The 461373-nt window shown below is 50.0% G+C and carries 395 protein-coding genes, 8 pseudogenes and 1 riboswitch (2 of these 404 cut by a window edge); of the genes and pseudogenes, 208 read left to right on the top strand and 195 right to left on the bottom strand.

Going from position 1 to position 461373, the window contains the following annotated elements; translation table 11 throughout:
- A protein-coding gene (locus tag P4D80_RS09475) for an MBL fold metallo-hydrolase (protein ID WP_421658894.1) crosses the window boundary here: on the bottom strand, positions 1 to 406 show its 5' portion. Its footprint begins 302 nt before the window's first position; only the first 406 of its 708 coding nucleotides appear in the window; the start codon lies at positions 404 to 406; the stop codon falls past the left edge of the window.
- A gap of 342 nt (positions 407 to 748) precedes the next feature.
- Here P4D80_RS09475 and P4D80_RS09470 point away from each other — a divergent pair, with 342 nt between their 5' ends.
- Positions 749 to 2077, top strand: a complete 1329-nt coding sequence (locus tag P4D80_RS09470; RefSeq protein WP_421658893.1) for an FAD/NAD(P)-binding oxidoreductase — start codon at positions 749 to 751, stop codon at positions 2075 to 2077.
- A gap of 55 nt (positions 2078 to 2132) precedes the next feature.
- On the top strand, positions 2133 to 2315 hold the full coding sequence (locus P4D80_RS09465) for a hypothetical protein (protein ID WP_421658892.1): 183 nt from the start codon (positions 2133 to 2135) through the stop codon (positions 2313 to 2315).
- Here the strand turns inward: P4D80_RS09465 and P4D80_RS09460 are convergent.
- Positions 2312 to 2746, bottom strand: a complete 435-nt coding sequence (locus P4D80_RS09460) for an ArsR/SmtB family transcription factor (protein WP_421658891.1) — start codon at positions 2744 to 2746, stop codon at positions 2312 to 2314. The genes P4D80_RS09465 and P4D80_RS09460 overlap by 4 nt on opposite strands.
- A gap of 91 nt (positions 2747 to 2837) precedes the next feature.
- On the opposite strand from P4D80_RS09460, the gene P4D80_RS09455 reads away from it, so the two are divergent.
- The 4 genes and pseudogenes from P4D80_RS09455 to P4D80_RS09440 all read left to right on the top strand — a co-directional run bounded on the left by P4D80_RS09455 (position 2838) and on the right by P4D80_RS09440 (position 4693).
- A complete protein-coding gene (locus tag P4D80_RS09455; RefSeq protein ID WP_421658890.1) occupies positions 2838 to 3257 on the top strand; it encodes a YeeE/YedE family protein in 420 nt (139 codons plus the stop codon).
- 39 nt (positions 3258 to 3296) lie between these two features.
- Positions 3297 to 3731: a DUF6691 family protein gene (locus P4D80_RS09450; RefSeq protein ID WP_421658888.1), complete on the top strand. Its 435-nt coding sequence runs from the start codon at positions 3297 to 3299 to the stop codon at positions 3729 to 3731.
- A gap of 68 nt (positions 3732 to 3799) precedes the next feature.
- Positions 3800 to 4534, top strand: a pseudogene (locus tag P4D80_RS09445) (ribonuclease H-like domain-containing protein).
- 18 nt (positions 4535 to 4552) lie between these two features.
- Entirely contained in the window at positions 4553 to 4693 is a 141-nt protein-coding gene (locus P4D80_RS09440) for a hypothetical protein (RefSeq protein WP_421658887.1), read from the top strand.
- A 634-nt stretch (positions 4694 to 5327) separates the two neighbouring features.
- On the opposite strand, the gene P4D80_RS09435 is transcribed toward P4D80_RS09440, so the two are convergent.
- Positions 5328 to 6182, bottom strand: coding sequence for an RNA polymerase sigma factor (locus P4D80_RS09435; protein ID WP_421658886.1), 855 nt, complete (start codon positions 6180 to 6182; stop codon positions 5328 to 5330).
- Between the two features lie 240 nt (positions 6183 to 6422).
- Positions 6423 to 6581, bottom strand: a complete 159-nt coding sequence (locus P4D80_RS09430) for a hypothetical protein (RefSeq protein WP_421658885.1) — start codon at positions 6579 to 6581, stop codon at positions 6423 to 6425.
- A 193-nt stretch (positions 6582 to 6774) separates the two neighbouring features.
- On the opposite strand from P4D80_RS09430, the gene P4D80_RS09425 reads away from it, so the two are divergent.
- The 9 genes from P4D80_RS09425 (at position 6775) to P4D80_RS09385 (ending at position 16620) form a co-directional block, all read left to right on the top strand.
- A complete protein-coding gene (locus P4D80_RS09425; RefSeq protein ID WP_421658884.1) occupies positions 6775 to 7131 on the top strand; it encodes a YciI family protein in 357 nt (118 codons plus the stop codon).
- Between the two features lie 455 nt (positions 7132 to 7586).
- Positions 7587 to 7997: a VOC family protein gene (locus P4D80_RS09420; RefSeq protein WP_421658882.1), complete on the top strand. Its 411-nt coding sequence runs from the start codon at positions 7587 to 7589 to the stop codon at positions 7995 to 7997.
- 122 nt (positions 7998 to 8119) lie between these two features.
- Positions 8120 to 8353, top strand: coding sequence for a DUF899 family protein (locus P4D80_RS09415; protein ID WP_421658880.1), 234 nt, complete (start codon positions 8120 to 8122; stop codon positions 8351 to 8353).
- A 70-nt stretch (positions 8354 to 8423) separates the two neighbouring features.
- On the top strand, positions 8424 to 8825 hold the full coding sequence (locus P4D80_RS09410; RefSeq protein ID WP_421658878.1) for a GFA family protein: 402 nt from the start codon (positions 8424 to 8426) through the stop codon (positions 8823 to 8825).
- Between the two features lie 85 nt (positions 8826 to 8910).
- Complete coding sequence (locus tag P4D80_RS09405; RefSeq protein WP_421658876.1) at positions 8911 to 9393, top strand: DUF1579 domain-containing protein; 483 nt, start codon at positions 8911 to 8913, stop codon at positions 9391 to 9393.
- A 274-nt stretch (positions 9394 to 9667) separates the two neighbouring features.
- The gene (locus P4D80_RS09400; RefSeq protein WP_421658874.1) at positions 9668 to 11143 is read left to right on the top strand and encodes a leucyl aminopeptidase; all 1476 of its coding nucleotides are present in this window, start codon (positions 9668 to 9670) and stop codon (positions 11141 to 11143) included.
- A gap of 1356 nt (positions 11144 to 12499) precedes the next feature.
- Complete coding sequence (gene rffA, locus P4D80_RS09395) at positions 12500 to 13702, top strand: dTDP-4-amino-4,6-dideoxygalactose transaminase (protein ID WP_421658872.1); 1203 nt, start codon at positions 12500 to 12502, stop codon at positions 13700 to 13702.
- Between the two features lie 106 nt (positions 13703 to 13808).
- Positions 13809 to 15155 (top strand): glycosyltransferase family 4 protein, encoded by a 1347-nt coding sequence (locus P4D80_RS09390; RefSeq protein WP_421658870.1) that lies wholly within the window; start codon positions 13809 to 13811, stop codon positions 15153 to 15155.
- A gap of 400 nt (positions 15156 to 15555) precedes the next feature.
- Entirely contained in the window at positions 15556 to 16620 is a 1065-nt protein-coding gene (locus tag P4D80_RS09385) for a hypothetical protein (RefSeq protein WP_421658868.1), read from the top strand.
- On the opposite strand, the gene ileS is transcribed toward P4D80_RS09385, so the two are convergent.
- Entirely contained in the window at positions 16617 to 19514 is a 2898-nt protein-coding gene (gene ileS / locus P4D80_RS09380) for an isoleucine--tRNA ligase (RefSeq protein WP_421658866.1), read from the bottom strand. The genes P4D80_RS09385 and ileS overlap by 4 nt on opposite strands.
- Positions 19515 to 19881: 367 nt before the next feature.
- On the opposite strand from ileS, the gene P4D80_RS09375 reads away from it, so the two are divergent.
- A complete protein-coding gene (locus tag P4D80_RS09375; protein WP_421658864.1) occupies positions 19882 to 20088 on the top strand; it encodes a hypothetical protein in 207 nt (68 codons plus the stop codon).
- A 13-nt stretch (positions 20089 to 20101) separates the two neighbouring features.
- On the opposite strand, the gene pheS is transcribed toward P4D80_RS09375, so the two are convergent.
- Entirely contained in the window at positions 20102 to 21103 is a 1002-nt protein-coding gene (gene pheS, locus P4D80_RS09370; protein WP_421658862.1) for a phenylalanine--tRNA ligase subunit alpha, read from the bottom strand.
- Positions 21104 to 21383: 280 nt separating this feature from the next.
- On the opposite strand from pheS, the gene surE reads away from it, so the two are divergent.
- From surE to P4D80_RS09355, 3 genes are all read left to right on the top strand, one after another.
- Positions 21384 to 22190: a 5'/3'-nucleotidase SurE gene (gene surE / locus P4D80_RS09365; RefSeq protein WP_421658860.1), complete on the top strand. Its 807-nt coding sequence runs from the start codon at positions 21384 to 21386 to the stop codon at positions 22188 to 22190.
- A gap of 575 nt (positions 22191 to 22765) precedes the next feature.
- A complete protein-coding gene (locus P4D80_RS09360; protein ID WP_421658858.1) occupies positions 22766 to 23683 on the top strand; it encodes an MBL fold metallo-hydrolase in 918 nt (305 codons plus the stop codon).
- A gap of 136 nt (positions 23684 to 23819) precedes the next feature.
- The gene (locus P4D80_RS09355) at positions 23820 to 24791 is read left to right on the top strand and encodes a bifunctional riboflavin kinase/FAD synthetase (protein WP_421658856.1); all 972 of its coding nucleotides are present in this window, start codon (positions 23820 to 23822) and stop codon (positions 24789 to 24791) included.
- On the opposite strand, the gene P4D80_RS09350 is transcribed toward P4D80_RS09355, so the two are convergent.
- The 5 genes from P4D80_RS09350 to P4D80_RS09330 form a co-directional block, all read right to left on the bottom strand.
- The gene (locus P4D80_RS09350) at positions 24765 to 25712 is read right to left on the bottom strand and encodes a glycosyltransferase family 2 protein (RefSeq protein WP_421658854.1); all 948 of its coding nucleotides are present in this window, start codon (positions 25710 to 25712) and stop codon (positions 24765 to 24767) included. The two genes, P4D80_RS09355 and P4D80_RS09350, sit on opposite strands and share 27 nt — an antisense overlap.
- Positions 25713 to 25728: 16 nt before the next feature.
- Positions 25729 to 26682 carry a glycosyltransferase family 2 protein gene (locus tag P4D80_RS09345; RefSeq protein WP_421659512.1) on the bottom strand — a complete coding sequence of 318 codons (954 nt, stop codon included), beginning with the start codon at positions 26680 to 26682 and terminating at the stop codon, positions 25729 to 25731.
- Positions 26683 to 26737: 55 nt separating this feature from the next.
- Positions 26738 to 27619, bottom strand: coding sequence for a dTDP-4-dehydrorhamnose reductase (rfbD, locus tag P4D80_RS09340; protein ID WP_421658852.1), 882 nt, complete (start codon positions 27617 to 27619; stop codon positions 26738 to 26740).
- Between the two features lie 441 nt (positions 27620 to 28060).
- Complete coding sequence (locus P4D80_RS09335; RefSeq protein WP_421658850.1) at positions 28061 to 29431, bottom strand: hypothetical protein; 1371 nt, start codon at positions 29429 to 29431, stop codon at positions 28061 to 28063.
- Positions 29432 to 29494: 63 nt separating this feature from the next.
- Positions 29495 to 30343: a hypothetical protein gene (locus P4D80_RS09330; RefSeq protein ID WP_421658848.1), complete on the bottom strand. Its 849-nt coding sequence runs from the start codon at positions 30341 to 30343 to the stop codon at positions 29495 to 29497.
- A gap of 106 nt (positions 30344 to 30449) precedes the next feature.
- Between P4D80_RS09330 and P4D80_RS09325 the strand changes: the two genes are divergently transcribed.
- The 4 genes from P4D80_RS09325 to P4D80_RS09310 all read left to right on the top strand — a co-directional run bounded on the left by P4D80_RS09325 (position 30450) and on the right by P4D80_RS09310 (position 34825).
- Positions 30450 to 31742 carry a hypothetical protein gene (locus tag P4D80_RS09325; RefSeq protein ID WP_421658846.1) on the top strand — a complete coding sequence of 431 codons (1293 nt, stop codon included), beginning with the start codon at positions 30450 to 30452 and terminating at the stop codon, positions 31740 to 31742.
- A 409-nt stretch (positions 31743 to 32151) separates the two neighbouring features.
- The gene (locus P4D80_RS09320) at positions 32152 to 32352 is read left to right on the top strand and encodes a hypothetical protein (protein WP_421658844.1); all 201 of its coding nucleotides are present in this window, start codon (positions 32152 to 32154) and stop codon (positions 32350 to 32352) included.
- Entirely contained in the window at positions 32300 to 33103 is an 804-nt protein-coding gene (locus P4D80_RS09315; RefSeq protein ID WP_421658842.1) for an ABC transporter ATP-binding protein, read from the top strand. Before P4D80_RS09320 ends, P4D80_RS09315 begins: the two co-directional genes overlap by 53 nt.
- A 144-nt stretch (positions 33104 to 33247) precedes the next feature.
- Entirely contained in the window at positions 33248 to 34825 is a 1578-nt protein-coding gene (locus P4D80_RS09310) for a hypothetical protein (protein ID WP_421658840.1), read from the top strand.
- Between the two features lie 121 nt (positions 34826 to 34946).
- Here P4D80_RS09310 and P4D80_RS09305 read toward each other — a convergent pair whose 3' ends face one another.
- Both P4D80_RS09305 and P4D80_RS09300 read right to left on the bottom strand, forming a co-directional pair.
- Entirely contained in the window at positions 34947 to 35849 is a 903-nt protein-coding gene (locus P4D80_RS09305; RefSeq protein ID WP_421658838.1) for a succinate--CoA ligase subunit alpha, read from the bottom strand.
- Between the two features lie 256 nt (positions 35850 to 36105).
- Positions 36106 to 37305: an ATP-grasp domain-containing protein gene (locus P4D80_RS09300; RefSeq protein WP_421658836.1), complete on the bottom strand. Its 1200-nt coding sequence runs from the start codon at positions 37303 to 37305 to the stop codon at positions 36106 to 36108.
- A gap of 553 nt (positions 37306 to 37858) precedes the next feature.
- Here P4D80_RS09300 and P4D80_RS09295 point away from each other — a divergent pair.
- Together P4D80_RS09295 and P4D80_RS09290 are read left to right on the top strand one after the other, a co-directional pair.
- A complete protein-coding gene (locus P4D80_RS09295) occupies positions 37859 to 39403 on the top strand; it encodes a tetratricopeptide repeat protein (RefSeq protein WP_421658834.1) in 1545 nt (514 codons plus the stop codon).
- 73 nt (positions 39404 to 39476) lie between these two features.
- Positions 39477 to 41171, top strand: a complete 1695-nt coding sequence (locus tag P4D80_RS09290; protein ID WP_421658831.1) for a transglutaminase domain-containing protein — start codon at positions 39477 to 39479, stop codon at positions 41169 to 41171.
- A gap of 142 nt (positions 41172 to 41313) precedes the next feature.
- On the opposite strand, the gene P4D80_RS09285 is transcribed toward P4D80_RS09290, so the two are convergent.
- From P4D80_RS09285 to P4D80_RS09275, 3 genes are all read right to left on the bottom strand, one after another.
- Positions 41314 to 41547: a photosystem II protein, Psb35-related gene (locus P4D80_RS09285; RefSeq protein WP_421658829.1), complete on the bottom strand. Its 234-nt coding sequence runs from the start codon at positions 41545 to 41547 to the stop codon at positions 41314 to 41316.
- A gap of 138 nt (positions 41548 to 41685) precedes the next feature.
- Positions 41686 to 42945 carry a cytosine deaminase gene (gene codA / locus P4D80_RS09280; protein ID WP_421658827.1) on the bottom strand — a complete coding sequence of 420 codons (1260 nt, stop codon included), beginning with the start codon at positions 42943 to 42945 and terminating at the stop codon, positions 41686 to 41688.
- Between the two features lie 3 nt (positions 42946 to 42948).
- The gene (locus P4D80_RS09275) at positions 42949 to 43539 is read right to left on the bottom strand and encodes a chromophore lyase CpcT/CpeT (RefSeq protein WP_421658825.1); all 591 of its coding nucleotides are present in this window, start codon (positions 43537 to 43539) and stop codon (positions 42949 to 42951) included.
- Between the two features lie 128 nt (positions 43540 to 43667).
- Here P4D80_RS09275 and P4D80_RS09270 point away from each other — a divergent pair, with 128 nt between their 5' ends.
- The 7 genes from P4D80_RS09270 to P4D80_RS09240 all read left to right on the top strand — a co-directional run bounded on the left by P4D80_RS09270 (position 43668) and on the right by P4D80_RS09240 (position 52695).
- Positions 43668 to 44078 carry a transposase gene (locus P4D80_RS09270; protein WP_421657052.1) on the top strand — a complete coding sequence of 137 codons (411 nt, stop codon included), beginning with the start codon at positions 43668 to 43670 and terminating at the stop codon, positions 44076 to 44078.
- 14 nt (positions 44079 to 44092) lie between these two features.
- A complete protein-coding gene (locus tag P4D80_RS09265) occupies positions 44093 to 45028 on the top strand; it encodes a transposase (RefSeq protein WP_421657051.1) in 936 nt (311 codons plus the stop codon).
- A 202-nt stretch (positions 45029 to 45230) separates the two neighbouring features.
- On the top strand, positions 45231 to 47693 hold the full coding sequence (locus P4D80_RS09260; protein ID WP_421658823.1) for a PP2C family protein-serine/threonine phosphatase: 2463 nt from the start codon (positions 45231 to 45233) through the stop codon (positions 47691 to 47693).
- 48 nt (positions 47694 to 47741) lie between these two features.
- Positions 47742 to 49427 carry a CHAT domain-containing protein gene (locus tag P4D80_RS09255; protein WP_421658821.1) on the top strand — a complete coding sequence of 562 codons (1686 nt, stop codon included), beginning with the start codon at positions 47742 to 47744 and terminating at the stop codon, positions 49425 to 49427.
- A gap of 498 nt (positions 49428 to 49925) precedes the next feature.
- Positions 49926 to 50600, top strand: a complete 675-nt coding sequence (locus tag P4D80_RS09250) for a hypothetical protein (RefSeq protein WP_421658819.1) — start codon at positions 49926 to 49928, stop codon at positions 50598 to 50600.
- Positions 50601 to 50986: 386 nt separating this feature from the next.
- A complete protein-coding gene (locus tag P4D80_RS09245) occupies positions 50987 to 51895 on the top strand; it encodes a putative selenate ABC transporter substrate-binding protein (RefSeq protein WP_421658818.1) in 909 nt (302 codons plus the stop codon).
- Positions 51896 to 51897: 2 nt separating this feature from the next.
- On the top strand, positions 51898 to 52695 hold the full coding sequence (locus tag P4D80_RS09240; RefSeq protein ID WP_421658816.1) for a phosphonate ABC transporter ATP-binding protein: 798 nt from the start codon (positions 51898 to 51900) through the stop codon (positions 52693 to 52695).
- A gap of 222 nt (positions 52696 to 52917) precedes the next feature.
- Here P4D80_RS09240 and P4D80_RS09235 read toward each other — a convergent pair whose 3' ends face one another.
- Positions 52918 to 53319 (bottom strand): Uma2 family endonuclease, encoded by a 402-nt coding sequence (locus tag P4D80_RS09235; protein ID WP_421659511.1) that lies wholly within the window; start codon positions 53317 to 53319, stop codon positions 52918 to 52920.
- Positions 53320 to 53332: 13 nt separating this feature from the next.
- On the bottom strand, positions 53333 to 53518 hold the full coding sequence (locus tag P4D80_RS09230; RefSeq protein WP_421658814.1) for a hypothetical protein: 186 nt from the start codon (positions 53516 to 53518) through the stop codon (positions 53333 to 53335).
- Between the two features lie 118 nt (positions 53519 to 53636).
- Between P4D80_RS09230 and P4D80_RS09225 the strand changes: the two genes are divergently transcribed.
- Positions 53637 to 55505: a PhnE/PtxC family ABC transporter permease gene (locus P4D80_RS09225; RefSeq protein WP_421658812.1), complete on the top strand. Its 1869-nt coding sequence runs from the start codon at positions 53637 to 53639 to the stop codon at positions 55503 to 55505.
- A 73-nt stretch (positions 55506 to 55578) separates the two neighbouring features.
- Here P4D80_RS09225 and P4D80_RS09220 read toward each other — a convergent pair whose 3' ends face one another.
- Both P4D80_RS09220 and P4D80_RS09215 read right to left on the bottom strand, forming a co-directional pair.
- On the bottom strand, positions 55579 to 55779 hold the full coding sequence (locus P4D80_RS09220) for a hypothetical protein (RefSeq protein WP_421658811.1): 201 nt from the start codon (positions 55777 to 55779) through the stop codon (positions 55579 to 55581).
- Positions 55780 to 55882: 103 nt separating this feature from the next.
- On the bottom strand, positions 55883 to 57331 hold the full coding sequence (locus P4D80_RS09215) for an NB-ARC domain-containing protein (protein WP_421658809.1): 1449 nt from the start codon (positions 57329 to 57331) through the stop codon (positions 55883 to 55885).
- 506 nt (positions 57332 to 57837) lie between these two features.
- Here P4D80_RS09215 and P4D80_RS09210 point away from each other — a divergent pair.
- From P4D80_RS09210 to P4D80_RS09200, 3 genes are all read left to right on the top strand, one after another.
- Entirely contained in the window at positions 57838 to 58170 is a 333-nt protein-coding gene (locus P4D80_RS09210; RefSeq protein ID WP_421658806.1) for an NfeD family protein, read from the top strand.
- Between the two features lie 366 nt (positions 58171 to 58536).
- On the top strand, positions 58537 to 58770 hold the full coding sequence (locus P4D80_RS09205; protein ID WP_421658805.1) for a hypothetical protein: 234 nt from the start codon (positions 58537 to 58539) through the stop codon (positions 58768 to 58770).
- A gap of 113 nt (positions 58771 to 58883) precedes the next feature.
- Complete coding sequence (locus P4D80_RS09200) at positions 58884 to 59993, top strand: S-(hydroxymethyl)glutathione dehydrogenase/class III alcohol dehydrogenase (protein ID WP_421658804.1); 1110 nt, start codon at positions 58884 to 58886, stop codon at positions 59991 to 59993.
- Here P4D80_RS09200 and trpB read toward each other — a convergent pair.
- On the bottom strand, positions 59990 to 61237 hold the full coding sequence (gene trpB / locus P4D80_RS09195) for a tryptophan synthase subunit beta (RefSeq protein ID WP_421658803.1): 1248 nt from the start codon (positions 61235 to 61237) through the stop codon (positions 59990 to 59992). The genes P4D80_RS09200 and trpB overlap by 4 nt on opposite strands.
- 292 nt (positions 61238 to 61529) lie before the next feature.
- Between trpB and P4D80_RS09190 the strand changes: the two genes are divergently transcribed.
- Positions 61530 to 62354, top strand: coding sequence for a tetratricopeptide repeat protein (locus tag P4D80_RS09190; RefSeq protein WP_421658801.1), 825 nt, complete (start codon positions 61530 to 61532; stop codon positions 62352 to 62354).
- Positions 62355 to 62595: 241 nt separating this feature from the next.
- Here P4D80_RS09190 and P4D80_RS09185 read toward each other — a convergent pair whose 3' ends face one another.
- Entirely contained in the window at positions 62596 to 63600 is a 1005-nt protein-coding gene (locus tag P4D80_RS09185; protein WP_421658799.1) for a Gfo/Idh/MocA family protein, read from the bottom strand.
- Between the two features lie 426 nt (positions 63601 to 64026).
- Between P4D80_RS09185 and P4D80_RS09180 the strand changes: the two genes are divergently transcribed.
- Positions 64027 to 64326, top strand: a complete 300-nt coding sequence (locus tag P4D80_RS09180) for a ferredoxin (RefSeq protein WP_421658797.1) — start codon at positions 64027 to 64029, stop codon at positions 64324 to 64326.
- Between the two features lie 413 nt (positions 64327 to 64739).
- Here the strand turns inward: P4D80_RS09180 and P4D80_RS09175 are convergent, their stop codons facing one another.
- On the bottom strand, positions 64740 to 65642 hold the full coding sequence (locus tag P4D80_RS09175) for a cation diffusion facilitator family transporter (protein ID WP_421658796.1): 903 nt from the start codon (positions 65640 to 65642) through the stop codon (positions 64740 to 64742).
- A gap of 157 nt (positions 65643 to 65799) precedes the next feature.
- Here P4D80_RS09175 and P4D80_RS09170 point away from each other — a divergent pair, with 157 nt between their 5' ends.
- Positions 65800 to 66672 (top strand): Cof-type HAD-IIB family hydrolase, encoded by an 873-nt coding sequence (locus tag P4D80_RS09170; protein ID WP_421658795.1) that lies wholly within the window; start codon positions 65800 to 65802, stop codon positions 66670 to 66672.
- Between the two features lie 488 nt (positions 66673 to 67160).
- Here P4D80_RS09170 and P4D80_RS09165 read toward each other — a convergent pair whose 3' ends face one another.
- Complete coding sequence (locus tag P4D80_RS09165) at positions 67161 to 67856, bottom strand: hypothetical protein (RefSeq protein ID WP_421658794.1); 696 nt, start codon at positions 67854 to 67856, stop codon at positions 67161 to 67163.
- Between the two features lie 592 nt (positions 67857 to 68448).
- On the opposite strand from P4D80_RS09165, the gene P4D80_RS09160 reads away from it, so the two are divergent.
- Complete coding sequence (locus P4D80_RS09160; RefSeq protein ID WP_421658792.1) at positions 68449 to 69144, top strand: Crp/Fnr family transcriptional regulator; 696 nt, start codon at positions 68449 to 68451, stop codon at positions 69142 to 69144.
- 16 nt (positions 69145 to 69160) lie between these two features.
- Here P4D80_RS09160 and P4D80_RS09155 read toward each other — a convergent pair whose 3' ends face one another.
- The 4 genes from P4D80_RS09155 to P4D80_RS09140 form a co-directional block, all read right to left on the bottom strand.
- Positions 69161 to 70012: an SWIM zinc finger family protein gene (locus tag P4D80_RS09155; protein WP_421658790.1), complete on the bottom strand. Its 852-nt coding sequence runs from the start codon at positions 70010 to 70012 to the stop codon at positions 69161 to 69163.
- 11 nt (positions 70013 to 70023) lie between these two features.
- Positions 70024 to 71508 (bottom strand): glycosyltransferase, encoded by a 1485-nt coding sequence (locus tag P4D80_RS09150; protein ID WP_421658788.1) that lies wholly within the window; start codon positions 71506 to 71508, stop codon positions 70024 to 70026.
- Complete coding sequence (locus P4D80_RS09145) at positions 71453 to 72436, bottom strand: radical SAM protein (protein WP_421658786.1); 984 nt, start codon at positions 72434 to 72436, stop codon at positions 71453 to 71455. Before P4D80_RS09145 ends, P4D80_RS09150 begins: the two co-directional genes overlap by 56 nt.
- A gap of 254 nt (positions 72437 to 72690) precedes the next feature.
- Positions 72691 to 73335: an HAD-IA family hydrolase gene (locus P4D80_RS09140; protein WP_421658784.1), complete on the bottom strand. Its 645-nt coding sequence runs from the start codon at positions 73333 to 73335 to the stop codon at positions 72691 to 72693.
- Positions 73336 to 73631: 296 nt separating this feature from the next.
- A riboswitch (Glutamine riboswitch) is annotated at positions 73632 to 73716 on the top strand.
- 41 nt (positions 73717 to 73757) lie between these two features.
- Here P4D80_RS09140 and P4D80_RS09135 point away from each other — a divergent pair.
- Positions 73758 to 74159 carry a DUF4278 domain-containing protein gene (locus P4D80_RS09135; RefSeq protein ID WP_421658783.1) on the top strand — a complete coding sequence of 134 codons (402 nt, stop codon included), beginning with the start codon at positions 73758 to 73760 and terminating at the stop codon, positions 74157 to 74159.
- 296 nt (positions 74160 to 74455) lie between these two features.
- On the opposite strand, the gene P4D80_RS09130 is transcribed toward P4D80_RS09135, so the two are convergent.
- A complete protein-coding gene (locus P4D80_RS09130; RefSeq protein ID WP_421658782.1) occupies positions 74456 to 75439 on the bottom strand; it encodes a GntR family transcriptional regulator in 984 nt (327 codons plus the stop codon).
- A gap of 511 nt (positions 75440 to 75950) precedes the next feature.
- On the opposite strand from P4D80_RS09130, the gene P4D80_RS09125 reads away from it, so the two are divergent.
- Positions 75951 to 76697 (top strand): dienelactone hydrolase family protein, encoded by a 747-nt coding sequence (locus P4D80_RS09125; RefSeq protein WP_421658781.1) that lies wholly within the window; start codon positions 75951 to 75953, stop codon positions 76695 to 76697.
- 180 nt (positions 76698 to 76877) lie between these two features.
- Positions 76878 to 77783: a S1 RNA-binding domain-containing protein gene (locus P4D80_RS09120; protein ID WP_421658780.1), complete on the top strand. Its 906-nt coding sequence runs from the start codon at positions 76878 to 76880 to the stop codon at positions 77781 to 77783.
- 163 nt (positions 77784 to 77946) lie between these two features.
- On the opposite strand, the gene P4D80_RS09115 is transcribed toward P4D80_RS09120, so the two are convergent.
- A complete protein-coding gene (locus tag P4D80_RS09115; RefSeq protein WP_421658779.1) occupies positions 77947 to 79392 on the bottom strand; it encodes an S-layer homology domain-containing protein in 1446 nt (481 codons plus the stop codon).
- Positions 79393 to 79489: 97 nt separating this feature from the next.
- Between P4D80_RS09115 and P4D80_RS09110 the strand changes: the two genes are divergently transcribed.
- From P4D80_RS09110 to P4D80_RS09100, 3 genes are all read left to right on the top strand, one after another.
- A complete protein-coding gene (locus P4D80_RS09110) occupies positions 79490 to 80353 on the top strand; it encodes a Tab2/Atab2 family RNA-binding protein (protein ID WP_421658777.1) in 864 nt (287 codons plus the stop codon).
- 226 nt (positions 80354 to 80579) lie between these two features.
- Positions 80580 to 81890 carry a TldD/PmbA family protein gene (locus P4D80_RS09105; RefSeq protein WP_421658776.1) on the top strand — a complete coding sequence of 437 codons (1311 nt, stop codon included), beginning with the start codon at positions 80580 to 80582 and terminating at the stop codon, positions 81888 to 81890.
- Positions 81891 to 81997: 107 nt separating this feature from the next.
- A complete protein-coding gene (locus P4D80_RS09100; protein WP_421658775.1) occupies positions 81998 to 83419 on the top strand; it encodes an ABC transporter substrate-binding protein in 1422 nt (473 codons plus the stop codon).
- Between the two features lie 151 nt (positions 83420 to 83570).
- Here P4D80_RS09100 and P4D80_RS09095 read toward each other — a convergent pair whose 3' ends face one another.
- Complete coding sequence (locus tag P4D80_RS09095; protein WP_421658774.1) at positions 83571 to 84626, bottom strand: glucokinase; 1056 nt, start codon at positions 84624 to 84626, stop codon at positions 83571 to 83573.
- A gap of 224 nt (positions 84627 to 84850) precedes the next feature.
- Positions 84851 to 87277, bottom strand: coding sequence for an ATP-binding protein (locus tag P4D80_RS09090; protein WP_421658773.1), 2427 nt, complete (start codon positions 87275 to 87277; stop codon positions 84851 to 84853).
- A 221-nt stretch (positions 87278 to 87498) separates the two neighbouring features.
- Here P4D80_RS09090 and cobN point away from each other — a divergent pair, with 221 nt between their 5' ends.
- From cobN to P4D80_RS09065, 5 genes are all read left to right on the top strand, one after another.
- Positions 87499 to 91479, top strand: a complete 3981-nt coding sequence (gene cobN, locus P4D80_RS09085; protein ID WP_421658771.1) for a cobaltochelatase subunit CobN — start codon at positions 87499 to 87501, stop codon at positions 91477 to 91479.
- Positions 91480 to 91978: 499 nt separating this feature from the next.
- Entirely contained in the window at positions 91979 to 92533 is a 555-nt protein-coding gene (locus P4D80_RS09080; protein ID WP_421658770.1) for an outer membrane beta-barrel protein, read from the top strand.
- 618 nt (positions 92534 to 93151) lie between these two features.
- Positions 93152 to 95251, top strand: coding sequence for a sulfite reductase, ferredoxin dependent (sir, locus tag P4D80_RS09075; RefSeq protein WP_421658769.1), 2100 nt, complete (start codon positions 93152 to 93154; stop codon positions 95249 to 95251).
- Between the two features lie 6 nt (positions 95252 to 95257).
- Positions 95258 to 96004: a 16S rRNA (uracil(1498)-N(3))-methyltransferase gene (locus tag P4D80_RS09070; RefSeq protein ID WP_421658768.1), complete on the top strand. Its 747-nt coding sequence runs from the start codon at positions 95258 to 95260 to the stop codon at positions 96002 to 96004.
- 388 nt (positions 96005 to 96392) lie between these two features.
- On the top strand, positions 96393 to 96899 hold the full coding sequence (locus P4D80_RS09065) for a hypothetical protein (RefSeq protein ID WP_421658766.1): 507 nt from the start codon (positions 96393 to 96395) through the stop codon (positions 96897 to 96899).
- A gap of 88 nt (positions 96900 to 96987) precedes the next feature.
- On the opposite strand, the gene P4D80_RS09060 is transcribed toward P4D80_RS09065, so the two are convergent.
- Positions 96988 to 98094, bottom strand: a complete 1107-nt coding sequence (locus P4D80_RS09060) for an ABC transporter ATP-binding protein (protein ID WP_421658765.1) — start codon at positions 98092 to 98094, stop codon at positions 96988 to 96990.
- Positions 98095 to 98182: 88 nt separating this feature from the next.
- Here P4D80_RS09060 and P4D80_RS09055 point away from each other — a divergent pair, with 88 nt between their 5' ends.
- Positions 98183 to 99883 (top strand): ABC transporter permease, encoded by a 1701-nt coding sequence (locus tag P4D80_RS09055; RefSeq protein ID WP_421658762.1) that lies wholly within the window; start codon positions 98183 to 98185, stop codon positions 99881 to 99883.
- Between the two features lie 82 nt (positions 99884 to 99965).
- Here P4D80_RS09055 and P4D80_RS09050 read toward each other — a convergent pair whose 3' ends face one another.
- The 5 genes from P4D80_RS09050 to P4D80_RS09030 all read right to left on the bottom strand — a co-directional run bounded on the left by P4D80_RS09050 (position 99966) and on the right by P4D80_RS09030 (position 112966).
- Positions 99966 to 102641 (bottom strand): tetratricopeptide repeat protein, encoded by a 2676-nt coding sequence (locus P4D80_RS09050; RefSeq protein WP_421658761.1) that lies wholly within the window; start codon positions 102639 to 102641, stop codon positions 99966 to 99968.
- Positions 102642 to 103729: 1088 nt separating this feature from the next.
- A complete protein-coding gene (locus P4D80_RS09045; protein WP_421658760.1) occupies positions 103730 to 106492 on the bottom strand; it encodes a response regulator in 2763 nt (920 codons plus the stop codon).
- A 31-nt stretch (positions 106493 to 106523) separates the two neighbouring features.
- On the bottom strand, positions 106524 to 108599 hold the full coding sequence (locus P4D80_RS09040; RefSeq protein WP_421658759.1) for a response regulator: 2076 nt from the start codon (positions 108597 to 108599) through the stop codon (positions 106524 to 106526).
- A gap of 4 nt (positions 108600 to 108603) precedes the next feature.
- Positions 108604 to 108972, bottom strand: coding sequence for a response regulator (locus tag P4D80_RS09035; protein ID WP_421658758.1), 369 nt, complete (start codon positions 108970 to 108972; stop codon positions 108604 to 108606).
- Positions 108965 to 112966, bottom strand: a complete 4002-nt coding sequence (locus P4D80_RS09030) for a response regulator (RefSeq protein ID WP_421658757.1) — start codon at positions 112964 to 112966, stop codon at positions 108965 to 108967. The genes P4D80_RS09035 and P4D80_RS09030 overlap by 8 nt, the downstream gene beginning before the upstream one ends.
- Before the next feature lie 683 nt (positions 112967 to 113649).
- Here P4D80_RS09030 and folP point away from each other — a divergent pair.
- Positions 113650 to 114510 carry a dihydropteroate synthase gene (folP, locus tag P4D80_RS09025; protein WP_421658756.1) on the top strand — a complete coding sequence of 287 codons (861 nt, stop codon included), beginning with the start codon at positions 113650 to 113652 and terminating at the stop codon, positions 114508 to 114510.
- Positions 114511 to 114518: 8 nt separating this feature from the next.
- Here the strand turns inward: folP and P4D80_RS09020 are convergent, their stop codons facing one another.
- From P4D80_RS09020 to P4D80_RS08970, 11 genes are all read right to left on the bottom strand, one after another.
- Positions 114519 to 115175, bottom strand: coding sequence for a hypothetical protein (locus tag P4D80_RS09020; RefSeq protein WP_421658754.1), 657 nt, complete (start codon positions 115173 to 115175; stop codon positions 114519 to 114521).
- A gap of 298 nt (positions 115176 to 115473) precedes the next feature.
- Positions 115474 to 116007 carry a hypothetical protein gene (locus tag P4D80_RS09015; protein ID WP_421658753.1) on the bottom strand — a complete coding sequence of 178 codons (534 nt, stop codon included), beginning with the start codon at positions 116005 to 116007 and terminating at the stop codon, positions 115474 to 115476.
- Positions 115934 to 116380 carry a hypothetical protein gene (locus P4D80_RS09010; RefSeq protein WP_421658752.1) on the bottom strand — a complete coding sequence of 149 codons (447 nt, stop codon included), beginning with the start codon at positions 116378 to 116380 and terminating at the stop codon, positions 115934 to 115936. Before P4D80_RS09010 ends, P4D80_RS09015 begins: the two co-directional genes overlap by 74 nt.
- Positions 116352 to 116948: a bifunctional folylpolyglutamate synthase/dihydrofolate synthase gene (locus P4D80_RS09005; RefSeq protein WP_421658750.1), complete on the bottom strand. Its 597-nt coding sequence runs from the start codon at positions 116946 to 116948 to the stop codon at positions 116352 to 116354. The genes P4D80_RS09010 and P4D80_RS09005 overlap by 29 nt, the downstream gene beginning before the upstream one ends.
- Before the next feature lies 1 nt (position 116949).
- Complete coding sequence (locus P4D80_RS09000) at positions 116950 to 118233, bottom strand: serpin family protein (RefSeq protein ID WP_421658749.1); 1284 nt, start codon at positions 118231 to 118233, stop codon at positions 116950 to 116952.
- 323 nt (positions 118234 to 118556) lie between these two features.
- Positions 118557 to 120134, bottom strand: coding sequence for a glycerol kinase GlpK (gene glpK, locus P4D80_RS08995; protein ID WP_421658746.1), 1578 nt, complete (start codon positions 120132 to 120134; stop codon positions 118557 to 118559).
- Entirely contained in the window at positions 120113 to 120973 is an 861-nt protein-coding gene (locus P4D80_RS08990; protein WP_421658744.1) for a DUF6671 family protein, read from the bottom strand. The genes glpK and P4D80_RS08990 overlap by 22 nt, the downstream gene beginning before the upstream one ends.
- A gap of 301 nt (positions 120974 to 121274) precedes the next feature.
- Positions 121275 to 123179: a DUF3685 domain-containing protein gene (locus P4D80_RS08985; RefSeq protein ID WP_421658743.1), complete on the bottom strand. Its 1905-nt coding sequence runs from the start codon at positions 123177 to 123179 to the stop codon at positions 121275 to 121277.
- 387 nt (positions 123180 to 123566) lie between these two features.
- On the bottom strand, positions 123567 to 125540 hold the full coding sequence (locus P4D80_RS08980) for a hypothetical protein (RefSeq protein ID WP_421658742.1): 1974 nt from the start codon (positions 125538 to 125540) through the stop codon (positions 123567 to 123569).
- A gap of 450 nt (positions 125541 to 125990) precedes the next feature.
- Positions 125991 to 127901: a hypothetical protein gene (locus P4D80_RS08975; RefSeq protein ID WP_421658740.1), complete on the bottom strand. Its 1911-nt coding sequence runs from the start codon at positions 127899 to 127901 to the stop codon at positions 125991 to 125993.
- Positions 127902 to 128067: 166 nt separating this feature from the next.
- Positions 128068 to 128679, bottom strand: coding sequence for a cytochrome b/b6 domain-containing protein (locus tag P4D80_RS08970; protein ID WP_421658739.1), 612 nt, complete (start codon positions 128677 to 128679; stop codon positions 128068 to 128070).
- Positions 128680 to 128863: 184 nt separating this feature from the next.
- On the opposite strand from P4D80_RS08970, the gene P4D80_RS08965 reads away from it, so the two are divergent.
- Positions 128864 to 129244, top strand: coding sequence for a hypothetical protein (locus P4D80_RS08965; RefSeq protein ID WP_421658738.1), 381 nt, complete (start codon positions 128864 to 128866; stop codon positions 129242 to 129244).
- Between the two features lie 149 nt (positions 129245 to 129393).
- Positions 129394 to 130011, top strand: coding sequence for a fibronectin type III domain-containing protein (locus tag P4D80_RS08960; RefSeq protein WP_421658736.1), 618 nt, complete (start codon positions 129394 to 129396; stop codon positions 130009 to 130011).
- A 2-nt stretch (positions 130012 to 130013) separates the two neighbouring features.
- Here the strand turns inward: P4D80_RS08960 and P4D80_RS08955 are convergent, their stop codons facing one another.
- The 5 genes from P4D80_RS08955 to P4D80_RS08935 all read right to left on the bottom strand — a co-directional run bounded on the left by P4D80_RS08955 (position 130014) and on the right by P4D80_RS08935 (position 133086).
- The gene (locus tag P4D80_RS08955) at positions 130014 to 131033 is read right to left on the bottom strand and encodes an aldo/keto reductase (protein WP_421658733.1); all 1020 of its coding nucleotides are present in this window, start codon (positions 131031 to 131033) and stop codon (positions 130014 to 130016) included.
- A 13-nt stretch (positions 131034 to 131046) separates the two neighbouring features.
- Entirely contained in the window at positions 131047 to 131214 is a 168-nt protein-coding gene (locus tag P4D80_RS08950; RefSeq protein ID WP_421658732.1) for an EVE domain-containing protein, read from the bottom strand.
- Positions 131204 to 131503 (bottom strand): EVE domain-containing protein, encoded by a 300-nt coding sequence (locus tag P4D80_RS08945; RefSeq protein ID WP_421658730.1) that lies wholly within the window; start codon positions 131501 to 131503, stop codon positions 131204 to 131206. Before P4D80_RS08945 ends, P4D80_RS08950 begins: the two co-directional genes overlap by 11 nt.
- Before the next feature lie 299 nt (positions 131504 to 131802).
- Positions 131803 to 132063: a hypothetical protein gene (locus P4D80_RS08940; RefSeq protein WP_421658728.1), complete on the bottom strand. Its 261-nt coding sequence runs from the start codon at positions 132061 to 132063 to the stop codon at positions 131803 to 131805.
- 12 nt (positions 132064 to 132075) lie between these two features.
- Positions 132076 to 133086, bottom strand: a complete 1011-nt coding sequence (locus P4D80_RS08935; RefSeq protein WP_421658725.1) for a ParM/StbA family protein — start codon at positions 133084 to 133086, stop codon at positions 132076 to 132078.
- A gap of 472 nt (positions 133087 to 133558) precedes the next feature.
- Between P4D80_RS08935 and trxA the strand changes: the two genes are divergently transcribed.
- The 7 genes from trxA to P4D80_RS08900 all read left to right on the top strand — a co-directional run bounded on the left by trxA (position 133559) and on the right by P4D80_RS08900 (position 142121).
- Positions 133559 to 133882 (top strand): thioredoxin, encoded by a 324-nt coding sequence (gene trxA, locus P4D80_RS08930; protein ID WP_421658724.1) that lies wholly within the window; start codon positions 133559 to 133561, stop codon positions 133880 to 133882.
- Between the two features lie 751 nt (positions 133883 to 134633).
- Positions 134634 to 135932, top strand: a complete 1299-nt coding sequence (locus P4D80_RS08925) for an ABC transporter substrate-binding protein (RefSeq protein WP_421658722.1) — start codon at positions 134634 to 134636, stop codon at positions 135930 to 135932.
- A gap of 2 nt (positions 135933 to 135934) precedes the next feature.
- Positions 135935 to 136843: a carbohydrate ABC transporter permease gene (locus tag P4D80_RS08920; protein WP_421658721.1), complete on the top strand. Its 909-nt coding sequence runs from the start codon at positions 135935 to 135937 to the stop codon at positions 136841 to 136843.
- A 196-nt stretch (positions 136844 to 137039) separates the two neighbouring features.
- Positions 137040 to 137921: a carbohydrate ABC transporter permease gene (locus P4D80_RS08915; protein WP_421658720.1), complete on the top strand. Its 882-nt coding sequence runs from the start codon at positions 137040 to 137042 to the stop codon at positions 137919 to 137921.
- Positions 137922 to 138174: 253 nt separating this feature from the next.
- Positions 138175 to 139263, top strand: coding sequence for an ABC transporter ATP-binding protein (locus P4D80_RS08910; RefSeq protein ID WP_421658719.1), 1089 nt, complete (start codon positions 138175 to 138177; stop codon positions 139261 to 139263).
- Between the two features lie 554 nt (positions 139264 to 139817).
- Positions 139818 to 141158: a TrkH family potassium uptake protein gene (locus tag P4D80_RS08905; protein WP_421658718.1), complete on the top strand. Its 1341-nt coding sequence runs from the start codon at positions 139818 to 139820 to the stop codon at positions 141156 to 141158.
- 258 nt (positions 141159 to 141416) lie between these two features.
- The gene (locus P4D80_RS08900) at positions 141417 to 142121 is read left to right on the top strand and encodes a potassium channel family protein (RefSeq protein ID WP_421658717.1); all 705 of its coding nucleotides are present in this window, start codon (positions 141417 to 141419) and stop codon (positions 142119 to 142121) included.
- A 69-nt stretch (positions 142122 to 142190) separates the two neighbouring features.
- Here the strand turns inward: P4D80_RS08900 and P4D80_RS08895 are convergent, their stop codons facing one another.
- Positions 142191 to 143069, bottom strand: a complete 879-nt coding sequence (locus tag P4D80_RS08895) for an NAD(P)-dependent oxidoreductase (protein WP_421658715.1) — start codon at positions 143067 to 143069, stop codon at positions 142191 to 142193.
- 170 nt (positions 143070 to 143239) lie between these two features.
- On the opposite strand from P4D80_RS08895, the gene cobA (P4D80_RS08890) reads away from it, so the two are divergent.
- From cobA (P4D80_RS08890) to lexA, 3 genes are all read left to right on the top strand, one after another.
- Positions 143240 to 144886, top strand: coding sequence for a uroporphyrinogen-III C-methyltransferase (gene cobA / locus P4D80_RS08890; RefSeq protein WP_421658713.1), 1647 nt, complete (start codon positions 143240 to 143242; stop codon positions 144884 to 144886).
- Positions 144887 to 145190: 304 nt separating this feature from the next.
- Positions 145191 to 146111 carry an ornithine carbamoyltransferase gene (gene argF / locus P4D80_RS08885; protein WP_421658712.1) on the top strand — a complete coding sequence of 307 codons (921 nt, stop codon included), beginning with the start codon at positions 145191 to 145193 and terminating at the stop codon, positions 146109 to 146111.
- A 224-nt stretch (positions 146112 to 146335) separates the two neighbouring features.
- Positions 146336 to 146959, top strand: a complete 624-nt coding sequence (gene lexA, locus P4D80_RS08880) for a transcriptional repressor LexA (RefSeq protein WP_421658710.1) — start codon at positions 146336 to 146338, stop codon at positions 146957 to 146959.
- On the opposite strand, the gene P4D80_RS08875 is transcribed toward lexA, so the two are convergent.
- Positions 146956 to 147312 carry a DUF1823 family protein gene (locus P4D80_RS08875; protein ID WP_421658709.1) on the bottom strand — a complete coding sequence of 119 codons (357 nt, stop codon included), beginning with the start codon at positions 147310 to 147312 and terminating at the stop codon, positions 146956 to 146958. The two genes, lexA and P4D80_RS08875, sit on opposite strands and share 4 nt — an antisense overlap.
- 494 nt (positions 147313 to 147806) lie before the next feature.
- On the opposite strand from P4D80_RS08875, the pseudogene P4D80_RS08870 reads away from it, so the two are divergent.
- The 6 genes and pseudogenes from P4D80_RS08870 to P4D80_RS08845 form a co-directional block, all read left to right on the top strand.
- Positions 147807 to 148633 (top strand): annotated as a pseudogene (locus P4D80_RS08870) (carboxylesterase family protein); the annotation flags it as partial.
- A gap of 180 nt (positions 148634 to 148813) precedes the next feature.
- On the top strand, positions 148814 to 149086 hold the full coding sequence (locus tag P4D80_RS08865; protein WP_421659510.1) for a carboxylesterase family protein: 273 nt from the start codon (positions 148814 to 148816) through the stop codon (positions 149084 to 149086).
- Between the two features lie 30 nt (positions 149087 to 149116).
- A complete protein-coding gene (locus P4D80_RS08860; protein ID WP_421658707.1) occupies positions 149117 to 149608 on the top strand; it encodes an META domain-containing protein in 492 nt (163 codons plus the stop codon).
- Between the two features lie 168 nt (positions 149609 to 149776).
- Positions 149777 to 150188 (top strand): annotated as a pseudogene (locus P4D80_RS08855) (IS1 family transposase); the annotation flags it as partial.
- Positions 150189 to 150247: 59 nt separating this feature from the next.
- Positions 150248 to 151318: a linear amide C-N hydrolase gene (locus tag P4D80_RS08850; RefSeq protein WP_421658705.1), complete on the top strand. Its 1071-nt coding sequence runs from the start codon at positions 150248 to 150250 to the stop codon at positions 151316 to 151318.
- A 497-nt stretch (positions 151319 to 151815) separates the two neighbouring features.
- A complete protein-coding gene (locus P4D80_RS08845) occupies positions 151816 to 153024 on the top strand; it encodes a hypothetical protein (RefSeq protein ID WP_421658704.1) in 1209 nt (402 codons plus the stop codon).
- Between the two features lie 218 nt (positions 153025 to 153242).
- Here the strand turns inward: P4D80_RS08845 and P4D80_RS08840 are convergent, their stop codons facing one another.
- A complete protein-coding gene (locus P4D80_RS08840) occupies positions 153243 to 155243 on the bottom strand; it encodes a cation:proton antiporter (RefSeq protein WP_421658702.1) in 2001 nt (666 codons plus the stop codon).
- Positions 155244 to 155504: 261 nt separating this feature from the next.
- On the opposite strand from P4D80_RS08840, the gene P4D80_RS08835 reads away from it, so the two are divergent.
- Positions 155505 to 155882: a nuclear transport factor 2 family protein gene (locus P4D80_RS08835; protein WP_421658701.1), complete on the top strand. Its 378-nt coding sequence runs from the start codon at positions 155505 to 155507 to the stop codon at positions 155880 to 155882.
- Between the two features lie 159 nt (positions 155883 to 156041).
- Here the strand turns inward: P4D80_RS08835 and P4D80_RS08830 are convergent, their stop codons facing one another.
- Both P4D80_RS08830 and P4D80_RS08825 read right to left on the bottom strand, forming a co-directional pair.
- Complete coding sequence (locus P4D80_RS08830) at positions 156042 to 156581, bottom strand: DUF2808 domain-containing protein (protein WP_421658699.1); 540 nt, start codon at positions 156579 to 156581, stop codon at positions 156042 to 156044.
- A 175-nt stretch (positions 156582 to 156756) separates the two neighbouring features.
- Positions 156757 to 158154 carry a CHRD domain-containing protein gene (locus tag P4D80_RS08825; protein WP_421658698.1) on the bottom strand — a complete coding sequence of 466 codons (1398 nt, stop codon included), beginning with the start codon at positions 158152 to 158154 and terminating at the stop codon, positions 156757 to 156759.
- Between the two features lie 569 nt (positions 158155 to 158723).
- Between P4D80_RS08825 and P4D80_RS08820 the strand changes: the two genes are divergently transcribed.
- A complete protein-coding gene (locus tag P4D80_RS08820; RefSeq protein WP_421658697.1) occupies positions 158724 to 159512 on the top strand; it encodes a hypothetical protein in 789 nt (262 codons plus the stop codon).
- Positions 159513 to 159592: 80 nt separating this feature from the next.
- On the opposite strand, the gene P4D80_RS08815 is transcribed toward P4D80_RS08820, so the two are convergent.
- From P4D80_RS08815 to P4D80_RS08795, 5 genes are all read right to left on the bottom strand, one after another.
- Positions 159593 to 160021, bottom strand: coding sequence for a hypothetical protein (locus P4D80_RS08815; RefSeq protein WP_421658696.1), 429 nt, complete (start codon positions 160019 to 160021; stop codon positions 159593 to 159595).
- Between the two features lie 215 nt (positions 160022 to 160236).
- Positions 160237 to 160680, bottom strand: a complete 444-nt coding sequence (locus P4D80_RS08810) for a hypothetical protein (RefSeq protein ID WP_421658695.1) — start codon at positions 160678 to 160680, stop codon at positions 160237 to 160239.
- A 603-nt stretch (positions 160681 to 161283) separates the two neighbouring features.
- Positions 161284 to 162759 carry an HlyD family type I secretion periplasmic adaptor subunit gene (locus P4D80_RS08805; protein WP_421658694.1) on the bottom strand — a complete coding sequence of 492 codons (1476 nt, stop codon included), beginning with the start codon at positions 162757 to 162759 and terminating at the stop codon, positions 161284 to 161286.
- Positions 162760 to 162772: 13 nt separating this feature from the next.
- Positions 162773 to 165799 carry a peptidase domain-containing ABC transporter gene (locus P4D80_RS08800; protein WP_421658692.1) on the bottom strand — a complete coding sequence of 1009 codons (3027 nt, stop codon included), beginning with the start codon at positions 165797 to 165799 and terminating at the stop codon, positions 162773 to 162775.
- Between the two features lie 135 nt (positions 165800 to 165934).
- Entirely contained in the window at positions 165935 to 166732 is a 798-nt protein-coding gene (locus P4D80_RS08795) for a peptidylprolyl isomerase (RefSeq protein WP_421658691.1), read from the bottom strand.
- 936 nt (positions 166733 to 167668) lie between these two features.
- Between P4D80_RS08795 and P4D80_RS08790 the strand changes: the two genes are divergently transcribed.
- Positions 167669 to 168361 carry a hypothetical protein gene (locus P4D80_RS08790; protein WP_421658689.1) on the top strand — a complete coding sequence of 231 codons (693 nt, stop codon included), beginning with the start codon at positions 167669 to 167671 and terminating at the stop codon, positions 168359 to 168361.
- Positions 168362 to 168787: 426 nt separating this feature from the next.
- On the top strand, positions 168788 to 169585 hold the full coding sequence (locus P4D80_RS08785) for a hypothetical protein (protein WP_421658688.1): 798 nt from the start codon (positions 168788 to 168790) through the stop codon (positions 169583 to 169585).
- Positions 169586 to 169817: 232 nt separating this feature from the next.
- Here the strand turns inward: P4D80_RS08785 and P4D80_RS08780 are convergent, their stop codons facing one another.
- From P4D80_RS08780 to P4D80_RS08770, 3 genes are all read right to left on the bottom strand, one after another.
- Positions 169818 to 171224 (bottom strand): hypothetical protein, encoded by a 1407-nt coding sequence (locus tag P4D80_RS08780; RefSeq protein WP_421658687.1) that lies wholly within the window; start codon positions 171222 to 171224, stop codon positions 169818 to 169820.
- A 448-nt stretch (positions 171225 to 171672) separates the two neighbouring features.
- Positions 171673 to 173358 carry a PAS domain-containing protein gene (locus tag P4D80_RS08775; protein ID WP_421658686.1) on the bottom strand — a complete coding sequence of 562 codons (1686 nt, stop codon included), beginning with the start codon at positions 173356 to 173358 and terminating at the stop codon, positions 171673 to 171675.
- Between the two features lie 118 nt (positions 173359 to 173476).
- Positions 173477 to 173626, bottom strand: a complete 150-nt coding sequence (locus P4D80_RS08770; protein WP_421658684.1) for a hypothetical protein — start codon at positions 173624 to 173626, stop codon at positions 173477 to 173479.
- 640 nt (positions 173627 to 174266) lie between these two features.
- On the opposite strand from P4D80_RS08770, the gene P4D80_RS08765 reads away from it, so the two are divergent.
- The 4 genes from P4D80_RS08765 (at position 174267) to P4D80_RS08750 (ending at position 181323) form a co-directional block, all read left to right on the top strand.
- Positions 174267 to 176207, top strand: coding sequence for a protein kinase domain-containing protein (locus P4D80_RS08765; protein WP_421658683.1), 1941 nt, complete (start codon positions 174267 to 174269; stop codon positions 176205 to 176207).
- Between the two features lie 80 nt (positions 176208 to 176287).
- Complete coding sequence (locus P4D80_RS08760; RefSeq protein ID WP_421658682.1) at positions 176288 to 177991, top strand: hypothetical protein; 1704 nt, start codon at positions 176288 to 176290, stop codon at positions 177989 to 177991.
- 273 nt (positions 177992 to 178264) lie between these two features.
- Entirely contained in the window at positions 178265 to 179779 is a 1515-nt protein-coding gene (locus tag P4D80_RS08755; protein ID WP_421658681.1) for an FHA domain-containing protein, read from the top strand.
- A gap of 602 nt (positions 179780 to 180381) precedes the next feature.
- On the top strand, positions 180382 to 181323 hold the full coding sequence (locus tag P4D80_RS08750; RefSeq protein ID WP_421658679.1) for a TIGR03790 family protein: 942 nt from the start codon (positions 180382 to 180384) through the stop codon (positions 181321 to 181323).
- A gap of 66 nt (positions 181324 to 181389) precedes the next feature.
- Here P4D80_RS08750 and P4D80_RS08745 read toward each other — a convergent pair whose 3' ends face one another.
- The 8 genes from P4D80_RS08745 to P4D80_RS08710 form a co-directional block, all read right to left on the bottom strand.
- Complete coding sequence (locus P4D80_RS08745) at positions 181390 to 182130, bottom strand: class I SAM-dependent methyltransferase (RefSeq protein WP_421658677.1); 741 nt, start codon at positions 182128 to 182130, stop codon at positions 181390 to 181392.
- Positions 182131 to 182399: 269 nt separating this feature from the next.
- Complete coding sequence (locus P4D80_RS08740; protein ID WP_421658676.1) at positions 182400 to 182933, bottom strand: ATP-binding protein; 534 nt, start codon at positions 182931 to 182933, stop codon at positions 182400 to 182402.
- Between the two features lie 304 nt (positions 182934 to 183237).
- Positions 183238 to 184188 (bottom strand): hypothetical protein, encoded by a 951-nt coding sequence (locus P4D80_RS08735; protein WP_421658674.1) that lies wholly within the window; start codon positions 184186 to 184188, stop codon positions 183238 to 183240.
- A gap of 4 nt (positions 184189 to 184192) precedes the next feature.
- Positions 184193 to 184579 (bottom strand): GPW/gp25 family protein, encoded by a 387-nt coding sequence (locus P4D80_RS08730; RefSeq protein WP_421658672.1) that lies wholly within the window; start codon positions 184577 to 184579, stop codon positions 184193 to 184195.
- Between the two features lie 393 nt (positions 184580 to 184972).
- Positions 184973 to 185215 carry a hypothetical protein gene (locus P4D80_RS08725; RefSeq protein WP_421658671.1) on the bottom strand — a complete coding sequence of 81 codons (243 nt, stop codon included), beginning with the start codon at positions 185213 to 185215 and terminating at the stop codon, positions 184973 to 184975.
- A gap of 2 nt (positions 185216 to 185217) precedes the next feature.
- Positions 185218 to 185886, bottom strand: a complete 669-nt coding sequence (locus tag P4D80_RS08720; RefSeq protein WP_421658670.1) for a phage baseplate assembly protein V — start codon at positions 185884 to 185886, stop codon at positions 185218 to 185220.
- Positions 185883 to 187181, bottom strand: a complete 1299-nt coding sequence (locus P4D80_RS08715; protein WP_421658669.1) for a contractile injection system protein, VgrG/Pvc8 family — start codon at positions 187179 to 187181, stop codon at positions 185883 to 185885. Before P4D80_RS08715 ends, P4D80_RS08720 begins: the two co-directional genes overlap by 4 nt.
- On the bottom strand, positions 187132 to 188238 hold the full coding sequence (locus tag P4D80_RS08710; RefSeq protein ID WP_421658668.1) for a transposase: 1107 nt from the start codon (positions 188236 to 188238) through the stop codon (positions 187132 to 187134). Before P4D80_RS08710 ends, P4D80_RS08715 begins: the two co-directional genes overlap by 50 nt.
- A 404-nt stretch (positions 188239 to 188642) precedes the next feature.
- On the opposite strand from P4D80_RS08710, the gene P4D80_RS08705 reads away from it, so the two are divergent.
- The gene (locus tag P4D80_RS08705) at positions 188643 to 189392 is read left to right on the top strand and encodes a phosphoadenylyl-sulfate reductase (RefSeq protein WP_421658666.1); all 750 of its coding nucleotides are present in this window, start codon (positions 188643 to 188645) and stop codon (positions 189390 to 189392) included.
- Between the two features lie 870 nt (positions 189393 to 190262).
- Here P4D80_RS08705 and P4D80_RS08700 read toward each other — a convergent pair.
- The 4 genes from P4D80_RS08700 to P4D80_RS08685 form a co-directional block, all read right to left on the bottom strand.
- Positions 190263 to 190775, bottom strand: a complete 513-nt coding sequence (locus tag P4D80_RS08700; RefSeq protein ID WP_421658665.1) for a hypothetical protein — start codon at positions 190773 to 190775, stop codon at positions 190263 to 190265.
- A 1181-nt stretch (positions 190776 to 191956) separates the two neighbouring features.
- Entirely contained in the window at positions 191957 to 192178 is a 222-nt protein-coding gene (locus P4D80_RS08695) for an IS1 family transposase (protein WP_421658664.1), read from the bottom strand.
- The gene (locus tag P4D80_RS08690) at positions 192179 to 192421 is read right to left on the bottom strand and encodes a transposase-like zinc-binding domain-containing protein (protein WP_421658662.1); all 243 of its coding nucleotides are present in this window, start codon (positions 192419 to 192421) and stop codon (positions 192179 to 192181) included.
- 105 nt (positions 192422 to 192526) lie between these two features.
- Positions 192527 to 192622, bottom strand: coding sequence for a transposase-like zinc-binding domain-containing protein (locus P4D80_RS08685; RefSeq protein WP_421658661.1), 96 nt, complete (start codon positions 192620 to 192622; stop codon positions 192527 to 192529).
- A gap of 789 nt (positions 192623 to 193411) precedes the next feature.
- On the opposite strand from P4D80_RS08685, the gene P4D80_RS08680 reads away from it, so the two are divergent.
- The gene (locus P4D80_RS08680; RefSeq protein WP_421658660.1) at positions 193412 to 194596 is read left to right on the top strand and encodes an NAD(P)H-quinone oxidoreductase subunit H; all 1185 of its coding nucleotides are present in this window, start codon (positions 193412 to 193414) and stop codon (positions 194594 to 194596) included.
- 120 nt (positions 194597 to 194716) lie between these two features.
- Here P4D80_RS08680 and P4D80_RS08675 read toward each other — a convergent pair whose 3' ends face one another.
- Together P4D80_RS08675 and P4D80_RS08670 are read right to left on the bottom strand one after the other, a co-directional pair.
- A complete protein-coding gene (locus P4D80_RS08675) occupies positions 194717 to 195175 on the bottom strand; it encodes an IS1 family transposase (protein ID WP_421658659.1) in 459 nt (152 codons plus the stop codon).
- A gap of 4 nt (positions 195176 to 195179) precedes the next feature.
- On the bottom strand, positions 195180 to 195413 hold the full coding sequence (locus P4D80_RS08670; protein ID WP_421659509.1) for an IS1-like element transposase: 234 nt from the start codon (positions 195411 to 195413) through the stop codon (positions 195180 to 195182).
- On the opposite strand from P4D80_RS08670, the gene P4D80_RS08665 reads away from it, so the two are divergent.
- The 4 genes and pseudogenes from P4D80_RS08665 (at position 195342) to P4D80_RS08650 (ending at position 197211) form a co-directional block, all read left to right on the top strand.
- Positions 195342 to 195530, top strand: a complete 189-nt coding sequence (locus P4D80_RS08665) for a hypothetical protein (RefSeq protein WP_421659616.1) — start codon at positions 195342 to 195344, stop codon at positions 195528 to 195530. The genes P4D80_RS08670 and P4D80_RS08665 overlap by 72 nt on opposite strands.
- 290 nt (positions 195531 to 195820) lie before the next feature.
- Positions 195821 to 195976, top strand: coding sequence for a hypothetical protein (locus P4D80_RS08660; protein ID WP_421655799.1), 156 nt, complete (start codon positions 195821 to 195823; stop codon positions 195974 to 195976).
- Between the two features lie 53 nt (positions 195977 to 196029).
- Positions 196030 to 196356: a hypothetical protein gene (locus P4D80_RS08655; protein WP_421658657.1), complete on the top strand. Its 327-nt coding sequence runs from the start codon at positions 196030 to 196032 to the stop codon at positions 196354 to 196356.
- Positions 196357 to 196382: 26 nt separating this feature from the next.
- A pseudogene (locus P4D80_RS08650) lies at positions 196383 to 197211 on the top strand (transposase).
- A gap of 121 nt (positions 197212 to 197332) precedes the next feature.
- Here the strand turns inward: P4D80_RS08650 and P4D80_RS08645 are convergent.
- The 5 genes and pseudogenes from P4D80_RS08645 to P4D80_RS08625 form a co-directional block, all read right to left on the bottom strand.
- Positions 197333 to 198004, bottom strand: a pseudogene (locus tag P4D80_RS08645) (dual OB domain-containing protein).
- 3 nt (positions 198005 to 198007) lie between these two features.
- Positions 198008 to 198091 carry a DUF488 family protein gene (locus tag P4D80_RS08640; protein ID WP_421659508.1) on the bottom strand — a complete coding sequence of 28 codons (84 nt, stop codon included), beginning with the start codon at positions 198089 to 198091 and terminating at the stop codon, positions 198008 to 198010.
- Positions 198078 to 198422, bottom strand: a complete 345-nt coding sequence (locus tag P4D80_RS08635; RefSeq protein ID WP_421658656.1) for a DUF488 domain-containing protein — start codon at positions 198420 to 198422, stop codon at positions 198078 to 198080. The genes P4D80_RS08640 and P4D80_RS08635 overlap by 14 nt, the downstream gene beginning before the upstream one ends.
- The gene (locus P4D80_RS08630) at positions 198410 to 198997 is read right to left on the bottom strand and encodes a DUF488 family protein (protein WP_421658655.1); all 588 of its coding nucleotides are present in this window, start codon (positions 198995 to 198997) and stop codon (positions 198410 to 198412) included. The genes P4D80_RS08635 and P4D80_RS08630 overlap by 13 nt, the downstream gene beginning before the upstream one ends.
- 337 nt (positions 198998 to 199334) lie before the next feature.
- Positions 199335 to 205160 (bottom strand): alpha-2-macroglobulin family protein, encoded by a 5826-nt coding sequence (locus P4D80_RS08625; RefSeq protein ID WP_421658654.1) that lies wholly within the window; start codon positions 205158 to 205160, stop codon positions 199335 to 199337.
- A 509-nt stretch (positions 205161 to 205669) separates the two neighbouring features.
- Between P4D80_RS08625 and P4D80_RS08620 the strand changes: the two are divergent.
- Positions 205670 to 206399 (top strand): annotated as a pseudogene (locus P4D80_RS08620) (IS1 family transposase).
- Positions 206400 to 206890: 491 nt separating this feature from the next.
- Here P4D80_RS08620 and aroQ read toward each other — a convergent pair.
- The 5 genes from aroQ to glyA form a co-directional block, all read right to left on the bottom strand.
- On the bottom strand, positions 206891 to 207337 hold the full coding sequence (gene aroQ, locus P4D80_RS08615) for a type II 3-dehydroquinate dehydratase (protein WP_421658653.1): 447 nt from the start codon (positions 207335 to 207337) through the stop codon (positions 206891 to 206893).
- Positions 207338 to 207363: 26 nt separating this feature from the next.
- Entirely contained in the window at positions 207364 to 207498 is a 135-nt protein-coding gene (locus P4D80_RS08610; RefSeq protein WP_421658652.1) for a hypothetical protein, read from the bottom strand.
- 177 nt (positions 207499 to 207675) lie between these two features.
- Complete coding sequence (locus tag P4D80_RS08605) at positions 207676 to 208938, bottom strand: competence/damage-inducible protein A (protein WP_421658650.1); 1263 nt, start codon at positions 208936 to 208938, stop codon at positions 207676 to 207678.
- A gap of 163 nt (positions 208939 to 209101) precedes the next feature.
- Positions 209102 to 210160 (bottom strand): glycosyltransferase family 4 protein, encoded by a 1059-nt coding sequence (locus P4D80_RS08600; protein WP_421658649.1) that lies wholly within the window; start codon positions 210158 to 210160, stop codon positions 209102 to 209104.
- A 738-nt stretch (positions 210161 to 210898) separates the two neighbouring features.
- Positions 210899 to 212182 carry a serine hydroxymethyltransferase gene (gene glyA / locus P4D80_RS08595; RefSeq protein ID WP_421658647.1) on the bottom strand — a complete coding sequence of 428 codons (1284 nt, stop codon included), beginning with the start codon at positions 212180 to 212182 and terminating at the stop codon, positions 210899 to 210901.
- 316 nt (positions 212183 to 212498) lie between these two features.
- Here glyA and P4D80_RS08590 point away from each other — a divergent pair, with 316 nt between their 5' ends.
- The gene (locus P4D80_RS08590) at positions 212499 to 212696 is read left to right on the top strand and encodes a hypothetical protein (protein WP_421658646.1); all 198 of its coding nucleotides are present in this window, start codon (positions 212499 to 212501) and stop codon (positions 212694 to 212696) included.
- A 246-nt stretch (positions 212697 to 212942) separates the two neighbouring features.
- Positions 212943 to 214307, top strand: a complete 1365-nt coding sequence (locus P4D80_RS08585) for a hypothetical protein (protein ID WP_421658645.1) — start codon at positions 212943 to 212945, stop codon at positions 214305 to 214307.
- Between the two features lie 137 nt (positions 214308 to 214444).
- Here P4D80_RS08585 and P4D80_RS08580 read toward each other — a convergent pair whose 3' ends face one another.
- The 15 genes from P4D80_RS08580 to P4D80_RS08510 all read right to left on the bottom strand — a co-directional run bounded on the left by P4D80_RS08580 (position 214445) and on the right by P4D80_RS08510 (position 232572).
- On the bottom strand, positions 214445 to 216253 hold the full coding sequence (locus P4D80_RS08580) for a glycosyltransferase family 2 protein (protein WP_421658643.1): 1809 nt from the start codon (positions 216251 to 216253) through the stop codon (positions 214445 to 214447).
- A 208-nt stretch (positions 216254 to 216461) separates the two neighbouring features.
- Positions 216462 to 217385, bottom strand: a complete 924-nt coding sequence (locus P4D80_RS08575) for a glycosyltransferase family 2 protein (protein ID WP_421658641.1) — start codon at positions 217383 to 217385, stop codon at positions 216462 to 216464.
- Positions 217386 to 217644: 259 nt separating this feature from the next.
- Positions 217645 to 218517, bottom strand: coding sequence for a hypothetical protein (locus P4D80_RS08570; RefSeq protein ID WP_421658639.1), 873 nt, complete (start codon positions 218515 to 218517; stop codon positions 217645 to 217647).
- 12 nt (positions 218518 to 218529) lie between these two features.
- Positions 218530 to 218994, bottom strand: a complete 465-nt coding sequence (locus P4D80_RS08565) for a hypothetical protein (protein ID WP_421658637.1) — start codon at positions 218992 to 218994, stop codon at positions 218530 to 218532.
- A gap of 25 nt (positions 218995 to 219019) precedes the next feature.
- Positions 219020 to 219256, bottom strand: coding sequence for a glycosyltransferase (locus P4D80_RS08560; RefSeq protein ID WP_421658636.1), 237 nt, complete (start codon positions 219254 to 219256; stop codon positions 219020 to 219022).
- 221 nt (positions 219257 to 219477) lie between these two features.
- Complete coding sequence (locus P4D80_RS08555; RefSeq protein WP_421658635.1) at positions 219478 to 220701, bottom strand: class I SAM-dependent methyltransferase; 1224 nt, start codon at positions 220699 to 220701, stop codon at positions 219478 to 219480.
- A 118-nt stretch (positions 220702 to 220819) separates the two neighbouring features.
- Positions 220820 to 221809 carry an NAD-dependent epimerase/dehydratase family protein gene (locus P4D80_RS08550; RefSeq protein WP_421658634.1) on the bottom strand — a complete coding sequence of 330 codons (990 nt, stop codon included), beginning with the start codon at positions 221807 to 221809 and terminating at the stop codon, positions 220820 to 220822.
- The gene (locus P4D80_RS08545) at positions 221806 to 222873 is read right to left on the bottom strand and encodes a Gfo/Idh/MocA family protein (RefSeq protein WP_421658633.1); all 1068 of its coding nucleotides are present in this window, start codon (positions 222871 to 222873) and stop codon (positions 221806 to 221808) included. The genes P4D80_RS08550 and P4D80_RS08545 overlap by 4 nt, the downstream gene beginning before the upstream one ends.
- Positions 222873 to 224093, bottom strand: a complete 1221-nt coding sequence (locus tag P4D80_RS08540) for a nucleotide sugar dehydrogenase (protein WP_421658631.1) — start codon at positions 224091 to 224093, stop codon at positions 222873 to 222875. Before P4D80_RS08540 ends, P4D80_RS08545 begins: the two co-directional genes overlap by 1 nt.
- Positions 224093 to 224815: a class I SAM-dependent methyltransferase gene (locus tag P4D80_RS08535; protein WP_421658630.1), complete on the bottom strand. Its 723-nt coding sequence runs from the start codon at positions 224813 to 224815 to the stop codon at positions 224093 to 224095. The genes P4D80_RS08540 and P4D80_RS08535 overlap by 1 nt, the downstream gene beginning before the upstream one ends.
- 51 nt (positions 224816 to 224866) lie before the next feature.
- Positions 224867 to 225403, bottom strand: a complete 537-nt coding sequence (locus tag P4D80_RS08530; protein ID WP_421658629.1) for an NUDIX hydrolase — start codon at positions 225401 to 225403, stop codon at positions 224867 to 224869.
- 236 nt (positions 225404 to 225639) lie between these two features.
- Positions 225640 to 227454 (bottom strand): hypothetical protein, encoded by a 1815-nt coding sequence (locus P4D80_RS08525; protein ID WP_421658628.1) that lies wholly within the window; start codon positions 227452 to 227454, stop codon positions 225640 to 225642.
- 100 nt (positions 227455 to 227554) lie between these two features.
- Positions 227555 to 228844, bottom strand: a complete 1290-nt coding sequence (locus P4D80_RS08520; protein WP_421658627.1) for a hypothetical protein — start codon at positions 228842 to 228844, stop codon at positions 227555 to 227557.
- A gap of 218 nt (positions 228845 to 229062) precedes the next feature.
- A complete protein-coding gene (locus tag P4D80_RS08515; RefSeq protein WP_421658625.1) occupies positions 229063 to 230259 on the bottom strand; it encodes a M20 family metallopeptidase in 1197 nt (398 codons plus the stop codon).
- A gap of 357 nt (positions 230260 to 230616) precedes the next feature.
- On the bottom strand, positions 230617 to 232572 hold the full coding sequence (locus tag P4D80_RS08510; RefSeq protein ID WP_421658623.1) for a DUF3352 domain-containing protein: 1956 nt from the start codon (positions 232570 to 232572) through the stop codon (positions 230617 to 230619).
- Positions 232573 to 232813: 241 nt separating this feature from the next.
- Here P4D80_RS08510 and P4D80_RS08505 point away from each other — a divergent pair, with 241 nt between their 5' ends.
- Positions 232814 to 233752: a bestrophin family protein gene (locus P4D80_RS08505; RefSeq protein ID WP_421658622.1), complete on the top strand. Its 939-nt coding sequence runs from the start codon at positions 232814 to 232816 to the stop codon at positions 233750 to 233752.
- 160 nt (positions 233753 to 233912) lie between these two features.
- Here the strand turns inward: P4D80_RS08505 and P4D80_RS08500 are convergent, their stop codons facing one another.
- Entirely contained in the window at positions 233913 to 235511 is a 1599-nt protein-coding gene (locus P4D80_RS08500; RefSeq protein ID WP_421658621.1) for a peptide ligase PGM1-related protein, read from the bottom strand.
- An 882-nt stretch (positions 235512 to 236393) separates the two neighbouring features.
- Here P4D80_RS08500 and P4D80_RS08495 point away from each other — a divergent pair.
- Complete coding sequence (locus P4D80_RS08495; protein WP_421658619.1) at positions 236394 to 237260, top strand: HEAT repeat domain-containing protein; 867 nt, start codon at positions 236394 to 236396, stop codon at positions 237258 to 237260.
- 65 nt (positions 237261 to 237325) lie between these two features.
- Here P4D80_RS08495 and P4D80_RS08490 read toward each other — a convergent pair whose 3' ends face one another.
- A complete protein-coding gene (locus P4D80_RS08490; RefSeq protein ID WP_421658618.1) occupies positions 237326 to 238741 on the bottom strand; it encodes an N-acetylmuramoyl-L-alanine amidase in 1416 nt (471 codons plus the stop codon).
- 357 nt (positions 238742 to 239098) lie between these two features.
- Here P4D80_RS08490 and dnaG point away from each other — a divergent pair, with 357 nt between their 5' ends.
- Together dnaG and P4D80_RS08480 are read left to right on the top strand one after the other, a co-directional pair.
- Positions 239099 to 241135: a DNA primase gene (gene dnaG, locus P4D80_RS08485; RefSeq protein WP_421658617.1), complete on the top strand. Its 2037-nt coding sequence runs from the start codon at positions 239099 to 239101 to the stop codon at positions 241133 to 241135.
- A complete protein-coding gene (locus tag P4D80_RS08480; RefSeq protein WP_421658615.1) occupies positions 241135 to 241578 on the top strand; it encodes an Rrf2 family transcriptional regulator in 444 nt (147 codons plus the stop codon). Before dnaG ends, P4D80_RS08480 begins: the two co-directional genes overlap by 1 nt.
- A 300-nt stretch (positions 241579 to 241878) precedes the next feature.
- Here the strand turns inward: P4D80_RS08480 and P4D80_RS08475 are convergent, their stop codons facing one another.
- From P4D80_RS08475 to P4D80_RS08445, 7 genes are all read right to left on the bottom strand, one after another.
- On the bottom strand, positions 241879 to 243741 hold the full coding sequence (locus P4D80_RS08475; protein ID WP_421658613.1) for a M61 family metallopeptidase: 1863 nt from the start codon (positions 243739 to 243741) through the stop codon (positions 241879 to 241881).
- Positions 243742 to 243761: 20 nt separating this feature from the next.
- Complete coding sequence (locus tag P4D80_RS08470) at positions 243762 to 244472, bottom strand: Crp/Fnr family transcriptional regulator (RefSeq protein ID WP_421658612.1); 711 nt, start codon at positions 244470 to 244472, stop codon at positions 243762 to 243764.
- Positions 244473 to 244952: 480 nt separating this feature from the next.
- Positions 244953 to 245819 carry a 3'(2'),5'-bisphosphate nucleotidase CysQ family protein gene (locus P4D80_RS08465; protein WP_421658611.1) on the bottom strand — a complete coding sequence of 289 codons (867 nt, stop codon included), beginning with the start codon at positions 245817 to 245819 and terminating at the stop codon, positions 244953 to 244955.
- 119 nt (positions 245820 to 245938) lie between these two features.
- Entirely contained in the window at positions 245939 to 246292 is a 354-nt protein-coding gene (locus P4D80_RS08460) for a DUF1257 domain-containing protein (RefSeq protein WP_421658610.1), read from the bottom strand.
- 133 nt (positions 246293 to 246425) lie between these two features.
- Positions 246426 to 247931: an AAA family ATPase gene (locus tag P4D80_RS08455; protein ID WP_421658609.1), complete on the bottom strand. Its 1506-nt coding sequence runs from the start codon at positions 247929 to 247931 to the stop codon at positions 246426 to 246428.
- Positions 247932 to 248030: 99 nt separating this feature from the next.
- A complete protein-coding gene (locus P4D80_RS08450; protein WP_421658607.1) occupies positions 248031 to 248336 on the bottom strand; it encodes a hypothetical protein in 306 nt (101 codons plus the stop codon).
- A gap of 480 nt (positions 248337 to 248816) precedes the next feature.
- Complete coding sequence (locus tag P4D80_RS08445; protein ID WP_421658606.1) at positions 248817 to 249350, bottom strand: hypothetical protein; 534 nt, start codon at positions 249348 to 249350, stop codon at positions 248817 to 248819.
- Positions 249351 to 249646: 296 nt separating this feature from the next.
- On the opposite strand from P4D80_RS08445, the gene hetZ reads away from it, so the two are divergent.
- From hetZ to P4D80_RS08425, 4 genes are all read left to right on the top strand, one after another.
- Positions 249647 to 250786, top strand: coding sequence for a heterocyst differentiation protein HetZ (gene hetZ / locus P4D80_RS08440; RefSeq protein WP_421658604.1), 1140 nt, complete (start codon positions 249647 to 249649; stop codon positions 250784 to 250786).
- Positions 250787 to 251109: 323 nt separating this feature from the next.
- Positions 251110 to 251934, top strand: coding sequence for a hypothetical protein (locus P4D80_RS08435; RefSeq protein ID WP_421658603.1), 825 nt, complete (start codon positions 251110 to 251112; stop codon positions 251932 to 251934).
- A gap of 380 nt (positions 251935 to 252314) precedes the next feature.
- Positions 252315 to 254582, top strand: a complete 2268-nt coding sequence (locus P4D80_RS08430; protein ID WP_421658602.1) for a transglutaminase TgpA family protein — start codon at positions 252315 to 252317, stop codon at positions 254580 to 254582.
- Positions 254583 to 254591: 9 nt separating this feature from the next.
- Positions 254592 to 256397, top strand: a complete 1806-nt coding sequence (locus tag P4D80_RS08425; RefSeq protein WP_421658601.1) for a glycosyltransferase family 39 protein — start codon at positions 254592 to 254594, stop codon at positions 256395 to 256397.
- A gap of 194 nt (positions 256398 to 256591) precedes the next feature.
- Here P4D80_RS08425 and P4D80_RS08420 read toward each other — a convergent pair whose 3' ends face one another.
- Both P4D80_RS08420 and P4D80_RS08415 read right to left on the bottom strand, forming a co-directional pair.
- Positions 256592 to 257143: a shikimate kinase gene (locus tag P4D80_RS08420; protein ID WP_421658599.1), complete on the bottom strand. Its 552-nt coding sequence runs from the start codon at positions 257141 to 257143 to the stop codon at positions 256592 to 256594.
- Positions 257144 to 257608: 465 nt separating this feature from the next.
- A complete protein-coding gene (locus P4D80_RS08415; protein WP_421658598.1) occupies positions 257609 to 258154 on the bottom strand; it encodes a pentapeptide repeat-containing protein in 546 nt (181 codons plus the stop codon).
- A 431-nt stretch (positions 258155 to 258585) separates the two neighbouring features.
- Between P4D80_RS08415 and P4D80_RS08410 the strand changes: the two genes are divergently transcribed.
- Positions 258586 to 259092, top strand: coding sequence for a YraN family protein (locus tag P4D80_RS08410; RefSeq protein ID WP_421658596.1), 507 nt, complete (start codon positions 258586 to 258588; stop codon positions 259090 to 259092).
- Between the two features lie 33 nt (positions 259093 to 259125).
- On the opposite strand, the gene P4D80_RS08405 is transcribed toward P4D80_RS08410, so the two are convergent.
- A complete protein-coding gene (locus P4D80_RS08405; RefSeq protein ID WP_421658595.1) occupies positions 259126 to 259515 on the bottom strand; it encodes a hypothetical protein in 390 nt (129 codons plus the stop codon).
- Between the two features lie 162 nt (positions 259516 to 259677).
- Here P4D80_RS08405 and queA point away from each other — a divergent pair, with 162 nt between their 5' ends.
- Positions 259678 to 260745, top strand: a complete 1068-nt coding sequence (queA, locus tag P4D80_RS08400) for a tRNA preQ1(34) S-adenosylmethionine ribosyltransferase-isomerase QueA (RefSeq protein ID WP_421658593.1) — start codon at positions 259678 to 259680, stop codon at positions 260743 to 260745.
- Positions 260746 to 260821: 76 nt separating this feature from the next.
- Here the strand turns inward: queA and pyk are convergent, their stop codons facing one another.
- Positions 260822 to 262606: a pyruvate kinase gene (gene pyk / locus P4D80_RS08395; protein ID WP_421658592.1), complete on the bottom strand. Its 1785-nt coding sequence runs from the start codon at positions 262604 to 262606 to the stop codon at positions 260822 to 260824.
- Between the two features lie 440 nt (positions 262607 to 263046).
- Between pyk and P4D80_RS08390 the strand changes: the two genes are divergently transcribed.
- Together P4D80_RS08390 and murD are read left to right on the top strand one after the other, a co-directional pair.
- On the top strand, positions 263047 to 263391 hold the full coding sequence (locus tag P4D80_RS08390; RefSeq protein WP_421658590.1) for a BON domain-containing protein: 345 nt from the start codon (positions 263047 to 263049) through the stop codon (positions 263389 to 263391).
- A 179-nt stretch (positions 263392 to 263570) separates the two neighbouring features.
- Positions 263571 to 264962: a UDP-N-acetylmuramoyl-L-alanine--D-glutamate ligase gene (murD, locus tag P4D80_RS08385; RefSeq protein WP_421658589.1), complete on the top strand. Its 1392-nt coding sequence runs from the start codon at positions 263571 to 263573 to the stop codon at positions 264960 to 264962.
- A gap of 44 nt (positions 264963 to 265006) precedes the next feature.
- Here the strand turns inward: murD and P4D80_RS08380 are convergent, their stop codons facing one another.
- The gene (locus tag P4D80_RS08380) at positions 265007 to 267211 is read right to left on the bottom strand and encodes a caspase family protein (protein WP_421658588.1); all 2205 of its coding nucleotides are present in this window, start codon (positions 267209 to 267211) and stop codon (positions 265007 to 265009) included.
- A gap of 366 nt (positions 267212 to 267577) precedes the next feature.
- On the opposite strand from P4D80_RS08380, the gene psbV reads away from it, so the two are divergent.
- From psbV to P4D80_RS08350, 6 genes are all read left to right on the top strand, one after another.
- Positions 267578 to 268069, top strand: coding sequence for a photosystem II cytochrome c-550 (gene psbV / locus P4D80_RS08375; RefSeq protein WP_421658587.1), 492 nt, complete (start codon positions 267578 to 267580; stop codon positions 268067 to 268069).
- Positions 268070 to 268207: 138 nt separating this feature from the next.
- Entirely contained in the window at positions 268208 to 268711 is a 504-nt protein-coding gene (gene psbV2 / locus P4D80_RS08370) for a photosystem II cytochrome PsbV2 (protein ID WP_421658585.1), read from the top strand.
- A gap of 76 nt (positions 268712 to 268787) precedes the next feature.
- The gene (gene petE, locus P4D80_RS08365) at positions 268788 to 269204 is read left to right on the top strand and encodes a plastocyanin (protein WP_421658584.1); all 417 of its coding nucleotides are present in this window, start codon (positions 268788 to 268790) and stop codon (positions 269202 to 269204) included.
- A gap of 156 nt (positions 269205 to 269360) precedes the next feature.
- Positions 269361 to 269687, top strand: a complete 327-nt coding sequence (petJ, locus tag P4D80_RS08360; RefSeq protein WP_421658583.1) for a cytochrome c6 PetJ — start codon at positions 269361 to 269363, stop codon at positions 269685 to 269687.
- 399 nt (positions 269688 to 270086) lie between these two features.
- Positions 270087 to 270785 (top strand): rhomboid family intramembrane serine protease, encoded by a 699-nt coding sequence (locus tag P4D80_RS08355; protein ID WP_421658582.1) that lies wholly within the window; start codon positions 270087 to 270089, stop codon positions 270783 to 270785.
- Positions 270786 to 270809: 24 nt separating this feature from the next.
- Positions 270810 to 271070, top strand: coding sequence for a hypothetical protein (locus P4D80_RS08350; protein ID WP_421658581.1), 261 nt, complete (start codon positions 270810 to 270812; stop codon positions 271068 to 271070).
- A gap of 205 nt (positions 271071 to 271275) precedes the next feature.
- On the opposite strand, the gene P4D80_RS08345 is transcribed toward P4D80_RS08350, so the two are convergent.
- A complete protein-coding gene (locus P4D80_RS08345; RefSeq protein ID WP_421658580.1) occupies positions 271276 to 272481 on the bottom strand; it encodes a homospermidine biosynthesis protein in 1206 nt (401 codons plus the stop codon).
- 900 nt (positions 272482 to 273381) lie between these two features.
- On the opposite strand from P4D80_RS08345, the gene P4D80_RS08340 reads away from it, so the two are divergent.
- The 3 genes from P4D80_RS08340 to P4D80_RS08330 all read left to right on the top strand — a co-directional run bounded on the left by P4D80_RS08340 (position 273382) and on the right by P4D80_RS08330 (position 277451).
- Positions 273382 to 273675: a hypothetical protein gene (locus P4D80_RS08340; protein ID WP_421658579.1), complete on the top strand. Its 294-nt coding sequence runs from the start codon at positions 273382 to 273384 to the stop codon at positions 273673 to 273675.
- 83 nt (positions 273676 to 273758) lie between these two features.
- Positions 273759 to 274436, top strand: coding sequence for a cob(I)yrinic acid a,c-diamide adenosyltransferase (cobO, locus tag P4D80_RS08335; RefSeq protein WP_421658578.1), 678 nt, complete (start codon positions 273759 to 273761; stop codon positions 274434 to 274436).
- A 252-nt stretch (positions 274437 to 274688) separates the two neighbouring features.
- Complete coding sequence (locus P4D80_RS08330) at positions 274689 to 277451, top strand: AAA family ATPase (protein WP_421658576.1); 2763 nt, start codon at positions 274689 to 274691, stop codon at positions 277449 to 277451.
- A 72-nt stretch (positions 277452 to 277523) separates the two neighbouring features.
- On the opposite strand, the gene psaK is transcribed toward P4D80_RS08330, so the two are convergent.
- The gene (gene psaK, locus P4D80_RS08325) at positions 277524 to 277784 is read right to left on the bottom strand and encodes a photosystem I reaction center subunit PsaK (protein ID WP_421658573.1); all 261 of its coding nucleotides are present in this window, start codon (positions 277782 to 277784) and stop codon (positions 277524 to 277526) included.
- A gap of 365 nt (positions 277785 to 278149) precedes the next feature.
- Between psaK and P4D80_RS08320 the strand changes: the two genes are divergently transcribed.
- A complete protein-coding gene (locus P4D80_RS08320) occupies positions 278150 to 279373 on the top strand; it encodes an acetate kinase (protein WP_421658571.1) in 1224 nt (407 codons plus the stop codon).
- Positions 279374 to 279613: 240 nt separating this feature from the next.
- Here P4D80_RS08320 and P4D80_RS08315 read toward each other — a convergent pair whose 3' ends face one another.
- Positions 279614 to 280390 carry an RNA polymerase sigma factor SigF gene (locus P4D80_RS08315; RefSeq protein WP_421658569.1) on the bottom strand — a complete coding sequence of 259 codons (777 nt, stop codon included), beginning with the start codon at positions 280388 to 280390 and terminating at the stop codon, positions 279614 to 279616.
- 513 nt (positions 280391 to 280903) lie between these two features.
- On the bottom strand, positions 280904 to 281815 hold the full coding sequence (locus P4D80_RS08310; RefSeq protein ID WP_421658568.1) for a photosystem II manganese-stabilizing polypeptide: 912 nt from the start codon (positions 281813 to 281815) through the stop codon (positions 280904 to 280906).
- A gap of 550 nt (positions 281816 to 282365) precedes the next feature.
- On the opposite strand from P4D80_RS08310, the gene P4D80_RS08305 reads away from it, so the two are divergent.
- Positions 282366 to 282665 carry a hypothetical protein gene (locus P4D80_RS08305; protein ID WP_421658567.1) on the top strand — a complete coding sequence of 100 codons (300 nt, stop codon included), beginning with the start codon at positions 282366 to 282368 and terminating at the stop codon, positions 282663 to 282665.
- An 85-nt stretch (positions 282666 to 282750) separates the two neighbouring features.
- Here P4D80_RS08305 and psbM read toward each other — a convergent pair whose 3' ends face one another.
- Together psbM and P4D80_RS08295 are read right to left on the bottom strand one after the other, a co-directional pair.
- Positions 282751 to 282867 carry a photosystem II reaction center protein PsbM gene (gene psbM / locus P4D80_RS08300; RefSeq protein WP_421658566.1) on the bottom strand — a complete coding sequence of 39 codons (117 nt, stop codon included), beginning with the start codon at positions 282865 to 282867 and terminating at the stop codon, positions 282751 to 282753.
- Positions 282868 to 282928: 61 nt separating this feature from the next.
- Positions 282929 to 283225 (bottom strand): 2Fe-2S iron-sulfur cluster-binding protein, encoded by a 297-nt coding sequence (locus P4D80_RS08295; RefSeq protein WP_421659507.1) that lies wholly within the window; start codon positions 283223 to 283225, stop codon positions 282929 to 282931.
- Between the two features lie 443 nt (positions 283226 to 283668).
- Between P4D80_RS08295 and psbB the strand changes: the two genes are divergently transcribed.
- The 4 genes from psbB (at position 283669) to P4D80_RS08275 (ending at position 287355) form a co-directional block, all read left to right on the top strand.
- The gene (psbB, locus tag P4D80_RS08290) at positions 283669 to 285201 is read left to right on the top strand and encodes a photosystem II chlorophyll-binding protein CP47 (RefSeq protein ID WP_421658564.1); all 1533 of its coding nucleotides are present in this window, start codon (positions 283669 to 283671) and stop codon (positions 285199 to 285201) included.
- Between the two features lie 130 nt (positions 285202 to 285331).
- Positions 285332 to 285427, top strand: coding sequence for a photosystem II reaction center protein T (locus tag P4D80_RS08285; RefSeq protein WP_421658563.1), 96 nt, complete (start codon positions 285332 to 285334; stop codon positions 285425 to 285427).
- 182 nt (positions 285428 to 285609) lie between these two features.
- The gene (locus P4D80_RS08280; protein WP_421658562.1) at positions 285610 to 286215 is read left to right on the top strand and encodes a GNAT family N-acetyltransferase; all 606 of its coding nucleotides are present in this window, start codon (positions 285610 to 285612) and stop codon (positions 286213 to 286215) included.
- A gap of 645 nt (positions 286216 to 286860) precedes the next feature.
- A complete protein-coding gene (locus tag P4D80_RS08275; protein WP_421658561.1) occupies positions 286861 to 287355 on the top strand; it encodes a hypothetical protein in 495 nt (164 codons plus the stop codon).
- 112 nt (positions 287356 to 287467) lie between these two features.
- On the opposite strand, the gene P4D80_RS08270 is transcribed toward P4D80_RS08275, so the two are convergent.
- From P4D80_RS08270 to ndhN, 4 genes are all read right to left on the bottom strand, one after another.
- Positions 287468 to 288631, bottom strand: a complete 1164-nt coding sequence (locus P4D80_RS08270; protein ID WP_421658560.1) for a histidinol-phosphate transaminase — start codon at positions 288629 to 288631, stop codon at positions 287468 to 287470.
- Between the two features lie 20 nt (positions 288632 to 288651).
- On the bottom strand, positions 288652 to 290472 hold the full coding sequence (locus tag P4D80_RS08265) for a R3H domain-containing nucleic acid-binding protein (RefSeq protein ID WP_421659506.1): 1821 nt from the start codon (positions 290470 to 290472) through the stop codon (positions 288652 to 288654).
- 243 nt (positions 290473 to 290715) lie between these two features.
- On the bottom strand, positions 290716 to 291912 hold the full coding sequence (ldpA, locus tag P4D80_RS08260; RefSeq protein WP_421658559.1) for a circadian clock protein LdpA: 1197 nt from the start codon (positions 291910 to 291912) through the stop codon (positions 290716 to 290718).
- A 146-nt stretch (positions 291913 to 292058) separates the two neighbouring features.
- Positions 292059 to 292535 (bottom strand): NAD(P)H-quinone oxidoreductase subunit N, encoded by a 477-nt coding sequence (ndhN, locus tag P4D80_RS08255; protein ID WP_421658558.1) that lies wholly within the window; start codon positions 292533 to 292535, stop codon positions 292059 to 292061.
- A gap of 519 nt (positions 292536 to 293054) precedes the next feature.
- Here ndhN and rplC point away from each other — a divergent pair.
- The 31 genes and pseudogenes from rplC to prfA all read left to right on the top strand — a co-directional run bounded on the left by rplC (position 293055) and on the right by prfA (position 310719).
- Complete coding sequence (gene rplC, locus P4D80_RS08250; RefSeq protein ID WP_421658556.1) at positions 293055 to 293693, top strand: 50S ribosomal protein L3; 639 nt, start codon at positions 293055 to 293057, stop codon at positions 293691 to 293693.
- Positions 293694 to 293762: 69 nt separating this feature from the next.
- Positions 293763 to 294395 (top strand): 50S ribosomal protein L4, encoded by a 633-nt coding sequence (gene rplD / locus P4D80_RS08245; protein ID WP_421658555.1) that lies wholly within the window; start codon positions 293763 to 293765, stop codon positions 294393 to 294395.
- On the top strand, positions 294388 to 294690 hold the full coding sequence (locus P4D80_RS08240) for a 50S ribosomal protein L23 (protein ID WP_421658553.1): 303 nt from the start codon (positions 294388 to 294390) through the stop codon (positions 294688 to 294690). Before rplD ends, P4D80_RS08240 begins: the two co-directional genes overlap by 8 nt.
- Before the next feature lie 66 nt (positions 294691 to 294756).
- Positions 294757 to 295622: pseudogene (gene rplB / locus P4D80_RS08235) on the top strand (50S ribosomal protein L2).
- Between the two features lie 19 nt (positions 295623 to 295641).
- On the top strand, positions 295642 to 295920 hold the full coding sequence (gene rpsS, locus P4D80_RS08230) for a 30S ribosomal protein S19 (protein ID WP_421658551.1): 279 nt from the start codon (positions 295642 to 295644) through the stop codon (positions 295918 to 295920).
- Positions 295921 to 295968: 48 nt separating this feature from the next.
- Positions 295969 to 296331, top strand: a complete 363-nt coding sequence (gene rplV, locus P4D80_RS08225; protein ID WP_421658550.1) for a 50S ribosomal protein L22 — start codon at positions 295969 to 295971, stop codon at positions 296329 to 296331.
- 64 nt (positions 296332 to 296395) lie between these two features.
- The gene (gene rpsC / locus P4D80_RS08220; RefSeq protein ID WP_421658549.1) at positions 296396 to 297127 is read left to right on the top strand and encodes a 30S ribosomal protein S3; all 732 of its coding nucleotides are present in this window, start codon (positions 296396 to 296398) and stop codon (positions 297125 to 297127) included.
- Positions 297128 to 297200: 73 nt separating this feature from the next.
- Positions 297201 to 297620, top strand: a complete 420-nt coding sequence (gene rplP / locus P4D80_RS08215; RefSeq protein ID WP_421658548.1) for a 50S ribosomal protein L16 — start codon at positions 297201 to 297203, stop codon at positions 297618 to 297620.
- A gap of 3 nt (positions 297621 to 297623) precedes the next feature.
- Entirely contained in the window at positions 297624 to 297854 is a 231-nt protein-coding gene (gene rpmC, locus P4D80_RS08210; RefSeq protein ID WP_421658547.1) for a 50S ribosomal protein L29, read from the top strand.
- 4 nt (positions 297855 to 297858) lie between these two features.
- On the top strand, positions 297859 to 298110 hold the full coding sequence (gene rpsQ / locus P4D80_RS08205; RefSeq protein WP_421658546.1) for a 30S ribosomal protein S17: 252 nt from the start codon (positions 297859 to 297861) through the stop codon (positions 298108 to 298110).
- 12 nt (positions 298111 to 298122) lie between these two features.
- The gene (gene rplN, locus P4D80_RS08200) at positions 298123 to 298491 is read left to right on the top strand and encodes a 50S ribosomal protein L14 (RefSeq protein ID WP_421658544.1); all 369 of its coding nucleotides are present in this window, start codon (positions 298123 to 298125) and stop codon (positions 298489 to 298491) included.
- Positions 298491 to 298838 carry a 50S ribosomal protein L24 gene (gene rplX, locus P4D80_RS08195; RefSeq protein ID WP_421658543.1) on the top strand — a complete coding sequence of 116 codons (348 nt, stop codon included), beginning with the start codon at positions 298491 to 298493 and terminating at the stop codon, positions 298836 to 298838. The genes rplN and rplX overlap by 1 nt, the downstream gene beginning before the upstream one ends.
- 136 nt (positions 298839 to 298974) lie before the next feature.
- A complete protein-coding gene (gene rplE, locus P4D80_RS08190; protein WP_421658542.1) occupies positions 298975 to 299520 on the top strand; it encodes a 50S ribosomal protein L5 in 546 nt (181 codons plus the stop codon).
- A gap of 22 nt (positions 299521 to 299542) precedes the next feature.
- Positions 299543 to 299944: a 30S ribosomal protein S8 gene (rpsH, locus tag P4D80_RS08185; RefSeq protein ID WP_421658541.1), complete on the top strand. Its 402-nt coding sequence runs from the start codon at positions 299543 to 299545 to the stop codon at positions 299942 to 299944.
- A gap of 88 nt (positions 299945 to 300032) precedes the next feature.
- Positions 300033 to 300572, top strand: a complete 540-nt coding sequence (gene rplF, locus P4D80_RS08180; RefSeq protein ID WP_421658540.1) for a 50S ribosomal protein L6 — start codon at positions 300033 to 300035, stop codon at positions 300570 to 300572.
- Between the two features lie 2 nt (positions 300573 to 300574).
- Positions 300575 to 300937 (top strand): 50S ribosomal protein L18, encoded by a 363-nt coding sequence (gene rplR / locus P4D80_RS08175; protein ID WP_421658539.1) that lies wholly within the window; start codon positions 300575 to 300577, stop codon positions 300935 to 300937.
- A gap of 85 nt (positions 300938 to 301022) precedes the next feature.
- Positions 301023 to 301544, top strand: coding sequence for a 30S ribosomal protein S5 (rpsE, locus tag P4D80_RS08170; protein WP_421658537.1), 522 nt, complete (start codon positions 301023 to 301025; stop codon positions 301542 to 301544).
- A gap of 108 nt (positions 301545 to 301652) precedes the next feature.
- The gene (gene rplO / locus P4D80_RS08165; protein ID WP_421658536.1) at positions 301653 to 302126 is read left to right on the top strand and encodes a 50S ribosomal protein L15; all 474 of its coding nucleotides are present in this window, start codon (positions 301653 to 301655) and stop codon (positions 302124 to 302126) included.
- 107 nt (positions 302127 to 302233) lie between these two features.
- Positions 302234 to 303541 carry a preprotein translocase subunit SecY gene (gene secY, locus P4D80_RS08160; RefSeq protein ID WP_421658535.1) on the top strand — a complete coding sequence of 436 codons (1308 nt, stop codon included), beginning with the start codon at positions 302234 to 302236 and terminating at the stop codon, positions 303539 to 303541.
- Complete coding sequence (locus P4D80_RS08155) at positions 303541 to 304089, top strand: adenylate kinase (protein WP_421658533.1); 549 nt, start codon at positions 303541 to 303543, stop codon at positions 304087 to 304089. The genes secY and P4D80_RS08155 overlap by 1 nt, the downstream gene beginning before the upstream one ends.
- A 156-nt stretch (positions 304090 to 304245) precedes the next feature.
- A complete protein-coding gene (infA, locus tag P4D80_RS08150) occupies positions 304246 to 304473 on the top strand; it encodes a translation initiation factor IF-1 (RefSeq protein ID WP_009767978.1) in 228 nt (75 codons plus the stop codon).
- A 131-nt stretch (positions 304474 to 304604) separates the two neighbouring features.
- Complete coding sequence (gene rpmJ, locus P4D80_RS08145) at positions 304605 to 304718, top strand: 50S ribosomal protein L36 (protein WP_071782548.1); 114 nt, start codon at positions 304605 to 304607, stop codon at positions 304716 to 304718.
- A 91-nt stretch (positions 304719 to 304809) separates the two neighbouring features.
- The gene (gene rpsM / locus P4D80_RS08140; RefSeq protein ID WP_421658532.1) at positions 304810 to 305193 is read left to right on the top strand and encodes a 30S ribosomal protein S13; all 384 of its coding nucleotides are present in this window, start codon (positions 304810 to 304812) and stop codon (positions 305191 to 305193) included.
- A gap of 145 nt (positions 305194 to 305338) precedes the next feature.
- On the top strand, positions 305339 to 305737 hold the full coding sequence (gene rpsK / locus P4D80_RS08135) for a 30S ribosomal protein S11 (RefSeq protein ID WP_421658530.1): 399 nt from the start codon (positions 305339 to 305341) through the stop codon (positions 305735 to 305737).
- Positions 305738 to 305877: 140 nt separating this feature from the next.
- On the top strand, positions 305878 to 306828 hold the full coding sequence (locus P4D80_RS08130; protein WP_421658528.1) for a DNA-directed RNA polymerase subunit alpha: 951 nt from the start codon (positions 305878 to 305880) through the stop codon (positions 306826 to 306828).
- 122 nt (positions 306829 to 306950) lie between these two features.
- Positions 306951 to 307301 carry a 50S ribosomal protein L17 gene (gene rplQ, locus P4D80_RS08125; protein WP_421658527.1) on the top strand — a complete coding sequence of 117 codons (351 nt, stop codon included), beginning with the start codon at positions 306951 to 306953 and terminating at the stop codon, positions 307299 to 307301.
- A gap of 3 nt (positions 307302 to 307304) precedes the next feature.
- Positions 307305 to 308153: a tRNA pseudouridine(38-40) synthase TruA gene (gene truA, locus P4D80_RS08120; protein ID WP_421658526.1), complete on the top strand. Its 849-nt coding sequence runs from the start codon at positions 307305 to 307307 to the stop codon at positions 308151 to 308153.
- 126 nt (positions 308154 to 308279) lie between these two features.
- Positions 308280 to 308735, top strand: coding sequence for a 50S ribosomal protein L13 (rplM, locus tag P4D80_RS08115; RefSeq protein WP_421658525.1), 456 nt, complete (start codon positions 308280 to 308282; stop codon positions 308733 to 308735).
- The gene (gene rpsI / locus P4D80_RS08110) at positions 308735 to 309145 is read left to right on the top strand and encodes a 30S ribosomal protein S9 (protein WP_421658523.1); all 411 of its coding nucleotides are present in this window, start codon (positions 308735 to 308737) and stop codon (positions 309143 to 309145) included. Before rplM ends, rpsI begins: the two co-directional genes overlap by 1 nt.
- Positions 309146 to 309276: 131 nt before the next feature.
- Positions 309277 to 309522, top strand: a complete 246-nt coding sequence (gene rpmE / locus P4D80_RS08105; RefSeq protein ID WP_421658522.1) for a 50S ribosomal protein L31 — start codon at positions 309277 to 309279, stop codon at positions 309520 to 309522.
- 105 nt (positions 309523 to 309627) lie between these two features.
- Complete coding sequence (gene prfA, locus P4D80_RS08100; protein WP_421659505.1) at positions 309628 to 310719, top strand: peptide chain release factor 1; 1092 nt, start codon at positions 309628 to 309630, stop codon at positions 310717 to 310719.
- A gap of 233 nt (positions 310720 to 310952) precedes the next feature.
- Here prfA and P4D80_RS08095 read toward each other — a convergent pair whose 3' ends face one another.
- Positions 310953 to 312407 (bottom strand): FAD-binding domain-containing protein, encoded by a 1455-nt coding sequence (locus P4D80_RS08095; protein ID WP_421658521.1) that lies wholly within the window; start codon positions 312405 to 312407, stop codon positions 310953 to 310955.
- A 185-nt stretch (positions 312408 to 312592) separates the two neighbouring features.
- On the opposite strand from P4D80_RS08095, the gene P4D80_RS08090 reads away from it, so the two are divergent.
- From P4D80_RS08090 to P4D80_RS08060, 7 genes are all read left to right on the top strand, one after another.
- Positions 312593 to 312826 (top strand): hypothetical protein, encoded by a 234-nt coding sequence (locus P4D80_RS08090; RefSeq protein WP_421658520.1) that lies wholly within the window; start codon positions 312593 to 312595, stop codon positions 312824 to 312826.
- 111 nt (positions 312827 to 312937) lie between these two features.
- On the top strand, positions 312938 to 314026 hold the full coding sequence (gene leuB / locus P4D80_RS08085; protein WP_421658519.1) for a 3-isopropylmalate dehydrogenase: 1089 nt from the start codon (positions 312938 to 312940) through the stop codon (positions 314024 to 314026).
- Positions 314027 to 314371: 345 nt separating this feature from the next.
- Positions 314372 to 314638, top strand: coding sequence for a hypothetical protein (locus P4D80_RS08080; RefSeq protein WP_421658518.1), 267 nt, complete (start codon positions 314372 to 314374; stop codon positions 314636 to 314638).
- Positions 314639 to 314705: 67 nt separating this feature from the next.
- On the top strand, positions 314706 to 315554 hold the full coding sequence (locus tag P4D80_RS08075) for a prepilin peptidase (protein ID WP_421658516.1): 849 nt from the start codon (positions 314706 to 314708) through the stop codon (positions 315552 to 315554).
- A gap of 172 nt (positions 315555 to 315726) precedes the next feature.
- Positions 315727 to 318630 carry an FkbM family methyltransferase gene (locus P4D80_RS08070; protein ID WP_421658515.1) on the top strand — a complete coding sequence of 968 codons (2904 nt, stop codon included), beginning with the start codon at positions 315727 to 315729 and terminating at the stop codon, positions 318628 to 318630.
- Positions 318631 to 318654: 24 nt separating this feature from the next.
- Positions 318655 to 319638, top strand: coding sequence for an LOG family protein (locus tag P4D80_RS08065; protein ID WP_421658514.1), 984 nt, complete (start codon positions 318655 to 318657; stop codon positions 319636 to 319638).
- 304 nt (positions 319639 to 319942) lie between these two features.
- Complete coding sequence (locus tag P4D80_RS08060; RefSeq protein ID WP_421658513.1) at positions 319943 to 320299, top strand: Spx/MgsR family RNA polymerase-binding regulatory protein; 357 nt, start codon at positions 319943 to 319945, stop codon at positions 320297 to 320299.
- 5 nt (positions 320300 to 320304) lie between these two features.
- Here the strand turns inward: P4D80_RS08060 and P4D80_RS08055 are convergent.
- From P4D80_RS08055 to P4D80_RS08040, 4 genes and pseudogenes are all read right to left on the bottom strand, one after another.
- Positions 320305 to 321079, bottom strand: a pseudogene (locus P4D80_RS08055) (aldo/keto reductase).
- Positions 321080 to 321087: 8 nt separating this feature from the next.
- Positions 321088 to 321315, bottom strand: a complete 228-nt coding sequence (locus P4D80_RS08050) for an aldo/keto reductase (RefSeq protein ID WP_421658511.1) — start codon at positions 321313 to 321315, stop codon at positions 321088 to 321090.
- 281 nt (positions 321316 to 321596) lie between these two features.
- Positions 321597 to 321989, bottom strand: coding sequence for a MerR family transcriptional regulator (locus P4D80_RS08045; protein WP_421658510.1), 393 nt, complete (start codon positions 321987 to 321989; stop codon positions 321597 to 321599).
- 226 nt (positions 321990 to 322215) lie between these two features.
- A complete protein-coding gene (locus tag P4D80_RS08040; RefSeq protein WP_421658509.1) occupies positions 322216 to 322884 on the bottom strand; it encodes a CIA30 family protein in 669 nt (222 codons plus the stop codon).
- 270 nt (positions 322885 to 323154) lie between these two features.
- On the opposite strand from P4D80_RS08040, the gene P4D80_RS08035 reads away from it, so the two are divergent.
- The 4 genes from P4D80_RS08035 (at position 323155) to P4D80_RS08020 (ending at position 324520) form a co-directional block, all read left to right on the top strand.
- On the top strand, positions 323155 to 323445 hold the full coding sequence (locus tag P4D80_RS08035; protein ID WP_421658508.1) for a hypothetical protein: 291 nt from the start codon (positions 323155 to 323157) through the stop codon (positions 323443 to 323445).
- Entirely contained in the window at positions 323388 to 323663 is a 276-nt protein-coding gene (locus tag P4D80_RS08030; RefSeq protein WP_421659504.1) for a glutathione binding-like protein, read from the top strand. Before P4D80_RS08035 ends, P4D80_RS08030 begins: the two co-directional genes overlap by 58 nt.
- Before the next feature lie 175 nt (positions 323664 to 323838).
- On the top strand, positions 323839 to 324003 hold the full coding sequence (locus P4D80_RS08025) for a hypothetical protein (protein ID WP_421658506.1): 165 nt from the start codon (positions 323839 to 323841) through the stop codon (positions 324001 to 324003).
- A gap of 151 nt (positions 324004 to 324154) precedes the next feature.
- A complete protein-coding gene (locus tag P4D80_RS08020; protein ID WP_421658504.1) occupies positions 324155 to 324520 on the top strand; it encodes a DUF2237 family protein in 366 nt (121 codons plus the stop codon).
- Between the two features lie 18 nt (positions 324521 to 324538).
- Here the strand turns inward: P4D80_RS08020 and P4D80_RS08015 are convergent, their stop codons facing one another.
- The 7 genes from P4D80_RS08015 to P4D80_RS07985 form a co-directional block, all read right to left on the bottom strand.
- The gene (locus tag P4D80_RS08015) at positions 324539 to 324715 is read right to left on the bottom strand and encodes a hypothetical protein (protein WP_421658503.1); all 177 of its coding nucleotides are present in this window, start codon (positions 324713 to 324715) and stop codon (positions 324539 to 324541) included.
- A gap of 732 nt (positions 324716 to 325447) precedes the next feature.
- Entirely contained in the window at positions 325448 to 327637 is a 2190-nt protein-coding gene (locus P4D80_RS08010; protein ID WP_421658502.1) for a pentapeptide repeat-containing protein, read from the bottom strand.
- A 226-nt stretch (positions 327638 to 327863) separates the two neighbouring features.
- The gene (locus tag P4D80_RS08005) at positions 327864 to 328619 is read right to left on the bottom strand and encodes a rhomboid family intramembrane serine protease (RefSeq protein WP_421658501.1); all 756 of its coding nucleotides are present in this window, start codon (positions 328617 to 328619) and stop codon (positions 327864 to 327866) included.
- A gap of 156 nt (positions 328620 to 328775) precedes the next feature.
- The gene (locus P4D80_RS08000; RefSeq protein ID WP_421658500.1) at positions 328776 to 331397 is read right to left on the bottom strand and encodes a DNA translocase FtsK; all 2622 of its coding nucleotides are present in this window, start codon (positions 331395 to 331397) and stop codon (positions 328776 to 328778) included.
- Between the two features lie 41 nt (positions 331398 to 331438).
- Positions 331439 to 333400 carry a hypothetical protein gene (locus tag P4D80_RS07995; protein ID WP_421658499.1) on the bottom strand — a complete coding sequence of 654 codons (1962 nt, stop codon included), beginning with the start codon at positions 333398 to 333400 and terminating at the stop codon, positions 331439 to 331441.
- Between the two features lie 58 nt (positions 333401 to 333458).
- Complete coding sequence (locus P4D80_RS07990) at positions 333459 to 334316, bottom strand: hypothetical protein (RefSeq protein ID WP_421658498.1); 858 nt, start codon at positions 334314 to 334316, stop codon at positions 333459 to 333461.
- 751 nt (positions 334317 to 335067) lie between these two features.
- The gene (locus P4D80_RS07985) at positions 335068 to 336648 is read right to left on the bottom strand and encodes an NAD(P)H-quinone oxidoreductase subunit N (RefSeq protein WP_421658497.1); all 1581 of its coding nucleotides are present in this window, start codon (positions 336646 to 336648) and stop codon (positions 335068 to 335070) included.
- A gap of 361 nt (positions 336649 to 337009) precedes the next feature.
- Between P4D80_RS07985 and topA the strand changes: the two genes are divergently transcribed.
- The gene (topA, locus tag P4D80_RS07980) at positions 337010 to 339748 is read left to right on the top strand and encodes a type I DNA topoisomerase (RefSeq protein ID WP_421658496.1); all 2739 of its coding nucleotides are present in this window, start codon (positions 337010 to 337012) and stop codon (positions 339746 to 339748) included.
- Positions 339749 to 339816: 68 nt separating this feature from the next.
- Here the strand turns inward: topA and crtD are convergent, their stop codons facing one another.
- Entirely contained in the window at positions 339817 to 341460 is a 1644-nt protein-coding gene (crtD, locus tag P4D80_RS07975; RefSeq protein ID WP_421658494.1) for a C-3',4' desaturase CrtD, read from the bottom strand.
- A gap of 370 nt (positions 341461 to 341830) precedes the next feature.
- Complete coding sequence (locus P4D80_RS07970) at positions 341831 to 343981, bottom strand: polyribonucleotide nucleotidyltransferase (RefSeq protein ID WP_421658492.1); 2151 nt, start codon at positions 343979 to 343981, stop codon at positions 341831 to 341833.
- A gap of 900 nt (positions 343982 to 344881) precedes the next feature.
- Between P4D80_RS07970 and P4D80_RS07965 the strand changes: the two genes are divergently transcribed.
- Both P4D80_RS07965 and P4D80_RS07960 read left to right on the top strand, forming a co-directional pair.
- Positions 344882 to 348409, top strand: a complete 3528-nt coding sequence (locus P4D80_RS07965; RefSeq protein ID WP_421658491.1) for a DEAD/DEAH box helicase — start codon at positions 344882 to 344884, stop codon at positions 348407 to 348409.
- Positions 348410 to 348582: 173 nt separating this feature from the next.
- Entirely contained in the window at positions 348583 to 349239 is a 657-nt protein-coding gene (locus P4D80_RS07960) for a class I SAM-dependent methyltransferase (protein WP_421658489.1), read from the top strand.
- Between the two features lie 93 nt (positions 349240 to 349332).
- Here P4D80_RS07960 and P4D80_RS07955 read toward each other — a convergent pair whose 3' ends face one another.
- From P4D80_RS07955 to P4D80_RS07930, 6 genes are all read right to left on the bottom strand, one after another.
- Entirely contained in the window at positions 349333 to 350019 is a 687-nt protein-coding gene (locus P4D80_RS07955) for a GDYXXLXY domain-containing protein (RefSeq protein ID WP_421658488.1), read from the bottom strand.
- Positions 350016 to 351476 carry a DUF2157 domain-containing protein gene (locus tag P4D80_RS07950; RefSeq protein WP_421658487.1) on the bottom strand — a complete coding sequence of 487 codons (1461 nt, stop codon included), beginning with the start codon at positions 351474 to 351476 and terminating at the stop codon, positions 350016 to 350018. The genes P4D80_RS07955 and P4D80_RS07950 overlap by 4 nt, the downstream gene beginning before the upstream one ends.
- A 17-nt stretch (positions 351477 to 351493) precedes the next feature.
- The gene (locus tag P4D80_RS07945; protein ID WP_421658486.1) at positions 351494 to 351778 is read right to left on the bottom strand and encodes a YiaA/YiaB family inner membrane protein; all 285 of its coding nucleotides are present in this window, start codon (positions 351776 to 351778) and stop codon (positions 351494 to 351496) included.
- Positions 351779 to 352564: 786 nt separating this feature from the next.
- Entirely contained in the window at positions 352565 to 353389 is an 825-nt protein-coding gene (locus P4D80_RS07940; protein WP_421658485.1) for a carbohydrate ABC transporter permease, read from the bottom strand.
- 43 nt (positions 353390 to 353432) lie between these two features.
- A complete protein-coding gene (locus P4D80_RS07935; protein ID WP_421658484.1) occupies positions 353433 to 354341 on the bottom strand; it encodes a carbohydrate ABC transporter permease in 909 nt (302 codons plus the stop codon).
- Between the two features lie 89 nt (positions 354342 to 354430).
- Positions 354431 to 355702: an ABC transporter substrate-binding protein gene (locus P4D80_RS07930; RefSeq protein WP_421658483.1), complete on the bottom strand. Its 1272-nt coding sequence runs from the start codon at positions 355700 to 355702 to the stop codon at positions 354431 to 354433.
- 349 nt (positions 355703 to 356051) lie between these two features.
- Here P4D80_RS07930 and P4D80_RS07925 point away from each other — a divergent pair, with 349 nt between their 5' ends.
- Positions 356052 to 358586, top strand: coding sequence for a sigma 54-interacting transcriptional regulator (locus P4D80_RS07925; RefSeq protein WP_421658481.1), 2535 nt, complete (start codon positions 356052 to 356054; stop codon positions 358584 to 358586).
- Positions 358587 to 358753: 167 nt separating this feature from the next.
- Here the strand turns inward: P4D80_RS07925 and P4D80_RS07920 are convergent, their stop codons facing one another.
- From P4D80_RS07920 to rpiA, 6 genes are all read right to left on the bottom strand, one after another.
- Positions 358754 to 359779 (bottom strand): RluA family pseudouridine synthase, encoded by a 1026-nt coding sequence (locus P4D80_RS07920; RefSeq protein ID WP_421658479.1) that lies wholly within the window; start codon positions 359777 to 359779, stop codon positions 358754 to 358756.
- Between the two features lie 193 nt (positions 359780 to 359972).
- Positions 359973 to 360731 carry a uroporphyrinogen-III C-methyltransferase gene (gene cobA, locus P4D80_RS07915; protein ID WP_421658476.1) on the bottom strand — a complete coding sequence of 253 codons (759 nt, stop codon included), beginning with the start codon at positions 360729 to 360731 and terminating at the stop codon, positions 359973 to 359975.
- A complete protein-coding gene (locus P4D80_RS07910) occupies positions 360728 to 361603 on the bottom strand; it encodes a sirohydrochlorin chelatase (RefSeq protein WP_421658475.1) in 876 nt (291 codons plus the stop codon). Before P4D80_RS07910 ends, cobA (P4D80_RS07915) begins: the two co-directional genes overlap by 4 nt.
- Positions 361604 to 361864: 261 nt before the next feature.
- On the bottom strand, positions 361865 to 362419 hold the full coding sequence (locus P4D80_RS07905) for a Dps family protein (protein WP_421658474.1): 555 nt from the start codon (positions 362417 to 362419) through the stop codon (positions 361865 to 361867).
- 714 nt (positions 362420 to 363133) lie between these two features.
- Positions 363134 to 364315, bottom strand: a complete 1182-nt coding sequence (locus P4D80_RS07900) for an aldo/keto reductase (protein ID WP_421658473.1) — start codon at positions 364313 to 364315, stop codon at positions 363134 to 363136.
- 889 nt (positions 364316 to 365204) lie between these two features.
- Complete coding sequence (rpiA, locus tag P4D80_RS07895) at positions 365205 to 365918, bottom strand: ribose-5-phosphate isomerase RpiA (RefSeq protein ID WP_421658472.1); 714 nt, start codon at positions 365916 to 365918, stop codon at positions 365205 to 365207.
- 95 nt (positions 365919 to 366013) lie between these two features.
- Between rpiA and P4D80_RS07890 the strand changes: the two genes are divergently transcribed.
- From P4D80_RS07890 to P4D80_RS07880, 3 genes are all read left to right on the top strand, one after another.
- The gene (locus tag P4D80_RS07890) at positions 366014 to 367522 is read left to right on the top strand and encodes a tetratricopeptide repeat protein (RefSeq protein WP_421658471.1); all 1509 of its coding nucleotides are present in this window, start codon (positions 366014 to 366016) and stop codon (positions 367520 to 367522) included.
- A gap of 128 nt (positions 367523 to 367650) precedes the next feature.
- Positions 367651 to 368646, top strand: a complete 996-nt coding sequence (locus P4D80_RS07885; protein ID WP_421658470.1) for a biotin--[acetyl-CoA-carboxylase] ligase — start codon at positions 367651 to 367653, stop codon at positions 368644 to 368646.
- A gap of 62 nt (positions 368647 to 368708) precedes the next feature.
- On the top strand, positions 368709 to 369770 hold the full coding sequence (locus P4D80_RS07880) for a M23 family metallopeptidase (protein ID WP_421658469.1): 1062 nt from the start codon (positions 368709 to 368711) through the stop codon (positions 369768 to 369770).
- Positions 369771 to 369858: 88 nt separating this feature from the next.
- Here P4D80_RS07880 and ribE read toward each other — a convergent pair whose 3' ends face one another.
- The gene (gene ribE, locus P4D80_RS07875) at positions 369859 to 370539 is read right to left on the bottom strand and encodes a riboflavin synthase (protein ID WP_421658468.1); all 681 of its coding nucleotides are present in this window, start codon (positions 370537 to 370539) and stop codon (positions 369859 to 369861) included.
- Positions 370540 to 370944: 405 nt separating this feature from the next.
- Here ribE and P4D80_RS07870 point away from each other — a divergent pair, with 405 nt between their 5' ends.
- The 4 genes from P4D80_RS07870 (at position 370945) to P4D80_RS07855 (ending at position 374526) form a co-directional block, all read left to right on the top strand.
- Positions 370945 to 371460, top strand: a complete 516-nt coding sequence (locus P4D80_RS07870; RefSeq protein WP_421658467.1) for a bifunctional nuclease family protein — start codon at positions 370945 to 370947, stop codon at positions 371458 to 371460.
- Positions 371461 to 371492: 32 nt separating this feature from the next.
- Positions 371493 to 372713, top strand: a complete 1221-nt coding sequence (locus P4D80_RS07865) for an aldo/keto reductase (RefSeq protein WP_421658466.1) — start codon at positions 371493 to 371495, stop codon at positions 372711 to 372713.
- Between the two features lie 585 nt (positions 372714 to 373298).
- Positions 373299 to 373793 (top strand): late competence development ComFB family protein, encoded by a 495-nt coding sequence (locus tag P4D80_RS07860; RefSeq protein ID WP_421658464.1) that lies wholly within the window; start codon positions 373299 to 373301, stop codon positions 373791 to 373793.
- 10 nt (positions 373794 to 373803) lie between these two features.
- Positions 373804 to 374526, top strand: coding sequence for a hypothetical protein (locus P4D80_RS07855; protein WP_421658463.1), 723 nt, complete (start codon positions 373804 to 373806; stop codon positions 374524 to 374526).
- Here the strand turns inward: P4D80_RS07855 and P4D80_RS07850 are convergent.
- Together P4D80_RS07850 and P4D80_RS07845 are read right to left on the bottom strand one after the other, a co-directional pair.
- Positions 374480 to 375661, bottom strand: coding sequence for a substrate-binding domain-containing protein (locus P4D80_RS07850; RefSeq protein ID WP_421658462.1), 1182 nt, complete (start codon positions 375659 to 375661; stop codon positions 374480 to 374482). The two genes, P4D80_RS07855 and P4D80_RS07850, sit on opposite strands and share 47 nt — an antisense overlap.
- Positions 375662 to 376045: 384 nt before the next feature.
- Positions 376046 to 376174, bottom strand: coding sequence for a hypothetical protein (locus tag P4D80_RS07845; RefSeq protein WP_421658461.1), 129 nt, complete (start codon positions 376172 to 376174; stop codon positions 376046 to 376048).
- 20 nt (positions 376175 to 376194) lie between these two features.
- Between P4D80_RS07845 and P4D80_RS07840 the strand changes: the two genes are divergently transcribed.
- The gene (locus P4D80_RS07840; protein ID WP_421658460.1) at positions 376195 to 376566 is read left to right on the top strand and encodes a hypothetical protein; all 372 of its coding nucleotides are present in this window, start codon (positions 376195 to 376197) and stop codon (positions 376564 to 376566) included.
- A 106-nt stretch (positions 376567 to 376672) separates the two neighbouring features.
- On the opposite strand, the gene P4D80_RS07835 is transcribed toward P4D80_RS07840, so the two are convergent.
- From P4D80_RS07835 to P4D80_RS07820, 4 genes are all read right to left on the bottom strand, one after another.
- A complete protein-coding gene (locus P4D80_RS07835; protein ID WP_421658459.1) occupies positions 376673 to 377932 on the bottom strand; it encodes a nicotinate-nucleotide--dimethylbenzimidazole phosphoribosyltransferase in 1260 nt (419 codons plus the stop codon).
- Positions 377925 to 378791 carry a DUF2232 domain-containing protein gene (locus P4D80_RS07830; RefSeq protein ID WP_421658457.1) on the bottom strand — a complete coding sequence of 289 codons (867 nt, stop codon included), beginning with the start codon at positions 378789 to 378791 and terminating at the stop codon, positions 377925 to 377927. The genes P4D80_RS07835 and P4D80_RS07830 overlap by 8 nt, the downstream gene beginning before the upstream one ends.
- A 223-nt stretch (positions 378792 to 379014) precedes the next feature.
- Entirely contained in the window at positions 379015 to 379362 is a 348-nt protein-coding gene (locus P4D80_RS07825; RefSeq protein WP_421658456.1) for a hypothetical protein, read from the bottom strand.
- Between the two features lie 421 nt (positions 379363 to 379783).
- Positions 379784 to 380371, bottom strand: coding sequence for a hypothetical protein (locus P4D80_RS07820; protein WP_421658455.1), 588 nt, complete (start codon positions 380369 to 380371; stop codon positions 379784 to 379786).
- A 607-nt stretch (positions 380372 to 380978) separates the two neighbouring features.
- Here P4D80_RS07820 and P4D80_RS07815 point away from each other — a divergent pair.
- The gene (locus P4D80_RS07815; protein WP_421658454.1) at positions 380979 to 381362 is read left to right on the top strand and encodes a hypothetical protein; all 384 of its coding nucleotides are present in this window, start codon (positions 380979 to 380981) and stop codon (positions 381360 to 381362) included.
- A gap of 318 nt (positions 381363 to 381680) precedes the next feature.
- Here the strand turns inward: P4D80_RS07815 and P4D80_RS07810 are convergent, their stop codons facing one another.
- Positions 381681 to 382133: a hypothetical protein gene (locus tag P4D80_RS07810; protein ID WP_421658452.1), complete on the bottom strand. Its 453-nt coding sequence runs from the start codon at positions 382131 to 382133 to the stop codon at positions 381681 to 381683.
- A gap of 587 nt (positions 382134 to 382720) precedes the next feature.
- Between P4D80_RS07810 and clpB the strand changes: the two genes are divergently transcribed.
- The 6 genes from clpB (at position 382721) to P4D80_RS07780 (ending at position 388939) form a co-directional block, all read left to right on the top strand.
- The gene (gene clpB / locus P4D80_RS07805; protein ID WP_421658451.1) at positions 382721 to 385351 is read left to right on the top strand and encodes an ATP-dependent chaperone ClpB; all 2631 of its coding nucleotides are present in this window, start codon (positions 382721 to 382723) and stop codon (positions 385349 to 385351) included.
- Positions 385352 to 385473: 122 nt separating this feature from the next.
- A complete protein-coding gene (locus P4D80_RS07800) occupies positions 385474 to 385611 on the top strand; it encodes a hypothetical protein (protein ID WP_421658450.1) in 138 nt (45 codons plus the stop codon).
- Between the two features lie 23 nt (positions 385612 to 385634).
- The gene (locus tag P4D80_RS07795) at positions 385635 to 386078 is read left to right on the top strand and encodes a Uma2 family endonuclease (RefSeq protein WP_421658448.1); all 444 of its coding nucleotides are present in this window, start codon (positions 385635 to 385637) and stop codon (positions 386076 to 386078) included.
- Positions 386079 to 386347: 269 nt separating this feature from the next.
- A complete protein-coding gene (locus P4D80_RS07790) occupies positions 386348 to 386848 on the top strand; it encodes a DUF3172 domain-containing protein (RefSeq protein WP_421658447.1) in 501 nt (166 codons plus the stop codon).
- Between the two features lie 241 nt (positions 386849 to 387089).
- Complete coding sequence (locus P4D80_RS07785; protein ID WP_421658446.1) at positions 387090 to 387893, top strand: gamma-glutamyl-gamma-aminobutyrate hydrolase family protein; 804 nt, start codon at positions 387090 to 387092, stop codon at positions 387891 to 387893.
- Positions 387894 to 388165: 272 nt separating this feature from the next.
- Entirely contained in the window at positions 388166 to 388939 is a 774-nt protein-coding gene (locus P4D80_RS07780; RefSeq protein WP_421658444.1) for a glucose 1-dehydrogenase, read from the top strand.
- 132 nt (positions 388940 to 389071) lie between these two features.
- Here P4D80_RS07780 and mscL read toward each other — a convergent pair whose 3' ends face one another.
- Positions 389072 to 389503, bottom strand: coding sequence for a large conductance mechanosensitive channel protein MscL (gene mscL / locus P4D80_RS07775; protein WP_421658443.1), 432 nt, complete (start codon positions 389501 to 389503; stop codon positions 389072 to 389074).
- Between the two features lie 219 nt (positions 389504 to 389722).
- Here mscL and def point away from each other — a divergent pair, with 219 nt between their 5' ends.
- From def to P4D80_RS07760, 3 genes are all read left to right on the top strand, one after another.
- Complete coding sequence (def, locus tag P4D80_RS07770; RefSeq protein WP_421658441.1) at positions 389723 to 390286, top strand: peptide deformylase; 564 nt, start codon at positions 389723 to 389725, stop codon at positions 390284 to 390286.
- A 93-nt stretch (positions 390287 to 390379) separates the two neighbouring features.
- A complete protein-coding gene (locus P4D80_RS07765) occupies positions 390380 to 390577 on the top strand; it encodes a hypothetical protein (RefSeq protein WP_421658440.1) in 198 nt (65 codons plus the stop codon).
- A gap of 71 nt (positions 390578 to 390648) precedes the next feature.
- Positions 390649 to 392058: a PrsW family glutamic-type intramembrane protease gene (locus tag P4D80_RS07760; RefSeq protein ID WP_421658439.1), complete on the top strand. Its 1410-nt coding sequence runs from the start codon at positions 390649 to 390651 to the stop codon at positions 392056 to 392058.
- A 224-nt stretch (positions 392059 to 392282) separates the two neighbouring features.
- Here P4D80_RS07760 and polA read toward each other — a convergent pair whose 3' ends face one another.
- From polA to P4D80_RS07730, 6 genes are all read right to left on the bottom strand, one after another.
- Positions 392283 to 395198 (bottom strand): DNA polymerase I, encoded by a 2916-nt coding sequence (polA, locus tag P4D80_RS07755; protein WP_421658438.1) that lies wholly within the window; start codon positions 395196 to 395198, stop codon positions 392283 to 392285.
- A gap of 232 nt (positions 395199 to 395430) precedes the next feature.
- Positions 395431 to 395913 (bottom strand): GNAT family N-acetyltransferase, encoded by a 483-nt coding sequence (locus P4D80_RS07750; protein ID WP_421658437.1) that lies wholly within the window; start codon positions 395911 to 395913, stop codon positions 395431 to 395433.
- Between the two features lie 199 nt (positions 395914 to 396112).
- Positions 396113 to 396355, bottom strand: a complete 243-nt coding sequence (locus P4D80_RS07745) for a hypothetical protein (RefSeq protein WP_421658436.1) — start codon at positions 396353 to 396355, stop codon at positions 396113 to 396115.
- Positions 396356 to 396664: 309 nt separating this feature from the next.
- Entirely contained in the window at positions 396665 to 398032 is a 1368-nt protein-coding gene (locus P4D80_RS07740) for an AmpG family muropeptide MFS transporter (RefSeq protein WP_421658435.1), read from the bottom strand.
- A 156-nt stretch (positions 398033 to 398188) separates the two neighbouring features.
- A complete protein-coding gene (locus tag P4D80_RS07735) occupies positions 398189 to 398920 on the bottom strand; it encodes a glutathione S-transferase family protein (protein ID WP_421658434.1) in 732 nt (243 codons plus the stop codon).
- A gap of 80 nt (positions 398921 to 399000) precedes the next feature.
- The gene (locus tag P4D80_RS07730; RefSeq protein WP_421658432.1) at positions 399001 to 399600 is read right to left on the bottom strand and encodes a TetR family transcriptional regulator C-terminal domain-containing protein; all 600 of its coding nucleotides are present in this window, start codon (positions 399598 to 399600) and stop codon (positions 399001 to 399003) included.
- A gap of 477 nt (positions 399601 to 400077) precedes the next feature.
- Between P4D80_RS07730 and bioF the strand changes: the two genes are divergently transcribed.
- Complete coding sequence (gene bioF, locus P4D80_RS07725; RefSeq protein WP_421658431.1) at positions 400078 to 401283, top strand: 8-amino-7-oxononanoate synthase; 1206 nt, start codon at positions 400078 to 400080, stop codon at positions 401281 to 401283.
- A gap of 28 nt (positions 401284 to 401311) precedes the next feature.
- Positions 401312 to 402475 (top strand): GuaB3 family IMP dehydrogenase-related protein, encoded by a 1164-nt coding sequence (locus P4D80_RS07720; protein ID WP_421658430.1) that lies wholly within the window; start codon positions 401312 to 401314, stop codon positions 402473 to 402475.
- A 330-nt stretch (positions 402476 to 402805) separates the two neighbouring features.
- On the opposite strand, the gene P4D80_RS07715 is transcribed toward P4D80_RS07720, so the two are convergent.
- The 3 genes from P4D80_RS07715 to sppA all read right to left on the bottom strand — a co-directional run bounded on the left by P4D80_RS07715 (position 402806) and on the right by sppA (position 405420).
- Positions 402806 to 403600, bottom strand: coding sequence for an MOSC domain-containing protein (locus P4D80_RS07715; protein WP_421658428.1), 795 nt, complete (start codon positions 403598 to 403600; stop codon positions 402806 to 402808).
- A gap of 16 nt (positions 403601 to 403616) precedes the next feature.
- On the bottom strand, positions 403617 to 404048 hold the full coding sequence (gene aroH / locus P4D80_RS07710) for a chorismate mutase (RefSeq protein WP_421658427.1): 432 nt from the start codon (positions 404046 to 404048) through the stop codon (positions 403617 to 403619).
- 532 nt (positions 404049 to 404580) lie between these two features.
- Positions 404581 to 405420 carry a signal peptide peptidase SppA gene (sppA, locus tag P4D80_RS07705; protein WP_421658426.1) on the bottom strand — a complete coding sequence of 280 codons (840 nt, stop codon included), beginning with the start codon at positions 405418 to 405420 and terminating at the stop codon, positions 404581 to 404583.
- A gap of 576 nt (positions 405421 to 405996) precedes the next feature.
- Between sppA and P4D80_RS07700 the strand changes: the two genes are divergently transcribed.
- Genes P4D80_RS07700 through P4D80_RS07690 form a run of 3 tightly spaced genes read left to right on the top strand, consistent with a single transcriptional unit; the run spans position 405997 to position 408275 of the window.
- Positions 405997 to 406926 carry a DMT family transporter gene (locus P4D80_RS07700; protein ID WP_421658425.1) on the top strand — a complete coding sequence of 310 codons (930 nt, stop codon included), beginning with the start codon at positions 405997 to 405999 and terminating at the stop codon, positions 406924 to 406926.
- Positions 406927 to 406932: 6 nt separating this feature from the next.
- Entirely contained in the window at positions 406933 to 407130 is a 198-nt protein-coding gene (locus P4D80_RS07695; RefSeq protein WP_421658423.1) for a hypothetical protein, read from the top strand.
- Between the two features lie 11 nt (positions 407131 to 407141).
- Entirely contained in the window at positions 407142 to 408275 is a 1134-nt protein-coding gene (locus tag P4D80_RS07690; RefSeq protein WP_421658422.1) for a glycosyltransferase family 4 protein, read from the top strand.
- Between the two features lie 51 nt (positions 408276 to 408326).
- Here the strand turns inward: P4D80_RS07690 and P4D80_RS07685 are convergent, their stop codons facing one another.
- From P4D80_RS07685 to P4D80_RS07670, 4 genes are read right to left on the bottom strand one after another with little or no spacing between them, the layout of a single operon-like run.
- Positions 408327 to 411461 carry a UPF0182 family protein gene (locus P4D80_RS07685; protein WP_421658421.1) on the bottom strand — a complete coding sequence of 1045 codons (3135 nt, stop codon included), beginning with the start codon at positions 411459 to 411461 and terminating at the stop codon, positions 408327 to 408329.
- A 49-nt stretch (positions 411462 to 411510) separates the two neighbouring features.
- Complete coding sequence (gene thiL, locus P4D80_RS07680) at positions 411511 to 412584, bottom strand: thiamine-phosphate kinase (RefSeq protein WP_421658420.1); 1074 nt, start codon at positions 412582 to 412584, stop codon at positions 411511 to 411513.
- The gene (locus P4D80_RS07675) at positions 412581 to 412904 is read right to left on the bottom strand and encodes a hypothetical protein (protein ID WP_421658419.1); all 324 of its coding nucleotides are present in this window, start codon (positions 412902 to 412904) and stop codon (positions 412581 to 412583) included. Before P4D80_RS07675 ends, thiL begins: the two co-directional genes overlap by 4 nt.
- A 12-nt stretch (positions 412905 to 412916) precedes the next feature.
- Positions 412917 to 414029 carry a peptidylprolyl isomerase gene (locus P4D80_RS07670; protein WP_421658417.1) on the bottom strand — a complete coding sequence of 371 codons (1113 nt, stop codon included), beginning with the start codon at positions 414027 to 414029 and terminating at the stop codon, positions 412917 to 412919.
- A gap of 214 nt (positions 414030 to 414243) precedes the next feature.
- Here P4D80_RS07670 and efp point away from each other — a divergent pair, with 214 nt between their 5' ends.
- From efp to P4D80_RS07650, 4 genes are all read left to right on the top strand, one after another.
- The gene (efp, locus tag P4D80_RS07665; RefSeq protein ID WP_421659503.1) at positions 414244 to 414801 is read left to right on the top strand and encodes an elongation factor P; all 558 of its coding nucleotides are present in this window, start codon (positions 414244 to 414246) and stop codon (positions 414799 to 414801) included.
- 178 nt (positions 414802 to 414979) lie between these two features.
- Positions 414980 to 415480, top strand: coding sequence for an acetyl-CoA carboxylase biotin carboxyl carrier protein (accB, locus tag P4D80_RS07660; RefSeq protein ID WP_421658416.1), 501 nt, complete (start codon positions 414980 to 414982; stop codon positions 415478 to 415480).
- 5 nt (positions 415481 to 415485) lie between these two features.
- Positions 415486 to 416568 carry a glycosyl transferase gene (locus P4D80_RS07655; protein ID WP_421658414.1) on the top strand — a complete coding sequence of 361 codons (1083 nt, stop codon included), beginning with the start codon at positions 415486 to 415488 and terminating at the stop codon, positions 416566 to 416568.
- A gap of 62 nt (positions 416569 to 416630) precedes the next feature.
- Positions 416631 to 416903, top strand: a complete 273-nt coding sequence (locus P4D80_RS07650; protein ID WP_421658413.1) for a hypothetical protein — start codon at positions 416631 to 416633, stop codon at positions 416901 to 416903.
- A 99-nt stretch (positions 416904 to 417002) separates the two neighbouring features.
- On the opposite strand, the gene P4D80_RS07645 is transcribed toward P4D80_RS07650, so the two are convergent.
- Positions 417003 to 417770: a L,D-transpeptidase gene (locus P4D80_RS07645; protein ID WP_421658412.1), complete on the bottom strand. Its 768-nt coding sequence runs from the start codon at positions 417768 to 417770 to the stop codon at positions 417003 to 417005.
- A gap of 637 nt (positions 417771 to 418407) precedes the next feature.
- On the opposite strand from P4D80_RS07645, the gene P4D80_RS07640 reads away from it, so the two are divergent.
- The 6 genes from P4D80_RS07640 (at position 418408) to pgsA (ending at position 422732) form a co-directional block, all read left to right on the top strand.
- Positions 418408 to 418938, top strand: a complete 531-nt coding sequence (locus P4D80_RS07640) for a DM13 domain-containing protein (RefSeq protein WP_421658411.1) — start codon at positions 418408 to 418410, stop codon at positions 418936 to 418938.
- Positions 418939 to 419180: 242 nt separating this feature from the next.
- Positions 419181 to 419420, top strand: a complete 240-nt coding sequence (locus P4D80_RS07635; RefSeq protein WP_421658410.1) for an SDR family NAD(P)-dependent oxidoreductase — start codon at positions 419181 to 419183, stop codon at positions 419418 to 419420.
- The gene (locus tag P4D80_RS07630; protein ID WP_421658408.1) at positions 419371 to 419982 is read left to right on the top strand and encodes an SDR family NAD(P)-dependent oxidoreductase; all 612 of its coding nucleotides are present in this window, start codon (positions 419371 to 419373) and stop codon (positions 419980 to 419982) included. Before P4D80_RS07635 ends, P4D80_RS07630 begins: the two co-directional genes overlap by 50 nt.
- 1 nt (position 419983) lies before the next feature.
- Positions 419984 to 420814 carry an MIP/aquaporin family protein gene (locus P4D80_RS07625; RefSeq protein WP_421658407.1) on the top strand — a complete coding sequence of 277 codons (831 nt, stop codon included), beginning with the start codon at positions 419984 to 419986 and terminating at the stop codon, positions 420812 to 420814.
- Between the two features lie 116 nt (positions 420815 to 420930).
- The gene (locus P4D80_RS07620; protein WP_421658406.1) at positions 420931 to 422031 is read left to right on the top strand and encodes a VOC family protein; all 1101 of its coding nucleotides are present in this window, start codon (positions 420931 to 420933) and stop codon (positions 422029 to 422031) included.
- Positions 422032 to 422201: 170 nt separating this feature from the next.
- A complete protein-coding gene (pgsA, locus tag P4D80_RS07615) occupies positions 422202 to 422732 on the top strand; it encodes a CDP-diacylglycerol--glycerol-3-phosphate 3-phosphatidyltransferase (protein WP_421658405.1) in 531 nt (176 codons plus the stop codon).
- Here pgsA and P4D80_RS07610 read toward each other — a convergent pair.
- Positions 422699 to 423625 (bottom strand): ChaN family lipoprotein, encoded by a 927-nt coding sequence (locus P4D80_RS07610; protein ID WP_421658404.1) that lies wholly within the window; start codon positions 423623 to 423625, stop codon positions 422699 to 422701. The two genes, pgsA and P4D80_RS07610, sit on opposite strands and share 34 nt — an antisense overlap.
- Before the next feature lie 392 nt (positions 423626 to 424017).
- Between P4D80_RS07610 and P4D80_RS07605 the strand changes: the two genes are divergently transcribed.
- On the top strand, positions 424018 to 424998 hold the full coding sequence (locus P4D80_RS07605) for a hypothetical protein (RefSeq protein ID WP_421658402.1): 981 nt from the start codon (positions 424018 to 424020) through the stop codon (positions 424996 to 424998).
- Between the two features lie 9 nt (positions 424999 to 425007).
- Here the strand turns inward: P4D80_RS07605 and P4D80_RS07600 are convergent, their stop codons facing one another.
- Both P4D80_RS07600 and P4D80_RS07595 read right to left on the bottom strand, forming a co-directional pair.
- On the bottom strand, positions 425008 to 426345 hold the full coding sequence (locus tag P4D80_RS07600) for a DNA methyltransferase (RefSeq protein ID WP_421658401.1): 1338 nt from the start codon (positions 426343 to 426345) through the stop codon (positions 425008 to 425010).
- A 79-nt stretch (positions 426346 to 426424) separates the two neighbouring features.
- Positions 426425 to 426817: a DUF2294 domain-containing protein gene (locus P4D80_RS07595; protein WP_421658400.1), complete on the bottom strand. Its 393-nt coding sequence runs from the start codon at positions 426815 to 426817 to the stop codon at positions 426425 to 426427.
- An 811-nt stretch (positions 426818 to 427628) separates the two neighbouring features.
- On the opposite strand from P4D80_RS07595, the gene P4D80_RS07590 reads away from it, so the two are divergent.
- The 3 genes from P4D80_RS07590 to P4D80_RS07580 all read left to right on the top strand — a co-directional run bounded on the left by P4D80_RS07590 (position 427629) and on the right by P4D80_RS07580 (position 429638).
- Positions 427629 to 428042, top strand: coding sequence for a response regulator (locus P4D80_RS07590; RefSeq protein ID WP_421658399.1), 414 nt, complete (start codon positions 427629 to 427631; stop codon positions 428040 to 428042).
- Positions 428011 to 428958, top strand: a complete 948-nt coding sequence (locus P4D80_RS07585; protein WP_421659502.1) for a YihY/virulence factor BrkB family protein — start codon at positions 428011 to 428013, stop codon at positions 428956 to 428958. The genes P4D80_RS07590 and P4D80_RS07585 overlap by 32 nt, the downstream gene beginning before the upstream one ends.
- A gap of 65 nt (positions 428959 to 429023) precedes the next feature.
- The gene (locus P4D80_RS07580) at positions 429024 to 429638 is read left to right on the top strand and encodes a hypothetical protein (RefSeq protein ID WP_421658398.1); all 615 of its coding nucleotides are present in this window, start codon (positions 429024 to 429026) and stop codon (positions 429636 to 429638) included.
- A gap of 10 nt (positions 429639 to 429648) precedes the next feature.
- On the opposite strand, the gene P4D80_RS07575 is transcribed toward P4D80_RS07580, so the two are convergent.
- The 3 genes from P4D80_RS07575 to P4D80_RS07565 form a co-directional block, all read right to left on the bottom strand.
- Entirely contained in the window at positions 429649 to 430344 is a 696-nt protein-coding gene (locus P4D80_RS07575; RefSeq protein ID WP_421658397.1) for a DevA family ABC transporter ATP-binding protein, read from the bottom strand.
- Positions 430345 to 430553: 209 nt separating this feature from the next.
- Entirely contained in the window at positions 430554 to 431711 is a 1158-nt protein-coding gene (gene devC, locus P4D80_RS07570; protein WP_421658396.1) for an ABC transporter permease DevC, read from the bottom strand.
- Complete coding sequence (locus P4D80_RS07565) at positions 431711 to 432820, bottom strand: HlyD family efflux transporter periplasmic adaptor subunit (protein WP_421658395.1); 1110 nt, start codon at positions 432818 to 432820, stop codon at positions 431711 to 431713. The genes devC and P4D80_RS07565 overlap by 1 nt, the downstream gene beginning before the upstream one ends.
- Positions 432821 to 433568: 748 nt before the next feature.
- Here P4D80_RS07565 and P4D80_RS07560 point away from each other — a divergent pair.
- Positions 433569 to 433841 carry a DUF2171 domain-containing protein gene (locus tag P4D80_RS07560; protein ID WP_421658393.1) on the top strand — a complete coding sequence of 91 codons (273 nt, stop codon included), beginning with the start codon at positions 433569 to 433571 and terminating at the stop codon, positions 433839 to 433841.
- Positions 433842 to 434010: 169 nt separating this feature from the next.
- On the opposite strand, the gene P4D80_RS07555 is transcribed toward P4D80_RS07560, so the two are convergent.
- Positions 434011 to 434979: an IS630 family transposase gene (locus P4D80_RS07555; protein WP_421658392.1), complete on the bottom strand. Its 969-nt coding sequence runs from the start codon at positions 434977 to 434979 to the stop codon at positions 434011 to 434013.
- Positions 434980 to 434986: 7 nt separating this feature from the next.
- A complete protein-coding gene (locus P4D80_RS07550; protein WP_421658391.1) occupies positions 434987 to 435157 on the bottom strand; it encodes a hypothetical protein in 171 nt (56 codons plus the stop codon).
- Between the two features lie 375 nt (positions 435158 to 435532).
- Here P4D80_RS07550 and P4D80_RS07545 point away from each other — a divergent pair, with 375 nt between their 5' ends.
- Positions 435533 to 435988, top strand: a complete 456-nt coding sequence (locus P4D80_RS07545; RefSeq protein ID WP_421658389.1) for a response regulator transcription factor — start codon at positions 435533 to 435535, stop codon at positions 435986 to 435988.
- On the top strand, positions 435960 to 436181 hold the full coding sequence (locus tag P4D80_RS07540) for a response regulator transcription factor (RefSeq protein ID WP_421658388.1): 222 nt from the start codon (positions 435960 to 435962) through the stop codon (positions 436179 to 436181). Before P4D80_RS07545 ends, P4D80_RS07540 begins: the two co-directional genes overlap by 29 nt.
- A gap of 229 nt (positions 436182 to 436410) precedes the next feature.
- On the opposite strand, the gene prmA is transcribed toward P4D80_RS07540, so the two are convergent.
- Both prmA and serA read right to left on the bottom strand, forming a co-directional pair.
- Positions 436411 to 437319, bottom strand: coding sequence for a 50S ribosomal protein L11 methyltransferase (gene prmA / locus P4D80_RS07535; RefSeq protein WP_421658387.1), 909 nt, complete (start codon positions 437317 to 437319; stop codon positions 436411 to 436413).
- Positions 437320 to 437603: 284 nt separating this feature from the next.
- Positions 437604 to 439184, bottom strand: a complete 1581-nt coding sequence (gene serA, locus P4D80_RS07530; protein WP_421658386.1) for a phosphoglycerate dehydrogenase — start codon at positions 439182 to 439184, stop codon at positions 437604 to 437606.
- Positions 439185 to 439441: 257 nt separating this feature from the next.
- Here serA and P4D80_RS07525 point away from each other — a divergent pair, with 257 nt between their 5' ends.
- From P4D80_RS07525 to P4D80_RS07515, 3 genes are all read left to right on the top strand, one after another.
- Entirely contained in the window at positions 439442 to 439954 is a 513-nt protein-coding gene (locus P4D80_RS07525; protein ID WP_421658385.1) for a hypothetical protein, read from the top strand.
- Between the two features lie 191 nt (positions 439955 to 440145).
- Positions 440146 to 443505 (top strand): efflux RND transporter permease subunit, encoded by a 3360-nt coding sequence (locus P4D80_RS07520; RefSeq protein ID WP_421658383.1) that lies wholly within the window; start codon positions 440146 to 440148, stop codon positions 443503 to 443505.
- Positions 443506 to 443807: 302 nt separating this feature from the next.
- Positions 443808 to 446489 carry a DEAD/DEAH box helicase gene (locus P4D80_RS07515; RefSeq protein WP_421658382.1) on the top strand — a complete coding sequence of 894 codons (2682 nt, stop codon included), beginning with the start codon at positions 443808 to 443810 and terminating at the stop codon, positions 446487 to 446489.
- A gap of 5 nt (positions 446490 to 446494) precedes the next feature.
- Here P4D80_RS07515 and P4D80_RS07510 read toward each other — a convergent pair whose 3' ends face one another.
- Positions 446495 to 449245, bottom strand: a complete 2751-nt coding sequence (locus P4D80_RS07510) for a GAF domain-containing protein (protein WP_421658381.1) — start codon at positions 449243 to 449245, stop codon at positions 446495 to 446497.
- Between the two features lie 227 nt (positions 449246 to 449472).
- Here P4D80_RS07510 and P4D80_RS07505 point away from each other — a divergent pair, with 227 nt between their 5' ends.
- Positions 449473 to 450639, top strand: a complete 1167-nt coding sequence (locus P4D80_RS07505; RefSeq protein WP_421658380.1) for a quinone-dependent dihydroorotate dehydrogenase — start codon at positions 449473 to 449475, stop codon at positions 450637 to 450639.
- Between the two features lie 282 nt (positions 450640 to 450921).
- Here P4D80_RS07505 and P4D80_RS07500 read toward each other — a convergent pair whose 3' ends face one another.
- Both P4D80_RS07500 and P4D80_RS07495 read right to left on the bottom strand, forming a co-directional pair.
- The gene (locus P4D80_RS07500; protein ID WP_421658379.1) at positions 450922 to 451524 is read right to left on the bottom strand and encodes a hypothetical protein; all 603 of its coding nucleotides are present in this window, start codon (positions 451522 to 451524) and stop codon (positions 450922 to 450924) included.
- A gap of 5 nt (positions 451525 to 451529) precedes the next feature.
- A complete protein-coding gene (locus P4D80_RS07495; protein WP_421658378.1) occupies positions 451530 to 452120 on the bottom strand; it encodes a hypothetical protein in 591 nt (196 codons plus the stop codon).
- Positions 452121 to 452703: 583 nt separating this feature from the next.
- Here P4D80_RS07495 and arsS point away from each other — a divergent pair.
- Positions 452704 to 453852: an arsenosugar biosynthesis radical SAM (seleno)protein ArsS gene (gene arsS / locus P4D80_RS07490; RefSeq protein ID WP_421658377.1), complete on the top strand. Its 1149-nt coding sequence runs from the start codon at positions 452704 to 452706 to the stop codon at positions 453850 to 453852.
- 452 nt (positions 453853 to 454304) lie between these two features.
- The gene (locus tag P4D80_RS07485) at positions 454305 to 455876 is read left to right on the top strand and encodes a sensor histidine kinase (protein ID WP_421658376.1); all 1572 of its coding nucleotides are present in this window, start codon (positions 454305 to 454307) and stop codon (positions 455874 to 455876) included.
- 337 nt (positions 455877 to 456213) lie between these two features.
- Here P4D80_RS07485 and P4D80_RS07480 read toward each other — a convergent pair whose 3' ends face one another.
- Together P4D80_RS07480 and P4D80_RS07475 are read right to left on the bottom strand one after the other, a co-directional pair.
- Positions 456214 to 457698, bottom strand: coding sequence for a S8 family serine peptidase (locus tag P4D80_RS07480; protein ID WP_421658375.1), 1485 nt, complete (start codon positions 457696 to 457698; stop codon positions 456214 to 456216).
- Positions 457699 to 458862: 1164 nt separating this feature from the next.
- Positions 458863 to 459837, bottom strand: coding sequence for a TonB family protein (locus P4D80_RS07475; RefSeq protein WP_421658374.1), 975 nt, complete (start codon positions 459835 to 459837; stop codon positions 458863 to 458865).
- A gap of 348 nt (positions 459838 to 460185) precedes the next feature.
- On the opposite strand from P4D80_RS07475, the gene P4D80_RS07470 reads away from it, so the two are divergent.
- Entirely contained in the window at positions 460186 to 461070 is an 885-nt protein-coding gene (locus tag P4D80_RS07470) for a glycoside hydrolase family 19 protein (protein WP_421658373.1), read from the top strand.
- A gap of 4 nt (positions 461071 to 461074) precedes the next feature.
- On the opposite strand, the gene P4D80_RS07465 is transcribed toward P4D80_RS07470, so the two are convergent.
- Positions 461075 to 461373: the final stretch of an aldehyde dehydrogenase family protein gene (locus P4D80_RS07465; RefSeq protein ID WP_421658372.1), read on the bottom strand. It continues 1420 nt past the right edge of the window; 299 of the gene's 1719 nt are visible here — the last part of the coding sequence; its start codon lies off the right edge, out of view — the gene reads right to left on this strand; it ends in the stop codon at positions 461075 to 461077.

The raw sequence follows: 461373 nt of genomic DNA, 5'->3' as shown, positions 1-461373 counted from the left end.
GAACAAACAGTGCATCGCCCGTTAAAACTCGATCGCCGTTTACTAGGTACGCCATATGGCTATCGGTATGTCCCGGAGTGGAGATCGCTTGAATTTCAATGTCGCCGACGTTTAAGACTTCTCCATGCTGGATATGGCGATCAGCACAGGCAACCTGAGCTTTCTCCGGCACAATAGTTTCACAGCCCGTCAACTCCCGAAGTTTTCCAGCACCTGTGATATGGTCAGCATGGACGTGGGTTTCCAAGCAGTATTTCAAAGTCAATTCCAACTCATTAATCAGCTTATAATCACGCTCAACCTGCTCAATCACTGAGTCCACCAAAGCGGCTTCCTTGTTTGTGGGGTCGGCAATCAAATAGGTATAAGTCCAGGTGTCTTGATCAAACAATTGTCGAAATAGCATCGTTCTTTACCTCGTGAGACAGTGTTGTACGGGAAAGGTTGTGTTTTAGGTGTCGCCTGCTACAAACAGAATGGCGACAACAACCAAGATTGAGAAAAACGCGAGATAGCCAGTCACCATGAACGAGATTGCCCTATAGCGTTAACTTGGGTAGCTCATATCTATCAGATTACCATATGGTAATATGGTTTATAAATTATGTTACGTCAAGCTGCTCGGCTGGATTTAAAGTTTTCTTTAGAAAGCACAACCATATTACTACATGGTGGTATGGTACACATAGTTAATATCTCATGTTATCGACTCAGTTTCCATCCCTTTCACTTCATTTGAGGAACTACCGTGTCACCGACTGCACAGCAAACTCAATTGACGCAACCTGCTGAACAGATTAGTCAAAATCTCTCAGATCCTGAGGCGATCGCCCCTCCGGTGAAGCACCACCAAATCGTGATTGTGGGGGGCGGGGCAGCCGGAATTACAGTTGCAGCCCAACTGCTGAAGCGCAACCACGCCCTAGATATTGCCATTATCGAACCGTCTGACAAACACTACTACCAACCGGGCTGGACGCTGGTGGGCGGCGGCGTTGCCCCTATTAACAAATTTATTCGGGATGAAAAGGATGTGATTCCCAAAGGGGCAACCTGGATTCAAGCGCGTGTGGCGAAACTTGATCCTGACCGAAACATGGTTATTACCGAAGCAGGACAAGCCATTGAGTATGATTACCTGGTACTCTGTCCCGGCATTCAAATTGATTGGCATCTGATCAAAGGCTTAAAAGAAGCGCTGGGTCGAGGCGGAGTCACCAGTAACTACTCCAAAGACTATGCCCCCTACACCTGGGAAACCATCCAAGCCTTCAAAGGTGGCAATGCCCTCTTCACCTATCCTGCTACACCCATTAAATGTGGCGGTGCGCCCCAAAAAGTGATGTACATGGCCGACGATATCTTTAAGCGCAAGAGCGGCGTAGGAGTCAACACGACTGTGATGTTTTGCACCGCTGGGGCATCAATGTTTGCCGTACCGGAATATTCTGCCTCTCTAGATAAGGTGGTCGCAAGACGCGGTATTATCACCAAATTCAAGCACAATCTCAAGGAAATCAAGGCAGACACGCAAGAAGCAATCTTCGATGTCACCACGGATAGTGGCGTTGAGGAAGTCAGCATTCGCTACGACATGATCCATGTGGCTCCCCCCATGAGTGCCCCTGATTTTATCAAGCAAAGTCCGTTGGCTGGGGCTGGCGGCTGGGTAGATGTTGATAAAGCAACGCTGCAACACACCCGCTATGCCAATGTATTTTCTTTGGGGGATGCTTCTTCTCTACCCACCTCTAAAACGGCAGCAGCGATTCGCAAAGAAGCACCGATCGTCGTCCAGAACTTGCTGTCTTTGATGCAAGCACGGCCGATCGCCGCAGAATACGATGGCTACACCTGCTGCCCCCTCATCACCGGTTATAACTCGACGATTATGGCCGAGTTTGTCTATGGGGGAAAACTGGCTCCCTCGTTCCCGCTCGATCCCACCAAAGAACGCTACTCGATGTATTTGGCAAAAGTCCATGTTTTGCCTTGGTTGTACTGGAACCGGATGCTGAAGGGTGAAGGATTTGAAGCGGATATTCTTAAACCCATCAACAAATTGCTCCGCCGCTAAACGCGATCGCACCGTGGGTGGTAACTGCCTATCTCCTCAATGCTCGGATAGCCGCTTGAGTTTTAAAGTTGGCGATCGCGTCTACTACACTGGTTCGGATGCCAAGATTCTGTCCGACTACGGCAACCAAGCGCTAGAAATTATTGCCTTGGATGCAAAAACAAGACAAGTTGTCTGTCAAACGGTTTGTCTTGCTCAAGTTGTCGGAATTGCATTTGAAGAGCTCAGCAAATGTTAGCGGTTCTGTCTTAATTGCGACAATTGCTGTAGCTGTTGGCTTTGCTGTTCAACTTGCATTGTCAACACATCACAAACCAAATCGCACAGTTGAAACAAAAATGGATTGACAATGCGATAGTAAACGCAAACCCCGCGCTGTTCCCGGGCAACTACCCCAGCTTGAGTCAGTATCTTCAGATGCTTGGAAACATTTGCCTGTCCCAATCCTGTTTCTTCGATAATTTCCGTCACATTCTTAGCACCCATTTTTAGGGTACACACAATCTGAAGCCGACTCACTTCTGATAAAACTTTGAAGAACTCTGCCATCAGGCCTAATGCTTCAGGAGTGAGTTTGGAAATGCCGCACTCATTCCCTGCTTTTGGCACACTTATTTTTGGCGCTTTCTCCGAAACCGCAACAGGCTGCTTCACTGACTTTGTAGGCATGGGAGGCATTCTGCAAACTTGGTAAATCCATTATTTATCATTATATTACCACACGGTAGTAAAATCTGCACTATTGAAGGAGGGAGCAAGGATGGCACCGTTTAATGGACTGACGGCATTATTAGGTGGCGGGTTGATTGGTCTCAGCGCGACGGTTTTGCTATTGCTGAGTGGTCGAATTGCTGGCATTAGCGGCATGGTGAATGGGGCAATCACCTTCACCAAAGCGGAAACTTGGCGTTGGAGTTTTATCGTTGGGTTGTTGTTGGGCGCTGCGCTGTATGAGTATGGCTTTGCTGTGCAACCCACACCTCGTTCAACGTTCGCACCGATCTCAATGCTTGCGGGTGGACTGTTGGTCGGCTGGGGAACCCGCATGGGAAACGGCTGCACGAGCGGTCATGGAGTATGCGGTCTAGGGCGCTTGTCGGGGCGATCGCTGGTGGCCGTCCTCACGTTTTTAATGACTGGAATGCTCACAGTTTTTGTGATCAGACATGGATTTTCTTAGTGGATGTAATCGCAAAAATCAACGGATCACTCTAAACCCATGAAAAATCATCTTACGGCACTCATTTCGGGTATTCTGTTTGGCTTTGGGCTGGGACTATCGCAAATGATCGATCGCGATCGCGTTCTTGGATTTCTCGATGTAGCAGGTGTGTGGGATCCAACGTTACTGTTTGTTTTGGGAGGCGCAGTTGGCGTTACGGTAGTTGCATTTCGCTTTGTACTCAAGCGACAGCATCCATTGTTTGCCGATAAATTTTATATTCCCACTAAACGAGAGCTTGACTTCCCCCTGGTCGTGGGTGCAGCAATCTTTGGTATCGGCTGGGGGATCGCGGGCTATTGTCCAGGGCCAGCGATCGCAGCACTGGTTTTAGGAATTTGGAATCCAGTGTTATTTTTGGTTGGTATGATTGGAGGTTCTCTCGCCCAAAAATGGATAGCGAATCAAAATCAAGCGAAACCGAAAACGTAATTGAGATGCGGTGAGGTAGGTCGGTGGTGCTAGCGCCCCTCTAAAGGGCACTTTCACCACCAACACCTATGGCTATTTCACCAGATCAATCAGGCAGTGACGCTTATGTTGATATTTCGTGGAATCTAATTTCTGATAGTCCAACGTTGCAAGATCAACTTCTTCGTCTTCAGAACGCATCTGTTTTGGGGATTGATTACGAAACAACGGGGCTTGATCCTCATACTAACCAAATCCGCCTCATTCAACTTGCAGCTTCCAAGGAATCCGTTATTATACTTGATTTGTTCAAAATTTCAAAAATTGATTCGTTTTTCATTCAACAAATTCTTTCTAGTTCAGTTCTCAAGATTTTCCACAACGGTAAGTTCGATTAGCAATTTCTGACTCAAGCAGGGCTTCAACCCAAAGAACCATTCTTTGATACCCGAATTGCTTACCGGGTGCTGACAGCGGGGCTAAAAACAGGACTTTCGTTACAGACACTTGCTCATAAATTGCTAAATATTGAGTTGGGCAAAGCGCAGCAGGTCAGTAACTGGAATAGACCACTACTAAAAAAACAGTTACAGTACGCAGCCTTGGATGCCTCGATTTTACTGGATCTGTACCCAATCCCATACAAGAAACTGGCGCGATCGCACCTCCTCAAAATTACCCAACTGGAATTTCACTGTATGCCTGCGGTGGCTCAGATGGAGCTGATGAATGGGATGTTGCTGGCTCTTTCCCGCTGGCAAACATTGGGGGCAAAACTGGAAAGCGATCGGGATGCGGTACTTTATCAGGTTAGGGAACTTTAGGTTGCTGGAAATGCTCAAATGTCCTTGCTGCCAGAGATGATAGATGCAATCAACCCCAACTCTCCGCAACAGGTGCTTGCAGCATTGAAAGCGGCTGGAGTCCCGGTGAATTCAACTAGCCAGAAGGAACTGTGCTCCTGGCGAAGCGGTATGCTGTGATTCGAGCCTTACTGGATTATCGCCACCTCTCAAAAATTACTGCCACCTTTGCCGATAGCCTACCCAAGCACGTCCATCCTGTATAGCTCTATGCGGGTGCATTAGGACATTGGGATTAGAGAGGGAGTGGGGGCTTCGCCCCCAGCCAGGGGTTCCACCCCTGCACCCCGTCCTAACCACAATGACTACCGCTATAACACGTTGCATCAGCGCACTCGCAGTTAGCGCGACGGAGTTTGTCGTTCTCAAAGAAACGGGAAAATCACATTGGTGCGATTTGGAACTTCATCCATCCCTACAATCAGAAGATTCAGGAGAAATTGCAACGAGAGCAAAGGGCTGACTTTTCTCTATCCTTTACCTAATGGCACTACCATATCTTTAAAAGGTTTACATCTTTGGTTGCAAATCAGATAGAACCCGGTTTGAAATTTTAGCACTGCTTCTCAGTAACACCTGCCTCACCCCCCTTAAACCCAATATCTTAAGCAACCTGGCAGCTATAGCACCAGGACTCTTTAAAGCTTACGGGAAAGAATACCTTAGGACAAGCGTACTGGTTACATGTCATTGCTCAAGCAGCAGCAGAACATTCCAAATCCCAGTACAGATGCTATATTACCTCCAGTGAATGTCAGGATTGAACTTCGCGTAGTCGACGCTCCAGAAAGCGCCGCTCACTGTTGTTTGTCACCAGTTCCAGCGCCCGTTTATAGCTCTGGGTCGCTTTCTGGAATGCCCCAACACGCTGCAAAAGATCGGCACGGGTCGCATGGAACAGATGATAGCTGTCAAGAGCAGTAGCCAGTCCATCAATAAGTTCAAGTGCTGCTTGAAGACTGTCTGCCATTGCGATCGCCACTGCCCGATTGAGCGACACGATCGGTGAAGGTTGTAAACGTTCCAGCACATCATAAAGCCGCAGGATCTGTGCCCAGTCAGTTTCCTCGGCGCGCGCTGCCTGACAGTGGAGGGCTGCGATCGCCGCCTGCAATGCAAAGGAACCCGTTCCGCTACGCAACGCCTCTTCCACCAGTGGCAATGCCTCGGCGATTTGTTGATGATTCCAACGACTCCGATCCTGATCTTCCAGCAGAATCAGATCGCCAGCTTCATCTAGACGGGCACTCCGCCGTGAGTCGTGCAGCAACATCAATGCCACCAATGCCGTGACTTCCGAGGGCGGTTGGGGTGCCATCAATTGCCGTAGCAATTGCCCCAGACGAATCGCTTCAGTGCAGAGGTCAGCCCTCACCATTGTTTCGCCTTTGGTTGCCGCATACCCTTCATTAAAAATGAGATAAATCACCGTTAACACTGCCTCTATTCGGAGAGGGAGTTCGGTTGTGTCGGGTACCCTGTAGGGAATTCCGGCATCTCGAATCTTGCGCTTGGCTCGCACCAGCCGTTGTGCCATAGTTGCGGTGGGCACAAGAAAAGCGCGGGCAATTTCATCGGTTTCCAGTCCGCCCAACATTCGCGACGTCAAAGCGACCTGAGTCTCGATCGCCAGTGCTGGGTGGCAGCAGGTAAAGATCAGGCGCAGGCGATCGTCTGGAATTTCATCACTGTCGTAGGTTGGCTCCTCGCTCGATGGAATTAACCCGGATGTGGCGTACCACTCCAGTTTTTCGGTGAGTCGTGTCCGCCGTCGGAAGCGATCAATGGCCTTGTATTTGGCAGTTCGGATAATCCAGGCGCGAGGCAGATCTGGAATACCACTGGTTTGCTACTGATTCACAGCCGCCGCAAACGCTTCTTGCACAGCTTCTTCAGCAATGTCGAAATCTCCCACTAGTTGAATCAGAATGGCGACAATCCGCCCCCATTCAGCCCGGTACGTGGTAGCAATCGCCTGAGCAACATCTGATTTTGTGATTGGAGCCATAGATGGACATAAAAAGACATAAAAAAATTTTTGGCGAGGTGTCGATTTGAGCAGTGGCCGTTCGACTTAATGACAAAAGGAGCCCAAGGAGGTAAATCTCGATCGTACCGAATGAAAAAAATTTTGGCGGGATGTCGATTTGAGTCAGCGTCCTTCGACTCACTTGCAAAGGCAAAGACATGGAGGCCACCGAATGAAATACATGCTGTTGATTTACATGGAAGAAAACGCTCTGAGCGAAACGGAGCGGGAGCATTGTTATGTGGAATCTGCACAACTTGCTCAGGAACTCAGCGCAAAAGGAAAATATCTGGCAACGGCTCCCCTTCACTCCGTTACAACGGCAACCAGTGTTCGGGTGCGCGACGGCAAATCGCTGGTAACGGATGGCCCCTTTGCTGAAACCCGCGAACAATTGGGTGGTTTTTTCCTGATTGATGCTCAGGATCTCGATGAAGCGATCGCGATCGCCGCTCAAATTCCGGGTGCGCAAGTTGGCACTGTCGAAGTTCGACCTGTGATTGAAGTTACAGGCTTGCCAGAGATTTAGTCTCTGCTCGTTTCAGTTTGCCTGATTTTGTCAATTGTCCCAATCCAATTGCCCAAAACCTTTACTCCACGGCGTTGCTGAAAAGTGGGATGAATTGAAACGAAGTTTCAAGTATCCAGCACCTTTTTCATCCCCAGATTCAGCAGTGCCTTACTCCACAAACTAATACGGAGATACAGCGATGCGATTTATGTTACTGATGATTCCCAAAGGCTACGAGAGTGCAGCTCCAGGAACGATGCCAGATGCCAAAGCGGTTGAAGCTATGATGAAATACAACGAATCTTTTGGCAGATCTTACACGAACACATCTCGGTGCCGTTTAATCCAGAAACCTCTCAAGCGGTCCTCACGCTGAGTCCTTAAAAGCATTGTACAGGCGGGTTGAGTAGACCAGTTGCATACCCTAAAGCAATCAACATAAACCCGCCCCCGACCAACCAAAGGAGTACACCATGAAAATCAACCCTTATCTCATGTTCAACGGTAATTGTGAGGTGGCGTTCAAGTTCTACGAACAGTGCCTCGGTGGCAAGATCACCATGATGATGACTCACAAAGAGGCACCTTCGGTAGAGCATGTGCCTGCTGAATGGCATGACAAAATCATGCATGCCTGTCTTGAGCTGGGCGATCGCCTCCTGATGGGATCTGACAGCCCACCGGGATATTTTGAAGCTCCTCAAGGCTTCTACGTGCAGATTAGCGTTCCTGAACCAGCCGAGGCAGAACGGATTTTTCACGCTCTGGCAGAAAACGGCAAGGTAAAAATGCCGATCTCTCAAACCTTCTGGTCTGTCCGCTTTGGCATGTTGATCGATCAATTCGGTACACCGTGGATGGTCAATTGTGAGCAAGTGGCTTGAGTCTTTTAATCGCTTTCAACTCTAGCCCCAACTTTGCACTGCTAGTCAAGATTTAGACGGCCACATTTGAGAACTGCTATACATGGAAACCAGCACGGTTAACTAATCAAAGGAGATCCACAATGATTCAGAACGAAATTGCACATCCAAAAATTGCTGAAAAAGACGAGTGGCTCACTGCCCGTAAAACACTCCTTGAACACGAAGAAGAGTTGACAAAACATCGCGATCGCATCAATGCCGAGCAACGCAGACTAGCAATGGTTAAACTTAAGAAGGAATACACCTTTGAGGATCGAATGGTCCTGTCAAACTCATCGATCTGTTTGCAGAACGGACTCAACTCATCTGGATAGGAAAACTATCTGACATCACGCTATTTGATATTTCACAGAACTCAAACTTAATATCGTTGAGAATTCACCCATGAAGAAGACTTACAATGGAAGTTGTCACTGTAGTGTAGTCCGCTATGAAGCAGATATTGATCTGAGTCAAGGCACTTTTAAGTGCAATTGCTCGATCTGCACTAAGACAAGAACCTGGCTCACCACCATTAACCCAGATGCATTTCGGCTACTTTCGGGCGAGGCTGACCTGACGGAGTACAGGTTTAACACACAAACCATTCACCATCTGTTCTGTAAACATTGTGGGGTGCGATCGTTTGGGTGGGGGGAGACATCGGAAGGTGAGAAGTTCTATGCCATTCACGTTACCTGCCTCGATGATGTCGATATTGATGAACTGGTCAGTGCACCAATCACTTATGTAGATGGGCGTCACGATAACTTTCAGTCTTCGCCAAGCGAGACCCGGCACCTGTAAGCCGACTCTACTGCGATCGCATTCCGCAATCCATCACAAAAGAGATAAAACAATGGAAACAACGCAAACACAACAAGACTCAACGATGCATTCTGAACCGCAAAAAGAACATCAGTGGCTACAAAAACTCGTCGGTGAGTGGACGTATGAAACTGAGGTAATCATGGGATCCGACCAACCTGTCGAAAAATCAACGGGAACTGAGACTGTGCGCTCACTCGGTGGACTCTGGATCTTGGCAGAGGGACAGGGTGAGATGCCTGGTTGCGGCACAGTAACAACAATGATGACCCTCGGCTATGACCCACAGAAGCAGCGATATGTGGGTACCTGGATTGGATCAATGATGACTTATCTCTGGTTGTACGATGGCGAACTGGATGCAGGCGAAACAGTACTGACCCTCAACTCCGACGGACCTGCAATGACAGGCGATGAGAAGCTGGCAAAATACAGGGATGTGATCGAATTCAAGAGCGACAATCACCGAATCATCACCTCCCATGTGTTGAAGAATGACGGACAATGGCATCACTTTATAACCACCCATTACCGGCGACAGCAATAGCGCATTTGTCTCTCTTTTGCTTCTGAGTAGCCACACGAACTGCGTACAGCGCCACGAATAAAAAAGGGAGTCAAGGAAATCAGGGGTTCTATTTTCAAGTCCGGTAGCCGTAATTAATTGAAATAAGGGGGAGTGGGGCTGCACCCGCAGGCAAGGGGTTTCACCCACTCCGCTTTCTCCAAGTTGAGATAATAGATGAGCTTGCTATCGCTTTTGTACTCCAGGGCTCAGTTTAAGCAATACTGGAAATTAAGTAGAAAATGAGGAAACCCCAATGGAGTTGCGAGTCACGAACACCCCAATTTTGCAATGGTCAGGGGATGGTTTGGCAATTGGTCTATTTGAAGATGCCGTAGAACTGACAGGCGACCTGGCAGCTTTAGACGAGAAGTTGTTCGGTACGCTGGCAGAACTGATCGCTGAGGCAGAATTCAAAGGGAAAGAGGGCAACACTGCCTCATCCCGGGTTGGCAGTGGGAGCCCGATTCGCAAAATCATTCTGGTTGGGTTAGGTAAGCAAGAGAGTTTGAAACTGGATGGGATTCGCAGAGCCGCCGGAGCATTAGCAAAAGCAGCTAAAAAGGAAAGATGCAAAACTCTGGGCGTTTCCCTCCCTTTGTGGAATGGCGAACCCGCTACGACTGCTCAGGCGATCGCCGAAGGGATTGAATTAGCGCTCTATCAGGACAATCGCTTCAAATCAGAGCCCGAGGACAAAGGACCTCAAATCGAGCAAGTCAGCCTGTTAGGCTTTGGAGGGCAGGACGCTGCGATCGCGCGGGCTCGCCAGGTATGCTCAGGCGTCATCCTGGCACGGGAACTGGTTGCAGCCCCAGCTAATATCGTCACCCCCATTACCCTGGCAGAAACCGCAGAAACCATTGCCCGTGAATTTGGTCTTGGGTTAGAAGTTCTGGAACGGGAAGACTGCGAGAAATTGGGAATGGGAGCGTTCCTGGGGGTTGCCCAAGCCTCAGACCTACCACCCAAATTTATCCATTTGACCTACAAGCCCGATGGCATCCCCCGACGAAAACTTGCCATCATCGGCAAAGGGCTGACCTTTGACTCAGGGGGGCTCAATATCAAAGGGGCAGGCAGTGGCATTGAAATGATGAAGACTGATATGGGGGGAGCCGGAGCAGCATTAGGTGCTGCAAAGGCAATCGCCCAACTCAAGCCTGATGTCGAAGTTCACTTCATTACCGCCGCCACCGAAAACATGATCAGTGGTCACGCCATGCATCCTGGTGATATCCTCACAGCATCCAACGGCAAAACTATCGAAATCAACAATACCGATGCCGAAGGCCGCCTCACCCTGGCAGATGCCCTCGTTTTTGCTGAAAAGCTGGGTGTCGATGCTATTGTTGACCTTGCCACCCTGACAGGGGCCTGCGTTATTGCTTTAGGCGATGACATTGCTGGGCTTTGGAGTACGGACGATGCGATCGCCAACCAACTCCTTCAGGCAGCAGAACTGGCAGGGGAAAAACTGTGGCGCATGCCAATGGAAGAGAAATATTTTGAGGGTATGAAGTCCCTTGTCGCCGATATGAAAAATACGGGACCCCGTTCTGGAGGCTCAATCACAGCAGCCTTATTTCTAAAACAGTTTGTCAAAGAAACAGCCTGGGCACATCTCGACATCGCTGGTCCAGTTTGGGCGGACAAGGAAAACGGGTACAACAATGCTGGAGCTACAGGTTACGGCGTCCGTACCCTAGTTCACTGGGTGCTAAACTCCTGATTTTTTCTGTATAAACCGTATCATTTTTTCTTCATCAAGCAACCCGTACGTATTAATTTTCAGTGAAAACACCTGATTGATCGCGCGGTTTGGAATCGGCACAAATGATAATTGTGATACAAAATAAACCTTCGGCGCCCGCTTCGCGTGCATGAACGCTACTGTTTCTTAAACTGCGACGAGTAGTCTCTCAGGATAGATTTGAGCTACCCTTCAAATCTACAAAATCCATTTCCAGGGTGTTTTGAAGGGTTTTTAACCCCTCAAAACAGTCTTGACAGACCACTAGAAAGATTGAGTTTGCCAATAGGGACTTCAGGAGGATCGAACATTTTCACAATATGCTATATCAGGTTATGTTTGCTTAGTGGCGACTTCAACCGCCAATTCGACATCTCCAGGTTGTTCAAAACTCTTTTTAAAGTGCTTTGAGATCAGCTTAAAGTAGCGCCACTTTAATTAACGCTACTGGGCCACTCCTGTTAAGATTTATGCGGCTTTGGGAATACCTTTCCCATGGTCATAAAGTTTTGCTTAGTTGTTACCCCTGGTTCCCAACTAAGCAATTTGAATAAATCGACACAGGTATTTTTTTAATTTGGTTTTATGCAATAAACTCTTTACCAAGGTTGGAAAGTAAGACGTAAAAATAAAGCACAAAATGTTACTAATTTCCTTCTTAAAATTTCCAAGAAGTCAAAATCAAGGACCTGCTATAACCTTGTATAAGGTTCACCAGTTTAGACATAAAGCAGTGCAGAAGTTATGATAGCTATCTACAACTTTTTTCTAGTAGTCCTATTTGCTTTGTGAGATTTACTTTGTGAGAGAGAGTCTCCGCAAAACTCCTTTCCGCAAAGCTCTTCATCTCGCCACTGATTTAGGTTTCTATATAAGCTGTAGATAACTCTTTAAGAAGATAACTCTTTAAGAAGATAACTCTTTAAGAAATTAGCCAAATCAAAATAAAATGATAAAGATTTTACAGTGCTATTTTTAATCGAGTTTCAATAAACTAATATACAGTTTTAGAGTGGCAGAAAATTCTCAATAAGAATTGTTTTGGTAAAGGATGAGTTATTCAAAAGTTATCTGGACAAGAAGAAGATATTAAGGGTTAGTAAGTATTAAGGTATTAAGATGGATTTTTTTAATTCTTAGAAAATTTGTCTGTTTGACAGCCCGGAAATGCGGCTATTTCTGCTATGAAATTAAGTGAGCTTCCAAAACTGCCTATGTGAATATTGGCTCCCTAATACCAACAATGCTTAAGCCTGAGAACCGCCAAGATCTTTAGATTTCTTTGAAGCCTTTGTTGCTAGATCTAACTTGACCTTTAGCTGAGATTACGTAAGCATGCTGCCAAAAGACCTTGAAGTCACACATAACGGAACTACTAAAAACGTAACTACTAAAAAGGTGCCGACCAACATTCCTTTTGCCAAACCCTACACTACGGGTAAAGAGCTTAATTACATCTATCAGGCTATCGCTGGTGGGCATACTGCCGGAGATGGCGGCTTTACCAAACAGTGTCAGGCCTGGTTGAAGGATTACCTTGGCAGTCAGAAGGTGTTGCTTACCCATTCCTGCACGGCGGCACTGGAAATGGCAGCGATCTTGGCTGATATTCAGCCTGGCGATGAAGTGATTATGCCGTCGTTTACCTTTGTCTCCACGGCAAACTCGGTCGTTTTGCGAGGGGGAATTCCTGTCTTTGTTGATATTCGCCCCGATACGCTCAATCTGGATGAAACAAAGGTGGAAGCTGCAATTACTTCCAGGACGAAGGCGATCATACCTGTGCATTATGCGGGGGTAGGCTGTGAGATGGACTCGATTCGAGCGATCGCAGAGTCCCACGGATTATTAGTGATTGAGGATGCGGCTCAGGCTTTTGTCGCCAGTTACAAAGGTCAGCCTCTGGGCAGCATGGGACAGATGGCAGCGTTCAGTTTCCACGCTACAAAAAACGTTGTCTCTGGCGAAGGAGGCGCTCTGGTCATTAATGACCCCGCACTTGTAGAACGTGCAGAAATTGTTTGGGAGAAGGGGACGAACCGGAGTCAGTTTTTCCGGGGTGAGGTGGATAAGTACACCTGGGTTGATATTGGCTCGTCTTACCTGCCCAGTGATCTGATTGCGGCTTTCCTTCTGGCACAGTTAGAGAACTCCCAAACCATCACCTTGAGCCGTTTGGAGATCTGGGAGCATTACCACAAAGCCTTTGCCGAACTGGAGTCGCGTCTCAACATCCGGCGCCCATACGTGCCTACAGATTGTCAGCACAATGCCCACATCTACTACTTGATTGTGGATGGCATTGAGACTCGTACTGAAATTCTGTCCTACTTGAAGCAAAACGGAGTCCAGGCAACGTTTCACTACGTCCCGCTACATAATGCTCCAGCAGGGCTTAAATATGGGCGGGTGTATGGCGACATGAGTGTAACTGAAGCCATTTGCGATCGCATCGTACGATTACCTGTCAGCGCCTCCTTGACCCAAGACGATGCTGACCTCGTCATTTCCTTGGTCTTCCAGGCGTTAGCCTCTTGAAATATTTTATTGATTCATTTGTCGATTCACTATCCCAGTTGCCGGTTATCTGCACCTTTGCTTCCAAACGACCTCAACTTAAATCATTACCAACGGAGTAGAGTCTATGACTGGCGTGTTAATAGATAACGCGACCGCTTCAGAAAGGAAACCAGAAAAACGTTCAATGCGGGTTCTCATTGTCACTGAGAATGTTTCGCTACGAATGAGTGGAGAAACCAGCGTTCCGCTCTACTACTTCAATCTTTTCCAGGCTCGTGGTGTTGACGTTTGGATGATTTGCCATGCCCGTACGCGAGATGAACTGTGTGAAACGCTTCCCTCTGAGGTGTTTCAAAAAATCAGCTTTGTAGAAGACAGTTTACTTCAAGTCCTGGTTTACAAATTCAGCCATTTGTTTCCCTACCGAATCGAAGATCTGATTTTTGGGCGGATTTTACACAGCATCACCCAATTCCAGGCTAGAAAAACTGTCAAACAACTGGTTAAGGATCAGAACATCGATCTGGTGTTTGAGCCTTCGCCCATTTCCCCAAGAGGGCTCAGTTTTATGTACGACATTGGTGTACCCACTGTCATCGGGCCTATGTGTGGAGGGATGGATCTCCCACCAGCCTTTAAGTACATGGAATCTCCGTTTACTCAAATTTCAATCAATATTGGCAAGTACCTGTCCCAATTTGCCAATATGCTGGTTCCCGGTAAATTGCGAGCAAATGCACTGATTGTGTGCAACGAACGCACTGAAAAACTTCTGCCCAAAGGGCATCGGGCAAAGGTTTACCATCTCAGGGAAAGTGGAGTGGATCTGACTCGCTGGGAACCTAAGCAGTATCATACGCCTCAACCCGACCAGCCAGTTCGTTTCATCTTCTGTGGACGTTTGATTGACTGGAAAGGGGCTCAATTTCTGATTGAAGCCTTTAAGACAGTGGCAGAACAAACCAACTCCGTCCTGGACATCATTGGTGATGGCAAGTTGCACGGCGTGCTGGAAGCCCGCGTCAATGAATTAGGGATTCAGACACGGGTGAAGTTTCACGGGCGACTTGCTTTAGAGGATTGTATGGAAATGATCCGGAGCAGTGATGTCTACGTTATGCCTTCGGTACGGGAGTGTGGTGGTCTCGCCTTGCTTGAAACGATGGCAATCGGTTTGCCAATTGTTGCAACTAAATGGGGCGGTCCTGCCGAATACTTAAACTCTACCTGCGGCATTCTGGTGGAACCTGGCTCTAGGGAGAAACTAATTGAAGGTCTGGCAGCAGCCATGATCCGTCTGGCAGAGTCACCAGAATTACGCCGCCAGTTAGGTGAGGAAGCCAGACGACGGGTACGGACGAACTATTTTGATTGGGATTCAAAGGTTGATCGCATGCTTGAAATCTTTGAAGAGACTCTCGCTGAACAGCAAGCCGAGGCGGCGCAACTTCGCTTAAAGTCTGTGGTTTAGAGTTCAAGATTACGGATTGGAATAAAACCGGAAATTTAGTTCTCCGAAAAGGCGAACACCATTCGTTTGCAAAGGAAAGTCGAGTTATCTATAGCTCTACGCGGGTGCATCGGGACATTGGGAATTAGAGAGAGGCTGGGGGCGAAGCCCCCAGCCAGGGGTTCCACCCCCTGCACCCCGTCCTAACTATTCATGATGACTATAACAGTCCTAAATCAGTTGTGAGATAGAGAATCTTTGTGAGAAGGAGTTCCGCATAGGATCGCTACACCACTATAATTTCTCGTTCCTGAAGCTAATGTGATCCTGAAAAGGATTGGTTTCTGGGAGGAGGGTGCATCTCTTAACGATTTTAGCTTGCCCACAGAATAGAAATTAAAAGTTTACCTATTTGCCCATCATGTCCTTAAATCAAGTTTGGAAACTGCTTTATCCCCATTGGAAAAAGCCTGCTGTTGAATTGATTCCTGGATATACTATCATGATTTTGGTTCCGGGGGACTTACCGTTTTTCCTCAAAATAGCATTGGAAACCTGTGCAAAGCAGGATCCTCGAGATCTGGTTGAAACCCTAGTTGTTCCAGATAATCGCCTCCAGCCTGGCTTTATTGAACGGATGGAGGAGTGGACCCAAAATTACTCGGCTAGCCCAGTTCGGTTGGTGTCCCAAAATCCCCTAGAAAGGCTGGCGACTCGTCACTATAACAACTACCACAATAACTACTGGCTGCAGGTGGTGCGGGGGATTAATGCGGTGCGAACCACCCACGTTCTTTTCCATGATGTTGATCTGTTCATCGAAGAACCTGATTTTCTGCGCAAACACTATGAAGCCTGTGTTGCAGAAAATTTAGCCGTTCGAGGGGTCAGCAAGGCATGGGATCCCTGGTTTGCAGAACAGGGCATTCATCATGTGGTTGCAACCTGGGAGTCTATTTTTGACATCAATTGGTTTCGTAGCTTTCGACCCTGGCAGCATCGCGGACAGGATGAAATCATTGCTGGTAAACGTCATTCCTGTGATGCTACTTACTGGGCTCAATGCCAGACTCCCCCTGAGAGAATTGGCTGTGAATCTAGGGAAGTCGGGTTTATTCATTTTAACTATGTCACTGGCAGCTACCGGCGCTTCCAGACCACTAAGGGACCGTTTGAGGACATCTACTTCCGCCTGTTGCTGCTCAGATTGCTGATTGATGCGTATGACCCATCGGGATGGAAGTATGATATTCCCTCGATGGAGGTATTTGTCCGAGGGGTTAATGACAGTTCCAATCGGGTGACCTATCTGGAAGAATCAACCCGTCAACGATATTCTGATTTTCGATCTCTCCTGCAAGTTCTGCTGGACAGCCGTTCACTCAGCCCACAACAAGCATCGATTATTCGGGAGAATATACGTCCGTTTGATCAGATCTTTGGATTTAGTCAGGGCAGAAGCCTGACGGCAACTACCCAGAGCTAGAAGTCGCCTGATAGGGCAGGGATACAGCGATCGCAAAGAAGCGGGTGTGCAGCGGACTTGCCGACCGAAGTGGAATAGTTCCAACAGCGATCGCACTTTTCGCCATCCGCGTCCACTACCCCAATCCCTAGAGATTCGGACTGAAAACGGTACTTCAAATCCTTCAGGGCATCCTCCGATGCCAGCAGTTCAACCTGAGAGGTCAAAAAGAGATAGCGCAACTCGTCTACTCTGTTACCGCTGAGGTTGTCGGCTGGGTTGAGCGTTTGAAGCACCTGCCGCAGTTGGGTGTCCGCCACGTACAACAACACTTTTGCTTCCAGGGAAGAACCGATCGCCTTTTCTGCCCGTGCTTGCTCTAGGACTTTGTTAACTTCTGCCCGAATCTGACGCAGCGTTTGCCATTTCTCTGCCAAATCGGAAACTTGCCATTGATCATCCAACGTCACCCATCCCGCCTGAAAAACGGACTGATGGGGAGTTGGATAGGGCAGGTACTGCCAGATGTCCTCCGCCATGTGGGAGAGGACAGGGGCGATCGCCCGCGCCAGGTTTTCCAACGCCACTGCCAGCACCGTCTGACAACTGCGGCGACGGGGAGAATCGGCTGCACTGATATAGAGCCGATCCTTTGCAATATCCAGGTAGAAGTTGGACAGATCAACCACACAAAAATTCTGCACAGTCTGGAAGAAACGGAAGAATTGAAAGCTTTCAAAGGCTTCATTTACCTCATGAAATACTTCCGTCATGCGGTGCAGCATGTAGCGATCCAGTTCAGGTAACTGTTCGTAGGGAACAGCATTGTGAGCTGGCTCAAAATCGTGTAAATTGCCCAGGAGGAAGCGAGCCGTATTCCGAATCTTGCGATAGACATCGGCCAGTTGCTTCAGGATATTTTTGCCAATGGGCACATCTGAGGAGTAGTCTACTGAGGACACCCACAGGCGCAGAACATCGGCTCCATAGGCAGGCTCTTCCTTCTGGTTTTTGCCCCCATTGATCACCACCATTGGGTCAACCGTGTTCCCCAGGGACTTGCTCATTTTGCGCCCCTGTTCATCCAGGGTAAAGCCGTGGGTCAGAACAGCCTTGTAGGGAGCGCAACCATTTACAGCAACGCTAGTTAGCAAACTGGATTGGAACCAGCCCCGATGCTGGTCTGAGCCTTCCAGGTACATTTCCACCGGGTAATGCAGTTCTGGACGCTGTTCTGCAACAGCAGCCCAGGAAGAACCGGAATCGAACCAGACATCCATTGTGTCCATCCCTTTGCGGTAGGAATGCCCATCATTCCGGTATTTTTTCGGCAGAAGTTCCTCTGTGGGCAGTTCCCACCAGGCATCTGACCCCCGTTCTGCAATGATGGCTTGCACATAGTTGATGGTTTCTTCGTTAAGCAGCGGTTCGTTGGTAGCTTCGTCGTAGAAGACCGGGATTGGAACGCCCCAACTGCGCTGGCGGGAGATACACCAGTCGGAACGTTCAGCAACCATGGCGGTGATGCGGTTTTCACCCTGGGCCGGAATCCAGGTAACACTGGCGATCGCCTTCAACGCCTCCTCCCGGAACCCCTCAACTGAAGCAAACCACTGCTCTGTGGCACGGAAGATGGTGGGTTTCTTTGTTCGCCAATCGTAGGGATACTTGTGGACGTAAGGCTCTTCCTTCAGTAAAGAACCTGCTTTTTTGAGGGCATCAACGACTGCGCTGTTACCATCACCTAACACATTTAACCCGGCAAACGGTCCTGCTTCTTCTGTAAAGTTACCGTCATCATCCACGGGTGACAGGATGGGTAAGCCATACCGTTGCCCTACCAGATAGTCATCCTGACCATGACCGGGGGCTGTGTGAACCAGTCCCGTCCCCGATTCGGTAGTTACATAATCACCGCCGATGACAATTTCGCTCTGGCGATCGAACAGGGGATGGCGGTAGGTGGTGTGCTCCAGCATTTTACCCATGACCGTTGCCTGAACCATCAAGTTGGTGCCTAAAGTCTCCGAAAGGCTTTCAACCAGGTCTTTTGCCACAATCAGGTAGCGCATCGGCCCTAAACGGGTTTTCAGATTCAACCCTTCACCTACTTCAACGATCGCATAGACGAGATCGGGGTTCACGCTAACAGCCAGATTGGCAGGAATCGTCCAGGGAGTCGTTGTCCAGATCGCCACGCCCAGTTCACCCAGGTAAGCATCGAGGGAAGCCTGGAGAGCGGGGGGAAGGCTGGTCACTTCAAATGCAGCGTAGAGCGATCGCGACGTGTGACCCTCTGGATATTCCAACTCCGCTTCTGCCAAGGCTGTTCTGGAACTGGGACTCCAGTGAACAGGCTTCAGCCCGCGGTAGATGTAGCCTTTGAGAACCATCTGTCCAAAAACTCCAATCTGGGCAGCCTCGTATTCAGGCTTGAGAGTCAGGTAGGGATGGTCCCAGTCGCCCCAAACCCCATAGCGCTTAAAGCTTCGACGCTGCTCATCAACCGTTTTCAGAGCAAATTCCTTTGCTTTCTGCCGCAGCTTGATGGGGGTCAGTTCTTTTCGTTCCTCAGGCTTAAGAGTTTGTAGTACTTTCAGTTCAATCGGCAACCCATGGCAGTCCCAACCAGGCACGTAACGGACCTTGCGTCCTTTCAGTAGCTGGTACTTGTTGATGATATCTTTCAGGATTTTGTTGAGCGCATGCCCAATATGGAGAGAACCATTAGCATAGGGGGGGCCATCGTGCAGCACAAAGAGCTCACCTGGGTTCGTTTGTGACAGGTGCTGGTAAATTTGCTGCTCTTGCCAAAATGCCTGAAGTTCTGGCTCCCGTTTGACTGCATTTGCACGCATGTCAAAGTTAGTCTTGGGCAGGTTGACGGTGTCTTTATAAAGTCCTGAGTCTGTCACAGCTTCAATGGGGGAGAGTAGGTTGAATAAGAGTCGTGGATTTTACAATGTAACACCAAATTGAGTTTGTAGTATATGTAGTATATCTTTTTAAGGTGGAATTGTCTATTGGCTCTACACATCGCTTTCGATAACGACTAATAGTCCATTATCATTGACAAGCCATTAGCGCTTCAAGTCTCGTGGATGGACTCGTCCGTACTGTGTAACTTTGAGGAATTGATAAATTTCATGTCAGCCATTGTGAACTTTGCGTAGTGGTGAACACATACCCTTTAGGATTGTTTCAGAGATTTCAACCTCATCGGTGATTAAACCACTTAAAAACATTCCTAAGAATTCATTAAAAGCACTCCTGAACCCGGTTATGACGCAAAAAGAGTTGACCCAGTGTCTAAACTTAGCTAGAGCGCTCGACTTAATCGTGTCTAGCCGCACCATTAATGGCATTCTCTATGTTTACGGTACCAGCGGGTACCCGAAGCGATTAGATACGTTCGTTGCTGAATACCCTCTGGAACGTCTACAGGCAATGGCGAACAGAATGCAAATGGGAACTGAATCCGCCAATTGAATTGCAAACTTACTCAAAATTGCCGCAAGAAGCGCAAATCGCTGGTGTAAAAGCGGCGAATATCGTCAATTTGGTGGAGAACGGCTGCAAGGCGCTCGACCCCCATTCCTCCTGCAAAGCCTGTATAAACCTCTGGATCATAACCCACAGCTTTCAGGACATTGGGATCCACCATGCCGCAGCCCATAATCTCTAACCAACGTCCCTTCCATTGAAGATCAACTTCGGCAGACGGTTCGGTAAAGGGAAAGAAGCTGGGACGCATCCGAATGGGCACATCCCCAAACATTTGCTCCAGGAATACCTTAATCGTTCCCTTGAGGTCTGTGAAGGTTAGTCCTTCATCGATCGCCAAAAACTCAATCTGGTGGAATACCGCTGTATGGCTGGCGTCTACCGTATCCCGCCGATAGCAGCGGCCTGGCATGACGATTCTGACTGGTGGCTCGTTGGTTTCCATGTAGCGAATCTGCACTGAGGACGTGTGCGTCCGCAGGATATTGCCATCAGGTAAATAGAGCGTATCCTGCATATCCCGTGCGGGGTGATCAGGCAGGAAGTTTAAAGCTTCAAAGTTGTAATAATCCGTTTCCATCTCCGGGCCTTCGGCAATGGTGTAGCCCAGACCCACAAAAATATCGATGACCCGATCGGTCATGGCATTGAGGGGGTGAGTGTTTCCCTGGGGCCGGTAAACGCCGGGCATGGTAACATCCAGGGTTTCTGCCTCAAGTTTTGCCTGAATTTGGGCAGCCTGTAACATCAGGCGACGACGTTCTAGATAGCTTTGAATCGCCTCCTTAATTTCGTTTGCCAGTGCACCAATGCGGGGGCGATCGCTGGCATCCAGCTTTCCCATTCCTCCCAAAACCTGTGGAATTGGACCTTTCTTGCCCAAATATTTCACCCGCAACTGCTCTAATTGCTCTAGGGTTTCGGTGGCAGCTAGAGCCTGCTGGGCATCCAGGCGAATGGCTTCGAGTTGAGCTTCGAGTTCTTGAGACTGAACGGTCATAGGAGAGTGGAAGGAAAAGTGAATCGAAAATAAATCGAAAATATTAAACCTGCATTAGTACAGGCAAAACACAACTATCCTACCAGTTTAAGAGGTTGGAGCTGGTCTTGTAGATAATTTCAGCGCCAGGTTAGGCAAAATCGTAGAGGGTGAGGGAGTGGAGGAGTGATGGAGTGAGGAATTTGAAGTTTTCATCTAGACCTTCACTCTATTACCCATCTACCCTTCCACTCATCTACCCATAACGCTCTAATGGTAGCTGGAGATAGAGAAGGAGCCGATGAAACTACTGATTAGCAACGATGATGGCGTTTCTGCCCTGGGGATTCGATCGCTAGCGAATCGGTTAGCAGAGGCAGGACATGAAGTGAGTGTGGTGTGCCCCGATCAGGAGCGATCAGCAACGGGGCATGGATTGACCCTGCATCAACCCATTCGAGCGGAGATCGTGGAATCCTTATTTCATCCCGCAGTGAAGGCATGGGCTTGTTCGGGTACTCCGGCAGATTGTGTAAAGCTTGCACTCTGGGCGCTGTTAGATAGCCCTCCCGATCTGGTGTTGTCGGGCATCAACCACGGTTCTAACCTGGGAACGGATGTGCTCTACTCTGGGACTGTATCTGCGGCCATGGAAGGGTTGATTGAGGGAATTCCCAGCATTGCATTCAGCCTGTGCAGTTTCACCTCTCGTGAATTTGAGCCCGCCGCTGCCTTTGCAGAATCGCTGGTTGCCAAATTGGCCAAAGCTCCCCTGCCAGAACTGTTATTACTGAATGTGAATGTGCCCGCCGTAGAACTGGAGGCGATCGCCGGAGTAGCCATTACCCGGCAGGGCATTCGTCGCTACGTAGACGTATTTGAGAAACGGGTTGACCCGCGTGGCAAAACTTACTACTGGCTGGCGGGTGAACTGCTAGAAGATGTAGATGAGACTTCCGACTTCGCAGAACAAGCTCCTACTGATGTCCAAGCCATTCGCAGTAACTACATCACCATCACACCTTTGCAATACAACTTAACCTCCATCACAGGATTGGCAGCCCTCCAGCAGTACCCATTCTCAATTGAAGAGTTTGGAGCGGGATAGGGGGGGTAGTGAAGTGAGGGGTGAGGCAGGAACTCAAAATTCATCTACTCATTACCCATCTACTCATCTACCCATTCACTCATCCACCCACTCACCCATCTACTCCCACTTACCCCCACTTCAACCTTTTGGTAGAAAATCTTGCCTCCATTCTGTTCTTCTCATGGGTGGGAGGGGTACTTTAATGCAAAGGTATAACTGTCGCCAGGTTGCTTAGGACATTGGCTTTAAGGGGGGTGTGGGGGCTGCGGTCCCAACCAGGGGTGGAACCCCTGCACCCTGTCTTAAGCCTAGTGGCTATAGCTAAATCAATACAATTTTTCAGATATTTGAAAAGGCGGTACAGTTTGAAATAGTCAGAGAAACACTACCATTGCTCAGGATCACTAAGCTGAAGCGATCGCGATCACTGACTAGCGCAAAGATTTTTATAAAGCTGCCATGAGGGGCATTCCAGCGTACTGTTTTTATTTGACACTCGACCAGGTTTTATTTGACACTTGACCAGGCCGGAGGTGCTGGATCTGAAACCATGTCAAACCTGGAAACTCAATAGAATCCTGCAAGAATCATCCATGTCCAACACGGAAAACCAGTTCACAATCACCTTCTGGGGTGTTCGGGGAAGCATTGCCTGTCCAGGGCCGCAGACGGTGAAGTACGGCGGGAACACTCCCTGTGTTGAAATGCGGGTGGGGAGCGATCGCCTGATTTTCGATGGGGGGACAGGAATCCGGGTTCTGGGGCAGTCACTTCTATCGCAAATGCCGGTTGAGGGGCATATCTTCTTCACCCATTCCCACTGGGACCATATTCAGGGCTTTCCATTTTTTACACCTGCTTTTATCAAAGGAAATCGATTCCATATCTACGGTGCAATCGCTCCCAACGGTGCAACTGTTGAACAGCGCCTCAATGACCAGATGCTTCACCCCAATTTCCCAGTTCCGCTGCAAATTATGGGAGCTGATTTGAAGTTTTACGATGTGGAAATTGGAAAACCCATTCAAATTGGTGAAGAAATTTCTGTAGAGAGCGCTTTGTTAAATCATCCGGGGCAGGCAGTGGGGTACCGGGTCAACTGGCGAGGTTACTCGGCTGCCTATGTTACCGATACCGAACACTTTCCTGACCATTTGGATGAAAATGTTCTGTACCTTGCCCGCGATGCGGACGTTTTCATCTACGACGCAACGTATACAGACGAAGAATATTACTCAGAAAAAACCAGTAAGGTTGGCTGGGGCCATTCCACCTGGCAGGAAGCAGTTAAAGTAGCCAAAGCGGCTGGGGTAAAACGGCTGTTCATTTTCCACCACGACCCACTGCACAGTGACGAATTTTTGGATCGGGTGGGGGAACAGGTTGCAACGGCATTTCCCAATGGCTTTATGGCGAAGGAAGGACTTTCGATTCAAATTGCTTCTGCTTTCCTTGTCCCAGAACCGGCACCTTTGGAAGCAACTTCTTCAGAGGTTGGGGTTTCCGTTTAAGTGGAACCTGACAAGGTCATGATGAGCGTCTCTAGCCGCCATTATTCCATTATTAAATACTCAGAAGTCATCACGATTTGAGTACACTTTTGGGTCAATGATTGGTAGCGGATCGATTTGTGTCAAAATGTAAAGCGTGTGGATTACCTCATCGCTAACAGCTGTTCTTACCCCTACTGCCGTTGCCCTTGGTAACTTTGATGGTGTACATCTGGGGCATCGGCAGGTGATTCAACCTGTTTTGCCGCCTCAGCTAAAGAGTACGAACGAAAAGCTCTGTTCAACCGTTGTTACGTTTCATCCCCATCCCCAGGAGTTTTTTAGCGGTCAACCTCGCTGTTTGCTCACTCCAGTGGATGAAAAGGCGGCACAGCTCAGTGCCCTTGGAGTTCAGCAACTGGTGCTGCTGCCTTTTGACCGAGAACTGGCAAGCCTGAGCCCAGAGCAGTTTGTAGAACAGGTGTTGCTGCAACGACTGCAAGCGCGGCGAATTAGCGTTGGCTCTGATTTTCACTTTGGCCGGGGGCGGACTGGCACTGCGGTAGATTTGCAGGAGATCGCCTCCCTTCATGACGTTGAAGTCACGATCGCCCCGCTTAAAAGCCTGGCCGGAGAGCGGATCAGCAGTTCAGCCATACGGCAGGCTCTGCAAGCGGGGGATTTGCCGCTTTCTAATCAGCTATTGGGACGCCCCTACTCTCTGGTTGGTAAGGTGTTTCAGGGGCAACAGTTGGGTCGTAAGTTGGGGTTTCCTACGGCAAATTTAAAGCTCCCGCCACAGAAATTTTTGCCCAGACTGGGAGTTTATGCAGTTCGAGTTCATATCTGTCAGGAAGGAGATATCCTGAGTTTGATTGCTCCTACCCTGCCAGGCGTGATGAACATTGGTTACCGCCCTACAGTGGATGGTACAAGGCAGGTGGTGGAGGTGTATTTGCTGGACTGGTCAGGGGATCTCTATGGGCAAACTCTAGTGGTGAGTTTGGAAAAGTTTCTAAGACCTGAACAAAAGTTTGCTTCTCTGGAAGAGCTGAAAGCCCAAATTCAGGTTGATTGTGAAGCGGCCAAAGCAGTTTTAGGATCAGCGGAAGGTATTAACAATGGGTGAGCGCTTTCCGTGCTGGGGTGGTTTCAATGGGTATTGCTTGAAGTCGAGCAGGAGGCGTATCAGTGTGCGATAGATTGGATTTGTAGACCGGAGAGTGGCGATCGCGAACTTGAATAGCAAATAAAGCCTTAAAACTACCTGCTCCCATAAAGGGCGATGTTTCTGATAGTAATAAAGTTGGCTGCGACGATATTCAATTGCCATTTGACCAGCAATTTTATCGGTTGAATGACCTCGAATATGGATCAGCGAAACTGCGGGAGTATACAGGATTTTCCAACCCAAATATTGGGCACGCTGGCACAAATCTGACTCTTCAAAGTACATAAAAAAGCTCTCATCAAATCCACCCAGAGTTTCAAACAGAGTTTTTCTGATCAAAAAAGCAGCTCCGACAACGACATCCACTTCATGGGTTTGATCAAAACGTCGAGCAATAGCGGCTTGATGATAGGAGCTCTCGTAGTCTTTAAGCTGTTGTAGAGTTTTGAACTCCCCCGTAATACTGATTGACCAGGCTGTAGAAAGCTGTAAACTTCCATCCGGGTTTAGAAGTTTTGGGCCGATAATTCCGACATCTGGATGCTCTTTCATCAGCGTGACCAGAGTTGGCAAAATATCACTAGTTAGCTGAGTATCGGTATTGAGAAAGAATAGGAATTCTCCATTGGCGGTTTTGGCTCCGATGTTATTCCCTGCTCCAAAACCCCGATTTTCCATTAGGCGGATGAGATAAACCTGGGGAAAGGTTTGCTCAACCAGATCTGGGCTTCCATCCTGAGAGGCATTATCAACCACAATCGCTTCGTAGGGGATGGCTTGAAAAAATTGTTGCAGTGATCGCAGGCAATTTTCAATCACATCCATTCCGTTGTAATTGACCAAAATGATAGAAACCAGTGGTGTGCGATCGCAATTCATTCTAGAAGTTTATCCTCTACCAGCGCTTTCCTAATTTGCCAGCAAATCCATGATAAGTGCCAACAATACAGGCACGAACCTTTTCTATTTCTGAACCAGAATCAAACACCAGAATCTTAAGGATTGTCATAATCAAATACTTAATTCGTCGCAGAATACAGGTGAGTTTGTGTCTTCCCTGAGAGTGGATAAGCTCAAGATAGGTTTGATTACGGCAAATATAGTAGTAGCGTAAGGGTGGGTAAAGCTGAAATGCCTTTTTTCGCCCCAACAGTTCAATCTGAAAGGGTATCCCAAAGCGGTGATACATTTGGGCCGCGGGAACCACGATATTATGAAACCCCGCTTTTCGCAGTCGCAACCCATAATCCAGGTCAATTCCATCTATAAAAAGTTGGCGATCGGGGGGAGGAATTTGTTGGGCAGCCTGCATTTGCACCAGAGAACCAGAAGTAATGGGTGCATCGCATTCGTAGGGGGCGGTGGGGTTGGGTGGCAAAAAGCCCCAGAAGCGATCGCCCAGGAACAGGCTGGGCTTGACGATTTCTCCCGTCCTGGTATCAATTGCAGTGGGGGCAACGATTCCAATTGGGTAATCTTCTCCTGCTAAATGGCTGTAGGCTTCCAACAGAAGGGCCAAACAGTCAGAAGCGGGGGTACTGTCCTGGTCAAAGGTCCACAGAAAATCAAATCCCTGTGCTGCGGCCCAATTGAAAGCCATTTCCAGCCCACCCGCAATTCCCAGGTTTTCGGGATGGTGCCAGACTAAGAGAGAGGGTTCTGACTGGTGGGACGGCGAGAGGGGGAGCGCTTGAGGCGAATTATCAACAACCAGAATTTGCTGAACCGGGTAGGACTGAGCCTGGATGGCACTAATACAGGCATGCAACGCTTCCCCATCTTCGTAAGCTGTGATGTAGGCAGCAACCAGGAAAGAATCAGAAAACTGGTTGGGAGCAGAAAAGTTCACCAATGGAATGGTTCAACAACAACCTCTCTGTAATTGTTTCACAATCGCCCACTTATCAGGTTTCCGCTTTTAAGATTGCCAGCATCTGCCGCAGACTTCTCCGCCAGTGAGGAGGATGGCTGCCTAACAGAGCAGATGTTTTCTTAAGGGAGAGAACAGAAAAGGCAGGACGGCGGGCGGGGAGGGGATACTCGGGTGTGGTGATGGGAACGACGCGCTGGATTTTGAGCGGAAACCCCAGCAGGTTCGCTTCTTCAAAAATGGCGATCGCAAAATCGTACCAGCTACAGGCACCGCTATTGGTGTAGTGATAGGTACCCGCTGTTTCAGACGAAAGTTTGGACACCATTTGGGCGATCGCTCCGGCCAGATCTCTTGACCAGGTGGGCGCACCGATCTGGTCAACCACCACCCGCACTTCTTCCCGTTCTGCCCCTAATCGCAGCATCGTTTTCACGAAATTCCCCCGACCTCCCACTCCGTAGACCCAGGCTGTCCGAACAATCATGTGCAGATCACAACCAGCCCGAACAGCCTCCTCGCCCATCCGTTTTGACTCTCCATAAACACCAAGGGGATGGGTCTGATCCGTTTCCAGATAGGGACTGCTCTGGCAGCCATCAAATACATAATCTGTGGAAATGTGGATCAGTCCTGCTCCCACTTCCTGTGCCCCCTTTGCCAGGATACCGGGAGTAATACCATTGACCTGTTTTGCCAGTTCGGGCTCACTTTCTGCCTTATCAACGGCTGTATAAGCCGCAGAGTTGACAATGACCTCTGGTTGCACAGATTTGATGGTCTGCCACACTGCTTCAGGCTGGGAAAAGTCTAACTGGTTGCGTCCCAAACTGATGACTTCTCCCAGTGGTGTGAGAGACCGCTGTAAATCATGACCTACCTGTCCTGTAATGCCAGTTAGCAGAATTCGTTTCATAGAAAGTTTAGGATGGTGGAACTAATAAGGTCGGAAGTATACTTATTAGCTGTCGCCAGGTTGCTTAGGGATCAGCGTACAAATAAAATCCCAAGTTGAACGGGGTGGGTGGGTGGATGAAAGTGGGATGTTATTTCTCGGCGAGTCCTTTAGGACATTGACTTTAAGGGGGGGTGGGGGCCGCGCTCCCAGCCAGGGGTGGAACCCCTGCACCCCGTTCTAAGACTGGTCGCTATAGCTATAATTCTTGTTCCTTCAGGATTTTGAGCCTGCTGAAAGTAGAGCAAGCCCAGGGAGGGAATGGCGAAAAAGGGAATACCCTGACAAATTCTCCCTCAATGGAGGTGGATCAGCTCTAGCGACGGATGAGAATTCATTGAAAATAAAAGGTTCAAAATGAAAAATTCAAACCGGAGAAAGGTCAGTCAGCCGGATGGTCAATTAAGAGGGGTGGGCTAAAGATGGGTGAGGCAGCGACTCCTGGAAAAGGCGGTAGAGCAGAAAGATCGTGGCAATAGTTGAAACAACCGCCACTCCAAATAGCCAGGTATTGGGAGCCACCATCACAATTGTGTCTGAGCTAACCGCCGTAAGAACGACCCAGTCAAGGATAAACCTCACAATCTGAAAAGACAGCAATGCATAACACAACAAACGAGGTAAGGGCGTTACGAGGGCAGCAAGCGCGGTAAATAGCAGAATCATGGTGGCATAGGAGCCCAGGTGAATGGTGGTTGCTGCCGGACCAAACATGATTCCAATCCAGAAAAGAATACTGACCAGAATCACACCGAGGATGACCCCAATGCGGCGGGTAAAGTCTTTGAATGTAGCCGGACGCTTGATTAGAAGCCACAAATAAACCAGCCAGCCCAGGTTGAGAATTCCCAGCCCCCGGAAAACGTAGAAGTATTCCCGCGATCGCCGCCCGTAGTTCGTATTGGACTGATCCGGTGGGTTTCCGACCAGTTCGGTCACATTTGTCCACTTATTATGAAGGATCTGGGCTAACCCTGCACTGCGGTAAGCATCGATGATGGCCTCGGAAGCAGAGCGCTTATCAGTTGTATCTATCACTCCAGCCAGGTGCCATTTCACAAGACGATTTGCCGGTGGCTCATAGAGCTTCTGATAAGCCGACCAGGGAGCCAGTAAAACTAACAACACGGCAAACCCAACCACAATTTGTCGAATGGCCGGAAAGGTTCTGGGTCTGACCAGCAGAAGCGCGATCGCAGGCACCGTAAAAACAACCCCACCATGAGCCAGCATTCCCAAAGCCATTGCCCCTGCCGCCAACCCAACCTCAATGGTGGTCGGAGGACGATCCGCGTACACTGCAGTCAATAATACTGCGCAGGCAAACACAACCAAGGCTGCCGCCAATAACTTGGGCCAAACAAACAGGCTATGGAAAAAGAAGAAGCCAGAAAAGATGCAGAACGCCAGGATGATTGCTATCGGTCGTACTGCCAGTTTGATAGTACGGCAGAGTGCCCAAACGGCTGCAATCCAGGAACATTGAGCGATCGTGCCAATAATCTGGTAATGCAGCCCCCCCCTGAGGCCAGTGAGTTGTGCCAGAGGCCGCTGAAGCAAGAAAATCCCAGCTTGCAGGGGGGGGCGATCGCTACTCTGCCAGTCGCCCAGCAGAGGGCGAGGGTCGTCACCGCTATACAGACGATCTGCCAGTATCTTAGGGAGAACATTATCTGGCGGAAACGTACCATCAAAAAAACGGAGTTGGGCAAGCTGATCTGGCTGATCCCCTGTATTAATGCCATAGAGCACCGACAAGTATCCCAAACCCACGGCTAGCATCAGGAACAATGGAAACTGAATGTCTTTTGAGCCTAGAAGACTTGTAAGTGCCTTTTAGCGGTAGAGAAAGATGGCATATCCGATTGCGGACACAATTAGACTGGTGCTGAAGAAGATGCCAAATATGGGGTTGAGAAAATAAGCCCAGAAGGAAAGGTAGCCAGCAAGCGCACTAATTCCAATGGCCAAAATTAGCGTATAGGCTGAATTCAGTTTTTGGGATTGAACAATCAGCCAGGCAAGCGGCAAGCCCAACACTAGGAAGAGTGCAAGATGCCCTGCGTAGAGGGGAATCAAAACCAGAGATGAAAGCTGTCTTCCCAACAAGCTCAATGGACTGGTTGCCAGGGGGGAACTGACGCCGATCCAGCCAGCAGGATCTACCATGCCATCGATCGCCACCACCCGAATCGGATGCCCCCACCACGCCGCAGGCAGTAGCCAGCTAATTTCCTCCCAGCGATCACCCGGTGTTCCCACCTTTAGCTTCATCGTTTCCTGCGTATCTACTCGCTCTACGTATAAACGATTACCCGGAACGCCAGGGTATTCAGGTGATAGATATCCCGATGCAGTCGGATATCCTGCCACAAATAGACTCAAAATAGCAGGTGCTTTGAATGGCGGAGATGTCAATTTTCCTGTATGTTTGCCATCTCCCTCTACTAAGGAGCCCCATAAAACAAGATCTTTGCCGCGAGACTGAGCAATTTTTACAGAGCGGCGCTCTAACACGGGAGTGGCACCGATTTCAAATCGTCCAGTAATGGAATAGCCTGTGGTCCCAGGGACCAGCACCGTATCTTTAGCCGCCATTCCACTCAGCCCGGTAAAGATAAGAACAACGGTGACAATCGTGGCAAGAGCGAGTGAAATGATTTGAAAGCGATTGAGGGATCTCATCCTCCTCGTCAGCCTGTGCTCAAAACCAGTTTGGTCGGGGTCATGGACTCCCATAATGGTGTAAGATAATCCAGACAATTTTAGCCCCCTAATTCTACCAGCAAAGATGAAACTCTTCTCATTAGAACGTCAGAGCAATGTGAAAACCTCTTTTATAGTCAATTGGTGCCTTCCAATTGCAATCAGTAGGCGGCTTCATATTGCGGTTTTCATCCTTGCTTTCATCACACTGTTATCCAGAGATCCCAGCCGAATTTTCAATGCCCAGTTTTGGGCAGAAGATGGGTCAACTTTCTATGAAAAAGCCCATAATTTCGGAGTTTTCCGTTCTCTATTCATGCCCTATGCTGGTTATCTCTGCATCACTCAACGGCTTGTTATGTCGTTTGTCCAGCAATTTCCCTTGATGTGGGCACCGTTCATTTCGAATATGATGGCTCTCATTATTCAAGTTTTGCCCGTTACCATCATTCTCTCTTCAAGATTTGTATCAGTAATCCCCAATTTTTCAGTCCGGTTACTCCTGGTACTCATCTATCTGTTACTGCCTAACTCCTATGAAATATACGCCAACATTGCCAGTGCCCAATGGTATCTGGCTCTGTTGGCTTGCCTGGTTATTCTGGCGAAACCCAGCCCTTATCTGGAGTGGCGAATTTTTGATTTTGTGGTGGTGCTACTTTTAGCATTAAGCGGGCCGTTTGCCATTCTGTTACTTCCTCTTGCTTTTCTGTACTGGTGGTTACGTCCTAACCGATGGACCCTGATTTTGAATTGGGGGCTGGCGATCGGGTTGATCGTGCAGGGTGTTGCATTAATGGTTATGAAGAGCGATCCTCGTAACACTTCCCCCCTGGAGGCGTCTCCTGATCGGCTGGTAAAAATCCTATCTGGGCAGATATTTTTCAGCGCTCTGACTGGGCAGACGGGATACGGAAAACTGATTGCCCTACCTGAGGTATACCACGTAGTTACGGGTTTAATGGCCATGATCGGGGGCGCCATCATCCTCTATGCCTTACTCAAAGGCCCTTTAGAATTGAGAATTTTCATTCTGTATGGGGCACTTATCTTTGCGGCTGCTTTAGCCTCTGCAACGGTTTCCTGGAAAATATTGATCCTCCCAGGGGCTGCTCCCCGCTATTGGTTTGTCCCCATGCTAGTGTTTCTCACATGCCTGGTCTGGCTGACTCAGCAACGTTTTTGCTGGATACGGGTTGTAGCCATAGCTCTGCTTGCTGTTTTGGGCACAGGAATTATTGCTGATTGGCGTTATCCAGAGTTAGTAGATCTGGATTTTGCAAAGTACGTTACACAATACGAGCAATCCAGCCCTGGAACAACTACAGTCATTCCTATTAACCCTCCAGGCTGGAATATGCACCTGGTTAAGCGCTGAAGTGGGGCGTTGCTGAAGTGTGGATGAAGAGGTGATCGGGAGTGAGGGGTTAGGGGGAGTGGGAGAGTGGATAAGGGGTAAACCTAACAAGGTAATGATGAGCGGCGCTAGCCGCCATCATTAACAATTCAAAAATCATTACGATTTGAGCACTATCGATGAGTGATAGGGGGATGGGTGATAAATAGCTGGGCACAATTAAATTAAGGATAATTTTGGGGTGGAGGGGGTGAAACCCTTTGCCTTGGGGGCGCAGCCCCCACTCCCCCCTTCACAATTAATTGTGGCTACCGACTTAGGGTAAAGAATTATTTTGAACGATGGTTTCAATTTCAGAAATAGGGATGCCAAAACTGGTTAGTAGAGGCTAGGCTAGCAGGTAACTTTTCTGCCTGCAATCTACGCGTCTATGCCTCAACCTGCCATTCTTACCCATGGATTAACCAAGCAGTTTGACCGTCAGCTTGCCGTGAATGACGTAGACCTCCAGGTTGAAGCAGGAGAGATCTATGGGGTAATTGGCCCGAATGGAGCTGGAAAAAACCACCCTTATACGCATGTTGGCTACCGCAGAAGAACCAACGGTTGGCGAGATTTATGTGAACGGTGAGCGACTGTTGCGCGACCAGGACAATCCCAGCCTGAAACGGCAACTTGGCTACCTGCCCGATGATTTTCCCCTCTACGATGACCTCACGGTTTGGGATTATTTAGACTACTTTGCGCGGCTATACCGTTTAAAGGAACCCCGTCGTAGCCAGCGTTTGCGAGAAGTGCTGGAGTTGGTGCAGCTAGAACACAAGCGTAACGATTTGATCGCCAACCTTTCGCGCGGCATGAAGCAACGTCTCAGCCTCGCTCGCACAATTATCCACGAACCCGTTGTGTTGCTGCTGGATGAGCCTGTTTCAGGGCTGGATCCGATCGCCCGTATCCAATTCCGCGACATTATCAAAGTGTTGCGAGAGGCTGGAATGACTGTGCTGATTTCATCCCACGTACTGAGTGACCTGGAGGAACTGTGTACTTCCGTTGGCATTATGGAAATGGGCTTTCTGGTAGAAAGTGCTTCTCTGAAAAGTCTGTACCGCCGTCTCAGCCGACAGCAAATTGTAGTATCGACTCTGGGTAATTTGGATGCCCTTCAAGCTGAATTAAAAGATTGTCCCCAGGTAGAAGGGATAGAAATCTTGCCTGAAAACCATCACAGTATGCGGGTGCATTTTTCAGGCGATACAGAAGACAGTGCGAATTTACTGCGATCGCTGATCGCAGCAGGCATTCCCCTCACCGAGTTCCACCGCACCCAGGAAAACCTGGAAACCATCTTCCTGAAATTAGGTCATCAACAAACTTCATGACGACGGATTCAGTTTTGAGTTCAAGGCGAAAGGAAGAAGCCAGAAGCCAGGAGTTAGAACTCAAGACCACCCCTTCCCCCCTCCCCTTTCCCCTCTCCCCTCTCTAACCACTAACAACTCCCCCTTGACTTTGGAGACTTCCTTATGTCACTTGACTGGTTCTACAAACTTGGTGATTGGAATCCTCAGTTTTTTCGGGAATTCAAAGGGCGATTGAAGCCTCGTAACCTGTCAGTTACTGTAGTAACCTCCCTGGCGATTCAATCTCTGGTGATGGCCTACTTCTGGCTGGGATTACCGGGGAACGATACTGAGAGGAGCGACTATTGTACAGGTGAGTCATATTACTCCAGTTGGAAGTGTTTACATAACGTCGCAGGCAACGTCATTATTAACTGGAAGTTGTGGTGGTTTCATATCTTCCAATTACTCAGCTGGTCTTTGCCTTTCATTGTGCTGATTGCGGGCGTGTATATGCTCATTAGTGACCTGGGCAAGGAGGAACGGCGGGGTACCCTCAATTTCATTCGATTAAGCCCCCAGTCAAGCCAGAGCATTTTGTTGGGTAAAATGCTGGGAGTGCCAGTTGTTCCTTTTCTGGCAGTCCTGCTGGCACTTCCCCTGCACTGGGTATCGGCAGTTGGGGCAGGGATTTCGATCAATGTGGTGCTCAACATTTACCTGTTTACACTAGCGGTTGCCAGTTGCTACTTTACAGGGGCATTATTGTTTGCGTTGCTCGGCGGTTTTCAGGGCTGGATCGGAGCCGCTGCGGTTTGGTTCACGTTTAACATCTTCTTCCAATACGCTCTGAGATCGCGCCTTGGGGAGTACTATGCCCTGATACCGCACCAGTTCTTTGGCGTTCTGGTTGACACATCGCTTACCCTGTCGATGGCGTTTTGGCTGATCACATTTGGAGTGGCAACTTTCTGGCTGTGGCAGGCTGCGAATCGACGCTTCCGCAATCCAGCGGCAACCCTCTTGAGCAAGCGGCAGAGCTATCTGCTAACGGCATGCTTTGAGTTCTGGCTGCTGGGGTTCGTGGTCCGCGATCGCTCAGAATTTGAAATCCCGATTCATGACCTGGCTGCTGTGGCATTTGTCAATCTGTTCTGGTTTGTGATTCTCATGGCAGCGCTCATGCCGCAGCGACAGATGTTGCTGGATTGGGCTCGTTACCGCCGTGAGCGGGTGAGCAGCCGCAAGCAGTTCTGGAGCCGTTCAGTGATGAAGGAACTGGTCTGGGGTGAGAAAAGTCCGGCTCTGCTGGCGATCGCTCTCAATTTGCTGGTGGCGATCGCCGTGTTCACTCCCTGGATTCTGAGCTGGGATGCAACTGAGCAGAAGTTTCAGGCATTTGCCACTCTGTTACTGGGTGGAATGTTTGTCATGATCTGTGCTGCGATCGCCCAACTCATGATGTTCATGAAAACTTCCAAACGCACTCTCTGGGCGGCTGGAACCATTGGAGCAATCATCTTTGCTCCTCCCATTCTTCTGGGCGTGCTATCTTTCCATCCTGACCATATGCCCATTGCCTGGTTGTTTTCAGCCTTTGCCTTTGCGGCGATCGAGCATGTGACTGCTATGGAAATTTTTGTCAGTTTTCTGGTCCACCTGAGCGTCTTCAGTCTGTTCGCTAACCGGCTGGCCCTCCAATTGCGCAAAGCAGGCGAATCCGAAACGAAAGCACTCCTGGCTGGAAGTCAAAAGGTATAGCTATAGCCACCAGGCTTAGGACAGGTGCAGGGGTTCCACCCCTCTGACTGGGGGCGAAGCCTCCACACCCCCTTAAAACCAATGTCCTAAGCAACCTGGCGACAGCTATATAGCTTATTTCTCACCGTTTCATCGGTAGTTTGAGCGCTTTTTTGACCAGGTCTGGAATTTGAGATGGACGACGAGCGACAGGGATTTTTGCCCGCTCGAAGGCGTTGATTTTGCTGTCTGCAGTGCCAATCTCTGTACCCAATTCTGCAATTTGGGAATCAATGATTGCCCCAGCGTGTCCCATACGCCTGCCTTTGGGGGCTGTTCGCCCAGCTACGTAGGCAATCACCGGCTTATCGATTGCCTCTGCAATGTAATGAGCTGCCGCTTCTTCACTATCACCGCCAATTTCTCCAACCAGAACAATCACCTCTGTATTATCGTCTTCATCCAGGATCTGAAGCCATTGGGGAAAGGACGACCCCACGATCGCATCTCCCCCAATGCTGACCCCGATGGATTGCCCAAACCCTGCCTGGGTCAGTTCCAGCGCAATCTCATAGGTGAGAGTACCGCTGCGGCTAATTAGCCCGACTGGACCGGGAGTATAAAACTCGACTGGATGAATACCCAACAATATTTGCCCTGGCACAATGATTCCTGGACTGTTGGGGCCAACTACCAGCGTTTCGGTGGCTTCCGCCTGCCTCAGCAGCGCCACCATATCCAGCGGTGGAATTCCATCTGTGATCAAAACAATTTGGTGAATCCCAGCGGCGATCGCTTCCAGGGCCGCATCCAGAGCTGCATAGGGGGGGACAAAAATAACGCTAGTGTCGATCGCACCCACCGTTGCAACTGCCGTTTCTACTAGGTCAAAGACGGGGATTCTATGTAGGGTTTGCCCACCATGACCTGGGCTCACTCCAGCCACCAGGTTGGTTCCATAAGCCTTCATCAAAGGTGCATAGATAGCACCCAGAGGCTCGACAATCCCCTGTAGGAGTACTCGACTATCCGATCTAAAGTTCATGATGCACTCCTTGCCCCTGCGCCTTAATGCCTGTGATAAATCTGAGCAAATTAGCACTATAAATGATTTGATGGATTAATAACTTCGACCAACGGTATAATTGCCAGTTGGGTGGCAGGACGAGATCGAGCGGTGAGAAATCAACTCAGAGTGGAAAAACATTGACAGAATCATTCTCTGACATAACCTTACTAACGAGAATGATTATCAGAATGCCAACAAGAGGGCGATCGTGCTGCTACTCAGGTAACACTCTTCAAGAATTTCTGGCAACCGACTTAGCTAAAACAATCGTTTGCGCCACGGCGTCATCCAGAGTATCAACAATAGTGACCTGGGCATTTGCCAATTGAGTTTTCGCGCGATCGCACTCACTCCCCACCAACCGCACAACCATTTGGGGAATTCGCAGGGTGTGAGTGATCAGGGTGTCAGGTCTAATCTCACTTACGCCTCGCAGTTCCCGGATACGGTGCCTTAAAAAAGCCGTAATTACCTTTGCAATTTCATCGCAGGGAATTAAACTGCTGACCAGATTAACCAGCAACACTCGCACTTGTCTGGTTTGCGTCATCAGTTCCAGTCCCCGCTCTAGACGTTGACGTAAACCATCGGGAGACGAATTCCACTGGGTTTCACCGCCAATATTTAAGAAACTGGCGGGCTTTCCCCCTGCCTGGCAGATCAGATCCATGGTTGCCATGGTTAAACCGGCGCCATTACATAAAATCCCAATTTGACCATCCGCTTCCATCATCACAGGTAATTCAGTCAACGGTTCAAACGATGCTTTATCTTGGGTTTCAAGTAGCGCCGCCAGACTGGGGTGACGGGCCAGGGCGTCGTCATTTACCGTGACTTTGCCATCCAACGCCATGACGGCTTCACTAGGGCTCACTCCCAGCGGGTTGATTTCCACCAGATCCAGATCCTTCTGGACAAACAATCGATACATTTTCTCTAAAATGCTCGCGACAGAAATCATCAAATCACCCTGAAGCCCCATTTTCAGGGCCAGGCGGCGGGCATAGTAGGGCGAAAATTCACGCTCAACAATGACATGTTGCATTTGATCCATCGCGGCCTGAACGTCAATTCCACCCTGCTGGGAACCCAACAGTACGGGGCGGCGAATGGAGCGGTTTAATACTACGGCTAAATAGAATTCGCGATCGGCATTGTATTTTGCCTCTGCCAGCAATACTTTTGGGTACTCGCCCATAATGGGTAAATTAAAAATGGTTTGGGCGGCTGCAACGGCATCAATAGTGTTCTCTACAAAGCGCACGCCACCTACCCGACCCCGCCCACCGATGTAAACCTGAGATTTGAGTACAACAGGATAGGGAATTGTTAACCCTTTTAAGTCCTTAGGGCGGTCAATTCGCTGAGACGGTAGTACCGGAATGCCCATCTCGCGAAACAACTCTTTTGCCTGGTATTCCAGTAAATCCATATCCCATCCCTGCTTGAAATTCAAACGGCTCAGTCTGAAGTCCCAAGTCTACAGCTAGAATCCTCCAGAAGCAACCAAACTAGTACAGCAAAACGAATGTTTTGTTAGGGGTGCAGGGGTTCCATGCTGTACCCTGTTCAAATTTCAAGAAGAATCGCTATAGTACTTTTTTCAAGAGATCTAAGCTGGAAGGATAAAGCTTTTATAAGACCGCTATAAGGGGTAGTAAAGCTTCCGTGAATTCCGCAGGAACCCTTACGGTTTGCTACTTAAAAATTGTTAGTAAGTAGATCTCCAGATACAACAAGTAAGTAGATCTCCAGATACAACACGGTTCCTAACTCCTAGTACCTGTATATATTCTGGCTCCTGGCTCCTGACTCCTGGCTCCTGATCCCTCTGTTTTATGGGTGCTGCTGTAGGTTGTTCATTATGACTACCTGATTAAGAAATTTATTTAAAGTTCTCCGGCATTTATGTCAAAAGCCACGTATTAGTTATCTGACTGATTGCACTCTGGCATCATCAGAGGAATCTTCCTATGTTTGCTTGTATGAATTCGTATCGGGTATTTCCAAAACTATTATTGACTCTGCTAACTACGTCTGTTCTGATAGTTGCTCCTGTTTTGGGTGTTGTTGTTACTCCTGCACAAACAGTTTTAGCCCAATTGTCGCCTGCCTCTAGCACGAAGGCGGATCAACTCTTGAAAGAAGGGCAAACGCTGTTAACAAGTGCGGCAACCCGGCGGGCATTGATGCAGTTTCAGCAAGCGCTACAACTCTATCGTCAGGATGGTAATCGGTTAGGGGAAGCAAATGCTCTAAATGGTGTTGGCGATGCTCACTATAGTCTGGGGCAGTATCAATTAGCACTGAAGGTGTACAGTCAGGCATGGGAAATTTATCAGGAGTTGGGCGATCGCAAAGGAGGAGCCACCGTCCTCAATAATATTGGGGCCATCTATGACGACCAGAGACAGTATTCGGAGGCGCTGAAGTTTTATGAACAGGCGCTTAAACTGCGGCGAGAAGCAGGGGATCTGGCTGGGGAAGGTACCACCCTCAACAACCTGGCAGGCGTTTACCTGAATCAGGGAGATTATGACAAAGCGCTAAAGGAATATAATGCTGCTCTCAAGGTGCGTTGGTTGATGGGCGATCGCCGGGGAGAAGCTACCACCCTCAACAATATTGGCTTCGTTTGCCGCCGCACAGCCCAGCATCACCAGAGCCAGGGCAATCTGGAGAAGAGCAGAGAGTGGTATCAAAGTGCTATCGAACATTATCAGTCGGCGCTAGCGATTCGGCGGATGCTGGGCGATCGTCCTGGGGAAGCCACTACCCTGAATAACCTTGGATTTGTCTACCGTAGTTTGGCGCAGTACCCCCAGGCCAATGAACCAGAGGCCCAGAAGGCATCTTTGCAAGAAGCCCAGCAGACCTACCTGAAAGCCGCAGAGATCTATAGGCAACTGGGCGATCGCAAAGGCGAAGCAACTGTCCTCAATAATTTGGGAGGAGTCTATTTCAGCCAGGGGCAGTACGTCGATGCCCTCAAGGCATATGAGAGAGCGTTGACGGCAGTCAAAATCACAGGGGATGCACCAGAACAGGCCACTACGCTCAGCAATATTGCTTTTGTTTACCGAACCCAGGCAGATGCTCTGAAAACAAAGGATTCAGGTCAAGAAATTGGTAGAAACCCAATTTTAATTGAGGCTCAAAGGCAGTACTTAAAGGCGCTGGATTTCTACCAGCAGGCGTTGGCGATCATCCAGCAGGTGGGTGATCTCAAGTCTGAAGGCACCACCCTCAACAATATTGGCGGAATTAACATCAGTCTGGGGCGATATGCGGATGCTTTGAATGCTTACCAAAAAGCACTAGCCGTCTACGAGAAGCTGGGCGATCTTCCCGGACAGGGAACCACCCGTTATAACATTGGTGTCACCTATGCTCGCCAGGAGAAGTACCGCGAAGCGCTCAGCGCTTACAAGCGGGCGCAGCTCATTTACGAACAATTGCGTGATATTGCCCGTCGGGATGAAATCCGTAGTGTCATTCAGGCGATTGAAAATCAACAGAAGGCGATATGAATGCAGACTTTAGATACAGATACTCTGTCTAAATTCTGTTTATCATTTGGGAGGTTGGTAGTAATGGGCAATCATGCAACTCGAATTCGCTCAACCTTCTGTTCCGGGGAATGATGCAACGTCAGAGCCACTCCCCAATCGTGCTTCCCGCTATCGAACCGTTTACCCTATAGGGGCCTACGCCATTCAAGGGGTCGCTGCTTTAGAGGGTGACCTGATTGCCCTTGACTCAGTGCGGGGATACCTTCTGCGAGTGAATCCAGCCACGGAAAACACCACTATCGTCAATTCGCGGCAGGTTGATGAATTTATAGATGCGTGTGGGCTGGCGATCTGGGGCGACATGCTTTGGTTTGCCCGTGAGAAAGATGTTTATTTCTGTAATCTACAAGACCTGAAGCCACAACTGTTTGTGACAATGCCCTACCCGGTGGATGGCATTGGGGTGTGGCAGTCTACCGTTTACGTTGCCAGTCAGAAGGAAGGATATATTTCTATTTTTGAGTTCAATCCTCAACGGTTGATTACGCGCTTTCCAATGCCGGGGGTTGGTAGTGAGAACTTGACCATTCGGGGTGAGAATCTGTGGGTCTGCGATCGCACCGAACAGATGGTTTACTGTCTTGATCGAGCAACCGGCGAGTTGCAGTTTAGTGTTCTGACCCCCTATGAAAACCCCACCGGGTTAACTTTTTTATCCGATTCAAAAACAGGTGAAGACATCCTTTACGTTTCCTACGCAGGGGAAGAACCATATATTCGAGACAATCCCAATAATCCAGAAGGCCAGTTTGAATTGACCTATCGCGATCGCACCTTCATCCATCCCCTCTATATTCAATACTACCCAAAGGAACACTACGCCCTTTCCAACGGTTTTCTGGTGGAAATGTCCTACGTAGAGGAGTTGCTACCGCTGGAGGAGTTTGACCTACAGAATGTTGAGTGGCGGATTGCCCTACCGACGGAAACTCACCGCCAAAAAGTGTTGAAGGTCGAACCGATTGGCTTACCCTTTATCGAAGAAATTCAGGATGGACAGCGTGTTGCTGTCTTTCGGTTTGATTCGCTCCACTTTCATGAACGGCATTTGTTTGGTTGGAAAGCTCTGTTAGAAGTGCGGGGGATTAAGTATCTGCTCACCCCGGATGATGTCGATAAAGTCCCACCACTGTCCTCTGAGTTTCGGGCTCGCTACCTGGTAGACGATGATGAACTGGCGATGGATACCCCCATTATTCAAGCCGCCGCCAAGGAAGCGATCGGGACAGAAACCAACCTGCTACGCAAGATTCTGAAAATCCGCAATTATGTTTATGACCGACTTTCCTACAGCCTCACATCCAAAATTGACACCCCAGATGTTGTATTGCAGCGGGGCGTCGGCTCCTGTGGTGAATACGTCGGGGTATTGTTAGCACTGGCCCGCTTGAACGGCATTGCCTGCCGTACAGTGGGTCGTTATAAATGCCCACCTAAAGCAAACCAGCACCACGTTCCCCTGGAACCAGACTACAACCACGTTTGGCTAGAGTTCTACGTACCTGGCTACGGCTGGTTACCAATGGAATCAAACCCAGATGATGTGATTGAGCGTGGCCCTTACCCGACCCGGTTCTTTATGGGCTTGCCCTGGTACCATGCGGAAATTGGCAAAGGCATTCCCTTCGAAACCATCCATACAACGAATGAGGGAGTTGACATTTCCATTGGCGAGCTAGCCATTAACCACGTCCGGTTTACGATTCTGGAAGAACTGCCACCTTAGAGGAAGGGAGGAAGGAGTCAGATCCCTTTCACTTGCATCTCTTCATAAAAATTCCCCTTACCTGCATTGTTTCAGGAAAGGGGGGAGAGCGTTGACTAGAGGTTATTCAGGAGGAAAGCGAACGTCTCAAATCTGAAGAGCTTTATGCATTGGGCAGAAGGCTGCTGGTGTATGCATCTAAAGCATCAAAGGCTGGTACGCGAGTGCTGTAATCAATTTTGGTACCGGTAATGGATTCGGACAGTTTCTCGAACGACTCAGAACGCCAGTTGCGCTCGTGAATAGGCTTTGTTTGCTCGCCCCGGAAGTATGCCTGAGTTCCGATAACGGATGCGGCAATCCAACCAACGACAAAAACTGCAATCAGGACAGCCATCTTGACCTCCTATGAACTTTTGTTTCAATCTGTAAATAAATGTAACAATTCCTTGCGAAATCCGCAACCTTTAATGGGGGTGATGAAAACCGGACTGTTTAGTGTAGGAACCGAACAGTCTGTATTCAGGGGCAGGATTTAAGGACGGGAACCGTGCCAGATGGTGCGGGGAATTTCTGTTTTCACCAACAGTTTCCCTTGGGAAATGACGTATTCGACCATGGCACGACGACGAATTGCATCGTAGCGATCGCTGGCATTTACCACAATCAAATTGGCTGGCTTGCCAATTTCAATGCCATAACGGTCTTCAACATTTAAAGTCGTTGCGCCGTTCCAGGTCACCATGTCATAGCAGGCATCGATCTCAGCGGTGCCGGTCATCTGGCAAATATGCAGTCCCATGAAGGCAACGTCCAGCATATTGCCAGTTCCCAGGGAATACCAGGGATCTTGCATGCAGTCATGACCAAAGCTGACATTCATACCCTGCTGCCAGAGTTCCTTAACGCGCGTTACCCCTCGCCGCCTGGGGTAGGTATCAGTTCGCCCTTGCAGGGTAATGTTAATCAGGGGGTTGGCAATGAAGTTAATTTGAGTGCGACGCAGGAAACTCAGTAATTTACCCGCATAGGCATTGTTGTAAGATCCAAATGCGGTTGTGTGGCTGGCTGTTACACGTAAGCCCATACCTGTACGGATTGCGCAGGCAGCAACAACTTCTAGAAAGCGGGACTGGTCATCGTCAATTTCATCGCAGTGAATGTCAATCAGGCGATCGTATTTCTGCGCCAGCTCAAAGATGCGGTGAACGGATTTGACGCCATCCTCGCGGGTCAGTTCATAGTGGGGAATGCCACCAACGGCATCAGCGCCCATGTCCAGAGCTTTTTCCAACAGTAAGTCGTTCTGCGGTCCACCATAGATGCCATCTTGGGGGAAGGCCACGACTTGCAGGGTCATCCAATCTTTTACCTCCTGCCGCACTTCGAGAAGTGCCTGGAGAGCGGTCAGGCTAGTTTCGCTGACATCGGCGTGGCTCCGAACGAAGAGAACCCCCTGGGTAGCTTGCTGTTTGAGGGTTGCGATCGCCCGTTGCTTAACATCTTCCAGCGTGATGTTTTGCTTGCGCTCGCGCCAGATCTCAATCCCTTCAAACAGAGTGCCGCTCTGATTCCAGCGAGGTTCTCCAGCAGTTAGGGCAGAGTCGAGATGAATGTGAGATTCGACAAAGGGTGGACTAACAAGTTGCCCCTGAATGTCCAGTTCCAGCTTCGTGTTGCCAGTAATTTTGGGCGCAATATCTACGATCGCCCGTTCTTTGATGGCAATATCGACTTCGGCAATGGTCCGGTCAGTTTGAAGCAGGCGGCACTGGCGCAGGAGCAAATCATACATAGGCTAAACCTTTACTTCGTCTGCAAAACTCGCCCAGCGCACAAACTCAAACGGTCCTGCCATTGAACCCCAGATGTGTTCATCGGTTTCAGGATCTCGTCCGCGATCATGGCTAATAAACTTTTCCCCATCAATTTCGAAGGTGCTGTCAAGATAGGTCGTTTTCCCTTTACGAACAACGATACACGCCTTACCCGGTTGTACGTAACCTTTAAAGCTACTCCCTGTCCATTCCACTAGCATGTTGCATCCAGGCAATTTCTCAAACTGACTGGTCTTGAGGGTATAAAGGCGGTCTAAATCCCTTGAGGCTCCGTAAAATTCCTCTTCTCCACGAATCGTATAGTTTTCAATTTCAATACGTCCGTTCTGAGTAATCACTTTCAAAATTCGAACTCGATAAGGATCATTCAGAGCAAAATCGTAGGCCTGTTCCACAAAAAAACTAATCCCGGACAATAAGTCTGTTGGCAAAGGACGCATACAGACACGAATATGGGCAAAAAGTGGAGGATTATCAAATGCCTGTTGCTGGTTGCTAAAATCTGCTGCCATCCAGCGTGCCAGGGTTTCAATATCGGTAGAGTGAGTCATTGATCGCCTGTTGTAACCAAATAATTGACACTTCTATATATAAGCTCGACTTTATCCATTTTGAGGATAGGGAGGAATATAGAGGAAAGGGTGAGACGCATCGAATACCCTCTCACCCCTAAAATTCTATGTTTACCTTAATCGTAGCAAGTCTGTTCGCGGCTCTGTTGGAGACGTTTGGGGGCTTGGTTTCTGGTCGAGTCTGGCAGCATGTGCAGGTTTTAGTGATTGGAGCGATTCTTTGTCCGGGCAAACGTAGCGCCAGTGCGATTTTGCGGGTGATGGGACAAGCAGAGGAGCGACGCTTTGGCAAGTATCATCGGGTACTGAGTCGAGCGGTTTGGTCGAGTTTGAAAGTTGCCCGACGATTACTGGGGCATCTGCTCAGTACCTTTGTGCCGTCAGGCATGGTGGTGATGGGGATAGACGATCCGATAAAGCGGCGCAAGGGCAACCGGATTAAAGCGAAAGGGATTTACCGAGATGCGGTGCGCTCCCGTGAGGCACAGGTGGTCAAAGTCAGGGTTTACGCTGGTTAAGTTTGATGCTGTTAGTGGAGATTCCTTGGGCTCAAAGCGTCTTGGCATTGCCCTTTCTCACGGTGCTGGCTCCATCAGAGCGTTATCATCAGCCACGAGGACGACGGCATAAAACGTTGACGGATTGGCCAGTCCAGATGCTCAAACAAGTGCGCCGTTGGTTGCCTGAACGCTCCTTGGTCATTGTGGGAGATAGCAGTTTTGCGGTCTTAGCGTTGCTCCACAGGACTAGTCAGTGGGCCAATCCCGTGCATTGGGTCAGTCGATTGCGCCTGGATGCGGCCCTGTATGAACCGGCCGTTGCCCGTCAACCTCATCCAATGGGACGCACTCGCATCAAAGGCAAGCAGTTGCCAAAGCTCAACCCAATCCTCAATGATGCCCAAACCGTTTGGCAATCCCTTACCCTGCAACGCTGGTACAGCAACACCGAACGCCAAGTTGAACTGTGCCGCGGCACTGCCGTCTGGTATCACACGGGCAAACCGCCAGTGCCTATTCGTTGGGTTCTGGTGCGCGACCCCAAAGGACACACGCATCTGGCGGCAACGCCCGCCGAGATTTTGCTTTGGTTTCGGCCACGCTGGCAGGTGGAAGTCACCTTTGAGGAGGTGCGAGCCCACTTGGGCGTTGAAACCCAACGGCAATGGTCTAACCTGGCTATCTTGCGCACGACTCCAGCTCTGTTTGGCTTGTTCTCTCTTGTCACTCTGTTAGCTCATTACCTGTACGCTCAACAACCATTTGATCTACCCACAACAGCCTGGTACACCAAATCTCTCCCGACCTGCGTCGATGCTCTCGCAGCGGTTCGGCGTTGCCTCTGGACATCTAGACTTTTTGACTGGACGTCTAGACTTTTTGAGAGGTCGCACGAAACCCCTAGCTCCACAAAAGTCCCTCCTGAATTGCTCGAACTCTGGAGTACTCTGCTATGTTATGCGGCGTAATTGGATAAAGTCGAGCTTAGGACATTGGTTTTAAGGGGAGGCTGTGCCCTCAGTCAGGGGTTCCGCCCCTGCACCTCGTCCTGCGCCTGGTGGCTATAGCTATATAGCTCTACGCAGGTGCGTTAGAACATTGGAATTAGAGAGGGAGTGGGGGCTGCGCCCCCAGCCAAGGGTGGAACCCCTGCACCCCGTCCTAACCACAATGACTACCGCTATAACAACACAACAACTAACAACTAACAACTCCTATCAAATTCCTGGGTTTAACATAGAGGGAACGATAGAAATCTCTATGCACAGCGACGCGGTAACGATTTTTTGCCCTAACCCTCTGTGTCTGGCTCCGAATCCTGAGAGCCACAGATTTTGCTGCCAGTGCCGAACTCCAATTCCCAAACGTTATCTGTGGGCAACGGGAAAAGGGGTGAGTTCGCTACAGCCGGATAGTTTTTTGGGCAGTCGCTACTTGCTCAAGCAAGGGCAGATTGTGCTGGATACCCAACCGGGAATATTACCAGAACTGCCAGAGGATATTCCTTCAGCCGTAGAGATTTATCTCAAGCTCTCGAACTGGCAACTCCATGTTCCTCAAGTGTTTGGGCTGGTTAGTACCAACCAGAAGCGATCGCCCAGCGAGATTTTGCTGCTAGAAAAAGCTCCCATTTACCCGGAAGGCGTTGCAATCAGCCCTGCTGCCCCTCTGGAAGGGACTCTTATGCCAGCCCTGACAGACCTCTGGGCAGAAAGTAGCAGCATGAGGCAGCTAACCTGGCTCTGGCAAAGTGCCCAGCTATGGCAGCCCCTCAGTGTTCAGGGAGTAGCTTCCACCCTGCTCAACCCAGATTTATTGAGAGTAGAGGGCTCGTTACTGCGCCTGCTTGAACTGCAAACCGACAGCCGCAGCGAACCGTCCCTGGCTCACCTGGGACAACTGTGGCAACAGTGGCAGCCAACTGTTCAGATGGAAATTGCAGATTTTTTTGCCCAACTCTGTCAACAGTTGCTGCAAGGCCAGATCTGGAGTGCCGAACAACTGGTGGCTGTGCTAGACCGGGCATTGAGGGCTTGTGGACAGGCACAGTCCCGTCAAATTCAAATTGCAACCCGGACTGACCAGGGCCCAAGCCGCCAACGCAATGAAGACGCCTGCTATCCTCCCAGCGGTACGGCTCTGACAATTTCCATTGGAGAAGATTCCAAACGGTTGTTTGAAGCGTCAGGCAAATCGTCTCCTCTGGTGGTGGTATGCGACGGAATTGGAGGACACGAGGGGGGAGAAGTGGCTTCAAATCTGGCGATCGCTACCATTCAGCAAAAGCTACAACGTCTTTCCCAATCGGCTCCACTGGAGCCAACAACTTTGGTAACTCATCTGGAACAGGCCACCCTGGCAGCCAATGATGTAATTAGCCAGCGGAACGACAACGAGCAGCGGCAGGAACGGCAACGGATGGGAACCACGCTGGTGATGTCTCTAGTACAGGATCACGAACTTTACCTGACCCATGTAGGAGACAGCCGCGCCTATCGGATCAGCCGGACGGGATGCCATCAGGTCACACTGGATGATGATTTAGCGTCACGGGAAGTGCGGCTGGGTTATGCCCTCTACCGGGATGCCTTGCAGCAGCCAGGGTCAGGTTCACTGATTCAGGCATTGGGGATGAATGCCTCCTCGCTGCTGCATCCGACGGTTCAGCGCTTTATTCTGGATGAGGATTGTCTGTTTTTACTGTGTTCAGATGGGCTGAGTGACAACGATCGCGTCGAGCAGCACTGGCAGACAGAGTTGCTACCGATTCTGGAAGGCGTGGTGGATGTGGCGACTGCCAGTCAGCGTCTGGTGGCGATCGCCAACCAGGAAAACGGGCACGATAACGTCACCGTGGGATTGGTTTATTGCCGGATGAACCCGGTGAGTCAGTCCCTTTTGGCACCGCTCGATCCTGCCCTGGCAGTTCCACCTCCCAATCCTGGTGGTTTAGTCAGCGCTGGTTCTGATCTGGAAGCCTCCTTCTCTTCTCCACCCACCTTGAGAACCAGGGCGATTCGTTGTCGCTCTAATCCTCGGCCTTTTTTACTGGGTGTGGTTGGAATTCTGGCTGTGGGTGGGCTGGCTGCTTTTTGGGCATTTCCAGGGTTGCGATCGCAGTTCAGTCCACCCATAGCGGTGAGCTCCAGTCCCTCTGAACCTGTGGTTTCGCCGCTCCCTCCCACGCCGCCCCCGCCCCCCAGTCCACCGCCCCCCTTAACCGTTGGTTCTCTCATTCAGATTAACCGTCTGATTCCGAGTGGCAACCAGTCGGTTCCTATCGCCCTTCTACCCCAACCCCCCAAAGCTGGGGTAACTCAAGGAATTGCCACCTCCGGCACCGTTCCGATTGGTAGTGTGTTGCAAATCTCTAGCCGCCAATCTATCCCCAATCAAGGAAACTGGCTCAAGCTCAAAGTGTGCTCTGTTCCTGCGGATATCAGTATTGATTCCCAGCCCGTCCAGGCTGGACAGGTGGGCTGGCTTGAGGAAGACGCGATCGCTCCCCTCGTTACTCAGGAACTTGCCCTCACCCCCACTCAACTGGGTACCTGTGCAGCCACTCCACCCGCCCAGGCTACTAAGCCAGAACCCGTTAGCCCACGAGTGAAGAATGAAGAGGGAAGAAGATAGACTGATAAGACAATACTGCTATCGTCACGGGTCTAGGTGTACCCTCGAATGCCTTACTCTGAGATTCCCTGCTTAAGTTTGGCGATCGCGCCCCTGCGTACAGCAGGGCACTTTGCCATTCACGTCACACAGGCTCCCTACCCAGGAGGGTTTGTTCTGCACGAATGTATCTGGACTGAATCTCTCACCCAGTTATGGCAAGCCTGGCAGGAAATGTTTTCAACCCGAATTTTGCCTAGCGTTCCCCAGGTTTCTCAAATCAATCCCCCGCCGCCCGATCCCGTTCTGTCACTGGAAACCTCCCCCGTTGAAACTGGGCAGCCCGTAGGTCGCGCGGGACGGCTGATGCAAAATTTGGGCATTCATTTATGGCTGTGGCTGTTTGATGGTCCGGTTCAGGGCAGCCTTAATCACAGCCAGGGAATTGCGATGGGGCAGGGTAAGCCGCTGCGGTTGCGGCTGGAAATTCGTGACCCCAGTCTGATTGCTTTTCCCTGGGAAATTATGCAGGATGCAGCGGGAAAGCAGGCTATTTCCCTTAGCCAGCAGGTGTTGTTTAGCCGAACCACCAGCGATGTTCACCCGCTACCTCCGCTGCGGTCAGATTACATGCTGAAAGTCCTGTTGGTGTTAGGGCAGGACTCTGCTCCTGAACCCGAAACAGTTCAATCCGGCACCGAACATTTCCGCTACGCTGACAATCATATTCTGCAACTTAAACAGGAAGCAGATGCCCTTGCCCATGTGCTGAAAGTCTCTGGCAGCGCCGGAATTGGTAGATCGACCAGCACCCCCTGTCAGGTAGATACCCTGGTACAGCCCACTCCGGCAGAGCTGATCCACAGTCTGGAGACCCAAACTTACAATGTGTTTTTCTACTCTGGTCACGGGGTACCTGCTCCCGACGGTGGTTTACTGTTCCTGCGGCCTGACATGAGCCTGAACGGAACGGAACTGGCTCAGGTTTTGACTCGCTGCCAGGTGAAACTGGCAGTGTTTAATGCCTGCTGGGGAGCCCAACCTGACCATGATCACTCACCAAATTCACAGGCAATTCCGCGTAGCAGTCTGGCAGAAGTATTGATCCACCATGGAGTTCCGGCGGTTCTGGGAATGCGGGATACGATTACCGATGAAGAAGCACTCAGCTTTATCCAGTCCTTTGCCAAAGCCCTGGCAGAACGAATGCCTATTGACCAAGCAGTTGCCGTAGCCCGACAGCACCTGCTGACGCTCTATCGCTTTAACCAGCAAGCCTGGACATTGCCCGTCCTTTATATGCATCCAGAATATGACGGTGAACTGTTGAAACCGATGGAATCAACACCTACTGAAATGCCAGGAACCATCACCAGCTTTGGGCGGGAGATTTCAAATGCTTCTTTGCGATCGCTCAAAACTGCCAAAGTCTGGAATATTCAGGGCGGTATTATGCGTGTCGGTAGAGATCGGACAGAAAATGATCTGGTAATTCAAGAAGACCAGTATGGAGTATCGCGTAAGCACGCCGTCATTTTTTGCCGTCAGTCCCAGCGCAACGGAAACAACCAGGTAACGTATTTTCTAGAAGACTTTTCCCGTTACGGTACCTGGCTTCTAGAACCAGGCGTTGGATCAGAGCATTGGCAAAAAATCCATCGCCAGGAAGTACCTTTGCGCCCAGGAACTCAGCTAAAGTTTGGTAGTTCTCAGAACGAAACACTGGAGTTTGTGATTCACACTCCTTCCGAGTGAATGAGTCCTCAAAGTTTTGAGTTCTAATAAAGGTGACAGAGAGAGAGGAGAGGGAGGGATGGGTAGATGGGTGGATAGGGGGATAGGGTAATTGCTCTTTGCAACCAGTATTCCATCACTCTGTTACTCCAGTACTCCATCACTCCCTCACTCCCTCACCATCCCTTACATTCACTCATCCCCGCCTGTCGCCTGTCTCTCCCCCCTGACTTATATCGCTGTCGCCAGGTTGCTTAGAACATTGGTTTTAAGGTTTTAAGGGGGTATGGGGGCTTTGCCCTCAGCCAGGGGTTCCACCCTGCACCCCGTCCTCAGCCTGGTGGCTATCGCTATAACTAACAGCCAAAAACTAACAACTAACAACTACTCAGCCCTGGGGGATCTTTTCTCGGCCAAATGACTTAAATTGAATGGAGTTGCGGAACAGGTAGCGATCGCTTTGTAGTCAATCCCAGCAAAGCAAGTTCGTTTCTAGTTAGTGCATGCAGGAGTCCGGTGATGGAGAAGAAAGTGATGTGTTCCAGTAATCTGGAAAATTCTGAGGCTGATATTGAGCGTGATTTGTGGAGTGCCCTTTTACACGCTGAAGGTGTGGATTGTTCCTGGAATGGTACTGAATCGCTGACTGAAGATATGTTTTCTGTTGAAGAAAATCCTAACTTACAGGTATCCTATCCCTGGAACCCTGCCGACCCAGAGGCTGAAGCTTTTTTCAATCAACTGGAGCAAGGCTTTTCTCTCGATGGCTGGCAACCTGAAGAAATTTCAACCCGCTCTAACGCATTTTTTGCTAGAGTCAATTCGCTCTGGTCTGGTGTATCCCTACATGAGTCACTGGCTGAGCGTTTTTCTGCTCGTATTCCCCAACATTTGTTGGTAGCGATCGCCAACCGAGCCCAGCAAGTCCTTTCCGCATCTCAACCCCTAGCCGATCAACTGGTTCAGTCAGTCCAACACATCCTCCCCCATATTGCCGAGGAAGACCTGTATGTTCTGGCGCGTCCCCTCGCCTATGCTATGCGTAATGGAGAATCTCGCCGCGCTGTCGATTCAACCCTGGAAAAAGTACGCACCGTCGCCTGGGAAGAGCTATCCGAAGTTGAGCAAGCTCGCCTTAGCCTGGCAGTTGCCCGTTGTGCCCTGTTTGAACTGGAATCTGAAGGGCAGAAGTAGTGGAGCAAGTGGTTATATTGGATTGTGAGAAAGCATTCTGCAGGAATTCTTTCTTACAAAGCCTTTCAATCTCACGACTGTTTCAGGACTGCCATAGTTGTTAGAGAGGGATAGGGGGTGAATGGGTAGATGGGTGGATGAGGGATAGGATAATGGGTTACACTATCATTTCATCACTCCGGTACTCCACTCCTTCTCTACTCTCCCACTCATTACTCCTTTCGCTCTCTAACTCCTGACTTCTTCTTTCCTTCTTCCCAACCTAGCCTCTGGTCTCTCTCCCCTATTTCCTGTCGTAGAGGTGTGGTAGATCTAGCTACTGTAAACCTAATTACCTGCTTGGTTCGGAGATGGGTTCAGTGAAGAGACGGTTTTTCGTTTGCCTAATGCTATTGTCATTTGGTTCTGTTGCTTGCAATTCTGCTCCCAACACGGCCTCTACTACAGCATCTCCCACTTTGATGGGAAACAATGATCCTAAAACGTTGAAGGTTGGGGCGATTCCCGATCAGGATCCGGAGAAATTGCACCGGCTCTATGACAAGGTGGCTAAGTATCTGGAAAAAGAGCTGAAAGTTCCCGTTGTTTATAAGCCAGTAACCGATTATGCCGCTTCAGTGACGGCTTTCAGGGTTGGAGATCTTGACCTGGTCTGGTTTGGAGGACTAACGGGAGTACAGGCACGGTTACAGGTTCCGGGGGCAAAGACGATCGCCCAGCGCAACATTGACGAAAACTTTCATAGCGTGTTCATTGCCAACAAAAAGAGTGGTATTCAACCCACCTTAAATGTGCAGAAAGGTTTGGTGAATTTGAAAGGGCACACTTTCACCTTTGGCAGTGAATCTTCTACGTCGGGCCGTTTGATGCCTCAATTCTTTTTGCAGCAGGCGGGGGTCAAACTGGAAGACTTCAAAGGCGAAGTTGGGTTTTCAAAGTCCCATGATGCCACCCTTGAATTAGTACAGGCGGGCACCTATGATGCGGGTGTAATGAATGAACAGGTTTGGGAAAGCCGCCTCCAGGAAGGCAAAGTAGACACCAGTAAAGTGGACTTAATCTGGCGCACTCCGGCCTATCACGACTATCATTGGGTGATTCACCCCAGTGTCAGCGATCGCTTTGGCAAAGACTTTATTCAAAAAGTACAGAACGCATTTCTTAAACTAAATTCCAAAAACAAGGATCAAAGGGAAATTTTGGAGCTTTTTGGAGCCGAAAAATTCATCAAAACTCAGGATTCTAACTACGCTCAGATTGAAAAAATTGGTCGAGAGATTGGCAAAATCAAATAGCTATGTGCCAGCCTGATCCAATCTTTGAACTGAACCATGTCAGCCACCAGTTTGGAACCTTTCAAGCGCTGACGGACATCAATCTGAAAATTTTTGCGGGTGAGTGCGTGGCCTTGGTTGGCTCTAGCGGGGCGGGCAAAAGCACTCTGATTCGGTTGTTGAATGGTACGCTCAGACCCACTGAAGGTGAAGTTTGGGCACTGGGACGCAATCTGAACCAGCTCAGTTCTCGACAATTGCAACAGGTGCAACGGGGAATTGGAACCGTCTATCAGCAGTTTCATCTGGTCGATAATCTGCGAGTGATTCATAACGTCAATGCCGGGCACCTGGGCCGCTGGTCCTTCTGGCGGGCGTTGCGATCGCTCATTCACCCCCTCGAAGTTGAGACTGCCGCCAAAGCCCTGGCCCAGGTAGGAATTCCTGAAAAGCTCTATGCCCGCACCGATCAGCTTTCGGGAGGGCAGCAGCAACGGGTTGCGCTGGCGCGGGTGCTGGTGCAAGACCCACTGGCAATTCTGGCCGATGAACCGATCGCCAGCCTGGATCCCGAAAGCAGCCGCGAAATTATGGATCTACTGTTGCGGCTGACCAATGAAAACTCTCGTACTTTGGTTGTCAGTTTACACGCTCTGGAGTTTGCCCGTAGCCATTGCCAGCGAATTGTGGGTCTACGTCAGGGCCAGATCGTGTTCGACGCCCCCGCAGAACAGGCGACGAGGGAGATGTTAGAAGCGGTCTATCGGTTGGAGAGAAAGGAGTGGATGAGTGAGACGGTGAAAGAGGAAAAGGAGAAGTGAGAAAAGCGGGAGAAGTCGAGAAGCCGCCCATCCACTCCCTCACTCCCTCACTCATCCCTCTACCCCTTGCCCATCAGTTCATCAGGATTGATGCCTCTGGCACGCAGTTGCTCAATCAATTGTTCGCGCTGTTGGCGTTCTTGCTCTAGCAGTGCCTCTGACTGTTCTGCCCGTTGGCGTTCCTGTTCTGCCCGTTGGCGCTCTTGCTGAGCAGTTTCGGCTTCAGTAGGAATCCAGTTTCCCCTGGTCGTCGTACCAGCGTAACCAGTTACGAGTTATACCCTGGTAGGTTCCCTGCCAGAGCCCCAGACCTGAATTCAGTTCCGGTATCCAAAGTTTGCGATTGGACAGAGTCAGCTCCCGGTAGCGGCCTTGAGTGAGCCCAAAGGTTCGGAGTTGGTCCGTGTAGCGATCAAAAACAACGTAGTAAGGCACGCGCAGGATTTGTTTGTAGACCTGCCATTTGGTTGGTGGTTGGTCTGCTTCGTGTTCAGTCTGACCCAGGTCTTCGTTTTCGATGCCGGGGGAGAGCAGCTCAACGATGACAAAGGGACTAACGCCTTCTTGCCAGAGGACGTAGCTGAGGCGGAGGTCGGTGTTTTCGTAGAGGCGGGGGACACCCAGAACGAGGAACCAATCAGGACGCTTGTACCAGAGGGGGATGACGAATGTCGTAGTAGAGGTTGAGATTGGTTCCGGTGAAGAAGTTATCTGAGGCGTAGCTGCTAAGGCGCAGGGTAGTACTCAGAAGTTGGGGTTGCAGGTCATGAAACTCATCAGGCAAACCGGGCTCCTCCCGCTCTTCACTGGGCAGATCGTACATGGTGGGAAGGGTTTCTCTGGGGGGAGCGGCGGATCGGTTTGAGGAGGCGGTAGGCGAGAAAACATGGCCGTTGAGCAGCAAAAACTAATAGAATTTTAGTCTTGCTGACCTTTTTCCCATGACCAGTGATTCTCTACAGTCTCAACGTCCTTCTCCGCTGAAGTTTTGGATAGGGGTAGCAGTGGGGGCGATCGCGATCGCCTTCTGGCAAACGGGAATTTTTCAAAGAGAACTCTTCAATCACAATGGATTTCCCCAGTTCTGGCGGTTTGTCAGTGCCAGCGTTCATCCAGACTTAAGCCCAGAACTTTTACAGTTAACCTGGAGTGCCACCCTCAAGACACTGGCCTATGCAGTTTGTGGCACCTGCTTCAGCGTGGTACTGGGCTTAATTGGCGGCATTCTCTGCTCTGAAGTTTGGTGGGAGTCCGTGTTCAGGCGACGAGCCATCAGCCACCAGGGCCGCCGATTCTTCCCCTACCCCCTCCTTCCTACTCCCCACTCCCTGTTTCTGATCGTGCGGGCGGCCCTGGCAATTCCCCGTGCCATTCATGAGTTGATCTGGGGACTGATCTTTGTCAACCTGTTTGGGCTGGATCCACTGGTGGCTGTGCTGGCGATCGCCGTTCCCTTTGGGGCAATTACCGCCAAGGTCTTTTCTGAACTGCTGGATGAAACTCCACGCCAACCTCTGCTGGCATTGCTCAATAGTGGCGTGGCACCCCTCCCAGCCTTTTTCTACAGCTTGCTGCCCCAGTCATTTCTCAATCTCTTGTCCTACAGTTTCTATCGGTTTGAATGTTCCATCCGTTCTGCCGCTGTTCTTGGCATCATTGGAGCAGGGGGGTTGGGCTATGAAATAATGCTCAGCCTGCAATCCCTTCGTTATGAGCAACTCTGGACATTTTTCTATGCCCTCTTCACCCTGAATGGCTGTGTTGATTTTGTCAGTGCCTGGCTCAGGCAGCGGTTGGGCTGTGCCAGCCGTCTGGATTTGAACTGGAAGAAGAACCAAAAAGCAAAAATTCAAAACCTGAGCAGAACCCGAAAACCTGAAGCGGATACCAGACAGCAGAGCCGGACCACTTCTCCAGTCTCCCCTACACCCCATCTCCCTTTCGCCTCGCACCCAGAACTCAAAACTCAAAACTCAAAATTCAAAACTCATCCACCCATCCACCCATCCACCCATCTACCCCCTCCCCTACTCCCCATCGTTCTAACTATTTTCTCCTTCTGGTACGTCGGTGCTGATTTTACAAAGCTCTGGCAACCTGTGACCTGGCACCGATTAGTCGATATTCTGCAATCCTGTCTGCCGCCCGATTGGGAGGTGGCTTCCCAGTTGGTGAAACTATCTGGGCAAACGGTGTCAATGTCGGTGCTGGCGATCGCCCTGGCGGGCATAGGAGCAACCTTTCTTGCTTTCCCTGCAGCACACAATTTTTTCCTACCAGGAGGACTGCTTAATCCCGGTCGAGCCAACCTTGGGAGTCGCCTCTGGGCCTGGGTTGTGTTGCTAGTCAGTCGAGCGATTTTGTTGATGTGCCGGGCTATTCCGGCTCCAATCTGGGCGCTGGTGGTGCTGTACATTCTGTTCCCAGGAATTTTGCCAGGGGCGATCGCGCTCGGATTACATAACCTGGGCATCCTGGGGCGGTTAAAAGCCGAAGTAATTGAAAATCTCGATTTCCGTCCCTTAGAAGCGCTGAAAGGGCAGGGGGCTCCTCCCATGTCTGTCTTTCTTTACGGTGTGCTGCCCCTCACTTTGCCTCGCTTTCTGGCCTATGACCTGTACCGTTGGGAGGTGTGTATGCGAGAAACGGTGATTGTGGGACTGGTAGGGGCTGGTGGCCTGGGGCGCGTGCTAATGGAACAATTGAGTAGTTTTGACTACCGGGGAATGGTAGTGACTTTGGGTGGCTTTGTCCTGCTGACCTTTCTGGTGGATTGGTTGAGTGCAGTGGCAAGGCGATCGCTGCGATAAGTAGCCAAGGGTTAAAAAGATCAAGTAGGTAACGGCTTATGAATGAGCCAACTTCGAGGGAAATCGGAATCGTTCAGCTCGATATAGCGGTAGTCATTATGGTTAGGACGGGGTGCAGGGGTGGAACCCCTGGTTGGGGGCGCAGCCCCCACTCCCTCTCTAATTCCAATTCCAATGTCCTAACGCACCCGCGTAGAGCTATAACACCCGCTTGAGTTCTGGCATCGATACCATCCATGACGGCATAGGCTAAATCCAGTTCATGCTCAAACATGAGCTCTCTCGTGAAATGAAAGGGCTTTGTGAAAAAGGATTCCTGTGGAATCCTTTTTCACAATCCAGATAGGATTGCGATAGGAGACTTTTAACCGATGTACTCAGGTTTTCCCTGATTGGTGGCTTTTCAACACATATTCCATCATTAGTGGATCGAGTGAGTAGCGGGAGGCGTTAAGTTCGATTAGCGATCGCCTGAGAAGGGATTGCAATCCATCTTGCAATTGCAAGTGAGATAAGGGCTGGGTCAGGGATTCCAGGATTTCTGCCACCTCAGCGGGCTGATGATGGATTGCAAGACAATAAAGGATTTTTCGTTCCAGTTCTGAAAGACGCTCAAGTTGATGATGGAGAACCTCACAGATTTCATCGAAGATGAGGGTGTCTTCCCTGATCTGCTCTAGGAACTTTGCGATTTCGCCACCAAAAACCTCCCAAACACGGGTTGCCACAACGTTAAGAGCTAGCGGATTGCCAGTATAGCGACGGATCAGAGTGATCCAGTCAGCTTCTGAACCGGAGAATTCTCCTTTGGCGGAGAAGATGCGCTGCCCGCCCAGTTCTCCCAGTCCGTCTAGCCTGCGCGATCGCACGGGCCGTTCCTCCCCTTCCAGACGCGCAATTTCCCTAGGCTTTTCGCGGCTGGTTAACACCAAACAGCTCTGGTGGTTGCTTCCGCCAACCCGGCGCAGCAGCTCGCCATACAGTTCATAACCTGCCTGATAAGAACCATCGTGGACTCCGCTGCGCAGTACCGATTCAAACCCATCCAGCACGATCAGGCAGGGATGATGGCTCAAGTAGTGGAGCAGGCGTGACAGGTCACTGCTGGTATCTTTTTGATCGGAAAGAAACTGAATCAGGTCAGCCACAAGTTCGTCGAGCAGAGGCGGACGGTTAAGGGAGTGCCAGCGAGTCAGCGATCGCCAGATTACGTAATCAAATTGGTCCCTGACCTGTTGGGCTAAGCGGACCGAAAAATCCGTCTTGCCGACGCCACCCATCCCGTACACTGCCACCAGACGACAACCCTGGATGGTCACCCACTGTTGCAACTGCTCCAGATCGCGATCTCGCCCATAAAACTGAGACACATCCGGTGCCGAGTCCCAATCCTGGCGGGTATGGGTGTTTGACCAGAAAGAGGGGTCTTCTTCAGCTTCCATCTCCAGAGTCGGCAAACCGGGGCTAGAAGAAAGACGTTCGGAAGGCGATCGCTCTGGCCTTTGCATCTCAGTTTGGTCAGCAGGTTCCCCACTGGTAACGCCTGCCCTGGCAGGCTGGCGTAAGTGGTGCGATCGCTCAATTGGCCCCTGCAGGTTCTTTTTCGTTACTTCTTCGCCAAAAACTTCACTCAACAGGTTCCACAGGCTGGGACCCACATCCTTCATGATGTAATCGACCTTGAGACCGGGACAATCCCGTCGGATCTCCTTGTAGCTTTTACCCAACCAGGAACCCCGAAACACAGCTCTTTGCACATCGCTTAACCGCTTTCCCCGTTGGGCAAGCATTTCCTCAACGTAGCGGAGGGCGTCTTCAACATGCATGGCAGAAACAGTAGATGCGTTCCTCTAGTTTACGGCTGAACTTTCCTGAACTTTCCTGAACTTTCTGAACTCTTCCGTTTTTATCCTCTGCGTCAAAAAACCGGAATTTCCTGATATGCCAGCACGCAAAACTAAATTTATCGGATTTGAGGAATAAATCATGTCGCGGCTGGTTCTAAAAATGGTTGCAGGACTGAGCCCTTCTGGCTGGCTGCCCCCCCAGCCAGTTCACTGCAACCAGAGGCTGAGCGTTATTCCAGGGTTTGAGCAAATATTGCCCCCCTCAAACCCTGCTCAGCCAATTAGGCAGGCCCGATGTTACACACCTGATGGAGGAACCACCGTTATAGCGGTAGTGATTGTGATTAGGACGGAGTACAGAGGTTCCACCCCTGGCTGGGGGCGAAGCCCCCACTCCCTCTCTAATTCCAATGTCCTAACGCACCCGCGTAAAGCTATAGCAGTCTTCCATGAACCTTTGGCTACGACTTCTTATGGAGAAATCAATGACCAACTTCACTCGCTTTTTGAGGAATCTGCTCTCTAAGGTCACTCCAGATCTGGATGACCGTCCCGCTGACTCTTTCAATCGAGAGGTCTCATTCAGTAATTACCAGAGCGATCGCTATGAAGCGATTGTGACCCAAACTATCTGCCCTGGAAAAACTGGACAGGTGAAATTCCAGGGTTCCTGGTGGACTGCCCGCTGCAACCGGGAAGTCATTCTGGTGCCAGGACAAGTCGTTTATGTTGTGGAACGCCACGACAACACCCTCTATGTTGAACCGGGTTTTATGCTGCGCATTATGCAGCCTGCGTTGACCCGTATCCCTGCCTAAGTGAACACAAGCTGGTTACCAAGTGGGAGAGCCATCATCCCTACATAGCGGAAAATTCTACCTAGCACTAGTGGTTTGTCAGTTTTAATTTTGTACCTCCGGATTGAGTAAGAGTGGTTATTTTGTGAGTTGAAAATGTCTTGACAGACCACTGGCGCTAAAGATTACCCCTGAGGGTCATGGTCAAGCGCAACGAGCTCTTTCAATATGATGGTAAGCATTTGAAATTAGGTGTGTGGTTGGCAGGAAAACTCCAGGGTCTACGTTTGAATCTAATGGTGTGAAAGATTCCTGAATTCTTAACCCTTTCCGATTTGCTTAATTGAAAGTTTTGCAACGATTTGGCGATCGCGTGAGAACGACCCGATGTCTCAGCAATATGAGGACGGTTGTATGTTCAAATTTGTGGCTAAAGCGATTAAATATTACTTGCTGGGAGTATTTGGATTTACGGTGGCCTGCTGGTTAGCAGGCATTGTTGGAGTATTGCCTTTGATCAATCCATTTATGCCAGTCTTTGGAGAATGGATATTTCGGATACTGGCATTGATTTTGTGTTTAATGGCAACGGCTGCAGTGGTTGAATCAGTGCGTCAGTAATTATCCATCCCATCTCACCCCATTCCTTCCCCCCTGACCCCTGACCCTTGTCACCTGCTATAGTTTCTACACCTGAACCATTATTCAGAGAAACAGACCGCAGGAGTCGAGTTATGGATATTAAAGCTGCCGTTGCTTTTGAGGCAGGAAAACCCCTGAGTATTGAAACGGTGCAACTCGAAGGACCCAGGGCTGGGGAAGTGATGGTGGAAATAAAAGCCACAGGGGTTTGTCATACCGATGCGTTCACTCTTTCGGGGGCCGATCCTGAAGGTTTGTTTCCTGCCATTCTGGGACATGAAGGAGCAGGCATTGTGGTCGAAGTGGGAGCAAACGTTCAGTCTGTAAAACCGGGCGATCATGTAATTCCGCTTTACACCCCCGAATGCCGTAACTGCGAGTACTGTCTCAGTCGTAAAACCAACCTCTGTCAGGCCATTCGCGCCACTCAGGGTAAAGGAGTAATGCCAGATGGTAGTAGCCGTTTTTCTATAGACGGCAGAATGATTCATCACTATATGGGGACTTCCACCTTTGCAAACTACACCGTATTGCCTGAGATTGCGGTTGCCAGAATCCGGGAAGATGCCCCCTTTGATAAAGTTTGCTACATCGGCTGTGGCGTCACCACAGGGGTTGGAGCTGTGATTAATACAGCAAAAGTGGAACCGGGCGCAAATGTGGTGGTATTTGGCTTAGGTGGTATTGGGTTGAATGTGATTCAAGCAGCCCGGATGGTTGGTGCAAACATGATTGTGGGTGTAGATATTAATCCCAAGAAACGCGCACTGGCAGAAAAACTTGGAATGACTCACTTTGTCAATCCGCAAGAAGTTGAAGGGGATCTGGTGGCTTACCTGGTGGAATTAACCAAAGGGGGAGCCGATTACAGTTTTGAATGCATTGGTAATGTCAAAGTCATGCGGCAGGCATTGGAATGTTGCCATAAAGGTTGGGGCGTCAGCACCATTATTGGCGTTGCCGGTGCGGGGCAGGAAATCAGTACCCGTCCCTTTCAATTGGTGACGGGACGAGTGTGGAAAGGCTCTGCATTTGGTGGTGCCAGGGGACGCACGGATGTTCCCAAGATTGTGGACATGTATATGGATGGCAAGATCAATATTGACGATTTGATCACCAATGTAATGCCGATTGAACAAATCAATGAGGCGTTTGACTTGATGCACAAAGGCGATGCCATCCGCACGGTGTTGACGTTTTAACCTGGATTTAGAAACTTTGCAACCGTCTGCACATCCTTGTCACCTCGACCAGAGCAATTAATGACAATACGAGGACTGCCAGTGAGCTGAGGGCAGAGGGTTTCTAGGTAGGCGATCGCATGCGCCGTTTCCAAAGCCGGGATAATTCCCTCCAGTTGGGAAAGCCGCTGAAAAGCATCCAGCGCCTGCTGATCGGTCACACCGTAATATTCTGCTCGTCCGCTGTCTTTCAGATAGCTATGTTCCGGACCAACACCAGGATAGTCCAAACCAGCACTGATGGAATGAGGTTCGATCACCTGCCCATCCTCATCTTGCAGAAGGTAACTCATCGCTCCATGCAGTACTCCAACTCGCCCCCGTGTTAATGTGGCCGCGTGTTTTTCGGTGTCCATTCCCTCTCCTGCGGCTTCAATTCCAATCATGCGGACAGAAGGTTCATGCACAAACTCGTGAAACAAACCCATCGCATTGGAGCCACCACCCACGCAGGCCAGCAGAATATCGGGCAAACCGCCCCATTTTTCTAGACATTGAGCGCGGGTTTCTTGCCCAATAATGGCCTGAAAATCCCGCACCAGCATGGGATAGGGGTGAGGTCCGGCCACGGAGCCAAGAATGTAATGGGTCGTTTCTACATTGGTTACCCAGTCTCGAATCGCTTCTGAGGTGGCATCCTTGAGAGTGCCTGTACCCGCCTCCACTGGGGAAACTTCCGCCCCCATCAACCGCATCCGAAATACATTCAACGCTTGCCGTTCCATATCATGGACACCCATGTAGATGATGCACTTTAAGCCAAACCGGGCACAGACGGTTGCAGTGGCCACCCCGTGCTGACCCGCTCCAGTTTCAGCAATAATTCGTTGTTTGCCCATGCGTTTTGCCAGCAGCACCTGGGCCAGGGCGTTGTTAATTTTATGAGCACCTGTATGGTTGAGGTCCTCTCGCTTCAGATAAATCTGGGGTCCGGTACCGTCTGGACGGGCATAGTGGGCTGTCAACCGCTCGGCAAAATATAGCGGACTGGGCCGCCCCACATAATCCCGCAGAAGTGCCTGGAATTCTTGCTGAAAAGCCGGATCATTTTTGTATTGATAGAAGGCAGCTTCCAGTTCTGCCAGAGCAGGCATCAGGGTTTCGGGAACGTACTTGCCGCCAAATTTGCCAAAACGCCCATGGGCGTCGGGGTAGGAAGCAGAAGCAACTGGTTGAGAACCAGAACGGATGGGCGTAGTAGTCACGGGTTGAACTGGATGAAGAATAGAGACAAGCTCCATTATAGATTTGAGAACTCGTTGTAGAAACGTTGTAGAAATCAGTTAAGAAATGACTCTCCTGGCTTGCCAGTGAAAGAGTTGCTTTCGCGACTCTTTCACCCCCAACAAAACCCCAGACTATTGATTATGGTCTGGTAATCAGCTTTGCTTATCATTAAGCTCACAGGAGAGCCGGGAAAATTTGGCGGCAGTTGGTTAGATTTGGCGTATAAGAGGAGCGGTACTAAATGTTGGGTAGGAAGTTGTGAAACGGTCAATGAGTTTGGTATATCGACTGGCTGCGACTCTCAGTGCCACGGTCCTGCTGGGTGGGATAGTGGGAGCTTGTTCGCCAACCCCACAGGCAACAGACACAACGGGGGCGACGGGAGCGAGTAGTAAGGTGACGGAGACAGCTCAGAATGATCCCAACGATCCTAATGCACTGGTGATGAAAGCCATCAGTCAGACGACGCTGGGGCAATACCAGGCAGCGATCGCCAATTTTGACCAGGTCATTAAGCTCGATCCTCAGCTTGCCCCCGCTTATAACGGGCGCGGTCTTGCCTACACCAAACTCAAACAGTGGGATAAAGCCGCTGCTGATCTGGATCAGGCCATCAAGCTCGACCCAGAGATGGCTGAGGCATACACCAATCGGGCTTCTCTGCGGGCCAGCCTAGGAGATTTGCAAAGTGCGCTCAAAGACTTCGACCAGGCCCTTAAGTTAGACCCAAATTATGCCGATGCCTACGCCGGTCGCGGGTTAGTTCATGGCGCAATGAAGGACTATAAAAAGGCGATCGCCGACTATGACCAGGCAATCCGCTTCAAATCCGACGATGCCAAACTTTACACGAATCGAGGGTTGCTCCATGCCCTGGCTGGTAATGACAAAAAGGCCATTGCAGACTACAGCGAAGCTATCAAACTGGATTCCAACTCCGCGAACGCCTACAACAATCGAGGACTTGCCTATCTAAGGTTAAACAACAAAAAACAAGCCAAGGAAGATTTAACGAAAGCCGCCAGCCTGCACCTCAAAGCAGGAGACAAGGAAAGTCAGAAACGGGCACTGGAAGAAGTGAAGAAGATCAAATAGTTGTTAGAGGGAGTGAGGGAGTGATAAAGTTTTAAGTTTTGCGGGTCTGTCTCAGAAACAGTGCTCTCACTCCTTGAAACCCTGATTCCCTCGACTCCCTTTCCAGGATTGCCACAAAAAAATGGACAGCCCCAGTTTTGAGTTGCTCCTCTTTCACCTTTCCCTCTTGCTCTCCCACTCCCTGCCCCTGCCTCCTGCCTCCTGTCTCCTGCCTTCCAGCCCCTATCGCCTATAGCCCGCACTACACCTGAATTGTCCTTCCTTCCTCTGCCGATCGCCGTGCCGCGTCGGCCACTTTGAGAGTGTACAAACTTTCGGCTGGGGTGATGTATAGGGGAGAATCGGTTGTCAGGTGATCGAGAACCATTGCGGTATCCTTTGCAAACAGCCCCCGACGGCTGCCTACTTCAATCGGGTAACGCCCTCCGGCTTGCACCAATGTGCCCTGATCCCCATCCAGGATCAAGGCTCCTTTTTCTCCATGCACTTCAAACTTGCGCTCTGCCTGCCAGAGAGTTTCTCCCTTGCCGTAGGTAACCTCAGCAAGGATACCGTTGTTGAAGCATAGCTGAGTGTTACAGAGACAAGCAATGTAGTAAGGATTAGTTGGCTCTCGCTTTTGATAGCGAGTCTGGCAGTTTACGGTACTTACAGTACCAAACAGGTCGATCAGGCGATGCAGGCGTGAGAGCGCACCCATGAGTGGAAAACCAAACAACTCTTGATGGTAGTTCCAGCGCTGGGGAGCGGGAAGTTCGGGCTTGATGGTGGCGTAGCGGGCATAAAACACTGCTCCAATCTGTGGCAGGGAAGCCTTTAAGGCTTGATGAACACCACCCAGCAACTCAATATGTTCCACATGCAGAAGACAATTTTGACACTGGGCAAGAGCGATCAGTGCCTCCGCTTCAGCAACATCAAGAGCCAGCGGATACTCTACGATTACGTGTTTTCTAGCTTCAAGAGCGGCACGGGCGATCGCCCCGTGATCCCGATTCACCGTGCAGATGACCACTAGGTCAACTGAAGGGCTGGTCACCAGAGTTTTCCAGGACTCTATCATCGTTGCCCCATAGGTCTGGCAGAACACCTGCGTTTTCTCTGGCGTGTGTCCAGCAACAGCTACCAGGAATGTCCGTGGGTCTGCTTTGAGGGTTTCAGCCCGTAGCCGGGCAGCGTATCCAGTACCGACCAAACCTACCCGTAATGGTAGAGCACTCAAGGATTTTAAGGACGCATCTGTCATTGCAAGAGATATCCATTAGGAGGACATATATAGGAGGACATATAGAGACAATAAATTTATTTCTATGAAAATGACAATTTCAGCTAATATAAGCCCTGGTTAAATATGAGTTGAATTTAATTAATCATGACAATTTTTGCGTTCTATGTAGAAGGATCTAATGAGCCAGAAAGCCCTATGCAGAAAGACTTATAACCACTTTCTTCCTGTTAGAAAAACGCTGTCCTATAAGATAAGCAGATTAAATCAACGGGTCTGATTACGAATCCCATTCATCCTGAAGGGGTATCTAAGTTTCTAATCGATATCTTTTCCCGTAGTATCAAGAGTAAAGCTGATCAGGAAGCAGACTTTATTTAACTAAAGCTACAGAGCCAGCTTCCAATAAGCTTAAAGTGCTGTTTCCATTATTGAGAGGACCACTGCATGGCAACTTACAAGGTCACGTTAATCAACGAGGCCGAAGGGCTGAATACTACGATTGAAGTTCCCGACGACGAGTACATTCTCGACGCCGCAGAAGAAGCCGGTATCGATCTTCCTTACTCCTGCCGAGCAGGTGCTTGCTCGACCTGTGCTGGCAAAATCAAGGAAGGTAAGGTTGACCAGTCTGAACAATCCTTCCTGGATGACGACCAAATTGAAGCTGGGTATGTGCTAACTTGTGTGGCTTATCCTGCCTCTGACTGCACTATCATTACCCACCAGGAAGAAGAGCTGTACTAAGCAGCTTACGCGAGGTGGAAAGGCCTTTCCTTTCTGCCTCAAGGGTCGGACCCATCCGTTTCTAACTGAGTATCGCTGCCTTGCAGAAGCTCATTGGCGATCGCGCCTCAGGTAGCTTCTGCATTGTTACTTTTATATAGAAATCGCCTCAATGAAGTACCTTGTAAGTAGCTAGACACAATTGAATTGAGGATGATTTCGGGGGGGGTGGAGGTTTCACCCTCTGCCTGGAAACGCACCACTCCCCCTTCTTACAGTTAACTATGGCTATCTGAGTAGCTAGGCGTAATTAAACTAGCTACCCTCTGTAGTCATCCTTGCCAAGGGGGACAGTAACAACCGGGGATTTTGCCAGAGATGCCATGTTCAATTTAATTTGACCCACTTATTTACTTATTAGTTGCTATCAATCTTCACTTGCCACTCTTCCCCTGTCCCGCAACACTGTCAATGTAAATCACCACTTTCGCTGGACCGTAGCGTTCCCGAATGGCGCGTTCTACCTGTTCAGCAATGCTGCGGGCGATCCCCATACACTCCGGGTGCAGGATCAGGTGCATTTCGACGAACACCTGGCGACCTACGATTCCACGGGAGTTGATGGCATAACAATGGGTAATGCCTTCAACTTGATGGATAGTTTGGGCCAACGCTTCGGGGGCGATCGCAATCTGCCGCATCAGCGAAGGGATCTGCCAGTTCAACACGCGCCAACAGCTAATCACCGCTGTTACCACCATCACGATTGCCAGAACTGGATCAATCCAGGTATAACCCCAACTCACACCCACTAACCCCGCCAACACCAGGATCATTAACCAGGCGTCTTGAAACAGGTGATTGGCACTAAATCGGAGTGCCGCACTTTCCAGAACCCTCGCTTCATAAAGTTCAAACGCCGCCACACAGAAACTGACTGCCATCACAACTCCCAACACCTGAAGCAAGAGCGGATTAATTTTAATAGGCAATAAATCAGTGGAATGGGAGGCAATGGCTTCTAGTTGACTGGCCGATACGGCCAGGATACTTAGGCAGGCAAAGCCTAAAAAAGCAACTAGCAAAAGTGTCATCGTCACTTCTAACTTGCCATGCCCCCACCCGTCACGCCCAGAAAACTGGAAAGAGGAAACCGAAATTACACTCAAGAGAATGCTGAAGCTGTCAATTAGAGTATGCAGCGACTCCGCAACCAGGCTCAATGATTGCGTTGCCCACCCAATCCACACCTTCACTGCTAAGACAAGCAATGTCAGCCACAGCGATGCCAACAATACCTGACGACTTGCCTGACGACGACCCTGTGCCTCCGACATGGCTTACATAGCCTGAAATCTGCTTCCACATTATGTGCCGTCCTAACAGGAATGCACGAAATTAATTGTTTGAGATCGAAAAACAGGGGTTTGCGCCTACCGGTAACGAGTGTCATCCTGTTAATCGCGTGCCAACCAGCAAACCAAACCCCGAATTATGCAAGATCTTACTTCAACCAACTCCGCTACCCAGGCAACCCCTTTAACCGCTGAAAGAAACATCCAACTGCTTGTACTGGACATTGACGGCACGATCGCCGGAGCTGATAACCAAATTCGCGAACCTGTTAAAAAAGCTGTTCAAGCGGCCCAGGCAAAAGGCATTCAGGTGGCGATCGCCACCGGGCGCATGTATCAATCGGCCCTGCGCTTCCACCACGAAATTGGGGCAACTCTGCCGTTGATGGTTTACCAGGGTGCCCTGGTCAAAGATCCACGCACCGGTATCGTTCACCGTCATTGGACTGTGCCCAGGCATCTGGCGCTAGAACTGCTGGACTATTTTGAACAGCCAGAACTGCGATCGCTCCTCTCCGTTCACTTTTACATCAACGACCAGCTTTATGTGCGGGAAATAACTCCGGCGACAGAGGATTACATTTCCCGTTCTACTGTCAGGCCCATTCCCGTTGGCGATCTTCGCTGCACACTAGACACCGAACCAACCAAGGTATTGGCTCTGACCAACGACCCAGTTCTGATTGACACCGTGTTGGGTGACCTGCGCAAGCGATACACCCCCGCTGAACTTTACCTCACGACCTCCGTTGCCACCTTCTTTGAAGCAACCAATCCCAGGGTAAATAAAGGAACTGCCGTGCAATATCTTGCCGAAGACTACCTGGGAATTGGGGCAGAAAACGTGATGGTGATTGGGGATAACTTCAACGATGTCGAAATGATTGAATATGCCGGAATTGGAGTAGCAATGGGGAATGCACCAGAAGGCGTTCAGGCCAGAGCCGATTGGGTTGCCCCCGATGTTGAAGTGGATGGGGCGGCAGTGGCAATCAAAAAATTCTTGTTGTAGGGCTGGTTAGAAATTTCGGCGTTGCTGAAAATCAGTAATGAATCGAAACGAAGTTTCGAGCATACTGCACCTATTTCATACCCAAATTCAGCAACGCCGAAATTTGGGGTGGGGTAATAGCCGTTTCAGAACGGCTCCCATCTCAAATCAACCCTTAGAAGCCTTTAAAGTCAGAAAGAGCACCGACGACTTGCCGTGTTTCGTCTCGGTGCTCTTGCTGGTTCGCTCCTCACACAATTCAAATATAGCCGACCAGTCTGGGTTTGTCATCCCCAAACGAATTAAAAAAAGTTATAGCTATAGCCACCAGGCTTAGGGGGGGCAAAGGGGGAACCTCTGGCTGGGGGCGAAACCCCCACACCTCCTTAAAACCAAGGTCTTAAGCAACCTAACGACAGCTATATTTGTCTACCTCAACTAAATCCGTTTGTCTACCTAAACTAAATCCGGTGGGTTTCTGCCAGTGAAGTGAATAAAGAACGACTGTTTTACAGACTTGACGGGGTATATATACCTAATAAATCATTAAGTAACCAGTAAAGTATGCGCTGAGTTGCCATAACTAATCCCAATTGGGCTTGTGCCAGATCAGTCGAATCGTTTGCTATGCTGTGCCAGATTGGGCGATCGCGGTGAAATGCCTGAAAACACTGGTTTACCGCCTCTGCCAGACGAAAGCTTTCAATTGGCTGAGGCGGAGGCCACACTCCCTCCACTTGATCCAGAACGGCCAGAAGCTGGCAAATGAGGCGGCGTTCCGATGGGTAAGCCAGACGCAAGTGAAAATCGGCATCCAGCCAGGGAACAGACACCGGATTTACAAACTGCCACACAGCCAGACATCGCTCAAACTGATTTAGGGTAATTAGCCCCTCCCGCTGTGCCATCTGCAAAAGAGAGCAACACCGCGCATGGGAATGTTGAATGGCAAAAGCCTGAGACTGGAACTCGGACGTAGTAATTTGAGATTGAAGCGCAAGCGATGGCCAATCATGGGGTTTTCCTGGTGGTAGGTTCTGAAGGATGAAATTAAGCCAGGCTGCGATCGCGCGATCGCCCAGTCTAATTTGAATCAGTCCCGCTGAAGTTGCCTGAACAGAGATATCGTGAACGCCTGCTTCTAATTCATAAGCACCAAACCAGCCATCAAGCCGGTCAATTATATTTTTTGCTATAAAATTCACTGTTTGTTCCGTAATTTGAACAACGGATTGGGAAGATCGGGCAGCAATTTTGTGGGCAATTGCTGTTGAATAAATAACCTGAGTGGAGCTTCTGACACGCTTTAATCCGAGTTCTTTACCAGCTTGAAGGAGATTTTCAAGTGTAAACTGTTCAAAGATGTAACTTAGGGGGAATGAAACTTTAAAAATATCCCCCTGTAGACAAAGAGATCGGTATAGTCTAATTTGTAACAGTGTTAGCGGTGTAGGAAATATACTGAGTAAGCCTGCACTCATTGAACGCTTAGGATCTAGCAAAAGGCGAGAGTATCTGATTGTGTTGATGAATTGTTTTGTGTTGATGAATTGTTGTTTCAGTTAGTACCTTAGCCCTATTCCAGAGGAAGTTGCGTCGAAAATGTAGCAATTGCTGACGACCAAACGGTTTTCTTCGATTATCCTTAATGTAATTGTGAAGACTGCAAAAAGATTTAGTATCAAGCTAGACATATCTGCAAAATTCGGCTCAAAAGTTTGGCTCAGTAGTCTGACGACTGCTTACTGAACGATTCAAGTTTTCTCTGGTAGTTTTAGTTAACCCCAGCCTCCGCCTATGTATTCAGTATCGTCCAACTCAGAGGCGTCTCGTCCGTTTCTTACCTGGCAGCGAATTATTGATTGGTCTCAGGAGCACTACCGCGTCCGCACCTTTGCTAAAGATGAAAAGATCCCAGCTAGACCCGGACTTCTTTACCTAGTTCAAAAAGGTGCAGTCCGTTTAGTTGGGAGTGCACAGGTCAATGCCACCAGTAGCAATTCTTCTCGTCTCCCTCGAATTAGTCCTGAGGAAGCATTTTTGGGTTTTGTTGGGGCTGGACAACCATTTGAAATTGTTGCCCAATCCCCGTTTACGCTCCAGAGCTATGCCCACGTTGACCAAACTTCCGTTTTATGGATGTACTGGCATGACCTGGATAACTGGCCCCACTTCCGCCGCGAAGTGTTAGATGCATTCCGCTATCAACATCAACGCAAGTTGCTGTGGTTGAGTACTTTGGGTCAACGCCGCACTATTGATCGGTTATTGGGCTTTCTAACGCTGCTGATTGAGGAGTATGGTGAACCCACTGAAAGTGGCTATTGTTTGCCGTTTCCTTTGACCCATGCTCAAATTGGGAGCGCGATCGGGTCTACTCGAGTCACCGTAACTCGCTTGATGGGCAAGCTTCGCCAACGCGGGATGATTTGCACCCAGGGCGATAATTTACTCTGCATCCCTACAGACTCAAGCCTGAGCCAGTCTTCGTAACCTGGTATTGCAAACACTAGTTCATGGCCTTCATTACTGCCTGCTGACTTGCGTTCTGATAAATGCTCTTGAGATAGTCCATAACGGCTTGAGCAGTTTCTGCATTTCCAGAAGCACTGGGCTTGAAAGGGATAGGACCCAGGACATCCAGGACAGTTTCACCGCTGGGAGGTGGCGTGATGACGACGAGGGAGGGCTCCAGTTGTTCAGTGTATTGCCAGAACTGATTGACTTCAATCGGTTTCTGAGTTGCTAAAAATGCATCATATGGTGTTTCTGCGGAACCTTGAGGCGCTTCCAGGTCAGGCTTTGCAGCAGGTTCTGGATTGCCTTCACTTCGAATCTGGCGCAGGGCCTCGATAATTTGTTCCTTGGTGCGTCCTCTCAGTTGGAAGAGCACAAAGGGATCCTCGCTAAAACGATCGCCCAGCAGATAATACACTGCCCCAATATGTTTACAAGGATTAGCTGGATCAGGGCAGGAGCATTTGCTATGAATGTCGAATTTGGTAAAGGGAAACAGACTTAAGCCATTGGAGGTAAAAACCTCTTCAATATTCTGAGGCATTTCCCCTGCCAGCAATTTGGCAGAAAACACAGCCCGTTGCGCCATTGACTCGATAATGTAGCCCCATTGCTCATCAGTGAACGGATCCAGGGAAAGAGTCACTTTGTAGGGCTCTGGTGCAGTACCCTGTACCAGAGCAAATACCTTGGGACCTTTAAATTCAAGGCTTAGCACATTCCCTTCCCGTGCATAAACACGAGCCCGTGCTAAACGCCGCACCCAACCGAAAGACTCCAGCACATCAATCCAGCGTTGTGCCCACCATTCACGGCTGGGTTGGGTGTAAGAAGGGTCGGACATAACAACTATTTTCACTCAGCTACCAGATCTGGTGAAGCTCCATGATGTACGGTCTTGATCCACTTCAATCGTTTTGGGCGAATGGCAATCCGAGCTGTCATGCTAGCGACGATTGGCAGCCAGTGAAACATGTAGATAAAGCCATATAAAGACTGAAATAGGGTTTTTAACAGCGAGAGATTGTTACCGACGCCAGGATTTGCCATGGACTGAGCAGGATTTGCATCGGCACTTGCGATAGACCGAGCCTGTTGGTTTTTTTGGATTCGGCGCAGCCCGACCACCATCCCATAAACGAATATGGGTAGGGTGATGCCCGAAATTGGAGTGAGTAGCATCGGGCGGCTGCGCAGAACGGCCATCAGTAGATCGGGAACCATCGCCGTTGGCATCACGTACTGAATAATCCAGAAAACAAAAAGATCTAGGGTTTTCAGAGGCCCCATGCGATTGCGGACAATGGGCTGCCAGTAGTCAAGATAACGCTGATAGCCACCCTCTGCCCAGCGATTACGCTGGTGCCAGAGGGCGATCGCCCGTGTGACTCCCTCCTCCTCCACCGCTGGAACCAGCATAAAATCAATATCCCACCGCTTCAAATGCAGGCGGAAGGTCAAATCCAGATCATCGGTAATGGTTTCCTCATTCCACCCACCGCAATCTTCCAGGGCTTGACGCCGAACAAATTGCCCATTCCCACGCAGTTCGCCAATGCCACCGATGGCAATCCGCTGCTGCTGCAGAAATGAATCCAGTGCCATTTCAGCAACCTGCCCCCGAATCCAGGCATTGTTGGAGACATTAGAAATCGCCTTGCGTACCTGCACCGCTCCTAGATTTGGGCGCTTAAACAAGGGTAGCACACGCCGCAGAAGGTCTGCGGGTACTTGAGCATCAGCATCAAAGACCGCAATGATGTCCCCCTTCGCTAAAGGCAATACCTGATTTAATGCCCCAGACTTGCCACCTCCTGCCCCTTTTGGGCGACGGAATACCCGTAGCTGTTTATATTGCTTTGCCAGCTGCTCCAACAGTATAGGGGTGCGGTCAGTACTGTTGTCATCAATGATCCAGACTTCGTAGCGGCAGGATGGATAATCTAAATCACACAGGGTTTTGACTAGCCTACTGATTACCGCCTCCTCATTCTTGGCTGCCACCATGATGGAGACAAGGGGGGATGTTGCCAATTCCTCATCTGAAAGAGGCTCTGGGATCATTCCTGGACGGGCAAATAGAAACCTGACAGCATGAATTCCCATCAGGGTGGTTAAACCCAGTACAACCCAGTAGCCCCAGGTAAACATGTGCAACGCAATGGTGCCGCTCCAGATCATGACCAGAGCGACAGCGGCTTTTCGCCGACGGTAATCATTCCGGATCGGTTCGCCGGATGGTTCCTCAGAATCGGATAGCGGAGATAAATCTGCGAGCAACGAGTTAAGCGATTCTAGCTCGCTGTAAGAATCGTTTTCGGGCCAGGAACTCTCCTGCATAGGTTACTTGATTTAAGAGCCAGTACTTGTCTAAACCTTTGAAGAAGCTTGGAATCAAATAGCACCAGACCGTGCATCCTTCACACACCGATAGTTTGCCCTGGGATTGGCGATAATCCTCTACCACTTCGGATTGTTTGTACAGCTCATACAGACGACCGTTAATTGGAACTCCAGTTTGAGCGAAGTGATAACAGGGCAACAACAATTCATCATGGGGGGAAATCGCAATCACCGCATCGACGGCTTTACAACGAGGATTTTGCGTATTATTACCCCCTGCTCTGATGAATTCTAGAGCAGCTTTATTGTAGCCAACATTGCTGTATTGCCTGGCAGCAGATTCGATAGCTACCACCATATCCGGGGTTGGGTTCTTTTTAGAGTTGTAATTGCTATGGGCAGTAAATGCCGGGTTGAGCCATACCCGCACCCCCAACCGCTGCCCCAACTCAGCCACTTCATGAATTCGGTTAAAGTTCTGGGCAGTGACTGTATGGTTTAAGACTGGAAACTCGCCCAGGGAAAGAGCAATCTTCACCGACTCAACCAGAGTATCAAAAATCTTCACACCCCTGGACTGGTCATGGGTTTCCGCATCTGGACCGTCCAGCGAAAAGTTGAGAAAATCTACCAACCCTTGCATCTCGTGGGCCCGCCTCGGATACAGGATGGTGTTTGTTGTCATACTGGTGTAAAAGCCCTGACGCTTGGCTTCAGCATAAATTTGGGCAACGTCTCTCCTCAGCAGAGGTTCCCCACCTGTAAAATCCACATATTTAACACCAAGCCGTCGAAGATCTGTCAGGTTGTGGCGAATAGTTTCAAAGTCTGCCTCCTTTTTCGGTTCTAGAGCCCAAATGTCACAAAAGTGGCAGCGGGCATTGCAGCGGTAGGTCAGGTAGTAGTTTGCAACCAGAGGTGTCATAGGACTGACTGTAAAGCTTCTGTTAAGGAACACAATAAGTCTTAGCGGAACTCAACACAAGCACTTTTTCCAAATCGGCCAGGGCAAAGAGTTGTTAGTTGTTGGAGAGTAGGGTGGAGGGGTAAAGGATTACTCATCTACTCATTCCCCCTCCCACTCATATACTCTACCCCTCCCTTCTCCTTCTGGTTTCTGACTCCTGACTTCTCGCTTCTGCCTGTTGTCTAGATCAAACACTGGATCAAACAGTCAGATCAAGTTCCCGCTCTGCAATTTCCTGTAACGATTTCCACCAGTTCCTGGGGATGGTGAATCAGAAAGTCTGGATTTTGCTCGGCTAGTACTTCCCTGGAGTTAAATCCCCAACTGACAGCGATCGCCCGAATCTGAATTTTTTTAGCGGCTTCAATATCTCTCGTTTCATCCCCAACGTAAAAGACTGTAGCGGGCTCTAAATGGTATTGTTGAATAATTCGCTGGATAACTTTTCCTTTACCAAAAATAGTTAATCCAGAGCCGATAAAGTCAAACAGTTCTTCCATGCCCTGAGCCGTCAGAAATGCCATCACATTTTCTCTGGAATTGGAAGTCACGATCCCTAACCGATGTCTCTGTTGCTTCAGCTCCAATAAAGCTTCCTTAATTCCAGGAGCAGGCTGGAGAGTACAAATTTCACGGTTAAGTTCAATCCTCAAGCGCCGCAAAAGAAATGGCAGTCGAAAGAACGGGACTTTTGATTGCTTCAAAATTTCTCTAGAACTCAAATTCTTTAACCGTTTGATGTCTTTGGGGCAGGTAGGAGGATAGCCAAATTCACTTGCTAGGCGATTGCTGATGGTAAGCACCACCTCAAATGAGTCAGCGATGGTTCCATCAAAGTCGAAAATAATGGCTTTCACGATAGAGCTTTAAGGCTGGGTAGCTATAGAGAGTTCAGATCTGAATCGAAAGTCCTCACACAGGGCATAGTAGGTTAATTCCGCTTTGGAAACCAGCCTGTTGGCGATGTTGTTGATCCACTCTCCCATTCCATCACTCCATCACTTATCCCCCCTCCCACTCATCTACTCTGTGCCCCTTCTGTCTCCTGCCTCCTGCCTCTCCAAACTAGAATTTTGTCAGGAGATCTTTATAAATCTTTCTTAAGTTAGAAGCAAAGGAAGAATTGGTAAAATAAGGTACAGACATAAACATATTCGTTCATCTCTTTGGCACTCGAAAAACTTTCGAGGGATTGCTAACAGAGACGGAAGTAGGGAGTAATCCCGAAGGAACGCGCCTCATCCCACAACACACCCAAGGCTTAATCGAGGCGGAACATATGAAACTCTCTTATCGTGGTGTTAATTACGAATATCAACCCCTAACGCTGGAAGTTACAGAAAACGAGATTCTTGGTAAATATCGTGGTGTAAATTGGCGGTGCCATACGCTGAACGAAATGCCCGTTCCGCAGGCAGATCGGGTTTTGAAGTACCGTGGTGTTGCCTATCATACCAATCGAAATGTAGAAACTTGCCAGGCCGACAGCACCCAATCAGCTAGGCCAAGGGCCATCAAGCCTGTTGCTGCCAGCGCAGTTGTCACCCGGAAAGCTATTGAAGAAACCCATCGGGAAAACCTCCGCCGTAATCTGGAGCGTCGCCTACAAGCAGCGAGAGAACGGGGCGACCAGAATCTGGTTAACCTGCTGGAGGCTGAGTCCAGACAATTGTTGGTTTAGGACTAAGTGAGTTATCTCATTCTTTAGAGAAGAATGGGTTAATTGAATTTAGTTGAGGTAAATCTAATTTCGGCAAAAGGTGGCAATGGATTTTCCATGCCGCCTTTCTTTTCAAGATTCTGGTACAGTGATCCCGGTTGAAATTTGAACAGGGTGCAAGGGTAGAACCCTTGTACCCCGTTCAAGGCTGGTGACTATAGCTATAATTCAAATGCAATTCAAATGCAGCGGACAGTTGAAGGTACTGGTGCTGAGCTTAAGGTTATCTGCCGCCGCTCATTTGATAAGAGACTGAATTACTCTAAGCCAAGCTCGCGTTTGAGCAGTTCGATAGATTTGGTCACAATGAAGTTTTCGCAGCAGATGAGTTGGGGCGGACGGATCAGGTCTTCCCTGGCTGCGGCGATCGCTGCCTTGACGGCTAAACAACTTGCCTGATCACTGATAATCGTCTGGGCACTGCGGACAATGGCGCCTAGTTTGTAGGTGTCTCCCAATTGGCAGGTCATTACCAGCAAATCGTCTCCCCGCAAGCTATGAACGATGACCTCTGCAACGCCAACTGTACCTGAACTGAGGCTAACCAACCCCAAACAGGTTCCTTTAGGCAACTTTTTGATCAGATTAATTTCAGAATCAAAGTCGTAGATATCCACCGGGATAACCCGTACCGATTTGGGGGCGGCGATCGCTTCTGCTTCAGCAATAAAGTAGCGACTGGTCACAACGGTGCCGGAGCGGGTTTGATCTAATATTTGCTCCAATTCTTCCATGGGTACTAACTGAACCGGAATATTCAGTGCTCGCTCCAGTTCTCGTACAATTACTTCCCCTGCTCCAATATCGTGGGTTGGAGCAGTGACTAAAACCTGGGCACTACAGCGTAACCGCCAGTCAATTTCTGCCAAGAAGAGTTCCCTAGCCTGATTGAGGGAGCAACCCAGGCGTAGCAGCTCATCCAGACTCTGTTGCACAACCTTGTAAGCTTCTGGGTGCTGGTCCAGGATGGGTGACTTGACCTTGGCTCCTCCGTCTTGAATTGGGTCCCGTACGTAGATGCCTGAACCCGCCTGGGCATCGACCACACCCGCTTCTTCAAGTTGGCGATAGACTTTACTGATGGTGTTACGGTGCAACCCTGTTTGCATTGCCAGTTGACGGGTACTGGGCAATCGGTGCCCGGGGGGAAACTGGCGCGAGGCGATCGCAAACAGAATCTGGTTATAAAGTTGGGTTGATGCCGGAATATCGCTGTCTGATTGGATATGAAACTGAACCATAACCGGAATTTCTGGGCTATCCCTTTATGCTAGAGCAGGCAGCTTTATAGCCCGCTATCCACCGAAATTATGTGAAATTATGCGCTGTTAACCAGGGAACTCACACAGTTTTCTCAAGCTTACTTCATATTCAAACGACCATTTCCAGGAAAAAATGCCACGTTTCTTGAAAGAAACATGGCATTGAAAGGCATTACTCAAAAAATCAGGCAAATAAGTAGTCACGATTAATTTTTAAGTAGTCACGATTAATTTTATAAAGATTATAAAGAGGGAGTGGGTTTGTCCCTAACCAGGGGTTTCACCCCCTCCACCCCGTCCTAACCACAATGACTACCGCTATACGTCCGCACTATCCTGTCTCCTAAAAACAAGCACGAATGAGACGGCAGGCGGCAGTATCTGGAGAAATGCAATCAGATTCTGGCTAGCTCAACCCATTTAGTAGAAATTGATTGACAGTCCGCACTGAATTTTGGAATCTGAACAAGGATGGTTTTAGGAAAAAAATATGGTAGAGATTCAGGCTGGTTGGGTGAAGGTACCGAATGGAGCCTTACAAATTGACTCCTATCTTGCAGAACCAAAGGGAGAAGGGGTGTTTCCTGCGGTAATTGTGATTCAGGAGATTTTTGGGGTGAATTCTCACATTCGGGATGTGACGGAACGGATTGCAAAGGAAGGGTATGTGGCGATCGCCCCAGCTATCTATCAACGCACCGCTCCTGGGTTTGAAGTGGGCTACAGCCAGGAAGAGACAATTCTGGGGCGCAAGTACAAAGACCTGACTAAAGCGGATGAGTTGCTGAGTGATATTCAGGCGGCGATCACTTACCTGCAAGCCAAACCCAATGTAAACGAAAATGCAATCGGTTCCATTGGTTTTTGTTTTGGGGGGCACGTCGTCTACCTGGCAGCGACTCTGCCCGCTATCAAAGCCACTGCATCCTTCTATGGTGGTGGCATTGCGACCATGACTCCTGGCGGGGGACCTCCCACCATCACACACACCCAGGACATTCAGGGCACCATCTATCTGTTCTTTGGGGTGCAGGACTCTCTCATTCCCAACGACCAGGCAGACCAGATCGAAGCCGAACTCCAGAAACATGGCATTCCTCACAAAGTCTTCCGTTACTTTGCCGGGCATGGTTTCTTCTGTGACCAGCGAGCCGACTACAACCCCGATGCCGCCGCCGATGCCTGGGAGCAGGTGAAACAGTTATTTCAGAGGGAATTGCGGGGAGAGTTGGGGTGAGGGGATAGGGGCTAAGAAGAAAGAAGTCAGGAGTCAGAAGTCGGAAGTCAGTTACCCGTCACTCCATCACCTATCACCCCTCCAATCATCCATCCGTCCACCCGTCCACCCGTCTACTCTCCCACCCCACCACTCTCTCGGCGGCTGCTATATAGTAGGAAAGCTGAGTTCGTAAGTTTCATGGAATCGAAGTCAACCCGTTCTCGCCTAGCCGAATCCTCCTTTTCGATGGAGGACTTTGAGAAAGCTCTGGAGCAGTTTGATTACCAGTTTCAAAAGGGGCAGATTGTCTCAGGAAAAGTGGTGAGCTACGAAACCGATGGGGCCTTTGTCGATATTGGAGCAAAGTCTCCTGCTTTTCTGCCGCTTCAGGAAGCCAGTCTGCGTCGAATTACGGATGTTTCGCTTGTGTTGCCTTTGAATGAAGAGCGGGAGTTTTTAATCATCAAAGAACAGGATGCTGAGGGGCAGGTGACGGTTTCCCTGCGCCAGTTTGAAATCAAACAGGTTTGGGATAGGCTGGCAGAAATGCAGGACAGCAGCCAGAGTTTGCAGGTGCGCGTAACCGGAGTAAATAAAGGTGGGGTCACAGTTGATGTTCAGGGACTGCGGGGGTTTATTCCGCGATCGCACCTGAATGAGCGCGATGACCTGGAATCCCTGAAGGGTACCAGTCTGACCGCTACGATTCTGGAACTGGATCGCGATCGCGGCAAACTGGTACTTTCCAACCGTTTAGCTACTCGTTCCGTCGCCTTCAGTCAACTAGAAGTTGGGCAACTGGTTGAAGGGAAAGTTGCCGGAATAAAACCCTTTGGCGTCTTTGTAGACCTGGACGGCACTTCTGCCCTACTTCACATCAACCAGATCAGCAAAAATTACGTTGAATCTCTGCCTGTGCTATTTCAGGTTGGGCAATCCATTAAAGCCATGATTGCCGATCTGGATGAAGGCAGAGGTAGGATTTCCCTCTCCACCAAGGTTTTGGAGAACTTTCCCGGCGAAATGCTGGAAAACATGGCAGATGTGATGGCAGAAGCCGAATCTCGTCAGGGGCGAGCACGGAAGACGTTGTTAGGAGAGTAAGTTTGGAGAAGCTTGAAGGGGAAAGGAGTGGATGAGTGGGAGGGTGGATGAGTGATGGAGTGAGGGGGTAATGGTAATGGAGTAGGGAAATACCCTATCACCCCATCATGCTATTACCCTATCACTCATCCACCCATCCACCCTTCTCTCATCTATCCACCCATTACTCCCCACTCGGCACGCGCAACCCTACTTCTCCCAGGGGAGGTGGTGTTGGCGATGCTGAGGGATTCATCACTCTTAACTCCGGATTTCTGTCTCTGCCTACAGGAACCAGGGATGGGGAAGCGGGGGGCAATTCCTTTTCAGGGTTGTCTTGTTCTGGAGTGAGGGATTCTGGCTGTAGAGATGGATTGATTGGGGTTGATGTTGGGTTTTCCTGCAGGGTTCTAGTTCTTGGGAGGCTAATCGATCCGGGATTTTCCCTTATTTCAAGGTTGCGGGGTTGCGGCTTTTCACCCTGGAGGGCGGCGGGTCGAAGAGGAGAGTTTTGTCGATAGGCGGTATCATTTCCTCGGTCGGGCTGGGTTCGGGTGGCGCTCGCAGGAATCACAATTCTGTCATTCTGCTGCACCACAACATCCTGGGCCAAGCTACCGGAACGCAAAGTTTTCCAGACATCAACTCGGATCACTTTTGTTGTTCCGGTATCAGTTCGGCGGTGAATTTCGACCTGGCGGAGATCGGCGGAAGATAGGGCTCCCCCGGCCTGCTGAATGGCCCGCGAAAGGGTGGGCAGGTTATTTCCCTGTCCCAGTCTTTCATCGCTGGCGGCGGCCAGGGAATACCGACCGGGGCGGGAGACTTCACCGCTAATTTGAACGTTGGTTACGAGTTGGGCTGGTTCACTTCTCACCAGTGCCCGGTAGATGAAGGCAGACGCTTCCGCGCGGGTGACGGACTGGCCCGGTTTCAAAGCCTGCAACTGGCCGAAGGAAATGGAAAAGAAGGAGGTATGTTGCGGTACAACGGCGTCCTGGGATGCTCGTTGCAGCATCGTATTAAATTCAGCCGCTGTGATGGGTTGATCTGGGCGAAAGCGACCGTCTGGGAAACCGCGAACGATGTATCGGGAGGCGAGGTATTCGATGTAATACTGGGCCCAATGCCCCTGAATATCGTTGAGCGAGACCGTGAGCTGAATTGCCGGGATTTTATCCTCACGGTCGATCGCTGCCAGTTCCGCTAAAACGGACGACATGGTTTCTGGCGGGGCGATCGCATCTGAACTGGGGGATGACCATTGTCCGGGAGCGGGGACCTGACGGTAATACTGCTGGAAATTGGAAGCTTGCCTGCTACGAACAGTGATTGGGGTTTTCGCCAGTAGTGTGGCATCGAGTTCGGGATTGAGCAGTTCTGGGCTAAAAGCCAGTTTGGCTAGCTGATTGACGGGTAAATTTTCGGGAGCGGCGATCGCCTCTGCTGTATCCGCGTTTGAAGTGCTGTCTGTTTTCTTGGCGTTCTGTTCAAGATTATCGGGCGGATGATTTTTGTTTGCCTCTAAAATTTGTCGAATGTAAGCCTGGATTGCCGCTGCCGATAGGGAACAGAGGACAGTGCCAACCACAATCTTTGAAACGTTGGATTTCCTTTCAGGGTCGCGCATAGGTGGGGGGCTTAACAAAAGCTTCATTAATCAGTACGCGCCTCAGCCAGGGAATCAGGACAAATTGAGTAGGGCGGATTAATGGGACAATGAGGTCATGACTACCATCTGGGAACTTGATTTCTATTCACGTCCAATTTTGGATGAACAGGGAAAAAAAATCTGGGAGATTCTGGTCTGTGAAAGTCCCCTAAGGGTTGACACGCCGCTGGATTCTCTGTTTCGTTATGCCGAATATTGCTCCAGTGCAGAGGTCAACTCGGTTCGGCTGAGAGGGGCGCTGGAGGGAGCGATCGCCCATGCGGCCCAGGCTCCCAGCAGAATCCGCTTTTTCCGGCAGGCGATGAATAACATGATTACTAAAGCCTGTAATGACTTAGGCATTCCTGCCCAGCTCAGCCGCCGCACCTATGCCTTAAGCCAGTGGCTTGAGCAGCGTTTAACGGAAGTCTATCCCGAGCATCCTGGTTTCCAACCGGGGGCAAATCCGACCGTAAGCTTTGCAGAAACGCCACCCCAACCCTTACCCGATGCGCTGCGGGGACAAAAGTGGGCCTTTGTCACCCTGGATGCCAGTGCTCTAAATGAAATGAATGAATGGGCGATTGACTTTGGGGATGCTTTTCCACTCAGCCTGGCCGGGGTGAATTCTAAAGCTCGCATCCCTGGAGTGGTAATTTTTTCGTCGCGGGCAGTACCTATGGCGGCGTGGATGTCGGGGCTGGAACTGGCATTTCTTAAAGTGGATGATGGTCCCCCCAGCCGATTATTGCTGGAAACGGGGGTGAGCGATCGCTGGAACCTGGCTAGCCTTTCTGAGGCAAGCCTGCAAGCTGAAGCCAGGAACTTTGAAATGGCGAAGCAACAGGCGCAGGGAGTTCATTTCCTGGCGATTCAAACCAGTCCTGAAGCGGAAGCCTTCGCCGGATTTTGGTTATTGCGGGAGGTCAAATTAGCGTAAAGTGTTTTCTAGTAAGTAGCTAGGCGCAATTACATTAAGGATAATTTCGGGGGTGAAGGGGGTGAAACCCCTTGCCTGGGGACGTAGCCGCCACTCCCCCCTTCACGATTCCTTTACAATTAATTATGGCCACCTACTTAGTTAGCTATCAGCCGTTAACAGTCAACATCACAGGTAGTGGGTTGTTGATAGCGGGTTGCGGTTCGCTCATGGTATTTTGGAAGGTATGGGTTCCGACGGGTTGCACCAGGACACACTGGCAGAACAATTATTGGACTTAGCTGCCAGGTCTGGGGCAGAAGCAGCGGAAGTGTTTCAATCGCGATCGCTGTCCCGTCCTGTTTTCTTTGAAGCTAATCGGCTGAAGCAGCTAGAAAGTGCCCAGGCGGAGGGAACAGCCCTGCGTCTGTGGATCGATGGGCGTCCGGGTCTGGCAGTGGCCTATGGTTCCGTAGAACCTCAAGCACTGGTAGACCGGGCCATTGCCCTCAGTGCGCTGAATGAACCGGAGACGATTGAATTGGCCGAAGCTACCAAGCAACACTACCCCGATCTGGGGGAGTCGGTTCCGGTGGAGCAGTTGGTGGAATGGGGCAGAGAGGTGATCGCCCTTGTCCGTGATGCCAATCCTGATTTGCTTTGCACCGCAGAATGGGAGTGTGAGGCAGAAACCACTCGCCTGATCAATTCCTACGGGTTAGACTGTGGTTATACCGACACCACCCTGAGTTGCTATCTCTCAGCGGAGTGGGTACGCGGCGATGACTTTTTGAGCGTAGCCGATGGGCAAACCCAGCGCAATAGCCTGGACCCGGCAGCTCTCGCCAATCAGATTTTGCAACGGCTGGAGTGGGCCAAGGAGAATACCCATCCGCCTATTGGTAGGGTGCCCGTTTTATTTACAGCAAAGGCCGCTGATATGCTGTGGGGCACGGTACAGGCCGCGCTGAACGGCAAACAGGTCATTGAGGGAGCCTCACCCTGGAGCGATCGCCTCAACGAACCCGTCACCTCAGAAAAATTGACCCTCTACCAGCACCCTACTGACGGACCGTTTAGCTGCCCCTTTGACGACGAAGGCACCCCAACCCGCCCGATTATCTTCATTGACAAAGGCATCCTGCAACTCTTCTACACCGATCGCACCACTGGACGCGCCCTCGGTAGCGGTACTACAGGGAATGGGTTCCGTGCAGGTCTGGGCAGCTATCCCACCCCGGGCCTATTCAACCTCCTGATTCAGCAGGGCACCCAATCTCTGCCCGAATTGATTGCAACCCTGGATGATGGACTGATTGTGGATCAAATGCTGGGCGGCGGTGCAGGAATCTCTGGCGAGTTTTCTATTAACGTTGACCTGGGCTATCGGGTGAAAAATGGTCAGGTCATCGGTCGCATTAAAGACACGATGGTTTCAGGCAACGTTTACACGGCCTTGAAACAACTGGTTGAAATTGGCAGCGATGCCGACTGGAATGGTTCTTGCTATACGCCCTCCATTATTGTGGAGGGGCTATCGGTAACGGGACGGGCGTAGTGGGATGGCGTGGGTTGGGGTGATAGAACTTCACTCCATCTTTCTACAACTGGTTGCTCAGGCGTTGTTGAAAAGCAGTATCACAGTAGCCATAGAAGATTTCTGGCATGAAGCAGCGGCACAAGATCTTGAAAGTTATTGAGCGATCGCTCCTCCTTGGTATTCTGAGCCTCCTCCTGATCGTTTTGCCAGGATGCCAGGTTTCCCAGCCAGACGCCGAGGGAATTATTCACCTGACGCTGTGGCAGGGAGTGAACCCACCCCCCAACCGGGATGTCTTGCAAAAACTAGTGGATCAGTTTAATCGGGAACATCCCACCATTCAGGTGGAATCGCTTTATGTGGGACAGGCCGATCAACAATTGCCTAAAATTTTAGCGGCGGTTGTGGGCAATGCCGTGCCCGACCTATTGTGGTTTGCGCCCATGCTGACCGGGCAACTGGTGGAGTTAAATGCCATTCGCCCCCTGGATGAATGGTGGAACCAGTCACCCCTGCAAGAGCAGGTTGACCCGGCACTGCTGGACAGCATGCAGCTAGAAGGCCAGATCTGGTCCATACCGTTTGGCACCAACAATGTTGGCATTTACTACCGTCCCAGCCTTTTTCAAGCGGCAGGAATTAATAACCTGCCCAAAACCTGGGAAGAACTTCGCCAGGTAGCCCGGCAACTAACCCGTGACACCAATGGCGATGGCAAAGTCGATCAGCACGGCATGGTGTTACCCCTGGGCAAGGGAGAATGGACCGTATTTACCTGGCTTCCTTTTATGTGGAGCGGGGCCGGGGAGTTGGTAGAGAAGGGGCCAGGGGAGAGGAAGAAGGAAGAAGAAAAAAGTCAGGAGCCGGAAATCAGGAGTCGGGAATGGGGAGTGGGGAGTGAAGCGGTGGAAACTCAAAGCTCAGCACTCAAAGCTCAGCACTCAAAACTCAAAATTAATTTGGTGAATTCAGGAGCGATCGCGGCACTCAACCTGTGGCAGGAGCTAATGAAGGATGGTTCCGCTGTGCTTTCTGCCCCAGAACGTGGGTATGAACTGGATGGCTTTCTGGCAGGGAAAGTGGCGATGCAGCTTTCCGGTCCCTGGACGTTGGGACAATTGCAAACAACGGGTGTGGATTTTGGTGTTCTGCCCATTCCAGGAGAAGCGAAACGGGCAACGGTGATTGGGGGCGAGAACCTGTTTATCTTGAAAACCACCCCAGAGCGGGAGCAAGCCGCCCTCACCTTTGCAGAATACGTACTCAGTGAACCATTTCAGACCCAGTGGGCAATTGGCACGGGATATTTACCCGTCAACCTGAAGGCACGTCAAAATCCAGACTATCTAGCCTTTAAGGCAAAACAGCCCGCTGTAGATGTGTTTCTAGACCAGGCAAAGTACGGGCGATCGCGTCCCATCTTCCCCGGTTACAACCGCATTTCTGAAAACCTGGGACGGGCGATCGAGGCCACCCTGATGGGAATAAAATCTCCCCAGGAAGCCCTGCAAGAGTCCCAACGGCGAGTGGATTTGATTTTTGAGTAAAGGAGAGGGAAAGAGGGGGGAGTGAGGGAGTAGAAGGGTGGATGAGTGGATGGGTAGATGAGTTTTGCGTTTTCACCTTACACCTCACACCTCTTTACTGAATCTACACCCCATCACCCTATCACTCATCCACCCTTCTACCCATCTACTGCTATAGCCTGGTCGCACGCAGCGCTGCTCCAATCAGGCCCACCTTTGGGTTCAGCACAATATGCAGTGGAACCAGTTCTAATAAAGGACTCATCCGTCCTTTACTACCAAAGGCACTGAGAAATCGCCCATCGGTCAGTAGAGGGAGGATTTTGGGAGCAATGCCACCTGCTACATACATGCCGCCATAGGGCAGCAATTTTAAGGCCAGGTTGCCAGCCTCCGCTCCATAAAGTTCGACAAACATTTGCAGGGTTTGTTCAGAAAGGGGATCGCGTTTTTCTAATGCGGCTTTACCAATAACGGCTCCAGGGTCGATGGTTTTCTCACTGCTACCAATTTCCTGCCGCCAGGTTTGAATAGCAGCCGCAATTTCTGGGGTTTCTTCGCAAATGTTGCGATCGCGCAAAAACTGATAGATAGACACAATTCCCTGACCCGATACGACTCGCTCGGTTGAAACTCGCTCTAACCCGTGCCGTTCAATGAGATAGCGCAATAGCTGGAATTCAAGTGGAGTTCGGGGGGCAAAGTCGGCGTGGCCTCCCTCCGAACCATAGACCCGGTACTCTCCACCCTGATGGATAATGAACCCCTCACCTAACCCAGTCCCGGCTCCGATCACAGCAATGGGGGCATCCGGTCGAGGTTGCCCGGTTTGCAGGGTGCGCAGGTCAGAGGGTTCTAAGCCCAAAACTCCATAACCTACTGCTTCAAAGTCGTTAATCAGCGAAATATGAGGAATTTCTAGCGCTTCGCTCAATCGATGCACCTCCAGAGACCAGCTTAAATTGGTGAGTTTGGAAGTGCCCCCCACAACAGGACCGGCGATCGCAAAACAAGCCTTCTGAGGAAACGGAACATCTCCCAACTGTGACGCCGCCTCAGCCAGAAACTTTTGTACCATTGGCACCAGGTCAGGGAAATCTGCGCTGATATAGCGAGACTCGTAAAGGGTTTTCAGGACTGCCCCTGCCCTGGATTTTTGGGTTGTTGCTTCTACTAGATTCAAAATGGTTTTAGTACCACCAATGTCACCAGCCAGTAGCAGTGTCATATGTTAACAAGTGCAAAGTCATTCCCCATTCTATAGGGATGAAGCAAAAGGCGGCGTTGCTGAAAAGCAGTATGAATCGAAACGAAGTTTCGACCATACAGCACCTATTTCATACCCAAATTCAGCAGCGCCCAAAAGGCAGAAGGGAGGGGTGAGGAGTAAGGCAAGAACTCAAAACTTAGAACTCAAAACTTAGAACTCAAAACTCAAAACTCTCTTACCCTTTAATCTTCTCCCACCAATGCCGAAACCTTATCTAACAACTGATAGGGTTGAATCGGTTTTGCCAGGTACTCATCGGCTCCCTCAGCAAGACAGCGTTCATGGTCTTCGGGAAGGGCTCTAGCAGTAAGTGCCAGGATTTTGATGTCCTTTGTGAGAGGGTTATGGCGAAGAAAATGGATGATTTCGTAGCCATCCATCCCTGGTAGTTGAATGTCGGTAATAACCAAGGAAGGTTGTAGCATTTCAATTTGCTTGATGGCAGTAAAACCATCGATCATCCACACAACCTGGCAACCGGCTGCTGTCAGTAAGTCACAGACGAGCATGGCTGTTTCTTCATGGTCTTCGATTAAAACAATGCGCCCGCAAAATGACCGGCTGTATTCAATCGGTTTATTATCTTCAGTATTTTCTGCTACCAGAGGAACAGAGCCGGTCGTCTGGAGCTTTTTCACACCGCTGCTCCGGGTAAGGGGTTGGGCAGGAAGCCGCACGGTAAAGAGCGAGCCAACACCCACGGTGGACTCTACATCAATGGTGCCGCCATGAAGTTCTACCAGTTGCTTGGTGAGTGCCAATCCTAAGCCCGTCCCTTCGTAATTGCGATGATAGGCACTGTCTAATTGCTGAAATTTCTGAAACAAGAGGGAGCGCTGGTTTTCGGGAATGCCGATGCCTGTATCTTCGACCTGAAACACGGCGGAGTGATTCTCCACCCAAACCCGCAGAGTCACCTGCCCACCACTGGGGGTGAATTTGACGGCATTACTCAGCAGGTTCAGCAGAATTTGATAAACTCGACGGCGATCGGCGGTAAAGGAATCTCCTGAAGACGTTGAATCAGTCGTTTGGCTACCAACGCGCAAATCCATAATTAATTCAACGCCGTTGGATTGGGCCTTTTCCCGCAGCATTTGCAAACTCTGGTGGGCCAGCTGAGACAGAGAAAATTCAGTGATGTTAAGGGCGGTTTTGCCTGCCTCTACCTGAGATACATCTAGAATGTCAGTGATCAGCTCCAGCAGGTGTTCGCCGCTGCGTTTGATAATTTTCAGGTATTCCACTTGTTTTTGGGGTTTGAGGGTATAGGTATCTGGTTTTTGAGTCATTGCCCGCAGTAGGGTTTCTGCCATACCGATGACGCAAGTTAATGGAGTGCGTAGTTCATGGCTCATTGCGGCCAAAAATTCGGTTTTGGCGCGGCTGGCGGCTTGCGCAGCAACGAGGGCATCACCCAGTTCTTGAGTACGTTCGACTACTCGCTGTTCCAGCACTTGTTTCTGGTGCTGCAACTGGGTGTAAAGCTTGGACTGGTAAATGGCGATCGCCAAGTGTTCGGCAATCCGCTGCAAAACCTTTTTCTCATGCTCCTGCCAACGACGGGGTGCAGAGCATTGATGGGCGATTAGTAAACCCCAGAGTTCTTCCTGCACCACGATGGGAACTACCAGCTTTGCCCGTGCGTTTACTTTACGCATTAGCTTTAGCAGGCGGGGTGAAAGTGCAAACGTGGCCTCGGTGTCATTGATGGCCTGGATCAGTCCTCTGGCGTAGCGCTTCAGGTAGTTGGGCACGTCCGGGAAACATTCCATGCCCTCTTCCATGTTGAGCGTGGAAGGGAGAGACTGGGATATTCTCGATTCATAGGTAATGCGCCCATAGGCACTGCGGGGGTACTGTGCTTTGTCTTCCCATCTGGAGCGGTTTCCCAGAGCGGCGATCGCCGAAGAATTGAACTCGTAAATGACCACCCGGTCTGCTTGAATCAGTTGCCGCACCTGTTGCACTGCCGTTTCCAGAATGTCAGGCAGATTCATGCTCTGGCGAATTTGAGTCGTGACCTCATTTAACAGGCGCTCCTGTTCAACCTGCTGTTGCAGAGCCGCCGCCACCAACAGGTCGCAAGACATCTCTTCTAAATGGGGGAGGGCAACAGTCAGCGTAGCTGCCAGCACTTCAGCCAACCGTAATGTAAACTCACTTTGAATCGTGGCATCGTTTGGCCGTAGATGTTGAATCGCCTGCCTCAATGTGTTCATGGCGGCAGGATCATCCTGAAGTTTGTTACCTAAATCTGTCAGAAAGGTTGTTATTTCGGAGGGATCGAATGCTAGCCCTACCTGATAAACCATCCCCTGTGGCCTTTCGTTAGACAGTGACGGTTCGGCAGCCGATTGGCTTTGTACAGGTTCGGACTGCCCAGGTGGGATTTCTGCCAGCAGCAACCCACTGAACCCACTGGAAACCACAATAACAAATCGTTCAACCTTTCCAATCGGATATTCGTGGGGGGGAAGAACGGCTTCGGTAATGACCAGGGCATCTTCTGCGATCTCCTGCGCAGTCTGTCGCATGACGCTGCCGAGTTGGTCAAACACCGCCGAAGGCAGTATTCGGCGTAAACTGGAGGCACGGGCAGGGCTCATCAGGTGAACTTACAGGCGAGAAGATGGGCTGAGAGAGCTGAGAGAGTTGTTTGTTGTTAGTGAGGGGTAGAGGGTTGGATGAGTGGATAAATGATAAGAGTGGATGAATCAGCCCTCCACCCCTCTACCCCTCCACTTCCTCCTCCTGACACTTGTTACAGATTTCAGAAAAGTGAATCATTTCTTAGAGTATAGAGCGATAAAGTTAGAATCGTTTCGTTATGCACCGTCTTGCTGCCACACCTGGGGGGTGGAATCCTCAAGCGGAAGGAGTCATCTTCCTCGAACAGACTCCGGCTCCCCTGATATTTCTCACCGCTGCTGACACCGACATTCAAACGGTAGCGAAAGCGACTGATCAGCTACCTTACGACTTTCCAGCTCTGCGGGTGGCAAATTTGCTAAATCTGCAACAGCCGCTTACCATAGACGCCTATGCCGAAGAGGTGCTGGAACGGGCTCAGGTCATTCTCCTGCGCCTGCTGGGGGGAAGGGCTTACTGGTCTTACGGACTGGAAGTGGTGCAGGACGTTGTTCAGCGCACTGGTGCCACGCTGATTGTGTTGCCAGGGGACGATCGCCCTGACCCTGACCTGCTCAGTCTCTCGACTATTCCCCTTACCGCTGTAAACCAGATCTGGCGCTACTTTACTTTGGGTGGCGTGGAGAATGGGGCAAATGCACTCAAATTCATTGCCAATCACTATCTGGGGACCAGTTATGAGTTGTCTTTGCCCCAGGATGTGCCCGAAATTGGGCGCTATTCCTGGCGCAGAGCTTCCGAAAGCCAGATTCCCCCAACCTCAGCGCCCAAAGTAGGGGTACTGTTCTACCGTGCCCATTACCTGGCTGGCAATACCGCTCCTATTGACGACCTTTGCCATGCCCTGGCAGAACGGGGATTGGAACCCGTGCCCGTCTTCACCCCCTCCCTGCGTGACCCCGATCTTCAGGCAGAAGTTTTGCAGTTCTTTTTACCTGAAGGTGAACCAGCTGTTGAGGTAGTGCTGAATACGACGAGTTTTGCGATCGCGGAATTGTCAAACCCCACAGAACAGGCGTTAGGGGACAAGCAGCAGGCAACGAACAACAGGCAACAGGGGGTACCTGTCGCCCATCGCCCGTCGCCCGTCGCCTCCCTTTGGCACCGGCTCAATGTCCCAGTTTTGCAAGTGATTTTAAGCAGTGGTACAACGGAACAATGGCAAACTCAGTTTCGTGGCCTGTCGCCACGGGATATGGCAATGAATGTGGCCCTGCCTGAGGTGGATGGGCGCATCATTAGCCGGGCAGTGTCCTTCAAAACTGTACAAACTTACCATGCTGCGCTGGAAGCAGATGTTGTGACCTACGAACCGATGGGCGATCGCATCCAATTTGTCGCCGACCTCACCGTAAACTGGGTTAAACTCCGTCGCACTCCTCCTCAGCAGCGAAAAATTGCGATCGTCCTGGCAAACTATCCCACCCGTGATGGTCGCCTTGCCAATGGAGTGGGACTGGACACCCCCGCCAGTTGTATTGAAATCATTACCGCGTTGCAACAGGCTGGTTACTCAATTGAAAACCCTCCTCAGACGGCTGACGAACTCATGCATCGCCTGACCACAAGCATTACCAACGATCCCGAAGGATGGGAACTGCGTCCCATTTCTCACAGCCTTCCCCAGCAAGAGTATCAACAATACTTTGCCGCTCTTCCAGAAGCCGTGCAACAGGGAATTGGCGATCGCTGGGGAACTATCGAGGACAGGCAACAGGCAGATGTAAGGAGCCAGGAACCAGGAGCCAGAGTTCAAAACTCAGAACTCAAAACTCTCTCTCCCATCCCCCTCTCATCCTTCCCCATTCCCGGCCTTCTCCTTGGCAATCTCTTCATCGGCATTCAACCTGCTCGCGGCTACGACAAAGATCCCACCCTGAATTACCATGCCCCTGACCTGGAACCGACCCATGAGTATCTTGCTTTCTACTACTGGCTGCGCAACCACTTTGGTGCCCATGCCATTGTTCACGTTGGCAAGCACGGTAATCTGGAATGGCTTCCCGGTAAAAGCATTGCCCTTTCAGATAGCTGTTATCCTGAAGTTGCTCTGGGACCGCTACCTCACCTGTATCCCTTTATCGTGAACGATCCGGGGGAAGGCGCTCAGGCAAAGCGGCGATCGCAAGCGGTGATTGTAGATCACCTGACACCGCCCATGACCCGCGCCGAGCTTTATGGTCCGCTGCAACAGTTAGAGGCACTGATTGATGAATATTACGAAGCTCAAAATCTCGATCCATCCAGACTGAAGATGATTCGAGAACGAATTGTTAAGCTCATTCAGCAGGAGAATTTGCACAAAGATTTGAAAATTCAAACTGAACAGTTAGAAGTGAACCCTAAAGTCGATAGTTTGAATTTTGAATCTTCAACTTTAAATTCAATTGATGGCTATCTTTGTGAACTCAAAGAAGCCCAAATTCGGGATGGATTGCATATCTTTGGTCAGTGTCCTCAGGGGCAACAGTTGAGGGATCTGATTGTGGCGATCGCCCGCCAACCTGGCCCTGGACGGCTGGGTTTGACCCGTGCCCTGGCTCAAGACTGGGGGTTAGATTTTGATCCATTAACGGGGGATCTGGGGCAACAGATTGCACGCAACAGGCAACAGGCGACAGGCAATTATTTTGATGGATGCCGCACCGTTGGGGACGAGGTTGAGGTTTTGGAGCAGTTCGCTGCTCAGTGGGTTAACCATCTGTTTGAAGTCGGTTCTGCTCCCGGCGCAGAGGCTACACCAGCGAATTCGGACCCCCCTCACCCCTTGCCCTTAACACAAAAGGAACTGACCTGGATTGCGACTGAGCTTTTGCCTGCTTTGCGGCAGACGGAGCAAGAAATTACTAACCTGCTGCGGGGGCTGGAGGGGCAATACGTTCCAGCAGGTCCGGCGGGGGCACCCACCCGTGGCCGTCCAGAGGTTCTCCCCACCGGGCGCAATTTCTATTCCGTAGACATCCGGGCAATTCCCACCGAAACGGCCTGGGAGGTGGGTCGCAAAGCAGCCGAGGCTGTGATCGAACGCTACACGCAGGAGCATGGCGAGTATCCCACAACCCTAGGGCTTTCCGTTTGGGGAACCTCCTGCATGCGAACGGGAGGCGATGATCTGGCCGAAGCCCTGGCATTGCTAGGGGTAAAACCGGTATGGGAAGGAGTGGCGCGGCGAGTGATCGATTTTGAGATTCTGCCACTATCCATTCTGGGTCGCCCCAGGGTGGATGTTACCTTGCGAATTTCTGGCTTCTTTCGAGATGCCTTCCCCAATCTGATCGATTTATTTGATCAGGCTGTGGTGGCGATCGCCGCATTAGACGAACCAGAAGACCAGAATCCCCTGGCAGCGCAGGTGAAGCGGGAAACAGAACACTGGCGAGCGGTGGGATTAAGTGAGGAACAGGCGATCGCGCGATCGCGCTACCGCATCTTTGGTTCCAAACCCGGTGCCTATGGTGCAGGACTTCAGGGACTCATCGAGGCCCAAAACTGGATCGACGATACCGATCTTGCCCGTGCCTATATCAACTGGAGCAGCTACGCCTATACTTCCTCCTTCAGTCAGGGCGGTACCGCTGCCCCAGAAGCCTTCGAGCAACGTCTAAACCAGATGCAAATTGTCTTGCACAACCAGGACAACCGCGAACATGACCTGCTCGACTCAGATGACTACTACCAGTTTCAGGGGGGATTAACCGCAGCCGTGCGAGCTGTACAGGGACGTAATCCCGCCACCTACTTTGGCGACCATTCCCACCTAGAGAACCCAAAAATTCGCCACTTGCGAGAAGAAATTGCTCGTGTCTACCGTTCTCGTGTTGTTAACCCCAAATGGATCGCAGGGGTAATGCGTCACGGCTACAAAGGTGCCTTTGAGATGGCTGCTACCGTAGATTACCTGTTTGCCTATGATGCCACTGCTCACTGTGTCGAAGACTTTATGTACCAGGGCATTGCCGAAGCCTACCTGTTTGATCCCTCAGTGCAAACCTTTGTGCAGCAGAAAAATCCCTGGGCCTTACGCGATATGGCAGAGCGATTGCTGGAAGCCCATCAGCGAGGAATGTGGCAAGACGTGAAATCGGAAACCCTGGAAAAATTGAGAGCTATTGTGCATGAGGCAGAAGGGTCGATTGAAGGGAGATTTGTTAGTTGTTAGTAGGGAATGGGAAATGGGGTAGTGTTCCTTGGTTCCATCACTACTCTCCACTTTCCTAACCCTCTACTTCCCTATCGATCGCCCAAAAATTTCCGTTCGAAAACCTATTCCTGTGGTATTACGGTTAAGGCAGCTGTTTCTTGGCGTTAGCTTCCCAGCTTTTTTGGGGCTAATCTTTCTAAAACCTCTCGATAACATTTCATTCTTGAATTGAATTTCTGATAACTCGCTTCTAATTTGAAAACTCAAGCTTCTAATTTGAAAATTCAAATTCTGAAAATTCAAATTCTTCTGTGACAGTTTTTAAGGAGATATTCAAAATCTGCTTTAGCTTCCTAGGTAGGTTATTCATTAAACGAGACAAACTTGATAGAAATTATTCTAAAACTTGATACGGTAAGATAAGTTAATCGGATGAAACTTCTGGAACAATTCTGAAAATTTTTTGACTTCAAACCTAGCCATACTGAGTGACCCCTAGAACTAGAAGGACATCAAAATGCAACGCTCTTTGAAGGTTTCTACTGCAATCCGTAAACCAATTTCTGCAGGAATCGCCGCGTTATCAGCCCTGATTGTTGCTCCTGCATTTCTGTCTGCTGGTGCTGCTTCTGCCAAACCGATTTACTTTGATGGTAGCTATGTGGGGGCTGGGGTCGCGGCTGGAGTCACCAATGGAGGTCAGCAGGGAGATGCGGCAACATTTGGTGGCAACATTCAGGGACGCGTTGCGATTCCAACGGTTCCCATTTCTGTTCGAGGTGCAGTTTTGTTTACTAATCGAAACAGCACCGTAATACCCACCTTGACTTATGATGTTCCCATTGCTGACAACACCAATTTCTACATCGGTGGTGGCTATTCTTTTGTGCAGAAAGATGGGCAACCAACTCCTTTAGGTAACCGAGATGCGGCTGTCGTGATGGCTGGGGTTGAAGCCGGACTGGGAGAGCATATTGCCGTTTATGGTGACGCCAAGGTTGGCATTAGAGCGTACAAGAACAGCCCTGCCAGTGCGGTAAGCTTGCAGGCTGGATTGGGCTATCGCTTTTAAGCGATCATCCTCCAACTGAATCCCTCTAACGGGACGTAATCATGCGTCCCTTTTTTACTTTTTCAATTTTAAAGGGTGATGGATGAGGTTTTCCTTCTGTAGAGGGTGCTCAGTTTGAAATGGATTTGCCAGTATAGGAAAAACACATAGCGATCCTATATCGGCGATCGCAACTGTGCAAAACAGCGAGGAAGTTCATTCGAGGAATCAGAGCCCCGTTTTTAGAACACCCTCAGTTGTTAGTTGTTGGTTGTTAGGGATCGTTAAAAAATAACTTCACACGTTCTCGTAACGAAGTTCCAACTTCGTTACGCCGACCGGAAGCTCTAGCTTTGCTTATTCTGGGAAGCTGGAGCTTTCTGAGCAGGGTTGCGAAGCTCTCCCTTCTCCTGGCTCCTAGCTTCTCCCTTCCGCCTTGGATTCAAAACTCAGCACTCAAAACTCTCCTCTCTACAAAAATTTACACTTCTAAGTTGTTCAGAATTTCTATAGGAACCATCGGGATCAAGAAAGCAATGGTAGGATCAACTCTAGTGATACAACAGAATTCCGACCGACTTACCGGGAATCAATACTTATTCAATTAAGGTTCCTGGTAAAGGTTCTCCTGATAGGTTGGTGGTAAGCTACTCTTTCATCAGCAAGCTGGGAGAGCCTTATTCAAGGCTGGAGTTTAATGATATTCAGAGTCGGGCAGAAACCTTCACCAATGCTTTTCCTCTTATAGTCGATCCGATGGTTAACACTCAGACACCTCCCGTTGTTCGTAAACCTTCTAAGGTTGAAGGCATTAAAGACCGCAGTAATTATCTGCGCGAGCCGGTGGCTTCAGAATTACTCCTGGATACCACCCATTTTTCGGAAGATGCGGTTCAGATTCTGAAATTTCATGGCTCCTACCAGCAGGACAACCGGGACAACCGGGTCAAAGGGCAGGAGAAAGATTACCAGTTTATGCTGCGGACGCGTAGCCCCGGTGGTTTTATCCCGCCAGAGCTTTACCTGACGCTGGATCGGCTGTCGGATGAGTATGGCAATCACACAATTCGAGCCACGACCCGGCAGGGCTTTCAACTGCATGGCATCTTAAAGAAGAATTTGAAGGCAACGATCTCGGCAATCGTCCACAGTATGGGTTCAACCCTGGGAGCCTGTGGCGACTTGAACCGCAATGTGATGGCTCCCCCTGCCCCCTACAAGAACCGCCCAGAGTACCAGTACGCTTGGGAATATGCCAACAACGTGGCAGACTTACTGACTCCCCAAACTGGCGCTTACTACGAGATCTGGCTGGATGGGGAAAAGGTGATTTCGGCGGAGGAGAATCCAGAGGTTGTGGCGGCCCGTCAGCGCAACGGCAATGGCACGGTTTTTCACGAGGGGGAAGAGCCGATTTATGGTGCTCACTACATGCCGCGCAAATTCAAGTGCTGCGTCACGGTTCCGGGTGATAACTCGGTTGATCTGTTTTCCCAGGATGTGTGTCTGGTTGTCATGACTGACGAGAGGGGTGAACTGCAAGGCTTCAACATCTTTGCAGGTGGAGGTCTGGGGCGTACCCACAACAAGGAAGAAACCTTTCCCCGACTTGCCGACCCCATCGGCTATGTGGATAAGGCCGATGTTTACGATGTGATGAAGGCAATTGTGGCAACTCAGCGGGATTATGGCGATCGCACCGACCGCCGCCATGCCCGAATGAAGTACCTCCTGGAAGATTGGGGTGTTGAGCGCTTTCGCGATAAGGTTGAAAGCTACTTTGGCAAGAAAATTCAGCCCCTCAAACCAATGCCCGAATTTCAATATCTAGACTTTTTGGGCTGGCACGAGCAGGGCGATGGCAAACTGTTTGTTGGCATTTCAATTGAGAATGGTCGCATCAAGGATGAGGGTAGCTTCCAGCTCAAGACTGCCTTGAAGGAAATTGTGCAAAAGTATAATCTACCAATGCGGCTGACCCCCAGCCAAAACGTCATCCTCTACGAGATTGAACCCTCTCAGAAAGAAAATATTCAGAAAATTCTGATGCGCTGTGGCATCAAGCGCGAGGATGAGATTGATTCCCTGGAGCGCTACGCAATGGCATGTCCGGCGCTCCCTACCTGTGGGCTGGCAACCACTGAGTCAGAGCGGGCAATTCCTGGTGTCTTAGAAAGAATTCGGGCGTTGTTAGCAAAAGTGGGGCTACCCAAAGACCACTTCATCATCCGCATGACCGGATGCCCCAATGGTTGTGCCCGTCCCTATTTGGCAGAACTGGGATTTGTTGGCAATGGCCCAAACTTTTACCAGGTCTGGCTGGGAGCTGCCCCTAACCAAACACGGCTAGCTAGGGTTTACCTCGAAAAGATGCACATTGATGACCTGGAAACGACTCTGGAGCCTATTTTCGTCTATTACAGACAATGGCGGCAGCATGGCGAGAGCTTTGGCGATTTTTGCGATCGCGTTGGTCCAGACGCCATCCATCAGTACGCGGCCAGCTATGAACCGGATAGTCTTTCTGTTGCAGAAACTGCCGTAGAAAGGGATACCATTGGTAATGGCAAGGTTGTACCCCCCGTTACCAAGACTACCCGCGTTCGCCGTCGTGTTACCGTTCAGGAGGCTACTTACACTCGCCTTCAAGAGATGGCGGTTCAGGCTGGAAAACCGATCAGTCAACTGGCGAATGAGGCGATCGAAGCCTATTTGGAAAAGATGAAAGAGGAAGGGTAAAGGCTGGTGCAACGCCTCGTCGTTGACCTTCATCAGATCTGTGCCCGGAGGGTAGTGTTGACTCCAGAACAAATTCATTACCTGGGCCGGGTTTTGCGCCTGCGAGTGGGGGATCGCTTCGTTGCCATGGATGGGAAAGGGCAATCCTGGATCGTAAAACTAGTTGAGGGGGAAGCATCCCCGTTTGAAGCGGAGCTGTTGGAAGCGATCGCTCTCAATACAGAGTTGCCGATTGCCGTAACACTGGTTATGGCGCTGCCCAAAGGAAGCGGTTTTGATGAAGTGGTGAGGCAAGCAACGGAACTGGGTGTGACCTGCATTGCACCCGTGATCAGTGATCGCACGCTGCTACACCCCAGCCCGCAAAGGCTGAAACGCTGGCAGCGGATTGTCCAGGAAGCTGCCGAACAATCGGAACGTCAAATCGTCCCGACCCTGCTGGAACCTGTCTCCTTTTCAAAACATCTTCAGGACATGCGCGATCGCCCGTCTACTCATTATCTCTGTGTCACTCGTTCCTCCGCTCCCCACATACTTACCTGCCTGCTCCCCAATACCTGCCCCCCACTTTCGATTACCATTGCCATCGGCCCTGAAGGTGGTTGGACAGAAGCAGAAGTTGAGCAAGCGATCGCCACAGGTTACCAACCTATTTCCCTTGGTTCCCGCATTCTTAGGGCTGTTACTGCTCCAGTTGTGGCACTTTCCCTGGTCGCCGCTGTTTGTGAAACCAGTGGTAGCCACCAGGCTTAGGACGGGGTGCAGGGGTGAAAACCCCTGGCTGGGGACGCAGCCCCCACATCCCCTTAAAACCAATGTCCTCAGCAACCTGGCAACAGCTATAGCAAGAATCAGGGGTCAGGAGTTGTTGGTGATAATTGAGCTGAGAAGTTAGGAGTCAAAACAAAGTTGTTGACTCCCTTTCTCAAGTATTCATAAGATTAATCTTGGCATTCTTGTAACTTCTCTAGTGAAACAATTCCCATCTTCCAAACGAAGAGTCTTTTGGTATTTGTTGCTGGTCTCTCTGGGGTTGCATGGGGCAGTGTTGATGCTTCCTATCTTTTCCCCAGACCCCCCTGCCAAAGAAGAGAAGTTTGTTAAGATTACCAGACTACCCAAGCGAAACTCGCAAAAACCGGTGGTAACGACTAAACCTGCCCAGCCATCTGCGGCGAAAAAAGTAAGGGTGCCAAGGAAAACTTCTGCCTCAAAGCCACCATTTGTAGTTTCAAACCCTACTCCAACCCCGAAGGCTAAATCTTCTAAGCCTCCATCCAGCCCAAAACCCTCTACTCCCCCTACCCTCCCGGCTGAACCAGAACCAGCCAACGTGTTGGTAATGTTCTCCAAGGTTGCGGGGGCAGTTCCAGGGTGCAGCAACTCCAAGGGAGACTGCTGGCAGGTGAATGAAACCCAATGGCGCTCAGTAGCCGGTAATCTGGAACAGCAGTTTGAGCAACAAGGCTATCGGGTTGATAAATTGGATGACCTTGAAGATGAAGAGGGTATGGGAATTTACGAAGTTTCCAAGCCAGGAGCCCCTACCCATTACCTCCACTTTCTGTTGACAGATCGGGGAACGGTTTATTTGCTTGACTCTAAACGGTTGAGTCGGGGTGAGTTAGAGAGGGAAATTGGAGTTTGAAGGGATGATGGAGAATTAACCAACGACTGTAGTGTTCACAAATAGTTTGTGAACAAGGGGGGTGGAACCCCTGCACCCCGTTCAAATTTCAAGCAGGATCGCTACAGCAACTTCCAAATATCTTTGAAGCAGTGCTTGCAATGGATAACCTGACCCGGCTGCCAATGGGCAGAGATTGCTCTACAGTTGTGCGGGCCTGGAGTTCTAAGCCAGACGAACCAACCAGGGAATACCGGTATTCCCGCCCCAGAAATTGGCGATCGCGCACCACGACCTCCCCGGCCTCATCGGGCTCCAATTGAATATCTTCCTGCCGAATCATCAATTCGACCAGAGAAATTGATGAGGGTTCAGCCTTTCCATTGCCCGTTTCCCCTGCCTGCACCCTGAAACAACCCACCTCTGTCTCCCATCCCTGCCCATTCCAGTGGGCAGGAAGAAAATTTGCCTGGGTGACAAATTCTGCTACAAAGCGTGAAGCAGGCTCCTGATAAATCATTTCTGGTGTATCAAGCTGCTCAATTTTTCCATGCCGAATAACAGCCACGCGATCGCAAATTGATAGAGCTTCTTCCTGATCGTGAGTGACAAAGATGGCAGAGGTTCCGGTTTGCTTGAGAATATGACGCACTTCTTGACGCAGGCGCAGACGGACCTGTACATCTAAATTACTGAGAGGCTCGTCGAGGAGAATCAGTGCAGGCTGGGGGGCGATCGCCCGCGCCAGAGCTACCCGTTGCTGCTGACCACCGGAAAGTTCGTGGGGGTAGCGGTTCTCCAACCCCTGCAAGCCCACCAGTGCGATCGCTTGCTCAACCTGATGGTTCACCTGCTTGGGAGAATACCGCCGGAAACGCCGCCGATTTTTCAGTCCAAAGGCAACATTGCTGGCTACGGTCAGATGGGGAAACAGTGCGTAGTCCTGAAATACCATACCCACATCCCGCCGTTCTGGAGGTAACCAGCGTCTGGAATCGGCAACAATTTGTTCTGCCAATGTAATGATTCCAGCTTGGGGACGCTCAAATCCAGCAATCAAGCGCAAAAGTGTTGTCTTACCACAACCGGAGGGTCCTAAAAGACCCAAGATATCGCCTTGATGTAGTGTTAAGGAAACGGAACTGACCGCGGGAGGGAGGTTTGGAGAAAATTGTTTAGAGATGTTCTCCAGTTGCAGAATGACAGACTGACCCATTGAAAATTTCGACAACTCATTGTTGAGACTTATCATCAACAATTCCGGTACCCTAGTAAAGGGATTTTTGAAATTAGTTCTCATTAAAGTGGCCAATACTAGACTTTCAACCCCTCTCAACTCCTCCCCCTCCAGGGCTTCTGTATCCGTTCCAGCTTATTTCTGGACTCTGATTGTTGGGGCGATCGCCCTCCTGCTCGCCTCCCCCGTCCTGGTTATCCTCAGTACAGTCTTCGCCAATACTGGTGCAGTGTGGCAGCATCTGACAGAAACGGTGCTGGTTACTTACATTGCCAATTCCTTTTGGCTGATGCTGGGGGTGGGAATCGGTGTAACTGTCATCGGGACGGGAACCGCCTGGTTAGTAACGATGTGTCGGTTTCCCGGTCGCTGGTTGTTTGAATGGGCACTTCTACTGCCACTGGCGGCCCCAGCTTACATTCTGGCCTACGTTTACACTGAACTGTTGGCATTCTATGGCCCCGTGCAAACGGAACTGCGAAACATATTTGGCTGGAAAAGTGTAACCGATTACTGGTTTCCTAATGTGCGATCGCTCTGGGGCGCAATTCTGATGCTGACCCTGGTGCTGTATCCCTACGTCTATCTGCTGGCGCGATCGGCATTTCTAAGCCAATCGGTTGCCGTGTTGGAAGCCAGTCGCAGTTTGGGTTGTGGCCCCTGGCGCAGTTTTCTGACCATTGCCCTCCCCCTGGCCCGTCCGGCGGTTATGGCAGGACTGGCTCTGGCACTGATGGAAACGTTAAATGACTTTGCCACCGTACAGTTTTTCTCCGTCGATACGTTTACGACGGGAATCTACCGGACCTGGTTTGGTATGGATGAACGGCTGGCAGCATCCCAACTGGCAGTCTGCCTGTTGCTGTTTGTTTTCTGGCTGGTACTGTTAGAGCGATGGTCACGGGGACGGGCAAAATACTATCAGACCGTCAGTTCCCATCAGCAGCTTAGAGGCTATCGCTTGAATTGGCTGGGGAAAATTCTAGCCATCCTGGCCTGCCTGTTACCCGTCAATCTGGGCTTTTTGATTCCAGGGGGAATCTTACTCAAAATGGCACTGGAAGACCCCAGCCGGTCCTTTGACAGTCGCTTCTGGGAGTTTGGAACGAACAGTCTAACCCTGGCACTCCTGACGGCAGCCTTGGCCGTGGTCATTGCCATTTTGATGGCCTATGGTTTGCGTCTGTTTCCAAACCCTGGAACGCAGTTAGCGACACAAATAGCAGCCATGGGTTATGCAATTCCCGGTTCTGTGATTGCAGTGGGCATTCTGGTTCCGGTTGGGAGTTTGGATAATGCGATCGACGCCTGGATGAAAACGACCTTTAATGTTTCCACAGGGTTACTGTTGAGCGGCACGATCGCAGCTCTGGTTTTTGCTTATCTGGTTCGGTTTCTGGCCGTTTCCCTGAGTACCGTCGAAGCCAGTCTGACCAAAATTAAACCTAGCCTGGATGATGCGGCTCGCAGCCTGGGACATGGTCCCCTCAGCACTCTGTGGCGGGTTCACGTTCCTCTGATAGCAGGTGGTTTGTTCACGGCTGCAACCCTCGTCTTTGTAGATGTGATGAAGGAACTGCCCGCTACTTTGATTGTCCGTCCATTTAATTTCGATACATTGGCGGTGCGGGTCTACAATCTGGCATCGGATGAGCGACTGGGGGAGGCATCTGGGGCTGCTCTGGCGATTGTGCTGGTAGGGTTAGTACCCGTGATTTTGCTTAGCCTTGGCATTGCGCGATCGCGTTGCACAGTCTCCCATGGCTAAAAGTAGGAAGTCGGGTTGGGGAGTAGATGGGTGAATGGGGTAATGGAATGATGGAATGATGGGGTAATGGAAAATCCCTTTCCTAAACCCCCACATCTTGGACCTCAAGCGCGTTTAACTGCCTTTGCGTTCGCAGGCGTTCTTGAATAGCCGGTTGAAAGTCTGGCTTTAGCTCCAGGGCCCGATCAAAGGACTGAATGGCGGCTGCATATCGCTTCAATTCATACTGCAATCGTCCCTGCCAGTACCAGGAAGTATGGCTGGTTGGCTTCAATTCCACTGCCCGGTTAAAACAGGTAACTGCGTCCGGTAATTGTTTTAAGCGGACAAAGGTACCACCCAAACGACACCAGACATCGGCGTTTTCAGGTTCTAGCTCTAGGGCCCGACGGTAGGATGCGATCGCCGTCTCATAGCGCCCCAACGCATACAAAACATGTCCGCGTCGTTGCCAGAGATGGGCATCGTCAGCATAAATGTGGCTTGCCTGGTCGTAAGCAGCCAGGGCTTCCAGATAGCGTTGCTCTTTTTCTAACGCCAGTCCCTTCTGTAATCGCTGATGGTAATTCTCCAGCGCGGGCTCTGTGGATTTAATCGCCTGCCATTCCTCCCTGATAGGGCCCTCTTCCCCATCCTTTCTCTGGCTTAGAGCGGTTGGGCATGGCTGAGGTGGGGGTGGCAAATTTGAACAATCGCCTATTTCAACGGAAATTGGCTCTCCCAAATCGGCTTGAGGAAGGCTAACGGTGGTTGCCTCTTCCTCCCTGAGTACACGGATAGCCGTTTCTTCAACTTCTTGCTGGTAGCTAATGGTGGTTTCCTCCTGGGACTCCAACCCATTTGCTCCATTTCCCTGTCCTACCAGGCGACATTTGTAGTCCGCAATCAAGACTTCGAGTTCCTGCCCCTCAAATTCTGAGGTCGGTTGCTCCGAAATTCCAACTGAAACGATGGTTTCGTCTTCTTCCTCGACCGGGAGCGGCATGACTTTAGATTGCATCTGATTCAGCATTCGTCTGCGCCCCTCGATAGCGGCCTGAAAGTCGGGTTTAATTTGCACTGCCCGGTCGTAGGAGGCGATCGCTTCCTCATAGCGTTGCAGGTGCTCCAGCAATCGCCCCCGGTCGTGCCAGGCCCAGTAGTTTTCTGGTTGAATTTGAACCACTCTGTCATAGGAGGCAATCGCCTCCTCATGGCGATTCAGCTTTTCCAGCAGGTTGGCCCGTTTAAACCAGGCAACATGGTCGTCGGGCTGAATCTCAACCACCCGGTCGTAAGCGGCGATCGCCTCCTCATGGCACTCCAGTTTCTCCAGGGCCATGCCCCGCATCAGCCAGGGAATTGGGTCATTGGGGTTTTCCTGAATGGCGCGATCGCAGGAAGCAACCGCCTCATCGTAGTGCTGTAAGTGGTACAGTGCATCAACCCGACTCAATTGGCTCAGCACCCGTTTACGATTTTCTACTGCTAGTTGAAAATCTGGCTTAAGCTGGACTGCCCGATCGTAGGAAGCGATCGCCTCATCGTACTGTCGTAAGGCTTCCAGCACCTTACCCCGGTCATGCCAGGCCCAGTAATTGTCGGGTCGCAGTTCCACCACCCGCTCGTAGGACTGAAGCGCTTCCTGATAGCGATGCAAACACTCTAAAGCACCGCCCCACTTGTACCAGGCCAGATAGTCTTCCGGGTGAAGCCGGACCACCTGTTCATAAGACTCGGCTGCATCTTCGTAGCGTTGTAGATTCTCCAGCGCAATCCCCCGCTTAAACCAGGCCAGGTATTCCTCTGGCTTTGCCTGAATCACTCGGTCGTAGGCGGAAACGGCTTCCTTATAGCGCTGAAGCTGAAATAAATCATCCCCCCGCTCCAGCCAGGCAAGATGTCCATCACAACTGACTAAAGTCCGTTCTGACAGGAGGGCGGAGACGGAGGTTGTAGTAGTCAGCGATCGCAAATCATCCAGCGCTTCTTTGGCAGAAGGATAACGCTGGCGGAAGTCGTAGCGCACCATCTTGTCCAGAATGGCCGCAAACTCTGGGCTAACCTTGGCCTGATCGCGCCAAATAATTTCGCTGGTTTTGGGGTCTTCCTTTAGCTGCTTTGGATTGACCCCAATCAGACACTGAATGGCCATCATTCCAACCGCATAGACATCACTGGAGAAGCGAGGCTTGCCTGCCAGTTGTTCATTGGGCATATAACCAGAAGAACCCACGGCAATAGTCACGCTTGCCTGGTCAGGCGATTCATACGCTTCAATCCCAATCTGTTTGACGGCACCAAAATCGATCAGAATCATACGGCGATCGCCCCTGCGCCGAATCAGGTTAGAAGGCTTAATGTCCCGATGAACCACCTGCTGTTGATGGACAAACTCCAGCACAGTGAGAATATCCTGAACCAGGTCAATCACCTCGGTTTCGGGAAATTGCTTGCGGTTCTTAATTTCCTGGCTAAAAACCTCCCCCTCCACAAACTCCTGAACCAGGAAAAAGTCTCGGTTTTCCTCAAAGTGAGCAAATAGCCTGGGAATCTGATCATGGCTTCCCAGCGCGTAAAGAACTTCTGCTTCTGTATCAAACAGCCGCCGTGCCGTCTGGAGCGCTTCCAAATTGGTTACTCTTGGCTTTAGCTGCTTGACCACACACTGAGGCTTGCCAGGTAAATGCAAGTCTTCAGCCAGGTAAGTTTGCCCAAAGCCACCCCCCCCCAGATGGTGGGTAACTTGGTAGCGCCCCCCAAGGATTCTGCCCAGCATATGTATGAAATTTGAGTGGTAGAAACTGCGTCACGACGAGCTAGGAAAACTATTTATCCTTTTTATCCTTGTTATCAGTTCAGGCAGGATAGGAGCATCCGTAGCCATTCCAAGTTGTAGATAGGGTTCCAATAAATTTTTTCAATTCGCTCCGCGAAATCACAGAAAAAGTAGGGGAGGTAATTGATCTAAACGTTACCTGTCCCATGAAGCTTGAGGAACTTAGTGGCCCCCCTCCTCAAAGTAACCCAAGCGATCACCCGGCAAGACAGGCTTTGCACTCGCTTTAATGAATCCGATGGGTGCTTAACTTAAACTACAAACAAAGACGTGTCTGATGGCCACGAACAAAACCCGGTAGTGCTCAAATCATAATGATTTTTCAATTTGAAATGTTGGTGGCCAGCACCGCTCATCATTACCTCTTGAGGTCTACCCAAAACCCTTGTTCGTCCAGAGACTAAGGAAGATGGGCACACGTTGCTTTGCCTATCCTGACCTGCGACTTCACCGAAACGATTATGCAATTAGCAGGAGTCAAAGATACTCTAGATGAGTAACTTTCCACTGGCTCATAACCCTGATGCTTCCCCCTCTATACATGTGTCCCTTGAGTGAAACTCAACAAGCTGCCCTCGAACAGGGACTACGCTGCAAAAATGCTTTTACTCTGCGGTGCTGCCAAGTCTTGCTTGCTAATGCATTTTTAGGAGCCCTTTTTTGCTAAGGGTTCTAGCAAGGAACAATCAAAATAGTCACAGACTCTGGTCTTAATTTCTTGTGCGCTTAGTATCCATTGTGGTTCTACAATGGTTTATTTGGCATGAATCTACTTCGGCTCAATCGCATTCAAGCAGGGACTGTTCACAGGTATAGCGGTAGTCATTGTGGTTAGGACGGAGTGCAGGTGTTCCACCCCTGGCTGGGGGCTTCGCCCCCGCTCCCTCTCTAATTCCAATGTCCTAACGCAGCTGCGTAGAGCTATAGTAGTCTGTCAAGCAGATCTTAAAGGGTTTGCAACCCTTCAAAACCCTGTAAATTTGTTTTTCTGGGTTTAGATAACCAGGCAAAGTTCCTTGGGTGAACCACTAGCCTTTTGCGGAAGTCTCGTGGTCAACATAAGCGGAAACCAAATTTCTAACTTCAGTAAGTAGTTCTTCACGACTAAATGTCCCTTTCTGGAAAATCTGCTCAACAGAACCCTGCAACTTCAGGTGGTCTTCTGGAGTGATGTCCCTTGCAGTGACCACAATCACTGGAATTAGACGCCATTCTGGTCGTTTCTTCAGTTCGGCAATGACTCCAAAGCCGTCCATTTCTGGCATCATCAAGTCTAATAGAATCAAGTCTGGCAACTCTTTCTCCAGGAGATTTAATGCCACCCGCCCATTTGGAGCTTCAATCACAGTCCACTCTTCTTTCTCTAACATTTGTCGCAGCAGTTCCCGGTTAATGGGGTCGTCTTCTACCAGCAAAATGGGGCAGGGCGGATTCTTGCAGTGGTACTTCTTCAGAACCGTTGATAGCTGATTGCGGTCAACCGGCTTGGTCAGGTAGTCCGATGCGTCAAGCGCATAGCCAACCTTTTTGTCATCCACCATTGTCAACATAATGACCGGAATGTTAGCAAGTTCTGGGTCGGCTTTCAGCATGGAAAGCACTGCCCAACCGTCCATACTAGGCATCATGACATCTAGGATGATGGCATCGGGACGGCTCTCTCTGGCTTTTTGAACTCCTTCAATTCCAGAACTGGCAACTTCAACCCGAAACCCTTCCTTATTGAGGAAACGCAACATCAGGTCATGCACCGTAGGGTCATTGTCAATCACTAAAACCAGGCTGTCTCTAATGGGTTGAGGTTGAGAAACCATTTCAGTTGAAGGGGGTGAGTCTGACCTAGCTTTTGGGTCAATGACTTGTGTAGGCAACACCATAGTAAAGGTAGAACCCTTTCCGGGTTCGCTTTCGGCAGTAATATCACCTCCCATCATCTGGCAGAAGCGTTTGGTAATGGCAAGTCCCAACCCGGTTCCCCCATACTTGCGGGTGGTGGATGCATCCGCTTGGGTGAATGCCTGGAATAACCTGTTCATCTGGTCTTCCGTCATGCCGATGCCTGTATCGGAGACGGTGAAAGTGATGAAGGAGGTGAGGGGTGAGGGGTGAGGGGTGAGGGGTGAGGAGAGTGCTGAGTTTTGAGTTTTAAGTCCTGAGTCAACACCTGGTTCCTTTCCTCTCTCTTCTTCTTTCTTTTCTCTTTCTTCTTCCTTCCCCCTGGCTTCTGGCTCCTGGCTCCTCTCTACTGTCAGCGTTATTGTTCCATTCTCGGTAAATTTACTGGCGTTGCTTAGCAGATTGAACAGGTTCTGGCGAATTTTGGTCAGGTCGGCGTGCATGGTGCCTATGTCATTAGGACATTGAACGATGAGAGTGTTGTTGTTTTTCTGAATGAGAGGTTGGATGGTGTGGACGGTTTCGGCGATCGCAGTGGCAATGTCAAACGTCTCCAGGTAGAGATCCATCTTGCCCGCCTCAATTTTTGAGAGGTCGAGGATATCGTTGATTAACCCCAGGAGATGCTTACCTGCGCCATTGATCTTTTCCAGGTCGGGGATGAGGTGATCGTGCCCTAGGTCTTCAGCATCTTCCTGGAGCATTTCGCTGTAGCCAATGATGGCGTTGAGTGGAGTCCGCAGTTCATGGCTCATGTTGGCAAGAAACTGGCTTTTTGCCTTGCTTGCCTGTTCCGCAGAATCTTTGGCTTTTTGAAGCTCGATCGCAGCCTGTTGCCGTTCTTTTTGGGACTTTTCTAAAGCGTTCAACATGGCATTGATATTGTCGCCCAGTCTGGACAGTTCATCCTGTCCCACAGCTGAAACGCGACCAGATATATCTCCATCAATGCCAATTCCGCTGACTTCCTTGCTAAGCCTGCTTAAGCGAGATAGAACCAGCTTTTCCAGTATTAACAGGGTCACTCCACCAAATACTAGACCCGCAACCCAGATAGTCCAGGTAAGAAAGCGCACAGTTGCCTGCCCCTGCTGGTAAATTGTGCGGGATGTTTCTGCCCGAATCAGCAAAGCTGGGTTGCCATAAATATCATTGAGCAGGGCATAGCCAGCGATGGTTTCATCATTTAGTGCCTGTACCAGAATCGGCGGATCAGGTTGTAAAGCAGATTGAACCGCCTTTAAACCAGGGGGAATTGTAGTCTGATTGGTTCCCTGTAAGAAGACCGGGTATCGGGTTAACCTGGCAAACCGATAGACTTCGGTTTTATCCAGGTAGCGGCCGACAATCAGAATACCTTTGATTGGGCCTTTGCCAGCACTGTTTAAGATTGGGCGAGAGACAATCAGCATGGGACCTTCAGGCAGAAGCAAAATTCCGCTTAGGTTGCTGGCAGGGTAGAGGTGCCGCAGCAAAGGATCACTGCGGACCAAGTGAGGTTTGAGAGCGGCTGGAATGGGGGTCGCTTTGCCGCTTTTGAGGTCAAAGCCGGTACCAAATATCACCTTCCCTGAAGTGTTAATGAATATCATCAGGTTGACTCGCAGGTAAGCCAGTTGGGGCTCGATCAGGTTGGACTGGATGAATACCTGGTTGCCATCCTGCACAAACTGATAAGCATCATCCCACATGGCCCAGTCATTAAAGCTTTCGTTGAACTGCTCCAGATTCTGGGCAAAGACGCTTAAAACTCCCTTCATGATCTGGCGAGTGTCTTGATCTTCTGCCTTTTTCGAGTTGCCCAACAACAGGGTTGAGGAGATGCCGTAGAGAACAGCATTGAGACCAATTAACGTTGCACCAATAATGAGCAGTGTTCGTTTACGCAAGGTCATGAAATGGTAACTCCTGACAGGTAGGTTCTGGTTAGACGCAGACCCTTGACTGGGCGCAGGTAGTAACCAACTTGCGCACCTCGACCAATGATTTTTCCCGGCTATAGCCCCCCTGCTGGAACAGGGTTTCAATGTAGCTGTTTAGCCAGAGACGCTCATCCTTAGAAATGTCTTGAGCGGTGATAACAACAACGGGAAGGTCGTGTAATTGCTCATGTTGACGTAGATTTGCAACAAATTCTAAACTTTTCAGGTCAGGAGGCATCAGGTCGAGTAGCACCAGATCGGGAGGATCTTGATTAATCGTTTCTAAGGCGGGACGGGTGGGCTCGGCGATCGCGACCGTCCACCCTTCTTTTTCAAGCAGGCGCTGGATAATTTGACGGGTGGTGGCATCTTCCTGAAGCAGCAGAATTTTTCCACCGGATTCGTCGGGACGGTAAGAGTGGAGCAGTAGGGCAAGTCGTTTGAAGTCGGCGGGTCGGGTCAAATAATCAGAGATGCCAAGGGTGAACCCAATGCTCTGATCATTGGCGATCGCCAGCATGACCACTGGAATTTCAGCCAGGGCTGGATCAGATTTGAAGGCTGATAAGACCGCCCAGCTATCCACCTCTGGCATCATCAGGTCGAGTAAAATCAGGCAGGGGCGCAGTTCTCGTGCTAACCTTCGGCCTTCTTCGCCGCACCAAGTTGTCACGACGCGAAAGCCTTCCTGGTTGAGGGTTTTCACCATCAAATCGCGCACAGTGCGATCATCATCAATCACCAGAATCAACCCCCCGCCGTTTGGCAAGTTAACGGACTCCATCTGAGGCGGAGAGTCTGACGCGTCAGATGCCAGTGCCGTCGTAACCTGGTGATCAACCATATCCACTGGCAGAGAAACTGTAAATGTCGAACCCTGCCCCGGTGTACTTTCCACCGAGAGCGTCCCTCCCAACATCTGGCAGAATCGCTGGCTAAGCGCCAAACCCAGCCCAGTTCCACCATACTTACGGGTGGAAGAGTTATCCCCCTGATTGAACGCCTCGAAGATAGTTTCTTGCTGGCCAGGGGAAATTCCAATCCCTGTATCGGAGACGGTGAAGGTAATGTGGGGAGTGGGGGAGTTTTGAGGTTTGAGGTTTGAATTTTGAGTGATTGAAATTTCTCCGCTCCTAGCCCTTAATCCCCAATCCCTGACCCCTGACCCTTGAATCCTGTCTCCTGCCTCCTGGTTTCTTTCCACTACCAGCCTTACCGTTCCTTTCTCCGTAAACTTTGCAGCGTTACTGAGTAAATTGAGCAAAATTTGACGGACCTTGCTCAGGTCGGTGTACATGGTGCCCAGGTCTTCGGCGCAGTAAACGTTGAGGGTGGAGCCGTTTTTCTCGATCCAGGGCTGAGTAGTTTGGGCGATCTCCTGAATCAGAGATGGAATATCGAAGTGCTCCAGGTAAAGATCCATCTTGCCTGCTTCGATTTTGGATATGTCCAGGATGTCGTTAATTAGCCCCAGCAGATGTTTGCCGGAGGAACGAATTTTGTCGAGGTCAGGTACAAGGCTGGCATTAGTTTCCTGCAAGTCTTCTCGCAGAATTTCGCTATAGCCAATGATGGCATTGAGCGGAGTGCGTAGTTCATGGCTCATGTTAGCCAGAAATACACTTTTTGCTCGATTGGCACTTTCGGCAGCGGCTTTTTCTGCCTGAAGCTGTTCCAGGTAGGACTTTTCCTGATCGCGCAGCCATTTTCGCTCCAGGCAAGCATTGATTCGAGCTTTCAGCAATACCGGGTTGAGGGGCTTAAACAGGTAATCTTCGGCACCCAGTTCAATGCAGCGGATGAGGCTATCCAGGTCATCCAGTCCAGACACCATGATTACTGGAATGTGACTGAAGTCAGGATCGGTTTTAATCATCTCCAGGGTCTGGAAGCCGTTGAGTTCCGGCATCAGAATGTCCAACAGAATCAGGTCGAAGGGTTGCTTTTTTAACCAACGGATGACCTGACTGCCATTCTCAATGGCGGTTACGTTCAGGTTGTACTGGCGCAGCTGACGAGAAAAGTAGATGCGACTGGGCTCATCGTCATCGGCAACCAGTACATGAGGAATGGGGTTCATGGGTTTACTCCTTGCCCAGGAATGCCTGAATCTTGCCCATCAGTCGGGGAAATTCGACTGGTTTGGTGTCGTAGTCGTCGCAACCTGCTTCCATACATTTTTCGCGATCGCCCGCCATCGCGTGGGCTGTCAGCGCAATGATAGGAATGGCCTGGGTTTCGGGCATAGCTTTTAGTTTACGGGTGGCTTCCCAGCCGTCGAGTACGGGCAGGCTCATGTCCATCAAGATTAAATCAGGAGATTCTAAACATGCCAAAGTGATGCCCTGCTCACCATTGATCGCGATTAAAATCTGATGTCCTTTGCGCTCCAAGCGACGGGAGAGCATATCCCGGTTCATTTCGTTATCTTCAACCAACAGAATCTTAGCCATGAGCTTCCTCCACTGTGCGGGAGTTTTGACGAATGCAAGAGAGTACTAAATCACGCACCTCTCCCAACAAGTCTTCCCGGCTATAGGCTCCTTTTTCCAGAATTTGCTCGACATAGCCGTTGAGTTGAAGGCGGGCGGCGGGGGTAAGATCCATAGCAGTTACGACAACCACAGGAATTTGTCGCCACTCCGGTTGAGTACGCAGCTCTTGAATGAACTGAAAGCCATCCATTTCGGGCATCATCAGGTCTAGCAAAATCAGATCTGGCCTGGCTTCAGCAACGCGCTCCAGGGCAACCCGGCCATTTTCGGCCTCTGTGATCGCCCACCCTTCCTTCGCCAGAATGCGATGGAACATTTTGCGGGTAGCCGGATCATCCTCAATAATCAGAGCATGCCCAATGGGTGTGGCTAGATCAACGGTAACTCCAGGTTGGTATTTCTCTAGAACCGAAACCAGTCGTTTGTAGTCAACCGGTTTGGTCAAGTAATCGGCTGCGCCCAGAGCAAAGCCCAAATTTTGGTTATCCACAATGGTCAGAACTATAACTGGAATATCTGCCAGTTCCGGGTCTGCCTTCAGGCTTGACAGAACTGACCAACCATCTATTACTGGCATCATTACATCCAGGGTAATCGCATCGGGGCGCAGTTTTTTGGCAAGGTGAAGCCCCTCTTGCCCGTTGGAGGCCATCTCAACCTGAAAGCCCTCCTTAATCAGGTAGCGAGACAGCAGGTCTCGCACAGTGGGTTCGTCGTCAATGACCAGAACGGTCACATTTTTATTTTTAGAGGGAGGGGTTCCCAATGGTTTGGTTGAGACTGAAGTTGGGGTTGAAGTTGGTGTAGATGCAGGTTTGCGTTCATTTAGTTCATTTACTTGTATCGGCAACTGCATGGTAAAGGTAGACCCCTTACCGAGTTCACTTTCTACACTGATGTCACCCCCCATCATTTGACAGAACCGACGGCTAATGACCAGCCCCAGCCCGGTTCCCCCGTACTTGCGGGTGGTAGATGCATCCGCCTGGGTGAAAGCCTGAAACAATCGGCTTAGTTGATCTTCAGTCATGCCAATGCCGGTGTCGGAGACGGTGAAGGTGATGAAGGAGGGGAGAGGAGAGTGCTGAGTTTTGAGTTCTGAGTCAACACCTGGTTCCTTTTCTCTTTCTTCTTCCTTCTCTATGGCTCCTGGCTCCTGCTTCGTCTTGATAGTCAAGGTGATTATTCCATTCTCGGTAAATTTACTGGCATTGCTCAGCAGGTTCAGCAGAGTCTGGCGGACTTTAGTTAGGTCAGCGTACATCGTTTCTTGATCAATGAGATTCTGGATGACAAGGATGTTGCCATTCTTTTCAACCATTGGCTGGATAGTGGCTCTGACTTCATCGATCATGTCGGTGATGCTGAATCTCTCCAGGTAGAGATCCATTTTGCCCGCCTCAATTTTGGAAATATCCAGAATGTCGTTGATTAGCCCCAGCAGATGTTTGCCTGCGCCATGAATTTTTTCCAGGTCAGGAATGATATCCTCGTAACCCATGTCGAGGGAGTCTTCCTGCAACATTTCGCTGTAGCCAATGATGGCGTTAAGCGGAGTGCGCAGTTCATGGCTCATGTTGGCGAGAAACTGGCTTTTGGCACGGCTGGCAGCTTCGGCAGCTTCCTTGGCTTTGAAGAGTTCTTCGGCAGCCTGTTTGCGATCGCTGATATCTTTAACAATCCCTTCGTAGTAGAGCAGATTGCCATCATCATCCCGCACAGCTCGAGCATTTTCTGAAATCCAAATGATACTGCCATCACGGCGGTAAACTTGAGATTCAAAGTCATTGATGAACCCATATTCGGATATCAGATGAATGAACTCTGCTCGCCGTTCGGGATCTACATATATTTGATTCGCAATACGGTTGGAGAGCGTAGCGATCAGTTCTTCAGGCGAATCGTAGCCATAGATTCTTGCCAGGGCGGGATTAGCGCTGATGCAGCGGCCTTCGGCTGTGGTTTGAAAGATGCCATCAGCCGCATTTTCAAAGATACTGCGATACTTTTCTTCGGCCTGTTTCAAAGCTAGCTCGGCGCGTTTGCGATCGCTGATATCCAGCGTGATCCCACTCATGAGAATGGGGTTGCCGTCTGCGTCGCGCACTACATTGCCACGGCTGTTTACCCAGTGAATGCTACCATCATCCCAGATGACACGATACTCGACGTTGTATTCAGTCCCCTGCTTCAAGGTTTGAGCCTGAGCCTGCTCCAGCTTTTCCCGATCATTCGGATGAACTCGTTTAATAAATTCTTCGTAGTTAGGGACAAAAGAGTCAGAGTCCACACCAAAAATAGCCGCGACCTGCTCCGACCATTTTTCTTCGCCTGTAACGATATTCCAATCCCATGCACCCATTTTGGCGGCGTTGAGTGCAACTCGAAGTAATTCTTCCTGTTGACGCAGGGTAGCTTCTGCCTGCTTGCGTTTAATAAACTGCCCGATTTGATTGCCAACGGTCGCCATCATGGTAATCAGATTAGTATCCGGTTCTCGAATGCTGCGGTTAAAGAAGGATAGGACTCCTACCACCTGATCGCCTGCCCGGATGGGAAAACCAAAAGCAGAATGAAGCCCCGCACGAGCGGCCATTTCTCCCCGCAGGAAGCGGCTATCTTTTCTAACATCAGCAATCCAGATCGGTTCACCCGTACTCCAGACTTGCCCATTCATTCCCTCACCAGGAGCAAAGGTGAGAGTATGGCTATCCGTGTCGAATTCAGATTGCTTGGCTGGAACGGTGCCCCAACTTTGAACGAACTCCAGGCGGTTCGCCTGAGGGTTGACCAGCCAGAGATCTCCCAAATCCCATTTCAGGCTTTCACAAATGCCCTGGAGGATGAGCGGGGCAGCTTCTTCTAAATCTTTCGATTCCGCCAAGGCACAAGTGGTTGCGTACTGTACATTGAGTCGCTGGTCGGCGCGGTTTTGTTGGGTGAGACTGCGAGCAAAGGCTGAGAAGACTCCAATGACCGATAGCAAGACGAATAAGCCGAAGATTCGCACCTGTCCACTCTTTTGAGTGAGTTTATCAATTCGAACCTGAAGCAATCGATCGAGTACTGGAGATACCGCATCATAAAGTTGAAATTGCTTAGCGATCGCGCGATCGGCTAGCAAAGCCACCTCACTCGGCTTGACGAAGCCACTTTGAGTTCCAATCTTACGAACAATTTGGTAATAATTCTTGCTACTGGTACTCACTTCCTGATAGGCCGATGCCAGTTCGGCTTCTAGCTGGGGGTTGAAATTAAAAGCTACCTCTCGCCCTCGTGTCAGTGATTTTAGGGAAGACTCCAGTACATTCGATAATCCAATGAGTTGAACCTGCTCTTCCAGCTCTAGCGCACCTTGTTGGGTGGTTTCTAGACTCAACTCCCTGGCCTGGGCAGAACTTTCGATCAACACTGGTAACTGATTCACCGCAGCATTCATGAGGTAGTAGGTATCCAAGTCGGGGTCAAGAATCAGGTTGGAGGTATCCCCCACATGGGCAATCAACTCTAGCAGGTCGTTAACCAGGATGAAATGAAGTTGCAGCGCTGTGCCCCTGGAAAAAGCAGGCACTTCTTCCTTTAGCTGCTTCCAATGACTAACCAGGTTGCTCCAGATGCGGTGAGCTTGCAACGGGGTCCCCAGTTCTTCCTCCAGGGACTCGATCTGGGCGATTCTGGCATCAATTTCAGCCTGTTTGCTCAATAGTTGCGGTTTTGAGTTGGAATGGGTTTGAACTGCCAGGGTAAGCCGTTGATGCTCGATGATATCTTCTAAGAGGTGGCGCAAAGAACTGTTGAAGCGCACTCCCATTTGCTCTTTCGCTGCAAAATCAATACTGACGTTGATTTCGGCAACCAGGTGATTGACAACTACTACAAAAGGCACTGTAAAAACGAGAAACAAACCCACCAGGATTCCTCGACCCGAAAGTTGCCTCAGTACGTTTTTCATGAATAGCCTCAGTTGTTAGAAGTGGCGAGGAATTATCCCCTCAAACAAAATGGCTGCGGAGTGATTAGCGATAGCCACCAGGCTTAGGACGGGGTGCAGGGGTGAACCCCTGGCTGGGGGCGAAGCCCCCACACCTTCTTAAAGCCAATGTCCTGAGCAACCTGGCGACAGCTTTAGATCCAGAAGTGCGGGGTTAGAAGATGGCATGTCGTGACACCAGTCAGAATGACTACAACGCTTACGCTTCAGGGACTGACGCCTTTCGACGATCGGACGGAGTTCCCTTTGTAAAGCTCTAGCAACTCTATAACAAGTGAGTCCGGAGAATTCATCAAAAAAAGGAAAAATTCATCTCCATGCACACCTTAAGAACAAAAACGGAGTAGATTTGTCTTCATGGATTTGCTTAAACCGAGTAGTGGTATAGCGATCTTTTTTGAGATTTGAACGGGGTGCAGGGTGGAACCCCTGCGTGGAGGCGAAATCCCCACCCCCCTTGTTCACAAAAACTATTTATGAACGTTAAATAACTCTAAAATTAGAGTTCCCAGAATTTTTCCGTATTCTCACCCCATTGGCGAACTGGGAAGATAGAAAAATTAAAAAATTAATCAGTGGTATTGAAAAGTTCAGCAATTTCACTGAAAAAACTGGTGAGAATAGCGGTTGTTCGATCAAACGTTATGGTGACTGAATCTTCTCCCCCATCCAGTTGGAACTTAAGGAACCACGAATTCCGTTGGGGAAAACGGACTTACCTCATGGGTATTTTGAATGTCACCCCTGACAGTTTCAGCGATGGGGGCCAGTTCAATACTGTAGAAGCCGCACTGACACAAGCCCGCTTTCTGGTTACTTCAGGAACCGACATTCTGGACATTGGGGGACAGTCAACTCGCCCCCAGGCGGCTGAAATTGGACTGGACGAGGAATTAAATCGGGTGATCCCGGTGATCAAAGCAGTTCGCCAGGAAATGGATATCCCCATTTCAATTGACACAACGCGGGCAGCGGTGGCAAGAGCGGCGATCGCCGCTGGAGCCGATGTGGTTAATGATATTTCTGGTGCAACCTATGACCCGGCGATGTTGTCAGCAGTAGCCGAACTGGGCGTTCCCCTGATTCTGATGCACATCCGCGGAACACCTCAAACGATGCAGCAGATGACGGACTATGAAGATCTGATTGGCGAAATCATGTCATTTTTGAAACAACGGGTAGAGGCTGCGATCGCCCACGGGATCGCTCCATCCAAACTGGTCATTGATCCCGGTATTGGTTTTGCCAAAACCTACGACCAGAACCTGGAAATTCTGCGTCGTCTACCAGAGTTCCAATCCCTGGGTTGCCCCATCCTGGTGGGACCCTCTCGCAAAAGCTTTATTGGGCATATTCTGGAACAGCCAGACCCTAAACAACGGGTCTGGGGAACGGCAGCGGCCTGTTGCGCTGCGATCGCGGGTATGACTGATATCCTGCGGGTGCACGATGTTCAGGCAATGAGGGACGTTTGCCGGGTTGCAGACGCCATTTGGCGGCAATAGCGAAAAGGTTATCGAGCTTGATCGGCGTTGAGGTGCTTCCAATTTTGAGAAGAGTTGGCCATGTCTTGCTGTTCTCTCATGACTTTAAGCAGAGTCGATAGTGCCAGATCTTCAGAAGAATTAACCTGTTTATCCAGCATGGCAATGCTAACAGCTTTAGGCAGAGCAACTGCTGCCACATCAGAATCCAAACCTTCAACCAGATTCTCCAAAGATTGCGGCACTTTCAATGCAGAGCGAATCCCCATCAGGGTCGATTCATCCAGCCCCAGGGCCTGCAATTGTGGGTACATCACATTCCAATCTACCGGCTCGTCTGGGTTACCAATTTGAAGCAGATAGGCCAGCAGGCGACACATTTTGCTTTGTTGTTGAGGCGTAAATTTTGTTGCCCCGGTTGAAAAAAGATCGGCTTCCGATGCTCCCTGATTGAGATTGCACAAAATTTGCTGCCAATCCTGGGGATCACAGGCTTCAGGCTTGTCAACGGTGAGGACAATTCGGATTTTGCCACTCCCAGCTTCCAACTGAGTCACCTGAGCACGGACTCCCAAAAAGCCCAGCCAATGAGATACCGTCGAAATGAGTGTAGAACGGGTGGCTCGACTATGAGCTAATAGCCTCAACTGGGTTTGCACCATTGGGCGCACAATTTGCGTCAGCATAGGTAGACCGGGAACTCAACCGTCTATACGTCCTCTAGCCCCTAGAATATCTAACTTTCAAGGGAGAGTTGGGAACTTTAGCCATTCCCTAACAATAGGGGTGGGCGACGGGAGAAAATTATAGCGGTAGCCACCCAAATCAGGGCAAAGGGTGAGGGGTGGGGGAGTGAAACGATCTTCCAATTATAAATGATCGCCTTCCCTGGTAGCAATTGCGTTACGCGAGGGGTAATCTCACTCCTAAGACAATTGCTACTGTATCTGCAACTTAATTGTGTCCACTTACTTGTAGCGTCAATTATTTGTAAGCTGATTTTCGAGAACTGGTAAAAAATCCGACATTTTGTTTGAAGAAGTGCCCAATAAGGTAGAGCGAGCCGCAGAGAACGGTGAGGGATGGTTTGGCTAGTGGTTCCTCAGCAGTCGTTGCAGTTTCCAGGGCAGAAAACACATGGGGATAGGTTTGGCAATCTGCCAGATCGGGACAAATGGTTTGAGCCAGTTGAGCGAGGTCGTCTGGGTCAGCAGAACTGTGGTCAGGAACGGGCACCAGATAGAGGCGATCGCCCTCTCTCAGCAATGCCTTCAGAATATCTGCATGATCCTTTGTGGATAACATGCCCATGACCCAGTGAATGGGGAATGGGAAATGGGGATGCTTTACCTCTTCCCACTCCTGACTCTTCAGGTTTTGTTTTCTAATCAGACTATCTATGTACTGCCGCAACACTTCTGCACTGGCGGGATTGTGGGCACCATCAATCAGAATTTTGTGCCCACGCCAGGTGAACCATTGCAGGCGGCCTGGCCATCGGGTTTTTTGCCATACCATCGGCGATCGCACCATCTGAAATTTTCCAGCCCTGCTGACGGAGAATTTGCAAAGCTGCGATCGCCAGTGCTGAATTGTGGAGTTGAATCTCGCCTGGCAGGGGAAGGGGGTAACGGATGCCTTGAGATTCCACCCAATGGGGGAAAGAGGTAGGAGTGACGGGGGAATGGGGGAATGGGGGGATGGGGAGATGGGGGGATGGGCTATCTTTCACTCCATCCCTTCTTTCGCCTTTCCCCTTTCGCCCTTCCCCTTCTAACTCCTGAGCATTCTGCTTCATGGTTGCTGGTTCTGGGTAGACGGCTGGACAGCCCAACTCTGCAACTCGGTGTTCAATAACAGCCTTAGCTTCGGGGGGAAGTTGCCCAATCACGGCAGGACACCCCGGTTTCAAGATGCCAGCTTTTTCTCTGGCGATGTCGGCCAGGGTGGGGCCAAGGCGCTGCCAGTGTTCCCGGCTGATAGAGGTGATGATACTGACCAGGGGGGCGATCGCACACATTTGTCGCATCCAGCCTTCCTCCCAGCCCCACTTCCACCACTGCAATATCCACCTTTTGTTGAGCGAAATAAAGCCAGGCTGCCGCAGTGATCACCTCAAACTGGGTGGGGGAGGGTTTGCCCGATGGAATGGCAGTAATTACCTGATTGAGAACGTTTTCCAGTTCATCGGGTGTAATCGGTTGTTCATTCAGGCAAATTCGCTCACACCAGCTCACCAAATGGGGGGAGGTGTAGCGCCCTACCCGGTAGCCAGCTTCGGTCAATACGGCTGAAAGATAGGCACAAACTGACCCTTTGCCGTTGCTTCCGGCCACATGGACGATGGACACCCGTTCATGGGGATTCTCCAATTCAGCTAGAAGTTGCTGAATGCTTTCTAAGCCTAAACGAACACCAAAACGCTCAAATTTTTGCAGAATTGAATCGATGTCTACCACATTATTGGGGGTCTACGATAGCGCCCATAAACACTACAGTTCCGCTTCGATTATCGCGGATAGTGCAGAAGAAGGGGCGATCGACCACCATTGAAAACGGTTCATCCACAATTGCTGAAGTTGCACGAATACCAATGGATGTGACAGCAGCGGCTTCGGTGCCTTCCTCATTCACTTCTACAAATGTCTTGTGCTTGACTTGATTAATCCTGGTTGGAGTGCTGCTGATACCTGAAAAGTCCGATCTGGAGCCATCAAAGGCAACTGCCATTCCCAACGCTGACAATGTCCGCTTTAGCTCAATATCGTATTCCAGCTTGAAGCGGGGAATTTGCACCGTACCGGGACGGCTACGGAAGCGCGTGACCCATTGCTGCCAGTTTTCAGCCGTCAGGTCCTGGTAAAAATCTGACGCGCTGTAAGGCTTTTTGGGCAGCAGGATATCCATGCTCATCCGCTGTCCTTCACCGTAGGGCAGGCTGACTGCCTGGAATCGGTCAGTTTCAAAGTAGCGAAATTCCCCCCGCTGAGACATCAGCGGATGTTGCTTGGAACTGCCATCAGGGCGGTAAAAAGGCTTTTCTGCTGTTAACTTTTTATCAAATGGCTTTGTCCAATCCCCTTTGAAGTAGATAGCGTTAATCAGGAACAACACGTCTCTAGGGTTGATGGAGTCAATGATTTCTTCAATCTTGCCGCGCGTATTGTCCTTCACCCAACCGTTGATGATGGATTTGGATTTGGGATCGTTAAAGTTCAAATTTGCAATCTCTGCTCCGTAAAACGTTTGATTGCGTTGCATGAAATCTGGCTTGAAGGAAACATCCTGCCGTGCCCAAATGGAGTTGGCGATCGCCAACTGTACTTTTGGGTCGGGGTTTTGCAGCAATTCCTTCAGGTTCGCGTTTGCCTGGTTCAGCGCTTGCAGACTCATACCATTCAGTTCTAGCGCCTTTGCCATTGCTTTTTGAGTCTCGCCACTGGCTCCGTTGTAGGTCATGGCAAGGGCGATCGCCACGCTCGATGGTGACACAAATATATTTTTGTTCCGGTCTTGCTTGAGAATTTCTGAAAACAGCTTGAATCCAAACTGGGTATTGGCTGCGACCAATTGGGGATCGATCTCTGGGGATTTCTGCATGGCAAGATGCTCCGTCTGTGGGGTTGGTTGAGAGAAGGGGGTTGTTTGTTCCTGGCTGACTGCCTGGATGCATCCCATTAAACCCAGCAATACTAGCCCCGTTATGCCAATCCCTCCCATGATCCGCAACCCACGATAATTCATGTCAAAACTCCTTTTTCTCTAACCACTAGCAACCAACAACTCCTATTAAGGATGTCATGTTCAAGCTGCGATGGAGGGATGGTTGCGTTTTTGGAAACTAGTATTGACACTAAATTTTGCAACATGGGGTTTGGGGGCGGAGCCCCCAAGCAGGGGTGAAACCCCGGCACCCCATCCTAAAACCACAATGACTACCGCTATAACACCGCATTCTTTGAGTGAACTGATCTCTCCCTCTTCCCCTCTCCGGGTCGGAAAGGGGTGCCAAAGGCGGGGTGAGGTTTTCGGAGTTATTTAACTCTCATTCCTAAAACGCATCACTGCTACGCAACCCAATGTTTGGCGCGTTCAACGGCTTTTTGCCAGGTGGCAAAGTGATTGAGTGCCTGGGATGCGCCTGCGCCGGGTTCAAAGATGCGGTCAATCTGGCGCTGGCTAATTAATTTCCCATAGTCATTCCAGAAACCGACCGTCAGTCCGGCGGCAAAGGCGGCTCCCAAAACGGTTGAATCTCGCATGACCGGGCGTTCGACTGGAATGCCCAACACATCGGCTTGAAATTGCATCAGAAAGTTGTTTTCGCACGCTCCCCCATCAACCTTGAGGCGTTGACCTTCAGTGCTACAGTCTTCCTTAATCGCGAGAACCACTTCTCTTACTTGAAAGGCGATCGCTTCCAACACGGCTCGTACCATATGTTCACGTTTGACACCGCCAGTAATGCCGAAAAAGGCTCCCCGTGCGCCCATATCCCAATGGGGTGCGCCCAATCCACTCAAAGCAGGGACAAAATAAACGCCGCCATTGTCAGGCACTTGATTTGCCAGGGATTCGGTTTGGGGTGCGGTTTGAATCAGGCCCATACCATCTCGTAACCACTGAATGCAGGCTCCTGTGGTGAACAGGCTACCTTCGAGAGCGTAGCTAAGGGGGGAGATGGGGTATGGGCTGTGGGCTGTGGGAATGGCAGTCCAGGCAATGGCGGAGAGGAGTTGATGGCGCGATCGCACGATTTCGTTGCCGGTATGGGCGACGAGAAAACAGCCGGTGCCATAGGTACATTTCATCAATCCGAGGCGATCGCACCCCTGCCCAAACAGGGCAGCCTGTTGATCGCCCAAAATCCCTGTAACAGGAATCTCTGCCCCGAACAGGCTGGCATCGGTAGCACCAAACTCACTCAAACTAGGTTGCACCTTCGGCAGAATTGATGACGGGATGTTGAATAGTTCCAACAGGCGATCGTCCCACTGGCGAGTGGTGATGTTAAACAGCATGGTACGACTGGCGTTAGTGTCATCTGTCGCGTGAACCTGCCTTCCCGTCAAATTCCATAGTACCCAGGTATCAATCGTGCCTGCCAGAACATTTTCTAAGTTAATGTCTGAAGTGACAGCATGTTCCAGTAACCAGGCCAGTTTGGTGGCAGAAAAGTAGGCGTCGATGACTAAGCCAGTGCGATCAAAAATTTCCTGAGTGTGTCCCTGTTCTCGTAGCTGATTGCACATTGGAGCCGTCCGCCGATCTTGCCAGACTATTGCCCGATGTAGGGGGTGTCCGGTCGTCCGATCCCACAACAGGCAGGTTTCTCGCTGTACTGTCAACCCAATCGCTGCAATCTGTGCTGGCTCAATCCCGGCATTCTGAATAGCCGCCTGGATCACGAACTGAGTGTCCTGCCAGATCTCCAGCGGGTCATGCTCCAGCCATCCGGGTTGGGGATAATACTGGGTCAGTTCCTTGTAGGCAGAACCCACAATCTGGCTCTCCTGGTCAAACAGAAATGCCCGATTACCAGTAGTCCCCAAGTCGAGGGCGAGAATGTATTGGGGTGAAGCTGGAGGAGGCATAGGGAGATGGGGGGACGGAGGATGGTCAGTCAGGGATTGCAATAGTTGCATTGGGCTGGATCGGCTACTTCCATTCCATCGGGAAAGAAGATTTCCTGGCTGAAATCACATTTTTGACAGCGATACAGGGCAGTGTGAGTCAGGAAGGTTGGCAATCCACATAGACCGCAGGGTAAGCCTGCCCGTCGCTCGATGAGTTCAAAGCCTGGGGTGGAACAGACGGGGCAGACGCAGTTGATTTTTTTAACCAGATCAAGGGTGGCTTTTTCAATCACGGCCATGCGGGTGGGGTTGTAGAGCGCTCGCATATCCGTTTCTAGATGGATGGTACCGTTGGGCGATCGCTCTAAAGCAAGGGTAACCGCGTCCAGAAGCTGCCGCTCACTGGTAATTCCTTTGAAAATTTCATCTGGATGCTTTGCCGACTGACTGACCATCACCACCAGGCCATGTTCGGGAAAGCCGACTTTTTCAGCAAACTTCAGAGCTGCTTGAAAATCTTGAACCGTGGTATGGCTGTAGTTAGTTTCGAGGGAAAACTCCTGTCCGACAATTTCCAACTGGTTCGCTTTATCAAGCAGTAAAACCAGTTCCCGATTACAGGGAATGGCAGGAAAGCTGGGGTTGGGTGCAAACACTCCTTCACTGGCGATCGCTAGCGTTTCCCCTGTCAGGTCCAGTGCCTTTTCTGCTTTCAGTCGGGCCGCTTCCACCTGGGTACCCGGACGTTCCCGATCTCTGGTAAAGGTTCCAAACGCATCGGTATCCAGCCCCTCTGGAACAATTACCTGAATCCCCAGTTCCTGCTCCAGGATGGGAGCGATTGCCTTTTCCTTATGGTGCATCGTTGCCAGAACTGCAATTCGCTGAGTAAAAAGAGGATGAGCCATACCGCCCTTTTCACCTGCTGAAACCGTACTCCATAGCCATTTTCGCTTGAGTGGAGTACCTCTCGATCAAGGGAGTCAAGAGAATTACGGAGTTTTTCCAGTTGATATAGCGATAGTCATTATGGTTAGGACGGGGTGCAGGGGTGGAACCCCTGGCTGGGGGCGAAGCCACCACCATCCCTTAAAACCAATGCCCTGAGAAACCTGGCCACAGCTATAGCTGTAAGGAGTCGAGGAGAATGATATATGCCTGGATTTGAGGGAGAGCTTCTATAAAGCTCTTATAAAGCTCTCAATCCTTTCACCTGGATCGTTCACTATTGCGGCTAAATTTGCTGTCCTGAAACGCATTGCCAATGCCTTTGATAATACCGCGCCCAATCAGGCCAATACCGCGTCCAATTACCTCTGTTAGGAGATAAACCACTCCGCTGCCTACAAAGGAAATGGCAGAACGGAGACGGGGGGCGATCGCATCACGCGCTTCCAGGGCCAGCGTGACGACCAGCGGAATTCCCGAAAGCGCTGTCAGTTCCTCATTGCGGGGAGAATAGATAGAGGTTTTGGTGATACCCCCTTCCTGCAGAGTGAACAAATTGTATCGACTTTCAAAAATGGCCGCTGGTTCACCAAAGTACTGCTCTATCCGATAGTGCCAGGATAAATTGTTGCGAAATCGCTCAATTTCTCGCGTCGAAAGAAGCCGTTTGTCGTAGAAGTTACGCTTAATCGTTTCCACATTCCCAAAACGGTTGAGAAGCGGTTGCATCACTGCATTAGCAACTTGAACGATCAGATTTTGCAGCAGCATTTCCATCCGCACCATTGCTTCTACAGTGCCAGCCTCGTAGGAAGCATCGTCGATGGCAAGGGGAGTTTGAAACAGAAGGTGGGCCAGAAATTCGGGAATTAGGGGAATTTTGTCCAGAATTCCTGTCTGTACAATGTCTGCGTCCCGCAGCAGAATATTCACGATTTCGACGGGCTGATTGTTGAGTTGAAGGGTGTAATACTTGCCAAAGAAATCCGTCGTAGTAGTCTGCCACAAATCGAGCAAAATCACTGTCTGCTTTTCTTCCAATTGCTCAGGCTGTACCTGAGAAAAATGCAGGTCGTCTAAAATTTCTTCCAACTTACGCAGAATAGTGTAGAACAACTCTCGCTTTTTTTCTTCCCTCAAGATGTCAATTTCTAAAGTGGTTTCGGTGAGGTTTCGGAGGCTGGTTTGCAACCGGGCTGCTGTCATATCAAACAGAGCCGCACGAATAGAGCGCAGGGAGGTAGGAGCCGGAGCGGTGAGGGGAGCGGCGCTAGGAGTGGGAGAAGCTGAAGGCGACGGTAAGGGTAGTGCCTCTGTACCTGGCTTTGATGAAGCAGGCATAGAGGGTGGTGGAGGGGGGAAAGGGGAAAGTTGGGAGGGTTCCCTTCGGTGAGGAGGTGCTAAAAGTCGATTCACCAGCCAACGGGCAGCCCGTAGTTCACGATGGCGGCCGGCCAGAACAAGCTCATCAAGGGGAGTGAGGTTGGGGTTTTGGAGTTGGGTATTGAGGAGGGCGATCGCTGCATCAATTTGCCGGATGCCTGACTGGCGCAGATTACGGCGCAAAACGCCCAGCGGGGTATCGGTTTCAGAAGTAGCCGTTGCAGGGGTAGGGAGCAAACGTTCATCACTAGTATTTTTTGCCGGAAGTTGGGCGGCGGTCAGTGCCTGGCTGATCGTCTGCATTGCCAGATTCCAGTAGGTTTGTCCTGCCGCAACCTGCCGGATAGCAGAAACCCATGTTTGAATATCTGCCCCTTTCGGACAGTAACCTTCTGCTCCAGTTTGCATAGCCGCCGCCAGTTGAAGCGGATCTTGACTGGCACTAAGCAAAAGGATCGGGAGTTGGGGAAACAGGGCTTTGATTTGCTCACACAGGGCTACTCCAGTATTTTGCCCGGTTCGGGATTGCCCTAGGTCAAGGCTCATCAGGATCAGGTCAGGAGCGATCGCCCCATTCTCATCCAATTCACCCACACGGTTTTTCACCCAATCCTGCAATACCCGTAGAGCGGTTGCCCCAGTATCCGCTTCAAACACAATTCGCAAATCGGGAACCTGCTCAAATGCAGTCACCAATCCCAACCGAAAAACCGGATCATCCTCAATCAACATTAACCGGATTACACGGCGACGTTGGCGATTCGTTTCCGGTGGGTTGCTCATATTTGGTCATGGGTTCCCTGGATATAGAATACAGGCTACAGGGGGATGGGGAAAAGATTTGGTCAAAAGCATATAGCTCTACGCGGGTGTATTAGGACATTGGAATTAGAGAGGGAGTGGGGGCTTCGCCCCCAGCCAAGGGGTTCCACCCCTGCACCCCGTCCTAACCATAATGACTATCGCTATAACACCTAATCCCCGGTTTCCGCTCTATCAAATCCTATCGGGTTCCTTTCCCAGTTCCCGCAAACGAGTAGCTAACTGTTCAGCCCGATGATATTCCTGCTCTGCCTACTCCAAATCCGTGGGAGGTAGAGTGGGTTGCCAATCGAGCAACATCGTAGTAACTCCTCCCCAATACTGGTAGAAATTTTCTGCCATGAAGCACTAATGATTTGCAGGAGGCAGTACCTCATAGGACTCTACCGGGTAGTTATCAGGCGAAGGCAATTGGGACGGTTGCGGTTGAGGGGTTTGAATGATAGTGGGCGTGGGGCTTGCCAGGGGAGAAGGGCTGAATTGGGGTGTGGAAGGAGGCAGGGAGATGGCAGGGGGTAGCGCTGCGTCGGGAAGGGGAGTAGGAGCGGGACTACTGAAAGAATCCAATGGGTCATCGGTTGGCAGGTCATTTTCCTCCAATGGGATAGAAGGTTGGTTGCGTTTCTGCTGAGCGGTCCAGGTGGCGATCGCACCCTGCGCCTCACCGTACAGGGCACGACCAGGACGGATCTGGGATGCCAGATTAATTGCCGATGCCGTTTTGCCCTCCGCTGCAAGAGTATGGGCCCGGTTAAGCAGTGGTTGGTCTTCTGCAATTTGAATGTCGTAGAGCCAGTTGGAAATCGCGGTCTGGGCTTCATGATAGAGGGCTCGCCCAGGGCGAATTCTGGAGGCCACTTGAATGGCTTCATCCAGGCGCTGCTGTTTTGCCAGGGTTTGTGCCTGCTTCAGAATAGGCTCGTCTTCAATCAGTTGAATTTGCCGATTCCACTGGGCGATTGCCCCCTGAGCTTCAAGATACAGAGGACGCCCACGGACAATTTGCCTGGCGTAAGCGATCGCCCGCTTCAATGCTTCCGGTTTTCCAACCGCTGCATATTGCTGGGCTTGAGCCAGATAAGGGCTGTCCTGCACCCGCTCTATATCCTTCTGCCACATGCTGATGAGCGTCTGGGCATAGACCCGCCGGGGTCGCTCTGGCGTAATGCCCTGAGCAACCTGAATGGCAAGCTGGAGGGTGGGGATTTGTCTTAGGTTCGCAAGGGCACTGGCAATATTTAACTGGGTCACGTCTTGAATTTGCGTTTGCAGTTTAGGCAGAACCGTCTTTGTTTGCGAATAGAGCGGACTGGTCGGCTGGATTTGGCGCACCTGGGAAAATGCCATCCAGAGTTGCCAGAGTTGCTGGAAAAGAGGACCTCTGGGCAATGGATCAATCACGAGTGACTGAGCCCGGCTAAACCAAAGGATATCCCGCACATCGGGCACCGGAATTCCATGGGGCAATTCCTTAACCACAGCAGTTGCCCCTTCCAGGTTGGTTTTAGTAGACAAGCGCCCAGCCACGATCGCATAAAAGGTTGCCATCCAGCGTTCGATTTCAGCTTTTCCAGCTTTGTAGGCATAGGTATCGGGATTGATCTGCTCTGCAAGAGCGATCGCCCGTCCCAAGGCCTGAAGATCTCTGGGAGACTGTTTCACAATCAGGCGGGCTTTCTGAAGGTGGTCAGCCGCAATTTCTTCCGCACTGATCTGCTGCCTTAATCTTTCAATGTGTTGCAACCAGTAATCACTATCCATTTTGGAGAGCGCACGAATTCGCTGCGTTGCCAAAGCCCAATTTCTGGCCTTCATGGCAGCCTTGATAGAATCGATGATTGCCTGTCCCTGGCTGATATCTTTCTGCCAGGTTGTGATTGCGGCTCTGGCGTCTTTGTAAGTTGGGCTGCTGGGGGGAATTTTCTGTGCCAGGGCGATCGCACCTTTCAGGTCAGCCTTAATCGCCTTCATCCGAGCCAGCTCTAAAACCGTCACCGACCATTTCTCCATCAGATGTTGGGCACGACTGTAGAGGGGGTGATCAGCCGACCAATCCCTGACCAGGTCAAGCCCTGCGATTAGAGAGCTCGCATCACCAGACCGGGCTGCCTGCTCCACACAAAAGAGCTTATCCGCATCAAAACTAAGTGACTGGGGCTGTTTACACTCCGGTAGAGGTGGTAGTGTCGTCAGCCACAAAACAGCGGCCACCCCAGTTCCCGCACAAAATGCCAGCAACCATAACCATGCCAACGGACCTGCAAAAATGTGGATTTTCTTTCCCACCTGGGAAGTAACCCCCGTCAATGTTGACCGTTCCATACTCACACCCCAATTTTTGTCAGTCCTATTGGCCCCTTTCAGAAAAAATTTACTTCGTCAGCCAGCCATCCCCCCTTTTTCCGAACAATCCACAAACCTTTAGGGTTATAAGCAGGTAGCCATCGTTATATTGTTAAGGAGGGAGCGGGGGCTGCGCCCTCAGGCAGGAGGTTTCACCCCCCTCTACCCCCGAAATTATCCTTAATTTAACTAATTGGGCCTGGCTACCTTAACTAATTCCCTTGATCGAGCCTTTACAAAAGCGCAAGGCTGTACACCCGTCAAGCCTGGAGTCCGATTTTCGAGAGTTGATATTGGCCTTCTTGCTAATGGTTTTCTGAACGGTTTTCAGTGAGACATGAATTTAGCGCAAGAAACCCGCCTGAAGAAATTAAGTATCAGAAAATTTAAGCCGCGGGGTTGACAAGCTTCTAACTCCTGGCTCCTTCCTCATGGCGGCGGCAACTCTGGGAAAGGATGCATCCTCGGTGGAAGCATGGGCCGGCCCAAGTAGGGAGGAGGTGCGCTGGCGTAGGCGGGTGGTGGGTAGGCATTTTGGCGGTAGCGAGGGCTGTGGCGGCGCAGAGGCCGGTTGGCAGCTTCAATTTGCGCACTCCAATCAGAGATTGACCGTTGTGCTTCGTCGAAAAGTGCTCGTCCGGAGCCAATTTGAGAGGCCGTGTTAATCGCCCCTGAAAGGTTTCCGTTGGCTGCCTGAGATTTGGCACGGCTCAGAATCGGCTGATCTTCCGCAATTTGAATGAGATTGGTCCACTTTTGAGCAAACTTCTGGGCTTCGCCGTAAAGTGCTCGTTCGGGTCGGATCTTGCTGGCTTGCTGGATGGCCGCTTTCAATTTTTTCTGACTTGCCAGTGTTTTCGCCTGGTCTAGAATGGGGCGGTCTTCAATGATCTGGATCTGCCGATTCCACTTGGAGATCGCTGCCTGTGCCTTTGATCGCAGTGCCCGACCAGGGGCAATCACACTGGCCTGGGCAATCGCTGCCTTCAGGCTGGGGATTGTGTTGTCTGCTGCAAGGTTTTGCGCTGCTAGCAGGGCGGGGCGATCGGCCACACGCTGGATATCCTGTTTCCATCGAGCAATCAAGCTCTGGGCCTGTAACCGCTGGGGGCGATCGGGCTCAATTCCCTGGGCAATTTGAATCGCAAGCTGAAGGGAGGGAATCTGCCCCACCCTGGCAGCAGAATTGGCAACTTGAAGCTGGTTCAGATCCTGAAGCTGCTTCTCAAGTTGGGGAATCACGGCCTGAGCCTGGGAATAGAAGGGACTGTTTTTTCCAATCTGTTGCAGGTGGAATTGTGTCATCCAGACTCGCTGGAGTTGAACTGCAAGAGGCTCCCCCAGAGATGGGCGAGTAGCCAGTGCTTTGGCGCGGCTGTACCAGACCAGATCTCGAATTTTTGCTGGGGGAGAGACTTCGAAGGGCAGAGCCTGAGCAGCCGCGATCGCTCCAGCCTGGTCGAATTGGTCTGCCCGTGTTGCAACCAGGTTCAGCAAAGATTGGGTCCAGCGGGTAATGGAAGATTTAGCAACAGCGTGGGTGTGGGTTCTGGAATCAATCTGTTCAGCTTTGGCGATCGCCTCTGCCAGCGTATCAGAGTTGCTGGGGTCGTACTCTACCATCGCTTGAAGCTGTTGGAACTGCTCCCAGGCAGCCTGTTCCTTAGCCAGCTGCTGCCGCAACCGTTTCACCTCTGCCCGCCCCTTTTCATCGATGCCCAGCCTGGAAAAGGCGAGAATTTTATCCTCTGCGGTTTGCCAATCTTGCCGGGTTAAAGCCGCTTGAAAAGCCTTCTTAATGGCGGCTCTCTGGTTACGGTTTTTCTGCCAGCCTGCAATCGCCGCTTTCACCTCTTTATGAATAGGGCTTTCGGCTGGAATTTTGCGAGCCAGTTCAATCGCTGCCTGTAAATCGCCTTTTTCCGCTTTTTCCTGAGCGGTTTCCAGGAGGGACCTGGACCACTCTTTCATCGCCCGGTTCACCCGATGATGCAGAGGATGGTTGGCAGACCAGTTTTTTACCAGATTAAAGCCTGCCAGAATAGCATCTACTTTTCCAGAACGGGCATCCCGCTCCGCACAATACAGCCGCTCCGCATCGGGGGCTAGAGGGGCTACTTTTTTACAGTCCGGCAGGGGTGGAATTGAAGACAGCCAGATATAAGCTGTAACCGCCATTCCTCCACAAAGTGTGAGTAGCCCTAGCCATAGAGCAGGGGTTGCTGCTGCACTGATTCCTTGAAAGAACTGGGAGAGGATAGAGGGGCGATGTTGGCGAGTTCTGTTTTCGGAGCGATCGCCAACCTTTAACGGCACGTCCGGCAAAGGAGCCTCCTGCACAGGATGTGTTTGTCGATTATTGTATTCGCAGTAACCAGTTTTGGAGCAGGTGATACTGAACAGGTTCGTTTATGCCCATCAGTCTCGACATCAACCGTTTCACCGACATCTGATTTGAGTGATGGGGTGAGTTTCATACTGGTCTTCCTCATTCCCTAACCCTTCCTCATTGATTCCAGAACATTGAATTGACGAGGCGATCGCCCCCTGCTTTCAAAGCCAGCAGCGAATGGGCGATCACAAATATCAGCACTGCCGGTACGGTCATCAGATGCACTACTCGCAGGGGAAACCAACCGCCAAAGAAATCCACAATCCAGGGAAATTGCGCTGGTTTATACATGCCAATGCCCGTCAATAGGGCTAACAGTAGAATCGGGATGATTGAGGTGTATACAATTCGGTGCCAGGCATAGATGCGTCGCTTTGAATTTTTGCTCATTTGAAGGGCTTTGATGTCATTACTGCCCACATAACGATGCTTCCAGCGCTGGCTGACCAGCACATACACCCCATACCAGAGCAAATTCAACGAAAAGAACCACATTGCTGCAAAGTGCCAGTGCCTGGCTCCTGCTAACCATCCACCCAGGGTAATGAGTAATGGAAAATCATAACCACCCCGTCCGCCAAAGACAGGATTAGCGTTGTAGATGCGCAAACCGCTGGTCAGCATGAGAAAAAGACTAATGACATTGACCCAGTGAAAAATCCGGGCGGGGGGTGCCAGATGGAATTTAGGTTGCTTGCGATCGCTAAATTCAGAAGATGAGTCCATCGTGATACATGGCAAAGACTGCGAACAATGGGGCTGGTGCAGGATGGCAGAAATAACTGTGTCATCGGAGTGCTTACCAGAGTGTCCATCTCTTGATAGAAGGACAAATCCGCTCCAGATTCTAGCCTGGTAGGGGCTAGACCAGTTCTGCCCTTTCTGGCCAACCCTTAACAAGGAGTATTTTATGATGCATGCTCATTTCACATGTCGGGTTCTTGGTATTTTTCTGGCTTTTGTGTTGTTTCTGAGTATGGTTTTGGGAGGAAATGTTAACCAGGTATCAGCCAGACCCTTGACACCCGAAGCCTCAGCTTATGACGTTGATAAACCGACAACTCCAGAAATGGGGCAATGGATGCAACAAGAGAAATCGCGGACGAATCTCAAACGTGTAGCGAGTGAATCAATTCCAGCCGTAAAGGGTACTGAGAATGAAGAAAATATTTTCCAGCGAGCCGTGGAAAACGTTCAAGAAAAGCTAAATCTGGATGAACCAGCTCCTCAAAGCACAAAAGATTTTTTGAATGATGTGAAAACGAAAGCGAGTAATGCGGTAGATCGCTAGGAATTCTTGCAGTCACGAGAGGTAAAGGGAAAGCCAGGGGTAATTTGGCTTGAAAGAAGGGCATCCTTTGAAGGACTTTGATTGTTGAAAGCTCCCGTGAAATTAATGTCGGCTAAAATTGCCGAAATACTAAGTAGCAGGAGTTCCTGATGAGTATGCGATCTTCTATTGGGGGTGTTACTGTGCTATCAACCTATCGCAAACAAGCTTTTATTGGCGTTCCGTGTTTTGTGGTAGCAGCATCGGCTGTGCTGCTACCAGCAACGGGTGGGGCAGTGGTCAGCAATGGCCAGGTATTTTGTTACTCCGATCGCCCCTGTATTGAATCGGTGACCTCAGATGCTCGCTCAATCCGAATTAGCTGGCGTGGCAGAGAGTACTTCGACTTCTACAATGTGCGCTGGATTCGCCCTGGAAAAGAGGAGATGGAAACTCACAAGATGCTGGAAGGCGGGAATAAGGGAAGCCTGGCCATTACCAAAATCCTGCCAAATACTCAGTACGTCATCAAAATTCAGGGATGCAACACCCAACTCATTGGCGGTCCTGCCTGTACGGAATGGGAGATCCAGGAAGTGGTGACGCAGGATTTTGCACTGGAGGAAGAAGCCACTGGAACTCAACCGGCTGAAGGCCAACCGACCGGATCTGCAACGGTTGAGGAACCCGCGGTGGTTGAACCCGCTTCAAAACAACCACTTATGGATGCGCCCCCGGTGGTTGTTCCCACTACTGAGGTGCCCGCTTCTGAAACGTCACCCAAATAAGTTTAGCGGCGGTATTCGTCTCCGCAGTCACCAATGAGTGAGTACAGGTTGCGGGCGTTGCTGGTCACCGCGTCAATCCTGGCAAGATCATCCGCATCCAGGGAAAAATCGAATACTCTGGCATTGTCCTGGATATGTTCTGAGACACCCAGGCGAGTGCCGATAATCACACCAGCAACGGCAGGCTGTTCCAGCACATAGCGAGCGGCAACGTTGGCGATGGTAGCCTTGTGTTTTTGGGCGATCGCCTGCAAAGCTTGCAATAATGCCTGAAATAAATCCCAGTCTCCCCAGGCATCAATCATTTGCTTGTACTTGCGCAGGGAAGCCGTGCCCAGATCCCAGCGTCGGGGTTCGCGCATACCCAGGTACTTTTCAGACACTAAGCCGCCGCAGAGAGACCCATAGGCGAACAGCTTAATGTTGTGCTGTTCACAAAAGGCTGCCATTTGCACCTGGGGGCGGCGATCGACCAGGGAGTACTGCACCTGGTTTGACACAATGGGAATGCCGTGATCCAGAATGATTTTCAAGTGTTCTGTATCGAAGTTGGTCAAAGCCAGATAGCGGATTTTGCCTTCTTTCTGGAGGTCTGCCAGGTGTTTGAGGGCATCCAGATAGCTGCGATCGCCGTACTCCCACCAGTGAAATTGCAACAGGTCAAGGGTTTCCACTCCCATCCGGCGCAGGGAGATGTTGATGTTGTCTTCCACAATCTGTAGTGTCATTTTGCCAGGGCGGGGCACCCACTTGGTAAATGCTTGAATCCCTTGTACCGCACTTTCTCCGCGCGTTGCTTTCAACTGCCTGCGAAATTCGCCAATGAAATCTTCGGCGGGGCCGTAGTGGTCGGCTAAGTCCCAGGTGGTAAAGCCCGCATCCACATAGTGAAACATACTCTCAACGGCGGCCCTGGGATTGATGGAACCATGGGCACCGGAAACCTGCCACATGCCGTTGAGAATCCGGCAGATGGTCATGTCTGGGGTGAATTGGAGATAGGCGGAGGAGGGGAGAGGCATAGGGGAGAGGGGCTTAACTACGAGCCATCGCTAAAATTTGCTGGGCAACGGGCTCTTCCACAGGCATGACGGAGAGACGATTGCCCTGTTTCACCACCACTAACTCTTCTGGGCTGAACTTCTGCCGCAGCATCTCCAGGGAAAGGAAGGTGGGAAAAGCTTCCACAAATTCAACTTCCACCGTGCGCCAGCGGGGGGTTATCTTTGGGCGATTTTTCGTCATAATACTTGCTCTTGGGGTCAAATTGAGTTGGGTCTACGATGTCTGGTGTGGAGATTTTCATCAGCCCCGCAATACCTGGTGGTTCGGCATTGGAGTGGTAGAAGAAAGCAAGATCGCCCACTTGCATCGATCGCAAAAAATTCCGGGCCTGATAGTTGCGCACCCCATCCCAAATGGTGGTGCGATCGCGCTTCAGATCGTCAATGCTGTAAACACTGGGCTCAGACTTCATTAACCAATAGTTCATTGGAAGTGGGAATAGGGACAGGATCACAGTTTACTGTAGTTGCCCCTGATCTCAGGCGTAATTTGCATACCTCATAAGTAGGTAGTCATACGCGATTAAATTAAGAATAATTAAGAATAATTTCGGGGGGAGAGGGGGTAAAATCCCCTGCCTGGGGGCGCAGCCCCCATTCCCCCCTTTACCAATTAGATATGAATACCTAAGTAGGTAGTCATACGCGGTTTGAAGTAGACATTCGTTAATGTAGGGACACTCGATGGAATGTCCCTACGCAAGACCGGATTGAGAGAGGGGAGAAATCAAAGCCCAAGTAGTTGATCCAACTCATCCAGAGCCTCGCACTTAAAGGAAACCGATGCTTCAGTTGTTGCGATCGGGGTCTGGATACCCCAGGTTGCGGTTTCCTCAATCATCCGGCGAGGTCCATTCAGATACTCATCTGCGTACCGACGGAAGACAGCCTCTACCGCAGCTCGTGGATTCTTCAAGCCCCACTCCGAGGCAATCAGGCTCGCCTTCTCCAACACATCTCGGCTGAGCCTTACTTTGTTGTCATACATCGCGATACTCCATCAAAAACTTAACTGTGCTCCATTCAAAATGGGAAACAAACCCCGCACATTGGCAAACTGTGGGTCGCCCATGACCGCGAATAACTTGCGCCCCTGCAAACGCTCGGAAATCAAGTGGGAACCACCTCCTGTAACCAGGAAACGAGTCACCCGTGCCATGTAAGGGGTGTACTGGGCTCGCACTGTCTGAAAGATGCCCTTGAACCAGGGTTCGAGGTGTTCTTCTAGCCAGGGCAACCAGGACAGACCCGTATCAGCGTAGGTATGTCCAGCACGAAAACCATCCATGACAATGCTGGGGTCTGCCGAAGTGCCAAGGGCATCAGTCAGACGGCGATCAAAACTGATGGAAGTTGCCAGTTCATAGGTACCGCCCCGATCCATCACATTTTCATCAATGACCTCACCTTCAGCATCCACCAGGCGAGTCAGCCAGGTGCCTCCCCCAATATCGATTACAATCGTGTAGCCACTATCGGGAATCAGCCCCATCCGTTGGGCATAGTGGTAAGCACCCATCCCTTCCCGCTCAACTTCAACACGTTCAACCAAAACTCGATAATCAATTCCGTTGCGTTTGAACTCGTGCATCCCCAAAAGTTGCTGCCGGATAGCATCTTCGCTTTTAGCAGGGTCCGGGGTTGAGGCATAGACACTGAGAGCAAATTCAGTTTTATTTTCCCAGGGTTCAAGGCAGGCGTAAAGGTGGAGCCGTGACAACTCAACCTTGTTTTCAATTACAGTTTGTTGTTGACGGCGATATTTATAAGCCTGCCCACCAAAATGAAAACGGGTACCGTCGGCCAGTTCAACCAGGGGAGACGCTTCGGAGTAGCGGACAGAATCTCGCCCCTGGGGAAGCTGAAACCGGACGGAACGAATGGCCTTTGGATGGCCCACTCCATCCCAAAATTTGAGGTCGTAGTTCCCAGCATCCAGTGCCAGAATGCGGCTAGTAAAGGAATTACCAGCATCTTTTTTAGCTCTTGTTTGTCGAGTAGCGGTCGTCATGGGTTCCTCGCTTATACTGATTCCTAACGGTAACGGTTGGGCTTTAACTCGTTTTCGATTGTCCCCATTAGTACACATGTACTATACAGGTTCAAGGAATCTTTTGCAAGGGCTCTTCTGGAATTTCAGTGATAAGCTGCGCTTATTGCTAAAACAAAATCGATATTTTAGGGTTTTGTTTAAGATGGGAGAGTAGCGGTACCACTCTCTCACTGACAAAGCGGGAGAACCTTTGCAAGGAATCTGGCAAAGTTGTTTAAGGGATGGGGTTTCAATTTAATTCGAGAATTGGGTAGGAGCGGGTTTTGCCGTCAAGCTCTTATTCGCTTCTTCACCTTTTTTCTGTTCTGGGCCCTCAATGATTACGCATCACCTGGTGCCGAAATGTGTCTAAATATGTCGATGATTTAGCCCAGGTGGAGGTTTTCGCTATGGTAGAATTCGTTGAAATGATTAGGTAAGGATTCCGAGAATGTCAGCAGCTGCGTCTGTTACAGATTCCACCTTTAAGCAAGAAGTTCTTGAGAGTGATGTTCCCGTTTTAGTAGACTTCTGGGCTCCCTGGTGCGGTCCGTGTCGTATGGTGGCACCAATTGTCGATGAGATTGCGGCACAGTACGAAGGACAGGTTAAGGTCGTTAAGGTCAACACTGACGAAAATCCAAGCGTCGCCAGCCAGTATGGCATTCGTAGTATCCCGACGCTGATGATTTTCAAAGGAGGCCAAAGGGTCGATATGGTTGTTGGTGCGGTTCCCAAGACAACGTTGTCCAATACGCTTGAAAAGTATCTTTAAGCTTTGTTTTAGTACTCAGACTCAAGATTTCAGCGCCTCAGGTTTCTGCCTGGGGCGCTTTTAATATGAAGTTCAGGGAATCAGGCGATTTTCAGAATAAAAATTGCGGAATCTCTTTTTACAATCCAGATAAGATTGCTACATCAACGCCTTATTGTTAATTTAAATCTCAGTTTGTTGAGCGAAATTAATCATCTTTCTGCCTTAAATGATTCTGTAGACGGATATGCCTCCATCTTGAGCTAGGTATTCTGGAATTTATTCCTCTAATCAATACGTTCTTAAATCAAAAACAAGATTTCGATGGTTCTCCTGGCTCGTCGTTAAAGAGTTAATATCTGGCTGTTTTCTCTGAGGGGCATTTTTTGATGCTTTGAAATTGATCGAATAGCCACCTGGTAGTTTGCTGAGTGATCGTTTGATCGTTTGGTGAGCGATCGCCCCTAAGTAGCGACTGGTCTATCAAGACTGTTTGGATGGGTTGAAAACCCTCAAAACACCTGAGAATTGGGTTTTGTAGATTTTTGAGGGATAATCAAATCTATCCTGACAGACTACCAGGCGCAATTAAGGCGCAATTAAATTAAGGATAATTCGGGGATGGAAGGGGTGAAACCCTCTGCCTGGAAGGCTTCGCCCCCACTCCCCTCTTTACAATTAATGATGGCTGCCTACTGATTAATCAAAATTAAATAATGGCAAAAACCGATATTTTCTATCCATGAAATTGCTTTTTTTCCTAAAAACAGTTTTGACAAAATACTGGCTGCGATCGCGCCTATTTTATCGGCTGAGTTTACTGATTCTTTTTGCTATAAGTGCGGCGTTGATAATTGTGCCCGCCCTTTCTCAACCAGTAACACTGAGACTCTTGATGACCGCTCCCGATGTTCCTCCGTGGAACCGGGTTATGGTGAAGGCATTTGAAGCGCAAAATCCAGGAATTCGACTGCAAATTGTTGAAGGACCCAACGCAACCAATCTGATTGAAGATCTCTATACTTCTGCCTTCTTGCTGGGTGACTCTCCCTATGATTTGATCAACATGGATGTCATCTGGACACCGAAGTTTGCTGCCGCAGGCTGGTTGGTAAACTTAACCGATAAGTTTTCTCAGGAAGAGTTGTCAGTCTTCTCAACCCCAGATGTGGAGGGAGGAAAGTACCAGGATCGACTCTATCGGCTGCCGATCCGTTCAGATGCAGGGATGCTGTATTACCGCAGAGATTTGCTTGAGCAAGCAGGTTATCAACCCCCTAAGACCTTTGAAGAACTGATAAAAATTTCAAAGGACTTGCAGGAGAAAGGACTGGTTCGCTGGGGTTACCTCTGGCAGGGGCGCCAATATGAAGGGGCGGCAGCCATGTTTGTGGAAGTGCTGAAAGGCTTTGGTGCCTTTTGGGTCAACCCTGATACTCTGGAAGTTGGGCTGGATCAGTCAGCCGCGATTCAAGCTGTGGAATTTTTGAAGAGTACCATTCAGGAAGGCATTTCTCCTCCAGGCGTGACGACCTACATGGAAGAAGATACCCGCCGGATCTTTCAAAATGGGGAAGCTGCCTTTTTGCGTAGCTGGCCCTATGTCTGGCCTCTAGTTAACGCAGAAGATTCTCCCATTCAAGGAAAAGTTGGCATTATGCCCATGATCGGGGCAGAAGGAAACACGGGCGGGTCGTGCCTGGGTGGTTGGGGGTTGGGTATTTCAAAGACGACAAAACATCCGAAAGAAGCACTCAAAGCCATCCGATTTTTAACCAGTGAGGCACCGCAAAAGGAATTTATTTTGGAGGCGGGTTATGTGCCCAGCCGCAGGTCACTCTTTACAGATCCGGCGATTGTTGCCAAATACAGTTACTATCCCCAGTTTCTTCAGGTTGTGCAAAAGGCTGTTCTGCGTCCTCCGATTGCACAATACGCTCAGGCATCCGATATTTTGCAACGTTACCTGAGTGCTGCCCTGACGAATCAAATGACGGCTGAACAGGCCATGCAAAACGCTGCCAGAGAAACCCGCCTCCTGCTGGAAGCAGGACGGGCAAGGAGGGGGTAAGAATGACCGCAACTAAAGTGGATACCATTCAAGCTCGCTATCGCCGAACGGGGTTGTACCTGCTCCTTCCAGCGGTGGCGGTGTTACTGCTGGTGTTTGCTTACCCAATTGGGCGATCGTTCTGGCTCAGCCTGTTTGACCAGAATTTGGGAACAGGGTTAGAGCCCGTTTTTGCCGGGCTGAGCAACTATGGCCGGATCATGGGTGACGGTCGCTTCTGGCAGAGCTTTTGGGTAACCACCCGATTTACAGTAATCACCGTCGTGCTGGAACTCATCCTGGGCATGGGTATTGCTCTGGTGCTAAATCAGGCATTTCGGGGACGAAATGCGGTGAGAACTATCGCCATCCTTCCCTGGGCACTACCCACAGCTCTGATTGCTCTCGGTTGGACCTGGATTTTCAATGACCAGTACGGCATTGCCAATGATATTCTGCTGCAGCTGGGCTTGATTCAGGAAGGGATTAACTGGCTAGGCGACCCTTTTACCGCCACCGTTGCCCTGGTCGTCGCTGATGTTTGGAAAACCACCCCCTTTATCAGCATCTTGCTGCTGGCAGGTCTACAGTCTATCCCCGGCGACCTCTATGAAGCCTATGCCCTGGAAGGGGCCAGTGCCTGGCAAAGCTTCTACCGCATTACCCTACCGCTGCTGATGCCCCAGGTCATCATTGCAACCCTGTTTCGGTTTGCCCAGGCATTTGGCATTTTTGACCTGGTTCAGGTAATGACTGGCGGTGGACCGGGTGGGGCAACCGAAGTGGTTTCACTTTACATCTATGCCACTGCTATGCGTTATCTCGACTTTGGCTACAGCGCAGCTATGGTCGTTGTCACTTTTTTGCTGTTGATTTTGGTAGTTGTCATTTGTACAGTTCTGATTTCTCGTTATCGGTCTCGAACGAGATGAGGAGGGAGTAGGGCTTGAGGGCTAGGAGCTGAGAAGAAAGAAAAAGGAGAAAAGAGAATAAGGAGAAAGAAGAAAGAAGGAGTGGATGAGTGGGGGAGTGAGGGAGTAAAGAAACTTCACCCCTCACCCTATCACCCCCTCACCTCTCACCCCTTACTTAACAAACAACGAACAAACCAACGACTAACAACCCATTATGTCCACGACTCTCAATCCTGGTTCCCTGTCCACTCAAGCAAAACCCCGAAAGTTGACGGTGGGAAGGGTGCTGTTTTGGTTGGCAGTGGTGGCGATCGCGATTTTCTGTCTCGCTCCCATCCTGTGGCAGGTGTTGACCTCGTTCAAAGTGAATGAGGATATTTCTGCGATTCCAAATGTCTACTTCCCAACCCGGTTTACACTCGACCATTACATGGAGCTGTTTACCCGCCGTCCGTTTATGCGGTATGTCTTCAACAGTGCTCTGGTGTCGATGGTTTCAACAGTGGCATGTCTGTTAATCGGGGCTCCGGCGGCTTATGCTCTGGCGCGTCTCCGGCCTCTAGGCGGCAGAATTATTCAGGCGGGAATTCTCTTCATTACTCTGTTTCCCGGCATTCTGTTGCTTCAGGGGCTCCTGGAAATTGTTCAAACGTTTCATCTGGGCAACCGCTATCTGTCGCTCATCATTCCCTACACGGCCATCAACCTGCCCCTCACCATCCTGGTGATGAGGAGTTTTTATGAGCAATTGCCTAAGGATCTGGAAGATGCCGCTCGCGTAGATGGCTATAACACCTTGCAGATGCTGACTAAAATCGTCATGCCGCTAACCCTGCCCGCCCTCGTCACGACCGGCATTCTTACCTTCATCTTTGCCTGGAATGAGTTTATTTTTGCGCTCACCTTCATTACCGAAGAGCGAATGAAAACGATTCCCGTTGCCTCTGCCCAAATTGGCGGAACCTCTGTATTTGAGATTCCCTACGGCCCGATCGCCGCCGCTACTGTCGTTGGCACCATCCCCCTCGTCTTACTGGTACTCTTCTTCCAGCGCCAAATTATTCAAGGGCTAACGGCGGGGGCAGTAAAAGGGTGAATTATCAGGATCCTATTCGGATTGTGAGAAGGAGTCCCTGCGGAATCCTTTCTCACAAAGCCTCTCAATCTCACGATTGATTTAGGAATGAGAGTTAAATAACTCCGAAAACTTCACCCCGCCTTTGGCACCCCTCTCCGACTCGGAGAGGGGAAGGGGGAGAGGTCAGTTCACTCAAAAAATGCGGTGTTATTAAATCCATGATCCTAAGCAACCTGGCGACAGCTATAACAACTAACAACTAAAACCAACAATGGCAAAACTCGAACTCATAAATCTCAATAAAACCTTTACGCCTCGAATTGTTCCGGTAAAAGATGTCAATTTAAGTGTGGAAGACGGCGAGGTCCTGACGCTGTTGGGGCCTTCGGGTTGTGGGAAATCCACGGTGCTGCGAATGATTGCAGGGCTGGAGGAACCCACGAAAGGACGGATACTAATCGGTGGGCGTGATGTTACCTACCTGAAACCGGGCGATCGCAACATTGCGATGGTCTTCCAGAGCTATGCCCTCTATCCCCACATGACGGTATATGACAACCTCTGCGCCGGACTGCGCCTGAAGAAAGTACCCCAGGATGAAATTGACAGGCGCATTACCGAGGTCTCTCACATCCTGGGACTGGATGACCTGATGCAGCGCAAACCCGGTCAACTTTCTGGAGGGCAGCGGCAGCGGGTTGCTGTAGGGCGGGCCCTGGTGCGGCGATCGGATGTGTTCTTACTGGATGAACCCCTTAGTAACCTGGATGCCCTCCTGCGAGAGCACGTGCGGGCAGATCTAAAGCAGATCTTTTCAGACCAGAATGCTCCTGTGGTCTACGTTACCCATGACCAGACTGAGGCCATGACCCTTTCCACCCAGGTGGCCATCCTCAACAACGGCTATGTACAACAACTGGATGCTCCCGAAAATATCTACAACCACCCAGCCAATCAATTTGTTGCCGGTTTTGTGGGTAGTCCTCAGATGAACCTGCTCACCCTGCCCTGCCAGGGAAATCATGCCCTGCTGGGAGACTTCAAAATTCCCCTCCCCGATCTTCCTACCTCACCGCCATCTGTTGTTTTGGGGATTCGTCCCGACCACATCCATCTCCTCGAATCGGATGAATCTACAGACAGGCCCATCCTGAAAGGAAAAGTCTTTTTGGTAGAAAACCTGGGGATGAACAACCTGGTCAGTATCCGAGTTCCGAATTCCCAGGGAAATGCGATCGTATTACGGGCTCTGCTTCCTCCAGCGATTTGGGCAAATCGGGAATTAACCTTCACCCTTCTTCCCGAACTGACTCACTGGTTTGATGTGCAATCAGGCGATGCCCTCGCCAGAAGGTCTTAACTAACGTTGCATTGCGATCAGGATAAAATGCTGACGAAGAGAAGCCATTATTATCAGCTGCGGGAGAACGCGTTAAAGCTCAAACTATTGTGCGAGTCCAACTCAAAGGTTTGGCTACCCAACCCGGCGAAGCCATTGTCATCACCAGAGATTGCCCCGAATTGGGCGAATGGAATAATCGATAAAGCCTACCCCCTGGAATACATCCACTCCAACACTTGGTTTGGCAAAATCCCATTCAACAAAAGCGCCCTTGTAGGCGATCGCCTACAAATATGCGATCGCCTTCCCAACACTCCGGGCAATGACACCCACGTTCTCCTCTGCAAAAAACTTCGTCTGCCGCTGCTGGCTTCTGGCCGAAGAAGGTATTGTCAAATGGCGCAATACATGGGCAGCATAGGTAGAAGGCTAAGGGTTCTTTGTTGTCGTTTCAAGAAGGGAGAGAGGGATAGAGTAACAGGGTGAGGAGTGAAGTTTCTTTACTCCCTTACTTCCCCAATCTCCCACTCATCCACCCACTCACTCCTTCTTCCCTCTTCTTTTTTCCCTCCATGACCGTCTCCCGAACAATCTGCATTGGTTTCCTGGCCGTTATCACAGTAGGGACGCTGCTACTGTTGCTGCCCTTTTCTGTAAACGATAATGCTCTAGATTGGGAGCATTTCATCGTCGCCCTGTTCACGTCAACTTCAGCGGTTTGTGTAACGGGGCATATTGTGGTAGATACAGGCACTTACTTCTCTCCCTTTGGGCAATTCGTAATTCTGGCCCTGATCCAGGTGGGGGGGTTGGGCTACATGACAGCCACCACGTTTCTGTTTCTGTTGATCGGGCGCAAGTTTGGTTTGCGAGATAAACTTGCTGTTCAGCAAGCTCTAGACCGGGATGAAATTCAGGGGGCGTCCCAGGTCATTCGTTCCATCATTGCAACCACAATGATTTTTGAAATCACGGGAGCCTTTTTGCTTCTGCCGGTATTCAGCCCCAAATATGGCTTAGACCATGGGCTATGGTTATCCCTTTTTCATAGTGTCAGTGCATTTAACAACGCTGGATTTAGTCTATTTGCAGATAACTTAGTAGGCTTCCAGTCCTCGCCACTGCTTAATTTAGTTATTCCAGGTCTAATCATTTTTGGCGGAATTGGGTATGAAGTAATTTTTGAAATGTACCTCTGGTTGCGTGTCCGCTTCCTGCGCAGACCCGAACAGGTTATCTTGTCGCTCAATTTCAAAGTTGCTGTCAGCACAACTCTGGCACTTCTGGTACTGGGGGCGATCGCCTTTTTCCTGGTCGAACTTCGTAATCCCAATACGATTGGAGTGGTCGATTTTCCAACGAAGCTAATGGTGGCCTGGTTTCAGGCTGTAACTCCCCGAACCGCAGGATTCAACACGATTGACATTGGCAAAATGACCACCGCCGGATTGTTCATCACCATTGCCCTGATGTTTATTGGTGGCAGTCCCGGTGGTACCGCTGGTGGCATCAAAACCACAACTCTACGGGTGTTAACAAGCTGCACCAAAGCTATTCTGCGCGGTAGAGAGGAAGTTACGCTGTACGAGCGACAAGTTCCCCTTTCCCTCATCCTGAAAGCGGTGGGTGTTGCCGTTGGGTCATTTGGAACCGTGATCGCAATGACGATCCTGATCTCCCTATCCGATCCAGAGGTCAACTTCATCCAAATTCTGTTTGAAGTTGTGTCAGCTTTTGCCACCGTTGGTTTGTCAACGGGCATTACTGCGGAACTGACTGTCTTTGCCAAACTTGTTCTGGTTGCCACGATGTACATTGGACGGGTAGGGGTGCTGCTGCTGATAGCAGCTCTGGTGGGAGACCCCAAACCCAGCTTTATTCATTATCCTGAGGAAAACCTTCTGGTCGGTTAATTTGAAGATTACAGATTCTCATCAACATCCATCCAACAGAGGTGTTAAAGTCTGCAACAGACCCTGTAATCTATCTTCTTAGTTAGCTGTAGTCACTAGCTTAGGAACGGGGTGCAGGGGTTCCAACCCTGGCTTGGGGGTGCAACTCCTATTCCTCGGTTAAACCCAATTTCCTAAGCAATCTGGCAACAGCAATACTTGACGTTTCGATGGAGGCGGCATCCGTTTCCTGGTATGGAAACCATGTGCCGATAGCGATTGGTTAGTTTATCGTCCTTAAATTTTTTCCATAACCTTAGGGCTGACTTAAAAAATCGACAGTTTGGCGTCATTGGTCTGGGGCGCTTTGGGCGAGCAGTTGCTTCTACCCTGCACAAGCAGGGATACGACGTACTGTGTATTGATTCTGACGAAGCAAAGGTTGCTCAAATCCTTTCAGACCGCATTGCGACCCATGCTCGCCAGTTAGACTCGACTCAACCTTCCGCTCTACGGGAAGCTGGAGTTTTTGAGCAAGATACTGTGATTGTGGCGATCGGTAACTACGTCCAGGAAAGCATTATCACTACTTTGAATGTCAAAGAGGGAGGGGTGCGTCATGTGGTGGCAAAAGCTTCTTCAGAAATTCACATGAAACTACTGCGAAAAGTTGGAGCAGATCATGTGGTGTTTCCGGAGCATGAGATGGGTTGTGCCCTGGCGCGATCGCTCACCAAACCCGGCATCCTTGATCGATTTGAGTTAGACCCTGAAAATAGCATTGTTGAAATGATTACACCGGAACAGTTTGTCGGCAAGACCATTTCAGAACTTCGGCTCCGCAGCAATTATGGCTTAAACGTTTTAGCCGTCAGCCAGGATGGCAAGTTTGAAATTAACCCCCCTCCAACTAAGCGCCTGGAAAAAGGCTCTGCTATGGTTGTAATCGGTGCTAACCATTGCATCAATCGGTTGCCGGTTTAAAGAGGGTCCAGGGGCTGGGGATGAGGGTTGTTTGTTGGTGATTAGTTGATAGATTACCCATCCACTCCGTTACTCGATCACTCCCTCTCCTCCTTCCTCAATGGCTGAAAACAGGGCGGAATAGTCCTCATCTGCCAACCCCATTGCGATCGCCTGTTGCAAGATATGGCTGACAGCAGCAACGAGGCGGGTGTTGATCCCCAGCGATTTTGCTTCGCTTAAAAACAGGTTGTTGTCTTTGAGCAGATGTTTGGTCGGAAAGTTGGGGTTGGCGAAGTTGCGCTCTACCATGCGTTGAAGTTTCTTATCAAACGTAGGAGCATAAAGGGCGCTTTGACGCAGGATTTGCATGAACAATTCGATATCAACTCTATATTTCATAACAAAACTGAGGCTGGTGGAGAAAGCAGCGGTTAACGAGGCAATGAGCTGGTTAAGGGCTAATTTTGTCGCTGTTGCCGTTCCCACAGGGCCAATGAGGATTGGCTCCGGGCCAAAGCATTTGAAGACGGGCTGATAATTTTCAAACTGCTCTGGCGTTGCTCCTACCATGACAATCAGTTTGCCTGCTTTGGCCTCCGGTATACTTCCTAAAACAGGGGCCTCCAGGTAAGCTCCTGCTGCTGCGACGACCTCATCTCGAATTAACTGGCTTTCGGTAGGAGCGATCGTTCCCATCTGGATCACCGTTTTACCAGCCAGTTCTCCGCGGGTGGTTTCTGTCAATAGCGTTTCCCGGATTGCCTGAGCATTGGTTAGCATCAACACGATGCAGGTTGAATGATGGATGAGTGTTTGGGGAGAAGGGGCAATTTCCACACCTGCCGTTCTCAGTGGCTCCAACTTTTCAGGAGTGCGGTTGTAGGCGATCGCCAGCAATCCTCCCTCTAGCAACCGCTGAGCCATTGGCAGTCCCATCAGTCCAGTCCCCATCAGTCCAACTTTCACACTCCACCTCCCCCATGAGCTGTCAAACTTAATTTTGACAGGTGTGGTGGGTTTCAGGTATAGCTATAGCCACCAGGCTAAGGACAGGGTGCAGGGGTTCCACCGCTGGCTGGGGGCTTTGCCCCTATATTTCCTCTCTTATTTGAATTTTGAGTTGAAGGGGCTTAGCATTGGCTGAACAAACTGGCAAAGTCTATCTCGTTGGTTCAGGTCCTGGAGATGTCGCTTACCTGACAGTCCGGGGCTATCAGCTTCTGAGGCAGGCAGAGGTACTGGTCTACGACGCATTGGTAGATAGTGAATTGCTGGAACTGGTGCCAAAAACTTGCGTCAAATTTGACGTTGGCAAGCGGGGTGGTAGACCCAGTATGAGACAGACGGAAATTAATGACTTGCTTGTACAGTACTGTTTGCAAGGGCAGCAGGTCGTGCGTTTGAAGAGTGGCGACCCCTTCATCTTCGGGCGCTCTCACTCTGAAATTCAGGCGTTGAAAGCCGCAAATTGTGATTATGAAGTGATTCCAGGACTATCCTCTGCCCTGGCAGCCCCTTTGCTGGCAAGTATTCCCCTGACCGATCCGATTTTGAGTCGGTGCTTTGCAGTGGTGAGCGCCCACAATCCCGAAGCATTGGATTGGGAGGCTCTGTCTCGACTGGAAACGCTGGTCATTCTCATGGGAGGGCAGCGCTTGGATGAGATTGTGGAGCGGCTTCAGATACAGGGGCGATCGCCCCAGACTCCCATTGCTATCATTCGCTGGGCCGGGCAACCGCAACAGCAAATTTGGGAAGGAACCCTGATGGATATTGGGCAAAAAACAGCCGCCGCACCCCTCTCTCCCTGTGTGATGGTGATTGGTGAAGTAGTCAGGCTTCGAGCCTATCTTCAGAGGGCAGGCCACAGGCCACAGGCCACAGGCGACAGAGGCATCCTTGATCCTGTACCCTATACCCCATCCCCTGTAACCTCCCCCCATTTTTCAACCGTGCAGACTCCTCCCTCTTCTCTCTTCACCCCTTCCTCCTCCCCCCTCGCTAACAAAACCGTGCTGGTGACTCGTTCGGCCAGCCAGTCGAATCAGTTTAGCGATCGCCTCCGTCAAGCGGGTGCGGTGGTGATTGAAATGCCTGCGCTGGAGATTGGACCGCCTTCAAGCTGGGAAGAATTGGATCGCGCGATCGCCCATCTTTCCAGTTTTGATTGGCTGATCCTGACCTCTGCCAACAGCGTCGAATATTTCTTTGATCGACTGGCAATCCACGTACAGGATATTGGTGCTCTGGCAGGTTTGAAGATTGCTGTGGTAGGAGAGAAAACAGCTCAGTGGTTGGCTCGACGGGGAATTAAACCCGACTTTGTGCCACCCGAATTCGTTGCCGACTCTCTCGCTGCGCACTTTCCCGGCTCCCTTGAGGGTACCCAAATTCTCTTTCCAAGAGTTGAAAGCGGTGGGCGAGATGTGCTGGTGAAGGATTTTTCCAGCCGGGGGGCGATTGTGACTGAAGTGGCGGCGTATCAATCCCGCTGCCCGGAAGCGATCGCGCCCGAAGCTCTGGCTGCTCTCCAAAATCACGCGATCGATATCGTCACCTTTGCCAGTTCTAAAACCGTCAAGCATTTCTGCCAGCTTCTTCGACAAGCTGAAGGAGATGACTCCTGGCAAACCTGGCTAAGCGGTGTCTGCATCGCCTCCATCGGTCCCCAAACCAGTAAAACCTGTGAAAGCCTTCTGGGTCGTGTCGATGCCGAAGCCCAGGAATACACGATTGAAGGCTTAGTTCAAGCAATCATTCAATGGCTAGAAAGAAAGAACTAAGCCAGAAAGAAGAAGCTAAAAATACTTGTCAGTAACTCCACCCAATTAATTGTAAAAAAGAAGGAATGAGAGCAAAGCCCCCAGGCAGGGGGTTCCACCCCCGAATCTGTTTTCATTTTAATTTTGTCCAGTTACTTAAAGTAATTTTTCATCCCGACCCCCTGACCCCTGACCCCGCCCCCCTTAACCCCCACTCCCTGCTCACTATAATCTGTTAAACAACCCTGACCTCTTCGCACTAGGCTAAGCGGTGGAGATCTGATAGGGTTTTTTAGGACAGTCAAGGAATCAAGGATCGAAAAGAATGGGGGCACTGAAAGGGCGAGATTTGTTGAGTCTGGCTGATTTAACAAGTGATGAACTGCAAGAAGTTTTGCATCTGGCAGCCCAGTTGAAAGCGGGCACCGTGAACCTGAAATGCCAGAAAATTCTGGGTTTATTATTTTATAAGGCATCTACCCGAACTCGTGTCAGTTTTTCAGCTGCAATGTACCAGTTAGGGGGGCAGGTGCTTGATTTGAATCCGAGTGTCACCCAGGTAAGTCGGGGAGAACCGATCGCTGATACTGCACGGGTTCTGGATCGCTACCTCGATATTCTGGCAATTCGTACCTTTGCTCAGCGCGACCTGGAAACCTTTGCCAACTATGCCAAAATCCCTATCATCAATGCCTTGAGCGATTTAGAACACCCATGCCAGGTTCTGGCCGACCTGCAAACGATGCAAGAATCCTTTGGTTCCCTGAACGGGTTAACACTGACCTATGTGGGAGATGGGAACAACGTTGCCCACTCTCTGATGCTGGGCTGTGCTATGGCAGGGGTGAATGTACGAGTTGCCTCTCCCCCCAACTACCAACCCCTGGAAACCATTGTTGAACGGGCAACGGCGATCGCCGACGGTCGTACCGAAGTGATTGTCACCATTGACCCGGTAGCCGCCGCCAAAGGAGCCCATGTTCTCTATACCGATGTTTGGGCCAGCATGGGGCAAGAAGATCTGGCAGAAAGTCGTATCCCCATCTTTCAGCCCTACCAGGTCAATGAAGCCCTGCTGGAACATGCTGATAAGGAAGCGATCGTCCTCCACTGTTTGCCTGCCCACCGGGAAGAAGAAATTACCAATGCCGTCATTGAAGGCCCCCAATCTCGCGTCTGGGATCAGGCAGAAAACCGCATGCATGCTCAAAAAGCTCTTCTGGCAACCCTGTTAGGGGCAGAGTGAGGGGTAGATGGGTGGATGAGATTCCCTCCTTTCCCCTTCACCTCAACTCAAAACTCAGAACTCAACACTCAAAACTCTCTCCTTACACCCAAAAACCGGTAGTCAATTTTGAGACACAAAATTTAATTTTCAGTGGATTGCAAAGGACTAGACAGGTGTGCAATTTAATGGTACAGGTGTTCTAAGATACGCCTCCCTGCTAACCTTCACCTGCTCTAGATTCTATGGAACCTCTGACTGAAGCTCAACAAGAGCTATATGACTGGCTTGTAGAGTATATTCGAGCAAATCAACACTCGCCCTCCATCCGTCAGATGATGCGAGCGATGGGGTTGAAGTCCCCTGCTCCGGTACAGAGTCGCCTGGAGCACTTGAGAGCAAAGGGGTATATCGACTGGAGCGAAGGTAAAGCTCGAACCATTCGCTTGTTGCATGCAAGTTCTCCAGGAGTACCGATTCGGGGGGCGATCGCAGCCACAGGTTTGGTCGAAACCTTCCAGGATGATGTGGAAGTTGAACATCTTGACTTCTCAAATCTGCTCCTCAATCCCCGTTACTTTGCGCTCAGGGTCAGAGGGCTCAGCATGATCGATGCCCTGATCGATGATGGAGATGTGGTCATCATGGAGCCGGTTACCGATCCCAAATCCATTAAAAACGGTACGATTGTTGCCGCTCATGTCAACGGACAAACCACCCTCAAGTACTACAGTCGCAAGGGCAGCAAAGTCACACTGGAACCGGGCAACCCGGATCGGGATGCTTACCCGGTAATCGAGTTACCTGCCAGCCAGGTTGATATCCAGGGGGTTCTCGTCGGTGTCTGGCGCTTCAAGCGGGCGTCTTAACTATGCATGTAGCTGAGAAGCCAGTTGGCGATCGTTGCCCGGCGGGTTTTGCGCGGCACTAATTCATCAACCTTGTAGCCTTCAAACCCCAGCTTTTCCTTAAGCAATTGCTTGTTCTCTTTTGGAATAGAGCGGGTCAGCTTAACTGTTGCTGGACGGCTCTCAATGAAATCAGGGGGTTCTGGATATTCCTCTCGCCATTCTGGAGCAACGGCGGAGCAATCCCAGGTTCCATCTGAATTAAGCCGATAACCCAGGTAATGCCAAACCAGTGCATTGGCGGTGGCGTCGTCAATGGTGTCTTTGATGATTCCCCAAATCGTTTCAGGGGTAAGTGGTGGTAAATCAGTCATAGGCTTGGTAAGTAGCTAGTAGATCAAAACAAAAGTTTTGAAGGGGGTGGAGGGGGTGAAACCCCCTTCTGGGGACGAAGCCCCCACTCCCCCATGTTGCAAAATTTAGTGTTTGCAACACTAGACAAATTAAATTAAGGATGAATGGCACTGGAATAGAATAGGTGAATTTCAATCCATAATACGCCCACCCCATGCCTGTATAGATTGTTAAGAGCCCACCGAGCAGTCCCAACCATATGGGAAAGTATTAGGAAACTGTGCCATTGGGTACTGGCTGCTGCCAGGAATAAATGAAGGGTTGTATGAGGAACCGTATACAAACGACAACAATAGCAGCGTCGTCATTCACTGCAATTGAGTTGATTACACCCGTTGCAGCTCAGATAACCAACAAGATCGTGAAGATCGATGCTGGAACGATCGAAGGTGCTATATCAGGTGATGTGCTGTCGTTTAAGGAGATTCCTTAAGCCGCACCACCCGTCGGCGACTTGCGCTGGCAACCTCCCCGGCCTGTTCAATCCTGGACAGGGGTACGTAAAACAATTGAGTACGGGCACGATTGTATGCAAGTGCCTGACCCCAGCGATGCTGCACCACCAGGCACAACTCCAGCCGAGGATTGCTTAGTTGTGAATGTCTGGCGACCCGCCCAGATCAAAACCGGTGAGAAATTGCCAGTCATGGTCTGGATTCACGGCGGTGCTTTCGTCAATGGTGGTTCGTCAACGCCACTGTATGACGGGAGTGCGATCTCGCGACAGGGTGTAGTTGTAGTCAGCCTTAATTACCGCCTCAGCCGCTTTGGTTTCTTTGCCCATCCAGCACTGACTGCTGCCAACGAAAAACCACTGGCAAACTATGGCTTTCTCGATCAACTTGCCGCCCTAAATTGGTGCAGCGCAACGTTGCTGCATTTGGTGGCGCTCCAAAGCAGGTGACGCTGGTGGGCGAGTCGGCGGGTGGTATTTCAATCATGCATTGGCTCACCTCGGAAGCGGCAAGAGGGTTGTTTCAACGTGCTGTGGTTCTGTCGGGTGGCGGGCGCACCTACATTTTGGGAGGGCAAAAGCTGAGGGAAAGGACACCCGAACTGCCATCTGCTGAAGAAAGTGGCATTTTGTTTGCAGAGAGTGTGGAGATTAACAGCATCGGAGTAGATGCCCTGAAAGCCCTGCGGGCATTACCCGCCGAGATCATTGCAAAAGATATCATAATGACATCCCTGGTCAAAAAAACGCCAACCTATACGGGAGGTCCTATATTTGATGGCGAGGTTGTGATGGCAAACCCCGGAGAGCGCCTGAGTCGAGGGCAGGCAATCCACGTACCGATTTTGATTGGCAGCACCAGTGCCGATCTGCCTAGAACTCTGCCGCTGCTTAAAGATCCCTTTTCATTTTTTGGTGCTGATGCAGCGAAGGCGCGTGCTGTTTACGATCCAAAAGGGACGCTGAAACCTGCTGAGATTGTTTTTACGATCGGGGTTGACATAACAATGCATGAACCGGCGCGGTTTGTAGCAAGGCAAATGACGGCGGCTGGAAAACCAGCCTGGTTATACCGCTTTGGTTATGTGGCTGAATCGTTGCGACCAAAGGTGAGAGGGGCTTCCCACGCAAGTGAGTTACCCTACCTCTTTGACAATTTGAATGTCCGCTATGGCAGAAACATGACTCGAAAAGACTGGGAGGCGGGACGGGAGTTTCGTAGCTACATTGTCAATTTTGTTAAGAACGGTAACCCCAATGGGGTGGGCCTACCGCAATGAATACCCTACAATCCCGATCGCTCAGATCTGATGATGTTTACACTTGATCGGGGTTCCCAAATGACAGCCGATCCCTTGAAAACTCGCCTCGATCTCGTCGAACGCGCTGCCAATTCAAAATTGGCATCATCTAACATAGCAAACCAGCCCGATGACCTTAGCAAAACGTCCTGGCAATTGGTGAAATTTCAGGGTGGTGATGATACAGTACTAACTCCTGACGACAGAACGAACTACACAATCGCTTTCAATGCTGACAATAGTGTAAACGTGCGATTCGACTGCAACCGGGGACGCAGCACCTGGAAAGCACCTGAACCCAATCAACTTCTGTTTGGTCCGCTGGCACTTACCCGCGCTTTATGCCCACCCGGTTCGCTGCACGATCGCCTGGTTAAAGATTGGAAATTTGTGCGATCGTATGTAATCAAAGATGGTCATTTATTTCTATCGCTGTTTGCAGATGGTGGTGTCTACGAATTTGAGCCGATGCAACAAGCCAGACCTGCTACACCCCAGTGAGAGTTGCAGGGATTGTCCACGTTTCAGGAGAATGAAGCAATGGGCTTCAAGTACATCGATTCTCTCGCAACAACTGAAAACGTTGATAAGCTTTTGACACTGGTAGACAAGGTGGCAGTAGCAGCAGTCGAAACGAGCGTTGCAGAATAGAGGTATGAATTAGGGGGAATTTTCAGGCAATGCCCTGAATACGGTTCCAGTCATATCCGTAAGAACGGAAAGAAACGAGGTAAGCAAAATCACATCTGTGTTGATTGTGGTCGCCAATTCATTGACCTCTATGACCCTCTGAAAGGATACCCAGATGAGTTCAAGCGAGAATGCCTCAAAATGTATGTCAATGGTTCAGGGTTTCGAGCGATCGAACGGGTGAAGGGAGTGCATCATACAATGGTGATCGATTGGGTTGAGCAAGTGGGGCAAAATTTGCCGGATGCCTATGCCCCTCAAACCATTCCTGAGGTTGGCGAACTCGATGAATTAGAAACATTTGTTGGATCAAAAAAACAAAATCTGGCTGTGGACGGCGGTTGACCACTTCGTATTGAGTATCAGACGTTCAATATACGGCATACAATCTCGCCAGAGATTGTCTCGATAGCTCAATTCCTAAATCATCCATCAATAAGGAGTTGCATAATGAAAGGGACCGCTAAGGCGATTCAACGGGTGATGAGTAGCACATTGGTTGCTGTAACACTTGGTTTCTCTCTATGGCAGCCTATCGCCGATGCTTGCACCCGAACGCTTTGGAACACGAACAAGCTTGCGGTTGTCGTTGGGCGGTCAATGGACTGGGCGGAATCCACTCAACCAACACTCCTTGTTCTGCCGCGGGGCATGCAGCGAGACGGTGGACGGGTTGGACCCGATGTGGTGGTTAAGGAAAATCCGGCGCGATGGACCTCGAAATATGGAAGCGTTATCGTCACAGCCTATGACGTAGCGATGGTTGATGGCTTGAATGAGAAAGGGTTGGGCGCGAATCTGTTGTTCTTGACTGCGACTGATTTTGGTCCGCGCGATCGCAGTAAGCTAGGGGTTCATGCTGGGCTCTGGGGGCAGTATCTGCTAGATAACGCCGCTACCGTTAAAGAAGCACTGGAATTGATGAAAACAATTCAACCGATCATGGTTGAACACGCGGGGTACAAGTCTTCCCTTCATCTATCGCTCCAGGATGCAACAGGGGACTCCGCGATTATTGAATATATTAATGGCAAACCTGTGATTTACCACGGACGCGAATATCGGGTGATGACAAACGACCCACCGCTTAATCAGCAGCTAGCGAACTTGAAAAAGTGGGATTTCACCGATGCCACGCGTGAAACTCCCTTGCCTGGTAACGTCAGCCCAGTTAATCGCTTTGTGCGTGCTAACTATTTCCTTCAGACACTACGCGAACCAAGAAACGAACGGGAAGCGATCGCCACAATTTTCTCGATCGCCCGCAACACTTCTGTGCCTTTCAATGCCCCCTACAAGACCCCCGGCACCATCTATGACACTGAATATCGAACAGTGATGGATTTAACCAATAAGCGTTATTTCTTTGAATTGAGTACCAGCCCTAACGTGATTTGGATGGATCTCAAAAAGTTTAACTTGAACCCTGGTGCACCCGTGTTGGTTCTCAACCCAGACAACATTGCTTTATCTGGAGACGTGATAGAAAAATTCCAGAAGGTTGCAAGAGTACCATTTTGAGGCAATTTCAGTTATATCAATGCCATTCTGCAAACCGATAAATTCTGCAAACCGATGATCTGTTAAGTAGGTAGTCATCATTAATTGGTAAAGGGAGAAGTGGGGGCTGCGCCCCCAGGCAGCGGGTTTCATCCCCTCCACCCCCGAAATTATCCTTATTGAATTGCACCTAGCTACTTAGAAGCAGCAACCAATGTGTTTACAGTCATGCGGAATGCTGCACAACTCAAAGGGTCCGGTATCCCGCACAGCCCCTCCAGTGTTGCCCACCACTGTGAATTAAAACCTGTTAGATGCTCGAAGCCTGATTCCTCAATTCCTCAAATGATCGCAAACAAGGTTCATCGAAAACTACCGTTGAGTTCAATGAGTTAAAAATGATACTAGGAAATTGTGAAAGCAATCACACCCATCAGGTCAATTCAATTCTTAAGAATTATTGGAAAAGAATTGATAATCAATTACTGAAGCCTTTTTTGTTATACGCCAGTGGTACCTTGTCGATTGCGATCACCCTTTCCGGTCCGCCTGCCCAGGCAAAAGAACCATTGTCGGCTGTCAACACCAGTATGGCCTCTGAACTCAATACTCCATTCATTCAGGAACTTGATCATCCAGCGCGAACTCTAAAGCAGGCCAGTTTCTTGACTAAACCTTTTGCTGAACTATCGATTGAGTCTCGCAATTTTGAATCGGTAGAGCCATCCTTTTTGCTGAATGCGATCGCCCAGGCTGATGCTCCGACTCCTCCACCTTCCGACTCCCAGCCTTCCGAACCCCCACCTTCCTTACAGCCCTCTGAGTCCCAGCCTGCTGAACAGCAGCCTGCTGAAACCTTCTCCGAGCCTGCATCCAGTGATTCGACCTACGGAACTCCCAGCGATCGCTGGCAATTTTCAGTTGCACCTTATTTCTTTGTCCCCTTGAGTGCTGAATTAGAAGCAACCGTTCTGGGTCGAAGTGCCTCGATTGATTTGGGCTTAGAGAACATTTTAGATCTTGATCGTGCCTTTGATGCAGGTCTGCGGGTGGAAGCCTGGAAAAATCGATTTGGATTGATCCTCGATGGTTTTTACGTCTCTCTCAAAGACAGTGGGACTCTGGGGATAACCTTTCCCGCAGGGAGCCTGCAACGCTTCGGGATCCCCTTTCCGGTTAGAGCAAGTGCCGATGCCAGTTTATCCATCCGCCAGGGGCAGATCGATCTGGCAGCATCCTATCGCGTGGTTGATACCCCCCTTGACAATCCAGCGGAATCATCCAATTCTTACCCCCGCCTGACCGTTGCACCCATTCTGGGTCTCCGAATCAACATTTTGAGTCAAAAACTGGAAGTGGATGACATTCGCCTCAACAACATTCCCGTCAACGTTCTTCCGCTTTCGATTCCCCTTCCAGTGAATCAGGATTTCAGTTCTTCTCAAACCACTGTTGAACCATTGCTTGGTGCACAGATTGGGCTAGATTTATCCAAACAATGGGCCATCAGAGTTTGGGGCGATGTATCTGGCTTTAATGTTGGTGCGGATCGAAACTGGACCTGGAATCTGCTAGCCGGTGTTCAATATCACTTCTCTTCCAGCACATCGTTGCAACTGGGATACCGTTTCAACAATTTTGACTTTGAGGATGGCTCAGGTCTGAGACGAGCTAAGGTCAATCTGCGTCAGAATGGGCTATTACTCAGCGTTATATTTCGCTTCTAAATCAGCGTTTGAATCAATTACAGCAATAAGGAGCGAAAACAAATAATCTCTGGAACCTCACCCCGCCTTCGGCACCCCTCTCCAGCTCGGAGAGGGGACGGGGGAGAGGTTAAGGACGTGGAAAAATTAGATGTTATAGCGGTAGTCATTATGGTTGGGACAGGGTGCAGGGGTTCCACCCCTGCACCCTGTCCTAAGCCTGGTGGCTATTGCTAGATTTAGAGATTTCCCTGTAGCAGCGCCAGAAAAGCATCATGTTCTTTATCGTTACCAACCACTAGCAGGCGATCGCCCAACTCGATCATGGCATCACCCATAGGATAGCGATATAGCTTTTTGTTGCGCTCGATCGCCATCACCGTCGCTCCCGTCAATCGTCGTACCTGTACCTGGGCTAAAGTTCGCCCAAGCAAAGGAGAATCTGCCTGCACCACGTACCAGTTTCGCTGTAATCCCTCAAGGGCCGATTCCAAATTAGAGGCTCCCCAGTACTCCGCTCGCTCCGGCAAGATATCCCGATACCTGCCACTGCGATAGCGATGAACCATTTGCTGCACATCAAAGGTAGAATCTCCCAGCTTCAGTAGCAAATGGGCCCCCATTTCCAGGGCTGCTTCAAACTCAGGTTGAACCACCTCCTGTGCCCCTAACTGATAAAGAGAGTCAATTTCGCTATTGACATGGGCACGAACGGTAATATCCAGATCTGGGGCAAGGCTTAAGGCTCGTTTGAGGGTGAGCCGCGTTGCCAGTGGGTCTGGGAGGGTGATCGCCATTGCTTTGGCAGTAGCAAGATTAGCTTTTTCTAAAACGATTTGGCTGGAGGCATCGCCAAACAGGTAAGGGATATTCCGCTCTCGCAGGATTTGCAATGCAGCTTCATTGTTATCAATTACCAGAATCTGATATCCCTGAAAATAAAGCATACGTACCAAAGTTTGCCCCACTCGACCGTAGCCTGCGACAACAATATGCCCGGTCAGTTTTTCTCCAACATCAGCCGGGTGGGACAGACGGTTGGAATGCAAAATGGCATCAACAGGCGGCCACCGTTCTAGCCAGGTTAGCCAATAGGGAATCGACTTCAAGTTAAACGGGGTGATTAACAATGTGATGGCGGTTGTCCCTATGGCCAGCCCATAGAGTCTGTTGGAAAATAGACCCTGGACCTGCGCTACACTCGCCAATACAAACGAAAATTCTCCAATTTGATTGATACCCAACCCTACGGTTAACGATGTTTTGAGTGCGTAGCCGAAGAGCCTCACAACCAGGGTCACGATCGCCGCTTTACCCAGCATCGAAATTGCCACCAACCCCAGCAATTCGCGTAAGTTCTCCAATAAAAATACCGGATCAATTAACAAACCAATCGAGGTGAAAAACAGTGTAGAAAACACATCTCGCATTGGCAAAATGCGATCAAGGGCATGATCCGCATATTCTACGTTGGAAATCATGAGTCCAGCGACGAACGCTCCCATCGCAATTCCCAGGCCAAGGCTGGATGCCAGCAGAGCAATCCCCAGACAAAGTACTAAAATCCCCAACAAAAATAGCTCTTGGGATTCACTTTGGGCCATCCATCGAATCAGCCAGGGGATGAGCCAGCGTCCCGACAGAAAGGCCCCAACTAAAAAAAGAGACGCTTTGAATACAGCAAATCCGATAGCAATGCCAATAGTTTCTGGTGGTTGCGTAAGGGCAGGAAGCACCGCAAGCATCACCCCCAAAGCCAGATCCTGCACAATTAGAATCGCCAGCATCACCTGTCCATGGATTGTCTGCACCTCATTGCGCTCAATCAAGCTTTTGAGGACAACCGCTGTAGAGGAAAGAGAAAGTACGGCACCTAAAAAAATCGCCTTGGGAATTGAATCGACCCAGCCCGTCAGGTAAGTCAACCCTCCCCCCAGAAGAATGGTGAGTACAATTTGTAGCGCCGTTCCCCCAAAGGCAATCGTCTTGAGGCGTAATAAATCCTTGAAGGAAAACTCGACCCCCAGGACAAATAGTAGCAGCGCTACCCCAATCTCTGCCAGAACCTGGATGTTGCCTTCCGTAGTAATGAGCTTGAATCCGGCTGGTCCTACAACAGTTCCCGCCAGGAGATATCCCAGCAATAAAGGTTGCCTCAATCGATTTGCCAGATGTCCGCCAAGGGTGGCAGCACCTAACACTGTCACTAGTTCGACAATGAGCGTTAATTTGCCAGCCATACTTCTTTTACCTTCTGTTCCGATTTTGCCAGAAGGTTCCTGCTGTAGTGTTCCATCATTCTAAGTCCGCAGTGTGCAAGCCTTGCTATAGCAGTCCTAAATCATTTGTGAAAAGGGCGTTGTGAAAGGATTTTCCCTGCTGAAAAAGTCCTTTTACAATCCAGATAGGATCGCTACAGCAGCCTTGCATCATTTGTGAAAATTGATCCCCCACTCCACAGCCTGTATCATGACTCTTGGTTAAATCAAACAATAAACAGCATGAAAACCATCCACGCAGTTCAGGTCCTTATCAATGAGAACGATCTGCTAGAAGCAATGAAAACCAATCATGTGGAACTTCTAGATAAATTGCTTCACGATGATCTTCTGTTTAATGGCCCCACTGGTGAAACGGCAACTAAAGCAATGGATCTGAACAATTACCGTTCAGGAACCATCAACCTGCATACCGTTGAATCGAGTGATCTAATGCTAAGGATGATTGGAGACAACGCTGTTGTTGCTGTCACAGTCGAGATCAAAGGAAACTACTTAGGACAGGAAATTGATGGTAAATTCCGCTATCTCAGAGTTTGGAAGCTATTTGAAGACAACTGGAAAGTGATTGCAGGAAGTGTGGTGGCTTCTCAGACCTGACTCCCAGCCCCTTCCCTGGGAGGAAGGAGAGTTAGATGAAAAGCCCCTCTCCGGCTTGGAGAGGGGTTTGGGGAAAAGGTTGAAGGGACTTCAAAACACCAAATTGTTCAGAATCAGGATTTTTTGATTGGTTGGCATCTCTGCGCGGAAGAGAAACAGTTAGGGACTTGTAGTTAAAATTCCATTCCCAACAAATATAGGAACCGGACTTTCTGAATCCGGATAGGCTGCAACTCCATACTCATAGGATTCTTTAGACCTTGCCTGGTGCATCCTTAATGCAATTGTCAGCGTTGTGTTGGAAGGAATTGGCTGACCAAATTCAACCCAGAGAGTGCCCGTTTCATCAATCCAGGCTCCCTTTAGCCCTATTTCACGACCAAACGCCCCCGGTTTTCCAACCAACGCTCTGGTACTGGACAGATCAAACGGAATCACAGCAACTGCTTTGTCTCGGCTTTGCTCCGTAAACGAGAACGATAGCCTGGTAAATCGTTTTCCGGTGCGTTCGGGCAAAAACATTGTGAAGTAGCAGGTGTTACCTGTAGCTGGAGATCGCTGGCTCGTGACTGAAACACTGGCAAGTTTCAGAGCATTGCTGGCATTTGCAGAAATTGTATTTGGCTCTAATGCAACCGCCGATGGGTGAAGCAAAATACTGGCGATCGCAAATGTCAATACTCTATTGATCTTTAGCATGATTCACTCCAGTGAAAGTCGAATGTCTTTGATACGATCTTTGCTGTGGCGATCGGGGTGATAGAGAAAACCTGTTGAGGAATTGGCAAGAAATTACATGACTCCTCAACAGGCGATCCATACACCGACTCAGCAGGAGGAAACGACTTCAAAAGGACAGCTTTAAACCAAACCGTTATGCAAACCGGACCACATCCCGGTTGATATTGAGGCGATTCTCACCTGTGGGGAAGCCCGCTCTACCATCACCATCGCCGTCAATGTTAGTGTGAATGTTCACATACAGGGTACCAGCCAGTAACGCCGCTTGCTCTTCGGGAGATAGCTTAAACTCTCCAGAAATCGTACCGGACTTGGCATCGATGGGGTTGTTCTCAAAGAATCGAATCACGGTCGCATCGGCAAAGTTACCGCGACTATCTCCCGCCGGGCTGTAGTGTAAGTGGGTTCCAGAGATGGGATTGCCCTCCTTATCCTGAGGAACTTTCAAGAAGCCCTCAACCAGTGCTTTGGGGTCAGAACCGTTGAGGATTTTAGCGTTTGGATCGATTTCTTTTTCTCCCTGGCTAAAGAGAGGAAAGCCATCGAAGTTTTCGTAGCTACCGTTGACGCGAAATACGCCCTTTTTCAGTTCAAAGTTCAGCTCAGAAGTTCCAGGGCTATCGGTTTTGAAGGGGAACTCGGTCCCGCCCCCACCTTTAGCAGTGTTGAAGGAAAATCCATCATCACCGACATAAAGGAAGTCGTTTCCGTCTCCTCCAATCAGACGGTCACGCCCGTTAGTTCCGGTCAGCGTTCCACTACCACGCTGGCTTCTGACGCCAAGCTCCTTGAAATCTCGTAAGCTTGCATTAGCTTTAGCTGAATTTCTGACAAAGTGGCTCTCATTGATATCTGATGCTTTGACAAACGGCAAAGCAGCCAGAATGTGCCCTGTCTTTTTGTCGATAATCAACGCATTGTTGTTTGAATCCAGGGGTTGTTCAAGCCCTCCTTTACCAGGGTTTTTCCCCTGGGCAATCACGACATTTTTAGGATTGATACCCGAGAGGGCAAAGCGATCGCTCGATGGATCAAAATCAAAGATGCGATTGGTTGTTTCCTTACCCAGAATAATGGTATCTCTACCCGTACCTGTCGTAATGGTGTTAAATCCACGCCCTGTGCCCCGAATGATATCACTGTCACCGGAACCAATCACAACATTGTTACCACCCTTGGGATTCAAGATATCGCCCCTGGCACCTAGGTTATCTCTAAAGGAAGTTTCGCGAGTAACTTTCTTGGGGTCCAGGCTCCTGGGAGAGTCTACATTGTTTAGATCAACATGAAACTCAAACTTGCCAACAACCGGACTATGGTTATGATCATCGCTAACAGATGTGAGTTTTTCCCGTTCCTCTGGTGCAAGGGCATCATTCAGTGATTTTTCGAGCTCAGACTCCTGTACCGAAGAGCCAATTGAGGTGTTAGTAGAACTACTGGAATTAGTAGTGCTGAAAGTTGGATCAGCAATTCCAGTACCATGAGTGTGATTGTGGTTCAAATGGTTCTTGTAATCAAATCCTTCCATGATTGACTCCTTGCAATTATGAGATAGAAGCAGAGGTTGTCACCTATTAATGCTCAGGGACGCAGCCCCAAAAGATTTTTAGCAGCTAAATTACTGGCAGTAATATTACCGCTTACAGCCTGAAATGAATTTGAGATGGTAGATACAAAGTTACAGCCAGATCCCTGAAGCTAATGATGCTGAGTAGCCAGTAAACGCAAACGAGGGGAATGGTTACAAGCAATCAGGGAAACTACTAAACTCGCTGGGAACGAATCTTCTGGGGACCTGAACCCTTCACGATCAATGGTCACCTTCACTAGCCTCAACTATAGCAAGGTAAATTATGAGTGGCAATATTTGTTAGACCAATTTCCAAATTGGAATGATATTTAACTAGAACTGATGGATTTAAGGGTTCCAGTTAGTAGATAGATGAAAGTGTTCGGCAATATCCTATATTCTATTCATCATCATGGATTCAATTGGGTCTACCTGTGGCATAGTTAATTCGGACAGAAATTATTTCTCGAATCGTGAATTCCTGCGTCGTTAAGCTGAAAATGTGTTTAGCATAGGGAGAAAATCTGATGCAATCTGCAATAGTTACTTCTAGTCCACGCTTGACCTCAATTAATGGGGAACCTGCTGTGCCAATTGAATGTATGCCAGAAATCTGGCAACAGATCGCTAGGAGCACCTGGATGAGCGAGCCCCATGTTTACACAGCGATGGCTCAGGTATTCTTAGCCAAAAATCAGTACGGCCACACCCTCTTTTTAGAACGTCCTGATACCAAACATCTCAAGTATGCTTACTGTGAAGGAAATGGGCTGCTAGCGTGGGAAGCGGTAGTCCATTTTGGAGAAGCTTTCCTTCCCGAAAACTACCCGGATTTTCAGCAGATTCGGAAAGATTTGCTAGCTTCAAAACCCCAACAGCGTGAACGCCTTGTCCTTGTTAATATTGTCAGTCATTTGTTTGACGAACTGAGCTACGATGTGCCTGCGACATTCTATTGGACATTTCTTCACCCCTTACAACGCTCAGACCTGTTCGAGGTTCGCTCTTTTCGCTTTAATGAGCAGGACCTGGCGGTAGCTCGAAAATTTGATGCCATTCTTCATGGCGGTTATGTATCAATGCTCCGGCGGTTGATCGATAGTGTGTCCAGTCAGTATGGATATTTTCTTGAGCATGGCTGTGGATGCGAGAACCATTTAGCAAAGCTCAAACCCTGTGATTCACCGTTTGAATACTCAATTCCACTTGAAGCTCGACGCAAAACATTGCGTGCTTTTTTCTGGAGCGTGATGGAAGAGTATCTATTGTTTGAACTGCGATCTGCAACTCGTCTGGTCTATGCTGACGATCTTTAGGTGAGAATGGCACTGAAATAGACACTTTAGATCCCCGAATCTTTTTCGGGGATCTGGATGGTCGCAAAGATGGAACAGAATCACAGAGGTGAGGAATATTCGATTGGATCTACATCTCCCGCATTGCGATAAACTGTCCAGGGATAGCCATTGCGATGGAGGAGGGAGCCTTTAGCCGTTACACAGATTGCAACCGAAGCATCTTCAGCAGGCCCTCGAAAGAGCGTTGCAGTATCCTGATTCGATCCACCTAATTCATACTGATCGCAGGTGATCTTCTCTTCAACAACAATGAATGTTTTTTTCAGAGCTTTGCAATCCTTTTGAATGGCTAAAAGTCTGGTTTCAATCTCTTTCAAGCAGTCCTCTGGTGGTAAGTTTTTCGCAGACTGTAGTGCGGTATAAATTTTCTGCCGTAATTCCTGCTTAATCTGCGATCGCAAATTTTGAGCGGCAAAAGGTGATTCTCTGGTAAAGATGGACTCGTTTCGTTGGGATAGTACCTTCATAATGTCACCACATCTCTGAATAGAAGTTGACGTGGAGAACACCCTGATTTGTTCAGGCTATTAATGAACTGGAATCCTAATGAGGCAGGCTGCAATGAACGGTACAGACAAGAAATATTGCACCAACCAAAGCAGGGATCAGGATGAGTGGTTGGATGGAGCGATAACGCAATCTAGCCATGGAATCTCCTTGTTATTACTGTATTTCAACTTAATTAAGGGCGAACTTTCACAGGAAACCTCAGTTCAAATCGATTAAAATCTCTCTTCTTTGAACTGCCTGATAAAACAACCGTGTAGGAACCTGGTTTGGGAAACGTAATCATTGTGCTTACTGCTTCATGGCCTTTCTGATGTCCTTCAATTGGCATCGGTGAAAGAGGCAGATGGTGGGCGATCGCCCGATTGCGAGAGTCGTAAGCAACAACACGACAGTTACAGCTTGAAGGAGAAATTATATCGCCATTCCGTCGCATCAGCATAAACCAGGTTAGTGTAGGCTTCCCAGCATAGGGCGAATCATCTGGATCAAGATGAATCATGACCTCAACATCACCAGTAGAAGTTTGTTGGTGGGCAATCAGAGGCGGAGCAAACACCATTGGTGTAATCACAAATCCGCTAACAGTTAAGGTAAACATTGCCAGTGATCTATACATCAGCACCTTTCTCCTGAATAGAGTTTGAGTGAAATCAAAATTTAGAGCAATTTAGTGATAGTGCAGCTCAATTGGCCATTAGCCTTCGCGTCCCAAATCAACCCACTACTAGAGAGTCAATAGCCATTGCTCCCAGAAGAAGGGGAATCCTGACTTTCCTGTGCAGGTGGATTCGAAGTGCTATTAGACATCGACGTATTCACAAATAGATTAAGAGCCATCAGAGTGAAAGCTGCACTGCAAACAAACAAAATGAAAGCTAGTAGAGATTTGTGCATTTTAGTTTCCTCATCAATGATCAGTGGGTAGTGCTCAAGTCGTAATGATTTTGAAGTGGTTAATGATGGCAGCTCACCGCGCATCATTAATTTAGGATTGTGGATAAGGCACAATTTGCGTAGGCTACGCTATAGCGATCCTTCTTGAAATTCGAATGGGTTGCAGGGGTAGAACACCTGCGCGGGGGCTTCACCCCCCCCTTGTTCACAAACTACTTGTGAACGCTATATTGCAACGTAACACACCACCTGTAAGCTGTTGGTGCATTACGGCTTCGTCTAACACACCCTGTATTAAATTTGCATTCCCTATCAGGTTTACTAGTCAACGTACAGACTTAATCCCATCAAATACCTTCGTAATTTCTTCCGTTACGTAACTGATAGGTGCACGCTGTCGGACTTTGATCATAGCAGCTAAGCTCATTCCCGGTGTCAACGGAAACCGCTCAGATTTGCGTTCTAAAAACTGGCGCTCAAGTCGAATTTCCACTGGAAAAACAGTCGGTCCGGGAGCATTTTCACTTAACTGAATAGCTTCGCTACCGAGCCTTGAAACGACTCCTTTGATCGAACCATACTCAGTGAATGGATAAGCATCCACCCGGATATCCACTGGCATCCCTACACGGATATTCGCAATATCCGCATTGGCAACCTGTACTCGTGCAGTGAGTGCTTCATTCGGAACCACCTGCAGCAGTGCCTTCCCAGCCTGAGCAACAACCCCTGGCAGCTTGGGCCCCAGATTAAATACAACACCATCAACCGGTGCCCGCAAATCCTGGTTTTTCAGGTCAATTTTGACCTGATTTAATTGGGAGATGACTTGAATCAGTTGCCTCTGGTTGTCCTTAATAGTGGCATCAAACTGAGCATCTAATTCTGCTAACTGGCGTTGCAAATCCTGTTGGGTTTCGTTCAGCAATTTACCCTCTTCTACCCTTGACTGTAACCGATTCACCTCTAACTGCCGTTTTTGTAAGTTATTTTGAATGAGTTGCTTACGTAATTCGCTCACACTGACTTTGCGCTGGAGCAAGTTGACCTGTGAAATGGCTCCCTGATCAACCAGAGGTTGGAGTCTTGCCAAAAGTTCTCGTTCAGTTTGGAGTTGAAATCTAGTTTGAGCCAGTTGTGCTTCTGCTTCGGCAATTTGTGATTGGATGTTAGATTCCTGTAGTTGGGTGAGGGATTGGCGATCGCGCAATTGCCGCTGGAATAGCTCATAGCGTTGATATTGTTCCGGCGATAACTGGCTTGGATCTCCCGTTATCTGAGCCACGAGCAGCAGCCGAGTTTGAACGCGGTTCATCAATTCCGGTGGAATTTCTGTCTTACCCCGACTTAAAACTTCTAAAGGCTTACCCTGGTGTGCCATGCGCAAAACAGCCGTTTCTTTAACCAGTTGTTCCCGTTGTAACAGAAGGGCTTGCATCTGATTATGAAGTGCTGTTTTATCCAACTGCATCAATAATTGCCCCTGTTTTACTGAATCTCCTTCCCGCACCAGTACAGCCGTCACCGTTCCCCCTACCCTGGACTGAATTACCTGTGATTGCGATAACGGTTCTAATTTGCCGCTGGCATTCACGACCACATCAACCCGTGCAAAGATTGACCAGCCAGCCCCTACGGTAATCCCAACTAGAATGATCTGTGTCATTCTTTTAGTCCAATTTGCGGTAGATGGCAAACCAATGCTTTTCGTTTCCAGGTCTTGTTCCACCTGATTTAGCATGGTCCGGTAACGATCTTGTAGTGCTCCAATTGGGGAAAGTAACCAATGACGACGCTTCATAATCTTTCTCCACTCATGCTTCACGGGATTGTTGAGAATACAGGCAGTAGTAAAGCTGACGGCGGGCTATGAGATCGGAATGGGTTCCCTGCTCCGCAATAACGCCCGATTGCATAAACAGAATCCAATCTGCACGGGCAATGGTATTGAGCCGGTGAGTAATGAAGAAACAGGTACGGTCTTGAAATCGATGCATTAAATTAGTGCAAACTTTTCGTTCCGTCTCATAATCCAGGGCACTGGTTGCCTCATCAAAAATCAGCAGACGAGGATTGCGGATCACAACACGGGCGATCGCAATTCGCTGCCGTTGTCCTCCTGACAGGTTGCTGCCCCGCTCTCCTACCTGCGTGTTGTACCCTTCCGGTAGCTGCATAATAAAATCGTGAGCTTCTGCAACCTTTGCTGCCGCAATGATGTCCTCATCGGGCAAATTTTCAAACAATGCAATATTGTCTCGAATAGTTCCCTGAAACAGAACCGCATCCTGAGAAACAATTCCGACTTGCGATCGCAAAGAATTCAAGTCAACTTTGCTGATATCATACCCATCAATCGTAATGCTGCCATTTTGTGGCACATACAGACGGGGTAGCAGCTTCATGAGCGTGCTTTTTCCTGAACCACTTTGACCCACAATGCCAACAAAAGTACCAGCCGAAACATCTAGATCAATATTTGATAATTGAAGCTGTCCCGGCTTGAATGCAAAACTAACGCCCTGATATTGAACATGCCCAGTAATTGTAGGCAGTTGAAGTTGGCCTCTTTCCGCAGATAGCTCCTCCTCAACCGGAGAGTCTGCAATATCCGCCAGCAACTCCATCGAAAGCGACGTTTCTTGAAAGCGCTGCCACAGGCGGGCCAGACGTAAAAGCGGACCTGTCACATACCCAGTCAGAATTCGGAAGGCAATCAATCCCCCCAAAGACAATTCTCCTTTCAGCACCAGATCAGCACCAACCCATAGCACCAGCAAACTACTGATGGTATTGAGAAACTGGCTATAAGAGTAAAAAATGGTATTCACCGTTGATGTGGTAAAGCCGCTGGTCAAGTATTGCACATAGCGATCGCGCCAGGTTGCCTCTACTAACGATTCCATGTGTTGTGACTTAACCGATGAAATGCCACCCAAAACCTCCACCAGATAGGATTGTACCCTTGCTCCCTGGTCTGCCTTGACACGAATTAGCTTTTGTTGAACCCCCGACATGATCAACATTGAAACAATCACTATCGGAATCGTGAGCAGCACACAGGCCGTCAACCAGGCACTATAGAGCAGCATGACCCCAATATAAAAGATGGAAAATACCACATCCATAACGGTGGTAATGGCAGTATCCGTCATGAATTGGCGAATATTTTCCAGTTCCAGAAGTCGTGATGATAGCTCCCCCACCGGACGTTTTTCAAAAAAGTTCAGGGGCAGATGTAACAGGTGGCGAACAATTTCAACTCCCAGGTGCAAATCGATGCGGTTTGTCGTGCCAATCAGCAAGTACGTTCGTAAAATAGTCAACGCCCCTTCCAGAAAGGCAAACATGACCATCAAAATGCCAAACATTGACATCGCCCCGGCATTGGAACTGATAATGACATGGTCGATCACCTGCTGAACCAGTAAGGGATTGGCTAAACCCAGCAGTTGAATCACGATTGAAGCCAGCAAAACCTGCACCAGAATGCCACGCTGCTTAATCACCATTGGCAAGAACCAATGGAACCCAAACCGTTTTTTGGGAGTCGTGGGTAGCCGTTCCATCACGATCGCCCGACAGTGAGAACCCGCCTGTTCTCCCGGAGGAACCGGATTCAGCATCAGGCGAGAGGCCAGTTCCTCTGGTTCCAGACGCAGCAATCCCGTTCGTGGCGAACCCAATACAACGGTGTTGGGAGTCACATCATGTAAGACAGCAAAAATATCGCCACATTGAATCAAGGCTGGAGTAGTGAGCCGATTGATGCCACCCGATGTAGGCGTAAAACGGATAACATGAGCATTCAATCCAATTGCTTGAGCAATGCGAACATACAAATCAAATGGTTCAAACTTTTTGACGGATTGCTGTTTAAGTGAACGACGCAGCGAATCCGGGCGGTAGGGTACCCGCAAGCGATCGCAGATCATACCGAAACAGGCCACCACATCTTCAATCGGGTCAGAGGAAGAAGACTGCCAGATGGGGTAAGAATGGGTAGCAGGCGGAGCAAAATAAACAGGAGGTGCCGTTGGGGAGAAAGCATCCGGAGCCAGTGACTCTCCATCCCCCTCTGCCGTAGTAGGGATTGTGCGCCGGAGCAGTGTGGAGGCAATGCAATTTCGATCAATCCCCAACAACCGCACTGGAAACCGCGATTTTCGAGTTAGCTGCAACTGATTAACACTTTTGATTGGAGTACCAATTGGAGGATTGAGAACCTCGCCTCCACTAATGAGCCAGATATAATCAGAAGGCAACTCTAATGCATCAGATTGAGAACCATCCCAATGTTTTATAACCGCCAATTGCTCCTGATCAATGTAATTCACAATTTCCTTCAGATTAATATCCGAAGGGCGTCCGGGCATATTTGACAGGCAACGAGAAAGGGTATCAAATACCTCAAGCACAGTCGTCCGCTCCATCAGCACAGACATCAGGTGAGCTTCTGCGATCGCTTCAAACTCATCAGCAGCAAGCGCCAACGTCAGCACCTCATGATTACTGTCTGCAAAACTCATCGTTGCCCGAACCGAGCCAGCGGCAACCCGACGCAGCAAGCTATCCCAACCTACAACCGTGCCCTTCCCCACCACTGCTAGAGTTGGGCTTTGAAACGAGGTTGGACCCAAAATTCTTACCCGTTCCCGCACGATACAGTGAACCTCTGAGGGCAATTCTCTGGGCGGGTAAATCAACTCACCGGGCTGAAAAGAGCGTAACTGAAGCTTTGATGCGACCTGCTCCCGTAAATTGGGAGGAAGGTGATTAAAGGGCCATGCTGCAAAAAAATCTGAAAGAAATGAGTGCATGGGGGCGTCAAAAAGTGTCATATCAATTCCCTAAATTCAATTGATAGATCCCTCACAAGGGCGCAAGACTTGCACCCATCAGTCAGTCATCACCCAATGTCAGGCGTTGCTGACAACATACCTATATTCAGCAACGCTTCACCCAATGTCATCCTTTTATCGTTGCGTCGTTAATGACTGTTCATCTTGTTGAGATTGCTCTGCTGAATCTGGCTGTACCGCAACCATGCCAGGCGTACTCAATACTTTTTTGACCTGCGCCTGAAGCCACTGGTTATACATTCGGTTGATCAAATTAAACCGAGTGGATTCCGTCAATCGTGCAGCTGAAAAGTGCTCTAGTCGAACAATCCAGAACACATCTTCCACAGGAATTGGACCATAAACTGTTCCTACCTGATCACTGCAAAACAGGGTTGCCACATCGGCTGGAATTGTGGACATCGATACTGGACCGACTCGTCCGCCCGTGTGCCGTTCACTTCCTAAAGAATATTGCTGAGCCAACTGTGCAAAATCGGCTCCGTCATCGCGCAGTTGAAAATACAATTCCTGTGCTAATGTCAGATCAGTGAGCTGAATGAGTGAATACTCCACCTGATCTAAATCCGATTTAACCCGCAGAAATTCCGATTCAACCTGTTCAGCAAAGTAAAGCTGTTTGAATTTCTTGATGCGGAATCCCCGCATGATCACTGTATTGAAGTACTCCGGAGTCACACCTCTGTCCTGACACCATTGAATGACAAATCCTTCAAAATCATCTGGTATTGAGGGATGGGTGATTCCGGTCAGAAGTTGAAACACTTCCTGCTGCGTTAACTGCACGTCTTTAATAACGTCATCCAGAAGTACCTGCCCTACCAGAGTCTCCAGGAGTTGATATTGAACGAGTGCAGAAATAATCTGATCGCCATCTAACAGGCGATTTCCAATCTTGAGATAGCTACTCATGGTAGTCTTCCTAAGCCCTGGGTCGGAAAAGCTTTGTAGATGGTTTGATAACACCCTGTGCTGTGACTATACCACAATCATCTAGGTATCCAGTTAATTAGAACCAGTTTGTAAATTGTTCCAGTTGAGGGAGGACGCGATCGCCCATCCTTGCAATTCAGGGCATTGCTGATTCCAGAGATGGAGTTGAGTTGGATAGATTGCAACTCTCAACCCATCCTGCTACTCAGAAACACTCAATTCGGTTATTCATTCATTCACCAACAAATCAGGATTTTATTGACTTTTACTTATTTAGAACCATCCAGACGAATTCAGTTCTAAATAGCAAAGTTAGACTTTTGGGTAAAAAAAGAAACAAAGATAGAGATCCTCAATACTGGTGAACGGAAGTCCTTTACCCTGTAGAACCTGTGCTTGATAGCGTTTCTGTATTTAGTTCAATTTGGTTTTATACGTAAGTTTGCATGTGTAGAAATTCGATGCAGCCTCAAAAAAGTTCTGAGAATCTCAGGTTGGCTAAATCCTTCCGGTTCTTTAAGTTGGTACAGGGTGGTATTGCACTCTCCATAAAATCATGGGTGCAAAGTAACTATTCTACTAAAGTGGTTAGCGCTTACAGGTTTCCAAGGTTCAGCTGGACGAGATCTCAACATTTCTGTCTGCTTTGCAGCAGCCTCCATGTCACAGAGGTTATAGAAATCCAGCGTTATGCAATGCAGACAAAGACCGACTTATGAGTCATCAGGTCAAATGAGCACGGCATTGCTGAATCTGGGGATGAAAAAGGTGCTGGATGCTTGAAACTTCGTTTCAATTCATCCCGCTTTTCAGCAACGCCAATGAGCACATCTGTAAATGAATCAATCTCCTATAAACAAGACAGGTAGATTGCAATTCATTGCACACAATTCAACGAATAACGAGGAAGTCATCATGATCAAAGGCCCAAGACAAACCTTTAGCAATGATTTAGTGGCCAGCTTTAATCAGGATTTACCTCCCAAAGCCGCAGTGAAAATAGCTGGCGATGACACATTTTTGGGGGGAATTCGGAATGAGTCCTTTGACGGAGGACCCGGTAATGACACAATTGATGCCGGACCTGGGAATGACGTATTACTGGGGGGACCTGGAGCTGATAGACTAACTGGTGGGCCAGGATTCGATCAGCTTTTGTTTGCAGGTGATCTATTTGCCAATGGTGCACCTCTACCCGCCGGGCAGACGGGTATCAATGTCTTGAATCGCCCCGATGTGATTACAGACTTTACCTTTGGAGAAGACCGATTTACCTTTGTTGGACAGGATCTGGGAATTGAAAACTTCGTGTTCCAGCAGGGGGTAACCTCTCAAATTGCGGCTGATGGCAATGCCCTCGTGTTGCTGGATGCCTTCCCTGCTGCGGGGGCGGCGGCTCGTGCGATCGCCAATAATCCGAATATCACTTCTGACGAAGGAGTGTTTATTTACTTCAACTCAACCTTAGGATTGACTCGTCTGGTCTATTCTCAAGATCTGGGTGATGGTGGCAACATCAGCGTCCTTGCCAACCTGGATAACCAACGAGGACCTCTCGGACAGGCTAATCTGGCAATCTTCACACCAACCGATTTTAATGTAGTCTAGTGGTTTGTCAGTTTTAATGTTGTATCTCTGGATTGAATAAGAGTGGTTATTTTGTGAGTTCTCAACTCACAAAATAAGTCTTGACAGGCCACTATTGTTGCAAACACTAAATTTCGCAATATGGGGGGTTGGGGGCTTCGCCCCCAAGCAGGGGTGGAACCCCTGCACCCCCAACAAAACTTTCGTTTTGCTGTACTAGCCTCTGTTTTCGCGCGGGCTTTCTGAGAGTTTGGAGGATAAGTAAGGCTTATCCTCCAAATAAGACCAATATTCCAGGGATTTGGGTTGGGATGAAAGAGGAGCTTACACTGCTCTTTCACCAGCAAACGAACCTTCACGCGATATACCGACTTAAGGTTGTACAGTTCAGGGGGCATCTGCTTTTACCATCCTCACACTATTGTTCGTTTTGGACCTTTTTGGGCTATGAACCGTCAGATCTTAAGTAGCGGAACCATTGTCTGCTTAGCAATACTTATCTATGGCTGGACACAATCCTCCACTTCAGGAGCCAGCGATTATGATTGCAGAAATCAGGCTGCCAAAGCGGGTTCTTCAAAAGCTCCTAATCAATTGAGCAGTGCTGAAAAGCATTGTTTGCCAAAAGCCGTCATTGCAACCTCCAATACTACGGAGCCATTGTTCAATCTTCAATGGAGCCAGGGTGGCAAAGACAGGCTGCCCAACACAATGGAAACTCTGTACAGTAGCCTGCTAGAAAAAGCGCAGGCATTAGCCAGCCGTGAACAATTTGGACAGGCGATTGCCACGATTGCAGGAATTCCTAAAAATAGTCGTCACTATGAAATGGCCCAACAACTTCAAGAGGACTGGTCGAGGGAGTTACTCCGACAGGCAACCCTCCACTGTCAGCAGGCCCAGGTGAAAACGGCTATTGCAATACTTCAAGCGATTCCAGAAACCAGCCAGTTGCACGATCGCGCTGTTGAACTAAGACAACTCTGGAGCAAGCAGGCCAGGCAATTGAATCAGGCGATCGCGGCGGAGAAAGTTGGAGATTGGCAGAGAGCGATCGATGCCACTAAATCCTTAGAGGGTTCGCTGATGTATAACAGTCTGTTGGTTCAGGAATTGTTGCAACAGGCGATGACAAAACTCTATGAGCCTGATCAAACTCTTTTACAAATTGCCACAGCCGATCTACCCACCGTGCAACCCGCTGATATGACCTCATTAGAAGTGACTTCTACAATTGTGGATTGAGGTGTGAGGTGTCAGAAGTCAGGAGCCAGAAGGGGAAAAGTGTGATGGAGTGATATAGCCCTTTTCAAGGGTGTGAGGTAGAGTGATGGAAAGGACTATCACCCCATTACCCCATCACTCCATCATTCCATCACCTACTCCCCTGCCTGAATTGAAAATAGAACCCTTGATTCCCTTGACTCCCTTTTTTCATTCGTGGCGCTATACGCAGTTCATTGTGACTACTTAGCATTTAGCGTTTTGCTTCTGGCTTTTGATTGCCTGGAGTGACAGCAAACTCAACTCCAAACAATTTTTTCAACACAACCACCGGGTCTTTTTGGGGAAGGCTCATATCGACAAAGAGGCTGTGTGCCAGTTTCAATTGAGCCGTACTGTACTGCCGTTGATTCTGCGCCTGAGAAACGGCGAGGCTTAAATCATGGAACCATTTCACCAGAACAGCCAGTGAGTTTTCCAATATAACCGTCCCCTGATCGTAAGAAAACTTGAGAATGGTTCGCTTGAAATGAGCATTCATCAGTGTATAAACCATCTCATTTTGAACCAGCGTCCATCTGGATTGAGGCATGGCTTTTTCACTCCAGGCAACCCATAGACGCATCCGTTTTAAGACGGTGTCTGAGTCGTCTTGATTCGACAAATAGAAGGTGAGAGATTTAGTCGCTGGCAACTCAAGGATGCGTCGAGGTGGCTTGGAAGAAGCTCCTCTAGAACGACTTAAAGGAGGTTCGACCTCAGGAGATGACTGATCTGAAGCAGCTAATGAATTCAATCCATTTGGGAGCGACGGTAACTCCCTCTTCAATGGGGAATTGACTAGAGCGGGCTGAACAGCCAGTTCATGAAAATCAGAGGGCTCCAGAGATCGCCGTACGAGTGAAACTTCCCAGCGATAGCGATCGAGCGGTCCCCCTTCATGCATACAGGCCGGGAAAGGATACACCTGCTTCATAATGGGTTGGTAAGTTCTAACGTCCAGATACTCCACGTTCAGGTAAATTTCTGGAGTATCATTCTGCTGCTTCGTAAAGGTGTAGTCCGGTGGAGGCGGTTCCAGACAAATAAGGCGAACAATTTGAGTCACAGAAGGATTGGTACAGTCCTGTAACTGGAATACATTGGCTGGCGGGTTAAAAACGATACGCCCCTCCCCATCCAGACCATAGGAAAGTACGCAACCTTCAGGGACATAAAATAATGCCCCAATGTATCGATCTAGCTTCGGCTTACGTCGCCGCAGATAAACGTAATACTGGGCTGGTTCACTCAACCCCCGATCCTGGTAACTGTAATCTTTCTTAAGCAACAATCGGGTATTGTGATTTACCGAAGTAGTTACGGTACCGCGACGGTGGCGATCGCCAATCTCTCGTAACCCAAATTCTAAAATGGTCTGAATATGACTCGTTTCAAGCTGAGTAATCAATTTGCGAATTAAAGCAACCTTAGCTTTAGGTTGTAACTGAACAGCCTGATTCAGTAGATTAGCATGGAATTTCGAGTCACCTTCTAGAGCAGCATTTTCTTCAGAAAATTCTTCCTGACGGAATGGCTCAGTCACGGACTCAACTTCTGATTGAAGGGTGGCCTGAACCGGCTCCTCACTCACACCCAGGGCAGGAACTTCACGACTCATTTAAGTGAAAAAAATTACGGTTTTATTATCAGTTGCTACTCATAAGGTAGCTCCGCACACCTGAAGAAATCAAATGCAATGAATTCATTTTATCCTAAACTTTTCTAGATCCGAATAGTCTGATTGAAAGATTATGCGAAGCAATCCAGAGTTCTGATTAAGAGTTTTATGGCAGGCAAGGGAGCGGGGAGGGGGGGAGGGTCAGTTGTTAGCGGTTGGTCGTTAGGGATCAGCGTACAAATCAATTCCCAAGTTGAACGGGTGGATGGGTGGATGGGTGGATGAAAGTGGGATGTTATTTCTCGGCGAGTCCCTTAGTTGTTAGAAAGGGGTAAGTGTTAGAAAGGGTTAAGTTTTGAGGTTTCACCCTAAAACTTACCCCTCTACTCATCCACCCTTTCACTCCATCACTCCATCCCCCTTTCACTCTTCCACCCATCCACTTATATCAATCAGCAATTCCAGCATTGCTAGAGGCAAGAGTGGGCAGGTATTCCAAACAATTAGAGTGGATTAACCCAGGAATCATCTGGGCCATTGTGCGGTTAATAGCTTCACAGCGATGGAGTTCTGCTTCCAGGCGTTTGCGTTCGGCTTCACTACGCCGATAGTCTTCTTCCAGGCGTTTGCGATCGCTAATATCAAGCAAGACACCTCCTAACCAGAGGAGATTATCACTATTGTCAAACACTCCCTGTTTGCGTTCCGATATCCAACGTATCTGGCCATTAGCATGAATGATTCGGTATTCAATTGAACAGCGATAACGATCTAAAACTGACTGAATCAACGAATCCTTAATCAATGTAATGTCATCAGGGTGAACAATGCTGAGGTAAGAAAGGCCCCGGTTATTGACAAAGGCTGAAGCTGGATACCCGGTGATCTCTTCAATTCCGTCACTGATGAACTTCATTGTATAGGTTGAGTCACAGCGAAAGATAGCCCCAGGAATATTAGATATCAGGGATTTAAACCGTTCTTCGCTAGCTTTTAGTTCAACCTCCAGATACTTGCGATCGGTAATGTTGTGTCCAGTAATCACAACTCCATCAATTTCTAAAACCGAGGGAAATTGTTGTCCCTGAATGTATAGAAATATCCATTTACCAGATTTTGTCTTCCACCAGCATTCGATACCCAGGTGCCTAGATTGAACGTTACTAACCCACAGCTGAAGCGCTAACTCAAACTCGTTGAAGTTGTTGGCATGGATAAACTCAGTCACGTACCGCCCCAGTAATTCCTCTTCTTTATAGCCTAATAAACTTTCAACCACAGGGCTGGCATAAATAATTTGCCCCGTATTGCTAGTTTGAATAAATAGATAAGGGCTATTTAAAACAAATGCTTTCCATTTTTCTTCGGTTCTGACGAGTGCATTATAAATCTTGCGACTCTCTGTGATATCCTCCAACAAAGCAACAAAATATTTCCGGTAGCCTTTGATACAGGCAGGCAAGTCAATCAGCGAAACGCTGATATTAACCCAAATAACATCCTGGCTTCTGGAAATTAACCGTTTTTCGATCGTATAGGAACTAATGTCTCCCGCAAGCAATTTCTGCCTTAAATCCCCGTCAACCAGCCGATCCTCCGGATGAACAAATTTTTCGAGGTGAAGCGTTTCATCCTCCGTGGTTTCCAGGAGTTCGTGAAATCTCTGATTGCACCTGACCACCATTCCATCTGGGTTAATCAAGGCAGTTGCCAGACTGGCGCAGTTAAATAGGGAGATAGCCCGCTCATACTCTTCAATCAGTTTCTGAGTGTCTCCCTCAGAACTGACTCTCTTAGCGGTTAAAAACATTAACTTTGCATCAGGATTGAATTGGAGGGAACACTCAATATCTTCCCAGCCATCTTTGGTTTTAGAAAGAAAACCAATGGTTTCACCTTGCAAAGCGCGTTCCCAAAACTTTGTTAATAGAGCCAGGGTGGTAGATCCTGATGCAAAATAATCAAAGAAACCAACATCCTCAGCTTTGGCTTGCAGCAACTCTAGAAAACTCTGACTGGCATAAACGGTTTGCCCTTGATCGCCGTAAATACAGATTGGACTGAGCGATCGCTCCAGAACTTCCAATGACTTGTGAGACCGGATCCCAGGAATATCCCAGAAAGTAAAAACCATCTTCAATGTATCCTTGCGTTTCAGATGGAGCTATATCTTTCAGCATCTTGAACTCTGCAAGTTCGATACCGATCTGCTTACTCTCTGGTAGATGCACTCCTATTTTCAGCAACGCCCTTCAGCCTCTGCTCCGGTTGCCATAAGCATCCGTTGCATTACTTTGAGTTTTTCCTACGGAATGATAAAGATACCGCTCCTCAGATGTGCCTGCGACATCGTAATCACAGATCACTTCAGTTACTTTTGTGACTTCGCTGATTCCTTGCAACACTCACTCCTCCAGTAGTTTGAAAAGCGGTTCAAATCGCAATTTTATGTTTATCCATCTACTCTCACCATAAAACCTGGTGTATGCTTGTTTATAGACTGTCACATTACCTGCTACGTTGTGCCAGTCTAAGTAGATTCAAGAAAGTCAAAAGTTAATTAGAACTTTACCATGTAGCAAGTTCTAGTTAATTTGGCCTCACTTGTTCCGGTTAGTTCTGTCATAAGACGTGGACAACAGCGCTTTTGGTCACTATAATCTACAGAGACATCTAAATCAGATCTACCCTTACATTGCTCGTAAATCAGGGTAGTCAAAGTTTCATCTACCACACAGGTTGATTCGCTCCCTGACTCGGCGAATTGATGAGAAAAGCCCTGTTTCCGGGTGTGAAGGAGTGAACGCAATTACAACTGCAAAATGACATGCAGTTGTTTCTAAGTAGCTCCACTCAATTAATTGTAAGAAGAAGGAATGGGGGCTTCACCCTAGGCAGGGGGTTCCATCCCCTCCACCCCCGAATCTATCTTCAATTTAATTTTGTCTAGTTACTTAGTGCAGAGGTCATTCTGTCATTTGAGAATACCGCCTGATGGCGGTAGAACCCGCGCAGGTCTAACCCCATGGAAGGTTGAATTGTATGATTGGGCGACTATTAACCGGACGCTACCTGATTCTAGAAAAACTAGGAGCGGGCGGGTTTAGTGAAACCTATCTGGCTCGCGACAAGTATCTTCCCCGTCATCCATTGTGTGTTGTTAAATGTCTCAAACTGTCATCGAATAATGCCATTTCGCAAGAGGCTGCCCAGCATTTGTTTGAAACAGAGGCTTCTGTTCTAGAGCGTTTGGGACAACATCACACTCAAATCCCAACGTTATATGCCTATTGTCATGAGCAAGAGCAGCCTTATTTAGTGCAAGAGTATATTGATGGCGAAAACCTGGGCCGATGGTTTGCCCGCAAACAACGCTTAACTTCCGATGTAGCCATCAAATTGCTGCTAGAACTGCTCCCCGTACTGGACTATCTCTATTCCCATCGAGTCATTCACCGGGATATTAAACCCAGTAATCTGATCCGGCGGCGGCGGGACGGTCGGTTGGTTTTAATTGATTTTGGAGCGGCCTGCTTTCTGCCAGAGGACGAGTCCAGCACAAAACCTGACTGTGATGACCTGGCTCTTGCCATTGGCACTCCAGGTTATATGCCCGATGAGCAACACCTGGGCATGTCCCAATTAAACAGCGATCTGTATGCTTTGGGAATGCTAGTGATTCATATGCTGACAGGGGTTCATCCACGTGAATTTAAGCAGGATTTAATTTCAGGAGAAATCGATTGGCATCGTTATTTATTAGATGACAAATCGGTTGATCCCAAACTGGTTGAGATTCTAGATGGACTGGTGCGTGTGAAATTTAGCGATCGCTACCAGCGACCCGCCGATGTCCTGACTGATCTTCAGACGTTACCCAGCGTAAAAAGTTCCTGGCAGCCAGTGTCAATTTCTGGATGGCGAACAGCCATGCAGAAAACATTTATTCCAGCGGCTGCGGCTCTGCTGCTAGGTGTAGTTGGCGGGCAGTATATCCATGCTCATGGCAAGCAGATTAGAACCCTGCTCACCCAATTTGGGAAGCAGTTCTATCAATCTGAGGTTCGCTTAACCATGGTGCGAGATCTACCAATTCAATCGGGAGTGGAGCGGATGCTGATCACTCCTGACAATCGCAGGCTGATTACGGCAGGGACGGATCATATTTTACGCCTGTGGTCCTTACCGACCGGCAAGGCGATTAAATCTTTCTACGGCCATCGGGCTACTGTGACCTCTTTAGCCACCAGTCGAGATGGAAAGTTATTAGCAAGTGGTAGTGAAGATGGTACGATTCGTGTCTGGGATATGGATTCTGAGCAATCCTTATTGGCCTTTCAGGGGCATCAGCACCCCATCACGGCCATTGCCATCAGCCCGGATCAGCGATCGCTGGTCACAGGTTGTAAGGATGGCAACCTGCGGCGATGGGATATGCAAACCGGAAGCCGGATACAAACTCTGAAGATTCCTGATGCCGAAGTCACTGCTGTGATTTATGGAGCAAAGGCGGACAGTCTCATCAGTGCCAGCAGCGATCGCCAGCTTCAAGTTTGGGATCTTCGCTCCGGGCAATTGCATCGAACCTTTGCCGGACATACCGATGCCATTGTAGCTTTACAGGTTGCCGATGATCACACCCTATACAGCTTTGGCAAAGACCGGGGATTTGTGTGGGATCTGAAGCAGGAAGAATTAGCCCTGGTGTTCCCTGACAAGTCCGCCAATTCGATAACCGCCTCCCTCAGCAAACAAAGTCTTGTAACCGTCCACGATAACGGCAGTATTCGAGTTTGGACCCGGAAAGGAGGACGCCTGGTTCCCAAAGAAGCAGGAACATTGGGACGCAATTTAGATATTGCCCTTAGTCCCAATCATCACTACCTTGTGAGTTTTAGTTCAAATCGACAGTTGCGTGTTTGGCAGATGAACCCGGTTGGGCTGATGAACCCGGTTGGGCTGCGGAGTGTAACTGCCCAGTAGTCACTGACTCCTTACGGTCCGCTCTCACCGCGAATGACCAACGACCTGTAACCAATGACCAAAGATCAGAAGGTGACCCTATGCTGCACAAAGTTTCAGAGAAAACCATGCACCGGGTTCGATGGCTATTGACCCTCGGCTGGTTTTTATTAATTGCTTCACTCTTCTACGACCCAATTACCCCAGCCTGGACTCAACCTGACAATCTGGCAAGTCCATTTCGGGTCAATCCAGATAGTTGTATTCAAATCCGTGAATCCTGTCTACCCCAAACACCCTTTTCCATGAGTGCACTCATGTGGTGGGCAATGATTGTGCCAGCGGCTATTTTTATTCTGTTGGTTTTTGGGCATGAGTTTTGGCGGCGGATTTGCCCCCTCTCCTTTCTCTCTCAACTTCCACGGGCACTGGGTATCCAACGACGGCGTAAGATAGTCGATCCGGTCACTGGCGAAACCCGTTGGGATGTGGTCAGGATTACTGAAAACTCCTGGCTGGGGCGAAATCATCTCTATTTTCAGTTTGGTTTATTTGTCTTAGGGTTGGGCATCCGCATTCTATACATCAATTCCGATCGCATTGCTTTGGGAAGTTTCCTGATTGGCACAATTATTTGTGCAATTTTGATTGGTTATCTGTACGCGGGTAAAAGCTGGTGTCACTACTTCTGCCCAATGGCACCCGTGCAACAGATCTATACCGGTCCGCGATCGCTCCTGGGCAGCCAGACGTATCGCGAGCAGAAGTCAGCCATCACCCAGTCTATGTGCCGCACTGTCGATTCTAAAACCGGCAAGGAGCAAAGCGCTTGCGTAGCCTGTAAAGCAGCCTGTTTTGACATTGATGCCGAAAAAACCTACTGGACCGAATTCAAGAAACCCGGTCGGCGGCTTGTTCAGTATGGCTATCTAGGCATGGTGATTGCCTTCTACCTGTACTATTTCCTCTACGCCGGTAACTGGGATTATTACTTTACCGGGGCATGGACTCACGAAGACGACCAAATTGCTAAGGTCATGGACACTGGTTTCTATATTTACGGCCATGCCATCCCAATTCCCAAAGCGATTGCGGTGTACATCACTTTTGGTGTTTTGATCGCTATTACTCTAGCCATTGGTCTCATTCTAGAAGCTCTCTGCCGCAGATTTGTTGTCTGGCGTGGTCGCCCCGTATCCAAGGAGCAGGCGCAACATCTTGTGTTCACCTTATTTACAGCGGCCTCATTCTGGACTTTCTTTTCCTACGGTGCCCGTCCCTCCCTCAATCGGTTGCCTTACTATCCCCTCCTCGCCTTTAATGCCCTGATTGTTTTAGTGGGTTCAATCTGGCTGTACCGCACCCTCAAACGCACACGGGCCCAGTATGAGCGTGAAAGCATGGCCACCAGCTTACGGCAGCAATTACACAAACTGCCACTTGACTCTAACCTGCTGGGGGGGCGCGACCTGGATGACCTTACACCCGATGAAATCTATACCCTGGTGAAAGTGATGCAAGGAGTTTCTGAACAAATGCGGCTACAAACCTACACCGGAGTTGTCCTGGATTTATTAGAACAGAAAACCACCGATGTTTCTGGCAGTTTTGAGTTTTGCAGGAAGTTGCGGCAAGACTTACAACTTAAAGATTCTGACCACTTTGCCATGATTGAAGCGATCGCTGCCACGAAACCCGAAGTTCTGGTAGCAGCCCAGTCCCATCAGGCAATGAATCACAGCCTTGACACTTCGACCGTAGCAACAACCATTGCCAAACCCCCTCGAAAAGCCACCAGTGGATGAGTGATGGAGTAGGAGGGTAGATGAGTGGATGGGTGGATGAGTAACCAGGTGGATAGGTGATGGAGCAGGGGAGTGATGGAGTGATGGGCTTGTCAATTTTTTGTGGCAAACCTAGAGGGTCGAGGGAATCAGGGTTTCAAGGAGTTAAAACTCGTTTCCAGAACACTACCCCCCCATCTCCCCATGCCCCATCTTCCCATCCCCCCATCTTCCCATCCCTCCATCCCTCCCCCCCTGATCCATCACCGGCTACCCAACCAAGGAGTTAAACGCATGTTGACCCTAAAATCCATTAACTTTGAGCGGCAGCAATTTCAACATCACCACCTGCAACAAACCTATCCCGGACAGACTGAATGGGTGATTGGACGCAGTTCTACCTGTGACCTGGTTCTATCAAGTCCAGAGGTGAGCCGTATTCATGGACGCATTATTTGTATCGATGGTAGCTACTACTTTATTGATATCGGTAGCACCTCAGGTTCTCTTCTTAATGGAAAGGGCGTTCCAGTGAACGAAAAATGCCAGCTTCGCCCTGGTGATTTGCTGCAACTTGGAGAAACATTTTTGTATGTGGAAGAAGTAGCTGCGCCTTCTCTGGAGCCCTCTGTTTCTGAAACCCTTTGCTTCCCCGAAAAACAGTGGACACAGGAAGATTTGCTATGCCGCTGTTGCCGCATTATTGACGAGACGCCAGACGTAAAGACGTTCTATTTTGTTGCCGATCCGCCAGTGATGTTTCGGTATTTGCCAGGGCAGTTTGTCAACCTGGAAGTGCAAATTGACGGTAAGCCTATGACCCGCTCTTACTCTATCTCTTCGTCTCCCTCCCGTCCTTATCACATCAGCCTGACGGTGAAGCGGGTAGCCAGTCCAGCGGATCAACCGGATTTGCCTCCGGGACTGGTTTCTAACTGGTTACATGACCATCTCAAGGAAGGCGATCGCGTCAAGTTTGTTGGCGGTCCACTGGGGCACTTTACCTGTCTACCCAATTTGCCTTCCAAAATGTTGCTGATCTCAGCCGGAAGCGGCATCACACCGATGATGTCCATGACTCGGTGGGTTCAGGATACCCTGGCAGACTGCGACATCATTTTTCTCCATAGTGCCCGCACGCTGGAAGACATCATCTTTCGAGCTGAGTTAGAAGCGATCGCCACCCAGATGCCCAATTTCCATCTGGCAGTGACTGTAACGCAACAATCCGTGGGGCGGTCTTGGATGGGGTTGACGGGGCGAATTTCCGAATCCATGCTGCAACTGGTAGCACCGGATCTACTGGAGCGAGCGGTCTACGTTTGCGGTCCAGCAGGGTTCATGCAGAACATTCGCACATCCCTGGAAGCAATGCAATTCCCAATGCAGAACTACCAGGAAGAAAGCTTTGGTCGCAGAAGGTCAAAATCTGTTCAGGGCGAGCCCACTCCACTCTCCATCTCACAGCCAGAGCCTATTACGGTCATTACCAGTAACGGCAAACGCCCCTATTCAGACAATTCCTCCTCTGAATCTGAAACAGGTGCGCCTGAAATTCATTTCCTGAAATCTGAGCGGAGTGTGGAGGCGGATGGCAGTGCTTCAATTCTGGAAGTTGCCGAGCAAGAAGGCATTGAAATCCGTCATGCCTGCCGGGTTGGTGCCTGTGGTGCATGTAAGGTAAAGATTCTACGGGGAAATGTCCGCTATGACGCTCAACCAACCGCATTGACCAAAACAGATCAGCAGGCTGGTTACGCGCTGGCATGTGTGGCCTATCCAGTGAATCGGTTGGCGATCGAAGCTTAGGTTGTTGAAACAACAAGCATTAATTGTCCCAAGAGAATAGCTAATGCTTGTAACGCTTGCTGGGCAATTGATGCTTGTCAATTTTTTCAGTTGGGCAGTAAGATTTGAAGGCAAATCTTGATCCGACAGAGGCGCGGCAGGATATAGTGCTACCGTACTACAGAGTGATGTCATGCTTGGGGTAAGATTTATTTACACTGAGGTTGAGTGACGGTTGTTCACGATTGAGTTACAGGAAGAACTTCTGGATGTCTGAGATGAAACGGCATGCCATCGATCCTGACTCTCATGCCATCGATCCTACTCTTTAGAGGGGTGCCGCGTTCAGGTGCTGTTCCATTTCAGAGAGCTATAGCGAGAGACGAATCCGATCGTTCGAGCGAATATTGCTCAATATCTGGCAGAGGCGACTGTGTCCCTGGCTCTGTTAGAGGCTGAAGAAGCACTCAAGATTGCCATGTAGAATAACCTTAACAAGAACGATGCGTGATGTTTGGATCACTGGGAAAGTTATTCGTTCACTTCATTTCTTCATCGCCAGCTTAACGTTGGTATTACCAGGATTACAGAGCTGCGATGGAAATTTCGGGAACCCAACTCAGTTGACTTCTCGTGAGCTAGCAGTCGTTGTTAACCAGGCTGACCCCTTAAGTGTTCAAATTGCAGAATACTATCAGCAGCGGCGTCGAATTCCACCTCAGAACATTGTCCGGCTTCGTTTTACACCGTATCGCCCCGTTCTGGCACTCGATGAATTCAAGCGACTCAAAACCGAATTAGATCGCAAAACGCCGGTTCATGTTCAGGGTTTTGCCTTAACCTGGGCTGCGCCTTATCGGGTTGGTTGTATGTCGATTACGGCTGCCTTTGCCTATGGTTTTGATCAACGCTACTGTGCTAAAGGCTGTTCTCCAACCCAGGCAAATCCCTATTTCAACCAGACGGGCAGCAGACCCTACGACGATTTTCAGATACGTCCTGCGATGGCGATCGCAGCCACCAATTTTGCTCAGGCCAAAGCTCTGATCGACCGGGGCGTGGCATCCGATGGAACAAGCCCTGTAGGTACCGCTTATCTGATTGATACTCCAGATCGCGATCGAAACGTCCGTGCTGCTTTCTACCCGGCGATCGCCCACCAGTTTGCTGATCGCTTTTTGATTGAAACGATCAAAACCAAAGCTTTAGAAAATAAATCCGATGTTATGTTTTATTTTACAGGGTTGAGTCAGGTCCCTAAGTTTGAGACAAATCAATTTCGACCAGGAGCTATGGCCGATCACCTGACATCAGCAGGCGGAATGCTAACCGATAGTTTCCAGATGAGTAGCCTGCGTTGGCTAGAGGCAGGGGCTACTGGAAGTTACGGGACGGTTGTTGAACCGTGCAATTTCCCTCAAAAATTTCCCCATCCCGGTATTGCTATGTCCCACTACCTGGCAGGTGAAACTCTTTTGGAAGCCTATTGGAAAAGCGTAGCATGGCCCGGGCAAGGAATTTTTATTGGAGAACCGTTGGCACGACCGTTTGCAGGGAGGGGGTGAAACTCTCTCCCTGGGGACGCAGCCCCAACTCCCCCTTCTTACAATCTCAGTAAGAGACTGGAATGATCAACTTGGTTTGCGAAAAAGGACAACCTCATGGGTTGGCAGAAAAGTCCGCTTAATGCGGGACAGGATGGTAATTGGTAGATCCTGCCGAATCACGCTCATCCTGCGGGCTTTGCGATAGTCTGCATTATGAAACAGCCTGGGCACATACTTGTAACTTCTGACCGGCCTGGCCCAAACTTTCTCAAAATCAGAAAATAACTTTAGGGGGTAGATGCGGCCCCTACCAACCATTTTCAAAGCCTGATACAGCTCGAAGTAGAATAAATACCCTCCCCGGGGGAGTAACTCGTAGATCTGATTGGCCAGAATACGACGCCCTTCGGGTTCTTTAATTGTGGATAAAACTCCCGCCAACGAAACCCAATTGATCCCCTGGCCTGAAAAGACCCTCGGATCACCATCGTAAGCTTCAAACCGAATAGCAGGGTTCAGTTTCCTGGCAAGGTTAATCGCTCCTCCGGTTCTTACATCAACCCCCATAATTTGTTCTGGCTGGAGCCCTAGATCAATATACATACGGCTACTCCGACCGTTACCGCAGCCAATATCCAGAACCTTAAGTTGTGAAAGGGGAATTTGACTGAGTAGCAAAGCTTCCGTAGCAGCATGGTAGATGCTGAGGCGGTAGGCAAGCTCATATTCGGAATGAACCGGATTCCATGTATCTAATTGTCCAGGCTCTAAAAGATCATAATCATCACGAACTTGAGCGACATACTGCGTATCCTGAGTCTTCATTGGATCTCCACTCTGAGAACTGAGAGGTTACATGTATAGCAATCCTTCTTGATATTTGAAGGGGGGTAGGGGTGGAACCCCTGCGTGGGGCTTTGCCCCCACCCTCCTTGTTCACAAACTATTTGTGAACGCTATAGCTACGGGATGGTTTGGGAAGATACTATCAGTTGAACATTTTCTTAACCTTAATCATTTGCTATAAAAAGATTAATAACTGGTTAGATTGTGAGAATGATGTTGGATGCGACCAACTTAGGACTACCGCCTGGCTACATCTCCTCCATCAATAACCTGCCCATCTTTTGATACTCCCGTTGGGTTGCCCGGATAAGATGCTTCATTGTCACAATGCCGCCATCGCTTGCTGCCAAAAAAGCGGCTGCCAGAGCAATATTGCGAATATTAGCTCCACTAATTTCAAATCGCCGCGCCATTATCCTAAAATCTAGATCTGGACTACAGGGTGTTTTATCCGGCAAAATCCGTTCCCAAATGCAAAGCCGTTCCTGTTCATTGGGTAAGGGGAAATCAATCACAAAGCGCAATCGGCGTATAAAGGCATCATCCATATTGCTGCGCAAATTCATTGTCAAAATTGCGATCCCCTCGTACTCTTCCATCTTTTGTAAGAGATAACCAATTTCAATATTGGCGTAGCGATCGTGGGCATCCTGCACTTCTGAACGCTTGCCAAATAAAGCATCTGCCTCATCAAACAAAAGAATGGCATTTGAACTGGTGGCAGCAGCAAAGATACGATCCAGGTTCTTTTCAGTTTCGCCAATGTATTTGTCACCAGCCACTGCGTATTGACAGCCTGGGGAACTGCTTCGATCGTCTTCCAACTCGTACCATTCCAAAAAGACCAGGTAATGGGTAGCGTTGCCAGTTCCGCTGCCTGGGGAGAATCAATCTTGAGTGTTGCGGTTTTGACCCCTGGCAGAGTGAATAGTTCATCGCAGGCCAGGTAGAGACTGTATTCAATTGCCTGATCGGCCCTGAACGCGGAAAAGGCAACCTCTGCCTCTCCGGTCGCCGACTGGGTGCGATCGTTGTAGGAAACTGTCGCAGGCTGATGCACAAAGACCGCCTGTAGTTGTGCTGTCGTCACGAGCAGATCGCGTTCCGTCTCAAACACGACCTCTGCCGCGTCTCCTTCCGCAGGGGGAGCGGCAACGGAAGTTTGAGCTGGAACCAGCCCGTCTTCGATACTGCCCTCGGCCAGGTAAAAGGTGAGATACTGCCCTCGGCCAGGTAAAAGGTGAGCGGTACCCGCGCTGGTTGGGGTGGCAAAATTTGAGTGCCAATCAGGTCCAGAAAGGCCAGGAAGTTTTTGTCTGATACCTGGTTGAGGCGATCACGCACCATCATTGCCAGGTGGCTGAAAATGCGGATCAGTGCCCAACCAGCGTCAGGCGTCACCTTCACCCTGATCCGGTTGATTCCCTGAACCTGGCTAACCCGTTGAATGTGTTCGGCTAGATTGAGATTAACCAATGTACCCCGGACGGCGATCGGCTGGTCGGGCTTCTCTGGATTTGGAATCTCCTGATCCAGGACCTGCCCCATCAACGCTTCCACCGTCGGTTCGACCTCGATCGCCCCCGGATTGGCTCTGACTTTCACCCAGGCCAGATTTGGAGTCTGGCTAATTCGCTCGGCCAGCGACGCATTAATTGGGGTTCCCTGTACCGCAATCAGTTGCTGAGTAGCTGGATCGACCAGATCCTGACTCAAAATTCGTCCACTCAGCGCAGCAATGGTGGGTCTAACCTGGTTGGTTCCAGGCGCATACCATCCCCCCGTCACCTTCACCCGGTTTAAACCCTCAAGCTGGCTAATTTGTTGCGCCAGCGCCAGGCTCACCACATTTCCAGGAGTGGCGATCGCGCCCATTCCAGCCCGCACCTCCTGATCAAGTGTACGCCCCAGGAGAGCGGCGATCGTCGGTTCCACCTCACTGGTAAAGCCCTGCGTAAAATATTCCGCCAACATCGCCACCTGAGCAACGATGTCGTCATAGGAGCGCGGGTCAATTTTGGGGGGCAAAGGCGGCATAGAGCTACTCAAGATAGAACGGGTAAACCAGGTTAAACCGATTATTCGTCGTGCGCACCTGATAGTTGATTTGAATCAGCAATCGACCGGGTAAATCGAGATCCGGAAACACATCAACACTCAGTAGATCAATTCGCGGTTCCCACTGAATTAGTGCTTGATTCACGGCATTACTCAACTGGCCAATCGTTGCTGCACTGTTTAACGCAAATACGAGATCATGAATGCCACAACCAAAATCTGGACGCATCAACCGCTCTCCATGAGCCGTACTGAGAATCATCCAAATTGACTGACGCACCGCTTCTTCGTAGTGCGCCATTTCAACCTGTCCATTTGAGTTCAGACTAACAGGAGAAGTCCATCCAACACCAAGAAAATCAGTAGACATAGGGGTTTGGTTGTTAGTTGTTAGTTGTTAGTCGTGAGGGGGGCGTTGCTGAAAAGCAGTATGAATCGAAACGAAGCTTCAAGCATACAGCATCCATTTCATACCCAGATTCAGCAATGCCAGGGGGGATAGGGGGATAGGAGGATGGAGAGATGGGGAGGTGGGGTGGAGAGTTTTGAGTTTTCACCATACACCGCACACCTCTCCAACTACTAACAACCAACCACTAACAACTAAGCTTCACTCCCTCACCCCTCTCTCCTTACCCCCACGCCCCATTCCCTCTCCTGGCTCCTGGCTTCTTTCTTCTTCCCTAAATCCCCTTCACCCTGGTCTGAGCGATAATCACCGTAAGTGAGGTTCCGGTTGGAAAGCAGGTGGATTGGCTGTCTCTCAGTAAGACAGGTTGTCCCATGATTTTGACACGGGTTGCGGCGGTGCTCCAGGTAGCGAAGGCGCAGGGCCCAACGTTAGTGGGTGGGGGGGATTGGTGCAGCCCGCAATGGTAGAAGGGAGAATCTGGAGCACAACAGCTTGACCCATCACCTTGACTCTGGGAAAGAGGGGAGTGAGTTGGGCCTGCCCACCGTGGGCACAAAGTACAGTTGCTCCCTGATGGAGTAAAAACCCTGGCATTTTTAAGTCACCTCCAAGGCACCGTTGTTAATTTTCACCCCTGCCATACACTCAATGCCAATTCCACTGTTTGCCTTAATATTGCAGTTTTGTTTTGCGTTGATAGATAGATTCTGACAATCGATTTCTAAATCTCCTTTACTACTTTTGAGGCTGATTTTGCCTCCAGTTTCAATTGTCAACTCCTCTCCAACCTTAATCATCATGGATTTTTTACTGGAATCAATGATGATTTCATTTTTTTGAGATTTATCACGGATGGTAATCATTTCTTCGTCCTGGGTATCGTCGAGAAGGATGACATGACCGCTGCGTGATTTCAGCATGCGTTGATTGTTCTTCCCATCCTGATTGGTGACAGGAGGTTTGTCTTTGCCATTCCATAGCGCTCCCAAGATGTAGGGAAAGCGAATATCGCCGTGTTCAAAGGCAACCACCACTTCACAACCAACTTCGGGTAGAAAGTACAACCCGTATTGATTACCTGCCATTGCAGCCATTACCCTGGCCCAGTAACTTTCATCCTGCTCTGAGCGCCAGGGAAATTTGACTTTAACCCGTCCCAATCCCTCCGGATCCTTATTGTTCGTCACCACGCCGATGGTGATGCCATAGACGCGATCGCGCTCTCCCGGTGACGCATTTCCTAGCAGCACATCCATGCCTATCATGTTGCCGTTCTCCTTACCGTAAATTCAGTGCGGTAGCCTTCGTCATTTGTAAACGTGTGGGTGGCAGTAGTGACGTAATACAGTCCGCTGAACCGCTGACCCACACCCTTAATCTCGATCACACTACCCGCCCGCAAACTGGCATTGCCCAGGCAGGTACCTTCTCCGGTGATATACGCTAGCGATCGCTCATTGAACTGTCCCAGTGCCATTTGATCGGCTTCAGCCTTGCTCTGAACAGGTTGGTTGTTAACGGTATGGAGAGCGGTACCGAACATCCTTTGCACAGCCTTTGCACCACTGGTGAATCCACCCATCAGAGAAGCTTCATTGCCAGCCCTGGCTTTGCCAATGATGACTTGCTTGTTCTTAACATCCCATCCTCGAACTTCTACATGAGAAGTCTGGGTTAAACTGCTAAGACGGGGAAAAAACTCTAGAAGATTGGATTCGAAATTTAGTGATAGCGGGAGTGATTTTTGAGTGTCATGCTGGTGGGGTTGAAAGTAAAGGGTTTTGTTTCCTACCCAGACTTCGTAGCCGATGCGTTGGGCCTGTTCTTGCAAAAATTCCAGATCGGTCTGATTGTGCTGCATCACATAATCCAGCACGATCTTCGTATCTTTTGTTTTCGCAACTAACCCCCGCTGACTGGCAATCTGTTGGGCGATCGCACTATCTTTCATTTGGGTGAATGAGCGGGTTTGGCGTCCGTATAGCAGGCGATGACGGAGATCATGTCCCCGTACAACCAGCTTTGGAGGTGCTTCTCGAGAAAACTCTGGTTCCAGCCCGGTAATTTCAGCAGAGATGACTGGTTTGAGTCGATTACTATAGCCCATCGAAACATCGACCGAGGTCCCAATCCCCAATAAAGAGCTATCAGACCAGGTGATTTTGTGATTAATCACATCAAAATTAGCGAGGTGGATTTCCACCATACTGGGTGATTCCAGGTCTTGCGTCACGGTTACCTGCTCGATAGCCAGCGACAATTCTAGATTAGAAGTTCCGTTAATCCGGACAGCGATCGCGGGCAGGCTGGTATCTTCAAATAGCGCACTGGCAAACATTAGTACCCACCTCCCACTCGTGTCATCTGGACGAAAGGGAGGAACAGTCAGGCGTTGCCCCGGAGCAATCTGACGGGGATTGTCCATCTGATTGGCTTTAGCAATCAATCGCCACTGGGCTGGATCGTCAAATTCCTCCGCTGCAATACTGCAAAACTCAGATCTTGCACCATTATCGATAAGCCCAATTAGGCAAGGATTTGAGAACAATTTCAAACCCATACTGTGCGGCAATATCTGCACTGATGCGGATCTGCCTGAGCAACTGGAACCACACAATCAAGGGAAATAAAGTTTCAAAGGCTAAACGACAAGTTGTTTTCCAATGGAGCACAGGTGGACATGACCATTGGTCAATCCAATGGGCTAACAGATAGGCAATCAACGACAGAATCAACCAGCGATACACCCCTAACTTCGTGCTCTGACCAAAGCAATGCAAGCCAAACTGGTGCTTGGCGGTCTTAAAGAAACCTTCGATGGCCCAACGCTTGCGCCCCAACCGGACGAGATACACCCCAGAGTAAGGATAGGTAGAAACCACAAAACGCAATTCTCGTTTGCCATCCGCCCGTTTGAGCCAAAACCAGGACACCGTGAGCGGATAATCGATGCCCTCCAGGTAAACTTGTAAACCTAGCTGGGCATGACGATACAAGTTTTTGAGACAGCGACCGTCTTGCAATTTACGGTTGCTGCGCATGCCCACCACCGGTCGCCAGGAGCGTTGGCGCACCGCCTTGAGAAACTCTACTGTGCCAAATTCCGTATCCGCTTGCACCAGCACGATTCTGCCCTTGACCAAGGACTTGGGCACCGTGGCTAACAACTTGATGGCCAATTGGACTGGACTGGGATGTCCCTTACCCCGCCAGACCCGAAAACTCCAGGGCACTCGCCATTCGCCCACCACCAGATAAAGCACCACCAGATGGAGTCCGCGTTTCCCGTTCAGCATCCGCACCCACGGGTCAGGCGCATGGGGGGCATCGGTCGGGGTACTCAACTGCCAAAACTGACCCGTCTTTTTTAGGGTCGTCAAGTCAATCAAGACCCGGATGGGACTGCCGTGGTGAGGGAGATGGTGAGCGATTTGCTCTAGAATAGCCCGCCGAGTTGTTTGAATCACCCGTCGGGTAGACCAGGTGTAGCGATTGAGAAATCGCCTTAACGAACTGGCTGATTTCACGGGCGTGTGTTCAGGTAAGGCATGACCTTGAGCATCTAGAAATAGCCCCAATAGAGCATTGAGACTGGCCTTTTGATAGGCACTAGGCATCAGGCATAAGAGGCTATACACTAGCCCTTGGGCGTGTTGAAGGATGGTTTCCATGACCGTCTTCTTTTTACTACTACGCCCTTTTTTTCAGATTTTGGTTCTTTGGGCAACCCCTATTGAGACTGGTGCAAGATCTCAGTTAGCCACCAGGCTTAGGATGGGGTGCAGGGGTTCCACCCCTGGCTGGGGGCATAGCCCCCAACCCCCCTTAAAACCAATGTCCCAAGCAACCTGGCGACAGCCATAATATTCAATCTCCTGACGGGCATCTTTACCTCAATTTCTATCCACCCACAGACTTTCTCATTACGGGGCGACTGCTTGATAGAATGTGACGAAACGACCATAACAATCCTTTTCCAGGGAGAACTTCCAGGGAGAACACAGATTGAGGAAAAGCTACTATGACGCAGTTGACCGGGCAGACCAGGACTGAGCCTGACATCTCAGGTCTTGAGACGGAGCTTTCAAACCAGAGTCCACAAAAAATTCTTGAACGTGCGTTGAGTCTGTTTGACAACATCGCCATTTCCTTTAGTGGTGCCGAGGATGTCGTCTTGATTGACATGGCCTACCGAATGAATCGAGCAGTGAAAGTGTTTAGCCTCGATACAGGACGGCTCCATCCAGAAACTTATCAATTTATTGATCGCGTCCGCAAACACTACGGGATTGAGATTGAAATTATGTTTCCCGATGCTGCTCAGGTAGAAGCGCTAGTCAGGGCAAAAGGGCTCTTTAGCTTTTATGAAGATGGTCACAAGGAATGCTGTGATATTCGTAAAGTCGCGCCGCTGCGCCGTAAGTTATCTACACTCGATGCCTGGATTACTGGTCAGCGTAAGGATCAAAATCCCTCTACCCGTGCCAGCGTTCCAGTAGTTCAGGTGGATACCGCCTTTTCCAGTGGCGATCGCCCCTTAATCAAATTCAATCCCCTTTCTAACTGGACCTCCGCTGATGTCTGGATGTATATCCGTTCCTACGAAGTCCCCTACAATGCTCTCCATGAAAGGGGCTTCATTAGTATCGGTTGCGAACCCTGCACCCGCCCAGTTTTACCTAACCAGCACGAACGGGAAGGCCGCTGGTGGTGGGAAGATGCGGGCAAGAAAGAATGTGGTTTACACGCTATCAATCAAACCCAGCCATAGGAACCGGGGGATGGGGAGATAGAGAGATGAGAGAATTGATCTTTTCCCATCAGCTCAGGGCAGTGTCATTGTCGTCAAAAAATTCTACATCAGTTTTACCCATTCCCCGTGAATGGCCGTCCTCTCACCCGCCGGAACCTGCCAGTAAGCCTCAAGTCCTCGTTCGACGATTGTTGGTTAATCGCCTGAGCATTAACTGGATCATTCATAAGACATAAATCACAACTTCCTGATTTTCAGTCAAGATTTCATAGTCTTAAGTCAGTGCTTGTGCATTTTCTAACCAACTCCAAGTCTGTTCGACAATCCAGTGCTAAGGGGGCTAGTGAAAACCTTAGGGCACTCTCTAGACACTGATTGATTTCTACTTCGATGCTCCGCTCTTCAGTGCCAAATGCATTGCTAATCAGAGTTTTCAAAGTTCTGTAGTACCCTTCGTCTGCCAGCACTTTCGCAATCCACTCATATATAGCGGTAGTCATTGTGGTTAGGACAGGGTGTAGGGGTGGAACCCCTGGCTAGGGGCGAAGCCCCCACTCCCTTTCTAATTCCAATGTCCTAAGGCACCTGCGTAGAGCTATATCTCTAGCACCTAAATTCAACAACGCTGAAATTTGTAACAATTACCAGAAATCATTCATTTACCTGTCTTCAGATTTGAGTTAATTAAACCTAAAACCTCGGTAAGTTATGATCCCACATTTTTCTAATTCGCGATTTTTCATTTCCTATAGAACATCTGCTTCACACCTATTTACAAACACCTTCTCATCAGATAGCAAGTAAGCGCCGTGTACATTCCGCCAGCAGGCAGGCGGTTGCATCCCTCTGCCTGTAACCACCTACCTGTAACCACCTAAACGAGATCGACTAATCTTTCAGATTCACCGTAGGCTCCTCTGCTTCCGCTCCGACTGGCTGTCTTGCGCCCAATGACCCAAAATCTTGCTTTACGCAGCAGCCATTTATCTGGGCTTGCGCACTCGTTACTGATGTGTCATCTTGGGTAACGAAGGTCAGTTTGACTGTGTTCCCATCTCTCTTGAGACAATTACAGGGGATATTAATTACTTTTGTAACCGTACCACCTTGATTCGTCGGATTGTCGTAGATCCAACCGTACATTTGCCCGCAAATATTTTTATCCTTGTATATGTACCATTTATCATTGCTTGCATTTGCCTGACTATGAGTGGGATCCAATGCTGGTAGAAGCGCTTTGAACTTGAGGATCAAGCGAGCATTGGTGCACTGACAACATTGGTTGTTAGGAACCTTAAATTGAAAGGTATGACGAAAGACCTTGTCAGGGGTCGTACCGCCAAAGTTGGGTTCTGGGTTGGTTGGGCTAATGAGGCTTGGTGGAAGTTGCGTTCCATCCACTGTTGCCGTTACCGGCGGAGGTGCGGTCTCTGTGAGCGTAACAGGATATGGGCATGGACGAGGACGTACCTGGTCTACAGGAGGCGGTGTTATGGGACGCGGGACTGCTCTTTTTAGCTCTGCAATGCCGTCGAGTGCCGGGATGCTGCCTGCTAGACTTCTGGTGGCATCCAGACTTGGACCTCTTTTGTTCTCTTGTGCTAATGCGGAACTGCTAACCACTGCCGAGATCGTTAGCAATAAAGCCGTTAGTACGCATGTAGGTTTGCTGTTTGCGTGTTGAGGCGGTGCGAAATGAATTCTAGGCATCGTATTCCTCCTATGAATGTTCGCAAATGATTTACCTTCTACCTTCCTTACGCACTGTATATGTGCGGGGGAAGCACTGAATAAATCATTCGTTATGAATCATTCGTTGTGTATGTGCATCACTGCGTTGGGCGATGAAGGGTACAGCCGACGCTTCGTGGTTTCCAACAACGAATTTGATTTGAGGTAATTAGTGAACTTTGCTGAGCTAGTAGTTAATTATACAATATACCGATGCAGAGCTGCCAACGAATTCGATTTGAGGTAGTCGGTGAACCAGGTCTTCTCCTCGCTGTCTACGTTCCTGTAAAACAGTTTCCAACTAATCCGATTTGAGGTAATTTCCGATTTGAGGTAATTGGTGAATCCACCCTGAATGAAGCCTTGCCTGGAGTGTACTCCAGCGGCTGAATCTCCACAATCAGGTTTGCACCCTTATCATACACTGAAACCTGAACTATCAGAGTCTCCAAAAGCCTTGTCCTGTCAGGATTTTCCACAATAAAACGAGAGGACAGGGGATCTGGCTGATCCGCGGATTGTGAAGGCAGGTAACGTTTCTATCAGGAAAATGGTGTTGCTGAATTTGGGTATGCAATAGGTGCTGTATGCTCGAAATTTCGTTTCGATTCATACTGCTTTTCAGCAACACCCAGAAAAACCTTAAATGATGTAAACATCTGGTGGTTTTCTGGGGGTGGACTGCCAATCGTTAAAACCTGGGAAACGGATTTCTGAGAAATCCAATAAAATCAAACACTATCTTCTTCAGGCTTCACCCGGTGCCTCACTTTTTGATACAACTTTCGCATCTCATCCAAGCTTAAGAAACACTCAAATACTGAAGTATTGCATGCGCCGACTGTAACCTTCTAGAAAGTTAGAGGGTAGTGCCGTGCTGATTGAGTAGAACGATCGCCCACATGACACCCAATGATTTCACGACTTGCTCGATCCATCGCGAGCCAGACCCACTGCTTATTGCCTTTTTCATCCACCAATGACCACAACTCATCCATCTGCACTACCGGTCGAGTCGTTGGTTTGACCACTACTTTTGCTTGCTGAGGTACCTTGGCGTAGCAATCATTCACCTACTGTTGCAACCAACTCTTGGACAATTGCAGCACTCGTGCAATCCCTGCTAGGGGAATGCGTTCGAGCAACAGTCGCTCGATCAACGCACAGGTGTCTTTATCTTTCGGTTGCCATTGGGGATTCTCCACAAACTGACGACCCCAATCGCGACACTTGTAGTTCTGTTTGCCTCGACGGGTAGTACCGTTTTTCATGATGTCATCGAAACCGCAGGTCTGGCAGAGGAGATATGGCTTCATGATGGATCCGGTCTATCATTAGGTGCACAATCAAGGTGCACAATCAGGGTTCATCTATGATGACCATTCCTGATTTTCTCTACTCTTTATAAAAGAGTACTACCACTAACCGCAATGCTTGCACTTGTAGCATTGTTTGCCTCGTCGATGTCCGTTTTTAGAGGTCTGAGTAGAGTTACACTGAAAACATTTCGTATTCACATTACACCAAATCTATTATTACCCTTTCAGCAACGCCCCAGAATTATAAGTTCATGGCAATGACAAACTGATAATCAACTTGTTGCAAAACAATGAGTAAATATAGCGGTAGTCATTATGGTTAGGGACGGGGTGCAGGGGTTCCACCCCTGGCTGGGGGCGAAGCCCCCACTCCCTCTCTAATTCCAATGTCCTAACCCACCTGTGTAGAGCTATAACTCGACAAAATTAAATTGAAGATAGATTCGGGGTGGAGGGGGTGGAACCCCCTGCCTGGGGGCGCAGCCCCCATTCCTTCTTCTTAATTGGGTGGAGTTACTTAGGTTGAAGTTGCTGTCAGCCCAATCTTTCCAAAGGTACCCATGGCCGAAATTGTTTCCAGGGGAGTTGGGCGAGCATGGGAAGTCGGCACCAGTCTGGCATTGCTGGAAGTTGAGGAGTGGTTGCTCAGCCAGGACGTTTGAGCATGGGATTACGGGTGCTCATTCAGGCAACTGGCCAACTGGTGGAAAACTTTTGCCGCGAAGCACCAGTCTTTTGTAGGGGGGGAACTGCCATTTAACAGGTATTTCACTAGTCATCTTCCATTGGCAGCCTAGTGCCAGCTAACTTGAGGGCGTTTTCGAGCAGATTGTTGGGGCTGAACAATCCAGCTCAATCTATAGTTCCCTCGGAGAAAGCAAATGGCGATCGTGCCCGGTGACCACAAACTCTTCCGACCGTCCGCCCTATAATTAAGAAGAATTCAGCCAGTTTGCAGATCTTTAACAGAGGGGAGACCACTCGCTTATGGCAATGATCGAGACGAAAACCGAACCCATGGTTCTTAACATGGGTCCTCACCACCCATCGATGCACGGGGTGTTGCGGTTAATCGTCACACTCGACGGAGAAAACGTGATCGACTGCGAACCCGTGATTGGCTATCTGCATCGGGGGATGGAGAAGATTGCCGAAAACCGTACAGTGGTGATGTACGTCCCCTACGTCAGCCGTTGGGATTATGCAGCAGGGATGTTCAACGAGGCAATCACCGTCAACGCTCCTGAAAAGTTGGCTGGTGTCGAAGTTCCCAAACGCGCTAGCTACATCCGCGTTATTATGCTGGAACTTAACCGAATTGCCAACCACCTGCTGTGGTTTGGTCCCTTCCTGGCGGACGTAGGCGCTCAAACCCCCTTCTTCTACCAGTTCCGCGAACGAGAGATGATCTATGACCTGTGGGAAGCTGCAACGGGTTATCGCATGGTTAATAACAACTACTGGCGGGTTGGCGGAGTGGCTGCCGATCTACCCTACGGCTGGGTCGATAAATGCGAAGATTTCTGTGATTACTTCATGCCTAAAGTAGATGAGTACGAGCGACTAGTCACTGACAACCCCATCTTCCGTCGCCGGGTAGAAGGGGTCGGTACCATTACCCGCGAGGATGCTATCAACTGGGGACTTTCCGGTCCCATGCTGCGGGGTTCTGGTGTGAAGTGGGACTTGCGCAAAGTTGATCATTACGAATGCTATGACGACTTCGATTGGGAAGTGCAGTGGGAGACCGCAGGCGATGCCCTCGCCCGCTACATGGTACGGATGCGGGAAATGCGGGAGTCAGTGAAGATTATCAAACAAGCCCTTAAAGGTTTACCTGGTGGACCCTACGAGAACCTGGAAGCAAAGCGCATGGCAGCCGGTCCCAAGTCTGAATGGAATACCTTTGACTACCAGTTCATCGGCAAGAAGCTAGCCCCAACCTGGAAAATTCCCGCTGGAGAGCATTACGTTCGTCTGGAAAGCGGTAAAGGTGAACTGGGTGTCTTTATTATAGGGAACGATAGCGTTTTTCCCTGGCGGTTTAAGATTCGCCCGGCTGACTTCAACAATCTGCAAGTACTGCCTCATTTGCTACGCGGCATGAAGGTGGCAGATATTGTGGCGATCCTGGGTAGCATTGACATTATTATGGGGTCGGTTGATCGCTAGAACCCATATGAATCAATCTCATTTATCAATCCCACTTAAATGGGATTGATGGAGAAGGCAGGGAAGATCCTTTTGTCTTTCCTGCTTCCGGTAATGTTCTAGACATGGGGATCGATGAAGTCAAACAGCCTGCCCAAACTCGTAGCGATTGATGAACAATCCAATCACGATGTCATACAGCCATTCGGACTTGGAGAAGCAGATGGTTTTGCGAGCTAATCGCTTAATTCGCGTTCGTAACGTTAAGTGTTTGCGCTCGATTTTTTGGGTATTCCACTTGCCAACGACGTGCTGGTCTTCATCCACCAAACGGGCATACGCTCCCCATCCATCGGTGTAAAACGTTTGAACGCCAAACGGCTCTAACAATGCTTTTAACTCAACGAGCGCCTGGTCTGTATGATCGGCCAGCACATAGGCCAACACGTGCCCGGTTTGATGATCAATTGCGTGCCGTAACCAACGCTCCTGCTGCTTCGAGTGAACAAAACTCCCCATCTCGTCAGCTTCCGCTTCCTCAATGTGTTTGACAACTATCGCAGAGGTCGGCTTAAGTTGTTCTAACAAGGGTCGGTTCACGTGTTCAAGATGACGATCTTTTTTTTAATTCTTCAAGGACGGTGGTTGGGCTAATCTTGAGTACCCGCGCAGTATTGCGAATCCCGCCGCCGTTGAGCGCCATCTCGCAAATCTGTTGTTTCACAGTAGGCAAGTAGCCTCGGTAAGAATACTCCCGAACAAAGCTATGACGAGTGCATTCAGGATTACGGCATTTATACCGTTGCTTACCCTCGGCGGTTTTACCATGCTTGACGATATTCGTGCTCTCACAGGTGGGGCACAATGCACAGGTTCAAATACCATCGTAGTTGTTTGGGAGAATTTAACGGGTTCGAGTGCTCCGATTTTCCCTGATTCCTATCCCCATGTCTAGAACATTACTCCTGCTTCCTCTCCTGTTTTGCTGAGGCAGAGAGGAGATTTCCATGAACGCTCGAAAAATTCCAGTCACCCAGCTGATTGACTGACAAAACTTGAAAAGGAGGGAGGCTAAGCCCTTGGTAAAACGGCACTCGCAGATTAGTGTGAAAGTTACCACCCAAACACAACTGAACCATGCGAACCTCCCCAGCTATGGGACCTTCTGGGTCAATCCACTCAATGGGCTGATCAACGGCATCTGCAACCCCTGATTTAGATGGTGATTGGACTGATTTGTAGTGAATGCATCAGCCAGACCCAATGGGGTGTTTACGTGCAGAGTCGAGCAAAATTCGCCCAAAGCCATCCACGCCGTTCAGTCGCTGGTTGCCCAATAGCCGCATCCATGTCCAAAGAGCCTACTACAGTCCGCTGCTTGCAGCCGCATTAGCCCAGTGAGGCGTTTCTGAAATTACCTTAATTGAAGACACGACGATGTTATGGGACGAGTTTTGCCCGATTCGCAGATCGATTCAGTCCGGGGATATGCCATTCCCTTGATTGGGCGGGTACTACGCCACGGCAGTAGTAGTGTTCGCTTGGAGGTCTACCAACTGATGCTGAAACGAGCAGCGCGGTTAGTGCCCACCGGGGTATCGGTGCAATTTCTCGCCGACCGGGGATTTGCTGATACGAAACTGAGGCACTATCTGTGCGAAGACCTACAGTGGCATTTTCGCATTCGGGTTAAAAGTCGAGTCTGGATCTGCCGTACCCACCAAGGCTGGAAGCAACCAAGTAATATAGCACTACGAAGGCAGAGTAGGACGTTAGAGTAGCAGTAAAAGCACGTTGAGAACTGCCGATGTCAACTTCCTACAGCTACGACTTACGAACAAAAGCAATCGAAGCGGTCAAGCGCGGTGAACGCAAAAGCGACGTGTGCCGAATGCTCAAGCTCAGTCGCAATACGCTCGATCTGTGGCTCAAACGCAAAGCCCAAACGGGTGACTATCAAGCGATGACTAACTTCCCAAAAGGCTGTGGGCACAAAATCACGGACCGCAAGCGTTTTGAGGAGTTTGTCAAGGAACATGGCGGTAAAACTCAAGCACAGATGGCTCAGTTGTGGGGCGAGGGAGTGACGCAGCAAAACATCAGTGATGCACTGCGAAAATTGGAAATCAGCCGCAAAAAAACAAAAAAAACTATGGCTATCAAGAACGCGATGACATCAAGCGATGCGAATTCAAAGAGCGATTGAAAACTAAACCAAGCGAACTGGTAATTTACATTCGCTCAAGTGTGGAAAACGCACTGAGCAGGTCAGGTGGATCGCGGCACTGGTGCAAGGCAAGTTAATTGCACCGATAACGTTTGCCGGAGCTTGCAACCGAGATTTGTTTGAGATGTGGCTCGAAGAGTGTCTACTAACGCAACTGCAACCAGGCAGTGTGATTGTGATTGACAATGCGAGTTTTCATCGTTCTCAAGTGATTGATGTGATTGATGAACTGGTGATGCAGGCGGGATGTGAGCTTTGGTATTTGCCGCCGTATTCACCCGACTTGAACAAGATTGAGTGGTGGTGGAGCGTCCTCAAAAATTGGATGCGGCAGCGCATGAATGAGTTTGAAAGTTTTCGTGATTGTATTGATGCTGCCTTCAAGCATTGTCCTAATATTTATTCGTAGTGCTCCCTAGCCCAAAAACGAAGCCAGCTAACGGCTAAGGTCAGCGGATGCAGACAACCTTTACCACTTAGCCAACTAACTATCGGCGTTCCGGTGCAGCGACTTGTTAGACATCTTTGCACTAAATTTCAATAACACCTGCTATTAACTTCCAACATGGAGCTTCACCATCCCAATCAGGAGGTGCCCAAGGTATACTCAGACTTACAGTTACTAAGCAGGTGCCTTTGGGCTGATGTCCTGTCTCTAGCTTCTTAACAAACATTGGATCGGTTATTTTTGCGCCTGCTAAACACTGACCATTAGCAGCTTGAATAGTACCTCGCCATTCACTATTTCCTTTAGAACTTGTTCTTTGCTCCACAGAAAAGCTTACAACTTGGACAAGTTGAAGTGTACAACGTTGTTGAAATGGAAGACTTTGTAGATAGGAGGGATTGACGTACTTCAATGAATTGTGAAGTATATACGTAAAATCACTACAGTACCTTAGCAAATCAGTTGGCTGTGCTTTACCTAAATACTGCCATTGACCATTCAAGACTGAAAGATTTTCACATTCAAAGCCGAAATCATTCCCTGTATCGGCAAGAGGAATTCCCAAGATATCCAGTAACTCCGGTTCTCGACCTTCGACAATCCGCACGGATTCTGGAATTCGACCATCTTCAGGCTATAAACTGTCACAAACGGGACGAATCCATTTGCCAGTGTCTAGGTCAATTCCAACAATGCAACGTTCTTCTAGCTTCCAAGAGTTGGCGAGACAAACTATCCTCTTCAAAGGTGACATATACTAACATTTCCCCCATCTATCGTTCAGATATTCAGCAACCAGACGACGATGACAGTGATGAGGTTTTGCCTCACTGCAAAGCAAGCAGGCACCATCGGCTAGATCCGGGGAAACTTTCTTTTTCGATTTGACGATCAGCCATCAACTTCAAGAATTTTTGCTCGTATACCGACCAATCTCCCTTTTGCTTTTTATACTCATCAAGAATATCCTTGGTTGGAGCTAGATCTAAAATGTGAATATAGTCAATATCATCAATCGCTTTCAGGAAATACTCTAAGTCTGATCTTTTTGCAAATCCCGCCAATTGAGATACATTATTTAGACGAGTGTTGATAACTCTCTTAACACCTGCTCTTTTAAGGGTTTCAAAGAACTTTTGTGCGCTCTTTTGAGTGAAACCTATTGTGAACAAATTGATCTGACTCTTTGATCTGACTCTTCATCCTCATCACTTCCTTTTTCTACATAAGCAATTTCATCGCCCTGAAGTTTGTAAGCTTTCCTCAAGCATTCTTCTCGCGTCGGCAAACCATTTTGTGAAAACAGGGAAAGTTGAGCTTCTTGCGCCTCAGAAAACTCTTTAAAGCCATGCTTGAGAAGCATTCTCTCTTCTAAATGCTCATGAGATTCTAAATCACCATTTTTCAAAATGTGATTTATGGGTATGTCAAGATGACGTAAGTGCTGACAGACTAAGATTGCTCTGTGACAGGTTAATGGATCTTTCTCTGCACACATTAGTGAAATCTTATGTTTCTTCAAACCATTTTGAATTCGCTGAATTCCTTCGTGAAAGGCATCTGTAGCGGCAATTTGTTCATATACTGCTTTGCCATCAATATAGCAATCCTGGTTACTAGGTCTTGCTCCCAGTTCCTGTCCCAGAAAAACATATTGAATTCCTTCTTTAGTGAGAAACTCCTGTAGAGATGCTCGGTTGAAGTGTGGCAAAAATCGACTGTAGGGATGTGAGCGCACATCAGCCACAGCAGTTACTCCATGCCTCCGCAGCAGGGAGATGAAAGCATCTATCTCATGATTAGAGTGACCGATACTGAACAACTCCATACTGCTCCTCAGTTGTGACCTTAGTTATGCAACTTTAACTCATCCCTGCCTTCTATAGCAGTTCAAATGCACTGAGCGCTTCATGAATCGGATTCAGTCTCCGGATATGGACTAGCGAGGTGATGTCTAACTATAGCGTTCACAAATATAGCTTTACGCGGGTGCGTTAGGACATTGGAATTAGAGAGGGAGTGGGGGCTGCGCTCCCAGCCAGGGGTCCCACCCCTGCACCCCGTTCAAATTTGAAGAAGGCTCGCTATAACAACTTCCTTACCTTCCCGCAACTTCTAAGCTTGAGGAGGCCGATCGCCCAAATTCCTCTGGAGCATATTGCAAGTGGGCTTCTGCACCGGGGTAGAGGAAGGTGCCGGGAGTTACGGAGCGAACCAGATAGTGGAGGGGAGTACACACCGGGGTCGAGTTTGTCTCCATAGGCAACCACCCGATCTTTGTAGATGGTCTGATAAGCGAGTTGCCAGCTATCGCCTTTGGCTTCAAAGTAGGGAGTGGTGGTCTGGAAGCTGTTGTCTACCGCTTCAAACCCGGCGGGAAGAGGATCGGTAATGACCACATGGTTAACAGGATGGTCGGTGATGATTTCCAGCCCCACATCGTACACCTCCCCAGCAGACACCTTCAGGGGGTCGGGGGCGTAGAGTCCAGTTCTGAACAGCACCTTGTCCTGGTTGGCTGGACGAATGGTGCGGGTCACCCGTAACCCGTTGAAGCGACCGGGTTGACTGCCTTGCAAACGGTAGCGATAGGAAACCAGGTAATGTAACACTCCCGATCCCGATTTCCGGAGCACTAGATCGTGGCGGTTTTGAGGCAAATCGCTAATGGGAACTTTTACAGCCTCACTGGATCTTTGATAACCCTGGAATCTGGTGTTGATAAGGGTTTTGCCTGCCAGTTGGGCGATCGCTTCAAAGTTGGGTGGCGTTGGCTGGAGTTGACTATACTCCACCAGCGCGGTCAGTGCTGCCGCATTGTCGTAGGTGCTGGGCCAGGTGCCGTTTCGCCGCTGGGTAAGCAGCCCCTGCAACAGTCGATCAATCATTTCCGGCTTGGTTTTCTGGGCGATCGCCAGTCGCAGGGTTTCTGCCTGGGCAACCGTTGGAGAATTCAGCCAACCCCAGCCTTGAGGCAAATTCACCGTAGCTGTCCGCCCAGTTTCATAAACGGTTTCCTGCAATTGGGTTGCTATTGCCCTGGCTTCCTGTTGCCAGTCTGGAAAGCGGAAAAGATAACGGGCTAGTTTAACCTGATCAACCGGATCCAGTTGAGTGCGGGCGGCATACAGGTCTGCCAGAAAGTCGCTGCGTTGGTCTCCCAGTTCTGCCAGCGCGGTCAGTGCTGCCAACCGCACTTGGTTCTTACATAGGGCTTCTTTGCAGAACTCATACTGCCCAGGATTAGCCAGAAGGTTGCTGAGGTAGGTTTTGAGCGAAGTCTGTAAGGCAGCAAAATTTTGTATCTCTACCCCAGCTCGATTGGCTTGCGCAATTGCCTGGGCCGCGTAGGGAGTCACAAATGGATCGGATTTTTCGGCTCTGGGATAGGATGCAAAGCCCCCTTCGGGTTTCTGGAGTCGGAGTATCCGTTCCATTGCTTGCTGGGCCTGTTGCTTCGGCTCAAAGTCGGCAAAGGACTGCCCGTAATTTTTTGAGAGGGTTTGCAGATTGGCGGCGATCGCTAACTGGCTGGCAGCAGGTTCCAAAAACGGCAGACTGGTTTCGTTCAGAACCTGCCGGGTGGGAGCGGTGAGCGTTGGAACCAGCGTGCTGGCAAGGGAAACATCCAGTCCACCCACATCTTTTGCCACATTTGGATCCACCTGAATTGGAATCTTCGCTTCATTACTGGTTGCGCCCGTTTCAACCACCTGTTCCGTCACATTCTGGGTGCGAATTTCTAAAGGCACCTCAAAGCCATCGGTGGCGTTGCCCAACTGGGTGCTGAACTTCACCTGGGCTTCTCCCGTTCCCTGCACTTCAACCGGGAAGCGGTAGGCTGTTGTGCCCGAATTTCCCACCTGTCCTTGCGTGCTGCCCGATTGGTCCAATTTCAAAGGCGGAGTCACCGTGCCATTAACAGAAACATTGCCACTCTGGCCTGTGTTGTTGGTAATGGAGGTTCCAATTTCAAAGCGATCGCCCGGACGGGCAAATTGAGGGAGTAACGGACTGGCAATTAAGGGCTGGGTGGTGATGAACGTGGTGTCTCCATTCCCAAAATGCAGATTCCCATCTGTCGCTACGGTCATTACGCGCCAGGTCGTCAAATCATCGGGCAGTTTGAATGTCACCGTTGCATTGCCGATCTCATCCGTCATCACAGCCGGATTGTAGTAAGCCAGCGCCTTAAAGTCCGTCCGAACGCGAGTGTTACCCGCCCCAGCCGAAAGACCACCGCCATAGCCCCAGCCCTTTTCCAGCGGAGATGCCAGTGGCTCCAGCACTACATCCGAACGGTTGTCGCTCAACCGGGTCGAGATCGGCTGTTCTGCGTACACTGTTTTGACCAGATCGGGTAGACGATACCCGGTCAGTTGCAACACCGCTTCATTGACCACCATTACACTGAGTTGTCCCTTAGCAGGCTGGTTTTGGGCATTTCTGAGGGTCAATTTCAGGGTCTGGTTGTCCCCTGGGTTGAGGGAGGGAGTAACTTCCGTTTCGACTTGCAGGTATTGACCGCTCAGATCAGTGGAGAAGGGAGCAAACCCAATTCGCACTAGTTTATCCAGACTGTTGGGCTCTAATTCCGCCAGAGGTTTGCCCTGCCGCACCAGCACTGCCTCCACCGCCGCATTGGGCAACATATCGGATGTGACTTTGAACTGAACCTGGGGGGCACCGCCTTTCACCTTTGTCACCGTTTTATAGAGAACGTTGTGACGCACCACAGCAAAGTAAAGTTCGGCATCGGGATAGGGGGACTGGATCAGAGCCGTGGCCGTATCGCCCAATCGGTAACTCTTCTTATCCAGCTGAATTTCCAGGCGGTTGTTACGGTAGCGGTTACTCCAACCCACTGGAGAATCCCCCGTTGCCCAAATTTGCATATCGGTGGCGCTGGCTTCGCTACTGCCGCTCAGCATGGCCCGGATGCGATAGGACCCGGAGGTGGGTGGAGTCAGGGTCACGGTTTGAGGCTGGACATCGGTCTGCACATCCTTGCTGTCTACGGTCTTGTATTCCACCTGGTTCTGCTCAATCCGGCTGCCTTCTACCAGTTTTGCCACGCGGCTATAGTTCATCTGTTGCAGTTCCAGGCGCACCCGCTGACTGGGATAGGGTTTGCCAAAGGCATCAGTGACAATAACTTTGACCGGAAATTCTTTACCCGCCGTTGCAACAAAGTCACTTTGCAACCCCACCAGGCGATCGCCCGGTAAGGCCAAGAAGCTCTTGGAATCCGACACTGACAGGTTAGATACATCTGAAACTTGGACATCGACCCGGTAGGTCATAGGGTAGGGAAGGTCTTTTTCAACTTTCACGGTCTGGCTACTCTGACCACTGTTGTTGAGTACATGGCTGGTTTGCAACACATCACTAGAGACAACAGGGGTTTCTTCCGGCCAGAACCAGCGGCGTCCAAAGGAAAAGCCATCCCAACCTTTGGGGGTAAAGTCTGCCTGTTGCCGGGTGACATAGAAGTTGGTCTTACCGCCCTCTACAGGAGAACCAAACAAGTAGCTGCTCTGAATCTTCGCTTCAATGTTTCTTCCAGCCAGGGCGATCACATCAGCATGGGGTGTGGGTTGGGCGTTGGGGTAAGCTGTTTGATCGGGCTCCCGGCTTTCCTGGCTCCCCTGCTCCCCACCACTGAGGGTCAGTTCTACTTTGAAATTGGGTGGCTTAAATTCGGCAACCCGAAATTCTCCTGAAAGTTCAACGCCGTTGTCAGCTTTTGCTTTCACATAGTAATAGCCAAGCGGCTGGTTGGCCTCAATTGGCAATTCCAGAGAAAAGCTGCCAAATTCATTGGTGGTCTGATTTCCCAGAGCCTTTTTTAGTCCGTTCGGACCTTCCAATGTGAGAGTGTAGCGAGCTTTTTTGTCTTGCTTCAGGGTGCCGTTTTGCAGGTAGTAGGCAAACCCGGTCAGGCTAACGGTTTCTCCAGGCTGGTAGAGCTGGCGATCGCTAAAGATTGTCCCCCGCGACTCCGGCTTATTACTCTGCCATCCAGCATCAATCCCGTAGTCATAGGCACCGCTGTACTCATGGGTGCGGGCGAATGCCCAATCCTTTCCTTCCTGCGCAATCACTAATAGCCTGGGCGGGTTGGTAAAGCTGTTTCCCCCCATGCACGCTTGCAAATTCTGGCGAGTCAGCAGCAGTGTGCCATCTTTGCCCGTTTTGCCGCTAGCACAGGGCGAGGCCGTCGCCTCAGATTTTGCCTCTAGTCTGGACTGGTAAATCTGAATTGCGGCATTGGGCACGGCAGAACCATCGGACAGGTGATGAACCCGCACCATACCCGATTCTGGAAACCACTGGGCAAACACTCCCAGATTGGTCAACTGCACCAGTCCATAGATGGTGGGCTCCCGCCATTTTTCCTGATTCCCTTCCCAATAGGAGTTGGTGCGGGCCTGCACACCATAGGCCAGCATCCCAGTTGGGCCGCCTAACTGCTTTTGCAGTGGCACCGGGATATCGGTTGACTGGTTGTTCTGGCTCTGGATTGGAGTACTTTTCCAGGTCGAAGGGTTGGGCAACAACCCACCACCTTCTTTGGGATAGGCCGAGTCGTAATAGACCAGATCGGTTGGCCGGACAACAGCAAACGCTGACTGGTAGCTTTGCAGATTGACGGTTGAAATGTTCAGTTGCAAATCTTTGCCTGTCGGAAAGATATGTAAGCCAGAAGGAGCCCAGATCTCCGGCGCAACATCTCCTGTGTTGTATTGCACCGTGATAGGTTTGCCCAGGGTCTGCCCAAATTTATCCTTCAGCCCAGAACCCACGGTGATCGTATAGCTGGTTGCCGGTTTCAAGGCCCAGGGATTAAGCCTGACAAGGCGATCGCCCTCATAGGCTTGCACCAGCGGCAAATCCTTCTCAGGCGGCGGACTGATTGAGATGTTGGCGATCGCGGACTCTGCGTTCAGCCCATTGTTGAATTCTAACTGAGCGGCTCCTTGCACAAACCGACCAAGCGCCCCTGCAGCATCCGGTTGTCCATAATAACTCAACTTCTGAAAGGCCAGCGGCGAGAAAGTCTCAATCTGGCTAGCAAATACAGCCTCACTTGGCAGATTGCCCTTTACAGGACGTACACCGGGGGAGATTTCTAGCCTGTAGCGGGTTGCCTTAGCCAGTGCTTGCTGAGGTTCAACTGCATACATCCAGCTTTTCTCGGAACTATCAAAGGCTTCTTCAGGAATTGGCGCTTCCGCCTGAGTGTCTTCTTCCTGCTGCAAATTGACCTTCAGCAGCACCCCCTTGTTCTCCCCTGGAGGCATGAGCTTCAGGTGCTCTTTTAAGGACTCTAGGTCCAGTTCGGTGTTAGCCGTAATTTTAAAGACTGGCTTGGTGTCGAACGGTTCATTACTTTCGCCCGCCGGAGAACCCATAGGGGGAGAACTCGGAAGATTCAGGAACTTAATCGGCTCAGTATTGAATGTCCAGGCCAGGTCTTGATCCAGACGGTGGTTTTTCAAATCTGCCAGCCCCGCTTTTAAGGTCACTCTGACACGGGTTGCCTTGGGTGTTGCCTGCTCTGCCTGAAAGCCAACCATGCGCGGCGTCAGAAAGCGAAATTGCCCCGGCAGGGGCGGCACCAGTTCAAATTTTTTGAGAATCTCCTGCTGGTCTTTGCTCTCCAGGCTTTCAACGGGGATGAGTGACTCTTTGAAGCGAATTCGGATTTGGGCTGTGGGTGCCGCTTCTCCTAAGGGGCTGATCTGCTCGATCCAGTCCGGCAACTGAGGATCGGGTAGAGGACTCACTGTCGGGAGGGGAGCGTTGCCAATGGTGAGGTTTGCTGTACTACAGCCACCCATTTTCAAAACGAGAATGAGTCCAACCAGGAATAACCCGACCAGCTTGACCCGCTCCCAACCACCCATGAGCCTACCCCACTGCCACGAACGCTCTATAAGCTATGACATCATTCCTACATGGTGAAATGGTTGAGTTTCCGGGATTATCAACAAATCTTTACCTGCCACTGGTTCAACAAATCGGCTATGCATAGCAATGTTTTGGAGATAAGGGAAAGAGCGATCGCATATTCATCGAGTGGGCTTCGCACACCTCTGCCACCACAGTTCAGCACACGTGTGACGACGGGCAGTTTTTCAGGTCGCTTAGCCCGCTCAGTTTCATCAATCTATGGCAATCAATCCGCAAAACATGGCGATAGAGACATAGCAAAACACTTAGGGCTATCGCTCTTACTGATAGAGCCCAAATCATAATGATTTTTCAGTTTGAAATGGTAGTCCTGAAGATGTAAAGAAAGATGGATAAGACAACGCGACCTCAAATGTTTGGCATTGCTGAGAATCCAGGTATGAACTAGGCGCTCTATGCTCGAAACTTCGTTCCGATTCATATTGCTTTTCAGCAACACCAAATGGTTTATGTCGATTGCTCTCCCCCGTGTCCTGCTTGTCAATCAACTTACACGGTCAAAAATGGCAGAATTCACAATGGCAAGCAGAACTTTAAGTGCCCCGAGTGTGGCAGACAGTTTGTTGAAGTCCCTCAAAACAAACGCATTGCTCAGGGAACCAAAATCTTGATTGACAAACTGTTATTGGAGAAGCTCCCTTGAGCTGGAATAGCAAGAGTAGCAGGTGTTTGAGAGCCTTGGCTGCAAAGTTATGTCAATGCCAAATATGAAGCAGTGCCTCCGCAGGTCGAGGTGTCGGTAAAAAAAGGACGTTTGACGATCCAGTGTGACGAGATGTAGTCATTTGTGGGCAACCAGGGGAACAACCTGTGGATTTGGCTAGCCTTAGATGTGGTAACCCGAGAACTTGTTGGAGTGTATGTTGGTGCCCGTAGCTGCCAGGGGGCAAAAAGGATTGTGGTCTGCCTTACCCGTTGTGTATCGACAGTGGGCCGCCTCCTATAGCGATTTCTGGTCAGTTTACGATGAGGTATTCCCTAGTAAGCGGCATCATAGTGTCGGCAAAGAGAGTGGCAAAACCAGCTACATCGAACGGTTTAACTGCACCTTACGGCAACAGGTTTCGAGACTGCTTCGCAAGACCCTGTCATTTTCCAGAAACCTGGAGAATCACATCGGGGCGATCATCTGGTACTTCGTTCACCACTCCAACTCTTCCTTACTTGTTTAGGACTACCGAGATGCAAAGGGGCATGAAAGTCGAGTAACGATGCTGCCAGATTCCATGATTGAAGCGCTCAAAGAGCATCTTCAAGGAGTCAAGCGTTTGCACCAAAGGGATTTCGTTCAACCAATAGGATTTCGTTCAAGGATACGGTTCGGTGTCTCTCCCGCTCGCGTTAAAGCGCAAATATGTCGGTGCTGATCGTGAGTGGGTTTGGCCATAGTTTTTCCATCTGATCGTCGATCGCGTGATCCTCGTAGTGGCATAATTCGGTACTACCATTTAAACCCTAGCGGATGGCAGAAGGCAATTAAACGAGCGACGCAGGTGGCTTCGGCAGACAACTAATGGCTAAAACCGTAGCAAGTGATCCACTAGTGTTGCAAACACTAAATTTTGCAACATGGAGGAGTGGGGCTTCGCCCCCAGAAGGGGGTTTCACCCCCTCCACTCCCTTCAAAACTTTTGTTTCGATCTACTACTTCTTCAACACCTGCTTACCTGGCAGACTTCTTCAGGTGCCTGACTAGAGCTTGCAATCCCAGAATATAGCTATCCGATCCAAAACCACTGATCTGCCCGATCGCCACTGGCGCAATATAGGAGTGGTGGCGAAATTCTTCACGACGATAGATATTGCTTAAATGAACTTCAACTGTTGGTAGGTTAACAGCCGCGATCGCGTCTCGAATCGCCACACTGGTGTGGGTGTAAGCTCCCGCATTGATCACTAACCCCTGATGCCGATCCGCAGCAGCATGGATAGCATCCACCAAAGCTCCCTCATGATTGGACTGAAAAATAGAGACGATGGCACCTACTGCCTTCGCCTCATTCTCTAGTAACGAATTAATTGCTTCGAGTGGTACAGAACCATAAACCCCAGGCTCACGTTTACCCAGGAGATTCAGGTTTGGCCCGTGAAGTACCAAAATACTAAACAATCCAGATTTCCCAATCAGCGAACTACTTAACGGCGTTGAGGGTCATTGACCGGCACAGGAATCGGCTCAGCTTCGGGCTGAGGCTCAGATCCCAAAAGCGCTTCAATTAACTTACGAGCCCATTCCTTAAGTTTCTCAAGCACCTTATCAAGGTAGTCCATTGAACAGATAGCTCCTTCGCTACGGCTCAGCTTTTATCTACGTTTCTTGTCGCGATGGATCTCACGTCAGATTTTTAGCCTAACCTGATTACATATAAAAATTGTACCCAATTTATCAATTTGACAACAGATGGCAAACAGAAGATTAAGAATTTGGCTGAATCATCCACCCCTCCACTACCCCTCACCTCCCACTAACAACTGTCGCCGCAAGTGATCGAGAGCAGTACAGGCACTGAGATGGCGAATCCAGTCTCGGCCACGGGTTGCGCCAAAATGGTGTTTGAAGCTTTGAGCACCATCTGCTTTTGCTATACCAATGTAAACCAGGCCAACAGGTTTTGTTTCAGTGCCGCCATCGGGTCCGGCGATTCCGGTGATGCTGAGTCCCCAAGTAGTGCCCAGGCGATCGCGCACCCCTGTTGCCATCTGTTTAGCAACCTCATGGCTGACAGCACCGTGGGTTGCTAGGTCTTCTGACTGGACTCCCAGCAAACCCACTTTCACAGAATTATCGTAGGAAATGATTCCACCCCAAAAGTAACTGGAACTTCCGGCGATCGCCGTGATCATGCTGCCTAGTCCCCCGCCTGTACAGGATTCCGCTACTGCCAGGGTGGACTGGTTTGCCTTCAACAAAGCCCCGACAACGGATGCCAGACTATCGTCATCGGCACCGTAGCAGTCCAACCCGCCAATTTGGCGCAGTTTTTGCTCCACCGGCTCAATTAACTCACGAGCGATTGCCTCCGAACTGGCGAGGGCCGAGATCCGTAACTTGACTTCGCCGTTGTTGGCGTAGGGAGCAACCGTGGGGTTTTGCAGGTCAAAAAAGGAATTGACCTTTTCTGCCAGAGTGGATTCTGCAATTCCCCAGAACTTAAGAGTGCGGCTATAGATTGTGGTCTGTCCCCAACCCTGGCTTCTCAAATAGGGAACGGCTACCTCTTCCCACATTTGCCGCATTTCAGCGGGTACCCCTGGAAAAGTCAGAATGGTGAGATTAGGGCGAGGATTCCAGATAATCCCCGGCGCACTTCCGGACGAGTTGGTGAGAATTTTTGCTCCCTCCGGGAGGAGGGCCTGTTTACGGTTGTTGGGGGTCATGGTTCGCCCCCGCCTGGCAAACTTCTGAAGAATATCTTCTAGAACTTCTGGGCGTTCAATCAGTGGAACCTGAAAAAAGTCTGCCAGAGTAGCGTGGGTAAGGTCATCGGGGGTGGGACCTAAACCACCTGTGAAAATGAGGAGTTGGGCGCGATCGCCCGCAATCGCGATCGCCCTTTTGATACGCTCCGGGTTATCCCCTACCACAGTTTGGTAATAGTGGGCAATTCCTAACTTTGCCAGTTCCTTCGCCAGAAACTGCGCATTGGTATTGACAATATCGCCTAGCAGTAATTCCGTTCCAACACAAATAATTTCAGCAGAGCCAGCCATTAGGAGGAGTTTTACCAGGAAAAAGGAAGAAGGAGAGGAAAGAAGCCAGGAGTTAGGAGACAGGGATTGGGGGCTGGGAGCCAGGGGCCAGGGATCAGGTATTGGAGCAATTCAGAACTCAAAACTCAGAACTCAAAACTCATCCACCCATCCACCCATCCCTTCACACCTGCGGCTGACGACGGGCTGTTTTCCAGACCTGCCAACTAATATAGAGCAGTAAAACCGTTGCACCAATCGCATACCCCCAACCACTTGGCATATTAGAGATTGCCATTGCCAGGCTACCGACCCAAAGCGTTAGGGAATAGATAAATAGCACAATCATCCGTTGAGGTAGACCCGCTTTGAGCAATCGGTGATGGAGGTGGCGCTTATCAGCCGCAAAGGGTGATTTTCCACGGCTCAGGCGATCGACCACTACTGAAGAAATATCCAAAATGGGAACCGCCAGAATCAGGTAAGGCAACAAAACAGCAACCGTTGTCACCCCCTTGACCAAACCAATGACCCCAATTCCTGCCAGAGTAAAGCCCATAAAATAGGCTCCCCCATCGCCCATAAATATCTGTGCAGGATTGAAGTTATAGCGAAGGAATCCCAGCGCCCCCCCTGCCAGCGCCGCTGCAATTAGCGCCGCCGCAGGTTGTTTCATAAATAAACAAACTACCATCATGACGATCGCTGCAATCCCAGAAACCCCGGCGGCCAAACCATCCAGGCCATCGATCATATTGATCGCGTTTGCCATACCAACCAGCCAGATAACAGTGATGGCAAGACTAACCCAATCCTGTAGCTGAACTAGGCCTAAAAAAGGAATTGTAAGGAAGTTAACCTGTACTCCTGCCTGCCATGCCATCCCGGCTACAACCATTTGCATGACCAATCGACTCAGAGCGGGGAGGGTAAACAGGTCATCGGCCAGACCAATCAGAAAAAAGGCAAGCCCGCCCAGTGTGACTCCCCAGACTTCATATTCCTTGTCAGGGGGTAGACTACCAAAACCTCCGGTCCACCAGACAACCAGGAGTGCAATCAGAGTTCCTGCAAAAATGGAAACTCCTCCCAGGCGAACCATTGGACGCTTATGAATTTTGCGTCCGCCTGGCGGGTCTACTAAACCGGCCTTAAGTCCAATTTTCTTGATAACCGGGGTCGTCAGGAGGACGACGAGGACAGAAACCAGGAAAGCAATTAGGTGATACAGATGGTGAGGCATCTGGAAAGTGTGGGGTCAAGGACAAACGACAGGCAGAGTGTACTATATTTCAGCCGAGGATCGACTAAGTTTTGTTAATCGAAATCAATTTTGCCGTCTTTTGAGTGATTTGGCTAACAAAAATCTGAAATCCCATGAACTTTCTTTGGATTTGATCTTGCGGCTTTCTTGAGAGTCTGGTAATAAGCTTTGCTTATTACGAAAACAAAATCAATATTCCAAAGATTTCGTTGGAAGGAAAGATAAGCCTACGCTACTTTTTCATCAGCGAACTGGGAGAACCGATTTTGAGAACCGAGATTAAGAAAGTTTGCCTACCCCCTTTTTCTAAATTCTTCTCTTCGATCCAGACAGTTTTGGCGGGAAATTACCAGTTTAAGTATGAGGTTTTTGTGAATCTACCATTGCCGCCTGGGTGAATGTACTGAGCTGGCGACAGATACAGGGTATTGATTATGGTGGATAAGTGGATGAGTGGATGAGTGGAGGGGTGATGGGGTGGAGGGGTGGAGGGTGGAGGGGTGATGGAGTTTGTCAAATTTTTTGTGGCAATCCTGGAAAGGGGCTCGAGGGAATCAGGGTTTCAAGGAGTTAGAACCCCGTTTCCAGAACACTCTCGTAAAGAAACCTCCCCCTGTTCCCCCCTCCCTCTATCCCCATTCCCCTCTGTGAAATTCGCCAAACAAAAGAGGTGTACGATGACACCTCTTTTTGCGTTAAGCAGATTTTGAAGGAGACTCAAGCCAGGACAGGCACTGGAATGTTCAAATGAGGATAGAGGGGGAAACGGGTGCAGAGGTCAGCAACTCGTTTCTGGCAATCCTGAGCGATCGCTTCATCGTCAGGATTGAGCAGGCGATCAGCGATGATGTTACCAATTTCGGTAAATTCAGCTACACCCATGCCGCGGGTTGTCATGGCGGGGGAACCGAGCCGCAGACCACTGGTGACAAAGGGAGACTCTGGATCGAAGGGAACGGTGTTTTTGTTGGCCGTGATGTTCACTTTGCTTACCAGTTGATCAGCGACCTTACCCGTCATGCCAATGGAGCGCAGGTCAACCAGCATCAGGTGATTGTCCGTCCCACCAGAAACAATCTTGAATCCACGCTTCTGGAGTTGAGTAGCTAAAGCACGAGCGTTTTCAATTACCTGGCCGCAATAGGTTTTGAATTCTGGTTTAAGTGCTTCCCCAAAGGCAACAGCTTTGGCGGCAATCACATGTTCCAGTGGGCCACCCTGGCAGCCAGGGAAGACGGCTTTGTCAAATTTTTTGCCTAGTTCGGGGTCACGGGTAAGAATTAAGCCCCCTCTGGGACCGCGCAGAGTCTTGTGAGTGGTAGTGGTGACAACATCGCAGTAGGGAATGGGATTGGGGTGGTGACCACTGGCAACCAGTCCGGCAATGTGGGCAATGTCTGCCATCAGGTAAGCACCGACTTCATCAGCGATTGCCCGGAACTTATCAAATTCAATAATGCGGGAATAGGCAGAGTAGCCGCAGATAATGAGCTTGGGACGATATTGAAGCACCAGATCGCGGATCTGGTCAAAGTCCAGTCGTTCTGTGTCCTTGTTGACCCCGTAGTGCTGCTTATTAAACCAGAGGCCGGATACATTCACAGGGGAACCGTGGGTCAGGTGCCCTCCGTGGGATAGATCCATCCCCATGAAGGTGTCTCCCGGTTTAAGCAACGCTAGGAAAACGGCAAAGTTTGCCTGAGCTCCAGAGTGGGGTTGCACATTGGCGTGAGCGGCTCCAAACAGTTGTTTGATGCGATCGATCGCCAACTGTTCTGCCTGGTCAATAAATTCACAACCACCATAGTAGCGTTTACCGGGAAGCCCTTCAGCGTATTTGTTGGTTAACACGGAGCCTTGAGCGGCCAGCACCGCAGCGGAAGTGAAGTTCTCGCTGGCAATCAGCTCCAAATGGTCTCGCTGACGCTGAAGTTCATTCTGGATAATTTCGGCGATCGCTGGGTCTGTTTCAGCAAGGAAATCAAGGTTTGTACGAGTCACAACAGTAGCCCCTCAGAAAATGTTGAATCGGTTGTAAAGCAGAAGCCTGCCTACCTCCATGCTAGCGACAGCAGTGTGGGTAAAAAATCTCACCCGAACAAATCATAATACTCCTGTCTGGAAGCCGACGGCGATCGCAAATAAAATTCCCATAAAGAATTTTCTTTACGGTATAGACAAAGACAATCAGTAACATGTCTACTGTGATACCTGAGGCAAATATTAGACATATTAAGCTGGTGTGCAGCGATCTCGCGCATCAAAAATCCTGCCCTAAAATGGATTTAGGGATCTGGGAGTTCACGGAAGGTGTGCCATGCTTGTCATCCTTATGGACAATCAGCTCATTCCCCCTCATAAGATTTGTCAGGGCTGTTTGTTGGCTGACCAAAGCGGTCAACCTCGTTGGAGCGGAGGGCAACTTCGCTGTGGTCATGCCATTCGCAAGCTGGCAGAGCAACAACCCGATCAATTTGAGTGTGCAATGGGCTTTCGCATTGCCAATATTCAATGAAATGGGATTGGATTATTCCCCATTTCTCAACCCAATGGTTGCTGGCTCTTACCGTGGTTGGTGGATCTGACAAGGTATTAACAACTTAAAAAGCATTACGATTTGCGTTCTACCCCGTGATCTCACGGTTTTCTCAGTATCCAGGTTAAGGTGCGATCGCCCTTCTTTGGGATGTGCCCGGCTGATGTACATCAATATCTGCCTCATGAAATATCTGCCTCATGACATGTTTCTCATGGAAAAGCAGTGTACCAGAGTCGGTCTACCTGTTCCTTGCTGCCCCTGGCCTGTTTTCAGGAGCATCAGTCAGTGAAAATTATTAACGTAGAGGGTATCGGGCGCAGCCGTATGGAAAGCCCCTTTCCTATTAACTGGCGATTCCCAGACACTGTTACCTGGCGCTTCCACAGCGCTGTCATTCTCATTGCTTTTGTCGTTTTACTATCAAGGGAACCAGAGCGGCTTTTGAATGCCCAGTTTTGGGCTGAAGATGGAACTGTTTTTTATTCTGATGCTTATAATTTAGGAATTTTCCAATCTCTTTTTCTGCCCTATGCAGGGTATCTATGTGTTACGCAGAGATTGGCAGCTTCGCTGGTTCAGCCATTTCCACTGGGATGGGCACCTCTACTGCTCAATCTGATTGCACTGATCATTCAGGTCTTGCCAGTTACCCTCCTGGTTTCTCCCCGTTTTGCTCCCTTAATTCCAAATCTTTCTCACCGGTTGTTTTTGGCTTTTATCTATCTGGGGCTACCCAACACTTCTGAAATCCACGGCAATATTTCAAACAGTCAGTGGTATCTGGCGCTGTTAGCTGGCATGGTGATTCTGGCACCACCCAGTAAATCTAACTGCTGGCGCTGGTTTGATGGGGGAGTGGTGGTTTTATCGGCACTGACTGGCCCCTTCGCCATTTTGCTGATTCCTGTTGCACTTATTTACTGGCAACTGCGTCACAATCGCTGGTTGGCCAAGTTAGTTTTGGGATTAGCGTCAGGTGCTCTGATCCAGGGAATTGCGATTCTGTTTACAGCCGCTACCGTTCGCTCTGCTGAAGCATCGGAAACAACACTCGAATTATTCACCAAAATTCTGGCAGGTCAGGTTTTTCTGGGTACCCTGGTTGGACAAAACGGCTATCAAAGTTTCTTTCCCCCATCCCCTGGTTATACCCTGTTTGCATTTTTAGTGATGGGATTGGGTTTACTCGCCCTCGCCTATGTTCTTTTCAACGCTCCTTTAGAGCTGCGGATGCTGGTGCTTTATGGGGTGCTTATTTTCACAGCATCGCTGTTGTCCGCCACGATCGCCTGGGAAAAGCTCTGTGAGCCAGGATTCAGTACCCGTTACTGGTTTATTCCAATGGTTGCGTTTGCAGTTTCCCTGGTCTGGTTGACGGGACAAAGGCGATCGCGGGGGGTAAGGTTTGTGGCGATCGCCGCTTTAGCCATCATGTTCACTGGCATTGTCGGAGACTGGCAGCATTCCCCCTTGCCTGACCTAAACTTCCAGGAATATGTAGCTGAGTTTGAGCAGGCACCCCCCGGAACCACCGTGACTATCCCAGTCAACCCTTCAGGCTGGTTCATGTACCTGGTTAAGCATTAGGGACAGGTGAGGGATGAGGGAAAGAGTGAAGGTGCGATGGAGGGTGGATGGGTGGATGGGTGGGAGTAATGGAGTAAAGAAACCTCACCCTATCACCCCGTTACCCTATCACTCACTCCCCCATCCACCCCTTACCCTTACCCAAGCTCAAAGTTGACTGTCCGGTAAGAAAGGTTGGGATTGTAGTAAGGGTCATATTTGAGTTTCTTAAAATAGGCTCCCCACTTGCGGTTCAGGTTTTCCCATTCGTTTGGATTTAATCCTTTCGGGCGGCTGGCCGATTCGTAGTGGATGAGTTGGACGTAGGGGGTCACTACATTGCGATAGCCTGCCTGATGGGCTTTCAAACACAGATCAACATCGTTGTAGTTCAACGGAAACTGCTCATCCATGCCGCCGAGTTGGAAGAAAAGCTCGCTACGCATCATCAGGCAGGCCGCCGTCACGCCGAGATAGTTGCGGTTGACCACATTGGAGCAGAAGTAGCCAGGATGATCGCCATCCGCTCCATGAAAAGCATGACCCGCATTCCCATCCAGCACCATCACTCCAGCATGTTGAATCCTGCCATCTGGAAACAAAAGTTTTGCTCCTACCGCGCCAATTTCAGTCTGTTGGGCAAACTCCAACATGGATTCTAACCAGTCGGAGGTCAGGACTTCCGTGTCATCGTTGAGCAGCAGCAGAAAATCTCCATGGACATTTTGCGCTCCCAAATTAATGCGCTGGGCGAAGTTAAATGGTTCTGCACAGCGAACAAGGCGAATGGTAGGGGATTCTACGGCAGGCTGCAGAAGTGTCTCCAGGGTTGGGGCTGGAATGTCGTAGCCATCTACGACAACGATTTCAAAATTAGGGTAGGTGCTGCGCTGAATGCTTTGAATACAATTCTCCAGGACGTTTAGAGGCCCTTTGGGGGTCTCCATGACCCGACCAGCACTGGGAATGATGATACTGATAAGGGGTTCTCCAACGATATGGCGGCGCACTCGCCAGAAACCTGGACGGGGTGTTTCTTCCACCCATCCCGGGTAGGGGCTGCGTGCCAGCATATCTTCCAGGGCTTTGCGGGCAGCGATATATGCCCACGGTTTTGCCTGTTCTCCACCAGCCGTGACGGAGGCAGGAATGATGCGCCAATGGTACAGGATTTTGGGTAGATGGTAGATGTTACGGGTTTTTTCCACCACCCGCAGTACTAGATCGTAATCCTGGGAGCCATCGTAGCCAGGGCGAAAGCCGCCAATTTCACGGATCAGGTTAGTCCGGTAGACGCCTAAATGACAGGTGTACATGCAGGCATGAAAGTAGTCGGGAGACCAGTCGGGCTTGAAGAAGGGATCTTTTCGCTTGCCCTGGGTGTCAATTTTGTCTTCGTCACTGTAAATAAAGTCGGCATCGGGATGCTGGTTAATCAGTTTTGCGGTTTCAAACAGGGCGTCGATCGCCAGTTCATCATCATGATCCAATAAAGCAATGTAATCCCCAGTTGCCAGTTCCAGAGCTGAATTGCTGGCTGCAACAATATTGCCGTTTTCGGGACGAAAGACAACTTTGATACGTGGGTCGAGTTTGCTGTAACGGGTCAGGAGAGGCTTGATGTGAGGGGCGGGCGAGGCGTCATCAGCGATGCAGAGTTCCCAATCAGGATAAATCTGGTTCAAAACAGACTGGATCGCTTTTTCCAGCCACTGCGCCTCTACGTTGTAGACCGGCAGAATGACCGAAAATTTGGGTCGCAGTTCCCATTGCTCAATCTGCCGTTTGGCTTCCTGAATTTGCGATCGCGTCAGCCTATGGTTCGTAACCCATTGATCATAAGTGAATTGACCTCTCCGGGACTCCTGAATGCGGCGGTAGAGAAAACGCAGGGTTCCATAGGTTCCTCGCTCGCGCCAAATTTTGAACAGCTTGCCTAACTTGGTAATCAATTTAGAAGGACTCATCGCTGGCATATAGCTCTACGCAGGTGCGTTAGGACATTGGAATTAGAGAGGGAGTGGGGGCTTCGCCCCCAGCCAAGGGTGGAACCCCTGTACCCCGTCCTAGCCACAATGACTACCGCTATAACGAAGTGCCCAGAGATTAGGGGACAGGGTTCAGAGTGCAGTATATCGGGTTTGCGCCTCTACGGTCTGTCCTAACCGGGCTGGTTCATGATTGTCCTAAAAGCTTTTTGAGTTTGACGTACCCATTGTATAAACGACCAAATCTGCTGTTTTGAATGGTGCGGAGTTGGTCTTCAGCTTGCTGTCGTTGGTTCTCGGCTTTTTGCCGTTGCTCGTCTGCTTCAAAGAGCAGTTTGAGGGTTTCATTGAGGCGGGCATGGGTGTGCTGGACATCTTCCCTCAAATCAATAATGTGCTCAAACAGGGCACTGATGTTTTGGGAATACAGTTCTGTATGATTTCTGAACAGGTGGGTGTAGTCCTCTATCCAGCTTTGGCGAGTCATGGAGTTGCTTCTGGAACTGTTGATCTGACGGTAATAGTAGAGGACTTCGGGAATTCTGACGACTTCTCTGCCCAGCTCAATCAGGGATAGCCAGAAGTCATAGTCCTCCCAACCGCGAAAGTCATTTTTGTACCCGCCAACCTTTTCCCAGTCAGCTTTTCGATAAAAGCTGGAATTGAAAATCATGTTGCCTAACAAAATGCCTGGAAAGTTAAATCCGGGCAGGTCAAATTTGCCTGTCTTCTCACCAAAAAATTCGGCTTCGCAGTAGACAATCCCCACATTCGGATTTTCGTCCAAAATTCTGACGGCCTGTTCTAAATAGGTGGGCGCGATGCGATCGTCAGCATCCAGTGGCAAAATGTACTGTCCACGAGCGTATTGAATGCCTGTATTGCGAGCCGCCGCCGGACCCCGATTTTCTGTATGAAGAACCGTGACACCCGGTTTCTGGTAATTGCCAAGAATCTGGTTGGTTTCTTCATCGGTAGAGCCATCATTGATCAGAATAATTTCAAAGCTCTGGAAGGTCTGGTTCAAAACACTGCCTACCGCTTCATCAACATATTTACCCTGGTTGTAGCAAGGCATAACCACTGAAACGATCGGTCTGGCTTGGCTCATATGAGAAGTTGTTAGTTGTTAGTTGCTAGTGAAGGGTGAGGGGGGAGGGAAGAGGGAGTGATAAGGGAGTGATAGGGGAATGGGGGGATGGGGGAGTGAGAGGGAGGGAGTGGATGAGTGGGAGGGTGGATGGGTACTGGAGAGGCTGTTCTAGAAACGGGGCTCTGACTCCTCGAAACCCTGATTCCCTCGACCCCCTTTCCAGGGTTGCCACAAAAAATTTGACAAACTCCTCAAAACTCATCCACCCCTCCATCCCCTACCGCTTTCCCATACGAATGAGCTTAAGCAGAGGGGACGCCCAACTTTTCATTTGTGGGCGGGCGAGGGGCATCATGTCGAGGTAGCGATCGCACCGTTCCCAGGTCCACTGGGGGCGCTTCAGTCCATGGGGTGTTAGCTGCCAGGTTGCCAGGTCGAGCATAAAGTAAGTGTAGTGCCTGCCGCCAATCAGTTGCAGACTGTACTGGGCTTCTGGTCCTTCATACACGCCTTCCCGACCCTGGGGGTGATGGCTGTAGTCGTGGTTCTGGTGGATGGCGGCGATCGCCCCGGTTGCATCAATGAGCGGAATTTTCATGTTCAGAGCTTTGTAAAGCATCCAGTTATCCCAGCAGGGGCGACCGATGCCAAAGGGGGGAATGTCTGTATAGGTGCCCTGAGTGAAGACGAAATAATCCATCGCGTGGGGTCCGGCGAGTTGCCCGGATTGGGCGGCGCGATCGCGCAATTGGGCTTCCCAGTTTTCCTCAAACTGGATTGGTTCGGTGATATCCAAATTTAGCCGCTGCCCTGTCAACAGAAATCGCTTAAACGGCACCTGCTGAATCGCCTGGATAAAATCACTCATCAACACTATGTCGGAGTTGATGTAAGTAAATAGCGGACCCTGTCCCACCCGCTGGGCAATTTCAAATAAAGAACTGACCAGCGGCGTCCCATGTTCATTACGCTGCACCTCTGGGATGTGCTTCACACCAAACTCTTGCGCAACTTCGGCAGTACCTTCGTCATCCCCCAGTAAAATAATTTCTGGCTGCGGACGTAACCTCGTCCAGCTTTGAATCGCATTGCGCTGAATGAGGTTAAAGTGTCCCCGGAAGGACTTGGGAATGGCAAAGAGAGTGAGCATGAGGCGATCGCGTTAGTGTTTGAGGGCAACCTGCCTGCGCTTAAACGGCGTGGCAAAAGCATAGAAATACCAGCGCAGATAAATGGGAACCCATTTAAACACCCGGAAGTTGCTCTTGCCATAGGTGCGTTCAATCCAGCGGGCGGGCACTTCTCCAATTTTCCAACCCAACCTGTGAGCTTTGACCAGTAATTCCAGGCTAAAGGCCCACCCCTCCTGGGTTTCAATTGGAATTTGCTCAATCACCCGGCGCGAAAACATGCGAAAACCATTGGTTGCATCATGGGTTGGAATTCCAGCGACGTAGTGCAGCGTAAAAGCTGCCGTCCGCACCAGGATATCCTTCAGCCAGGGGCAACCCTTCATACAGCCACCGGGGATGAACCGACTGGCACAAGCAATATCACACCCCTGTTGAATCTTTTCGTACATGCGATCGAGCATCACTGCGTTGGTCGTGTCATCCGCGGGAAACACCAGAATTGCAGGGGCCGTCGTTTCCTCAAAAACCAGTCATCACCGCCCCAAACACTCCTTTACCCCGATTCTTTACTAGCGTCAGCTTAAGCTGGGAAGCAGGGCTATAGTGCTTCAGCGCTTCCAGTGTGTTGTCCGTGTCATGGTCATAGCAAATCAAGATCCGAAACGGCGTCTTGACCGCCACTCGAAGCGACTCCAACACATTGATGATGTTTTCGCCTTCGTTATAGACCGGGATGATAATGTCGAGTTGACACACGGTGGGGAAGGGGGGGAGGGGGCAGGGGGCAAGGGAAGTGAGTGAAGGGTGAAGAGCGAGGGGTGGATGGGTGGATAGGTGGGGGAGGGAGGGAGTAGAGAAACTTCACCCTATCACCCCATTCCCTTATCACTCCATCACTCCATTACGCCATCACTCTTCCACTCATCTACTTCACTTCCAAAATCCGAGGGACTGGCAGCGGAACGATGTACTTACCCTTAAACCCCTTTTGGGTCAGTTTGGGGGGCCAGTTCATCAGCGATGTGCCAGGAAAGGAGGAGGGCATATTCTGGCTGGTCTTCAAAGAGTTTGGACTCTTCAATCACGGGAATCAAGGTGCCGGGCATATATTTGCCGATCTTGTAGGAACCTTTGACCTCCAATACATAGTCAATGATGCCATCATCCAGCCCGACGTAATTGATCAATGTGCTGGCGCGGGAGGGTGCGCCAATTCCATAGACCCGATCGCCCCGCTTCTTAATATCCAGCAAGAGATTATGAAGCTGGAGCTTGGACATGACGACTTTGTGCTTGAAATCTTGCAGTTTCTCAGCATCCAGACCAACTGCTGCTTCTTCATCCAGTAGGGCCTGCACCGTAGGCTTGACCGGGTAAGCTCCCTTGCGAGCTGCGTAGACCCGAATGGAGCCGCCGTGGGTTGGAATTTTCTTGGCATGGATGACTTCTAAGCCATGCATGTTCAGCAGGTACTGGAGACTTTGCAAAGAGTAGTAACGCAGATGCTCGTGATAGATCGTGTCGTATTGCAGGGTTTCTAGCAGACTGAGCAGATAGTGGGATTCGGAGATAAAGACGCCTTTCTCATCCAGCAGCAGCAGAATGTTTTCCACAATGTCGTGGATGTTTTCGATGTGAGCGAAAACATTGGTAGCGGTGATGACTTTGGCCGTTCCCTTTTCTGCCTTGACTTTGGTGGCAATGTCTTTACCAAAGAAGGCGATCGCTGTCTCAATTCCCTTCTCGTTGGCAATTTCGCCCCGTTGCGTTGGTTCAATCCCCTGCACCCGATGCCCACCATTTTTGAAATTGCTTAACAGCGTACCGTCGTTAGAACCAATATCGATCGCCAGATCATCGGGTCCCAGAGGAATGATCGTCTTGCACTCCTCATACATTTCTGCAAAGTTATCTCGCAAAATCTTGGTCGTACCACTGGTGTAGGGATACTCCGGTGGAAACAGAATATTGGGGTCAACGATCAGGCCAATCTGTACTAACTGGCAGTTCTGGCAGCACAACAATTCTGCCGGGTAGGCCGGTTGCTCATGGGGAACCTGACCGATAGGACGCATCTGGTTGACTGGGGGCAGGTAGCCCAGAAACAGAATCGATTTCAAATCCGTTGAGCCACAAACCTGACAACGATCCACAGGGACGCTAGATCCAGTTCCGGCTGAAAGTCTGAGTGAGTCTGTCATGTTAGTTGTTGGTTGTTAGTTGTTAGGTGTATTGACACACAAGGTTGTACCTGTAGGGTGCTGTTAACGATCGCGTAATCCACCGATTAAGTAGGAATAACGTCTCGTGTCATTACAGTTAGTTGTTAGAATCCGGTGCCTGATGCGAGTTCTCATCGTACCATTTGGCGACGATGGGTAAGGCTTTTGCAAAGGTGTACTGGGGTTTGTAGCCCAGGGCTGCCAGCCTGCCGATATCGGGACAGCGACGGGGGGTGCCTCCCTTTGCCAGTTCGCCGGGGACGATTTCAATGGGTCTGTTGAAGTATTTGGCAATCTCATGGGCAACCGATGCAATGGAAATTTCTTCCATCGTACCAATATGGTAAATTCCCAGATGCTCGCCATGCTTTAGCATTAGCATCAGGCCGTCGATAAAGTCATCAATGAACACGAAAGCGCGGGTTTCATTGCCAGTTCCTTGAATTGGGAAGGGTAAGGGATTGGCCGTTGACTCCTGACACAATGCTTTCATCCGCAGGACGAGTTGAGGAACGACGTGTTCCCAGCCCATATCGGGACCAAAAACGTTATGGGGGCGGAAGATCAACACCCGTTCAAAGTGCTTCCTACCGTAGTTAATGGCCATGATTTCGCTGATTAGCTTACCGGCCCCATAGGAGTAGCGGGGATTCCAGGGGTCGGGGATACAAAGAGGAGCCGTTTCATCGGTTGGAACGGTGGGGGGGGTCTGGTATACCTCAGAACTGGAGGCCAACACCAGTTCACCCACGCCATGCTTCATGCAGCCATCCAGCACGTTTACCATGCCCTTGACCCCCACATCGAGGACCAGATCGGGTTTGGTGTAAAAGAATTCAGTCCCGTTGACAAAGGCCAGGTGGCAAACGCTTTCTATGCCATAGATTGCTTTTTGAACCGCTTCTGGATCACGAATGTCCGCGGCTACAAATTCAATGTCCTTCTCTACATCTGCCAGACGGGAAGCCACACCCCGTGACTGGTTATCAAATACGCGAACGCGGTGCCCTTCGCGGACTAATCGACGCACCAGGGCTGAGCCAATAAAGCCTGTGCCGCCTGTGACCAGGTATGACTTTGCACTCATGGATGGTTGTACGACCTTTCAAATGAACAGTTGACCCAGCAGCCGGTCTGGTGCGACTGTTTGGCTGCTTCTAATAAGCTTTGAACACGTAACCCGTTTTTAAAGCTGGGGGCATTGGGAATGCCGGTTTCCAGCCAGGAGACAAAGCGATTGACCAGACGGGAAACAACGATTAATCGACCATCCTTGACATCGGTGGGTGGGGTATCGAGATGCACGACCTGGAGTTGTTTAGATTCCCTGGTACCGTGAAGCAACTGAAAGCCGCTAACGTAATCCGTTGTGGGATTGTTCAGAACCAGAGTACCAGCGTCCCCGTAAAATTCTACACGGTGACCGTTGCCTAAAAATGCGTGGCTGCTGACGGAAAGCGTCACGGGAACACCGGACTCCAGCTCCAAACTGAGAGATACCAGGGTATCCCCGGCGCGAGTATCTCCTGGGGTGCGAAATAGAGTGCAGGCTAACCGCCGAATGGGACCTGCAAACCATTCCAGGTAATAGAAGCAATGGGAAACGAAGGAGTAGAGGGTACCGCCTCCATCATCGGTACGAGTTTTCCAGGAGGAAAGCCCCATCCGATTGGCGTAGGTTTCCACATTCCAGGACACGGCAATATGGCGCAGATTACCGATCGCTCCCTCCTCCAGCAATGCCTTTGCCTGCTGCCACTCGTTGATATCGGGAAACTCAAAATCCACCATGTTGGCAACTCCTGCCTGCGCTGCCAGATCAGTCATTTTTTGGGCAGATGCCAGAGAGAGGGAGAGAGGCTTTTCACAAAAGACGGCTTTGCCCTGGGAGAGGGCGGCGATCGCTACCATCTCCTGAGTTCCTGGTGGAGTGGCGATGGAAATGGCATCAATAGTCGGATCCGCAACTAGCTCCTGCCAGTCACCGACGGCGCGATCGACCTTCAACCGTCTTGCAACTTCAGTTGCCCGCTCCACCGAACTGGCACAAAGCGTCGTCACCCGACAGCGCTCATTCGCTTGAAAAGCAGGCACATGCACCTGCTGCCCAAAACCAATACCCACCACTCCCACTCGCAATGGATTCGCCATTAGCCCACGCCTACCAGCGATTCCTTATTCAGGAAGCCCCAGATATCTACCACTGGTTTCCCCTTCGTATCCAGATAGCGGTAATCACTGTGAGGAGCACACAAAACCAGTAAATCACTCCTGGCAATCACCGTTTCCAGGGGCAGTAGATCGGGGTCGGTCTTCACATAGGGGTCCGTAGTGAGCACCTCGCGAGCACGAAACTCCATCACCTTCTTCAGCTTGTAGCTCAGGGAAGAACGGATATCATCACTGTTCGCCTTAAACGCCATCCCCAGCAGCCCCACCGCCAAACGTTCAATCCGGTAAGTTTTTGCAATTTCATCCGCCAGATACAGCACCAGCCCTTCATTGGTCAGCATCGCAGCATGGCCCAGGCTGAACTGGTTATTTGAAAAAGCGGCCAACTGCATGGTGTCTTTGAACAAACAGGGACCGGCTGCAAACCCAGGGGAAGGAATATCTCGTGCACGGGGATAATTATGTTTCATCCCCTTCAGCAGACGGTGGTAGTCCACCCCCGCCGAGTTGGCAATCATATAAAACTGATTCGCCGCCGCAAACTGAATATAGCGGTAAGCATTATTGAACAGCTTGGCAAATTCCGCTTCCATGGGCGTCAGACGCACGACCTCAGGCGCAATTAATTCAAATAGTTCAGCAGCATCGTGTTCAGCCTGGGGTGTTGTCCCACTGATGATCTGGGGCAAGTGCTGAAGTTCTTCAATCGAGTGCCCCTGCACCACTCGCTCAGGACAAAAGGCCAGCTTGACATCTTTGCCATTGGCCTGGAAGTACTTGTGCAACCAGTCGGTAGTACCGGGATAAACCGTAGAGCGCAGGATAATTAACTGCCCACTGGACAAATAGGGCAGCAAATCATCCATGCAGTCCCGGATCAGCTTCAATACGGGGTTCAGAAACTCATCTACGGGAGTTCCAATCGTAATGATGACTGTGGCTGCCTTTGCAATATCCGCCGGGTCGGAGGAGAGGTACAACAAATCTCGCTCCAATGCCTGCTTTAGCAGAGGTTCTGCCCCATGCTCCATGAAGGGCACAATCCCCTGGCGAATAGTTTCCAGTGTGTTTTCATTAATGTCGTAGATCAGAACACGCAGTCCTTTACTGGCAAACACCAGTGCCAGAGGCAACCCAACGTGCCCCGCCCCACCCACAACGCAGATATCCACCTTGACATTACCAGCACCAACCATCATCACTTCACTCCTCGCGTAAGAACAAAGGCACTAAAGGGCTTTAGCAGCGGCAGGCGAAACAAGAGATCATCCAGAAGATTATAGATGGGGAGCAGCACTCGCATCCGCGGAGATGCAATATAGCGGTAATGCAACCCTGACAGATAGGAGGTTGATACGCTAAACCCTGCCTGGGCAAAGGTTTTTGCCACTTCCGCTGCAATGACGGGACGTTCGTTTTCAGTCACCCCTTCACTGCTGTAGAAGGGAGAATCCTTATCCCGGTAGAGCCACATGAAGGGATTCCGGCGGTTGGGGTCAAAGGCGACAAAGGTACCACCCGGTTTCAATACCCGATAAACTTCACGGGCACAGTGAGAAGGGTCAGGCAAGTGATGAATAATGCCACTGAGCAGGATACCATCCAGGCCGTTGGACTCAAATGGCAGTTGTTCCACATCCCCAACCATGAACTCAATGCCAGGGTAGAGCCTGCCCGCCAGGTCAATCAATCCTTCGCTGAGGTCCAGCCCTGCGGCTGCAAAACCAAAGTCTTTGAGCAGTTTTGTGAAGACGCCCGATCCACAGCCGCAATCAACGACCCTGGTCCCCGGTTCCCAATTACTTATGGCGACACAGGTTTTGATCAGCCGATAATTGCTGGCATCGGTGAAAACGTTATATTCCTGGGACTTGGCGTAGTGGTTGAAAAAATCGAGCTCCTTTTGTTTGTCCTGAACCATAACTGCATCTTGTGTATTAATGGGGCGAGTAACTTGCCCGGCGCTAGCGCCCTATTCTGCCATCAATTCAGGTAACTTTCCCTGGGCGATCGCAAGAAAAAATAATGCCAGATGTAAGGCATGATTAAACTGTTGCTCTAGAATATACCGCACCAGATCCCTCTGAGTACAAATGACTAGTTCGATTCCGGCTTCTAGGTCTTGTTCGGGTTCAGAAAGTCTGACGTTTTCCGCAAAGTAGCACCAGAGGCGATTAGAAAGGCGACCCGTATCCGGCACCAAACATCCCAAAAATTCGACGGTTTTTGCCTGGTAGCCAGTTTCCTCCACCAGTTCTCGCATGGCAGTCTCTACCGGAGATTCGCCTTCCTCCAGCATTCCGCTGGGAAGTTCGAGGGTGTAGCCCTCTACTGTTGGGCGGTATTGACGTACAAGTAAGATCTCTTTCTGCTCAGTTACGGCCAGGACACAGACATAATCTGCCAGTTGCAGCGAGTAATAGGGAGCTCTATTTCCAGCACTGGTCGTTTTGGCAACCACATTAAACCAGGGGGTTGAGAAGACGGTATTCCGCTCGATGATTTCCACTGAATTGCCTCTGGGAGTTAAAGAGTTGTTATAGCTGCCGCCAGGTTGCTTAGGACATCGGCTTTACAGGGGGTGTGGGGACGAAGCCCCCAGCCAGGGGTTCCAACCCTGCACCCTGTCCTAAGCCTAGTGGCTATAGCTATAGTTGTTGGTTTTTAGTTAGAAGTATGAGAGAAGTATGAGGGGTGAGGGAGTGATAGGGTAATGGGGTGATAGGGTGAGGTTTCTTTACTCCATCACTCCATCACTCCACCACTCATCCACTCCTTCTGGCTTCTCCCTACTTCCTGAGAGGGCTTCTCTATAGTTTGAACAATCGTCATGGTGAAATCCAATTTTCCAGATTGAATGCGTTCCTGGTTGAGTAATTTAGCCTTCTGATTGATTTTCTTTAGCCCTTCATCGGCCTGCTTCAGGATCTCGGTGGGATTGGTTTGCTGAGAAAAGATAATGAGTTTTGAGCCGGGTGTGACGACCTGAATTGGGTTGACGTTGAGAACCATGTCGTGCATGGAGGGGAAACTTTCGTTGACCATCAATCCATGCCACAGATAGGTGGAGGCGATCGCCTGATACAGCCGACCATATTCCGAATCCACGTCATACCAGAACAAGCGCTTATTCTGCCGCACAATCCGCTTGATCTCAGGCACATTCGTCTTGATCACATTCGACCCTTTGACGACGGCCATAAAAGCATCGCTGCGGGGTCCATACTTTGTTCCGCTAAAAATGGTGCCGCCAAAGTAGGCCATGTTGAAGGAGGTAAACGCCACCATGGCAAAGACCAGTGCAAAGAAGCCCACCGCTGCCTTATAGCGATATTTGACCAGGAAGGCAGCAATCAGCAGCACCAGGGAGAAGACCAGAATGACAGAAAACCGTTGATACAGCCAGAGGGCGAGGCTGAAGAACTTTACTGTCGGAATCATCAACATCGAGGCCGCGACTACTACTAAAAACTGCCAGGTGTTGAGGCGTTTTGTGAGGGGATAGATTTGAGCCGCGATCGCCAGAAATAGACAGGGAATCACCGAACTGGCGTAATAGAAATATTGAATAGCAGGCCATCCCCGCGACTCCCAGAAAATCATAATCAGAACAAACAGTAGCAGATTGAACTGATACAGGAGCCGGACGCGATCGCTGGCCTCAGAACGCTGCCTCCAGTTGAAGATCAGGAATATCAGGCTGGCAAAGGAAATCAGCGCAATTGGGTAAATCCAGGCTCGTGTGAAGACCCAATCAAACGAAGCATCATAGTAGTGGGCGCTTCGGTTAAACTGAATTCCCAGCAAATACCGGATCGTGGGCATGAAAAACAGAAACTGTTTGTCATGGGTATAGTTAAAAATGCCAAGGACAACCGTCAGCGCCAAAATTCCATACACAAAAAAGAGCGCACTCTTGAGAACTGGATTTTTCCGATGCTGCTGGTTCAACACCAGGTAATGAATAACCAGCGGCGGAAAGAAAGGCACCCAGTACAAATTCGAATACACTAAGGCGGCATAAAACGCTCCCGCCAAGCCCAAAAATAGCCGCCAGCGAGCAAATTTAGCGGCACAGGTCAGCATCAGCATCGACAGCAGGAAATAGCCAATTCCAATGCCATCAGGGTAGTCCCACCCAACCGCCTGCAAAAACGGGGCATAGAACCCCATCAAAATGGCACAGAGGAGCCCCACCCAGCGATCGAGCGTTAGCTTCAGCAAAAAATACAGGGAAATTGTAGAAAGGTAATAAACCAACAGATGCAGTACATAGTTGGCAACCATTGGGGGAAAGGTCTCGTAGATTAAATAGCCCGGAATAATCCACGATAGGCGGGTGCCGTAATAGCCAAGCCGGTAAGTCTGGAGGTGTTTGACGAAATCGACAAAGTAGCCCAGATACATCCAGCTATCAATGTAGCCAGTAAAGGCATTGGTAAAGATCCACTCATTGTTGACGAGCAGCAAAGCCAGTGGCAAAACCAGAAGCACAAGAATCTCCCAATCGACCTTGATAGGCAGCTTTTTCAGGTGATTCAGCGTTTTTAGAGGGTGCATAAAAAGTATGTTGGCTGGGATTGCCACTGATTGAGTTCCCTGGACTGAGACATTAAGTTGCGATCGCAACCCACCTTGGAACATTCTGGAACATTCAGATTTAACTCATAATCAGATTATTGGGTTCAGCGATGTTCTTACAACCATAAGAGGGGGCAGTAATTTCAATTTCGGGCAAATTCAAATGGCCCAATCCCCAGGAGTCTTCATTATTAAATATGAGCGGACGCTTCAGTTGTTTCATCAACAACCCAAAGGAAACAAGCTGTTCAAAGCTAAGCTTAGGAATTTGCCCAGCATTGCCATGATCCACAAATGTTTCTGGGGCAACATCATGAAACCAGGTGCGGGTATGCTCAATGTGGTAAGCTCGCATGCCATTCCCCAGCACATGCTCTTTCAAGCCGCGATAGTGGGCGGCAAAACAGAGGATAGAGTCTAAATGCAGCCCATGCATTTCAAACTCTGGGTAGCCACGCAGGGCAAGCCAGTGTTCTCGATCCATGAGCGTGAAGTCACCACAGGCATTGAGATGAAGCTGGGGTAATACTGGTTCTTCTGGAGGTTCAGGTTCGCTAACTGGCTCTGGCTCTGGGGGCGCTGGAGTAGGCTGAACGGTCAGCAATCCCCGGCGAATCAGCCAATTAATCAGATCGGTGGGCATGAGCCGGAGGATAAAATCCTTAACCCCGACTGGCAACAACCGGCGATAAACAGTTCTAATCTTGAGAAGGGCTGGTGTCAAAGACTCTGGAATGAAGTCCCAATCAATGCGGGAGGGTGGGGAAGCTTCGGGCTCTGTGACCGTGTCATCTATCTCTTCAACTTCCAGGGTTTCCGATTTAAGGATATCCGTGCCACAGCGATGATTGATCCGAAGAATATGGTTTTCACAGTAGGCTAGCTGCTCATCAATGGGACAACCCAGAGGAACATCAGCAGGAACATCGTAGCGATCGACTCGATAGATTTCATCCGACTTCAGCTTACGGGATGCCAGAAAATCGAATAACTCGTTGGTAAACAGAAGGTCAATATTGGTTGCCAACACAAACTGTCCTCTGGCCCGGCGGATGCCCACATTCTTTCCCAGCATCTGAAACAGGGGCAGCACATCGGCATGATTGAACTGCTGGTGAGCTTCGGGTGGCACCTCAATAATTCGGATCTGGCAGGGGCTGGGTTGGGGCGACCAGTCCAGGGCTTCTGCCAGACGGGGGCGATCCGCCGGGGGATTCCACTCCACCAACACCAGTTCGGCTGGTAATTCGTAGCGCCGACACTGCTCTAACAGACCACTGACAAAAATCTGCATTCGACGCAGCATATTGCCACCGTGGTTGTCATTGCGGGCAGTGACAACAACCGAAAGGTAAGGGGTTTCACTCATGGGACTCACATCAACTATTCGTTTGCAATCAATTTCAATCGGCTGCCGATGCCTTACGGCTAAGCCTCACCCATCCTACGTTTACTCAATCTCAACGTGTCATCGTACATCGATTCGGCGTATTAGGACAATCTGTAATAGAACCCAGTCTGCTGGGAGGTGGTTGTTATCTTAGCCCCCAGTCCCTAGCCTCTTCTGATAGTTGACACCTGCTATAGCTAGGCGTGTAGCAAATGTTCTGATTGTTGCCAGTACTTGCAAGCCGCATAAGCCAGGGTGACAACTCCCGTCACGATCGCTGACTCATCCACCTCAAACTGAGGATGATGCAGGGGGTAATTGTGCCGATCGCGAAACCCAACACCCAAACGAAACATGCTACCTGGCGCGTACTGCAAGTAGACCGAAAAATCTTCCGCACCCAGGGACGGTTCGTGGATGATTTGAATACCCTGGCTTCCCCAGGCTTCTTCTGCCGCCGACTCAATCAGTTGAGTCATTGCCATGTTGTTTTGCACTGAGGGAACACCCCGCCGGTAGTTGATTTGGTAACGGGCACCGTAGGGCTGGCAAACACTGGCCACAATTCGCTCAATCCAGTTGGGTAGGGCTTCGCTGGTTTCGGGATGGAGCGATCGCACCGTCCCCAGCAATTTCACCCGATCCGCAATCACATTCGGGGCTCGACCACCACTAATCTGTCCAATGGTCAGCACAACCGGGCGTAGAGGGTTGTGAGTCCGGCTGATCGCCTGCTGGAGCGTAGTGATTACCTGAGCCGCAATCCAAACAGCATCTACGGCTTCATGGGGGCGTGCCCCATGCCCAGACTCCCCCAGAATAGTAATTTCTAAATCATCTGCCGCTGCCGTCAGGGATCCATACCGCACCCCAACCACCCCGGCTGAGATTGTTGGAAACACATGCACCGAAAAGATCCCGGTCACTTTTTCCATTGCCCCATCCTGCACCATCCAGCGGGCACCCTGAGCTGTTTCTTCGGCGGATTGAAACAGAAACCGAACATTTCCGGGTAAAGGCTGTCCCAACTGGGACAGGATCATCGCGGTTCCTAGCCCCACCGTAGTGTGAACATCATGCCCACAGGCGTGCATAATTCCCGGCTGGCGAGAGGCAAACTCCAATCCGGTCCGCTCAGAAATTGGCAAAGCATCCATATCGGTGCGAATAGCCAGGATGCGAGAATCAACCCCTGCTCCAATCAGTTCTGCCATGACACCGACCTTGCCCACCCCTTCCTTAACCTGCAACCCACAGGAAGACAGCACACCCGCCACATAGGCTGCCGTCTGAAACTCCTGCCCACTCAGTTCGGGGTGACTGTGCAAATGACGACGAATCTCGATTAAGCGAGGAGCCAGGTTGGCAGCAAGGTCTTTAATTCGAGTCAGCATGGGAAAGGGTATAGCACATTACTCCCATGATACGGATTGTTACAGGTAAGGGCTAGGGAGTGGAGGGAGGAGGGGCCAGGGACTGGGGGCAGGAAGAAGGAAGAAGCCAGGAAACAGGAGTTAGGAGACAGGAATTGGGGACTGGGGCCTAGGTATCGGGGGTGTCCTAGAAACGGTGCTCTGACTCCTTGAAACCCTAATTCCCTCGCTCCCCCTTCCAGGATTGCCACAAAAAATTTGACAAACCCGTACAACTCAGAACTCAAAACTTAGAACTCATCTACTCATCCACCCTTCTACTCCATCACTCCGTTACTCCATCACCCATCCACTCATCCACCTGTTCCTATTCCCCTCCTACCGTCCATCTTTCTCTTCTGTCGTCTTTCTTACGGAACCCAAAACCCAGAGGGAGTTAACCCGCTGGGCTTCGGCTGTGGTAGAGTTACTGGAACTGACACTGCGAATGGTTCCGATGATGCGTTGAAACTCTTGTACAAAAGGAGCGTATTCTGGGGGAACAGAGGGGAGGATGAGCCCGTAAAGGAAGGAGAGGCTGGCTCCCATATTGACGTAGACGTAGCCTTCGTTGGGAGTGGGGAAACTGGTGGTGGCGGTTTTGAAGTTGGGGTTGAGGTTGAGGGGCAGGTAGGGTTTGGGAATCAAGTCGGTCATGGCTCCAACCCCAGTAGTGATGAGTAAGGTATCATCACTGACCCAACCGTAGGAAAAAATGCTTTGGGTTTTGCCCCGGTCTTTCCCCTCCCAACTGGTGATGGGGATTCCTTTCACGCGGCGTTGAGCCACGATCGCCTCCCCTTTTGAGACCGAGCGAATATACTGGTCAAGCTTTTTGAGAGTGGCTTCAGCGGTAGGGCGATCGCTGGTTTGAAAGATGAACCCAATCCCCAGGTTAACTTTGGGAGAGATATAGTTGAACAGGCCACCCGTGGTTGGGTAATAAAAAACGGCGTATTCCCGATCCATCCAGTTCACAATGTCTTTTTCCAGATCGAGTCCGGTTTGCTTACGAAACTCAGCCCGCGCTTTGTTCAGCCACTGCTGGCTAGTGGATCCGGGGAAAATCGTATCAAGAAATCTCTGCCATTGTTGCTTGAAGTTATAGCCGTTGGCAGATACGTAGGTGATTCCAGGCAGGCGAGCTAAAATCTGATTGGCATCGGGGATTGCCGGAGTTGCCAGTTGGGGCTGGGGAGTGGAGAAGTAAAAATTGGTCTGTCCGTGGAGTCCTTCGGGTTGTACCCAGAGATAGGTATCAACGGTGTTGTAAACCTTCGTCAGCAGGGCCATTTGACTTTCTGCCAGGGCTGGAATCAGGATAGCTGGGGGAAGCCCTGAAACTTTATCCAATAGGGCAGTTAAGTAGCTGGTAAACCCGGCGATATTGCCGTAACCCATGATTAGCGATCGCCCAAACTGCGGATGCTTCAGCGTCCGTTGAAACAAAGGATTTTCTGCCAGGGTTGATTTTTCAGACGAGCGGGCATCGATCAGCTTTTCTAATGCCCGGTCATAGGGTGCGATGGCAACAATATTGGGCAGAAGAGCGATCGTCACACCACGGGACATCAGCTCTGAAGAAGGTGGAAGCGGCATCAACGGTGGAATTTGCTCTTCAAGATCCGGCGGCTCTTTGCTGTCAGGTTTTGCTGCTTTACCTTTCCTTTCCCCCGCTACCAGGGCTGATGGCTGTAAGCGGTGACGAAGCTGGGATGAAGGCGAGGGAGAACTTTTGGGTTGGGGGACAGTGGGTTTCTCTGGAGTCTCATCCGGCGACTCAGAAGGTCGCGATTCTTCAGCAGGTTCTTCTGAAGGAGTGGGCGCAGTCCACCGCAAGAGTGTTACCCCTTTATAGTCCCGCTCGATTTGGGGCTTTCCCCACGTAGTTTTGACCTTATCCAGAAAAGCCGTAAAGCGGTTGGTGTCTTTGATCGGAAGCAACAGGACTGTACTGGAACGAAATGATTTGTCTTGAGTGGTTGCAGGCATCACTGCGATCGCCGCCCGGTCTCCCAACCAGGGCTGAATGTCCTGAGTGAAGACCATTTTCCCGAAAGTTAGAGGAAATGTAAGTGGCAGAAAAGAACTGTTTGAAACCGGATTGAACCGATCTAAGTCAGTCCAGACTTCTGGGGTGGTGTTAATCAGCACAACGCCCGGCGTACTGGCTGGCAGAACGGTTGTCACCGCCGGAGGGAGAGCGTTCTTTGCTGAAGGAGAAATTTGGGCGATCGCCCGCCCAGAACCCACCACAAAAACCGTCAGAATCGACACTGAAATTTGACGCAGCAAAATCTTTCCCTCCAATGAGCTTTATAGACAGCCTAATAGGTTGTTCGTTTTTAATCTACAAGTCTGAAAAATAAGTGAGCGTGATTTCTACACCTGATACCTGGCTTTTGGCTCTTTGCTTTTAGCCCCTCACCCCTTCTCCCAATCCCTATCCCCTATCACTTGCTATATATTGCCCATCCCGGAATTGCCCATCCCGGACATCAGTTATCGTTGTGAAGGAAATTTGCTAACTGGTTGCATGAGTATCGAACGCAAGCGCTGGTTTCAGGTTGCTTTTCAGATAAAGGGGTCGGTGGTTCCAGCCGTTTTGGGGCGCACTGTTTTGTGCGGAATATTTGGCCTCTTTGTTACCCTTCTTCACTACTTCAAGCAACCTGTGGCACTTCCAATCCTGGCCAGCTTGATCCCGAATATCGTTCTGGGTCTGCTGCTGGTGTTCCGCACCAACACCGCTTACGAGCGATTTTGGGAAGGACGGAAGTGTTGGGGAACGCTGGTAAACACGGTGCGTAACCTAGCGCGCCAGATCTGGATTGCGGTGGAAGCTCAGAATGAAGGCGATCGCCGCCAGAAAATCGTTGTCCTCAAAATGCTGGTTGCCTTCTGCGTTGCTATGAAACAGCATTTGCGGCAGGAACCCATCAATGAGGAACTGGAAGCGCTTCTACCGGGCGATTGCTACCGCAAACTTAAAGGCATGAACCATCCTCCTCTAGAAATTGCCTTTTGGATTGGTGACTACCTGCAACAGCAGTACGAGCGGAATATGCTCAATATCTACCAGCTCAATGCCATGCACAAATTACTCGACCAGATGGTAGATATGCTGGGTGGCTGCGAACGCATCCTAAAAACTCCCATGCCCCTTGCCTATGCCATTCATCTCAAACAATTGCTCCTCCTCTACTGCCTGTCACTACCTTTTCAGATGGTTGGTAGTTTGGGCTGGTGGACCGGACCAACCGTAGCCCTCATCAGCTTCACCCTGTTTGGTATTGAGGAAATTGGGATCGAAATCGAAAACCCTTTTGGTCATGACCCCAATGATCTACCTCTGGATGCCATTTGCCACACCATGCTGCGCAATATCGAAGATTTGATCACTTTATCTCCCAGTTCTGAAAGTTTCGAAGCCAGGGACTGGGGGCTGGGGGCCAGGGGCCGAGAGAGTTGTTAGTTATAGCGATAGCCACCAGGCTTAGGACGGGGTGCAGGGGTGGAACCCCTGGCTGGGGGCGAAGCCTCCACACCCCCTTAAAGCGAATGTCCTAAGCAACCTGGCGACACTCCTCCACTCCTCCACCCTCCCACTCCATCACTCCTCCACCCCTCTCCCTCTACCATCCCATTGAAAACGGACAAACCAGATTGGGCCGGGTTTCTTCGGATACTGGGCGGGTTTCCTCATCCAGGGCTTTCACCAGTCGGTTGTAGATGGCTTCTGCCTGCTGGGGAGAGTTGCCAATACTGGTCAGACCCAATTTGCCAAATTCTGAAAGACAGCCCATGAGGTGAAATACGGTACCCGTTTCAGTGCTGGTATCAAAGTGGAGTTGGTGTTGGGCGATGATATCCATCAGGTCGTTGGGTAACAGTCCTCGATAACGTTCTTTTTGCAAGTTATCGGTTGCAACGTAGTACTTTGCTCGTCCCTGCTGGCTATAGAACATCCCGCTAGAGAGGTCATACCGTCCATTAGTGAGGAATTTTAACGTCATAAAGGGGTGAGTTGTACCACCCTTACGCAGATTGATCTCAATCGCCTGAACATCCCATTCGGGTTTTCCAGGCTGGTTTGGCTGGTGAACGGTGACAAAATCGACGCCAAATCGCTCCATTGCGCCCTTTTCTGCCAAATTCTTGCCAATCCGTAGTCCTAATTCCTGAAGTCGCAAACGATAGGACTCATCTGCTGGAAATTTGCAGCCCAGATAAATTTGGCCACTGGGCCCTCCCAAAATTTGGTCATGGGTGGAAAGGATTTCGACCTCGCCCATGGGAGTAATTCGTCCCTGGACACTGGGCGATCGCTTTACTTCTCCCTCAATGAAGGCTTCTGCGATCGCCCCCAGCTCTGGAATCCGGCTGCTGAAACGCTCCCAGGTTTCGTTTTTGGCTTCAAAGCTGAGTATCTCAAACTGTTTGCTTAACATCTTCACCCGTTCAGCATGGGAAGCAACACCTGGGCTAAATTCTTGAATATGGCGCAGATCCAGCAGGGCATTTCCCTCTCCTGAAAATCCCTCATTCAGTTTGATCACCATCCGTTGCAACTCTGGTTGCCGTTCCCACAACTCAGCCGCTGCGATCGCCAGATCCGCTGCCGACCAAACCACAGGACTGCCATCGGGATGGGGAATGGCTTCCTCCGCGAAAATCTGCCGACTGCCGCTCTTGGTTCCCCACTGCAACAGGTCGGGGTCAAGGGCATAAAGGGGGATTCCCAGATGTACTGAGAGTTCCCGCTCTGCCGCCGTTGAGTTGAAACAAATCATGTAGGAGCGGTCGTGATTCACAGCTTGCCGAATGCGCTCCATTAAGCGGGGGCGCTCCAGCACCTTTTGACTCAACGGGCTGAAGGAAGAATCATAGGTTGAAAGCAGCAGCAGGCGATCGCGGGCATGGGAAAACGGGATTCCCGGCAACAATTGCAAATAATAATCAATTACGCTGGGATGCAGTGGCTGGGATGTGATGTAAACCAGCCGGGTACGAGGATTTCGCAGGCGAATCAGCGAAAATAGCAACCGTTCTTCGTAATGATGAAACCCTTCAATCTTGAGCAATTCTCGCTGGTCGAGGCTGAGGAAGGGAACCACCACAATATCTGCATCGCTGCTGTCAAACAGTTCAACCGTTTTCCAGCGATCGCGCAATTGCGCCTGTAAACTCCGAAACTGCTCCGCTGTCTCAGAAGGAGAAACAACGCTCTGCATAAATCCCCTCGCCCCGCTCCCGGTATTTCTGATACCAGTCATCTTAGCGAGTGAATGTCAAAAAAATGCTAGACCGTTAGGGTATCAGTGGGGGCGTAATCGGAAGATTACATAGCGATCCTATTTGGATTGTGAGAAACGATTCCGCAGGAATCGTTTCTCACAAAGCCTCTCAATCTCACGACTGATTTAGGACTGCTATACGTATTTTCGGTAATGTCTATTATTGTTCAAGACAATGGGGCGCTGCATACTTGCCAACTGATACAGGAAAAGTGAAGAGTCTGGCATCAAAACGGCATGATGCCATTCTAGTTGCCTCCATACTGTTCAGAACTGTTCAGAAGTGAATCGGATTGAAAACAAGTGGGATCTGTTGAAAGAGTAAGAACTGGCTGGACGGATGTTTGAGGACGCATTAGAGCTGGCTTACGAGTGCTGGGATTGAAGCGAGGGCGATAAGGAGGATATACCGCCGAACGGTTTAGATTCTGAGCCTCTTGTCTTTACACCTGGTTATAGCGATAGCCACCAGGTGTAAAGACAGGGTGCAGGGGGTGGAACCCCTGGCTGGGGGCTTGCCCCCACACCCCCTTTAAAGCCAATGTCCTAAGCAACCTGGCGACAGCTATCCATATTTCAGCTTTTCCACCATTACTTAGGATCATGGATTTAATAACACCGCATTCTTTGAGTGAACTGACCTCTCCGACTCGGAGAGGGGTGCCAAAGGCGGGGGTGAGGTTTTCGGAGTTATTTAACTCTCATTCCTTAGTGTCCAGGAGAGTCACAACAAGAATCGTTTCAAAATGTAATGGTTATCACCAGCCTCATGGCAAATTGGGATATTGATGACTCATTGATGACTGCTGGAGAGAAGGAATGTCTGCTCTGTATGGGATATTGGCTGCTCTTGTTGTGCTGGCTGGGGCAGCCGCGGGATACCGGGTTTGGGAAAAGCGTTCACGCCGGAGAGAGAATGCGATGATTTCCCCACCAGTCATCGAACGTCCAATTGAGACGGCTTCAACCCCCATCGAGCCAGAAGTTCCATCTGCACCTGCTGAAGAGACAACTGTCCAGGCTGAAGCGATCACCAATCCAGCGACAGAATCTCCTTCCGCAAAAGTGCCCCCAATGGAGCCAGTCATTATTCAAGACCCGTGGCTGGATGAGCCTGAAGAAGACACCAGTGAGCCAGTTTCAGAGCTTCCAGCCGCGGAAACCCCTTCTATACCCCCGGCCGATTCTCCGCCCGTGGCATCAGAGGCATCGGTGGAGTCAGGGATTGAAATCCCTGCGGTCTCCCCACCAACTTCTGATTGGAGTGCCAAACCGGCCAGCTTTGCAACTTTGAATGAAACCCTTGCCAGTTGGGGGCGCTCCGGGCAGCTACAGCGAGCAAGTTCCTTGATGCGCTATGTTAACCATGCTGACAGCAGCGTGCGGGCAACCGTCGCTACAGCCCTGGGTAACCTGGCAGCCAACCGCTCTGGAGCCCATGTAGAAGCCCTCATCCCCACTTTAGGTAAACTGACCCAAGACTCCAGGCCAGAAGTTTGCGTAGCCGCCGTGGAGTCCCTTGGTAAGCTGCGATCGCCCAAAGTCCTTCCCTGGCTTCAGCGATCGCAGAATCACCCCAACCCCAACATCAAAAAAGCCGCTGCCACCGCCCTTCGGAACCTGAAGCTAACCTACCAGCCCAGGCCAGCAAAACTGAAACCTGATCAACGAATGAAGGGAAAGTAGGGGAGTAGGGTGGATGGGTAGATGGGTGGATGCTGTTCCTCTGCCCCTGCCCCTCTTCCCCCTCCTCACATCAACCCCGAAGACTCATAAAGCCGTTTCAGAATAGCCATGATCTTGTCACCGTACTGAGGGTCGGCTGCCCAGCGACTGCTTAGTTGCCGGACCAGGGGAGCAATGCCGCGGGTGACAAACCGGAAACGGGGAGCCACCACCTCCTGGACTAACGGCTCAGTATTGGCATAGGCTTTGAGATGCTGAATGTGGGCTCGGACCCCAATCCGGGCACTGGGGAAGGAGGCAAATTCAGAAGCACCGCCCGCCGCTCCTAATCCGGCAAAGTTGTTTTGCTCTGGTCTAATATCACCACCGAAGCGCAGGTAGTTGGTTTCGAGGCACATTTGAGAAAAGGCGATATCGTAGTTAATGCCTTCGATGCTGCCTTCTTCCCGGTAAAGCCGGGCAAGATCGGGAAACTGGGCCAGCCCCATTTCATGGTTTGCCTTGAGGAACATCATCAGCTGGACTTCTGTGGTGTTGCCGTGTCCGGCAATGCGATCGATCTGGCCAGGACAAATGGGCAGTGCCGAGCGAAGAATCACCGTTCGGCTGGCCGCATCCCAACTGACGGAAATGTAGAAGTCTCGTAGATCCACTGCCCGCACATAGACAACTCCCCGATAGCTGACTCTGCGAATATCGGGGTCGGTGGATAGGTCAACCCCTAACCGATCCGCCAGGTCGATTGGGATATAGGCATTGCCACTGACCACAATGCCCTGTTCACTATAGTTTTGACCATTGATACTAATGTTGCAGGGAGGATAGGTGCCCGTTGCAAGCGGGCTGGGGGTAGGCGTGGGGCTGGGCGTGGGGGTCGGACTGGGTGTCGGTGTGGGAGTGGGGGTAGGGGTGGGTGAAGAGATAGAGCGGCTCCAGGTCACCAGTCCGTCCGTAATTCCCAGGGCAATCTCCTTGCGGCGATTTTGAATCAGGAAGCGATCGTCGGGATTCGTGAGAAATCCAATTTCCATGAGTAACGAGGGGGGAACTACCTGACGGCAAAATGGTAAGTTACCAACGCCGGTGGACGTATCGGGCCTTACACCTCGATTGACGAGCTGAGGAACCCGCCGTAGAAGTGCCAGCAACAACATTTCTGCGTTTTGCTTACGCTGATTGTTGTTGGCAATATAGAAAACGCTGGTGCCACGTACAGAAGGATTTGAGAAGGCATCCGCATGAATTTCTAGTGCCACATCTCCAGAACGGGTACGGGCATTGATCCAATCGATCGTCTGACGCAGGTTTAAGTCATCAGGGACAGAAAGCACCTCTAGACCACGCGATCGCAACTCTGACACGATCAAGTTGCGAATCTGGATCATTTCTTGAACTTCCGTTGTACCCGCAACTACTGTCCCTGGGTCGGGGATGCCATATTCCTGCCCACCATGCCCCGCCGAGATAAAGATTCGTCCCATCTAACCATCCTTCCCTTGGCTGCTGCGCTGCTCATCCACCTGCGTCAGTTGTATACCAAGAAAGGGGGTTGGGATAAAAAAGTTAGGGGACAGGAGCGGGGGAGTGATGGAATGATGGAGTGGATGGTAGGGAGTAATAGAGTAACGAAGTGATGGAGTAATGGATACAAAGAGCAATCACCCTATCACCCTATCACCTCACCACTCCATCACACTTCTCTCACCTCCCCCCTCACCTGATTAACAACTAACACTCGCCCACCTTTTGAGGGAAATCTGCAAAAATAGATAAACTCTGGGAGCAGGGCGATAAAAGCTCGGCTTTCCTAGTTCCCCTTAGCCCTTTTTCCTTTTCCTATGGAAATCCCCCGCCTCCACCCGGACACGATTGAACAGGTCAAGCAACGGGTCGATATTGTCGATGTTGTGTCTGAGCACGTGGTGCTGCGAAAGCAGGGGAAAGACTTTACGGGGCTGTGTCCTTTTCATGATGACAAGTCACCTAGCTTTACGGTCAGCCCCAGTAAGCAGTTTTACTACTGCTTTAGCTGCGGTGCCGGGGGCAATGCAATCAAGTTTTTGATGGAGCTAGGGAAGCGATCATTTAGCGAAGTGGTACTGGATCTGGCACGGCGCTATAACGTTTCGGTGCAAACTCTGAAGGTGGAGGAACGGCAAGAGTTTCAGCGGCAACTTTCGCTGCGGGAGCAACTGTTTGAAATTCTGGCTTTGACAGCCCGGTTCTACCAGCACGCCCTTAACCAGCCAACTGGAAAGCCAGCCCTGGAGTATCTGACCGGAAAACGGAAGTTAAGTCAGGAGACAATTCAGCAGTTTCAACTGGGCTATGCACCTGGGGGGTGGGAAACTCTGTATGGCTACCTGGTGGAGCAGAAGCGGTTTCCAGTGAAGTTGGTGGAGCAGGCGGGGCTGGTGGTGCCACGCAAGGAAGGAGACAGTTATTATGACCGCTTCCGCGATCGCCTGATGATTCCGATCCACGACTTACAGGGACGGGTTGTGGGCTTTGGAGGACGTGCTCTGGGGGATGAGCAACCCAAATATCTCAACTCCCCGGAAACAGAACTGTTTGATAAGGGCAGGTTACTGTTTGCCTTAGATAAAGCGCGGGCGGCGATCGCCAAACAAGACCTGGCTGTAGTGGTCGAAGGCTATTTTGATGTGATTGCCCTGCACGCTGCTGGCATTACCAATGCCGTGGCCTCCATGGGAACAGCACTGAGCCTGCAACAGGTGCGCCAACTGTTGCGCTACACCGAGTCCAAGCGGATTGTGCTGAACTTTGATGCGGATGTCGCTGGTGGAAAAGCCGCAGAACGAGCGATTGGAGAGGTAGAGTCGCTGGCCTACCAGGGAGAGGTGCAGTTGCGTGTCCTCAACATTCCAGCAGGGAAAGACCCAGACGAGTTTTTGCAGACCCATTCCCCGGTGGATTACCAGAAGCTGTTGGATGAAGCCCCCCTCTGGCTTGATTGGCAAATTCAGCAGGTCATTGCTGGTAAAGATCTAAATCAGGCTGACCAGTTTCAACAGAGCGTTCAAGCCATCGTAAAGCTATTGGGCAACCTGCCTAACGCGACGCTACGCACCCACTATATTCACCACTGCGCTCAACTGCTGAGCCGGGGAGACTCTCGCCTGCTGCTGAGGTTAGAGGAAGACTTGCGTAATCAGGTGCGGGGTGAGCGCTGGCACGGGCGATCGCAAAAATGGCAAACCATTGGTGATCGTACCCTGCTAGAAGAATCAGAAGCCCAATTGCTGCGGCTCTATCTGCACGCGCCCCAACACCGCCCGTCAATTCGTCAGGCTATGGAGGAGCGAGATCTGGAATTTAGCTTTTCCCATCACCGCTTCCTCTGGCGGCAAATCTGTGAAGTCGAAAATGGGGGAAGTGAGGAGGCCAGGGAAGTGAAGGACGCAGGTGAGCAGCGGGAAAAAGAGCTTGAGGCAGATCTTCCACTATCTGATGCCATACACCTACCTCAAAGCCCTGATGCCCCTCCGCTCCCCACCCCCCACCCCTCCCCTGACCTCCTCTCCCTCTTGCAAGACCGCTGCACCGACTTTCCGGGAGAAATGGCGCGAGTCTATGCCCTGTTCCACCTGGATGAAAGAACTAAACGAGACATTCTGCGGGCTCCCCTCACTATTCGGGCAGCAACCGCCTGTATGGAGCGGGTCATGTGTGAAAAACGCTGCCGTCACTTCATGGATCTCTGGGAAAAGATGGATGCGACAACAGCAGCAGAGTTAGGAGCGTTTTATCAGCAAAAAATTTACACGGAAAAGCAGCGGATTGCCGAGTTAGATCGCCAGCGGCAGGTGACATTTGCCGATTTGGTCCAGACACCCTGGGTTGGCGAAGGTTGATGAAACTCACTACCCGTGGACACTATAGCGTCAAGGCACTCTTAGATCTGAGTCTGCAACCGGGGTATGGTCCGGCTTCGGTGAAGGCGATCGCCCAGCGGCAGGATCTACCCGCTCCCTATCTGGAAAAGCTGTTGATTGAAATGCGGCGAGCGGGTCTGGTGAAATCGATTCGAGGGGTGCAGGGCGGCTACCAACTGGCGCGATCGCCTGCCAAAATTTCCCTCGGTCAAATTCTGGAAGCGGTGGGAGAAAGCATTGACCCCCTCCCCGACCATACTCCCAAAGGTACCCAGGCTGAAGATTGGGTTACCCTCAGCCTCTGGAAGCGGTTACACCAGAAACTCAAAGAAGCCCTCTACAGTATTTCTTTAGAGGATCTGTACTACGACGCGCGGAGCTGGCAGGCCGCTCAAGGGGAAGAGATCAACTTTATCGTTTGATCTCAAGAAGCCAGGAATCTCAAAACCAACGTAGTGTTAGGCACAGATGACCTCACGTAAACGAGCAAGTGCTCTTTGATCTGTCTCAGGTATAGCTATGTAGCCCTTTTCAAGGGTGTGAAGTACAGTGAGGGTGCTCTGTACCCTCACTGTACTTCACAATCCCGTACCTCATTCAAGTGAAAACCGCTATAGCCACCAGGTTTAGGACGGGGTGCAGGGGTGGAACCCCTGGCTGGGGGTGCAGCCCCCACACCCCCTTAAAACCAATGTCCTAAGCAACCTGGCGACAGCTATGACTCATGACGACCGCAGGGCCGCTAGAGTGGCGCCTAACCACCCCTGAAAGTTCTGCTCCTGGGTAGCAGTAGCTTGCTCAACTGGAACAATTTGGTAGCGAGTAGGGCGGGGTTCTGCCAGGGTCAGCGATCGCAAATACAGCTCATCTTGATGGAAAAAGGCAATCTGGATCGTATCACCTGGGCGGTAATCCCGCAGACGTTCATTCAGTTGCTCGGCGCTGACCCGAATCCCATTAATTGCCAGTAACTCATCGCCAGCATCCATCCCTACCCGCTGAGCAGGAGACCCATACTCCACAAACTTGATAGCTTCCCGCCCCTGTTCAGTTTTCACCTGGCAACCCAGGAAAGGCACTCCCTCATCCACCTCGCTCTGCAACTTCAGCCCAAAGGGCGCGAGGAATTCGTCAAACGGTAACTCAGCAGTGCTGTCCAGATAGCGGGCAAAGAATTCGCTCAAATCCACGTCGGCTACCGCTTCAATCACCTGTTGCAACTCTTCCGGAGTAAACCCAACCTCCGGTTTGCCAAATCGTTCCCACATCTGGCGCATCACGTCATCGAGCGATCGCCGATTCCCATGCCGCTCCCGGATCAACAAATCCAACAACAGCGACACCATTTCGCCTTTTAAGTAATAGGACATTTGGGAATTGGGACTGTTGGCATCCTGCCTGTAGAGTTTAATCCAGGCATCAAAGCTGGACTCGCTTAACGGCTGCACCTTTCGCCCCGGTGTCGTCAGAAAGCGGGTAATCTCCTTGCTCAGGGCCGCCAAATAAGCCTGTACATTGTAAATCCCCGCCCGATAGGGAATCACCAGATCATAGAAACTCGTGGTTCCCTCACTAAACCACAGGGAAGACGTGTAATTCTCCTGTTCGTAGTCAAACACCTCTAGTGCTTTAGGACGGATGCGCTTCACATTCCAGAGGTGAAAGAACTCATGGGCCACCAATTGAATAAAGCGATGGTATTTCTCTGGATTGCGAAAGCCAAATCGCTGGTAAATCAAGGAACAGGAATTCTTATGTTCCAGTCCGCCAAACCCCTGGGAAGACAGGTGCAGCAGGAAAAGGTAGCGTTCATAGGGCAATCCACCAAAGATCTCGGCCTCAGTTTGGATGATTTTTTGGATGTCTGGAATTAACCGACTGGGTTCCAGATTGCCTTCGCCCCACACCGTCAGTTGGTGAGGTTTTCCCTGGACGTTAAATGGATAGGTCCGATGAATGCCTACTTCAAATGGGCTGTCAACTAGCGTATCAAAGTCTTTTGCCAGGAATGTGTTCACTGCTCCAGCCACCGCAGGCAGGGCAGTTGCAATTTGCCAGTGGGGATAGGGAGGGGCGATCGCCACCTGAATCGGGCATCGCTCATACCCCGGAATATAGAAAAACAGCGCGGCTCCATTAAAGTAGCCATGAGTCCCATCCAGATGATTGGTGCGCACCGTCAACTCATTGGCAAAGACCCGATAGGTCACGGTCAACTCATTTTGTCCCTGAAGGTCAATCCGCCAGTGGTTTTTGCTCAACTTTTGCCAGGGTAGGCGAGAAGCCCCTGCTAAGGCTGCAAAGTCCTGTAAATGTCGGGCATACTCTCGCACCAGATAAGAGCCTGGCGTCCAGACAGGCATCTTTAGGTCCAGATAGGGCTGCGATGGCTGCCAACCCCTGACCTGCAAACTCACTTCAAACAGATGAGTCTCCGGTTCTGGCATCGCCACCTGATATTCAATTTCAAGTGTTGGCTGAGAGTAGACGGATGAACCCAGAGTTCCATGAGGCTCCAGGTGAACCTCCTTCTGAAAGGGTTCAATCGGTGATGCCTGTTCAAGCTCACATTCTTCTCGGTTCATCCCTGGGTAACTCCTGTCCTTCAAGCCGTACTTTTGTGAGCAATCTTGCCAGCCAGATGCATCAGTTGCTTCATGTTCAGCAGGTAGATGGCCTGATTTGCGGAGTCAACCTTAATCCAGCCCTTGCTGTCTAGCTTTTCCATAATTTTGGTTGTTTCCTCAACCCCAATATCCGTCACGTCGGCCAAGTCTTTGTAGGGGATATTGAAAATCTCGATACCATTGGGTGTTTCCTGCCCGTAATTTTCTCCCAGGGCAACAAGGGTGTTAGCCAACTTCACAGCGGGGGGCTGATGGCGCAATTGGAACCTCAGGTTTGTCTGACGCAAACGCCGTACCATCAGTTGCAACATGCGGTGATGCAATTGCGGATCTTTGAACAGGGTTTGGATAAATCGCTGCGCGGAAATGCTGATCAGTTTGACGGCTGATAGCGCAATTACATCGGTTGACCGGGGAGATTCATCCAAAATTGCCATTTCTCCAAAAAAATCACCCCGTCCCAAAATTGCCAGCGTTACCACATCTTCTCCGCCAGTCCCAGCTAAACGGCGCACCTTGACCCAGCCTGAGACAATAAAATAAACAGCATTTCCCCACGCATCTTCCATTAAAACTGCCCGATTAGCAGGGTACTCATGCTCAACCGCAACTGACAGTAACCATTCCAACGTTTCTGGGTTGGCCGCGGTTAAAAGCGGAAACAGCTCACCAAACGCTTCGATCTGCATGAAAACTTAAGGAATAACGCTAGTTAGTTAGAAAGGAGTATTGGCGCTGCGATGCAGAATTCCTTGATTCCATAATGGCAGGGCTCTTAAACCTTTTCTTAGGGAAGATCTACGGATTATGAGAGTATGGGCAACGGTTTAGCTAAGTATGTCAAAAATACTAGCAAGCTTTGACCCGTATGGAGTAATGGGTGAGGGAGTTTTGAGTTCCATAGCTGTCACCAGGTTGTTTAGAACATTGGGTTGAGGGGGGGTGTGGGCTTCGCCCCCCAGCCAGGAGTTCCATCCCTGCCCCCCTTCCTGAGTTTAGTAGCTATAGCTATATCACCTGACACCTACCCTCCGCTCTCCTGTCCATCTGCTCTTCCACTTTGTGCTAGTGGTCTGTCAAGACTGTTTTGAGGAGTGAAAACCCTCAAAACACCCTAGAAATGGATTTTATAGATTTGAGGGGTAGCTCAAATCTATCCTGGTGGACTGCTAGGAGAAGCTTTCATGCGTGTCTTCGACGGCGGCTTGTAGTTTTGGGAGTAGTGGCTCAACATAGTGCGGCCAACCAATTACAATTGACTGCTTATGGGCCAGGGTTTCTGAATTGATTGCATCTGGAGTGGATCGGAGCGGGTACCCTTGAAGGTCGCAGCAGATCAATCCCGCCGCTTTAGCGATCGCCAGCGGCCCCGTAGTATCCCACACCTTGACCCGTCCATTGAAATAGAGGTAGAGGCCAGCCCGGCCCAGGACAACCTCCATCACCTTTAACCCAAAGCTCCCCAGGGAATAGAATTGAGCGGTAGGAATCTGCTGGGCGATCGCGGCACCAAAATTGCGGCGATCGCGATTCCCAATCACAACCGGGCAAAATCCCTGGGATGGAGGGGCTGGTTTCGCTCTAATCAGCGGCTCCGGAGGATGCCCCGCTACCGATTGAAACAACCCCCAATCTGGCCCACCGTGGTAGATCAGTTCGTAGGCAGGGGCACCCACCCATCCGGCAATGGGTTGGTAGTTCTGAAGCAAACCCACCATCACCGCATAGTCCCGCTTACCGTGAATGAAATCCTCAGTCCCATCCAGTGGATCAATGCACCACAGACGGGAGTAACCCCCATCAAACTTCTTTCTCGACTCAGCATTTTCCTCTGTAATCACTCCATCCCGAGGAAAAAGTTCAGTAAAGACAGCCGACAATTTCTCGTCTAAGGCGGCATCGATACTGGTGACATAATCATTCGGACCTTTCTGAAAAACCTCAAATTGAGTGGTTGCCATTTGCTCGGCTTGTTGACCACAGTACTGGAGCACCTGCCGAATCTGTTGCTCTTGCTCAGGGGAAATTGGGGGCATATAAGGTTAAGAGGTAAAAAACTTGTAGAGACGCGACGTGTCGCGTCTCTACAGGATCTGATCAAAAAACGGGCTAACCGGGAAGGGCTAACCCGCTAGTTTGGGAACGCGTAGAGAAACTACTTTTGAAGAACGAGTTTGACGTTTGCGTTCTGTAGACCAGGACGCTTAACTTCTGCCAGGGTCTTGTTAACAGCGTATTTCTGGTTGATGGAGTTGATCAATTCGGTCTGATTGTGCTTCTTAGCAACGCCCCAGAGGTCAGCAATCAGGTCGAAGGAACCATCCGAGTTGCGAGACCAGCCCAAATCGTACTCGCCTTCCAGAACAGCAACGATGTCAGCACGAACCCGCTGTCCGTTGTATCCACGAACATCAGCATCAGTCTTAACCGTGATACCCAGGTCGCGAAGAGAAGCCTTCAGAATTTCAGCTTCTGTGATCTTGGTGCGCAGAGTGCTAAAGTGAGACATTTAGGTTTCCTCCTGTGGAGACTTGAGAACAACGTTTGGTTAGTTAGTGGCTAACAGCGATCGCTATTAGCTTTTGGATGTAAACTGCTAGCTTGCGCTAGCCTTTCCTCCTGTTGGGAAGCAGGAGAAAGCTTTAGAACTCAAGTCGCTGATACTCAGCAACTGAGGACGCCGCAGGTCGCGCGCGCTGCCTTGCCCAATCCCTCAGGGCAGTTACCTGCTCGGTCATGGTTCTGGAAAGCGGTAGGGTGGACTTAATGGCTGCAATGATATCGAGTTGGGTAAACTCTCGATCTTGAGCAAATGCCTCATACATAGCCGCAATTAACGCTTGCTCAATCTCCGCACCAGAGTAACCCTCGCAAACATTGGCCAGTTGATCTAAGTCAAAGCGGGCAATATCTCGCCGCCGCTTGGATAAGTGGATCTTGAAAATCTCCTTCCGCTCCTCCGTATTGGGTAAATCCACAAAAAAGATTTCATCAAAACGTCCCTTGCGTAAAAACTCGCCTGGCAACCGCTCTACCCGGTTTGCCGTTGCCATCACAAAGACGGGCGATGTCTTTTCCTGCATCCAGGTGAGGAAGGAACCAAAAATACGACTGGAAGTTCCGCCATCGGAGTCAGCCGAACCCGCCCCACCAGCAAAAGCTTTATCTAACTCGTCAATAAAGAGGATGGCCGGGGAAATCGATTCAGCCGTTTTGAGCGCGTTACGTAAATTCGCTTCAGAACGCCCCACCATTGAACCGTCATAAACCCGCCCCATATCCAGGCGCAATAAAGGTAAACCCCAGAGGCGAGCAGTCGTTTTGGCAATCAATGACTTTCCACAACCTGGAACCCCCAGAATTAGCATTCCTTTTGGTTGGGGTAGCCCATATTCCCTGGCACGTTCAGTGAAGGCATTAGAGCGCTGCTTCAACCACCGCTTCAGTTCTTCTAAACCGCCAACAGAATCAATAGTTTCATCTTCTTCAATGTACTCCAGAATTCCGTTCCGCCGAATTAGTTGCTTCTTCTCAGAAAGGACGACGCCAACTTCTTCTTCAGTTAAGCGTCCGGCTGTCACCTGAGCTTTGCGATAAACCTTTTCTGCTTCATCCCGGGTCAATCCAAGGGCAGCTTTCAGCAACTTCTCCCTGGCTTCTGTGGAGATCCGACGACCGCGAGATTGCTCAAGCTGGTTGGTGAGGACCTGATTCAGTTCAGCCATATCTGGCATTGCAAAATCAAGGACAGCAACCTCTTTCTCTAAATCAATGGGAATCTCTTGCACAGGAGACATGAGGATGATATTCTTCTGAGTCCCTTTGAAGCTAGCGATCGCATCCCTCAGCCAACGAATCACTGGAGCTGAGTAAAAGTGATGTAAGTCCTTAAACACAAACAATCCTGGCTCTCGCTGCCGAGTCACCCACTCAATGGCTGCCTCAGGAGAAACCGTGTTGTGCTGAGTGATATTGCGAGGTTGACCGTATTCAACGATTCCGTGGGTGACTGTCCAAACAAAGACTTTTCGCTGCGGTTTAGCTTGCGCTATTCCGGCAATTACCTGCTCGGCACGCTCTTCCTCAGAAGTCACGAGGTAGATCAGAGGATACTGGGCTTGAATCAGAATACTTAGCTCTTCATGCATAACATCAACCCACTAGAGACAGAGCAGACGCCTGAAATTTCAGCGTTTCTATAAGTGCTGAATCAATCCCCATTCCAGTTGCTGATGACCCGAAATCATTCAGGAACAAACTGGAACTAGCTCACCCTCACCCTGGGAATCAACGCCGACAGAGACAGAGTCAGACTGAGAATGCCCACTCATTGAAAGAGCCTCTTCAACTAGAACGCCGGACTGCTTGCGAAGTGAAACGATTTCACCCTCACGTAAAACAACTGGAGAAGAACAATCAGGACAGCTGTACACCCGGTGGCTCTGACCATGAATTTCTTCATAATGCTCAACTATATCGGGATGGGATAGATAAAATCCGATCGCTCTTTGAGCAATATCCGTCATAGTTTCAGCATCAAGGGCTGCACGCACCTTGAGTTTACGATGCAGTTCAGGTGGAAGATATAACGTAACCTTTTTGTTTATCTGGCATAGAACTCTCAGTTTTTGTACCCGGGTATGCCTGTCAGGATATCGGCTGTACAATCTGCTGTCAAGACATCAAGGCGGTTTGACGTCAATATCGTTATATTTGTTTACACTCTGGGAGGGCAATATTTTGGAGCTGTTTTTTAGGAAGGAAAAGGAGTCGGGAGTGGGGAGTCAGGAGTCAGAAGTGGGGAGTCGGGGGATGGGGAATAGGGAACAAGGAAGTGATGGAGTAATGGGTGTAAAAAGAGTAATCCCCCTATCTCCCCCTCCCCCTATCTCATCACCCCTCCCCACTCCCGACTCCTGGCTTCTGGCCTCATCCAAACTTAAAACTCCCTACCTCACGCGATATCGGGTGGAAAAGGGGATCCTGAACCTGGCTGGATTTGGGAGAGGCAAGCCTGGGCCAGTTTTGTCAGTTCATCTCGTTGAATTTCTGTCCCCACGTTGGTGTCGCCGGGAGTTTCGAAAAAGATGGTACTGCTGACCCCCTTCCAACGCCAGCATTTGAAACAGGATGTGAGTAACCGGGACCGGAAGCGCCATCATTGTAGGGTCATGCATTGGATAGGGCCCCGAAGAGACATCTTTGAGGGTGGAATAGGCGTATACCACGGTTTTTTCCTCATTCGGTTGGGCACGACTTTGCAGTGAGGTCACGGCCCATTCCTGATCAACCGTTTGCACAATATAGTACTGGGAGTGGCGAAGTTGTCCGGCTAATTGCTTCAGAGCGGGGGCGATCGCTTCAACGAGTGCTGGAGTTGAGCCATCTTGAGGGGCGTTTTCTATTAATGACTGAATTTGTTGGTCTAAGTCCATTTCAGCAATCTGTCCATTTCTTGATAACGTTATCTCGATTAATTGAAAATAAGGAGTCGGGTGTGGAGTGTTGGGGCAGGTTTCAAACATGCCGTACCAGGAAGGAAGATTTTCCTGCTTGGGGGTGGGCACGGGGCATAGGCGGCTGACCTGTTGATTTAGTGTACAGGTGCCCAACTTGCAAGGGAGCCCCCTTTCCCCCTTTAAGAAGAAAACTGATCAAATATTTCCCTATTGGAGCAACAAAATGACCAGTTTTATTTCTGTCAGCAGATTAGAGGAACACACTAGTCAACCTGGTCTAAACTCAATTTGGTTTGGATTAGTCTGGACGCTACAACGATATTGTTGTCACAATTGAGAGAATCGCTATCAATTTCTGCTGTTATTCTGTCGTTACTCTGTCGTTATTGTGTAGGTTGAAGGCTGTGGGGGATATCTGCCAGAGCGTGGAGCCAACTTTTCAACTGTTGTTCAACAAATTAAGATTGTCAACGAATGCTTCTGAGCAGAATTGCTGGGATGTGGCAGATCGCCTTTTCAAGGAAATTACTCGGATTTGTTCTGAAAGTAGACGTATTCAGGCTTCTGGTGATATTGAGTCTTGGGCAACGAGCCTGGCAGAGCACCGATTACAGCAGTGTATTCATTACTACAAGCTGGGCTCTAAGCGGGGACGGGTCGAACTTCACAGCAGTCTGAGCGCCGTAGTTTACCGCTACATTAACCCCCCCCAAACTCAATCCAGTTACCATGCCCGCCTGACGCTGATTGAAGATTTCCTTCAAAGCTTTTACATGGAAGCTTTGAATGCCTTCCGTCGAGAATCCCAATTGCCCTCGACTTATCAACCCACCACGCTGTTGCAATTGGCAGAGTGGATGGCCTTTACGGAACGCTATGGTAAGCGGCGAATTCCCCTACCAGGGTACCGCAATCAACAATTAATTATTCTGCGAGCTCAAACGTTTTCGCAGCAGCAGCCTACTGAAACTCCGGTTGACATTGAACGGGCTGCTGAAGGGGTTTCTGGAGACAGTGATAACCAGTGGAATGCCGCTTCGATTCAACAGGTGCGGGAACAGATGGTTGCCCAGGAACCAGAGCCCACGGAAGATAGTCTGCGAGAGACGGTGATTGATAAATTGATCAGTTATTTAGAGGAACGGAATCAGAAGGATTGCGTGAAATATTTTGTTCTTCGACTACAGGATCTGCCTGCTAACGAAATTGAGAGCATTCTGGAGCTAACCCCCCGTGAGCGGGACTATCTGCAACAGCGATTTAAGTATCATTTGATTCGATTTGCCCTTTCCCATGAGTGGGAACTGGTACACCAGTGGTTGGAGATTGACCTGAACAATAATCTGGGGCTGACGCCAGAACGGTGGCAGATTTTCTTTTCCCAGCTTGATTCACAACAATCCCAAATTCTGGAGTTGAAGAAACAGGGACAGCCGGACGCAGCGATCGCCCAATCGCTTAGCTGCACCGTTAGCCAGGTTCGTAAACAATGGTTCAAAATCCTAGAAAAAGCCTGGGAAATTCGCAACGATGGAAATCTGTAGCGATTGTTATTGGGAAATTTGTAACTTACTATCCGGAGGAACGGCGTCTACCAATGAATAGGAGTCTATAAACCATGCATGATGACTCAGAGGTTCTCCAGAGAAAACTGCTAAAGCTCCTTCAAGATTTGATCCCCAATGCATCAATGGCAGATGCAGCGGCAATCAGCAAAGATTTGAGCGCAGGCGAGGGCTTTTCCGGCCCAAACTTATCTAATTCCCCTATTTCGCAGGATGCATCCTCTATAACCTCCAGTCAGCATGGGTCAGAGACTATTCCCTCACAAAGGGAATCCCTATTCGAACTTGGAGAAATACCTGCCGTGCAAGACCGTTTTTATTCCCTGTTGAAAAATCGACTTCAGACCGAGATTCAACGAAACCCACCTCTTTTCCCCTGGGAAACAGAGATTCATGATTACGAGACAGAAGTGATTCCCTGTGCCGCAACTAATACGCAAGCAACTCCAGTGACTGCGGCTGGAAGCCAAAAAGTTCCCGTGGGGCTGTGGACAAGTCAGCTCAAGAATCTGAACCTCCCGGTTCCAATGCCAGAAAAAGTTCTGGCACAACTGTTCCAGCGCTGTCAGGAAGTTGCCCAATCCTCCCTCCTGGAAGGGGCGAAGTTAGTGCGCATTGTTGAGGACCTGTTTCCGGGTCATACTCAAACATTGAACCAGTTGGCTGGTCTGGTTATGACCTCCCCTGTCCGCTCTGGAACCACGACCGCACCAGCACCGGGAACTAATTATCCACTCAGCTACGAGACGGCAGTTTCTGCCCAGCAAATGGTACTGTCTCTTCTGGCTGCACGGGAAATTATGACCGCTCTTACGCTAACTCTCTCTTCCCGCCAGCCGCGGGTAGAACGGCAGTGGGTGACAGAAGTTGGGACAATGTCGCTCGTAGCTGCCTATGAGCTTATAACTTCATCGGCAAAGCTGCGGATTGAGGGGAACCTGCCCTGCGGAGGTAGCCTGCGTTTACTTGGCAATGGTCTACAGGCCAGTGGCGATCGCCTGACAGCAGGCAATCTCAGCGTCGAGTTGAATGAGGTTCAACCCAATCAGTCCTATACGCTGGAAGTGCGTCTAACAGAGAAAGACCCCAATCCCTTGATTTTTGTGATCCGAATAGTCGAAGAGTAAGGGGGTAGGAGGTTAGAGCTAGAAGGGGCTAGTGGTCTGTCAAGATTTATTTTGTGAGTTGAAAACTCACAAAATAACCACTCTTACTCAATCCGGAGGTACAAAATTAGAACTGACAAATCGCTAGGGTTTAAGGGCGAGCTGACAGGGATGTCTGGGGTCTGTCTCTGGGGTGGGAGTAGAGTTAGAAGAGGCTAGGGATCCGTTACAATTCAGAACTCAAAACTCATCCATCCATCTCAGAACTCAAAATTCATCCATCCATCCACTCATTCCCCCCTCCATTCCCCTCAATCCGATGTCAACCTGCGGGAATCCGTTGAGCCAGCCTGAATTGTGGGTAGTATGGCTGTAGGAATCAACTACCTTTGTTCAATAGAATGGCTGGTGTATCTGGGGCTAAACGAATAGGGGTGCTGCCGGTTGTAGATCGTTTGTGGCGGCGGTTGGAAGCCCTGCCTCCACCTGAAGTGGAAGAATCCCTGCTGTTAAGGGTGCTGGCACAGGCCATGGTGCTGGTGGGGATTGTAGCGACGGATGTGGCAGCATCAACCTCTATGAGTGTCTGGGCGATACCCCTCAGTATGGTGGGTGCCTGTTGGAGCTGGTATCGCCGACACAAACCCAATATGGCCGCGAAATTTTGTATTGCGATTGGAATGCTGCTGGCACTGGCAGCGTTTTTTGTGGGGCTGCGGAGGGAACTGAATGATACGCGCTTGGTGCTGGCAGAATTGCTGGTACAGCTTCAGGTGCTCCATAGTTTTGACCTGCCCCGCCGAAAGGATCTGGGCTACTCGATGGCGATTGGTCTAATTCTGATTGGAGTTGCCAGTACCCTGAGTCAGACCATGACCTTTGGGCTCCTGTTGTTACTGTTTCTGGCGATCGCTCTGCCCGTTCTGGTGTTGGACTACCGCTCCCGCCTTGGACTGCTGAGCAGTTTATCCAAGTCTCCCTTCAAACAGGTGGGATTGTCTCCCAGACGTCTGGCAACCTTTCTGGTAGTCATTCTGGGATTGGGGTTGACCATTTTTGCCTGTTTACCGCGCCTGCCGGGCTATCAGTTACGGACGTTTCCGGTGAGTGCTCCCCGCCCCGAAATGTTTGCAGACAGTACCGAGATTATTAATCCAGGTTATGTGCGCTCTGGTAACCCAGGGAAAGGCGAGGGGGCGGGAGGAGCCGGAGGGGAAGCTGGGCTGGGCCCCGGTCAGCTAGACGAAAATTTTTACTATGGCTTTAGCAGTCGGATTAACCAGAATCTGCGGGGAGCCCTAAAGCCACAGATTGTCATGCGGGTGCGATCCCAGGCGGAAGGGTTCTGGCGCGTCCTGGCGTTTGACCGCTACCTGGGGCAGGGATGGGAGATTTCTCAAAACGACAAAACCACAACGATTACTCGCCCCACCTGGTCCTATCAATTTTTCTTACCCAGACCGGCCAGCCTGAATAGGACTAAGGAAGTGGTGCAAACCTATACAGTTGTTTCGGAATTGCCAAACCTGATTGCATCCCTGATGCAGCCGAAGGAGCTTTATTTCCCAACTCAACAGGTCGCCATTGATCCGGAGGGAAATTTGCGATCGCCCCTGGGGTTGGTGGAAGGCTTAACATATACGGTGATTTCACAGGTACCGTACCGCGATCGCGCAAAGCTGCGAAATGCTCCTACCAATTATTCTGCCTACATGCGGGAACACTACCTGGTAGTTCCGCCCAGGATTGTAGCGAAGGTTCGGAAGCGCGCAGAAGAACTCCTGGCAACTGCTCCCAGTCCCATTACTTCCGCTTATGAAAAAGCGTTGTTTCTGGCGCAGGCGTTAAAGCAACGGTATTCAATTCAGCCCAATCTACCCTTCTTGGGAGAGGATGAAGACCTGGTAGAGGCATTTTTGTTCAAGTACCAGGGAGGTTATCCGGATCATTTCTCCACAGCGCTAACTATTATGCTGCGTTCGATTGGTATCCCTGCCCGGCTGGCGGTTGGCTTTGGTCCCGGAGAGTTTAACCCCTTTACCGGTTTATATGTAGTTCGCAACACCGATGCTTATGCCGTTACTGAAGTGTTTTTTCCCAAATACGGCTGGTTTGCGTTTGACCCCATTCCGGGGCACGAACTAATTCCACCTTCTATTGAGGAAGACCAGACGTTTACTGTTTTGCAGCAATTTTGGAAGTGGGTCGCGGGTTGGCTACCTTCTCCTCTGACCAGCCAGGTTAGCCGACTGTTGAGCTTCCCTTTAGGAATGGTGATTGGAGCCATTACCTGGCTGTTTGGACTGTTTTCCCGCGGATGGGTGGGATTGTTTGCCGGGTTGATTGGGGCGATCTCCCTGGGCTTTGGGGGCTGGTTGGCCTGGAAAGGATGGCGGAGTTGGCGCTACCAGCGCTGGTTAGCGAAGCTTCCGCCGATGGAGCAACTCTATCGTCAAATGCTGGATTGGATGGCCGATCAGGGATTTCGTAAGCGTCCCGCTGAAACTCCCCTGGAATATGCCCGCCAATCCCGAACCCATCAGCCCAGACAGCGAGCAGTTGTAATTGAGGAAATTTCTGAAGCCTACGTCCGCTGGCGCTATGGCCAAAAAATGCCCGATCTCAACCATCTCAAGCAACAATTACAAGCTTTGAAAAAACGTCGTTAGGCATCATTGATGAAGGTTTCCCGGCACCATTTGCTCCTGGTGCTTATTCTCCTTGGGGGAGCAGCACTGCGGTTCTGGCATCTGGATTCCAAACCAGTCTGGGCAGATGAGGTATTGACGGCCCTGTTCAGTTTGGGTCGCAGTTTTGATGATGTGCCGCTTGACAGGGTAGTTCCAGTATCCGAACTGGAACACATATTTACGTTGAATCCGGCTACCTCCTGCTCTCAAATTGTGCAGACGGTATCGACTCAATCGGTTCACCCGCCCCTGTTCTTTTGCTGGATGCACAGTTGGATGGCCTGGATTCAGGGATTGGATCAGTCCTGGGTATGGAAATTAAGGGCAATGCCAGCTCTGGTGGGAGTGGTGGCGATCGCAGCACTCTACCAACTCAACCGAGTTGCTTTTTCGCCTGCCGCGGGTCTCCTGGGTGCAGCATTAATGGCGGTTTCCCCCTTCGCGGTTTATCTCTCCCAGGAAGCCCGCCACTACACCCTGCCCATGCTTCTGATAACGCTGGCATTGCTGGGTTTGTATCAGCTTCATCGTGATCTTTACCATCAACGCTTTCGTCCCCCTATCTGGCTTGGTTGGGTATTGGTTAATAGCCTTGGCTTTTATGTCCACTACTTCTTTCTGCTAGCATTTTTTGCCCAGGCGGCAACCCTGATAATTAACTTCCTGAGCCTGAAATACCTGCCAACTCTCCATCCCCTGCCCTCGAATCTTCACCTGCGGCGATCGCTGGGGGTCATTACCCTTGCCATCATTGGCACCAGCCTCACCTACCTTCCCTGGTTGCCCACCCTGGTCAACCATCTGACCCGCCCCGAAACCGATTGGTTAAACACTCCCCAATCGAACTGGCTGGATGCTATTGCTCCTCTCTATCAACTTCCCCTGGGCTGGATCGTCATGGTCATTGCCCTGCCAGCAGAAAGTGAATCCATCTGGATTGCAGCCATTTCTGTTGGAGGGATGCTGCTGTTTACAGGATGGTTTGGGTGGAAAGTATTCCCTAAATTTTGGCAACTTTGGAGCGCACGCGAAACTCATTTGGCAACTCGGATGCTGGTCGTTTTTACTTTGCTGGTGCTACTAGAGTTTCTGGTCATTGTTTATCTTCTCAACAAGGACATTACTCAGGTTCCCCGTTACAACTTTATTTACTTTCCTGCCGTATGTGCCCTTTTAGGAGCCAGCCTGAGTCAAACAACTGTGGGAACACAAATCTTAGAAGCAGCGATAGGAGATTTTATCAGTGCTTCAAGACCCGTTCAGCGGAGGTTGAAAGCTGAAAGAAAAGGGACGAAAGTTGTTGCCTGGTTGTTGCTGGTTGGGATGTTGAGTAGCGCATTAGTTGTTTCGAATCAGGGGTTTCAGAAGCCTTACCAGCCAGATCGGGTTGCCCAAAATATGCTGGTAGAATCCGCAAAACCTCTGCTTGTAAGTCTTGCCTACATGGATTTTCAGGATATTGCATTGGGGCTTAGCTTTGGGTTGGCGTTGAACCATGAAGCATGGAATCAGGCTACCCACCCAAATGAGACTTACTTTGCCTTTCTGGCGCGATCGCAGGGCTATGAGCGTATCTGGCAAACCCTTCCTGAACTCAACCACCCACTCCTCTTTCCCCTGAACTTTTGGTTGGTTGCTCCAGGTTTACGCCGAGTCGACTACCCATCTCAACTATCCTTAGCCACTAATCAACCAGGAACTCAGGCAACTTGCAAACTTGACCCAGGTAACTATCACCGCCTTGGCGTTCCGTATCAAATGTACCGATGTATAGCAGTCCTAAATCAGCCGTGAGACTGAGAGGCTTTGTGAGAAAGGAATCCAAATAGGATCGCTACAGTTGAGTTTATTCACCATTTATTCACCATTATAGCGGTAGTCATTATGGTTAGGACGGGGTGCAGGGGTTCCACCCCTGGCTGGGGGCGAAGCCCCCACTCCCTCTCTAATGCCAATGTCCTAACGCACCCGCGTAGAGTTATAACTGCTTAATTCAATTCAGTTCGCTCTGGTTTAATGGCCAGCCGAATTTGATCAAGAACTCGTGCAGCAACCTGTTCAGGCGCTTCGCCGGAGTGATGAATTACTCTAACGTCTGCTTGAGCATAGAGCGGTTGACGTTGATCGAGTAGGGTCTGGAGGCGAGCAGCGGGGTCAGCTTCTTGCAACAGGGGACGGGAAGTGTCTCCTTTAAGCCGTGCCTGGAGATGCTCAACGGGGACATCCAACCAGACTACAATTCCATGCCGCAAATAGCCCCAATTTTCTCGTTTGAGGACAATTCCGCCTCCGGTTGCGATCGCCAATCGGGTATAAGCCGATAATTCCGCTAACACCTGACTTTCCAGAGTCCGAAAGGCCGCTTCCCCCAATTCCGTAAAAATCTCGTTAATCGATCGCCCCGCAACTCGTTCAACCACCTCATCGGTATCAAAAAAACGATAGTTTAATTGCTCAGCTAGCAATTGCCCCACCGTTGTTTTTCCGGCCCCCATCATGCCAATGAGGTAAAGATTTACACCCTTCAACCAATCACTCACCCGTTGTACCCCATCACCATAAATTCCTTTTTATCAGGTATAGCTCTACGCAGGTGCGTTAGGACATTGGCATTAGAGAGGAAGTGGGGGCTTCGCCCCTAGCCAGGGGTGGAACCCCTGCACCCCGTCCTAACCATAATGACTACCGCTGCTATATAAGTAGGTAGCCATAATTAATTGTAAAAGGGGGGAGTGGGAGCTGCGCCCCCATGCAGGAGTTTAACCCCTGCACCCCGTTCAAATTTCAAGCAGGATCGCTATAGCTACTTAGGAATAAGAGTTAAATAACTCCGAAAACCTCTCCCCCTTCCCCTCTCCGATTTCGGAGAGGGGAAGGGGGAGAGGTCAGTTCACTCAAAGAACGCGGTGTTATTAAATCCATGATCCTTAGCTGATTCTTGAGATGCAAAAAGTTCTGGATACAGGCAACCCGAGCTTAAATCATCTTGCTTTCAGCAACCTCTGCTATGGACAATTCAGTGTATCTCGTGTGTTTCGCTGCGTTACAGGGTTGGTACCCCTTGCTGCCTTACACAGCAACATTTGAGTATCTTGCCGTACCTCAACATTGGTGAAATCGGCTCCATCGATAATGACACCATCAAATTTTGCGTTAAAGGCAAAGGCCCCTTCTAAAACAGCATTTTTCAGGTTTGCTGCTGTCAGCCGGGCTGTATCCAATGTGGCACTGCTCAAATTCGCACCCTCCAGATTTGCCCCTTCCAAATTGGCACCAAAGAAGCTGACTCCCCGCAGGTCGGCATTCTTAAAATTGGTGCCGCGCAGGTTGGCTCTTGTGAAACTGGAATCCGTCAGTACTCTCTCAGAGAAGTCTGCACCCACCAGAAACCCACTATTGTAGTCATCTGCAAACGCAGGGGCGAAACCCGCCAACCCGACAGCCCAAAAGACACCACTCCATAAAAGAGTACAAAAGAGGATAATCATCTGCTTGCGCAACAACTTCAGTAAGGCGACAAATTGATTACTACTCCTAAAGACGGGTGTCACCCATCGGTCTGCTATTCATTACATTCACACACAACCGTCAACATAATCCAATCAGCTAAGTAGGTAGCCACAATTAATTTAAGGGGAGTGGGGGCTGCGCCCCCAGGCAGGGTGGTTCACCCCCTCCACCCCGAAATTATCCTTAATTTAATTGCGCCCAGCTACTTACCAAGCTAATGCTAAGCCGACTTCAACTCGAACAAACAATCGAGTAAAGCTCTCCTGGGAGTTTGATAATAAGCGAAGCTTACCACCAAAACAAAATCACTATCCCAGGGCTTTTGTTTGGATGAAAGAGTAGCTGACGCCCCTCTTCTCCCAGTCCGCCAAGAAAGCCTGGAGCAAAGTTGGTATCATTCTGATACTACCCGAACCCGCTCCCCTTCTTCCCGGAAAGACCCAAACTGAAACAGTTGGGGAACCCTGAAGCCATGCCGCAAAAGCCCAATTCAAAACCTCCCCATCCCCAAACTGGTTCCAGTAGAATCATCCAGCGTTCAAAATCTCCCGACTTGGGCGCTCTGGGTGAGGAGTTGGTTGCCCAGTGGCTACAGGAACATGGATGGCGGCTTTTGGAGCGACGCTGGCACTGCCGTTGGGGAGAACTGGATCTCGTCATTGCCCAGATTGACCCAGCTAACCCGGCCTGTTGTCTTTCTATTGCTTTTGTTGAGGTCAAAACTCGAAGTCAAGGAAATTGGGATGCCGATGGAGTACTGGCCCTTACTTGCCGGAAGCAGGCAAAGCTTTGGAAAGCGGCTCAACTATTTTTAGCTGACCATCCGCATCTGGCAGAACTCCCCTGTCGGTTTGATGTGGCGTTAGTGACCTGTTATCCTGCTAAAACAGATGTTTCTGGGAAGAGAGAGGCTGCTCTCGTCACGGCAAACTATCACCTGATTTTGCAGGACTACATTCCGTCAGCCTTTACCTTGTAAATAAGGAGTAAATAAGGAATGGGAAACATTCTTCTAGGCCAGCGTTTCGGGACAGTAGCCTAAACCTTGAACAAACTGCTTGCGGAACTCTTCAATTTCTTCCCGGTCTGGCTGTCCATGAGATACGATAGCCACCTGATAACGATGCATCACATCAATGGGAGACTGCCCCGTTTCCAGGCCCCAAAGGGCCATTTGCACCCGAATGTTGGGTTCGAAGGGGACACCCAGTTCGTTCATAAATGCCTGGAAATCACCGTGTTGATGGGGTTCCAGATAGCGGCTCATCTTTACCCGAACAATCCAACCGTCAATCTGGTGAATGACCGTCAAGAATGAAACCGGAAGTTGTTTGGAGGTATGCAGGTATTCAACAACCCTCAAGGTGAGGCTAGCGTTAGCAAGATAGTAGAGGTAATCCATGAGCAATCCTCCTGACCCAATGAAGGGCATATACCTTTATGGTTCTCTAATAACCAGGCTGTTACCAGGGGAAAAGCCCCCGTTCTGATGAGGGTTTTCCCCCAAGTGTGTTTTTCCGAAAACCTCTCATCCTGTAAAGAAATTCCCTGTAAAGCCGTAAAGATGGATCAATTTCTGGCTGCTTACGATTACGTTCTTCCAGCCGAGCAGATTGCCCAAACACCTGCCACCCCAAGAGACAGCTCCCGGTTATTGGTGGTAAAGAATTCTGTCCAATACACCCATGCCGTCTTTCGGGATTTACCGAATCTGCTGCGATCGGGGGATTTACTGATTCTCAACAATACACGGGTGATTCCAGCGCGACTATACGGTTATAAACCCAGTGGGCTGCGGGTGGAAATTCTGTTGCTGGAGCCCCAGCCGGAAACAAACTGCTGGTTGGCACTGGTCAAACCGGGGCGGCGGTTAAAGCCGGGAGTACGGATCTTGTTTGGCAGGCAAGGGAATGGAGAAGCGGGAAGTGCAACTGTGCTGACAACGGATGCTAAGACAGGAGGACGAGTTTTGCAGTTTGAAGTGCCGCCAGATGAGACGCTGGAAGCGATGATTGAACGCCTGGGGCAGGTGCCATTGCCACCCTACATTACAGACACCACTGCCGACCCAGGTCAGTATCAGACGGTTTATGCGGCCTGTCCGGGGGCAGTGGCTGCACCGACGGCAGGGTTGCACTTTACTCCAGAATTGTTGCAACAATTAAAGGAACGGGGGATTCACCAGGTATTTGTGACGTTGCATGTGGGGGTTGGTACGTTCCGTCCGGTGGAAGCAAAGGAAATCACGGCTCACCGGATGCATGCGGAATGGTTAGAGGTGCCGAAACAGACGGTTGAAGAGATTCGTCGGACGAAGGCCAGAGGGGGAAGGATCATTGCAGTGGGAACGACAGTGGTGCGATCGCTGGAAGCCGCTGCCCAATCTGGAGTGCTTCGGCCCTTTCGCGGTAAGACGGATTTGTTTATTTACCCTGGTTATCAATGGCGCGTGATTGACGGTTTAATTACCAATTTTCATTTGCCTAAGTCCAGCCTATTGATGCTGGTGAGTGCGCTGATAGGTCGTCAACGATTGCTGGATTTGTATCAGGTGGCGATCGCCGAAGGATACCGTTTCTACTCTTTTGGGGATGCGATGTTGATTTTGCCAGAAGCCAGGATAGAAGCTTGAGAATTTGTGGTCCTGACTTTGTTTACCAGGGTTCTTCCATCACCCCTTCGAGAAAAGCGATCGCACAGCCTGCTCTTCAAACTGGCAATGCTGCGGTCATTTGGGTAGAAGAGGTTGCCGCTCCGGAGTAAATTACTCCGCGTTGAATATCCAGCGTGATAATTTCTCCATCTCGAATTAGAGAAGTGGCATTCTTGACACCAATAATGGCAGGGACGCGCAACTGCTGGCTAATGACGGCTGAGTGGCTTTTGAGGCTACCGTCTTCGGTAATAATGCCAGCAGCTTTTTTAATGGCATCCACAAATTCAGCTTTGGTATCCCGTGCCACCAGGATTTCACCAGGGTTGAAATGGGTTGTTTCCGCACTGTTGCGAATTACCCTGGCGCGACCACTGACGGAACCCTGACCAATTCCAACGCCTTTGCCGCGCACAGCCGTCACCACTTCAACCTTGATCAGATTAGTGGAGCCAGAAACCCCCTGGAGGGTTCCCGCCGTCATTACAACCAGATCCCCTTCCTTCAGCAGATAGTTTTCCTGGGCTACGCTAATGGCAGCCTGAAAGGTTTGGCCAGTAGAGGGCAGGTCGAGTACAAGCAGCGGCTTGACACCCCAGACAAGTTGAAGTTGTCGTGCCACATCCACATGGGGAGTCACGGCCAGGATTGGCTTTTTAGGACGGAATTTGGAGACATTGCGGGCGGTTGCACCTGTTTTGGTCAGCGTCATGATGGCGGCGGCATCCAGTTGTTCAGCGATCTGTCGCACCGCACAACTGATAGCGTTGGGAATAGAACGCCCGCTATCTTCGCTGGCCCGGTTGGCCTCTTCCTTTTCAATTCGGACTGCGATCGTGGCCATTGTGGCTACAGCTTCAACCGGGTACTTGCCCACCGCCGTTTCGTTTGAAAGCATGACTGCATCGGTACCATCCAGAATGGCATTGGCAACATCAGAAATTTCAGCACGGGTGGGGCGGGGGCTATTTACCATGCTGTCTAGCATCTGGGTGGCAGTGATGACGGGAATCCCCATGCGGTTTGCGGTGGCAATCAACCGTTTTTGCAGGATTGGCACATCCTCAGCCGGAAGTTCTACTCCCAGGTCGCCCCGCGCCACCATCACCCCATCGCTGATTGAGAGGATAGCTTCCATCTCTTCGATCGCCTCGTGCTTCTCAATCTTGACAATCACAGGCACATTTTTACCCGCGCTCGAAATCAACTCCTTAATCTCTAATACGTCCTGCGGATTGCGGACAAAGCTGAGGGCAACCCAGTCTACTCCCTGATCCAGACCGAACATCAGGTCTTTTTTATCCTTATCTGTCAGAGCTTTGATAGACAAATAAACGCCTGGAAAGTTAACGCCCTTGTTATTAGAAAGAGTTCCGCCCACAACGGTACGACAGTGTAACTCTCCGGCTGCCCGGTCAACCTTCTCGACCAACATTTCAACCTTGCCGTCATCCAGCAGAATGGTTGCCCCTTCGGGAACTTCATCCGCCAGATATTCGTAGGTGATAGAACTGATTTCCTGGGTACCCGTGACAGGCTTGCTGGTAAGGATGAAGCGATCGCCCTTCTTCAACACAATCGAACCATTCTCAAACCGTCCCAGGCGAATTTTGGGTCCCTGCAGGTCTTGCAGAATACCAACTGGCTGGTTTAGCTCAAAGGAGGTTTGCCGAATCAAGCGAATGCTCCGCTGATGATCGTCATGGGTACCGTGGGAAAAGTTGAGGCGAAACGTTGTTGCTCCGGCCTCAATCAGGGCACGCAAAACATCCGGGCTGCTGGTGGCGGGACCGATTGTAGCCACAATCTTGGTTCGACGTTGAGAATTCTGTAACTGCATGAATGCAAACCAGGAGAGTAGGAAGGATGGCAGAGATCAATCCGAAAAATCGGACTAGCGACAGTTTCCCGCATTCTGATGGAGCGACGCAAGTCTCCGAGTCATGGTGAGAAGCACCCAACCCAAACCCAACGGAAACGGATAATGGTAACGCGATCGCACAACGGATAGTATCACGTTTGACAGTCACCCATGTGCCAACTTGCTCTTAAGGCACGGGATGAGGGGAGGTGGTCAAATCGGTACCACTTTAAGATTTTCTTTACTGGCATTTTCTCTCGTCCCTTGTATTGTTTCTATTGTTTGGTTTGTCTCAGCAAAATTCCCCTTCCAGGCGGCTCAAATTATCTCGCGGGCAGATCAAAATAGTTAGCTGATTAGACATAGTTAGCTGATTAGACGAGACTTTCAGTTAGAAGCGATTTACTGGAGAAAAAATCATGGGTTGGCTACAAAGACTGTTTGGCATGGAAAAGCCTCAAAATGCTCAGGTGAATCCTTCGCCAGCTCCCGCTGCTGCTTCGGGTGAGGCAATCCCTCCCGAACGGGTCGGGCTTAATGGAGAATACGACGAGAGCGGCCTTGCAAAGCGGGTTGCCCTTGCATTTGACCAGGATCCCGAACTGGATGACATTGATACCCTGTGGGTTGCCCAATTAGGCACCACTGTTGTATTAAAGGGCAAAGTTCCCACTCAGGGTATTTTGGACAAGATGGTATCGGTTGCCAGGGGAGTAAACGGTGCCACTGATGTGACCACCGATCAGGTCACGGTTGGCAAATAGTTTTCATCAGGTTTACCCCTCTCCAATTCCCTCCGTTTCTGTCTTTACAGTGGCACAAACGGGGGGAATTTTTTCGGTGAAAACAACCTCTTATCGAGAAACCAGGGATCTCTAGCTTCCAAGTAACCCATTGCGTGTAATACCATGGGGTTTGCCAAATTAGGGAAGTTCATTCTGCCATGCCTAATGCGTTTGTAATCGGTCTCGGAAAATCAGGAGTGGCGGCAGCGCGATTACTCAAACGGGAAGGCTGGCAGGTGGTGGTGAAAGATCGGGGAACGTCTGACTCCCTTCGACAACAACAACAGGAACTAGAAGCCGAAGGAATCGCTGTCAGCCTGGGAGATTCCTTTACTCCCGATACGCTGTCTGCCGCAGAAATTCAACAAATTGTGGTGAGTCCAGGGGTGCCATGGGATGCACCGGGACTGGTGCGGGCGCGGGAACTGGGAATTGAAACCATTGGTGAAATGGAACTGGCTTGGCGGTATCTCAGCGATCGCCCCTGGGTGGGAGTCACCGGAACCAATGGCAAAACCACGACTACAGCTTTGATTGCTGCCATTTTTCAGGCGGCAGGGTTCGATGCTCCAGCCTTTGGTAACATTGGCCTGGCTGCCTGCGAAGTGGCCCTGGCTGCGAAAAAGCCAGATTGGGCGATCGCCGAACTCAGCAGCTATCAGATCGAGTCCTCTCCTTCTATTGCTCCTCAAATTGCTGTTTGGACGACCTTTACTCCGGACCACCTGAACCGCCATAAAACTTTGGAGAACTATTACCGCATCAAGGCCCACCTGTTAAGTCAGGCAAAGTACCAGGTGCTAAACGGGGATGATTCCTATCTGCGAACGGTGGGACAGCAACGGAAAAATCCCATCCGCCCCGACACCTGCTGGACCAGCATCCACGGGAAAGCGGACTTGCTGGGAGAGTCAAGTTTGGGAGTGTACATTGAAGATGCCTGGGTGCGAACTGAGAAAGAGCTGATTTTACCCCTTAGCTTGCTGCGGATGCCCGGTAAGCACAATCAGCAAAATTTACTGATGGCCGTAGCCGCCGCCAGGTTGGCAGGCATTGAAAAGGGTGCGATCGCCCAGGCCATTGCCACCTTCCCTGGTGTTCCCCATCGGCTAGAACACATTTGCACCTGGCAGGGGATTGACTTCATCAATGACAGCAAAGCAACCAACTATGATGCCGCTCAAGTCGGACTGTCTGCTGTCAAAAGCCCCACAATTCTGATTGCAGGTGGCGAAGCCAAAATTGGCGATGACAGCACCTGGATTGCCACGATCCAGGCTAAGGCGGCGGCTGTGCTGCTGATTGGTGATGCCGCTCCTACCTTTGCCGAGCGGTTAGAGCAAGCAGGTTACTCAAATCTGGAAATTGTAGAAACTCTGGAACAGGCAGTGCCGCGATCAATAGAACTTGCCAGGCAGTATAGTGCGCAGGTCGTTTTACTCTCTCCTGCCTGCGCTAGCTTCGACCAGTACCAGAACTTTGAGCAGCGAGGAGACCACTTCCGCCAACTCTGCCTAGAGTTGTTAGTTACTGGAGAACAGGTTCCTTAGAACTCATCCCCCCCTCACTCCATCACCCATCCACCTTTTTTCTCTCAAACCACCTCAAACGTAATCGATAGTGCCGCTAGTTGAGTGGTATCCACACTCCGCACGCCTCCAGCTGGAGAGGAGTTTTCACCACTGCTGCGTGTACCTGCATCCAGGTCATCCAGCATACTGCCAATAACTTCTGTCGGATCGCTGAGAGCGACAGGTCCTCTCAGTTGCCCGCTCCGTGATGCTAACCCTTGCAGGGCTTTCAATGCATTACCCAACGGTGTGCTGCTGGCAAGGACTAGCACTTCCGTTGTGCCTCTGGGTTCCTGGGTTACCAGACTAAAACGGTCTTTTCCTGGCTCTGGAATACGAAGCGTTTGTCCAGCCGCAACTTTCATCACTTCAGAGGTGGCTGTCCACTGATTGGGAAAGATAACGGTCATCTCCCCAGTGGAATCAATCACAAGCACGCTTACATAAAGATCACGCGGTTCGTTATTGGTGATGCGAAACTGAATCGCGGTGCCCAAGGGCAACCGTTTGGGGTCGTTGAGGGGTTGGGGACTGGTAGCGATCGCCCGTCCCACTCCCCGGACGGCAAACGCACTGGCAATGAGTTGAGTGTCCTTGCCTGCCGGTGTCATTGAAACGGCCACGTTCAACCGCGAAGAGTTGGTGTTGAGCGTCAGCTTGACAATCCGGGCAGCCAGGAGAGATTTCAGTTTAGCCTGAAGGCGGATCACAGCATCCGTAACCAATTCTCCGGGAGTACCGAAGGAACCGGGAACGACATCCAGACCGGGGGAAAACAAACCAACACTACCCACAGGTGGTAGATTCTGAATGCTGGTGTTTTGCAAAAGTTGTTGGTAGCGATCGTTCATTCGCCCCAGAATATACTGTACTTCCCCTTCTTGAAGCGGCAGGGGTTTTACCCGCTTCATGGCCTCTAACGCCTGTTTTGCCTGAACCATATCCTTGCCCAGGGAGGAGTCAAGTCCAATTTTGAGGGGCAAATCGATAGGAATACCTCGCACCTTTTCTTGTAACAATACGCCAGGTTTGGCAGCGTTCAACAGTTTTCCCTTACCAACCAGGCCATTACGGGATTCCAGCTTGACCTGCCCCTGTTCGCCGCCTTTGCTGTCCACCGCCGTAAGGATGGCATTCTGGTCAAATGCAGCCAGGCTTTGCGGATCGAGCCCACCCAGCCAGAGTTCAGCACGATCGCCCTCTACCTTCATTACCACCGCTTCTGCTGGAGCCGTTTGTTTCGGTGTAAAGTAGAACAACTGTTTCTCGTAACCACTGCCCGGCTTAACTTCAAAAATAGGCTCCTGGCTACTGGAAGACATTTTGCTGGTATTGCGGGCAACCCTGGGGATGGCACTGTTGACTGTCGATGTTCCCGGTTCTTGCCAGAGATATTGGGTCATTAAGTAGGTAAAAGCTCCGGCATAGAAGTCGCTAAAAGGGGCATCAGCTGCTAACTGATCTCGCTTGGCAGAGGCAATCACCACTCCCCTGGCTACCCCCGACCGTCGCTGACGGATAAACTCAGCAGGTGATAGGCTCAGCCGCGACAACCACTGTTTCTGGTATTCAAACTCTGCCGGGTCAGCCTGAAGAATTGCTCCGCCACTGCGCGATCGCACCCGCAGATTGCCCCGCGTTCCTCCACCAGCGTGGCAGCTATCCAGCACAACCGTCACATTCTCAGTTGGCAAGGCACTCATCAGCAGAAACAGTGTGTGCCCCATAATGTCTTTGACCGTACCGCCCCGTTCAGGAAAATCCGGTGGCAGAGCCCCATCTACCGGAACAAAGGTGCTGTTTAAACCATCCGGTTCATCCCGATCGGGGTCTGTCACCTGGGAACCGTGCCCGGAATAGTGAAACACTACCACATCCCCCGGCTTCGCCTGTTTAATCAAATGCTCCTCAAATGCCGTCAAAATTCCCTGCCGGGTTGCCTGAGCATCGATCAATGTCAAAATATCCTTGTCATTAAAGCCAAACCGATGCATAAGCAATTGCCGCTGGAGTTCTACATCGGTAACACATCCCTGAAGTGAACTGAACTGGCTACTTTCAGGATAAGCATTGATGCCCACTAACAACGCCAGTTTGCGAAGTGTCCCCTGAGCCAGGACTTGAGCATAGCGAATACTTTGCTGGTAAATATCCCACTGGCTTAAACCCAGCGTTACCAGCATCGAACCTGCAAACTGTAGAAAGTGACGACGAGGAAACGATGGCATAGATAGCAGTCCTAAATCAGTCATGAGATTGAGAAGCTTTGTGAGAAAGAACTCCTGCGGAATCCTTTCTCACAATCTAAACAGGATCGCTATATCCGTCATAACTCAATCCCGTTTACTGGTGGCGATGACGTTGCTGAAAACCCCATCCATTTGATACCCTTAAACGATTTCTCCAAGAGGTCTGGTATTGGGCTTGGGAAAGGGTACGCTCAGTGGCATGATATTGATATTGACAAGACTCAATCTCACTGGATGGATTTCACGATAGCGTCTTCTTGACCTGTCCACATACCAGGTTTAACAGATTGAGTCCGCCATCATCATTGATAACCCAGATACCCTGAGCCACACTTAAGGAGAACCATGCTTAAAAGATACATTTGGCTCGCTCTAGCCACTGTATTCTTCACCTTTTATACGTTTGTGGGCAGCGTCGCGGCAGCCGAACTGGATGCCACCACCCGGACGGTTCCACTCAATGACAAAGGTGACACGGTTGTTTTGAGCCTGAAGCAAGTTAAGGAAGGGAAACGATTATTTCAATACGCCTGTGCTCAATGCCATGTTGGTGGAATCACGAAAACCGACCCTAACATTGGGCTTGATCCCGAATCTCTAGCACTGGCAACGCCACCCCGCAATAACATCGAAGCGCTGGTGGATTTTATGGAGAATCCAACTAGCTACGATGGGATTGACTCGATCGCCGAGGTTCACCCCAGCCTCAAGAGTAAGGACACATTTCCAGAGATGCGAAACCTGACCAGAGAGGATCTGGTGGCGATCGCAGGTCATATCCTGCTTCAGCCTAAGGTTGTCGGCGAAAAATGGGGCGGCGGCAAGATCTACTACTAAGCAGTCTAAAAAATACCTCCAAACGGTTGACATCGACTTTAGACTCTGGATTTATCATCGGGCATTTACTTTGCCCAATCCGGGGTCTAAGGTCTTCCTTATTAAATGCATCTTTTGAAATTACCCTTCCCACATTCAATGAAGCAACTTTCCCTCTGGTTTCGTTTATTGCTTTCTATTTGTGTTTTCTGGTTGCAAATTGCGATCGCCAGCGAACCGGTGTGGGCGGCGATCGACCCCTACGTTACCCGCTACCTGAAAGTTACCGATCCGATTCCTCTAGAAGTGAATGAACAACAACAAACCCGGCTGTTCTCTGCAGAAGAACTATCCGACGGTAAACGATTGTTTCTACGCAACTGCATAAACTGCCATGTAGGTGGAACAACCATACCCAACCCAATTGTCTCCCTCTCTCTTGACGCATTGCATGGAGCCACCCCACGACGGGATACCATCAACGGTTTAGTAACTTACCTGCGACGACCCATGACTTACGACGGCACTGAAGAAACCATTTGGTGCCGCGAAGTACCAGAAAGCTGGCTTTCCCAACAACAGATCGAGAACCTGGCCGGGTTTATCCTGCGGGCAGCGCAAGTTGCTCCTGGGTGGGGCACAGAAACCTTTCAGGGCGAGTAACAGAATCTTCGACAAGCTGTCGAAGATTTGTTCTAAAATCTTAATGTGTATGTAAGCATAAACCTTGAAGGAAACCATGAAACTGTTTACTTCCGCTGCGAGAAGCATTTGCCTCACCCTGGCTGCTGCTCTACTGGTAGTCAGTAGCTTTTTCCTGTCTGCTTCGCCTGCTGCTGCGGCAACCTACACCGTTAAAATGGGTGGCGATAATGGCATGCTCGTATTCCAACCTGATAAGTTGAATGTCAAGCCCGGTGACACGGTACAGTTTGTTGTTAACAAAGTTCCTCCCCACAATATCGTTTTTGATGACACCGCAATTCCTGGTAAGGATAAAGCCCTGGCAAAATCCCTCTCTCATCAAAACCTGGAGATGACCCCTGGTTCAGGATTTGAGGTAACTATTCCCAAGGATGCTCCTGCTGGTGAGTACACCTACTTCTGTGCGCCCCACCGGAGTGCTGGGATGGTAGGTAAGCTGATCGTTGGCTAATTTCCTGAGTGGCCGATCTGCAGGTTCTCCTCTCCTGACAGTGGTGATCCATTCATACTAGGTGGAGAGCCTATGATCCAAATGCCTGCATGAATTCATGCCTATGCTTAATTCATGCCTATGCTTTACGTTAGACAGGGGAGAACCTATTTGAAAATGTTTTACGCGCTGTTTGGGTTGGCGATCGCCCTCATTGTTATTTTTATCACTCAGCCAGTCAATGCGGCGGATTTGAATAATGGCGCAAAGATTTTCAATGCTAATTGTTCAGCCTGCCACGTTGGCGGTAATAACGTAATTATCGCCAACAAAACCCTTAAGAAAGAAGCCCTGGAGAAATACGGAATGGATTCTCTAGAGGCAATTAAAACCCAGGTGACTAAGGGCAAAAATGCAATGCCTGCCTTTAATAGTCGATTGAGTCCAGAGCAAATTGAAGACGTGGCAACCTATGTCTTAGAGCAATCGAAAAAAGGCTGGTAAGGTTGCCATATTTTTTATTCTGCTTAAGCCATCGCCCTTCTCGGCCCCCTTGAATCTTCAAGGGGGTTTGTTTTGTATCAAAATACAGCCTCTCTATTATGACTACTGCTATAGTGCTAATCTCACAGTCTATGATTTTCTCCCAAAAAGTTGCGAGTAAGCGTCGTTTATCCTGAACAAAGTCAATGTTCCAGAGATTTTGTTCGAGATGAAAAAGTATAGCGTTCACAAATCGTTTGTGAACAAAGGGGTGGGAGCGAAGCCCCCACGCAGCGGTGGAAACCCTGCATCCCGTTCAGATTTCAAGAAGGATCGCTCTAACACAAGATATGCTTTCACCAGCAAGCTGAAAGAGCCTAGTTTATAACCCAACACCCAACAACTGCGAGGAAAGAAGTCGTGGTTCCCATTCGTGATAACAATCCAACTCGGATTACCCCATTCGTGACCTATGGGCTAATCGCTATTAATGTTGGAGTCTTTATTTATCAGTTAACCCTCACACCGCAAGAATTAAAACAGTTTTTTATGACGTGGGCGCTGGTTCCCTTAGCGCTCACTGAAAGTCTTACGGGGCAATTAACCTATCAGCCAGCCGTTGCACCATGGATGACGTTGTTCACCTCGCAATTCTTACACGGTGGCTTCTTGCATATCATTGGAAACATGCTGTTTCTGTCAATCTTTGGCAACAACGTTGAAGATAAATTAGGTCACTTCAGGTATCTCATTTTTTACCTGGCCTGTGGCGCACTTGCCGCTCTGACTCAATGGTTTTTTTCGGCGTATTCAACTATCCCCTCGCTGGGGGCGAGTGGGGCGATCGCGGGTGTTATGGGTGCTTACATCCTCCGCTTTCCCGGAGCAAAAATTCTTACCCTACTTCCCCTGGGATTTATTATTATTCCCATCCACATTCCAGCCTTTGTTTTTCTTGGCCTTTGGTTTGTACAACAAGCGTTTTACGGCGTCGCCAGTCTTGATGCCCAAATAAACATAGAAGAAGGAGGCATTGCTTATTGGGCACATGCTGGCGGATTTGTTTTCGGCGCAATTCTAGGACCGATGCTTGGGTTATTATCCTCAGATCGGCGATAAAGGTGAGAGATTAGGAGTAATCATATGCCTCGATTTAACCCTTACACCCTGCAAATGCAAATAACTCGGATGTTTGAGCAGGGGCAATCACTCTTCGCCACGATGAAAGTGCAGGAATGGCTGAAAGAGCGCAACGAAGATCCAAACGCCTATGATATTTTCTTCCACCAAAAAACTGCCCCACCGGGGTCAGGGCAAGTGATGGTGGTGGAAATTGAACTACGCCGTAAAGATGGACAGCCCGTTGATCTCTGGTTACAAGAACAGGTCAATGAACATGCATAGCAGGAGATCAGGTCATTAAGAGAAAGGGACTGGAGGGAAGAAGGAAGAAGGAAGAAGAAGGAAGAAGAAGGAAGAAAAGGGGCAGGGACTGGGGGCTAGGGGCTAAGAACCAGGTATTGGGACAACCCAGAACTCAGAACTCGAAACTCAGAACCCATCTACCCTCCTACTCCCTCCCTCCCTCTTCCGCTCCCCTGATCTCCTATTAACCTTTCCGGTGCCCGTTACGAATTGGTGTGCCGCACGGATAGGTTGCTATCAACTCCCGTTCTGGCTCAATTACCGGAATTGGGGTAGAAACCAGATGAGTGGGCTTGGCTTTCGCAGCTTCGTAATCAGCTTTCAACTTTGCCAGCATTTCATCACGCCGGTCATAAAGCCGCTTCAGGGGGCGCGGCTGACACTGATTGATGACGTAGGCGGTCATAATTGGTAGGGCGATCGTGCTGTCGGTGTAGCAAACAATTGTGCTGGGCAATTCTTCGGGGTCTACCTTACCCCAGCTCACCGCTTCGCTGGGAGTTGCACCGGACAGTCCACCAGTGTCCGGGCGGGCATCTGTTACCTGGATGAAGTAATCATGTCCCCGTTCTTCCAGTCCTAACACCTCATGTAACTGGGGTTGGGTTTGCAGTAAAAGGTTTTTGGGACTCCCCCCTCCGATGATCAGGGCCGCACTCTTGCCCTCTACTTCAGGGATGCCAGTTTCGCGAGCAGCATAGGCGATTGCAGCGGTTTCATTCACATCCAGGGAGGGATCGAGTACCAGTTGAGAGCCTTCCAGGGCGATCGCCGCAACATTCATGCCGATAGAACTGTCTCCCGGTGAAGACGTGTAGATTGGAACACCGCACTCATAAGCCGTTGCCAATAGGCAGGAATTCTTAACGCCCAATTGCTTTTCAACTTCACGCACATACCGACCTAGCAGGTAATGAAACTCTGCTGTACTCATGCGCTTCTGGAAAGGCTCCGCTTTCAAAATTTCTCGTAGAAACGCGTCAGTCTCTAACAACACATCGTATTCAAATACGATGTCATAAATACGAATTCGTCCTTCTTGACGCAGTTTCACATCATCCAGAAATGGGCTGCTGGCATACAGTTCCAGTCCCAATCCATAATGTATATCGTGATACAGGTTTGCTCCGGTACTGATTATCCAATCCACAAAGCCATTACGCACCAGGGGAGCCAGTACAGATACTCCAAAACCTGCCGGAGTCATAGCACCCGACAAACTCATCCCCACAGTGACCCCTTCCTGCATCACTTCACGGCTCAACAGGTGGCAAATCTCACGCAGGCGGGCAGAGTTATATGCAGTAAAGTAGCCATCGATCAAATCGACGACACCAATCTCCGCAGGCATGGGGGAGGGTGCGATTTTCTGACTGAGCAATTTTGACATCTTTGCACTCCGAAAAAAGTGGACAGCATAAATAAGGTTGAAGAAATGAACATTGACATCCCCAAGGACAGACATCCTCCCGCGCACACGGAACAGCCACTACATCAAGCAGTGCCGTTGGGGTGTTGAACATCTGGTGAAGCCAGCTTTTCCATATCTCATTCAACGTTCCTACCTGGGTAAGCAGGTTAAGGAACAGATACGTTCTGATTGGTAACCCCTAGAGCAGCAGAGCGTCCGCCGCATCCAGGGGGCTCTCTACCAGAACCTGACGCTTAGAATTCGTAGAACGACAAATGAACACCGTTCAACAAACCTTTACCCGAGACAAGCAACTCTGCTTTCACGTATTTAGTTAAAAAATTCTCCTAAAGAGAACTTGACCGACCGAGTTCGCAAGAGTGATAAAGGACCAAATCTTCAGATGGACGAGATCAAACCAATTCCAACGAGTTGCGAACCTCAAGTTACAGGTCGGTCAGCTCATACTGGGTGCTTCACACCGATCTGCCCACGATAGTGCTGGGTCGCACTGCCGTTTCCGCTTTAGTTTCATTTCCAGATACCAGAGCAAGTGGTATCCAGTCAGGGAAAGAGGTCTCAATTCTTTCAGACAACCTTCAGACACTAACCTTACCAATCTAGCACCAATATCTCAAAGCTTCTCAATAGAACTACGGATTTTTTTAACAAAACATGGCTTTTGGCGAAATTCCCTGACCGCTTGAAGCAAGTTAGTTGCATCTGTTGAAAGGATACGCAATGATGTTGGCAGCAGGTATTGGCATAGCTCCATCCTTATACTACAGGTGCAAAATGGATAGATCCAGGTGCAAAATGGATAGATCCACGCACACCATAGAACGCATCAAGCCTTTTTATCCGCTTCATTCGCCTGCTATGTCAAACAATTCCTTTAGCAACTCTTCAACTATTAAGCAATCTCAGCATTGTGCTCAATCTGCACGCTGGCATACGTTTCCCGAAATTCTGCAACGCCTTCATCAGGAGCGCATTTTCATCCATCCTGACCAACTTGCAGAGTTTATGTTGTATCACGGGTTGCCTGTTGACCTCTGCTACGTACCAAAGCACCTCAAGCAACGGGCAAAACTGATTAACAATAACTACCAGGGAGATATGGCACGCTTAGAAGTGGTAAAGGATCAGCCTAGCCTGTTTACGTTTGATTAGATGAGCGATCGCAGATAGCTGTGATTTTAGTTGCCTAGTGCCCGGTGTGATAACGAACTATCCACAAGTGAAGAGTACCAGCAATGAATAGTTTAAACTCCGAGCTGACCAGTCATGGGGAAGAAATCCGCGATCGCCCCTCTGCCGAAGAGAGCTACCGCAAAAAAATGCAGCGACGCAAGCAGGTACAGGAGCAGCGCTTAGCAGGAATGACCAGCGAAAAGGGACTGATCATTGTGCATACGGGCAATGGCAAAGGAAAAACCACAGCAGCGTTGGGAATGGTATTGCGATCGCTGGGGCATGGCTACCGGGTGGCAATCATCCAGTTCATCAAAGGAGCCTGGGAGCCTGCTGAAAAAGCAGCCTTCCAACCCTGGACTGTAAGTGTGGATGGTACCTCCCCCCAGCTAGAATTTCACGCCATGGGTGAAGGCTTTACCTGGGAAACGCAAGATAAAGAACGGGACACCCAAATGGCACAAGCCGCCTGGACAAAAGCCCTCACTTTTGTTAAGAACCCCGACTTCAGATTGGTTTTACTGGATGAAGTCAACGTTGCCTTGAAACATGGCTATCTAACTGTTGATCAGGTGTTATCGGGGTTGGAACATAAGCCTGATCATTCCCATGTCATTTTGACGGGCAGAGGTGCGCCTCCAGTATTAATTGACCATGCCGATCTCGTCACCGAAATGACTCTGATCAAACATCCCTTTCGGGAACAGGGGGTTAAAGCTCAGCCAGGAATTGAGTATTGAAACTTGCCCCTGAAAGACCCTTTTCAAGGAGCCATCACAAACTACGCATTTAAGCTTATGACTCTTGGTTCCTGGCTCCTAGTGGCTCCTGACTTCTAGTTCCTATTTTTATGTCAGGCAGATTCCGATTGTTTGACCAGTTTTCGTTTGAGAGACTTTCTGTTTCAATATTAGTACTCTTGCTCTATTACACTTATCTCTTTTTCGGGCAAACTATCTGAGTGCCAATTGCTGAATGCTGGTAGCCATTGCATGGAAATTCTTTCAGTTACGCTAAAAAATTTTAAACGGCATCGTGAACGTCAATTTTTCTTTCAGCCAGGAATTAATGCTATCTTTGGCGAAAATGGCGCAGGCAAGTCGAGCATTCTGGAAGCGATCGCCTGGGTTCTGTTTGACTACATTGGCGGGTATAGCAAAGAAGACCTGATCTGCAACGGATCTGCCAGTGCTCAAGTATCAGTTTCTTTTGTATCAAATCGAGACGGGCGCACTTACGAAATCCAGCGTTGCACCACAAGAGGCTATACCCTCTATGACTCTCAACTCAATGAGCGCCTACCTTACAGCAAAATTAAGGAAGAAGTGTTACCCTGGCTGCGGCAACATCTGGGAGTTACCCCCGGAACCGACCTGGGTAAATTATTTGCCAGCACTATTGGTGTTCCTCAGGGTACTTTCACCGCAGATTTTCTACTGACTAAAGAAAACCGTAAGCCCATCTTTGACAAAATTCTAAAGGTTGAGGAATATCAACAAACCTGGAAGAAAATGGGCGATCTGGAAAAATACGCCAGAAGCCTGGTCGAAAATTTAGAGCGAGAGATTGCTGGCTATGACAAAGATTTGGAAGATTTGATTCCGCTGCAACAGAAACGTGAGGCGCAGCATCAGGAAATTGAACAGGTGCAAACCGATTTGCAGCAGCTTCAACTTCAATTGACTCAACTTCAGGCAGAGCAAACCCAACTGGTTGATCAGGCAACCCAGATTCAACGGTGTCAATCCCAGCTAGAACGGCTGACTGAGCGAATCGAAAGACAACTGGAAACAATCACTCGATTACAAACAGATTTACGACAGGCAGAGCAAGCGGTTGCTATTTGTACGGCAAACCGGGAAGCGTATCAAACCTTTGTTCAAGCAGAAGAAACCTTTCAGGCCCTCCAGCAACAGTGGCAGGTTGAGCAACAGTGGCAGCGAGAAAAGCGGCAATACGAACTACTGCTGAGCGATCGCAAAACTCAACTGGCAACCCTCACCCATCAACTGGAAGAACTCGCCATCGCAGAACAGCAAATCAAACAACTGGAACCCCAAACATGCCGTCAGCTCAACCTGGAGCAGCAATGTCAGAATCTCAGTCAGCAGTTTCAAACACTGGCAGGCTGGCAACAAACTCTTCAGACTCAGGAAAAGTTGCACGCAGAACGGCAAAATCAGCTTTTCCAGTTACAGGCAGAAATTTTCCACCTTCAGGCTTTGGAATCTTCCATCCAGCAGATTCCAATGTTGGAGCAGCAGCAGCAGCGTTTACAGCAGCAACTCAGCCGTATAGAAGCGGCAACCCAGTTTAAAGCTGATTTACAGCAGATCCTGTCTCAGTCAAAGGAACGGGGCGATCGCTACCTGTCCCAGGCCCAGCACGCAGAAGAGACTTTGCGAGAATTGCAGAAAACTCTTCCCTTGTGGACCGATGCCCTGGATTTGGCAATTCATGCCCTGCATAGCGGTGCAGACTGGCAACAGCAACTAACCATCGCTCTGCACACCATTCTCAACGACCTGACAGAGCAAACTTGTACGGCAATGCTGGAACAGCAGCTTAAGACCGTTCACACAGAACTGCAAATCCTGAGAAGGCAGCAAACCGAATTTTCAACCCTGAAAAATCTGCTAATCCGGCAACAGGAACTGGAAAATGAAATCAAACATTTGCAGGTAAGTTTAGCGGAACTGAGAACTAAACTGGCGGCAGAATCCACTCTAAAACAGGAGCTGGCACAAGTTGAAAGTGAACTACAGGCACTCAACGACCCCCGTGGTCAGATTCGGTTACTGACCCAAAAACTTGAGCCATTGTCAGATTTGCAGCAACAGTTTCAAAAGGTACACACTTCAGTTACAGAAATCCAGCAAAAAATAGCCAAGATCGACACCCAACTTGCTGAATTTGCCAATCTGGCAGATGCGATGCAGACCCAGCAATCCCTGAAAGAGCGGCATCAAGCCGCCTACCAGGAATATCTGGCCTATCGAGAATTGGCAAATACGCGCAAGGAGCGGCAAAAACAACTTGAAGAAGCGACCCATCAGCTCCAGACCCTGAAACAGGAGGCAGCCCAGATCCAACAAGAGCACGATCGCCTCACCCAATCCTTCGATCCTGTCCACTTTCAATCTGTTCAGGCCGCCTATCAGCAGGCGAACACTCAGCAAATTGCCCTCAAGGCTCGCCTCCCCGATATGCAGAAGTATCTGGACAACCTCGACCACCAGTTAGCCCGCTTACAAACCATTCAGGAGAAGCGATCGCAAGCCAAGACAGCGCTAGAGCAGAGACACAAAACTGAAAAGTTCATCAAGTTTGCCCGTAAGGTATATAAAGAAGCGGGTCCCCGCATTACCGAACGCTATGTTCAAACAATCTCCAGAGAAGCTGATTGCCTGTTTCGAGAACTGCTTAACCGGGTCAATGTCAGCCTGGAATGGACGCGGGACTACGAAATTATCGTGCGGGAGGGTGCCCATTCCCGTCGATTTATTAATCTATCCGGTGGCGAACAAATGTGTGCAGCGCTGGCGGTTAGGCTGGCACTCCTGAAAGTTCTGGCCGATATTGACGTGGCATTTTTCGACGAACCCACCACCAATATGGATAGACCCCGTCGGGAAAGCCTGGCAGAAGCGATCGCTAACATCAAAACCTTTCGTCAACTCTTTGTCATCAGCCACGACGATACTTTTGAAAAGGTGACGGAAAACATCATCCTGGTAGAGCGAGAAGCAGAATAAAAAAAGTCAGGGTTAGATCCTGACTTATGCTTCAAGCAAAGGTTCAAGAAAGGAATTTTTCGTTAGTGCAATCTAAAGCACACCCAGGTTGGTTAAACCGAGAACCGCCCCTGCCCCAAGAATGTGACCAAAGCACAGAGTTCCTACAACGGCAGGCGCGCTGAAACCGCCAAATAGATTGGAAGACGGCATTTCAGGCCCCACATTGGGCTTTTGAACTGTCTGTCTGGCAATGGCGATCGCTAAAATATTGCAAACAATCATTACAATCCCAACAGTTGGGCTCCAATCAGCCGATCTAGCGGCAACAGCAAGCAAAGTAGAGGTAAACAATTGGCTATCTCCTCAATCTCACGACTAGTTTGATATCTTTAGGTGAAATATCTACCAGAGAATCATGCTCCACCGACATAGATTGCATCAATAGTTAACACTTTTGGAAAAAAATCCGCATTAAATGACAGTTCTGGCATTAGTGAATCCTGGAAAACGTCATTTTTTGTAACGTTTGGGCCAAACTTTAGAAGAAAGAGCAGTGAAGCTGATTTGTCCACTGACCCGCTTCAGCCTTTGCTCAACCCCATGCGGAACTATAGCGTTCACAAACTATTTGTGAACAAGGGGGGACTTCGCCCCTACGCAGGGGTTCCACCCCTGCACCCCGTTCAAATTTCAAGAGGGATCGCTATAACACTGCCATGAAAATTTTGGTACTCAATGCAGGATCTAGTAGCCAAAAGAGTTGCCTTTACGAAATAGTAGATAGTTCTTCTTTGCCAGAACACCCTCCTCAACCTGTTTGGGAAGCCAAAGTTGACTGGTCTCATCATCAAGGTTTTGCAGAGATGGAAGTTGTAACCGCTCAGGGGACATGCTTAAAAGAAGAAATTCGGACTCACTCGCGTCCTGCTGTCATTGCTTACCTGCTTGATACCCTCTGGAAAGGCGAAACCCAGGTAATTAAACAGCTCTCAGACATTAATGTCGTTGGGCATCGAGTGGTGCATGGTGGGCAGGAATATCGTGAGAGTGTACGAATAACAGCCGAGGTGAAAGCTGCGATCTCCCGACTCATTCCCCTCGCTCCAGCACACAATCCCGCTAGCCTGGAAGGAATCGAATCGGTCACAAATGTGTTGCCCCAAGTCCCCCAGGTTGCTGTATTTGATACCGCCTTTCACTCCCAAATGCCTCAGGCATCTGCCCTTTATGCAGGCCCCTACGAATGGTTTGAGCAAGGCATCCGTCGCTATGGATTTCATGGTATCAGCCATCAGTACTGCGCCCAACGCACAGCCCAGATTCTAGGGAGGGACCTGAACACCCTCAAACTGATTACCTGTCACCTTGGAAACGGTTGCTCTTTAGCCGCTATTCAGCATGGACATAGCATTGATACCACGATGGGCTTTACTCCTCTGGATGGCTTGATGATGGGAAGCCGCTCTGGCTCCGTTGACCCTGGCATTCTGATTCATCTTCTGCGTCAGGAGAATTACACCGCGGCCCAACTTGATCAAGTTCTCAATCAGGCATCTGGGCTCAAAGGAATCTCAGGCATCTCAAGTGATATGCGCCAGGTGTCTGAAGCCGCAGCCAAGGGCAGCCAGCGTGCCCGGCTAGCGCTCGACATGTATATTCATCGTCTGCAAGCAGGAATTGGGTCAATGCTTGCCGGTCTGAAGGGATTAGATGTTCTCGTATTTACCGCTGGAGTGGGAGAAAACTCAGCCTGGGTTAGAGCATCAGCCTGCGAAGCCTTTGAATTCCTAGGACTGAAGCTAGATCCTCGGAAAAATCAGCAGAGTCCTGCTGACCAAGATATCGCAGCAGTTGATTCCTCCATTCGAGTAGTTGTCGTTCATACCCAGGAAGATTGGGCGATCGCCCAGGAATGCTGGAAACTTATGCAGTTATCCTAGTCGTAGCTCAAATTACAGCAGTAGCCACTAGTGGTCTGTCAAGACTGTTTTGATGGGTTGAAAACCCATCAAAACACCTGAGAATTGGGTTTTGTAGATTTGAGGGATAACTCAAATCTATCCTGACGGACTACTAGTCTCTGACTCCCGACTCCTGATATAAATTTAAGGGTTTTCGACCCAGGAAAATTTTCCTGCCGAAATACTAATCTTCTGCTCCAACCATAAGCTTTTGCAGCACTAATCTTCTGCTCCAACCATAAGCTTTTGCAGCATTTCTAGCCCTTTCTTAACCCGGCGAGAAACGGTAACAGCACTGATACCTAGGCGATCGGCAGTTTCCTTTTGAGTCAGGTCGTAGAGGAAAACAAACTCCAAGATTTCGCGCGTGCGCTTTTCCAGTTGAATCAACGATTGCTGCAACCGAATCTGATCTTCCTGAGCCAATTGGAAACTGCGATAGCGGGTATCGGGCACCAACTCTCCTAAGGAAGAAGCCCCTGTCTCTTCATCGCGGATGGGAGCATCCAGACTCAACAACGCCCGATTCTGGCAAGCCAACTTGATTTCCTGCCATTCTTCCACGGTAACCTCTAACGCCCTCGCAACCTCCAGATCGGTTGGCTGGCGCTTCAGTTCAACCTGCAACTTGCGAATTGTCCAGGCTGCCTGGCGTTGAAGGGTTTGCCAACGTCGTGGAATTCGAACGGAAGGGCTTTTGTCTCGCAAATAGTGTTGAATCTCTCCCCGAATGTAGGGGATGGCAAAAGAGCTAAAAGCATGTCCTTTCGACATGTCAAACCGCTCAATCGCCCGAATTAAACCGATGCATCCTACTTGAAGCAAATCCTCATAGCTCTCGTTGCACTGGTTGATCCAATGGTGAGCTTCCTTTCTAACAAGTCCAAAATTAAGTTCTACTAATCGGTTGCGAAGTTGAGGGTTGGGCGAGTTGTGATACTCACGCAGAAGCTGTAAGCTCTCGCTTTTCAGTTCATAGTTAGCTGTCGTAGGCATGACGAATTTCAGTCGGTAGAGCAGTGACCAGATTATCTAAATTCAGACTTTGTTAAAGGATCAACAGGGAGATGCAACCAGAAACTATACCTTAAAAAGCTATGCTTGAAGGACCTGAGGTCTCACCAGCAACACAGACAATCAATTAAGTAAATCGCAAAAAGGATGAAGTGAAATTGCTTGATAGTAGATGCAAATTCCCTGAAGGACTAATGATTGGCGTTAGTTTCCTACTGTTGCAAATCAAACTTATTTCCTAACCTAGACCTCAAACAACTGCATTTCTACGGAATCTCAAATCAGAGCTAACGAAAGCTGAAAGCTAAATTCTTCAACATTGAAAATGTTTTAAAAAAAGTTTTAAAAAAACGCTTTCTATAGGCATTGGTGAATGGGTAGAAGCTTAAACAACCTCCCTAATTTTACGTAGAGCCTGTTGAAAAATAACCATTAAAAAAGGGGCTGAAAGCCCCCAGAATAGTGTTTCACTATTTGGCGATCGCCACTAGCCCATTACTCTTCAAAGGATGAATCTTCTACTTCAGATGGCTCTGGTGCTTTCGCAGGAGCTGCTTTCGCTGCCTTCTCCGCAGACTTTGCCTTTGTATTAACCTGAGCGTAGAAAATTCCTCGAATCTTCACATCTTTCGCTGCATGAGAACCCATATCTGTTTCGGAGGGCTGCTCACTTTCAAAGGTTCCAGCAATCTCCCCGGTCGTTGGATCAATCTTAGAAACCTGAAGCGAAATCTTGCCCTTATCCAGTTGGAATCGCTTTACATTCTCTTTAACCAGTTCTTCACTGTCTGCCTGAGCGGGAAGTCCAACAGCACTTTCATAACCTGCGGTCAGACCACGCCCCTTTGGATCTAGAAAGTTAGAGGTCCGATAAGAAGGAACCTTGAACGTTCCCTCAAAGTCAGTCGAACCATTGATGCTCGTAAGTCCAGGTTGGGTTGTTGCCACCAAGTTTTTAATCGTAAATAAGAAAGGAACTCGTTCACCACCCGGAAGTTGAACGGTGATGGGTTGGAAGTCAAGACCATCCTCTTCGATGAATGTTAGGCTTTTGTCAGAGTTGACTTTAAGCTGACCTGATACGCCTTCAATGGAAGAGGTGTAGCGAGTCATCAGCTTGCCCGGAACATACTCTGTTTTCTGCCGCTTATTTTCAGCCTCCTCCTTCACCAGGTAGCTGATGGGCTGGAGGCAGAGATTGGTGATGGAGTAGGACTTGTTTGGGTCGATAGGAATTGACCCACGGGCCGTTTCATCTAATTGAGGACAGGTGTTGGCTAAACCCGTCCCCTTCATCTGATCGTAAGTCGTAATCTTCTCCCTGCTTAAGGCTGGACTCTCAGCGCAGGCAGTTAAAAAGCTGAAACAGAATGCCAGAAGTGCAACGATTAGAGCGCGGTACCTCATGAACAACCTCGAATATCAACGCTAAGTAATTTTCTGCCAGGGCAATTTAGAGTCGGGCTTCAACGCTCTTCAGCAATTGAGAGGCGAGGCATGCCCTTCAACAAAGGCTGGATGAATGAATGCTGAAAATCATCCATAGATCATCTGCTTCAGGCAACTCTCGAAAGGCTAAAGACATGTTGAACCACGTCCCACATCTGACTAAGTATTCTTGTGATTCCCGGAATGATTTAACAAAGGTTTCATAAAGCATTCTACATGGCAATGTCGCCATTCCCCTGTTTTAGAGAAGAAATTGCCCTTTTTGTGATGAAGATATTCTTAAAGAGAACGATGGAAAAGTTTCGAATTATTACAAAGTGAACAGCCTATCTTCTCAGGAAGCTGGAAATGTTCATTCTTCATGTTTTTCGGAAGAAGACTATGTAAAAGTAGATGCGCTGACCGGGTTCTCCAGTTACATTAATTTTTAATGATACTTAATAGGGCTTTGTGGATGAGTGAAAGAAATTGTTTCAAAGCAGAGCCGCTAGAGCTCAGGTTGAAGAGATTGGCTAATGATATTCGGGAGTTAGCCGAAGGGCAGGGGGGGGACAGCCTGGCACTCTTGGCCTTGCTAAGGCTGTTAGAAGGTTTGCATCAGGAAATTCGAGACAATTTGTTTCAAGACTCTCTACCAGATAATCGGCAGGCACTCTACAACTTGCTAAGAGATATCGAAACAACTGGAGGGTGGCCCTACATTCATAAAATGAAACTTCAAGCTCTACTCACCAATTTGCAATCTCCTCAGGACGGTGAAAGACCGTCTGTACAATCCAATTTTTCTTCTAACAAGAACTTATCATGAAGCTTGATAAAGTAAAGCGCTGGAGAAATGAACCCCCAGCGCTTTGATACAACCCGGCATCAGACCTATCTTTAAGAATCCTTATTTAAGAATCCTTATTAGCTTGCCGACTAGCTGTCTGGATGTAGAGAATCAGTAGGAAGACAGACGGAACCAGGACGAATAGAATGCTCGCTATAAAACCCAGTTCATTGACTTGCATAAAACCTGCCTGTGATAACCTCAGTGTCAACAAGAATTAGGATACCACTGCTGGTTCCACTTTAGGGCTTCGTCACAATACTGACTGGACCATGAACCAGGGTTTGACAAGCCAGCCGATAGGTTTCAGGCTTTTTTCTGAGTTTGCGAATCTCAACTTCAGTCCGAGGTGAAAGATTTTCCATCCCCTCTTTAACTTCTACGATACAGGTGCCGCACTGACCATACCCACCGCAGTTCATCATTTTGCCTACTAGTTTATAAAGGTCGATTCCATTCTCAAGGGCTTTGAATCTGAGATTGGCCCCATCAGAAACGACGACTTCTTTGTTTTCCTTCAAGAAATTGATCGTCGTCATCGTTTGGCTCCCATTGGTCTTTACTTCGCTTGTGGTGGTCATTGGTTAGCTCCTATATCGATTTAGCTTCCAAAGAAAGATAGATAGCTCCCTTAACAAAATGTTAGATTCTCCGATTTTACATGTCCACTGAGATCGTGCTGAGATCGCGCAACCATAAAGACTTCGGCATTCAATCCAACCTTTTCAAGAACTCTGGCGGGAGATTACAAATTGCTTGCAATAGCCTCTCACACTGTATACACTTCTTTATACACTTTCATTTTCATCAACGTATTGTCGAATGGTCGCTTTAGTCCTCTAAACAGGCTAAATGATAGACCATGTTGAGGCGTGCGAGGTTAAAGGAGCTGCGGACCTGGTACATTTATCAATGTCCGTTGCTTTAATAAAATGCTTAAGAAAGCGTTGAACTAGAGCTAGTTAAAGGAGGAGCGTAGTCGATGGGGCTACCCTGGTATCGAGTACACACCGTCCTGATCAATGATCCAGGGCGGCTTATCGCAACCCACCTGATGCACACTGCCTTAGTTGCAGGGTGGGCAGGTTCAATGGCGCTGTATGAGTTGGCTATTTTTGACCCTAGTGATCCTGTTTTGAACCCGATGTGGCGTCAGGGCATGTTTGTGTTGCCCTTTATGGCTCGTCTGGGTGTTACAGGTTCTTGGGGAGGATGGAGTATTACTGGCGAAACGGGAGTTAATCCTGGATTTTGGTCGTTTGAGGGAGTAGCCGCTGCTCACATCATTCTTTCAGGTTTGTTGTTTTTAGCAGCTGTCTGGCACTGGGTGTATTGGGATTTGGAACTCTTCCAGGATCCTCGTACTGGTGAACCAGCTCTCGACCTGCCGAAAATGTTTGGTATCCACCTCTTCTTGTCTGGGCTCCTTTGCTTTGGATTTGGAGCATTCCATCTGACTGGCCTTTATGGTCCGGGTATGTGGGTATCTGACCCCTATGGTTTGACGGGGAGTATACAGCCGGTCGCACCTGAGTGGGGCCCCTCTGGTTTTAACCCCTTTAACCCAGGGGGGATTGTAGCCCATCATATTGCCGCTGGAATCGTTGGCATCATTGCAGGCTTGTTCCACCTGAGTGTTCGTCCACCTGAACGGCTTTATAAAGCCTTGCGGATGGGGAATATTGAGACAGTCTTGTCGAGCAGTATTGCTGCTGTATTTTTTGCCGCTTTTGTAGTGGCTGGTACCATGTGGTACGGCAGTGCCTCAACACCAATTGAGTTATATGGCCCAACCCGTTATCAATGGGATAGTGGCTACTTCAAGCAGGAGATCGAGCGGCGTGTTCAGGCAAGCTTGGCAGATGGAGCTTCATTGACGGAGGCTTACTCAGCCATTCCTGAGAAGCTAGCTTTCTATGACTATGTTGGAAATAGCCCTGCTAAAGGTGGACTTTTCCGCACTGGTCCAATGAATAAAGGGGATGGAATTGCTCAGCAGTGGTTAGGACACCCAGTCTTTAAAGATAAGGAAGGTAGGGAGCTTTTTGTGCGACGCTTACCTAACTTTTTCGAGAATTTCCCAGTTGTTCTAACTGACAAGGATGGGGTTGTTCGTGCTGACATTCCTTTCCGGAAAGCAGAATCTAAGTACAGTTTTGAGCAAACGGGTGTGACGGTTAGCTTTTATGGTGGAGCCTTATCAGGTCAAACCTTTAAGGATCCGGCGACTGTGAAACGCTATGCTCGTGCGTCTCAGTTGGGTGAACCATTTGAATTTGACCGCGAAACTCTGAAGTCCGATGGGGTGTTCCGTACAAGTCCAAGGGGTTGGTTTACGTTTGGTCATGCGGTATTCGCATTACTCTTCTTTTTTGGACATATCTGGCATGGAACTCGCACGATCTTTCGCGATGTGTTCGCTGGGATCGATCCGGATCTTTCAGAGGAGCAGGTTGAGTGGGGTTATTATCAGAAAGTGGGTGACAAGTCTACTCGTCGTGCAGAACCTATCTAGAACTGTCCTTTAGGTTTTTAGAGGGAGGGATTTACAGCTCATTGGCTAGAGATTTCTGGTCGAGTTTGTAGATCTCTCTTACCTTTTGGCTTGGTAAACTAATGTTGATGAATAGTCAGGAATTTCTAACATGGAAAGCGTTGCTTACATCTTTATCCTTGCTGTCTCCATTGGAATTCTCTTTTTTGCGGTTGCCTTTCGTGAACCCCCCCGCATCGGGAAGTAAACGGAACGGTTGGTTCGTTGACCAGTGAATACCTGTTTTTTGTTGGCAGATTTGTTACTCCGTGAATTAGACTTCAACAGGTGTTTGGCGATTTTCTTAGGCAAATCGCTCTCCTTGAAAAAGGTTTTGAACCCTGTTGCTCCGCTTTCACGGAGTAATTACTGTTTGCGCTCTTAAAGTCTGTGGCCACTTCTTTCTTCCCTTCAAAGGATTATCGACGCCAACCTGACCCAATCCCTTTTGAGTTGTCAGATCTCGTCATCCGTGCTGCTCAACAAAAAGATTTAGGGGAGCTGGTTGAGGTTCTTTCTAGCAGTTTCCACTCTCGCACGGGAATGATGCGCTGGTTTTTCCCCCTTTTACGCATGGGGTTGTATGAGGACTTGCGTCAGAGGTTGCGATCGCCCCTTTCATCCGACTATGTTTGTCTGGCTGCCGTACTTTCCTCAAACCACCGTTGTTCCTACATCGTAGGTACGGTTGAAGTAGCTCTGCGCCCAACCTACCCATTCCAGATTCGCAGTTCCCCCTATCCCTACCTCTCTAACCTGGCCGTGCAGTCGGAGTATCGCAGACGGGGGGTTGCCCAGAAATTGCTGCATGCCTGTGAGGAAATTGTGCTTGACCGGGGCTTTCATGACCTTTACCTGCATGTTTTAGATGATAACGCTGCGGCCAAACAACTCTATTTCAAAGCAGGCTATCGGTTGAAGCAGTCAGATCCACTTTGGTGTAGCTGGCTGTTAAAGCAGCCTCGACGAGTTTTGCTGCATAAGAAGCTGGCGTAGTCGAAAATTTCAACGTGACTTGCAAGTAATAGAAGTTAGAAGCCAGGAGTCAGGAGGAGCCAGAAGGGAAGGCAGAAGGACGAAAAAAGCCAGAGTAGGTGAGGGGGAGAGGGATAAGGAGTGAAATGCCAGAAGTCAGGAGGAGGAGTGGGGCGGCGGAAACTTAAAATTCAGAGAGTCTGGTTAGAACTTTGTTTCAATTTGACGGTGGGATGTCCCTTTCATTTGTGGCCCTGTATGCAATTCCTGATGGCCAGGTAAGACGTTGAAGCCGTCAAGATACGTCCAACTTCACACTTTCTTTAAAAAAGACAACCCATTTGCTTCTTTACTTCAAAGTTTCCTCACCTTTCCAGAGCAGTAGCCATTGACGAATGCCCTAAAATAGGTGTGGAAATTTGCCTTTCTCCAATTTCGCCAAGTTGTTTACGTGGGTGTCGAACTGTGAGAAGCAGAGGGCGCTTATTCGTTTAATGTCTTACGGCGGAGTTAATTGATGCCGGTCCTGGTGCAGACCAAAGAAAAAGGTTAACTGTGGGGTATCGGTTGAATTTTGTGGAACTAAGCCATAGCATGGCCAAAGCCTTTTGGGTTTATTTACCACTTCAGCGGTATCCTTTCTAATAATTCCAGGGCTTCACTGATATGAGGGATGAAAGCCTGAGTCTCCGTCAAGAATTGATTGAGTACCCAGAAGATTCTGATATTCTGACGCAGTTAAACAGCGGTCAGTTACTTGTGGTAAATAGCCGAAGACGGAATGGGTTAATTATCTACAAACGGTTCCATGCGGAATTTGCTGGACCCGGAGCGGCAGTTGGTAGCTTTTTTGATGTCGATTGTGCACGAGTAGTTCCGGTAGGGGACTTATCTCTTGTTTATCCTGAGTCTCAGGAAGAGCGGCAAAAGGCGTATTTGATCAGGCGGCAGTGGATTCGGCTGACTCAGCAGCTCACCGATAATCCTGTCCCCTTACAGCGGGCCCAGATGATTTTGAATCAGTTTGACAATTATTTTGGTCCTGAAATCGTGGCTGAGTTGCCAGATGAGGCATTTGCTCTGCTGGTAGGGGTTCTTCCCCAGACTGTGAGAATGATGCGCCATAACGCTGAGAATCTTGATATCCGAATCAGAATGTAAGTAGCTAGGCTCAATTAAATTGAGGATAATTTCGGAGGTGGAGAGGGTGAAACCCCCTGTCTGGGAGCGCAGCCCCCACTCCCCATTTACGTACCTACTTAGTTAGGGTTGCTTATTCGGATAGTCCTGCTCCAAGAAAATGCTTCAGGGCAGCGTCCAGCCGAGTCAGCATCCGGGCATTTTCGTCTGGGCAGCCAATGGTGATTCTTAATCCTCCGCTAATATAGCGAATCAGAGTGCCTTTGGACTTAAGCTGGTGATAGATTTTCTCCAAGCTTATCTGATTATTGACAAATTGTTGATTCAAGCGAACATAGACAAAGTTTGCTGCGCTGGACCAAACGGTTAAAGTGGAGTATTGCTTTAACGACTGGATGATGTGTTCACGCTGTTCCAAAATTTTTGGGATGGACTGAAATAGTTCTTGTCGATAAGTAAGGGCGGTCAGGGCAGCCGCCTGGGTAAAGGCGGGTAGATTGTACGGTAGGCGAACTTTTTCCAGGACAGTGGTGAGTTCGGAATGGGCGATCGCGTACCCTATCCGGTGTGCTGCTAATCGAAATGCCTTGGAAAAGGTGCGTAGAATCACCCAATTCGGTCGTTGTAGCACTTCGTTGACCAGAGTTGTCTGGCTGAACTCAAAATAAGCCTCGTCGATAACGACGAGAATTTCTTCTGGCAGGCTTTTTAACCAGGAAATTTCGGCTTCGGTGAGGGCGTTTCCGGTGGGAGAGTTGGGATGGACAACAAAGACAACCCGAATGGGGGGATTGGGAGATTGAGAAATCACCGTTTGAGCTGCTTGCCAATCCATTTCAAAGTTGATCGGCGATCGCCCCACAGCCACAACTGGAATCCCTAAAGTTTGGGCAAGGATGGCATACATCGAGAAGGTCGGTTCAGCCACCAGAATGGAACCTTCCCCCCGCAGGCAGGTAGCAATCAACAAGGACCGAATCAACTCATCGGAGCCGTTGCCAATCGAAACATGGGTGGAGTTGAAGGCGTCGACTGAGAGCTCTGCTGATTTATTCACGTAATCGGCGATCGCCCGCTTTAAGGCCAGGTGCCCCCCATCGGGATAACGATTTGCCTGAATCTCCTTCTGATAAGTCAATGCCAGCTTTTGCTTTAGTTCTTCCGGCAGGTCAAAGGGGCTTTCGTTGGTATCTAGATGATCCCACTTAATGGATTCTTGGGTTGACGTTAAATTCTCCTCTGCATGGGGGGTATAGACCTTGAGTTGAGCCAGGTCAGACCGGATGAATGAAAGCATGGCATCTTATTGTAACAATCTTATGCGGGGTAAATTCTCAATCGTCGGTTAGGCTCTTCTCCAAAGCTGCGCGACTTGAGATGGTAATGTTCAACCAGTTCATGCTGCATCCGCCGTACATCTGCCGATCGGGGCAGCAGTTCAACGGGTTGCCCCTTGGGGATGACAATTTGTTCCACAGCAAGCCGGGCTTCTTCTAACGCTTCAATTTCATCATCGCTGCTGCTACGCACAAACAGGTTGATGTCGTTAGCATCAGGAATGATGGGATCGTCTATATCCAGCATTCGCCGCAGGCCATGGGCAATCTGGGGAATTGTGCTGGCTTTGATGGTGTGGATAGGTACCTGCCGAGCTTTTGCAATATGACGCAGTTTTGAGTGATTTTTGACATGCGATCGCAAAGCTAGAACGGCGTCAGCGTTATCGATATCTTTAGTCAGGATAATGGGCAAATTGAGGGTGCGGATAACCTGCTCTAGTTGATGGCGACTGACCCCATAAGGATAGACAGACAGAATTTCCTCCCCACTGGAGTTGTGTTCTCGCCGGGGTTCACCAAACTCATCCTGTCCAGTTTCTTCACCCAGATCGATCGCCGCTTCTCCAGCGGAGAAAGTATTTTGCAAAGATTCATCCAACAACCGCTCAAACTGTTGATGCTCGGAAGGTTGAAGTTGAGCCGGAAGCGGTCGCATCTGCCCGGACGATCGCCAGCCCCGACCTTTGCTGCGCCCCTGAGCCGGAGTGGTGCGATCGTCCAGCAAATTGTCTAATCCACCAAACTGGCTGAAAGGGCTACGAGCAGGGCGGCTCTGTGCTGCCTGATCTGCAGTTTCGCTGGATAGCTCATGGGTGATAGTCACCTTACCCATCTCGCTGATTGTTCGCACTTGAGGATTAGGCTGACGACCGCGCAATAAGCTGTCGATGGTTTCGGCAACATGCTCGTGCACAACCCAGCGCTGCCGTTCCAACATCTCCACGGCAATATCAAATGTGGGAGGAGCTTTGCGCTCCAGCACACTCTTTTGACTGCCCCGTCGGCGAGCTTCTTCATCCCCCAACGTCACAGACTGAATACCACCGATTAGGTCTGATAGGGTGGGGTTTTTAATTAGATTTTCCAATCGATTGCCGTGGGCCGTGCCAACTAACTGGACGCCTCGTTCAGCGATTGTGCGTGCAGCCAGGGCTTCTAACTCTGTGCCGATCTCATCAATAACAATCACTTCAGGCATGTGGTTTTCCACAGCCTCAATCATGACCTGGTGTTGAAACTCCGGACGGGCAACCTGCATTCGACGGGCACGACCAATCGCTGGATGGGGAACATCGCCATCCCCGGCGATCTCGTTTGAGGTGTCAATAATGACCACGCGCTTCTCAAGTTCATCTGCCAGAACTCGCGCAATTTCCCGTAAGGCGGTTGTTTTCCCCACTCCCGGACGCCCCAGCATCAGAATTGACTTGCCACTTTCCACCAAGTCACGAATCATCCCAATCGTACCGTAGATGGCACGTCCAACCCGGCAAGTCAGTCCGATAATGTCACCCCGTCGATTGCGAATGGCACTGATCCGGTGCAATGTCCGCTCAATCCCAGCGCGATTATCCCCTCCAAAATCGCCAACCTTAGTGATACACTCATTCAAATCATTCTGGGAAACGGGAATGTCTGACAGGTATTCTGCTTTACCAGGAAACCGGGCTTCTGGACGGCGACCAAGGTCCATCACTACCTCAACCAGAGTGTTTTTGTTGGGATGCTGGGCAAGCCGGTTTTGAATGGGTTCAGGTAAAATCTCCAGCAATTTACTCAAGTCGTCTGTAATTTGCATGCTAATGCGAGAAGCGTCTTTATCACTCGTGGAAGCAGTTTCTGAAAGATTTGGCTTCGCATTCTGACGATTGGCTCTTGAATCTGAACTATCACGTCGAACTTCGGATTGAGCCCGTTTGTCAGAAGGTTGAAATATATCTGGATTAACCATGTGCTCTACAAAAAGTAGTTGAAGCTTACTACGGGTAGATGCTGAACCGGACTTAGATGAAATTGCTCATTGTAGGAACTCCAATGCTGGTCAAGTGTTCGCAGGGGACTTTAGCTGCGAAACCAGAGAATCCGCAAGTTCGACTGCCTGCCAAAGAAGTGAGGGGACTTCTTCTAAACGGAGCGGTTGGGATTTGATCTGAGTCATTGGTGACACCACAGGCAGGGCAGTTCTCGCGGTATCGGGTGAATGTATAGTTGATAACTGAGGTTTCTGGTGGTTGGAAAAAGCTTCCATTTCCATTGCTTCTAGCTGATTCAAAATGGGGGCAAGTAATGTGCGAGCGTAGCTACCATAGGCAACCCCGGCAATTTGAGGGGAGCTAGAAGGGGTTAGGGGTTGGGGGTGAGGAAAGAGGGAAGAAGGAAGTAGCCCAAGGCGTTTAAGTTTTGGAACCGTGTGATGGTTGGTGCCACCAGCAAGCTGAATATAACCCGGTAATTTGGCGGCCAAGACTTTTTGTCCCAGTTTGGTAGCAGCTCTCGTCGCACCGATGCCAATGTCCCCACTCATGGGACGTCCATCGGCTTGCCAAACCAGTGTGCAGGGAAGGGGGGAAATAATTTCATAAAGTGAGCGAAGATAGTCGATCAATTCGTCTCCATCAGGGCAGCTAATGGCAACTAACTTCAAATGGCTGATCCAGGGGGCGATCGCCTCCCACAAGCGGCGAAAGTTTTCTAGCCGTCCAACCTGAGTATGAATTTCAATCGCATCAATTCCACTCTGAAGCACAAATGGGGCAATCGCCGCTGGAGTGGAGACATAGGACCGGGCCGTAATTTGTTGAATTGGGCAAACGGCCAAGCAGCGACCACACCCATAGCAGCGATCGCTGATCACACCAGAAGCATCAATGGCTTGAGCTGGACAGATTGCCTCACACGGTCTTAAACAATCCGGAGGACACTCTTCCGCCCGAAATTCTGCTTTACGGAAGTGAGGGTCTTCACCATCATTGAAGCTCACCATCAACCAGGGCAAGCTTCTAAACCTAAAACCTCGTTCGCGGGCTGCGGCTCCAATCTCCTTGGCAACCTTCAAGGCAGCTTTCGCAGTCGAAATTACTGCTGGGTCGGCAGCGACATCAATACAATCAGCCCCAGCCAGGGTGTAGGCTAATACCAGATTTCGTATAGCAGGGAGGTGTTGGAAACTGGCTCCACAAATCAGTTTAAACCAGTGACCTTCCCTTAAGGATTGCAGAGGATAGTATAGTTCAGTCACCCTTACATGCTAATGCCCCAAGCACCAAATTTCGAGGCGATAGGATGGAAGCTCAAAAGATTCCATCCATTCCTCTTCCAGTTTGACATCTTAGAGGGTGCATGAACCGATCATTCTTCACCAAATATTCGACTTGTTGCTTGACCTCAGGCGGAGAGAGCTTGTTTTAAGGGTGCCCAGTGGAAGTAGCGATCGCCCCCCAGTTCCACAGCAACTTTCACGCGGGGTTCAATCCCTGGCAACGCTGCCAGATACTCAAGCTCTTGACTGGACAAAATATGCCCTTCAATGATCCACAATAGCAATCCCCTGGCACTCGCTGGAAGCTGTTCCAGGTTGTAAGTCACAATTGGCGGAATAAAATACCGATACCCGACCGCTGCCCCCGAGACAGTACCACTCTTTTTGCCCAAGTGCGGCGGACGTACTCCGTGCACACCAGTTAAATACATGGCCAGATCACCCAATCCCCGTGCTGTGATGGTGTGAGACACATAACCTGCTGCTCGGATGCGGCGCTGATAGCGTCCCTCAAACCCGCCTTCCAGCGGCACATACAATCCCAAGGAACCATAGGTCTCCAGGTCGCGGATCAATCGGCTGCCAGATGTAATCAGTGCCATAAGTATCTCTACGCTAATCAGATATATGGATAAGGAGGGGTATATGGATGGGGATTGCTCATCGTTTCCATCGATCAGTTTCGCACGCCACCCTGCATGAAGTCTAATCGCAAATCATGATGATATGCATAATTAAGAAGCCCAAAACAAAATTTCCAAATTGCTAGACAAACCTGGACTATTTACTCTATATTAAGTAACTGCCGCTTAAATTCTGATTGTAGAGCGCTTCGGCACGAGACTGGAATGTCTGGTTTCATCAAGAGTTTGCTCCTGTGGTAAGGATACTGGGTAGTTTACTGTCCAAGTCCTGACAGAGTATAGGTCTATCCAGCGCTTAGGTTTACGGCTCAGCTTCTTAAGCTGGTGAGATTCAATCAAGGTGCCCCAACTCTGTTGCTAGCTTTTTGCTGGCAAGTTCGGGTCTTCTTTTGAAAGAGCATTGCAGAGCAAGGGAGATTGACTAGTAAAGTCATTAGCCTTGCCCTCTTCTAGTGTGTAGAAAAGGGAGTCCACATCGTGTCTGTCGGTATCCTCGGCACTAAGCTTGGTATGACCCAGGTGTTTGATAAGGCAGGGAAAGCCATTCCTGTCACAGTCATTCAGGCGGGTCCATGTACCGTTACTCAGGTCAAGACGGTGCAGACCGATGGCTATTCCGCCATTCAGGTTGGGTATGGTGAGGTGTCACAGAAAGCGTTGAATAAACCCGAACTGGGCCATCTTGCCAAGGCAGGGAGCGTTCCTCTGCGTCACCTGTGTGAGTACCGACTAGAAGACTCCAGCCAGTTTGAGTTGGGACAACAGATTAAAGTAGATGCGTTCTCTCCAGGGCAGGTTGTGGATGTAATTGGTACCAGCATTGGTCGTGGCTTTGCTGGCTATCAGAAGCGCCACAATTTTAAGCGCGGACCGATGGCTCATGGTTCTAAAAACCACCGCCTGCCAGGTTCTACCGGGGCAGGAACCACTCCTGGTCGGGTTTACCCCGGTAAGCGAATGGCAGGGCGACTGGGTGGAACTCAAACTACGGTTCGCAAATTGACGGTTGTTCGCATTGATGCGGAACGGAATCTACTTTTGATTAAGGGTGCTGTACCAGGCAAGCCTGGTGCTCTGATCAATGTGATGCCTGCCAAGAAAGTCGGCAATAAGTAAAGGATGCTTCACTGAAACGTCTAACTGGATGCAAAAGCCTCGGAGCTTCTGAGAGACAGGGATAAATTTATGGTTGATTGCGTGGTTAAAGATTGGCAGGGACAAGAGGTGGGGACAGCGTCGCTCGACCTGAAGGTTGCGACTGAAGCCAATGCGGCTCATATTGTTCACCGAGCTTTGGTTCGTCAAATGGCCAATGCTCGTCAGGGGACGGTTTCGACCAAGACTCGTGCGGAGGTGAGCGGTGGTGGACGTAAACCCTGGCGGCAAAAGGGAACTGGACGGGCCCGTGCGGGTTCTAACCGTTCTCCTTTGTGGCGCGGGGGCGGCGTTATCTTTGGTCCTAAGCCCAGAGATTACAGCCTCAAGATGAATCGTAAGGAGCGTCGTCTGGCACTGCGGACGGCTTTACAAAGTCGGGTAGAAGACCTGATCGTGGTTCAAGACTTTGCGGACAAATTGCCTCGACCGAAGACGAAGGAAATGGCGAAAGCGCTAGCGGGGTGGGGAGTTGAGCCCGGTTCCAAGGTGTTGCTGATTCTGGCAGAACGGGATGAAATGGTTTATCTGTCGGCTCGCAATATTAACAACTTGAGGTTGATTTCTGCCACCAACCTGAATGTGTTTGATCTGCTGGCAGCAGATCGAATCGTGGCAACCACATCTGCGATCGCAAAAATTCAGGAGGTCTACGGTGACTGAATTTGACCCTCGTAACCTGGCTGACCTAATCCGCCGTCCAATTGTGACCGAGAAGGCGACGCTTCTGCTGGAAAACAATCAGTACACCTTCGAGGTTTCTCCAAAGGCGACAAAGCCTGAGATCAAAGCTGCGGTTGAATCGCTGTTTGATGTCAAGGTGGTCGCCGTTAAAACTCAAAACCCTCCCCGCAAAACTCGCCGAGTCGGAAAGTTTATGGGGCATCGGGCTTTATATAAACGGGCGATCGTCACCCTGGCCGCAGGAGATTCCATCACCCTGTTCCCAGAAGTCTAATGCAAGTCTGGATCTCTAAATTTCTTCTGATTTCCACCCGTCTAAAGTCCTCTATCGCGAAGTGTTATGGGCATTCGTTTCTACCGACCCACTACTCCTGGTACCCGTACCCTGGCCGTCTCAGACTTCTCTGAGATCACTAAGGATAAGCCAGAAAAGTCGTTGACCAAATCCCGTCACCGACCGAAGGGGCGTAATAATCGCGGCGTTATCACTTGTCGCCATCGCGGGGGTGGCCACAAGCGGCTCTACCGACAAGTTGATTTTCGGCGCAACAAGCACAATATTCCGGCAAAGGTGGTGGCGATTGAATACGACCCAAACCGTAATGCCCGCATTGCTCTGCTGTTTTACGAGGATGGAGAGAAGCGTTACATCCTGCACCCGACTGGACTTGCAGTGGGCACAGTGATTCGCTCTGGTCCAGATTCTCCAATTGAAGTCGGTAATGCCCTGCCCCTTGGCAACATTCCACTGGGTACCATGGTTCACAACGTCGAACTGGTTCCTGGCAAAGGTGGACAGATTGTCCGGGCAGCCGGTGCCAGTGCCCAGGTTGCCGCTAAGGAAGGAAATTTTGTGACCCTCAAGCTGCCCTCTGGAGAAGTTCGCATGATCCGGCGGGAGTGCTATGCCACCATCGGCCAGGTGGGCAATGCCGATGTACGAAACACTACTTATGGCAAAGCCGGTCGCAAACGTTGGAAAGGGCGTAGACCGGAAGTTCGGGGAAGTGTGATGAACCCGGTCGATCACCCCCCATGGGGGGGGGGAGGGCCGAGCTCCAATTGGGCGTCCCGGTCCGGTGACTCCCTGGGGTAAGCCTGCGTTGGGATACAAAACCCGTAAGAAGAAAAAAACTTAGTAACGCACTGATTGTTCGTCGCCGCCGCCGCTCCTCGAAGCGTGGCAAAGGCGGACGGGAATCATAACCGATAGGAGAACGAAGCTATGGGTCGCTCACTCAAGAAAGGTCCATTCGTGGCCGACCATCTGCTCAAGAAGATTGAGGCACTGAATATGAAAGGGGACAAACAGGTGATCAAGACCTGGTCGCGGGCTTCTACCATCCTGCCCCAGATGATTGGTCATACCATTGCGGTTCACAATGGTCGCCAACATGTCCCTGTCTATATCACTGAGCAGATGGTTGGTCATAAGCTGGGCGAATTTGCCCCCACCCGAACCTTCCGGGGTCATGCGGGAAGCGATAAGAAGGCACGTCGATAGGAGCATACAGCGATCAGCCAACAACTGAATCACTGAAGGAGTAAAGAGATGGCTGTTAGTACCACCACTGAAGTCAAAGCAAGTGCCCGGTATATCCGCATGTCACCCCATAAGGTGCGGCGCGTTCTTGATCAGATTCGAGGGCGTTCCTACCGGGAAGCGCTCATCATTCTGGAATTTATGCCCTATCGTGCCTGTGAGCCCGTGCTGAAGGTTTTGCGCTCTGCCGCTGCTAACGCTGAGCACAATGAAGGGTTTGAGCGCGCGGATTTGCTCATTACCCAGGCCTATGCTGATCAGGGTCCAACCCTCAAGCGCTATCGACCACGAGCTCAGGGGCGAGCTTACCAGATTCGGAAGCCAACTTGCCACATTACAATCGCAGTCGCTCCAGGTGCTGGAGAGGAATAAATGACTGACTCAATGGAAATGGAAACCACCGTAACACTAATTACTGCTTAAAGGGGACGCACTCGTGGGACAGAAGATTCATCCAACCGGGTTCCGCCTTGGCATCACGCAAGAACACCGCTCACGCTGGTTCAGTGATACCAAACACTACCCAGAACTCCTGCAAGAGGACTATAAAATTCGTCGCCTCGTGGAGAAAAAGCTTAGCAGTGCTGGCATCTCGGAGGTGCGAATCGAGCGTAAAGCAGATCAGATTGATCTGGAAGTCAGAACCGCTCGTCCCGGTGTGGTTGTGGGTCGAGGTGGACAGGGAATTGAATCTCTCAGGGCAGACCTGCAAAAAGAGTTGGGTGGAATGGATCGTCAGATCCGCATCAATGTTGTCGAAGTGGCACGCCCTGATGCAGATGCGGCTTTGATTGCGGAGTACATCGCCCAGCAGCTTGAGCGACGGGTTTCGTTTCGGCGGGTAGTGCGCCAGGCAATTCAGCGTGCCCAACGGGCCGGGATTGAAGGTATCAAAGTCCAGGTAAGCGGTCGCCTCAACGGAGCGGAAATTGCTCGCCCGGAATGGACCCGTGAAGGTCGGGTTCCTCTACATACTTTGAGAGCTGATATTGATTACGCTTATACGATCGCGAAAACCATCTACGGCACCCTTGGTATCAAAGTTTGGGTGTTTAAGGGGGAGATCATTCCTGGACAGGAAGAAACCCCCGCTCCTGCCAACAATCAGCCTCGTCGTCGCCAGCAGCGCCGTCGTCAACAATTTGAGGATCGCTCAAATGAAGGATAGAGCGGAAGGTTCAGGAATCAGCTGGATTCCTGGCCCCTGACTCTTAACTCCTGACTCCCTTAGGTAAACAGCCATGTTAAGTCCAAGAAGAACAAAATTTCGTAAACAGCAGCGCGGACGGATGAAGGGTCTGGCGACTCGTGGCAGCACGCTGAATTTTGGTGATTTTGGGTTGCAAGCTATGGAGCCTTCCTGGATTACATCTCGCCAGATCGAAGCTAGCCGTCGGGCCATGACTCGCTACATCCGTCGGGGTGGGAAAATCTGGATTCGGATATTTCCGGATAAGCCTGTAACCCAGCGTGCAGCTGAAACCCGGATGGGTTCTGGTAAAGGTGCGCCAGAGTTTTGGGTTGCTGTTGTAAAACCCGGTCGGATTTTGTTTGAAATTGCCGGGGTTCCCGAAGAAATCGCCAAGGAAGCGATGCGTTTGGCATCCTTCAAACTGCCGATTAAAACGAAGTTTATTACCCGTGAAATGGAGGAGTCCTGAGCTATGCCTCTTCCCAAGATTGAAGATGCCCGAAATTTGAGTGACGAGGAACTGCAAGAGCAGATTGTTGCAGTCAAGCGAGAACTGTTTCAATTGCGGTTTCAGAAGGGCACTCGCCAACTGGATAACAAATCTCACCAGTTTAAACACGCCCGTCATCGCCTGGCTCAATTAATGACCGTTGAACGGGAGCGGGAGTTGGCATCTACTGATTCGGTTGCAGAAGCGGAGTAACCCAATGGCTGTAAAAGAGAGAGTTGGTTTAGTCGTTAGCGACAAGATGGATAAAACAGTGGTGGTCGCGGTTGAGAACCGTGCCGCCCACCCCAAGTACGGCAAGATTGTGGCGCGCACCAAACGCTACAAAGCGCATGACGAGGAAAACAAATGTCATGTAGGCGATCGCGTCCGCATTCAGGAAACCCGCCCTCTCAGTCGTACCAAACGCTGGATGGTGACCGAAATTCTCAGCACTTCATCTCAACCGTAGCGGGAGGAAACCATGATTCAGCAAGAAAGTTACTTAAATGTGGCTGACAACAGCGGTGCTCGCAAGTTGATGTGCATTCGTGTTTTGGGTGGTAGCGGTCGTCGCTATGCCGGGGTAGGGGACATCATCATTGCAGTTGTGAAAGATGCGATACCCAACATGGCTGTGAAGAAGTCCGACGTAGTAAAAGCGGTAGTCGTGCGGACTCGTAAAAATCTTCGGCGTGAAAGTGGAATGAGCATTCGCTTTGACGACAATGCCGCTGTCATCATTAATAACGATGGCAACCCAAGAGGAACCCGCGTCTTTGGTCCCGTTGCTCGTGAATTGCGGGATAAGAACTTCACTAAGATCGTTTCTCTGGCACCGGAGGTGCTGTGATGACTAAACGCAAAACGTCTCCAACCCGCTTCAAAATGCATGTAAAAAAAGGCGACACCGTACAAGTGATTGCTGGAAAAGACAAAGGGAAAGTGGGCGAAATTCTGAAAGCCATTCCCAACGAAAGCAAGGTGATTGTTAAAGGGGTCAACATCCGCACCAAGCATATCAAGCCCCAGCAGGAAGGGGAAACGGGACAAATTGTAACCAGTGAAGCTCCGATTCACAGTTCAAACGTCATGCTCTATTCCGAAAAGCAGAAGGTTGCCAGTCGTATCTGCTACACCTTTACCGAGGATGGCCGGAAGGTACGAATGTTGAAAAAGACGGGAGAAATTATCGACTAATGCTTTGGCTGTTGGTGATTTTGTCCTTAGACGATTAACAACCGAATAGCTCGGATCAAGTAACAGATCAAGTAACAGATGACTCAACTCATACTTTCCCTGACCAAGCCCAGGGACTTCAAAGGAACCCAAAATTATGGCAGAACGACTTAAAGCCCTTTATCAGGAAAAAATTGTCCCCAAGCTGATGGAGCAGTTTAACTACACCAACATCCATCAGGTTCCCAAAATTACCAAGATTACGGTAAATCGGGGATTGGGAGAAGCGGCCCAAAACGCCAAGGCACTCGAAGCTTCACTGGCTGAGATCGCGATTATCACAGGACAAAAACCAGTCGTAACCCGCGCGAAAAAGGCGATCGCCGGTTTCAAGATTCGGCAAGGTATGCCTGTAGGCATCATGGTCACTCTTCGTTCCGGGCGGATGTACTCATTTCTCGATCGCTTAATCAATCTAGCACTGCCTCGAATTCGTGACTTTCGTGGCGTCAGCCCCAAAAGTTTTGATGGACGGGGGAACTATACCCTCGGTATTCGAGAGCAACTGATCTTCCCAGAAGTCGACTACGACAGCATTGATCAGATTCGTGGCATGGACATTTCTATCATCACCACTGCAAATACCGATGAAGAGGGTCGCGCCCTGCTGAAAGAGATGGGCATGCCCTTCCGGGAGAACTAGCAGGCTTTATCAAGGGAAAACTATGGCGGCAAACGACACTATTGCAGACATGCTGACACGGCTTCGGAACGCCAACTTGGCGCGACACCAAACAACCGAGGTTCCTTCTACCAAAATGACCCGCAGCATAGCCAGAGTACTCAAGGACGAAGGCTTCATTGCGGATTATGAGGAGGTCGGTGAAGGCATCAAGCGTCACCTGGTGATTTCCCTCAAGTATAGGGGGAAGGGAAAGCGCCCAATTATCACGGCGTTAAAACGTGTCAGTAAGCCGGGATTTCGGGTTTATTCCAATCGCCGAGATCTACCACGAGTGCTGGGTGGAATTGGCATTGCCATCATTTCAACCTCTAGTGGCATCATGACTGATCGTGATGCTCGCCGAAACGGGCTGGGTGGTGAGGTGTTGTGCTACGTCTGGTAAAGGAAAGACACTTTGTCAGGTTTGATGCTTGGTTGTGAATCACCATTGCTGTATTTGCTAACAGCCGTTTTGAGTAGGAGTAGTCGGTATGTCTCGCATTGGTAAGCGTCCCATCCATATTCCCAATAAGGTGACCGTAACCATTAACGGACAGTCCGTTACGGTGAAGGGACCCAAGGGTGAACTCTCCAAAGTTTTACCCGGTGAAGTTGTTGTATCGCAGGAGGGAGAGACTGTGCTGGTCAATCGACGAGACGACTCCCGCACAGCTCGGCAACGTCATGGGTTATGCCGCACTCTGGTTGCCAACATGGTGGAGGGGGTTTCCCAAGGGTTTCAAAAGCGCCTGGAAATTCAAGGAGTTGGCTATCGGGCCCAGGTGCAGGGGCGTAATCTCACTTTAAATATGGGATATAGCCATCCGGTTCAGATTGAGCCGCCTGAAGGCATTCAATTCGCCGTCGAAAATAACGTTAATGTGATTGTTAGTGGCATCGACAAAGAGGTTGTGGGAAATACGGCTGCCCGAATTCGGGCAGTCCGTCCTCCTGAGCCCTACAAAGGCAAGGGAATTCGCTATGCTGGTGAATTTGTCAGACGCAAGGCTGGTAAGGCAGGTAAGAAGTAGCCATGAAGTTAAGTCGTAAGGAACTAACCCGTCGTCGGCATAATCGGGTGCGTCGCCGAGTTTTTGGAACTCCAGAGCGCCCTCGGTTAGCAGTTTTTCGTTCGAATGAGCATATTTATGTTCAGCTAATTGATGACACCAGGCAACATACGATCGCCGCAGCTTCGACCTTAGATGCTGAACTCAAGTCGAGCTTGAGTTCGGGTGCAAACTGTGAAGCGTCCGTGGCGGTTGGCAAATTGATTGCCCAGCGTTCGCTGGAAAAGGGCATCAAGCAAGTAGTTTTCGACCGGGGCGGCAACCTTTACCACGGTCGCGTCAAAGCTCTGGCAGAGGCAGCCCGTGAAGCTGGACTCGATTTCTAACTCAGTTGTTAGCTTTTTAGGGATTAGTTTTTAGAAAAGCTAACAACTAGCAACTAACAGCTAACAACTACAACCTGGAGAAACTATGGCAAAAGGTCGTAAAAGTACGAAAGCGCGAGAAAAGGAGACGGACTGGCAAGAGCGGGTCGTCCAAATCCGACGTGTGACAAAGGTGGTCAAGGGTGGTAAAAAGCTGAGCTTCCGGGCGATCGTCATTGTTGGCAATGAAAGAGGACAAGTTGGTGTTGGTGTTGGTAAAGCAAGTGATGTGATCGGTGCTGTGAAAAAGGGCGTTGCTGATGGGAAAAAGCATTTGATTGACGTACCTTTGACTAAGTCCAACTCTATCCCTCACCCTGCAACAGGAGCTGGCGGCGGAGCAAAAGTAATGATGCGGCCAGCGGCTCCGGGTACTGGCGTAATTGCCGGGGGAGCAGTTCGTACCGTTCTGGAGTTAGCTGGTGTCCGCAACGTCCTGGCTAAACAATTGGGTTCTGGCAACCCACTCAATAATGCTAGAGCTGCTGTGAATGCCCTGGAAACCCTACGGACTTTCTCTGAGGTCGCCGAAGAACGGGGAGTTTCGATTGAGAATCTCTATGCTTGATGGGTTTTGGCAATTCGCGTCTGTATATTAGAGCTGGACTTTGACCAACTCACTTACCACACCCCAACTCGTTAACCCCCTCTTGCCAATAATTTTTGAGGATCACTTATGAGACTTACGGATGCCGTTCCTAGGGAAGGTTCAAAGAAGCGCCGTCGCCGCATTGGACGGGGTATTTCGGCCGGGCAGGGTGCCAGTGGCGGTTTTGGGATGCGGGGACAAAAGTCGCGTTCCGGTCGTCCAACTCGCCCTGGCTTTGAAGGTGGACAGATGCCCCTCTATCGTCGTCTACCCAAGTTGAAGCACTTTCCACTGATCAACCGGATTAACTACACAATTATCAATATTGGTGACCTCGCGTTCTTACCCGCTAATAGTGAGGTTACTCTGAGCTCCCTCATGGAAACGGGGATCATCACTTCTGACGACGGTCCTTTGAAGGTTTTGGGGGATGGGGAAATCAATGTTCCCTTAAACGTGAAGGCAGCAGCTTTTAGTGCATCGGCTCGCGCTAAGATTGAGGCAGCAAAAGGAAGCTGTACGATAGAAGGGACGGAAGCAACTGCTGCATCCACTGACTAAAGTCAGCCTGATTGCGATCCCCATTCCCCTGGTTCCCCTGGTAGAGTGTACTAGGGGACAATTTATTCAAACCCTTATTTAAACGCGCATATATCGAGGACTCTTTCATGGTTGTTAGCCGAGACAAGACGCCGAGCGCTCAGGAAACCTTCGCCCAGATGGCTCAGGCGGCAGGGTTGAGAGGCCGAATCCTGCTCACGATTGGAATGCTAATTCTGATCCGTCTGGGGATGGTTTTGCCTCTGCCTGGGATTGATCGGGAGGAATTTAGGAATAGTATCGCCAACAGTCCACTAATTGGGTTCCTGGATATTTTTTCGGGAGGAGGCATCTCAACCTTAGGTATTTTTGCGTTGGGAATTCTCCCTTACATCAATGCCTCGATTATATTGCAGCTCTTAACTGCCGCCATTCCATCCCTGGAGAATCTCCAGAAAAATGAAGGGGAAGCTGGTCGTCGTAAAATTTCTCAGATTACTCGCTACGTTGCACTGGGGTGGGCGGTTGTTCAAAGTGTGGGGATTGCTATCTGGGTTCGACCCTTCGTTCAGGACTGGGGACCTTTGTTCATCGGGCAAACCGTACTGGCATTGACTGCCGGAGCGATGTTTGTGATGTGGGTGGGTGAACTCATTACTGAACGTGGCATCGGTAATGGTGCTTCTTTGCTGATTTTCGTCAATATCGTTTCCACCTTGCCTCGGTCTCTGGGGCAGACTCTGGAGCTTGCCCAGAGTGGAGATCGCAACATCGTTGGGGGAGTCATTATCCTACTGCTTGTTTTCCTGGTGATGATTGTAGGGATTGTCTTCGTTCAGGAAGGAACTCGCCGGATTCCGATTGTTTCTGCCCGGCGTCAGGTAGGTCGTCGCATGTATATGGAACGCAGCAGTTATCTGCCTCTACGGCTAAATCAGGGAGGCGTAATGCCCATCATCTTCGCCTCTGCTGTGCTGGTTTTGCCTCTAACCCTGGCTCAGGTTACCAAGAATGAAATTGTTGGTAGGATAGCAACCTATTTAAGTCCTAACGGACCAACCCCATGGGCATATGTAATTCTCTACCTGTTACTTATCCTCTTCTTCAGCTACTTTTATGCCTCGTTGATTATCAACCCGGTTGATATGTCCCAGAATTTGAAGAAGATGGGAGCTAGTATTCCGGGTATCCGTCCTGGTAAGGCAACCAGTGACTATATCGAGCGGGTGTTGAATCGTTTGACCTTTTTGGGAGCCATTTTCCTGGGGTTAGTGGCAATAGTTCCAACAGCAGTTGAAAGCGCAACTCGGGTCAGAACCTTTCAAGGATTGGGCGCAACCTCCCTTCTGATTCTGGTTGGTGTTGCGATTGATACAGCGAAGCAAATTCAGACCTACGTCATCTCCCAGCGTTATGAAGGGATGGTGAAACAGTAGTGGCACGATTGATATTTTTGGGTGCCCCAGGAGCAGGTAAAGGCACCCAGGCAAAAGTACTGGCAGAGTTCTCCCATATTCCTCACATTTCCACAGGAGATATTCTGCGGGAAGCCGTTGCCCAGAAAACCCCCCTGGGAGAAAAGGCGCAAGGCTTTATGGACAGGGGAGAGTTAGTTCCCGATCAACTGGTGATTGAATTAATGCGAGAGCGGCTAAGCCGACCAGATGCAAAATTGGGCTGGATCCTGGATGGGTTTCCACGAACCGTTACTCAAGCCACATTTTTGGATGAATTACTGACGGAGATTAACCAACCTTATGATCAGGCTGTGAACCTGGAGGTACCAGACGATGTGCTGGTTGCACGTTTACTAGGGCGGGGGCGTAAGGATGATACCGAAGATGTGATTCGAAAACGGCTACAAGTCTATCGTGAACAGACCGCACCCTTAATTGACTTCTATAAGCGTCGGCACAAGCTGGTTTCCATCAATGGCAATGTGCCACCGGATGAAGTCACCGCCGAACTTAAAAAGTTTGTTTGATGAAGCAGGAGTAGGTACCTATCTGCGGTTTCAACTCTTGCTGAATTGGTAGCTATCCCGAATATGCGGGATTGAAGGTAAATGATCTAGACTCAAAAAAGAAATGATTTGTTATGGTTAAGTGCCCAATTTCAAGATTCAGTAGAGGTAACCAGTTTGTCCAAGCAAGACTTGATTGAAATGGAAGGGACAGTGACTGAGTCACTACCCAATGCAATGTTTCGGGTTGATCTCGATAATGGCTTTAACGTGCTTGCCCATATTTCAGGTAAGATTCGGCGGAACTACATCAAAATTCTACCGGGCGATCGCGTCAAGGTAGAATTAACGCCTTATGACCTGACAAAAGGACGAATCACCTATCGTCTGCGAAATAAAAAGTAATTCCAACTCTCCTTTATTCATCCTTAGCGGTATTGGATGGCTATAACTGGAAAAACACTTAATAGATAAATTTGACAACTTTTATTAAAGTTTGATAGAATGTTGTGTTTGTAATACTGACGAGATGAGGCATGAAGGTTCGGGCGTCTGTTCGTAAAATCTGTGAGAAATGTCGGGTCATCCGTCGTCGTGGCAGAGTCATGGTGATTTGTTCTAACCCTAAGCATAAACAGCGTCAGGGATAGTCCATTGCCATCAAAAGCTTCACAGCACTGCAATCAAGACATCGGTAAAACTGAAATTCGTAGCGACTACTAAAAACTGGGAGAGAAAAGCGTGGCAAGGATTGCCGGAGTGGATCTGCCTCGAGACAAGCGTGTCGAGATTGGTCTGACCTATATTTATGGAATTGGGCTTACTCGGTCCAAAGAAATTCTTAGGGCGACCGGAGTTAACCCAGACATCCGTGTCAAGGATTTGAGTGATGCGGATATCGCTGCTCTGCGAGCTGAAGTTGAGGGAAACTATCAGGTTGAGGGGGATTTGAGACGGCTGGAAGCCATGAACATCAAACGTTTGATGGATATTGGTACCTATCGTGGTCGCCGTCACCGTTTAGGATTACCCGTCCGTGGGCAGCGAACCCGCACAAACGCCCGGACTCGTCGTGGAGGTCGTCGTACTGTCGCTGGTAAGAAGAAGGCTCCCAGCAAGAAGTAATGTCACAATGACTGCCTTGTGGAGCTGGATTAAAAATCTTGGACTCTAACTTGTCAAGATAATCGGGATTCGTACTCCAGCTATCCAAAGGTGGCTGACTAAACTTCATCCTATTGATTTAGCTTAAACCCTAGAAAGAACAACTATGCCTCCAGGAAAACCAACCAGAAAAACTGGGGCACGCAAGCCGAAGAAAAACGTGCCCAGTGGAGTGGCCTATATCCAGTCCACTTTCAACAATACTATTGTCACCATCGCTGATACCAATGGGGAAGTGATCTCTTGGGCTTCAGCAGGTTCCAGTGGTTTTAAAGGGGCCAAGAAGGGGACCCCATTTGCTGCCCAAACAGCGGCTGAAGCGGCGGCTCGTCGAGCAATGGATCAGGGCATGCGCCAGATTGAGGTCATGGTGAGTGGGCCAGGGGCAGGACGGGAGACGGCAATTCGGGCACTCCAGGGAGCGGGATTGGAAATTACACTCATTCGAGATGTGACCCCTATCCCTCATAACGGTTGTCGTCCCCCTAAACGACGTCGAGTTTAAGAGGAGAAAGAAACTGGGATCTGGCATTCTGCTAAGGCAGTGCCAGACCTTCTCGGTTTAACGCAGATTAGGAAGGTGCTGAAGTCGGAGTTGAGTGGATAAGGCATTTGCCTTTTATCGAGTAGAGGGGAGGTTGCTGCATGGCACAATTTCAGGTCGAGTGTGTAGAGACTAAGACCGAAAGGGATCAGAGTCAGAGTAGTCGCTTTGTAATTGAACCTTTGGATCGGGGGCAGGGAACAACGCTTGGGAATGCCTTGCGGCGTGTGTTGTTGTCCAATTTGGAGGGGGCAGCGGTTACCGCTGTGCGAATTGCTGGGGTGAACCACGAGTTCGCCACGATTCCAGGAGTGCGAGAAGATGTGTTGGACATTTTGTTGAACATGAAGAAGGTTGTGCTGAAAAGCTACTCTTCCCAACCTCAGATTGGTCGCCTTCTAGTACATGGACCTGCAACTGTCACAGCGGAACAATTCGACTTACCTTCTGAAGTCGAATTGGTGGATCCCAATCAGTACATTGCTACCCTCTCTGCTGGATCAACATTGGAGATGGAGTTCAGGATCGAGCGTGGAAAAGGCTACCGGGCTGTGGAAAAAGGTCGGGATGAGACTGCTGCCCTCGACTTTCTCCAGATTGATTCTGTCTTTATGCCAGTTCGTAAGGTGAATTACTCGGTAGAAGATGCCAGGGTAGGTGGGTCTATCGAGAAGGATCGCCTGATTATGGAGATCTGGACAAACGGAAGCCTGACTCCTCAGGAAGCCCTCAGCCATGCCGCTAATATCCTCGTCGATCTGTTTAATCCTCTGAAGGAAATTCCTGACAGCGCTGCTCCTGACGATATTGATGATATTGAAGACCCCGCCAATCAAATTCCAATTGAGGAGCTACAGCTATCTGTTCGTGCTTACAACTGTTTGAAGCGAGCTCAGATCAATTCTGTGGCAGATTTGCTTGATTACAGCCAGGAAGATCTGCTGGAGATCAAGAATTTTGGTCAGAAATCAGCTGAGGAAGTCGTTGAGGCCCTGCAACAGCGACTTGGCATTACCCTACCTCAAGAAAAGTCGTCCAAATCGAATGGGTAGTTGTTGCTCCTTCGTTTCTAGTTATGCCAGCCAGAAGCGAAGGGGAATGAAGGGACCACTCCAAGCGACCACTTCATTTGTTAATCACAATCTACTGTTAGTCATTCCATTGAACCAGTCCTATGCGTCATCGTTGTCGTGTCCCTCAACTTAGTAAGCCTGCTGACCAGCGTCGTGCTCTGTTACGGGCGTTGACGACTGAGTTAATTCGCCACGGTCGGATTACGACGACCAAAGCTCGGGCGAAGGCCGTTCGCTCTGAAGCTGAACGTATGATCACCTTGGCAAAGGATGGCTCTCTAGCCGCCCGCCGGCAGGCGATGGGCTATCTGTATGACAAGCAACTAGTTCACGCGCTGTTTGAGCAGGCGGGTTCTCGCTATGGCGATCGCAATGGCGGCTACACCCGTATTCTCCGGACAGTTCATCGCCGGGGAGACAACTCTGAGATGGCTATCATTGAACTCATTTGATTCATGCTGTTGACTGCCCCACTACCAACCCAACGAGTTGCCCTGGTGATTCAATACCTGGGCACCCACTTTCATGGCTGGCAGCGGCAGCCCAATCATCGAACGGTTCAGGAAGAGATTGAAACCACAATTGAGTCTGTATTGGGGCATCCAGTTCGAATTCATGCGGCTGGCAGAACCGATACCGGAGTGCATGCGGCGGCTCAGGTTGCCCACTTCGATGCCCCTGCCAAAATTCCGGCTCATCGCTGGGCTGATATTCTCAACTCCCGGTTGCCAGACGACATTCTAATTCGGGCATCGGCAGCAGTTAGCCCTACCTGGCATGCTCGGTTTTCAGCAATTTGGCGTCGCTATCGTTATACGCTCTATACCGATCCCTGCCCAAATTTGTTTATTCGCCCCTTTACCTGGCACTACTACTATGAACCGCTGGATGAATTCTTAATTCAAGCTGCGCTGACGCCGCTGGTTGGGCGACATCACTTGGCAGCGTTCCATCGAGCAGGCTCTAAGCGTCCCCATTCCTGGGTAGAGGTTCAAGTGGCTGAGTGCCAGCGACAGGGTTCCTTTCTCTCTATTGAAATTCAGGCAAGTGGATTTCTCTATGGAATGATGCGGCTACTGGTGGGGTTACTGGTTCAGGTTGGGCGAGGGGTGCGATCGCCCCTTCACTTTACAGAAATCTGGAAGGCCCAGCACCGAGACCAGGTCAAGTATGCAGCACCGCCTCAGGGATTGTGTTTGCTGAGAGTGGGTTACCCAGAATTCCCATTTCCGCCTGAGGTCTGGTTTGATACCTTGCCCACCTTTGTCTTTCCATCCTTACCAGAACGATTACCCATCACCTGACTCGAAAATATTCCCCTTGGCTCTCCTTTTTGTTTACGGCACTGTCCGCAGTTTATAGTCGCCAGTTAAATCAACTCTGGAAAAAGGTTTTTAATCGTTTAACCTCTGAAGCACACCAAGACTGTCATGAACAAGACTTATCTTCCTCCTCAAGACGCCATCGAGCGTAAGTGGTACGTTGTTGATGCGACCGATCAGCGCCTCGGTCGTTTAGCCAGCGAAATTGCTATGGTGTTACGTGGCAAGAATAAACCCACTTACACGCCCTCTCTAGACACCGGCGACTTCGTGATTGTTGTTAATGCTGAAAAGGTGAATGTGACAGGTAAGAAGCAGACTCAAAAACTTTACCGCCATCACTCCGGACGACCAGGTGGCATGAAAACAGAAACCTACGCCAAACTCCAGGCTCGCCTTCCAGAGCGGATTGTTGAGCATGCTGTTAAAGGGATGCTGCCTAAAAATACCCTCGGTCGGCAACTTTTTACTAAGCTAAAGGTGTATGCCGGGCCCAATCATCCCCATCAGGCTCAACAGCCTGAGCCCTTAGATATCAAGACCATTCCAGGAGGAAAGAATTAATGCAAGCAACGGACCAAGGACGCGTAATGTATTTTGGAACTGGTCGACGCAAATCTGCTATTGCGCGAGTGCGTCTGGTTCCTGGCAGTGGTCAATTGATTGTCAATGGTAGATCTGGTGAGCAATACTTCCAATTCAATGCGGATTACCTGGCAACCGCGAAGGCTCCACTGGAAACCCTGGGCCATGAAAGTGAATATGATATCTTGGTAAATGCCCATGGGGGTGGATTGACCGGGCAAGCGGATGCCGTTCGCTTAGGTGTCGCTCGTGCCCTTTGTCAGCTAGACCCCGATAATCGTAAACCACTCAAAATAGAAGGCTACCTCACCCGTGACCCACGTGCGAAGGAGCGTAAGAAGTATGGATTGCGCAAGGCTCGTAAGGCTCCTCAGTACTCGAAGCGTTAAGGACTTTGGGACTGTAGTCAACCCGGTGTCATTCACAATCTATGGCTCGTTTTTGACTTCTCCCCTGAAGCTTGATGTTTGAAATCTAGAATCGTTGTAAGAGCAAATTCCACAGTAAGAGAGCGATAGAGATGGCTAAGCCTGATATTCATCCCCAATGGTACCCAGAGGCAAAGGTTTATTGTAACGGCGAAGTCGTGATGACCGTTGGTTCGACAAAACCTGAGCTGCATGTAGATGTCTGGTCTGGCAATCATCCCTTCTTTACGGGTACTCAGAAGATTATTGATACAGAAGGGCGGGTTGAGCGGTTCCTGCGGAAGTACGGCATGATGGAAGGTGGAGAGGATACGACTCAGACCAAGAAAAAGCGGTAGGTAACGGGCTTTAGATTCTGGGGCTGAGGTTCCGATCTTAAAGTTTGTTAGTGCTTACTGAATTTTCCTGAGTCTGAGTGGTTCCTTTTTATGGCTGAAGCATACCTGCTAGATAAGCTGCAATCGGTTGAACAGACCTTTAACGAATTGACCAAACGGTTGGCGGATCCGGATGTAGCGAAGGATCCGTCTGAGTTGCAGCGGGTTGCTAAGGCACGTTCATCGCTTGAGGATGTGGTCAATACTTACGAAGCCTGGAAGGTTGCCCAGGAAGAATTGGCGGGTGCAAAGCAGATTGTCAAAGAGGCGAACGGTGATTCAGAGCTACAGGAAATGGCAGCCCTGGAGGTTGAAGAACTTCAGGCTAAGCTGGAGCAGTTAGAAACCCGTCTCAAAATCCTGTTGTTGCCCAGTGACCCGAACGATGATAAGAACATCATGCTCGAAATTCGGGCAGGAGCGGGTGGTGATGAGGCGAGCATCTGGGCAGGTGATCTGGTCAGGATGTATTCCAAATATGCGGAGACGCAGGGCTGGCGGGTGAAGCTGGTGAGTGAGTCCCCGGCAGATATGGGTGGCTTTAAAGAAGCAATTCTGGAAATCCAGGGCGATCGCGTCTACAGTAAGCTGAAGTTTGAGGCTGGTGTTCATCGAGTCCAGCGCGTGCCAGCAACGGAGGCTCAGGGACGGGTACATACCTCAACAGCGACTGTGGCCGTGATGCCGGAAATTGATGATGTTGAGGTCCATATCGATCCGAATGAAGTTGAAATCTCGACGATTCGGTCTGGGGGCGCAGGTGGACAGAACGTGAACAAGGTTGAAACCGCCGTAGACCTTCTGCACAAGCCAACCGGAATTCGGATCAAGTGTATGGAGGAGCGATCGCAGCTACAAAATCGGGAACGGGCGATGCAAATCCTACGGGCAAAGCTCTATGAAATGAAGCTTCAGGAGCAGCAGAATGCCGTCACTTCAGCCCGGCGGATGCAGGTTGGTACGGGTTCTCGTTCTGAAAAAATTCGGACTTATAACTACAAAGACAACCGGGTGACCGATCATCGATTGGGACAAAACTTTAGCCTCACTCCAATTTTGGAAGGAGATCTGGAAGATTTGATTCAAACCTGTATTTCTCAAGACCAGCAGGACCAGCTTGAAGCAATGGCGGCGGAAACGAACGGTTCGGCTGTATAAGTGGGGTTAGCTGATTTGAGCAACAGGCGATGGGCAAAAGGGTGGATGGGGTAGATGAGGGATAGGGTGATGGAGGGATAGGGTGTGCCCTCTACATCCATTACGGGGTTGTCAATTTTTCTGTAGTGGCAATCCTGGAAAGGGGGGCGAGGGAATCAGAGTTTCAGGGAGTCAGAGCCCTGTTTCCAGAACACTCACTCCATTACTCATCCACTCCTTCCCCCTTCTGGCTCTTACCTGTCGTCTGATATCCTCCCGCTCTCGGCTTTTTGCTGCTGGTAGCGTTCCTTAAACTTCTTCTGCTGTTGGTTATGCTCGACAATGGGGGGGGGGTAACCACAGCGATCGCATTCATCCGCTGGAATAGCCCCTGTCACCAGGGCTTCGGTATCAACACTCCGTAATTCTGGTAGCCACTCGCGGATGTATTCAGCATCGGGGTCAAACTTCCGGGTCTGGCTGGCCGGGTTAAAGATACGCAAAGGTTTGGGATCCATGCCACTGGATGCACTCCATTGCCAGCCGCCATTATTGGCTGAAAGGTCGCCATCGATTAATTTCTGCATAAAGTATTTTTCACCCTGTTGCCAGTTGATTAGCAGATCTTTGGTTAAAAAGCTGGCAACGATCATGCGGCAGCGGTTGTGCATCCAGGCGATTGTATTGAGCTGGCGCATGGCTGCATCCACAATGGGGTAACCTGTTCTACCTTCGCACCATGCCTGAAAGTGGTCAGGGTTGTTCTCCCAGGGAAAAGCTTTCAGAACATTCCGGTAGGGGTTGTCTGCCAATTCTGGAAAAAAATACATCCCATGCTGGTAAAATTCCCGCCAGGCCAGTTCTTGCTGCCAGGTCTGAATGCTATCCCTGGCTTCGTCACTCCGACTGTTTTGTAACGCAGCAACAGTGGCGGCCCAAACGGTGCGGATGCCGATGACGCCAAATTTCAATGGGGCACTGAGGTGAGAGGTGCCGGGCAATGCCGGGAAGTTACGTTGATCTTTGTATTCCCAAACGGTACGTTCGCAAAAATCCTCTAACAGGTCCTGTGCTGCCGCTTCACCTGGCTCCACAAATAAATCTCTATCCCAGACAAAGCCCAAATCCTTTGGTGTCGGTAACTCAATTACACCTGCTGCTTGAGCTGCTTTCTGTTCGGTATCAGTCAATCCTTCTACACCTTCCAGGGTGCCAAAAGGTTCCTCTTTAGCTTTATGGCTCCAGTTGCGCCAGAAGGGGGTATAGACCGTATAAGGCTGTCCTGAACCAGTCATGATTTCCTTCGGTGCGTGCAGCAATTGGTCCCAGAAATGGTGAACCTCGATACCTTTTTCGCGTAAGGCGGCAGCAACAGTGCGATCGCGATCGCGCGAGTAAGGTTCCACATCCTGGTTAAAAAACACCGCTGTTGCCTGAAGAGCCGCTGCTAGAGTCGGAATTCCTGCACGGGGGTCGGCCTTCAGAATCAATAGCTGGCTACCTGCCTGAGCATACCGCTGCTGCAATTTCTGGAGACAGCCCAGCATATAGGTTACCCTGGCCGGTGCAACATCCTCCCGTTGCAAGATATGGGGGTCAAGACAAAACACACCCACAACCTTCTGAGATCGCTGGCGGGCAGCAGCCAGTCCCCGATTATCTGAAATTCGCAGGTCACGGCGATGCCAAAACAAAATTAAATCCGACATAAAGACCGATGATGTGCTCTTCAGAAAGTGCTAGTCAGCAAAACGAAAGTTTTGTTGGGGGTGAAGGGTTTGAACCCTTGCTTGGGGGCGAAACCCCCAAACCCCTATGTTGCAAAATTTAGTGTTTGCAACGCTAGTTGATCAACGGCTACTGGGAATACTTCTGATAAAGAGTTTGCAGGTCAATGCCTGCCACAGCCATGTTCCGCAAATCTACTATTCCTATTGTGCTTGTGCTGGGCTTGATATTCATTGGGTTTGGCGATAGATTTTTGCCCCAACCACTTAGTAGTGCCAGTTACCGGACTCGAACCACCATTAATCAGTGGATGATGGCAACCATGCGACTGTGGCAACCCAAAACCAATCCCTATGCCAGAACAGAACGGGCGATCGAGCGAGAAGAAAAGGGGAAATAGGAATCGTGATCAGCCTCATTTCAGGTGGTTTTTATCGCCCCAGGGCCGTTTCCAGGGTATGATAGGTAGCCGCATTGACTTCTGGCACGACGCACCCTTAACTGTTCCCTTATGACACAGCAATATCAAATCACACTTCTTCCTGGCGACGGAATCGGTCCCGAAATTATGACCGTAGCGGTTGAGGTGTTGAAAGTCGTTGGTGAACAAAGTGGGGTGTCCTTCCGATTCCAGGAGGCGTTAATTGGAGGAGCCGCGATTGATGCTAAAGGGGAACCCTTACCACCTGAGACGCTGGAAATCTGTATGAAGAGCGATGCCGTACTACTGGCGGCGATCGGCGGCTACAAATGGGACTCATTGCCACGCCATCTGCGTCCAGAGACCGGACTTCTAGGCTTGAGGGCTGGGTTAAAACTATTCGCTAACCTGCGCCCGGCCAAAATTTTGCCCCAGTTAATGGATGCTTCCAGCCTGAAACGGGAAGTGGTGGAGGGGGTAGACATTATGGTGGTGCGCGAACTGACCGGAGGTATTTATTTTGGTCAGCCCAGGGGAATTTTTACTACCGAAACGGGTGAAAAGCGCGGCGTTAATACGATGGCCTACACAGAGGCAGAAATTGACCGAATCGGGCGGATTGCTTTTGAAACTGCCCGCAAACGCCATAAAAAACTCTGCTCAGTGGATAAGGCCAATGTGCTGGAGGTTTCCCAACTTTGGCGCGATCGCATGAACGCCCTCGCCTCTGACTACCCCGATGTTGAGCTATCCCACATGTATGTGGACAATGCCGCCATGCAGCTTGTCCGCACTCCCCGCCAGTTTGACACTATCGTTACCAGCAATCTATTCGGTGATATTCTCTCCGACGAAGCTGCGATGTTAACCGGCAGCATTGGCATGTTACCTTCTGCCAGCCTGGGGGCATCGGCTCCTGGCGTGTTTGAACCTGTCCACGGTTCTGCCCCTGACATTGCTGGACAGGACAAGGCCAATCCCTTAGCAACCGTGCTTAGTGCTGCCATGATGTTACGTTACGGATTAAATCAACCCAACGCAGCGGATCGAATTGAGCAAGCTGTGCTAAAAGTGTTAGACCAAGATTACAGAACAGGAGACATCATGTCTGAGGGTATGACACTGTTGGGCTGTCAAGCGATGGGAGATGCATTGATCCAGGTAATTCGGGAGGGGTAGTTGTTATTAGGTGTTAGGTGCATTGACACACAGGGTTGTATCCATAGGGTGCTGTTAGTGATCTCGTAACGCACCGATCAAGTGGGAATAACGTCTCGTGCCATTACAGTTAGTTGTTAGAAAGGTGAGGGGTAAGGGCAGTATCTGTGGACCTGTCCAGAAAAGGCGAAAGGGTGAGTCGATGGCTAACAGCCAAGAGCCAACCGCCATACAAGAGCCAACCGCCATAAATTAACTCAAACTCTTCTGGCCCTTCTAGCCTCTAACATCTGACACCTACCCTTAACGCCTTGCCGAAATCGGACAAATGTACTAAAGTCAAACAAACAATAGGGGTTTAGACAGGTGGTATACGTATCACAGAAACAAGCGCATAGTCGGACGGATGACTCATTAGACTTTACAGCTTTGCTGGATCCCGCTCTGATTCGATCTGCGAGACAAATTTACACAACTTATTACGAGGTTCACCCTGGGCTGACCCAGCGCCCAATTGGGGTGGCTATTAACCGTTTTACCCATCGAGGTAAGCTCATCTTTGGTGGAAAGCCAGTTCTGCTACCGCAGGAATGTTTTGTTCCTTTCAGTCAGATTGAGTCGGAATTGTATTAGGAAGCGGTTACAGGATATAGGGTATAGGGAAAACTGAGATTACCCTACACCTTGTAACCTTCCTCCAATGGATTTTCTATTTGAGCTGCCTGTTACGGTTGTTGTGCTTTTTCTAGGCGCATCGGTGGGTAGCTTTTTGAATGTCGTTGTCTACCGACTTCCAGCGGGATTGTCGCTTTTGCATCCGCCTTCCCGCTGTCCCAAGTGTTTGAGTCGCCTTAGAAAACGGGAAAATGTTCCGGTTTTAGGCTGGTTCTGGCTGAGAGGTCGTTGTGCTCATTGCGGTAATCCCATTTCGGTGCGCTATCCCCTGGTGGAAGGGGTTACGGGCATTTTATTTGTGCTGACGTTCTGGCTTTTTGGCTGGTCCTGGCAGACGATTGGCTACTGGTTTTTTCTGAGCTGGCTTCTGGTCTTGTCGTTGATTGACCTGGATACGATGACATTACCCAATCCGCTGACCCAGTCAGGGTTAATTGCAGGTGTGGTGTTTCAGGTAGTCCTGGGCTTTTCCACAACTGCGACGTTGGCAGGCGCGATCGCCCAACTGATGCATGGAGTGGTGGGAGTCGTCCTGGGGCTGTGGCTGGTGGATCTGATCAGCCTGGTGGGCTCGGTGGCGCTGGGACAGACAGCCATGGGGGGAGGCGATGCCAAGCTCGCCGCCATGATGGGAGCATGGTTGGGCTGGAAGTTTCTCTTGCTGGCTGGATTTTTGGCCTGCGCGGTGGGGGCGTTTGTCGGTGGAGGTGCGATCGCCCTTGGCTTGCTTAAACGCCGTCAGCCTATGCCCTTTGGTCCCTTTCTGGCATTGGGGGCATTGTTAGCCGTGTTTTGGGGCGATGCGATAATAGCAACCTATATGAGTATCTTCTTTCCGCTCGCTTATGCAGGGTGGAAGGTGAGCGGGATGTGATGGGGTTGGGAGTGGTGGGGGGAGGGGTGATGGAGTCATCCACTTATCCACCCTCCCACCTCTCTCTAACAACCAAAAACTAACAACTGGGCTTCACCCTATCACTCATCCACCCTCCCACCCCTCTCCCCCTCTTTAACAACTAACAACCAACAACTGACAACTTTCCTGAATGACTACCCCAAATACTGACCCAATCGCCATTGCCTGTGAGTACTATCGGGCAGGCAGATTGGCAGAGGCAGAAGCACTTTATCGGCGGGTGTTGGAGCGGGAACCAGAGCAAGTTCAGGTGTTGTTTTGGCTGGCAACGATTGCTAACCAGTTGAGTAAGCCGGAGGAAAGTATGGCTTACTACCAACGAATTCTGGAACTGAAACCCAATGATGCGACGGCTCACAGTAACTTGGGTTCGGTGCTGGGGCATCAGGGGCGTATAGCAGAAGCGATCGCTCACCACCGTCAAGCTCTGGCATTGATGCCCAGTAATGCAGATGCTCACTACAACCTGGCAGTGGCGCTCTATCAAGCTGGACAGGTTGAGGAAGCGGCTCTCCACTACCGACGAGCGACGGAACTGAATCCCGATCATGCCAGTGCCCATGCAAATTTGGGATTGGCTCTCTATGGGCAGGGCAATCTGGAGGAAGCGGTTATTCACTATCAAAAGGCGATCGCCCTCAAGCCTGACCACATCAATGCTCACAATGGTCTGGCGGTGGTGTTGTATCATCTGGGGCGATTAGATGAAGCAACCTTCCACTGTCAGCAGGCGATCGCCTTCAATCCCAACTACTTTAGTGCTTACAACAACCTGGGCACGATCTTTCAGAAGCAGGGTCGGTTGGATGAGGCGATGGTGCAGTATCAGCGGGCGATCTCGCTTAACCCTAACTATGCCAATGCCTATGACAATTTGGGAACAATTTACCAGGAGCGGAAGAACCTGGAAACAGCAATCGCTCATTACCGCAAAGCGATCACCTTGGATCCTCGCTCGGCCAATGCCCACAACAATCTGGGTTCCGCATTGAAGGCGCAGGGCAGACTAGAAGAGGCGATTGCTTGCTGTCGGGAAGCGATTCGGCTTCAACCAAACCATGCCGATGCCCATAACAATTTAGGGAGTAGTCTAGTCGAACAAGCTCAATTTGAGGAGGCGATCGCCCATTACGAGCAGGCCATTCGCTACAAACCTGATCACGTCAACGCTCACCTTAACCTGGGCATTGTTCTGCTCATGCTGGGTGAGTTTCGGCGCGGTTTTGCCGAATACCACTGGCGCTGGCATAGTAACCAGTGCCCCCCACTACGCTATCCCCGTGCCTTCTGGGATGGCTCTGACTTAAAAGGCAAAATTATTTTACTGACGGCAGAGCAGGGGTTTGGTGACACGATTCAGTTTGCCCGCTATGCTCCGCTGGTTGCTCAACGTGGCGGTTGTGTCGTCGTGGCCTGCCAGAAACCCCTTGTACGTTTGTTAGAAACCCTGGCGGGAATTAATCGGTGCGTTGACCGGGATAGGGTCAATGTCGAAACCCATTTCCATGCCCCACTGCTGGACCTGCCCTTCATTTTGGGAACCACGCTTGAAACCATTCCTGCCAATGTTCCTTACTTAACACCCCCGCCCTCCCAGGTTCAACTGCCTCCTCCAGCCCAGCCAGAGAGCATTGCTCCTGCTGGGTCCTCTCCATCTTTCTCCACCTCGCTAAAAATTGGCATTGTCTGGGCATCCAACCCCGATAATGCCACCTCTCAAAAGCGAACCTGTCCACTGGCCTACTTTCTATCCCTGGCCCAGATTCCAGGCGTTACCCTATACAGCTTGCAGAAGGATTTATCGGAGTCAGATGCAGCGCTGTTGGAGGCGAATCCTATCCTCCTGGATTTACGTCACCAGTTAAACGATTTTGGAGATACGGCAGCGGCGATCGCCCAACTGGACCTGATTATCAGCGTGGACACTGCTGTTGCCCACCTGGCCGGGGCTCTGGGCAAATCTGTGTGGACATTACTGCCCTACGTTGCCGACTGGCGCTGGCTGCTTCATCGAGAAGATAGCCCCTGGTACCCCACCATGCGGCTGTTTCGCCAGAAGCGAGAGGGTGATTGGGAAGAGGTCTTCAGGCGTGTGGGAAAGGCACTGCGACAAAAGGTGGCAGAGGCCAGGGAAGGAGGAAAATCGGAACGCCAAGATTCAGAGAAAATGGAACGTCCGATGCTGGAGGGTTCTTCCACCGCCATTCAATCCGCTGAGCTTGTAAACCGATTGTCTTCCAACCCGCTCAGTATCTTCAAAAAATGTCGTCACGGGCTACTGCTCTACTACCCCAGCACACCAATGGGAAAGGCTTTGGAGCTCTATGGGGAGTGGCTGGAGGGAGAAGTTGATCTGTTTCGATCGCTCCTGCGTCCGGGGGATACAGTTGTTGAAGTGGGTGCTGCTATTGGAGCCCACACCCTCATTTTTGCTCGATTGGTTGGTGAAGCGGGAAAGGTAGTAGCGATCGCCCCGCAGCGTCTTTTATTCCAGGCACTCTGCGCCAATCTGGCAATCAATGGAATTGCCCATACCCACTGCTACCAGGCAATTCTGGGTGATACTTTGGGCTGGATACCTGTGACCTTTTCAGGTGTTGATTTACCTGGTCAGCCTGACCCATGCGTTGGTGAAAAGATCCCAATGATTACGCTGGACCAGTTGGAGTTGGCTCAATGTCGATTGCTCAAGATTGGTGTGGAAGAGGTCACGCTACGGGCGTTGCAGAGAGCCAGCACCACAATCCAGCAGCATCAACCTGTCCTATATTTTGAAAGTCTTCACCAGGAAGTTTCTCCAGACCTGATCTTTACCCTGAACTCCCTTGGCTACGACCTTTACTGGCACCATCCTCCGCTCTACAACCCCAAGAATTTCTTCCACAATCCTGAGAATATTTTTGGGGCAGCAAAAGCCTTTAACATCCTGGGTTTTCACCGCGATCAGAACATTCGAGTAGAAGGAATGAATCGCGTTATTCCTGGAAATGGGCTCTCTAGGTCAACGAGAGATCCTGGAATCTCGATAAAATAGGATGCTGCCCGTTGGGAGGGATTCATGGCTACATCTCCGCTGCCAAATGCATCTGAATCGCTTCATGCTGAGTTACTTCACCTGCTTGATCGCCTGCCCCATATGAAGCATGGAGAGTTGATTCAGTTAGCCCTTGCCACCATCGTGCGCATGGCAGACGATGAAATCGACCGGCTTGACTGGAAGATTTGTAACGCTGCTCTACAGGATATGGAGCGGGCCTTCCGAATTTTCTATCCCTATCGCCATGTGCGTAAAATTTCCATTTTTGGTTCTGCCCGAATTGCACCCACGGCCCAGGAATATCAAATGGCAGTGGAGTTTGCCAAAGCAATTACCGAACAGGGGTTCATGGTCATGACGGGGGCCGGTCCCGGTATTATGCAGGCGGGTAATGAAGGAGCTGGACAGGACAAATCCTTTGGGTTAAACATTCAGCTTCCCTTTGAGCAGGGAGCCAATCCTTTTATCGAGGGCGATCGCAAACTCATTCCCTTCAAGTACTTCTTCACGCGCAAACTCTTTTTTTTGAAAGAGAGTGACGCACTGGCCCTGTTTCCCGGCGGCTTTGGCACTCAGGATGAAGCGTTTGAATGCCTGACTCTCATCCAGACGGGCAAATCTGCTCCCATGCCCCTGGTGTTGATCGACAAACCGGGCGGCGACTACTGGCACGACTGGAGTGCTTACATCAACAAACAACTGCTGGAGCGGAGGTTGATCAGTCCAGAAGATCCTAGCCTATACACTATTACCGACCAGATTGACGAAGCCTGTGAAGCGATCGCTAGTTTCTATCGAGTTTTCCACTCCTGCCGTTACGTTGGCAACCATCTAGTGTTGCGCCTTAACTCAGAACTATCCGATGAGAACGTCGAGTGGCTCAATGAAAATTTTAGCGATATTTTGATTAAGGGACGGATTGAAAAAAAGCGCTCCCCTACCCCAGGAAGCTCAGGATGCCTCCGTCGGAGTTTCTCGTCTGGTGCTTTACTTCAACCAGCGTGACCTGGGGCGGCTGTATCAACTTATCGCAGAAATCAATCACCTCGGCATTCCGCGGGAAGAGGCAAGGCATCCAGAGCGAAAATGAAAAAATGAACAAGGGTAGATGTGGGAGAGTAATGGAGTGATAAAGAGAGTAATGGAGTGATAAAGAAGGTGAGTTTTGAGTTTTTTGCCTCACTCCTCACCCCTCACTTGAATGACAACCAACAACTAACAATGGACCTTTACTTGATCACGCTGTTACCTTATCACTCTCTCACCTCTTACCTTTCTAACAACTAACAACTTGCTAACAATTTTTTTCATGTCCCTCCAACTCTACGGCATCCCTAACTGTGGCACTTGCAAGAAAGCCTTCTCCTGGCTTGAGAGCAATGGTGTTGAATATGAGTTCATCAACACCAAGGAAAACCCACCCACCAAAAAGATGGTTCAAGCCTGGGTCAAGGAGTTGGGATTTAAGCCGCTGCGAAACACCTCAGGACAGTCCTACCGGGCACTGGGGGCAGAAAAGGATGCCTGGGGAGACGCTGAATGGATTGAAGCCTTCGCCAGGGACGCCATGCTGCTCAAGCGTCCTCTGTTTGTAAAGGACGGAAAAGCAGTGCTGGTGGGTTTTAAGGATAAGGATGAGGTAATCCGGCAAAAGCTGGGAGTTTGAGCCAATTAACGATTGACAGTGCTCATGTCGGGATAGCGATCGCCCGCCGCAATGCCTTTGGGTGCAACGGCTTCGATCTGGCTCAACTCGTCTGGCGTGAGTGAAATCGTCGTGGCGGCGACATTTTCTTCCAGGTATTGGCGGCGTTTAGTGCCAGGGATGGGAACGATATCATCTCCCTGGGCAAGCAGCCAGGCCAGGGCCACTGGCTGGGTGTGACGCCTTTTGTCTGAGCGATCGCTGTCACCTGCTCTACCAGTTGCAGGTTCTTGTAGAAATTCTCACCCTGAAACCGGGGAGAGCGTCTGCGGTAATCATCCTCTGCCAGGTCTTCGGGTTTGGTGATAGCGCCCGACAAAAAACCACGACCCAGTGGGCTATAGGGCACAAACCCAATCCCCAATTCCGCACGGTAGGCAAAATTTCATCCTCTGGATCACGGCTACAGAGAGAATACTCGGTTTGCAGGGCTGTGATTGGATGCACGACGTGGGCTCTCCGAATCGTTGCGGGCGCTGCTTCTGACATGCCCAGATAGCGCACCTTACCCTGTTGCACCAGTCCTGCCATGGCCCCAATCGTTTCCTCGATCGGAACGGTTGGATTAACCCGGTGCTGATAATAGAGGTCAATGACATCCACTCCCAGCCGTTTCAGAGAAGCATCACACGCCTGGTGGACGTATTCAGGTTTGCCATTGACACCGCCCCAACCCCCATCCTCCGTTCGCACATTGCCAAATTTGGTCGCCAGCACCACCTGATCTCGACGGCCTTTGATAGCCCACCCTACCAGTTGCTCATTTGTAAATGGACCGTTGTATGTAAATGGACCGTTGTAAATGGACCGTACATGTCGGCAGTGTCGAGAAAGTTGACACCCAGTTCAAGCGCTCGATGGAGGGTTGCGATCGCCTCCTGCTCATCCCGTCCGCTATAAAACTCAGACATGCCCATGCAGCCGAGTCCCAACTCAGAAACAATGAGTCCTTGATTGCCGAGTTTTCTGGTTTTCATGGAAAAGTCTCCTGTGTGCTGTTGTGTCTTTGAATTGGTAAAGCACAGGCAGCCGTGGGGTGATGTGAGGGGTCAGGGGTGAGGGGTGAGAAGTCAGAGTCGGAAGCAGAAAGCAGGGAAGGGATCAAGGAGGTGGGGGCAGAGGCTTAGATCGGGAATACTGTTGCCTGAGTTCGTGCACCGGATAAGTCTCAACTCTTGTGAGTGATGCCCTACAGAGCGAGCAATGTCAGGTTTTAGTTTCTGACATTGACGTTAACGTAAGATTGTAAGCAAAAAAATCAGGGCTTCTCAGAGTGTTCGTCAATCCACCGTTGAATTCGGCTGATGTGTTCCCGAAGTTCTGCCCGAAACTGCTCTAAAGCTTCGATCTTTTCTTCAGTCTCCTGTAAATGGGCCTGAAGGATCTCCAACACTTTGCGCTTACCTCGTAAACCCGTTGGATCTTCAAAGTAGAGCGGAACAACTGTAGAAATTTCGTCCAAACTCAACCCCAACTCCTTCAGGGCATTGATCTTTTGCAGTCTGGCCAGTTCCACTCCACTGTAATAGCGAAAGCCTGCCCCTTCCCGCTTGCTCGGACCCAAAAGCCCCAGGCTTTCGTAATAACGAATCGTGCGGGGAGTGACACCAGCCAGCCTGGCAAATTCTCCAATTCGCATTTTTTTGCTCATGCTCTACTCGTAAAACAACCTTGACGTTAACGTTAATTTTGTAGAGTATCATCATTGTTGTAGCTATAGCCACCAGGCGCTCAGGACGGGGTGCAGGGGTAGAACCCATAGCTGGCCCCCTTAAAGCTAATGTCCTAAGCAGCCTGGCAACGGCTATAAGATCTTTGCTGACTCGCAGAGAGTGTTGCAGACAGAAAGGTCACAGGAGCGATCGCATTGGTGATCCTTAATAAACTCCAATTGCCTTGATCAATAACCGAAACTCCCCAGATTTGAAGTGGGGATTAAGTGCTCCATCATATTCAAACTTGCTCAACATGAATTGCAGCGAATGAATCTGTGAAGTGCTGAGCGGGCGAGATGGGTTTACCGTTTTGGCACGAAATACGGGAATCATTTCAGAAAAGGGAACCCGAACCGTGATCCACTCATCTGCAACCGTATCAAAAGACTGGGAATAGGCCATACTATCCCAGGAGTCCTCATCCCGAATCAGAAACTTGTAGCGCTGTCCATCCCCCTTAACCTGGAGTTCTAAGCCCGTATAAGCAGCCAGATTGAGCGGTGGTTCGAAATTGCGACTGCGGACGGAGGCAAATCCCCCAGAGTTGGCCGTGGATACGTTACCCGTGAAGAGTGCCGCTTCCCCCTGAAATTGGAAGGAACTGGCGCTAACACCACCCATCACTACATCATCCAGAGCCCCCCAGGTTTGGTTGGAAGCGTTTGCAGGCTGACTAAAATCGAACAAAATACCTGCTTGCGGTTGGGGGTGAGGCGGGGGTGTGGAACCAAAAATTATTTTTTGCAGCCAGCTAACAACTGGAATCGTTTCAAAATAACTAAGGGTTTGTAAAAAGCGACCAACATCCCATGTTTGGTTAGATTGAGTCATGAGAACCCCTGAATTCAATAGCGACAAAACTGTTACAGCTTCTGACTTCTAACACCTGACAGATGTTATACAGAGTGTCTCTAGTGTATGGTTTCAATATCAATCTGCGATCGCCCATCAAGAAGAGGTCATGATCAAGCTATTTTACGCTCCCGGTACCTGTGCTCTGGCTCCCCACATCGTCCTTGAGTGGATTGGTGAACCCTACGAACTGGAAAAGGTGCAGATGGGCAGCCCAGATTATTAAAGATCAATCCCCTCCTGGGGCAGGTGCCTGCCACGATTGATGGCGATAGCGGCGTTATGAACCAGGCAGATGCCATTTTGAAGTATCTGGCACAGAAATATCCAGATGCAAAACTGGGAAGCACCGGAATGCTACGAGATGCCTATAAGCTCAATCGCTGGCTGGCATTTTTTACTGGAGATTTCCATCCAGCCTTTTTCCCTACTTCCATCCAAATCACTACTGGACTGAAGATGATGAAACCGCCCACAAAACGATCAAAGAAGCTGCCTACAAACTTATTGATCGAGTTGATCGAGTATTCACTCGCCTGAACAATCATCTGGAAGGAAAGGATTATGTGGTGGGCGATCGCCGCACTATTGTCGATCCCTACGCCTTTGCTATGATCTGCTGGGGCAACTCCATTCCCAACAAACCCCTATCAGACTATGCCAGCGTCTTCGCTTCTACTAACAGTTCAAATAGGATGATACCGTACAACGAGCAATGGTTCAGCAAGGAATTAGTAGCATCATTGGGTTGCGCTTAGGTATGTCAATAAAAAACAGGGAATCAAGAGGGTCCAGAGTCAGGAAAGTATGGTGTGGTTGCCCTTAAATTTCTTCAGTCAAAAAGTTTTTGTAGATTTATGTATGACCCTTTCCAAAAATAGTTCGACTGAACTATTCTGATCCTGTAGAGAAAATCGTCACTGGATCAGGATTATGGTTGCTGGAATAATTGTTTTTTCAGCGTTATTCACGCTGCTGTTTGCTGACTTTTTTGGTTCCAAGCCAAGTAAGACCCCTGAAGAAAAATTAGGCGAGGCACTTGCTGACTACCTGAAAGCTGGCGGCAAAATTCGCAAGGAGGAAGATGCCAAAAAATAGCCGTCTGATTCTGGTTCTGGCTTCTGTCTCCTGCCTTCGTCTCCTGCCTTCTTGAATCAAAGCGTTGTCCCTTTTCCTTCCACCCCCCTTGTCTATCCCAGTCAAAATCGATACGCTACCGGGTAAAGGCTGTTGTTAAGAAGGGACTGCTATGACAGAAGCGAGAAACGTTTTGGGAACTGCGCTGGAAACTTGCTGCACTTCCCCTATGACCGGATTTTATCGGGATGGCAAGTGTAATACGGGTGCAGGCGATATGGGTGCTCATGTCGTTTGTGCCCAGGTGACAGAAGAGTTTCTGGAGTACACCCGCGCCCAGGGGAATGACCTGTCCACTCCAGCTCCAGCATTTGGGTTTCCGGGGTTGAAACCGGGCGATCGCTGGTGCTTGTGTGCCTCTCGCTGGAAGGAAGCTCTGGATGCGGGGGTCGCACCTCCTGTTGTTCTTGCTGCAACCCATGCCTCTGCCCTGGAATATGTTTCCCTGGTTGACCTGAAGCAGCACGCGCTCGATTAAACCTCGCTCAGGCTGCCCTTATGCAATCACTAGCACCACTGCCAGAAGCGCGAGGACAATGCCCAACCCCTGCTTTAACGTTACCGCTTCTTCTAAAAAACGACTGCAAGAACCACACTGATCACCGGGTAAAGTTGAGACAGATCGGCTTAGAGCAACTCGTATCATTGAGAACACTTTCGGGTAGGGAGTCATAGCATCGCCAGAATCGTCGAATTGTGTAGTGCATTAGATTTCAGAATTGTGTAGTGCATTAGATTTCAGCTTTCACGGCAATGCTCTGCTTGAAGCTCAGCGAACGCCTGGTAGGTAACCCCACTATCAGCCTCACAACACCGACTCACCAACAGTTTTGTGAGGACCTTTCTCTGAATATAGCAGTAGTCATTATGGTTAGGACGGGGTGCAGGGGTGGAACCCCTTGCTGGGGGCGAAGCCCCCACACTCCCTTGAAACCCCCACACTCGATTAAGACCGATGTCTTAAGCAACCTGGCGACGGCTATATCCTGCAAGGCAGTATGAGCAGTACACAGCAAGATGGTGATGAAAGCAATCACCTCACCCATAATCCTACTGTGTATACACAAGTGTAAAAGTTGAAGGGGAAGGGCGATCGCAGCATTACAGTGGGAACCTAAACCTGAACTTTGGGAGAGTGGAGGGAAGCTCGACCGATTCTCGTCGCACTGGATTGGAAGACTCATTGCTAGACCCTTTCGGGGGGATGGGAGCCTAACTCCCCCAAAATAGCGGGGGGATGTGGGGAAGTCCCCCGGAGCCAGTCTCAAACAAAGTCAGAATGTGTATGCACGATGTGTATGCACGGTAGCCTTACCAAGGGGATGTGCTGTAAGCGATGCAGTTTTTTGATCGGTAGCCTCTATTGAGGAAACTAGTATAAATCGTTTGTGAGCGCAGCTTCTTACTACTTAAAATATATCAGCAGGTTCAGTCCTGGAATCGTGCGGGAAAGGGTCCAGAAGAGGAGTGCGAGGTAGAGAATACCGATCGCCCACTGATACCAGACCAGGGCTGTAATCAAACCGGGCACATGCTCATCACGCAAGCGGATATCGTTAAAACCAAAGCGAAGCAGGTTGTTAAAGCTGAAGTCAAAGTAGTTGAGCCAGGACCAGTTGCGGTCCCAGAAGATTGGCAGATAGCGTTCCCGGAACATTTCATAACGGGGGATGATAGGCAACCGCCCAACCAGAATGCGTAACTGGCGCAGGGTTCCTTCTTCCATGAAGTAGCTAACATCCATCAACGGATGGTAACGTCCGGCTTTGTAGAGCAGAGCAATCAGAATAGTGGGCACGGGAATGTCGATCGCCGCCAGACTGGCCAGCGTTAACCAGGGATGGTCGCTGTTGCGAAAGACAGCAATCAATCCCAGAAGAAACAACAGGCTGAATCCAGTCAATATCCAGAGAATTTCGGAAAGTTCCGGCAGGATAGGCTGGGGGGTGAGCCTGCGGTAACGGTCAATTACCCAGAACAAAACTCCAAAATAGGCGATAGTAATGAGTCCGACTCCTAAAATAAGCCAGGAGCGAGTGCCATAGTGACTCAACAAAAGCAGCAGGCTCAAGCCAACCCAATCCAAGCCTGTGATAATGCGATTAAAAACGGCTCGACCAGGCGCGACGGGATCTTTGGCAACAATGCGATCGCGCACGTTAATATATGTTGCAATATCAACATTTGCCAGACTCAGCAAGTCAGTCAAGTTGCGGAAGGGTTGTTGGGCGCGACGTTGGGCGATCGCCGCTGCCTGTGCGGCTGAAAAGCCAATTTTTTGGAGTTGAGCCGTGGAGGCGGCGTTGATATTCATTCCAAAAAGCTGCTGCCGTAAATCTCGTAATTTCAAACGCTGGCGGGTATAGTCCATCTGATTGGCATCGGGAATCTGCTCCTGACGACGGAAGTTACGTACCAGTTCACGCAGCAGGTTTTCATTGCCCTGCAAAGCAGGTACAGAGATAAACCGTCCAATTTGTCCCGGATCTCCCACAATCTTTGCCTGATCGGAATCAAACTTGAGTCCAGGCACGTTCAGGTAGGCTCCCCTGGCAAACCCAGCATCGCTAAAATCCGCCTGCTCTAGAATAGAGGTGCCGCGCATATTAACCGGATTGTTAAACTGCACCTGGCGAAACAGGGCAGCTTTTTCAAAGATGGCATCGGGCAGAAACAGAGCCTTGCTGAAGGTGCCTCTTGTAAATACGGCCTCTGCCTGCCAGAGCGCACGAGCGAAGTCAGCGTTACCCTGCCACTGCACTCGCGTAAAGTTAGCAGGCTGTTGAAAGATAGTCTGGTTGAAGTTGGCAGTTGCTTGAAATTCAGTATTTTGAAAGGTGACTGGCCCCAGGAATTGAGCCTGATTAAACTCCGCCCTACTAAAGAAGATGTTGCTGCGGAAGCGGGTATCTCGCTCAAACAGGGCCCCGGCAAAGCTGGTGGTTTGGCTGAAGCGGGCCTGGGTCGTATCCACACTCTGGGTGAATTGGGCACCCGGTGCTTCTACCCGGTTCAGAAAGAAGGTGTTGGTGAAATCCACCAGGCCCAGAAAGCGCGTTTGGGTCAGCTTAAGCGGTCCTCGAAAGACGGTGATCTGCAAGGGGGCTTCTTGTGTACCCAGGTTAGGGATACTGAGCAGAGACTGGGAAAGAGTGCTGAGGCGGGAAAGGCGACGACGATCGCGCTGCAACTGCTGTTGCTCTGCGGGAGTAAAGATCGGTGATAAAGATTCACCCAATAAGGGCACTCGCAGCCCTAGCTGGCTGATCTTGAACTCTCCTTGAATTTGGGAATAACTCAGATCCAATCCAACTGGAGTTCCGGGACGCTGTAGTTGCTGCTTCAGAAAGGCGTAGAATCGGTCCCGAAACTCTGTATTCTCCGGACGCAAATCGATATTGAGCCGTTGTAGGTCAATAATTTTAATCCCTTCGCTGGGGATGGGCGATTTGAGTCGCTGTTGCAGAACCTCCAGGGTGAGGGGTGTGAGGTCAGGCTGGGCGATCGCACCATAGGCCGGTTGCGCCAAATAGATGAAACTAACAATCGCCCCAACGATGAACGAAATCAAACAACTGAGCAGTTTTCGAGACACAGCGATCGACCCGGAGTTAGCTGATATCAGAATACAGACTTCTGCCAACTTCGAGTACGTCGATTATTCATCCTGGCTACTTTCCCCTTGATGTCCAGATTCCGGTGAACATCATTGCCATGCCGCCAATCAGAATGACGATCGCAATTCCAACTGGGATCACACTCATCCAGTCAATAGTTTCCATATGCTCGTCAACCGTTACAGGAGTCTGGTGATTCCAGATTCAATCCAGATTTAATTGTCCTCCCGGTGATTGGACATCGGGTCCAGCATTGGGGATAGCTGGTTTGGAAAATAGGCCAAAGAGAGGGCATAAAACGGCACCAAACACAAACCCGCCTGCGTGGGCCCAGTAAGCAACACCACCACCTTCCATTCCTACCATAGTGGGCGTATTGAAACTGGCAAGACCGTACAACGCTTGCTGCACAAACCAGATGCCAAGATAGACAATGGCGGGAATTTGCAGGGTTGTAAAGAAAATGAAGAGGGGAACGACGGTAAGAATTCTGACCTGGGGAAAGCGCAAGATGTAGGCTCCCATGACCCCTGCGATCGCCCCACTGGCCCCTAAAGAAGGAATGGTCGATTCCGGTGCAAAGAACCACTGGGCCAGGGCCGCCAGAACTCCACAAAGGAGGTAGAACAACAAGAACCGAACTCGTCCCATCTGCTCTTCCACATTATTGCCAAAGATCCACAGGTAGAGCATATTGCCACCCACATGCAGCAATCCGGCATGGAGAAACTGAGACGTAATCAGCGTGCTTCCCTCGTAGAGAAGGGGGTAATTAGGATCGCCGTGAAAACTTGCGGTTAGTTGGGCGGGAACAATCGACCAATGGCGGATAAACGCCTCCAGATAGGGCGTACCCATCATGCTGGATTCAAACAGGAAAACGAGAATATTGACCGCAATCAGCCCATAGGTAACGTAGGGCGTAATGCGAGTCGGGTTTTCATCACGTAGAGGAACCACAGGCTTTGCTCTCAACTAGTCGTTAACACATCGAGCACCTATCCGAAATCTAATAGTACTCTTTCTGGTTTCCAAAAGAAAATTACCTGCTCGAATAGGCTGTTCAGGCAATTTACTCTATTCAGACAAATCATTCGTCCGACTTGCGACAGGTTTTTAAGGGAGTTGAACAGTTGGTGCGAATAAACTCTGTAATCGCAGCAGGCGGGCTCCTGCCTGATAGAGCAAGTCCCCTTTCCCCAACAAATAGGCTGCTTCGGTCTGCTTTCCACCCAAAATAATCATTGAATCCGCTTCACTGGCAGTCCGCAGGGCAACTCGTCCAGGTAGGTTTGAGCGAATGACCGGAGTCACAATTTTTGCCTCTGGACGCTGAGTGGCAATGATCAAGTGAATACCTGCCGCTCGCGCCATTGCTCCCAGGCGCTTAATACTTAACTCTAGGGCTTTGGCAGTTTCCTTCTCTGCCATAAAATCGGCATATTCATCAAAAATACAGACAATTCGAGGCAAAATTTTCCCTGGTTGCTGGTTAAGCTTCTGGTTATAGCTGCTCAAGCTATTACACTGATTCATCTCAAATTGCTTGTATCGCGAGTCCATCTCCTGAACCAGGCTCTCCATTAACTCGATTGCGCGATCGCCCTCTTTCACAACTGGCTGATACAGCCAGGGCATCTGCTCAAATTCTGGAAAGGTGACGCGCTTTGGGTCAACCAGGGCAATTTTGAGATGATCGGGAGCGTGTCTTACGAGGAGACTGAGGAGGAGCGATCGCAAAAACTCGCTCTTACCGCTTCCCGTTGTTCCACCTACCAGAAAATGACAGGTGTTGGGGTCAGACAAATCGGCTTCTACCAGTTGACCTTCGAGGTTAATTCCAATGGCAATCCGAATTGGTTCAGTGGGAGGTAAGGTCTGAGGCTGGATATAGCAATCAAAGTAAGCCGTTTGACGATCAGGGCGAGGCAAGTCAACGCTGACGTACCCTGCCTGAGGGGCGATTAGTGGTGGATAGGTCAGTCCAAGCTGCACTCGCAAATCGTTAGATGATTTGAGAATAGAACCCACTTTAACCCCAAGATTGGGCTTCAGCTTGACCCGAATAAATGCGGGAGCCAGCACAACCCCCTGATGTTCTACATCAATGCCAAATGCTTGAAGGGTTTGAACGAGTTGGTGAGCGATCGCCTCAATTTCTGAAGTAATGGGTGGCGTAACAGACTCAGGTGATTTGGGTTGAGGTTCGTTGATGGCTGTATCAGATATTTTCGGTTGATCCGTTGCATCTATTTCAGGCAAATCAACCGATTTGGATCCAGATTCAGTAGATGTGAAAAAGGTCTGGCACTTAGTACGCTGAGGACAAATATCGCAAAGATAAGGTTGGGCTGTAGGGGGAGGAGGATCAGGTTGCCCATGTTCCCAGGCTGCCCACTGTTGCATTTGCTGTAATCGATGCGGAATCATCTGGTGAACAGTCTGTTCCAGTTCATCCCAGGTAAATGTCAACTCTTTCCAGTCAGGCAAAACACTATAGACAGCGGAGTTAATCGGGACTCCGACCTGCTCCTTAAGCATGTAGCTATAAAGAGCAACCTGGGCAAGTTGAGCAGATTGATCAGGCGACTGATAAGTTTTGTACTCTACAACGCAAAGACGATGCTTCTCAAAATCATAGACCAGGCTATCGAAGCGACCTTTAACAAGCTGTTGACCACCATTGGGTAAGGCAAAATGATGCTGAACATTGAGTTCCTGTGCAAGAAAGGTTTTACTGATTACCTCCTCAGCAGAGCAGTAACGTCGATTGTTCACAAGCAATTGCGCCCACCGCTGAACTAATCCTATCAAACCCTGCCAGAGATGATGAAGTGCAGTTGCTTTACCCGGATCTTGCTGGATTACAGACTCGAGATGAGGAAAGAACACCAGGCTGTAAAACTGCTCCTGCAGCTTGACAGCAATTTCCTCAGCCTTCAATTGATCAAATTCAGGCTTAAACAATTCCTGAAACTGAGATTCTTTCAGTGCCATTCTGACAAACTGATCCGACAAATCATGAAACGCATTACCAATTCCGCTGGATTGACCGTTAGGAAAAAATACCGCCATTCCTCCGAAATGATGTACTAAGTAGAACAGGCGGGCACATTCAAAGGCAACCCGAACTTTAGTGACACTAAAAGAAGGTATTTCAGTTTGGTTTGGTTTACTCACAGTTCCAGGAGGGTTTTGTTGAGGCGTTAGCCTGAGTAAATACTGATAGACTTGAGCCAGATAAACTGTTTCCATTCTGGCGTAAAGTAGCTGTTCTGCGTCAAGAGGACGCCTACCCCAGTCGCTTCCCTGCTGTTCTGCATCAACATTTGTAAACTGGCAAAGCTCTTTTGCCAATGTTTTGAGTTTATAGTTCGAGGTTCCTAAAACAGTTTTTGGGAATTGCTTTGCAAGTTTTAAGGTACAGGTAATATTTTTTGCATCTGTTTTTCCTAAAAATTTCAAATCATAACTGGCATTGTGAATAACCTTTTCAATTCCAGAATCGCGCATGATCCTGTCCACGAAGAGCTGCACCAGATCAGGTTGATTGAGTACATCAAGTAAATAAACCGAGTCCCCATTAAGATCATCAAGATCCGCCAATACCTGAATTAGGGATAGCTTGGGATGAGGTGTCCACCATTCAGCCGTTTCAGTATCCAACCAGAGAATTGGATGGGTGGATAGTTGATGAATGGCTGCCTGAATATCAGTTGATTGGGTTAAATAGGGCATTACACGGAGTATTCTTATTTATCGGTTTACTGTTTTGGGCACTAATTGGGCACTAAACAGATAATCTGTTCATCCAGTGGTACCGATGCATCCAAAATTCTGATGAGATTTTCCTGGTAAAGTTCTTGAATCAGTTGCTCCACGTGAACGTTATTCAGCCTGGGAAATTGGCTGATGGTATTTTGAGAGGCAACCTTTCTTGCGATTAAATGGTGGATTTTAATAAAGTTAAGAAGAAATTCCTTCTCTTTTTGTAGAGAAGGTGGGGTAACTCCGCTGGAAGGATAAATCCCCAAATCCTGTAAAAGACGGCATTCCTTCAAAACTTCTGCTTCGCGAACCAGGGTTTCAAGTTTGCTGAGGTTAATGGTTTCTCCAGCAACAACCAGTTCTTGTGAATGGACAGAATTGACTAAGCGATCGTAGGTTGCCAGATAGTGAACTGACTCAAGATCCGGTTTGATGTGCTGATTGTTTGCTCTATCAATGAAAATCTTTTTATAGGTACTGTAGCCCTTACTGTTGGCTCTGCCTGTCCCTTCTGCCCGGATGAGGCATAATGCCTGACATTTTTTCTCCTCCAGAGCTTTCTGACAGGCATTCATTGTGTGGAAAAATGATGTGCCCAGACTCTCCACCCAGACAAGACCTGTCTTTCTATTTTGCCTGGGATCCTGGTAGGCAAAAGAATAACTTGCGAATGCCTTACTGGGTAGGAGCTTTAGCTGAATTTCTTTTACCTGTAGAGCAGTCAATGCTCTGCTCAACATTGAGATTAATTCAGGTTCAGAAAAATGGCGTATTCTGGTTACTCTCTGTTCTGTTTTTCTAAGTTCCTGTTCCCATAGAAATTTAAAAAAAGCTACGACATCAGTTTTAATATGATGCTCCTCAACATTAAGCTTGTGACACAGAAATGATTTTTGTCCCAGGAAAAGTGTCGAGCGAGGAGTTGTTTTGCCCCCTGGAAATTTGCTTTCTAAGGTTTCTCTAGATAATGGATAGATGTTTGATTCAGGCTTTGGATTTGCCTGACTATGCAATAGAGATAGTCTACTTGCCCAGAGTGATTCGGCTTGGTCGAGGGTAATTGGTTTTAAGAGAACTAACTTTTCAATTCGATCTTTATCCGATTGCTGGATGCGATAGCTATTTTGTTTCCAGGTACTTGTAACAATGCTAATAATAATGACAAAGTTCTTCAGATACTCGTTATGAAAGGATGTACTGATGTTGAAAATAGGTTGAATATCGGCTGAACCATCCGGTAGCTGTTTACTTTCAACCTGATCAAAACAAAGCACAATGGGGTAAGTTGAAACTGAGATTTTGCCTAAATTAGACAGAATTCCCTTCGCTGCCGCCTCGCTATCAATGGATTTCTTTACCTTTAAAGCTTTTAGATCTTCTTCATCCAAATCATCACCCCGTAACCAGCTACAGGCAGTGAAGTAAAGGTCTGGATTTGCCAGATCAAACAACACCCCGAAAAACTCTTTTGCCTGAAAAATATCCGATGGATAAGCACTTTTGAAATTGTCAATAAACAGATCTCGCCCACCCAAGGGCTTTTTCAGCAAACTGCCATCATTGAAGACAGATAGGCTTTTAAGCCAGAGGAGCAATTGAGATTCACCCTTCCCTTCCGGTTTGTGCATCAAGCTGTCAACTGTTTGTCGCAGGGTATGCCGCCAGATGTAATCACTGTCTACAAAAGGCGGGATATAGACAAAGAAGGCTTTGGCATTCAGACCTTGTTTTAACCGTTTAAGGACATAGCTTTTACCGGAACCCACATCTCCCGCAAGCATGATGGTGCGGGTACGGTGGTCTTTTGCAACCTGAGCGACGACTTGAGTAATTTGGGCGATCGCCTCTTGATGAATCGATCCGACCGTCAAATCGAAGTCGTTATCCTCTTCCTGCCAGAAGTTTCCAGTCTTAAATGTGACCGGATCAAAGGGATTCACTTCTTGCTGAATAATTTCATCAATGGTTGCCACGTTACTACCTCCAACCTGATTTCTGGAACAGGGTCAAAAACTTGGGGTGCTAACAGATCTATCCATTCACAACCAGAAAAAACAGGGGACCGCCAGAGTCTTGAGGAATCCCAGCTTCAATTTGTTCAGGAGTGTAGCGAATTGATTCCACCAGAGAACTGAGTTCAATTTTGTCCTGCCGCTGTAAGCGATAAAGCGCCTGATCTAATTCATCCCTGGATAAAGGAGGTTGCAGCTTTTGTCGAAGATGAAAAATTGGTAGATAGTTACCCGTATTCAATTGTTTATCAAGCGCTTTAATTGTTTCAAGGATTGTTTCATCATCAGGTTTGGCTGAAATTGGAGTGGAGTCTACAGCCTCCTGAAGTGGGGAGGAAATTTGGGCCGTGGGTTTCTCAGCAGAGAATTGAGCAGCTTTTCGTAAAAAAATAAGGTAGTTTTTCAGTAGGTCCAGGGTGATAGTGGCACTTCCACCAGGAAGGCATTCTTCCAGTAGATACTCTTGCCCCTGCTCAGTTAACCAAACTTCCTTAATGGTTTCCTTTTCAACTTTGATCAATCCTTTTGCTTCCAGATCCTGAATCACAAATTGTCGTTTTTCTGAGGCAACACCTTTCACTTTGCTCGGTGTAATCATTTCTTTTTCGCAAGCTTTCAGAACCTTGAGGTGATCGTTTGTTAACGGTATTTCTGTATTATTTGAATTGAGCAAGTTTTTTCCTGTGGGTTCGATTTTGAACTTGCTGACTTCACGAGAGTAACTTACAATACCTCGCTTACTGAGTTCACGGCAAATTTTGTTTCGGTCTGTGGCAGTAGCTCCCTTATTAGGCTTTAGTTTGTCATCTATGATTTTTGCCCGGTAATTTGGAAAACCCAGTAATTTCAACAGAAACTTCAGTTCAATTGATTGCATGGGGCTGGCCTTTTCTGTACTATCTGAGGTTCTTCCTTACGAAGATTACCCAAATCCTAGCCCAGATTCACAAGGGCTTCAGGAAAAGCATCGCAAAGATTAATCCATCGTCCCAGCTCCTCAACCTGCTTCTCCTAGTCACTCCCAGCCTTCTCTTTACATCTTTTGTCACTTCTAGCACTGGATCCGGTTTGAAGGCTAGGTCATTGCCCACCGGAGAAAATCAGGAAGCTTGGAGGACAGACTTTATCTTGAACCTACACAGAATGATAGAAGCCCCTAAGTCCATTTAGACTCAAGGGCAAAATAGCGCTTCTGCTGCCGCTGTTCAAGATTAAGCTAATACGGAATTGGGAAAGGTAGTAGCGTTTGGGAAAAACTCCTGAAGTTGAATAATCTGTGGAAGGCTTTTGAGCTCCTTTTATTCAAACAAATAACACTACCAAGGACAATTCTGTATAATATCTATTCACTTTTTAAGTGCTACACATTCGACCCCTCCCGACCTCCCCTTGCCAAGGAGAGGTACCGCAGGCGGTGGGTGAGGTTTTGATCGGTAGCATTTATTGAGGAAATTAGTGTAACTAGTACAGCACGGCGGGAATACGGATACCATTGTGGCTCCCTCCTACTCCCCAATCCCCAACCCAATGGTTACTGGGCTTATGACATCCTCCACTAGATTGCCCCGAACTAAGGTTGGGCAGCGGTGAACGTCCTACAATGACTATTCACTTTGAAACCAATCTAACTACAGCTTCGCCATTACCCGAGGATTCTCATCAGCAAATCCCTGGATAGCAACCGGTTTTTTTGCCTCCACCGTTGCCTGGAGCATGGGAGTCTTTGTCACCGACTCATTCGATAGGGTAAACAACGGATTGGAGAGAATCCCAGTGATTGAAGTGGCGATCAGGGAGAGAATCAGCCCTACTTGCAAAGGGCGCATGCCAGGGAGATTCCAGCGAATTTCGGGGTAATTCAGCACCGCATCGGACATTTCCTGCGGTTCTTTCACCACCATCATCTTCACCACCCGAATGTAGTAGTAGATGGAAATGACGCTTGTGATTAAGCCCAGCAGCACAAGACCGTAAGCGCCCGCCTGCCAGCCTGCCCAGAACAGATACAGCTTACCGAAAAAGCCAGCCAGGGGCGGGATCCCCCACAGGGAGAGCAGGCAAATGCTGAGTCCGAGGGTGAGTAGGGGGTCTTTTTGATAAAGACCGGAGTATTCGCTAATCTGATCCGTTCCCGTTCTCAAGGAGAACAAAATAACGCCCGTAAAGGCACCCAGGTTCATGAACAGATAGACCAGCAGGTAAAAGATCATGCTGGAGTACCCGGCATCGGTACCAATGACCAGTCCAATCATGACAAACCCCGCCTGACCAATGGAAGAGTAGGCCAGCAGGCGTTTCATGCTGGTCTGTGCCAGGGCAACAACGTTACCCAGAATCATGCTAAGAATGGCCAGAGCAGTGAGAACAAAGTGCCATTGCTCCGTCAGGTAGGGGAAGGCGGTGACCAGAAGACGAGTGGCGAGGGCAAATCCGGCGGCTTTAGAGCCAACGGAAAGAAACGCCACCACGGGGGTAGGAGAGCCCTCGTATACGTCTGGAGTCCACTGGTGGAAGGGAACGGCGGCAATTTTGAACGCAATTCCAGCGATCGCAAACACCAGCGCAATCACCACCGCAATGGACTGTCCTAACCCTGCGGTAATGATGCTGGCTGCAATATCATTTAGGTTCGTCTGTCCTCCCGACAGACCATACAGCAAAGACAACCCATACAGAAAAATGGCAGAACTAGACGCTCCAATCAGCAGATACTTTAACGCCGCCTCATTGGAGCGGGGATCTCGTTTGGTATAGCCCGTCAGCAGGTAGGAAGAAATACTCAAAGTTTCCAGGGAGACAAAGATCATCACCAGTTCGTCTGCCCCTGAGAGGAACATGCCTCCAATGGTCGCGGTCAGGAGAATCGTGAGATACTCCGCCAGCGAAGTCCCCGACTGCTCGACGTAGCGAATCGACATCAAAATCGTGACGGCAGCAGAAAGGGCAATGATCCCGCGGAAGACAATGCTCAGATTATCGCCGTTGAAGCTGCCCAGAAACGAGATGGGGTTAGGAGCGTCCCACAGAAAGTATAGGGAACCCACCGCCGCGAGCAGTCCAACAATGGAGACGTAGGGCGTCCACTTTGAAGAAGCAGCCCGTCCCACAATCAAATCACCCACCACCACCAGCAGAAGTGTGGCTGTGACGATGAGTTCTGGCAGAATGACTTCGGTATTGAGCTGAGCAGCAAGACTGGCGAAATCCATGGAGGTAATGCCTGATTAGACAGTTATAAGGATAGGGAAGAATGGGTTTCCTGGAAACCGGGGAAGACGAGAAATCAGAAATCTATTACAGTGGATTCTACCTCGCAATTTACCTTAACACTGGATTCGGTTGCGATCGAATTCCCTATAGTAAGCATTAATCAATTTCGGTAAAAGCTCTGATAGCTTTGCTTGAAGAGGCTTTCAGGAACTTGATGTAAATCACACTCGTCTCCCTCTGATACTTCTAGTTTTGAAATTATTCCCCTGCAAACTTTTGCAAACCCCTGGTAGTCGATCCAATATTGGCTATAAGAAAGATTAGGGGACAGTAACCGCTTTTTTTTAAAGTCAACGATCCATGCCAAAGCTTGTCATCGTCGAATCACCCACCAAAGCCCGTACGATTCGTAATTATCTGCCCGCAGATTATCGGGTAGAAGCTTCGATGGGGCATGTACGCGACCTGCCACAGTCCGCCAGCGAAATTCCTGCGAGCGTTAAAGGAGAAAAGTGGGCCCAGTTGGGGGTCAATATCGAAGACGATTTTGAACCGCTGTATGTCGTTCCACAGGATAAAAAAAAGGTTGTCAAAGAACTGAAGGACGCCCTCAAAACTGCTGACGAGCTTATTCTGGCAACGGATGAAGACCGGGAAGGGGAAAGCATTAGCTGGCATCTGCTGCAATTGCTCCAGCCAAAGGTGCCAACGAAGCGCATGGTTTTCCATGAGATCACAGAAGATGCCATTCGTGAGGCAATTCAAAACTGCCGAGCAGTGGACGAACGGCTGGTGAGAGCTCAGGAAACTCGCCGCATTCTGGATCGTCTGGTTGGTTATACCCTGTCTCCACTTTTGTGGAAGAAGATTGCCTATGGGCTGTCTGCCGGACGGGTGCAGTCAGTGGCCGTGCGTCTGCTGGTAAATCGGGAACGGCAACGGCGTGCGTTTCGGCAGGGCAGCTATTGGGATTTGAAGGCGATTCTGGAAGCCAGGAGTGAGGAAAGTGGAACCCAGAAACCAGCCACCGCTCAAACTTTTGAAGCGAAGTTGGTCACCCTAGGTGGCACCAAGGTCGCAACAGGGAGTGATTTTGATGAGGCAACAGGGCAAATTGCCCAGGGGCGAAATGTTGTTCTGTTGAATGAGGCGGATGCCAGAGCACTGGCCGAGCGGATTCGCGATCGCACCTGGACGGTCACCAGCCTGGAAGAACGCCCCGTTACCCGTAAACCTTCTCCCCCCTTTACCACCTCAACCCTCCAGCAGGAGGCAAACCGGAAGCTGGGACTTTCTGCCCGCGAAACGATGCGAGTCGCTCAGAGCCTTTATGAGCAGGGCTACATCACCTACATGAGAACAGACTCAGTCCACTTATCTCAGCAGGCCATTTCGGCGGCTCGTTCCTGCGTGCAGGAGATGTATGGCAGCAACTACCTCAGCCCTGAGCCGCGCCAGTATACCACCAAGAGTAAGGGCGCTCAGGAAGCTCACGAAGCCATTCGTCCGGCTGGAAATACCTTCCGCACGCCCCAGCAAACCGGGTTGAAAGATCGAGAATTTCGCCTTTATGACCTGATCTGGAAACGCACTGTCGCTACCCAGATGGCAGAGGCCCGTCAAACCCATGTCACTGTACAGATTCAGGTGGAGGATGCCGGGTTTCGTGCAACCGGTAAGCGGATCGATTTCCCTGGCTTCTTCCGTGCTTACGTGGAGGGCTCAGATGATCCTAATGCAGCCATTGAAGATCAGGAGGTAATCCTGCCACCTCTACGGGAAGGTGATACGCCAAACTGTATTGAATTGGAGGCGATCGGGCACGAAACTCAACCACCTGCCCGCTATACCGAAGCTTCCCTGGTTAAAACCCTGGAAAGTGAAGGGATCGGGCGTCCGAGTACCTATGCCAGCATCATTGGCACTATCATCGATCGCGGCTATGCCCAAATGTCTGGCAATGCACTCGTCCCCACCTTTACCGCCTTTGCAGTCACCTCCCTGCTAGAAAAGTATTTCCCTGATCTGGTTGACACTAGTTTTACCGCCCGAATGGAGCAAACCCTGGATGACATTTCCACCGGGGAAGTCCAGTGGTTGCCCTATCTGAAAGAGTTTTATCTGGGCGAGACAGGGCTGGAAACCCAGGTAAAAGAGCAGGAAAGTCAGATTGATCCCAATGAGGCGCGTTCCGTTGAGCTTGAAAACTTGGATGCCAAGGTGCGGATTGGCCGCTTCGGAGCTTACCTGGAGGTTGAGAATGGGAATGGCCTGGTGAAAGCCTCCATTCCCAAAGACCTTACCCCTTCTGATCTGGACCCGGAACAGGTGGAAACCCTGTTACGGCAAAAAACCGAAGGTCCCGACAAAGTGGGTTTCCACCCCGAAACGGGAGAACCTATCTACCTCCTGATTGGAGCCTATGGCCCCTACGTTCAGCTAGGAGATGCGACAGAAGACAACCCAAAACCAAAACGGGCTTCTCTACCCAAGGGGGTAACGCCTGAACAAGTCACGCTGGAGATGGCAGTGGGTTTACTCGCCCTTCCCCGTACCCTGGGTGTTCATCCTGAAACTGGCGGCAGGATTCAGGCAAGCCTGGGTCGGTTTGGTCCCTATGTAGTACATGACCAGGGCAAGAATGGCAAGGATTATCGTTCTCTCAAAGCGGGCGACGATGTGCTTACAATTGACCTGGAACGAGCTCTAGAGCTACTTTCAGAACCCAAGGCTGGTCGGGGCAGACGGGGAGTCGCGGCCAAGCCACTGAAAGAACTGGGTGCACACCCTGAAGACGGTGAACCAGTCAATATTTACGATGGCCCCTATGGTCCCTACATCAAACACGGTAAGGTCAATGCCTCCCTGCCAGAGGGTCAAACCGTAGAAGCCATCACAATGGAAACGGCTCTGGAAGCGCTAGCGGCCAAAGCGAGTGCGAAGAAGTCAGGCAGATCTAGCAAATCCAGTGCTGCCAAATCTGCCAGTTCCTCCAAGAGCAGCACTACCAAGAAGACCACCGCCAAGAAAACTACAACCTCGAAGAAGTCAACAACCACAAAAACGGCAACCACTGCTAGTAAGAAAAAGAAAGCTTGAGGGTCGTTCTATAGCGATCTTTCTTGGAATTTGAACGGGGTGCAGAGGTTCCACCCCCGTACCCTGTCCTAAGCCTGGTGGCTATAGCTATATTTTTCGGCTTCAACCTGGCGAACAACCGTCAGGGCAGAGTAACTAACACCTGCCGTGCCCTCGCCGGGATGGGTTGAATCACCCACTAACCAGAGGTTTTGAATGGGGGTTCGGTTGGCAAAGCCGAAGGGTCCAAAAGTAGAAATACGCTGACCAATACCACCGACAATACCGCGATCGCGCCCCGTAAAGCGAGCAAAGGACCGGGGAGTCGCCGCTTCAACATGCAGAATCGTCTGCTCATTCAAATTGAAGAACTGACTGAGACGGGCGATCGCCTGGTCAGTGTAGTGTTGCTTGAGAGTGGAATAGGAATTTTGAATTTTGAATTTGGAGTTTTGAATTTGAAGTTTTGAATCCTGAGTAATATCCTGCCTCCCGCCTCCTGGCTCCTGGCTCCTAGCTCCTGCCTCCTCTTCCTCTCTCCACCAAATACCTACATCGGTAAACGACGACGCGATAATGGTGGCTTTTCCTTCCGGGGCGCGACCGTCACCTGGTTGGCTGACGGAGACAAAGAGGGAGTTGTTTTCGGCGATGGGACCGTCGTAGTCGTAAAGAAACTGGAGGTGAGGAGGACAGTTGGCTGGCAGGGCAGCCTGATCGACCCCCAGGTAAATGACAAACGCACCGGATGCGGGAGGGAGCTTTTCGACCCGTTGCCGATAACCCTGGGGCGTTTTGTCACCCAGAAGTTGTACCAGGTTTTGCACGGTTACGTTGGCAATGACGTGATCGGCGGGTTCAGTCCAGACTTCACCCGTTTTTTGGTTACGCACCCTCACACCCGTCACCTTGCCGGAATCAACCTGTATCTGTTCAACGGTATGGCGCATCCGAAGCTGGCCGCCGTCCCGTTCCAGAGCAGAAACGAGGCGATCGCTCAATGCCTGCATACTGCCATGGAGATGGTAAAGTCCCTGTGGTTTTTGAGAAACGTTGAGAGCCGTTGCAGCGTAAAGTAAAGCCGTTTCTTCCGCCTCCACCTGGGAATACAACTTTAGCTGCATGTCCAGAAAGGCTTTCAGCCGTTGGTTATCTGCTAACCGATAACCTCGCAGAACATCCCCGACGGTTGAAAAGGTGTGAGGTAACGTTGTCAATGTTCTGGGACGAACAGCCCGCAGCAGTTGCCCCAAATCCCAAAGATTGCGAGGAGGAAGTACCGGATCGCGAGACTGGAATGTCCAACTGACCTGAAACAGGTCTGCCAGCAGCCGCCAGAACGGTTCACTGCCAGGAAACTGCCGCTGCCGCTCTGCTTTCCATTTCTCCGGCTCTCGCCAGACGTTGATCGGCAACCTTTCTCCTGGCAAATAAACCGCACAGGCGGGATCGCAGGGCGTGGCTTCCGGTAAATCAATTTCCAGTTCGGAAAAGATGCGATGGTGAATTCCACCCGGTTCCAGTCCTGCGACCTGAGTCGCACCTACATCAAAGGTGAAGCCCCTACGCTGAAACGTAGATGCACATCCTCCGGGAACAATTGCCTGGTCTAGTACCAGCACAGAGTAACCCCGGCGAGCCAATAGCGCCCCCGCCGTTAACCCACCGATTCCCGCCCCCACGACAACAACCCGTCGCGGAGAATGCTGAGTATCAATACAACTTCCTGCCATGACTTTACATTTGTTAATACTTCTATCATACTTACTAGCTCCGAATCAGGCTTGAGAGAGGAGAGTGGCAGAAGGCTTTTCCCACTGGGAAAAATTCCTTTCCCGATCCAGATGGCTTTCCTAAACGGGTTAGGTTACTCGGCTTAAAGGGGGTGTGGGGGCTTCGCCCCCAGTCAAGGGGTTCCACCCCTGCACCCCGTCCTAACCACAATAACTACCGCACAAAAAAAGACGCGTCATGGCGCGTCTCTCAAGCAATGAATCAGATACAGCGATCCTATTTGGTTTGTGAGAAGGAGTTCCACAGGAACTCCTTCTCACAAAGCCTCTTCATCTCACAACTGATTGAGGACTGCTATAGAAAATTAAGTTAGTTGACAGCAGCAGCCTGGCGAGCGGCGGCGGCTTCATCAGGGTGAATGCCTAAGCGGGTGAGGTTAATTCGCCCACGGCTGTCAATTTCACGAACTTTGACAATAACCTCATCTCCTACGGAGACTTCATCTTCAACTTTGCCAACCCGGTAATCTGCCAGTTGGGAAATGTGAATCATGCCTTCCTTGCCGGGAAGGAACTCTACAAACGCGCCGATGGGAATAATGCGAGTAACCCGTCCAGCGTAAACATCGCCTGCATTGAGCTTACGAGTCATGCCCTGGATGATAGCACGGGCCCGTTTTGCACTTTCACCATCTATTGAAGAAATGGTAACAGTACCATCGTCTTCGATATCGATCTTGGCTCCCGTCTCTTCGGTGATGCCCTTAATCGTCTTGCCACCCGGACCAATGATCATACCGATCATTTCAGGATCGATCTTGATGGTTAGCAGGCGGGGAGCGTAGGGTGACATCTCCGAACGGGGCTTGCTGATGGCCTCCAGCATCTTGGACAGGATATGCAGGCGGGCTGGTTTTGCCTGGTTAATGGCCTGGGCGATGATCTCCATTGGCAAGCCGTTGATTTTCATATCCAGTTGCAGAGCGGTAATGCCAGTGTCGGTGCCTGCAACTTTAAAGTCCATGTCACCAAGGAAGTCTTCGATACCCTGGATATCGGTCAGAATGCGAACTTCATCACCTTCCTTGATCAGTCCCATGGCAGCTCCACTCACGGGTTTGGTAATGGGTACTCCGGCATCCATTAAGGCCAGGGTTGACCCCGAAACCGAGCCCATCGAGGTGGAACCGTTGGAGGATAGCACTTCGGAAACGACTCGAATCACATAGGGAAAATCTTCCTTCTTGGGTAGAACTGGCACTAGGGCGCGTTCTGCTAATGCACCGTGACCAATTTCGCGGCGACCGGGCGATCGCATCGGTTTTGTTTCACCCACCGAGTAGGGCGGCATGTTGTAGTGGTGCAGGTAGCGCTTTTCCTCATCGGGGTGCAGGTCATCGAGTTCCTGCGCTTCCCCTGGGGTGCCAAGGGTGACAACAGAGAGGACCTGGGTTTGCCCCCGGTTAAACAGTCCGCTGCCATGCACCCGTCGGGGCAGTACACCCACCCGGCAGGAAATGGGACGGACCTCATCCAACTTGCGGCCATCGACTCGCACATTGTCTTCAATCACCTGACGGCGCATCAGTTTCTTGGTGACATCTTTGAAGACGTTGTCAAGGGCTTTTTCATTGGCCAATGCGGCAACTTTAACAGGGTCTTCTTCAGGTAATTCAGCAATCTCGGTTGCGATCGCCTCCTTCACCTGATCGAGCGCTGCATCTCGCACGTTCTTGTCTTTCTCAAACCGCCCCAGGATCTCCTTCACCGGGTCCGTTGCCCGCTCTCGAATGAAGTTTTCCAGGGTCATGTCAACCACAGGGGGTTCTTCCGCCACCTGTTCGATACCCAATTCCTGAATCAGATCACGCTGTGCCTGAATCAGATCTCGAACAGCTTCATACCCAAAGTCGATCGCTTCAATCATGTCCTGTTCTGGCAACTGGTTGGCTCCAGCTTCCACCATGATGACGCCTTCAGGAGAACCCGCCACAACCAGATCCAGATCGCCCTCTTCCACTTCCTTGTAGGTTGGATTGATGATGAAATCATCCCCAACCAGCCCAACACGAACAGCCGCCATCGGCCCATTGAAGGGAATCTTTGCCAGCAGAACGGCGATGGAAGCACCCGTTACGGCCAGAACATCAGGCGGAACCCGCTCATCCATCGAAACCGTAGTTGCAACGACCTGAATATCATCCCGCAGCCAGTTGGGAAAAAGAGGGCGCAAAGGGCGGTCAATGAGGCGGCTAATCAGCGTAGCCTTTTCTGGAGGGCGACCCTCCCGGCGCAGAAAACCCCCTGGAATTCTTCCAGCTGCATACATCCGCTCTTCGTAATCCACCAGGAGGGGAAGAAAGTCAATGCCTTCCCTTCCTGGTGCACGGGTTGCTGCCACCAGGACAGCTGTATCTTCCGATTGGATCAAAACCGCACCGCCAGCCTGTGGTGCAAATAGACCAATCTTCAGTCGAATATCCCTTCCATCGAAGGATATCGACTTCTCAAACTCTTCCATGTAACCTGTTATCCTTTTCTGTCTCTCTTTTTGTTTCCTGTCGCAATCCTAACACCGATAACCCGATACGGCTTTTTTGTCACAGTGATTGAAGAATGAGGGGGTAAATGAGGGATAAAAGTCGAAGGGTAAGGATATGGATGGGTGAGATCACCCCAGTTATGGTCTGAAAGTTGTACAATGACGCTACTGGTGCAGGTGCAACTTCTGCTGCTGCCGAAGCTTGAGGAGAGTACTCTCAGGCAGTAACTTTTTACAGTGAATGAATTTTGTTTTGTATTTGATGAATTTTGTAATGAAGTGTTTAGAGGATTAATGGATTGAAGCGGTTTATTCATTAGCTGCAATGAGCTGCAATGAGTTGAGTGTAGTGCCAAGAGTGCAAGGGCCTTGTAGGGATTAAATTGTCTATAAGAACGTTTCACGAAACATTCTTAGTAGGCAATAGGCAGAATAGGCAATAGGCAGAGGCAGTCTTTCTGAAACGTCACCCCTTATCTAAATCTAAGTAGGTAGTCATAATTAATTGTAAAGGGGGGAAGTGGGAGCGTAGCCCCCAGGTAGGGAGTTTCACCCTTCCACCCCCAAAATTATCTTTAATTTAATTGCGCCAATTTAATTGCGCCTAGCTGCTTACTCTCTATTTTCTAACCAGGTTTTCGAATAAACGCTAAACGATAATAGCAGACCCGGTCTAATTAAATTTTTTCAAAATCAAATGGTTGGAGTTCTTCCCTTAAGAAATCAATACTTCCCCACCAGCAAAAATTTTAGAGATGTTTTGTGAAATGAAGTTAGAAAGAGTAATTGGTTGCCCTGAATAAGAACTTAATTTTTGCCAAATTGTGAAGTTGAATTCCGCGGTTTGTATTGCAGACAATTTGAGAAACCATAACTCGAATGGCGATTCTACACGGAAGCTGGTTGCTCCAACCCCAAAGGTACAGTTCTGATGATAATCAAGCCACAGGTATGGCGGAGTCGTCATCGGCCTCAGAGTATTTATCTTCGGGCTCAGAGTATTTATCTTCGGGTTGCCTGTTTATCTGGGGGGAAACCTGGCGCAGAATTACACCAGACATGCTGGAACCGAGGGGCGGCACTGAAGAATCTCTGTTGGGAGCGGTGTTGACTCATCCCTTTGCGATGACGGTGGAGGAGCTGCTGGATTTTCTGCGATCGCAGCAACAGGCTGGTAGTTTGCGATTGCCCCCCGACATTTGGGAGTTGTCGCTGATGGGGCAATCGACAGGTCGGCGATCGCGAAGCGCCGCATCCTCCCGTACGAAATCCACTTCAGCCTCGCCTACCCCGACAGAGTCATCAACGTCACGCTGGCGGCAGCAAGGGATTGCGGTGCCTTCCTACCTTGCCAGTGCGGATGGGGATACCGCTGCCAGAGTGGTGATTCCGCAACACTCAGCGGCATCCTCTACCGATGCAGAGGATAGCTATAATCCTCTATTTCTCCATCCCTGGCAGGTTGAAGGAATTTGCCTCAGTCCAGCAGAAGCTATTACCTTTCTTAACTCCCTGCCTTTGGGAGCCATGAATGCAGGAGATTCCTTTCTGGGTGGAGATTTGCGCTACTGGTCTCACATTGCCCGTTGGAGCCTGGATTTGCTGGCACGCTCCAAATTTCTCCCAGGATTGGAACGTTATCGTTCAAATGATGGCCAGAATGCTAATGATCGCTTTCTGGCACGCTGGCAACCTTTGTTGGATAGTGCGGCTGACCAGTCCCGGCTCAACCGCTTTTTGGAACAGATGCCTGCTGCCTGTCGTTTATATCAGCAAGCAACAGAGGGTTGTGATGCTGACAGCGATCGCCCCCCTCTAGCTGTCAATCTACCGATTGACCCGCAAACGCTGCTGCAAGATTTCCTCAGTAAGGGTGTGGATGCCCAAATTCGAGCATTGGTCGGGAATTATGCTACCACTGCAACAACTGAGAAAACTGCTGGACGGGCTTCTGCTCAACCTGCGATTGAATCACCAGTCTGGGAATGGTTAAAGGCATTGGGGCCCGGTTCTGGCGTTGTGGAAGCAACGGACTTGGACGGGCTGCAAACAGCTCTGACTCACTGGATGGCTCCTTTGCAGATGCGGGGGTTTGAGCAGAGTCTGTTTCGTACCTGCCTTTACCTGCATCCCCCCCAGCCTGGTCAAACGAACTGGATGTTGGAGTATTTTTTACAGGCTGCCGATGATCCAGAGTTTTTGGTGAGTGCGTCGGTCATCTGGAGCAACCCGGTGGAGCGATTGATATACCAGGGACGAGCGATCGCCCATCCTCAGGAAACCTTCCTGATGGGGTTGGGGCTGGCCTCTCGCCTTTATCCGGTGATTGAACCCAGCCTGCAAGAAGCCCGCCCTCAGTTTTGCCAGCTCACTCCACTCCAGGCTTACGACTTTCTCAAAACGGTCACCTGGCGTTTGCAGGATAGCGGTTTGGGGGTTGTGGTGCCTCCCAGTCTGGCAAGCGAGGGGGGCTGGGCCAGCCGTCTGGGGTTGAAGATTCAGGCCCAGACAGCGAAATCAAAAAAGGGCGATCGCCTGGGCTTGCAGAGTCTGCTCAACTTCCGGTGGGAACTCTCCATTGGCGGGCAAACCCTTTCCAAGGAAGAATTCGATCGCCTCGTTGCCCTCAATACCCCGCTAGTTGAAATTAACGGTGAGTGGGTCGAACTGCGTTCCCAGGATATCCGGGCGGCTCAAGCATTCTTTGCCAGTCGCAAAGACCAGACAGCTCTTTCTCTGGAAGATGCCTTGCGGATTAGTACCGGCGATACTCAGATGATTGAAAAGCTGCCCGTTGTCAGCTTTGAAGCGTCAGGGTCTCTGCAAGAACTGATCAACACCATCAGCGGTAAGCGGACCCTGGAACCCATTGCCACCCCTACCAGCTTTCGGGGTGAACTTCGCCCCTACCAGTCGCGCGGCGTTGGTTGGCTAGCGTTTTTGGAACAATGGGGTCTGGGTGCCTGCCTCGCCGATGATATGGGTTTAGGTAAAACTATCCAACTAATTGCATTTCTGCTCCATCTGAAGGAGAAGAATACTTTGGAAGCCCCCACGCTGCTGGTCTGTCCCACATCGGTTCTGGGCAATTGGGAGCGGGAAGTGAAAAAATTTGGTCCCACCCTCAAGGTGCTGCTTCATCACGGCGATGGTCGTCCCAAAGGGAAAGCTTTTGCCAGAGCGGTGCAGGGTAAAGACCTGATCATCACCAGTTATGCGTTGATCCACCGCGATCTGCCAGATTTGCAAAGTGTTTCCTGGCAGAATGTGGTTCTGGATGAAGCCCAAAATATCAAGAACCCGGATGCAAAACAGTCCCAGGCCGTCCGCCAACTGGAAGCCCCATTTCGCATTGCTCTAACAGGTACCCCGGTGGAAAACCGCCTGACAGAGCTGTGGTCAATTATGGACTTCCTCAATCCTGGTTATCTGGGGCCGAAAAACTTCTTCCAGCGCCGCTTTGCCACACCAATTGAGCGCTATGGCGATACAGACTCGCTGAAGACGCTGCGATCGCTAGTGCAGCCCTTTATTCTGCGTCGCCTCAAGACCGATCGCGACATTATTCAAGATCTGCCCGATAAGCAGGAAATGACCGTCTTCTGCGGTCTCACCGCTGAGCAAGCCGCTTTGTATCAAAATGTAGTTGAACAATCTCTGGCTGAGATTGAAGAAACCGAAGGGATTCAGCGTAAAGGCATCATCCTGGCCTTGTTGGTCAAGCTAAAGCAAATCTGTAATCATCCGGCACTATTTTTGAAGGAGTCAGGAGTCAGGAGTGAGGAATGGGGCGTAGGGAGGGGAGAAATGGAAGTTCAAAACTCAGGACTCGGAACTCAAAACTCTTTTGATCGCCGTTCTGGTAAGTTGCAGCGTCTGGAAGAAATGCTGGAAGAGGTGGTGTTGGAGGGCGATCGCGCCCTTATCTTTACCCAGTTCGCTGAGTGGGGAAAACTGCTAAAAGCCCACCTGGAGCGGCGATTAGAGCAAGAAGTGTTATTTCTCTATGGCAGCACTCCCAAAAAGCAGCGCGAAGAAATGGTCGATCGCTTCCAGCATGACCCCCAGGCTCCCCGAATCTTCATCCTGTCGCTAAAAGCAGGTGGCGTTGGCTTAAACCTGACCCGTGCGAACCATGTTTTTCACTTCGATCGCTGGTGGAACCCTGCGGTTGAAAATCAAGCCACCGATCGCGTCTTCCGTATTGGGCAAACCCGCAACGTACAGGTGCATAAATTTGTCTGCAACGGCACCTTAGAGGAAAAAATCCACGACCTGATTGAAAGCAAAAAAGCGCTGGCAGAAAATGTCGTGGGTGCAGGTGAAAACTGGCTCACAGAGCTAGATACCGATAGTTTGCGAAATCTGCTACTACTCGATCGCAGCGCCATCATTGGGGAAGAGTAGGAGGCAAGTATTGGAGGAAAGGCAAAACACTCAAGGAGTGGTGGATCGTTATAAGTAGGGCAGTGGATGAATGCTGAAACGTTGGGAACGTTAGTCAATTCGACCTGATTTCCATCGACAGGTTTGTTAACATATCTTTATAGTAATTAAAATAGGTGATTGATCTCCTGACTATGCCCCTGAGCCCAACCCAGCGCACTAAGCTCGATGAGACAGACGATGTTCTGTTTTATGAATATCCTCGCTTTGTCAACCATGTTGATGAAGGGTTTATTCAACAACTCACCGACCTCTATCGGCAGCAGTTGAAACCCAATACTCGTATTTTTGACATGATGAGCAGTTGGGTTTCTCACCTCCCAGATGAGATGGAGTTTGCCCATGTAGAAGGACACGGTTTGAACGGGGAAGAGCTGGCTCGTAATTCTCGGCTAAATCATTATTTTGTCCAGGACCTGAACCGAAACCCTAAATTGCCTTTGGAAGATCAGTCCTTCGATGCCGTTTTGAATACGGTTTCGGTGCAATACTTGCAGTACCCCGAAGCAATCTTCAGCGAGATCTACCGCATTTTAAAACCCGGTGGCATGGCCATTATAAGCTTCTCCAACCGAATGTTTTATCAGAAGGCGATTCAGGCATGGCGGGATGGGTCTGAGGATGATCGCGTCAATTTAGTCAAGCAATACTTTGAATCCACTCCTGGTTTTACCCCACCAGAGATCATTGCCCGCAAATCATCTCTCCCGCCGATTCTGCAAATGATGGGCATCCCTGGCAGTGATCCCTTCTATGCGGTGATTGCCCATCGTTCCGAATCATCAAAGTAAGTGGGTAGTCATAATTAATTTGTAAAAATTTGTAAAGGGGAAGTGGGGGTTTGCACCCACCCCCCAATGTTGCAAAATTTAGTGTTTGCAACACTAGAAACGGTAGTTGCGATCGCCCACCCATAGACTGACGGGCACACTATTCCCTTGAGCATCGACTTTAATATCCACTACAAACGCCTGGGATTGTTGCCGTTGTACCTGACCAATTTCAGCATTTAACTGATTTCGCTGGTCTTCAGGCATGTAGTAGGTTTCTAAGCCATACAACACTTGCCCGTAAGCGTACTCTCCCCGCAATGCCACCTGATTTGCCGCCAGATTGGTGGGATGAGTGGCACTCACCCGAACTGGTTTCCACGGAGTTGGAGGGTTGGTATTAGTAGATTTAGGAGCTTCCAGTACAACATAAAAAGAAAACTGTTCATTCGCTCGATGGGTGTTAAAAAATTCCTTGCCACCGGGAAGCTCCTCCAAATCGCTGGGGCGGGAAATGGTATAGCTCAAAGTTTGAGAATAACCCCGCAGTAGATCATAGGGATCAATTGGAGCCGTTTGCAGGGTAACTGGTCTGCCCGTTATAGAGGTGTAGGCATCTTGGGCCGGAATGACCACAATTAGAGCAGACTGAAACACGAGTGGCACCCAAAAGCGCCATGATGGCATTTTTTTAAGCAGGGGTTTCGCAGTTTGAACATCTGGTTCCACTTCTGCTGGAACAAACGATTTCGGTGATTCAGTGTCCGAATGGGGATTTTCAATGGGGGAATTAGAACTCATGGCATACTCTCCGGAGATGAATTTGTGGGAAGTGCAGTTCTAGACGGTTTGAGATTGCGTTCAAAATAAAGACCAGCCGCGATTACACTCACACCGCACAGAACAAAGACAAACGCTTTCAAGAGCAAATCGGTATCGTATTCCAATATCCGGCTGATAATACTCAGCACCAACAGTGACATTCCTCCCCAAAAGGTACGGCGAGTGCCCAGAGCCAACCCATCTCGAATCAGGGCGATCGCCAGCAGAAACAACATCAGATTCAATAGAAAGGGAGCAATGATTGGTAATGGTTGAATGCTCGTATGCCAGGAAAAGATAACGGCTGTAAGGATGATAAAAACGGCGATCGCCCCCGTATTGACCGACCTCTCTTGGAAAATCCTCAAGGATCTCAACTGATAACTCAACCGTAACCACCCCAGCACCGTCAGGGCGATGAATAGAATTACATCCAGGTAATGCCAGGATTGCCAGTTCCAGCGATCGCTGGCAGAACGATAGAGCGAATCATTCCAGAACCAGTGGAAAGCAAAGATATAAAACAAGATGCCGAAAAAACAGATGGCCAAACTGCGGGCGATCGCCTGAAAAGGATCAGCTGCAACGGGAACGGGGGATGCAACACGACTGCCAGATGATCTGGAAAAGCGCCAGGCATCAAGGTTATACGCCCAGAGCAGGGCGGCAGGAAGGGTGAATGCGATCGCCACTAGCCAGCCTGCATTCGGGTTATTCCAGAGGGATAATGGACGGATGCCAAACACAAAGCAGACGGCAAAGATAATTCCACCGAGGCAGAAGATGATGCGCGATCGACACCAGTACGCCAGGGGAATGAAAACCAGACTGGCTACCAGCGCCATTTCATTTATCATCATCCCTATCCAGGTCGCTCCCTGGGTAAAACTGCCACTGAACCACCACACCCAGTAGCTAATAAACAATAGAATCCACGCCAGTACTCCCAAAGAAACGAGCCTCAAGCTATACGCCATTGCCGTCACACCCAATCCCCAAATGAAGTAGAGTTCGTAGACAACTCCACTCTGATGAAACATCTGCGACATTAAAGCCATGTTCGCACCCAGAATCAGGGCCCCGGCCAGCAGTAGCCCATGTCCCAGGCGTTGCAACCCCCTTGAGGAAGCGGGACGTCGCCACAGATAAAATCCTGCCGCATTCACCCCAACAAATAAACCCATCAACAGAAATACTCGAAACTCCCGTGACCACTCCTGCCAGTTTGCCGCCACAAAGGTGATGACCCCCAACCCCAGCAAAACTCCTCCTAAGCTCAGCAAAATTGTGACAAAGCGATTGTTGGCAGAAGTTTCAATTTCATCCAATTGATAGCGTTCTGACAGACGCTGGTAGAGAGAAGCATCTATCCACCCCTCCTGCCACCACTTTTCAGCTTCCTGGCGCAACTGACGACGAAATTTTTCAGTAACCATAGTGGCTCCTTTGGTGGCTACTTCTTAAACGGATCGTATTCTGCCAGAAGTTTCTCTAACTTGGCTTCGTCCACCCGGTTTAGCACCTTATTCGATTCATAGATATCTCGTAAGGTTTTGGAAAGGCTGACAGTGGAGCCAACTGAAAACAGCAGCCCCATACCGAGGTAACCTTTTATCCAATTATCTGCTGGAAGGTAAAGAATCCCGATCGCCGTTGCAAATATTGAAATTAGGAACGAAATCCAGGATTGCAAAATCCAGGCAGAACTGTGAGATTGAGTAGGATTAAGCTTTGCCATACGTGACTCTCAAGGAAGTAATGATTGGAAGAAAGAATTGCAAACTGACCCCATCAATGGGGTAGACAACCTACTCTGCATAAAATGCAAGTGGTTGATGTCAATCACAAGTCTGAAATCAAAAATCCGAAATCAACACTGTGTAAAGCATCAAGCAAGCACACAAATGACATTTCAGAATCCGAAGTAGCCTGAACTTACCATTGGCTCCCTTTTTCATTCGTGGCGCTGTGCACCGTTCGTGGTGGCTATAGCGTTCACAAATAGTTTGTGAACAAGGGGGGGCTTCGCCTCCACGCAGGGGTGGAACCCCTGCACCCCGTTCAAATTTCAAGAAGGATCACTATGCTTATTTAATTGATGAAATTACGAAAGAGTGAAGACTGGATGGGTTCAGTTTTACGCCTCGTTGTTTAATACGTATCAGGAATTCACAACTGTCACTTCTACTCTTGTGCCACTTTTAGCGAGTGGTCTGGAACAAACGATAGGAAGGAGCGTCTGCAGCAGGATTTGAAATGGATGTAGAGATTTCTTGAATGGACAGATTAAAGAAATGGACAGATTGAGGTTTTGTACGTTAATCCTGGGTAGAGAGCAGTTGCTGGAATCGCAGAATCCTTAAAGTAGCAGCAGAAGCCGTTAATCAATTGATTTGGAAATGATTTGGAAACCGCAAAAGACTCAAAACAAATCAGAGTGTGATTTGATTCTGGCATTGCAATCATTCCTTGATAACTGCGATCGCCAAACCTCTGATAACTGCGATCGCTAAACTTCCGTTGATTACTTCCCACCCGTAAAAGTAATTCCTTGAATGAAGTAGCGGTTAAAAAAGGCATAAATGGCCAGGGCTGGCAAGGTGAAAATCATTGATGCAGCCATGATGTAGTTCCAGTAGCTGATGTATTCTCCCTTAAAGGCATTGAGCCCCAGTGGCAACGTAAACATTTCTGGATCGGACATCACAACCAGTGGCATTAAAAACTCATTCCAGGCACCCATAAAGACAAAAATCGTTTGAGCGGCCAGTGCTGGTTTGGCCAGCGGCAACACAATTTGAAAAAACGTTTCAAATCTTCCTAACCCATCTAAAGCTGCCGCCTCTTCCAGTTCCTTGGGAAAGTTGATGAAGAACTGTCGCATCATAAAAATAAAGGTGGCATTAATCGCTCCTGGAACAATCAATCCCTGATAGGTATTGAGCCATCCGAAGGATTTCAGGATCAGAAATTTAGGCAGCAAGGTGATTTGCCCTGGAACCATCAGTGCGGCCAGGATGAGGAAAAACCAGAACTGATTTCCGGGAAAACGAATTCTTGCCAAGGCATAACCGGCCATAGAGTTGAATAGCAGGTTGAAGAGGGTGATGAAAATTGCGGCGATCGCACTATTGAGAAACCAGCGACCAAACAAAGGTTCTTGAGTGGAAATCTGGCGATAGTTTGCCAGGGTAAAGTTTTGTGGAATGAAATGGATGCCCCCCTCTGCAATCTCGGATAGGGGCTTAAATGAAGCTGATAATGCCCAGGCAAAGGGTAGAAATGTGATGAGTGCGTAGACAATCAGGACGGTATATAAAAGAATCGTTGACCAGCGGATTGGTTTCATTTGTTTTTCCCCTTAATCGGCTCTTCTGGAAGTTTGAGCGCCCTTAATCGAATCGTTCTTCCCGGAAGAGTTTGCGTTGAATTAAGGTCGAAATCATGAGTACGGCTGCCAGCATGAGTGTTAACGCCAGGGCATAACCCATATCTAGATTTTTGAAGGCGTACTGATAAATGAGCAAAACAATTGTCAAAGTTGAATCATTTGGCCCACCAGAACCGGCTGAGAAAATGTAGGACTGATCAAATAGCTGGAAAGTACCGATAATTCCCATCACCACCACAAAAAAAGTGACCGGCTGTAGAAACGGCAGCGTGATATAGAAAAACTTCTCCCAGCGGCTTGCTCCGTCCAGTGTGGCAGCTTCATACAAACTGGCTGGAATATCCTGCAACGCCGCCAGGTAAATCACCATGAACAGGGGGGCCGTAGCCCAAATGTTCATGATCATGATTCCTTTCAATGCCACAGCTGGATCGCCCAACCAGTTATAAGTAGGTAAACCCACAAAACTGAGAATGCTATTGAGCAACCCATTGGAGTTATAAATCCACATGAAAATCAGGGTTAGAACCGCCGAAGAGGTCACTGTGGGCAGAAAAAATGCCACTCGGAACCAGGAACGCCCTTTAATTTGAGCATTAAGAACCAGTGCCAGAGAAAGGGCCAGCAGAGTTTGAATTGGAACGACGATCGCTACATACTCAGCGGTATTTTTTAACGCCCTCCAGACGCGATCGTCATTTGCCATCCGAATAAAGTTTTTGAACCCAATAAACTGATAGCTAACTTCTCCCAGAAGCTGCACTTTATAAAATGCCAGCATCACGGCATAAATAATAGGAAGAAATAGAAAAATCCCGGCAATTAGAATTGTTGGAGCCATGAAGGAGTAGCCTGTCACCGCTTCTTTCACAGCCTGAGTTCGCCAGATTTTTTCTAATTTGCTTTTCATGCTATAACGATCCTTCTTGAAATTTGAATGGGATGCAGGGGGCGGAACCCCTGCGTGGGGGCGAAGCCCCAACCCCCCTTGTTCATAAACTATTTGTGAACGTTATAATTTGCCCAGTAAATCTCTCGATTAGCGGTTTCCTGTGCTTTTTTCATTGCGATCGCCAGCGGCTGCTCCCCCAATAATGCACTGATAAATTGATTGTTGAAATTCATGCGGATAGTTGGCAAATTTTCTCCTGCCTGCCAGATCGTGGCGTAGCGAGCTCCCTTTGCAAAAGGCTTATATAGAGGGTTTTTGTCATATCCCAGTTCAGTGAGCACAGAGCGACGGGCAGGTAATGCCAATCCCTGAGTTGCCCAGGCTTTCATTCCTTCTTTTTCAGTTAAATAGGAAATCAATTTCCAGGCCGCGTTTTTATGTTTCGTCTTCCGGTTCATCACGTAGGCAACTGTAAAAGCCATCGTTCCAGGCCTGCCATTCACCGTTGGAACTTCTGCGGTGCCAATATCTAAGTTGGGAAAGGTCTCCTTGAAATAGGGAATGGACCAGGGACCTTCAATCACCATCGCAGCTTTTCCCTGCCCTAGCATTTCGCTACCCCAGGTTGCTCCCACATCCGTCGGTTGAGCGGCGGTGCGATCGCGGCGATACTGATCAACAATCATTTGCAATCCTTTCAAACCATTGGGTTCAGCAAAGCGGGCATAGCCATTCTGATCGATCAGTCTGCCGCCAAAAGCTTTGATCATAAAAGTTTGACGGGCAAGTTCGGGAGCAATGCCAAACCCATATTGGTCAATTTTTCCATCTCCATTTTTATCTACCGTCAGCTTTTGGGCATCAGCCATCAATTCTTCCCAGGTTTGGGGAGGTTGGGTAATGCCAGCCGCTGCAAACGCCTCCTTGTTATAAATTAATGCCAATGTAGAAAAGTCCTTGGGCAGGCCATAGAGTCGGCCCTGATATTTGAAGGCATTGAGCAAAGAAGGTTCAAAATCAGCCAGATTAAAATCTGGAGTAATGTAATTATCTAATGGCTCCAGCACGTTATGTTTCATCAATAACGGCGCTTCAAACACATCCAGATAAAAAACATCAGGAGCCACATCCCCAATCAAGCGAGTTTTAATCACATCCATATACTCGCTGTTAATCGTTTCGTACTTAACTTTGATATCTGGGTTCTTCTTTTCAAAGTTTCTAATCAATCGCTCCAAAAGCTGCTTTTCATTTGGGTTACTTTGCCATCCACTTAACCGAATCGTAGTCACCTGTTCAGTTGCCTGGCCCGACAGACGACAACCGGGAAGCGCGATCGCCGTCAATGCTAAGAACGTTATCCCAATGGATTTGAACATCAAATTCATACCGTAAATCAGTGGGAAGCTATTAGTTGTTGGTTGTTAGTTGTTAGGGAGGGGTGGAGGGGTGGAGGAGTTTTGAGGAGTTTGTCAAATTTTTTGTGGCAATGCTGGAAGGGGGGTCGAGGGAATCAGGATTTCAAGAAGCCAGAGCCCTGTTTCTAGAACACCCTCGATGAGTTTTGAGTCCTGAATTGCTCCAGCCCCTAATCCCTGCTCCCTCGCCCCCAATCCCTGACTCCTGTCTCCTTTCTTCTTCCTTCTTCTCTATTGCGTTTAATTAAAACACCCCCCCGGAACCAAGTTCTTTGCTTTATCTATAAGAGAAATGGCCGGAGGTGCAGAGATGGATCAGGCGGAACGGATAACCTGGCTGAGGCAAAACACCAATTTAGAAGCATTGTCAGAAGAGGCGTTGGGGGCGATCGCGGCGGCTGTCCAAGAAGATACCATCCAGGAAAATCGGCGACTGGTACTGGAAGACACCCAACCGGATGCTCTCTATATTTTAAAATCTGGGCGGCTGGAAAGTTACCGCACCAGTAAAAACAGCCTCGCCAGAGCATTAAGTCTGCTGCCGGGAAGCATTTTACATTTGAAAGAATTGTTACTAGATCAGCCTGCGGAACAGACCGTGATCACCTTAAGCGAATGTGTGGTTTGGGTGATTCCGCGATTGGAGTTTCTGGCGATCGCCCAACACTACCCCGAAATTAGCCAGATTTTCTCGCGCCAACTGGCTACTGAACTCGATCAGGTTTCTGCTCAGCTTTCCTACGAACGGGAGCGACAGACCGCTTTGCGACCTTACCTGGTACCCAAAGTAAAGCGGGGAATCCTTGGCAGCAGCCGTTATGCAGCCCGTCTCCGTCAGGACATTCGAAAAGCCTCGCAAGATCGAAAATCAGTGCTGATTTTTGGTGAACCAGGGCTAGGAAAAGACAATGCGGCAGCCCTGATTCACTTCGGTTCTAGAGATCGCCATGAACCGATGATCAAAATCAACTGCGATACTCTGCAGGCAAGTGGAGCCGAATTATTCGGGCGAGCAGGTGGTAAAGCGGGGTTAATTGAGTGGTTGGGCGAAGGAACTCTGCTGCTGAACAACATTCAAGAACTGCCACCAGAGCTTCTGGACAAACTGGTGAAATTGTTGGAGACAGGAGAATACACTCCGGTTGTACGGGAAGGCGACCCTCCCCCCGCTCGCCGTCGCTGTCAGGCACGCATCATGATGGTTTCAGAAAAGGTTTTGCCTGCCCTGGAGCATAAAGGACTGGTAGGACACATCATCAAAGTCCCCCCGCTGCGGGTGCGCAAAGCAGACATTGAGGCCCAGGTTCAGTACTACCTGAGCTTATTCTGCCGTGCCCGTGGACTTCCCAAACCGAAGGTAGCACCAGAAGCCATTCGCCGTCTTCAAGGATATGACTTTCCCGGCAACTTAACAGAACTGGAAAGCCTGGTAGAACGGGCAATCTTGCAAGCCAACGGAGCCGCTGAACTGACGGAAGAAGTTTTTTGGTCAGTCAGTACTAAGGCCAAGCGATTTCGCGTGAATCTATTGAACCTTTACCCCAACCTGCGCAAGTTTCTGCGCAGCCCCTGGTATCCCGATCGCATCAATTACGGTTTTACCCTTGGCTTTTTTGCCGTGGTGGTTGCCATTCTGATGCTGGGTCCACAGAGCCGGGAACGCAACATCGCCCTCACCTTTTTCTGGGCCTGGTGGTGGCCGCTGATTCTGGTCGCCTTTCCGTTTGTGGGGCGCATCTGGTGTGCCTTCTGCCCGTTCATGATCTATGGCGAACTGGCGCAGAAAGTTTCCCTCTGGCTCTACCCCCGCAAACTGCTGCCCTGGAACCGGGAACGGGCCGAGAAGTGGGGTGGCTGGTTTTTGTTTGGCCTGTTTACTCTCATTCTGCTATGGGAAGAACTATGGCATCTGGAAAATACCGCCTACCTGTCGGGGTGTCTGCTGCTGCTAATTACCGCGGGGGCAGTGATCTTTTCCCTGTTGTTTGAGCGCCGCTTCTGGTGCCGCTACCTCTGCCCCATTGGTGGCATGAATGGGCTGTTTGCCAAACTCTCTGTTACTGAACTGCGGGCGCAACAGGGGATTTGTTCGGCAACCTGTACCACATACCAGTGCTACAAGGGCGGACCTCAGAAGGGAGAAGGAATGGAAACGGGGGGGTGTCCTCTCTATTCCCACCCTGCTCAATTAGAAGACAACCGGGATTGTGTTCTCTGCATGACCTGTCTGAAAGCCTGCCCCCATCGCTCTGTGGAGTTCAACCTGCGCCCGCCAGGAGTTGAGCTGTGGACTACCCATAAACCCCTGGCCTACGAAGTGTGTTTGATGTTTCTACTGTTTGGTGCTGTATTCTTACACCGTTTACCGGAAATTGAGGGACAGTTTGGCTGGGATCTGGATCTGGATCACTTCGGAATTCATACCGGGGTTTCGGTGCTGGCATTAATGGTTCCTGCTGCGATCGCCCTCCTTGCCCATACCTTCACTCGCCTGACCCAACAAAGCAGCAAACCTCAGCCGTTTGTAGAACTCGCCTACGGCTACTTGCCTCTGGTGTTGGGTGCAAATCTGGCGCATTATTTGAGGTTGGGACTGACTGAAATGGGACGGATTATTCCCGTCACCTTTGCCACCTTTGGCTTTGGCAGGGCGAATTTGCCGGTTGCCGTTGCCCATCCCGCCGTGGTCGCCTTCCTGCAAGCAGTAACATTAATTTTCGCCTTCTGGTTTAGTGTGTTTCTAACCCAGAAGATTGCTCGTCAGCCATTCTGGAGACTGTTGCCACAATACCTGGCTATGGTTGCGATTGGCTCTCTAATCTGGAAGGTAGTTGTAGGATGGTGAGATATAGCTCTACGCGGGTGCGTTAGGACATCGGAATTAGAGAGGGAGTGGGGGCTGCGCCCCCAGGCAGGGGGGCACCTCCTCCACTTTGCCTTTAGTGTGTAGCTGTCGCCAGGTTGTCACTGGATTTAAGGGGGATGGGGGCGCAGCTCCAGACTACCCTTCTTTCACCGGCTGGCCAAAAGAGCCCGGCGCCTTAGAATGTCTAAAAGTGTCGAGAAGTAGGATGGGATGGGAGCGATCGCCTCGATCTGTTCACCGGAAACTGGATGCTGAAGGCGTAAGCGCCAGGCATGTAACGCCTGCCCCGGAAGGTTGACACCTACCGAACGCCCCGAACTGTAATCGGGGTCGCCAACGATGGGAAAACCTATATGGGCCGTATGAACCCGAATCTGATGGGTGCGCCCCGTTTCCAGTGCAAAATTTATCAGGGTATAGTTACCCAGGCGTTCCTGAATTTGCCAGTGGGTGATGGCGTAGCGTCCACCCTTTGCTTCGGGAACGATCGCCATCTTTTTCCGATCTGCTGGATGCCGACCAATTGGGGCTTCTATCGTTCCCTGCTCCGTTTTGGGTGCCCCGTAGACGACTCCCAGGTATTCCCGTCGAGCCGTTTTTTCTTTGAATTGCTGTTGCAACCGAAGATGGGCAAAGTCATTTTTGGCAACGGCGATCGCCCCCGTTGTATCCTTATCCAGTCGGTGAACAATTCCCGGTCGCTGAATGCCGCCAATCCCAGATAGGGTACTGGCCCCCGACTCGGTACGGCAGTGCCACAGGAGTGCATTCACCAACGTCCCGCTGACATGCCCTGGTGATGGATGAACCACCATCCCTGCTGGCTTGTTGATTATCAACAAATCGGCATCCTCGTACAGGATGGAGAGGGAAATGTTTTCAGGCTGAATGTTGAGGGGTTCAGCATCGGGAATTGTAATGTGGATGCGATCGCCCGCCTGCACAATCTCCTTTTTGGCAGAGCAAACCTTACCGTTGAGTACGACCTGATTGTGCCCAATTAGCTTTTGAATGCGCGATCTCGACAGATCATCCAACTGATCTGCCAGGAACGCATCCAGGCGTTCCCCTGCATCTTCTGCCTCAACCTGTAGCTCAATCTCTGCGGTCAACTCTACAAAGGACAAAGGGTTTATATGGTAGCCATCACCCATCCATTCCTGGAATCCCATGGGTACGCTTCGCTAGTCCATCCTACCCTGACTCGATATAGTTCTACGCAAATGCGTCAGGACATTGGGTTTGAAGGGAGGGGGGCGGTGTTCCCAGCCAAGGGGGCCACCCCTGCACCCCATCCTAACCACAAGAACTACCGCTTACCCATCATGCCCTGGTATTTTAGTTTCCAGAAATCGCTTGTGTGCTTTAACGCAAAGGTCTACAGCCTGACAGGACCGAGTGCAGATTGACCACTGATCCAATCACCGCGATCGCCGGAGCCCCAAACTGCTTTTCCTCCACTTGTTGCACGATGGTTGCCAGCGTACCTGTTAATTCTTCTTGGTTGGGTCGAGTTCCCCAGCGAACCAGGGCGACGGGAGTTGCCAAACTGAGTCCAGCGGCCACTAATTGCTCAACGATCGCTGCCAGGTTGTGAATACCCATGTAAATAACGATGGTTTCGGAGCCATGGGCGATCGCCTGCCAATTCACAGCAGGACGATATTTTCCGGCCCCTTCATGCCCGGTGACAAACGTTACTGAAGAACTATAGTTCCGGTGGGTTAGCGGAATGCCAGCATAGGCAGGAGCCGCAATTCCAGAAGTAATTCCCGGCACCACTTCTACGGGAATTCCAGCTTCCACCAATCCCTCCATCTCCTCACCACCGCGCCCAAAAATAAACGGGTCTCCCCCTTTCAACCGCACAACGATCGCGGCCTCTTTAGCCTTTTCGATTAGCAATTGAGTGATGTCTTCTTGCAGCATCGAGTGCATGCCTTTCCGTTTTCCTGCGTTGATCTGCTCCGCCTGTGGGTTAATCATTCCCAGAATGGGTGCGCTAACCAGGGCATCGTAAACCACCACATCAGCACATTCCAGCAGTGCTTTACCTTTCAGAGTCATCAATCCTGGATCTCCAGGTCCAGCACCGACTAAATAAACTTTGCCTGAATGGGTCATTGGAGAGCCCTCCTTGCCAGTTCCATCAGAAGGTCTGCCAGTTCGGCAGAGGCTTCTAGCGGCGAGGTGAGGTGCAGACTGAGGCCGGGAAATTGGCTGGAAAGAAGGATGACCTGTTGGGCGATCGCGTCCGTGACCGTGCCTTTGAACAGAAAGTAGGGAAAAATCGCAATTTTCCTCAGTCCTAGGCTCCTCAGTTCGCTTAAGCGCGTTTCCAGATCGGGAGGAACAGCCCAGTAAGCAGGTACTGCACCCAATCGTTCTGCTAAAGCTTCAATCGCCCGATTCGCGTTAGGGCGGCGGCTACCGTGAGCCAGCAAAATCCAGGCTTCTGCGGGCACTGCTGCCATCCGCTCAGTAATGAGACGATACAGCCTTGGATGGGAACCCAGATGGGGAGCAATTTCGACCTGGAATGACCGCCCTAACACCTGCTGCGCTAAAGCGACTTCTGAGGGAATGTCTTCCATCACATGGACACCCTGAAGCAGAAATAATGGCAAGACTACAATTCTGAGAGGGGCAGAGAGAGCAGGGTTTGCTGCTGCTGTCCAGAGTTGATGCCCAAAGTCTACGATCTGCTCATGAAGCGAGGTGGAAGATCCTTCAAGAGAAGCCACTTCGACAGAAGGTGAATTCAATTCTAAGCTGGACGCTTCATCCGCGTCATAAAACGCTGGAATGGCTAAATTTCCGTTAAATAGTAATTTTTCTTCAGGCTCAACGGTAGTGGTTTTAGCTCCAACCAGCGATGCAAGTTTAAAGTACTGAATTCGCTGGTAGAAAAATCGCGCCAGCCCCCTGGCTGCCTCCTGAGGGCGGCGATCGCAGCTACCATGAAAAACCAGCAAGTAGGCAGGGACGCTTTGCAAAACAGTGGATTTGGAAAAGATTGCGGAGGCGTATCTCGAATTCTAACGTTCAGGGCAATAAACTCTGTAACCGGGAAGACAAACCAGGAGGTAAAAGATAGAAGCCAGAAGCTGGCAGGGATTTATTGCGGCTCCTGACTTCTGGCTCCTGACTTCTTTCCAGGTTCTTTCTAGTACAGCACAGCGGAGATACGGATACCATTCTGGCTCCCTACTTCCCACTCCCTAACCCAATGTTTGCTGGACTTATGCCATCCTGCACTAGTTATTGGAACCCTGCACGTAGGCCAGCGTGAGACTGTCGTGGGCTAGGAAGTGGGCGAGGTGGAATGCCCGGTCCTCGGTCTCCAGCAGCATCTGCTCGTACATCAAGCGGGTGGCGCGATCGCCCAGGCTTTCTGCCTGCCCCGCCTGACGCCTGAGTACGTTGATAATTGCCTGCTCTGCCTTCAAGTCATTTTCAACCATTTGTCGGCAGCTAAAAGTCCCATCAGGTTCGGGGGTAAAGCAGCACAATTCAGCTAGCTTTGAAAAGCTAGCAACTGGAGTGCCACCTAACCCGTTAAGCCGCTCTCCAATTTTATGAACGTATCCCTCAACTTGCTCATAGCTTTCTGAGAAGAATTCATGGAGGGAATAAAACTCAGCACCTTCAACTACAAAATGATGCTTTTGATACTGCAAATAGAGTGCCTGAAAACTTGCCAGAGCAATATTAAACCCTTCACAGATAGGTGCAGTAACCGAGCGGTCTAACAAAACCGGATTGTCGTAAACCTGATCAAAGGAACGAATTGAACTTTGAGTATCAGCCATTGTTTCCTCCCCTTGGCATCTTCAGGATCTTTTTTCAGGATCTTTTTCTGAAAGTATATTCAATTTATCACGGCCAATTTAAGAGTCAAGAAGAGATTTTTTATCTATTAAGAATCATTTGCAACATAAGAACCCAGTTTGGAATTGTCATTAAGTTTTAACCTGATGAATGCGTAGATCCAAAGAGTTCACCTTGAACAAATTTGTCGATTAAAAAAACGCCAAAATTTAGCAAATAAGTATGAGCAAATCTTCAGAAGATACAAATGAAGATACAAGTATTGATTAACGGAGAAGCAAAGGTTGAAATGATTGTTGCTATATCTATAGCAGTCCTAAATCAGTCGTGAGATTGAGAGACTTTGTGAAAAAGTAAGTAGGTAGTCATAATTAATTTGTAAAGGGGGGAGTGGGGGCTGCGCCCCCAGTCCGGGGGTGAAACCCCCTCCACCCCCAAAATTATTCTTAATTTAATTGCGCCTAGCTGCTTATTTCTGTGGAATACTGTCTCACAATCCAAATAGGATCGCTATATAGCAACCCTGGCAGGGAGTGAGGAGTGGATGGGTGGATGAGTGGATGAGTGGATGAGTGGATGAGTTCTGAATTGCTCCAATACCCGATCCCTAGTGTTTGCAACACTAGCCCCTAGCCCCCAGTCCCAATCCCTGACTCCTGGCTCCTGGCTTCTCTCTTCTTTACTTCCCATGGCTTCTACTGCTGAGAAAGCCGCTGCATGGGCTGATCGGCTAAAAGTTGATGGGTTTCTTTCAGGAGGTCTGGAATTTTATCCGCGTGGGGGCTGTTGACCAGGCAAGCCCTCAGAGCATTTCGATCTACCTGATCGGCTCTGGCTCCGGGGAACCAGTGGCTGGCCTGCCCCAGCAGGTTGTAACGCATTTTGGCATAATCCACCATGTCGTAGGCGATCGCCAAATTTCTTAACCAAAGAATTATGGGAATGTTTAACCCACCAGGGGTTTCCTGGGGTGTGGGTAAGCCAAGGTGCCAGGTTTTGTACCAGGTTTCACCCAGGCGAGCGATCGCGGCCTGTTCTAGCCGTTCAATGATTGGAGGCAATATTTCGTCTGCTCTGTCGAGTAAATCCAGTGCCTGCAGGTGTTCATCGAAATCTTGAGGTTTGGCAGCCCCAATGCTGAGAGTATGAACCTGGGAATGGCTGAGGCAAAACAGGTTGTTGAAGACTAGCGGACTCAAGGGATGACAAAGCTCAATCAGGCGACGGGGTGGTTCGTAAAGCATTCCCCCTTTATTCGATGGGCTGATAATAAACACCCCCATGTCCAGCCGGGTAGCTGCTTCAATGGCTTGCCAGTTATTCTGGTAGATGTAGTACCAGTGCAGGTTGACATAATCAAACTGGTTGGTTTCGATAGTCTGCAAGATAACGTCTGTCGGGGCATGGGTTGAAAACCCAATAAAGCGAACTTTGCCCTCTTTCTGCAACTGCCGCGCCACATCCAGACACCCTCCAGGGCGAATGGAGTCATGTAGCAGTTCCGGTGTATTTATTCCGTGCAGTCCCAGCAGATCAACGTAGTCCAGCTTCAAGTAGGAGAGGGATCTTTCAAATTTACGGCGAAATTCTCCTGAGTCTGCTTCCGGAGAAACCTTGGTTTGCACAATGATTTCTTCACGGGGAAGGGTCGGTAGAATTTGACCCAGTTGCATTTCGGAACTGCCATAGCCCCGTGCTGTTTCAATGTGGTTAATGCCAAGTTCCAGCGATCGCCAGATAGTCGCCTCCAGATTTTGTTGATTTTCGCGAGGCACCTCTCGCATGGGTAAATCCTGCCACTTGTACTGATATCGCATCCCGCCGCAGGAAAAGACAGGCATCTGCAACTCTGTGCGTCCAAATCGTCTGTATTCCATGGTACCTGCTACCTATCTCCTGTTTGGGTTCCAGTGCGCTCCTGAATGCCGCTTACAACCAGTTTCAATCTCATATCTCCAATCAATCGTATCAACTGGAAATTCCTTTAGCAGCATGGCCAGATCATCCACAATTGGAATGGCTAACTGGTCACGGTAAGCCGTTTTGCCAATCAGATTCAGGTCTTCACAATAGAGGGGATTGGTGTTGTAGGTACCGTCTTTGTTGAGAAAGCGAGAGGCTTCAAATACGGTGATGCGATGGCTGTTGACAAATCGACGATGAGGTTTCTGGGATGAGGGTCGCGATCGCTGTCTAATCCTGGTTTCCTTCGTTTGCCAGAGATGATCCAGGCAAATGTGAATATCCTTTTTAAGCCGGACACAATGGGTTTGGCTTGTCTGAAAAGGCGAAAAAATATAAGTACGGACAGCCGTTGGCGTATCGCGGTCTACCAGCTTGAGAATGCCCTGCTTACCTCTATACTGTTTGAGGACTTTGTAAGGCTTGCTGGCAGTTTTGTCTTTTTTGGCCCAAAGGACTCGCCTGATTCAGTCAAGTAGAAGTCAAGTAGATCAATAAAAATCCGGTCAACGCGCATTCACTAAGCGGTATAAAATATCACACCGCTAGGGTTCCCCCCTTAGCAACAGTTAGATATATTTCCTTGCGGGTATGGTTAAAAGAGCCCTGACTTGGGAGATAAGAAGTCAGGAGCCAGAAGCTATAGCGTTCCTTCTTGAAATTTGAACAGGGTGCAGGAGTTCCACCCCCTTATTTTTACAAATAGTTTGTGAACGCTATATAGCTTAGAAGAGGAAAAGATTTTGGATGCTAACTCCTATTCTCATTCGTGACCCTACAGGTTACATCTCAGGCCACACCGCCTTAAATTTCCCGGATAACAGGTTTACCATCCACCACTTCACCCACCAGAACTAGGTCTGTCAATCCTACAAACAAGCCGTTTTCCAACACTCCGGGAATGTTGTTGAGAGTTTTCTCCAGTTCAGCCGGGTTATCGATTCCATTCTCAAACTTCACATCCAGAATTAGATTGCCCTGATCTGTCACAACGGGACCAGACTTTTTCACAGCCATTCGGAGTTGGGGTTTTCCACCGAGCTGCTCAATTGCCTTTGATACAGGGTTCAGTGCTTTTGGCACAACTTCAACCGGCAGCAGAAAGCCCAAATTCAGCTTATTGACTAGCTTGCTGCTATCTACGATTACAATAAACTGCCTGGCAAAAGCCGCAACCAACTTCTCCTGAAAGTGAGCAGCTCCCCCACCCTTAATCAAATTCTTTTGCGGATCAACCTCGTCTGCCCCATCGATCGCAATATCGATATGATCGACTTCATTCAACGTGGTCAGGGGAATTCCATTTTCCCGCGCCAGCACTTCTCCTTGAAATGAAGTGGTAATCCCTTTAATATCCTTCAGTTCACCTGATTTGAGGCGATTGCCCAGCGACTGAATCATAAAGGCCGCTGTTGACCCCGTTCCCAAACCAACTATAGAACCCGACTGTACTCTAGCAGCAGCCGCTTCTCCAACTTGTTTCTTCATTAAGGTAGCGGTGTCTAGTTCTGCACTCATGGAACGATCCTTTTAGACGGTGAATTGTTTAGGTTATTAGTTATTAGTTGTTTAGTTTCTCTCCGTCCGTCAGTCTACTACCTCTCGGCGACCCTATGAGCCAAGCGGATGATTTTTCAGAACTGGACTATCAGTTTTACTCTGCTCTGACACCAAAAGAACGTTACCAGAAGATTCAGGAACCGGATACGTCTGAAAATGTTCGGGCACTATTGTTTTATCAGCAGGGGCAATTACTGGCGGATGATCAGCGGTATGAAGAAGCGGTTGCCAGTTTTGACCAGGCCGTTCAATTGAAGCCAGGCTATTACCGTGTCTGGCTGGCGCGAGCAAGTGCGCTGAGAAACCTGGAACGGGACGAGGAAGCCATTGAGAGTTGCGATCGCGCCCTGGCAATCCATCCCGACCGCCATGTGGTATGGCACAGGCGTGGAATTTCGCTACACAACCTGGGACGGTATGAAGAAGCCGTGGAGAACTATGATCACGCCCTGGAAATTGCTCCCGGCTTTTGCACAGCCTGGTATAACCGGGGCCTTTCCCTGGAAAAGCTTGACCGGAATGAGGAGGCGATCGCCAGCTATGACCGGATTCTGCAAATTGACCCGGAATACGCTAGAGCCTGGAGAAATCGGGGGGATGTTTTCCTGAAACTGGGTCAGCATCAGGCTGCAATCACCAGCTATTACAGGGCACTGGAACTTGGTTTCAAAGAAAGGGCTATTTGGAGGAACCTGGGTAGAGCTTTGAAGGCGATTGGCGACTATGAAGAGGCGCTAGAGAGTTACAACCGTTGGGTTCAGCTTCAGCCTGATGACTACCACGCCTGGAAAGAACAAGCCGCAATTTTGTCAGGGTTGCGGCGCTATCCAGAAGCAATCGCCAGTTATGACCGAGCCCTGGAAATTAAGCCCGATGCTCACCTTCTCTGGAGCTTACGAACCCTAACACTGGCAAAAATGGATCTTTATGAAGAAGCCCTCGATAGCTGTGACCACGCACTTACTGTGAAACCGGATGAGTTCAGCCACTGGCGAATCAAAGTTTTACTCTTAAAAGAGCTGAATCGCTACGAGGAAGAGGTTGAGAGTTGCGATCGCGCCCTGGAACTCAATCCGGATGATTCCGAACTCTGGAGCCTGCGGGCATTTGCGCTGAGAAAACTGCATCGGGATGAAAAAGCTGTCGAAAGCTACGATCAGGCCATCGCACTGGACCCCGACAACTACAAACTCCGGCACCAGCGGGGACTGGCCTTACGCAAGCTAGGCAGGACTGAGGCGGCGATCGCTGAATTGAACTATGCCCTGGAACTTCGCCCTGACTATTACCCGGCTACCCGCAGTAAACTATTTCTACTGTTAACGACTGGATGGATCTTTACCTACTTCACCGACAGAAAACCTCTGATAGAGCGGGAAAAACTGTTAACCGACCTGAGAAGGGTTCTGGATGGATTTGTTAAAACCAAACTTCCGACCCTGATAGTGCTGGCCCTCATGGTTCTCTCCGGCACTCATAGTCAGGTAGTTGCCCTTGCGATCGCAGGCGTCTTTTTACTGATCACAGTCGCCAGTGACCTGATCACAGAATCGCGCCAATAAATGAGTTAAGGCTTACGCAAACCTCGGAGGTTTTAGCCTAAAACAGCATCTCATGGCCTACATCGGACTTAAGCCTCCAAGGTTTTGAACAATGCGTAAATCCTGAGAGTGATAGGGTGGATGGGTAGATGGGGCAATCCCTGCTTGGCCACTCTGTCACTCCGTCACTCTATCACTCCCCCACCCCTCACCTTCCACCTCCACTATTACCCGTCGTGGAACTCATCCCATTCAGTCAGCAACGATTTGAAGCGGCTTATCGGATCGTGCAGATCGCGGATTTTGGTAGCGCTTCAGAATTTCCTGCTGAGTCACTCTACTGGTTTGACAGCCTCGCTTCCACTAATCAAACGGCCTGGGAACTCCTGGAACAGGGAGCCCCTGCGAGAACGGTTGTCCTTGCCCTTCAACAGACTGCGGGAAGGGGGCAATGGGGCAGGCAATGGTTTTCTCCACCGGGTGGACTATATCTTTCTGTGGTGTTGGCTCCCGATCTGCCCGTCGAACACAGCGCCCAGTTAACGCTCTGTTCAACCTGGGGAATTGCCAGGGTTTTGCGCACCATTCCAGCCAGGTTAAGTGGGGTTGATGTCCAACTTCCGGTTCAGGTGAAGTGGCTGAATGACCTGATACTGGAGGGGCGCAAGCTGGGTGGTATTTTGACTGAAACACGAATCAGCCAGGAACGCATTACAAAAGCGGTGGTCGGAGTGGGGTTAAACTGGGCAAACCCGGTGCCCGAACCAGGAATTAATTTGAAGTCCTACCTGGAACGGCAGGAAATTCCTCTTATTGAGTCGTTGGAAATGCTGGCCGCCCTCACTCTGCATGGAGTGCTGTCGGGCTATCAGCGCTGGCAGGTGGAAGGAATTGAGGCTCTACTGCCTTCCTATTTTGAATTGCTGGCTTACCGCGATCGCCCTGTTTGGCTTAGTGGGCAAATTGGGGCGATCGTCGGCATCACTTCCAGGGGCGAACTGCGAGTCCAGCTTCAACCGACTGGTACCAGCAGTTCTGAACCATTTCCAGCGACTTCTCCCACCCCACCCCCGGAAGTTTTGTTAAAGCCGGGTACAATCAGTCTTGGCTATGAGTCTCCATCACCCAAATCCGGTGGAACTTAGTAGCCTTGGTAAACGACTAAATCTCCAGTCGATTAGATTGCTTGACTTTTGAGGAGTGCCAGATGACACCAGATACTGTCTCTAAAGCGTGGAAAAGCCCAGCATTTCAGCATTTTTTCCTGGTTCAGGGGCTAAGCTTAATCGGCAGTGCTGGCCTTTTCGGCAGTGTGGCTCTGGCTCAAAATTCTTCCACCGAGATCATTTTAGAACCGGCAGGGCAGGTGGGTGAAATGGCTCCTCCAGTCGTTCCTGAAGTGATTGAAGTTGCTCCACCCTCCGCAGTTCCAGAGTTTTCTCCTGCCCCCCAACCTTCCCTGGATCGGTTAGAGGAACCAACTGTAGAGGAACCAACTGTTGTTTTACCCGGCGCAAAGGCAGGCTACGACGCTCCCACAGCTATCATTCTGTCGGAGCGCTCCAGTGGCTGCCAGACTGTGTTGAGTCACGGGCGGGCCGTTCCTGACGGCATTTGTCCACCTCCCCCGGTTGAGCGGGAAACCGTGTCCAGCCTGAGCAAGCATAACGTTTCAGCCGTGGGGGTAGGCTCGCTCAGTGTGGTCACTCCCTCCTCAAACGTTTGGGATTATTACAAACGAACAGTGCGCCCACCGGGAAGGTTAGGAAATGGCAACATTCGGCTGATCTTTCCGCTCTCAATTCCGGCTCCCATTTCTTCTATGTTTGGCTGGCGCACCCACCCCATCACTGGCGATCAACGCTTCCATTCAGGTACTGATCTGGCCGCTCCTCTGGGTACGCCTGTGCTAGCGGCCTTTGCTGGCCGAGTGGCGATCGCCGATTTTCTGGGCGGCTACGGTCTGGCCATCAATCTGGAGCACAACAAAGGCACTCAGCAAACCCTCTACGCCCACCTGTCTGAAATTTTCGTAAAGCCAGGGGAGTGGGTCAAGCAGGGGGAAGCGATCGGACGGGTCGGCAGCACTGGCAACTCCACCGGCCCCCACCTCCACTTTGAGTTCCGCCAACTCACCCCAGAAGGTTGGGTCGCAATGGACGCCGGACAACAGCTAGAATACGCCCTCGCTCAACTGGTGAAAGCTCTGTATGTGGCAGAGAAGAGAGGGGTGAAGGGTGAGAGGGTGGATGAGTGGATGGGTGGATGAATTCTGAGTTGGCTCTGGCTATTGGCTCCTGCAGTTTCCTGTCGCTTGTTGCCTGCTGCCCCAGTCCCTATCCCCCAGTCCCTATCCCCTAGAGATATCCATGCTCCGCCAAAAAAGAGGCATTCAGGCTTTCGTAATGGGTTGAAGGATCAGATCTGGGGGGCAGGGAGGCGTTCAGTCGGAGAAACTTTTCGACATATTTGCCCAGGATATCGCCCTCCAGGTTGACGGGACTGCCGGGGCGGAGATATTGCAGATTGGTTTCGGCGTAGGTATGGGGGATGACGGCAACCATGAACCAGGAACCAGATGGATCACAGTCGGCAACGGTAAGACTGATACCGTTTACGGCGATGCTGCCCTTGGGGATAAGGTAGCGGGCAACGCGTGGGTCGTCGGTGGTGAAGGTCATTTCCCAGGAGGTGGCCGTCTGGATGGCGTCTCGTAGATAACCGATGCCATCAATGTGTCCGGTGACAAAGTGGCCACCTAGCTTGCTGCCAACCCGCAGAGAGGCTTCCAGGTTGACAGGGGTTCCATGAATGCGGCTGAAGGTTGTGCGATCGCGGGTTTCCGGCGACGCCACAGCAATAAACCCCTGGGGTAGAATTTCTATCACCGTCAGACAAACACCATCTACGGCAACACTGTCTCCAATGGCTAAGTCCTGCAACATTAATCCGGACACCGCCGAGGAGCAAGTGATTTGTAATTTATCAGTTCCAAGGGGTTGAAGGGTTCCTAATCCTTGAATTATGCCTGTAAACACGATTGTTCTTAGAAAATGAATGATTTTTTGACAAAGTTGGCCTGATTTCCCTCGAATTAAGCTCTCGCAGTTAATTTAGAAGTCTTCATTTAGACTGTCCAATTTCAAGGATGATCATTTAGGATTAGGGCATAAATCAGGGCATACTTAAGTATCGAGTACCTCTGATCGTGACATGGTTGGCTTACCTGGATCCAAACTCATTTTTTCTGGGTGAAATCCATCCTGTCTCCTTAATCTAGGCTGGCTGAGAGTGGTTTCTTCAGTGAAACTCTGCTTTGCTGAATCTATGCTGGATAATAAGTACATTAGTAAGTACATCAGTATGTTAATGTTCCCTCCAGTCCCAACTCGTTCTTTTACCTTGTTTTTTCCTTTGCTTCAGGTATTCTAGGGGCTAAGACGATGATTGAAATGAGAGTCGCTGGAATTGCATTGGATGCAGCAACCCGTAGCCCAATTGTGTTGCTGAGAGATTCTACCGACCGGCGACAACTTCCGATCTACATTGGGCAAGATCAGGCAAAAGCAATTATCAATGCGCTGGAGAATCAGGTTCCTCCTCGTCCCCTCACCCACGATCTGCTAGTCAATTTGATGGAAGAGTGGGACATGACCTTAGAGCGGGTTGTGATTCACTCCTTGCAGGACAATACCTTCTACGCGTTGTTAACGGTTTCTCAGGGAGAAACGAAAAAAGAAATTGATGCCCGACCGAGTGATGCGATCGCGATCGCCCTTCGTACCAACAGTCCTATCTGGGTCATGGAAGAGGTTGTTGCCGATGCTTCAATTCCGGTGGACCGGGACGCTGACGAAGCCGAGCGTCGTGCCTTCCGCGACTTTATCTCCAACTTGCGCCCAGAAGATTTTGTTCAGCGGGGCAAATTTAGCGGCAGCGAGGAAAGCAGCAATAGTTAAGTAATTTCAGAAAAATAGGATACCCAGGTGGGATGGGCAAACAACGCCTACCCGCGTCAGGGGGGTGGGCAGGTATTATCGTAGGGTGGGAACTGTCCACCCTCTTTAATTTGCGCCATTCCATGAAGTTTCGTCGCTTTGGCAAAACCAATCTTCACCTTTCTCTATTCTCCCTGGGAACGATGCGTTGTTTGGCATCCGAAGACATTGCCTGCCAAACCGTAGAACAGGCCATCGCTCTGGGTATCAATCATCTAGAGACTGCCAGAGGATATGGCAGGAGCGAATTCTTCCTGGGGGCTGCGCTTAAATCTGGGCTGCCAGTTCCCCGATCTCAGCTTTATGTGACGACCAAAATTCCTCCCACCGCAGATGCCGCTCTGATGGCACAGGCCATTGATGAATCGCTGGAGCGTCTGGGCTTAGACTATCTGGATGGGTTGGCAATTCATGGTTTAAATACCTGGGAACACCTGGAATGGGTTAAGGCTAGCCAGGGCTGCATGAAGGCGGTTCAGGAAGCCGTTGCCGATGGGCGAGTGCGACATGTGGGATTTTCCACCCACGGCTTTCTGGAGGTGATTCTGGCAGCGATCGCAACCGATCTGTTTGAGTTCGTAAACTTACATTACACCTACTTCTTCCAGCGGAATGCTGCGGCGATTGCGCTCGCCCATCAAAAAGACATGGGCGTATTCATTATTTCTCCAGCGGATAAAGGGGGGATGCTCTATACCCCTCCCCCAACCCTGGAGTACCTGTGTCAGCCTTTTTCTCCATTAGAGCTAAATTACCGCTTTTTATTGAGCGATCCCTGGATCACAACCCTCAGTGTAGGGCCTGCCAATCCCCAGGAGCTGAAGTCACCGCTGGCATTGGCAGACCAGGATCACCCACTGACCCCAGAAGAGATAGAGGCTCTCAATCGTCTGCAAATCCATCAAATGCGTGCCTTAGCCACAGAACGCTGTAGCCAGTGTTACGCCTGTCTTCCCTGCCCAGAGGGCATTCATATTCCAGAGGTGCTGCGGCTAAGGAATTTAGCAGTTGCCTATGACATGACCCAGTTTGGACAATACCGTTACCGGATGTTTGAAAATGCTGGTCACTGGTTTCCGGGTAACAAAGCCAATCGATGTACTGATTGTGGGGAGTGTCTGCCCAAATGCCCGGAGCAGTTGAATATTCCCAACCTGCTACAAGATACCCATCAGCGGCTCAATGGCGCTCCTGGACGCAGGCTTTGGGGTTAGAGGGTGTTGGCTGTTATCTCGTTGCCAGGTTCCTGCCTGGCCATGTCGATTAGAAGTTCTCACTTCCCGTGTTGATTCAGAGAAGCAACAGCTTCGATGGCAGGGTCACGAAGCCGGAGCGTCATAACCAGAATAGACGTTCCCCAATGACGCTACTCCGTATACATAAGCGATTTGTTTCCGCTGGAAGCCTCTCAGACCTAACCTCCAACCCCTTCCTTCCAAGGGAAGGGGAGCTCTGATTCAAGTCCCTCTCCAACATGGAGAGGGGTTTAGGGAGAGGTCAAGCGATTTGTGTATACACAGTAGCTCTAATGACGAGATGCACCCGATCAGAAACGTATTCAGGATAACTTGTAGGTTTTTACTTCAAACTGATAAATTTTGACTACGAATTAAATTAATTTTTAATCTTATGTTCCTCATATTAAATTCAAGCTTAAAGTTAAATATAAGTTATCGATTGTGACACTGAAATATCCGTCCAGGGTTACTGCATCTCAGCTATCGCATCTCATCGTCAAGTGAACGGATATTGGCCTGAAAACATTTACTGTTGTTCCTGAAAGTCACGTAATGAGTATTATGCAGCCTGAGCAAGCCCAAACCTACCGCAACGTGATGGAATCCCTCGTTGTGGAAGAGGTTGAGAAGCAATTTCAAAAACTACCAGTCAAGGTTGCCAGCTACGTAAATAAGGCGGAGGTGGTTGCCTATGCATTGAATCGCCTTCCCCCCCTTTATGCCACGAGTGAACGCGGCTGGCAACAACAGCGAGACCGTGCCCGGCGAGAGATGAATGACCAGATTAAAACAGCGGTGCGGCAGGCGATCGCAGCCGTTCAGCGAGATCCTTTACGGGTAGTTACTCCCCTTAAGGTTGAAGAAGAACAGGAATCAACCGCAGCGCTGCAAGGGCTCAAGGAATTACTTGGACGGGAGGAACTTTCCTGGCGAGATCTGGTCAATGCTGTTGAAAATGCGCTCATTAAAACAGCCCGTGGAGAAATTACCTGGCGCAAACGGGTCAATGCTCCCGTCCATCGGACCGAATGGCATGACACTCGTTACCTCTTGTAGCCCTCAATCAATGCCTTCAGGAAACTGGCCCAGTCGTCTCGTCCGGGTCGGTTTAATCACAACGTTAGTCCTGGGTGTAGGAGATAGGGAGTGGGAAGGCTGGGGGCGCGCGGTCGCCCAAGATGCTCCTTCTCTTGAAACGGCAAAATCCTTTACCCTCCATCCCGACTCCGAACCTTTAGACCTCAATCACCTCAAATCTGGCAACACTCCGCCCGCAGTTGTTACCGCTACCACCATTTCCCACACGGGATTGACCATTCCCAGTCTCTGGTGGGTATGGGAGCAGTACGCTGCGCAGGAACGATACGGCAACAAGCTGATTGAAAATTGGATCGCCTACCCTGGCAATGGTAGTCAGCCCGGACGAATCGATTTTGTTGTGAACCGACAACTCTGGAGCATGATCGACTACCTCGAACGCTACACCTTCATTCATGAATTCGGCACAGTTGCCAGAAGTTACGGCTACAACATCCGTATCTTTGACAACCGGGCAAATTTCCTGGCGGCTTATACCTGCGATTTCAACCCCATAATTGGGCAACGTCAAGAGGAGTTATCCATCAATCCCTCGGTTCTGAATTACACATCAGCGAAGTATTCGTCCTTCATCCAGCCAGAAACCCCTCTTACCTGTGCCGCTCTCCTGGACTACAACGGTAAATCCAGTTTGCGAGGGCGACCTAACTTGCCTGGCGAAGGCGTTTCCACACCCGCTGGTGCTCAGTAATTGCCTGGTCCGGTAAGGGATACAGAAATTCGCTCGCTTCCAGGGTTTTCCTGTTCGGCAGGAGCAATGGGTTAGAGCGGAGCTCCAGCGGCAAACTGATTGGATTTTTTTCCAGGATGATGGGTGAAGTGGCCTTACTCAGTAAAGAGAGTTGGGTCGCAATTTCGGGCTGCCAGCAGAAGTTGATCCATTCCGACACAAGAGGGGGGATAGCAGTCGTACTTTCGGATGGGCGAACCCAGAGGTCTGCCCAGAGTGCGGTGCCAGATTTGGGGATGACTGCGGCGATCGCCTGGCTCCGCTGCATGAGCGGTAACACATCCGCTGACCAACCCACCGCCAACCAGGTGTCTCCCAGCAACAGGGGTTGCAAATAGGCATCCGAACTGTAGAGCTTAACCTGTGGCTGAAGAGCCTGCAACTTAGCCTGCAATTCAGGTACCGACTTGAGATCTGCCGTATTGTAAGACGCGCCCAGGCTTTTAAGCACTAGCCCAATCACCTCGCGGGGTTGATCAAGAAGTGAAATTTGTCTCCGCAGTTCGGGCCGCCACAGATCTTTCCAATCCTCTGGGGGTTGTAAACCTCTGTCTTTAAAGATGTCCTGCCGGTAAGCAATGACGGTGCTTCCAAATCGATAGGGGACTGCCCAAACCTGACCTTTTGGATCGGGTTGCCCCTGCTGGTTACGGGTTACCAACGTCTGCCAGGGCGCTTGGGCCAATGATTTCCAACCATTAAAATTGAATGGTTGCAGGGGCTGAATCAACCCCTGCCGAATCGCCTGGCCCAACCAGTAGTCGCCCAGTGTTACCAGATCAGGGATGGTTCGTCCCTGAGAATTACCTATAAACGGAATCCAATCCCAGAAAGAGTTAGTTGGATGTTTTTGTTGTTTCCAGGTTTGCAGCAGGGAGAACAGCGTCTGGATCTGGGGTTCCGGTGAAAAGTTGAGCGTTGCTGGATTGGAAGATTGTCTCAAGTAATTCCGAAATTCATTCAGCAGTTGAGGGGGAATCGAGCCATTGAGCATACGAATGGTCAAAACCGGACGGTTTTGTCCGGCACATCCTGCCAGCAAATTGCCTAAAGTTAGCCCTACAGAGCCAGTCAAAAAAGAGCGTCGATTCATCATCAATGGACAAGCATTTAAGCGGCAGGCAAAAGATACGTAGAAATACAAGAATTAACAGAAAGGGGGGGCTAAATTGAAATTTTTATTGAATTAGATGGGGAAAATTCTGACTTTCCTGGTCGTCGTTGACAGAATAATTTGTGCTTAAATTTCCATCTCCACTTCTATTACAAAATAATGAGCCTTACCTGCAAGCCTTTTACTGTACCACTCTGAAGTACTCCCCTTATTTAGCTGACACAACTTCTGAAAAACCTGAGAACTTGTAGGATGGTTTACGCTACTTCATCTATCCAGCGTTTGAATTAAAGCACCCACAGGCGTGATGATGGATACAAACGCATTGAATATACAAGCTACTGCGCTTCTAACCTAGTGTAACCTTTAGTTGAGAAATTGCCCGGAATAGAGGCTCTTCTGGTAAGCGATCGCCCCCAAATCAAAGGTTAAATGATTCAGAAATTCACCCCAGTTGCGAAGGGTGATATCTAGAATAATTTGAGTAGAACTCACTATTTGAAATGGGGCGCTTAATGGACAACCTACAGAAGCAAGTTAGCATCTTGAGTAACAAAGTTGATGCACTGTATCAGCTGGTTGAACAACTGAGTGGCAGAGTTTCAGAGGTTGTGTCTGAGTGCCGATTTGGGACTGAACAAATTCATCGTCTGGAAACCGGAACATCACCTGGATCTCGCGCTCAATACGGATACAGTACAGTCGATAGTTCGATGGAACACAAAGATGTTCTGATGGATTCAAATAATCTAGATGCAACCCATCAGAACGGTGAAAAGCAACTGTCGCCAGAAATTCAAATTCAGCGGCTTACAGCCCAGTTGACGGCTGCCTATAATCGCATTGCCGCCCTGGAAGAGCAACTGCTTTCTCAACGGATTCACTGAAGGCGATAAGCAACGGACAACAGACAGTAACAGACAATAAGGTGAGGGATGAGAGGCTGAAAATTAGCTCCCTAATCCCTGGCTCCCAGTCCATACTCCCTAGTCCCTACAATTTCTGACTGAGCCTCTGGTATCGCTGGGTTAATTGTTCAATTGCGTCTAAAAGTTCTGTTTGACCCCAGTTCTGATATAGATGAGCGGCGATCGCGCACCCTCCAGCCCCTACGCCTTCTTTGACATAACCCTGTTCATAAGCCCGCAACTGGCTGAACTGTGAGGATGCAAAGCTCAGTTGGGTGGCAATCAACGGCACGGTACCAATTGCTTGAGCCAGTCCTACTGTATCCCCTGTTGGATCTTCTGCTACCCAGCGAGTGGTTCCTACCACAATCTGTTCAGGTTGCCAGAGCAGTTGGTATTTCTGGGCAATCCCCCGCAGTAGGGCATACACCGCCAACATCTGAGTTCCCCCTGCTAGCAACACTCCACAGGATCGACTGGCGGCGATCGCCATGCCTGCTACAGCAATTTGCATCGGATCGCCGACGGCTGCAACAACCCGAAGTGGATCTGGGATTTGGGATGGGAGCGATTCAGTGGCGAATGGGTGACCAGCGATCGAGGTGGGATCGCTTTCTCCATGATGGAGTTTTTGGAGCCTCCCATCCTCCGCTTCCCATCCCGGTTCCTCTAGATTTGCCTGCCTCAACCCCGCTTTTACCACTTCCCACTTCTGGCGATGGTTACACGTTGGGTGGCTGCTGTTTACCTTACCCACTGCCGCAATTCCCAGTCCCGTTAAAACAGCCAGCGCTGTAGTGGTACCTCCTACCACACACTCTCCTAAAATCACGTAGCCATTGCCCACTTGAGCAGCGAGTTTTTCTCCCCATTGCAGCCCTGTTTGCAGCAAATGTTCGACGATCGACCAATCTAGTGCTTGACCCTGGCTCAGACAACGCGCTGGGGCACCTTGTAAATCGATTGCCGGGACTGCTGGAAGATGGGGTAGTCCGGCGTTGAACAGGTAAACGGGAATATGCTGAGCCTCAACGACTGCCCGTGAGATCAGTACTGGGGATGCACCTATTTCTAAAGGTGGCAGTGGATATTGGGGAACTGCCTGAGGGCCGTTATACAGGAATTCGGCATCGGCGATCGCTGTATACTGCCGATCCGCAGAGGTCGCCCCTGCCGCCGAAATTCCAGAGATCAACCCCGTCTCCGTAAAACCTAGAACACAGGCAAAAATTGGAAGCTGTCCGCGATACCGTTCTAGCCAGCGGTGTCCTTGTTCTGCCTGAGTATAGACATGGATAGGGGAATGGGAGACAGGAAGCGGAGGCTGGAGGGCAGGTTCACTCATAATCCATCAATAGTTGCACCCACTTTGGTGGCCGGGGGATGGGATTGCCTAAGCGATCAAGCAGATACCAGGCAACCAGATGCACTACAAACATATAGACAATGTTTTTGAGGAAGACCAGGATAATTACAACCAACTGAACCATCCACAAACTCGGCTGAACCACCAGCCCCAGCTTAATAAACAGCCACTCTAGCAGGTCAGTTACCTGGGTGGTGGCATAGAGCCAGAGGTCGTCCCCCAGTAGAAGCGATACCAGCCAGATACGGAAAAAGAAGCCAAAGGAGCACAGAAGCGAGCCAATTCCAATCGCCAGCCCCCATTTTGCGCCCCGTCGCCAGAGGACTCCCAACAATACCCCTAACAGCCCAAACGGCATCACATAGAGAATGCTGCGAACAGGACCCATCAACACACTCAGTAGCAGGCCAGAAACGAAGGCTCCCATCCAGGCTGCGCGGCTGTTCCAGCGGAGATAGATGAGGGCGATCGGGATTGGGAAAAAGATTTGCAGCACCGGCCCCATTGGAAAATAGTAGTTGACCAGCCAAATCAGACTCGCTGCACTGGCTAAAAAAGCGGTTTCTACCATCATCAGTGGGCTAGATGGATCGACCGTGCGGGGAGGGCGAAAGGTAGAGTTTGCCAGATGTGTTACGGGAGAACCGGCATCATCTTGGGAGAAACGCCCGTTCTCCTGTTTTTCTTCGGTTCGAATTGAACCAACACTCGATAGGGAAAGTTCTCGTTCTACTTCCTCCCAGGCAGCCTCTTCATCCAACGCTGGTGAATGGTAGGTCTTTGAATCGGTCCGGTCAGCCTGTCCGCCAGGTGGCTGGTCATGGGAGGAATCGTTCATGCAGTACTGGAAAAGGTCGCAGATCTACTCTAGATCCAAAATGCTGAATGCGAGAATTTGGTGTAAAAAAGCAAGAGAGGGAAAAATTACAGCTAGTTTCAAATGCATAAACCACTCTTTAGTCCTAGCCCCTAACCTCCAGTCCCTTAAAGAAGGTGACTAACTCAACTGAAAAAACCTATAAACCAAGGGAAGAGGGAAGCTCAAAAGTAAAACCCCAAAATTAAACTGGTCTTAAAACGGCCTGCCTCAAGCCCACTACTACCCAACGCAAGCTTTGAGGGTGCAAAACTGCCCACAGGTTAATTCCTAGACACACACTACCCAACGTCAGCAGTACGAAGGTTTGGATCGCCACAACGCCAATCACAAACCAGGTGAGGACGTGTAGCACCATAATGCCAGCACACAGACTAGCCAATCCCGCTGTTTTCCATACCCAGGACGATCGCTCCAGGACTGTCAGAATGATAGTTTGGAGCGTTGCCAGCAAGTTTACTGGCAACAACACTGCGCAAATAGCGACGCAGTGAGTGTGGGAAAATTCAAGCAAACCAGGAAATTCGATCATGCAGGCAGTACCCTAACCTGAGTGAATGCTACTACATTCAAGCGCAGTCTATTACTACATTAAACCCTCTAAAAAGTGAACCCTGACCCAGTAGCCTTCTGACCCTACCGGCCTGAAAGTCCCTGTTACGGAGTTTAGCAGAGCCAATCTGCACGAGTCGCTGGTAGATTCCACTTTGCATCTGCTTTACAGCGAAGCAAGAAACGAAACTTATGTTGCAGGGTCAGCCGACTCCAGTCACTATTAACTTGAATCACCAGGATGGGGGATCGGTGAGGATTATGCCATTTTCTAACGCCCAACCAGGTTTACTCTGCATTTCTTTGAATAAAGCTGAAGACTTAAGCAACGGCCCAAAAAACCTCAGTATTCAGAGTGATGAACAAGTTTTCTCAAATTAGTTGCTCCATAAAACCAACTTCTAAAATCGGACGCCAACACCTCCCTGAAGAGAAGCGGCTGTTCCGCCACCAATGCGATAGGCGTTAAAGGCAATGACCGCATTGCCAAACAACACCAGATTGGAATCGGGCAGGACATAATCAATTCCCGGTTGCAGCGCAAAAGCAGCCTGATTACCAACTGGCGTAGTTCTATCACCATTAAAGGGAAAGGAAGCGCCTACCCCAAGATAAACATCGGTCCGCCAATTAACAGGAAGATCATAGGAGACCGTTGGAACAAGAGCCGCCCCATTTCCAAGCAGAGCCTGAGTTCTAACAGAAATCGGCACTTTAAGAAACTTGTAACGGAAAGCAACTGTTCCCGAGACTCGACTGTCTTCTAAGGTTTCCCTTTCCCCGTTGGGTAAAGTGATACTTGCTCCACTCGTCACTCCAAAAGACATCCCAACACCAAGGTAACTGCCATAGGCTGCCTGAGCCATTGCTGCCGACGGGGTGGCCAGGGTCAACCCAGTCGCGATCGCTGCACTCCCCAGTGCAACCAATCTGCCTTGCCATAGGGGCTCCATTCGTTTTTTTGAAACCAGACTCTTAATATAGCTCATGTTCCTTCTCCTTACCACCCATGCAGCAAGAGCTCCATTCATGATTCAATTTAGCCCAATTCTTAAAAACTGAACTAATTTTTTTAGTCAAATAAACAAGCCAGTTGAAAATTCCTGATGTAGCTATAGAGCAGTTGAAGATCAGGAAGCGAGAATAGTTAAGGAGCCTGTAAGGTTCCATCTTCCTATTCCATACCCCGCCCTCACTAATCTATTCCTCACTAATCTATTAAGGTTCTTTTGATACTGGGATTCTTCCTAGGCTCGTTTTGTATCAATCCCCTAAAAAAGAGATAGAATCCGTATAAATTTTTAACTCTGTATATTTTAATACTATAAGTTTTAACTCTGTATTAAGTTTTAACTCTGTATATTTTAATACTATAAGCTCATGGCTTTCAGTTTTTGGAGTTGAGAATCGGCTCTTTTCTCACCTGGTTGGAGGATACAGCTAACTCTAAATTGAGGGACACTTGAGGAACAGGAACAGGCTCCTCGACGATCACCTGGTAGCCAGAGATACTGGATATAGATAAAAAATCTTCGGTGGTGAGTGAGGTGAAAGTTATGAATCGATGGTTTCGTTGGTTGGCTGCCCCTACGACCTGTGCGATCGCGCTGGGAACAGCAGGAATTGTTTTTTGCTCAGAATGTTGTGGCAATTACCTCAACCTCTTTACCTGTCGAGCTCCGGGGTATCTCAGGCGGCAGTCAGAAGGCCAGCAGGTGTGCTGGACAAATCTCCCCCACTCCCAACCATGTGGTTCAGGTGGCTGAAGACACCAACCTGCGAATCACTCTACAGGCAGGCGGCCAACCGTCTCTACTGATTCGTAATCCATCTGGGCAAGAGTTCTGTGTTCCAGCCGATAGTTATTCTGGTGGCAAGATTAATATCCCTGGTCGTTGGACAAAGGGGGCATACTCGATTTATGTGGGCGATCGCTCCAACGGGCAATATCCTTACACATTGTCTATTTCTCAAAACTGATGCAATGGAGCCGGGAGGCTCGAGGTAGAAGTCAGAAATCAGGAGTCAGGAGTTGGAAGATGGATGGTGTTCGAGAAACAGGGCTCTGACTCATTGAAATTTTGATTCCCTCGACCCCCTTTCCAGGATTGCAATAAAAAAATTGATAAAGCCGGAAAATGGAGATTCAGAACTCAAAACTTAAACTTTCCTCTCCATTCCTTACTCCCCAACCCTTTACCTCTCTCTCCTCACCTTCTGTGAAAGAACTTTCTCGTTAGAGAAGGGTTTTTAAATCCAAATAGGATTGCTATAAAAATTAACAACTAACAACTCAATTTAATCTTCTATTCTCCGGGCTGGCACTTCAACCGCGCTGATATCAATGGTTCCAGGAGGGGTTAAGCGATTGAAGCGTCCATTTTCTGCTTTCAAAGGTTCGCCACAACTGGGACAGCGAAACTCAGCTTTGTTCAGACTCATAAATTCGTACTGGCAAACCGGGCAGGTAGACTCAATCAGGTTTCGCTTCAACCACCACTGAAACCCAAAGAACGCAACCACGGGCGTTACCAGGATCAGGCCAATCAGGATGAGGAAGGACTTCACCAGCCAGCCCAGGCCGATAGCTCCCAGCAACCAGAGAACGGCGAAAGGCAGCAGTAGTCGGCTGATTTCAGTAAGCCCTATTTGGAAATTCTTAAAGCCATCCTGATTCACAATTGTCTCCAGTCCATCATGAATTTGAATACTTCCATCGTAATGAGAATTTACGATAACGTGACTTGGCAACTTCTCTAGTTTCTGGGAAGGTATCCCTATCTGAAGTAGATTCCATTGTCTCCCGTAGCATTTCACTTCCTGAATTTCTTAAGAAATTCCCAAGCATATAATTAAATAGCTATGCTTAACTGTTAAGCGGGGGTTCCTTACTTGCACCTCGTCCTAAACCTGGTGGCTATCACTATACCTGACTCCTCTCTTCCAGGGACGGAAATGCCTACGCAAAAAGGTGTAAACACCGATCCTGCGAATTGCTTTAACTTGCATACAATGGCGACATACAGCAGTCCTAGATCAGTTATGAGATGGAGAGGCTCTGTGAGAAAGGTTCTGCAGGAATCCTTTCTCACAATCCAAAACAATCCAAATAGGATTGCCATTGCAGTCCTGAATCCTTTATGAAAAAGGAGAGTTGTGAAAGGCTTTTCCCGATAGGAAAGTCCTTTCTTGATCCACATATAGGATTGCTATAGCAGATAAGTGTACTGGGTTTTAGACGATAGATAGCGGGCTGAGGAAGACTGTAAACTCAATCTATCGTCCTAGATGCCATTGGGTTCATTGTCTGACTTCAAACAGAGTAAGAGTGGGGGATTATGCAGCCAACCAATCCCAATCAATTTACAGAGAAAGCCTGGGAGGCGATTGTTCGTACTCCTGATATTGTGAAGCAAGCGCAACAGCAACAGATTGAATCAGAACACTTGATGAAGGCGTTGCTAGAGCAGGACGGTTTGGCAACGAGTGTATTCAATAAGCTGGGTGTGAATGTGCAACAATTGCGCGATCGCACCGATGAGTTCATCCGCAAGCAACCTAAAATATCAGGCTCAGGCAGCGCTGGCAGCAACATTTACCTGGGACGCAGCCTGGATACCCTGTTAGATAGAGCCGAGAATTATCGTAAGCGGTATGAAGACGAGTTTATTTCGGTTGAACACATGCTGCTGGGGTATGTCCAGGACGATCGCTTTGGCAAAGCGCTGTTGGCAGAATTCAGATTGGATGAAAAAAAGCTCAAGAACGCAATTGACCAGATTCGAGGAAGCCAAAAGGTGACAGACCAAAACCCAGAAGGAAAGTATGAATCGCTGGAGAAATATGGGCGTGACCTGACTCAATTTGCCCGCGAAGGCAAGCTCGACCCGGTGATTGGTCGGGACGAAGAAATTCGCCGCACGATTCAGATCCTGTCTCGCCGCACGAAGAACAACCCGGTGCTGATTGGTGAACCGGGAGTGGGAAAGACAGCGATCGCCGAAGGCCTGGCCCAGCGGATTGTCAGTGGAGATGTGCCCCAATCCTTAAAAGACCGTAAACTCATTGCCCTGGACATGGGTGCTTTGATTGCCGGTGCTAAGTATCGGGGTGAATTTGAGGAACGGCTGAAAGCGGTATTGAAGGAAGTCACCGATTCGAGAGGCAACATCATTCTGTTTATTGATGAAATTCATACCGTTGTCGGAGCCGGAGCCACCCAGGGTGCAATGGATGCGGGTAACCTCCTCAAGCCTATGCTGGCGCGGGGCGAGTTGCGCTGTATCGGCGCAACGACCCTGGATGAGTACCGCAAGTACATCGAGAAGGACGCCGCCCTAGAACGCCGATTCCAGCAGGTATATGTCGATCAGCCGAGTGTAGCAGATACCATCTCTATCTTGCGTGGTTTGAAGGAACGGTATGAAGTCCACCACGGGGTGAAAATTTCAGATAGTGCCCTGGTGGCGGCAGCGACGTTATCCAACCGTTACATTTCAGACCGTTTTTTGCCTGACAAGGCGATTGACCTGGTGGATGAAGCAGCGGCCAAGCTGAAGATGGAAATCACCTCTAAACCAGAAGAACTGGATGAGGTAGACCGTAAGATTTTGCAACTAGAAATGGAAAAACTTTCACTCCAGAAAGAAACGGATACGGCATCGCGCGATCGCCTGGAGCGCCTGGAGAAGGAACTGGCAGACCTGAAAGAAGAGCAGTCCACCCTCAATGCCCAGTGGCAGGCAGAGAAGGACAGCATCGCCAAAATTCAGACCTTGAAGGAAGAAATTGATCGCGTCAACACCGAAATTCAACAGGCAGAACGTGACTACGATCTCAACCGGGCGGCTGAATTGAAATACGGCAAGCTAACTGATCTCAACCGCCAGTTAGAGCAAGCAGAAAAAGCCCTCTCCCAAACCCAGACCAGTGGCAAATCCATGCTGCGGGAAGAAGTAACGGAGCAAGACATTGCTGAAATTATTTCCAAGTGGACCGGCATTCCCATCAGTAAGCTGGTCGAATCGGAGATGCAAAAGCTGTTGCATTTAGAAGCCGAATTGCATAAACGGGTGATTGGGCAGGATGAAGCTGTGACAGCCGTTGCTGATGCCATCCAACGCTCCCGTGCTGGATTGGCAGACCCTAACCGTCCAACTGCTAGCTTTATCTTCCTGGGGCCAACAGGGGTAGGTAAAACCGAACTGGCAAAAGCCCTAGCTGCTTACCTGTTCGACACCGAAGAGGCAATGGTGCGGATCGATATGTCAGAGTACATGGAGAAGCATGCTGTTTCTCGATTGATTGGTGCACCTCCCGGCTACGTGGGGTATGACGAAGGCGGCCAACTCACAGAAGCCATCCGTCGCCGTCCCTACGCAGTTATTCTATTTGATGAAATCGAAAAAGCCCATCCTGATGTCTTCAATATCATGCTGCAAATTCTAGATGATGGACGGGTAACCGATTCTCAAGGTCATACGGTAGATTTTAAGAACACCATCATTATCATGACCAGCAACATCGGTTCCCAATACATCCTGGATGTAGCTGGTGATGATGCGCGGTATGACGAGATGCGGGCCCGCGTGATGGAAGCAATGCGGACCAGTTTCCGGCCAGAGTTCCTGAACCGGATTGATGAAATTATCATATTCCACGGGTTACAGCGGAACGAACTGCGGCAAATTGTCAAACTTCAGGTTCAGAACCTCAGTCAGCGTCTGGCAGACCGTAAGATGTCGTTGAAGCTTTCGAATTCGGCGATCGACTTTCTAGCCGAGGTTGGCTACGATCCAGTCTATGGTGCCCGTCCGTTGAAGCGTGCTATCCAGCGAGAGTTGGAAACCCAAATCGCAAAATCAATCCTGCGTGGCGACTTCACTGATGGTGACACGATTTTCGTGGATGTGGAAAACGAACGACTGTCGTTCAAACGCTTGCCGTCTGAGCTCCTGACTGCACAATAATGGTCTGTCCAGAGTGTTGTGAGGGGTTTTCAACCCTCACAACACTCTGGAAATGGATTTTATAGATTTAAGGGGTAGCTCAAATCTATCCTGACAGACTAATAGGTTAAGGTTGGGGTAAGTTGGTAACTTGCCCCGATTTTTTGGGCGACTTCTTTGCCATGAACATCCTGACCTTAAACATGGATACCGTTCATTTAACGGATGAGCAATTCTACCAGCTCTACCTGCGGGGAATCAAGAGCTGCAATTTGAATTAACGGTAAGCGGGGAGCTAATTGTAATGGCTCCAGTAGGAGGAGAAAGCGGCAACCGCGAAGCAGAGTTAATCACAGATGTCGAGATCTGGAATCGTCGCACACAACAGGGCTATGTCTTCAGTTCCTCAACAATTTTCAAACTCCCTAATGGAGCCAATCGATCGCCCGATGTGGCCTGGATTCAAAAAGAACGGTGGGAAGCTCTAACTCTGGAGCAGCGACGTAAGTTTCCACCCACTGCCCCAGACTTCGTGATCGAACTCTGCTCTGCCACTGATGACCTGGAACCTTTGCAAGCCAAAATGCAAAAAATAGAATATAGAGAATGGCGTTTGTCTGGGTTGGTTAATCAATATCAAGATGGACAGGTTGAAATTTATCGGGCCAATCATCCTGTCAAAATCAGAAATTTACCTGCAAAATTATCTGGTGAAGATGTGCTTCCCGGATTTGTTCTCAACCTATAACTGTCTCAAGTTGAGCTGCCGCTTTCACTTACCAGTCTGCTTAACACATAAATCTTTTCGCTGTTCCCAGCTTGGGTTCAGACATTAGTTAGAGAGAAGTAATCAGTGGCTATATAGCAGTCCTAAATGATTTGTGAAATGAAAGGGGCTTACGAAAAGAGATTTTTCAGGAATCCCTTTTCACAATCCAGATAGGAGCAGTACAGCAATTCTAAAACGAGTGAGAACCACCGAGCAAGAAGCTAGAAACTAGAATCCAGGAGACTTTCATGAGTGAAAAAATGCATAATTCCCCCAAACCTCAGACTTCCACGTTTAGCCCTGTTGTGATGGCGATCGTGGCCGCCGCTGTTGTGATTGGAATTGCACTGGGTATGGGGTTATCAACCTCCGCAACATCCAGTCCAGAAAACGTTGCCAGCAGACAATACATCGATGAAATGGCACCTAGTTCTCAAATTTGTGTGCAGTACGGAGCCAGTGCGGTAACAATGGATGCCCGCTTTTTTGTCACGTTTAATCCTTTTAGTGTGTATGTTTCTCGTCCCAAAATGCAGCCTGGATGTGTTTTGAGAAGAACGGATTGGGCCATTTTAGACCAGAGAAGTTTACTCTCTTCCGAACAGGAACGGGAATGTAAAAACAGTATGAATACCTTTGCGTTTACAGGCGATTTAGGGGATTCTCCCAAAATCGATTGTGTCTACCGGAACGATGCGGCTGGAAATCTCTTCCTCACTCAGGCTGGAGCAACATCCCAATCTCAGTAGCAACGGTAGATTGCTAAGTAGCCATGCCGTAAGATTAATACTCAAGAATTGTTTTGTGAGATTAAAATCTGAGCATAAGTAGGTAGTCATCATTAATCGTAAAGGGGGTTGGGGGCTGCTCCCCCAGGCAGGGGATGAAACCCCCTCCACCCCCGAAATTATCTTTAGTTTAATTGCGCCTAGCTACTTAGTTCCTGCCAGACCATCCGCTTTTTACATTCATAATTCAGAGGATTCAGGGGTGAGTCAGCTACCCGTTATTGGCATTAGCACCTACAGCCGCAGTGAAGCGGGTGAATTCTATCTACCAGGTGCTTACGTTGATGCAGTTCAACTTGCGGGAGGCGTTCCCATCCTGCTACCACCGAACCAACCCGACCCTAAGCGAATTTTAGACATTGTGGACGGGCTCATCTTCTCTGGGGGGGGAGACATTGACCCAGAACTTTATGGTGGTTCTCACCATCCCACCATTTATCTGGTGGATGCAGAGCGGGATAGTTTTGAACGAGAACTGGCCGAACAAGCCCTGATCGCGGGTGTTCCCACCCTGGGCATCTGTCGTGGAATGCAAATGTTAGGCCTCGTCACCGGAGCTACCCTGGTTACCCATGTACCAGAAGTCTATGGTGAAACCATTGCCCACCGCCTGGATCATCCCCGTCGTCCAATTCCCCATGATGTTCAGATCAAACCAGAAAGCTGTCTGGCTCAGATAATTGGTGAAACTGATATCAACGTAGTTTCCTGGCATCATCAGGCTGTTAAAACCATACCGGACTGTTGGCGAGTTGCTGCCTATGCAGCGGATGGATTGGTGGAAGCACTGGAGCATCGACAGCATCCCTGGATGATCGCAGTTCAATGGCATCCTGAGCTTTCTCCAGAAGATCCTGTTCACCAAAGACTGTTTCAGGCATTGGTCAAAGCTGCCAGCAACACTGCTAATTTGACAACGAATGAAACTTCTGAACCAATTTCAAGTGGAGAACTCCTATCGATGCCCGTTCGCCTTTCTTCACCCTCGATAGTGCCCAAATCATAAGGATTTTTGAATTTGTTAATGATTTTGAATTTGTTAATGAAGAGTGGCGCTAACCGCCATCATTCCCTTTTGAGGTCTGCTATAGCGTTCACAAATAATTTGTGAACAAAGGGTAGGCTTCACCCCAACCCCCCTTAAAACCAATGTCTTAAGCAACCTGGCGACAGCTATATATTACCCAACACCTCTCACCTGCTATATCCTGGATTCTGGCTCCTGGCTTCTGCTTTCTATTCCAGTCAGCGAGCTGATATTTTCACAGGACACAGTACATGCGTTTATCGAGTAAGGTAGCTCTGATTACCGGGGCTGGTAGCGGGATTGGGCGGGAATCAGCTTTATTATTTGCCAGGGAAGGTGCCCAAGTCGTCGTTTGTGACCTGAATGAAACGGCTGGTCATGAAACCGTTGCCATGATTACTGCAGAGGGTGGTGAGGCGACTTTTGTCCAGGCGGATGTTTCTAGGGCAGCAGATGCAAAGGCAATGATTGAGTTTGCAGAAGCTACCTACGGCAGACTCAATATTTTGTTTAACAATGCTGGAATTTTTCACCCTGCCGATGGTTCGGTTCTCGACACCGACGAAGCTGTATGGGACTTGACCATGAATGTGAACCTCAAGGGAGTGTTTCTGGGTTGCAAATACGGCATTCCTGCACTGTTAAGAGCGGGTGGTGGTTCTGTGATTAACACGGCATCATTTGTAGCGGTGATGGGCGCAGCTACATCCCAGGTTGCTTACACAGCCAGCAAAGGCGGAGTTCTTTCCCTCACCCGTGAGATTTCAGTGGAGTTTGCCCGGCAAAATATTCGAGTCAATGCGCTTTGCCCCGGTCCTGTCGAGACACCGCTGCTGGCAGAGTTAATGTCTGACCCTGCTCGTCGCCAGCGCCGTATGGTACATATTCCTCCTGGTCGGCTGGCTCAGGCGAAGGAAGTTGCCCAGGCGGCTCTTTTCCTGGCAAGTGACGAGTCTTCGTTTGTCAATGGTTCCACTTTCCTGGTGGACGGGGGAATCACATCTGCCTATGTGACACCGGAGTGAGAGGGGGTTGTTAGTGGTTGGTTATTAGTGGTTGGAAAGAGGGGAGGGGTGGAGGGGTAGATGAGTGGATGAAACTCATCTACCCCTCCACTTATCTACCCATCCACCCCATCACCCCATCACTCCTCCACCCTACATTCCCCGCGCCTCCATAGCTCTGGCTAAGCGGTTGAGTGCGTCTGCGGTTTGCTGTTGCACTACGACTGGGTCAGGGGGGGCGGCTTCTTCAATGGCTTGCTGGCGGTCAGCTCTCCGCTTCATCTTTTCAAAGGTCCGAATGACGATAAAGAGAGCCAGGGCAATCACCAGGAAGTTTATAATTGCTGCCAGGAAAGAACCGTACTTAATGGCAGTACCAGGGACTGTCAGATCCTGTAAGTTCTCAACGTTCGCTGCCTTTAAGGCCGAGTTTAGAATGGTGGGAGTGATGATGTCTGCCACAAATGACTCGACAATTTTGCTGAATGCACCACCAATAACGACTGCAACTGCTAGGTCTACGACGTTGCCCTGGGCAATGAATTTGCAGAAATCGGACCAAAAGCCTCCCTTTTCACGTGCCATAGGTTGATTATCCTCTTTAATCATGAAGTTATGTTTCGATACGGGAATCATACAGACACTGTTGGTCAACTGCTAAGGTTGATAAGATAGAACTAAGGCGGAATCATTCCGAGATTTAGCGGTGTGTTCATCATTTTGTGGATGGTTTTTCTGCCAAGGTGTTGGTAGGAAATTCTAAGAACGTCGATATCCTTTTCTATAACTGCGAGTGACAGGTTCATGACTGCTGAGGTTTTGGTTGAAAAGAAGAAGATAGCGAAGCCGCCCCTGGAGATTCATCATTTGGGCGATCGCGTGTTGCGGCAATCTGCTAAGCGGGTTGCCAAGGTGGATGGGGAGATTAAGCAACTCATTCGCGAGATGCTGCAAACCATGTACAGTTCTGATGGAATTGGTCTGGCGGCTCCTCAGGTTGCGGTTCACAAGCAGTTGATTGTGGTGGATGTTCAGCCAGATGAGGCAGCGGCTCCTCCCCTGATTTTGATTAATCCGGTGATTACGAGGGTGAGTTCGGATGTTTCGGTGACGCAGGAAGGCTGTCTCAGTATTCCGAACGTCTACCTGGATGTAAAACGACCAGCGGCGATTGAGGTTTCCTATAAGGATGAGAATGGTCGTCCCCAGAAGCTTTCAGCATCAGGTTTGCTTGCCTGCTGCATTCAGCACGAAGTTGACCACTTGAATGGCGTTCTGTTTGTGGATCGAGTAGAGAATCGTTTGCTGCTGGATCAGGAACTGGTTAAGCATGGATTTTCTACGCGAGCCGTGCAACCAATAGGATAGGGGAGAGTTTTGAGTGGCGGAATGACGAGGTTTTGATGTTCCTGGACTCCTGGCTCTCAGAGTTTTTGTGTGTTGTTTAGGGAAGAAACTGAGGTGACTCCGAAAAGCGGTGTGTTTCTGGCTGGCTCCTGCATTACGGCGATCGCTGCCGTTGGTTCTGTTTTTGAACTGTCTTCCGGTGAGCCAGAGTTGGGTAATTTGACCACAGGCATTATTCTGGCAGTCAGCATTCCGCTGGTGGTGATTTTCTTTTTAGTAGCCGTGAAGGATGCGCGAGCCAATCAGAAGTAAGCCAATCAAAAGTAAAGAGTATAGATTGTAGATTGGTGAACAATCAGATTTCCCGCGCCTGCTTTTAACGAATGACAGGAAAGGCTAACACAATCGCATTCCTTCGGCAGTTGCCTCACCCCAACTCCCCGGAGCAAAAGCAGCCCCGTTACCCGTTGTCGGTGACGGAGAGTATGGCACTGGGGCGTGACCCCCGCTGTGAGGTTGTGCTGGATCCGTTGCTCTATCGTGCTGTTTCGCGGCGGCACGCTGAGGTGAGTCCAGTGATGGGGTTTGATGACCCCAGTAATGGGCGGTTCTGGCAGATTTGTGATTTGGGGAGTGCTAATGGCACCTATTTGAATGGGCAGCGGGTGAAGGGATGCAAGGTATTGCAAGCGGGCGATCGCATCATGCTGGGGCAAAATGGCCCGGAGTTTTTGTTTGAATGCGAAATCAGTGCTGACCCCGTACCCGAACCTTTGCCAGAAAAGGGCGCTAAACTCCCTGCCCTACCGATTCGGAAACCGCCTCTGCGCCTGACTGAACCTCCTCCGACCAGGAAACCGCCTCCCCGGGAGCACGAACACGTCAGCCTGACCCAGCTATTTCCGATTTTTTCAACCGGACGGCACCTGACTACCAAGGCTTATTTAATGCCAGGCATCACCACGGTTGCCTTTGTAGTGTCTCTGTTCCTTTCGGTGGGTACGCCCCAGCTATTTAACATGTTGCTGGCTGGCTATCTGGCAGGGGCGGCCTACTACTTCATCTACCAGCTTTGCGGTAAGCACAAACCCTGGTGGTTGCTGATGGCATCGGCGGCTATCACTGTTTTGATTCTGATCAGTCCGGTACTGTCCCTCTTTATCTACATATTCCGTGACCTTTTGCCGGGGGATATTCCTAAGGATGATACCTCTGTCAGTTTTCCGGTGTTATTAGTCCAAATGTTTTTTGGGGCAGGGTTGATGGAAGAACTGCTGAAGGCGGTTCCGGTGCTGGGTACCTGCCTGTTTGGGATGATGCTGCGATCGCCCTGGCGGGAAAAGTATGGCGTCCGCGAACCCCTGGATGGAATTTTGCTGGGAAGCGCTTCAGCAGTTGGTTTTACCCTGGTGGAAACCCTGGGGCAGTATGTTCCTGATATTTACAAAGCCACCCTCACTGCTGGAGAAGGAGCTGCCCAGCTTGCCAGTTTGCAACTGCTGATTCCCCGTGTTTTAGGGTCGGTTGCCGGGCATATGGCCTACAGTGGCTATCTAGGGTATTTCATTGGACTCAGTGTGTTACGACCCCGCCATCGCTGGCGCATTTTGCTGGTGGGCTATCTGACTGCATCGTTACTTCACACCCTCTGGAACGTGACGGGCACGATCAGTCCGGTGCTTCTAGCCGTTGTCGGGGTGCTGTCTTACGCTTTTCTGGGAGCTGCTATTTTGAAGGCACGGGAAATCTCGCCGACGCGAAAGGAAAATTTCGCCACCCGGTTTTATCAATAAAAATTAATTGTAAAGAGGGAAATGGGGGCTGCGCCCCCGGCCAAGGGTGGAACCCCTGCACCCCGTTCTGGCTGGTGGCTATTGCTATAACTGATATGGCTCTAAGCGGGTGCATTAGGACATTGGAATTAGGGAGAGAGTGGGGGCTTCGCCTCCAGCCAGGGGCTCTAATCCTGCACCCCGTCCTAACCACAATGACTACCGCTATAATCGCGCCTAGCTATTTACTTTGCCTCCATCCAGTTATCTCCCACGCGAATCTCAACCACCAGGGGCACCGTGAGTTTTACCGCTGTTTCCATAGTGGATTTGATTTCAGACTGCAACATTTCCCATTCATCCGGTGGCATTTCAAACACTAGTTCATCGTGGACTTGCAGGAGTAGCCGTGCCTGGCGGGACTGAATCAGGTCGTGTAGCTTGACCATAGCAACTTTGATGATGTCGGCACTAGAACCCTGAATCGGAGCATTGGCCGCCGCTCGTAGAGACTGAGCATCATACTGATCGCGGACTTTGACCTTACTCAGATCGATCGCGTTGGGGTCGGTGCCGCGCAATTTTCGTAAAGATTCGCTGCTGAAGTTGAAGTAGCGGCGACGGCCCAGAATGGTTTCGACATAGCCATGGGCGATCGCCTCCCGCTGCATCTGTTGCAAATATTGAAATACTCTGGAGTAGCGTTCATTAAACCGCTCGATGAATGCTTTAGCTTCGGCCTGTTTAACTCCGGCCTCCCGTGCAAACCGCTGGGCACCCATGCCGTAAATCACCCCAAAGTTAATGATTTTGGCAAGGCGGCGTTCTTCGGGGGTAATGTCATCCTTCTCCAGTAGCAACCGGGCTGTAAGCTTATGAACATCTTCACTCCGCTGGTAGGTTTCCAGCAGCACAGGTTCCTGACTCAGGTGGGCCAGAATCCGCAGTTCAATCTGGGAGTAGTCCGCCGCCACCATAACCCAACCGGGTTCAGGAATGAATGCTTTCCGGATCTGGCGACTGAACTCCGTCCGAATGGGGATATTTTGCAAATTGGGGTCCGAGGAGGATAAACGACCCGTTGAGGTAATGGCCTGATTGAAATCGGTGTGAATCCGTCCCGTATCTGCCCGCACCAGATTGGGCAGGGCATCCACGTAGGTCGATTTCAGCTTGGAGAGAGTGCGGTACTCGGTGATGGCTGTAACAACAGGATGGTCCCCCTCTAATCGTTCCAGTGTGGCTGCATCGGTCGAATAGCCGCCTGTCTTCGTTTTTCTGGACTTCCGCTTATCCAACCCCAGCTTTTCGAACAGCAAATCACTCAACTGCTTGGGCGAGCCTAAGTTAAACTTCTCGCCTGCGGCAGCGTAAGCCTGGTCTTCAATCGCTTTCAGGTCGCTTTCTAGCTGCTTTGAAAAATTCTTGAGATAGTCTTGGTCAATTCGCACCCCGTAGTATTCCATCTCGGCCAGAACGGGTTCCAGGGGTTGTTCAACGTCCAGAAGCAGGCGGTATAGAGCAGGAGTTTCATTTAACCTGGCCCGCAGTTTAGGCACCAACAGAAAGGTTGTGTAAACATCCAGACCGCAATAGTTCGCTACCGATGGAATGTCTACATCTGCAATGGTTTTGCCCCTGGGTACCAGTTCCGTGTAGGACATAGCGGTGATTCCCAGATGGTTGCGGCTCAGTTCGGTCAGGTTGTGGTTGCCCTCTGGGTTCAGCACATAACTTGCCAGCATCGTGTCAAACACCACACCCTGCAAATGGATGCCCTGACACCGCAAAACAAGGCGATCGAACTTAGCGTTTTGCAGCGCTTTTGGGTACTCGGCACTTTCCAGAATAGGACGCAGCGCCTCCAGAACGGTAGCCTTATCCAGGTTGGTTCCCCTGGCGTGACCGATGGGAATGTAGGCCATATCGGAAAGCCCTTCGCCCCAGCAGCAGCCAATTCCAACCAGTTCGGCATCACGGGGTTCAATAGCCGTTGTCTCCGTATCCCAGGCAACGGGCGTTTCTGCATCGGTATGGGTTTGCAACTGCTTGACCAGTTCTGCAAGCTGTTCGGGTGTGTTGATGATGCGTGGTGTAATTTCAATGGGCACTTCATTTTGAGCCGCTTCAGTATCTTCGGCGGTGAAGAACCAGAGGTCGGTGTCTTCGTAGGCGGGTGCGGGAATAGCAGTTGACCCGTTGGCCTCAGATGGATCATCCTTAGTGTCCCCAAACTGGCGGTGCAACTGGCGAATCTTGCCCAGAAAGGAGTTAAATTCTAGTTTTTCCAGGAGAGGAAGCAGGGTTTCATCGTCAAAATCGTGGATTTTGCAGGCTTCCAGATCGAGGTTTAAGGGTACATCCAGATGAATTTGAGCCAGATACTGGGACCGTCTGGCATCTTCTTGACCCGCTTCCAGCTTCTTTCGGACCGCATCTTTAATCTTGTCCAGAGAAGCATAGATTTGTTCCAGGCTGCCGTATTCGCTCAGTAACTGGACAGCGGTTTTTTCTCCAATTCCTTTGACACCGGGGATATTGTCGGAAGTATCTCCGCAGAGCGCTTTGAAATCAACAACCTGGTGCGGCAGGATACCCAGTTTTTCCTTTACCTGCTCCGGACCAAACTCCTTTGGCGGCGGGGTGCCTTTGCCGTAGGTGGTGCTCATGTAAAGAACAGAAGTGTTCTGGTCAGGATCGATGAGCTGAAACAGGTCGCGATCGCCACTCAAGATCTTGACCCGGAAGCCACTGGTAGTTGCCCGGCGTGCCAGCGTACCAATAATGTCATCAGCCTCGTAACCAGGAACCGTGAGCATGGGCAGATTCAAAGCCGCTAACAGTTCTTGCAGGTTTTGCAGATCAGGCAGGAAATCTTCTGGCGCATCGGGTCGGTCAGCCTTATAGGTTTCGTCGGCCTCGTGGCGGAAGGTTTTTTCACCCATGTCAAAGGCGATCGCCACATACTGCGGCTTCTCCGCCTCCATCGTTTCCAGCAGAGCTTTCAAAAACCCGTAAGAAACACTGGTGGGAATGCCCGTCTTAGTTCGCAGCCCACCATCTCGCCCTTTAGCAAAGGCAAAGTAGGAGCGAAATGCCAGGGAATGTCCATCAACCAGGACTAGAAGCGGTTTGGTTTGGGAAGAATCGTTAGCAGCCAAGGGGATGTGACGGTGGGAGGACAAGCCCTATTGTATCGAGTGTGGAGTGGGGAAGTGAGGGAGTGGAGGGGTGGATGAGTAGATGAGTGAAGGGGGGATTCCCTCGACCCCCTTTCCAGGATTGCCACAAAAAATTGACAAACCCCTGATTACCCTATCACCCCTCCACTCATCCACCCCTCCACTCTCCTACCCCATCCCCCTATCACTCCCTCACCCCTCACCTAATAAATCACCGCAAAGGCTTTACCATCCAAAGCGCCTGGGTCTGGTAGCCCAAATTCTGGTACAGGTTGACCGCCGCTTGATTGGATTGGAAAACCTGAAGCCCAATCTGGCGATCGCCCCTGATCTTTGCCCACTCTTCGGCCTGTCGCATGAGAGCAGTTCCCAACCCTCGGCGACGGTGTTCTGGAGTAACATAGAGCAAAAAAATGTGGGTGTGGCGATCGCCCCTGAGCTGGTCAATGGCAGTACCCATCCACAAGCAGGCAACAGGTTGTTTTTGCACCCCAGAAATTTCAGTATCAGAAACCTCTACCCACCAAAGCGGCGTTTCCTGGGAAAGATACTGATCAACCGTTAAAGCCAGATGAGAATAACTTTCCCCCGATTCCATTTCTTCGTAAGTTTGCTGCATAAACTTCAGTAGCAAGGCCCGATCCAGACTGGAACCTGGATAAAGCCGATAGCCCGGAGGTAGTGAGCTTGACACGACCCTATAGACCTCAAGAGCTATTGGTAGCAGCGCTAGACACTACCAATACTGAACTCAAAAATCATTACGATTTGAGCGCTACTACACCCCCTGGGATTGGGAACCTGGGAAATGGGTTTGACGGGAAACGGGATGATGTCTCTCAATCTTTCAGAGATATTTCAAAAAGTATTTCAGGATTTAAGTATTTCAGGATTTACAGCCGTTCGGCAACGACAACATCATCTGGCAACCCTCGAATCAGGGTTGAAAGGGATGGTGGTAAGTCAGCAAGAGAGTCTGATGGGGGAGCAACTGCCTTTGCTGGACTGGACTCCTCCACCGGGGCAGGAGCCGCCATATCTGTGGGCAGAAAGATCCGGGAACTGACTGCCACCAGCGCCACCAGAAAGACGAGCACAATCAAAAAGGGAGCAACGTACTGCCGGAAGAAAGCCATAGGGATACAACCGTAAAAGCTTTTTAATAAAGATAGAGTTTTCTGAGATTTTACTCAAGATTTGTGACGAATTCCTTCTTTATCTTATCTCTAAGTAGGTAGTCATCATTAATTTGTAAAGGGGGGAGTGGGAGCTGCGCCCCCAGGCAGGGGGTGAAACCCCCTCCACCCCCGAAACTATCCTTCATTTAGTTGCGCCTAGCTACTTATAGGGCTTACGCAAACCTGGAGGTTTTAACCTGAAGCTGCACTTTATGACCCACATCGGCGCTTAAACCTCCAAGGTTTTGGCAAAATGCGTAAGTCCTGCTAGTCAAAATTATCCTCATTAGAGGAATTAAAATTGTGGTTGGGTTCCCCATTCCAGGGCGCGAAGAAAGGTAGCAGGGCAAGTCCAGGCACAGCGGCTACCAGGGTAATGAGAAAGAAAAGTGCCCATCCCGGTTGAGCGGTTCCTGACAGGATAGGGATGGATTGTAGGGGAGCTTGCGTCAGTCGTTGGGCAAGTTCACCACTGGCCGGACCTGCCAAAAAGTCTCTACCAATGGCCATCAAGCTGGATAGCAGGGCAAACTGAGTGGCCGAAAAGCGAGGATTGCAGAGGCTCATCAAAAAGCCAAGAAAACCAGCCGTCCCCAACCCACCACAGAAATTTTCGAGATTCACTGCCAGGACAAGGGCGAGGTAACTTTTGCCCACTACCGCTAAGGCAAAATATCCCAGATTGCTGATGGCTTGCAGCCCTCCAAACATCCAGAGGGAGCGGTTAATCCCAAGCTGGCTGAGGAATGCCCCACCTGCGAGGGTTCCAACAATGGTGGCAATTAATCCCATTCCTTGCCGAATATTGCCAATGGTGGCATCGGCAAAGTCAAGCCCCTTCCCACCCAGAAAGGGAACAGCCATCTTGGCAACCATGGCATCACCTAACTTAAACAGAATGATGAAGAGGAGAGTGAGCACGGCGTATTGCCAGCCCTTGCGGCGAAAGAATTCAAGAAAGGGTTGAGCAACGGCTTGTTCTAATGTTTCTGGGGGGCGATCGCGGTGAATGGGCTCCGGTGCCCAGAAGGAAACACACAATCCTACCAGCATCAAGAATGCCATGAGGCCATAGACCCAGTGCCAGGTGAGGCGATCAGCCAGGTTAAAAGCAATCCACCCGGTTAATAGCAAAGCAATCCGATAGCCCAGAATGGTGAGAGAGGCTCCGGCTCCCATCTCTCGCGGTTCCAGGATATCGGCACGGTAAGCATCGATCGCAATATCCTGGGTAGCACTCAAAAAAGCAATCCCCAGGGCAGTCAGGGCCAGCAGTTGTAGACTCAGCGATCGCGATGCCGCCTCCTGATTCACAATCATTGCCATCTGGACGGCGATCGCCAGAATGACGAAAAACAGTCCCACCTGCGACAATGCCATCCAACCGCGCCTGCGTCCCAGAGCGGGTGGAACAAAACGGTCTAAAAACGGTGACCAGAGAAACTTGAGCGAATAAGGTAACGTAACCAGGCTGAACCAGCCAATGGTATTCAGGTCCAGTTGAGCTCTGGTCATCCAAGCACGGAAGGAGTCATCGGTCAGAGCAAACGGTAAACCAGACGAGAAACCCAGCAGCAAAATTGCTGCCATCTTCTGGCTCTGAAATACACGCAGCAGCGATTGAATTTCTTTCACAACTCAGACAGCAGCTAACAAACAAGCGACAGCAGCATGCAGTCATCATGCCACAGCCCAGAACAATCTCTAGCTGTCGCCACGTTGTTTAGGACATTGGGTTTAAAGGGATGTGGAAGCTGCGTCCCCAGCCAGGGGTTCCACCCCTGCACCCCGTCATAAGCTTAGTGACTGGCTATTCTCTGCAAGAATTTGCTGCTGAGATAAAGCGTTCATGCGCTGACGGCGACGACGTTCCCAGACCCTCGGAATTACCCGTATATGACGCTTAAAACTGCTCCACTCTTCTGAACTGAGTTCAATCTGCTGCCAGGTCGGGCGTAACAGTAATCGCTCAGACCAATCATTCAGTCTTGGATAATTGCTCAAAGCAATTCCCACGGCTGGCATTCGATAAATGAGTGTTCCAGCAACAATCTCTGCCAGAGTCAACTGATTGCCAGCAAAATAAGTGGAATTGCCCAACAGGTTCTCCAAAAAATTTAGGGTATTGATTGCGCGCAGTCGAGCATACTCCAACTCTTCTGGCTTCTCGCTTAAGCCCTCATCGTGAACGAGTAGTTTAATCACCGCCGGTAGCAATTCATTCAGTGCGACCAGTTGCACCATCCGAACCTTCGCCACAGCTATGGCATCTGAGGGCAAAAGGGGTGGATCAGGATACCGCGCTTCCAAGTAATCCAAAATAGCTAGAGACTCAATCACCCGAAAATGACCATCTACCAAAACTGGGACGTGGCTAAAGGGATTCAGAGTCAGGAATTCCGGTTCAAATTGTTCGCCACTTAAATCAACCGGAATCAACTGAAACGGAAGCTGCTTTTCCAGCAAAGCTAACCACACGGGACGGGAATAAACAGAAGGACGGGCATAGTAAAGCTTCAACATAGGAATTTTGTACCAGTGAGAACAGTGAAAGAAATGCGAACAGCAAAAAGACCGATCGGTCTGTCTCAGCCCAAAAAAAATTAGATGGACGTTGTTAGTTGACGTTGAATATAAGTTTTGAGGTAATCTAGCGTTTTCTCCAAATAGGAAGCATCGCCATACAGTTTGCTTAGCATCACCCCTCCTTCAATGGTTGCGATCAAAATTGTGGCAACAGCCTCAGGATCGACGGCTGAATGTAATTCACCACGCTCAACTCCCTTATTGACAATTCGCTGAATCAAACTGCGCCATCCATCCATTGCCAGTTGGGCTCGTTTGCGTAAGGCTGGATGAGTATCATCACTTTCAATCGCAGTATTCAGGATTGGACAACCACCCTGAACAGGTGGATCATCTAACATGTGCTCATAAACGCTGAGGATTGCAATCAAGCGATCCACCGCATGACGTTTCCCTTTCAAAGCCTCCTGCAATTTCTGCTGTACACAGTTAACCGCGAAATCAAATGCTTCCAATGCGAGTTCATTTTTGCTACGGAAGTGGTTATAGATACCACCTTTCTGCAAACCTGTAATACGCATAAGGTCTGACATTGACGCACCGGCATACCCTTGCTGGTTAAACAGGGCTGCTGCCTGCTCAATAATATGTGCTTTGGTTGTTTGAGCTTTTGACATTTAAACTTAAACGCCAGAATGAATCAGCGGAGTATAACCTTTGTGGGTGTTGGGTTTCATGAAAATCTCAGCTTTCCACTCGCTGATTGTGCTGATTGGGAAACTCTGAAAGACCGATCGGTCTGTTTAAAGTTAGCGGAAAGGATAGGAAAAAACAAGGTTTCTGTCCTAGGAAAGGCTCTCTGAAGTGATAAGTAGATAGCCACAATTAATTGTAAAGAGGGGAGTGGGGGCTGCGCCCCCAGGCAGGTTTTTTACCTCCTCCACCCCTGAAATTATCCTTCATTTAATTGCGTCCAGCTACTTATAGCTATTGTCACTAGGCTGAGGACGGAGTGCAGGGGTGGACCCCTAGCTGGGGATGCAGCCTCTACACTCCGTTAACCTCAGTGTCCTGAGCAACCTGGCGGCAGCTATAAAACTCTGCTTTCCATGTCGGGAAAGGCGAATTTCTAGAAAGAGGATGGGATGAGACAAATGAGTTCTGAAACCGAGCCCTATACCTGGATTGAACAGGCTCTGAAAACCATTCACCAGGCAGACTGGCATCGTTCTGTGAAAACGATTCAGGGGCGTCCTGGGGCGGTGGTGTACCTAGAAGGAAAACCCGTTATTAACTTCGCCAGTAACGACTATTTGGGGCTGGCAGGGGATGAACGGTTGATTCAAGCCGCGATCGCTGCTGTTCAAGAATATGGAACAGGTAGCACAGGTTCCCGTTTGCTCAGCGGACACCGGGAACTGCATCGGGAACTGGAACGGGCGATCGCCCAACTCAAACAAACCGAAGATGCCCTGGTTTTCAGTTCAGGTTACCTGGCCAATCTAGGAACCATCAATGCTCTGGTCGGCAAACGCGACCTAATTTTGGCAGATCAATACAACCATGCCAGCTTGAAAAATGGCGCTATCCTCAGTAGGGCAACAATTTTAGAGTATCCTCACGGGGATATGGAGAAGGTAAAGCAGATGCTGGAGGAACAGCGAACCCATTACCGCCGCTGCCTGATTTTGACCGATAGCATTTTCAGCATGGATGGCGACCTCTGCCCCCTGCCGCAGTTACAGGATCTGGCAGAAGCATTTGGCTGCATGCTGCTGGTAGATGAAGCCCATGCAACGGGAGTTTTGGGAACAAGCGGTGCAGGCTGCGTTGAACAGATGGGCTGTACCGGGCGTCCCCTAATTCAAATGGGAACGCTCAGCAAAGCGGTGGGAAGTCTGGGAGGTTACGTTGCCGGTTCCGCCGACCTGATTGATTTCCTGAGAAACCGTGCCTCAAGCTGGATTTATACCACTGGCCTGTCTCCCGCAGACACCGCCGCAGCCATGGCCGCTATCCAGATCATCCAGCAAGAACCGCAACGGCGCACCCAACTTTGGCAAAACGTCCACTGGCTGAAACAAGCCCTAATTGATGAATTAGGGCTTGTACATGGCACCACCCCTCCCTCCCTCCTCCCCTCTGCTTCCCCTATCCTTTGCATTCAGGTCAGCAATCCTACCACCGTGCTACAATTAGGGCGATCGCTCCTGGAGCAGGGAATTTTTGCCTCCGCCGTTCGTCCTCCCACGGTTCCCACTAGTCGGCTGCGCATAACCGTCATGGCAACCCATAAATTTGCTCATCTGGAACAGTTCATTACTGCACTGAGAAGCAACCTTCAAAATTTGTTACCCTAACTTAAATAGACTTGGGGACGCAACAACAGTGGAAATTCAAATTGGAAGGGGCAAAGCTGCCCGTAGAGCCTACGGTATTGATGAAATTGCACTAGTTCCGGGACCACGCACTCTCGATCCATCTCTGACCGATACTCGTTGGCGTCTCGGTGGCATCGAACGAGAAATTCCCATTATTGCCAGTGCGATGGATGGTGTGGTGGACGTGCAGATGGCAGTGGGACTCTCCAAACTGGGCGCGATGGGAGTGCTAAACCTGGAAGGAATTCAGACTCGCTATGAAGACCCAAATCCCATCCTGGATGAGATTGCATCAGTCGGAAAGGAAGAGTTTGTCATCTTGATGCAACGCCTCTATGCTGAGCCAATCAAACCCGAATTGATTGAACAGCGCATTCGAGAAATTAAAGCGCAGGGGGGAATTGCTGCCGTCAGCGCCACACCTGCGGGTGCCGTCAAGTATGGACCGGTGGTTGCCAGGGCAGAGGCCGATCTGTTCTTTGTGCAGGCAACTGTTGTCTCAACAGCACACCTGTCGCCCGAATCTATTACGCCCCTGGATCTGGCCCATTTCTGCCAGGAGATGCCGATTCCAGTGGTGCTGGGCAATTGTGTCACCTATGAGGTTGCCCTGAATTTGATGAAGGCAGGGGCAGCGGGTGTCCTGGTTGGAATTGGGCCCGGAGCAGCCTGCACTTCCCGTGGAGTCTTGGGCGTGGGGGTTCCTCAGGCAACGGCGATCGCGGATTGTGCCGCTGCCCGTGAGGACTACCACTACGAAACCGGCAACTACGTTCCCATCATTGCCGACGGTGGACTGATTACCGGTGGTGATATCTGTAAGTGCATCGCCTGCGGTGCCGATGGAGTAATGATCGGTTCTCCCTTCGCTCGCGCCCAGGAAGCTCCCGGAAGAGGCTATCACTGGGGAATGGCAACTCCCAGCCCCGTCTTGCCTCGTGGTACCCGCATTCGGGTAGGCACCACGGGCACTCTGAAGCAAATTCTGCGCGGACCTGCCCAGCTAGACGATGGCACCCACAACCTCCTGGGAGCCCTGCAAACCAGCATGGGCACCTTGGGTGCAAAAAATATCAAAGAGATGCAGCAGGTTGAAGTGGTTATTGCTCCATCACTACTGACAGAAGGAAAGGTTTACCAGAAAGCTCAACAGCTTGGGATGGGTAAGTAGCCACAATGAACTGCATACAGCGCCACGAATGAAAAAAAGGGAGTCAAGGGAATCAGGGGTTCTATTTTCAAGTTAGAGATGAATATTTCTCTCCTGAACATTCTGATCTAATTCTTAAGAGTTTCTCTACTCTTCTTAAGAAACCCTGGAAAAGCGAAATGGGTCGTCTAAAATAGAGAAAGCGGAGACGCATGTTTCCGTTCACTCCTCACACCACACTCCGCCTGAACGTTTTCGTTCGGGCGGTTCCTTCTTTAAAGCGCAAAAGATTTAGGCCAGAAGTGGAATTGTTTCTAACTCCTGACTTCTGGCTTCTGACTTCTCAATTCCTTATTCATCGCATGGCACCTGCCATCCAACCGGATCTCCAACTTTCAGAACCTTGTTCGCCTGGGAAGGAGAAACGACAGTGTTCACCGCTAATCGATAGAAGTGGTTAAATCGGGAAGAATTGGCCCAGGCTGGAAAGGTTTCTTTTCGTCTGGAGGTAAAGACTTTCTGAAACCCAGGGTAGGCCTGCCCTGTGAGCGCATCTCGTGTGATGACTACGCAGCGCTGGCAGGGATTTACTCCTTCCAACTGCACGGCTCCAATTTGAAATGGCTGGGTGCTATCTACCCCATTAAACAGACGATCTTCCCAAAAAGGCTCGGTGTCGGCAATTTCAAGATTTGTTCGGAAGCGTCGTCGGGTGTCTTCTAAGCTTAAACCTGGAAACCAACCAGTTACAGTTTGTAGAGTTGCTGTGCTGATGACAGTTGGCCCAGGTGAAAGGGTGTCATCGGGAAAACCTAACTCCAGGTTTTGCAATAATTGGACTGGAAAGCCAAAGTACTCACTCAGCCAGGTTTCTAGAGAAGCGCGATCGCCATCCAGATGAAAAGTTTCAGTCTCCGAAGTGCCCTCAACCCGAAGGGAGACGGTGCGGGCTACCAGATCAAACGCAGAGCGCAGGCGATGAACATTGGCATTGCGCTTACCATTCACAAAGTTGCCCTGAGCGTCGATTATGGCAAATTCGCGATCGCCCTTCAGTACCCCACTCTGCAGCACTGTTGCGGCCTGAACCAGCACTCCATCCAGCGATTTAATCGGAAAAATAGAAATCTGAGCTAGGTAAGGCATTAATCATGCAGCAAGATTACATCATCGATTTTTTCGCCAGCGCGGCTTGAGCCAGCGTCCAATCAGGACGAAGGCTCCTTGCCTGACGCAAATAAGGGTGATAAATCTCAACATCCGGGTTGGGGGTGTTGAAATGGATCAGAAAGCGAATGCAGCGGGGCAGGCTTCCTTCTACATGCATCTGCTGCACGTCAAACAGGGGCACATTTGACCAGTTGGGACGTTCCCGGGCAATGGTTGCTGGAAAGGTAGCATCCAGGTCGCGTGTGACCGAAAACGTAGCACTCACGATTTCATTGGGATCGAGATTATTTCGAGCTTCTAATTCATCCAGCAATTCATGGACAGCTTCCCTGATTGCCTCTACAGAATTTTCTGAGACAGTTGTTGCTCCTCGAATAGCTCGAACTCGCCAGCCCACGCCCAATCCTCCGCTAGTAAATCTCACAACGTTCTGATCTCAATCTTGTCTGAAAAACGGTTTAACGTCAGTAGGAACGCCGTCATCTTACCGAAAAATTTGCCCATGTTAGCCGGGAAGAACCAGGAGATTTCTTGTAAACAAGCTTCCCTGCCTGCATTTCCAGCTTTTATGAGATAAGTAGATAGCCATAATTACTTTTATGAGATAAGTAGATAGCCATAATTGACTGTTAAGAGCGGGGAGTGGGGGCTGCACCAGGCAATTTCACCCCCTCCCTCCACCCCCGAAATCATCCTCAATTTAATTGCTTCTATAGCAGTCTTAAATCAGTTATGAGATGGAGAGGCTTTGTGAGAAGGAGTTCCGCAGCAACTCCTTCTCACAATCCAAATAGGATCGCTATAGCGACTTAAGCGTTTTGAGATTTTGCTTCATTTAGGAATGAAGGGGTTCCTCGACTCTTCATTCTCGACAAAATACTTCTATTGGGGAAGAACCCGCCTTTACCCTGGGGCAGGAAAAGTTTGCTTCCATAGAGACTGACCCCATTTTTCCATTAAGGTCGGTAAAGCCAGAGAGGAAGTCCATTCGTTTCCAGTTCAAATTCCAGCCACTCCATCCCAGCGGCCACTCCAGATAGCACAGCCAACTGGCTAAAGGCACTCTGCTCCCCGGAAAGCACTCGATTGACAATCGACTTCCGTTCTCCTAGGGTGATACAGCGGGTTTTTTCGGGGTCTAATCCGGCCAGTTCTGCGGCCCAGCGGCGAGCATCTTCTTCAGTACCGAGACGGTCTACAATTCCCAGTTCCAGTGCTTGCTGCCCGGTGAAGATACGCCCATCAGCAAAGCTACGAACCGTTTCAACAGCAAGTTTCCGAGCTTCGGCGACAGTTTGCACAAATTGTTGATAACTGATGTCAATCAACTCTTGCAGAATATTTTTCTCTGGGTCGGTGAGTTCCCGGTCAAAGGCCAGAATGTCTTTGTAGGGACCCGATTTAATCACCTTAAACGAAACTCCAATTTTCTCCAGCAACCGTTCCAGGTTGTTGCCGCGCAGGATGACGCCAATGCTGCCCGTAATCGTGCCGGGGTTGGCCATGATGTAGGGGGCACCCATGCCGATATAAACTCCACCGGAAGCGGAGATATTGCCAAAGCTAGCGACGACCTTTGTTTTATCCTGGAGCCGCTTGAGGGCGGTATATATCTCTTGGGAATCGCCAACCGTACCACCAGGACTGTCTATGCGCACCAGCAGGGCCGGATATTTTCGCTCTTCAACCAGTTTTAGAGATTCTAGAACGCGCTTTCGGGTTGACCCGGCGATCGCTCCTGTGATTTCAATACGGGCAATTTGTTTACGAGCGCGAGGCTTGAGGAACCAGACCATAGCAGAGTTGTTAGTTGTTAGTTGTTAGTTGTTAGATGTTAGTTGTTAGAAAGGAGGGAGGGGGGAGGGGGTGGATGAGGGGATGAATAGATGGGCAGGATAAGGACTCCCTGCCTGCCCTGATTGGATAGTTTTCAGTTGTTAATCAGGGGCGGGGTAGACCCCAGTGACTCACTGTTCAGACAGGAAAGCGAATAGGGAAAGGGGTCTGAATTCCCATGCAGTTCATTAAGCTCTAAACTGATGGGATTCAGAGTTCAGGAGCAGGTGCTCCCTACCCGATACTCATCTCTAGTTTGCCTTATTCCAGCAGGAAGATAGCAACTTTGCCAGGAAGCGCTATTCTGCCACTTTTCTGACGACTTTGCCCCCCTTTCCCCCTCTCTAAAATCTTGGCTAATTGATTGGAAAAATCGTGTTATGGCTGTCGCCAGGTTGCTTAGGACATTGGTTTTAAGGGGGTGTGGGGGCTTCGCCCCCAGCCAGGGGTTCCTCCCCCTGCACCCCGTCCTAAGCCTGGCAGTTATCGCTACACCAGAAAAGATAGTGATTCAAACTACTTAACATAACTTTAGATTGTGTACAATTTCAGAAAGCGATCGCACCATTGTTCGCTCCATTTATCCAGGTTGCTTCCTCATGGATTCAAAACTTGCCACACAGAGATTGCCCTTCTCCCTGCTGCTTTTGATTGCCCCCTTCTTCCTCTGGGGAACGGCAATGGTCGCCATGAAGGGCGTAATTCCCAACACAACTCCTCTATTCATGGCGGGGGTTCGTCTGGTGCCTGCGGGTCTGCTGGTGCTGCTAGCTGGCATAGTAATGGGCAGGCCGCAACCCAGGGGCTGGCTGGCATGGCTGTGGATTTCCTTTTTTGCCCTGGTTGATGGTGCTCTATTTCAGGGCTTTCTGGCGGAGGGTCTAGTTAGAACGGGAGCCGGTCTGGGTTCTGTCATGATTGATTCCCAACCCCTGGCAGTTGCTCTCATGGCACTCTGGCTGTTTGGTGAAAAGATTGGGCTGTGGGGATGGTTGGGGCTGGCCCTGGGGGTTACTGGAATCAGCCTTCTGGGATTGCCTGATGAGTGGATTCTGGCTGTTTTACAAAATCACTCCCTCCCTGAAGGGTGGCAAGGGGGAGCCCATTTGCTGAGTGATCTATTTCAGAACGGGCAATGGTTGATGCTACTTGCGGCTCTGTCAATGGCGGTTGGTACGGTGGTGATGCGATATGTTAGCCATCATGCCGATCCGGTAACGGCTACAGGCTGGCACATGATCCTGGGGGGGTTGCCGCTGTTTGCCCTCTCCTCTCAACTTGAAACAGCACAAATTGTTCATCTGGATCTCTTAAACTGGGCGGCAATGGGCTATTCCACCGTGTTTGGTAGCGCGATCGCCTACGGTCTATTCTTCTACTTTGCGGCCAGCGGCAGCCTCACTAGCCTCAGTTCCCTCACTTTCCTGACACCTGTTTTTGCCCTCATGTTTGGCAATCTCTTTTAAGGGGAAATGTTGAGCCCTATTCAATCGGTAGGAGTCGGCTTAACTTTGGCCAGCATCTATTTGATTAATCAGCGGGATGTCATTTCCGAAAAAATCAGCCAGTTTCAGAAAAGGTCAGCCTCAGAAGCCAACCATCTGCCTCAGGCAGAATCTGCCATCGTAAATTTTCCCAAGATGCCTGTACGCGTCACTGAGCACAAATAATTTGTTTGATAGTGCCCGTCCTCAACTATCCGTTGAACATCCTCCTGCTATCAACCCCCGTTGGACCGCTGGGTTCTGGTCTGGGTGGTGGTGTAGAATTAACTATCCATAACATTGCCAAAGCTTTATCCCAGCGGGGTCATGGAATAAAAATTGTGGCTCCTGCGGGTTCGATCTGCGCGTCTTTCCCACTGGTGGAAATTGCCGGTGAGCTACAAACCACCGCCCAAAGCGAGGGGCGAGATGCTTTGATTACTCTGCCGCCCGATCCAGTCCTGGCGAATATGTGGGACTATGCCCACCAGGTACAGGATGAGTATGATTTGCTGCTGAACTTTGCCTACGATTGGCTTCCCTTTTACCTGACCCCATTTTTCCGGTGTCCCATCGCTCACCTGGTCAGTATGGGGTCGCTCACTGAGGCCATGGATCGGATCATTGGGCAAGTCGCCCTTCAGTTTCCCAATACCGTTGCTGTTCACACCCAGGCTCAGGCAGAAACCTTTCCCTTTTCAGAACGCTGTCGTCCTATTGGCAATGGGTTGGATCTCTCCCTCTATCAGTTCTGTCCTGAGCCTGCTGACTACCTGGGCTGGGTGGGTCGGATTGCCCCGGAGAAGGGATTGGAGGATGCAGTCGCGGCGGCCCAAAAGACTGGAATGCAACTGAAAATCTGGGGTATATTGCAAGATGCTCCCTACTGGCATGATATCTGCGATCAGTTCCCCAATGCCCCTGTTAGCTATGAGGGATTTTTGCCTACCCATCAGCTGCAACAGGAACTGGGAAAGTGCCGGGCACTGATAATGACACCGCGCTGGGTAGAAGCGTTTGGCAATGTGGCCATGGAAGCGATCGCCTGTGGAGTTCCCGTCATCGCTTACCGAAGAGGCGGCCCTACCGAAATCATTATCGATGGTAAAACCGGCTGGTTGGTAGAACCGGATAGTGTCGATGGACTGGTACAGGCAATTGCCCGACTTGACCAGATAGACCGCCATGCCTGCCGCCAGCAGGCCGAAGCCGATTACTCCCTGGCAGCGATGGGTGATCGCCTGGAGCAATGGTTTGCAGAGATAGCAGGAGCCAGGAGCCAGAGAGGAAAAGGAGTGAATGAGTGGATGGGTGGGAGGGTGATGGAGTAAAAAACTCACCCTATCACCCCATTCCCCTATCACTCCCTCATTCCTCTTACCTCACTCCCCACCTAACTGCTCTACCGGACGCACAATGGCTGGAGTTGTAGGCCGCTCTGGCTCAAAAATGGCTCGCAGGGATTGCTCCAGGGTTGCGGCCATAACGATTCGATTTTCGTAGGCAACAATGACCCTTGCCAGGGTGGGCAGACTATTTTGAGTAGCCTCCAGGTATAGGGGTTCCACATAAAGTAGGGATTGGTTGATGGGGATGACCAGCAGATTTCCCTGAATTGCCTGAGATCCCTGACGATTCCACAGCGAAATTTGCTGCGAAATTACCGGATCTTGATTGATCCGGGCTTCAATTTGTTCGATTCCAAAAACCAATTGTTCTTTAGGAAAAACATAGAGCAGTGACTTACCATAGTTCTCTCCATCAGAGCGGGCGGCCAGCCATCCTGCCAGATTAGTCCGGGCTCGTGGTGTGAAAGGAAGCAGTTGGATAAATTCTTCCGTTGCCGCAAATGGCAGTTTCATAATCAGGTAATAGGACTCAACCAGTTGTGGCTGATTACCATAGATTTCGGTGGGTATCTGCCACTGGTCTTCCCGGTTGTAGAAAACCTGTGGATCGGTCATGTGATAGGTCATCAACCGCTCAGACTGAGCTGTAAACAGGTCAATGGGGTAACGAATATGGCTTCGTAAAACGGCTGGCATATCATCCAATGGCTTAAACACATTGGGAAAAATAGCTGACCAGGTTTGAATAATTGGATCTCTGGGATCTGCTACATAGAAATTGACCGAACCGTTATAGGCATTAATGACAACCTTGACCGAGTTGCGGATGTAGTTAAACGAGCCAATACTAGGGAGTTGGGTGGGATCGGAGTAGGGATAGCGATCGCTCGTTGTATAGGCATCTACGATCCAGTAAAGATAGTTGGGGGTTGTGGAACCGGAGGCGTTTGAATTCACCCGTTTCTCCTGTCCGTTTTCCCAGGTGCCTTCTACATCTGCTACCACGAGATAGGGATCCCGGTCATAGGTTAGAAAAGGAGCGATCGCCCGGATGCGCTGGTTAATATTGCGGCGGAATAACAGTCTGGTCTTGGGCGTAAAGTTATTGGTCAGAACCATTTGCCAATCCCTTAAGTAGACGGCAAATAGCCAGCGTCGCCAGAGCGGACCAATATTTACCCCCCCTGAACCGTCGTAGATGTTATAGATGTTTTCGTTGCCGCTGGGGTAATCCAGTTCCTGCACCCGCGTCCCTGTCATGATATAGGTGTTGGTTAATTCACCGTAGTAGATGCGGGGGTGGTAAATGGGAATTCGTTTGCGAATGAGTGGGCTAGAGGTATTCAATGCCCCAGCATCCACGGTTCCTGCCCCTGTTCCAATGTCTTTAACAAAGTAGTAGGGTAACCCACCTTCTGCCACCTGGTTAACGGGACTCAGGGTAAAGCCATAACCGTGGGTGTAAACCAGGTGTTCGTTAACCCAGGTCTGGGCAATTTGCGGAACCGCACTGTAGTCCAGTTCACGGGCAGAGATCAAGACTTGCTGGTTTTCGGAGGGAACCGGGGAAGCAAGGGAAGTTGGGGAAGAGGGGGAGATTGCTTCCTCGCTGTCGAAAGCGTATCGATCAATATCAGCATCGTAGAAGCGGTAGTAAAGCCGAATCTGCTGGAGTTGACGATTCGTTTGCAACAGGGGACGCGTGTCCCACAGGCGGATGTTACGAACCGTGAGGTTATTCTCTTGCAGGGCGGCATAGGTAAGCGTGCCCTGGGGATTAAAGGTCTGGACGTCAATACTTTCCAGGTCAAAAGCTTCTCTGGTGAGGGCAATGTTGTGCTGGATGAAGGGCCTTTCCCGTGCCAGCTCGTTAGGTTGCACCACTATACGCTGAACGATGTCAGGCAAGAGGGAACCAGCAATCGCCACCAGGGCCACATAGCCACAGAGCAAAATTAGCGTGTAAGGGCGAACCTTCTGCGTACCCGTGAGCCGGAAGCCATTGCCAGCAACCTTGCTCCCATTTTTGGGTAAGCCCCTAAATGCTTGCCAGAAGAGGAAAAGAGCGATCGCCACTGCCAGCAAACTCAGTACTGTATCGGCTGGCAGTACCACTCGAATATCTGTATAGCTGGCTCCATAAACGACGCCCCGGGGCGAGTAGAGTAATTCATAGCGACTTACCCAGTAGCTCAAAGCCACTACCAGCATCAAACCTCCCCCCAGAGCACACAGGTGCCGCCGCTGCATAGGCGAAAATCCGATAAAATACCCCTGACTAAGGCTATCCCCCGACAGCAGGTAAGTAAGCGTAACGGCGGCTAACCCATAGAGCAGCAGTCCCGCCAGCCAAAATTCCAGCAGTATCCAAAACGGAAGAGAAAAAATGTAAAAGCTGATATCTCTGGAGAATAGGGGGTCTGTCTGGTTAAAGGGGGTGGGATGGAAAAACTGCAAAATCTTTCCCCAGTTAGCGGACAGTACTGCACCCAGCGCAACACTCAGGATCACGGCAATCACCCTGAGAAGAACCCTGGAATAAATCAACAGGGCGATCGCACCCAAAATCAACAACCCCATGCCCAAAAAGGGAATGAACGGGAAATCCCTCGGAAAGATTAAATTCTGAATCATTTCCCAGACCGTTTCAGGTCGAAAGCGGCCTGGTATAGAAGGCAGCGTCCCCGGCTGATCCAGTGGCAGCAACCACAACTTCCACACCACCTGGCCGTAGTGAAGGGTAAGTAGAGCTAAAAACAAGCTCAGCCCCAGAACCAGGGGAAGCAGCCACCGAAACGGAAGGGAAAGAAAGTAGGATGTTGGCAGTGAGAAGCTAGCCGATGATTTTGCTGACGGTCTTCGTTGAAAGTTCCAGACTCCCGTTTCAGTAATGGGTTCAGGGACTTTTCCTGTTCTCTGCCTGCCTCCCATCTCCAGCCTGTGATGCTTTAACTGCTGAGCCAGGTGCAGGTTGCTTAGTAAAAAGAAAAGACTGGCTGAACTGACGATCGCCCAAATCACTACCTTCGACTGTAGCCGCAGCCAGTAAGCGGGAAGATAGCCCAATGCCTGAAACCACAGTATCTCCGCAATCAAACGGCAACCTAGCCAGGCTACCAGCAGCAGCCCTAGAAATACAGCAAGGAGCCTAGGTACCCGCCTCTTCATGGCATAAACCTGTCGCGTAGATAGCGAACGAACCTGAACTGTCTAAAGTCTAGCGTTCAAAGGTACTTTCAAAATGCTGAAATCCCTGTTCAAGTGACAATGGCATCTCTGCATGGTTTTTGTCAGCATCAACCAGAACAATTCCAGGTTCAGCAGTGATCACTCCAACAATGGTCGCTCCTGTTAGCGTGCTCACCAACCGTTGAGCCACCTCTAAAGGCAGGCAAAGCACCAGTTCAAAATCTTCCCCACCGTACAGTGCCCAGTCCAGGGCCTTGTCTGCCCCTACCCACGCCACCAGAGCAGGCGGAAGCGGAATTTGACTTCGCTCTACCCTGGCACCAACTCCACTGGCCATACAGATTTGGACGATCGCATCAGCCAGACCATCACTGCTGTCCATTCCGGCAAGGTGGGGAGTAGGGAAGGGAGGGGAAGGGAGGGTAGATCGGCTCATCCCCCCTGCTCCCCAAACCTGCCACAGGATCGGCAACACATCCAAGCGGGGATTGGGACGCTGATGGGATTGGATCAGGGCAGCGCGATCGCTGGGTTCAAGCCCCTGCCCTAATTCGGGGTGCAGCAAAAGTTCCAGGCCAGCACGGGAGGCACCATGAATACCAGTAACCAGGATGGCATCGCCGGGTCTGGCGGCGGAGCGGCGAATGATGCGGGTGGGATCAGCTTCTCCAAAGGCCGTAATCGCGACTGTGGTGACTGGTGATCGCACCACGTCCCCTCCGACAATGGCCGTTCCATAGGTTTGTAAACAGTCCACCATCCCCTGATAGAGCCGCTCTATCCAGGTGACGGGGACGGTTCCTGGAACTGCCAGCCCAACTGTAATGCCCAGGGGTGAGGCTCCCATCGCTGCCAAATCTGATAGATTAGCCGCCACCGCTCGCCAGCCAGCATCCTCCGGACGGGTGGTTCGGTCACTGAAGTGAACCCCATCTACCAAGACATCTGATGTAACAATTAGCGATCGCCCCGGTGACGGCGTCAACACCGCCCCATCATCCCCCACCAGTTCTGCCGGACAAAAGGACTGTAAACGCCTGAGTAAGCCTTGCTCCCCTACATCCCAAACCAGCAAATTCTGCCCGCTGTTTCTGTCCCTCACCACTCATCCCCTGGCTTTTCACTCAGGGGCGTTCTGCGGAGTTTTGGAAATCGATAAAAGGTGTCCCCATCCGCATCTACCTCGATCTCTGCGCCAAAGTACTTAACCTGAGTATCGAGAAATTGCTTGGTTGTCTCCGCATCCACCTTTGCCTCTACAGCTAGTTGAATCAGGGAAAGACACCCGTTCTCTGCTTCTAGCAGGTAGTAGAAGGCTCTTTCCAGCCGCTGCTTTTGTTGATTGTTGCTAATTGATCGAATCAGGGCTGAACTGGCCAGCAAGCAAACTCCAGCGATGAAGACCCACTCAAGAATAGCCATGGCATACAATTCCTACGCCACATCAGGCTCCACTAAATTTTCCAAACCCTTGATAACTTTGGCTGACTCGATCTTGTCACCCGCTCTTAGCTTTCCTAAAACCTCTTTGCCTTCGATCACAAAGCCAAATACGGAATAGCGCCCGTCGAGCAAATTCAAGCCTGCTGGAGTCAATTCGGGTTCAAACAAGAAAAAGAAGAATTGGGAAGAACCCCCGTTGGGATCTTCAGCAGGACGGGCCATTGCCAGTGCCCCATAGGCAGAAAAAGGCAATACGGGCAAGTCTTTATATCGTCCGACATCCTCCAGGGTGACGCCATAGGTGGGAGCTTCATCTCCCTGTACCAGAACTTCCAGGGGAATTGCTCGATACTGCTTCGTTTTAGGATCAATAAAGCCAACTTCGGGACCAGGTGGGTCACCGACTTGCAGAACGTAGGAATCTTCCTGGCGGGTAAAGGGGAGACCGTTGTAGAAACCCCGCTGTACCAGGTCAACAAAGTTACCAGCCGTGACTGGAGCGCTGTAGCCATCCACCACGGCTACCATCCTGCCTTTGTTGGTGATGAACTCGATGGTGGCACGTCCTTTCAATTGGGGTAAGTTGCTATATTCCTTCGGCACCTCGTAGGGAAACTTCTGAACCATCAGTTCTTCGAGTTGCCCAACCAGGTCAAGCAGGTTGCTTCGTTCGGTCAAAACCTGTTCCCGATTTTTGGCTTCCCCAGCAGCCTGAAGTTGAGGGAGGGCTTCTTTTAGTTGGGCAATCAACCGTTCGGCTTCGGGTTTCTTGGAGTCTGGAACACTGGCCAGCAGGGCGGCTTCGCGATCGCTCAAAATCCTGGATGCTTTGTTGATATCGCTTAAAACCATGCCCCAGCGCCTTTGAGCACGGAGTTGCTCTGAAATATCTTCCAGATCTTTTTGCAACTCACGCACGGTGGGATTATCGATGGGTAAAGCATTTCGCAACAATGCCTTACCATCTGTGATTGCATTTCCAGCAGGCATACTGCTGGGTCGTTTTGCCGCCGCACTCAGCCCCAGGGACAAAACTACCAGCAAGACGAGAGTGACTGCGGTTCTTAGCCAAGACTGAATGCGGTCAAAATTTTTTAATTGCATATTTAACCATCGCTCAAACGGCATTCATCCGGGCAACCTGGACAGCGAGGCAAACTTTCCCCAAAAAAGAGCCCAACGCAGAAGCAGCCCTAATCTCTTATCTTGCCACAGGGGGAGACATTAGAACTTACTCTACTGAATCCTTACTATTGGTCAGCCTCTGGGGGGTAAAATGGGGTGCCAAGCATTTTCTCAAACGATTCTCAAAGAACTCATGATCTCCAGTAATGATTTTCGGCCAGGTGTCAGTATCGAGCTAGACGGGGAGGTCTGGCGGGTCAGGGATTTTCTCCATGTTAAACCGGGAAAGGGTTCTGCATTTGTGCGTACAACGCTTGAAAACGTAAAGACTGGAAAGGTTCTGGAGCGCACTTTTCGAGCGGGTGAAACGGTGCCTCAGGCAAACTTGGAAAAGATTACTATGCAGCACACCTATAAGGATGGGGAAGACTACGTCTTTATGGATATGGAATCCTACGAAGAGTCGCATTTGAGCGCGAGTCAAATTGGCGATCGCGTCAAATACCTGAAAGAAGGGATGGAGGTCAACGTGGTGCGCTGGAATGACCAGATCATAGGTGTTGAACTGCCCAACTCGGTTGTGCTGGAGGTGATTCAAACCGATCCGGGGGTTAAGGGAGATACAGCAACGGGTGGCACCAAACCGGCGATCGTTGAAACCGGAGCCCAGGTGATGGTTCCTCTGTTTATCTCGATTGGAGAGCGGATCAAGATTGACACCCGCAACGATAGCTACTTGGGCCGGGAGTAGCTGGTAAGGGTTTGCTCTAAGCTCAACCTCGTTTCAGTCCTGGTGAGGGGTGGATGGGTGAATGAGTAGATGGGTGGGCCTCGATGGGGTGATCCAGTTCTCACTGATCCCTACTCGAACAGGCAAATTCCCAAGAAATAGCAAACAATTGGTGTGATTGAAGGGAGCTACGAAGACTGTGCCACTGGATTTGAACGAACTCCGCGAACTACTGGCAGCGATCGGTCAGACGGATATTGCGGAACTCACGCTGAAAAGTACCGATTTTGAGTTGACGGTGCGGAGGGGAGTTCAGGCGAGGGAACTGACTCCTTCTGTCAGCATTGCGGCGGCTCCTTCGATGGTTTCTGCTACCAGTAGTCCGGCATCGGCAGCCAGGGAAGTTCCTGAAGTGGCTCCTGCGTTGCCCACCTCCTCGCCCCCGCCGACCAGCCGCCGCATGCTGGAAGTGGTTTCTCCGATGGTCGGTACGTTTTATCGTGCGCCTGCGCCTGACGAGCCGCCGTTTGTGGAAGTGGGCGATCGCATCCGCAAAGGGCAAACCGTGTGCATCATCGAAGCCATGAAACTCATGAATGAACTGGAGTCAGAAGTTTCTGGGGAAATCGTTGAAATTCTGGTGCAAAACGGCGAACCCGTCGAATATGGTCAACTGTTGATGCGGGTAAACCCAGACTGATTTCTATGCCCTATCCCGTTCTTTACGTCGCCATTACCAACCATGGGTTTGGGCACGCAACTCGTTCGGCATCCATTGCCGCAGAAATCAAGCGGCTCTGTCCCGATATCACGATCATCCTGACAACAACCGCGCCCCACTGGTTGCTGGCATCCTATATTCAGACCGACTTTATCCATCGACCTCGTGCTCTGGATATCGGGATCTTGCAGAGTGACAGCATCACCATGGACAAACCCGCTACGCTGGAAAAACTCAAACAAATTCGAGCCCAGCAGAACAGCCTGATCGCTTCCGAAGTCACCTTTCTCAAACAAAATCGGGTTGGGCTCATCCTGGCAGATATTCCACCGATCGCCGCCCTGATCGCCAGAGCAGCAGGAATTCCTTGCTGGATGTGCAGCAACTTTGGTTTCGACTTTATTTACCGTCCCTGGGGGGGCGAGTTTGTCGAAATTGCAGATTGGATTGCGGACTGCTTCAGTCAGTGCGACCATCTCTTTCGGCTCCCGTTACATGAACCCATGAGTGCCTTTCCAGTGATCACTGATGTCGGCTTTACCGGCGGCTCTCCCCGCTACAGTCCAGAACACATTCGTCAAATGTTGGGGATTCAGGTTCCCCAGGAGCGTACTGTGTTGATGTCCTTTGGTGGCCTGGGGCTGAGCGCAATTCCCTACCACAATCTCCAGCGCTTCCCCGACTGGCAATTTCTCACCTTTGATCGCAACGCTCCCAACCTACCCAACCTGATTAAAGTCATTGATAACAGCTACCGCCCGGTTGACCTCATGCCCATTTGTGGACGAGTCCTCTCAAAACCGGGCTATAGCACCTTCTCTGAAGCCTGCCGCACCCAAACTCCTCTCGCTTCCATTACCCGCGACGATTTTGCGGAAGCCAGAGTCCTGGTTGAAAACGTCCAGCACTACATTCCGTATCAAGTGTTGGCTCCAACCGAGTTTTTTGAAGGAGACTGGGAGTTTCTGCGCCAGCCCATGCAGCCTCCCCGCTCGTCCCAACTGGAAATCACCGATGGCAACCAGACCGTTGCACAAGCGGTGATCAACTTCTTCCAAAACGCGTAACATACTCACATACGAGTTGGTGGCACCAATGCAATAAAGAACCACCTCAAGGACTAAACTCCATGACATCCACACCTGTCAGAGAAAAGCACCGGGTCAAAATCTACACCACTGACCAGTGGAAAATTCAAGGAGATGTTTCCATCCCCGCCGGGGGCTACAACGCCCGCCTGTCAGACTTCCTCAATAATGACAACACGTTTATTGCGCTGACCAATGCAGTGGTTTACGGCACTGATAGCAAACTGTTGGCAAACGAGAGTTTTCTTTCAGTCAATAAGCAGGCGATTAAATTGGTGGTTGAAGAAAACCAGGATGGTTCTCAGTTTCCCTAAATTGTGTCTTCCCTAAATTGCGTCTGAATTTGGATTTCGGTGCTTTACACTACCGCTAAAGTACTTTGTGAGTCCAGGTTTCGTGCAAATAAACACAGGCTATTCCACCACTTTTACCTGAGTTTCTAAGCTCACTTTTTGATACAGTTCCTCAATGTCTTTGTTGTACATCCGAATACAGCCGTGGGATGCAGCCCTGCCGACCGACGATGGATTGGGGGTGCCGTGGAACCCAATCCAGTTTTTGCCATCTGTCCAGAAGCCAATCCAGTAACGACCGAGGGGATTTTCAGGGTCACCCGCAGGAATGGATACTCCTTTTTTGAGGGGATGGATCCAGGTGGGGTTCTTCAGTTTCTGCAGGACCTTGTAAGTTCCTTTGGGCGTTTCCCACCCAGGACGACCGATCGCAATGGGATAGCTCTTAACCACCGTTTCTCCCTGGTAAAGTACAACCCGCCGCCGCTTAAGCTGAACCTCTAATCGTAATGTCTGGGGCTTTATGTCGGAATCGGCAGTATCGGATTGGGAGGAGACAGACTCAGAGAATGATGAATTGGAGGAGGTAGATAAAGAACTGGAAGGCGTCTCTGCCGGAGGTTTGGGAAGGGGAATATTCAACTCAACTACATTACCTGGTTGAGTTAGCAGCTCAACCGTTGAAGTGTTGGCGTAAGCCCGCTTGTTGAAATCCAGCGTGGCATCGGTCAGCACGATCGCTGCAAGTGACCCAAAAGCTAGTACAGCAAAACGAAAGTTTTGTTGGAGGGTGCAGGAATGGAACCCCTGCTTGGGGGCGGCCCCCCCCAACCCCCATGTTGCAAAATTTAGTGTTTGCAACACTAGTTTGACCAGGCAATGCTGCATTTTGGAAATTAGAAGACAAACCAGGGTTTACAAAGAGCTGAGGGGTCCGGAATTACGAGTCAGGTGAGGTGTGAGCGGAAGGAAAGGATGATTGGTAGGACGACATTGCTATCCTGCCATTGGTAAAGAACATTTGGATCTTATAAGCCGAAGTTAGAAAAACACAACGGTAGTTGTCTAATCGTAGTCGTCTAATCATTGATGCCCCCACTCCTGTGGGAAACCCCTTTTACCATTCCTAACTGAATTGCGATCGCTACCAGCAGACTGATTGTAATCCTGAAGACACATATATCTCCATCAACCTTTAGTTAGAGCCTGGGGCTGCTTGAATCGCAACCAATTGTCGTTATCGCTAATGAAAAAATGAAGCCGCCTACCCCGCCAACCAACCCAATCATTTACCCCTACAACAGTACTGAGTTATCTCTGAGAAAATTCTCAGAAAAATATCATAGGTCTTCAATCAACACTTCAGATGGCTATCATTCCAGGGCTTGGGCCTCAAGCCATAATTAGCGTAAATCGCAAGGCATGGTGTTGAAACAATAGCCTCAATTTCAATTATGAGTTGAAGCTATGGATTCCAATACTCTCCTGATTTGACTGTATTTGTTTATTCATTGAAGGACTTCCAATGATGAGAATTAGAAATCTTCTGATCCTGGGGGTGGTTCCCGTTCTGGTTTTTGGCTGTGCAAAAGAAGCACCCACTACTCAATCTGCTGCCAGCCCTACTGTTGAAAGCCCAGTTACCACCTCAAGTCCAACCTCATCGGACATAAGTTCTGAAGTAACAAAATCTGCCAAACAAGTGAGTACAAAGTCTGGCAACTTTGTTTCGGGGGAGCATCCCACTCAAGGAACCGTTCGGGTTGTGTCCCAAAACGGCAAAACGTTGATAGAACTCGATTCCGCATTCAAAACTTCGGAAATGGGGCCTGATCTGGTAGTTGGCTTGCATCGTTCCAATAATGTCATTGGCTCTACTACTCCCCCTGCCTACCCTTTGAAAGAGGGCGACTATGTTGTCATTGCTCCCCTCAAAAAGTTTAGCGGTGCTCAAAGCTACGAGGTTCCCAAAACAATTAACGTAGCGGATTACAAATCGGTTGTGATCTGGTGTCGAAAATTTAATGCAACGTTTGGTGCAGCGGATTTGATGTAGTGGTGGCCCCAACAAAGTGATGATGAGCGGCGCTAGCCGCCATCATTAAAATCCTTTCACAATCCAGATAGGATTTCTTTTCATAATTTGGGCGCTACTGAATATATAGCGGTAGTCATTATGGTTAGGACAGGGTGCAGGGGTGGAACCCCTGGCTGGGGGCGAAGCCCCCACTCCCTCTCTAATTCCAATGTTCTAACGCTCCCGCGTAGAGCTATAGCAATATTTCCAGGAGAACACCCATGACACCTGAAGGAAAAGTGACTCTGGTAACAGGAAGTAGTCAGGGAATTGGTCAGGCGATCGCCGTTCGTCTGGCCCAGGAAGGAGCTCAGGTTGTGATCAACTATCGCTCAAATCCGCAGGGGGCAGAGGAAACCCTGGCTAAGGTACAGGCAGCAGGCGGTCAGTGCCATCTGGCTGAGGGCTATTGTGACAACGAAAGGGGTTACAGTGTATGCCGATCTGGGAATGGTGGATGATGTGCGCCGTCTGATCAAAGCGGGGATTGAGCATTTTGGTCGGCTGGATATTCTCGTCAATAACGCCGGAATTGAGAAACATGCCCCCTTCTGGGAGGTTACCGAGGCCGACTATGAGGCGGTAATGAACGTCAATTTGAAAGGCGTCTTTTTTGCCGCTCAGGAAATGGTGAAACATTTAATTGAAACGAAACGTCCCGGCAAAATCATCAATATCAGTTCTGTCCATGAAGATCTGCCCTTCCCGAACTTTGCAGCTTACTGTTGCAGCAAAGGTGGAATGAAAATGCTGACCCGCAACCTGGTGGTGGAGCTGGGTCCTCTGGGAATCACTGTGAATAATGTTGCCCCTGGTGCGATCGAAACTCCCATCAATACCAAACTGTTGAATGACCCGGCCAAGTTAGGAACTCTTCTGCAAAATATTCCCCTGAACCGATTAGGACAACCCGGAGATGTGGCTTCTCTGGTGGTATTTCTGGCTTCCTCCGATGCCAATTACATTACGGGTACAACGTTCTTTGTGGATGGTGGGCTGTTGTGGAACTATCACGAACAGTAATATGAACTCCTTACGTCATCACTATCCGGAGTACCTGATGGAAGCGGCTGGTTTAGGGATTTTCATGATCTTAGCCGGATCTGTAACTGCCATTTTAGAACACCCCACTTCCCCAATCCATCAGGCAATTCCCGATCCATTGCTGCGCCGATTAATTATTGGAATAGGGATGGGATTGACGGCGATCGCAATTGTCTATTCCCCCTGGGGCAAGCAGTCAGGTGCCCACCTCAACCCTGCCTTTACCTTTACCTTCTTTCGCTTAGGTAAGGTGAAACCCTGGGATGCATTCTTCTATATTCTGTTTCAGTTCTTAGGCGGATTAATTGGGTTATTGTTGGCTGGCTTGTTACTGCGAGAGGTACTTGCCCATCCATCAGTCAATTACATTGTCACCATTCCCGGTTCTGGTGGTGCCATAGTGGCTTTCTTAGCAGAAATCATCATCTCCTTTGGCATGATGCTGATGGTGTTATTTGTTTCCAACCGCCGACGACTCCATCGGTACACTGGTATCTTTGCTGGAATTTTGATTGCCATCTACATCACAGTTGAAGCTCCCCTTTCTGGTATGAGTATGAATCTAGCTCGCAGCTTTGCTTCAGCTTTATCAGCAAATGTTTGGACTGCTTTCTGGGTTTACGTTACAGCCCCTCTTACTGGGATGTTGCTGGCAGCAGAACTTTACGTGCGTCTCATGGGAGCAAAAGCCGTTCGATGCGCCAAGCTACACCATCACAACAATAAACGTTGCATTTTTCGATGTGGTTATCGAAAGTACGCAACTCGCAATGGATCGGAATTAAGTGATTCCTTCAAAAAGTTGCATTAGATACAGCTATAGCCATCAGGCTGAGGACGGGGCGCAGGGGGGAACCCCTGCACCCCGTTCAAATTTTAAGAAGGATCGCTATACTCACCCGTTCAATCCTCTTTTCATTCGCCACGATGAAACAGCCAATCAAAATCATGAGACGGGCGATCCTGTCCGTTTGTATTTTCGTTTCTGTGACGACCTTTGCTCAGGAACCTACCCTTCCCCAATCGGATAGCAGCCAGCAATCTATTGGGTATCTCACTACCCAACAGGTACCCAACCAGCAAGCAGTGGTCGCTGTGGAATCGGTAGGGATGACAGTCTCTAATATGGATCGAGCGGTTGAATTTTACTCGCAGGTTCTTTCCTTCAAAAAGGTATCCGATGTGGAGGTGTTGGGCACCGGGTATGAGCAGTTGCAGGGGATATTCGGAATCCGGCTGCGGGTGGTGAAAATGCAATTAGGGGAAGAGTTGATTGAACTGACGGAGTATCTGACCCCTAGGGGGAAACCTATCCCGGTTGATTCAAGGAGTAACGATCGCTGGTTTCAACACATTGCAATTGTGGTGAAAGACATGGACAGAGCCTACCAGCATCTGCGCAAGTTTAAGGTGCAACACACCTCCACCGCACCGCAACGATTACCTGACTGGAACAAAGCTGCCGCAGGCATTCGTGCCTTTTACTTCAAAGATCCCGATGGACACAATTTAGAGATCATTTATTTCCCGCCCGGTAAGGGAAATCCCAAATGGCAAAAATCTACCAATCAGCTATTTCTGGGAATTGACCACACGGCGATCGTGGTTTCCAGCACTGCCAACAGTCTCAAATTTTATCGAGACTTGTTAGGCTTAGAACTTGTGGGTGAAAGTATAAATTACGGCACTGAGCAGGAGTATTTGAATAATGTGCAGGGAGCGAGACTGCGCATCAGCGGACTCAAATCGCCTGCCGGACCCGGAATCGAATTTTTGGAATATCTGCACCCCACCGATGGGCGATCGCTGCCTGCGGATGCCAGACCCAATGATTTACTGCACTGGCAAACAACGCTGGTTGTGAACAATGTAGAGGCGATCGCTCAACGATTACGCCTGAACCAGTCCACTTTCATCTCTGCCCGTGTAGTCATCCTTCCTGAGCAAACATTAGGCTTCAAAAAAGGAATTCTGGTACGGGATCCCGATGGTCACGCCTTGCGGCTGATAGAGAAGCCGGAGATGTAGTTCGTCAAATCTATCTGTTGCCAGGTTGCTCAGGACATTGGCTTTAAGGAGGGTGCAGGGGTTCCAACCCCTGCACCCTCTGTCCTCAGCCTGGTGGCTATCGCTATACGAGTATAGAAATAGCGGTAGCATAAACCCAGGCAAGTGTGGACTTCCAATCACCTCAGTTTATGAATCTTCCTACCTGGATTACCGTTTCCCGTTTGCTGGTCGTACCACTACTACTTTATGGTCTACGTAATCCAACTCCAGAGGGGCGTTGGGTCATGCTGGTACTGTTTCTCATCGCAGCGGGTACTGACTGGTTAGATGGTTATCTGGCTCGTCGGTTGAACCAGGTCACCGAACTGGGAAAGTTTCTTGATCCACTGGTGGATAAGTTCCTGGTGCTGGCTCCCCTGCTGGCGCTGATTGAACTGGGACAGGTACCCGCCTGGGGAGTGTTTCTAATCCTGGCACGGGAACTGGCGATCGCGGGCTGGCGCGTTAACCCCAACCTGCGCGGTAGTTCAGAAATTCAGGGGGCAAATCTTTGGGGTAAGTTAAAAACCGTGAGTCAGATTGGGGCGATCGCTCTCCTGATTGCTCCCCTATCAGCAGATTGGCGAATTCCGTCCCTGGTGGCTTTTTGGATTTCTGTAGCACTCACACTGATTTCGGGAGCCATTTACCTGTTGCCAGAAAAAGTAAACCAGAAATAATCTGCGATCGCCCCCTCCTTCTGGTTCTGAAACTCTTCCGGTGGGTTCAGCAGAATTGAAACCTGGGAAACTTTTGGGACACGACGAGCGACGCGACTGGGAATGCCGTCGCCATAGACCACGTGACCCTGGCCGACAAGGACGACAACCAGGCGTTTGGGCTCCTGTTGCAGGCTCTGGGCAATGCGTTCTGCCATCGTTTCATCCCACAGAACCTGGGCTTGAAAGAAGCGCTCAAAATTGGCCTGACTGGTTTTGCCGTGGTGAATATCGTCGTAGATCTGGCCGAGTCTTTGGCGGTAGGAGACGGGACCAAGGGCGATCGCAGAATTCGGTGGAATGAATCGCTTTTCAGCCAATGTCAGACTCTCTAACCCAGAACGGGCAACCTTGCGAGTCACTTCGGTGAGAGTGTTAAGCGCAATCACAGGCAATCCCTTATCCCTGGCAAAGCGCACAATGGGGGCATAAAATTCCCAGGGAAAACCCCAGCGTTTTGGGTACTGGCTTTGCTCGATTAATTCAGCTTCGGTGATTTTGCCAGCCAGGTAGCGGTCGATCACAGGCTGGTAGGGACGCTGAAACATTTCCATCCCAACTACTAATTGGGGGTTAAGGCGATGGAGGGCCTGAATAATGGTCAGTTGAGCCTGATGGTCTTCCGGGCGATCGTGGGTTTCGCCCAGGTAAACCACATTCACACGCGCGATTTTCTTTAGAACCGATTCGACACTGAGGGGTTGTTGCGTTCCAGGTCGCACAATCGAAAACGGTTGATCCGTTGTCGCCTCTGCCCTTGCCAGGTTAGTCAAACTACCAGCAGCAGACAGATACAGAAGCATCCCTAATGAACAGGTGAGGGATACCTTGGCGAGCCAGATTATTGATTTCATGGAAAAAGGTTAGTTGCTGTGAGAGTTTAAACCGATTCCTGGACTTCTTAATTAAGATCCCAAAAATAATAATTAAAAGTTAAAGTTTAGTAAAAAACGTGTTGCTTTTTAAAGCAGAGCAGCAGGATACTTTTTTCAATCCTGTGGCGTCACAGACAATTTCTTGCTGAGAGTTAGCTTTGTTGTAGAAAAGTGCGGAATTCGAGTTCAAGTTTTCCCCAGGAAATTTCACCGGGTTGTCAGTTTGTCTCCCTGTTTGATCTTTTAACAAAGAGTAAATAATGATGAACTTCTCACCATCGACCTCGGCTTCGAGTCAATCTTTTGTTGCCAAAAGTTTCCGATTTGAATCCAATCATTCTTCCAATGCACTCATCTCTGATAAGCCTCACATGTCCAATCTTCATTCGCTGGCAGCGTTGTGGGCAAGAAAATATGTGATTTCGTTGAAGAGCCGGGATGAGGCAGAGAAGCTCAGACATAACAGAAACCTGGTAGATGTATCTTCAAGGGAAGGGCGCATTAACACGGCCAGAAATTTGATGCAGAGTTTGAGTCTGGCGAGTGCTCAAGCCTGGTCAAAGACCGAAATCTTACTAGCTGGAGAGATTCAGCGACATGGAATCAATCCGCAATTAATTGATCCCTGGCAGATTGCAGCAGATTCTCATCAACTGTTTCAAAAATGTTTGGCAGCCTATGGCGATCGCGTCACTCCCCGGCGGCTATCCGTCATTGTTGGAGAAGATTTTGGGCGCATCCGACAAAAATATACAGCCAATGACCCGCGCACCCTCGGCTTTGTCAGTATGCAATTTCATTACACTGGCATGGTTTTGCTAGAGCAGCTTTCTCTGGGTGAACAGGCATTGTTTGCTCCTTACTTAAAGGTGATGGATGATCACCTTTACATGCCGCTGAAAGCAGCCTACGAAGCGGCTGCCAACTACGAGATGAACTCTCCGGTTCTGATTGCCGTTCAAAACCTGTTGCCCATCAGCACCCGGATTGCCCACGCCGTTTGTAACCAGGTTTGCCGCCTGCGCCCCAGCTATACCAGCTACAGTGGCAACCTCAGTTCACCCACTGTGCAAGTTTCCAGCATCCGGGATGTGGAAATGTTTCAGGTCTATCTCTGCCTGTGCGTGTTAGAAAACAGTATTCGCTCTGTGCAGCAAGAACTGTTTCCTCTCTGTGTGATGCTTTATCCCCGTCTGGGTGTCAGTTGGGAACTGGTTCAGGAGATGCTGCGTATCATGGGTTGGGAGATGCATGAACGTCTTTCCCCTGATCAACTTTCTGTGTTCTACCCCTTCCTCAAGGCGTTGACTGAAATGTTTTCTTTAGAAGTGTTTCAGGGTAGTGCCGAATAGCCGTTCCTATTAGCCTGGCCAGCGAAGCACTACTACCTCTTCCCGCAACTGTTCTCTGGTGGCAGTTGCGGTGCGAGTGCGAAACAGGTCGATGCTCACAACTTCATAACCAAGGGACTGAGCAATGTCTGCCAGCAGGCTACCAGTACGAATTAAAATACGAAAGTAGGATGCCTGATCTCCTACAACATAGGCAAGTTGCGCACCCGGCCGCAGAATCGATCGCAACTCAGTCAGATGTCGGGCCATACCACCAAAATAGAGTTTGGTGGCTCTGGCATAGAGGCGTTCAAAACCACTGGTTTTGCCCAGTTCAATCCGTCGTGCTTCGATCGCCGCTGCAATCTGTTGAATTTCTGCATGATCGGCAACCCACTGGTCATCGGTATCAATTTTGTACACATTGCGGGTGTTAGAACGTACCAATCCCTGCTTAAGGGCACGCAGTTCTTCTTTGCTGCGAATGAAGCCCAGCAACACTGACTCTAAGCGGGTAGTGCGGGTGTAATCTTTTTCGTTGGGGTAGGGAGGGGATGTGATTACCGCATCGATGGAGCCTGGTTCCAGCACTCTGTGGAGCTGACGTGCATCGGCATGGTGGACGATTGCAGTAGTATCGGCTAGCCCTTGCAGGGACAGCAGGTCACGGGCGATCGCCCTTACCCCTTCTATCCACGCTTCTACAACAGGTGCATCCGTTTTGGTTCGCCCAACTCCGACTTCAGGACCAAAATGCAGATTGCTGATCGAAGTAGTCAGTGCTTTGGCGAGAGCCAGACGTTCATGGCTATCGTACTGAGGGTTAGCATTCTGTCTCAGGTGTTTCAACAATACCAGGGTCTTGTGTAAAGGCAGGGGGCTGATGGAGTCCTTCAAAATTAGCTTGGCCTGCTCGTAAGGAAGCTGTTGCAGGGGAGGGTGGGGAAACGGTTCAAATAGGGGGAGCGTTAACAATCCTTCGATTCCCGTAGCGGCTAATTCGGCGTAGGTTGCTGCAGCAACTTGGCTCGCATGTTGCATTAATCCTTCAGGGTTGGGGAGCCAACACACCTTAGCCTGGCTGGCAAAGTAAGCCATTGGGTTTGCCTCAACCCCCACACTGGGAATACCTAGTTTTTTACATTCCACTAGCGTGGTGCCCGTTCCACAAAAGGGGTCAAGGACTCGCTGGCGATCGCACACTCCAAACCGATTCAGATAATTGCGCACCAGATGGGGCGGAAAGGAAAGGACAAACCGGTACCAGTCATGGGCGGGGCGATCGCTGGCAGAAAGCTGGTTAATTTCAGTACGGTAGCGGTTTTGCTTATGAGAATCAGCGGGTAGGGGGGCTTCCAGGGATGGCACTAGTCTTTGGAAATCCAGTTAACTCAAGGCATAGTGTATCTCGATTTCTGAAAGTTGCATCTCGATTTCTGAAAGTTGCTTAGCTCTTTGCCCCCGATCCATTTACCGCACGAACCCGGGGTGAATCTGACAGAACAGCAATCATCCCCGTTCGCTCTGTTTCTAGCTTCGTGTCGGCCAGCAAATCCACTACGGGAACTCCCACAGTGGTTTCAATCAGTTCCCTGAGTTGAGGCTGAATCGCTTCACTGATATCTGAGTGAATTTGCTCAACTAAATCCTCTTTTCCATTACTGGCCAGAAGTTGTTCTGGCTGGGTTACGGCATTTTCTAATACAATCGCAATTTTTTCGTCAAAAATTTGACAATCAACATTTCCCAATCGATGCCCAAGCTGGTTTCGGTATAAGGCCTGGATCCTCTGAGAAAGTGCCCGTTCTAATTGACCACGAGTTGGCATGGAATTTGTCATAGAATTTGATATAGAAGTGTAGTTTAAAGAATATTTGATGATGAACATTTAAGCTTTGACAGAGCCCGATAGCTATCTATCTGAAGGATAATCCTGAATCTTCCGCCCGAAGGAATGTTTGCACTTTAGTGAGCTTTGTAGCTAAACAAACCTTAACCTCTGGCTTAGAGCGACCGTGTATACACAGTAGCAACGAGGGAAGGGGTTTGGGGGTTAGGTCTGAGAGGTTTCCAGCGGAAACAAATCACTTATGTGTAAGTAGCTAGGCGTAATTAAATTAGGGATAATTTCGGGGATGGAGAGGGTGGAAACCCCCTCCTGGGGGCGTAGCCCCACTCCCCCCTTTACAAATTAATGATGACTTCTGCTTACAGGGTATAGCGATCCCGCTTGAAATTTGAACAGGGTGCAGAGGTGGAACCCCTGCGTAGGGGCGAAGCCCTTGTCCACAAACTATTTGTGAATGCTATAGCTGACTTAGAGAGGACAATTGCGGTAGATTACAAACCATGCATAGCTGCATTTCGCTAGCTTTGTTGCAGATCCTAGGATTTTCTTAAGATTAATTTATTAATATAGCTAGAGCTTTTTCTAAAGCGTCATACTAGAAGCTGGCATTGAGCAGTCCCTTAATCAGCTTGGAGTTATCTTCTGCCTCAAGATGGATTTCACTGCCAACCTGGTGGGGAAAGTCGAACAGCCATTCGAAAGCGCTAAATTTGTATTGCACCAAGTTTGCCGCTAAGGAAGTCTGTCGTCTGCTCTTCTTAAAAGCAGACTCAATTTGTTACTTTCCCCAATGGAGCACGACATGCCTTCCCCCTGGGATTTCAATCGGCAAGCAGTCATTCTCACAGTAGATGACGATCAGGACAACTTGATGCTGCTAGGCTACCAATTGTCATTACTGCTGCCCTGCTCGGTTCTCACTGCTATCGACGGTCAATCAGCATTACGACTGGCAAAACAATCTCTTCCCAATCTCATTTTTCTAGATATCATGTTGCCTGACATGGATGGATTTGAGATCGTTAGCCAACTTCGGCAGGATCCCCAGACCCAAGAAATTCCTGTGATTGCTGTTACGGCGATGGCGCGGTTACAAGATCAGGAAACTGCTTTTCGGGCAGGGTATGACGGTTACCTGCTGAAACCCTATGAGCTTGAGAGCTTAGAAGTTCTGATATACCACTATCTCAACATGGCCTATCCCCTTTCAAGTTGAGGAGAGAACGCTGAGTAGCCGCTTTTTTCGTTTCTGGAAATATCTCACCCCCGCAGTTCTTTGGGAAATTCTGAAGCGAACTGCCAGGCAGCGGCTACCTGGTCTGGCATCAGAAATGGCCTACAACGAGATGCTGGCCCTGTTTCCAGCGATTCTGGCGCTGTTTACAGCGGCTGGCCTGGTTAAGACTTCTGAAAAGACATTGCTGGAACTGGCTAACCAGTTGTCGCGGGTCGTGCCCAAAGAAGTCTTGACCCTGGTTCAAAACTTCATTCAGGAAATTACCCATATCAGAAGTGAAGGGTTGTTTTCACTAAGTTTCATTATCTCCTTGTGGGCTGCTTCAGGGGCGTTGAGTGCAGCCATGAGTGCGCTTGACCAGATTCACCAGATTCCGCCTGCTCAGGTTCGCCCTTTTTGGAAAGCCAAGCTAGTCTCTCTGGGGTTGACTGTCGGTACCATTTTGCTGCTCATGACGGCATCCCTGCTGATCTTTATCAGCGACCTGGGGATTAAGTTAGTGGCAGTCCACAGCGGAGGATTGGAGCCCTGGGTATTAACTGGATGGCGATTATTGACATTACCCCTGGCTCTGGGGATTGTGGTGCTGGCTTTTGCTTTTATTTACCGATTTGGACCAAGCCGCTGGACAAGGGGTAATCCCATTCTTCCGGGTGCCATCCTGGCAGCTGTTTTTTGGGCCTTTCTCTCTGGTGTATTTCGGTTCTATGTTTCCCGGTTTGGGCAATATAACAGGGTGTATGGCGCGGTTGGTGCGGTGATTGTACTGCTGCTATGGCTTTACCTGTGCTCTCTGGTTCTGTTGATGGGGGCACAGTTGAATGTTACGGTTGGAGCGGCAATGCGGGCAGCCAGTAGGGGAAATAAGGACCAGAGAGTTAGGGTAAGGCAATGAAATGATCGCCAAACCTTACTCTTCTGGATTCATGATCTTCATCATCCCATTCAAGGAGGTGTGCCATGCCCAGAGCCGCCATTATTCAACCCGATCAGTCCTACACCTTTACCGATTACTTCAGGCTCAACTTTGCTCCACAAGACATTCTGGCGTATTTCAACGTTTCCCTGCGGCGTTGCTCTCTGACCCTGCCCCGCTATGCCGGAATGCTCGATCGCCTCAACGACCTCAAAACTCGCATTGAAGAAAGCCTGCCCCGCCTGAGCCTCACCAGCGAAATGGCACGGCGAGAGTTTCTGATTGCCCCAGTGCTGACTGATGTCTTGCACTACACCCAGGCCACTCTCAATGTTGAATATCCCATTGCTGTCAACAACCAACTTAAGGGAACGCTAGACTACTTGCTTCAAAATCACCAAACGTTTCTAGTGATCGAAGCCAAAAACGAAGACCTGGAACGAGGTTTTGTGCAACTGGCGATTGAACTGATTGCCCTTGATCAGTGGATCGAGTCAGACCAAACCATTCTGCAAGGGGCAATTTCAACCGGAAATATCTGGCAATTTGGACAGTTTGATCGCCAATCTCGTGAAGTGACTCAAGACCTCAACCTTTATCGTGTTCCTGCCGATTTAGAAGACCTTTTGCGAATCTTAGTCAAAATTCTTGAACCCTGAATCCCTTGCTCTACAGGACTGTCACCTCGCGGGAGTAGAGCCGTCCATCTTCCATGTGAAGAATGCGATCAGCAACATCCAGAATCCGATTGTCATGAGTTACCAACAGAATAGCAGAGCCCTGTTGTTTTGCTAGCCTCTGCATGATTTCAACCACATCTCGACCGGATTTTCTATCCAGAGCAGCCGTGGGCTCATCGGCCAGGACAATTTTGGGTTGACTGACAAGGGCACGGGCGATCGCCACTCGCTGCTTCTGCCCTCCCGAAAGCTCATGGGGATAGTAATCTATCCACTCGCCCAACCCAACCGCTTCCAACATCGCCTCTGCCTTATGTCTGCGGTCTTTGTCGGACAGTTGATCGTGTAGCTCAATTGACATCTGCACATTTTGACGGGCTGTAAGAGAGTTCAAAAGGTTGTGGGACTGGAAGATGTAGCCAATGTTGCGCCGTAGTTCAACGAGTTTTCTTTGGGGAGCCCCCTTTAATTCCTCCCCCAGTACTTTCATACTGCCCTCTTGAGTAGAACGCAGAGCACCAATCAGTGTCAGCAGAGTGGTTTTACCAGACCCAGAAGGACCCGTCATGATAACAATTTCGCCCGGTTGAATCTCACTCGTGATCTCAAACAATACCTGCTTACGCAACCGCCCAGTTCCGTAATAGTGATTGACACGATCAATGGCGATAATGGGGTCTGGCATAGAGAGGGGGATGGGTGATGGGGGGATGGAGTGATGAAGAGGTAGATGGATAGATGAATGGATGGGGCACTCATCTACCCATCCACTCTTTCTGGCTCCTAGCTTCTTTCTTCTTTCTTCTTTCTTCTTTCTTCTTTCTTCTTCCTGCTCTCCTTCTATCACCCCGTTACCCTTCACCCATCCCCCCTCTCCTAACTAGTACCTGGTAACTAAAAAATGTCGGCTGGATCTGCGTCCTGGACTTTGCGGACGGCGATCGCCCCGGAAATGAGGCACATCATGACCGTTAAACAGAAGACCAGGATTGCTCTGGCAGTTGTCATGCCGATGGGCAGAGAGGTTGCATTTTGAGTTAGTTGATACAACCCGACAGAAAGGAAAAATCCGGGGATGTATCCTAAAACCGAAAGGATAAGAGCCTCCTGAAAGACCACCGATAGCAAATAAAGGTTTTTGTAACCCATTGCCTTTAATGTGGCATATTCTGCCAGATGGTCTGTGACATCGGTATAAAGGATCTGGTAGACAATGACTGTGCCAACGACAAAGCCGATCGCCGCTCCCAGGGTAAAGATGTAGCCAATGGCAGTGCTGTCTTTCCAGTATTTCTGTTCAAATTCAACAAATTCCTGTTTCGTCAAAACTCTAACATCCCTCGTCACCTCCTCCATGTCCCGTTTCAGGGCATTCACCAGTTTCTGAACATCAGCTCCGGGCTTTAATTTGATTGAGCCTGCGTCGATGTGTCCCGGTTTGCGTCCGCTAAAGATGCGAAGAAAGTTAAGGTCGCTGGTAATGAAGTTACCATCAGCTCCAAAGGAAGCTCCCAGGCTAAATAGCCCCCCAACGGTAACCCGCCGACCATCAATTTCTGTAATCACGGGTTTTCCTTCGTTGAATAGCTTTGCGATTGGACCAAACTCCTCTCTCGATTTATCATCAAACAGTACTACATCCGGAAACCGGATGGGGTCAAGATTGGGCAGAATTTCGGGACCAAATACGGGATTTGCCGGGTCAAAGGCGATCGCCAGAATGCTGCGCGTATTGCGATTTACCGGGTTCTTCCAAAAGGCGAAACCCAGGTAGATGGGGCTAACCGATTCAACCCCTTCATAGCCTAGCGCCTGATACAGGCGACGCTGGGAAAAGCTACGCATTGCAATCAGCGCAGTGGATTGCGGGCTGATTAAAAACACATCTCCTTTCAGGTTCTGATGCAGACGCACAGCACTGTCAAACAAGGCATCCTGAAACCCCATTTGAATGAACATCAAAATAACCGCAAACCCAATCCCTGCAAGGGCGACAAGGAAGCGGATACGTTCTCGTTTCAGCTGTAACCAGGCAAGGGGAATGGCAAACATCACGGAGCAATCTTGACGCTGACTCTGGCATTGGTTAGCTTGGCAACGGGTCTGCTGTCATCTAGCCGAACTCTGACCTCAACCACACGGGTATCCGTATCAGCAACCGGGTCGGTGTTCAATACATCATTTCTGCGAATTTGCAGACCTACTCGTTCAACAGTGCCAGAAAGGCTGCCGGGAAAAGCCTGACTAAGGCTGGTAACGCTGGCTCGTTGCCCTGGCCTCACCCTGGAAATCGAGGTTTCATCGACTTCGGCAACAGCATACATCTGATCAGTTTTGCCCAATTCAGCTACACCGTTACATTCCTGGCTGTTTGTACTGCCCAGGGTACCAATCTGTTCCCCTTCCTTCACCCGTATTTTGAGTACCTGCCCTGTGATGGGAGAACGAACCGCCGCCGTTTCCAGTTCAGCCTTTGCCCGTTGCAGGTTTGCGATCGCTACCTGAAGCTGGGCTTCTGCCTGCTGTACGTCTACGGGACGCACCTGGGCCAGACTATTGGCTTTACTAATCGCCTGTTCAATCTGTCGAGTGGTGGTTTGCAGGGCCAAGAAGCGGCTATCCAGATCAGATTTAGAAATGGCACCTGCTTTGTAAAGCTGCTCGTAACGCTGGTACTCGGCCAGCGCATTCGCCCGTTCGGCTTCCCACCGAGCTGCTTCTGCCCGCTGAGCCTGGATCTCTGCAGGCTTGGCCCCGGTCTTTGCCTGAGCGACCCGAGTCTGGGCTTCCTGCACTTGAGCTTGAGCCTGAAGAGCCGCCGCGTAAAGGCGATCGTAGGTATCCATTACTGCAATTACCTGATTCTGCTTGACGCGATCGCCCTCTTTCACCATCCATCTGCGAATCACACTGCTGAAACCAACACTGGAAGAAGAAGCCGCAACACAAAACACTTCTCCTCCAGGCTCCAAACGTCCCAGAGCCGAAATTGCTCCCTCTGGCTGGCTAGGGGATGCCGATGGGGAAGGAGAGGTGCTGGCAGTCTGATTGGTTGAAGAGGGGCGTAACGCCAGGAAAATCCCCCAACCTGCAACGCCCAGAGCAAGGATAATAAGGACTGCAATGAACTTACTAGGAGATTTAGAAAAAGGATCTAGCACACAGCACAGCTCCACAAAGACAGATTGCCCCTCTATTACTTAGCAGAATTTTAGACAATTCTTATGGGAGTCGGAACAACCGCCATTCTATTGCACCCCTTATTTGTCGATGCATTAGTCGATACATTAATACATTAAGTGTCAACCTTTGAGTCTATCCTCAAGTACAGACCCGCTCTCTCTTCTACAGAGAAGAACTCCACTCAGCAGAAAGCTAATTTAAGGTATAACGATAGTCACCAGGCTTAGGACAGGGTGCAGGGGTGGAACCCCTGACTGGGGCAAAGCCCCCCACTCCCTTTCAGGCCAATGTCCTCAGCAATCTGGCGACAGCTATATTTCTGGTGTCTCTGTTCCAGCCTGAACCATCAAGTTTTTGAATAGCCTAGAGGAATCCTGGAAATAGCAGGCAAATCTCCTTAGCAGAAGGTATAAAGCCTATTCAAGTTATCTGTCTATTAATAGAATTCAGCTCTGCGACTTCTTTGGTAACGCCCTGATTAACCTGGAGCTAAACTCTTAAGAAGGCGGGGGGCTGACGATAGCTATCCTATCTAAAGGATGATGAACTTTGTGTTTGCAAGTGTTTGCAAGATCTATAATTAAGTGCTTCTTTTACGCGGACTTAAATTATTTCAGAATATTTTCCCAGAAAAGCTTTGAGAGTGATAATTAATAGAGATTATTCTACGCTTCATTTCAAACTTTAGTTTTCATGCACTAGTTTCTTTTTAAGAGGAGTTTTCATATGGTTGATGTATCTCAAATTAAAGAACATTTAATGGTTCATGCGAAGGGTATGGGCAGCATGGAAGGTGCTCCCGGTGTGCATATTGGCACTGTAGACCGGATAGAGGGCGGGAAATACATTAAATTAACCAAGGATGATTCTCATGATGGGAGATGCCACTGGTTCCCGCTTGATTGGGTTGAATCTGTAAATAATGAAGCGGTGTATCTCAATAAGCGAGCTGAAGAAGCCGTGTCTCAATTGATTGATCAACCACCTGCTGACATCTAGCTGACATCTAAAGGATAAACTGGTCGTTATTGCTACACCCATCAGTGGTCTTTAAGGCTATTTGGTGAGTTGAAAACTTATCAAATAGCCAATCTGGCTCAATCCAGGATGCAAAACTAATTAATACTGACAAACCACTAGTACCCAGCGGCATAACAACACATAGCTGTCATGAGGTCAGAGGCTTGCCCGTATAGTTCCACTCGAAAGGTTTGGCCATGGTGCGATTGAAGTAGTCGATGAAGTCAAGAATCTTGGCTCTGAGCTGAGCTTGACTAGTGAAACTGGCCCGTCGCAGCCACTTGCGCCTGAGAATGGAGAACCAGATTTGGATTGGGTTGAGCCAGGAGCAATGCTTTGGGGTGAAATGTATGACCAGGCGGTGCTGTGGATTGCTCAAGAAAGCAGCCCGGGTGGCCATCGATTTCAGGATGCCGGATTTGCCTTTGCGCCCTAACGGCGGTGGTTCGGGTTCCAGGGCGACCGCCAGTGGCACCAGAGCTACCGATTGGTGGGTGTTGAGACAGTCCATGACCAGATGAATTTTAGGGGCATCGGTGACTTGGGCGAGTAGGGCGTCGAGATGAGCCGCTAAATCTTGCTCGGTTCGGGTGTCGCCCACAGTCGCCTGGTCAATGCGTCCAGTGGCGACATTCAAGGTGGCAATCAGGCTTTGGGTGCCATGACGCTGGTACTCAAATTCCACCCGCACACAGCGTCCGGGTTTCATCTCAATATCCGGCATCACGCGCTCCAAGGCTTGGATGCCCGTCATTTCATCAAGACTGTAGGTCATCTCCCCACGTTCGGCCCGCGCAGCCGCTTGTTCGTAGACCTGGCAGATGTCTTGGACTTTGGTGGCAAAGTCCGGGTCGGGGGGGGGATGAAGCCAGTAGGGACTCTGGTGCGGTTTCAGTTCGGCTTCGGCTAACAAACGCCTGACATGGCGACCACTGATCCGCGCCACAAGGCCTTGTTTGACCAGTTGATCAGCTAACTCTGGAGGGGTCCAGTGACTGATGGGGCGTCCAGAGTGCTCGGGCGGAGCACATGCGAGGGCATAGAGTTGAGTGATTTGCTCCAAGGTAAACGTGGCGGGGGCACCGGGACGGGGGGCATCGGCTAAGCGCTCCGACACTGGCAACTCAGCCGAGCTCTCGAGCAATCTGACCTTGGCTGTCTCCCTGGCTGGCACGCAGAATGATCTGCGCTCGCAATGCCAGTTGTTGGGGCGTACTTGGTCGCTTCACCAACTGCTCTAGTTCACGACGCTCGGATTCACTCACAATCAGGGCGGGAAGGGCGGGACCAGGCATCAGACTCAATCCTCCAACACCGACTCCTTCAGGATATGCCCATTTCCGCCGCGCGGTACTAGTCTGCAAACATTTCAACTAAACAACCCCAGATCGATAGCTCTATAAATATTTTTTTAAGGAGGTTATATAATAGCACAAGGTTCGGTTCCACCTGTCTAGGTTTTTACGAGTGTTCAGTTTAGTATTTAGAATGATTGAAATTTCAGCAATTACCCTGAGTCTACCTAAAATAGTGTTCAGAAGATATGGATTAGTTTACCTTATGGAAATAGACAGAACTTTTTGAAGAGCCACTTTTAGTTTTTTGAAGTTCTTGCAAAGATTTTATAGATCCCAGAACATCGATATCCAGGAATTAGTGAGTAGCCAAGCATGAAGGAAGCCAGTGTAGGAAATCATAAGCGACTGCTGCTTATTGACGACGACCCTAACCTCATCCTGCTAGTCAAGGACTACCTGGAATTTCGAGGGTATGAGGTGGTCACGGCTGAAAATGGTCGAGAAGCACTGGAAGTCCTGGAAGGTGACATTCCAGATATGATCATTTGTGATGTGATGATGCCTGAAATGGATGGCTATTCACTGGTGAGACACGTTCGGGAAGACCCCCGCACTAGTTGGATTCCAGTTCTATTTCTTTCAGCCAAAGGGCAAAGTCAGGACCGGGTCAAGGGACTAAATACGGGTGCAGATGTCTACATGGTCAAGCCATTTGAGCCGGAAGAGCTGGTTGCTCAGGTAGAGTCTTCACTCAAGCAGGCTGCCCGCATTGCGGAGCGTCCCGGTCGGGGAACAGACAGTGCGCCAAAAAATTCAGGTGCCGTTTGATGTGGAGCTGACTCCCACGGAGTTACGTGTGGTTCAGTTTGTGGCCCGCGGTATGGCCAACCGTGAGATTGCAGACGAGCTGAATGTTAGCCAGCGCACGATTGAAAGCCATGTCAGTAATATGCTGGGCAAGACAGGTTTGCACAATCGGACTGAGCTGGCACGCTGGGCAATTGAGAATAATATGGCTTGAGGGTAGGGAAGTTGTTATAGCTGTCGCTAGATTGTTTAAGAAATTGGCTTAAAAGGGGATGTGGGGGCGAAGCCCCCACATCCCCTTTTAAGATTCCCATCCCCTTTTATGATTAATGATGGCTACCTACTTAGTTGCTGGTTGTTAGTTGTTAGACAAGTGAGGGGTGAGGTGAAATTGTAGGGGCACCGGTCTGTGCCTGCTTTATGTTTTGAGAGGGGGTGGGTAATCAAGACCGCCGCACGTTGAGACAGCACCAATCCTGTCGTTTCCACAGAGCCGCGACAATCCAACCGTTTTCCTCTAACGTATCGGCTACGGGCTTGATTTGATCCAGCAGGATTCCACTAAGGATGCCCCAGGCATTGGGTTTGACGATCGCGGTCATGCCCGGAATCAGGTCAATAATCACCTCAGCCAGAATGTTACTAACAATTCCATCCAGTGGGGCTGATATCATTTGAGCCACCTGGTCTACGCTGCCCTGGGCAACTTCCAGTTGATTGGCGTTGATCTGGTTCAGCTCTCGATTTTCCAGGGTAGATTTAACCGCCAGAGGGTCAGTGTCAACGGCATAGACTTTTTTTGCACCAAGCAAAATCGCTCCAATGGAGAGAATACCAGAACCACAGCCAATATCCGCTAAAATCAGACCTTCGCCCCCGGTTTCTTTTTCAAAGGGAGAGCCCAGTCGCATTTCCAGGGATTCCAGGCAAAGCTGGGTTGTTTGATGATCGCCTGTGCCAAAGGCGACCCCTGGTTCTAGGCGCAGTAGAATGCGCTCAGACTGTTCCGGTACGGGCAGCCAGGCGGGATAGATGAGGAAGCGATCGCCCACTTCCTGTGGTTGCCAGTGTTCCTTCCAGGTACTGGCCCAGTCTTCTTCGTCAATCAGATTCCACTGAATCGCGGGAACAGGTTGTCCCATACAAAGCGCATCCTGACGCAGTAATAGCGCCAGTGCGGCCAGATCTAGCACATGGGCCTGTTCCTGGGGCAGGTAGGCACCGATTAAGCAGGAGTTTCCCTTCCTCTCGCTGGCGGTGCCCCGGCAACCAAATTCCTCTAATCGCCAGAAGATGGCATCTTCCAGCGCCAGATCACAAAGGACTTGAATTTCCCACCAGCTGTTCGCCATAGAGCGTTGGTTCTCCCGGCTTGCTGATGAAAGAGTACGTAAGCGACTCTTTCCCAAACAAAATCGTGAAATATAGCGATCCTTCTTGAAATTTGAACGGGGTGCAGGGGTGGAACCCCTGGCTGGGGGCGAAGCCCACACACCCACTTAAAGCCAATTTCCTAAGCAACCTGGCGACGGCTATAACTATCACCAAATTCTCAGGAAAGGGAGCGTTGAGTCCTGAATTTTAGTGTTGAATTTTGAGAGTAAACTTTAACTCAAGACTCAAAACTCAAAACTTTTTACAACGTTACCGTATACGCATCCCGAATCCCCGGAACTTTCAGGATCTCGTTCAAGATTCCTTCGGGCAGGGGGTCATCAATGCTAAGCACCATGACGGCGTCTCCTCTGACAATCTTACGCCCCACTTGCATACTGGCGATATTGACATTGAAACTCCCTAACAGGGAACCAATCTTACCGATAATACCCGGCATGTCGCGGTGCAAGGTAAACAGCATGTAGCGGTTGGGTGGCACGTTGACGGGGAAATCGTCAACACTGGTGATTCGCATTTCTGACTCGCCCAGCAAGGCTCCGCTAACGGAGTGTTCTCCAAGTGAGCCCTTGGCCGTCAGCAGCAATGACCCAGTGTAATCCCGGATAGAAGCATCACGGGTTTCAATCACGTGGATGCCGCGCTCCTTGGCTTCCAGGCTAGCATTGACGTAGTTAACCCGTTCCTGTAGTGCATGGGAGAGTAAGCCTTTCAGGGCAGCAATGACGATGGGCTGGCTCTGATTGGTGGCGAGTTCACCCTGAAGCCGAATGTTGAGAGACTCGATGCGTCCACCGGCCAGTTGGGCAACCAGATTTCCCAGGGTTTCTGCCAGTTGCAGGTAGGGGCGCAGTTGCTCCAGGAGGTCGGGGCGCAGACCGGGAATGTTAACAGCGGAGCGGGCGGGTAGACCCAGCAGCACATCCCGGATTTGCTCAGCAACGTCGATCGCTACATTCACCTGGGCTTCTTCGGTGGAAGCTCCCAAATGGGGCGTCATCACAATTTCTTTGCCCAGTTCTTTCAGGGGAGAGTCCTTTAAGGGTTCCTCTTCGTAAACATCCAGAGCCGCACCGGCAATTCTGCCCTGCTTCAGGGCTTCGGCTAAGGCCGCTTCATCGATGATGCCGCCACGGGCGCAGTTGATAATGCGGGCGGTGGGTTTCATTTTGGCGATCGCCTCTGCATTAATGAGATGTTTGGTCTCTGGAGTTTTGGGAATGTGCAGAGTGATGTAGTCCGATTCCTGGAGTAGCAGATCCAGTTCAACCAGGCGACAACCTAACTGTTCGGCTCGTTCATGGGAAATAAAGGGATCGTAGGCCAGTAACTTCATTCCCATGGCACGTGCCACGGTCGCCACATGGGCACCGATTTTGCCCAACCCAACAATACCTAACGTCTTTTTATAAACTTCGACACCAGTAAAACTTTTGCGATCCCACTTGCCACTTTTAACGGATTGATTGGCATCTGGAATGTAGCGAGACATGGCCATCATTAATGCCAGGGCATGTTCGGCGGCGGCGATTGTATTTCCTTCTGGCGAATTGACAACCACGATCCCCTTGCGGGTAGCTGCCAGTACATCAACGTTATCAACCCCCACTCCGGCTCGCCCAATAATTTTGAGGTTGTCACCCGCTTCAATCACGTCTTTAGTCACGCGAGTGCTGGAGCGGATCATCAATGCGTCGTATTCTGAAATGATGCGAATGAGATCATCGGGAGATAAATCGGTCTTAACATCAACTTGAGCAACCTGGGAAAGGATATCAATCCCAACCTGATCAATGGGATCTGAGACTAGAACTTTAGGCATGGCAAACTAGGGAACTAAACAGAAATGTGCCTTGGGAAACAATGCAGGAGCCATTTAACCAGCAACCGCTCTCAAAAAGTCTTAGTGCTAAGATTAAAGGCTTTTTTCGTTAAGGAAGTATGAACAGTAGCTGATAGACAGAATCTTTAAATTACGTTATTTTGAGCATCAATTGATTGAAAAAGTCTAGATCTTTTAATTTGCAATCTTGTTGACTTCCACTGGTAGGCTGATAGTTGAAGCGTACCTGTGATCCCATGAATTACCTTGTTGCTGTGTTAAGCGATCGCATCCAGGCAGAAGAGGCTTACTCTGCCCTGGAAAAAGAGGGCTTGCCGATGGAGAATGTTGCCATCCTGGGACGGGGATATCAAAGTGCAGATGAGTATGGCTTGATTGATCCCCAGGAGGAGGCTGGAAAATTGGCGAAGTTGATGTCTTCCTGGCTTATTCCTTTCGGTTTTGCAGCTGGTTTTATCTTCAGCCTGATTACTGGACTCAATACCTTTGCCTGGGCTGGGGAAATAGGTAATCATGTCATCGGGGGGTTATTAGGAGCGATCGCCGGAGCAATGGGGAGCTTTTTTGTCGGTGGTGGTGTGGGACTAATCGTAGGCGGTGGGGATGCTCTACCCTATCGTAACCGTCTGAATGCTGGAAAGTATCTGGTCGTGGTGAAGGGCTCAGAAACCTTAACCAGACGAGCAACAAGTATTTTACGTCAATTTGACCCTGAAAATATTCAAGGCTATAGCGATCTAAGGGAGTGATGGAGTGGGAGGGCGGATGAGGAATGGGTGGATGAGGAAGGGGCAGTGCCTCCTTGCCTGCCCTGAGTTTTGAGTGGGCGACGGCTGGTTGTTAGCTATTGGCTATTTGGCTATAGGCACTTGCTCCCTTTCCCCCCTTTCTCCCCTTCCCCCCTTCCTGCTAACAACAAAACAACTTCTAATAACAAGGCATGCAGAACTTCCAACAATCCGGGTTTAGCTTTAGCAAGCTCTCCATCCGGCGACATATCGGCATTCTGATGCTGATGCTGACAGTGCTGATTCTGGGCTTTTTCTATCTCACACGCCTGCCTGTGGATTTGCTGCCTTCCATTACCTACCCCCGAATTGGGGTACGGTTAGATGCGCCTGGGATCTCCCCTGAAGTTGCGGTGGATGAAATTACAAAACCGCTGGAACAGGCGCTTTCTACCACGGAAGGGGTGGTTCAGATTTATTCTCAAACTCGTGAGGGTCAGGTTAGCCTGGATTTGTTTTTTCAACCGGGAAGCAACGTTGACCAGGCACTAAACGATGCGACTGCCACTTTCAACCGCTACCGTAATCGTCTACCCGATGAAATTGAATCTCCCCGCATCTTTAAGTTTGATCCAACCCAGCTTCCGGTTTATGAATTTGCCCTCACCTCTCCGACTTTACGAGGTGTGGACTTGCGAGTGTTTGCTGATGAGGAACTGGCCCGCGAGTTGACAGTTGTACCGGGAGTTGCTTCTGCGGATGTGTCGGGTGGGTTGAGGGAAGAAGTGCGGGTCAAAATTGACTTGAATCGCTTGCAGTCGCTGGGTTTGGGCATTAATGATGTGCTGAATGGGTTAGAGGAGCGCAATCAGGATATCTCAGGCGGGCGCATCTTAGGTCAGACGGCTGAACCCTTGACTCGCTCGGTAGGGCGGTTTCGGGAGGCAGAGGAGATTCGGGATTTGCAGTTTGTGCTCAGGGGGCAGGGGTCGGGAGTCGAGAGCCAGGAGCTAGGAACCAGGAGTCAGGAGATTTCTGGTCTGCCGCCTTCCCAACGAGTTTACTTGCGGGATTTTGCTGAGGTGATTGATGGCACCGAGGAAGAGCGGGTACTGGTTAATCTGAATGGGGAACCTGCGGTTAAGATTAGCATTCAGAAGCAGCCGGAGGCGAACACGGTTCAGGTGGTGGATGGGGTCAAGCAGCGGATTGATGAGTTACGGCGGGCGGGCTTGATTTCCCCGGATATGGTAATTACGCCAACGCTGGATGAATCCCGGTTCATCAAAAACTCCATTGCCAATGTGACGAGTGCGGGGTTGTCTGGAGCTTTGCTGGCAGCGATCGCGGTGTTTCTGTTTCTGGGCTCCCTGCGTCAGACATTGATTATTGTCATTGCCATTCCCCTGGCGAGTCTGGCCGCAATCATTCTGATGGGTTTGTTTGGGCTGTCGTTGAATATTTTTAGTTTGGGTGGGCTGGCGATCGGGGTTGGTATTGTGGTGGATAACTCCATTGTTATGCTGGAGAACATCGCTAACCGAATTCACCAGAATACGTCAGTGACAAACGGTCATGTCGGCAATGGAAACGGCCTGGGACGGGTTAAGGAAGTTGAGGAAGATTTGCAATCAGCGATCGCCCCTTCCTCAGCGAAAATTTCCCAGTCCCAGATTCTACGGTTGGCAGAATCCAGTGGTGAGGAAGTGGAGTCTGCCCTGGTCGCTTCGACAGCAACGAACCTGGTATCCGTGCTGCCATTTTTGTTGCTGGGCGGATTTGTTTCACTGTTATTTAATGAATTGATTTTGACCATCAGTTTTGCGGTCGCGGCGTCATTGTTGATTGCCCTGACTGTCGTTCCGATGATGTCCTCCCGGCTATTGACGATTGGCTGGTCGAGCCGGTTAAGTCAGTTCTGGCTATTGCGGCAGTTTAACCAACGGTTTGAGGCGATCACCCGTTCCTACGGTCGATTGTTGGTTCGCTTGCTGCGGCGACGGACACTGGTGATTGCTGCTGCTGTGCTGGTATTAGGTGGTGGAAGTTTGTTGATGGTGGGGCAAATTCCTCAGGAGGTGCTGCCCCGTATTAATACTGGACAGGCAAGGTTGTTCGCCCAATTTCCGCCGGGCACCTCTCTGGAAACCAATCGCCGGGTAATGGAATCAGTAGATGAGATTTTGCGCCAGCAACCAGAAACGGAGTATGCCTTTACCACAACAGGAGGAGCACTATTTGCCAGTTTTGTGTTTGCAAACCCTACGCGCAGTTCCAGTACAATTACGCTAAAACCGGGCAGTGATGTAGTGGCTTACACCCAGCGCGTCAGCCGGAAACTGGATCAGCTCAATCTGGCAGGAATTCGTCTGCGGCTGGTGCCGGATAGTGTGCGGGGATTGAATTTGAACAATTCGCCCATTCGCAATGCAGATCTAGATGTGGTGTTACAGGGACAGAATGCAGAAGTTCTACGCCAGGCCGGGCAGCAGGTTCTGGCAGCCCTGGATGAACAGGTGACCCTGGCCAATTTTCGCCCCGATGGGGAAGACCGCCAACCAGAGGTGCAAATTAAACCCGACTGGGAACGGGCAGCGGTATTGGGGTTAACTGCGCAGGAGATTGGAAATACAGTGAAGACGGCGATTGAAGGCTCTGTGCCTACCCAGCTTCAGCGTCAGGAGCGGTTGGTGGATATCCGGGTGCAGCTTGACCAAAGCCGGGTGCAGCAGCCATCCCAACTGCGGCAGTTGCCGTTGTTTACCAGCAACAATGCCCTAGTGCAGTTAGGGGATGTCGCCCAAATTGAGGAGGGACAGGCTCCCGGTGAAATTCAGCGGATTAATCAACGTCCGGTTTTTCTGATTGCCGGGAATTTGAATAAAGGGGCAAGTTTGGGAGCGGCACTGGCTCAGGTAGAAACCACGCTGGCAAAGCTGGAGTTGCCGGAAGGGGTCACGATCCTGCCAGGTTATGCTGCTCAAACCAGTGAACAACTGCAAAATTCTCTCAAAGTGCTGGGGGCACTGGCTGCCTTTCTGGTGTTTGTAGTGATGGCGGTGCAGTACAACTCTCTGGTTGACCCGCTGGTGATTATGCTGACCGTACCTCTGGCTCTGGCAGGAGGTATTCTGGGATTGTTTGTTACCCAGACGGCGATCGGAATTACGGTACTGGTGGGTGCTGTACTGCTGGTGGGGATTGTGGTCAACAACGCCATCATTATGGTGGAAATGGCTAACCAGATTCGGGAGCAGGGGGCGGTAGACCGGGCCACTGCGATTCTGCAAGCCGCTCCCCAACGTCTCCGTCCGATTATGATGACCACAATTACGACTGTATTGGGGCTGTTTCCGCTGGCCCTGGGCCTTGGTGAAGGGGCAGAATTTCTTCAGCCGCTGGGGGTAGTTGTCTTTTCGGGGCTGTCCCTGGCGACCCTACTCACTCTGTTCATCATTCCCTGCTTCTATGTGCTGCTGCATGAATGGATTGGAAAATTGGGAAGCAAGCGAGTGCTGGAGCGAGGAACCTCTTTTGTCAGGCGAGTTGTTACGAAAGCTTTGAGGAATTAAAGGGAAGGGGGAGTGAGGGAGTAAATGGGGTGTTTAACGACGGGGCTTTGACTCCTTGCAACCCTGATTCCCTCGACCCCTTTTCCAGGGTTGCCACAAAAAAATTGACAAACCCGATGGGAAGAGCAACTACTCTATCATCCCATCACACTATCACTCATTCACCCTTTACCCATCTACCTATTCACCATCCACCCATCCCCCTCCCACAGATTTATCTACCAATTTATGGGCGGGGTTTAAGATCGAGATGCACCTTTTTATAAGTCCTGTAGCTGGTACTGCGATTGGATACTTTGGGCGTGACTTCCCCTCCTGTATCAGGGTTGGATCTAAAAACCCTGTTTCCGTTTGAGTTGGATGACTTTCAGTTGCAGGCGATCGCCGCGCTGGAAGCTGGGCGATCGGTCGTTGTTTGTGCCCCTACAGGTTCGGGGAAGACGCTGATTGGAGAATACGCGATTCATCGGGCACTGGCTCGGGGGCGACGGGTCTTTTACACCACTCCCCTGAAGGCACTCTCTAATCAGAAATTAAGAGACTTTCGGGAGCAATTTGGGGCAGAAATTGTGGGGTTGCTGACCGGGGATGTCTCGATTAACCGGGATGCGCCCATCCTGGTCATGACGACTGAGATCTTCCGCAATATGCTTTATGGCACTCCAATTGGGGAGGTCGGTACTTCGCTGATTGGCGTTGAAACCGTTGTCCTAGATGAGTGCCATTACATGAACGATCGCCAGCGTGGCACCGTCTGGGAAGAGTCAATTATCTACTGCCCACCCGAAATTCAACTGGTTGCCCTGTCTGCAACCGTTGCCAACAGTGATCAGCTCACGGACTGGATTCAGCAGGTACACGGTCCGACCGAACTCATCTATTCCGATTACCGCCCGGTGCCTTTGCGGTTCTACTTTTGCAATCCTAAGGGGCTGTTTCCCCTCCTGGATGACAGCCAGCAGCGGATGAACCCCCGCCTCAAACCCAAGGGCGGCAGGGGCAGCGTGCGGGGCGGTAACCGGAGAGGACCCAAACAGGAAAGTCCCAATCTGGCCTATGTGCTGACTCAACTTCAGCAGCGGGATATGCTGCCTGCTATCTACTTCATCTTTAGCCGTAAGGGCTGTGACCAGGCGGTTGCTGAGGTGAGCAAATTGCCCCTGTCGCTGGTGAGTGAGGATGAAGCAGCCCGATTGAGAACTCAAGTAGATGAGTTTCTGGCCCGCAACCCGGAGGTGGGGAGGGTTGATCAGATTGAGCCGCTTTACCAGGGGATTGCCGCCCACCACGCTGGAATTTTGCCCGCCTGGAAAGCTCTGATTGAGGAGCTGTTTCAGCAGGGGCTGATTAAGGTTGTGTTTGCCACGGAGACATTGGCGGCTGGAATTAACATGCCTGCCCGGACAACGGTGATCTCCAGCCTGTCCAAGCGAACTGACCTTGGTCATCGGTTATTGAATGCCTCCGAGTTTCTGCAAATGGCTGGGCGAGCAGGGCGGCGGGGCATGGATAGCCTGGGCCATGTGGTGACGGTGCAAACGCCTTTTGAAGGAGCGCGGGAAGCAGCCTACCTGGCAACAGTGGGAGCTGACCCGCTGGTGAGCCAGTTTACACCCAGTTACGGCATGGTGTTGAATCTGCTGCAAACCCACACGCTGGAGGAAGCCAGGGAACTGATTGAGCGCAGCTTTGGGCAATATCTGTCAACCCTGTACCTGAGACCGCAGCAGGAGGCGATCGCTAATCTGAAAACTGAACTTGCTCAGATCGAATCCCAGCTAGAGGCCGTGGATTGGGATCTGCTGAATCAGTACGAGAAGCTCCAGGAGCGCTTGAAGGAAGAAAAGCGACTCCTGAAATACCTGCAAGACCAGGCAGAGGAAGTACGGGCCAGCGACATGCCCATTGCCCTCTCCTTTGCGGTTGCCGGAACTACCTTGAGCCTGAAGGGAAAGCACATCCCTGTGGCTCACCCCTTGCCTGCAGTGCTGGTTGCCAAGGTGCCGGGTTCGGGTCAGTTTCCCTACCTCATTTGCTTGGGACAGGATAATCGCTGGTACGTGGCCTCGGTTAGCGATGTGGTCAGCTTGCGGGGGGAAATTCCCCGTCTGGCCGAAGTGGATCACCTGACTCCACCCGCCGAAATGCCGCACAAACCAGGGCAATCCCGCAATGGAGATGAAGAGACACGGGCGATCGCCCGTCGCATTCCCGTCATCCCCTCACCCCTGGAAGAAGCCTCAGAGGTGGTGGATCAATTGCAGCGGCTCTCCGTCGTACAAGCCCAGATTGAGATGCATCCTGTTCACCAGTGGGGCAACCGTACCACTATCCTGAAGCGACAGAAGCGAGCAGCGGCGATTCAGGAGGAGATTCGCGATCGTGAAGAAAAGCTGGATCGCCAATCCCAACGTCACTGGGAAGAGTTCCTCAGCCTGATTGATATTCTGCAAAATTTCGGCTGTTTAGACGGTCTTACCCCCACTATCACCGGGCAGGCTACCGCCGCCATCCGGGGTGACAATGAGCTCTGGCTGGGGCTGTCGCTCATGTCGGGCGAATTGGATGATCTGGAACCTCATCATCTGGCTGCTGCCTGCGCTGCCCTCGTTACCGAAGTCTCCCGCCCCGATAGCTGGACCCGCTATGACCTCTCTGCCGAAGTAGAAGAGGCTCTGGCAGGGTTACGGGGAATCCGGCGGCGTCTGTTTCAGCTTCAACGCAAGCATCAGGTGGTTCTCCCCGTCTGGCTGGAGTATGAACTGGTTGGGCTGGTCGAACAGTGGGCAATGGGGATTGACTGGCTTGAATTGTGTGCCAACACCAGCCTCGATGAAGGGGATGTGGTCAGAATTCTGCGCCGCACCCTTGACTTTCTCTCCCAAATTCCCCACGTTCCCCACGTTTCATCCCAGCTAAAAATTCAGGCCCGTGAAGCCATTGCCTTGCTGGATCGGTTCCCGGTGAATGAAGGCGTAGAGTGAAGGGGTTACTGGGGTTTTGTCACCGCTGGACGGTTGGTGTTTGCCAGGGGCAATACCAGACGGCTGAGGATGCGTTCATCTTCCAGTTTGTAAAGGTCGAACTCGCCACCAATTTGCTTCATCAGGGATTGGCAAATCAACAGGTGTAGCCCAGGCGGTTGATCGAGGGGGGAAGGGGCGAGCAGATCGATGATTTGTCCTGCTTCCAGCTCCTGAATCAGGCGGGGGTCTACTTCTCCGTTGTCGGTGATGGAAAGTTCGAGCCAGCGATTATCGATCTGACGGCACCAGATATCGATGCGGTTGCCGGGCTGCGATCGCTCACAGGCAATCAATAGCAGCTCGTAGAGGACCAGTTCGATTTTGACGATATCGCCACTCACGGTGAGGTTGCTTTCGTTGTGAACCTGAGACCAGAGCTGGCGTTGCTTGATCAGGGCATCCACTCGCTCAAGTGCCCGTTTAAGCAGAGTGATCAGGGAAATGGTTTGGGGGAAGGTGCGCAGTCGCCAAAACTCCTGCTCAACCAGTTGGGGCAAGGTTCCCACGCAGTCATTCAGTTGCTTCAGAGCTTGCTGCTGGCGGGTGACAAAGAGTGGATCTTTGGGATTATCCAACTGATTCAGCCGCTGAAGACTGGTGCTGAGCGAGCGGTAAAGTTCTTCCAGACGGCGGTGTTTGTACCAGTTCAGGCGCTCCAGTTCTTCTTGCTGAACGGTGAGGTTGTGGGTTAGGTTAATGTAGCGGCGAGACCAGGCGAGCTGGCTGACAAGTGTTCCAAAGGCACTCAGGTATCGTTCTGACCAGCGGCGATCAGCTACATCGGCCACCAGCACAATACCAGTTGGTTCATGCTCTGGAGCCGTCCTTAACGCCATGGATAGCACCTGACCAATGCCTACCCCACACAACCACTGGCGGGTATCAGCGGGAATATCATCGATCGCCAGCGGCAGTAAACCATCGCTCGCCAGCGTCCACCCAATCAGGGGGTCAGTATTCACTGGAATCACCATATCTAGATTGATGGCAAAGCGATCATTGGTGATGATGGGGGGCGAAATGCGCCCGGCTCCTCGACCGGGAGACCAGGTAATCAAAGCTACCAGGGGCACCTGAAGCACCTGGGAAATTTGTTGCAAAGCCGCCCGTTCCAGCACTTCTAACTGGTGGGTCTGCTGAATCATGGTCAGCCCCCACTGAATGGTTTGCATAATTTTCTGCTGCTGTTCGTTCTGTTTCTGCAGCTGCCACTGGTGCAGAATCAGGCCAATTTGCTGACTGACCACTCGCACCAATTCCCGCTCGGTGCGGCTCCAGGTGCGGGGAGTTTCGTGGCAGAGGACGACTAACCCCTCCAGCGATCGCCCAATGGCGGTGTTGCAGACCAGCAATGCTCGTACTCCTAGCTCCAACAGGCGATTGCGCCATGCCAGCAGGCGCAAATCCCCATCCAGGTTTTCGATTCCAATCGCTTCCGTACTTTTTTCAAGCAGCTTGTGATCGGTGTCGTTCAGTGCTTCCAGAGGAGCCGTCAAATGGCGGCGGTTGTTAGGCTGGCTCTGGTAGCAAATCTCAAATCGTGCCTGGTCTTTATCGTAGAACAGGACCAAAAAACGCTCGGCTCTCAGCCGTTTACAGAGCTGGTCGGCTGACAATTTGAGGGTGGCTTTCCAGTCGTCGTCGTTGTAGATGGAGCGGGCAATTTCAGCTGTCAGCACCTGATCGGAGCGGATCTGATCGATAGATTGTTCCATCTCATCCAGGGGGGCGATCAGTGCAATGATCTGGGCGACCCCCCGGACATAGTTTTTCTCTTCCTCTTCCCAAATACGCGGCTCATTACCCTCCACCGCCAGAAACCCCAACAGTTCGTTCTGGAACAGGATGGGAGCAGCCAGCAGCGATCGCGCCCGGATTTGCTGCATCAAACGGCTGGTTATATCGGCTTTAAGGGAACTGTGGGCCTCCCCAATGGAAACAATCTGATCCGAAACGAGGGCCTGGTAAAATCCACTCACTTCCTGCACTGTGATCCCGGAGGCTGGCTGGCTGGCTTCCCCAAACCCCGTTGCCTTCTTGCGATTGCCCACCCTGCGCCAGAAATAACGCCGTTCCCGCTCAAACCAGTAGACGCTGGTGCGAGCAGGCTGAATAAATTGATGCGTCTCTTCCACGATCGCTTCTAGACGGGCACCCAGGCCGGGCAGCGATCGCAGGGTTGTTAACAGTGCCAGTAAGGGCTGATCGGGGCGCTTCGTCTGCTGTCGCTGCCACTCCACCTCAATCTGGTAAAGAGCTGCTCCCAGCCCCCCCAAAATCATCGATAGCCGTGCTTTTTCATCCGTTTTAGGCGATACTCCCCAGTGGGGTGTACCCAGCAACGTGACGCCATAGCAGCGATCCTTATGGCGAATTGGGAAGATGACGGTACCCTGGATGTTAAGGCTCTGAGCGACCTTACGCCACTCCCCTGCCCTCAGTTCTTCACGCAGGTCTGGTATAGCCAAGGGGCGTTGCTGGATCACGACCTGCTCCAGAATGTCACCTGGGTTCAAAATAAATCGCTGCTTCAGGATCCCCAATTCGCCAGACGGTGTAACCCCACCTTTGCCATACAGCCGATGCTCCAGCCGATCGTAGAGCCCGATCCAAATCAGGTCATAATCAAAATCGGACCGGAGATAGCTCAAAACCGTATCAATTAAAACATCTGAATTTTCTTCTTCCCGTAGGGTTTGTAGAACACGCCCCAAGGTAACTAGTTGCCTATCGTATGGGGCATTTGGCTCTTTCTGTTGAACCATGTTTTAGTTTAAGCGGCGGATACGCTAATACAACTAGAGTAATCAGCAAGACCAGTGACGTGCCAAGATACCCAGTGTGAAAATTCACACAGAGATTTTGCTGGCAAAGCAATCCGTTCGACTGCCCGACCTTTAGCTGGCATTCCTTACATCCTAGTTGGTTTCTAATCGTTCAGATGGACATTTATCAGACTGCCATCCGTCCAATTTTATTCTCAGGGCTAAAAGCCGATCCGGAGTGGCTTCATCAACAAACATTGAAAACATTGCACTGGCTGGATCAAGGTCGCGATCGCCCCCTAGCCCACTGGCTATGTCATCAAATGCGTCAGGCTTACAGTCTGACCAACCCCCGCTTAAAGCAATCCCTCTGGGGCTTAACCTTCCCCAACCCCATCGGTCTGGCCGCCGGGTTTGACAAAGACGGGATTGCTTCTGGCATTTGGGCGGACTTTGGTTTTGGTTTCGCCGAACTGGGCACCGTCACTCTCTACCCCCAACCCGGCAATCCCCGTCCCCGTCTGTTCCGTTTACCCCTCGACCAGGCTGTACTGAACCGGATGGGGTTCAATAACCAGGGGGCGGAGAAAATGGCAGAAATCCTGAGCCAACGGTGGGGAAATCGGGAAGGGAAGGGGGACGGAGCCAGCTATTTTTCCCTCCCTCATTCCCCATTCCCCTTTGGCATCAATCTCGGCAAGTCTAAGGTCACACCACTGGAAGAAGCCACCGAAGACTACCTGGGTAGCTTTCGGTTGTTGCAAGACTGGGGAGACTACTTTGTGGTGAATGTGAGCTCGCCAAATACGCCGGGGTTGCGATCGCTTCAGGCAGCAGAAAACCTGGAACCCATCCTCCGCACCCTCCAGCAGGAAAATCAGCAGCAAAAGCCCTTGCTGGTCAAAATTGCCCCCGATCTGGAGTGGGAGGATATTGCCGCTGTCGTTGATCTGGCCCGGAAACACCGTCTGGCGGGCATCATTGCCACCAACACCACGATTTCCCGCGACGGACTCAAAACCCAGCGGATTGGTGCCACCAGAAAAACGGTTCAGGAGGAAGCAGGCGGCATCAGTGGGGCACCCCTGCGCCAGCGCTCCACCGAAGTCATTCACTTTATTTACAAAGAAACCCAGGGCAACTTACCCATTGTTGGTGTGGGTGGCATCTTCACGGCTGAGGATGCCTGGGAAAAGATCACTGCCGGAGCTAGCCTGATTCAGGTCTACACAGGCTGGATCTACGAAGGTCCCTGGATGGTGCGCCGGATTTTGAGCGGGCTCATTAAGAAAATGGATGAACAGGGTTTAGAGTCAATCTCTCAAGTGATTGGGAGGAATTAGGGTGATAGAGTAAAGCTGCTGCACCGTTTGTTCTTCCTCTGGACTGTTCTTCCTCTGGAGATGTTGGAACTGCTGAAAGTACTATGATTGGAAGTACTATAAAAGTGCATTAAGTAGTTAGGCACAATTAAATCAAAGTAGTTAGGCACAATTAAATCAAGGATAATTTCGGGGTGGAGGGGGGGTTTCACCCCCTGCCTGGGTGCGCAGCCCCCCACTCCTCCCTTTACAAATTAATTATGACTATCTACTTATTCAACGATTCTTATTCAACGATTGAAGTTACTCAGCCACGATCGCTATTTGTTGAAGTTGTTGGAGCGCCTGATTGAGTTTCTCCTCAATCATTACAATACGTCGCTCCTGCTGAAAGATAGCTTGCTCCAAGTGGGCAATCCTCTGTAGGATTGAAGATTCGCTGTCTGGGCTTTTGTTGAATTTCCTATCTGAACTTTTGTTAAAACTATCTAAATTGCCATTAACTAAATTGCCATTAAATGTATCAATAACTGTTTTCCAACTCCTTTGACTAAGCTTGAAACCACAGTTTCGTAAGTAACGATAAGCTTCATTAAAGCCACCGAACTGAGTTTTGAGTAGTTCTGCTGTCCAGCAAGTTCCTCCAGAGGAGCGGAGTTCATTCAAAGCCAGGATATTGGTAGTAGTTGGAGCAATGGATTTTACAGGAAATGATGGTTCTGGCTGGACAATTCCATTCTCTGCCTCAGCTTTTGCGTAAGCATAACCTGTACGCAGAGCCGCATCTACAACCTGAACAGTGTTGTCAGATAATTCTTGTCCCAACTCACGCATCTGACTAATGCCATGCTTGATTTGCTTCAACTGTTCAGCAGTTGCCTTCAAAGATTCTGTCAATTTACTCATTTTTTTTATTCATCTAACAATTTACGACCAATATTGGAGGGGGTTTCTTGAGTCCAATCTTCTGAGTCTGCCTTTGGTTTATGTGGAACCTTTGGTTTATGTGGAAGCAAGGTACTAATATCAGTATTTAAGAGGCGATGGGCTGCTTGAATTAAAAGCAGAAAACGGCGACCGATAGAGAGCAAACCACTGTCACTCTTAACCTCCTCATAAACAGCCTCAAACTCTCCTAACAACTTATTAGTTGCATTAATTTGATGAGTTAAATGATTGACCTGAGTTTCAAGATTACTACCCCATGTTTCGAGCTGCTTACGCACCTCAACGTTATGAACTAGCAACTTTTGGAGCTGTTGCTTTTCCTGATTGAGTTTCTCCAAACTACTTTTAGATTGCTGGAGATTTTGTCTCAAAGTTAAAAGATCTTTTTTTGCTTCAGTTTGACGTCTTACTAGTTGACCACGGCTGATACTCAAACTTCGATATTCGCTACGAAGCTCGTGGTAAGCAGCTTCTAATTGTTCACGGTTCAGTGTTTGGATGTGAAGCGGAAATTCACTAACGCTTCTATATTCTCTGTATTCCCTATCTGCCATCCTTGCATCTCATTCTGAATCTAATACCAATTCTGAATCTGATACCAATGTTTTTATGAAGCTATACGTTATCAACCCCCGGTTGTCGCCGTCCCCTTTACCAAAGGGGGACTACAAAGGGTTCTGATTCTACGCATCTTCATATTGAACTAGTATAAGGATTGAATACTTCAGTTGTAACCTGTTGTTCTAGCAAATCAAAGCGAAAGGAGTAAAGAAATTATAAGAAGCGTGAAGGCTACAAAATGTATCTCTTAGGTCTAAATCCTGATGTCCCAATTGTAGTTCTGCTGAGGTCCTCAGCAGGGGCGATCGCAAATGAACTGAAAAAATGAATTGAGAAAAAATCCACCAGGGGTGGGACGAACGTATTTATCAAAACAAAAAGTAAAAAGTAGTGACGGAGGTTCAACTTGGTTGAGAATCTTTTCTCAGCGGATTTTTATGTCTGAGGTTTAGACTATAAATCCCCAGTAGATCTCCCCGAAATCTTACTGCTTTCAGTTTATGGGCTGACCCTGGCCCGAAATTAATGGGCTGAGTTTTCCAGCTCTACCGAGATTCATTAGGAGCATTTCCAACTTTGATGGACTCTATTTCCGAAGCAACCCAACCAATTGAGCCTACCCCCCTGGCAACTGTCAGACTGGACAACCCAGAATCGGGACCGAAATCGACCACTTCTCTGAAGTGGAGGCATTCTCCCCTGGCCTCGGCTGAATACCAGATTGCCACTCTGAATGCTATAGATCTTTCCCAAACCCCTCACCAGGGAAATTTTGCTGAAACTCTCTCAGTTCACAACTGGCGGCAGTTCGGGCCTGCAAAATTAGAAATTTTTCAGATAAATGTTGGCAAGCTTTGCAACATGACCTGCCGCCATTGCCATGTCGATGCTGGCCCCGATCGCCGCGAAATTATGGACCGGGACACCATTGACGCCTGCCTGCGTGCCCTCGACCAGACGGAAGTGCACACGGTTGATATCACAGGCGGCGCACCTGAACTCAATCCCCATTTTCGTTACCTGGTTGAGCAATGCGTGCTGCGGGGAAAACACGTCATTGATCGCTGCAACCTCACCGTTTTGCTGCTGCCAGGAATGCAAGATCTCCCCGAATGGTTTGCGGCACACGGGGTCGAACTGGTTTGCTCCCTGCCCCATTACCGTCAGCGTAATACCGATGCTCAGAGGGGCGACGGCACCTTTGAAAAATCAATTGAGGTGCTGCAACGGTTAAACACCGTGGGCTATGGTCAGGGCGACCCCAAACGGCGGCTAACTTTAATGAGCAACCCGGTTGGAGCATTTCTCTCCAGTAACCAGGCAAAACTTGAACAGGAGTGGAAGACGGGTTTACAGAAGAACTTTGGAATTAGTTTCGATCGCCTGATTACCCTCAACAACATGCCCATTTCTCGCTATCTGGAATGGCTGGAGCAGTCGGGCAATTTACAGTCCTATCTGGAATTGCTGGTGAATGCCTTTAATCCTGCCACCGTCTCTGGCCTGATGTGCCGCAGTACCCTTTCCATTTCGTGGGATGGGCGGTTGTTTGATTGCGATTTCAACCAGATGCTGGATCTGGAAATTCAACTGCCCCAGGGGGAGCGTCCCCACATTCGGGATTTCAACCCTGAAATGCTGGCCCGACGAGAGATTGTGACTGGGCGACACTGTTTTGGCTGCACGGCAGGTGCGGGAAGCTCTTGCGGTGGGACGATCGCCTGAGAAAAAGATAAGTAGCTAGTAGTCTGCCAAGTAGACTTTGAAGGGTTGCAAACCTTTCAAAACCCCCTACAATTGGTTTTTCTGGGTTTAGATAACCAGGCAAATTTCCTTTGATAATCCACTAGGCGCAATCAAATTATAGCTGTCGCCAGGTTGCTCAGGACATTGGCTTTAAGGGGGGAGTGGGGGCTGTGCTCCCACTCCCCCCTTCTAATTAAGAATGGCCACCTGCTTAGCAACGGATATTGCGACTGATTGGTTCGGTTTGGCGACTACCCAAATACGCACAAATCCAGATACCTTCGTAGTAGGCGTTGTTTGATTTTAGAAAAGGAGGCTGGATACTTGAAACATGTTTCAATGTATCTTGCTGTTCAACAACTCAACAACGTTGTCTAGTGGTATTGCTGTTGTGATTGGGAATTCTATCTCCAGATAGAGGGTGAACCGTTGTGCCCAAGTGGTTATTACCAACCCTGAGTGAAATTCTGGCGCTAAACGACCCGACGTGGAGCGCAGAGTATGCCTCTGAAGCCTCAAATGGAGTGGAGGGTAATGGTTCACGTCGTTTTGTAACCAATCGCTTGGCGCTACAGCGGGTACGAGCAGAACGGGAGTGGACTGGCGCGATCGCCGCTCTTAATGTCATGCTTCAGCATGCGATCGCCCACCATTTACTAGAAGTTCCCTATTCAACCTGCGGACTGATACTGTCGGGACCGCTGCCTGTGATCAGCCATCCTGACCTGGTGACCAAAATCTCCACTTGGTCTTTAACAACCCATTCGCTGCATACTGCTTCCTGGATTCCATTCAAGCTGCTACCATCTGTTAATCATTCCTCCCAGAAACTCAAAAAACCAACCACTTCAGCCCTACCGCTTCTGCCTGATGACCCTTTAGCGAGTGAGCAGTTTTGTCTGGTACTAACGCCCTGGTTTAGCTTGGTGATGGTATTGGGGGAGACACTAATGGGCAACCCCACGTTTATGTTCTCCTTCATGCCCAATGTAGTGCAGCAGGCGTGGGAGGCAATTCGCCCTCGCATTCTATTGATGAATGCCCATCAGGTTGAGCAACTGGACGATCTGATCCAAAAATTTCCACCCGTTGCACCCAACTATCAAACGGTGATGCAGTTTAGCCGTTTGATGATGGAGCATTTACCAGAACCCCTGGAGGAAATGCGGAATGATGCGCTTCCAGAAATACACCAGGAAGGGAACAAGGAAGTTGTTAGCTCTGCTCCCAATCCGGCAGTGCCCCTCGCCTGCCCATTGCCTGACTCTAACAGTCCTGATGTGGAACTTTTGAAGGCGCTTGCTCACGAGATCCGCACCCCTCTGGCAACGATTCGAACCCTGACGCGATCGCTCCTGAAACGTCCAGACCTCTCCCCAGACGTCCTCAAGCGCCTCCATTCAATTGACCGGGAATGCAGTGAGCAGATTGATCGCTTTGGCCTAATCTTTCGGGCTGCCGAGTTAGAAACCTCCTCTGCCCACCATGCGGCTATGGCCCTCACACGCACTTCTCTGGCGCAGATGTTTCAAGAAAGCATTCCCCGCTGGCAGAAGCAAGCGAACCAGCGGCAGTTAACCCTGGATGTGGTGTTACCCCAAAGGGTGCCGATGGTAGTAAGTGACCCGACGATGCTGGATCAGGCGTTGACCAGTTTGATTGAGCGGTTCACCCGCAACCTTCCGGCTGGAAGCCATATTAAAGTTCAGGTAACACCCGCCGGAAGCCAGCTCAAACTGCAACTGGAATCTAACCCAAATGAATCGGAAGTGAAGGACGCTAACTTTGCGGCCCAGGTTCATCAACCCTTCCTGAAGGCGATCGGGCAACTATTGATGTTCCAACCAGAAACCGGCAGCCTCAGCCTGAACCTGGCAGTCACTAAAAATCTGTTCCAGGCCCTTGGCGGCAAGCTTATTGTGAAACAACGACCCCAGCAGGGTGAAGTTATGACCGTATTTCTTCCCCTGGAGATGAACAGTTCTAATGAGGTGGATGGGTAGATAGGTGGATGGGTGGAGAGTGGGTGTGAGAGAGGGTGATGGGGTGGGAGGGTGAAGGAGTGGAGGAGTGGATAGGTGATGGAGTAGGGAAATGATGGACTAATAGATGTAAAGAGCAATAACCCTATCATCCCCTCACCCTATCACCCTCTCACTCCTCTCTAACAACTGAGTAGGTAGTCATCATTAATTTGTAAAGGGCGGGAGTGGTAGCTGCGCCACCAGGCAGGGGGTTTCACCCCCTACACCCCCAAAATTATCCTTAATTTAATTGCGCCTAGCTACTCAACAACCAGCAACTAACAACTGGCCTTCACCCCTTCACCCCTCACCCCTATCAAACTACTATCCCATTCGGATTGGCCGTTTCAATTAACAAACTAGTCACCTGAGCTGGGGTCAGGTTGGGGTTGGCACTTAAAACCAGGGAAGCTACTCCGGCGACATGGGGGGTTGCCATTGAGGTACCACTGTAGCTCCGGTAGGTGTTGTTGGGGGTGGTGGAGTAGATGTTAACGCCCGATGCAACCACATAACTGAGAGGATTGGGTCCAGCATCATTGGAGAAACCCGCGAGCCGTTTGTTAATGTCTACCGCGCCCACCGCGATTCCAGTTTGGGTGGCAAGACGGGCAGGGTAACTCGGTAGGCTTTGGGATTCGTTTCCAGAAGCCATGACAACTACGGCTCCCAGTTGCGCTGCATACTGCACAGCGGATTGCATGTCTCTCGACAGGCCACCGCCACCCAGACTGAGATTGATAACTCTAGCGCCATTGTTGGCAGCATAGCGAATGCCTGCGGCAATGTTTGAACTGCTGCCAAAACCATTTGCATCCAGGACTCGCACGGGCATGATCCGGGCGTTGTAGGCAACACCTGTTGCACCAAAGCCATTATTTTCGGCGGCTATAGTTCCGGCAACGTGGGTGCCATGACCATTGGGGTCGGTTGGGGTGTTGTCCCGCTGCACAAAATCCCAGCCCCGAATGTCGTCAATAAAGCCATTGCCGTCGTCATCAATGCCATTGCCAGCTATTTCGCGGGTGTTTATCCAGATGTTGCCATCCAGGTCGGGATGGGTGTAGTCTACGCCGCTGTCAATGACGGCAACGGTAATTCCCTGGCCGGTATAGCCCTGTGCCCATACTTCGGGAGCATTAACCTGATCCAGGTTCCAACTGTTGCCCCCCAGGTTTGCGACGGGTGCAAAGGGATTTTGCCCGATCGCCCGTGCCACTGCTGCTGCCGCATCAACCAGGCCGTATCCATAATTGGGATTAAAGCTCGTTGCGGTTGGGAAGGAGGTTGTGCTGGCGGCTGAAAGGGTGAGAGTGTAGTTGGTATTGCCTCTGTACTGGTAAACCCGAACGTAATAGGTTCCTGGATTTAAGGTTTGGCTGATAGCCTCATCTGCATTGCTACCATTGGTCGAACTACGAAGGACTGCGCCACTGCCACTCAGAAGCTGTACATCCGCATCAGCTGTCATTCCGGTGAGAGACAGGTTAAAGCTAACGCTGGTGATGACACTGAACTGGTAAATGTCGCTGCGATCGCCACTACTGACTGAATCGGATAGGGAAACTGGACTACTTCCCAAAGCACCGACATTGTAAGCTGTTCCCAGAGTGCTACCTGGATCGGGTGTAACAAAGGCTCTGGCGGAACTGGCTCTAAACAGGTTGCCTTCCAGAAGCGGATCTCTAAGTTCTGAAAGCGTGGTTTTGAGGAAGTCCCGTGATAGATCCGAAACTGTTAGAGAAGATGCATTGCAAGAACTCTGATAGCTCGAACCATATTGCTTTGATTGACCAAACATTCGTTTTACCTCTTTGTCTGGGTTGAGAAAAAACCACTCCGAAGCAAACATTCTCAAAGGATGGTTAACGATCCGGAACATTCGCAGTAATTCCATTTGAAAAATGCTGCTATCCTCAAAAAACTAATAGAAGAAGGTCACCGAAATAAGAATTCATGAGCTATTAAACCCTCTCGACGTATCACAGAGCGGGCACACTGTCCAGTTTTAATTCAACACTATTCAACTAATAGGAACCTTCAAAAAATTGATTCTTTTAAGAGAATCTTTTGAAGATCCTTTTGCCTGTAGTAAGACATTCAGATCTTCCTAAATCCTCATGAAAAGTGGGATTTATAGCAATAGTCACCAGGCTTGGGGCCGGGGTGCAGGGGTGGAACCCCTGGCTGGGGGCGAAGCCTCCACTCCCTCTCTAATTCCAATGTCCTAACGCACCTGCCTAGAGCTATAAAACCAATGTCCTGAGCAACCTGGCGACAGCTATAGAATCTGTTCTCTCCTTTAAGGATGTGAGGGAGGAGCACCCGGTATTTATCCAGAAACCATCTTTCCTCTTCAAGCAACCCCTGATAGGGATGATTACCTACGAAATAAACCTGATTGTTCCGGCGGTCGCCAGAACCATTTCATTTGAATTGTGAGGGTCTTTTTTAGAGAAGTCCTTTCACAATTCTCTGGCTGTCAATGATTAAGAACTACGACACAAATTCTTCTGGTTAAATGCATCAATTCCGTGCATTTTGGGAACCTGAATTTGTGAGAAAATCGGCTTTCTTGAAAGTTTGTTGATAGCAAAGCTTATCCTACAACAAAATCAATATTCCAGGGCTCTTGGTTGGGATGGTGGCCATATTAGCTTCTGGCTCCTGGCTCCTGACTCCTGACTTCTCAAAGGATAAACAAAGCAGCGTGCAGCCATCGCAACTGCCATCGCAATTTAACGTTTGGGAAAGGCTTTTTCAGAAAGCCGTGGTAGAAACCCTTAATGTCCTGGTAGAAGTCCCTTCTTTGCTGGAGACACTGTACAGGTTTTGGAATCGCGATCGCTATCTCTGGTCAACCAGTTTCCCATCTGTCTACTGTTCAAGCATCCTGTCACCATTTCTGGACAATTACTCCCACAACGAAAGGTGCCAGTTTTTTTTCTGTCTGGGTTTTCCGGTTTCAAAGCCGATCAATGCGCAGTTCAATTTCAGCCAGGCTATCTACGGGCTGACCCGCCTGTCGAGCTGGTTCAAATTGAAGTTTTTGAATCACCCTTTTTGCCAGTTCGTCATAATCGGCAGCCCGGCTGCCCTCAATCACATCTACCCTCTGCAGGTTTCCGTCCCTGTCCACCAAAACCTTGAGTGTGATGGAAGAGCCCAGATTCAACTCTACCGATGGTTGATAGGCAATATCTGGAAACGATTGGGAAGTGGAAAGTGGGCGGGCAACTTCGTAGTCACGGTCAGTCACGTCTCTGCCAGTATTTGCATTGGTAAAACGCAGGATCGTTACTTTCAACCCCCTTCCCTGTCCGCGATCGCTCGAAATAGTAACCTCCGGCAGCGATGGATTTCCTGCTCCAGTTGAACCAGAAGCCCCAGGGTCGCCTGTGATAGAGGAGCCACCGGAGCTTACTTCAGGCGGTACGGGGAGAATGGGTTGGGCAGGAGAGCGAGAAAATTCTGGATTATTCGTTTCCCCGGCAGGGTTCCGGGGTGGGGGTGAGGGTTTGCGATTGCTTTCTTGCCTGGGAGTTGAATTCCTGGGTGGCTGAGTTGGACGGTTCTGGGATGGAAATGGTGGAGAAGGGGATTGGGTTGGGTCTGGAGCAGGCTGAAAAACGGTTTGAGGAGCGATCGCTACCTGCGAATTTGTGGTCTGAGAAGGAACCGTCGCCTTTGACTGCTCACTGGTAAGGCGGGGGGCTTCCCGCTTTGAAGTCGTCGATTTTAGCTGAGAGGCGATCGTAGACGGTTCCACGAATTCTACAGAAATGGGGGCGGGTTCCACCTCAACTTTGATCAAGCGACTCAAAAACTGTCGCAACGACAAAAACAGCAATATATGGAACAAAACCGACCCTGCGACAAGCAATACCCAAAATGCAGGGGATTCTGAACGCCGCCTATCAGCAAGATGGGAATCAACCATGGGAATAGATATCAGTTGTTATCAATTGTTATAGCTGTCGCCAGCTTGTTCAGGACATTGGGTTTAAGGGGGGTGTGGGGTCTTCGCCCCAGCCAGGGATTCCACCCCTCCACCCCTCCACCCCTATAATCCTGCCAGCCTGAACTGATCAGGTAAAGAATCTTCATATTCTGGATTCTGGATTCTGGATTTTGGCTCCTGTATCCACCATCGCTTTCCAAAAGATAAAACCAAGCTTCAGGTACCGATTGAAACCTAAAGCTTGGGAAATAATGTAGCCAAAGTATCAGGGATTTTCTGACACCGCTTTGTTAGTCTTACACACTCGCTGGCAGAGGTGCGCACATCATGCAACTACAGATCTGGAGACTTCAGGCACTCGTTCGATTGTTAGCTTTGATCGCTAAATTACGGGGAGATGTCAGCAAAAACGATGAAATGATTGATGCCCTGATCCGAAAGCTGAACGGCCAGCCCGATCGCCCTGCGGATAAGCCCCCCTACGCAGGTATTTTTGGAACATTCGATATTGAGATAGGACGACAAAAGGCAGCCGAGGAACTTCAAACCGTATGGAATAAACTTCAGGGAGATCTCAACGAAATCGATGGTGTTGTCGATGATCTGCTTCGCGCCCTCAGCAATTTGCCTGCCCGCCCAGCGGACAAAAAGCCCTATGCTTCAATCTTTCCAGAGTCAAAGATGGTTTGGCTAACGCCAGAAAAGCTGCGGGCGATCGCACCAGAAGCCCCCTCCGGTCGTTCCGAACAACTGGCTCCCCAACTGAATCGGACGATGGTGGAATACAGTATCAACACCCCCCTACGACAGGCCCATTTTCTGGCCCAGATTGCCCATGAGAGCGATCGCTTCAATGCTCTCGAAGAGTACGCTTCTGGTGAAGACTACGAATATCGGGACGACCTTGGCAACACCCAGCCGGGAGATGGTGTCCGGTTCAAGGGCAGGGGATTGATTCAGGTTACGGGGCGAGCCAACTACCTGGAATGCGGCAGAGCCCTGGGAGTTGACCTGATTAGCAATCCCAAACGGCTAGCAGACCCGGACCTGGCAAGCCGCAGTGCTGGCTGGTACTGGAGCACCCGACAACTCAATGGTGACGCCGATCGGGATGATGTTCGTACGGTCACACGGGTGATTAATGGGGGCTATAACGGCTTGGAAGACCGGATTCACCTGCTCCAGGCGGCAAAGAGGGCATTGGGAGTTTAAGAATTCATCCTGCCAGAGCCGCGATCGCCAGCTTGAAGAACCTTCCCCATCCTGGTTTGGCTTGAAACTGGGCAAGCCGCATGGTCACTTGCCGCAGGTGTCGATGGCGAGAAAACCAGATGGGGGTTGGAAAAATGCGGAAAGTACCACGCAGGACTGATTTCTGCGGATGCTCAAACAGATAGGTGTTATGCACTACTCCCTGCCCAGAACGGATATCATCCAGAGCGTTACCGGGAAACGCACCCCAGGGAAATAGAGGCATCGCAAACAGAACGGAAGACCAGACATTAATCCCTATTG

It is taken from the genome of Leptothermofonsia sp. ETS-13 (genome assembly GCF_049200465.1).
Lineage (GTDB): Bacteria > Cyanobacteriota > Cyanobacteriia > Leptolyngbyales > Leptolyngbyaceae > Leptothermofonsia.
Note: the sequence above shows the minus strand (reverse complement) of the source record. Positions and strands in the feature narration are given on the sequence as shown.

What these genes read in the sequence shown, in the direction of transcription:
- P4D80_RS07990 (WP_421658498.1), bottom strand. Translation starts at nt 334,316, where the DNA reads ATGCAATCAATTGAACTGAAGTTTCTGTTGAAATTACTGGGTTTTCCA.
- glpK (WP_421658746.1), bottom strand. Translation starts at nt 120,134, where the DNA reads ATGCAACTATTGCAATCCCTGACTGACCATCCTCCGTCCCCCCATCTC.
- cobA (WP_421658476.1), bottom strand. Translation starts at nt 360,731, where the DNA reads ATGACCCATTCAGGCAAAGTTTATTTAGTCGGTGCTGGACCTGGAGAT.
- P4D80_RS08465 (WP_421658611.1), bottom strand. Translation starts at nt 245,819, where the DNA reads ATGCCCCCAATTTCCCCTGAGCAAGAGCAACAGATTCGGCAGGTGCTC.
- P4D80_RS08430 (WP_421658602.1), top strand. Translation starts at nt 252,315, where the DNA reads ATGGCTGGTGTATCTGGGGCTAAACGAATAGGGGTGCTGCCGGTTGTA.
- P4D80_RS09430 (WP_421658885.1), bottom strand. Translation starts at nt 6,581, where the DNA reads ATGGCTCCAATCACAAAATCAGATGTTGCTCAGGCGATTGCTACCACG.
- rplQ (WP_421658527.1), top strand. Translation starts at nt 306,951, where the DNA reads ATGCGTCATCGTTGTCGTGTCCCTCAACTTAGTAAGCCTGCTGACCAG.
- rplM (WP_421658525.1), top strand. Translation starts at nt 308,280, where the DNA reads ATGAACAAGACTTATCTTCCTCCTCAAGACGCCATCGAGCGTAAGTGG.
- P4D80_RS09225 (WP_421658812.1), top strand. Translation starts at nt 53,637, where the DNA reads ATGACCAGTGATTCTCTACAGTCTCAACGTCCTTCTCCGCTGAAGTTT.
- rpmE (WP_421658522.1), top strand. Translation starts at nt 309,277, where the DNA reads ATGGCTAAGCCTGATATTCATCCCCAATGGTACCCAGAGGCAAAGGTT.
- P4D80_RS08760 (WP_421658682.1), top strand. Translation starts at nt 176,288, where the DNA reads ATGCTGCACAAAGTTTCAGAGAAAACCATGCACCGGGTTCGATGGCTA.
- P4D80_RS08515 (WP_421658625.1), bottom strand. Translation starts at nt 230,259, where the DNA reads ATGCTGACTCGAATTAAAGACCTTGCTGCCAACCTGGCTCCTCGCTTA.
- sppA (WP_421658426.1), bottom strand. Translation starts at nt 405,420, where the DNA reads ATGGTCTGGTTCCTCAAGCCTCGCGCTCGTAAACAAATTGCCCGTATT.
- rpsH (WP_421658541.1), top strand. Translation starts at nt 299,543, where the DNA reads ATGGCGGCAAACGACACTATTGCAGACATGCTGACACGGCTTCGGAAC.
- topA (WP_421658496.1), top strand. Translation starts at nt 337,010, where the DNA reads ATGCCAAAGCTTGTCATCGTCGAATCACCCACCAAAGCCCGTACGATT.
- P4D80_RS07695 (WP_421658423.1), top strand. Translation starts at nt 406,933, where the DNA reads ATGTTGAGCCCTATTCAATCGGTAGGAGTCGGCTTAACTTTGGCCAGC.
- P4D80_RS07675 (WP_421658419.1), bottom strand. Translation starts at nt 412,904, where the DNA reads ATGGCTATTCTTGAGTGGGTCTTCATCGCTGGAGTTTGCTTGCTGGCC.
- P4D80_RS08500 (WP_421658621.1), bottom strand. Translation starts at nt 235,511, where the DNA reads ATGCAGAGCGTTGTTTCTCCTTCTGAGACAGCGGAGCAGTTTCGGAGT.
- P4D80_RS09170 (WP_421658795.1), top strand. Translation starts at nt 65,800, where the DNA reads ATGCAAGATCTTACTTCAACCAACTCCGCTACCCAGGCAACCCCTTTA.
- P4D80_RS07620 (WP_421658406.1), top strand. Translation starts at nt 420,931, where the DNA reads ATGAAACAGCCAATCAAAATCATGAGACGGGCGATCCTGTCCGTTTGT.
- P4D80_RS09180 (WP_421658797.1), top strand. Translation starts at nt 64,027, where the DNA reads ATGGCAACTTACAAGGTCACGTTAATCAACGAGGCCGAAGGGCTGAAT.
- P4D80_RS08600 (WP_421658649.1), bottom strand. Translation starts at nt 210,160, where the DNA reads ATGCCTCACCATCTGTATCACCTAATTGCTTTCCTGGTTTCTGTCCTC.
- P4D80_RS09415 (WP_421658880.1), top strand. Translation starts at nt 8,120, where the DNA reads ATGATTCAGAACGAAATTGCACATCCAAAAATTGCTGAAAAAGACGAG.
- P4D80_RS08345 (WP_421658580.1), bottom strand. Translation starts at nt 272,481, where the DNA reads ATGTCAAAATTGCTCAGTCAGAAAATCGCACCCTCCCCCATGCCTGCG.
- dnaG (WP_421658617.1), top strand. Translation starts at nt 239,099, where the DNA reads ATGGAAATCCCCCGCCTCCACCCGGACACGATTGAACAGGTCAAGCAA.
- P4D80_RS07500 (WP_421658379.1), bottom strand. Translation starts at nt 451,524, where the DNA reads ATGAGTAAATTGACAGAATCTTTGAAGGCAACTGCTGAACAGTTGAAG.
- P4D80_RS08020 (WP_421658504.1), top strand. Translation starts at nt 324,155, where the DNA reads ATGACAGAAGCGAGAAACGTTTTGGGAACTGCGCTGGAAACTTGCTGC.
- P4D80_RS08705 (WP_421658666.1), top strand. Translation starts at nt 188,643, where the DNA reads ATGACGCAGTTGACCGGGCAGACCAGGACTGAGCCTGACATCTCAGGT.
- P4D80_RS07715 (WP_421658428.1), bottom strand. Translation starts at nt 403,600, where the DNA reads ATGCCTTACCTAGCTCAGATTTCTATTTTTCCGATTAAATCGCTGGAT.
- P4D80_RS09425 (WP_421658884.1), top strand. Translation starts at nt 6,775, where the DNA reads ATGAAATACATGCTGTTGATTTACATGGAAGAAAACGCTCTGAGCGAA.
- P4D80_RS08710 (WP_421658668.1), bottom strand. Translation starts at nt 188,238, where the DNA reads ATGCCTAGTGCCTATCAAAAGGCCAGTCTCAATGCTCTATTGGGGCTA.
- P4D80_RS07730 (WP_421658432.1), bottom strand. Translation starts at nt 399,600, where the DNA reads ATGTCAAAAGCTCAAACAACCAAAGCACATATTATTGAGCAGGCAGCA.
- P4D80_RS07985 (WP_421658497.1), bottom strand. Translation starts at nt 336,648, where the DNA reads ATGGATTTCGCCAGTCTTGCTGCTCAGCTCAATACCGAAGTCATTCTG.
- rpsK (WP_421658530.1), top strand. Translation starts at nt 305,339, where the DNA reads ATGCCTCCAGGAAAACCAACCAGAAAAACTGGGGCACGCAAGCCGAAG.
- P4D80_RS08790 (WP_421658689.1), top strand. Translation starts at nt 167,669, where the DNA reads ATGATCAAAGGCCCAAGACAAACCTTTAGCAATGATTTAGTGGCCAGC.
- P4D80_RS07940 (WP_421658485.1), bottom strand. Translation starts at nt 353,389, where the DNA reads ATGAAACCAATCCGCTGGTCAACGATTCTTTTATATACCGTCCTGATT.
- P4D80_RS08575 (WP_421658641.1), bottom strand. Translation starts at nt 217,385, where the DNA reads ATGAGCCAAGCCAGACCGATCGTTTCAGTGGTTATGCCTTGCTACAAC.
- petE (WP_421658584.1), top strand. Translation starts at nt 268,788, where the DNA reads ATGAAACTGTTTACTTCCGCTGCGAGAAGCATTTGCCTCACCCTGGCT.
- P4D80_RS08725 (WP_421658671.1), bottom strand. Translation starts at nt 185,215, where the DNA reads ATGCCAGGGTTTTTACTCCATCAGGGAGCAACTGTACTTTGTGCCCAC.
- P4D80_RS08130 (WP_421658528.1), top strand. Translation starts at nt 305,878, where the DNA reads ATGGCACAATTTCAGGTCGAGTGTGTAGAGACTAAGACCGAAAGGGAT.
- P4D80_RS09210 (WP_421658806.1), top strand. Translation starts at nt 57,838, where the DNA reads ATGACCAACTTCACTCGCTTTTTGAGGAATCTGCTCTCTAAGGTCACT.
- P4D80_RS07960 (WP_421658489.1), top strand. Translation starts at nt 348,583, where the DNA reads ATGCCCCTGAGCCCAACCCAGCGCACTAAGCTCGATGAGACAGACGAT.
- P4D80_RS08910 (WP_421658719.1), top strand. Translation starts at nt 138,175, where the DNA reads ATGGCAAAACTCGAACTCATAAATCTCAATAAAACCTTTACGCCTCGA.
- P4D80_RS08775 (WP_421658686.1), bottom strand. Translation starts at nt 173,358, where the DNA reads ATGGTTTTTACTTTCTGGGATATTCCTGGGATCCGGTCTCACAAGTCA.
- P4D80_RS08875 (WP_421658709.1), bottom strand. Translation starts at nt 147,312, where the DNA reads ATGACTGATTTACCACCACTTACCCCTGAAACGATTTGGGGAATCATC.
- P4D80_RS09190 (WP_421658801.1), top strand. Translation starts at nt 61,530, where the DNA reads ATGAGTTTGGTATATCGACTGGCTGCGACTCTCAGTGCCACGGTCCTG.
- P4D80_RS09290 (WP_421658831.1), top strand. Translation starts at nt 39,477, where the DNA reads ATGCAACTCGAATTCGCTCAACCTTCTGTTCCGGGGAATGATGCAACG.
- P4D80_RS08830 (WP_421658699.1), bottom strand. Translation starts at nt 156,581, where the DNA reads ATGCTAAAGATCAATAGAGTATTGACATTTGCGATCGCCAGTATTTTG.
- P4D80_RS07480 (WP_421658375.1), bottom strand. Translation starts at nt 457,698, where the DNA reads ATGTTTGGTCAATCAAAGCAATATGGTTCGAGCTATCAGAGTTCTTGC.
- P4D80_RS08075 (WP_421658516.1), top strand. Translation starts at nt 314,706, where the DNA reads ATGGATTTTCTATTTGAGCTGCCTGTTACGGTTGTTGTGCTTTTTCTA.
- clpB (WP_421658451.1), top strand. Translation starts at nt 382,721, where the DNA reads ATGCAGCCAACCAATCCCAATCAATTTACAGAGAAAGCCTGGGAGGCG.
- P4D80_RS08970 (WP_421658739.1), bottom strand. Translation starts at nt 128,679, where the DNA reads ATGGACTCATCTTCTGAATTTAGCGATCGCAAGCAACCTAAATTCCAT.
- P4D80_RS09120 (WP_421658780.1), top strand. Translation starts at nt 76,878, where the DNA reads ATGGAATCGAAGTCAACCCGTTCTCGCCTAGCCGAATCCTCCTTTTCG.
- P4D80_RS08905 (WP_421658718.1), top strand. Translation starts at nt 139,818, where the DNA reads ATGACCGTCTCCCGAACAATCTGCATTGGTTTCCTGGCCGTTATCACA.
- P4D80_RS09095 (WP_421658774.1), bottom strand. Translation starts at nt 84,626, where the DNA reads ATGACACTGCTACTGGCTGGTGACATTGGTGGTACTAAAACCATTTTG.
- P4D80_RS07925 (WP_421658481.1), top strand. Translation starts at nt 356,052, where the DNA reads ATGGATCAGGCGGAACGGATAACCTGGCTGAGGCAAAACACCAATTTA.
- P4D80_RS08315 (WP_421658569.1), bottom strand. Translation starts at nt 280,390, where the DNA reads ATGCCTACGACAGCTAACTATGAACTGAAAAGCGAGAGCTTACAGCTT.
- P4D80_RS09020 (WP_421658754.1), bottom strand. Translation starts at nt 115,175, where the DNA reads ATGCTGACGCAAATTGTGCGCCCAATGGTGCAAACCCAGTTGAGGCTA.
- P4D80_RS09040 (WP_421658759.1), bottom strand. Translation starts at nt 108,599, where the DNA reads ATGAACCCCATTCCTCATGTACTGGTTGCCGATGACGATGAGCCCAGT.
- P4D80_RS08745 (WP_421658677.1), bottom strand. Translation starts at nt 182,130, where the DNA reads ATGAAGACTCAGGATACGCAGTATGTCGCTCAAGTTCGTGATGATTAT.
- P4D80_RS09200 (WP_421658804.1), top strand. Translation starts at nt 58,884, where the DNA reads ATGGATATTAAAGCTGCCGTTGCTTTTGAGGCAGGAAAACCCCTGAGT.
- P4D80_RS09185 (WP_421658799.1), bottom strand. Translation starts at nt 63,600, where the DNA reads ATGACAGATGCGTCCTTAAAATCCTTGAGTGCTCTACCATTACGGGTA.
- P4D80_RS08350 (WP_421658581.1), top strand. Translation starts at nt 270,810, where the DNA reads ATGCCTCGATTTAACCCTTACACCCTGCAAATGCAAATAACTCGGATG.
- prmA (WP_421658387.1), bottom strand. Translation starts at nt 437,319, where the DNA reads ATGGCGAACAGCTGGTGGGAAATTCAAGTCCTTTGTGATCTGGCGCTG.
- P4D80_RS07550 (WP_421658391.1), bottom strand. Translation starts at nt 435,157, where the DNA reads ATGCCTGGTCCCGCCCTTCCCGCCCTGATTGTGAGTGAATCCGAGCGT.
- P4D80_RS09455 (WP_421658890.1), top strand. Translation starts at nt 2,838, where the DNA reads ATGGCACCGTTTAATGGACTGACGGCATTATTAGGTGGCGGGTTGATT.
- P4D80_RS09000 (WP_421658749.1), bottom strand. Translation starts at nt 118,233, where the DNA reads ATGAATTATCGTGGGTTGCGGATCATGGGAGGGATTGGCATAACGGGG.
- P4D80_RS08535 (WP_421658630.1), bottom strand. Translation starts at nt 224,815, where the DNA reads ATGGTTCAGGACAAACAAAAGGAGCTCGATTTTTTCAACCACTACGCC.
- P4D80_RS08505 (WP_421658622.1), top strand. Translation starts at nt 232,814, where the DNA reads ATGAGTATCGAACGCAAGCGCTGGTTTCAGGTTGCTTTTCAGATAAAG.
- P4D80_RS09325 (WP_421658846.1), top strand. Translation starts at nt 30,450, where the DNA reads ATGAAACTCTTCTCATTAGAACGTCAGAGCAATGTGAAAACCTCTTTT.
- P4D80_RS08660 (WP_421655799.1), top strand. Translation starts at nt 195,821, where the DNA reads ATGCATCAGCCAGACCCAATGGGGTGTTTACGTGCAGAGTCGAGCAAA.
- P4D80_RS08990 (WP_421658744.1), bottom strand. Translation starts at nt 120,973, where the DNA reads ATGGCTCATCCTCTTTTTACTCAGCGAATTGCAGTTCTGGCAACGATG.
- P4D80_RS09450 (WP_421658888.1), top strand. Translation starts at nt 3,297, where the DNA reads ATGAAAAATCATCTTACGGCACTCATTTCGGGTATTCTGTTTGGCTTT.
- P4D80_RS09015 (WP_421658753.1), bottom strand. Translation starts at nt 116,007, where the DNA reads ATGGTATGGCAAAAAACCCGATGGCCAGGCCGCCTGCAATGGTTCACC.
- P4D80_RS07955 (WP_421658488.1), bottom strand. Translation starts at nt 350,019, where the DNA reads ATGAGTTCTAATTCCCCCATTGAAAATCCCCATTCGGACACTGAATCA.
- P4D80_RS07625 (WP_421658407.1), top strand. Translation starts at nt 419,984, where the DNA reads ATGAACTCCTTACGTCATCACTATCCGGAGTACCTGATGGAAGCGGCT.
- P4D80_RS08555 (WP_421658635.1), bottom strand. Translation starts at nt 220,701, where the DNA reads ATGACAGACTCACTCAGACTTTCAGCCGGAACTGGATCTAGCGTCCCT.
- P4D80_RS09275 (WP_421658825.1), bottom strand. Translation starts at nt 43,539, where the DNA reads ATGACTCACTCTACCGATATTGAAACCCTGGCACGCTGGATGGCAGCA.
- P4D80_RS09270 (WP_421657052.1), top strand. Translation starts at nt 43,668, where the DNA reads ATGTTTACCTTAATCGTAGCAAGTCTGTTCGCGGCTCTGTTGGAGACG.
- P4D80_RS08475 (WP_421658613.1), bottom strand. Translation starts at nt 243,741, where the DNA reads ATGAACCGAGAAGAATGTGAGCTTGAACAGGCATCACCGATTGAACCC.
- P4D80_RS07865 (WP_421658466.1), top strand. Translation starts at nt 371,493, where the DNA reads ATGGGCAAACAACGCCTACCCGCGTCAGGGGGGTGGGCAGGTATTATC.
- psbV2 (WP_421658585.1), top strand. Translation starts at nt 268,208, where the DNA reads ATGAAGCAACTTTCCCTCTGGTTTCGTTTATTGCTTTCTATTTGTGTT.
- rpsI (WP_421658523.1), top strand. Translation starts at nt 308,735, where the DNA reads ATGCAAGCAACGGACCAAGGACGCGTAATGTATTTTGGAACTGGTCGA.
- P4D80_RS08060 (WP_421658513.1), top strand. Translation starts at nt 319,943, where the DNA reads ATGTCCCTCCAACTCTACGGCATCCCTAACTGTGGCACTTGCAAGAAA.
- P4D80_RS07855 (WP_421658463.1), top strand. Translation starts at nt 373,804, where the DNA reads ATGCCTTCAGGAAACTGGCCCAGTCGTCTCGTCCGGGTCGGTTTAATC.
- P4D80_RS07610 (WP_421658404.1), bottom strand. Translation starts at nt 423,625, where the DNA reads ATGAAATCAATAATCTGGCTCGCCAAGGTATCCCTCACCTGTTCATTA.
- P4D80_RS07520 (WP_421658383.1), top strand. Translation starts at nt 440,146, where the DNA reads ATGCAGAACTTCCAACAATCCGGGTTTAGCTTTAGCAAGCTCTCCATC.
- P4D80_RS08050 (WP_421658511.1), bottom strand. Translation starts at nt 321,315, where the DNA reads ATGAAAACCAGAAAACTCGGCAATCAAGGACTCATTGTTTCTGAGTTG.
- petJ (WP_421658583.1), top strand. Translation starts at nt 269,361, where the DNA reads ATGTTTTACGCGCTGTTTGGGTTGGCGATCGCCCTCATTGTTATTTTT.
- P4D80_RS09260 (WP_421658823.1), top strand. Translation starts at nt 45,231, where the DNA reads ATGACTACCGCTATAACAACACAACAACTAACAACTAACAACTCCTAT.
- P4D80_RS09145 (WP_421658786.1), bottom strand. Translation starts at nt 72,436, where the DNA reads ATGACACCTCTGGTTGCAAACTACTACCTGACCTACCGCTGCAATGCC.
- P4D80_RS07760 (WP_421658439.1), top strand. Translation starts at nt 390,649, where the DNA reads ATGACAGGAAAGGCTAACACAATCGCATTCCTTCGGCAGTTGCCTCAC.
- P4D80_RS07850 (WP_421658462.1), bottom strand. Translation starts at nt 375,661, where the DNA reads ATGATGAATCGACGCTCTTTTTTGACTGGCTCTGTAGGGCTAACTTTA.
- P4D80_RS08835 (WP_421658701.1), top strand. Translation starts at nt 155,505, where the DNA reads ATGAAAACCATCCACGCAGTTCAGGTCCTTATCAATGAGAACGATCTG.
- P4D80_RS08590 (WP_421658646.1), top strand. Translation starts at nt 212,499, where the DNA reads ATGCTTGTCATCCTTATGGACAATCAGCTCATTCCCCCTCATAAGATT.
- P4D80_RS08265 (WP_421659506.1), bottom strand. Translation starts at nt 290,472, where the DNA reads ATGCAAATTACAGACGACTTGAGTAAATTGCTGGAGATTTTACCTGAA.
- P4D80_RS09175 (WP_421658796.1), bottom strand. Translation starts at nt 65,642, where the DNA reads ATGTCGGAGGCACAGGGTCGTCGTCAGGCAAGTCGTCAGGTATTGTTG.
- P4D80_RS08720 (WP_421658670.1), bottom strand. Translation starts at nt 185,886, where the DNA reads ATGATAGGCATGGATGTGCTGCTAGGAAATGCGTCACCGGGAGAGCGC.
- P4D80_RS08765 (WP_421658683.1), top strand. Translation starts at nt 174,267, where the DNA reads ATGATTGGGCGACTATTAACCGGACGCTACCTGATTCTAGAAAAACTA.
- rplR (WP_421658539.1), top strand. Translation starts at nt 300,575, where the DNA reads ATGAAGTTAAGTCGTAAGGAACTAACCCGTCGTCGGCATAATCGGGTG.
- P4D80_RS08040 (WP_421658509.1), bottom strand. Translation starts at nt 322,884, where the DNA reads ATGACTCAATCTAACCAAACATGGGATGTTGGTCGCTTTTTACAAACC.
- P4D80_RS09060 (WP_421658765.1), bottom strand. Translation starts at nt 98,094, where the DNA reads ATGGGTCAGTCTGTCATTCTGCAACTGGAGAACATCTCTAAACAATTT.
- P4D80_RS08625 (WP_421658654.1), bottom strand. Translation starts at nt 205,160, where the DNA reads ATGGGTGGTTGGGAGCGGGTCAAGCTGGTCGGGTTATTCCTGGTTGGA.
- P4D80_RS08340 (WP_421658579.1), top strand. Translation starts at nt 273,382, where the DNA reads ATGTCAAACAATTCCTTTAGCAACTCTTCAACTATTAAGCAATCTCAG.
- P4D80_RS08025 (WP_421658506.1), top strand. Translation starts at nt 323,839, where the DNA reads ATGGTTGCTGGAATAATTGTTTTTTCAGCGTTATTCACGCTGCTGTTT.
- P4D80_RS09350 (WP_421658854.1), bottom strand. Translation starts at nt 25,712, where the DNA reads ATGAATTGCGATCGCACACCACTGGTTTCTATCATTTTGGTCAATTAC.
- truA (WP_421658526.1), top strand. Translation starts at nt 307,305, where the DNA reads ATGCTGTTGACTGCCCCACTACCAACCCAACGAGTTGCCCTGGTGATT.
- P4D80_RS07580 (WP_421658398.1), top strand. Translation starts at nt 429,024, where the DNA reads ATGCCCAGAGCCGCCATTATTCAACCCGATCAGTCCTACACCTTTACC.
- P4D80_RS08610 (WP_421658652.1), bottom strand. Translation starts at nt 207,498, where the DNA reads ATGGACTACCTTGATAAGGTGCTTGAGAAACTTAAGGAATGGGCTCGT.
- P4D80_RS07835 (WP_421658459.1), bottom strand. Translation starts at nt 377,932, where the DNA reads ATGAGTGAACCTGCCCTCCAGCCTCCGCTTCCTGTCTCCCATTCCCCT.
- P4D80_RS09385 (WP_421658868.1), top strand. Translation starts at nt 15,556, where the DNA reads ATGTCCTTAAATCAAGTTTGGAAACTGCTTTATCCCCATTGGAAAAAG.
- P4D80_RS09320 (WP_421658844.1), top strand. Translation starts at nt 32,152, where the DNA reads ATGCCTCAACCTGCCATTCTTACCCATGGATTAACCAAGCAGTTTGAC.
- P4D80_RS08730 (WP_421658672.1), bottom strand. Translation starts at nt 184,579, where the DNA reads ATGTCTACTGATTTTCTTGGTGTTGGATGGACTTCTCCTGTTAGTCTG.
- P4D80_RS08525 (WP_421658628.1), bottom strand. Translation starts at nt 227,454, where the DNA reads ATGCACCCTCTAAAAACGCTGAATCACCTGAAAAAGCTGCCTATCAAG.
- P4D80_RS08815 (WP_421658696.1), bottom strand. Translation starts at nt 160,021, where the DNA reads ATGAAGGTACTATCCCAACGAAACGAGTCCATCTTTACCAGAGAATCA.
- serA (WP_421658386.1), bottom strand. Translation starts at nt 439,184, where the DNA reads ATGCCTAAAGTTCTAGTCTCAGATCCCATTGATCAGGTTGGGATTGAT.
- P4D80_RS08920 (WP_421658721.1), top strand. Translation starts at nt 135,935, where the DNA reads ATGACCGCAACTAAAGTGGATACCATTCAAGCTCGCTATCGCCGAACG.
- rplE (WP_421658542.1), top strand. Translation starts at nt 298,975, where the DNA reads ATGGCAGAACGACTTAAAGCCCTTTATCAGGAAAAAATTGTCCCCAAG.
- P4D80_RS07605 (WP_421658402.1), top strand. Translation starts at nt 424,018, where the DNA reads ATGTCCAATCTTCATTCGCTGGCAGCGTTGTGGGCAAGAAAATATGTG.
- P4D80_RS09105 (WP_421658776.1), top strand. Translation starts at nt 80,580, where the DNA reads ATGGGTTCCGACGGGTTGCACCAGGACACACTGGCAGAACAATTATTG.
- P4D80_RS07820 (WP_421658455.1), bottom strand. Translation starts at nt 380,371, where the DNA reads ATGAGCTATATTAAGAGTCTGGTTTCAAAAAAACGAATGGAGCCCCTA.
- P4D80_RS08605 (WP_421658650.1), bottom strand. Translation starts at nt 208,938, where the DNA reads ATGGCTGGCTCTGCTGAAATTATTTGTGTTGGAACGGAATTACTGCTA.
- psbV (WP_421658587.1), top strand. Translation starts at nt 267,578, where the DNA reads ATGCTTAAAAGATACATTTGGCTCGCTCTAGCCACTGTATTCTTCACC.
- P4D80_RS08045 (WP_421658510.1), bottom strand. Translation starts at nt 321,989, where the DNA reads ATGAGCAAAAAAATGCGAATTGGAGAATTTGCCAGGCTGGCTGGTGTC.
- P4D80_RS07950 (WP_421658487.1), bottom strand. Translation starts at nt 351,476, where the DNA reads ATGGTTACTGAAAAATTTCGTCGTCAGTTGCGCCAGGAAGCTGAAAAG.
- trxA (WP_421658724.1), top strand. Translation starts at nt 133,559, where the DNA reads ATGTCAGCAGCTGCGTCTGTTACAGATTCCACCTTTAAGCAAGAAGTT.
- P4D80_RS09110 (WP_421658777.1), top strand. Translation starts at nt 79,490, where the DNA reads ATGACTACCATCTGGGAACTTGATTTCTATTCACGTCCAATTTTGGAT.
- P4D80_RS09375 (WP_421658864.1), top strand. Translation starts at nt 19,882, where the DNA reads ATGACGCAAAAAGAGTTGACCCAGTGTCTAAACTTAGCTAGAGCGCTC.
- P4D80_RS08275 (WP_421658561.1), top strand. Translation starts at nt 286,861, where the DNA reads ATGAGGGATGAAAGCCTGAGTCTCCGTCAAGAATTGATTGAGTACCCA.
- P4D80_RS08095 (WP_421658521.1), bottom strand. Translation starts at nt 312,407, where the DNA reads ATGTCGGATTTAATTTTGTTTTGGCATCGCCGTGACCTGCGAATTTCA.
- P4D80_RS09360 (WP_421658858.1), top strand. Translation starts at nt 22,766, where the DNA reads ATGTCCAACACGGAAAACCAGTTCACAATCACCTTCTGGGGTGTTCGG.
- P4D80_RS08310 (WP_421658568.1), bottom strand. Translation starts at nt 281,815, where the DNA reads ATGAGGTACCGCGCTCTAATCGTTGCACTTCTGGCATTCTGTTTCAGC.
- P4D80_RS09405 (WP_421658876.1), top strand. Translation starts at nt 8,911, where the DNA reads ATGCATTCTGAACCGCAAAAAGAACATCAGTGGCTACAAAAACTCGTC.
- P4D80_RS08985 (WP_421658743.1), bottom strand. Translation starts at nt 123,179, where the DNA reads ATGAGCAACCCACCGGAAACGAATCGCCAACGTCGCCGTGTAATCCGG.
- P4D80_RS09115 (WP_421658779.1), bottom strand. Translation starts at nt 79,392, where the DNA reads ATGCGCGACCCTGAAAGGAAATCCAACGTTTCAAAGATTGTGGTTGGC.
- psbB (WP_421658564.1), top strand. Translation starts at nt 283,669, where the DNA reads ATGGGGCTACCCTGGTATCGAGTACACACCGTCCTGATCAATGATCCA.
- P4D80_RS09460 (WP_421658891.1), bottom strand. Translation starts at nt 2,746, where the DNA reads ATGCCTACAAAGTCAGTGAAGCAGCCTGTTGCGGTTTCGGAGAAAGCG.
- secY (WP_421658535.1), top strand. Translation starts at nt 302,234, where the DNA reads ATGGTTGTTAGCCGAGACAAGACGCCGAGCGCTCAGGAAACCTTCGCC.
- P4D80_RS07885 (WP_421658470.1), top strand. Translation starts at nt 367,651, where the DNA reads ATGGGGCAATCCCTGCTTGGCCACTCTGTCACTCCGTCACTCTATCAC.
- P4D80_RS08015 (WP_421658503.1), bottom strand. Translation starts at nt 324,715, where the DNA reads ATGACTCCCTACCCGAAAGTGTTCTCAATGATACGAGTTGCTCTAAGC.
- psbM (WP_421658566.1), bottom strand. Translation starts at nt 282,867, where the DNA reads ATGCAAGTCAATGAACTGGGTTTTATAGCGAGCATTCTATTCGTCCTG.
- P4D80_RS08090 (WP_421658520.1), top strand. Translation starts at nt 312,593, where the DNA reads ATGCCTGCCACAGCCATGTTCCGCAAATCTACTATTCCTATTGTGCTT.
- P4D80_RS09400 (WP_421658874.1), top strand. Translation starts at nt 9,668, where the DNA reads ATGGAGTTGCGAGTCACGAACACCCCAATTTTGCAATGGTCAGGGGAT.
- P4D80_RS07900 (WP_421658473.1), bottom strand. Translation starts at nt 364,315, where the DNA reads ATGGAATACAGACGATTTGGACGCACAGAGTTGCAGATGCCTGTCTTT.
- P4D80_RS08785 (WP_421658688.1), top strand. Translation starts at nt 168,788, where the DNA reads ATGAACCGTCAGATCTTAAGTAGCGGAACCATTGTCTGCTTAGCAATA.
- P4D80_RS07935 (WP_421658484.1), bottom strand. Translation starts at nt 354,341, where the DNA reads ATGAAAAGCAAATTAGAAAAAATCTGGCGAACTCAGGCTGTGAAAGAA.
- P4D80_RS07890 (WP_421658471.1), top strand. Translation starts at nt 366,014, where the DNA reads ATGAGCCAAGCGGATGATTTTTCAGAACTGGACTATCAGTTTTACTCT.
- P4D80_RS08380 (WP_421658588.1), bottom strand. Translation starts at nt 267,211, where the DNA reads ATGCCATCGTTTCCTCGTCGTCACTTTCTACAGTTTGCAGGTTCGATG.
- def (WP_421658441.1), top strand. Translation starts at nt 389,723, where the DNA reads ATGACTGCTGAGGTTTTGGTTGAAAAGAAGAAGATAGCGAAGCCGCCC.
- P4D80_RS08810 (WP_421658695.1), bottom strand. Translation starts at nt 160,680, where the DNA reads ATGTATAGATCACTGGCAATGTTTACCTTAACTGTTAGCGGATTTGTG.
- lexA (WP_421658710.1), top strand. Translation starts at nt 146,336, where the DNA reads ATGGAACCTCTGACTGAAGCTCAACAAGAGCTATATGACTGGCTTGTA.
- P4D80_RS08000 (WP_421658500.1), bottom strand. Translation starts at nt 331,397, where the DNA reads ATGCCCTATTTAACCCAATCAACTGATATTCAGGCAGCCATTCATCAA.
- rpsE (WP_421658537.1), top strand. Translation starts at nt 301,023, where the DNA reads ATGGCAAAAGGTCGTAAAAGTACGAAAGCGCGAGAAAAGGAGACGGAC.
- P4D80_RS09150 (WP_421658788.1), bottom strand. Translation starts at nt 71,508, where the DNA reads ATGCAGGAGAGTTCCTGGCCCGAAAACGATTCTTACAGCGAGCTAGAA.
- leuB (WP_421658519.1), top strand. Translation starts at nt 312,938, where the DNA reads ATGACACAGCAATATCAAATCACACTTCTTCCTGGCGACGGAATCGGT.
- P4D80_RS07545 (WP_421658389.1), top strand. Translation starts at nt 435,533, where the DNA reads ATGAAGGAAGCCAGTGTAGGAAATCATAAGCGACTGCTGCTTATTGAC.
- rpsQ (WP_421658546.1), top strand. Translation starts at nt 297,859, where the DNA reads ATGGCTGTAAAAGAGAGAGTTGGTTTAGTCGTTAGCGACAAGATGGAT.
- P4D80_RS09030 (WP_421658757.1), bottom strand. Translation starts at nt 112,966, where the DNA reads ATGAAAAACGTACTGAGGCAACTTTCGGGTCGAGGAATCCTGGTGGGT.
- P4D80_RS09035 (WP_421658758.1), bottom strand. Translation starts at nt 108,972, where the DNA reads ATGGCTAAGATTCTGTTGGTTGAAGATAACGAAATGAACCGGGATATG.
- P4D80_RS08070 (WP_421658515.1), top strand. Translation starts at nt 315,727, where the DNA reads ATGACTACCCCAAATACTGACCCAATCGCCATTGCCTGTGAGTACTAT.
- argF (WP_421658712.1), top strand. Translation starts at nt 145,191, where the DNA reads ATGGGGGCACTGAAAGGGCGAGATTTGTTGAGTCTGGCTGATTTAACA.
- P4D80_RS08390 (WP_421658590.1), top strand. Translation starts at nt 263,047, where the DNA reads ATGGGTTGGCTACAAAGACTGTTTGGCATGGAAAAGCCTCAAAATGCT.
- P4D80_RS09295 (WP_421658834.1), top strand. Translation starts at nt 37,859, where the DNA reads ATGAATTCGTATCGGGTATTTCCAAAACTATTATTGACTCTGCTAACT.
- P4D80_RS08945 (WP_421658730.1), bottom strand. Translation starts at nt 131,503, where the DNA reads ATGAACTATTGGTTAATGAAGTCTGAGCCCAGTGTTTACAGCATTGAC.
- P4D80_RS07860 (WP_421658464.1), top strand. Translation starts at nt 373,299, where the DNA reads ATGCAGCCTGAGCAAGCCCAAACCTACCGCAACGTGATGGAATCCCTC.
- P4D80_RS07840 (WP_421658460.1), top strand. Translation starts at nt 376,195, where the DNA reads ATGGACAACCTACAGAAGCAAGTTAGCATCTTGAGTAACAAAGTTGAT.
- ndhN (WP_421658558.1), bottom strand. Translation starts at nt 292,535, where the DNA reads ATGGCACTGATTACATCTGGCAGCCGATTGATCCGCGACCTGGAGACC.
- P4D80_RS07790 (WP_421658447.1), top strand. Translation starts at nt 386,348, where the DNA reads ATGAGTGAAAAAATGCATAATTCCCCCAAACCTCAGACTTCCACGTTT.
- P4D80_RS07830 (WP_421658457.1), bottom strand. Translation starts at nt 378,791, where the DNA reads ATGAACGATTCCTCCCATGACCAGCCACCTGGCGGACAGGCTGACCGG.
- rplV (WP_421658550.1), top strand. Translation starts at nt 295,969, where the DNA reads ATGGCTGTTAGTACCACCACTGAAGTCAAAGCAAGTGCCCGGTATATC.
- P4D80_RS07635 (WP_421658410.1), top strand. Translation starts at nt 419,181, where the DNA reads ATGACACCTGAAGGAAAAGTGACTCTGGTAACAGGAAGTAGTCAGGGA.
- P4D80_RS09250 (WP_421658819.1), top strand. Translation starts at nt 49,926, where the DNA reads ATGGAGAAGAAAGTGATGTGTTCCAGTAATCTGGAAAATTCTGAGGCT.
- P4D80_RS08405 (WP_421658595.1), bottom strand. Translation starts at nt 259,515, where the DNA reads ATGGATTACCTCTACTATCTTGCTAACGCTAGCCTCACCTTGAGGGTT.
- P4D80_RS09205 (WP_421658805.1), top strand. Translation starts at nt 58,537, where the DNA reads ATGTCTCAGCAATATGAGGACGGTTGTATGTTCAAATTTGTGGCTAAA.
- P4D80_RS09390 (WP_421658870.1), top strand. Translation starts at nt 13,809, where the DNA reads ATGACTGGCGTGTTAATAGATAACGCGACCGCTTCAGAAAGGAAACCA.
- P4D80_RS07920 (WP_421658479.1), bottom strand. Translation starts at nt 359,779, where the DNA reads ATGGGATTCCAGGAATGGATGGGTGATGGCTACCATATAAACCCTTTG.
- P4D80_RS07945 (WP_421658486.1), bottom strand. Translation starts at nt 351,778, where the DNA reads ATGGCAAAGCTTAATCCTACTCAATCTCACAGTTCTGCCTGGATTTTG.
- crtD (WP_421658494.1), bottom strand. Translation starts at nt 341,460, where the DNA reads ATGGCAGGAAGTTGTATTGATACTCAGCATTCTCCGCGACGGGTTGTT.
- P4D80_RS07930 (WP_421658483.1), bottom strand. Translation starts at nt 355,702, where the DNA reads ATGTTCAAATCCATTGGGATAACGTTCTTAGCATTGACGGCGATCGCG.
- P4D80_RS08735 (WP_421658674.1), bottom strand. Translation starts at nt 184,188, where the DNA reads ATGCCGCCTTTGCCCCCCAAAATTGACCCGCGCTCCTATGACGACATC.
- P4D80_RS09420 (WP_421658882.1), top strand. Translation starts at nt 7,587, where the DNA reads ATGAAAATCAACCCTTATCTCATGTTCAACGGTAATTGTGAGGTGGCG.
- P4D80_RS07470 (WP_421658373.1), top strand. Translation starts at nt 460,186, where the DNA reads ATGCAACTACAGATCTGGAGACTTCAGGCACTCGTTCGATTGTTAGCT.
- P4D80_RS07735 (WP_421658434.1), bottom strand. Translation starts at nt 398,920, where the DNA reads ATGTTGAAGCTTTACTATGCCCGTCCTTCTGTTTATTCCCGTCCCGTG.
- P4D80_RS07560 (WP_421658393.1), top strand. Translation starts at nt 433,569, where the DNA reads ATGGTTGATGTATCTCAAATTAAAGAACATTTAATGGTTCATGCGAAG.
- P4D80_RS08490 (WP_421658618.1), bottom strand. Translation starts at nt 238,741, where the DNA reads ATGGGACGAATCTTTATCTCGGCGGGGCATGGTGGGCAGGAATATGGC.
- P4D80_RS07505 (WP_421658380.1), top strand. Translation starts at nt 449,473, where the DNA reads ATGGACATTTATCAGACTGCCATCCGTCCAATTTTATTCTCAGGGCTA.
- P4D80_RS08915 (WP_421658720.1), top strand. Translation starts at nt 137,040, where the DNA reads ATGTCCACGACTCTCAATCCTGGTTCCCTGTCCACTCAAGCAAAACCC.
- P4D80_RS09245 (WP_421658818.1), top strand. Translation starts at nt 50,987, where the DNA reads ATGCTATTGTCATTTGGTTCTGTTGCTTGCAATTCTGCTCCCAACACG.
- P4D80_RS08715 (WP_421658669.1), bottom strand. Translation starts at nt 187,181, where the DNA reads ATGGGTTTGAAATTGTTCTCAAATCCTTGCCTAATTGGGCTTATCGAT.
- P4D80_RS08480 (WP_421658615.1), top strand. Translation starts at nt 241,135, where the DNA reads ATGAAACTCACTACCCGTGGACACTATAGCGTCAAGGCACTCTTAGAT.
- P4D80_RS09090 (WP_421658773.1), bottom strand. Translation starts at nt 87,277, where the DNA reads ATGAGCCCTGCCCGTGCCTCCAGTTTACGCCGAATACTGCCTTCGGCG.
- P4D80_RS08690 (WP_421658662.1), bottom strand. Translation starts at nt 192,421, where the DNA reads ATGAAGCCATATCTCCTCTGCCAGACCTGCGGTTTCGATGACATCATG.
- rpsS (WP_421658551.1), top strand. Translation starts at nt 295,642, where the DNA reads ATGGGTCGCTCACTCAAGAAAGGTCCATTCGTGGCCGACCATCTGCTC.
- P4D80_RS09330 (WP_421658848.1), bottom strand. Translation starts at nt 30,343, where the DNA reads ATGAGATCCCTCAATCGCTTTCAAATCATTTCACTCGCTCTTGCCACG.
- P4D80_RS09155 (WP_421658790.1), bottom strand. Translation starts at nt 70,012, where the DNA reads ATGTCCGACCCTTCTTACACCCAACCCAGCCGTGAATGGTGGGCACAA.
- P4D80_RS08860 (WP_421658707.1), top strand. Translation starts at nt 149,117, where the DNA reads ATGATGTTTACACTTGATCGGGGTTCCCAAATGACAGCCGATCCCTTG.
- rpmC (WP_421658547.1), top strand. Translation starts at nt 297,624, where the DNA reads ATGCCTCTTCCCAAGATTGAAGATGCCCGAAATTTGAGTGACGAGGAA.
- P4D80_RS09220 (WP_421658811.1), bottom strand. Translation starts at nt 55,779, where the DNA reads ATGTTTGAGCATGAACTGGATTTAGCCTATGCCGTCATGGATGGTATC.
- pheS (WP_421658862.1), bottom strand. Translation starts at nt 21,103, where the DNA reads ATGACCGTTCAGTCTCAAGAACTCGAAGCTCAACTCGAAGCCATTCGC.
- P4D80_RS09215 (WP_421658809.1), bottom strand. Translation starts at nt 57,331, where the DNA reads ATGCATGTTGAAGACGCCCTCCGCTACGTTGAGGAAATGCTTGCCCAA.
- P4D80_RS08455 (WP_421658609.1), bottom strand. Translation starts at nt 247,931, where the DNA reads ATGCATGAAGAGCTAAGTATTCTGATTCAAGCCCAGTATCCTCTGATC.
- mscL (WP_421658443.1), bottom strand. Translation starts at nt 389,503, where the DNA reads ATGGCACGTGAAAAGGGAGGCTTTTGGTCCGATTTCTGCAAATTCATT.
- P4D80_RS09080 (WP_421658770.1), top strand. Translation starts at nt 91,979, where the DNA reads ATGCAACGCTCTTTGAAGGTTTCTACTGCAATCCGTAAACCAATTTCT.
- P4D80_RS08680 (WP_421658660.1), top strand. Translation starts at nt 193,412, where the DNA reads ATGGCAATGATCGAGACGAAAACCGAACCCATGGTTCTTAACATGGGT.
- P4D80_RS07880 (WP_421658469.1), top strand. Translation starts at nt 368,709, where the DNA reads ATGACACCAGATACTGTCTCTAAAGCGTGGAAAAGCCCAGCATTTCAG.
- P4D80_RS08495 (WP_421658619.1), top strand. Translation starts at nt 236,394, where the DNA reads ATGTCTGCTCTGTATGGGATATTGGCTGCTCTTGTTGTGCTGGCTGGG.
- P4D80_RS08320 (WP_421658571.1), top strand. Translation starts at nt 278,150, where the DNA reads ATGAAAATTTTGGTACTCAATGCAGGATCTAGTAGCCAAAAGAGTTGC.
- P4D80_RS09045 (WP_421658760.1), bottom strand. Translation starts at nt 106,492, where the DNA reads ATGACCTTGCGTAAACGAACACTGCTCATTATTGGTGCAACGTTAATT.
- rplX (WP_421658543.1), top strand. Translation starts at nt 298,491, where the DNA reads ATGACTAAACGCAAAACGTCTCCAACCCGCTTCAAAATGCATGTAAAA.
- P4D80_RS08285 (WP_421658563.1), top strand. Translation starts at nt 285,332, where the DNA reads ATGGAAAGCGTTGCTTACATCTTTATCCTTGCTGTCTCCATTGGAATT.
- P4D80_RS08800 (WP_421658692.1), bottom strand. Translation starts at nt 165,799, where the DNA reads ATGACACTTTTTGACGCCCCCATGCACTCATTTCTTTCAGATTTTTTT.
- rplO (WP_421658536.1), top strand. Translation starts at nt 301,653, where the DNA reads ATGAGACTTACGGATGCCGTTCCTAGGGAAGGTTCAAAGAAGCGCCGT.
- P4D80_RS07645 (WP_421658412.1), bottom strand. Translation starts at nt 417,770, where the DNA reads ATGCAGCATTGCCTGGTCAAACTAGTGTTGCAAACACTAAATTTTGCA.
- P4D80_RS09135 (WP_421658783.1), top strand. Translation starts at nt 73,758, where the DNA reads ATGAAACTCTCTTATCGTGGTGTTAATTACGAATATCAACCCCTAACG.
- P4D80_RS09255 (WP_421658821.1), top strand. Translation starts at nt 47,742, where the DNA reads ATGCCTTACTCTGAGATTCCCTGCTTAAGTTTGGCGATCGCGCCCCTG.
- P4D80_RS07475 (WP_421658374.1), bottom strand. Translation starts at nt 459,837, where the DNA reads ATGGTTGATTCCCATCTTGCTGATAGGCGGCGTTCAGAATCCCCTGCA.
- rpiA (WP_421658472.1), bottom strand. Translation starts at nt 365,918, where the DNA reads ATGAGTGCAGAACTAGACACCGCTACCTTAATGAAGAAACAAGTTGGA.
- devC (WP_421658396.1), bottom strand. Translation starts at nt 431,711, where the DNA reads ATGTTTGCCATTCCCCTTGCCTGGTTACAGCTGAAACGAGAACGTATC.
- P4D80_RS08550 (WP_421658634.1), bottom strand. Translation starts at nt 221,809, where the DNA reads ATGAGTGCAAAGTCATACCTGGTCACAGGCGGCACAGGCTTTATTGGC.
- rplP (WP_421658548.1), top strand. Translation starts at nt 297,201, where the DNA reads ATGTTAAGTCCAAGAAGAACAAAATTTCGTAAACAGCAGCGCGGACGG.
- P4D80_RS08955 (WP_421658733.1), bottom strand. Translation starts at nt 131,033, where the DNA reads ATGCCTCTCCCCTCCTCCGCCTATCTCCAATTCACCCCAGACATGACC.
- queA (WP_421658593.1), top strand. Translation starts at nt 259,678, where the DNA reads ATGGATCAATTTCTGGCTGCTTACGATTACGTTCTTCCAGCCGAGCAG.
- efp (WP_421659503.1), top strand. Translation starts at nt 414,244, where the DNA reads ATGATCTCCAGTAATGATTTTCGGCCAGGTGTCAGTATCGAGCTAGAC.
- P4D80_RS09240 (WP_421658816.1), top strand. Translation starts at nt 51,898, where the DNA reads ATGTGCCAGCCTGATCCAATCTTTGAACTGAACCATGTCAGCCACCAG.
- P4D80_RS08795 (WP_421658691.1), bottom strand. Translation starts at nt 166,732, where the DNA reads ATGAGTAGCTATCTCAAGATTGGAAATCGCCTGTTAGATGGCGATCAG.
- P4D80_RS08470 (WP_421658612.1), bottom strand. Translation starts at nt 244,472, where the DNA reads ATGCAGATCGAAGCGTTTGGTGAGCTGTTTCCGCTTTTAACCGCGGCC.
- P4D80_RS07590 (WP_421658399.1), top strand. Translation starts at nt 427,629, where the DNA reads ATGCCTTCCCCCTGGGATTTCAATCGGCAAGCAGTCATTCTCACAGTA.
- P4D80_RS07870 (WP_421658467.1), top strand. Translation starts at nt 370,945, where the DNA reads ATGATTGAAATGAGAGTCGCTGGAATTGCATTGGATGCAGCAACCCGT.
- murD (WP_421658589.1), top strand. Translation starts at nt 263,571, where the DNA reads ATGCCTAATGCGTTTGTAATCGGTCTCGGAAAATCAGGAGTGGCGGCA.
- P4D80_RS09300 (WP_421658836.1), bottom strand. Translation starts at nt 37,305, where the DNA reads ATGGATTTACTGGAATACCAGGCAAAAGAGTTGTTTCGCGAGATGGGC.
- P4D80_RS07650 (WP_421658413.1), top strand. Translation starts at nt 416,631, where the DNA reads ATGACATCCACACCTGTCAGAGAAAAGCACCGGGTCAAAATCTACACC.
- P4D80_RS09160 (WP_421658792.1), top strand. Translation starts at nt 68,449, where the DNA reads ATGTATTCAGTATCGTCCAACTCAGAGGCGTCTCGTCCGTTTCTTACC.
- P4D80_RS07825 (WP_421658456.1), bottom strand. Translation starts at nt 379,362, where the DNA reads ATGATCGAATTTCCTGGTTTGCTTGAATTTTCCCACACTCACTGCGTC.
- P4D80_RS07795 (WP_421658448.1), top strand. Translation starts at nt 385,635, where the DNA reads ATGGCTCCAGTAGGAGGAGAAAGCGGCAACCGCGAAGCAGAGTTAATC.
- P4D80_RS08755 (WP_421658681.1), top strand. Translation starts at nt 178,265, where the DNA reads ATGTTGACCCTAAAATCCATTAACTTTGAGCGGCAGCAATTTCAACAT.
- rpmJ (WP_071782548.1), top strand. Translation starts at nt 304,605, where the DNA reads ATGAAGGTTCGGGCGTCTGTTCGTAAAATCTGTGAGAAATGTCGGGTC.
- P4D80_RS08520 (WP_421658627.1), bottom strand. Translation starts at nt 228,844, where the DNA reads ATGAGTGAAACCCCTTACCTTTCGGTTGTTGTCACTGCCCGCAATGAC.
- P4D80_RS08065 (WP_421658514.1), top strand. Translation starts at nt 318,655, where the DNA reads ATGGCTACATCTCCGCTGCCAAATGCATCTGAATCGCTTCATGCTGAG.
- P4D80_RS08410 (WP_421658596.1), top strand. Translation starts at nt 258,586, where the DNA reads ATGCCGCAAAAGCCCAATTCAAAACCTCCCCATCCCCAAACTGGTTCC.
- P4D80_RS08980 (WP_421658742.1), bottom strand. Translation starts at nt 125,540, where the DNA reads ATGGAACGGTCAACATTGACGGGGGTTACTTCCCAGGTGGGAAAGAAA.
- P4D80_RS07655 (WP_421658414.1), top strand. Translation starts at nt 415,486, where the DNA reads ATGCCCTATCCCGTTCTTTACGTCGCCATTACCAACCATGGGTTTGGG.
- P4D80_RS08270 (WP_421658560.1), bottom strand. Translation starts at nt 288,631, where the DNA reads ATGCTTTCATTCATCCGGTCTGACCTGGCTCAACTCAAGGTCTATACC.
- P4D80_RS08460 (WP_421658610.1), bottom strand. Translation starts at nt 246,292, where the DNA reads ATGTCTCACTTTAGCACTCTGCGCACCAAGATCACAGAAGCTGAAATT.
- P4D80_RS09230 (WP_421658814.1), bottom strand. Translation starts at nt 53,518, where the DNA reads ATGTACGATCTGCCCAGTGAAGAGCGGGAGGAGCCCGGTTTGCCTGAT.
- P4D80_RS07965 (WP_421658491.1), top strand. Translation starts at nt 344,882, where the DNA reads ATGGCGATTCTACACGGAAGCTGGTTGCTCCAACCCCAAAGGTACAGT.
- rffA (WP_421658872.1), top strand. Translation starts at nt 12,500, where the DNA reads ATGCTGCCAAAAGACCTTGAAGTCACACATAACGGAACTACTAAAAAC.
- P4D80_RS08960 (WP_421658736.1), top strand. Translation starts at nt 129,394, where the DNA reads ATGAGTATGCGATCTTCTATTGGGGGTGTTACTGTGCTATCAACCTAT.
- P4D80_RS07595 (WP_421658400.1), bottom strand. Translation starts at nt 426,817, where the DNA reads ATGACAAATTCCATGCCAACTCGTGGTCAATTAGAACGGGCACTTTCT.
- P4D80_RS09130 (WP_421658782.1), bottom strand. Translation starts at nt 75,439, where the DNA reads ATGGTTCAGTTTCATATCCAATCAGACAGCGATATTCCGGCATCAACC.
- P4D80_RS07685 (WP_421658421.1), bottom strand. Translation starts at nt 411,461, where the DNA reads ATGAAGAGGCGGGTACCTAGGCTCCTTGCTGTATTTCTAGGGCTGCTG.
- P4D80_RS08295 (WP_421659507.1), bottom strand. Translation starts at nt 283,225, where the DNA reads ATGACGACGATCAATTTCTTGAAGGAAAACAAAGAAGTCGTCGTTTCT.
- folP (WP_421658756.1), top strand. Translation starts at nt 113,650, where the DNA reads ATGGTGACTGAATCTTCTCCCCCATCCAGTTGGAACTTAAGGAACCAC.
- codA (WP_421658827.1), bottom strand. Translation starts at nt 42,945, where the DNA reads ATGTATGATTTGCTCCTGCGCCAGTGCCGCCTGCTTCAAACTGACCGG.
- P4D80_RS07495 (WP_421658378.1), bottom strand. Translation starts at nt 452,120, where the DNA reads ATGGCAGATAGGGAATACAGAGAATATAGAAGCGTTAGTGAATTTCCG.
- rfbD (WP_421658852.1), bottom strand. Translation starts at nt 27,619, where the DNA reads ATGAAACGAATTCTGCTAACTGGCATTACAGGACAGGTAGGTCATGAT.
- P4D80_RS08330 (WP_421658576.1), top strand. Translation starts at nt 274,689, where the DNA reads ATGGAAATTCTTTCAGTTACGCTAAAAAATTTTAAACGGCATCGTGAA.
- rplD (WP_421658555.1), top strand. Translation starts at nt 293,763, where the DNA reads ATGGTTGATTGCGTGGTTAAAGATTGGCAGGGACAAGAGGTGGGGACA.
- P4D80_RS07640 (WP_421658411.1), top strand. Translation starts at nt 418,408, where the DNA reads ATGATGAGAATTAGAAATCTTCTGATCCTGGGGGTGGTTCCCGTTCTG.
- P4D80_RS08850 (WP_421658705.1), top strand. Translation starts at nt 150,248, where the DNA reads ATGAAAGGGACCGCTAAGGCGATTCAACGGGTGATGAGTAGCACATTG.
- P4D80_RS08425 (WP_421658601.1), top strand. Translation starts at nt 254,592, where the DNA reads ATGAAGGTTTCCCGGCACCATTTGCTCCTGGTGCTTATTCTCCTTGGG.
- P4D80_RS07905 (WP_421658474.1), bottom strand. Translation starts at nt 362,419, where the DNA reads ATGGCTGATACTCAAAGTTCAATTCGTTCCTTTGATCAGGTTTACGAC.
- cobN (WP_421658771.1), top strand. Translation starts at nt 87,499, where the DNA reads ATGCACCGTCTTGCTGCCACACCTGGGGGGTGGAATCCTCAAGCGGAA.
- P4D80_RS08825 (WP_421658698.1), bottom strand. Translation starts at nt 158,154, where the DNA reads ATGGAAGGATTTGATTACAAGAACCATTTGAACCACAATCACACTCAT.
- P4D80_RS08665 (WP_421659616.1), top strand. Translation starts at nt 195,342, where the DNA reads ATGACGAGTGCATTCAGGATTACGGCATTTATACCGTTGCTTACCCTC.
- cobO (WP_421658578.1), top strand. Translation starts at nt 273,759, where the DNA reads ATGAATAGTTTAAACTCCGAGCTGACCAGTCATGGGGAAGAAATCCGC.
- P4D80_RS08965 (WP_421658738.1), top strand. Translation starts at nt 128,864, where the DNA reads ATGATGCATGCTCATTTCACATGTCGGGTTCTTGGTATTTTTCTGGCT.
- P4D80_RS07780 (WP_421658444.1), top strand. Translation starts at nt 388,166, where the DNA reads ATGCGTTTATCGAGTAAGGTAGCTCTGATTACCGGGGCTGGTAGCGGG.
- rplN (WP_421658544.1), top strand. Translation starts at nt 298,123, where the DNA reads ATGATTCAGCAAGAAAGTTACTTAAATGTGGCTGACAACAGCGGTGCT.
- P4D80_RS07575 (WP_421658397.1), bottom strand. Translation starts at nt 430,344, where the DNA reads ATGCCAGACCCCATTATCGCCATTGATCGTGTCAATCACTATTACGGA.
- pyk (WP_421658592.1), bottom strand. Translation starts at nt 262,606, where the DNA reads ATGCAGTTACAGAATTCTCAACGTCGAACCAAGATTGTGGCTACAATC.
- P4D80_RS08540 (WP_421658631.1), bottom strand. Translation starts at nt 224,093, where the DNA reads ATGATGGTTGGTGCTGGTAATGTCAAGGTGGATATCTGCGTTGTGGGT.
- P4D80_RS09285 (WP_421658829.1), bottom strand. Translation starts at nt 41,547, where the DNA reads ATGGCTGTCCTGATTGCAGTTTTTGTCGTTGGTTGGATTGCCGCATCC.
- P4D80_RS09305 (WP_421658838.1), bottom strand. Translation starts at nt 35,849, where the DNA reads ATGAACTTTAGATCGGATAGTCGAGTACTCCTACAGGGGATTGTCGAG.
- P4D80_RS08580 (WP_421658643.1), bottom strand. Translation starts at nt 216,253, where the DNA reads ATGAGTCCTTCTAAATTGATTACCAAGTTAGGCAAGCTGTTCAAAATT.
- P4D80_RS08840 (WP_421658702.1), bottom strand. Translation starts at nt 155,243, where the DNA reads ATGGCTGGCAAATTAACGCTCATTGTCGAACTAGTGACAGTGTTAGGT.
- P4D80_RS08935 (WP_421658725.1), bottom strand. Translation starts at nt 133,086, where the DNA reads ATGACGACCGCTACTCGACAAACAAGAGCTAAAAAAGATGCTGGTAAT.
- P4D80_RS08780 (WP_421658687.1), bottom strand. Translation starts at nt 171,224, where the DNA reads ATGAGTCGTGAAGTTCCTGCCCTGGGTGTGAGTGAGGAGCCGGTTCAG.
- P4D80_RS08545 (WP_421658633.1), bottom strand. Translation starts at nt 222,873, where the DNA reads ATGGCGAATCCATTGCGAGTGGGAGTGGTGGGTATTGGTTTTGGGCAG.
- P4D80_RS07970 (WP_421658492.1), bottom strand. Translation starts at nt 343,981, where the DNA reads ATGGAAGAGTTTGAGAAGTCGATATCCTTCGATGGAAGGGATATTCGA.
- P4D80_RS07670 (WP_421658417.1), bottom strand. Translation starts at nt 414,029, where the DNA reads ATGCAATTAAAAAATTTTGACCGCATTCAGTCTTGGCTAAGAACCGCA.
- P4D80_RS09125 (WP_421658781.1), top strand. Translation starts at nt 75,951, where the DNA reads ATGGTAGAGATTCAGGCTGGTTGGGTGAAGGTACCGAATGGAGCCTTA.
- P4D80_RS09310 (WP_421658840.1), top strand. Translation starts at nt 33,248, where the DNA reads ATGTCACTTGACTGGTTCTACAAACTTGGTGATTGGAATCCTCAGTTT.
- P4D80_RS07745 (WP_421658436.1), bottom strand. Translation starts at nt 396,355, where the DNA reads ATGGCTTTCTTCCGGCAGTACGTTGCTCCCTTTTTGATTGTGCTCGTC.
- bioF (WP_421658431.1), top strand. Translation starts at nt 400,078, where the DNA reads ATGAGTTCTGAAACCGAGCCCTATACCTGGATTGAACAGGCTCTGAAA.
- P4D80_RS09100 (WP_421658775.1), top strand. Translation starts at nt 81,998, where the DNA reads ATGAAGCAGCGGCACAAGATCTTGAAAGTTATTGAGCGATCGCTCCTC.
- pgsA (WP_421658405.1), top strand. Translation starts at nt 422,202, where the DNA reads ATGAATCTTCCTACCTGGATTACCGTTTCCCGTTTGCTGGTCGTACCA.
- P4D80_RS08940 (WP_421658728.1), bottom strand. Translation starts at nt 132,063, where the DNA reads ATGTATGACAACAAAGTAAGGCTCAGCCGAGATGTGTTGGAGAAGGCG.
- P4D80_RS08820 (WP_421658697.1), top strand. Translation starts at nt 158,724, where the DNA reads ATGCAATCTGCAATAGTTACTTCTAGTCCACGCTTGACCTCAATTAAT.
- surE (WP_421658860.1), top strand. Translation starts at nt 21,384, where the DNA reads ATGAAACTACTGATTAGCAACGATGATGGCGTTTCTGCCCTGGGGATT.
- P4D80_RS08570 (WP_421658639.1), bottom strand. Translation starts at nt 218,517, where the DNA reads ATGCTCACTCTCTTTGCCATTCCCAAGTCCTTCCGGGGACACTTTAAC.
- P4D80_RS09440 (WP_421658887.1), top strand. Translation starts at nt 4,553, where the DNA reads ATGTCCTTGCTGCCAGAGATGATAGATGCAATCAACCCCAACTCTCCG.
- P4D80_RS09410 (WP_421658878.1), top strand. Translation starts at nt 8,424, where the DNA reads ATGAAGAAGACTTACAATGGAAGTTGTCACTGTAGTGTAGTCCGCTAT.
- P4D80_RS08865 (WP_421659510.1), top strand. Translation starts at nt 148,814, where the DNA reads ATGCATGAACCGGCGCGGTTTGTAGCAAGGCAAATGACGGCGGCTGGA.
- P4D80_RS09315 (WP_421658842.1), top strand. Translation starts at nt 32,300, where the DNA reads ATGTTGGCTACCGCAGAAGAACCAACGGTTGGCGAGATTTATGTGAAC.
- P4D80_RS07525 (WP_421658385.1), top strand. Translation starts at nt 439,442, where the DNA reads ATGAATTACCTTGTTGCTGTGTTAAGCGATCGCATCCAGGCAGAAGAG.
- P4D80_RS08805 (WP_421658694.1), bottom strand. Translation starts at nt 162,759, where the DNA reads ATGAAGCGTCGTCATTGGTTACTTTCCCCAATTGGAGCACTACAAGAT.
- P4D80_RS09050 (WP_421658761.1), bottom strand. Translation starts at nt 102,641, where the DNA reads ATGCTGGGCAGAATCCTTGGGGGGCGCTACCAAGTTACCCACCATCTG.
- rplF (WP_421658540.1), top strand. Translation starts at nt 300,033, where the DNA reads ATGTCTCGCATTGGTAAGCGTCCCATCCATATTCCCAATAAGGTGACC.